Below are 323,680 nucleotides of genomic sequence, written 5' to 3'. Positions count from 1 at the left end.
GCCCGCGCTGACGCTGCCTGCCGACACAGTACCTGCGGTGAGAGAGGTCGTGCTGATGCTGGTGGAGGTCAGGCTGCCGGCCGTGGCCGACGTCGTACTGAGGCTGGTGGTGGTCACGCGCGTTGCGGTGATGCTGCCTGCCGAGACCGTGCCGGAGGTGATGCTGCTCGCGGTCAGGGTCGACGTGGATATACCGTCGGGTGCATCGAGCGGGCCGCCGATGTTGGGTGTGGTGTTGTTTCCAGGCCCATTCCCCACTCTGACTGCCACCCCGTTGATCGTCACCTGCGCCTGCGCAACAGGCAGAGTCATCACATATCCGGCACTGAGAAGCACCGAAGCGAGAAGTCGACCGACGCCCGGACGTTGAATGATGAAAGAGCGAACAGTGGAGCGCTTGGATGTAGTCATTTGGACCTTTTTCCTAGATGAATCAGTTGCCAGATCTGGTCTTCCAAGCGCCCTTGTCGCGTGGAAGCAGGGTTGGGTTTCATTGCGTTACCCAATGCAACTGATGCTAGGAATGGGGTGCCTTGCTGAACATCACCGGTATCCGTAGTTCTTGAGGTTCTCGATGCATTCGATGCGTCATCGAAAAAACGGTGAGAGGCTCGCGAAGCCAACGTACATGCGGCTTCGCGGGCATCGAACAAAACATCGAACGAGCGCGCGACATGCAATGCGGCGCGTGCTTCGCGTGGCGCGGTGCTACGTAACACGCGCGGTAACCCGCCCGTAACAACGACGTAAAAACGGCCCTCCGAAGGCCCGTTCAGGGCCGCGCGGCGAGGCCCTTTTTTCGCAATTTCTTCAACGAAATCAAAGTAGTACACGCAACTGCGTGGCTGTTTGGCCCGGCTCGTTTTCGTGTGGGCATCGTTCCTGCGACATCTGAAACGAAAGTCAACATTTCGAAGCTACCCATGGGTAGCCAAAGAGTCAGAGGGACGTCGCATGGTCAATTTGTTTTTGAGCATTGCCAATGCATCCGCGGGTACGGTCCGCCGGGCCATTGAGGGAGAGCGGTCATGGACATGAGCATCCATTGCGCCGCGCCGCAGCCGGCACTGTCGGCGTCGCAGTTGTATGGGGGTGTCTTCCATGCCGCGCTGATCGTTGCGGACGATCTCGCGGTGGCCGAACGGATGCGACGCATCCTTGCCGAGCTCGGGCCGCGTCGACGCATCGTGATCGCATCCAGCCGCGCCGAAGCCTGCAGCCTGCTGGCTTCGCTGCCTTACGACCTGGTGCTGGTCGACATGCGCCTGCCAAGCCGCGACGGTGTCTCGCTGCTGATGCACGTGCGCCAGACCTACCCGCGCATCGAAAGCATCGGGATGTCGGCCACGGACGACCACGAACTGGTGAGCGCCGCGATCTCCGCCGGCGCCATCGGCTACCTGCTGACCGAAGCGGACGAGATCGAACTTGCCTATCTGCTGCGCTCGATCGAGCGCGGCGGCGCGCCGATGGATTCGCGCATTGCTAGGCGCATCCTCTCTTCGATCGCCGCGTCGGCGAAGGCGCGGACCATCGAACCCATCCGCGTGCAGGCACCGGCTGCCAATGCGCAGGCGGATGCAAAGACGCCGCAGGGCCTACTGTCGCCACGCGAACTCAAGGTGCTGCGTTTGATCGCGCAAGGCTGGAGCAACAGGCAGATCGCCGAAGCGGTCTACCTGTCGGTCAACACCATCGAGTTTCACGCCAAGAGCATCTACCGCAAGCTGTCCGTGAAGTCGCGGACGCAGGCGGTGCATGAGGCGATGCAGCACGGTCTTCTGAACTGAAGACCAGGGCGGCGACGGCTCTCGTCGCCGGTGCGCGACCGCGTCCTGCCGCACGGCCGGACGCAGGTCTGGCACATTGCGCCCGTTGAATTCTCCCCCACCGCCCCGCTACAATCGCGGGTTGACCCTGTTCAAGCCTAGGGTTGACCCTGCTCCAGCGAAGAAGACAAAGAGGATCCCCATGAGTGACATGACCTCCGGCTCGCCCCGGATCGACACAGGCAAACGGACGTGGTTGATCGCATCCAGCTGTGCCGGCGTAGTGGGCGGCGTGGCCACCGCCATCCCTTTCGTGAGCACATTTCAGCCCTCGGAGAAGGCCAAGGCCGCCGGCGCAGCGGTTGAAGTCGACATCTCGGCCCTCAAGGTCGGCGAGAAAATGACCGTCGAGTGGCGCGGCAAGCCGGTCTGGATCCTCAAGCGCACCCCCGAACAGGTCGCCGAACTCCCCAAGCTGGACGGCCAACTGGCCGATCCGCTGTCCAAGCGTCACCCTGACGAATTCACCCCCAAGTACGCGCAGAACGAGCACCGCTCGATCAAGCCCGAAGTGCTGGTCGTGGTCGGCATCTGCACCCACCTGGGCTGCTCGCCGAGCGACCGCTTCCAGGCCGGCCCGCAGCCCTCGCTGCCCGCCGACTGGGAAGGCGGCTTCCTCTGCCCCTGCCACGGCTCCACCTTCGACCTGGCCGGCCGCGTCTTCAAGAACAAGCCCGCGCCCGACAACCTCCCGGTGCCTCCGCACATGTACCTGTCTGATACCCGCCTGCTCATCGGCGAAGACAGCAAGAAGGCCTGAGGGAGTCGAAGAACATGGCTGAATTCCACGAAGTTTCCCCCAACGCCCCCGCCAGCGAAAAGCTGCTGAATTGGGTCGACAACCGTTTCCCGCTGAGCAAGCTCTGGAACGACCAGTGGGGCAAGTACTACGCACCGAAGAATTTCAACTTCTGGTACATCTTCGGTTCACTGGCGATGCTGGTCCTGGTGATCCAGATCGTCACCGGCATCTTCCTGGTGATGCACTACAAGCCCGATGCGGCCCAGGCGTTCGCCTCGGTCGAGTACATCATGCGCGACGTGCCATGGGGCTGGCTGATCCGCTACATCCACTCGACGGGCGCCTCGGCGTTCTTCATCGTGGTGTACCTGCACATGTTCCGCGGCCTCATGTACGGCAGCTACCGCAAGCCGCGCGAGCTGATCTGGGTGTTCGGCTGCGCGATCTTCCTGTGCCTGATGGCCGAAGCCTTCATGGGCTACCTGCTGCCTTGGGGCCAGATGTCGTACTGGGGCGCGCAGGTGATCGTGAACCTGTTCGCCGCCATCCCGTTCATCGGTCCTGACCTGGCCCTGCTGATCCGCGGCGACTACGTGGTGAGCGACGCCACGCTGAACCGCTTCTTCAGCTTCCACGTGATCGCCGTGCCGCTGGTGCTGCTCGGCCTGGTGGTGGCCCACCTGATCGCGCTGCACGAAGTGGGTTCGAACAACCCCGACGGCATCGAGATCAAGGCCAAGCGCGGTCCCGACGGCCATCCGCTCGACGGCATTCCGTCGCATCCGTACTACACGGTGCACGACATCTTCGGCGTGGTGGTGTTCCTCACGATCTTCTCGGCGGTGATCTTCTTCGCGCCTGAAGCCGGTGGGTACTTCCTCGAGTACAACAACTTCATTCCGGCCGACTCGCTGAAGACGCCGAACCACATCGCCCCGGTCTGGTACTTCACGCCGTTCTATTCGATGCTGCGCGCAACCACCGACGACATGGTCAACGTGTTCTCGCTGATCATCGCGGCCGCCGCCATCTGGAACTTCGTCAAGGGCAAGTCGGGCACGGCGCTCAAGGTTGCGATCGTGGTCGTGGCCGCCGTCGCGATCTTCCTGCTCAAGTCCTTCGACGCCAAGTTCTGGGGCGTGGTCATCATGGGCGGCTCGGTCATCATCCTGTTCTTCCTGCCGTGGCTCGACCACAGCGAAGTCAAGTCGATCCGCTACCGTCCGAGCTGGCACAAGTATGTGTATGGCCTCTTCGTCTTCTTCTTCCTGATCCTGGGCTACCTGGGCATCCAGCCGCCGGGCGTCTGGGGCGAACTGGCCATCGGTTCGTTCAAGCTGGACATCGCGCAGACCATCTCGCAGATCGGCACGCTGGTGTATTTCGGCTTCTTCCTGCTGATGCCCTGGTGGAGCCGCAAGGGCGAGTTCAAGACCGTGCCCGAGCGCGTGGTCTTCGCCGCCCATTGAGTAGCGCCAAGAGCTGAGAGAAACACGATGAAGAAAAGAATTTCCGGCTGGCTCGCGGTCCTGGGTCTCGCGTTGGGCCTGACCTTCTCCGCAACGGCATCCGCCGAGTCCGAGGGCATTGCCTGGGACAAGGCGAATCCCAAGACCAACGACGTGGTCGCCCTGCAAAACGGCGCCAAGCTGTTCGTCAACTACTGCCTGAACTGCCACTCGGCAGCCTTCATGCGCTACAACCGCCTGCAGGACATCGGCATCACCGAGCAGCAGATCAAGGACAACCTTCTGTTCACGACCGACAAGGTCGGTGAGACCATGAAGGCCAACATCGACCCGCGCCAGGCCAAGGACTGGTTCGGCACGACGCCACCCGACCTGACGCTGGTCGCGCGTTCGCGCGCCGGCCACGGCGGCACCGGCGCAGACTATCTCTACACGTATCTCCGCACGTATTACCGCGACGACACCAAGGCCACCGGCTGGAACAACCTCGCGTTCCCGAGCGTCGCCATGCCGAACCCCCTGTGGGAATTGCAGGGCGAACGCCGGCCGGTCTACACCAAGGTCGAACAGCACGGTCACGAAACCGAAGTGTTCAAGGGCTGGGAGCAAGTCACTCCCGGCACCCTGACACCCGTGCAGTACGACAATGCGGTGGGCGACCTGGTGAGCTACCTGCAATGGATGGCCGAGCCCGCGCAGAACACCCGTATTCGCATCGGCGTCTGGGTGCTGCTGTTCCTGGCCATGTCCGTGGTTTTCGTGTGGCGACTGAACGCCTCGTACTGGAAAGACGTCAAGTAGTTCCGTCCACCCCGACCGGGCGCCTCGTGCATCCGGTCCCACAGAGTGGGTTGCCAACGCGACCCACTCTTTTTGATTTTTAGGAGTCTTTCGCCATGATGGTCTTGTATTCAGGAACGACCTGCCCGTTTTCCCACCGCTGCCGCTTCGTCTTGTTCGAAAAGGGCATGGACTTCGAGATCCGCGACGTCGATCTCTACAACAAGCCCGAAGACATCAGCGTGATGAACCCGTACGGCCAGGTGCCGATCCTGGTCGAGCGCGACCTGATCCTGTACGAGTCGAACATCATCAACGAGTACATCGACGAGCGCTTCCCGCATCCGCAGCTGATGCCCGGCGACCCGGTCGACCGCGCCCGCGTGCGCCTGTTCCTGCTCAACTTCGAGAAGGAACTCTTCGTGCACGTCTCGACGCTCGAGAACCGCACCGCCAAGGGCAACGACAAGGCGCTCGAAAAGGCCCGCTCGCACATCCGCGACCGCCTCACGCAGCTGGCCCCGGTGTTCCTCAAGAACAAGTACATGCTGGGTGACAACTTCTCGATGCTCGACGTGGCCATTGCGCCGCTGCTTTGGCGCCTCGACTACTACGGCATTGACCTCAGCAAGAACGCGGCGCCGCTTCTGAAGTACGCTGAGCGCATCTTCTCGCGTCCGGCCTACATCGAAGCGCTCACGCCCTCCGAAAAGGTCATGCGCAAGTAAATAGGCTCGCCCCCAGGCTTCGCGCACTTCGTGTCGCTTCGCCAACCCCCTTGCGGGGGCAGCACCTGCGGTCCGGCAGAGCCGGTTCCGCGGTGTTTCGCGAAAAGTCCGGGTTGGCGATTGATTGCACGGTAGAAAATTTTCATGATCAACGCGCTCGAGTCGTCTTCCACCCGCCCGTACCTCATTCGGGCGCTGTACGAATGGTGCACCGACAACGGGTTCACGCCCTATGTCGCGGTGCAGGTCGACGACACCGTCCAGGTGCCGCGCGAATACGTGAAGAACGGCGAGATCGTGCTCAACATCAGCTTCGACGCGACCAGTTCGCTCAAGCTCGGCAACGATTTCATCGAGTTCAAGGCCCGTTTCGCGGGCAGCGCGCGTGAAATCAGCGTGCCGGTGGGGCGCGTGATCGCGATCTATGCGCGCGAGAACGGTCAGGGCATGGCGTTTCCCGCGCCTGCGCCTGCCGCAGCGGACGCTGGCAACAACAACGGCGATGCGCAGCCCACCGTACCGGCACACACCGGACCGGCGCGCATGCCATTGCGCGATGCGTCGCGCGGCACCGAAGGCGATGCAGGCAAGATCGTCCACTTGGTGACGGGCGAGGACGCCGACGAGACGGTCGAGGCCAGCCCGGCCGACCCGGTCGACGAACCACCGCGCCCGCCGGTTGGCGGCGGTTCCAGGCCGTCGCTCAAGCGCGTCAAGTAGACGCCAGCACCGGTGCCCCGGGTGGGGCACCGTGGCGCGGCTAGAATCCCGCAGAGAAAAATACGCCGCTTTAGCTCAATTGGTAGAGCACCCGCCTTGTAAGCGGAAGGTCGTCAGTTCGATTCCGACAAGCGGCACCATCACACAGCCCTGGATCACTCAGGGCATCCAAATCCCCAGGATTTCCAGAAAATTCGGGGATTTTTCATTGAGCGCCACTTTTCAGTGAAGCCCGCCGAATGCGCGAACAAAAAGAAGTTCCGGACCACGATGTCTACCTGAAGACCAACTACTTTCCCGCCCTGGATGGGCTGCGGGCGATCTCGGTCTTTCTGGTTTTCGCGGTTCATTTCGGGGGGGAAATGTCGGGCACGCGGACCGGCTGGCTGGGTGTCTACGTGTTCTTCGTGCTCTCCGGCTTTCTCATCACCACGCTGCTGCTGCGCGAACGGGATGCCACCGGCTTCGTATCGCTGAAGGCGTTCTATATCCGGCGCAGCACGCGGCTGATGCCCGTCTATTTTCTTGTGTACCTGGCGGTCATGGTCCTGAGCTATTTCTCGGGAGGGCAGGCCTGGAGCGAAATGAAGGCAGCAACGCCTTACATGTTGACCTTCCTGAACGAGTTCGCCGGATCGTCGCCGTTGGCCATCACCTGGTCGCTGGGCGTGGAGTGGAAGTACTACCTGGTGTGGCCGCTGCTGTTCGCCCTGTTCGGACGCACGCCGGCCTCCAGCCTTGCCCTGGCGCTGCTCTGTCTCGCGATGACGAGCATTCTCCTGATCGGCAACCTCTATCCCGCCTGGTTCACCCCCTGGTTCTATTTCGGGTTGATCCTGGGGGCGCTCATTGCCGTTGCCATGCATTCGCGCACCTTGTTCAACAGGCTGCGCGGCCTCATGACCAACAAGGCCGCGTTCATCATCACCTTCGTGCTGTTCGTCTGGTACCGGCGAGGCGATCTCATCGAGGCACGCCTCGGTCATGCGACGTTGATCGTCGTGTTCAGCCTGCTGGTCGGGCTGCTGATGCCTTCGCTTATTGTCAACAGCACCTACGTGAGCCGTGCGCTGGCATGGCGGCCGTTCGTCTTTATCGGTCAGCGCTCGTATGCGATGTACCTGGTCCAGGTGATGGCGGTGCAGGCCGTGATCTTCGTGTTTCCTGGCACGCTCTTCGGGCCCTTCCTGCTGTTCAGCGGCCTTGCCGTCGCACTGCTGGTGGCTGATGTCCTCTATCGGTGGTTCGAGCGGCCGATTGCGCAGTGGGGTCACCGGTGGGCCAAGACGATCAAGATGAAGCAGGGTGCCGGCGGCATCCAACCTGCGCCGGACGCAAGGCTCAGCTAGCGCCGCGCGCTTTCCCCGCCCGACTGCGCAACACCCTGCATCAACAGCCCCAGCATCGCCAGTTGCGCCACCAGCGCCGGCCGCTGCGCGGACCGCATGTTCTCCAGCACGGCGCCCAGCAAGCTCGCGCCATGCCCCAGCCCTGACTGCTTCAAGCGCAGCACCTGCGCCTCGGCCCGCGACAACGCGCCGCCGCCCTGGTGCCGCAGCCCCTGGCGCAGCCACAGCGCGAGCAGCTCGAGCGTGTCGGCGGCCAGTGCATTCAACTCGGGCGTTTCCTCCGCATCGCTCTGCAGGGCCAGCGGCTGCGGTGCCACTGCTTCGGCCTGCAGCACCACGGCGCGCTGTGCCGTCAGCAGGCTCAATGGCTGCATGACGGCGCGGCCGCCCTGCAGGTGCACCGTGCCCGCCACCGCGCGCAGAGCGCCCCATTCGCCCGCGAGCGCGCGCGCCAGCGCATCGACGGCACCGGGCGACACGGCGCGATGCGGCAACGCCAGGTGCAGCAGTTCAGCGTCGCCGCGCTCATCCGCGTCTTGTGTCTCATCGGCCGCCGCCTGGCCCAGCCTCGCGTGCAGCACCTGCGCCGCCGCATCCCAGTGGCAGGACGCGACCTCCACGCGTTCGAAGCCGACCACGTGCAGTTGCCCCGACGCACCGGCCGATGCGCCGCTCGCGGCCTGTCGCGGCCGCAGGAAATCCGGTGGCGCGTCGCGCAGGTGCGCCACCAGCGCGGCGATGCTGTCTTGCCGCAGCGGCGCGACGAGGTCGTCCCACGACTTCGGCGACAGCGGCAGCACGCCGGTCTGGCGCGCGCCCGCCGTGATGTCGACCAACCCGTTGGCGCGCCGCGTCGCGGTCTTGGTGATGACCTGCCCGCTCGCCAGTTGTCGCAGTGGAAAGCCCGCGACGCGGCGGCCCAGCAGGTTGGGCGCGGTCCCGCCGGCGGCGATGTCCGCCGCCCGCGTCCACTGGCGCTCCAGCACCGTCACGTTCTGCGTGTCGGGGTCGGCAAAGAGAATGCTCGCGCCTTCGCCTGTTTCGTCGGACCAGAGTTCAGCACCGAGCGACACCAGCCGCAGGTGGTCGAGCGCGACTTCGCCCTTCACGCCGATGCCCAGTATCTGGCTGGCCAGCAGCGCGGGCCGCGTCTGCTGCGGGCGCTCGGCATGGGCGGCCGCCTGCAGCCGCGCCCACAGCTCGGCCAGCACGCGCACCAGCCGCAGGGGCTCGAAGCGGCTGCTGCGTGCCTGCTGCGCCTGCAGCAGTTGCCAGAGTTCGTCGAGCGCGTCGTCGATCCAGTTCCAGGCCAGCGCGCGTGCCTGGTCGCGCACGGCCTCGAAGCGCGCCGCCAGCGCCATCAGCGGCTGGCTCGATCCGTCGAGCCAGAGCGACAGCAGCAGGGCGTCGATCTGCGTGCGCAGCGTTTGGGCGGCCGCGCCTTGCATCGGCTGTGGTGCGCTGCTGCCGGTGTCCGCGCCGTTCGAGGCCGGCGACTGCACTTCGACCATGACTTCGGCCGAGCCCGGCTGCAGCGCTCCTGCCTGCCGGAAGGCCCAGAGCGCGATCACCACGTGCGCGCAGCCGCTGCCCTGCTTGCAGTCGCAGCGTGCGTGCACGAGCGAGCTGCGCGAGAAGAAGCGCACGCTGCACATCGGCAGCCGCGCCACCGGCGGCGCACTGGCGCTGCGCCACGCCTGCACGCCGACCACGGGCCGTGCCAGGGCGAGCTTGTGCGCCTGTTCGAGCACGGAAGGCGCGAGGCTGGCCGCCAGCGCGGCATCGTCGAATTCGGCGGGGCTCCATGCGCCGCCGGCTTCCGTGGGCGCTTCGGCGTTGTCGTGGGTCGGCGTGGCTTCGGCCTGCTGCGTGGCCGCAGCCGAAGCCGCCTGCGCCTGATAAGCCAGCACCAGCATCACCCGGTGCCTGCACATGCCGCTGGCGGGGCAGCTGCATTGCGCGTCGCGCAGCGTGCGCCCGGTCGGCAGGCTGGTGCGCACGCCATCGTCGAAGTGGGCCTGGACCACGCCGTCCGCGCCGATCTCCAGCCGTGGCAGCAGGCCGGCCGCCACGTCTTTCTGCGCCCGCTTGACGAAGCCGGCATTGGCCAGCGCCGTCAGCGCTTCGGGCGTGAGTTCGAGCAGGTCGGTGCGCAATCCGGGGGGAGTCATTGCGCTCATCCCTGCACCTTCTCGGCCAGCCAGCCCGCGAGCTGGCCCGGCGTCATCGCGCCGATCTGCGCGCCCTCGCGCACCAGCCGTGCGGCCATCTCGCGGTCGAAGGCCGGCTCGGCCTGCGCGTCGAGCGCGGCCAGCCCGAGCACCTTCGCACCCGACTCGACCAGCGCCTTCACGCGGCGCACCAGTTCGTGCTCGCTGCCGCCTTCATAAAAGTCGCTCACCAGCACCACGATGCTCTTGCGCGGATTGGCGATCAGCGACTGCGCATAGGCCACCGCCTTCGCGATGTCGGTGCCGCCGCCCAGCTGCACCTTCATCAGCAGCTCGACCGGGTCCGACACATCGGAGGTGAGGTCGACCACCGCCGTGTCGAAGGCCACCAGCCGCGTGCGCATGCCGGGCAGTTGCCACAGGCAGGCGGCCATCACCGCGCTGTGGATCACCGAATCGACCATCGAGCCGCTCTGGTCGATCAGCAGGATGATGTCCCACAGCTCCGTGTGCCGCTTGGTGCGGCTGATGAACACCGGCCGCTCCACATAGAGCTTGCGGCGTTCCGGGTCGTAGCGGTGCAGGTTGGCGGCCAGCGTCTGCTTGAAGTCGAAGTTGCGCGCGATCTTCATGCGCGAGCGGCGGCGCCGGTCGCGGCTGCCGCTGAAGGCCTGCCGCACTTCGGTGGCGAGCTTTTCCATGATGCGGCGAACCACCTCGGCCACGAGCTTGCGCGCGGCCGCGAGCACCTGCGGGTTCATCAGGTGCTTGGTGTGCAGCACCGCGCGCAGCAGCGATTCGGAAGGCTCGATGCGCTCCAGCACTTCAAGATTCGTGACCACCTCGTCGATGCCGTAGCGCTCGACCGCGTCCTGCTCCAGCCGCTCGATCACTTCCTTCGGAAAGAGCGTGTGAATGGTGTTGATCCAGTCGGGCGTGCTGAGCGCCGAGGGGCCGAGGCCCGCGCTGCGTTCGCCGCGGCTGGCGCGATCGCCGTCGCGGCCGTAGAGCCAGTCGAGTGCGGCGTCGGCGGCCTGCGCCTCGGCGCCAAGGCTGCCGCAGGACGCTTCGGCCGGGTCACCCAGCAGCAGGCGCCAGCGTTGCAGCGGATCGGGAATGTCCAGGCTCATGGGCGGGGGCTCCCGTCGAAATCCTTGTCGTCGTTGTCGAGCGTGACGCCCCAGGCCGCAAGGCGTGCGAGCACGGCGTCTTCGACCATGCGCGCCTGGGCCAGTGCTTCGGGCGCGACTTCGCCGGCGTGCGGTGCGGTGAGCGCGCGGCGCGACAGGTGCTTGGCGTCGTGCAACGTCAGCACTTGTTCGGCCAGCAGGCCGCGCTCTTGTGGCGGCAGCCAGGAGAAGGCGGCGCGCAGGCTGGGCATGGCGCGCACGAAGTCGGCGTTGTCCAGCGCCTGCACCGTGCGGTCCATGCCGCGGACGAAGGCCGGTTCGGACGACAGCGTTTCGCGCGCCAGCGCCAGCAGGCCGGTGAGCGCATCGCCGAGCACCGGTGCGGGCAGCGAATGCAGCAGCTGCATCGCCTCGTTCACGCCTGCGCCTGCATCGTCGTGCGGCGTCTGCGTGCCGGCCGTGCGGCCCGCCAGGCTCAGCGTGGCGCCCAGCGCGGCGCCGCGGCTCACCGGCGCGCCGCTGGCGTCGGCGGCCTTGCGTTGCCAGACCGCGAGAGCGCGCGCCGGCTCCACGTCGAGCAGGGCCGGTGCGTGTGCGTCGTGCGATGTGTCGGCCGCATGGGCCAGCACGTCGGCCACGATCTGGCGCAATGCCAGATGCGCCTGCAGATGCGCCTGCATGTCGGCCGGCATGACGGCGGCGGGCGGCTCCAGCAGCCACAGCGCGCGGTCGAAGCCCGACTCGATCACCACGCGCAGCACCGGCGCATCGGCCATGCCCAGCATCTGGCCGTGGCGCAGCAGCATGTGCAGCACCGACAGAGCCGGGCCCAGCGCCTCGAAGCGCGGCTCGTTGGCGATGGCGCCCTGCAGCTCGCGCAGCAGCGAATCGCTGAGTGCCGACAGCCCCGCCCACGCGGCCCGGTTGAGCCCATCGGCCAGCGGCCCGATGCGGCCTTGTGCCCGCCGCAGATCGTCTTCGAGCCGGGCGCGTGCCGCGTCATGCAGGCTCGCACCCCAGGCGCCGGCCTCGATCAGCGCGGCCTGCTGCTCCAGCGGCTCGGACAGCGCCCAGATTTCGGTGCGTTCGCCCGACATGGCCAGCGCCGGCCCCTGCGTACGGCGCACGCCGGGCAGCCGAAGGATCGACAGGCGATGCAGCACGCGGCTCTTCGCGCGGTCGGCGTCGGCCAGCAGGTCGATCTTGAGCTGGCCGCGCAGCACGATGTCGTGCGCCGCCAGCTCGGCCGCCACCGCTGCCACCAGCGGCGGCTGCGGCGTGCCGGGCGCGAGGCGGCCGACGGTGTCGCCGGCCAGCACGTCCATGGCCTGCACCAGCACCGGGTCGGTGCCGGGGCGGATCGCGCCGCGATAGGTCCAGGGCAAGGGCGCATCGAGCGCGTCTTTCACCAGCGCGCCGGCCAGCGCGTCGAGCCAATCGGAGCGCAACGGCTTCTCGTGGCCACGCAGCCGTGCAAGGCCCTGCGCGCGCAGGTGCACGGCCATCAGGTCGGCGGTGGAGGCGGGCAGCTTCTTGTCGCGCAGCCGCTGCATCACATGCTGCAGCGCGCGGTGCGCGGCACCCTCGGGGCCATGCTCCCAGACCCACTGGTAGTAGGCCGGGGAGGGCATGCCCGAGGCATAGCCGGCGAAGGCATCGAGGCGCTTGAAGGTATAGGGCACGAGGTAGGAGCCGAAGCGCAGCGGGGCATCGGCTCCGGCACTGCGGCCTGCTTCATCGGAGGCTTCGAGCGAGGGCGCCGGCGTTGCGGGCAGGTCGGCCGGCTCTTTTCGCCAGAGCCGTGCCAGCGCGGGCGCGTGGTAGCCGCCGCACACCACCAGCGCCTGCGTGCGGCCCGGCTCGGCCGGCTGCGCCATCGCCCAGGCGATCCAGCGCGCCATCATCTGTTCGCGCGCCTGGTTGCCCAGCGAGCCAGGGTCTTCGCCGCGCAGATGCTCGAAGTAGGTGGCCAGGCGCTGCGCCAGTTCGGCGGCGTCGCAGCCGTCTTCGAACAGGTGGTCCCACAGCGCGTCGCGCCCTTGCACCGAGAGCTTCTCGGTCAGCGCGCGTTCGTAGGCTTCGGCGCGCTCTTCATGCTGCGCATCGGCCACGTCGGCATAGCGGTTCTCCATGCGCGAGAAGGCGTCGTGCCACGCCGGCAGGTCGATGAAGCGCACCTGCGCGCCCGTTTCGCGCGCCACCTGCAGCGCCTGCCACTCGGGCGAGTGCTCGGCAAAGGGCGACCACGAGCCGCGATGCGTTTCGTCGCCCGAGAGGTAGCTGTAGATCGCCACCGGCAACCGGTGCGGCAGGTACAGCTCGTCGAGTCGTTCGTTGAAATCGGCCGGCCCTTCGATCAGCACGTACGACGGGCGCAAGGTGCGGATGCGCTCGGCCACCAGCCGCGCGCAAGCGGGGCTGTGGTGGCGCACACCGACGATGTGGGGCTGTGTCATGGCCGCACGCTCAGGGAAGACGATGCCGCGCCTCGTAGTACGCGCGCCAGTGCGCGCCGTTGCGCTTGGCGGCTTTCTGCTCGAAGTAGCGGCGCAGCTTCGCGCGGTCGTCCGCGCTGTCTTTCACCACCGTGCCCGCGATGCAGTCGACGAGGTCGGCCGGCGAGCCTTCGCGCTGTTCGAGGAACCACGCGCGAACACCCACCGCATGCGCCACGTTCACGGCCTCGGCGGTGGACATCACGGCCGTGAGGCGGTCCATCGCTGCGTCGCCGCCATTGCTGTTGTTGCCATTGCCGCCTTCCTTGGCCGGCGCGCCGCGCAGGTCGCGGAAGGTGGACACCAGCAGTTCCAGCACCGGCGCGGGAATGGTCTTGGGGATGCCGCTCTGTGCCAGCAGGCGCGTCGACGACTCCTGCACCAGCGCCAGTTCGCGGTCGAAGTCGAGGATGGGGAACACGGTTTCGAAGTCGAAGCGGCGCTTGAGCGCCGCGCTCATCTCGTTCACGCCGCGGTCGCGCGTGTTGGCGGTGGCGATGATGTTGAAGCCCTCGCGCGCGTAGAGCATGCCGTGCTCGCCCGACAGCTCGGGCACCGCCATCACGCGGTCCGACAGCATGCCGAGCAGGCAGTCCTGCACCTCGAGCGGTGCGCGCGTGATTTCCTCGAAGCGCACCACCTGGCCTTTCTGCATGCCCAGATACAGCGGTGCCGGCACCATCGCACGCGGGCTCGGCCCTTCGTTGATGAGCAGCGCGTAGTTCCAGCCGTACTTGATCTGGTCTTCGGTGATCGAGGCACCGCCCTGGATGGTGAGTGTCGAAATGCCCGAGATGGCCGTGGCCAGCAGCTCCGACAGCATCGACTTCGCCGTGCCCGGCTCGCCCACCAGCATCAACCCGCGGCCGGTGGCCAGCGTCACCAGCATGCGTTCGATGCTGGCCACGGGCGCGACGATCTTGGGCGCGATGTCGAGCGACGCATCGCCCAGGATGAAGGCGCGCGCGGCCTTCAGGCCCAGCGCCCAGCCGGGCGGACGCGGGTCTTTGTCCTGCGCCTGCAGCCGTGCGAGTTGCGCGGCGTACTGGATCTCGGCCGGCGGGCGCTGCAGTTGCGTTGGCGTTTGCGGTGCACCGGTGTCTTTGGAGCTTTTGCTGGATGTGGCCATGGTGGGTGCTGATGAAACTAGAGGAGCTTGTACTGGCCGGGCTTGCCGGTCTCGATGGTGATGTCCGAGCTTTCGTGCGAATAGGTGTGGGTGGCACGCAGCCGGATGCGCCCGTCCTGGAAGGTCTCGCGCCGGTTGCCGACGTCGATGACGTTCATGCCGTTCGACAGCTCCTTCACCAGCACGCGCGCCACCCGCCGTGGCGTGCCGCGTTCGCCGACCGCCAGCCATTCGATCCACAGCCGAGAGTGCACGTGTTCGAAGCCCTGGTGAACGATCACGATGCGCAGCACCCCGCTGTCGCGGGCCGAGCGCCATTCGCCGCCGGCGGCCACGGTGTCGACCTGCGGCGGCACCTCGGGTGCCGCCACACGGGCGGTCGCGGGAGCCATGGCCCCGAGCAACCCCGCGGCCAGCAGCCAGGGGCGCAGCCGCGTGATTGCGGCATTCATGCCCGCAGGCCTTCCATGTCGCGGATCAGTTCACTTGCAGAGATCGGATCGAGCAGGTTCAGCGTTTCGGCGTCGCGCATGTCGCCCCAGCCCGAGGGCTTGCCGACCTGCACCTGGCCCAGCGTCTGCTCGGGGTACTCGTCCACCATGCCGACGATGATGCCGGGGTCGAGGCTCAGCTCGATCACGCGGTTCGTGCCCAGCGGCTTGCTGAAGTACCAGATGCAGCCCGCGTCCTGCGCCTGGCCGCGGCGCCAGCCCTTGTTGACCAGGCCCAGCACGCGGCCGGTGGGCACCTTGACGTCTTTCCAGCGTTCGAGCTTCAGGCTCTTCTTTTCTTCGTCGGTCAGGGTGTAGACGTCGCGGCCGATCTGCGCGAAGGGCTGCAGCAGCTCGTAGTCGGCGAACACCTGGCCGAAGGCGCCGGCGTCGGCGGCCGACAGGTCCAGCGCATGCGGCACGCCGATGCGGATGTTCTCGCCTTCGGGAAGATCGAAGGCGTCGTCTTCGGCCGTGGTGTAGCTGCCGTCTTCCGCCACGCGGAAACACGCCTGCAGCGTGCCGCCGTAGTTGCCGCCGCCTTCCACCACATACACGCCCCAGATCAGCCGCTGCACGATGTGGCGCACCAGCGGATGCTCGACCAGGAAGGTGCGGAACACCTCGGGCGTCCAGCGCCGGCGCGCGCACATCGCCACTTCGAGGCGCAGCAGCTGCTGGCTCGCGATGGTGCGCACGTCTTTCTTGAGCAGCTTGAAGCGCTCGACGGCTTCCTTGCCCAGCTCGGCGTCGTCGGTCTTCTTGGGCTTGGGCAGGTCGGGCAGCCGTGCGCCGTCGACACTGCCATTCGCACCGCCGGTGCTTTCGCGCACATAGGGCTTGAGCGCTTCGTCGAAGCCGACCTTGAAGGCGCGCGGGCCGAAGTCGAGCAGCATCGTGCCCTGCTCGTCGAGGCCGAGGTCGGGCGCGAGCCGGTCTTCGAGTTCCTCGGTGCTCAGGCCGCGCGCCTCGGCGATGGTGTCGATCTTTTCGCGCGCCTTGTCCTGCAGGCCCTTGAACTTGACCTTCTGCGCGATGCCGTTGAGCAGCATCAGCGCGACGTCGCTGCCGATGGTGGCCAGCACGTCCAGGCCGGTCACGGCGCGGGCATGCGCCGCTTCGCCGGGCCACGCGCGAATGAAGGGCGTGAGCTTGCGTGCCGTCTCGTCGTTGCCGAACAGGCCCAGCGCGGTGAGCGCCCAGCCTTCCTTGCTCGGGCCGCTGGCGTCGAGCCAGGCGCTGAACGCGTCCCACGCGAACTCGGCCAGCGAGTCGGCGTCGCAGGCTTCCTTCACCATGGCGATGCCGCCGTAGATTTCCTCGTTGGTCGGAAAGGTCAGCATCTGGCCGAGATGGTCGAGCGCCTCGTCGGGCAGGGCCTTGCCATTCCTGAGCGTCGGCCGGCGCCAGCCGCGCGGCTGCCAGAACTCGGGCAGCTTGGCGCGCTTGGTGGGAAAGCGGTCGAGCGGGCTTTCGTCGAGCACGGCGCGCAGCGCCTGCACCACCTCGGGCTGGCCGTAGCGGCCGGCCACGTCGAGCAGCAGCGCCTCGTGGCCATTGGCTTGCAAGAGGCGCAGCGCCGAGCCCGCGCAGTCGCGTGCCTCGCCGGCCTTGCCCAGCGCCGGCGCGATCAGGCCGCAGGCCGCGTGCTCGGGAAACTTCAGCAGCCATTCGCGGCCGGTGGCACGCAGGGTCTTGAGCTTGGCGAAGGCGCGCGCGGCCGGCGCCGCCAGTCCGGGGGCGCCGTAGTTGAGCGCATACGACAGGTTTTCGGTCGGCTTCGAGCGCACCATCGAGGTCAGCCCCGGCAGCACCGCCAGGCCGTGGGTGGCCAGCATCATCCCGATGTCGTCGCTTTCCGTCTCACCGGCCACCGCGTTCCAGAAGGGCACGCCGATGGCGGCCGGCAGCAGCGCGGCATAGCTCGAGTTGAAGGTGAACCAGTAGTAGCGCTCCTTCTTGCGCTCGGCCACCATCGCGCGCCAGTTGTCGATCAGGGCGCCGGCATCGCCGGCCCGGATGGCGGCCGCGGCAGCTTCGCCGAGCGGGGCGATCGTCTTCTGCTTTTTCTTGTCGAAGCCCAGCTCGTCGAGCAGCACCTCCACGTTCTGCCGTGCCGATGCATGGCGGTTCACCTGCCATGAGTTCAGGCGCAGCGCGGACTCGCGTTCGCCTTCGTTCCATTGCTCCACCGCGGGCAGTGGCAGCGGCTCCAGCACCAGCGTGCCGGCGGCCTTCTTCTGCACCTTGGCAAGCCATGGCGGCGCGGCCAGCACGGGCGGCAATTCATCGGCACCAGCCACTTCGGCGGGACCGGACAGCAGCGCGAGCTGCTTGTCGATGACGGCCTGCGCGCCGGCGTCCAGCCAGGGCCGCAGCGCGGGCAGGGCGGCGCCATGGGCGCGCAGCAGGCGCGTGAGGCTGGGCGTGACGAGGTTGGCGTCCTTGCCACCAGTGGCCACCAGGCGCGACAGCGCAGCGATGGCGGCCATCGGCCAGCGGTCGACCGAGAGCGCAAGGCGCGCCAGCGCGCCCTTCGAATTGCTCGCCACGCGGGCCAGCGCCTGCACGGCCTCGGGCGTGCCGATGCAGGCGAGCGCATCGCCCGCGTCGTCGTTGGCGGCGCCGCGCTCGAGCACGGGCACGGCCTCGGTGCCGCGCTCTTGCACCAGCGTGCTGGTCATGTGGCTGTCGCCCCAGAAGCCGCTCGAATAGCTGAGGCGGACCTTGGCGGCCAGCGCGATGGCGGCCGGGTCGGTGGCCGTCAGCAGCAGCCAATGCATGGTTTCGGGCGTGTCCTTTTCGGCCGCGAGCGAATGCACAAGCGCATTCGAGATTTCGGGAGCGTCGGGCAGCATCAGGGCCAGCGTGGGCTGGCGGCTGGGGTGGATGCCGGGCAGCGCGGCTTCGATCCGGTCGCGGCAGTCTTGCCAGACATCAGGGGCAGCGCCGGCAAGGTGCGCGCGCAATGCCTGCTCGCCCTGTCCGAGCGGCCCGTGGTAGCTGTTGCCCATGGCGCGGCTCACCGCGCTGCCGAAGCTGCTGCGGCGGGCCTGGGCCTGCCGGTCGTAGTCGGTCTGCACCTGGATCTTCTGTGCAGCGAGCAGGAGGTCGATGGCACCGGGCAGGCCGTATTGCGCCACCAGGTAGTTCGCCACCACCTCGCCGGGCTCGTTTTCCCCGTAGTAGCCGCCGGTGCTCAGCGCCAGCGCCAGCAGCACGGTGTCGGATTCGGCATCGGCCGGCGGTTCGGGCAGCGCCACGCGATCGAGCATGCGTTGCACCGCGGGCTGCAGGGCCGCATCGCTGTTGCTCACATCGACCTTCGGGTCGAGCTTGCGGCGCACCAGCAGCCAGGTGGCGGCCACGCTCGTGGTGGCGGCCGGCTTGGATGGGAAGCGGCGCGAGGGGAAGGCCTGGCGCAGCATCTCGGGCGAGAGCCGCACGGGCGTGCCGCCGGCCAGCCAGGGCGGTGTGTCGGCATCGACGGGCAGCTCCGCGACCGATGGCGCGGCAGGTGCCTGCGCAGCGGCCTGCGATGCGGCCGCACCGAGTTGCCTGGCGATCGCCTGCGCGTCCTTGGCGGGCGTGCAACTGGTGCCCCAGCCATCCAGCAGGCCCTCGGCCTTGAGCCGCTTGAACGCCAGCGCCGCGCCTTGCTCGCTCACGCCATGCTGGCGCTTGAGCGTGCCGGGGGACAAGGTGTCCGTGCTCGTGAGTTCGCCCGCTTCCATCTTGGCGCGCACGGCTTCGAACACGCGGTCGGCCTGGCTGTCGATGCTTTCGCTGGCAGGGGCTGCGGCTTCTTCTTGCACAGGTGCGCTGGCGGTGTTGTCGCCGGCCGTTGCCGCAGGCTTCGCTGCTGCGGGTGCGCGTGCGGGCGCGGCTGCTTTTTCTTCGGAGGCGGTTTCGGGCTTCGGCCTGGCTTCGGTCTTGCCGATGGCCGCGTTCGCGGCCACGCCGACTTCGCTGTAGCCCTTGCCGGTTTTTTCGGCCACCAGCTTGGTCAGTTGTGCGGCTGCCTTGGTGGCGTCGGCGAAAGACTTGGTCTGGCTCTGGCCTGCGGTGCCGATGCGGCCCCATCGGATGTTGAGGTCGGTGTCGGCCTGCTCCACTTCCCAGAATTTGCTGGCGGTTCCTTCGATCAGTTCAAAACGGCGCATGGAAAAAACGTCCTCCTGTGAATCGACGATGCGCCCTGTCGGCGCTGCATGTGGCGAATGGATCGGCGCAACAACGGTGCCTGGGCATGGGGCGTGAGGGCCCGCGCGATGCGTCCCGCCCGCGTGCCCCAGCACGCTGTGTCACCTTGCGAGGATAAAGGCCCGATGTGAAAGCCCGACCTGTCAGAAACGTGACAGCCGGGCCTTCGGTGGTGCGCAAGAAACGGGCGATGGGAATGAAGGAAATCTCATGCCCGAATGATGCACGGCGCCCCGCGTGCCGAGGGGTACGAAAAATTCATTCATGAGGCCACCTCGTTCGCGAACGCATAGGCCGGGCCCATCCGTTGCTGCTCGCAATGGCGCAGCGCGCGTTCGGCCGCCTGCACGATGCTTTCGAGCGTGTCGCCATCGGCGGGGTGGCTGGCGATGCCGAAGTTCAGCTCGCCGCCCGCGAGCAGCCGGCCGTCGTGCTCGACCGGCCGCGCGCCGGCCGTCAGCATGCGGATGGCCATTTCCGCGAGCTTCTGCCGCGCCGGTGTGCCGACCAGCAGGATCGCGAACTCGTCGCCGCCGAGCCGGGCCACCATGTCGTCCGCACGCACCTGCTGGCGCAGGCGCCGGGCCATGGCGGCCAGCACGGCATCGCCGCCCGCGCGGCCGTGCCGTTCGTTCACGCGCCTGAAGCCGTTCAGGTCGGCCAGCATCAACGAGAAGGGGCGGCCCTCGCGCAGCCAGTCCTTGCCGCGGCTCTCGAAGCCGGCGCGGCTGGTGGCGCCGGTCAATGCGTCGGTGCCCAGGTCTTCGACCTTGCGCTGCACGCGCGTTTCGAGCGCCTGTTCGGTCCGCAGGCGCACGCCCATGGCGGCGGCGAACACCAGCAGTTCCGCGATCACGGCGGCCTGCGCGAAATTCATCCGGCGGGGCACCCAGGCCGGATCGAGCCAGATCGACATCGGCGTGGCCGAGATGCCGCCGAGCAGCAGCACCATGCCGGCCAGGAACAGCGCCGACGGCCAGGGCAGGCGGCGCAGCGCCATCACCGCGCCGACCGCAAGAAGCACCGTCGAGGCCACCACCAGTGCCTGCACCACGCGCAGCGTCCACACGAGCTGCGTTTCGACGGCCGCGTAAAGCGCGGCGACTGCGAAGATGGCCAGCGTGGCCTGCGCAACCCGGTCAAGGCGTGGCGCGAAGTCTTTGAGCCGCAGCAACTGCCGCCCGAACTGCAGGCGGCAGACCGTCCACAACACCAGCGCCACCGCCGGCCAATGGGCGGACGACGCGGGCGGCGTGCGCAACGCGAGGCCGTTCAGGCCGGCAAAGGCGACCAGCGCACAGGCGCAGGCCAGCGCGTAGTAGCTATGGACCGTCGCGCGAAACGCCAGCAGCAGGACGAGGCCGCACACCATGAGGCCTGCCAGCAGGCCGTAGCTCACGCCGTCGATCATGGCCGCGGGCCGGTGGAAGAGAGGGGGACATGGCAGGAAGGCATCCGGGCGTCTCGAAGTTCTTCTTGTGGAATACGAAAGTAACCGATCGTATCTCCGAAGCCCGGATGCGGGCGTCCCCTGTGACCCCTATGTCACCGGCCTGGGGCCCGGCTGAAAGGCTAGAACTCCGCGCCTTCGACCAGGAAGCGCAGGCGCCGCACGCCCTGCCACTCGTCCGCATCGAGCCGGAACGCCAGCTTGACCTTCGGCGGCAGCGGCTCGGTATGGCTGAACCAGATCGCATCGATCGGCTGGCCCTGGTGCTTGAGCTTGAGCGCCAGGTGCTTCTCGCCCACCAGCCGCTGCGACACCACTTCGACTTCTTCGCTGAAGGTCGGCGGCGCAAAGCCCTGGCCCCACACCTCCTTGTGCAGCGTGTCGACGAGGTCGATGCGCATGTACTCGCGTGCGATGGGCCCGTCGGTTTCGATCTGCCGCGTGAGCGCGGCGGCGGCCAGCCATTCGCCGGCCACCTGCGCGAGCCCTTGTTCGAAGGTCTTGAAGTGCTCGCGCGCCACGGTGCAGCCGGCCGCCATTGCATGCCCGCCGAAGCGCAGCAGCACGCCGGGGTGGCGCTTGGCGACGAGGTCGAGCGCGTCGCGCAGATGAAAGCCGGGGATCGAGCGGCCTGAGCCTTTCAGCTCCTGTTCCTTGCCCGGCGCGCCGCTGGCCGCGAAGACGAAGGTCGGCCGGTGAAAGCGGTCCTTGATGCGCGAGGCCACGATGCCGACCACGCCTTCGTGGAAGTTCGCGTCGAACACGCTGATGGCCGGCGGTGGGGCTTCGATGCCTTCACCGTCGGCGGCAAAGAGCGATTCGGCCAGCAGCAGCGCCTGGTCGCGCATGCCGCCTTCGATGTCGCGCCGCTCGCGGTTGATGCCGTCGAGCATGCGCGCGAGTTCTTCGGCGCGGCCCGCGTCGTCGGTCAGCAGGCATTCGATGCCCAGCGTCATGTCGGCCAGCCGGCCGGCCGCGTTGATGCGGGGGCCCAGGGCAAAGCCGAAATCGAAGGTGGTGGCGACCGAGGCGTTGCGGCCCGCGGCCTTGAAGAGCGCCGCCACGCCCGCAGGCATCGCGCCCGCGCGGATGCGGCGCAGGCCTTGCGCCACCAGCCGGCGGTTGTTGGCGTCGAGCTTCACCACGTCGGCCACGGTGCCGAGCGCGACCAGCGGCAGCAGTGCATCGAGCTTGGGCTGCGTTGCCACGTCGAACACGCCGCGCGCGCGCAACTCGGAGCGCAGCGCCAACAGCACATAGAACATGACGCCGACACCGGCGATGCTCTTGCTCTCGAATTCGCAGCCCGGTTGGTTCGGGTTGACCAGCACGTCGGCCACCGGCAGCTCGGGCCCGGGCAAGTGGTGGTCGGTCACCAGCACCTGCAGGCCGCGCGCCTTGGCGGCAAAAACGCCTTCGACGCTGGCGATGCCGTTGTCGACGGTGATCAGCATGTCGGCGCCGCTGTCGGCCACGCGCTCGGCAATCGGCGGCGTGAGGCCGTAGCCATCGACCACGCGGTCGGGCACGAGGTAGCTCACGTTCTTCGCGCCCAGCAGGCGCAGGCCGCGCACGCCGACCGCGCAGGCGGTGGCGCCGTCGCAGTCGTAGTCGGCCACGATGCACAGGCGTTTGTCTTGCGCCATCGCGTCGGCGAGCAGCACGGCGGCTTCGCGCGTGCCGCGCAGCGTGTCGGGCGGCAGCAGGCGGACCAGGCCGTCGTCGAGTTCTTCCTTGGCGCGCACGCCACGTGCCGCGAAAAGGCGCGCCAGCAGCGGATGCACACCGGCCTGTTCCAGCGCCCAGACGGTGCGCGGCGGGATCTCACGGGCGACGATCTTCATAGCGACTCCAGCACGCTCGATGCGCGCGTGCGATCGAACAGGCTCTTGGCCCAGCGGGCCAGTCCGCGCTGCTGCACGGTGTAGCGCTGCGCCGCGCGGTCGCCGCAGAGCGTGAGCGTCACGTCGGCGCCACGCGTGTAGTCGCTCAGCAGGTCGGCGATGGCACCGGCGTCCAGCGCCTGCCAGGCGGCGGCCCAGGCCGCGCCGTCGTCGCGCAGGGCGGCGATGCGCAGGGCATCGTCGACCTCGGGCGTTGCCGCGGGTCGCGCTGCCTCGTTCTTCAGCGCGCCGGTGCCGCTGAGCCAGAACGAGTTGATGGGCGGCACGCCGCGCGCGGCGCGGTCGTCGTTCACGCGTTGCGTGTAGAGCAGCATCTGCATTTCGTTCTGCAGGCGGCGCAAAGGGCGCGCTGAATCACCCAGCGGTGACCACTGCGAGATCGGGAAGCCCACTGCACGGTCGATGGAAGCGGTGGCCAGCCCGTCGAAGATGGGCGCGCATGCGAGCCAGCGGCCCGGCGTGTCGGAGGGGTAGAGCGCAATGCCGTCTTCTTCGAAGAACGGGCCCGCGACAGCCAGCAGGGCCATCGATTCGGCGGCGTCGATCTCGATGGCGGACGGATCGCCCAGCGCCACGTCGTCGATGCCGACCTGCCAGTTGCACAGCGTCACGAGGCCCCAGCCTTCGTGGTCGCCGGGCGCGGCCAGGCCGGTTTTTCGGGCTTCGAGCGCGGCCCAGGGAATGCAGCCATCGGCGGCGGAGATGCCCAGCGCCTGCGCGAGCGCGCGTTCATGCGGAGGCGAGCGCGTGCTTTCGTCCTGCGAGTCGGTGTCGGCCAGGGTCAGTCGCAGCAGCAGGGTTTCGAGGTTCGGCAGCCGCAGGGTGGGCAGGGCGGCGCGGCAAGCAGGGGAACCGCGGCCGGCAAAGGGGATCAACAGGTGACGTGGGGAGGTTTCGGCCATTCCCCTATTGTCCGGGAAGCCCCAAGGGAATCCGGGATGCCACAATTCCGACGTATGACCTACCCCCTCGCTCCTCACTTCGTGTGTTCGCTGCCCCCCGAGGGCGGGCAAATTTCCCTTGAGGCGGCTCGGCGGGAAATTTGATGCGACTCCCCTATGAACTGCAGCTCGGCTGGCGCTACACGCGCGCAGGCCGGGCGACGCGGCGCAACGGCTTCATCTCCTTCATCTCCGGTGTCTCGATGCTCGGCATCGCGCTGGGCGTGGCGGCGCTGATCATTGTGCTCAGTGTGATGAACGGCTTCCAGAAAGAGGTGCGCGACCGCATGCTCGGCGTGGTGTCGCACATCGAGATCCTTTCGCGCGACGGCCAGGCGCTGCAGGACATCGACCAGATCATGGCGGCGGCGCGCAAGAACCCCGAGGTGGTCGGCGCGGCGCCCTTCATCAACACGCAGGCGCTGATCGCGCGCGGTGAAGACATGAAGGGCGCGATCATTCGCGGCATCGACCCCAAGCTCGAGCCCGAAGTCACCGACACCAACGGCATTGCCGCGGGCGGCACCTTCGACAAGCTGGTGCCGGGCCAGTTCGGCATCGTGCTGGGCATCGAGCTGGCGCGCTCGATGTTCGTGCAGCCGGGCGACCAGGTCACGCTGGTGGCACCGGGCGGGCAGGTCACGCCGGCCGGCGTGGTGCCCAGGCTCAAGCAGTTCACCGTGGTCGGCACCTTCGATTCGGGCCACTACGAGTACGACTCGGCGCTGGCCATGATCCACGAGGAAGACGCGGCCAAGGTGTTCCGCCTCGAAGGCCCGACCGGCATCCGCCTCAAGCTGAAAGACCTGAACGAGGCCCGCGACATCGCCGACCAGCTGGCCGTGACCTTGCCGGGCCAGTTCCTGATCCGCGACTGGACGCGCCAGAACAAGACCTGGTTCGCGGCCGTGCAGGTCGAGAAACGCATGATGTTCATCATCCTCACGCTGATCGTGGCGGTGGCGGCCTTCAACCTCGTCTCGACGCTGGTGATGACCGTGACCGACAAGCGCGCCGACATCGCCATCCTGCGCACGCTGGGCAGCTCGCCGCGCAGCATCATGGGCATCTTCGTGGTGCAGGGCGCGATGGTGGGCGTGATCGGCACCGGCATCGGCCTGCTGCTGGGGCTGGGCATCGCCTACAACATCGACGTGATCGTGCCCTTCCTCGAGCGGCTCTTCCACGCCAGCTTCTTGCCGAAGGACATCTACCTGATCAGCAAGATGCCGAGCGATCCGCAGCGCAGCGACATCATGCCGATTGCCATCATTTCCCTTGTCCTGTCGTTCCTGGCCACGCTGTACCCGAGCTGGCGCGCCAGCCGCGTGAACCCCGCCGAGGCCCTGCGCTATGAGTGACGTTGTATTGAAGGCCCGCGGCCTGACCAAGCGCTTCCACGAAGGCCGGCTCGACCTGACGGTGCTGCACGGCGTCGACCTCGACGTGCATGCCGGCGAAACGCTGGCCATCGTCGGCGCCTCGGGCTCCGGCAAGAGCACGCTGCTGCACCTGATGGGCGGGCTCGATGCGCCCACGTCCGGCAAGGTCGAACTGCTGGGCAAGGACATCGCGCATGCCGATGCCGCCGAGCAAGGGCGCCTGCGCAACCAGCACCTGGGCTTCGTCTACCAGTTCCATCATTTGTTGCCCGAGTTCAGCGCGCTCGACAACGTGGCGATGCCGCTGAAGATCCGCCGCGTGGAGCCGGCGCAGGCTGTGCAGTCGGCTACGAAGATTCTGTCGAGCGTGGGCTTGGCCGAGCGCTTGCACCATCGGCCGGCAGAGTTGTCGGGCGGCGAGCGCCAGCGCGTGGCGATCGCGCGGGCGCTGGTCACGCAGCCTGCCTGCGTGCTGGCCGACGAGCCGACGGGCAACCTCGACCGCAGCACTGCCGATACGGTATTCGCGCTGATGCTTGATCTGGCGCATCGGCATGGCACGGCCTTTGTGATGGTCACGCATGACCAGGATCTGGCGAAGCGTTGCGATCGGGTGTTGCAACTCGTGGCTGGGCGGCTGGCGGGCTGATCCCGTCTTTCTCCCTCCCCTTCCGGGGGAGGGCAGGGGTGGGGGCATGCGGCCTTCGATGCCGCGCAGTCTTTGAGGCCGCGCGGCCCCCATCCCAACCTTCCCCCAGAGGGGGAAGGGGCTAATGCGAAGAGAGGGCCTCTTCTTCCATTGGCCGCGCATCCAGCGGCAGTACGCACAACACCTTTCCACCCAGCGTCAGCACAAGGCCGATCCGCCCACCGATCTGCATGACCTGGCAGACCGCGCGCGGCGCACCACTGGCAGTGGCGGCCATCGAGGCCGACGCCCCAAAGGCCCGCGTGGGCGGTTGCCGCAGCATCGCGAACAGCAGCTTCGCATCGCAGTCATGCAGCGCCTGCCGGTACACATGAAAGTGCGCGTCCGATCCGGTGTCGTTGTCGCGGCCTTCGTCCGCGCGACTGTCCTGCCGCAGCCGCAGCAGCGCACGATGCAGCTGCTGCCTGCAGGCCGACTCGGTCTTGCCACTGGCCTCCGCGATCTCCTTGAAGCTGGCCTCGAAGACCTCGCGCAGCAGCACAGCGGCTGCATCCGCCGGTGACAGCCGCGTGGCCAGCAGGCGCAGCGCCTGCGCCGTGGATTCGGCCAGCGCCGCGTCGTCCTGTGCCGAAGGCGCCTCGTGCGCGGTGCCTTGCGCCTCGGCGCCGGCATCCTGAAGCCACGCCTGCATCCAGTTGCGCCGCCGCAGCCGGTCGATGGCCAGGTGCTGCATCACCGTGGTCAGCCAGGCCTGCGCCGCGTCGAGTTCGCGGGCGTTGCCCTGGCCTGTTTCCAGTGCGCGCAGGTAGGTGTCCTGCACCACGTCCTCAGCCTCGGCCTTGCCGCCGAGCAGGCGCATGGCGGCACGAACCAGCCGGCCGCGATGCACCGGGAATTGCGACAGATAGCGTTCATCGAGCATCGGCGCAGCTTGCCACAGCAGCGGTAATGTCACGAAACTGTGGGCTTGTTCGTCAAGACAGTTCAACCACAGGAGCTTTCTTCATGCAGCCCATGTTCTCAATGGAAACCGACGACGACACCAAGCCCGCGGCCACCGCCGAGCCGCGCAACTCCTACCTGGAGGAGAAGGCATTCAAATCGCGCACGCTCCTGATCTTCGGCACCATCACCGACGCCGTGGCCGCCGACGTGACGCGCCGGCTCATCGCGCTCGACGCGGACAACCAGCAACCCATCGACATCCTCGTGAGTTCGCCGGGCGGCCACCTGGAGTCGGGCGATGCCATCCATGACATCGTGCGTTTCATCAGTGCACCGGTGAACATGATCGGCACCGGCTGGGTTGGCAGCGCGGCCACCCACCTGTTCCTGTCGGCACCGCGCGAGCGCCGCGTGTGCCTGCCCAACACCCGCTTCCTGATTCACCAGCCCAGCGGCGGCGCGGGCGGCCAGGCGACCGACATCGCCATCCAGGCGCAAGAGATCATCAAGGCCCGCCAGCGCATCGCGCACGAGATCGCGCGGGAAACCGGCAAGCCGATCGACGTGGTGCTGGCCGACATCGAGCGCGACCGCTGGCTGTCGGCCGACGAGGCGGTCGAATACGGGCTGGTCTCGCGCATCATCCAGCGCAAGACCGAGCTGCAGCAGGCCTGATCAGGCCTTGGGCTTGTAGGCCACCACGTCGATCTCGACCTTCGCATCGACCATCAGCCGAGCCTCGGTGGTCGAGCGGGCGGGCTTGTTCTCGCCGAAGTAGCTCATGTAGATGCGGTTGAAGGCACCAAAGTCGCGCGCGTCCTGCAGCCAGACGGTGCTCTTGCACACGTCGTCGAGCGTGGCGCCGGCCAGGGCGAGCACGGTCTTGAGGTTTTCCATCACCTGGCGCGTCTGCGCCTCGATGCCGCCCACCACGATCTCGCCGTCCTTGTTGGCGGGCACCTGGCCCGACACATAGACGAAGTCGCCGGCGCGCACGGCCGGGGAGAAGGGGCGGACCTGGCGGTCGGAAGCAAGGGGCGGGGCGCCGAGGTATTCGAGAGGCATGGGAGGGCTCCTGGGGTTGTGAAGTGAACGATGGAAGGGGATGTGCGAGTATCCATCCAATCTGAAAATCTATTTCAGAAAAACCCTCTATCGAGGGTTAACACGGATGATTTGGCGTGAATACTGCTTCAAAGTCCGGGCCGAAAAGAAAATTTCTTTCACAAACTTGCCCGCCCCCCATGAAGGAGTTCCCCATGCCCCACGTCGGTCTTGTCCAGCGCCTGCCCCTGCTGTCGAAGCGCAGCCTGTTGGGCGCCTCCCTGCTCGCGATGCTCTGCGCCGCGCTGCCCCATCAGCAAGCGCATGCACAAGGCCCGCGCAACTTCGCCACGCTGGCGATGGTGGCCGAGCCGCAGACGCTCGACCCGATGGCATCGACCGCCGACCTGGTCGGAACCATCATGCAGCACGTGTACGAAACGCTCTACACCTTCGACGCCAAGTGGAACGTGGTGCCGATGCTGGCCGAGGGCATGCCGAAGATCTCGGCCGACGGCAAGACCTACGCCATCACCCTGCGCAAGGGCGTGATGCTGCACAACGGCCGTGAACTCACGGCCGACGACGTGGTGGCCAGCCTGCAGCGCTGGATGGACCAGTCGCCGCGCGGCAAGGCCGTGGGCAAGGAAATCGACAGCCTCAAGGCCAAGGGCCCGCTGGCCGTCGACATCGTGCTGAAGGAGCCCTACGCGCCGCTGCTGTCGCAACTGGCGCTGCCCAGCGGCATGGCGGCCATCATGGCGAAGGACTCGATCGCTTCGCCGCTGAAGGAATTCATTGGCACCGGCCCCTACAAGTTCAAGGAGCGCCGCCCCGACCAGTTCGTGCTGCTCACGCGCTTCGACAAGTACTCGGCGCGCAAGGAGCCGGCCAGCGGCTACGGCGGCAAGCGCGAGGCGGCCATCGAAGAGCTGCGCTTCGTGCCCGTGCCCAACGCCAGCACGCGCGTCGAAGGCGCGCTGGCCGGCCAGTACGACTTTGCCGACCTGCTGCCGGTCGAGGCCCTGCCGCGCCTGGAGGCCGCGGGCGGCAAGACGCTGCCGATCATGACGCCGTCGTTCGGCTTCCCGTACCTCGTGCTCAACACCAAGGAAGGCGTGGCCGCCAACCCGGCCGTGCGCCAGGCGATCCAGACCGCATTGGGCGAAGGCGAGATGCTCGCGGCCGGCTTCGGCGACACGCGCTTCTTCGTGGCCGAGGGCAACCACTTCCCGAAGGGCTCGCCGTTCTATTCGGCCTCGGGCGTCAACCAGTACAACCAGCGCAACGCCCCCAAGGCCAAGGAACTCGCGGCCAAGGCCGGCTACAAGGGCGAGCCGATCCGCGTGCTCACCAGCCGCCAGTACGACTTCCACTACAACATGGCGCTGCTGATGGCCGAGCAGCTCAAGCGCGCCGGCTTCAAGGTCGACCTCAACGTGGTCGACTGGGCCACGCTGGTGCAGCGCCGCAACGACTCCAAGCTGTGGGACGTCTACGTCACCCACTCGGGCCAGTTCCCCGAGCCGATGCTCTCGCCGCCGCAGCTCGGCGACGGTGCGCCCGGCTGGTGGGACACGCCCGCCAAGAAGGCGGCGCTGAATGCCTTCAACACCGAAAGCGATCCGGCCAAGCGCGGCGCGCTGTGGGGCAAGGTGCAGCAGGTCGTCTATGACGAAGTGCCCTACATCAACGTCGGCAAGTTCAACGGCCTCTCGGCCAAGAGCCCGGCGCTGGACAACTACCAGCCCGCGACCTGGCCGTTCTTCTGGAACGCGAAGATCAAGTAAGGCACGGGGAACACAGCCATGCCATCGCGTCGCCAACTTCTGCAAGCCAGCGCACTGGCCTCCGGCCTCGGAGCCCTTGGCCTCACGGCCTCTACCGTCCAGGCCGCAACGTCCGGCCCGGTCTACGCCTACGTGGGCACCTACTCGGACGGCGGCAAGCCGTGGCGCGGCGGGCGTGGCCTGGGCGTGCACCAGTTCGTGCTCGACAGCGCCACCGGCGCGCTCAAGCCCATTCCCGGCGCGCCACCCGCTGTGGCCAGCACGGGCGAGGGCGCGAAGCTGCGCAACCCCGCATCGCTCGCGCGCCATCCGAAGCTGCCGATGCTCTATGCGGCGAACGAGTTCGAGGCCGGCTCGGTCTCGGCCTTTCGCATCGGCGCGAACGGCGCGCTGTCGTTCGTGTCGGAAACGCCCTGCGGCGGCAAGGACCCGGCCTACATCAGCGTGCACCCTGATGGGCGCTTTCTCTTTACCGCCAACTACGCGAGCGGCGACGTCAGCGTGATTGCCCTGCGCGCCGACGGCACGCCCGACGCCAGCGTTCCCGCCGTCGTCTACAAGGACGTCGAGGCCTGCGGCGCATCCACGCCGTGCAAGCCCGGCGCCGACGTGGTGCCTGAAGCCGCGCGCTCGCACGAAGGTTTCGCCACCAGCGACCACGACGGCCCGCACGCCCACATGGTGCATGCCGACCCGAAGGGCAACTTCGTTCTGGTAGCCGACCTGGGGCTCGACCGCGTCATCTCGTACCGCTTCGACCGCATCACCGGCGTGCTGAGTCAGCCGAGCACCGTGGCCGTGTCCGAGAGTTCGGGCGCGCGCCATTTCATCTTTCATCCGAACGGCAAGTGGTTCTACCTGGTGAATGAAGAGGCCTCGACCATCGCCTTCATGCGCTATGACAACGCCACCGGCGTGCTCACGCTCGTGAGCGAAACCTCGGCGCTGCCGAAGGGCTTCAAAGGCACCAGCTACGCATCGGGCATCCGCATGCTGCCCGACGGCCAGCACTTCGTGTCGCTCAACCGCCTGCACGATTCGATCTCGCTCTTCAGGATCAATGCGCGCACCGGCGCGCCCACGCTGGTGCGTGAGGAATGGACGCGCGGCAACTACCCGCGCAGCTGCACGCTCGACCCGAGCGGCCGCTTCCTCTACGTGTGCCACAACAAGCAGGGCGACAACGTGACGGTCTTCCGCGTGCAGGGCGGCGACGTGAAGTTCACCGGCCAGTACGTGGCGGTGGGCAGCGCGGCGGCCATCGAGTTTTCGGCGTGATGAAAAAGTCTTTGCTTCGCTACATCGCCTCGCGGGCCGGCGGCATGCTCGTCGTGCTCGCCATCGTGGCGGTGCTCGTCTTCGTGCTCACGCGCGCGGCCTCGGGCGATCCGGTCTCGGTGCTGCTGGGCGACCAGGCCACCGCCGCCGACATCGCCCGCGTGCAGAAGGAATACGGCCTCGACAAACCATTGCCCGTGCAGTTCGGCTACTGGCTGCGCGAAGTGCTGCAGGGCAACCTGGGCACCTCGATCTTTCTGCAGCGGCCTGTGACGCAGGCACTGTGGGAGCGCGCCGAGCCCACCACGCTGCTCGCGCTGATGGCCGTGGCCATCGCGGCGCTGATCGGCGTGCCTTGCGGCATCGTCTCGGCCGTGTTCCGCGGGCGCGTGGTCGACCAGCTCTTCACCGGCATCGCGATGCTGGGCGCCAGCATTCCGAGCTTCTGGCTCGGCATCGTGCTCATCCAGATCTTTGCCGTGTCCTTCGGCTGGTTCCCGGTCTCGGGCTACGGCGCGCCCGATGCGGCACTGGCCGAGCGGCTGCATTCGCTGGTGCTGCCGGCTGCGGTGCTGGGGCTCTTGAACTCGGCGCTCATCATCCGCTTCACGCGCGCCTCGATGCTCGACGTGCTGGGCGAAGACTACGTGCGCACCGCACGCTCCAAGGGCCTGAGCGAAAGCGTCGTCGTGCTGAAGCACGCGCTGCGCAATGCGCTGGTGCCCATCGTCACGGTGATCGGCCTCACGGTCGCGCTGATGATCGGCGGCGCCGTCATCACCGAGACCGTGTTCGGCCTGCCCGGCGTGGGCAACCTCGTGGTGAGCGCGGTGCTGCGCCGCGACTACCCCGTCATTCAGGGCGCGCTGCTGGTGATCGCGGCGATCTACGTGCTGATCAATTTCTCCATCGACCTGCTGTACGCGGTGGTCGACCCGCGCGTGAAGGTCTGAAGAGAAACACCATGCAAATGCCAAGAATGCTCCGCCAGCTGATGCACCGTCGCATCGTGATGGTCTCCGCGCTGGTGCTGCTGGTCATCGCCATCCTGGCGATCGGCGCGCCGCTGTTCGCTTCGGCCGACCCCAACGACACGGCCGTGCTGCAACGCCTGAAGGCGCCGAGCGCCGAGCACCTGCTGGGCACCGACGAACTCGGGCGCGACATGTACTCGCGCATCGTGCACGGCGCGCGCTACTCGCTGGCGATTGCCGCGCTCACCGCATTGGGCTCGGTCATCGCCGGCACCGTGCTGGGCCTGATGGCCGGCTTCTTCCGCCGGCTCGACACGCCGCTGATGCGCGTGGTCGACGCGATGATGTCCTTCCCCGACATCCTGCTGGCCATCGCGCTGGTGGCCATCCTCGGGCCCTCGCTGGTCAACACCGTGCTGGCGCTGGTGCTGGTCTACACGCCGCGCGTGGCGCGGGTGGTGCGGGCCTCGACGCTGGTGGTGCGCGAACTGCTGTTCGTGGAAGCGGTGCGCGCACTGGGCGTGCGCACCTCGCGCATCCTGTGGCGGCACATATTGCCGAACCTGATGTCGCCGATCCTCGTGCAGGTGTCGTTCATCTTCGCTTACGCCATCCTGGCCGAAGCGGGCCTGTCGTTCCTCGGCGTCGGCGTGCCGCCCGAGATCCCGACCTGGGGCACCATGGTCGCGGGCAGCCAGCAGTACGCGCACCAGGCTTTCTGGGTGGTGCTGTTCCCGGGGCTCGCGATCATCTTCACGGCACTGTCGCTGCAACTGCTGGGTGACGGCGTGCGCGACCTGTTGGACCCCAAGCTCAAGAAGACCTCGTGATGACGAACGCCTCCCACAACACACCGCGTCTCACGGTCAACAACCTGAGCACGAGCTTCCCCACCGAAGACGGCCTCGTGCGTTCGGTGGCCGACGTGAGCTTCTCGATCCAGCCCGGCAAGACCACCGCGCTGGTGGGCGAGTCGGGCTCGGGCAAGTCGGTCACCAGCCTCACGCTGATGCGCCTGTTGCCCAAGACCGCGAACGCGCAGGTCAGCGGCACCGCGTCGTTCGTGACGCGCGAAGGCAAGTCGCTCGACCTGCTGCAGATCGGCGAACGCGAGATGCGCTCGCTGCGCGGCAACCAGCTGTCGATGATCTTCCAGGAGCCGATGACCAGCCTGAACCCGGTCTTCACCATCGGCGAGCAGATCGCCGAGAGCGTGCGCCTGCACAAGGGGCTGGACCGCAAGTCGGCGCTGGCCCATGCGTTGCGCATGCTGGAGCTGGTCGAGATTCCGGCTGCCGCGCAACGCATCCACGAGTACCCGCACCAGCTTTCGGGCGGCATGCGCCAGCGCGTGATGATCGCGCTGGCCATGGCCTGCGACCCGACGCTGCTGATCGCCGACGAGCCCACGACCGCGCTCGACGTGACCATCCAGGCGCAGATCCTCGAACTCATGCGCCGGCTGCAGGCCGAGACGGGCATGAGCATCCTCTTCATCACCCACAACCTCGGCGTGGTCGCGCACCATGCGGACGACGTGGTGGTGCTGTATGCGGGCCGCGTGGTCGAGAGCGCGCCTGTGCGGCCGCTGTTCGCGCAGCCCGAGCATCCGTACACGCAGGGCCTGTTGGCCTGCCTGCCGGGCAAGGCGCGGTTGCCGGGGCAGCCCAAGCCCAAGCGGCTCTTTGCGATTCGCGGGCAGGTGTCGAGCCCGCTTGCGCCGCCGCCGGGCTGTGCCTTCGAGCCGCGTTGCGACCAGGCGTTGGCGGGTTGCAAGGATGCGATGCCGCCGCTGATCGACATCCGGCAAGACCGCCAGGCGCGCTGCATTCGCGTGCAGCCGCAAGCAGCGTTGGCGAGGGCTGCATGACCCGCGCATCGCTCCCGTCTTGCTCCTTCCCCTCCCGGGGGAAGGCCGGGATGGGGGCAGGCGGCGTTCGTTCGGCGCAGTGCTTCATCAAGTGCCGTCGTGCCCCCACCCCAACCCTCCCCCGGAAGGGGAGGGAGCCAAACCCCAAAAGCCCACGACCCAATAGCCCACGATGACCACCGCCGCTCCCCTCATCGAAGTCCGCGGACTCAAGAAATACTTCGGCAGCAGCGACCGCCCCGTGCGCGCGGTCGACGACGTGTCGTTCGCCATCCAGCCCGGCGAAACGCTGGGCCTCGTCGGCGAATCCGGCTCGGGCAAGAGCACCATCGGCCGCACCGTGCTGCGGCTGCTCGAGCGCACCGAAGGTCAGGTGCTCTACCGGGGCGACGACATCGGTGCGCTCTCGGGCGAGCGCATGCGCAAGCTGCGCAGCAAGCTGCAGATCATCTTTCAGGACCCGTACGCCAGCCTCAACCCGAAGATGCGCATCAGCGCCATCCTGGGCGAGGCGCTGTCCACGCACGGCCTGCACAAGGGCGCGGCGGCACGCGACAAGCGCATCGCCGAGCTGCTCGAAACCGTCGGCCTGCGCGCCGAGCATGCGAGCCGCTTTCCGCACGAGTTCTCGGGCGGCCAGCGCCAGCGCATCGGTGTGGCGCGCGCACTGGCGGTCGAGCCCGAGTTCATCGTGGCCGACGAGCCGCTGTCGGCGCTCGACGTGTCGATCCAGTCGCAGGTCATCAACTTGCTGGCCGACCTGCGCGAGCGCCTGGGCCTGACGATGCTCTTCATCTCGCACGACCTCGACGTGGTCGAGTACCTGTGCGACCGCGTGGTGGTGCTCTACCTGGGCAAGGTGATGGAAGTGGCCACCACCGACGAGCTGTTCGCGCGCCCCTCGCACCCCTACACCCAGGCGCTGCTGGCCGCGAGCCCGAAGCCCGATCCCGAGATGGCCACCGAGCGCATCGCGCTCAAGGGCGACATTCCCAGCCCCATTTCGCCACCCTCGGGCTGCGTGTTTCGCACCCGCTGCCCGCATGCCATCGACATCTGCGCGCAGACTGTGCCCGCGCTCGAAGAAATTTCGGCGGGACACTATCGCGCCTGCCTCCGCAAAGACCTGCTCTCCAACATTGCCGCATGACCATGACCACCACCGACGCCGCCGCCAAGGACTTCCAGGACCCGCTGCTGGGCAGCAACTTCAAGGGCTACCCGCGCACTCAGCCGCCACGCCGCCGCAGCGAGATCGGCCAGGCAGGCTGGAACGTGCTGGCCGGCGACCTGCCGCTGCCGCTGGCCATGCTCAAGCGCGAGGCGCTCGAACACAACCTGGCGTGGATGCAGGCACGTGTGCGCGAATGGGGCATCGACCTCGCACCGCACGGCAAGACGACGATGTCGCCGCAACTCTTCAAACGCCAACTCGACGCGGGCGCCTGGGGCCTGACCTTCGCCACCGTCACGCAACTGGCCGTGGGCGTGGCCGCCGGTGCGCGCCGCGCGCTCATCGCCAACCAGGTGGTGAGCGACGAAGACCTGGCCGGCATCCAGATGCTGCTGCGCGCGCATGCCGACCTGCGCATCGTGTTCCTGGTCGATTCGCTCGCGCAACTGGCGCTGATCGAAGACTGGACGAAGCGTGAGCCCGCCAGCGTGCCCTTCGACGTGATGATCGAGATCGGTGTCGATGGCGGCCGCACCGGCTGCCGCACGCATGAGGAAGCCATCGCGCTCGCGACCCGCCTGCGCGCCAGCGACGCGGTCAAGCTCGTGGGCATCGAGACCTACGAAGGGCAGGGCGCCACCGGTGCCAGCGAACCCGACACGGCCTACGCCAACACGCTGATGGACCGCGTGGAAGCCGTGGCGCGCCACTGCGACACGAACAAGCTGTTCGAGACCGACGAGGTGCTGGTCTCGGCCGGCGGCTCGGCCATCTTCGACCTCGTGGCCGGGCGCTTGAAGCCTGCATTGGGTGCGCCGGTGCGCGGCCTGCTGCGCTCGGGCTGCTACGTCACGCACGACCACGGCTTCTACAAGCGCATGGTGAACGCGGTGGACGAGCGCCTGGGCTGCGGCTGCGGCGAGGGCCTGACACCGGCCATGGAAGTCTGGGCCACCGTGCAATCGCGGCCCGAACCCGGCCTGGCGATTCTTGCCGTGGGCAAGCGCGACATCTCCTTCGACCTGTCGATGCCCGTGCCCATCGCACGCGCGGCACGCGGCGCGCTGCAAGCGCAGGCCGTGCCCGCCGGCTGGAAGATCACCGCGCTGAACGACCAGCACGCCTACCTGCGCTGGGATGCCGCCGAAGAGGCGCAGGCCCCGGCCGTGGGCGACCGCGTCGGCCTCGGCATTTCGCACCCCTGCACCACCTTCGACAAATGGCACTGGATGCCTGTGGTCGAACAGGATTACCGCGTGAGCGACGCCGTCGCCATGCACTTCTGAACCCGGACCCGATGACTCCTTCACTGCTTCAGAAAATCGCGGAAACCCGCAGCGGCGCCCCGGCGACGCGGCGCGCGATTCTCGACCTGATCCTCGAAGACCCGGACCGCGTGCTCGAAGAAAGCTTCGAGCAACTGGCCGAGCGTTCGCGCAGCTCGGTGCCGACCATCATGCGCACCTGCCGCGACCTCGGCTTTGCCGGGCTGCGCGAGTTCAAGCTCGCACTCGCGCAGGAACTGGCGCTGGGCGGTTCGCCCCTGCACCGCCGCGTCAACATCGAGGACGCGGCCGACGAAGTGGTCAGCAAGATCGCGCGTAGCGCGGCCGCCTCGGTCTCGGGCGTGCGCGGCCAGCTCGACATGCAGGTGCTCGACGGCGCCGTGGCGGCCATTGCCGCCGCGCCGCACGTGGACCTGTACGGCGCGGGCGCGACCTCGTGGTTCATGGCCAACGACCTGCAGGCGCGCCTGTTCCGCCTCGGCATCTCGGCCAACGCCTGGGCCGACTACCACCTGCAGCAGGTGGCCGGCGCAGCGCAGCGGCCCGGCGGCGTGGTGATCGCCATCTCGCACGTGGGCGGCATGCCCTCGCTGCTCGACGCGGTGGACATCGCGCGCGGGCAGGGCGCCAAGGTGGTCGCGCTCACGCGGCCCGGCACGGCGCTCGCGGCCAAGGCCGACTTTCTGTTGGGCCTCTCGGTGCCCGACGACGCGGTGATGCACGTGGGCATCGATGCCTATTTGACGCACCTCACCGCCATTGAAATCCTGACCGTGCTGGTGGCCCAGCGCCGCGGCGAGCCCGCGGTGCAGCGCCTGCAGCGCGCACGCGAAGCCTTCCAGCGCCACGGCATCGATGCCACCACGCATCCGCTGCAAAGCTGGGACGGCGGCGGCATCAACGAAGGAGGACGCGCATCGTGAGCGACCCCAACAAAGCCATCCTGCTCGAAGCCGGCCTCGTGGTCGACGGTTCGGGCGGACCCTCGTGGCCCGGCGACGTGCTGCTGCAGGGCGACCGCATCCTGGCGCTGGGCGAAGGCCTGCGCGCGCGATTGCCCGAAGGGCTCGCGCTGGCCGACGTCGAGGTTGTCGATTGCCGTGCCAAGGTGATCGCGCCCGGTTTCATCGACGCGCACACGCACGACGACGCGATCGTGCTGCGCGACCCGCTGTGCCTGCCCAAGGTGTCGCAGGGCATCACCACCGTGGTGACGGGCAACTGCGGCATCTCGCTGGCGCCGTACCGCACGCCGCAGTCGAAGCCGCCGCTCACGCTGTTGGGCGCGGAATCGTTCAAACACGCGACCATGGCCGAGTACCGCGCGGCCGTCGATGCGACGCAGCCGGCGTTGAATGTGGCTGCGCTGGTCGGCCACACCACGCTGCGCTTCGCGACCATGGAAGCGCTCGAACGGCCGGCGAGCGGCGATGAACTGGCGCGCATGGAAGCGCTGCTCGACAGCTGCATGGCCGATGGCGCGCATGGCATGTCCTCGGGCCTGTTCTATGAAGAAGCCTTTGCCGCACCGGCCGAAGAAGTGACGGCGCTCGCACGCGTCGTGGCGCGGCACGGCGGCGTGTACGCGACCCATCTGCGCAGCGAGATGCAACAGATCATCGAGGCGCTGCACGAAGCGGGCGACTCGGCCTTCAACGCCGGCGTGCCGCTCGTCATCTCGCACCACAAGTGCGCCGGCCCCGCCAACTGGGGCCGCACCAAGGAAACGCTGCCGCTCATCGAAGCCCTGGCCAGGCGCCAGAAGATCGCGATGGACGTGTACCCCTACGTGGCCGGCTCCACCGTGCTGCGCGAAGACCTGGTCGATGGCGTCATCGACGTGCTGCTGACCTGGTCCGACCCGCACCCCGAGATGACGGGCCGCCTGATCTCCGACATCGCGCGCGAGTGGGGCACCACCGAGCAAGAGGCCTGCCTGCGCCTGAAGCCCGGCGGCGCCTGCTACTTCCAGATGCAGGAAGAAGACGTGGAGCGCGTCATTGCGCACCCCTTCACCATGATCGGCAGCGACGGCCTGCCGCACGACCGCCATCCGCATCCGCGCCTGTGGGGCGCGTTCCCGCGCGTGTTTGCGCGCTACTGGCGCCAGCGCAAGCTGTTCACGCTGGAGCAGGCGGTGTACAAGATGACCGGCATGACCGCGCGCAACCTGCGCATCGCCGACCGTGGCCTGCTGCGCGCGGGCAGCATGGCCGACGTGGTGGTGTTCGACCCCGAGACCATCGCCGACACCGCCACCTACGACAAGCCGCACGGCGTGAGCCTGGGCGTGGAGCACGTGTTCGTGAACGGCGTGCTGGCCTATCGCGGCGGCGAGGGCGAAGCCCGCGTGCTTGCGCGCGCAGGGCGGATGCTCACGCGCGGGAGCTAGCTAAGCCCTGCTGCGCATCAGGCAAACACCAGGCACACCGGTGTCGGCACTTGCGCGACCTGCACCGGCTGGTCGAGCTTGCCGTTCGCGGGGTCGATGCGCAGGCGCAGGATGGTGTCGCCTTTCTGGCTGAGCGCGTAGAGGTGGCTGCCACCGGGCGCCATCGCCAGTGCGCGCGGAAAGCGCAGGCCCTCGTTCCAGTGCTGCAGCGGTGTCAGCGTGCCGCTGTTCGCATCGACGCGGAAGGCGGCAACGCTGTCGGCCATCGGGTGGTCCGATTTCAACCGGCGGTTGCTGGCGTAGAGGAATTGGCCCGAGGGGTGCATGACCAGCGCCGCCGCGTTCTTCTGGCCGCTGAAGCCATCGGGCACGGTCGCGATGCGCTGGCGTTGCTCTCCGACCTTGCCGCTTGCCGCGTCGTAGCCGAAGCAGGCGACCGTGGCGTCGAGTTCACTCACGAGGTACAGGAAGCGTTGCGAAGGGTGCAGCGCAAGGTGGCGCGGGCCGCCGCCGGGCTGCGTGGCCGTGCGGCCGAGCAAGGCGAGCTTGCCGTCGGCGAGCGTGAAGGCATTGATGCGGTCGCTGCCGAGATCGGTGCCAAGCACGCGCTGGCCCGAGGCATCGAACAGCACCATGTGCGGATGCGGCGACTCCTGGCGCTCGGCATCGGGGCCGGAGCCGGTTTCTTTCTCGATGCCAGAGACCTTGCCGACCTTGCCGTCCGCATCGATCGGCAGCACGTTGTAGGCACCGCCGCCATACAGGGCCACGGCCAGCGCGCGGCCATCAGGCGATACGGCCAGGTGCGCCGGGATCACGCCCGACAGCGACAGCGGCTGGCGGTTGAGCAAGGTCAGGCGGCCACTGCGCTCGTCGATGGCATAGGCCTCGGCCGTGCCGGTGGGCAGGCCCTGGTAGGTGTCGATCTCGTTGATCGCGTACAGGAAGCGCTGGCTGGGGTGCACGGCAAGAAACGAAGGGTTCGCGCTTGCGACCGTTTGCACTTGCGTCCAGCCGCCGTCGTTGACGGCGAGCACGTAGATGCCCTTCGATGCCGGTCCGCCGGCCGTGCCGCCCGGCGCATCGCTGGTGTAGGTGCCGACGTAGGCAAAGCGCGGGGGCAGCGCATGCGTTGCGGCCGGGCTGTTGCGGCTTGCGGCGTCGGGTGTCTGCGCACCGGCGGGAACCAACGGCGTCAATGCGCCAAGGGCGGATGCGCCGCCGATCCACTGCATGACGGTGCGGCGATTCTTGCCGGGGTTGCTGGCGTTGTGGGTCATGGGGTTCCTCTCGTCCTCTGGCTCAGGGCCGCACCGACATGGCGTGGTGAAAGATGTTGTTCGGGTCGTACCGGCGCTTCACTTTCTGCAGGAAGCCATAGAGCCCCCGGTCTCCGTAGTAGAGCTGCGACCAGAACGGGTAGGCCAGCATGTCGTTGTCGGGGTAGTTGATGTAGCAGCCTTCGTAGCGCTCGCCGGGGTAGGGCGTGCCGGCGTAGCGCTCGGGCACATCGGGCGTGCCGTACACGTCGCGGTAGAAGTCGCTGATCCAGCGCAGGTGGCCGGCATCGTCGGCGGCGCTGCGCCAGTAGGTCTGGTACTGCAGCTTCATGATCGACGCGCGCTGCGGCACCGCCGTGTCGTTGATGCGCTCGGGCTTGTTGATGGCGCCGCCATACGAGTCCACCTGCACCAGCGACTGGCTCAGATCGACACCGGGCATGACGCGCGTCAGGTGCGTGTAGATGCGCTGCGCCTCGCGGGCGCTGAAGTTCTGCTTCATGTAGGACGACTTGTACTTGCCGCGCTGGTTGTCGCCCGAGCCGTTCAGGTACTGCGTGGCCGTGAGCCAGTCGTAGCGCGTCACGGTGTGCGGCTTGGAGCACAGCAACTGCCCCGCATCGCGCTGCGGGGCCGGGCCCACGCCGGGCGCGCGGCCCTTGGCAGGCACCGGCGCGCAGGCCTTGAAGCGGTCGAGGAATTCGTTGAGCACCGTCAGGTCGTTGCAGGTGCCGTCGGGGTTGCAGAACTGCGTGAGCATCACGATCTGGCCCGACGAGCGGTGCGTGAGCTTGAGCAGCGAGAACATGCCCCAGGTGTCCGGTGACTTGCCGCGCGTTGCCCAGTACTCGCCATAGGTGGTGAGCAATGCGGTGAAGCGCTCGGGCGTCATGGTGGCCCAGTCGAATGCGACCACCGCAAGCGCCACTTCGCGTGGCGCCTGCGGCAAGGTGTCGAACACATAGCTGGTGATCGCGCCGAAGTTGCCGCCACCCGCGCCGCGGCAGGCGCGAAACAGCTCGGGCTCGTGGCTCGCGTCCACGGTGCGCGGCACGACCTTGCCGCGGCTGTCGACTGTCAGGATGTCCACCGCGGAGAGCCAGTCGACCGTCAGGCCCTGCAGGCGCGACAAGAGGCCGTAGCCGCCGCCGCAGATGTGTCCGCCCGCGCCCACCGAGTAGCAGGAGCCGCCGGGCAGCGTGACGTTGCTGCGCTTGTACAGCTCGAGGTATTCGTTCCAGTTCTGCATGCCGGGGCCGATGCGGAAGCGCCCGTCGGTCCTGGCGGTATCGGCGCTGGCCTGGGTGAGCAGGCTCAGGTCGAGGATCGCGCCGTCGGGGTTGTTCGAGACGAAGTCTTCATAGCAATGGCCGCCGCTGCGCAGCGTGGGCCGAAGGCCCGCATCGACGATGCGCTGCAACGCGGTGGCGGCATCGCCGGCGCTTTCGGCCAACTCGATGCGCGAAGCCGCATCCGATTCCGTCGCAGGCCATCGCAGGTTGAAGCCCTTTTTCAAGGTGTTGTAGCGGGCATCCTGGCGTGTCACGGTGATGGTCATGTGCACTTTCTGATGGACGTCTTGCGACGGTGGGAACCGGAGGAAGAGGGCGCCTGTGGCGCCTCTGGCGGTGGATTGGCGGCGCGGGGCAGGGCGCGTTTTTCGCGGGAAAGGAGCCACCCGCGCGGAAGACCTGAAATGAAATGTTTTTTCTTAATCTCCTTGGATTTGGTCTGAAATCACGGAATTTCGCCAATATTGACGCAAATTCGGCAATTGTTGAAATGTATTTTCACCAAGGTGGCGCGATGCCGATGACCCTCGATGCCGAGGTGCGCGGGCCCTTATCCATGGACGCGCGGCACCCGGCAAACCTAAAGTTCTCACGCTCGTGCGAAAAATCAGTCAAACTGCCGAACGCAGGGCGGAGGACACGGAGACAGGAGCGCAGATGGACAAGGACGCCGACGGTCTGGGCGCTGATTTCGAGCTGTGGCAACAGCTCACCGACGACTACGAAAAAGCGCTGGCCGCCCTGGCCCGCGGGGAGCCCGGTGCGCGCGACCTCGCCATGAAGCTCTCGCTGGCGCTGCGCCGGCTGCACCCCGAAACGCCCCGCCTCGGCAGCCCCGACTGAAGCCCCCTCCTTGCAGGAAGAACGACCGCAAGCCTTGGCACAGATAGTGCGACGGTGCTGCGTCGGTTGCGAGGGAGGAGTTCATCAGCAGACGGGCAGGCCATCGAGCCGCAGCCCGCGGTAACGCACAACTCCCGGACATCCAGACACTCGCAGGAGCGCGACGGTTGCTACGTGAACGGCGCGCTCTCGTTGTGCATCGAGAGAGTCAGGGAGAGAAAAATGAATGTCAGATGCGCGAAGCGCATGCCGAAGGCGTGCGCGTTCTTTCTGGTGTTGGCCTTGTTGGGCGGATGTGGTGGCGGCGGTGGCGGGGGCGGCGCCCTGCCCATTGCCGCGATGCCCCCGGCACCTTCGCCACCACCTGCCAGCGCGGCCGAAGCCGCAGCGCCACCCGCAGAGCCCGAACCGACGGCACCGGTCACGGTCATGCCGAACCCGACCGACCCTTCCGAGATCACCCGGTATTCGTCCACCGTGCCCTTCGGTGAAAAGGGCAGCTTCGTGGCTTCCGAGCAGGTGGTCTACCGGCTCGGCACCACCGCGGTGTCCGATGCGCTGAACAAGGACGTGATCTACACCGTGCCGCTGCGTGGCACGGTGAGATACCCGACAGGCGACGCCGCTGCGCCGGGCCTGTCGAAGGTGCGGGTCTCGCCATCGGGCGGCTTCCCGGTGATCGTGTTCCTGCATGGCATGCACGATGCGACGGAACTCAACAACGCCAAGGGCTACGACTACCTGCAGAAGAGCTTGGCCGAGCACGGCTACGTGGCGCTGTCCATCGATGCCGGAAAGATCAACGGGCTCAACAACGGCAACGCCTCCGACGCCGGTGCGTTGGCGCGCGGCCAGTTGCTGATGACCACGCTCGACCTGCTGCGCGCCGGCAATGCCACGGGCGTCTTCAATGGCATCGAACTGGCGGGGCTCAAGGGCAAGCTGGACCTCGATCGCGTGGGCATCCTCGGGCACTCGCGTGGTGCGGAAGCGGTGGCCTATGCGGTGGAGCTGAACAAGCAGCGCATCGGCATCAGCTACGAGAACGTCGAGACGGCGCGCGAGCTTCGCATGGCGGTCGCATTGGCCACGGCCGAGCAGGCGGCGGCCCAGAAGCGCGTGGATGCGGCCACGGCTGCCTTCAACGCGGCAGCCGCGGAACTGGCGAAGGCAAAGAGCGCACTGGCCGCGTTGCCGGCGGACTCGCCTTCCATCGCGGCCTTCACCCAGACCGTGGCGCAGCGCCAGGCTGAATCGCAGCAGGCAAAGGCAACGCTCGATGCCGAGAAGGCCGAACTGGACAAGGCCAGGATCAAGCTCAGGCAGGCTCAAGCGATCCCGCTGAAGAGCATCAACGCAGACAGCACGAAATGGCTGGAGCTGACGACCTCGCCGGATGCGCTTGCATCGTCCGGCATCGTGTTGCCGTCCAGCACCGAAGCGCCACACAAGCTCCGCGCGGTTTTCTCGTTGGCGCCGATCAATGCCAGGCAACTGTCGCGCGTGACCCATGTGCCGTTCGCGACCTTGTTGCCCACCTGCGATGGCGACGTCTACAACATGCCGGGCGCGCAGATCTTCGACGACAGCCGCTACACCGCGCAGGACGAGAGCGCACCGAAGTTCCAGGTGGTCGTGCGGGGCGCGAACCACAATTTCTACAACAGCTATTGGTCCGAGAGCGACGATTCGGCCGGGAGCGCGCCTCTCTATTGCCGCCAGCCCGGACGGATCGAAACGCTGCGCCTGACCGCAACCGACCAGCGGCGCAATGGCGCCTTCCTGATCGAATCGTTCATGCGCTACTTCGTCGGCGATGAAGTCCAGTTCGCGTCCTACTGGAAAGGGCAGGCGCCCACACCCGTCGCGGGATGCCCCGTGGGCGAGGCCACTTGCGACGAACGCGTGGTGTTGACCATTCATCAGCCGGCGGCGCAGCGCAAGCTGCTCCAGGGCTTTCGCACTGCCGACAGCATGGCGAAGAACCCCAGCGGGTTGCCGACCGTGCTCGAGAAATTCAACCGGATGGTGCAATGCCAGTTTCTGGGAATCCGGGGCTCGCAGATCACACCGACAAGGCCTGTGGCATGCACCGATCCCGTGACCAACATCTCCGTTGCGTCCCTGTTCGGGGAAGGTGAGAAGTACAACTGGCGCAGCTACGACCCGAAGACCTTGCTGATCTGGTCGGTGACGGACCAGGCGCAACTGCAGTGGGATGCGCCCGGCCCGACCATGGCCGTCAACACTGGCGACCTTTCGGCCAAGGGCTTCGACACCCTCAGCTTCCGCGTCGCCGTCGCGGCGCCGGTCGGGCAGGAGGTCGAGGTCTCCATCATCGACACGCAGGACCGCACGGTGGCATTGAAGGGCAGCGATTTCAGCGACGCGCTCTATGGCGTTGCACGCAAGCCCAACGGCTCGATCCCCTTGGTCGATGCGCCAGAAGACGCGATCTACGCAGACACCGGCACCACGCGCCCGCTGCTGAACATGGTGGCCGTGCCGCTCAAGGCCTTCGCGGTGCATGCGGTGGATCTCGAACACATCAAGCAGGTGAAGTTCCGGTTTCCGAAGGCCTCGGGCAGCGTGGCCGTCACCGACGTCCAGTTGCAGCGCATGGACTGACGAGCTGCGAATGAACTCGCTGCGTGCCCATCCTGGTTCCGCTCCTGCGAACCTCGATACAGTCTCTGGGCGCCCACTGCGATTTCATAACACTGCACAAGTCGTCACACGAATGTCACCTTAAGTTCACAGAATCGGGCCGCTTCCGGCGGTTGCGGGCCAAGCCTGCGCTGGCGTGTGTTCAGCCCCTTTCTGTGGACCTTCATGACGAACTCTCATTGGACCCGCGCGCGCATGGCGGGATTGGTCGGCCTCGCGGCCCTGTCGCTCGCAGCCTGTGGTGGCGGTGGTGGTGGCGGTGGTTTCTTTCCGATCGCCGGACCTGTCGCCGGTAACCCCGGAACCCCAGCCAACCCCGACACGCCGCCCGTGGCGCTCCAGCCGCTGGCGGGCGGTTCGCAGTACGCGGGCACGGCCAGCTTTGGCGACACCGTTTCCATCACCCTCGACCAGCCGGCCGCCGGCCAGCTCACGCTGCGCTTCGTGGACTCGCGCTTCGGCCTGGCCGGTGCATTGAGCGCCAGCTACGCCACGCAGCCCGATGGTTCGCTGCTCGCCACGAAGTTCGCGGCCGTCGCGGGCACGGGCGTGCCCGATGCGCTCACCGCCGCACTGCCCAAGCTCAGCCTGCGCTTCCATGTCGACGGCGCACTGCTCAGCGGTTCGCTGGCCCAGGTGCCCAACCTCAAGGCCGCCGACGGTTCGCTGCTGCAGGGCGAGGTGGCGGCGTCGAACCAGGGCGCGGCCGACGTGGCGCGGCTCGCCGGTGTCTACAGCTTCATCAAGCGCACGACGGCCTACAACGCCAAAGGCGTGGCGCAGGGGGCTGCTGCGGCGGAGTTCGGCCAGCTGAACATCAAGGCCGACGGCAGCGTGCGCGCCTGCGTGGGCCAGGCCTATGCCGACAACTGCAGCGCCGGCCAGCCTGGCAAGCTCGCCGCCGAAGCCGACCAGAAGACCTACCCCGGTGCCCTGGCCCTGACCATCGACGGCCAGCGCATCGGCCGCGTCATGGTCAACGCGCAATCGGGCGCGGCCATGCTGCTCGCCGACGAATTCACCAGTGCCGCCGACGGCAGCTTCCGCACCGGCACCTGGGTGCTGCAGAGCGCGGCGGTGGCACTGCCCGCCACGGCACTCGATGGCGAATGGCTGTGCAGCCAACCCGAACTCGACGCCAAGACTGGCGCCGCCACCGGCCGCACGCAGCGCAACTTCGTCTCGGTGGGCACCGGCCTGCTGCAGACCGACACCATCGACACCGACGTCAAGCTCAGCGCCAACGCCGGCATAGGCGGCGCGTCGACCTCCGCCGTCAGCGGCATGAATGGCCTCGTCGCCGGCCAGTGGAGCGACAGCCAGAAGGCCGGACGCGTGCTGCTGCCCGTGGGCAAGCAGACGGCGTACTACATCGGCACCGGCGCCAGCACGGGTGCTGCTGCGGGCAGCAACATCTCGGGCGTGTGCCGTGCGTTGCCGGTGCAGCCGGTAATCAACACCTATGCGGCGGCGGCTTTCAACGTTCCCATGGCCATTCGCATCGGCGACGCCCGCCCGACGCAGCCGGCCATCGGCTATGACCAGGTCTATTACAAGCAGGCGCGCTATCGCAACACCGCCGTAGCGAAGGAATGGATGAAGGAGTTCGCCGACTTTTGCGAGGCAGCGGGCCTGAGCGACGTCGACAACAACACGGTCAGCTCGAACAGCGTGTTGAACAACCCCGCCACCTTCACCTGCACCGGCAACGTCAACGCCCTCGACATCACTGCCATGAAGTCGGCGGTGGTCGGTCCGCGCGGCGTGCTGTACCTCACGGACGGTCACCATACCCTCACCAGCTTCTGGGAAGCGCCGAACGGTGGTGGTGCCGACGTCAAGGTGCCAGTGGTGATGAAGGGCAACTTCATGAGCCAGAACAACGCGACCTTCTGGCGCGGCATGCGCGCGAACAAGACGGTGTGGCTCAAGCAGCCCGACGGTCGTGCCATCACGCCGGCCGAGCTGCCGCAGCAATTGGGTCTGAGCAACGGTCTGCAGGACGATCCGTACCGCGCGCTGCTCTACTTCACGCGCGATGTCGGCTACAAGCAGCCCGCCGACAGCACCGAGTTCCTGGAGTTCTACTGGTCCGAATGGCTGCAGGCGGCGCCGCAGAACCTCAAGCTCTCGGCCTACACGTTGACCAATGCGAGCAGCTATCTGCAAGCTATCACGGACGCATCGAACCTGATGATCGCGACGCCCGGTGACACGATCATCGGATCGTCTGGGAAGACGGCGTTGCAGATGGGCAAGCTTGCAAGCTTCAGCACGAAGGACTTCAAGGCGCTCAGCGTGCCGGTGACGGATGCCAAGCCCGGCAAGCTGGCATACGCCCTGTACTACCGCGCCTTGCTGGCCGCAAAGTAAACGCCGCATTTCGCGCCACGCGACGCACAACGGCCGGGCTGATGCCCGGCCGTTTTCATTGGTGCACCGCAAGAACAGGCGTCAGTAGGATGTGGCACCGCCGATTGCTGTATTTCTTCTCGCCCCCCAAAAAAGGACAGACCATGCCTTCCCGAAGAAGCTTCGTTGTCGCAAGCACCGGTGCGCTGCTGGGCGCACCAGTGACCGGCTTTGCAACTTCAAGCGCCGACTGGCAGACCGCCAGCCCTGAGAGCCAGGGCATCGCGAGCGAAGGTCTTCAGAAGGCGCTGGACGCCGGTGGCAACGTGCCTGCACTGCGTAGCATCGTCGTCGTGCGCAACGGCCTGCTGGTGGGCGAGCGTTACTACGCGGGGGCATCGACCAACGATTTGCGCGCGATCAACTCGGCGACCAAGAGCGTCTGCTCGGTGCTGGTCGGCCAGGCACTGCAGCAGGGAAAGATCGGCAGCCTTTCGCAGACCGTGGGTGAGTTGCTGCCCGACCTGGTGTCCAAGGTACCGACCTCTCCAGCCTTGCGCGTCACGTTGCGCCAGATCCTTACGGGCACCACTGGACTCGCCTACGACTGGCGCACGCAGTTCACGCCTCTGTTCGCGGCGCCCGACCCGGTCGCTTATGCAATGGACCTGAAGACGGATGCCAAGGCGCCGGGCAGTTGGTCCTACAACGATGCCGCCGTGTTCCTCGTGACGCCGATCCTCGAGCGGGCGCACGGCATGCCGCTGGCCGACATCGCCAAGCGCGATCTGTGCGTGCCGCTGGGCATCGATCACGTTTCGTGGCAGCGTGACAAGGCCGGCAACTGGCCGGCCTATGCGGGCATCAGCCTGCGCACACGCGACCTTGCCAAGCTGGCCTGGCTCATGGTCGATGGTGGCCGATGGAACGGTGCGCAGTGTGTGCCGGCCGATTGGGTGGCGGACAGCATCCGGCGCCACGGGCCTGCGACATGGCGCAATCCGCCAGTCGCAGACATCGGCTACGGCTACCTGTGGTTCACCGGAACGCTCGCGGGCAGGCCGGCGACGTGGGCCTGGGGCTACGGTGGGCAGTTTTCCTTGCTGGTTCCGTCGCTTCGGCTCGCCGTGGCTACGGCGGCGACCAATCCACCACCCCAGGATGTGGGCGCGCAGACCGCCGCCGTGGCGCAGGTCGTTGCGCAGATCGTCGAACTGGCAGCGACATCGACTTAGCCTCGTTCTTCACCGCTCAGCCCTTCACCACCTCTTCCTCCCCCTGCGCCTGAAACATCCGCGTGAAGTCGCAGCACTCCTGCGCCAGCATCACGATGGAAGAGGTGAGGGCGCTGCGGTGCTCGCCCTTGTGCATCGCCACGTAGTTCACCACCGGCAGCGCGGGCGTCACGTCGATTACCGCGAGCATGCCCGCTGCGACCAGCGGCGACAGGCACTCGCGCGGCAGGTAGCTCACGCCCAGTCCCGACACAGTGAGGCCGGTCAGCGCCACGAGGTTGCTCACCACGATCACGTTGGCGGGCTGCACGCCTTGCTCTTTCATCCAGGCGTCGTAGGCGCGGCCGGTGCCCGAGTTGTTGCCCTGCACCAGCATGCGGTGCCGCGCCAGCTCGTGCAGCCGCACGGCGCCAGCACCGGCGGTGGCAGGCACCACGCCGGGCTTGCACATCCATGCGCTCTGCACCTGGCCGATGGCCTTGCTCGGCAGGCGCGAGTCGGCAAAGGTGTCGGGCACGATGACAAGGTCGAGTTCGTCGGCCAGCAGCTTGTCGCGCAGTTGCAGGCTGTCGTCCACGTCGGGTTCGAGGATCACCTTCGGGTAGTGCTGCTGGATCAGTCCGACCAGCCGGGGCAGCCATGTCATGGCCGTGAGCTCGGTCACGCCGATGCGGATGCGGCGTTCCACCACGCCGGGCTTGCCGAACTGCTCGACGGCTGCATCGCGCTGCTCCAGCAGCCGCTTGGCGAGCACGAACATCTCTTCGCCCTTCTCGGTCAGGCGCGCGGTGCGCTGGCTGCGGTCGAACAGCTCGGTGTCGAACAGCAGTTCCAGTTCATGCACGCGCTTGGACACGGCCGACTGCGAGGTGTGCAACTGGTTCGCTGCCTGTGCGAAGCCGCCGAGCCGGCCGATCCAGTACAGGGCTTCGAGCTGCTTGAAGGTCATCACGGTGGGCGGTCCTTGGTCGAAAGAATGCTTTTATTCATGTAATTCGATCACAAAAAATCGCTTTTAGAAATTCATCGAGGCGCTGAAGATCCGGGCCAGGCCACCGTCATTGCAAACCAAGGAATACACACACCATGGACTTCAAACTGCCTCTCGCATTCGGATTCGCCCTTGCCCTCACGTGCGCCGCCGCCAGCGCCCAGGACGGCGGCACCCTGCAGAAGATCAAGGAGAGCGGCACGGTCCAGATCGGCGCGCGCGACAGCCAGATCCCGTTCTCGTACAAACTCAGCGCCGACAGTGCGCCCATCGGCTTCACCAACGACATCTGCCTGAAGATCGTCGATGCCATCAAGGCCAAGCTGGGCCTGCCCAAGATCGAGGTGCGCTACACCATGCTCAACTCGACCAATCGCATTCCGCTGCTGCAGAACGGCACGGTCGACCTCGACTGCGCGACCACCACCAACACCACGCAGCGCCAGGCGCAGGTCGACTTCGCGCCCAGCCACTTCGTGACCAACATCACCGCCGCGGTGCGCAAGAACTCCGGCATCAACACCTTCGCCGACCTCAACGGCAAGAACGTGGCGACCGTCTCGGGCAGCACCTCGATCCAGCTGCTGCGCGGCGCGCGCAAGAACGGCACCATCGAAGTGAACGAGATCGCCGGCAAGGACACCTCCGACGGCTTCCTGCTGCTGTCCACCGGCCGTGCCGACGCCTACGTGCTCGATGACGTGCAGCTCGCCGGCATGATCGCCAGCGCGACCAACCCGGGCGACTACAAGATCCTGAAGGAGTCGCTGCGCCAGGAGCCCTACGGGATCATGCTGCGCAAGGACGACCCGCAGTTCAAGGCGCTGGTCGACCAGACCGTGGCCGGGCTCATGAAGTCGGGCGCCATCGAGCAGCTCTACACCAAGTGGTTCATGTCGCCGATTCCGCCGAAGAACGCGAACTTGAACTTCCCGATGTCGGACGCGGTGCGCGAGATCTACAAGAACCCCAACAACAAGGGCGTCTGAGCGATGGTTTCCAAGCTGATGAACCGTACCCGTGGCGAGGCCTTTTCGAGCGTGCTGATGCGCGAGGTCAAGCAGCGCTTTCTGCTGGTCGACCATGACCATCACGGCCGCGAGCGGCTGTACTTCGACAACGCCGGCGGCTCGTTCCGCCTGAAGGCGGCGGTCGAGCGCTTCGCGCAGGTCGATGCCATTCCCGACAACGCCGAGCGCATCCACGCCACCGCCGTCGAGCTGCAGGACATCCAGGCCAAGGGCTGCGCCGACCTGCGCACCATCCTCAATGCGCAGGGCGGCAGCGTGTACGCCTCGCTCACCGCATCGGGCGCCATGTTCGACATGGTGCGCGCCATCGCCGAGAACGTGCCGGGCACGAACATGGTCACGACCGTGCTGGAGCACCCGTCGGCCTTCGACGCGATGAGCCTCTATGCCGAACGGCTCGGCCGCGAGCTGCGCGTGGCGCCGAGCAACCCCGTGACCGGCGGCGTCGATGTCGATGCCATCGTTGCGCTGGTCGATCAGGGCACCTGCCTGCTCAACGTGATCTACGCCTCGAACATCTCCGGCGCCAAGCTCGACATCGAAGAGGTCGTGCGCCGCGCGCGCGCCGTCAAGCCCGACCTGTACATCGTGGTGGACGCGGTGCAGCACGCACCGCACGGCCTGATCGACCTGCAGAAGACGCCGGTGGACGGCATCAACATCGCACCCTACAAGTTCTTCGGCTGCCGGGGCTCGGGCCTGACGTGGGTGTCCGACCGCGCGGCCGTGCTGCCGCACCACAAGCTGGCGGGCAAGAAGCCCGACTACTGGGACCTGGGCAGCGCCGCGCCGTGGCAGTTCGCCGTGCTCACCGAGATCGTCGACTACGTGTGTTGGCTGGGTGGGCACTTCACTGACGCCACCGACCGCCGCGCATTGTTCGTGGCCGGCATCACGCACATCGAGCTGCACGAACGCGCGCTGCTCGCCACGCTGCTGGACGGCACCGCCAACGCCACCGGCCTGCGCGAGATGAAAGGCGTGAACGTCTTCCTCGACCATGAAGACCTGAGCAAGCGCGACCTGATCCTGGGCATCGGCTTCGACCGCATCGACTGCACGCAGGCGGTGGTCGAGTACGGCAAGCGCGGCGTGACGGTCTACGAGCGCGTGGCGACCAGCATCTACTCGAAGCGCATGCTCGAATCCTTCGGCCTGGCGGGCACCGTGCGCGTGTCGCCGCTGCACTGCAACTCGGTGGCCGACATGGAGAAATTCCTGCGCATCACCGCCGAGATCGCGGCTGACATCGGCGTGTCATAAACCGTCATATTCGGTCGGTAGGATGTTTCTCGCCTCCCGCTCACAGGGAGGTGAGGAGCATGAGATTTGGAAATTCGAAAGCTGATCGCGCCGGTGCTGGCCGTGGTGCTGCTGGCGGCGGTCGCGTCCGGTGTCTGGTATTCCAACACCCGCCTGCACGATGAATCGGCCACCGCTGCCGCCGCGCGGATCGAGCAGGACAAACAGGTCACGCTGCGTGGCCTGATCGGCTCCGAAAAAGAGACCTTCTTTGCCGACCCGCGCGTGCAGAAGGCGCTGGCCGCGCAGGGCATCACCGTCATCGTCGAGAAGGCCGGCTCGCGCGCCATTGCCAGCCGCTACGACGCCAGCAAGTTCGACTTCGTCTTTCCCTCGGGCGCGCCCGCCGCCGCGCAACTGAAGACGCTGGCCAAGGCGCCGAACGTCTTCAACCCGTTCTACACGCCGATCGTGCTGGCCAGCTGGCGGCCCATCGCCGAAATTCTCGTGGCCAACGGCATGGCGCAGAAGCAGGGCGACTTCTACTACGTGGTCGACCTGCCGGGCCTGATGGCCATGATCGAGAAGGGCACGCGCTGGAAGGAGCTGAAGGCCAGCAGCGCCTTTTCCACCAGCAAGTCGCTGCTCATCAACTCGACCGACGTGCGCACCTCCAACTCGGCCGCGATGTACCTCGCGCTCGCAAGCTACCTGGCCAACAGCCAGCAGATCGTGCAGAGCCAGGAAGACGTGGACCGCGTCATGCCGGTGGTCGCGCCGCTGTTCCTGCGGCAGGGCTTCCAGGAGCAGTCGTCGGCCGGCCCGTTCGAGGACTACCTGGCGCTCGGCATGGGCAAGGCGCCGCTGCTGGTGGCCTACGAATCGCAGATGGTCGAGTTCTGGCTGAAGAACCCCGACCGCCTCAAGAGCGACATGGTGCTGCTCTACCCCAAGCCCACCGTCTTCTCCAAGCACGTGCTGGTGCCCTACACGCCGGGCGGCGCGCGGCTCGGCGCGGCGCTCGAGAACGACCCGGCGCTGCGCGAGCTGGCGCACGAATACGGCTACCGCACCGGCGGCGACACCAAGGGCCCCGAGACCTGGGCCGCGCGCGGCGTGAAGGTGCCCGACGTGCTGGTCGACGTGATCGACCCGCCCAGCTTCGAGTGGCTGGAACGAATGACCACGGGCATCGAAGCCCGCTTCAAGTAATGAATCAAGGAACCCTCATGAACGCGCCCGTCACTGCAACGAACACCACCACCACGGCCCCCGCGCCGGTCGAACTCCAGCCGCCGCAGGCCTTCACGCTCGAGCCGCCGGCCGCCGTCGCGGTGGTGCCGGTGGAATCGGCCAGCGGCAAGGTGCGCCTGAAGCCCGAGGACGTGGCCGAGCTCGACGCGCAGGTGGCGCGCTTCATCGAAGACATCACGCAGCACGACAGCCAGCATCCGCAGTTCAAGGAAGCGGTGGAGCGCATCCATTCGATGGGCACCAAGGACATCGAGGCTTCGGCCTCGGTCTCCAACCGCATGCTCGACCGGCCCGTGGGCTCGCTGCGCAACGGCCTGTTCGACAAGGGCGCGCAGATCGGCCAGTCGCTCATCGACCTGCGCCACCAGGTCGAAGACCTCGACCCCTCGAAGCAGGGCGACCTGTTCTCGGCGCGCAAGCTGCTGGGCCTCATTCCGCTGGTCAACAAGCTTATCGCGTACTTCGAGCGCTACCAGTCGTCGCAGACGCACCTGAACGCGATCATCGAATCGCTCAAGCGCGGCAAGGACGAACTGCTGCGCGACAACACCGCCATCGAGCAGGAAAAGGTCAACCTCTGGACGCTGATGGAGCGGCTCGAAAAATACGTGCACATCGGCAAGGCGCTCGACAGCCAGCTCGATGCCAAGGCGCGCGAGCTGGAGGCGAGCGACCCCGAGAAGGCCCGCGTGGTGCGCGAAGAAATGCTGTTCTATTCGCGCCAGAAGGTCACCGACCTGCTGACCCAACTGGCGGTGAACATCCAGGGCTACCTGGCGCTGGACATGATCCGCAAGAACAACCTGGAGCTGATGAAGGGCGTGGACCGCGCCACCACCACCACCGTGGCCGCGCTGCGCACCGCCGTGATCGTGGCGCAGGCGCTGTCGAACCAGAAGCTGGTGCTCGACCAGATCAGCGCGCTCAACGCCACCACCGGCAACCTGATCGCCAGCACCAGCGAGATGCTGCGCGACCAGAGCAGCGCCATCCACCAGCAGGCGGCCTCCAGCACTATCGAGATCGCCAAGCTGCAGCAGGCCTTTGCCAACATCTACCAGACCATGGACACGATCGCCGACTTCAAGAGCCGCGCGCTCGATTCGATGCAGACCACGGTGGACACGCTGACCAACGAAGTTGCCAAGAGCCGCACCTACCTGGACCGCGTGCGCCGCCAGGAAGGCGCGCAGGCGCTGCAGCAGCCGCGCGGCGAGGTCGCGCTGTGAGCCTGGCGCGCATGCGCTGGCTGTTCGCGATCGCGCTGCTGGCGATGGGCCTCGCGGCCTGCGAGCCGCAGCAGGACGCGCAGGCCACCAACGGCGCACCGGTGGTGGCGTCGGGCGCCGCCTTCACCATCCTCGCGGGCTCGGAACTGAAGGATCTCGAAGGGCCCATCGTGGCAGCCGCGAAGGCGGCGGGCGTGGAGGTGAAGCTCTCGTATGCCGGCACGCTGGACATCGTCGAGCGCATCAACGCCGGCGAGCGCTTTGACGCGATCCTGCCGCCCAACGGCGCCTATCCCGCGCTCGCACTGCAGACCAAGCCGCTGGCGCGCGACAAGCTCTTCTATTCGCGCATTGCCCTCGGCGTGAAGAACGCCAAGGCCGCGCAGCTCGGATGGAACAAGCGCCCGCCCGGCTGGGCCGAGATCGCCAAGGCCGCGAGCAGCGGCCAGCTGCGCTACGGCATGACCAATGCCACCAGCTCCAACACCGGCATGAGTGCGCTGTTCGCGGTGGCGTCCGCGCTGGCGGGCAAGACCGAAGACCTGAGCGCGCAGGACGTGGACGGCAAGACGCTCAAGGCCTTTCTCTCGGGCCAGAAGCTCACCGCCGGCAGCTCCGGCTGGCTGGCCGAGGCCTACATCAAGGACCCCTCGGCCATCGACGCGATGGTGAACTACGAGGCCGTGATCCTGCGCGCCAACGAGAAGCTGCCCGCCGCCGACCAGCTCACGCTGATCTACCCGCGCGACGGCATGATCTCGGCCGACTACCCGCTGATGCTGCTCAACGCCGACAAGCGCGAGGCCTACACCCAACTGGTGGCCACGCTCAAGGCCGCGCCGTTCCAGCGCGATGCGCTCTCGGCCGCCTTCCTGCGCCCCGCCAACCCCGAAGTGGCCACCGCCAGTGCCTTGCCCACGGCGGCCGTGGCCGAGCTGAGCTTTCCCAACCGGCTGGAGGTGATCGACGCGGTGCTCGGCACCTACCAGTCGCAATGGCGCAAGCCCGCCACCTCGATCTTCGTGCTCGACCTCAGTGGCTCGATGGCGGGCCAGCGCCTGGCGTCGATGCGCGAGGCGCTCAAGCTGCTCTCGGGCGCCGATGCGGGCACCGCCAGCACGCGCTACAGCGCCTTCCAGAGCCGCGAGCGCGTGGTGCTGATTCCCTTCGCCACGCAGGTGTCGGAGCCCGTGTGGGTGCGCTTCGATGCCGACCAGATCGATGCCGCGCGCACCGAACTGCGCCGCCAGGCCGATGCGATGCGGGCCGATGGCGGCACCGCGATCTACTCCGCGCTCGCCGCCGCCGAAGACCTGGCGCGGCAGGAGCAGCAGCGCGAGCCCGACCGCTTCGTCAGCATCGTGCTGCTGACCGATGGCGAGAACAACTCGGGCCTGAAGCTGCACGAGTTCCGCGAGCGCTATGCGCGCGGCCTGCCAGCGCGCATCTTCCCGATCCTGTTCGGCGAGGGCAACGTGTCCGAGATGCAGCAGATCGCACAGCTCTCGGGCGGGCGCGAGTTCGACGGCCGCAAGCTGCAGCTGGGCCAGGTGTTCAAGGAAATCCGGGGCTACCAGTGATGCCGGAGCGTTCGCTGAAGCTGCGGGCGCTGCTGTTTTTGTACGGCAACGCCAATATCCTGGGCTGCGCGCTGGCGCTGCTCGGGCCGGCCCTGCTGTTCGCCGGCGTCATCGACCGCGGGTGGCTGCTGATCACGGCCGGCCTGTACGTGGCCGGCTGGCTGCTGGGCCGCAAGGCGCCCGAACTGGAGCGCCGCATCGAAGACAGCCTGAGCGTCGAGCAGACGCTGGAGCGCCTGGACCGCGTGGTGGCGCAGGCACAGCCGCACCTGACCGAAGACATGCGCAAGAGCCTGGACAGCGTGCGCGGCTCGGTGGGCGAGGTGCTGCCGCGCCTGGTGGGGGCCGGCTCGCACGGCGACGACCTGTTCACCGTGCGCGAGACCGTGCTGCGCTACCTGCCCGAGACGCTGGCCAACTACGTCGCGCTGCCGCCCGCCTTTCGCATCACCCATGCCGTGAAAGACGGTAAGACCGCGCGCCAGCTGCTCGGCGAACAGCTGGGCCTGCTCGACGGCAAGCTGCGCGAGATCGTGGCCAACGTGGCCTCCAGCGACGCGGCCGCGCTGGTGGCCAATGGGCAGTTCCTGGAGAAGAAATTCAACCAGCCGGACTTCCTGGCGGGTTGAGGCTTACGGGGCGAGCAATCAGAACGGATAGTGGCGCGGCGTCGTCTGCACCGTGATCCAGCGCAGCTCCGTGAAGGCTTCCACGCCGGCCCGTCCGCCGAAGCGCCCATAGCCCGAGGCCTTGACGCCGCCGAAGGGCATCTGCGCCTCGTCGTGCACCGTGGGGCCGTTCACATGGCAGATGCCGGCTTCGATGCGCTGCGCCACGTTCCATGCGCGTGCCACGTCGCGGCCGAACACGGCCGACGACAGGCCGAACTCGTTGTCGTTGGCAATGGCCACGGCTTCTTCCACGCCGCTGACGCGCACCACGGCCTTGACCGGGCCGAAGGATTCCTCGCGGTAGATCTCCATGGCCGGCGTCACGTGGTCGAGCACGGTGGCGGGCATCAGCGTGTGGGTCGCCTTGCCGCCGCACACCAGCCTGGCGCCCTTGGCCAGCGCGTCGTCGATGAGCGCGTTGCAGCGTTTCACCGTGCTCATGTCGACCACCGAGCCGAGCACCACCGGGCCTTCGCGCGGGTCGCCCAGCGGCAGGGCCTGCGCGCGGGCCGCGAACTTCGAAACGAATTCATCGGCGATGGCGTTGTCGACCACGATGCGTTCGGTCGACATGCAGATCTGGCCGGAGTTGGCGAAGGAACCGAAGATCGCCGCGTTCACCGCCGCGTCGATGTCGGCATCGTCCAGCACCACGAAGGGCGCCTTGCCGCCGAGTTCGAGCACGGCGGGCTTCAGGTACTTGGCGCAGGTCTGCGCGATCAGCTTGCCGACGCGCGTCGACCCGGTGAAGTTGACGCGGCGCACGGCCGGGTGCGCCACCATGGCCTCGACCACGGCACCGGCATCGGCGGGCGCGTTGGTGACGAAGTTCACCGTGCCCTTGGGCAAGCCGGCTTCGGCCAGTGCTTCGATGATGAGCGCATGCGTCTCGGGGCACAGCTCCGAGCCCTTGAGCACCACGGTGTTGCCGCAGGCCAGCGGCGTCGCGATGGCGCGCGTGGCCAGGATCACCGGTGCGTTCCACGGCGCGATGCCGATCACCACGCCGGCCGCCTGCCGCACGCCCATGGCCAGGCTGCCCGGCACGTCGGACGGGATCACCTCGCCGGCGATCTGCGTGGTGAGCGAGGCGGCCTCGGTGAGGATGCCGGCCGCCAGGTGCACGTTGAAACCGGCCCACAGCGCCGAGGCGCCGGTCTCGCGCGCCATCGCCTGGACAAAGGCATCGGCGCGCGATTCGAGCGCATGCGCGGCCTTGAGCAACAGCGCACGGCGCGCGCCGGGGCCGGTCTGCGACCAGCTGGCGAAGGCGCGGTGCGCGGCCTCGACAGCGGCGACCGCATCGGCCGGCGTGGCGGCGGGCGCGCGCGTGGCGATGCCGCCGTCCAGCGGGTTGCGGCGCTCGAAGCTGGTGCCGCCGGTGGCTGCGCGATGTTCGCCGTCGATGAACATGGAGATGTCGGTCATGGGTGTGTGTCCTTCAGGAAAAAGGGGAATGAATGGATCAGGCGACGCCCAGGTAGGCCTGGCGCACCACGTCGGAATGCAGCAGCGCCTGCGCCTCGCCCGAGGCGACGACGCGGCCGCGTTCGAGCACATAGCCACGGTCCGCGGCCTGCAGCGCCTTGCGCACGTTCTGCTCGACCATCAGCACGGTCACGCCCTGCGACGCGATGCGGCGCACGATGGCCAGCAGCTCGTCGACCATGCGCGGCGCAAGGCCGAGCGAAGGCTCGTCGAGCATCAGCAGGCGTGGCCCGCTCATCATGGCGCGCGCCACCGCCACCATCTGCTGCTCGCCGCCGCTCATGGTGCCGGCCAGTTGCGTGGCGCGTTCCTTCAAACGCGGAAAGTCGTCGAAGGCACGCGCGAGGCGCTCGGTGCGCAGCCGCGCGGGAATGAGCCAGCCGCCGAGTTCGAGGTTCTCGGTGACGGTCATCTGCGGAAAGAGCTGACGGCCTTCGGCCACCAGTGCAAGGCCGCGCCGCACGCAGGCCGTGGCCTCGCCGGAAGGCAGCGCGGCGCCGTCGAGCAATGCATCACCCGTGCGCGGCAGCAGCCCGGCCAGCGCCTTCAGCAGCGTGGTCTTGCCCGCGCCGTTGGGCCCGAGCACGACGGTGACGCCGGGCGACACATCGAGGTCCATGCCTTGAATCACTTGAAAGCCGTGGTAGCCGGCGGAGAGGCCGCGCACGGTGAGTTGTGCGGCGCTCATGCGGTGGCCTCCATCTCGTCGCCCAGATAGGCCTCGACCACCTCGGCATTGCGTACGACTTCTGCCGGCGTGCCGTCGGCGATCTTGCGGCCCTGGTGCAGCACCAGCACGCGCTCGACGTACTTCAGCAGCGTGGCGACCGCATGCTCGATCCACACGACCGTGAGGCCGTGCTCGTCGCGCAGCCGGCGGATGCGCCGCGCCATGGCATCGACCTCGGCTTCGGTGAGCCCCGCCGCCACTTCGTCGAGCAGCAGCACGCGCGGCCGGGTGCCCAGTGCCATGCCGATCTCCAGCAGGCGTTGCTGCGAAGGAGTCACGTCGGCAGCGATGTTCTTTGCGAGGCCGCCGAGGCCCAGCATGTCGAGAATCTCGCCCGTGCTGCCCAGCCCCGCGATGGGCGCGCGATGCCGCCCCGCGAACTGCATGCCGAAGCGCACGTTGTCTTCGAGCGTCATGTCGGCCATGACGCGCGGCGTCTGGAAGGTGCGCGCGATGCCGTGCGCCGCATAAAGATGCGGGCCGCGCCGCGTGAGGTCGACGTTGCCTTCCACCAGCAGTTGGCCCGAAGTGGGCATGACCACGCCAGAGATTGCGTTGAAGAAGGTCGTCTTGCCCGCGCCGTTGGGCCCGATGATGCCGACCAGCTCGCCCGCATGCAGCGTGGCGCTGACCGCGTCCACCGCCGTGAGTCCGCCGAAGCGCACGGTGAGTTCGCGGGCTTCGAGAAGAAGAGGGCGCTCATTCATGGCCATGCCTCCGCAGCGCCGCCACCTTGCGCTGCCACAGCGACGCGAGGCCGTTGGGCAGGTACATCACGCACAGGATCAGCAGCAGGCCCAGCACCATCATGTAGCCGTAGGGCAGTTGCAGCCGCAGCGTTTCCGACAGCAGGCTGAACACGATGGCCGCGGCCACCGGACCGCCGATGCTGGCCGCACCACCGATCATCGCGATCAACACCGTCTGGAAGCCGATGAAGGGGCTGAACACGGCCGGCGGATCGATGTACGTCCAGCGCACCGCCATCGCCGCGCCGACCGCACCGGCGAAGGCGGCGGTGAGCGCGAAGCCCATCACCTTCACGCGACGTGTGTCGACGCCGAGCGTCTGCGCACGCTGCTCGTCGGCGCCGATGCCGGCCAGCGCCAGGCCGAAGCGGCTGCGCTTGACCAGCAGCGCCGTCGCAATGGCCGCACCCGCGATCGCCAGCACCGTGAGGTACACCGTCTCGTTCGACGGCACCACGGTCAGCACGCGGCCGACAGTGCCCGACACCTGCTTCTCGACGAAGGTCACGGCGTGGCGGATCAGCTCCGTCATGCCGAAGGTCAGCACCGCGAAGTAGGTGCCGCGCAGGTGCAGCACCGCCGCGCCCATCAGCACCGCCACCGCGCTCGCGATGGCCGCGCCGCACAGGATGACCAGCGGCCACGGCAGCACGTCGAGCAGCGTGGCGCTGGCATAGGCGCCCAGCCCGAAGAAGGCCGAAGTGGCGAGCGACAGGTAGCGCGTGGCACCGCAGAACAGCGACCAGCTCGTGGCCAGCGCGATGTACATCAGGCAGCCGAGCGCCACCGAGGCCACGAACTCCGAGGCGATCCACGGCACGGCGGCCGCCAGCGCGAGGCCGATGGCCAGCACCCACCACGGCTTGTTTTGAAAGAGGGAAATCATCTGCGGGAGAACAGTCCGTTGGGCCGCCAGATCAGCACGCCGATGAACACGGCATACGACAGCAGCATCTTGAGCGAGGGGCTCGTGTAGTACATGCCCAGCGCTTCCACCACGCCCAGCAGCAGGCCGCCGACGAGGCTGCCCGCGATGCTGCCGAAGCCGCCGAGGGTGATGACGATCAGCGCCGTCACCGTGTAGGGCTCGCCCATCGACGGCGAGATTTCATAGGTCATCGACAGCAGCGCGCCGGCCACGCCCGACAGGCCCAGGCCGATGCCGAACATCAGCGGATGCAGCCGCTTCGTGTTGATGCCCACGAGCTGCGCGCCGGTGGGCGACTGCATCAGCGCGCGCACCGCCTTGCCCAGCAGCGTGAGCTTGAGCAGCGCGATGAGCCCGAGGCTCAGTGCCAGCGCCACGCCGAACAGCACCAGCTTGTTGGCGGTGAAGCGCATCTCGCCGAACTGCACCGGCTCGGCCAGGTAGTCGTAGCCGCGCAGGTCGCCGCCCCAGATCAGCAGCGCGGTGTTCTGCACCAGGAACATCAGGCCGAAGCCCACCATCAGGCTGCGCGCCTCGAACACATCGACGTTGGGCGCGCGCGCCGCCACCTGCCGGAAGCACAGCCAGTGCACCGCCATGCCCAGCGCCATCAGCACCGCGAAGGCCACCGGCATGAAGACCAGCGGCGAGACGCCGAAGGCCGTGTGCGCCCACCACGTGAGAAAGGCGCCCAGCATCAGGAACTCGCCGTGCGAGATGTTCATGATGCGCATCAGCCCGTACTGCAGGTTCAGCCCGATGGCGACCAGCGCATAGATGCCGCCCGTGATCAATCCGCCGGCCAGGAGCTCGGCCCATCCAGTGAATGACACGTCGTTATTTCCAGGCCGGCTTGGGGCTGAGTTGCGCGGTGGCGCGGTCCTTGGGCCAGACCACTTCGAAGTCGCTGCCCTGCCACTGCGCGACGGTGCCGGGAATGGACGCGTTCTCGCTGCCCTCGAAGCGGATCGGGCCGAGGATGGTCTTGAACTCGTTCTTCGCGATCTGGTCGCGCAACGCCTTGCGGTCCAGGCCCACCTTTTCCACCGCCTGCTGAAGAATCTGCAGGCCGGCCCATGCGTGGCCGCTGGCCCAGCGGTCGGGTTCCTTGCCGAACTTCTTCGTGTGTGCGTCGAAGTAAGCCTTGGCCTCGGGGCTGGTCTTGCCGTTCCACGAGCCCATGCCGATCACGCCTTCGGTGTTGGCCGCCATCACGTTCTTGTAGAGCTGGAAGGCGGTGCCGACCGAGGCGTAGAAGTACTTGGGGTTGAAGCCCACCTCGCGCGACTGCCGGCTCGCCAGGATGGTGTCCGGCGGGTAGGTGATGCCGATGAAGGCGTCGGGGTTCAGGTCCTTCATGGTGCGCAGCACCGGCGCGAGGTCTTTCACGCCCAGCGGGTAGCTCTTGCGGTCGAGCACCTGGATGCTGGTCTTCTTCAGCGCAGCGTTGAGTGCGGCGAAGTTCTCCAGCCCGAACAGGTCGTCCATGTAGACGATGGCGATGGTCTTCACGTTGTTCGCCACCAGCATGTCGACCAGCGCGCCCATCATCTTGTCGGGCTGCTGCAGCAGCGAGAAGAAGAAGGGCAGGTGCATGTCGATCAGCTTGCGCGACAGCGCCGTGGGCGCCAGCAGCGGATAGCCGAAGCGGTTGGCCAGCGGTGCCACCGCGAAGTTGGCGCCCGAACCCCAGGGCGGCAGCACCAGGTCGACCTTGTCGCTGCCCATGAGCTTTTCGAAGGTGCGCACGCAGGTCTCGGTCTCGCTGCGGTCGTCGTAGCCGATCAGCTCGATGGGGCGCTTGGTGCCCTTCACCGACAGGCCGCCCGCCGCGTTGACCTGCTCGGCCCACAGCAGGTAGTTGGGTTCCTGGCTCACTTGCGCGCCCGCGGCCCAGGGGCCGGTGCGCGCGATGGCGTAGCCGATGCGCACGGGGCCACTCTGAGCAAACAGTTGCGGCGCGACGGCGGCCGCGCCCAGCGCGGTGGCGGTGCCCTTGATCCAGTGGCGGCGGTTGGGGTGAAGCATGAAAGTCTCCTGTGGGCGTCGACATGCGCCCGCTGCCCGGAATCGTAGAAACGGGGGCTTTCGGGTGCTGTGCCCGCCGCGCACAAAGCACTTGACGCAGCGTGCATGCGCCTAGTGGTTAACCCGAAATCCCTTGGGGCTTGAAGGCGCTTCACAATGCGCGGCACCCCGGCTCCGTGTTGAAATCTTTCGTTCTCGCCGTCCCCGCCTGCATGACCGCTTCGCTGCTCCTGTCCACCGACCAGATCCCGCCGAAGGAGCGCGGGCCGCTGTGGTGCGAATGGGTGTGGCGCCACTTCGGCGGCCTGGGTTCCGACCTGTACGACGACAGCGAATTCGATGGCCACCTCGCGGCCTCGCATGCGGGCGACGTGATCCTCACGCGGCTCGAAGCCAACCGGCACCGCGTGCTGCGCACCACGCAGATGGCGCGCCTGAGCGAAACGCCTTATCTGAAGATCGTCGCGCCCTGGCAGGGCTCGGCCGAGGTCACGCAGCGTGGCCGCGCGGCGGCGGTGCGTTCAGGCGGATGGACGCTCTACGACACCACCGCCGACTACACCGTGGCCAACCCCGAGCGCAGCGACCACCTGATCGTGATGCTGCCGAAAGACCAGCTCGCCACGCCCGCATTGCCGCTCAACGACCTCGTGGCGCGCCGCATCGGCGGGGGCAGCGGCATCTCGCGCGTGGCGCTGGAGACCATGCGCAGCACCTATCTCGAACTGCCCTTCATGAGCGAGGCCGCCGCACGCGGCGCGGGCGAGCTGCTGATCCATCTGGTGCGGCTGTCGCTGATGGAACTCGCGGGGCAGGAAACACCGCAGACCCAGCGCGAGGCGCTGAAGGACCGCATCCGCCGCCACGTCGCGCAGAACCTGCGCGACCCGGCCCTGTCGATCGACAGCATGGCGCTGGCCCTGCGCTGCAGCAAGCGCCTGCTGCACAGCGCCTTCGCGGGCGACGACGAAACGCTGACCGGCTACATCCAGCACCAGCGGCTGGCGGCCAGCATCCGCGAGTTGCTCGACCCGGCGAACGCGGCGCGCTCGATCACCGACATCGCGCTGGCCGCCGGCTTCGGCAACCTGTCGCACTTCAGCCGCGTGTTCCGCGAGCACACGGGCGGCAGCCCGAGCGAGTTCAGGCGGCAGGCGGCGCAGCGCTGACGGCGGGTGCCGGCGTGCCGCCACCCGTGTTCTGCGATACCTCCACCGCGTCGTCCACGCTCCACGGTGCATAGACCTCGGCCTTGAGGTCGGGCGAATCGACCTTGGCGAGCAGGTCGCGCACGTTGTCCTTCACGCGCGCCAGCGACAGGCGCGCGCCGCGCACGCGCACGTAGGCTGCAAAGTCGCACATCGCCTCGATGCTGGTGGCGTCGAGGTCCGGCGATTCTTCCAGGCTCAGCACCATGCGCTGCAGCGCCGGCGTGGCGTCGATGCGGGCGCGGATCGACACGAACACCGCATCCGCATTGCCGAAGAACAGCGGCACCTCAGGCCGTGCGATCAGCACGCCCGGCGGCACCACGGCCTCGGGGTGGCGGGCGGTGTCGACGTAGTCATGGCTCTGGCCCAGCCGGCCGAGCCAGCTCACCGTGGTGCGCGAGAAGCCGCGCAGCAGCATCAGCAGGCTCACGCCGATGGCCGCCAGCAGGCCGTCGAGTACGCCCAGCAGCAGCACGGCGGCAACGGCCACCAATGCCACCAGCCGGTCGCGCCGCCAATGGAAATACGGCCGCAGCGACGAAGGGTTCAGCGAATGGCTCACCGCGTTGATCACGATGGCGGCCAGCAGCGGCTCGGGCGTGTGCGCGATCCACGGCAGCAGCGTGAGCACGGCCACCAGCACCACCAGCCCCGCCACGATGCCCGCCGCGCGGCTCTGCGCGCCCGCCGATTCGTTGGCCGAGGTGGCCGAGTAGCCCGCGCCCACCGGCATGCCCTGGAACAGCGCCGACAGCAGGTTCGCGCCGCCCAGCGCGAGCAGGTCGCGGTTGGCCGACACGTTGTCGCCGTGGCGCATCGCGAAGGTGCGGATCGAGCCATAGGACTCGGCATAGAGGATCAGCGCCATGGCAAAGGCCAGCTCGCCCAGCCCCAGCCATTGCGCGCGGTCGAGCGAAGGCACGCCGGGGTGCGAGAAGTCGAGCGAGATCGGCCCCACCGCCGCCACGCCCCAGGCATGGCACAGCCCGCTGATGTCGAGCGCGATGCCGCACACGATCACCAGCAGCGCCGCCGGCACGGCGCGCCATCGTGCGAGGCCACGCAGCAGCAGCAGCGCGGCCAGCGCCATTGCCGCACCGGCCAGGTTCCAGTGCCGCCATTCGGACACCAGGCCCGCGATGAGCCGGAAGAAATCGCTGTGCGCCGGCTGCACCGCCAGCACCTTCGGCAACTGCTTGATGACGATGGTCAGCGCCAGCCCGAGCGCGAAGCCGCGCAGCACCGGCTTGGCGATCAGGCTCGACACCGCGCCCAGCTTGGCGATGCCCGCAATGACGAAGAAGACCCCGGCCAGCAGCACGATGCCCGCGCCCAGCGCCAGCCGCGTGGCAGTGTCGACACCGGGAATCGAGGTGGTGGCCGCGAACAGCACCGCGGCCGACGACGAGGTGGCCGAGACGATCGCGAAGCGGCTGCTGCCGAAGATGCCGTAGACCAGCAGCCCCGCGAAGAGCGCGATCACGCCGGCTTGCGGCGGCAGCCCCGCGATGCCCGAATAGGCCACCGCCTCGGGCAGCAGCAGCCCCGCGATGGACACGCCCGCCACCAGGTCGGCGATGCCGGGCCGGCGCGACGTGGTGCTCACGGTGCGGGCTTGTGGTTGGCGTCGGCCGGTGCCATCACCGCAGCGGGCGTGGCGTTGGTCACGCCGGTCCAGCCCGGCAGGTAGCGTGCGGCGGCGGCGCGCGCGAGCGCCACGGCCTTGTCGATGGAGGCCTGCGGCATCGGCTCGGTGGCCGAAGGCTGGAGCTTCTTGGCGGGCAGCAGCGGCCGGAAATGATCGGCCCACAGAAACTCGGCATACGGCGCCGCATCCTTCGCGTAGCCGCCGGCCTTGCGCACGAAGCCGGCGAGGGCGCGGTACGGGTCGTCGCGCATCTTCGCCACGCTGGAGGGAATCGCGCCGTACTCGCGCCGCTTGCCCTTTTCGTCGAACGGGTGCGCCCAGCGGTGGAACTCCATGAGCCGCCAGAACTGCTCGCCCTTGACCTCGGAGAGATCGTCGAGCTGCATCACCCACACCTTGTCGACCGACTCCTGGTGCAGCGCGCACCCGAGGTGATGGTGATCGACGATGTAGTAGCGCCCGGCCGGCCCACGCACGGCCGGGAACCAGTGCGCAGCCAGTGTGCGCTCGCGGTCCTTGCGCTTGAGCTGGCTCCACTGCGCGCGCTTGGTCGCCACCTCGGCCCCGCCGACGGTGATCTGGGTCGGGTGGAGTTCGTCGAGGGCGACGGAGATCAGGTTGGGTTTTGCGGTCATGACAGGGCCTCTTGTTGTGGTTGTGGAAACCGGTGGCAGCGCGTCGGCGCCATCATCGCCATCGGCAAGCCGCGCCACAAGTGGCCCGCACGCTAGCAGTCTCAGACGGACGGGAACCTGACGGCGTGCGCGATGTGGGCGGCCCCCGCGGGCTTGAAGCCATTGGCGCCCGCGGCGTCATAGCGCGCCAGGGCCTGGTGGCCGTCCAGGTCTTCTTTCAGGGCAAAGCCGGTCTCCAGCAGCAGCGCCTTCAGCTCGGCCGGGGCAAAGCCGCAAAGGAAAGCCTCGCCCACCGCCGACACCTCGCTCTGCAGCTTGCGGAAGGCCTCTGCGTTCAGGTGGCCGGGGCGCAGGGCCGCCTCGTCGATGTAGGTGAAGACCAGTTCACTGCCGGCCGGCGCGCAGGCGGCGATGGCGTGCAGGGCTGCAAGGTTGGCCTGCCGCGTGAGGTAGACGGTGACGCCGAGCCACGAGAAGAAGCTCGGCTTCGCGGCCTGGAAGGGCGATCGCGCGAGTGCGCTGCCGAGGTCTTCGACCGACAGGTCGGCTTCGATGAAATGCACCGAGGGCGATTCGGCAACGCCGCAGTCGCGCAGGCGCTGGCGCTTCAATTGCTGCGTGGCCGGGTGATCGACTTCGTAGATGGTCAGGCCCTCGGCCCACGCGGGGCGGCGGCAGACGAAGCTGTCGAAGCCCGCGCCGACGATCACGTACTGCCCGACGCCGCGGGCCACGGCGTCTTTCAAAGCATCTTCCGTGTAGCGCGAGCGCAGGATCACTTCGGGGTACGCCGCGTTGGCGTGCAGCGCGGCATCGAGCACCTGCCCGGGCGTTGCAGCGGCGCCATGCGATGCATCGTGCTGCGCCAGTGCCCGCTCGCGAAAGACCGCGCGCACGGCCTCGGGAACGAGGCGGTCGCCCCACGGGTCGTCCAGCAGCGGAGCGGGGTCGCTGCGCGTGTGGAGGGCGCGCATGAGCGAAGTGGCAAGGGCGGTGCGGCTGGCGTGCGATGGATTCACTGAAGAAGCTCCGGCGTTGAGAGGGCGCGAAGTTTCGGCCCGCGCGACGAATCTGTACAGGGCCTTGTGCGGGGCGATGCGATGTTCGTTGTGCGCTGATGGTGTGCCTGTGGTGCGTCGGTGGCGGCCGCGCGCTTGTCGCCCACTTGTCCCGCACGCGTCATGAATGCTTAAGCAGCGGTTGTGTCGAAGTAAGCGCCAAACTTAAATCTTCCTAATTAGCAGCTTCTTCGGCGCACGTTTTTCATTCGCAAAATGAGTCACCGGACGACACGCCGGGCCTCATGCATGACGCATCGCGCTGGTATGGTCGTGCGCGCAGTTCTTTCCTTCTTCACGCCATCACGCCCGCTGTCGACGCATTGGGCCATTCACATGCCCATTCGTCACGCCCGAGTCTTTCCGCGCTACGCGTTCTACTGCGTGCTGGGCGGCCTTGCCGCGATCTATGTCTTCTGCGCCATGATGCTGGTGCCCGCGAAGATCTACATCCTTCCCTATCTCGTCACGGCGGACTTCGTTCGCTACAAGAGCGCCTTCTTCGTGCTGGTGCTCGCGATTCCGGCGGCGATCTACCTGATCTTCTGGAAGGGCAGCGACTTCCTTGCATGGTGGCGCACGCCGAAGGTGATGACGGTGGGCGCGCACGGCCTGCAGGTCGGCGGCACCATCGTGGCCTTCAAGGACGTGACGCGCCTGCGCCAGCGCCACAACCGCAACCACCTGCTGCTCACCACGCGCAACGGCAAGACGCTGCGGCTGCGCCTCGACCTGTGGGACGACGCGCCCGCGCTGCTCGCCGAAATCGAGGAAGCCGTCGGCGAAGTGCTGCGGCACGACGTCGAGCGGCGCCTGCATGCGGGCGACACCGTGCCCTTCGGCGCGCTCGGCCTGAATGCGGAAGGGCTGGTGCACAAGGGGCAGCTCATCGCGTGGTCGAGCATCGACACCATCCGTACGCAGTCCGATGAAGAGGGCATGGACGTGGACGAGCAGCTCGTGATCGTCGCCAATGGCAAGGCCCGCAAGATCGACCGCTCGAAGATCGACAACGAGCCCGTGCTGATGGCCTGCCTGATGCAGCGCCTTCCCGCTGCCTGAGCCCTTCCTTTCTTCTTTTCCTCTTCTTTTTTTCTCTTCTTTTCTCTCTCGCCCTTCCTTCCTTCAACCACTCCAACAAAGCAAAGCGAATCAGGAAAATGGAAATCTACAGCTCCACCAGCCAGCGCGAACAGACCCGCCAGGACCGCCCGGTCTTCTACTCCCGTCCGCGCCTGATCGCCGGTGCCGCCCTCTGGGTGGTGGTGGCGTGCGTGCTGGCCGTTGTCTGCATCCGCGCGCAGGACAAGAACATCGGCATCCTCATCGCCGCAGCGTTCGGCCTGCTGGCCGCATGGCTGGCGTTCAAGTGCATCCGGCAGCTGGGCAACATCGCGACGCCCGCGTTCGTCGTGGGCCACCAGGGCCTGACTTTCGAGAACGGCCTGCTGATTCCATGGCAGAACATCGTCGAGAACATCTGGGTCAACCAGAGCTACATGGGCATTCCCATCGGCCGGCAGATCCAGATCAAGACCGACCTGCCCAAGCCCAAGGCCCGCGTGCTTCGCCGCGCGACCGCGCTGCAGATTTCAGGCGACGAATACCTCGCGCTGTGCGACGCCTACCGCTGATCCACAGAGGCCTAAAACCCCTTGGCGGCGAACCGTCAAAAAAGGGTTCGATAAACTGCGGGGGTGAAATCTTCTTCAGAGCCTCCCAGTAGGTCGCTGGCCTGCGCCAGCTTCAGCCTGCATCGCTGCGTTGCGAACGACGCCTTCGCAGCGCGCATCCTCCCCGTCTTTTCCCTGTTGCCCGACATGGCCCGCGCCATGCCGGGCCGCACCCGCTTGCACGCACGCACCCCATGATTGAACTCCTCACCGACCCCGCCGCCTGGATCGGCCTCCTGACGCTGGTCGTCCTGGAGATCGTGCTGGGCATCGACAACCTGATCTTCATCGCGATCCTTGCGGAGAAGCTGCCACCGCACCAGCGCGACCGGGCGCGGCTCATCGGCCTGAGCCTGGCGCTCTTCATGCGGCTGGCGCTGCTGTCGATCGTCTCGTGGCTGGTCACGCTGACCACGCCGCTGTTCAGCGTGTTCGGCCAGGGTTTCTCGGGCCGCGACCTGATCCTGCTGCTGGGCGGCCTGTTCCTGCTGTTCAAGGCCACCTCCGAGTTGCACGAGCGACTGGAAGGCGTGACGCACACGGCCAGCGGCTCGACGGTCTATGCGGGCTTCGGGCTGGTGGTCACGCAGATCGTGGTGCTCGACGCCGTGTTCTCGCTCGATGCGGTGATCACCGCCGTGGGCATGGTGGAGCACCTGCCGGTGATGATGGCGGCCGTCGTCATTTCCATCGGCATCATGCTGTGGGCATCGAAGCCGCTCACGCGTTTCGTCAACGCGCACCCGACCGTGGTGGTGCTGTGCCTGAGCTTCCTGCTGATGATCGGCCTGAGCCTGGTGGCCGAGGGCCTGGGCTTCCACATTCCGAAGGGCTACCTGTACGGCGCGATCGGCTTCTCCGTGATGATCGAGACGCTGAACCAGTGGGCCAAGCGCAATGCGCTGCGGCACGAGGCACGCCGACCGCTGCGCGACCGCACGGCCGAATCCATCATCCGGCTGCTCGGCGGCCGCGGGCCCGGCGAGCCGGTGCCGGCGGGCGGCGTGCCCGGTGCGGCGCTCGCGGCGGAGCCCGCCTTCGCGGTGGAAGAGCGCAACATGGTCAGCGGCGTGCTGTCGCTGGCCGATCGCAACGTGCGCTCGGTGATGACGCCGCGCACCGACATCTCGTGGGTCGACCTGAACGACGACCCCGACGCGGTGCGCGAGCAACTGCTCGACACGCCGCACGGCATCTTCCCCGTGTGCCGGGGCTCGCTCGACGACGTGGTCGGCGTGGCGCGCGCGAAGGACCTGCTGGGCCACCTGCTGCGCGACGGAAAGATCGACGAGCGCGGCGGCCTGCGCACGCCGATCTACGTGCCCGAATCGACCACCGTGATCAAGCTCATCGACACGCTGCGCGGTGCGCGCGGGCAGCTCGCGCTGGTCAACGATGAGCACGGCACGCTGACCGGCGTGGTCACGCCCATCGACGTGCTGGAGGCGATTGCCGGCGAGTTCCCCGACGAGGACGAGACCCTGGAGATCCTGCAGACCGCATCCGATGCGTGGACCGTGTCGGGCAGTGCCGACCTGCACCTGCTCGAGCAGGCGCTGCAGACCCATGGCCTCGTGAGCGACGACGACAGCTACACCTCGGTCGCGGGCTTCCTGCTGGCCCGCTTCGGCGGGCTGCCACCCGCGAAGGCGACGTGGGTGCACGACGGGTACGAGTTCGTGGTGACTGATGTCGATGCACAGCGCATCCGGACCGTGGCCGTGCGCCGTCTGCCGCTGCCGGAAGCCGAGGCCTGAACACGACGACCGGGAGCGGCGACCGGGCGCGATGATCGAGTGCGACGTGGGGCCGGCCGATTTGTTAGGCTGGCACCCCGTCGTTGCAACCTTCATTCCACGCGCATGAACGCCTCTCACCGCCGGCCGGTTCCGTTGGCCAAGGCCTACCGTCTGCTGAACCACGGCCCCACTGTCCTCGTGAGCGCCGCGCACGGCGGCCAGCGCAACATCATGGCCGCGGCCTGGGCCATGCCGCTCGACTTCGATCCGCCCAAGGTGGCCGTGGTGCTCGACAAGAGCACCTGGACGCGCGTGCTGCTCGAAGGCGCGGGCAGCTTTGCGCTGCAGGTGCCGACGCGCGCGCAGCTCGATTTGACCGAGGCACTGGGCAACAGCTCGGGCCGCGAGATCGTCGAGCGCGCGGGGCACGACAAGTTCACGGCCTACGGGCTGCGGACCTTTGCGGGCGTCGCCACCGACGCGCCGCTGCTCGAAGACTGCGTGGCCTGGCTCGAATGCCGGCTGCTGCCGGAGCCGCCGATCCAGCAGCGCTACGACCTGTTCCTCGGCGAGGTGATCGCGGCGCAGGCCGACGCCCGCGTGTTCGCCGATGGGCGCTGGAACTTCTCCGGCCACGACGACCTGCGCACGCTGCACCATGTGGCGGGTGGGCACTTCATCGTCGATGGTGAGCAGGTGAATGCGCGGGCACTGCCGCCTGTGCTTCCCTCGTAGCGCTTCGGTTGACCTGGGCGCGAATCAACAAGCCTTGGCAAGCCTCAGGAAGTGGCCCGCGGCACCAGCACGGCCCGCAAGGCGAGCAAGCCGCACACGGCGGCAGCCGATGCGGCCACGATGGCCCACACCAGGCGCGACGGCGGGGCCACGCCGAGCCGGTCGCCCAGCAGCAGGGTCGTGCCGTTGTAGGTGGCGTGCAGGGCAATGCACGGAATGAGCGAGTGCGTGCGTTCGTACAGCCACGCCAGCACCATGCCCAGCACGAAGCCGACCACGAACTGGTAGATGTTCAGGTGCGCCGCGCCGAACAGCAGCGCCGACATGACCATGGCCTGCGAGCGCGAATAGCGCCGAAGGAACCCGCGCAGCACGATGCCGCGGAACAGCATCTCTTCGAGCACCGGTGCCACGACGCACACCGCCAGCATGGCGGCGATGCTGCCGTCGGCCAGACGGCTGAACAGCGACTCTTCCCAGGCCGATGGCGGAACGACCCGCACCATCAGGTTCACGACGGCCGTGATCGTCAGCAGCAGCGCCGGCACCAGCAGCAAGGTCGGCGGCACCACGAACATCAGCGTGGCCCTGGCGGAGTTCCGCGAGCGATGGAACAGCCTGCGGTAGGTGAGCTTCTGGAAGTTCATCACCACCACGAACACGAAGCCGTTGCCCATCACCGTGGAGAGCACGCCGATCTGCAGGTCGTCGAGGCCGAGCAGTCCGTTGGCATCGCGCAGCGCGGCGCCGGCGATGAATTCGCAAAGGAGCAGGGCGGCGAACAGCAGCACGGCCTGCATGGCCGACGGAAAGGCCGTGCGTTTCAGGAAAGGCATGGGTCTGGTGGGGTCGCGAAGGAGCGGCGCGCAAGTTGACCCGCCGGGGATTGCATCAACCTTGCGATGAGAGCCATGCGCGGAAGAAGTTGAACGGCGGGTCGGCCGGTGCCCGCGTCAGCGAAAGCAGAAGGACGGTTGCGCAGGCAAGGCCGCGACGAACGACGGCCTACTACGCATAGGCCAGTTCGCCGCGCTGCACGAGCTGGGACAAGGGCGCGAGCGCGACCTCGCCAAGACGTCCCTGCACCGGGAACGCCAGGCGCTGCAGCGCCGCGTATTCGCGCAGCCTGGCCGCGCCGTGCGGATCGCTCGGCAGGTTGGCGCCGGCGGAGGGGTGGCACATCAGCACGTCGCCGGTGCGGCATTCGGACAGCCACTCGGACAGCCGCGCCGCATAGCCCTGCGTGTCGCCCGAAAAATCGTAGACACCCAGCAAGCGGCGGCTCACGGGAATCCCGTGCTTGCGGGCGAGCGCGGCCAGCCGCGCGCCGCCCAGCGCGTGGATGACCTGGGCTTTCAGCCGCTCGGGGCCGCCACGCCAGACCGGCGCGGTGTAGCGCACCCAGGGCGGCGACGTGGGGTAGCGCCGCGTGATCTCGTCGACCAGCAGATCCCGCACGACCGGAAACTGATGCACGTGCCGGTGCCCGTCGATGAAGGCGGGCGCGCGGCCCATGGCGTCTTCGAAGCGGCTCAGCTGGTCGCGGATGTCGGCATGGAGCGCGGGCGAGAACACCGTGCGCGAGTAGGTCCGCGCAAGCAGGCCGAGCAGGCCAGGCTCGAAGCCGTCGGGCGTGTCGGGGCGCGTGAGGTCCAGGTGCAGGCCGACGTCGAGCCGCGCGGTATCGACCTGCCGGAGCGTCTTCGCGCCTTCGAGCCATGCACTGCGGCGCACCATGCCGCTGGTCGCCGAAATCTTTCCCTGCGCGGCAAGGTCGAGCACGGCCGCGTTGATGCCGGTGCTCATGCCGAAGTCGTCCGCGCAGATGCAGAGGTAGCGCGTGGTCGGCGCCGGGGCGCCGGAAGTCTCAGTCATCGCCATTCGTTGCGGTTCCATTGGCCGGCAGGGGCGCAGAAGAAGAGGAAGAAGGTGCGGGCGTGGAGGCCGCCGCGACATCCAGGCAGTGCGCGTCGCTCGTGGCGCTGCCCGCGAAGCGCCAGGCCGCGACGCTCTGGTGCGCCGAGACCAGCTGCGCGCGGGCCAGCCACGGGTGCGCGATCTGCGCGTTGCTCGGCCCCACCAGCCAGGTCGTGCGGGGCACGCAGAGCGTGGCCGCGAGCTGCGTGCGGTCGACCAGCGTGCGGGCGGCGCGCTCGGGCTCGAAGCGGGCGGCGTCCACGACTTCCTTGCGCCAGTTGTCGCGGGTGTCGGTGACGGCGGCCTTCCAGTCGTCCGAGATCAGCACCGTCTGGTGCAGGTTCCAGTAGAACGGGACTTCGTAGAAGTAGTTGTCGAGCATCAGCACCTGGTCGCCGGCGGCCACGGCCTGGCCTTCGGGCAGGCGCAGCCGGGTGCCGTGCGGCACGGCGTAGATCGCTATCGCGGCCACGCAGGCTACGCACAGGGTGGCGGCCGCCAGCGTCATCGCGCGCGCCTTGGGCCACAGCGCTTCCATCGACCGGCCGGCCAGCACGTGCTTTGCGATCAGGTAGGCCAACGGCGGCAGTGCCGGCAGCACATAGCCCACGAGCTTGGAGCGCGGCAGCGAGAAGAAGACCACGATCACCGCGAGCCAGATCCACATCAGCCAGTCGACGTCGGACAGCCGGGGCCGTGCGTCTTCGTCCTTGCGCCGCGGCACCAGCGCCCAGGCGAACCAGGCAAACCATGGCAGCGTGAAGGCTGCCAGCACCGGCAGGTAGAACCAGATGCCGTGCTCGTTGTTGAAGCCCGAGGACGCAAAACGCCGGAAGTGCTGCGTGATGACGAAGTAGTCGAAGAACTCCGGGTACTTCATCTGCATCGCCACGAACCACGGGCCGGCCACCGCCAGCAGGATGGCCCAGCCGGGCAGCCAGACCGACAACCGCAGCACCGCGGCCCTGCGTGTGACCACGCACCAGATCAGCAGCACCCCCACGGGCAGCACCACGCCGATCAGCCCCTTGGCCAGCAGCCCGGCCGCGGCGAACAGGTAGGCACCCGCCAGCAGCGCCCGCCAGGGCTCGGCGCGTTCGCGGGCCAGCGCGGCGGCGGCGGCCAGCAGCACGGTGGCCGAGATGCAGCCGGCCACCAGCATGTCGAGGTTCGCGAACTGCGCGCCCAAGAAGAAGAAGGGCGTGGTGACGAGCACCATGGTGGACAGCAGCGCCTGCCGCACCGTCGACCAGCGCCGCAGGAAGAGGAACAGCGCCGAAGCCGCCGCGCCCGCGCCCAGGATGGAGGGCAGGCGCGCCGCCCATTCCACCGGCCCGGTCACCGACATGGCAGCTGCGCCGATCCAGTAGAACAGCGGCGGTTTGTGGAAGAAGGGCAGGCCGTCCAGCCGTGGCACCAGCCAGTCGCCCGAATGCAGCATCGACAGCGCGACGCCGGCGTAGCGGCCTTCGTCGGGCGCCATCAAGGGGCGCACCCAGGCCGTTACCAGCAGCCAGGCGAAGATCGCGGCGATGAGCCACAGGGGCTGGGGCGAGGTCCACCAGGCATTGCCATTGCCGGGTCGCTTCATGTCTCTTCGGCCTCGCTCGCGATCCCGCTGCCGTGCTCGTCGCGCACCACGTACAGCGGCCGGCCCTTGACCTCTTCGTAGATGCGCGCGATGTACTCGCCGACGATGCCGGTGGAGATCATCTGGATGCCGATGAAGAACATCAGGCTCACGACGATGGTGGTCCAGCCCGAGACGGAGTTGCCGAACAGCAGGTGGTCCACCGCCACGTAGGCGCCATAGGCGAAGGCCGGCACGGCGAGCATCAGGCCCGCCACGCTGACCAGGCGCAGCGGCCAGGTGGTGAAGGCGGTGAGCCCGTCAATGGCCAGGTTCAGCAGTCGCCGTGCGTTGAACGTGGTGGTGCCTTCGGCGCGCGGCGCCGGCGTGTAGGGCAATGCCACGGCACGGAAGCCCACCCACGCGTACAGGCCCTTCATGAAGCGGCTGCGCTCGGGCAGGCTCATCAGCGCATCGACCACCTTGCGGTCCATCAGGCGGAAGTCGCCCGCGTCCTTCGGCACCTCGAAGCGGTCGGAGGAATTGACGAACTTGTAGAAGAGCTTGCTGCCGATCTGCTTGAAGCGGCTTTCGTCGCTGCGCTCCTGGCGCACCGCGTACACCACCTCGGCGCCGGCCATCCACTGCGCGATCATGGCGTGGATGAGTTCGGGCGAATGCTGCAGGTCGCCGTCGAGCAGCACCACGGCGTCGCCCTTGGCGGCGGCAAGGCCGGCGGTGAGCGCGGCTTCCTTGCCGAAGTTGCGCGACAGCGAGATGCAGCGAAAGCCCGACAGCTCGCACCACGCCTGCGCGACGGCGGCGGTGTCGTCGGTGCTGCCGTCGTCCACCACGATGATTTCCCAGCGCAGCCGCGTGGCCCAGAGGATGTCTTCGAGCAGCGGCAGCAGGTGGCGCAGGTTGGCCGCCTCGTTGTAGCAGGGGATCACGCAGGAGATGCTGCGCGTGTGCGTCTCCGCCGCCGTCGGCATGGCGGCCTGGGGCGCCGTGTCCTGGCCGGCTTGCGACGGGATGGCGCCGATGCCGGCGCGCGAATGCCTCGCGGTGGTCGAAGAGGTCATGAGGGTCTCCAGAGCGAGCGGTCGGCGGGGCCTTGGCCCGACGCGCGGCCGGCCCGCAGCGCGAAAAAATGAAAGATCCGGAAGGCGAGGGCGAGCGCGCAGGCCATCGCGCTGCCGAGCACGAAGCCCGCGGCGATGTCGATCGGAAAGTGCACGCCCACGTAGATGCGTGCCCAGCCGGTGGCGGCAGCCAGCGCCAGCAGCACCACGCCGAGGGCACGCAGGCCGGGGCGCAGCAGGAAGGCCAGCGCCACCATCGACATCACGGCCGCGTGCGTGCTGGGCAGCGAGCCGCTCGCGGCATGCGTGATGTAGGCCGGGGACAGCCCTTGCACGAAGGGGCGTGGCACGTTCAGCAGCATCGCGATGCCGTGCGACACAAGCGAGGTCACGCCGGCCGTTGCCGCCACGGCGAACAGGTAGGCGCGTTCACCACGGCGGCGCCACAGGGCGAGGGCGAGGATGCCGGCGGACAGCCAGGCGGCCCAGAGGGCAAAACCCCTTGCGACCACCAGCACCCCCTGGGTGGGTTGGTTGCCGGCATTGATCCAATGAAAGAGAGCGAGATTCAGCGCGTTCACGATGCGACCCTCGCGAGAGGGTTGAAGAAAGAAAAAGAGATGGGCGCACGGTGGCGCCAATTGCTGCGCACGCACCAGAAAAAAAGGGTCATGGGTCACGACCTTTCGGCGAGGAAGAGAGCCCGCACGCCACAGCGCAGCGGGAACATGCGGCGCGCGCGGCGTCGCTTCTCAGGTCCCGGAAGGCGGAGCAGCAGTGGGCGGCAGTCGCCGCCAGGGCCGTGGAAGAGGCGGCGCGCCACCATGCGGCGGCACGTGTTCCGGTGCTTCGCGTTCGACCGGCGTGACCAGCCGGGTCATCACCAGCGCCAGCGGCAGCATGGCCAGGACCATCGCCATGAAGCCGGCCAGCGCCGAGGCCAGCGCGTCGGGGTGGTCGATGCTCGCCGGCGTCTGGGCGAACACCGTGGTTTCGTGATCGCGCGGGTGGTCGGCGCGGTCGTCGGCCTCGAACTGCGTGGTGTCGCCGAGGCTGCGCACCCGCAGCATCGGTTCGTCTTCGAGCCCGTCGCAGCGGAAATGGACCGCGATGAAGGGCTGCAGAAGGATCAGGAAGACGCCCGCGACGCACCACATCCTGTGGTGCGCTTGCGCAAAATTGCGGACGCGTGCGAGCAACATGCGCGGATGCTAGACCGCTCTCGTGAATGGAACCTGATCGTCAGCGTCAGCTTCCCGCAAGGTAATGTCACGGGGTGCGTGTATAAGGCCCGCGCCCGCGCCGGGGCGTACTAAAGCACGAACGGAATGAAGCGCCGCGTGCCCCGCATGTACGCGCGGTAGGCATCGCCGAAATGCGCGATGCACTCCTTCTCGTCGCGCAGCGCCGTCAGCACCAGCAGCAGCGTGGCCGCGAGCACCAGCGCCAGCGTGAGCCAGGTGAACTGCTTGAGGAAGGCGCCCCATGCCAGCAGCATGAGCGCCGTGTACATCGGATGGCGGATGTAGCGGAAGGCGCCGCTGGTCACCAGCGACGAGGTTTTTTCGAAACCATAGAGGGCCGGGTCGTCATTGCGCGCATCGCTCGGCTTGCCCTGCGCCTTGAGCAGCCGCACCGCATGGATCGGCAGCCAGATCGACAGCGCCAGGAACACGCACGACAGCAACTGCGTCGCCGAGAGTGGGTCGACATGCCACACCGGCAGGTTCACGAGGATCAGCACCAGCATGCATTCCCACGCGAAGAAACGGTAGAAGCCGTGCGAGCCGGGCTGCCGCAGCGGCCCGCGCGAGACATACAGCAGCGCGGCCGTGCCGGCGATGAAAACGAGGATCTGGAACCAGAGGAGCATGGCGGCCGAATCTACACGCGCCGCGCGCCTCAGCCGGAGATCGAAAACCCGCCGTCGACCGGAATGGCGGTGCCCGTCACGTAGTCCGACGCGGGGCTCGCCAGAAACACGGCCGTGCCCGCGATGTCGGCCGGCTGGCCCCAGCGGCCGGCGGCGGCGCGTGCCACCACGCGGTCGTACAGGCCCGGGATCTGGCTGCGCGCGCCGTCGGTGAGTTCGGTCTCGAACCAGCCCGGCAGGATCGCGTTGACCTGGATGTTGTCTGCGGCCCACGACAGCGCCGTCGACTTGGTGAGCTGCACGATGCCCGCCTTGCTCGCGGCATAGGCCGGGGCGTAGGGCGCGCCGAAGATCGACATCATCGAGCCGATGTTGATGATCTTGCCGCCGCCCGCCGCCTTCAGGTGCGGATGCGCGGCGCGGCTGCACAAAAAGGCGCTGGTGAGGTTGGTGCCCAGCACCTTGTTCCACTCGTCCAGCGAGAGCTGGTCGGCCGGCTTGCGCACTGTGGTGCCCGCGTTGTTGATGAGGATGTCGAGCCGCCCGCAGCGCGCGGCGGCGTCGTCGAACAGCTTCTGCACCGAGGCCTCGTCGCTCACGTCGGCTTCGAGCGCGAAGCTGTCGCTGCCCAGCGCCTTCAGCGCCTCGACCGCGGCGGCCGACTTCTGCGCGTTGCGCGCGGCGACGATGACGCGGGCGCCGCCCCTGGCCAGCCCCTGCGCCATGCCCAGGCCGATGCCGCCATTGCCGCCGGTGACGAGCGCTGTTTTGCCGGTGAGATCGAACATCAGGAGGCCTCGGGCTTCTTGGAAACGAGGGTCAGGATGTCGTAGCTGGCGACCAGCTCGCCATCCTGGTTCGTCACTTCCACGTCCCATGCCACGACGCCCTGGCCCTGGCCGCTCGCGTCCTTCTTGTTGCGGTCGATCTTGCGCTTGCAGGTCAGGCGCGCGCGGATGGTGTCGCCGATGCCCACCGGCTTGACGAAGCGCAGCGTGTCCAGCCCGTAGTTGGCCAGCACCGGGCCGGGCGCGGGCGACACGAACAGCCCCGCCGCCGCCGACAGCACGAAGTAGCCGTGCGCGATGCGCTTGCCGAAGGGCGATTCCTTGGCCGCCACGTCGTCGAAGTGCATGTAGAAATAGTCGCCCGAGATGCCGCCGAAGGCCACGATGTCGGCTTCGCCGACGGTGCGGCGGTGCGTGAGCAGCGAGTCACCGATCTGCAGGTCTTCGAAGTAGCGGCGGAACGGATGGATGTCGCTCTCGCGCACGGCCGCGCCGCGCACATGCTCGCGCGTGATCGCGGCCAGCATGGTGGGCGAGCCCTGCACCGCGGCGCGTTGCAGGTAGTGCTTCACGGCGCGCAGGCCGCCAAGTTCTTCGCCGCCACCCGCGCGGCCGGGGCCGCCGTGCTTGAGCTGCGGCAGCGGCGAGCCGTGGCCGGTCGATTCGGCGGCGGCTTCGCGGTCGAGCACCAGCAGGCGGCCGTGCCATGCGGCGGCCACCGGAATCGCCTTGGCCGCGATGGCCGGGTCGCGCGTGACCAGCGTGCCGACCAGGCTGCCCCGGCCGCGCGCGGCCAGTGCCAGCGCTTCGTCGATGCCGTCGTAGGGCATGAGCGTGCTGACGGGGCCGAAGGCCTCGACGTCGTGCGCCGCATCGTGTTCGAGCGGCTTGCGGCTCAGCAGCAGCGTGGGCGCGAAGAAGGCGCCTTCGTTCACGCCGTCGCCCACGGGCGAGAAGCCGTCGCGCTCGCCGTACACCAGCTCGGCGCCCTGCAGCAGCGTGGCGACGCGCTCGGCCACGTCGGCCTGCTGCGCATGCGAGGCGAGGGCGCCCATGCGCACTTCTTCGCGCGACGGGTCACCGATGACGGTCTTGGCGAGCCGCGCGCGCAGGCGCTCGGCCACGGCATCGAGGTGCTGGCGCGGCACGATGGCGCGGCGGATCGCCGTGCACTTCTGGCCGGCCTTGATGGTCATCTCGCGCGCCACCTCTTTCACGAAGAGATCGAACTCCTCGTCGTCGGGCGTCACGTCGGGCGCGAGGATCGCGCAGTTCAGCGAATCGGCCTCGGCATTGAACGGGATCGACTGGCGCACCAGGTTCGCGTTCACGCGCAGCCGGGCTGCCGTGTCGGCCGAGCCGGTGAAGGTGACCACGTCGGCGCCTTCGAGCCGGTCGAGCAGGTCGCCCGTGCCGCCGATCACCAGTTGCAGGCTGCCTTCGGGCAGGATGCCCGACTGCACGATGAGCCGCACCAGCGCTTCGGTGAGGTAGCTGGTGGCCGTGGCCGGCTTTCCGATGCACGGCATGCCCGCCAGGAAGCTGGGCGCGAACTTCTCGAGCAGGCCCCACACCGGAAAGTTGAAGGCGTTGATGTGCACCGCCACGCCGCCGCGCGGCACCAGGATGTGCGTGCCCGCGAAGCCGCCCTTCTTGCCGAGCGGGAAGGCCGGGCCTTCGTGCACGAGGTTGCCCGAAGGCAGCTCGTTGGTGCCGATGCCGGCGTAGGCGCTGAGCGTGCCGGCGCCGCCTTCGATGTCGATCCAGCTGTCGGCGCGCGTGGCACCGGTGTGGGCCGAGATCGCGTAGAGCGTTTCCTTGTTCGCGGCCAGGAACTTGGCCAGCGCCTTCAGCCGCTCGGAGCGCTGCTGGAAGTCGAGCGCCATCAGCGTGGGCAGGCCGACGCGGCGCGCGTGGTTCAGCGCTTCGGCGAAGTCGATGGCTTCGGCGTGCGTGCTGGCCACGGCGGTGCCGTTGATGGCGCTGCGCAGTTGCTGCGAGGCTTCCTTGCCGATCCAGCGGCCGGCGATGTAGCTTTGGAGGGTGGTCATGAGGGTGTCCTTTCGTCAGTGACGGATGAGACCGTCCGGGTCTTGCTCCTTCCCCCCTCTGGGGGAAGGCTGGGGTGGGGGCATGGCTCGTTCGGCGCAGTGCTTCATCAAGTGCCGCCTGCCCCCACCCCGACCCTCCCCCGAAAGGGGAGGGAGAAAGACCGGGGGCGAGGCAGCGGGTCAGTGCTTGTTGCCGATGCCCAGGTACGTGTCGATGATTCTTTGGTCATGCAGCAGGTCGCGTGCGTTGCCTTCGAGCGCCACGTCGCCCATCTCCAACACATAGGCGCGGTCGGCCACCTGCAGCGCGGCGCGCGCGTTCTGTTCCACCAGCAGCACCGAGACGCCATGGCTGCGCAGTTGCGCGACCACGCGCAGCACTTCGCGCACCACCAGCGGCGCGAGGCCCAGCGAGGGTTCATCGAGCATCAGCAGCCGGGGCCGTGCCATCAGCGCACGGCCGATGGCCAGCATCTGGCGTTCGCCGCCCGACAGCGTCGAGGCCATCTGCGGCCGGCGTTCGCGCAGGCGCGGAAAGATCTCGAAGACTTCTTCCATGCGCGCGCGCTGGTCGCGCTTGCCCTTGCGCCACTGGTAGAAGCCGCCGAGCAGCAGGTTGTCTTCGACCGACATCTCGCCGAACAGCTCGCGCCGCTCGGGCACCAGGGCCACGCCGCGCGCCACCATGGTCTCGACGCCGGGGCGGGCGATGCGCTCGCCGTTCAGCAACAGGCTGCCGGTGGAGGGCAGCAGGCCCATCGCCGCGCACAGCAGCGTGGTCTTGCCGGCGCCGTTGGGGCCGATCACGGTGACGATCTCGCCTTCGTTCACATGCAGGTGCACGCTGTGCACCGCCTCGACGGTGCGGTAGGCGACGCAGAAGCCGTCGAGTTGAAGCAGGGGGTGGCTCATCGTGCGTCTTCCAGCAGTTCGTCGTCGGCGCCGCCCAGATAGGCTTCGAGCACGCGCGGGTTGGCCTGCACTTCGGCGGGCGTGCCGGTGGCAATGACGGTGCCGAACTCCAGCACCGTGATGCGGTCGGCGAGGTTCATCACGAACTCCATGTCGTGTTCCACCACGAGGATGCCCAGGCCCTCGGCGCGCAGCTGGCTCAGCAGCTCCGAGAGGGCGCGCTTTTCCAGGTGGCGCAGGCCGGCGGCGGGTTCGTCGAGCAGCAGCACCGACGGCTGGCCGGCCAGTGCGCGCGCGATTTCAACCACGCGTTGCTGGCCGAGCGAGAGCGACGCGGCCGGCGTGTCGGCATGCGCGCCGAGGCCGCAGCGTTCGATCTGGCGGCGCGCTTCGGCCATCAACGCGGCTTCTTCCGCGCGGTCGAGCCGCAGCATCGCCGAGAGCCAGCCGCGCCTGGCGCGCAGGTGGGCACCGAGCGCGACGTTCTCGACCACGCTGCGCTGGCCGAGCAGGCGCACGTGCTGGAAGGTGCGGCCCAGGCCGAGCGCGGCGAAGGCGCGCGACGGCTTGGTGGCCATCGACTGGCCCGCGAGCCGCACTTCGCCGGAGCTGGGGTCGTCCACGCCCGAGATCATGTTGAAGAAGGTGCTCTTGCCGGCGCCGTTCGGGCCGATCAGCGCATGGATCTCGCCGGCCTTCAGCGTCATCGAGATCTCGTTGTTGGCAACGAGGCCGCCGAAGCGCTTGCTGACGTTGTCGGCCTGCAGCAGCAGTTCGCCGCTGGCCGGCAGCGTGCGCTGCGCGAGTTGCGCGGGGACCACCTTCGATGCCGTTGCCGAAGAAGCTGCGGCGGGCTTCGCCTCGTTGCGCACCCAGCGGCTGGTGAGCCGCGACAGCGTGGGCCAGAGGCCGTCCGCGAAGCGCTGCAGCACGAACAGCATCAGCAAGCCGAACACGATCACCTCGAAGTTGCCGCTGGTGCCCAGCAGCGAGGGCAGCACGTCCTGCAGCTTTTCCTTCAGCAGCGTGATGAGCGCCGCGCCGAGCACGGCGCCCCACAGGTGGCCCGCGCCGCCGACCACCGCCATGAACAGCAGCTCGATGCCGATGTTCAGGTTGAAGGGCGTCGGGTTCACGAAGCGCTGCAGGTGTGCGTAGAGCCAGCCCGAGATCGCCGCGAGCAGCGCAGCCAGCACGAACAGCTTGATGCGGTGGCGTGCCGTGTCCACGCCCATCGACTCGGCCATCAGCCGTCCGCCCTTGAGCGCGCGGATCGCGCGGCCCTCGCGCGAGTCGAGCAGGTTGTGCAGTGCCCACAGCGCGAGCAGCAGCACGGCCCAGATCACGACGCCCAGCGCGCGCGGCGTGGCCAGCGAGACACCCGCGACCACCAGCGGCGGAACGCCCGTGATGCCGGTCTGCCCGCCCAGGAACTCCATGTTGCCGAACAGGTAGTACAGGCTCAGGCCCCAGGCGATGGTGCACAGCGGCAGGTAGTGGCCCTGCAGCTTGAGCGTGACCGCGCCCAGCGCCCATGCGAGCGCGAAGGTGAAGACCAGGCCCAGCAGCAGGCCGGCCCACGGCAGCAACGCGGGGCTGACCGCGCCGCCCATCCACGCGGCGGCGGTGGGCGAGGTGCAGATCCACGCGGTGGCATAGGCGCCCATGCCGACGAACGCGGCCTGGCCGAAGGAGGTCATGCCGCCCACGCCGGTCAGCATGACCAGCCCGGCCGCGACCAATGCATAGAGGCCGATGTTGCTGAGCACCGAGACGGTGAACTCGGGCAGGAAGCCCCAGGCCAGCGCCAGCAGGACCACGAGGACCAGCGTGAGCTGGCGCGGCGTGACCAGCGGCTTGCCCATGGGGCGCGCGTTGTCGACGGCAGCGATGTTGTTCGAAGACGGGTTCATTCCTCGTCCTCCACGTGATGGCTGCGCAGCGAACGCCACCACAGCACCGGAATGATCAAGGTGAAGACCAGCACTTCCTTGAAGGGGCTGGCCCAGAAAGAGGCGAAGGCTTCGAGCTGGCCGACCAGCAGCGCGCCGGCCAGCGCGAGCGGATAGCTGGCGAGCCCGCCGACGATGGCGGCCACGAAGCCCTTCAGGCCGATGAGGAAGCCGGTGTCGTAGTACACGGTGGTCAGCGGCGCGATCAGCAGGCCCGACACCGCGCCGATGAGCGCCGCGAGCGCGAAGCTCAGGTCACCCGACAGCTCGGTCGGAATGCCCGACAGCCGTGCGCCGACGCGGTTGATGGCGGTGGCGCGCAAGGCCTTGCCGACCATCGAGCGGCCGAAGAACAGGAACATGGCGATCACCAGCAGCAGCGTGACGCCGACCACCACCAGCGACTGCCCGCTGACCGGAATGCCGCCGATGTCGAAGCGCGCCTCGGAAAAAGCGGTGGTGCGCGAGCCTTCGGCACCGAAGAACAACAGGCCCAGCCCGACCAGCACGCCGTGCAGCGCGACCGAGACGATCAGCAGCATCAGCACGTTGGCATCCGCCAGCGGCCGGTAGGCCAGGCGATAGAGCAGCGGCCCAAGCGGCGTGATGAGAACCAGCGTGGTGAGCGTCTGCCCCGCCATCGAGGTGGGCTTGAGCAGCAGCACCAGTGCTGCGGCGGCCAGCGGCAGCACCACGCACCACACGAGCGCCGAGGCCCAGTCGACCACCGCGCCGCGCTTCCAGCGCCAGGCCTCGACCACCAGCACCATCACCGCCAGCGCCAGCAGCAGCCACAGCGTGGCAGGCACGCGGCCGGCCTGCAGCATCGCCATCGAGAGCGCCCCGAAGGCGACGAACTCGCCCTGGGGAATGAAGATGACGCGCGTGACTGAAAACACCAGCACCAGCGCGAGCGCCATCAAGCCGTAGACGGCACCGTTGACGATGCCGTCCTGCCCCAGGAGCAGGGCAATCTGCGAATCCATAAAAAAACCTTTGGGCTCGGCCCGTGTGTCGAATCAGTGTCTGCGGCAGCGCCTTCAGCCGCACTGCTCTGTGTTGCTCCTTCCCCCTCTGTGGGAAGGTTGGGATGGGGGCGTGGCGCGTTCGGCGCAGTGCTTCATCACGTGCCGCCTGCCCCCACCCCGGCCCTCCCCCAGTGGGGGAGGGAGCAAGGCAGACGCGATCAGGGCTGGTATTTCCAGGCGCCGTTTTCGATCTTCACCATCACGCGTGCGCGCTGGTCGAGGCCCAGGTGGTCTTTTTCGGTCATGTTGAACACGCCGTGCGCACCCGACACTTCCTTGGTCTGCTCCAGCGCATCGCGCAGCGCGGCGCGGAACTCCGGCGTGCCCGGCTGTGCCTTCTTCAGCGCGACCGGCACGGCCGAGCTCATCAGCAGGCCGGCGTCCCAGGCGTGCGCGCCGAAGGTCGACACCGAGCCCTTGCCGTAGGCCGCTTCATAGGCCGCGACGTAAGCCAGCGCGGACTTCTTCACGGGGTTGCTGGCCGGCAGCTGTTCGGCCACGAGCACCGGGCCCGCGGGCAGGAAGGTGCCTTCGACGTCCTTGCCGCCCACGCGCAGGAAGTCGGCATTGGCCACGCCGTGCGTCTGGTACATCTTGCCGGTGTAGCCGCGCTCCTTGAGCGTCTTCTGCGGCAGCGCGGCCGGGGTGCCCGAGCCCGCCACCAGCACGGCGTCGGCCTTGCTGGCCATGATCTTCAGCGCCTGGCCCGTCACCGAGGTGTCGGTGCGCGAGTAGCGCTCGTTGGCGACCACGGTGATCTTCTTCAGCGCGGCGGCTTTCGCGAATTCTTCCGACCAGCCTTCGCCGTACGCGTCCGAGAAGCCGATGAAGGCCACCGTCTTCACACCGTTGGCGGCCATGTGCTCGGCGATGGCGAGCGACATCATGATGTCGTTCTGCGGCGTCTTGAACACCCACTTCTTCTTGGCGTCCATCGGCTCGATGATGCGGGCCGAGGCGGCCACCGAGATCATCGGCGTCTTGGCTTCGCTGGCCACGTCGATCATGGCGAGCGAGTTGGGCGTGGTGGTCGAGCCCAGGATGATGTCGACCTTGTTCTCGGCGATGAGCTTGCGCGTGTTGGCCACGGCGGCCGTGGTGTCCGAGGCGTCGTCCAGCACGATGTAGTTGATCTTCTGGCCCGCGATGGTCTTGGGCATCAGCGAGATGGTGTTCTTCTCGGGAATGCCGAGCGAGGCGGCCGGGCCGGTGGCCGAGACCGTCACGCCGACATTGACGTCGGCCCAGGCCGCGGCGGCGGTGGCGCACAGCGCGGCGATCAGCAAGGGCTTGAAGAATTTCATTTGGACTTGTCTCCGGGTTGAAAAATGGTTGAGGCCTGAAGTATCTTCGATCACCGCTCGTCGAAAGAGAGCGTGACGCGTTCGGTGAGGGGGTGAGCCTGGCAGGTCAATATGAAACCCGCGGCGACCTCATTCTTGTCGAGCGCGAAGTTCCGTTCCATTCGGACTTCCCCGTCCACGCACTTGGCACGGCAGGTGCCGCACACGCCGGAAGTGCAGGAGAACGGCACTTCGAGGCCGGCCGCCGACGCCGCATCGAGAATGCTCGGCTGGCCTTCGGTGTAGGTGATCTCGCGCTGCAGGCCGTCGCGCACGATGGTGATGCGCGCCTGCTTGGCATCGCCCGGCAGCGCCTCGTGCACCACCGCGCCGACCTGGTTGGCCGAGGTGGCCGAGGGCAGCGCGACGCCGAAGCGCTCGATGTGGATGCGCTCTTCGGGCACGCCGGCCGCCAGCAGCGCGGCCTCGGCCTCGTCGTTCATCTGGAACGGGCCGCAGACGTACACGTGGTCGATGTTCTTCGCCGGCACCACCGACGCCAGGAACTCGCCGATCTTCTCGCGGTTCATCACGCCGAAGCCCAGTGGCGAATCGGTGTGCTCGTCGGAGAACACGTGCTGCAGAACCAGCCGCGTCATGTAGCGGTTCTTCAGGTCCTCGATCTCTTCCTTGAACATCGTGGACTGCAGCTGCCGGTTGCCGTAGATCAGCGTGAAGCGGCTGTGCGGCTCGCGCGCCAGCACGGTCTTCATGATCGACAGGATCGGCGTGATGCCGCTGCCACCCGCAATGCCCACGTGGTGCCGCGCCGAGGCCGGCTCGATCGGCACGAAGAAGCGGCCCTGCGGCGCCATCACCTGCAGGGTGTCGCCGGGCTGCAGGCTGGCGTTGATCCAGTTGGAGAACACGCCGCCGCGCACCTTGCGCACGCCGACGCGCAGCTCGCCGTCGTCCAGGCCGGCGCAGATCGAGTACGAGCGGCGCAGGTCCTGGCCGTCGACGGCGTGGCGCAGGGTGAGGTACTGGCCCTGCGTGAAGCCGAAGACTTCGCGCAGGTCGCCCGGCACTTCGAACGAGACGATGACGGCCTCGGCCGTGTCGGGCTCGATGGCCTTCACGCGCAAGGGATGGAAAAGGGTGCTCATCGTGGGGACCGTCTCAGATTGGCTTGAAGTGTTCGAAAGGCTCGCGGCAGGCCATGCAGCGGTACAGGGCCTTGCAGGCGGTGGAGCCGAAGGCCGACAGGCGCTCGGTGCGCTCGCTCGCGCAGCGCGGGCAGGCGATGCGTTCGCCGGCGATGCGGCCGAAGAGCTTGATCGGCATGGCGGTGTTGGCCGCGGCTTCGGGCGTGAGGTGGGCCGGCGGCGCGATGCCGTAGGCCTTGAGCTTGGCGCGGCCCTCGTCGCTGATCCAGTCACTGCTCCATGCGGGCGCGCGGCGCAGCGTGGCGCGGGCATGGCCCAGGCCGGCTTGTTCGATGGCGGCCAGCACGTCGTGCTCGATGGCTTCGGTCGCGGGGCAGCCGGAGTAGGTCGGCGTGAGCACGATCTCCAGCCCGTCGTCGTGTTCGATCACCTCGCGCACGATGCCCAGGTCGCAGACCGACACGGCCGGCACCTCGGGATCGAGCACGGTGTGCAGCACGGCCCACGCCGCATCGACGCGCGACGCAACCATGCTCGTCACCACACGCCTCCGGGAAAGCTGCGTTGCAGGTGCTGCATCTCGGTGAGGATGTAGCCCATGTGCTCGCTGTGCACGCCGTGCTTGCCGGTGCTGCGGAACGCGGCTTCGGCAGGCATCGCGAGGCCGGCCGCGTCGAGCACCTGCTGCATCTCGGCGAGCCAGGGTTCGCGCAGTTCGCTCCATGCGGGGCCGAGGCCGCTGGCGCTGGCTGCTTCGTCCACCGCGTCGCTCTCGAACAGCTCGGGCACGTAAAGCCAGAGCTGCTTCAGCGCTTTCTCGGTGCGGCGGCGCGATTCGTCGGTGCCGTCGCCCAGGCGCACGACCCAGTCGCCCGAGTGCTGCTGGTGGTAGCGCGCTTCCTTCACGGCCTTGCCGGCGATGGCGGCCACTTCGGCATCGCTCGATGCGGCCAGGCGTTGCCACAGCAGCTTGAGCAGCGTGGCGACCATGGTGTTGCGCAGCACGGCAAAGGCGAAGTCGCCGCGCGGCAGCTCGACCAGCGTGAGGTTGAAGTAGTCGCGCTCCTCGCGCAGGTAGGCGAGCTGGTCTTCGTCGTGCTCGCGGCCTTCGCCTTCGAGCTTGCCGGCATGCGTGAGCAGCCCGCGTGCCTGGCCGACGAGGTCGAGCGCGATGTTGGCCATCGCGATGTCTTCTTCGAGCACGGGCGCGTGGCCGCACCACTCGCCCAGGCGCTGCGCGAGCACGAGGCAGGTGTCGCCGATGCGCAGCAGGTATTGCACGGCCGGCGTGCGGTTCAGTTCGATCGATGCTTGCATGGCGTGCCGCTCGCTCACATGTGGTCCACGGACTTGGGCAGCGCGTAGAAGGTCGGGTGGCGATACACCTTGTCTTCCGCCGGATCGAAGTACATGTCCTTCTCGCCCGGGTCGCTCGCCACGATCTGCTCGGAGCGCACCACCCAGATGCTGCTGCCTTCCTGGCGGCGCGTGTACACGTCGCGCGCCATCTGGATCGCCATCTTCGAATCGGCCGCGTGCAGGCTGCCGCAGTGCTTGTGGTCCAGGCCCGCCTTGCTGCGCACGAACACTTCCCACAGGGGCCACTCTTGTTTGCTGGTATCGGCGCTCATGCGGCCTCCTTCATCGGTTGTTTGTTGGCGTGGGCCATCGCGGCTTCGCGCACCCATGCGCCGTCTTCCCAGGCGTCGACGCGGGCCTGCAGGCGCTCGCGGTTGCAGGGGCCGTCGCCGCCCACCACGCGCCAGAACTCGCTCCAGTCGATGGCGCCGAAGTCGTGTGCCTGGCGCTCTTCGTTCCACTTCAGGTCGGGGTCGGGCAGCGTCACGCCGAGGATGTGGGCCTGCTCGACGGCGGCGTCGATGAACTTCTGGCGCAGCTCGTCGTTGCTGAAGCGCTTGATGCCCCAGCGCATCGATTGCGCACTGTTGGGCGACTGGTCGTCGGGCGGGCCGAACATCATGATCGAGGGCCACCACCAGCGGTTGACCGCGTCCTGCACCATGGCCTTCTGCGCGTCGGTCCCGTGGGTCATCATCGTCAGCAGGGCCTCGTAGCCCTGGCGCTGGTGAAAGCTTTCCTCGCGGCAGATGCGGATCATGGCGCGCGCATACGGTGCGTACGAGCAGCGGCAGATCGGCACCTGGTTCATGATGGCCGCGCCATCGACCAGCCAGCCGATGGTGCCCATGTCGGCCCAGGTGAGCGTGGGGTAGTTGAAGATCGAGCTGTACTTGGCCTTGCCGCTGTGCAGCGCGTCGAACATCTGGTCGCGCGAGGTGCCCAGCGTTTCGGCGGCGGCGTACAGGTAAAGGCCGTGGCCGCCTTCGTCCTGCACCTTGGCCAGCAGGATGGCCTTGCGCTTGAGCGTGGGGGCGCGGCTGATCCAGTTGCCTTCGGGCAGCATGCCGACGATTTCGGAATGCGCGTGCTGACTGATCTGCCGCACCAGCGTCTTGCGGTAGTGCTCGGGCATCCAGTCCTTCGCCTCGATGAAGTCGCCGGCGTCGATGTGCGCGTCGAAGCGCTCCTCGAGCCGCATCTCCTCGGCGGAGCGAACGGCCTTCTGCTTGCCGTCGCCTGCGTCCTTGCCCATGGTGTCCATGGCCTGGGTGTACATGTGCGTGTCCTTTCGGTGGGGTGATGCGCGCGCTGTGCGTTCAGCGCGGGCGGGTGTCGATCACGCGGCGGGCCTTGCCGGTCTGGGTGCGTTCCATCTCGTTGGGCGAGTGGACGACCACGCGCGTGGAGATGCCGATGAGCGTCTTCACGCGGTGCTGCACCCATTCGCCGATGGCGGTGCGGTCCGCCGAGGCGGCCTCGGCGGGGTTGAGCTCGCAGTGCACCTCGACCTGGTCGAGCTTGTCGGCGCGGCTCACGTGCACCTGGTAGAGGCCCGAGAGCGACTTGTGCGCGAGCACGATCTCCTCGACCTGCGTGGGGAAGACATTGACGCCGCGGATGATCATCATGTCGTCGCTGCGCCCGACGATCTTGCCCATGCGGCGGAACGAACGCGAGGTGGGCGGCAGCAGGCGCGTGAGGTCGCGCGTGCGGTAGCGAACGATCGGCATGGCCTCTTTGCTGAGCGAGGTGAAGACCAGTTCGCCTTCTTCGCCGTCGGCCTTCAGCTCGCCGGTCTCGGGGTCGATGATCTCGGGATAGAAGTGGTCTTCCCAGATCACGGGGCCGTCCTTGCTTTCGACGCATTCGCTCGCGACGCCGGGGCCCATCACTTCGGAGAGGCCGTAGATGTCGACCGCATCGATGCCGGCCTTGGCCTCGATGTCGCGGCGCATCGCCTCGGTCCAGGGCTCGGCGCCGAAGATGCCGATCTTGAGCGAGCTGTCTTTCGCATCGAGGCCCTGGCGCTCGAACTGCTCGATGATCACCTGCATGTAGCTGGGCGTGACCATGATGATGTCGGGCTTGAAGTCCTGGATGATCTGCACCTGCTTCTCGGTCTGGCCGCCCGACATCGGGATGACGGTGCAGCCCGCGCGCTCGGCGCCGTAGTGCGCACCGAGGCCGCCGGTGAAGAGGCCGTAGCCGTACGACACGTGCACCATGTCGCCGGGCCGTCCGCCCGCCGCGCGGATGGAGCGGGCGACGAGGCTGGCCCAGGTGTCGATGTCCTTCAGCGTGTAGCCGACCACCGTCGGCTTGCCGGTGGTGCCCGACGACGCATGGATGCGCGCGACCTGTTCGCGCGGCACCGCGAACATGCCGAAGGGGTAGTTGTCGCGCAGGTCGCTCTTCACCGTGAACGGAAACTTCGACAGGTCGGCGAGCGACTTCAGGTCGTTCGGATGCACGCCCTTGGCATCGAAGGCCTTTCGGTAGTGCGGCACGTTGTCATACGCGCGCTGCAGCGTGGCGCGCAGGCGGGTGAGCTGCAGCGCGGCGATCTCGTCGCGGCTCGCGGTTTCGATGGGGTCGAGTTCGCCGGGGGCGGGGTGTCGGGCGGTCATGGTGGCTTGTCTCTTCTTCAGGCGGGGACGGCGGGGCGGCCTTTGGCGGTGTACGAGCGGCCGCGGAACATCGCGATGCGCTCGCCGCGCTGGTTGGTGATTTCGGTGTCGTACACGCCGGTGCGGCCGGCCTTCGACACTTCGTGGCAGCGCGCGGTGAGCAGGTCGCCTTCGCGCGCCGGTGCAATGAAGTCGATCGAGAAGCCCGAGGCCACGGTCAGCTCGTTGTACGAGTTGCAGGCGAAGGCGAAGGTGGAGTCGGCCAGCGTGGCCATGAAGCCGCCATGGCAGGTGGCGTGGCCGTTGAGCATGTCGGGGCGCACCCGCATTTCGAGGGTGGCCTGGCCGGGGCCGACCTCGACGATGCGCATGCCGAGGCCCTTGGTGGCGTTGTCGTTCGCGAACATGCCGTCGCGGACGTACTCGGCCGTTTGCTGGGGCGTGCGGTTGGTTTCGGTCATGGCTTGTCAGCGGTCCTTGAATTGCGGCGCGCGCTTGGCGCGGAAGGCTTCGACGCCTTCGCGGTAGTCGTTGGCATTGCCCATCTCGCGCTGGATGCGGGCTTCTTCGGCGAGTGCCGTGTCCAGGTCGGTGTTCTGCGCGGCGGCCATGGCGTGGCGGGTGGCGACGAGCGCGCGGGTCGGCATGGCGGCCAACCTCGAGGCGAGCGAGGCGACGGTGTCGGCCAGTGCCGCGTCGTCCACGCACTGCCAGATCAGGCCGATGCGCGCGGCTTCTTCGGCGGGCAGCTTGTCGCCGAGCATCGCGATGCCGAGCGCGCGCGCCGGGCCCACGAGGCGCGGCAGCAGCCAGGTGCCGCCGGTGTCGGGCACGAGGCCGATCTTGGTGAAGGCCTGGATGAAGCTGGCCGAGCGCCCCGCGACCACGAGGTCGCAGCACAGCGCGAGGTTGGCACCCGCTCCGGCCGCAACGCCGTTGACGGCGGCGATCACCGGCACCGGCATCGAGCGGAGCATGTCGACCAGCGGGGCGTAGTAGGTGGAGATGACGTGGCCCAGGTCCTTGGGGGCCGCGCCGGGCGTGGGGTCGGGCGCGACCGACGGATCGGCCAGGTCCTGCCCGGCGCAGAAGGCGCGCCCGGCGCCGGTGAGCACCACGCAGCGCACGGTGTCGTCCGTGGCGGCTTGCGACAACGCCGCCAGCAGCTCGGCGTGCAGTTCCGTCGTGAAGCTGTTCAGCGCCGCGGGGCGATTCAGGCTCAGCGTGCGCACCGCGCCGGCGTTGCTGGTGAGTACCAAAGATTCACTCATGGCTTGTGTCTCTCATCCTGTGTGGGGGACGTATCGGCGTGCAAACACTATTGACCGACCGTTCGGTTGATTTTAGGATCGACCATGATTCCAGCACAAGCGGGTTGATTTCAGGGCAAACCCTGAGCCCCGCAAAAAAGGAGACGGACCCAATGCCCAGCTATTCCATCGACGGCGTGATCCCGGTCGTCGACCCGAGCGCGTATGTGCACCCCACGGCCGTGCTGATCGGCGACGTGATCGTCGGCCCCCGTTGCTATGTGGGCCCCTGTGCCAGCCTGCGCGGCGACTTCGGCCGCATCGTGCTGCAGGAGGGCTCGAACGTGCAGGACCACTGCTGCGTGCACGGCTTTCCCGACAACGACACGGTGATCGAGGTCAACGGCCACATCGGGCACGGCGCCATCCTGCACAGCTGCATCGTGCGGCGCGATGCGCTGGTCGGCATGAACGCGGTGGTGATGGACGAGGCCGAGATCGGCGAGCAGGCCATCGTTGCGGCCTGTGCCTTCGTACCGGCCGGCATGAAGGTGCCGGCGCGCTCGCTGGTGGCCGGCATCCCGGCCAAGGTACGGCGCGAGCTGAGCGCGGAAGAAATCGCCTGGAAGCTCGAAGGCACGCACACCTACCAGGCGCTCACGGTGCGCAGCCTGGCCAGCCTGCGCGAGGTGGCGCCGCTCGCCGAGGTGGAACAGGACCGGCCGCGCCTGCCGGCCACCGACGTGCGCTCGCTCATTGCCACGAAGCGCAACTGACGGCAGCCGACGACGCCATTCGCGCTTCGTGCAAGATCGCGCGTTGCCCCCAACCGCTCACTCCAGGAACCAGACCCGATGCCGCGTGGAAGATCCGCCACCTACGACGACCAGCGTGAACTGATCCTTGCGCAGGCGGCCCAGCTGTTCGCGCGCCGGGGCTATCCCGCCACGTCCATGAACCAGGTGGCCGAGGCCTGCAATCTCTCGAAGGCCACGCTCTATCACTATTACAAGGACAAGAGCAGCCTCCTGATCAGCATCGCCGAGACGCACGTCTCGAAGCTGGCGGCGCTGGTGGCCGAGGAAGAGGCCTCGCCGCATACCGACGAGCAGCGGCTGCGCCGCTTCATCTACCGCATCGTCGAGGAATACGCCGGCGCGCAGGACGCGCACCGCGTGCTGACCGACGACGTGCGCTTTCTGGAAGAGGCCGACCGCGAGCGCGTGCTCGACAAGGAGCGCGAGGTGGTCGCGGGCTTTGCGCGCGCCGTCTCCGCGCTGCGGCCCGGCGCGCCGAGCGACGACCTGGCCAAGCCGCTGACCATGCTGCTGTTCGGCATGATCAACTGGATGTTCACCTGGATGAAGCCCGGTGGAAAACTCGACCACGCGGCGATCGCGCCGATCGTGGCCGACTTGTTCCTGGGCGGTGTCGGCGCGGTCCAGTCGCCGGACTACGCCGCGATCGCGGCCAAGATGGCCGAGGCTCAGGCGGCCGCCGCCGCCGCCAGGTAGCGCGCTGCCGGCTTGCCGGTCTGCGAGGCGGTGAACAGCCGTGCGCTTGCGTCGGTGAAGCTGGCCAGCAGCGCGGCTTCGTTCACCGAAGGCAGGGTGATCGGCTCGCCCAGGTCGAGCCCGGCCAGCGCGGCGTCCACGCAGTCTTCGGCGGCCATGAGCGTGCCCTCGGCCAGGGTCGACTTTGGCACGCCCGACAGCTCCCAGATGTCGGTGGCCGTGGCGGCGGGCAACACCAGCTGCACCTTCACGCCGGTGCCCGCGACTTCGGCCTGCAGGCCGCGCGTGAAGGCCACCACGAAGGCCTTGGTGCCGCTGTAGATGCTGCTGACCGGCAGCGTGTGGAAGCCCAGCACCGAGCCCACGTTGACCAGCGTGCCGCGGTTGCGCGCCTTGAAAGCCGGCAACACCGCATGGCTCAGGCGGGCGAGGGCGTGGATGTTCACGCCGAGCATCTGCTGCATCTGCGTGGTCGAGGTCTGCGCGACCGGTGCCAGCGTCGAGGTGCCGGCGTTGTTGACGAGCAGCGTGATGGCGGGGTCGGCGGCAACCACGGCCGCCACGCGTTCCAGGTCGTCGGCCGCGCCCAGGTCGGCCACCAGCGTCTGCACCTTCACGCCGTATGCGGCGCGCAGGGCCTGGGCCACTTCTTCGAGACGGTCGCCGCGCCGGGCCATCAGCAGCAGGTCGTGGCCGCGCCGGGCGAGGCGGTCCGCATAGATCTTGCCAAGGCCGGCCGAGGCGCCGGTGATGACGGCGGTGCCGGGGTTTGCGTGTTCGCTCATGTCGATTCCATTCAGGAAAGAGGGTGGGTCGGTTTCAAACATGATGGTCGTCATGTTTGAGGTGGCGAAGCATGATGGCTATCATGCTTAACGTCAAGCACGCGCTTGACGCAGCCCGGAACAGGAAGAGGTCGCATGCGATACCCCCCAGCAGAAACCGCCGAAAAGCACCAGAAGATCCTTGCCGAAGCCTCGCGCCTGTTCAAGGAACGCGGCTTCGGCGGCGTGAGCGTGGCCGAGATCATGAAGGCCACGGGCCTCACGCACGGGCCGTTCTACAACCACTTCGCCTCGAAGGAGGCATTGATGGCCGAGTGCATCGACCATGCCTCGGCCGCCGCGCTGGACCAGATCGACAGCGTGGCCGAAAAGCCGGAAGGCCTGCTGGCCTACATGCGCGCCTACCTGAGCGCGGACCACCGCGACGACCGCAGTCAGGGCTGCCTGATGGCGGCATTCGCGGAGCAGACGGGGCGCGAGCAGGGCCTGAGTGCGTCGCTGACGGCGCACTTCAAGGCCACCATCGAGCGCTTCACGAAACACTTTCCGTGGCGCACGAAGAAGGCCGCGCGCGCCGACGCGATCCTGATGCTGGCCGCCATGCTCGGCGGCGTGGTGATCGCCCGCGCGGTGAACGACGAAGCCCTGTCGAACGAGGTGCTGGACGAAGTGCGCACCGGCCTCGAACGACTGGCGTCGAAGTCGGCCACGGGCGCCTGAAAGCGGCCTAGAGAATCCGGTTGAACCAGAGCAGCGACAACCCCGCCGACAGCAGCGCAAGCAGCGCCGCGCCGAGCGCGAAGAGCCCCGAGATTTCGGTTTCTTTCTTCTCCACGGTGAGCCTGGAACTCAGCGTCTGGTAGACCTTCTTCAGGTCGTTCGCGGTGCCGGCGTAGAAGTAGTCGGCCTGCGTCTTCTGGGCGATGGCCTTGAGCGTGTCTTCGTCGAGCCGCACGCGCATCGACCAGCCCTCGAAGCCGATGGTTTCGCCATCGACCGTGCCCACGCCCACTGTGTAGATGCGCACGCCGCGGTCGGCCGCGGCCTTGGCCGCATCGAGCGGATCGACGCCGGTGGTGCGCTGGCCATCGGTCAGCATGATGATCGCGGCCGAGGTGTACGAGCCGGGCGCGACGGGCGTGAAGTCCTTGAGCTTTTTCTCCGTCTGGTCGAGCGGCATGCCGCGCTGGCGGCTCGGCGCGCTGAACTGCTCGACGTCGATGCCGGCGTCGGGGAACAGCGTGGCCAGCGACACCACGATGGCGTTGCCCGTGGCCGTGGCGCGCTGCAGCTGGAAGCTGTCGATGGCGGTGACCAGGTCGTCGTGGTTGGTGGTGGGCAACTGCGCCACCTGCGCGCTGCCCGCGAAGGCGACGATACCCACCTTCACGCTGCGCGGCAGGTCCTTGATGAAGCTCTTGGCCGCTTCCTGCGCCGCCACCAGCCGGTTGGGCAGCACGTCGGCCGCGCGCATGCTGCCCGACACGTCCATCGCGAGGATGATGGTCTGCTGGTTCGACGGCAGCACCACCACCGCCAGCGGCCGCGCGGCGGCCACCAGCATCGCGGCCATGGCCAGCAGAAAGAGCAGGGGCGGAATGTGGCGCCGCACGCTCTGGCCCGTGCCGATGGCCTCGCGCACGATCGACAGGCTGGCATAGCGCACTGCCAGCTTCTTCTTGCGGCGGATCAGCCAGAGGTAGAGCAACACCAGCAGCGGCAACGCCGCCAGCAGCCAGAGGAATTGAGGCCAGACAAAGTTCATGCTGCCACCGCCTTCAGGCCCGCCAGGCCGATGCGCGCGCGGCGCTTGCGCATGTCGGCAAAACGAACGATGGCTTCCACCAGGTCGTCGTTGGTCGAGAGTTCGAGCGCATCGACGCCCGCCTTGGCGAGCGCCGCGCGCAGCGTGGCTTCGCGCTCGGACGCCAGCCGCGCGAAGCGCTTGCGAAAGCCGGCGTCGTGGGTGTCGACCCAGAGCTGCTCGCCGGTTTCCGCATCGCGCAGCGGCACCAGGCCCAGGTCGGGCAGCTCCAGTTCGAGCGGATCGAACAGGCGCACGGCGATCACTTCATGGCGCTGCACCAGCTGGCCCAGCGGACGCTCCCAGCCGGGCTCGCTCAGGAAGTCGGACACCACGAACACGGTGGAGCGGCGCGGCATCAGCGCAGCGGCCGACTTCAGCAGTTCGTCGAGACGGGTCATGCCCTTCTGCGCGGGCGCCGCATCGGCCTTGTCGGCGCGGCGCTCCATCGCATGCAGCAGGTGCAGCACGTGGCGGCGGCCGGTGCGCGGGGGAATCACCGCTTCGAGGTCCTTGCCGTAGACCAGCGCGCCGACCCGGTTGCCGTGTCGCGTGAGCAGGCGTGCCAGCACGCCGACGAAGCCGGCGGAGATCTCGCGCTTGGCCTTCAGGCCCGAGCCGAAATCGACCGAGCGGCTCAGGTCGAGCACGAACCAGGCGGCCATCTCGCGGTCTTCGGTGAACACGCGCACATGCGGCACCTGCAGCCGCGCGGTGACGTTCCAGTCGATGTGGCGCACGTCGTCGTGGTGCTGGTATTCGCGCAGGTCGGCCAGGTCGAGGCCGACGCCGCGCATCAGCGTGCGGTAGTCGCCCTGCAGCAGGCCGTCGAGGCGGCGGATGACGGTCCATTCGAGCCGGCGCAACGCGCGCTCCGCCCCACCGGCCTGCGCGGCAAGCCGTTCGTCGTTCGCGGCCGCGGGGGCCTTACGCCACCAGCTTTTCATGTTCCAACGGTTTCGCGGGAGCGGGGACTGCACGCATGATCTTTTCCACCAGCCCGTCGGGCGTCAGGCCTTCGGACAGGCCCTCGTAGGACAGCGTCACGCGATGGCGCAGCACGTCGGGTACCAGCGCGGTCATGTCTTCGGGCAGCGCATAGCTGCGGCCGCGCAGCAGCGCCAATGCGCGCGCGCCTTCGGTCAGGCTGATGCTGGCGCGCGGGCTGGCGCCGAAGGTGATGAAGCGGCGCAGGTCTTTCAGGCCGTGCTTCTCGGGCGTGCGCGTGGCCGAGACCAGCTTGACGGCGTACTGGATCAGCGAAGGGTCGACATACACGCGCCGCGCCTCGGCCTGCAGCGCGGCGAGCTGGTCGGTGGTGGCGACCGCGTTGACCTGCACCTGCGGGCCGATCACGCGCTGCACGATCACGAACTCTTCTTCGTCGCTCGGGTAGTCGACCATCACCTTCATCATGAAGCGGTCGACCTGGGCCTCGGGCAGCGGGTAGGTGCCTTCGGTCTCGATGGGGTTCTGCGTGGCCATCACGAGGAAGGGGCGCGGCACCTTGTGCGTTTCACCGGCAATGGTGACCTGCCGCTCCTGCATCACTTCGAGCAGCGCGCTCTGCACCTTGGCCGGCGCGCGGTTGATTTCGTCGGCCAGCAGCAGGTTGGCGAACACCGGGCCGAGCGAGGTGCTGAACTCGCCCGTCTTCTGGTTGTAGATGCGCGTGCCCACCAGGTCGGCCGGCACCAGGTCGGGCGTGAACTGGATGCGCTTGAACTGGCCGCGCACGGTGTCGGCCAGCGTCTTCACGGTGAGCGTCTTCGCCAGGCCCGGCACGCCCTCGACCAGCAGGTGGCCGCCTGCGAGCATCGCGACCATCACGCGCTCGAGAAAGCGGTCCTGGCCCACGACCACGCGCTTGACCTCGTAAAGGATCTGCTCCATCAGCTCGGCGGTGGCGGGCGCGGTGGCGAAGGTGGAGGGGATCGGGTTCTCTGTGCTCATGCGAAGGGCTTTCTTTCGAAGAAATCAGAAAGGCGGCGAACCTGCCGCAGAGGCCGCGTTCTCGATGGGCACCGCGAAGCCGATGCCGATGAAGGTGCGCTGCTGCGTCGGGTTGAGGATGGCGGTGACGATGCCGAGCACCTCGCCGTCCATGTTGATCAGCGGGCCGCCCGAATTGCCGGGGTTGGCGGCGGCATCGAACTGGATCAGGTTGCCCAGCTCCTGCTTGCCCTCTGGCGAGCGGAAGGAGCGGTTGAGGCCCGACACCACGCCGGCCGACACCGACGGCCCGATGCCGAACGGAAAGCCCACCGCGGCCACCTGGTCGCCGGGGCGCAGGTCGGCGGTCGAGCGCATGGTGGCCGGGATCAGGTCGTCGGGCACCTTCTGCGCCTGCAGCACGGCAAGGTCGTTCTCGGGCTGCACGCCGGTGATGGTGGCCACGGCTTCGAGGCCGTCGAAGAAGGTGACCTTGATCTTGTCGGCGCCTGCGATCACGTGCAGGTTGGTAAGGATCACGCCCTTGTCGACGATCACCACGCCCGTGCCCACGCCGCGCTCGACTTCGCCGGGCGGCGAGGCGGCGTCCGGCGGCTTGCCTTTGGCGAGGTTGCGGCCGCGCTTCTGCAGCCGGGCCTCGGGGGTGTTCTTTTCTTCGCCGTAGCTCACGACCCGCACCACCGAGGGCCGGATGATGTCGGCCGCCTTGGCCGCGGGCGAGGGCAGGGTGTTGGTCTGCAGCGTGCGAAGCACGGCCGCGTCGATGTCCTTTTGCGTGAGGACCTTGCTTCCGGGGCGCGGCGCCCAGAGCGCGGCACCGGTGACCAGCGCGGCGCTCAGCACGATCAGCAGCGCGAAGCTGCGGCGGCCCGGTTGCCAGCCGGTGCGTGTCGAGGTATTGGGCGCGGCACTGGCTGCCGCATCAGGCGACGCCGGCGCATCTGCCTCGTCGGCCGCCTGTTCTGCGGCCGGCGGCAGCGTGCGGGGCGAACGGCTGTAGAAAGCGGGCCTGCGCATCGGAGAACCTCCGGCAAAAAAATCGCGTGAAGGAGTTCACAGTAGCACGCTTTCCGCGCCTGCGCATCCCTTCGGGCATCATCGCGCGATGGCTGCATTTGTCGATACCCACTGCCACCTGGATGCGCCCGAATTCGGTGCGGAGATGCCCGCGATCCGCGCCCGCGCCGCCAGGCTGGGGGTGGCGATGTGCGTGATTCCGGCGGTCGCCGTCTTCAACTTCGCCACGGTGCGCGAACTGGCCCACGCGCAGGGCGACGCCTACGCGCTGGGCATCCACCCGCTGTGCACCGGCGACGCGAAAGACGCCGACCTGGACGCGCTCGACGCCGAGCTGACCGCGCGCCGCGACGACCCCCGGCTGGTGGCGGTCGGCGAGATCGGGCTCGACTATTTCGTCGAGGGCCTGGACGGCGACAAACAGGAGCGCTTCTTTCACACTCAGTTGCAACTGGCACGCAAGCACGGGTTACCCATCCTCATCCACGTGCGGCGTTCGGTCGACAAGGTGCTCAAGCATCTGCGGCAAACGGCGGGCGGCCAACCGTGGCGCGGCATCGCGCATGCCTTCAACGGCAGCGAGCAGCAGGCCCAGGCCTGCATCGCGCTCGGGCTCCGGCTGGGCTTCGGCGGGGCCGTGACCTTCGAGCGCGCGCTGCAGTTGCGGCGGCTGGCCAGCACGCTGCCGCTCGAATCGATCGTGATGGAAACCGATGCGCCCGACATCCAGCCGCACTGGCTCTACCGCACGCAAGAACAACGCGCCGCCGGCGAGCCGCAGGGCCGCAACGAGCCCGGCGAGCTGCCGCGCATCGCTGAAGTGGTGGCCGGCCTGCGGGGCATCGGCATCGACGAGCTGGCCCGGGCCACCACGCGCAATGCGGTCGAAACGCTGCCGAAGCTCGAAAGTCTGATGGCCTTGTCGGAACGCCCGCCGCAGGCCGCGTAGGTCAATGCCCCGTTCTGCGCCCGTGTGTGCAGATGCTGCAGATTTGCTGTCATCCTTGGGGTTCGCAAGTTCGTTGCTAGTCCAGTGGCAAGCACGTCACTTCAAAAACTTCATCCAACATCCAGGAGCTTTTTCATGACCACGTCTTTCATTCGCACCGTGCCCGTTGTCCTCGCCCTGGCACTCGCCTCCATCGGCGTGTCGGCCGTGGCGCAGACCACCGCTCCCGCTGCGACGCCTGCTACGGCCGAACCCAGCACCACCGAAAAGGTGAAGGAAGCCGGCAAGGACGCAGTCGACGCGACCAAGCGCACCACCAAGAAGGCCGTTGCCGCCACCGAACGCGGCACCAAGAAGGCATGGGACGCCACCAAGCGCACCACCAAGAAGGCCACCAAGGCCACCAAGCACGCTGCCGCCAAGACCGGCGAAGCCGTTGAAAACGCCGGCCACAAGACGGCCGACGGCATGCGCAGCACCGGCAAGGCCATCGGCGAGAAGATTCCCGGCACCGCCGAGAACGAAGCCGCCAAGAAGTAAATTGGCAGCACAGGCTTCGGCCTGAACGAAAGAACCCGCTGCGGCGGGTTTTTTTGTGGGCGCTCGCTGGCGGTGCCAAGATACCGCCCATGAATCCATCCGCCGCACCCGCCGCCGTGAGCACCTTGCTCACGGGGCTCGCGCCCATCGTTTCGCCGTCCACGGTCGTGCTGATCCTCGGCAGTTTCCCCGGGGTCAAGTCGCTTGCGCAGCAGCAGTACTATGCACACCCCCAAAACCAGTTCTGGAAGATCTTGCAAGCCGTCTGGCCCGAAAAACCTCTCCCGTCGGGCGCAGACAGCTACGGCAAGCGCTGCGGCTGGCTGCTCGATCGCGGCCTGGGCGTGTGGGACGTGTACGGCGCCTGCGAGCGCGAGGGCAGCCTCGATTCGGCCATCCGCGCGCCGGTGGCGAACGACATCGCCGGCCTTCACCTGCCCCGGCTCGCGGCCATTGCGCACAACGGCGGCGAGAGCTTCAAGCACGCGCGCCACACGCGCACCCTGGGCGTACCGGTCTACCAGTTGCCTTCCACCAGTCCCGCCAACGCGTCGTGGAGCTTCGAGCGCAAGCTCGCGGCTTGGCGCGAGGTCTTCGTCGCCCACCACCTTCTCTGATGGCATCGAGCAAAACACCCGCCAAAGCCCTCGTTCTCCCCGAAGTCAATTTTTCCGACTGGGGCGACATCCGCTACCTGCACCTGGGCACCGAATGGGTCCAGGGCTCGATGAAGCTCGACGCGCCGTTCGAGATCGAACTCGAATACGTGCAACGCATGATGGCGTGGCTGCTGTTCGTCGACGGCAAGACCGTGGCCAGCCGCCACGCGATGCAGCTTGGCCTGGGCGCGGCCACGCTCACCAAGTTCAGCCGCAAGACGCTGCGCATGCGCACCACCGCCGTCGAGCTGAATCCGCAGGTGGTGTCGGCCTGCCGCGGCTGGTTCAAGCTGCCGGCCGACGACCCGAAGCTGCGCGTGGTGATCGCCGATGCGGCGGTCGAGATCCGCAAGCCCGAATGGCAGGGCACGGTCGATGCGCTGCAGGTCGACCTGTACGACCACGAGGCCGCCGCGCCGGTGCTCGACAGCGAAGACTTCTATGCCGACTGCCGCGCGCTGCTCACCGAAGATGGCTGCATGACGGTCAACCTCTTCGGCCGTTCGTCGAGCTATGAACGCAGCCTCGAAAAAATCGTGGCCGCCTTCGGTGCCGATGCCGTCTGGGCCTTCAAGCCGACGCGCGAAGGCAACACGGTGGTGCTGGCGCAGCGCACGCCCAGCCGACCGAAGCGCGAGGTGCTTGCCGAGCGCGCGCAAACGATCCAGACTCGCTGGGGTTTGCCCGCGCCGAAGTGGTTGCGGGTGTTCAAGCCCCTGAATATTTCAATCACCCGACCTTCCGGCTCATGAGCGCTGTTCCTGCTGCTTCCGCCCCTGTTCCCCTGGCTGGCCGCCACGAAGGCCCGCTCGACCTGCGCCGCCTGATCGAATGGCTGGCCACCGATGGCGTCATTTCTCCGGTCGAGGCCAAGCGCACCATCGCGCGCTGCGCGCAGGCCGAGAGCCGGCAGGCACCGCTGGTGCGCCTGGCCAACGTGGCGATGACCCGCGAGAGCGACAGCAAGCCGCTCGATCTCGAAATGCTCACGCAGTGGCTGGCGGGCCGCGCCGGCCTGACCTACCTGCGCATCGACCCGCTCAAGGTCGACGTGGGCAAGGTGGCCGACACCATGAGCGCGGCCTATGCCGAACGCCACAAGGTGCTGCCGGTGCAGGTGCTGCCGAACGAGGTGGTGGTGGCCACGGCCGAGCCCTTTCTTACCGACTGGATCGCCGAGGTCGAGCGCCAGTCCAAGCGCACGGTGCGGCGCGTGGTGGCCAACCCGGCCGACATCCAGCGCTACACGGCCGAGTTCTTCGCGCTTGCGAAGTCGGTGCGCGCCGCGCAGAAGGCCGGCGGCAACACCGGCGGCGCGAGCTTCGAGCAACTGGTGGAGCTGGGCAAGAGCAACAAGCAGCTCGACGCCAACGACCAGAGCGTGGTGCAGGTGGTCGACTGGCTCTGGCAATACGCCTTCGACCAGCGCGCCAGCGACATCCACCTGGAGCCGCGCCGCGAGCAGGGCGTGATCCGCTTTCGCATCGACGGCATCCTGCACCCGGCGTATCAAATGCCGATGGGCGTGATGAACGCGATGGTCGCGCGCATCAAGCTGCTGGGCCGCATGGACGTGGTCGAAAAACGCCGTCCGCTCGACGGCCGCATCAAGACCCGCAACATGCGCGGCGACGAAATCGAAATGCGCCTGTCGACCTTGCCGACCGCGTTCGGCGAGAAGATGGTGATGCGGATCTTCGACCCCGACACGGCAGTGAAAGACCTCGACGCGCTGGGCTTCGCGCAGCACGACGCGCACCGCTGGGAGCAGCTCGTGACGCGGCCCAACGGCATCATCCTGGTGACCGGGCCCACAGGTTCGGGCAAGACCACCACGCTGTACTCCACGCTCAAGCGCGTGGCGACCGAAGAGGTCAACGTGAGCACGGTCGAAGACCCGATCGAAATGATCGAGCCCTCGTTCAACCAGACGCAGGTGCAGCCGCAGCTCGACTTCGGCTTCATCGAAGGCCTGCGCGCGCTGATGCGCCAGGACCCGGACATCATCATGGTCGGCGAAATCCGCGACCTCGCCACCGCCGAGATGGCGGTGCAGGCGGCGCTCACCGGCCACCTCGTGTTCAGCACGCTGCACACCAACGACGCGCCGAGCGCCATCACACGGATGATGGAACTGGGCGTGCCCTCGTACCTCATCACGGCCGTGATGCTGGGCGTGCTCGCGCAGCGGCTGGTGCGCACGCTGTGCCCGCATTGCAAGCAGCCCGACGACACGGTCACGCGCGAAAGCCTCGAGACCATCGTCAAGCCGTGGCAGATCACCGGCTCGGTGCGGGCCTACAAGCCGGTAGGTTGCGTCGACTGCCGCATGACCGGCTACATGGGCCGCATGGGCCTGTACGAACTGCTGAGCGTGACCGAGCCCTTCAAGGACCAGGTCACCAAGGAGCCGAACCTGACGGGCCTGCGGCGCCAGGCGGTGATCGACGGCATGCGGCCGCTGCGCCTGGCCGGTGCGTTGCGCGTGGCCGAAGGCGTGACGACCATCGAAGAAGTGCTGAGCGCGACGCCTCCGCTCGAATAAGCTCTGGCCCTCCGCGAAAGAGGGCGTGTGGTCTTTCGGGTTATCCCTAGGTCTTTCGTTAGTGGAATCCACATCAACCTGACCAGTGCCTGACTGGACAATCCCGCATCGAAATTGTTCGAGGAGACTGTTCGTGAAGATCAAAAGTCAGAAAGACTTTTTCTCGGGTCTGATGTTCACCATCGTGGGCGTCGGATTCGCATGGGGTGCCACCACCTACAGCGTGGGCAGCGGTGCCCGCATGGGGCCCGGTTACTTTCCGTTGATGCTCGGCATCCTGATGGCCCTCATTGGCCTCGGGATCATGTTCAGCGGGCTCACCGTTGAAACCACCGACGGCGAAAAGATCGGCAAATGGGCCTGGAAGCAGGTGGTGTTCATCCTGGGCGCCAACCTCGCCTTCGGCGTGCTGCTCGGCGGCCTGCCGAGCGTGGGCGTGCCGGCCATGGGCATGATCATTGCCATCTACGCGCTGGTGATCATCTCCAGCCTCGCAGGCAGCGAGTTCGATCTGAAGAAAGTACTGGCCCTCGCGACCGTACTGGCCGTCGGCAGCTATGTCGCATTCATCTGGGCGCTGAAGCTCCAGATCCAGGTCTGGCCGACCTTCATCACCGGCTGAGAAGAAAGCTGCTCACATCATGGAATTGGTTGAACACCTCTCGATGGGTTTTGGCGTTGCCTTTACCTTCACCAACCTGCTGTACTGCCTGGTCGGCTGCATCCTGGGCACGCTGATCGGCGTGCTCCCCGGCATCGGCCCGGTCGCGACCATCGCGATGCTGCTGCCCGCCACGTACGCACTGCCGCCCGTGTCGGCGCTGATCATGCTGGCCGGTATTTACTACGGCGCGCAATACGGCGGCTCCACCACCGCGATTCTGGTCAACCTGCCGGGCGAATCGTCGTCGGTGGTGACCGTGATCGACGGCTACCAGATGGCGCGCAAGGGCCGTGCGGGTCCGGCACTCGCGGCAGCGGGCCTGGGCTCGTTCTTCGCGGGTTGCGTGGGCACGCTGATCCTGGCCGCGTTCGCGCCGCCGCTGACCGAGTTGGCCTTCAAGTTCGGCCCGGCCGAGTACTTCTCGCTGATGATCCTGGGCCTGATCGGCGCCGTGGTGCTGGCTTCGGGCTCGCTGCTCAAGGCCATCGCGATGATCGTGCTGGGCCTGCTGCTGGGTCTGGTCGGTACCGACGTGAACTCGGGCGTCGCACGCTACAGCTTCGACATTCCCGAACTCACCGACGGCATCGGCTTCGTGGCCATCGCCATGGGCGTGTTCGGCTACGGCGAAATCATTGCCAACCTCTCGCGCCCCGACGACGAGCGCGAAGTGTTCACCGCCAAGGTCTCGGGTCTGTTCCCGACCAAGGAAGACTTCAAGCGCATGACGCCCGCGGTTCTGCGCGGCACGGCGCTGGGTTCTGCACTGGGCATCCTGCCCGGCGGCGGTGCGCTGCTGGCGGCTTTCGCGGCCTACACCATCGAGAAGAAGACCAAGCTGAAGCCGGGCGAAGTGCCCTTCGGCAAGGGCAACATCCGCGGTGTGGCGGCGCCTGAATCGGCCAACAACGCCGGTGCGCAGACCTCCTTCATTCCGCTCTTGACGCTGGGCATTCCGCCCAACGCCGTGATGGCGCTGATGGTGGGCGCGATGACCATCCACAACATCCAGCCGGGCCCGCAGGTGATGACCAGCAACCCCGAGCTGTTCTGGGGCCTGATCGCCTCGATGTGGATCGGCAATGCGATGCTCATCATCCTGAACCTGCCGCTGATCGGCATGTGGATCAAGCTGCTGTCGGTGCCGTACAAGTACCTGTTCCCGGCGATCGTGCTGTTTTGCGCCATCGGCGTGTACTCGACCAACAACAACACCTTCGACGTGTGGATGGTCGGCATCTTCGGCCTGGTGGGCTACATGTTCTTCAAGCTGGGTTGCGAGCCTGCACCGCTGCTGCTGGGCTTCATCCTCGGGCCGATGATGGAAGAAAACCTGCGCCGCTCGCTGCTGCTGTCGCGTGGCGACTGGAGCGTGTTCGTCACGCGCCCGATCTCCGCCAGCCTGCTGGCCGCCGCCGCGCTGCTGCTGATCATCGTGCTGCTGCCGGCCGTGAAGTCGAAGCGCGAAGAGGCCTTCGTCGAAGACTGACCCCGGTCTTTGCTGCAAACAAGAATGGCGCCCTCGGGCGCCATTTTTCATGGAGAAGCAGCCGGTGCTACATCGGCGCCAGCTGCGCCTTCTTCATCATGGTTTCGGTCAACGCGATCTCTTGCGCGAAGCCCTTGGCGTAGTCCTGCGGACTCGACGGACTGACGACGCCACCCGAAGCCTCGATCACCGTGCGCACGGCCGGTTGCCGGATGGCCTGCTCGAACGCCGCGTGGATCTTCGAGACGATCGCATCGGGCGTGCGCGCCGGCACCGAGATGCCGCCCCACGAGGTGAGCGACACGCCCGGCACACCCGCTTCGGCCAGCGTCGGCACATCGGGCAGCGTGGCATTGCGCTGGTTGCCCGCAATCGCCAGCGCCTTGAGCCGACCCGCCTGCACATGCGGAAAGGCCACGCTGAAGATCGGCATCGCAAAGAAGACCTGCTTGCCGAGCACCGCATTGACCATTTCCGATGCGCCCTTGTAAGGCACGTGCGTGGCCTGCACGCCGGCGGCGCTCAGGAACAGCTCGACCCCCAGGTGCGAAGGCGTGCCCACGCCGCCGGAGGCGTAGTCCAGCTTGCCCGGATTGGCACGCGCACGCTCGACCAGTTCGCGCACGCTCTGGATGCCCGAGGACGGGTGGACGATCAGCAGGATGTCCGAGGTCGTCAGCCGCATGATGTGGCGGAAGTCTTTCACCGCGTCGTAGCCCGGGTTGGCGTACATGCGCATGTTGGCCGCCATCGGCGCGGCGGAATAGATCCACGTGTAGCCGTCGGCGGGCGCGTGCGCGACCATCCGGGCGCCGATGTTGCCGGCGGCGCCGGCGCGGTTCTCGATCACGACGGGCTGCCCGAGCAGCGGGCTCACGGCCTCTGCCAGCGTGCGTGCCGTGATGTCCGGGCCGGTGCCCGCAAGGTAGGGCAGTACCCACTTGATGGGCCGGCTCGGCCAGTCGCTGTCGGCCGCCAGCGCGGGCCATGCGGCGGGCAGCAGCGACACGGCCAGCGCCTGGCAAAGCAGGCGCCGCGAGGCGATGCAATCGGGGTTCATGGTGCTTGTCTCTCGGTCTGGTTGTTGTGGTGAAGGGCGGCGGTGCGGCGGTATCAGGGGGCCGGGTCGCCCAGCAGTTCGCGCGCGATGGTGTTGCGCTGGATCTCGCTGGTGCCGGTGAGCACGCGGTACATGCGCAGCATGCGGAACAGAAACTCCACGCGCCGGCCCTGCACGATGCCTTCGCCGCCATGGATCTGCACCGCCGAATCTGCGATGCGGAAGGCCGACTCGGAGCAGAACAGCTTGGCCATCGAGGCCTCGGCGCGCGCCTCGCCGCCGGCATCGATCTGCCGTGCGGTGGCGATCATCAGCCCGCGCGCGGCGGCGAGGTCTGTCGCCATGTTGGCCAGCATGTGCTGGATGGCCTGGAACTGCGCGATGGCGCGGCCGAACTGGCGGCGGCCCTTTGCGTAGGCGATGGCATCGTCGAGCGCCACGCGCGCCAGGCCCACCATCGCCGGGCAATGCAGCAGCCGGTTCACCGTGATGCGCCCGAGCGCCAGTGCCAGGCCCCGGCCCGGTTCGCCGATCATGTTGCGCGCGGGAACGCGGCAGCCTTCGAGCACGATGTCGCCCGTGTGCGACTGGCCGGCCATGGTCTTGTAGCCTGATTCCACGCGCGCACCCGGCAGGCCCAGGTCGACGAAGAAGGCCGAGACCTCGCGCTGGGCGGGGTCCTGGGCGGTCGAGGCCATCACCAGCGCGAAGTCGGCGAAGGGCGAGCCCGAGATAAAGCGCTTGCGGCCGGTGAGCACGTAGTCGTCGCCCTGCCGCTCGGCCCGTGTCTGGACCGCGCCGGCATCGGAGCCGGCCTCGGCCTCGGTCAGCGCGAAGCAGATGGCCTTGTTCGCATTCGCCACCGGCACGATGAACTGTTCGAGCTGCCAGGGCGTGGCCTGCCGCGCGAGCGCGCCCACCCGGGGCGGGCCGCTGAGTTCGCCGAACACGTGCGGCGCCAGCGGCGAACCGCTGGCGTAGATGGCCTCCTTGATCAGCACGTGGTCGAGCACCGACAGGCCCAGCCCGCCCATCGCCTTCGGCAGCGTGATGCCGTAGAAGCCGAGTTCGTTGGAGCGTCGCCAGATGCGCCGCAGCGTCTCGCGGTCGGGGCTGTGCTCATGGTCGATGCCGTGCTCGGCAACGATGGCGGCCAGCTCGCCGTGAATGAAATCGCGGATGCGCCCGATCAGTTCCGCGGCCTGCGCCGAGCCTTCGAAGTGCGTGCCTGCGGCAAGTGCGTCGTTCATGTGTGTTCCTTCCTGTCCGTTCAATTGACGCGCCGCGCGCGGTCGGCCCAGTAGGGCGCCTGGATGACCTTGCGTGCGACCTTGCCGTTCGGGTTCTTGGGCAGCGCGTTCACGAACTCGATGGTTCGCGGCCGCTTGTAGCCGCCAAGCCGGCTGGCGCAGAAGGCGTCGAGCGCGGCGCTGTCGGGCACCTCGCCGGGCTTGAGCACGATGTGCGCGGCCACGGCCTCGCCCCACTTGTCGTCGGGCACCGCGAACACGCAGGCATCGGCAACGGCCGCGTGCTGGTAGAGCACGGCCTCGACCTCCGACGGGTAGACGTTGAAGCCGCCGGTGATCACCATGTCTTTCTTGCGATCGACGATGTAGATGTAGCCGTCGTCGTCGGCACGCGCGAGGTCGCCTGTGTGATAGCTGCCGTTCTTCAGCACCTCGGCCGTGAGTTCGGGCGCACGCCAGTAGCCCGCGAAGACGTCGGGGCCGCTGACCACGATCTCGCCGATCTCGCCGACCGCCACGGGCCTCCCTTCGTCGTCGACGATTTCCACGCGCGATTCCAGGAAGGGTCGTCCGCAGGAGGCCAGGCGCTCGGGCATGGCGGCGCGTGCAAACAGGTGGTCTTCGACCGAGAGCCCGCACACGCCGGAAGTGGTTTCACCGGCGCCGTAGCCCTGCGAGAGGATCGGCCCGAACACATCCATCGCCTGCATGATGCGCGCGGGTGCCATCGGCGCCGCGCCGTAGCCGAGCCGCTTCAGGTCGGGCAGCGGCAGGTATTTGCCCTGCAGTTGCGCGAGCAGCATGTTGATCATGGTCGGCACCATGAAGGTGTGGGCCACGCGGTCGGCGCGCATCTCCGCCAGGAAGCGGTCGGGCTCGAAGCCGTCGAACAGCCGGATGGTCGCGCCGCTGCACAGCGCTGGCACGAGCTGCATGCCCGAGGCATGCGTGATCGGCCCGACCAGGCCCAGCAGTTCGCCGGGCCGCATGCCGTCGGGTCGCATGAGGAACTTGCGCAGCTGCGCCAGGCGGTTGCCGAAGGTCTGCATCGCCGCCTTCAGCACGCCGCTCGATCCCGAGGTGTAGTGCAGCACGGCCAGCTCGCCGGACTGCACGCGCGCGGCGTCGAAGGTGTCGCTGGCGGCGGCCAGCGCGGCTTCGTAGCTGTGCGCGCCGCCTTCGGGCGGGTCGATCAGCAGCAGTTGCGGCGGGGCGGTCTGCAAAAGGGGCAGGAAGGCCTCGGCACGTGCGGCCGTGGTCACGATCAGCTCGGCCTCGCTGTTGGCGATCATTCCGGCCACCTCGACCGGCGAGAGCCGCGCGTTGATCGGCGCCTTCACCAGCGCGGCCTTGTAGCAGGCCAGTTCGAGCTCGACCACTTCGATGCAGTTCGGCAGGCACACGCCGACCCGCGCGCCGCGCGCCAGGCCGTGCGCGAGCAGCGCGTTGGCCAGGCGGTTGGAACGCCTGTCGAGTTCTTCGTAGGTGATCGAGCGTGCCGGGCTCTTGATCGCGACCTGCCGGGCGAATGCGCGGGATGCGCGCGAGACGAGGGCGCCGACGTTGGCGACCTCGAAGGATGGGGAATTCAAAAGGCTATCTCCTGTGCGCCACTTCCATGTGCGAGTGGACTGGCGCGACTATCGCGGCGCAGGGCGCCAGGGAGGAAATACCGTTTGCTGATGCGCGGCCATCACTATTTCTGATGGCCGACCACGATCGCTGCGATGCCCGCGTTGGCGGGCCGGGGTCAGGGCAGGTCGGCGTCCCAGAGGCCCTGGCCGACCATGCGGGCGATTTCTTCGCGCAGCACGTCGATCACCGCCTGCACGACCGGGTCGGCCGGGCGGTTCGCGAGCGTGGCCAGCGTGTAGCTGCGCGGCAATTGCGGCTGCGTCACGCGCGCGCAGATCCAGCGTTCGTCCGCGAGGGCCGAGTCGTCGAGCGCGCAGGCCGGCGTGAAGGTGAAGCCGGCACCGGCCTGGTAGAGCGAGCGCAGCACGCGCGCCGAGTCATGTTCGTAGGCGACGTTCAGCTCGATGCCCAGTTCCGATGCCGCCTGCTCGACCGCCTGCCGGATGCTGAAGCGGCGCGACTGCAGCACGAGCGGCAATTGCGCCGCGCGCGCGAAGGTGATTTCGTCGCGGCCGCGGCGGGTCGCCGTCTTGCGGACGGCGCGCCGGCGCTTGAGCAAGGGCGCGGCGATGCCGTTCACGTCGAAGCCGCACAGGAAGATCGATTCGTTCGCCAGCGGTTCGCACACCAGGCCTTCGAGCGCCGGCGTGTCGACCATGATGCCGACGTCGGCCCGGCGGTCGAGCATGGTCTTCTTCACCATCAGGCTCAGGTCGTCCAGCACGAAGACGCGCACGAAGGGGTGGCGCAGCTTGAGCTGCTTGAGCACCGGGCCCATCAGCAGGGACGACAGCAGCGACGGGACCGCGAGGGTGACCGAGCCTTCCAGGCCCTGCGTGGGGCGCTGGAAGCGCTCCCGCAACGCGGCCGCGTCGGACAGCAGCCGCCGCGCATCGTGGTAGAGCTGCATGCCGGCGGGCGTCGGCGTGACGCCCGCGTGCGAGCGCTCGAAGAGCTGGGTGCCGAGTTCGCTTTCAAGCTTCTTGATCTGCGCCGTGAGCGCCGGCTGGGCCACGTACAACAGGGCGGCCGCCCGCGAGAGGCTGCCGGCCTCGAGCACGGTGATGAAGTAGCGGAGCGCGCGAAGGTCCACGGTGTTGTCGTTGCGGTTGGGAGGTGAGCGGCCGGATGCCGGGCAATGCGGAACGGGGCATTGTCGGCAGGAAAGCACCGGCGTGTCGCGGCCCCGGGTGGCCGTGGGCGCAATTAATGCATTCGACTCATATATCTATCCGATAAATCCATTTCCATTTTCAATGCCGCAGGCGTCCAATCCTTCGGCCACGCCGGGTCGCGGCGCACCGATACAAAGACAAAGACCTCGGAGAAAATCATCACCATGAAACGAACAGGCTTCGTGCTTGCTGCCGCAATGATGCTGGCCGCGACTTCCGCCCTGGCTCAGAACTACCCGAACAAACCGATCCGGCTGATCGTGCCGTTCCCCGCGGCGGGAGCCACCGACCTCTTTGCCCGCACGCTGGGCCAGAAGATGGGCGAGAAGCTCGGCACCACGCTCGTCATCGACAACAAGCCCGGTGCCGGCGGCGCCATCGGCTCCGACCAGGCCGCCAAGGCCGCGCCCGACGGCTACACGCTGCTGCTGGCGACCACCAGCACGCACGCCATCGGCCCGGCCATCAACAAGCTGCCCTACGACACGGTGCGCGACTTCACGCCCATCGCACATGTGGGCGACGCGGCCAGCATCATGCTGGTGCCCGTGAACTCGCCGGCCAAGACGGTGCGCGAGTGGATCGACTACGCCAAGAAGAACCCCGGCAAGCTCAACTACGCGTCGAGCGGCAACGGCACCATCGTGCAGCTCACGGCCGAGCTGTTCAAGTCGCAGGCCAACATCTTCGTCACGCACATTCCGTACAAGGGCACGGCGCTCGCCATTCCCGACCTGATCAGCGGCAAGGTCGACGTGCTGTTCGACTCGCTGCCCACCGGCATGCCGCACGTGCGCGACGGCCGCCTGCGCGCACTGGGCGTGACCTCGCTCAAGCGCAGCCCGCTCGCACCCGACCTGCCGCCCATCGCCGATACGCTGCCCGGCTACGAGTCGAATACGTGGTTCGGCTTCTATGGCCCGAAGAACCTGCCGGCCGACATCGTCGCGAAGGTCAACAAGGCCGCCAACGAGGCGCTGGCCGACCCCGATGTGAAAGAGAAGCTCGCACGCCTGGGCATCGAGCCCGCGACGCCGGGCACGCCCGACCAGTTCGCCAAGCTGGTGGCCACCGATGCCGCCAAGTGGAAAAAGATCGTGGTCGAACGCAAGATCACCAACGAATAAGGCAAGGCAGACCGACATGAACTTCGACTTCAACAACCCTTACCTCTCCACCCGCATCCCGATCTTTGCGCGCAACGTGGTGTCGACCTCGCACCCACTGGCCTCGCAGGCCGGGCTGCGCATCCTGCAGCAGGGCGGCAACGCGGTCGATGCGGCCATTGCCACCGCGGCGGTGATGACGCTGGTCGAGCCCGTGAGCAACGGCCTGGGCAGCGACGCCTTCTGCATCCTGTGGGACGGCAAGGAACTGCACGGCCTGAACGCCTCGGGCCCGGCGCCCAAGGCCTGGACGCCCGAGTACTTCAAGGCCAAGTACGGCGCCGATGCCGCCACGCCGCCGATGCGCGGCATCGATTCGGTCACGGTGCCGGGCGCGGTGCGCGGCTGGGTCGCGATGAGCGAGCGCTTCGGCAAGCTGCCCTTCGCCGACCTGCTGGCCCCGGCCATCGACATCGCCGAGCGCGGCTACCTCGTGCCGCCGGTGGTGCAGGGCAAGTGGGCCGCGGCCACGCCGGTGCTGCAGTCGCAGCCGGGCTTTGCGCAGACCTTCCTGCCCTGGGGCCGCGCGCCCGAGGTGGGCGACATGTTCCGCTTCACCGCCGCGGCACGCGCGCTCAAGGCCATCGCCCGGACCAAGGGCGAGGCCTACTACAACGGCGAGATCGCCGAGGCGCTCGCGAAGTTCTCGAAAGAGCAGGGCGGCGCGCTCACGGTGGCCGACCTCGCGGCCTACCAGCCCGAGTGGGTCCAACCGATCTCGCGCGATTACCGTGGCCACACGCTGCACGAAATTCCGCCGAACGGGCAGGGCATCGCGGCGCTGATCGCGCTGGGCATCCTGGAGAAGTTCGACATCGCCTCGCTGCCGGTCGATTCGGTCCAGTCGCAGCATCTGCAGATCGAAGCGATGAAGCTGGCCTTTGCCGACGTGTACCGCTACGTGTCGGAGCGCAAGACCATGGAAGTGACGACCGAGCAGATGCTCGACGACGCCTACCTCGCCTCGCGCGCCCGCCTCATCGACGTGAAGAAGGCGCAGGACTTCAAGGCCGGCAACCCGGTCAAGGGCGGCACCATCTACCTCACGGCCGCCGACGAGAGCGGCATGATGGTGAGCTTCATCCAGAGCAACTACATGGGCTTCGGCTCGGGTTGCGTGGAGCCCGAGTTCGGCATCAGCCTGCAGAACCGCGGCCATGGCTTCAGCCTGAAGGCCGAAAGCCCGAACGTGGTGGCACCGGGCAAGCGCCCGTTCCACACGATCATTCCGGCCTTTCTCACCAAGGACGGCCAGCCGGTCATGAGCTTCGGCGTGATGGGCGGCAACATGCAGCCGCAGGGCCACATGCAGACGCTGGTGCGCATGCTCGACTACAAGCAGAACCCGCAGGCTGCCTGCGATGCGCCGCGCTGGCGCTTCAACGCGGGGCTCGAGATCAACGTCGAGGCCGCGATGAACCCCAACACCCTGCAGGGCCTGCGCGATCTGGGCCATCACCTCGAAGTGATCAACGACTCGTACCAGGACTTCGGTGCCGGCCAGTTCATCTGGCGCGCGGGCGAGCCGTCGGTCGAAGGCTACGTGGCTGCCAGCGACCCGCGCCGCGACGGCGTGGCGGCAGGGTACTGAGCAAGGTCCCGGGGTTGCCGCGATGATCGGGGGATGAACAAGACAGCCGCATCGCTCGGCATTCCCCCTCACGACGGCGCAAAAAAAGGCTATGCGACCGGCCTGATCCTTGCCACGCTGGGCGCCATCGCGTTCAGCGGCAAGGCCATCATCGTCAAGCTGGCGTACCGCTACGGCGTGGACGCTATCACGCTCATCATGCTGCGCATGCTGTTCGCGCTGCCGCTCTTTGCCGTCATGGCGTGGTGGGCGGGGCGCGGCAAGCCGAAGCTCACCTCGCGCGACTGGTTCGGCGTGATCGGGCTGGGCTTCTCGGGCTATTACCTTGCGAGCTTTCTCGACTTTGCGGGGCTCGCCTACATCTCGGCCAGCTTCGAGCGGCTCATTCTTTATCTCAACCCCACGCTGGTGCTGCTGTTCGGCTGGCTCATGTACCGGCGGCGCGCCACGCGCCAGCAGGTGCTGGGCATGGTCGTGAGCTATGCCGGCGTGCTGCTGGTGTTCGGCCACGAACTGTGGACCGGCGGCAGCGGCAAGGGTGGCGGCGCGGCGGCCTGGGGCGCGTTCCTCGTGTTCCTGAGCGCGGTGAGCTATGCGGGCTATCTCGTGTACAGCGGCGAGTTCGTCAAGCGCCTGGGCTCGTTGCGGCTGGTGGGCCTGGCCACCACCGTCGCCTGCGTGCTGTGCATCCTGCAGTTCGTGCTGACGCGGCCGATGGGCGTGGCCTTCGGGCTCGCGCCCGAGGTCATCTGGCTGTCGGTGCTCAACGCCACGCTGTGCACGGCGGTGCCCGTCCTCATGGTGATGATGGCCATCGAGCGCATCGGCCCCGCGGTGGCTGCGCAAACCGGCATGATCGGGCCGCTGTCGACCATCCTCATGGGGGTGGTGATACTCGGCGAGCCGTTCACACCGTGGATCGCCGCCGGCACGGTGCTCGTCATCGCGGGCATCTTCGTTTTCACACGCAAGGGGCGGCAAGCCCCTGCACGATAGGAGCAAACAACATGGATCTGGGTATTGCAGGCAAGACCGCGCTGGTGTGCGGCGCGAGCAAAGGGCTGGGCTACGGCTGTGCCGAGGCACTGGTGCGCGAAGGCGTCAATGTGGTGATCGTGGCGCGCGGCGCCGAGGCGCTGGACGCCGCTGCGAAGAAGCTGGCCGAGGCCGCAGGTGCATCGGGTCCGTTCGTCAAGCACGTGGCGGCCGACATCACGACCGAAGCCGGCCGTGCGGCGGTGTTCGCGCTGGGCCATGACTTCGACATCGTCGTCACCAACGCCGGCGGCCCGCCGCCCGGCGACTTCCGCAACTGGGACCGTGAGGCGTGGATCAAGGCGGTCGATGCCAACATGCTCACGCCCATCGAGCTGATCAAGGCCACGGTCGACGGCATGGCCAAGCGCGGCTTCGGGCGCATCGTGAATATCACGTCGAGTTCGGTGAAGTCGCCCATCGACATCCTGGGCCTGTCGAACGGCGCGCGCAGTGGCCTGACCGGCTTCGTGGCCGGCGTGGCGCGCACGCCCATCGCGGCGCAGGGCGTGACCATCAACAACCTGCTGCCGGGCTCCTTCGACACCGACCGCCTCAAGGGCACGATGGCCGGCACGGCACAGAAGACCGGGCAGGACTTCGACACCGTGTGGGAAGCCCGCAAGAAGAACATCCCGGCCCGGCGCTTCGGCACGCCGGCCGAGTTCGGCGCCATCTGCGCCTTTCTCTGCAGCATGCAGGCCGGCTACATGACCGGCCAGAACGTGCTGGCCGACGGCGGCGCCTACCCCGGCACCTACTGACGCCACCGCGGAGCGCGTGCGCAAATGAGCGGGGAGGTTTTCGAGCAGATCACCCTGGTGTCGGTCACCGGCCTGCCCGATGCGCGCGGCGCGGCCATGGCCCTGCAACTGAGCCAGTCGCAGATGCCCGGTACGCGCGCCCTGCTGTGCAGCCCGCAGGCGCCCGACAACCTGGCGCCGGGCATCGGGCATGTGGCGATCGCGCCGATGAACTACCACGAGTACGGCTGGTTCATGATGTTCGCGCTCTGGCGTGTGGTGCAGACCGAGTGCGCGCTGGTGGTGCAGGACGACGGCTGGGTCGTCAATGCCGCCAACTGGAACGACGCGTTTTTGAACTGCGACTACATCGGTGCGCCGATCCATCTGGCGAAGATCGATTCGCCGCAGGGCACGTTCTGGCGCAACAGCTTCGACTGGGCGCAGGAGCTGCAGAAGCCCGACCACGTCGTCACGCCGATCCAGAACGGCGGCTTCAGCCTGCGCAGCCGGCGCTTCATGCGGGCGCTGATCGACCATCCGCACATCCGCGTCGAGATTCCGCCGCCCGACGTGGTGGCGGGCGATCCGCTCAGGATGCACTGGCAGCACAACGCGCTGCTCGAAGACGTGCAACTGAGCGGTGTGCTGCGTCCGGCGCTGGAGGCTGTCGGCATGCGCTTCGCACCCTTGGAGCTGGCGCGCAGCTTCGCCATCGAGCATGCGGGGCCGCAGCTGCACCACGGCTATGACGCGATGCAGCTGTTCGGCCACCATGCCAAGGTGCGGCAACTGGTGAGCCTGGCGCCGCTCACCTTGCGTTCGCTGATTCCGCTGTCGCAACTCGACGGCTGGTATGGCGAGCGCGAGATCCTGCAGATGTTCGAGCGCAGCGGCTACCGCATCGAGTTCGCGCCCGAACTGCCACAAAACCCGGCCTGAGGCCAGGCCGCGCCCGCATGGGCGCCGACGTGCCGGGGCAATGTCCCGCGGCGTCGCGCAAACGCCAAACGTGGCACGATGCGCCTCTTCTTTTTCCGCCTGTGGAGACTGCAACGATGTTGAGCAAAGCCGTCCGTATCGACCGCCATGGCGGTCCCGAAGAACTGAAGATCGTCGAGGTCGAAGTCGGTGAACCCGGCCCCGGCGAGATCCGCATCCGCCACAAGGCCGTGGGCCTGAACTTCATCGACACCTACCAGCGCAGCGGTCTCTATCCGTTCGCGATGCCGCTGCAGTTGGGCATGGAAGCTTCGGGCGTGGTCGAGGCGGTGGGCGAGGGCGTCACGCACCTGAAGGCCGGCGACCGCGCCGCCTACGCCAGCCCGCCGCCCGGCGCCTACTGCGAGCTGCGCGTGATGCCGGCCAAGAATGTCTGCAAGCTGCCCGACGACATCTCCTTCGAGACCGGCGCGGCCATGATGCTCAAGGGCCTCACCACCCAGTACCTGCTGAAGAAGACCTTGCCTGCGGAAGGCCTGCAGCCTGGCGACTTCATCCTGTTCCATGCGGCTGCCGGCGGCGTCGGCCTCATCGCCTGCCAGTGGGCCAAGGCGCTGGGCCTGCAGCTGATCGGCACGGCAGGCAGCGACGCCAAGTGCAAGCTCGCGCTCGAACATGGCGCGGCGCATGCCATCAACTACAGCACCGAGAACTTCGCGGCCCGCGTGAAAGAGATCACCGGCGGCAAGGGCGTGAAGGTGGTGTACGACTCGGTGGGCAAGGACACCTTCGAGGGTTCCATCGATTGCCTGCGCCCCTTCGGCCTGCTGGCGATCTTCGGCAACGGCTCGGGCCCGGTGCCGCCGATCAACCTCGGCACGCTCGCATCGAAGGGTTCGCTCTACGTCACGCGGCCCACGCTGTTCACGCACATGGCCACGCGCGAAAGCACGCAGGCCATGGCCGACGACCTGTTCGCGGTGGTGCGCAGCGGCGCGGTGAAGATCCCGATCGACCAGCGCTATGCACTGGCCGACGTGCAGCAGGCGCACCGCGACCTGGAAGCGCGCAAGACCACGGGCTGCACGATCCTGACGCTGTAAGCCTGCGCGAAAGGGAGGGATGGGCGTCGCCAGCCTTGTCCTACCCGCGTGGGGGTGTCATGCCTTCGACTTGTGCCGGGCGCACTTTGTAGCCTGTGGCAAAAGCTACGAGGCAAGCGTCATGAACACCGTCCGCACCTTCATCGTCGAAGACAACCCCACCATCCGCGAGAACCTCGTGGGCACCTTGCGGGAGGTGGCGCGCTGCGATCCTGTCGGCCAGGCCGAATCGGAAGCCGAGGGCTCGCGCTGGCTGACGGACAACCCCTCGCAGTGGGACCTGGCCATCGTCGATCTGTTTTTGAAAGACGGCACCGGCTTCAGCGTGCTGGAAGCCTGCCGCAACCGCGACCCGATGCAGAAGATGGTGGTGCTGAGCAACCACGCCACGCCGGCCATGCGCCGCAAATGCGCACTGCTCGGCGCCGACGCGGTGTTCGACAAGGCCACCGAGGTCGAAGACCTGATCGACTTCTGCCTGCGCCACCGGCAGGAGCGGCTCAGGCGGCCGTCTTCCTTGCCGGCGTCGTCGCGCCAGACTCCGTTGTCGCACTGAGCGCGGCGGTGTCGCGCACGATGCCCCACACCTGCTGCGCGAGCGGCGACAGCGCCCGGTTGCGCCGGCGGATCAGCATGATCGCGCGCTGCACGCGCGGCACCAGCGGGCGCACGACCAGCTGAGCCAGCCCTTCGGGCGGCAGCGACATCCCCGGCATCACGCTGATGCCGATGCCCGCCTCGACCATGCGAAAGACGGTGGTCGGATGGCCGAGCTGCTGCTTCACCTCGCACTGCGCGCCGTGGCGCTCCAGTGCCTGGTCGATCAGGCGGCGGCTGCCCGAGGCGTGGTCGAGCAGCACCAGCGGCTGTCCGTCGAGCGCCGTCCAGCGTACCGAGGCCTTCTGGGCCAGCCGGTGCGCGGGCGGCACGACCAGCACGAAGGGGTCGTTCAGGATCGGCTCGCAATGCAGGTCGTCGGCTTCCGACGGTTCGATCACCACGCCGAAATCGACCTCGCCGCTGCGCACGCTGTCCAGCACGTCCTGCTGGATGCGGTCGAGCAGCAGGAACTGGATGCCCGGCGCCTTGTCGGCGCAGACCGCGATGCAGCCAGGCATCAGGTTGGCCGACAGCGTGGGGCTGCTGGCCACCCGCACCTTGCCGCCGCGCGCGCTGGCCAAGCCGGCCACGTCCTGCAGCGTCTGGTCGAGGTCGTCGAGCACGCGGTCGAGCCGGGCCGCGAGCGATTGGCCGGCTTCGGTCAGCATCACCTCGCGCGTGGTGCGGTCGAGCAGCTTGAGGCCGAGCTGCGATTCAAGCTCCAGGATCGAGCGGCTGACGGCCGGCTGGCTCAGGCCCACCTGGTCGCCGGCGCGGCTGAAATTGCGCCCCTCGGCCACCGAGCGGAAGACGCGGAGCTGGCGAAGCGTGACGTTCATGCGTTGGAATCATATATCCATCCGATAAATCCATTTCTCTTTTGAATGCCAAAGCGCTCCAATGCATGCCATGGCCCGTTCACGCTTTCTCCCCGACAACTTCACGCTCGCGCTCGTCACGGTCGTGACCTTCGCCAGCCTGCTGCCCGCGAGCGGGCGCATCGCACATTTCTTCGAGGGTCTGACGACCGTTGCCATCGGCCTGCTGTTCTTCCTGCACGGCGCCAAGCTGTCGCGCGAGGCGATCATGGCGGGCATCACGCACTGGCGGCTGCACCTGCTGGTGTTCGCAAGCACCTTCGTGCTGTTCCCGTTGCTCGGGCTGGCGCTGCGGCCGGTGCTGTCGCCGCTGGTGACGCCCGAGCTCTACACCGGCGTGCTGTTCCTTTGCGTGCTGCCGGCCACCGTGCAGTCCGCGATCGCATTCACGGCCATGGCGCGCGGCAACATGCCCGCGGCCATCTGCAGTGCCTCGGCCTCGACCTTGCTGGGCGTGTTCATCACGCCGGTGCTGGTGAACCTGATCGTGCTGCCGAACGGCGGTGGCATCACCTCGTCGTCGTCGCTCGATTCGATCGGCCGCATCCTGCTGCAACTGATGGTGCCCTTCGTCGCGGGCCACCTGCTGCGCCCGGTGATCGGCAAGTGGATCCAGAAGCGCGCGGCCGTGCTGAAGTTCGTCGACCAGGGCTCGATCCTGCTGGTGGTCTACACCGCGTTCAGCGCGGCCGTGATCGAAGGGCTCTGGAAGCAGATTCCCGTGAGTGCGCTGCTGGGCCTGCTGCTGGTGTGCGCCGTGCTGCTGGCCCTGGCCCTGGGTCTCACCACGCTGATGGCGCGCAAGTTCGGCTTCGATATCGCCGACGAGATCACCATCGTCTTCTGCGGATCGAAGAAGAGCCTGGCCAGCGGGATTCCGATGGCGAAGGTCTTGTTCGCCTCGCATGCGGTGGGCGCGATTGTGTTGCCGCTGATGCTGTTCCATCAGATGCAGCTGATGGTCTGCGCTGTGCTGGCGCAGCGTTATGCGCGGCGGGAGATCGAGCCCACCGAGGCTGGCGGGCTCGCCAAGGCCAAGTAGCTTTCATGGGGCCCGGCGAATCTTCGCCGGGCCCCAGTTGCTTGGGCTTCAGCGGTTGCTGTTCAGCGGCCCCGGGTCGCTCATGCTGGCCTTGCCGGTTTCGACGTGTCCCGCAAAGCGGCGCAGGAACGGCGCGTTGGATGACGACCCGGCGTCCGAGGTGACCGACAGGTCGTACCAGCCCGAACTCGCACCCAGAACCCAGAGGTCTTGCAGCGTGGCTCCAGCGGCCAGGTTGTGGGTGCGTGCGGCTTCCTTGCTGTAGGCATTGCTCACCGTCACCGAGCACGCCACCGATCCGCTGTTGGTCAGCGTCAGGGCGACGTTGCCGTTGGTGACGTCGTAGCAGACCTTCGCTTCGGGGCTGGCCGTGCCTTGGGACACCGCGGAGGCATTGCCCTTGTACTGGCACAGGTAGCCGTTCGGCCCGTAGGCGGCGAAGTCGTAGGCGCCCTTGGTGTCCGACAGGAGCCAGTAGTCCGACAGCACATCGCCCGGCGAGACGGTGTAGCGGCGCGGGTTGTCGTTGGGCTTCAGGCGGTTGTACACACAGAATGCGGCGCCCACGCTGCCCGTGTTGGAAAAGTCGAGCCAGAGCTGCACGTTGCGCGTATCGACGCGGCTGTGAACGAAGTGCTCGTAGGGCAGGGGCCGTGCCTTGCGCGTGCCGGGCTCCTGGGAGGGCATCAGCTGCGGGTTCGGTACGTAGTCGGTCCGTGTGCCGACGGTGATCGATGCGACCGGCGCGATCTTCGGAACCGACGTGTCCTGGTTGCCCGAAAAGTCGAAGGCCGACGTCAGGTTTCCGCAAACGGCCCGGCGCCATTGCGAGATGTTGGTTTCGGCAACACCGAACCGCGCTTCCAGGAATTGCAGGACCGAGGTGTGGTCGAAGGTCTGCGAACAGACCCATCCTCCGGCGCTCCATGGCGACACGACCAGCATGGGCACGCGCGAACCCAGGCCGACGGGCTGCAGTCCACCGGGGTCGCCACTCGGCACCAGCGATCCCTTTTCGTAAGGGAAGCGGTCCAGGTCGAGAAACTCATCCTTGAGGCTGTCGATCAGGCCCTTGGAGACAAGGCCGCTGTCGTTGGCGTTGCCCGCCACGGCTTGCAGTGGCGGCATCGGCGGAACGACGTGGTCGAACAGGCCGTCGTTCTCGTCGTAGTTGATCAGAAAGACCGTCTTGCTCCAGACCTCGGGGTTCGACGTCAGCGCGCTCAGGATGGCCTCGATGTACAGCGCGCCATTGACGCTCGTGGCGCTCGAGTGTTCGCAGAATTTCTGCGGCGCGACGATCCAGCTGACCTGCGGCAGGTTGTTCTTGCTGACGTCGCTGGCGAATTCCACCAGGGTGTGTCTGGAGGCGCCCTTGTCCCGAAGGACGCCGCTCGTCTGGTAGGCCGCGAAGTGCTCCAGCGAGTTGTCGGTGAAGTTGTCGGCCTCCTTGGTCAGGTTGTTGTAGCCCTCCGAGCCGCCCTGGTAGAGCTTCCAGCGGATTCCCTTGGCCTCCAGCCGCTCCGGGTAGGTCGTCCATGTGTAGCCGTTCGATCCGTTGCGCTCCTGCAATCCGGGGCCGTTGGGCTGGGTGCCCATGACGTTGCGCGGATCGATGGTTCCCGTCCACAGGTGCACGCGGTTCGGCACCGTGTCGGCGGGGACGGAGGCATGGTACGCATCGCAGATGGTGAACGCGTCGGCCAGCGCGTAGTGGAATGCGAGGTCCCTGCGGCGCAGGTATCCCATCGTCATCACGTCCTGCTTCTGGTTCAGCCACTGGTTGTTCTTGCCGTTGTTCAAGGCGCCGTGGCCGTCGCTCCATCCGTGCTGCGTGCCCGCATGTCCCTTGGTCGTGCGTGGGTCGATGTAGAACGGCAGCACGTAGGTCGCGTCGCTGGCCAGGCCGCGCGCGTTGTAGACCCGCTTCGGGTCGACCGGGCTTTCGTTCGGCGTGGGTTGGTACCAGACCGGCCGGCCGTCCGGCAGGACGTGCGGGCGCGGGTCGTTGAATCCACGCACGCCCTGGAGGGTTCCGAAGTAGTGATCGAAGGAGCGGTTCTCCTGCGTGAGGATCACCACGTGCTCGACGTCCTCGATGGTGCCTTTCACGTTGTTCGGTGGAATGGCCAGCGCGCGCTGGATCGAGGGCGGCAGCATCGTGAGTGCGGCGGCTGCACCGGCGGTGGTGGCCGAGCTGCGCAGGAAGCGGCGGCGGCCGGGGTTGGAAGCGGTCATGGTGTGGGTGTCGGCAAAGAGGCGATGAAGGTGGGGCGTGCCCTCAGGGCGCGCAGTGGAAGACGGCCTTGGTGCCGGTGTCCGGCGCGGGCGGATCGGGCGTGACGGCGACGGGCGGCGGTGGCTGCGGCACGAACGACGTGCCCCCGCCGCTTCCGCCGCAGGCCGCGAGCGCGGCGATCAGGGCTGCGCCCGATACGGTGCGCACCATCCGTTGTTTCTGTCGATTGCTCATCATGTGGCTCTCCCCTTGGAAGTAAGAGTGATTGCCCTTGGGCAGGCGTTCGGAGCACGACGCCGTGCAGTCGAAGGGCAGCGTGAAACGGCTTGAAGCCGGGCGCGATAAATCTCGTTCGCGCAAATCTGTTAATTACACAAATTCACCCAAAAGCAATTTATGCCTCGAATGCTAGGCAGGCTTCATGACATCGGAACGACAGGTGTCCGCGCGTCTTTTTTCTCGAGACGTCGGGTCGTTCAATGCGATGGATGGCGCTTGCCGGCCGTCCTGCCAAGGACGCGGCAAAGCGCAGATGACGCGGCCGGCATGCGTGCCGGCCACGACGCAGCCGGCGCGTTTCAGCGCGGTGCGTCTCAGGCTTTTTGGGGGAGGCACGGGCAGCCGAATGCTGCCCGCGGGAACACTACCCTTCGATCTTGCCCAGGCGGGACTCTCTCAACCGGCTCGGCGCCAACGCCCCGGCCGATTCGAGGATCGGGTACGCAATCGAGCAGATGTGCGAGTTGATCCGCTTCAGGTCGCTGATCAGGTCGATGTGCAGCGAGCTGGTCTCGATGCTCAGCGTGGTCTGGTCCGACAGGCGGTCCAGATGGGTCGTCGCGTAGGCCCGCTCCAGATCCCGGAAGCGCGCCTTTTCTTCGAGCAGCTTCTGTGCGTCGCGCACATTGCCGTTCAGGAACACGCTCATGCTCAGGCGCAGGTTGGCAACGAGCCGCCCGTGCAGCTCGACGATCTCGGCCATGCCTGCTTCCGAGAAGTTGCGCTGCGGCTTGATCTTCTTGTCTTCGATGTCGATGATCACGCGCTCGATGATGTCGCCGATCTGCTCCATGTTGATGGTGAAGCTGATGATGTCGGTCCAGCGCCGGCTTTCTTCTTCGCCCAGCGCCTCGCGCGAGATGCGGGTCATGTAGTACTTGATGGCCGAGTACAGCTCGTCCACCGTGTCGTCGAGCTGCCTCAGTTCCTGGGCCAGCCGCAGGTCGTTGTGGCGGATCACGTCCAATGTGCCGATCAGCATGGTCTCGACGATGTCGGCCTGGTGCAGTGCTTCGCGCGCCGCGTTCGAGATGGCCAGCGAAGGCGTCGACAGCGCCGACGGATCGAGGTGATGCGGCCGGGTGGTGCCGGCCGGTTGTTGCGGCACCGGCAGCATTCGCGTGACCAGCTTGGCCACCCATTGCGTGAGGCCGATGAAGCCGACGCTGATGACGATGTTGAAGGCCAGGTGGAACAGCACCACGCCATGCGTCTGGTTCGGTAGCTCGGGCTGCACGTAGCGAATCCACAGCCCGATGAAGGGCGCGACGACGGCCACGCCCAGCGCCTTGAACAGCAGGTTGCCCACCGTCACCTGCCGCACTGCCACCGCTGACTTGGCTGTCGTCAACACCGCCAGCAGCCCGCTGCCGAGGTTGGCGCCGAGCACGAGGCCGAGCGCCACGTCCAGCGGCACCACGTTCGACGTAGCCATGGCCGCCACCAGCAGCACCACCGCCAGGCTCGAATAGGCCACGATGGCCAGCACCGAGCCGATGGTGATTTCAAGCAGCACGTCGCTGTTGAGTGAGGCGAGCAGGGCGCGCACGGCGGGTGAGGAGAAGAGCGGCTCGGTGGCCTCGACCACCAGCTGCAGCGCGAGCAGCATCAGCCCGAGGCCGATCAGCACGCGCCCCACGCGCCCCGCCACGCTGGCCGAGCGTGTGATGAACAGCACCACGCCCACGAAGATGAACATGGGCGAGAGCCACGACAGGTCGGCCGAGAACAGCACCGAGATCAGCGCCGTGCCCACGTCGGCGCCGCGCATCACCGCCAGCGCCGCAGGCAGCGTGACGAGGCCCTGTCCGACGAAGGACGAGGTCATGAGCGAAGTGGCGGTGCTCGACTGCACCAGCGCCGTGACGCCGATGCCCGAGAGGGCGGCCGTGAAACGGTTGCGCATGCTCTGCACAAGGATCTTGCGCAGGTTGGCGCCGAACACGCGCAGCACGCCGGTACGAACGAGGTGCGTACCCCACACCAGCAATGCGACTGCCGCCAGCAGATTCAGAAGGTGCTTCATGGAGGTCGGGTTCTGGCCTTTCTCTTGTTTTCGTTTTGCTTCGTTTTGACCCCATTTTCCACAAGTACGCGCTTCAGTCGATCAGGGCTCCGTTGTCGTGGAAGGGATAGGGGCCTTCGAAGCTGCCGGAGGCCGCCAGGTGGGTGACCAGCCGGCCGCCCCGCACCGACCACGCGTGCACCCGAAAAGCCGGCGGTTCGAGCGTCCAGGCCGAAGGGGCGTCGGGCGCAAGGTCGAGGCAGACCTGGTGGGCCTGCGCCGGCGAGGTCGAGGCGATGGTGCCACCGAAGCGCACGTCGATGGCGCGGTGCAGGTGGCCGCAGATCACGCGTTCGACGTTCGGATAACGGGCGATCAGCGCTTCGAGCGCATCTGCGCCTTGCAGCAGGCCGATCTCGTCCATGTGGCCGATCAGCGTTTCGAAGGGCGGGTGGTGCATGGCGACGACCACGGGCTCGTCGCGGCAGGCGTCGAGCCGGGCTTCGAGCCAGGCCAGGCGCTTCTCGCACAGCGAACCGTGGCTCGCGCCCGGCACGCAGGTGTCGAGCGTGAGCAGCCGCAGCGCGCCGACGCGCACCGAGTACTGGATGAAGCCGTCGGTGTCGTCACCGGTGCCGAGGTAGGTGTGGTCGGGAAAGCTGCGGCGCAGCTGGTCGCGGTCGTCGTGGTTGCCGGGCATGAGATAGACCGGCATGGTCAGCGGCGCCAACAGGCGGGCCAGGTGCTCGTACTCGGCGGCGCGGCCGAAGTCGGTCAGGTCGCCGGTGATCACGACCGCATCGGGCGGCTGCCGTAGGGCCAGCACCGACTGCACCGCGCGCTGCAGGTAGGGCGCGGTGTCGATGCGGCCATAGGCCAGCCGGCCAGGCTCGCGGATGTGCAGGTCGGTCAGCTGGACCAGGAAGGTGTTGTCGGAATGCGTGGTCGTCATGCGGTGGTTTCCTGCGACGTCATCAGGCGATCGGGGTGGATGCGAAGACCGACCGCGTCGCCCGGACCGAAGGGGTTGTCGCGTCCCACGTCGGCCACCAGCACGGGCTGGTCTTGCGTGCGCAGGTGCAGCTGCACGCGGTCGCCGAGGAAGGTGCGGCGCTCGACGGTGGCGTTGCCCCAGTCGGGCTGGGGCGCGCCGACCTCGATGTCTTCGGGCCGTGCCAGCAGCATCGCATGGCTCTGCCATGCGGTGGGGCAGGGCACGGTGCAACCCCCGAGTCGGACAACGCCTTGTGCGATGGCCTCGGCCGCGCGTTCCAGCCGGTTGACCCGGCCCAGGAACTCGGCCACGAAGGGATGCGAAGGCGCGCGGTACAGGTCTTCGCCGCGGCCCACCTGCACGATGCGACCGGCGCGCATCACCGCGAGCCGGTCGGCAATGGCGAGCGCCTCCTGCTGGTCGTGCGTCACGTGGATGGCCGTGATGTGCAGGCTGCGCAGCAGCTCGGCCAGCTCGTCGCGCAGCGATTCCTTGAGCTTGGCGTCAAGCGCGGCCAGCGGCTCGTCGAGCAGCAGCACGCGCGGGCGAACGGCCACGGCGCGCGCCAGGGCCACGCGCTGGCGTTGGCCGCCCGAGAGTTCGGCGGGGCGCTTGTTCTCGAGGCCACCGAGCCGCACGAGGTCGACCAGTTCGCCGACCCGGCGGTTTTCTTCATCGGGCGCAATGCCGCGGATGCGCAGGCCATAGCCGATGTTGGCCGCCACCGTCATTTGCGGAAAGAGCGCGTAGCTCTGGAACACCATGCCCACGCCGCGATGCTCGACCGGGCGCTGCGTCACGTCCTGGTCGCCGAACACGATGCGGCTGCCGGCGTCGGGCGCCTCCAGCCCCGCGATCAGCCGCAGCAGCGTGGTCTTGCCGCAGCCCGAGGGGCCGAGCAGTGCGAGCACCTCGCCGGCCTCGACCTTCAGGTCGGTGGGCTGCAGGCCGCGCGTGCCGTCGGCGTAGGTCTTCGCGCAGTTCGCGATGTCGACGGGGATGCGTTCAAGTTCCATGGCGTTTCTGCATCAGGTTGGCAAGGTACTGCAGGCCCCACAGCACCGGAAGAATGACGGCGAAAAAGATCAGCGTGTAGGCCGATCCGATCTCGATGCGCATCGAGGCATAGCTGTCGGCCAGGCCCACGGGCAGGGTGCGCGTGAGCGGCGTATGCAGCATCCAGGTGAGGTTGAACTCGCCCACCGAGAGCGTGAACACCATCAGGCTGCCGGCCACGATGGCCGGGAACACGGCGGGCACGAGAATGCCCAGGAAGCGCTGGCGGAAGTTCGCGCCCAGCGAGCGCGCGGCCTCTTCGAGCGCGAGCAGGTCGTCGCGCTCGAAGGCCGAGCCGACGGTGCGCACCATGAAGGGCAGCGTGAAGATCATGTGGCCCACGAGGATGAAGGCGAAGCTCTGGCGAAAGGCAGTGAGCTGGCCGTAGGCCAGGATCAGCGCCAGCGCCGTGGCCAGCCCCGGCACCGCGACGGGCAGCGTCAGCAGCTCTTCAAAAATGCGCGCGGCACGCGAGCGGCTGCGCGCCAGCGCATAGGCGCAGGGCACGCCGATCAGCACGGTGCCCACGACGCAGGCCGCGGCGAGTGCAAGCGACCAGCCGACGGTGCCGCCATAGTTCTCCCACACCTCGCCGAGCCAGCGCAGCGTGAGGCCGCTCTTCAGCCCTGCGCTGTAGTTGTTGACGAGGCCCGCCATGACCGACAGCAGCATCGGCGCGATCATGAAGAGGCTCACGATGACCGTGATGGCGAGCAGGAAGGGCGCCTTGGCCTGTGTGTTCTTTCGCATGGGTTGCATGCCTCAACGTGCGACGGGGTTCGCGCCGAAGCGCCGCGCCACGAACAGCACCAGCCAGGTCACGATGCCCAGCGAGATCGACAGCGACGCGGCGAGCGCGAAGTTGGCGTAGTTGGTGAACTCGTTGTAGATGGTGATGGGAATGACCTCGAACTTGCTGGCCAGCGTGAAGGCCGTGCCGAAGGCGCCCATCGAGGTCGCGAACAGGATGGCGCCGCAGGCCAGCGTGGTGGGCGCAAGCTCCGGCATCCACACGTCGCGCGCCACGCGCAGCCGCGAGGCACCGAGCGACCGGGCCGCTTCTTCGAGCTGCGTGTTCATCGACTCGGCGGCCGCCGCGTAAGTGGCAATGGCGCGCGGCAGCGAGAAATACAGGTACGCCAGGAACAGCCCGAGCAGGCCGTAGGCGAAAGTGATGCGTTCGCCGAACAGGCTGTCGCCGAGGTCGGCCACCACGCCCTGCCGCCCGCCCAGCAGGATCACGAAAAAGCCGATGATCACGCCCGGAAACGACAGCGGCAGCGTGAGCAGCGACAGCAGCACGCGCTTGCCCACGAAGGCGTGGCGCGCAAGGTAGATGCCCACCGCCGCGCCCAGCACCAGTGTGGCCAGCGTGACGGTGATCGAGAGCACGACTGTGTTGGCCATGCTCTGCAGGTAACGGGCGTCGGTCAGCACCGCGAAGTAGGTGGCCCAGCCCTTGTCGGCCGGCAGCGTGAGCAGGCGCACCACCGGCAGCAGCCAGAAGGCCGCGAAGAAGGCGGCCGCCGGTGCCGCGCAGGCGAGCAGCCGCCAGCGCGGGTTCCAGGCGTTGGAGGTGGTGGCTTGCGTCATCTCATGCCGTGCGGGTCAGCGCACTTCCTTCAGGTACTCATCGGAAAAGGCGCGCTGCGCGGCGGCCATGCGGCCGTAGTCCACGCTCTTGGCGCGGGCGTATTCGCTCGCGGGCAGGAACTGCGCCTCGATGTCCTTGGGCATCGCGCTGGCGCGCACCGGGCGCAGGTACGCCTTGGCCCAGATCGCCTGGCCCTCGTCGGACAGCGTGAAGTCGAGCACCTTCTTCGCGTCGGCCGCGTGCGGGGCCTTGGCGACCAGGCTCATCACGTAGGGCACGGCCAGCGTGCCTTCGCTCGGGATCACGAAGGCGACGTTGGCCTTGTCCTTGTACTTGGCGCGGTAGGCATTGAAGTCGTAGTCGAGCAGGATCGCGATTTCGCCCGAGAGCACGCGCGCATACGAGGTCTGCTTCGGCACGATAGGCTTGTTCTTCTGCAGGGCCTTGAAGTAGTCGATGGCGGGCTTGAAGTTGTCGAGCGTGCCGCCGCGCGCCTGGTTCACGGCCACGGCGCCGACATAGCCGACGAAGGCCGAGGCGGGGTCGAGGTAGCCGATCAGGCCTTTGTATTCGGGCTTGAGCAGGTCGGCCCACGACTTGGGCACCGGCTTGCCCTTGAGCGCATCGACGTTGACCATGAAGCCGAGCGTGCCCGAGTGGATGGTGAACCAGTTGCCGGCGGGGTCCTTCAGGCCATCGGGAATGTCTTTCCATGCGGCCGGCTTGTAGGGCTCGACCAGGCCGTCCTTGGCGGCTTGCACCGCGAAGGTCACGCCAAGGTAGGTGACGTCGGCCACGGGGCTGGCCTTCTCGGCCGCCATCTGCGCGAGCGACTGGCCTGAGTTTTTGTTGTCGGGCGGCACGGTGATGCCGGTCTTGGCCTTGATGGCCTTCAACTGGGTGCCCCAGTCGGCCCATTCGGTCGGGCAGTTGTAGCAAATGGCGGTCTGCGCCATGGCGCTGCCGGCTGCGGCAACGAGCGCGGCGGCCAGCACGCCGAGGCGGGCCATGCGATGGAAACGGAAAGACATGGAAGAGCTCCTTGGATGGATGGGGGCGGAGAACGGGGAGAGGGAAACGGGTCGGTCAGGAAGCAGCGGCGTGTGGTTCGTGCTCGCGCGCGGATGCGCACGACTCGCCGTCGCGGAAGGCATGGGGAAGCAGCAGGCTCGCGTCGGCTTGCAGCGTGGTGCCGCCGGCCATCGCCTGGATCAGCAGTTCGACGCTGTGGCGGCCGATGTCGCTGTTGGGTTGCGCGATGGTCGTCAGGGCCGGCGTGAGGTCTTCGCCGAGCGCGATGCCGTCGAAGCCGACCACGCTCAGGTCGTCGGGCACGTGCAGGCCGCTCAGGTGCGCGGCGCGGATGCTGCGGATGGCGAGCAGGTCGTTCGAGCAGATCAGCGCGGTGGGGCGGTTGCGGGTCGCCTGCAGCTGGTGCGAGAGCGCATCGACGGCGGTTTCGACGAAGGGCACTTCGATCAGCGGCGGGGCATCGAGCCCGGCGTCGGCCATGCCTTTCAGGTAGCCGCGATAGCGCTGTTGCGCGCGGTCCGATGCGGCGAGCGTGCCGCTGACCATGGCGATGCGGCGATGGCCCAGCAGCACGAGGCGCGTGACCGCATCGGCCACGGCGCCTTCGCTGTCGACGGAGACGCAGGGGTGGTCGGCGTGCCGGTTGTAGGCCAGTACGTAGGGCACGCCGGCCGTTCGCAGCCCGGGAAGGGCGGTCGAGGTCGAGGGGTTCGACACGACGAGGATGAGCCCATCGACGTTGCCGGCCAGCAGCAGGTGCACCGCGCGCTCTTCTTCGTCGAGCTGGTAGCCGGTGGTGACGGGAATGATCGCGTAGCCTCCCGCGACCGCCGCGCGCGCGATGCCCTGCAGGCATTCGGCGAAGGTCGGGTTCAGCAGCGTGGGCAGCACCACGCCGAGCACACGGCTGCGCTGGGTGCGCAAGGTGCGGGCGCTGGCATTCGGCAGGTAGTTGAGCTCGCGCGCCACCCGCTCGACCAGCTCCCGCGTGGCGGGGGTCACCTTGTCGGGAAAGTTGAAGGCCCGCGACACGGTGGCCACGGAGACTCCGGCTTTGGCTGCAACGGCTTGAATGCTCATCGTGCGGTGTTCATGTAATCGATTACATTGAACCGCCGCAGTATGACCCCGCTATGACAGGCCTTGGAAGCGGGGAGAAACCCTTTAGATTTTGTTTGTCAGGGGTGCCGTTGCCATGCCCCCGTCTTCGAGGGCGCGTCCCCGTATTACTCCCTCTCCCTGCGGGAGAGGGTTGGGGTGAGGGCAGACGGCATCAACGCCACGACAAGCGCCCGGTAGGCGGTGCGGCGTGGTCGGCCCCTCTGGGCCGCCGAGGAGCGCAGCGTTTCGCGGATCAGGGCTCGCAGCTGTTTGAGCGTAGCGAGTTCTGCGAGACCCCGCGAAACGCGAGCACCGCAGGGAAGCCGCGAAGCGGCCGGCACAGCGGGGCTGGCCGCGCCGTACCGCCTACCGGGCGCCGCCCAAAAAGAAGACTACTTGCCGCGCCGAACGCGACGAATCTCGTCAACGATCAAACAGATCGCGCCCAACGTGATCGCACTGTCCGCAGCATTGAACGCCGGGAAGTACCAGTTCCCCAGATGGAAGCTCAAAAAGTCCACCACGTACCCATGCATCATCCGGTCGACCACGTTGCCGATGGCCCCGCCCAGGATGCAAGCCATGGAGAAGGAGAACAGCTTCTGCCCCGCGTGCGACCTCAGCATCCAGACGATGAATATCGCAGCGCCCACGCCGATGGCCGTGAAGAACCAGCGCTGCCACCCCGAGTGATCCGCCAGGAATGAGAAGGCTGCCCCCGTGTTGTGCGCCCGCACGACATTGAAGAAGCTCGTGACGTAGGTCCAGTCACCGACCTTGTAGTAGCCCAGGATCAGCGTCTTGGTGAACTGGTCGATCATCACGATGATCAGCGCCAGCCCCAGCCAGGGCCAGATGCCCAGGCTGCCACCGCGCGAACGCGATGCCGATGCGGAGCGCGCGGCCGCCATCAGGCAAAGCTCCGTGATTCGCCCGCGCCGAACAGGTTGCTCGTGCAGCGCCCGCAAATCGTCGGATGGGCCGGATCGTGGCCCACGTCGTCGCGGTAGTGCCAGCAGCGGTCGCACTTCTGTGCGGTGCTCGGCATCACCACCGTCGACAGCGCTTCGCCAGCGGCCAGCTCGATCGCGGAGGTGATGAAGACGAACTTCAGGTCGTCGCCCAGCGAGCCCAGCAGCGCGAAGTCGTCGGCCGGTGCCGTCAGCTGCAGGTTGGCCTGCAGCGACGATCCGACCTTGCCTTCGGCGCGCACCGCTTCGATGTTCTTGTTCACCGCATCGCGGATCTCGCGGACGCGGCTCCACTTGGCGAGCAGGGCTTCGTCGGGTGCCGCGAACTGGCTGTACGTCTGCGCAAAGATCGATTCGCCCGGCTTGCCGGTGCCCACGAACTTCCACGCCTCTTCGGCCGTGAAGCTCAGGAACGGGGCCATCCAGCGCAGCATGGCTTGCGAGATGTGCCACAGCGCCGTCTGCGCACTGCGGCGCGCGAGCGAGCCCGGGGCCGTCGTGTAGAGACGGTCCTTCAGGATGTCGAGGTAGAAGCCGCCCAGGTCTTCCGAGCAGTAGATCTGCAGCTTGGCCACCACCGGATGGAACTCGTACACCTTGTAGTGCGCAAGGATCTCGGTCTGGAACTGCGCCGCGCGCGCCAGCGCGTAGCGGTCGATCTCGAACAGCTGGTCGAGCGGCACCGCGTCCTTCGTGATGTCGAAGTCGCTGGTGTTCGCCATCAGGAAGCGCAGCGTGTTGCGGATGCGGCGGTAGGCATCGACGACGCGCGCAAGGATCTTGTCGTCGCCCGCGATGTCGCCCGAGTAGTCGCTCGCAGCCACCCACAGGCGGATGATTTCCGCGCCCAGCTTGCTGCTGATCTCTTGCGGGTCGATGCCGTTCTTGAGCGACTTGCTCATCTTGATGCCCTTGGCATCCACCGTGAAGCCGTGCGTGAGCAGGCCCTTGTACGGCGCGCGGTCTTCCAGCGCGCAGGCGATCAGCAGCGACGAATGGAACCAGCCGCGATGCTGGTCGTGGCCTTCGAGGTACAGGTCGGCTTCGGGGCCGGTCTCGTGGTGCACCGTGGGGTGCGTGCCGCGCAGCACGTGATAGAAGGTCGAGCCCGAGTCGAACCACACCTCGAGGATGTCGGTGCTCTTGGTGTAGTGCGGTGCGTCTTCGGCGCCGAGGATCTCTTCGACGGTCACACGGCTCCAGGCCTCGATGCCGCCCTTCTCGACGATGTCGGCCGCCTGGTCGAGGATTTCCATCGTGCGCGGATGCAGCTCGCCCGAATCCTTGTGCAGGAAGAACGGGATCGGCACGCCCCAGCTGCGCTGGCGGCTGATGCACCAGTCGGGACGGCCGGCGATCATGTCGTGCAGGCGCGCCTTGCCGTTCTCGGGGTAGAAACTGGTCTGCTCGATGGCGTCGAGCGCGGTCTGGCGCAGCGTCTTGGGGGCCTTGTCCTTGGTGAACACGCCTTCGCCCTCGTCCATGCGCACGAACCACTGCGCGGCCGCGCGGTAGATCACCGGCGTCTTGTGGCGCCAGCAGTGCGGGTAGCTGTGGGTGATGGTCTCGGTGGTCATCAGCCGGTTGGCGTCGCGCAGCGCGGCGATGATGACCGGCACGGCCTTCCAGATGTTCTGGCCGCCGAACAGCGGGAAGTCGGGCGCGTAGCTGCCGTTGCCCTGCACCGGGTTCAGGATGTCGTCGTACGCCACGCCGTGCGCGATGCAGGAGTTGAAGTCGTCCACGCCGTAGGCAGGCGAGGAGTGGACCAGGCCGGTGCCGTCGGTGGCGGTGGCGTAGTCGGCCAGGTACACGGGCGACAGGCGTTTGTAGCCGGCGTCGACGTCGTACAGCGGGTGTTCGAACTCGAGGCCGCCGAGCTTCTCGCCCTTGACCGTGGCAACCACCTTGCCGTCGAGCGCATAGCGGTTCATGCACATCTCGACCAGCGAGTTGGCCAGGATCAGCAGGCCGCGCTCGGTGTCGACCAGCGAATATTCAAGCTCGGGGTTGAGGTTGATCGCCTGGTTGGCGGGGATGGTCCACGCGGTGGTGGTCCAGATCACGGCGAAGATGTCGCCCAGCAGCAGGTGGTCGGCCTCGAAGGCCTTGAGCACCTTTTCGCGGTCGTGCGCCTTGAAGGCCACGTCGATGGTCTGGCTCTTCTTGTCGGCGTATTCGATCTCGAATTCGGCCAGCGACGAGCCGCAGTCGAAGCACCAGTACACGGGCTTCAGACCGCGATACACAAAGCCGCGCTCGATCACGCGCTTGAACGCGCGCAATTCGCCGGCTTCATTGGCGAAGTCCATCGTCTTGTAGGGGTGATCCCACTCGCCCAGCACGCCCAGGCGCTGGAAGTCGGCCATCTGCTGGGCGATCTGCTCGGTGGCGTAGGCGCGGCTCTTGGCCTGCATCTCGTCGCGGCTCAGGTTGCGGCCGTACTGCTTTTCGATGGCGTTCTCGATCGGCAGGCCATGGCAGTCCCAGCCGGGCACGTACAGCGCGTCGTAGCCTTCGAGCTGGCGCGCCTTGGTGATCATGTCCTTGAGGATCTTGTTCACCGCGTGGCCCATGTGGATCTGGCCGTTGGCATACGGCGGGCCGTCGTGCAGGATGAACTTGGGCGCGCCGTGGCGGGCGTCGCGCAGGCGGTGGTAGCGGCCTTCGTCGTTCCATTCCTTCACCCAGCCCGGCTCGCGCTTGGGCAGGTCGCCGCGCATCGGGAAGGGGGTGTCGGGCAGGTTCAGCGTGGAACGGTAATCGGTGGGGGGAGCAGCGTCAGACATGTTGGGGTGCGAAACAGGGGGCTTCGACAGGCTCAGCCCGAACTGCATTGAGCGGTCGGTGCGGAAGAAAAGCCGTTCGCCCTGAGCTTGTCGAAGGGCGGCAGCACGGTGCGTGCAGGGCTAAATTCGGTCGCGCGTGGTCTGGCGGTGGGTTTCGGCGTGGGTCGATGCAAAGAACGCACGTGCGTCGCGGCCATCCTTCGCGATGCCCGCTGTGAGGGCTTCGAGGCTGGTGTAGCGCAATTCGTCGTGCAATTTGTGCAGGAGTTCCACGCGGACGATTTTACCGTAGGCCCCTTCGGACCCCAGATGCGAGGGCCACTCCAGGCAGTGCGTCTCCAGCAGAACCCGGCCGCCGTTGACGTCGTTGGCATCGAGCGAAGGGCGCACGCCGAGGTTCGCCACGCCGGGCAGCGGCTTGTCGGCCAGGCCATGCACCAGCACCGCGAAGATGCCGCTGGCGGCCGGTTTCCAGTGCTTGAAGCGCAGGTTGAGGGTGCGAAAGCCGTCGTCCTGGCCCGGTGCCGAGGCGCCCAGCGCGCGGCCGAGCTTGCGGCCGTGGACCACATGGCCCGAAATTGTGTAGGGCCGGCCGAGCAGCGTCTGGGCGTCGGCCATGCGGCCTTCGGCCAGCGCCTCGCGCACCGCCGAGCTGGAAACCCGCAGGCCATGCACCTCGTAGCTGTTCATGCGCGCCACGTCGAAGCCGCGGGCGTCGCCGGCCGCGTCGAGCATGGCGTAGTCGCCGGCCCGCTTGGCGCCGAAGCGGAAGTCGTCGCCCACCAGCACGTAGCGCGCGCCCAGGCCGTCGACCAGCACGTTCTGGATGAATTCTTCGGGTGACTGCGAGGCCAGCCGGGCATCGAAGGGCAGCACGATGGTCTGGGCCACGCCGCAGGCCGCGAGCTCGCTGAGCTTGTCGCGCAGCGTGCCGATGCGCGCGGGCGCCAGGTCGGGTTTTTTGGTGAGGGCCGCGAAATAGTCGCGCGGATGGGGCTCGAAGGTCATGACGCAGCTCGGCAGCCCGCGCTGGCGGGCCTCGGTCTGCAAAAGCGCGAGCATGGCCTGGTGGCCACGGTGCACGCCGTCGAAATTACCAATCGTGAGGGCGCAGGCCGGAGCTACGCCCGGGTGCCGGAAGCCGCGGAAAACCTGCATCGGTGAGTATCTTTTTGATAGCGCCTTTCGCCCGTCAAATGGGCGAGTCAGGCCGTTTTGTCACAAAGCCGGTATATTGTGACGCAGTGCGTTGATTGGCGTGGGTCTCCGATGCGCTCCGTGTCCCTGGTCTTTCCGTGTTCTCTCCCTTTCTTGAGGAGGCGTGTGTGAAGGTCTTGAAGCTGTCGGCCCAAGGGCTGCCCCAGTCATGGATTTCGCTGGAACAGGCGGTGATCCACTATGCGGCGGACGAAGTTCGCTGGGAAGTGGGCGCGCAGGTCGCGGTGTTTCGTGGCGGCCACAACGCGATCACGGGCGAGCAGTCGCAGATCGCGATCAACAGCATCATCGGCACCAAGGGCGTGCCGCGCATCAATCCCTTCACCCAGCGTCCAGGCCTGACCAACAGCAAGCTGTTCTCGCGCGACCGCAATGTCTGCGCCTATTGCGGCGGGCATTTCCATGAAGACGAGCTCACGCGCGAGCACATCATTCCGTTCGCCCAGAAGGGCATCGACACCTGGATGAACGTGGTCACGGCCTGCAAGCCGTGCAACCATCGCAAGAGCAGCCGCACGCCCGAGCAGGCGAACATGCCGCTGCTGTATGCGCCCTACGTGCCCAGCCTCTGGGAAGACTTCATCCTGCGCAACCGCCGCATCCTGGCGGACCAGATGGAGTTCTTGATGGCGCACCTGCCGCAAAGCTCGCGGCTGCACGACACCTAGCTTCTTCAGCGCTTCCAGTCCGGCGGGCGCTTTTCGATGAAGGCCTGAACGCCTTCGAGCGCACTCTCGTCCATCATGTTGCAGGCCATGGTCTGGCTGGCGTCGGCCAGTGCGGCTTCGATGCCGGTTTCGAGCTGGCGGTAGAACAAGGCCTTGCCGAGCGCGAGCGCCTGGCGCGGCTTGGCGACGATGCTGGCCACCAGCGATTCGACCGCGGCATCGAGCTCGGCAGGCGCTGCCACCCGGTTGACCAGGCCCTTTTCGCGGGCCTCCTGCGCGCTGATGAATTCGCCCGTCACCAGCATTTCGAAGGCTTCCTTGCGCCCCAGGTTGCGCGACAGCGTGACGCTCGGCGTGGCGCAGAACAGCCCCACGTTCACGCCGCTGACCGCAAAGCGCGCGTCACTCGACGCCACCGCCAGATCGCAGACCGCGACCAGTTGGCAGCCCGCCGCCGTCGCGATGCCATGCACGCGCGCGATCACCGGCACAGGCAGCCGCTGGATCGACAACATCATCGCGCCGCAGCGCTCGAAGAGCTGCTGGTAGTAGCCCAGCGAAGGCTCGGCGCGCATTTCCTTCAGGTCGTGGCCCGCGCAGAAGGCCTTGCCCGCCGCCGCGATGACGACGGCGCGCACGGTGTCGTCGGCCGCGATCTCGCCGATGGCCTGTTCGAGCGCGCCTAGCATGCCTTCGGAGAGCGCATTGAACGAAGCCGGGCGGTTCAGCGTCAACGTGACCACGCCGCGCGCATCGCGCGTGGCCAGCACGAAAGGGGCGGAGGCGTCGGACACGGTGGCGCGCCTCGCTCAGTAAGTCAGCTCGAGCACCGTGGTGTGCTCCTTGGCGGCGGGCCACGTCAGCCCGGTGATGCGCTCACCGTTGAACTCGCCCGTCACCGCGCGCTGTGGTCCGCTGGCGGCAATGCGCAGCCGCGAAGTCGCCACCCCCGCGCCCTTCGGTGGCACGCCCGCTGGCGGGCTCTGGCCGTCGAAGCGCATGGTGTCGCGCTGTGCGTCGAAGTAGCCGCGCGGCCGGGTGAAGACGACGACGGCATTGGCGCCGTCATCGGCCGGCACGATGCGCTCGGGGCGCAGATGCACGACGCTGCTGCTGCGCGGGAACGGGCTGCGGTAGATGTGCGTGGTGCCATAGCCCGGTGCACTGAGGACGAACTCGTAGGCCGTGTCGCCGCGCGCACTGAACGGGCCCCAGCGCCCATCCGCACCGATGTTCTTGGTATGCACCGCGTCGCCGCGCCGAACGCCCGTGGCCGGGTCGACGGCAAACACCGTCACCTGCCCGCCGTTCAACGAAAGGTTTTCGGCGCCGATCGCGCGGCCATCGAGCACGACATTCGCCTCGGCCACCACCGCCGTGGTGCGCGGCGCCTCGCCGGTCAGGAACTGCCACGTCGCTGCAAATGCGGCGGGCGAGAACGAGGTCTCGCGATGGTCGACGCGCGGCAGCACGATGTTGGTCGCGCCCTTGAGCGCCGGGCCGTCGAAGCCGATGTTGGTCGGCTTGCCGGGCGCGCCGATCCACACGCCGTCGGGTTGGGCGTATTTGTCGTTGTTGTCCGAGCGCAGCGTCAGCCATTTCACGCCGGGCGTGACTTCTTCGCCGTTCGGCCCCTTCGGTGCATTGAGCTGCTGCATGAAGCCCGACAACGCCGAGAACTCGTTGTTCTCGCGGAAGCCCTTCACCGCCCAGATGCCGTGCGCCGGATTGCCGCCCAGCACCACGTGGCTCACCACCGCCGCGCCGCCGCCGTTCTGTACGTAGTTGCGGATGGTGTTGCCGCCGCGTGAATTGCCGATCAGCACCACCTTGCTGGCGCCGGTGGCCTTCAGCACCTTGTCGACCTGGGCCTTGAGGAAGACGGCCGACTCGCCGGTCGAACTGCGGCCCGGCTGCGCCACGGCGTCGTCGTCGCGCGCGAGGGGATTGGGCTGGTCGACCGCAAACAGCCGGTCGCGCGGCCAGCCGTTCGACTCGAAGCGCCAGATCGTCGTTTGCCACAGCGCCGCCGAATCGCCGTTGCCGTGCATGAACACGATCGGCGGACGTTCGGTGAACGAAGGCGAGGGCGCGGTGGCGCAAGCGGTCAGCATGGCGGTGGTCGATGCGGTCCCGAGGAGGGCGAGGGCAAGGAGGGTGCGGCGTGATGGCATGTTTCGATCCTGGGCTGGGTTCCAAGTTAAAACGCCCACCGGCGCAAGGCGGGTGGGCGTTGGATGCTAGGGGAAAAAGGCCGTCAGGCGAAGACGCCGGCGGTGTCCTGCATGCGGGCCGACACTTCGCCCAGGTGGTGCAGGGTGTCGCCGAAGGTCAGTTCGAGCTGCGTGAGCTTGCGGAAGTAGTGGCTGCCGATGTATTCGTCGGTCACCCCGATGCCGCCGTGCAGCTGCACCGAGTTGGCCGCCACGAAGCGCATCGACACGCCGAGCTGGTACTTGGCGCGCGCCAGCGCCTGGCGGCGCTCTTCGGCCGGGGCGTTGAGCTTGAGCGTGGCGTAGTAGCTCATCGAGCGTGCCAGTTCGAGCTGCATCTTCATGTCGGCGACACGATGGCGCAGCGCCTGGAAGCTGGAGATGACCACGCCGAACTGCTTGCGCTGGTTCATGTACTCGATGGTCACGGCAACCGTCTTGTCCATCACGCCGACGGCTTCGGCGCAGGTGGCGGCAATGCCGACGTCGACCGCGTATTCAAGGGCGGCGAGGCCGTCGAGCGTGATCAGCGTCGCGTCGGCCTTGTCGAACACGACTTCGGCCGCGCGGCCGCCGTCTTGCGTGCCGTAGCCGCGCGCCTCGACACCGCTGGCGCTGCGCTCGACCAGGAAGAGGGCGATCTTGCCGTCGACCTTGGCGGGCACGAGGTAGGCGTCGGCTTCGTCGCCCACGGGCACCACGCTCTTGGCGCCGTTCAGCGACCAGCCGGTGCCGGTCTTGGCGGCGTGGGCGTCGCACACGTCGAGGCGGTAGCGTGCCTTGCGCTCCTGGTAGGCCAGCACCACGATGGCCTGGCCGCCGGCGATGCGCGGCAGCCAGCCTTCCTTGGTGCCTGCGTCGGCGTAGCCGCTGAGCACTGCGCCGGCGATCAGCGTCTGCGCGAAGGGCTCCAGCACGATGCCGCGGCCCAGTTCTTCCATGACGACCATGCCGGCCACCGGGCCCATGCCCAGGCCACCGTCGTCTTCGCTGATGTACAGGCCGCCCAGGCCGAGTTCGGCCAGTTCGTCCCAGGCCTCGCGCGAGAAGCCGCCCTTGGCTTCGATGCCGCGACGGCGTTCGAAGTCATAGCCTTTGTCGACCCACTTGCGAACGGCGTCGCGCAGTTGTTCCTGGTCGTCGGTGAAATTGAAATCCATGTGCGTGTCTCCTCAGCCCAGAACCGTCTGCGCGACGATGTTGCGTTGCACTTCGTTCGAACCGCCGTAGATGGTGGTCTTGCGCATGTTGAAGAAGGTCGACGTCAGCGGCGCGATGGCCGGATTGCCGCCCGGGAAGTTGCCTTGCCAGCCGGCTTCCATCGCTTCGCGGATCAGCGGCAGCGAATACGGGCCGCCGGCCAGCATCATCAGTTCGCTGTAGCGCTGCTGGATCTCGCTGCCGCGGATCTTGAGCAGGCCTGCCACGTCGAGCGAGTTCTTGCCCGAGGTCGCGGCCGAGAGCACGCGCAGCACCATCATTTCGAGGGCGACGATGTCGACTTCGAGCTTGGCGATCTCGTCGCGGAAGCGCTGGTCGTCGTAGACGCCTTCGCTCTTGGCGATGCGCTTGAGGCGTTCGAGTTCGCGCTTGGCGCGGTTCACGTCGGCGATGTTGGTGCGCTCGTGCGAGAGCAGGTGCTTGGCGTAGGTCCAGCCCTTGTTCTCTTCGCCGATCAGGTTCTCGGCGGGCACTTCGACGTTGTCGAAGAACACTTCGTTCACTTCATGGCCGCCATCGAGCAGCTTAATCGGGCGCACGGTGACGCCGGGCGACTTCATGTCGAGCAGCAGGAAGCTGATGCCGGTCTGCGGCTTGCCTTCGTTGCTGGTGCGCACGAGGTTGAACATCCAGTCGCCGTACTGGCCGAGCGTGGTCCAGGTCTTCTGGCCGTTGACGATGTACTTGTCGCCCTTGCGCTCGGCCTTGGTCTTGACCGAAGCCAGGTCGGAGCCCGAGCCGGGTTCGCTGTAGCCCTGGCTCCACCAGACTTCGCCGCTGGCGATGCCGGGGAGAAAGCGCTTTTGCTGCTCGGCGTTGCCGAAGGCCATGATCACCGGGGCCACCATGACGGGGCCGAACGGGATGATGCGCGGCGCGCCGGCCAGTGCGGTTTCCTCTTCGAACAGGTGGCGCTGGATGGCGGTCCAGCCGGGGCCGCCGAATTCCTTGGGCCAGCCGTAGCCGAGCCAGCCCTTCTTGCCAAGAATCTTGGCCCAGTTCTGCAGATCGTCGCGCGTCAGTTCGAGCGCGTTGTGCACCTTGTGCGAAATCTCTTTGGGAAGGTTTTCTTTGACCCAGGCGCGAACCTCTTCGCGGAACTTCTGTTCTTCGGGTGTGAAGCTCAAATCCATGCGTGCCTCGCTGTGTTGATCGGTTCACCGCAGACGCGGTGTGTCTCCGGAACCACGAGTTTTAGCACGGTCGTGCTGTGAAACGGTGTCCGCGCGGCGACAAGCCGTGACAACGATGCCTTGGCCGGGGCGGAATCGGGGGCACGGATAATCCCGCCTCCCATGAAGAACATCGTGATCCTGATTTCCGGCGGCGGCTCCAACATGGCGGCCATCGTGCGCGCCGCCGAGCGCGACCGCTGGGCCGACCGATTCGGCGCGCGCATCGCGGCGGTCGTGAGCAACAAGGCCGAGGCGGGCGGACTGGCACTGGCCAGGTCGCACGGCATCGACACCGCCGTCGTCCCCCACAAGGACTTCGCCACCCGCGAGGCCTTCGACGAGGCGCTGGCGAAGGTCGTCGACGGCTACACGCCGACGCTGGTGGTGCTCGCGGGGTTCATGCGCATCCTGACGCCGGGCTTCGTCGGGCGTTATGCCGGCCGGCTGGTGAACATTCATCCTTCGTTGCTCCCGGCATTTCCGGGGCTCCATACGCATCAGCGCGCCATCGAGGCCGGCTGCAAGGTGGCTGGCGTGACCGTCCACCAGGTGACCACCGAACTCGACCACGGGCCGATCCTGGCGCAGGCCGTGGTGCCCGTGCTGCCAAGCGACACGGCGGCCACGCTGGCGGGCCGGGTGCTGGCGCAGGAACACCTGTTGTATCCACGTGCCATCGCCGGATGGCTGGCAGATACATCGGGTCACATTCGCTAATTTTGTTTATATTCGCGGGTTTTCCGGGAGTTTGAAGTGAAAACCCAATCGCTGCTGCTGACCGTTGCCGGTGCCGCCCTGTTGGCGGCCTGTGCCGCTCCGGCGCCCGCACCCGCCCCGGCGCCCGCGCCGCCGCCAGAACCGGTCTACCAGTGCAACGCGGACGGCGCCCGGTTCGCCGTCGGCCAGCCATTGACACCTCAACTCGAAGCCGCCGCCCGTGTGCGTGCCGGTGCCGGCGTTGTGCGCGTGCTGAAGCCGGACGAAGCGGCCACGACGGAATTGAATGGCGGGCGACTCAATCTCGATGTCGACGCGCGCAACCGCGTCACCGACGTCCGCTGCGGTTGATGGAAACGGTTGCTATTGAAAATATAGCAACCAACAAAGGCAGGGCGCCCGCAACAGGCCTGCCGGACTAGATCGGGGTGAACCTTCGCCGCAGCGTGCCGTCGATCTCGACGGTTTCGCCAAACATCGCGGCAGGTCGGACCCAGAGTCCATGGGCACCATACAAGGCGCGGTACAGCGTCATCGGCTCCAGGGTTTCGCTGTGGCGCACGGTGCCGATCACCTCGTATTCGCCGCCTTTGTAGTGGCGATAGCGGCCGGGAGGTGTTTCGATCAGGGGTGGCAGGTCGTCGTCGTTCAACGGGGGCTTCTTTCTTCAAAAACTGTCGGGTCTTGATTTGACGGAGGCGGATGGATCGCGCTGATTTTGTTCACCTGGTTCGGCTGAGCGAGCATGCCAGTGCGGACGACAGCGCGCGCTATCGCCGTGGCGTCGCGGCCTTTGCCGCGCTCGGCTACCTGTGGGTGCTGGGTTGCCTCGGGCTCGCGGTGGGCATCATTGTCTGGGTGATTTCGTCGTTCGATCGCGAGCGCTTCGGTTTGATGCGGGGCTGGCTCCTGCTGTTTGCCGCTGGCCTGCTGTGGGCCACGGTGCGGGCGCTCTGGGTGCGCTTCGAGGAGCCCGAGGGGCAGGAGCTTTCCCGCGAAGACGCGCCAGCACTCTTCGAGGCACTGGACCGCATCCGCACCAGGATCAAGGGGCCGCCGGTTCACCATGTCTACCTGGACGACGAATTCAACGCCAGCATCCGGCAGGTGCCGCGTTTCGGGCTGTTCGGCGGCGCGGTCAATTCGCTGAGCATCGGCCTGCCGCTCTTGATGATGCTGGACCGACGGCGGCTGCTGTCGGTCCTGGCGCATGAATACGGCCACCTGCGCGGCAACCACGGCAAGCTGAGCGCCTGGATCTATCGCACGCGGCTGTCGTGGCTCAAGCTCGACGCCAACCTGCAACGCGACGAAGGCGTGATGGCGCTGTTCTCGCAGGCCTTCTTCCGCTGGTATTTCCCGCGCTTTGCCGCCAAGACCTTCGCGCTCGCGCGGCAGGACGAGTACGAGGCCGACCGCATTTCAGGCCGGCTGCTAGGCGCGCCGGTGGCCGCCGCCGCGCTGACCGAGATCGCGATCAAGGGCAACTGGTACGCCAACGAGTTCTGGCCCTGGCACTGGGCGCGCGCCGAGCACGAGCCGCAGCCGCCAGGGCCGTTCGCCGCCTTGCGCAAGCGCGTCCGCACGCCGCCGAGCGACGAATTCGCGCGCCAGGCACTGCGCGACGCAATGCGCCGCGTCAGCGACCTGGACGACACCCATCCGGTCTTGCGCGACCGGCTGGAGGCGCTGGACCAGAAAGCCGTCTTGCCCGAATGGTCGGTGCGGCCGGCGCTGGAACTGCTGGCCGATCGCAAGAAGTGGATCGAGTATTTCGACAACCAGTGGCGCCGCGCGCATGCCTCCGACTGGAAGCAGCACCACGCGCACAGGTCGCGCATACGCGAGCGCATCGCCGTGCTCGCGGCGCGCGGCGAGCACAACACGCCCGATGAAATGGTCGAGTGGGCCGATTCCGAGCGGCGCCTCGACCCGTCGGCGCCGGTGCGAACCCGCTATGAAAACGCCTTGAGGATCGCGCCGGAACACCCAGGCGCGCTGCGCGGGCTGGTTCAGATGCTGCCGGCCAGCGATCGCGCCACACGTCTTGCGGTGCTGGAGCGGCTGCACCAGTCCGGCGCCGCCAGTCGCTGGTGGGCGGCGAAGAGCGCCGTGGCCTCGCTCGAAGACCCTGATGCCGGCGTGCACGATGAAGAAGCGCTCAAGCTCTGGCGCGGCCGGCTGAAGGACGCCGAAGAGGCCGAGGCGCGTGCCTGGGAAGAAATTACCGGCACGCCCTTTTTCAGCCAGATTTCGCGGCACGACCTGAACGACTACGAGTTGGGGGAACTGCGGGCCGACCTCGTGCGCTGCCTGCCCGCGTCGCGGGCCTGGCTGGTGCGCAAGAACCTGCGCGAATTTCCGTGGCGGCGCGCCTACATCGTGTTCATCGAACTGCCGGGTCTGGACGACGACGACCGCTGGCAACTGTGCCGCCAGCTGGAGCACACCCTGACCTTGCCGGGTGCTGCGCTGGTGCTGTGGGTCGGCCATTCGCCCACCCTGGAAGACATCGAGCGGCAGGCTTTCGGAACGCTCTGGACACGCCAGGCGTAGCGCTTCGGGCCGTGGGGCCGGCTGGCTGAGACAATCGGGGGATGCACCCCAAAGCCCTGTTGGAGGCCACCGCCGATCTGGTGGGCCTTGTCCTGAAATTCGATCACCCCGCCGACCAGGTCGTTTCGCGCTTTTTCCGCGACCACCGCGAGTTCGGCCCACGCGAGCGCGCGACGCTCGCCGAGACTGTCTACACCGTGCTTCGCAAGAAGCTGCTGTTCGATCACCTCTCGCCTTCGGGCAGCGGCTCGAAGGAGCGCCGCATGGCGATCCTGGGCTTTTACGGCCCGCGCGATTTTCTGAAGAGCGCCCTCAACGACACCGAGAAGCGCTGGCTCGACAACTGCGACGCCGTCAAGCCGGAAGACCTTCTCGAACGCCATCGCCACAACCTGCCCGAGTGGCTGGTGGCACCGCTCAAGGCCCAACTGGGCGACGGTTTCTGGCCGCTGGTCGAAAGCCTGCAGCAGCCGGCGCCGCTCGATCTGCGCGTCAACGTGCTGACCGACAAACGGGCCGATGTGAAGGCGGAGCTTGCGAAGGCTGCTATCAAATCGGAAGCGACGCCGTTTTCGCCGTGGGGCTTGCGCATCGACGGCAAGCCGGCGCTGACCAAGCTGGATGCTTTTGCCCGCGGCGCTGTCGAGGTGCAGGACGAAGGCTCGCAACTGTTGGCGCTCGTGCTGGATGCCAAGCGCGGCGAAATGGTGGTCGACTTTTGCGCCGGAGCTGGCGGCAAGACGCTGGCCATCGGCGCGACGATGCGCAATACCGGCCGTCTCTATGCGTTCGACACGTCGGCGCATCGGCTCGATGCGCTCAAGCCGCGGCTGGCGCGCAGCAAGCTCTCGAACGTTCATCCGGCCGCGATCGCCCATGAGCGCGACGACCGCGTCAAGCGGCTGGCCGGCAAGATCGACCGTGTGCTGGTCGACGCGCCTTGCTCGGGGCTGGGTACGCTGCGGCGCAATCCGGACCTGAAATGGCGTCAGTCGCTCAAATCGGTCGAGGAATTGACGGTCAAGCAGACGGCGATTCTCCAAAGCGCGGCACGGCTCGTGAAATCGGGCGGCCGGCTGGTTTACGCCACCTGCAGCGTGCTGCCGGAGGAAAACGAGGCCATCGCCGAGGCCTTTGGTGCCGCCAACCCCGATTTCGAGCCCATAGACGCCGCGGAACTGCTTCAGGGGCTCAAAGTGGAGGGTTTCGAGGCGCTTTGCGCTGGCGGAGCGGATGGCCGGCGCTACCTGCGGCTGTGGCCGCATCGCCATGCCACCGACGGTTTCTTCGCCGCGGTGTGGAACCGCAAATAGGCAGGGGACTCCAATCTAGGGTTAATCAGTGCTTTTCTGGAAGGGTAAAAGGCCTCGTTTTGGCCCTCCCGTCTTAAAATCGCCGGTTATCTAAAGGCTGCACCTTCGTGTGGCCATGGAGTACCTGACTCAATGTTGCTTCCTGACTCTGCCGTTCTGAATGCGGCCATCGAATGGCTCGGACACGGCTTGTGGGATCTCACATGGTGGCAAATCGTGTTGTACACGCTCGTCACCACGCACATCACCATCGCGGCGGTCACGATTTTTCTGCACCGCACGCAGACGCACCGGGCCATGGATCTGGGCCCGATCCCCTCGCATTTCTTCCGCTTCTGGCTGTGGCTTGGCACCGGCATGGTGACCAAGGAATGGGTTGCCATTCATCGCAAGCACCACGCCAAGTGCGAAACCGTCGACGATCCGCACAGCCCGCAAGTCAAGGGCATCGACGAAGTGCTCTGGCGCGGCGCTGAACTGTATCGCGCCGAGTCGAAGAACAAGGAAACGATGGAGCGCTACGGTCACGGCACGCCCGATGACTGGATCGAGCGCAACCTCTACACGCGCTACAGCTGGCAAGGTGTCGGCCTCATGCTGGTCATCAACCTGGCGCTGTTCGGCACGCTCGGCATGGCCGTGTGGGCTGTGCAGATGCTCTGGATTCCGATCACTGCCGCCGGCATCATCAACGGCATTGGCCACTATTGGGGCTACCGCAACTTCGAGGCGCCCGATGCCAGCCGCAACATCATGCCCTGGGGCCTGATCATCGGTGGCGAAGAGCTGCACAACAACCACCACACCTACCCGACCTCGGCCAAGTTCTCGGTCAAGAAGTACGAGTTCGACATCGGCTGGATTTACATCCAGATGATGCAAAAGATCGGCTGGGCCAAGGTCAAGAAGGTGCCGCCGAAAATGCAGATGGGCGATATCCAGCCTGTTGCCAACGAAAAGACGCTCGAGGCCGTCATTGCCAACCGCTATGAAGTCATGGCTGGCTATGCCCGCGAGATGCGCCGTGCCACGAGCCAGGAGCTGGAGGCGCTGAAGACCAAGGGTGCCGACCTGTCGGTGCTCAAGGCGGCCAAGCGCTGGCTGCATCGGGATGACGACAAGGTGCCTGCATCGGCGCGCTCGCATGTCGTGCAAGCCCGCGCCGCTCACCCCGTGCTCGACAAGATGGTCACGATGCGCGAAGAGCTGCGCCAGCTCTGGCTGAACACCTCACAGTCGCGCGAGCAACTGGCGGCCGATCTGGCGGCCTGGTGCCATCGGGCGGAAGCCAGCGGTATTGCCGGGCTGCGCGACTTCTCGACCCGCCTGCGCGCTGCACGCGCTTGACACCGAGCGGGCTCACGCCCCCCTGCTCAATTGAAAGCCGACCTGGGGGTCGGTTTTTTCATGCCCGCCGTATTCGACTGTCTTGGAGGCGGGGTGGTGCAGGAAATGACGGGCAACAAAAAACCCGCTGGGTAAACAGCGGGTTTTTTTGTTTGGGAAAACCGAGGCTGAATTACTTCAGCTTGATTTCCTTGTATTCGACGTGCTTGCGCGCCTTGGGGTCGAACTTCATGATCGACATCTTTTCAGGCATCGTCTTCTTGTTCTTGCTGGTCGTGTAGAAGTGGCCGGTACCCGCGGTGGATTCCAGCTTGATCTTTTCGCGTCCGCCTTTGCTCGTTGCCATGATTCAGCTCCTTAAGCTTGGCCGCGTGCACGCAGGTCTGCGAGCACGGCGTCGATACCGTTCTTGTCGATCAGGCGCAGTGCAGCGCTCGAAACGCGCAGGCGAACCCAGCGGTTTTCAGTCTCGACCCAGAAACGGCGGTATTGCAGGTTCGGCAGGAACCGGCGCTTGGTTTTGTTGTTGGCGTGGGAAACGTTGTTTCCGACCATCGGGCCTTTGCCCGTTACGTCGCATACGCGTGCCATGTGGACACTCTTTCTTGAACAGCTGGCACCGGCGCAATCGTGGCGATTGCAGGGTGTTTTGCAGCTTGACCTCGCCAGAAACGGGTGGCGGTACCCCGGTTTTGCCGCAATCCGACCCCGGTAGGAGGTGGACCCTGTTTCGGCAAAGCCTCGGATTATAGCTCTTTTGCCGCTTGCGCGATCCTGGGGCTGGGGCACTGCGTTCCAGCTCCGCTGGAACGCAGGTTTCACAGAAAGGGAAAAGTGACGCCGGAGGCGGCGCGCAGCGTGGGCCGCGTTGACTTACTGCTCTTCGAGGAAGCGCTGTGCGTCGAGTGCCGCCATGCAACCCGTACCGGCGCTTGTAATGGCTTGGCGATAGATGTTGTCTTGCACATCGCCGGCCGCGAACACGCCGTGCACGCTGGTCATGGTCGCGAAGCCTTTCAGGCCCGAGCGCGTCACGATGTAGTTGTCCTTCATCTCCAGTTGGCCCTGGAAGATGTCGGTGTTCGGGTGATGCCCGATGGCGATGAAGCAACCCTTGAGATCGATCTGCTCGGTCGCGCCGGTTTGCGTGTTCTTGATACGGATGCCCGTCACGCCCGTACCGTCGCCCAGCACTTCGTCGAGTTGGTTGTGCAGCTTCAGCACGATCTTGCCTTCGGCCACTTTTTCCGTGACCTTGTCGATCAGGATCGGTTCGGCGCGGAACTTGTCGCGGCGATGAACCAGCGTGACCTTGTTGGCGATGTTGGAGAGGTAAAGCGCTTCTTCCACAGCCGTGTTGCCGCCGCCGATCACGCAGACTTCCTGCTCGCGATAGAAGAAGCCGTCGCAGGTCGCGCACGCGGAAACGCCGCGGCCCATGAACTTCTCTTCCGAATCGAGGCCCAGATATTTGGCGGAGGCACCGGTGGCGATGATCAACGAGTCGCAGGTGTAGGTGCCGCTGTCGCCGGTGAGGGTGAAGGGGCGCTTGCTCAGGTCGACCTTGTTGATGTGGTCGAACACGATCTGCGTCTTGAAGCGCTCCGCGTGCTCCAGGAAGCGTTGCATCAGCTCCGGGCCTTGCACGCCGTGCACGTCGGCCGGCCAGTTGTCGACTTCGGTGGTCGTCATCAGTTGACCGCCCTGTGCGATGCCGGTAATGAGCAAAGGCTGAAGATTTGCGCGGGCTGCGTAGACAGCGGCGGTATATCCGGCCGGGCCGGAGCCGAGAATTAAAACCTTGGCGTGTTGGGGAGCAGACATGAGTAGAAAACCTAGGATATACGCTGCTTCAGCGTGTACATTTTCAGGGTGGTAGCGATATATGTGGAGTATCACCGCTCGGTTCAACACCGGGTGCACGGTGTTTTCAATGCGCGCGATTGTAGTAATCCATTGGCTTGTCTTTTGGATCGCTCCGCGCGCTGTAGCAGGGATTGATAAATGTCGATGCTGTCCAACCTTGAATTGCTTCGGCGCGTTCCTTTGTTCGCGTCGCTGACTGCCACGCAGTCCGCAAGCATCGCGGACGCGATCATCAAGAAGCGTTTCAAGCGTGCTGAAGTTGTCGTGGAGCAGGGCAAGAAGTCCGATGCGCTCTACATCATCCTGACTGGTCGCGCTCGCGTCACCAGCGCCGACAGTCGCGGCCGGGAAGTGATCCTGGCCACGCTGCATCCCGGCGATTACCTGGGCGAAATGAGCCTGATCGACGACGAGCCGCATTCGGCCACCGTCCGCACCGAAATCCAGTGCGACGTGCTCATGCTGGGCCGCGACGCCTTTGCGCGCTGCCTGCCCGAGAACTCCTCGATGGCTTACAACATCATGCGCGGCCTGGTGCAGCGCCTGCGTCATGCCGACCGCAAGATCGAGTCGCTGGCGCTGATGGATGTCTACGGCCGTGTCGCGCGCTCGCTGCTCGAATTCGCTGTCGAGGACGGCGCGGGCAACCTCAAGGTCCGCGACAAGATCTCCCGCCAGGATCTGGCCAAGATGGTCGGCGCCTCACGCGAAATGGTGAGCCGTGTGATGAAAGACCTCGAAGAGCGTGGCTTCGTGCAGACCCAGGATGACGGCTCCATGATCGTCAAGGAACGGCTCCTGTCTCTCGCCTGAGCCTCCGGGGCCGGGCCGGCTTCGGGCGGCCGGGCCTTTTGTTGTAGTGTTCGTGCGTCCGGCTCCCGATTTTTGGGTCGGGCGCCGTGTTTTTCATGACCTATTCGCTCAATACGCTTCAATCTTCTTCTGCTGCCGAAGGGCAACCCGTGCGCGTGCGCGCCATGCGCTTCGCCCACGAAATCACGCTGATTGCAGGGTTTGCAGCGCTGTTGTTCTGGCTGCTCGCGATGCTGAGCTTCACGCCCTCCGATGCCGCGTGGTCAACCTCGGGCACGGGTGGCGACATCAAGAATTGGGGGGGGCGCATCGGCGCGTGGCTGGCTGATGGCAGCTATTTCCTGGCGGGCTATTCCGTCTGGTGGTGCCTTGCCGCGGGCTTGCGCGCGTGGCTCTCGTCACTGGCGAGCTGGCTGCGTGGCGGCGAAGCGGCCCCGGCCGAACAGCCTGTGAAGGGGCGCTTCAACCGCAGCCGCATCGCATTCTGGTTCGGCCTCATCCTGTTGCTGTGCGCGAGCACGATGCTCGAGTGGTCGCGCCTGTACCGCCTCGAATCCCATCTGCCCGGCTCTGGCGGCGGTGCTTTGGGCTACTTGGTGGGGCCGTCGAGTGTCCGCTGGATGGGCTTCACGGGCTCCGCGCTGGTGGCCATCGCCCTCGGCGTGGTCGGCTCTGCGCTGGTGTTCCGCTTCTCATGGAGCCTGATTGCCGAGCGCATCGGCGCGCGCGTCTATTCGCTGTTTGAGTCGCGTCGAGAAAAGCGCGAAATGGCGGCCGATATCGCCATGGGCAAACAGGCCGCTCGCGAGCGTGCCGAGGCCGACGAACCGGTCTTCACGCGCGGCGACTCGGGCAAGGGCAGCGAACCGTCATCCACGAATTTCGAGTCGCCTGTGTTCGGCGACGACGAGGACGACATCCACATCGAGCCGCGGCCCAAGCGCCGCGTCGCATCGCCGCCCGTACAGATCGAGCCCGCGATGACCGAAGTGCCCAAGAGCGATCGCGTCGTCAAGGAGCGCCAGAAGCCGCTCTTCAAGGAACTGCCCGACAGCAAGCTGCCGCAGGTCGATCTGCTCGATGCCGCGCTGGTGCGCCAGGAAACGGTGTCGCCCGACACGCTCGAGATGACCTCGCGCATGATCGAGAAAAAGCTGAAGGATTTCGGCGTCGAAGTGCGGGTGGTGCTGGCCTCGCCCGGCCCGGTCATCACGCGCTACGAAATCGAGCCCGCCACCGGCGTCAAGGGCTCGCAGATCGTCAACCTCGCGAAAGACCTCGCGCGTTCGCTCTCGCTGGTGTCGATCCGCGTGGTCGAAACCATTCCTGGCAAGAACTACATGGCGCTCGAACTCCCGAACGCCAAGCGCCAGTCGATCAAGCTCAGCGAAATCCTGGGCTCGCAGGTTTACAACGAAGGCAAGTCGATGCTCACGATGGGCCTCGGCAAGGACATCATCGGCAACCCCGTGGTGGCCGACCTCGCGAAGATGCCGCACGTGCTGGTGGCCGGTACCACCGGTTCGGGCAAGTCGGTGGGTATCAACGCCATGATCCTGTCGCTGCTCTACAAGGCCGAGGCACGCGATGTTCGCTTGCTGATGATCGACCCGAAGATGCTCGAAATGTCGGTCTACGAAGGCATCCCGCACCTGCTGGCGCCCGTGGTCACCGACATGCGACAGGCTGCGCACGGCCTGAACTGGTGCGTGGCCGAGATGGAGCGCCGCTACAAGCTCATGAGCAAGCTCGGCGTGCGCAACCTGGCCGGCTACAACACCAAGATCGACGAAGCCAAGGCGCGCGAGGAGTTCATCTACAACCCCTTCAGCCTCACGCCCGACGATCCGGAACCGTTGCGCCGCGAGCCGCACATCGTCGTCGTGATCGACGAGCTGGCCGACCTGATGATGGTCGTCGGCAAGAAGATCGAAGAACTCATTGCCCGCCTCGCGCAGAAGGCGCGCGCCGCCGGCATCCACCTGATCCTGGCCACGCAGCGCCCCAGCGTCGACGTGATCACCGGCCTGATCAAGGCCAACATCCCGACCCGCATCGCCTTCCAGGTGTCGAGCAAGATCGACAGCCGCACCATCCTCGACCAGATGGGCGCCGAAGCACTGCTCGGCATGGGCGACATGCTCTACATGCCCAGCGGCACCGGCTTGCCGGTGCGCGTGCACGGCGCCTTCGTGAGCGACGAAGAAGTGCACCGCGTGGTTGCCTACCTGAAGAGCCAGGGCGAGCCTGACTACATCGAAGGCGTGCTCGAAGGCGGCACGGTCGATGGCGACGGTGACGGTGACATGCTGGGTGGTGGCGGCGACGCCGAGAAAGACCCGATGTACGACCAGGCGGTCGAGGTCGTGCTCAAGAATCGCAAGGCCAGCATCTCGCTGGTGCAGCGCCATCTGAAGATCGGCTACAACCGCGCCGCGCGCCTTGTCGAAGACATGGAAAAGGCCGGCCTGGTCAGCGCCATGAGCGGCAGCGGCCAGCGCGAAATCCTGGTGCCCGCGCGCACGGAGTAATTCGCGAGGCGGGTTATCGGTATTCAGGTTACTTGCTGAAAAGCAATTTGCAAAAACACGCAAGAGGCGTCGCAAATCTTCATGAAGACCTGCACCGGCCTCAATTGGCTGCGTGTAGGGTCGATGCCAGGCATCACAGCTTTTCCGAGGAATTCAAATTGAAATTGCGTCATTGGCTATTGATCGGCCTTCTTTGTTCCGCCAACGCTTGGGCCGGCGGACTTGAAAGCCTCGAGACCTTCGTGAAGACGGTCAAATCGGGCCGCGCCGATTTCACCCAGACCGTGACGGCACCCGCGCGCGAAGGGCAACCGGGCCGCGTCAAGACATCGACCGGCACCTTCGAATTCCAGCGCCCCGGCAAATTCAAGTTCGACTACCAGAAGCCCTTTGCGCAAACCATCGTGGCCGACGGCAAGACGCTCTGGCTCTACGACGCCGACCTGAACCAGGTCACGCAGCGGGCCCAGGCCCAGGCGCTGGGCTCCACCCCCGCGGCATTGATTGCCGCCGCGCCCGATCTGCGTGCGCTGCAGGCCGATTTCGCGCTGGAAGCCGCGCCCGAGCGCGATGGCCTGCAGTGGATCAAGGCCACGCCGAAGAACAAGGATGGCCAGCTGCAAAGCGTGCAGGTCGGCTTTCAGGGCGATGCCCTGGCGGCGCTTGAAATTCTCGACAGCTTCGGCCAGCGCTCGGTGCTGAAGTTCAGCAAGGTCGAGGTGAATCCGTCGCTGCCCGCGAGTGTGTTCGACTTCAAGGCGCCTGCCGGCGCGGATGTCGTCAAGCAATAAGAAACCAGAAACAAGAGAAGTACAGCAGGCTTGGCCACCGCGCACCAACCCCTTGCCGAGCGCCTGCGTCCGAAGACGCTGGGCGAAGTGATTGGCCAGCAGCATCTGCTGGGGCCGGGCATGTCCCTGCGCATTGCCTTCGAGTCGGGCCAGCCGCACTCGTGCATCCTCTGGGGGCCGCCGGGCACCGGCAAGACCACGATCGCGCGGCTCATGGCCGATGCCTTCGATGCGCAGTTCCTGAGCATCAGTGCGGTGCTCGGCGGCGTGAAGGACATCCGCGAAGCGGTGGAGCGTGCAACGGCAGCGCGCGATGGTTTGGAGCAGCAGCGCACCATCGTCTTCGTCGATGAAGTGCATCGCTTCAACAAGAGCCAGCAGGATGCCTTCCTGCCGCATGTGGAGTCGGGCCTCTTCACCTTCATCGGCGCCACCACCGAGAACCCTTCGTTCGAGGTCAACTCGGCGCTGCTGTCGCGGGCGGCCGTCTACGTGCTGCAGTCGCTCAACGAAGACGACCTCAAGCAGATCGTCATGCGCGCCCAGGCGATACAGGCCGTGCCGGCCATCGACGATGCGGCGGTCGGCCGTTTGGTGGCTTATGCAGACGGCGATGCGCGCCGGCTGCTCAACACGCTGGAGACACTGGCCATTGCGGCCCGTGCCGAGAAGCTGGGCCACATCACCGACGAATGGCTCCTGCGTGTGCTCGGCGAGCGCATGCGCCGCTACGACAAGGGCGGCGAGCAGTTCTACGACACCATCAGCGCGTTGCACAAGTCGGTGCGTGGCAGCGACCCGGATGCCGCGCTCTACTGGTTCGTGCGCATGCTCGATGGCGGTGCCGATCCGCGCTACATGGCACGCCGGCTGGTGCGCATGGCGAGCGAAGACATCGGCCTGGCCGATCCGCGTGCGTTGCGGCTGGCGCTCGACGCGGCTGAGGTCTACGAACGCCTGGGCACGCCCGAAGGCGAACTGGCACTGGCCGAATGCGTGGTCTACCTTGCGATCGCGCCCAAGTCGAACGCGGTCTACAAGGCCTACAACGAAGTGCGCGCCCTTATCAAGAAAGACAGCACCCGCCCGGTGCCGATGCACCTGCGCAACGCGCCGACCAAGCTCATGAAGGAGCTCGACTACGGTAAGGGTTACCGCTATGCGCACGACGAAGAGGGCGGTTTCGCAGCCGGCGAGCGTTACCTTCCCGAGGGGTTGGAAGGTCAGGTTTTCTATGAACCGGTCGAGCGCGGACTCGAGATCCGCATCGGCGAAAAGCTGCGCGAACTGCGCCGCCTGAACGCCGAGCGAGACGACTGATACTGTCTTGCAACATGCGCTCAGGCGGCGCATGACCTCACGCGCATACAGCATGAGGTGAGCGGGTAAACCCCGGTCAACACGCACCAAATCAGCGCTGGTGCGTGACTACAATCCCGCCCACAAATCCGCCAGCGACACATGTTGGCTGGTTTTTTGCTTGTCAAGCCAAGGGCGCCAAACCGGTGCCTCGGTGGGTGAATGGCACCCCGCATCGGTGCAACACATAGGGAATCGCGTTATGGAAATATTGCTGCAGCAGATCATCAACGGTCTGGTCCTGGGCAGCATGTATGCCTTGATAGCCTTGGGCTACACCATGGTGTACGGCATCATCAATCTGATCAACTTTGCGCACGGGGAAGTGCTGATGGTGGGGGCACTCACCAGTTGGACCATCATCGGACTCATGCAGGACGCAATGCCCGGAACGCCCGGCTGGCTGATCCTCTTCATCGCGCTGATCATTGCCTGCATCGTCGCGGCAACCCTCAATTTCGTGATCGAGAAAGTGGCCTACAGGCCGCTGCGCAACAGCCCCAAGCTTGCTCCGCTCATCACCGCCATCGGCATGTCGATCCTGCTGCAGACGCTGGCAATGATCATCTGGAAGCCGACCAACAAGGCCTACCCCAACCTCTTGCCGACCGACCCGATCCACTTGGGCGGCGCAGTCATCTCTCCCACGCAGGTCATGATTCTCAGCGTCACGGCGTTCTCGCTCGTGGTGCTGATGTGGGTGGTCAACTACACCAAGCTCGGCCGCGCGATGCGCGCCACCGCCGAGAACCCGCGCGTTGCGGCGCTCATGGGCATTCGCCCCGACATGGTCATCTCGGCCACCTTCATCATCGGCGCCATCCTCGCGGCCATCGCCGGTGTGATGTATGCCTCCAACTACGGCATCGCACAGCACGCGATGGGCTTCCTGCCCGGCCTGAAGGCCTTCACCGCGGCGGTGTTCGGCGGCATCGGCAACCTCGCGGGCGCGGTGGTCGGCGGCATCCTGCTGGGCCTCATCGAAGCCATCGGCTCCGGCTACATCGGCACCCTCACGGGTGGTGTGCTGGGCAGCAACTACAGCGACATCTTCGCGTTCATCGTGCTGATCGTCATGCTCACGCTGCGGCCCTCGGGCCTGCTCGGCGAGCGCGTGGCGGACCGTGCCTGAGGAGCGACGCATCATGAAGAACAGCAAGAACCTCGCTCTCTACATCATCGGCGCCATCGCCGTGCTTGCCCTGCCGCTGCTGCTGCAGATGCAAGGCAACGCCTGGGTGCGCATCGCCGACATCGCATTGCTCTACGTGCTGCTCGCACTGGGCCTGAACATCGTGGTCGGCTACGCCGGCCTGCTCGACCTGGGCTACGTTGCCTTCTTCGCGGTGGGCGCTTATCTCTTCGCGCTGATGGGCTCGTCGCACCTGACCGAAACCTTCCCGTGGTTCGCGCAGATGTTCCCGAACGGCATGCACACCTCGCTGCTGATCGTGGTGCCGCTGGCGCTGGTGGTGGCCGGTTGTCTTGGCGTGCTGCTCGGCGCGCCCACGCTCAAGCTGCGCGGCGACTACCTGGCCATCGTCACGCTCGGCTTCGGTGAAATCATCCGCGTGTTCCTGAACAACCTCGACCAGCCGGTGAACATCACCAACGGTCCGAAGGGCATCACCGCCATCGACTCCATCAAGTTCTGGGGCCTCGACCTCGGCAAGGCCTGGAAGTTCGATGGCTTCTCGATCTCGTCGGTGTCGCTCTACTACTACCTGTTCCTTGCACTGGTGGTTGCCACGGTGATCATTTCGCATCGCCTGCAGATCTCGCGCATCGGCCGTGCCTGGATGGCGATCCGCGAAGACGAAATCGCCGCCAAGGCCATGGGTATCAACACCCGCAACATGAAGCTGCTGGCTTTCGGCATGGGCGCCAGCTTCGGTGGCGTGTCGGGCGCGATGTTCGCGGCCTTCCAGGGCTTCGTGTCGCCCGAGTCCTTCAGCCTGATGGAGTCGGTGATGATCGTCGCGATGGTCGTGCTCGGCGGCATCGGGCACTTGCCCGGCGTCATCCTCGGCGCCGTGCTGCTGGCTGCGTTGCCCGAAGTGCTGCGCTACGTGGCAGGCCCGTTGCAGTCGATGACCGACGGCCGCCTCGACGCATCGATCCTGCGCCAGCTCTTCATTGCGCTGGCCATGATCATCATCATGCTGCTGCGTCCGCGCGGCCTCTGGCCTTCGCCGGAGCATGGCAAGACGCTGACCAAGAAGGGTGGCGTGCCCGTCGATCCGGCCCATGCGGCCGTGGCACCGGGGTCGCTGCAAACCCACGCGCCGGGCATCGACACGCCGGCCGATGAATTACCGGGCCCGGCTTCACGTCCCATGTCCATCAATCCGTGAGCGCAGGAGACACAGACATGACGACAGACACCATCCTCGACGTTCGCGGCATCTCCAAACGCTTCGGCGGGCTGCAGGCCCTCTCGGACGTGGGCATCACCATCAAGCGCGGCCAGGTCTACGGACTCATTGGCCCCAATGGCGCGGGCAAGACGACCTTCTTCAACGTGATCACCGGGCTCTACACGCCCGACAGCGGTACCTTCGAGCTGGCCGGCAAGCCCTACCAGCCGACGGCCGTGCACGAAGTGGCCAAGGCCGGCATTGCACGCACCTTCCAGAACATCCGCCTCTTCGCCGAAATGACGGCGCTGGAGAACGTGATGGTCGGCCGCCACATCCGCACGAAATCGGGCGTGTTCGGCGCTATGCTGCGCACCGGCAGCTTCAAGGCCGAAGAGGCCGCCATCGCCAAGCGCGCGCAAGAGTTGCTCGACTACGTGGGCATCGGCAAGTTTGCCGACTACAAGGCCCGCACGCTGTCGTACGGCGACCAGCGCCGCCTGGAGATCGCCCGCGCGCTGGCCACCGACCCGCAGCTCATCGCTCTGGACGAACCCGCCGCCGGCATGAACTCGACCGAGAAGGTCCTGCTGCGCGAGCTGATCGACCGCATCCGCAAGGACGACCGCACGATCCTGATCATCGAACACGACGTCAAGCTCATCATGGGCCTGTGCGACCGCGTCACCGTGCTGGACTACGGCAAGCAGATTGCCGAAGGCACCCCGGTCGACGTGCAGAAGAACGAGAAGGTGATCGAGGCTTACCTCGGCACCGGAGGACATTGAGATGACGACGATGACGAGCGAAGCAGAAACCCTGGCCACGGCCGCGCAGGCCAAGGCCACCGGCAAGACGCTGCTGAAGGTCAACGGCCTGAAGGTGGGTTACGGCGGCATCCAGGCCGTCAAGGGCGTGGACTTCGAGGTTCGCGAAGGCGAGCTGGTGTCGCTGATCGGCTCCAACGGCGCCGGCAAGACGACCACCATGAAGGCCATCACCGGCACGCTGCCCGCGGGCGCGGGCCACATCGAATTTTTGGGCCGCAGCATCAAGGGGCGCGGCGCCTGGGACCTGGTGGAAGAAGGGCTCGTGATGGTGCCGGAAGGCCGTGGCGTGTTCACGCGCATGACCATCACCGAGAACCTGCAGATCGGTGCCTACATCCGCAAGGACAAGGCGGCCATTGCCAGCGACATGGAGCGCGTGTTCGTCACCTTCCCGCGCCTGCGCGAGCGCAAGGACCAACTGGCCGGCACCATGTCGGGCGGCGAACAACAGATGCTGGCCATGGGCCGTGCGCTGATGGCGCGCCCCAAGGTGCTGCTGCTCGACGAGCCCACGATGGGCTTGTCGCCCATCATGTGCGACAAGATCTTCGAGGTGGTGCAGACCGTGGCCTCGCAAGGCGTCACGATCCTGCTGGTGGAGCAGAACGCCAACCGCGCATTGCAACTGGCCGACCGTGGCTATGTGATGGAGTCGGGCCTCATCACAATGAATGGTGACGCCAAGGAACTGCTGCGCGACCCGCGCGTGCGTGCTGCGTACCTCGGGGAGTAAGCGAATGAAGGGCCGCGCGGCCCTTCACTGAGTGGCACGGCCATCGTTCGGCCCCCAAAAGTTGAGGGCCTTGAGGCCGCCGTGCAGCGGCTTCCTTGTCAATCGACCTTTGCGCCCGTGGCCTTCACGACCTTCTCGTACTTGGCCAGTTCGCTCTTCATGAAGGCGCCGAACTGCTCAGGAGAACTGCCCACGGGCTCGGCCAGCAGCGAGGCGAAGCGGGTCTTCGTTTCCGGCGCATTCAGCGCGGCGACAAAGGCCTGATTGAGCTTGACGATCACGTCGTGCGGCGTGCCCGCCGGCGCCACCAAGCCCCACCAGGTATCGATCGAGAAGCCCTTGAGCGTATCGGCCACAGGCGGCACCTCGGGCAGCGAACTGCTGCGCTGCAAGGTCGTCACCGCAATCGCTTTCAGCTTGCCCGAGCGGATGTTCGGCGCCGCGGTCGCCAGGTTGTCGAAGTTGAAATCGACCTGCCCGGAAATCAGTGCCAGCTGCGCCGGGCTGCCGCCGTTGTACGGAATGTGCACCGCGAAGATGCCGGCTTCCTTCTTGAACAACTCGCCCGCCAGATGGCCGGCGCTGCCGTTGCCGCCGCTGCCGTAGTTGAGCTTGGCGGGGTTGGCCTTGGCGTAGCGGATCAGGTCGGCCACGGTGTTGATGTTCAGGCGCCTGGCGGTGTCGGCGTTCATCACCAGCACGTTGGGCACGCGGACCATCTGCGTGATCGGCGCGAAGTCGGTCGCGGCGTTGAACGGGATCTTGTTGTACAGCCACGGGTTGACCGCATTGGTGGCGGTGGCCGCGATGCCGATCGTCAGGCCGTCGGCGGGCGCCTTCGCCACGGCGTCGGCGCCGATGTTGCCGCCCGCACCCGGCTTGTTGTCGATGATGACCGGGCCCAGCGTGTCCTTGACGCGTTCGGCCAGGATGCGCGCCGTGTTGTCGATCGGGCCGCCCGCGGCGTACGGAACCACAAGGCGGATCGGGCGTTGCTGCTGGGCGTTGGCGTGGCCGGCGCCCAGCAGGGCGGTGGCGCTGGCAAGCAGGGTCAGGAGGAAGTTTCGCGTTTTCATTTTTTCTCGGATCTCAACATCTCATGGGCGCAGGAACACTGCGGAGCGGGCCTCTGCGGGCCGTCGGTGTTGTCCCTTGTCAGGCGTTGCGGCGCGACCTGCGCGTCGCTGGTCAGGGGATGGCCTTGTCGGCCTCCGTGGTGAAGGCGTCGGCAAAGAACTCTTCTTCGGGCAGGCCCGCCAGCGCCACGTAGTCGCGCTTGGCCGAGTCGACCACGATGGGCGCGCCGCAGGCATAGACCTGATGGCCCGAGAGGTCCGCAAAGTCTTCCAGCACCGCCTGGTGAACGAAGCCGGTGCGGCCCGTCCAGTTGTCTTCGGGCGTGGCGTTCGAAATCACCGGCACGTAGCGCAGGTTCGGCATCTCGGTCAGCTGGTCGCGCACCCATGCGTCCATGTAGAGGTCTTCGGGCCGGCGGCCGCCCCAGTAGAGCGTGGCAGGCCGTTCGATGGCCTTGAATTTCATGTGCTCCAGCAGCGCCTTGATCGGCGCGAAGCCCGTGCCCGAAGCCAGCAGGATCAGCGGCTTGTCGGAGTCCTCGCGCAGGAAGAAGCTGCCGAAGGGGCCTTCGATGCGCAGGATTTCCTTTTCCTTCATGGCGCCGAACACATGGTCGGTGAACTTGCCACCGGGCAGATGCCGCAGGTGCAGCTCGATGCCCGTGCCCGGCTGGCTCAGCGTGTGTGGCGCATTGGCCATCGAGTAGCTGCGGCGCGCACCGTCGCGCAGGATGAACTCCACGTACTGGCCCGCATGGAACTGCAGCGGTTCGCCTGCCGGCAACTGCAGGCGCAGCATGATCACGTCGTGCGACTGGCGGGTGAGGGCCTGCACCCGCACCGGCATCTTGCGGATCGGGAGTGCCCCGACCTCGGTCACCTGGCGCGATTCGAGGACCACGTCGCTCTTGGCATGGGCGCAGCAGGTCAGCACGAAGCCCGCGAGCTGTTCCTCGGCGCTCAGGGCCTTGCTTTGATGCGGGCCGAGGACGACCTCGCCCGAGAGCTTCTTGCACTTGCAGGAGCCGCAGGCGCCGTCCTTGCAGCCATAGGGCAGGCCGATGCCTTGCCGGATGCCGGCCGCGAGGATGGTCTCGTCGCCCTGCACCACGAAATGGCGCCCGCTGGGCTCGACGGTGATGGAAAAGCCCGCTTCATGCGGTGCTGCAGCAGTCATCGGTATTCTTCGGCTTGTTTTCAGCCTGGGTCTGAAAGAGAAAGGAAACGGGATTTTGCCTTCAATCAATAGTCCCTCCGGCGCGCTGCCGGCGAGGTTCCGGCGCGAGCGCCTCCTGATCGTCGGTTGCGGCGACGTGGGCCAGCGCGTCGCGCGCGATCTGCGGGGGCGCATGCAACTGGTGGCGCTCACTTCGTCGACCGACCGGGTGACCGCCTTGCGCGCGGCAGGAGTCCGGCCGCTGGTGGGCAATCTGGATGACGCGAAGACGCTGCGCCGCCTGGCCGGCATCGCCACGCGCGTGCTGCACCTGGCGCCGCCCGCACGAGACGGCGGCACCGCCTGGTGGCGCGACCAGCGCACCACGGCACTGGCGCGTGCGTTACGGCTGCGTTCGGCACCGGCCGTTTTCGTGTACGGCTCGACCAGTGGCGTGTATGGCGACTGCGGCGGCGCGCGCGTGAGCGAAACGCGCGCCGTGCGGCCCGATACGCCGCGTTCCCACCGGCGCGTCGACGCCGAACGTGCCGTCCGCTGGCTCGGCCGCAGCGCTGGCGTGCGCGCGAGCATCCTGCGCATTCCTGGCATCTACGCGCCAGACCGCGAGAACGGCACGCCGCGCGGGCGCCTGCAGCGCGGCACACCCGTGCTGCGGCGCGAGGACGATGTCTACACCAGCCATATCCACGCCGACGACCTGGCGCATGCCTGCGAGGCCGCGTTGTTCCGAGGCCGGCCGCAGCGCATCGTGCATGCGTCGGACGACACCGAACTGCGCATGGGCGACTACATGGACCTGGCCGCCGATCTGTACGGCCTGCAGCGCCCGCCGCGCGTGGCCCGCGATGAGGCCGAGCGGCAGTTGCCGCTGCAGCTGCTGAGCTTCATGGGGGAATCGCGCCGGCTCGACAACGCACGGCTCAAGAAGGAGCTGCGCGTGCGGCTTGCGCACCCGACCGTGCACACCGGCCTGATTTGACGAAGAGAGACGAGGCAGCCAATGAGCGAGCGCATCACCCGTGTTCCTGACGGCCATCCCGAATTCGGGTCGACGGCCGTCTTCGACGCTTTCAAATACGCCGCAGGCGTCAAGGCCGGCGGCCTGCTGTTCGTTGCGGGCCAGATCGGCCTTCGGCCGGATGGCAGCGTGCCCGAGACGGCTGCAGAGCAGGCGGACTGGGCCTTCAGGCGGCTGGGTGTGGTGCTCGAGGCCGAAGGGCTGGGGTTTCGCGACCTCGTGGAGATCGTCACGTACCACGTGAACATCGACAGCCAACTGGCCGACTTTCGCGAAGTGAAAGACCGCTATATCCAGCAGGACTATCCGGCCTGGACGATCCTGGGTGTGGCCGCCTTGGCGCGGGCTTCGTTGCTGGTGGAGATACGGGCCGTGGCAGCCCTGAGGGCCTGATGCCGATGGATGCGAACCAGAGCGGTTGTCGCTTGGGTTGCAGAACAAGACGCGGTGCTGGGCCGGAATTGCAGATGGGGCTGCAGGCCGCACGAACACTGGAGCACGCGGTTCTGTAGGTGTCACCTGCGGACACCAGGTCGAATCCGGCAAGGCCTGAGCCATTGGCGTCGCAAGGCTGAGCTCCATTCAACGGCGAACCGAACAGTCAAGACAGCGCACAAGCCATCAGAAAAAGACGCGGATCACGCAGCATCAGAAGTGTGAACAAAACGTCACATGTCAGTCATCTGCGCCGACTAGTCTCGCCCGCACGCTCACCCGGGCCGCACAGCGGACGGCCGCTTTCCTGCCTTTTCGTTGCTGCTGCTGTTGATCTCCCGTCACATGATCCGTACTTCCGCATCGGGCGGTGCCCTGACACTGTCCTGGTGCCTGGTCATGGCGCTGGTAATGTGCGCCGCCCACGCTGCAGCAGCAGCCGACGACGTGGCGACCGACGCGGCATCTCTGCATTTCGACCTGTCGGCGCAGCCGCTGGCGCGCTCCCTTGCCGTCTTCGGCCAACTCACCGGTCACTCGGTGCTCGTCACCAGTCGCCTCACCGATGGCCGCGAGGCGTCGCCGGTGCAGGGCGACTTCACGCCGCGCGAGGCGCTGCAACGCATGCTTGTCGGCACCGGGCTGGTGGCCCGCTACACAGGCGCCAGCGCGTTCACGCTCGTGCCGGTACAGGCGGCGACCGGTGTTCAGGGCGAGCGCGCGCCGACGGGTGCTGCCACGGCCGGCAATGCGCATGCCTTGCAGGCCTATGCGGCCGTCCTGCAGGGGGCGGTCACGCGCGTGCTGTGCATCGCGCAGCCCGACGCCTTCGGCCGCTACCGGCTCGCGATCCAGTTGTGGATCGACCCGGCAGGCGCCGTCGCCGATGCCCGCCTGCTCGAGGGCAGCGGCGTGCAGGCGCGCGACGCCACGGTGCTCGCGAGCCTGCGCGCGCTCGGCCTGGATGCGCCGCCGCCGGCCGCGCTGCCGCAGCCCTTCACCCTCTTGCTGACCCCGCGTCCCGACCCGGCGCGCGACTGCCGGCCTTATCTGGATGCGCGCAGCGGGCGCGCCACGGGCTGAGGCGTCGGCGCGATGTCCGAGTCGATCAAGGCCTCGCTGCGCGCGCTGTTCCTGGCGCGCTATGCGCAGTTCCGCAAGCACCTGCACCATCGCCTCGGTTCGGAAGATCTCGCCAACGACGCGCTGCAGGAGGCCTACCTGCGCGTGGAGAACTCCACCGTGCGAAGCGCCGTGCGCTACCCCTCGGCCTATCTGTTCCGCATTGCGCTCAACGTCGCGGAAGACCAGCGCAAGAGCAACTCGCGGCTGCTGAGCGTGGGCGAGGTCGAGGCGCTGTACGACATGGCCGACGAGGCCGCCGATCCGGCGCGCGGCGCCGAGGCGCGCAACGAACTGGAGGCGCTCGAGCGCGCACTGGCCGAGTTGCCGCGCCGCCGCCGCGCCATCGTGCTGGCCGCGCGCGTCGACGAGATGCCGCACAAGGACATCGCGACGCGCTACGGCGTGTCGGCACGCACCGTCGAGAAGGAGTTGCGTGCCGGCCTGGAGCATTGCTGCGAGCGGCTCGGCAGAGATTTCATCCAACGCTTCGGTCCCGGCGCCGGAAAACAGTCTTCCCATGATGACAGCTGAAGAACCCGGAGCGACCGAGGCCATGAAGACCCTGCAACGCGAAGCGCAGGCCTGGGTGGTGCGGCTCGGCTCGCAGCAGGTAACCGAAGCCGACGGCCAGGCCTTCCGGCACTGGTGCGCGCGCAGCCGCGACCATGCGCAGGCCTTCGTGCAGGCGCGGCAGGTGTGGCAGGCCATGGCGCCGGCCGCGCAGCGCGTGCAGCAGCAAGAACAGCAAGCGCGCGAGGCGACCCGCCGCCTGCCCGTGCCCATGCCTGGGCGCCGCGCCTTCCTGGGTGGCGCGGTGGCGGCGTCGGCCGCCTACCTTGCGGTGTCGCCGCCGCTGGCGCTGTGGCCGTCGGTTGTCGAGTGGGGTGACGATTACCACACCGCCACCGGCGAACAGCGCGAGGTCGCCATGGGCGACGGCGTGGTGCTGCAGATGAACACGCAGACGCGCATCAACCTGCACCGCGGTGCGGCGCAGGAACGTGCAGGCGAGGCCATCGAACTGGTGTCCGGCGAGGCCGAGGTGCTGGCCGATGGTTTGGCATCGGCGCGCGTCACGGTGGCAGCGGGTGGCGGCGTGGTGTCGGCGACGCGCGCGCGCTTCAACATCCGCCACCTCGACGGCGAGGTCTGCGTGACCTGCCTTGCGGGACAGGTCGACGTGGCGCAAGGCACGCAGCATGCGCAGCTCGACGAGGGCCGGCAGCTGCGCTACGGCCCCGCCGGGCTCGGCGTCGTCACGGGTGTGGACACCGGTCCCGTCATCGCGTGGCGTCGCCGCCAGCTCGTGTTCGACCAGGTGCCGCTGTCGCAGGTGGTGGCCGAGGTCAATCGCTACCGCCGCGGCCGGCTCATCCTCACGAGCGAGGCGCTGGGCCGCAGCCGCGTGCAGGCCAGTTTCTCCATCGACCGGCTGGACGACGTGGCTTTTCTCGTGCGCGATGTCTACGGCGCCGAACTCACGCAGTTGCCCGGCGGCATCGTGCTGCTGGGCGCTGCGAACGCCTGAGACGTACTGGTGTGCGCCTTCGTGAAGATTTCGTGACATGGTGCAGTCGCGCCGGACCTTCGCTGTCATAGCTCGGTAGTCCACGGGCCCTTTCGCTTCGTGGCCTCGATCGACGAGCAACGAAACACGAACCCATGGAAGTCCGCATGCAACGCAGCAGCCGCCGCACGGTGTCCCGGCGCAATCCGCCGAACGCGTCCTCTTCTTCGTCCCCCGCATTCGCGCAGGTCCGGCTCACGCCGCTGGTGCGTGCCATCGCGCTGCTGCTGGCCGGGGGCGCTGTATTCGACGGCGCGCAGGCGCAGCAGGCGTTCAGCGGTGCCTGGATGGCGCAGAAGAACATGGCGCAGAACACCGCACTGGCCACGGGCCGCCTGCCCAACGGCATGCCCGCGGCGCTGCTCGCCGGACCGCAGGCGCAGCAGCAGCGCGCGAACGAGCAGCTGCAGCAATCCATCGGCAACCTGAACCTGGCGGCGCGCGCCATCGCGGCGCAGCAGTCGGCCCAGGCCGCGGCCCGCGCGGCTGCGCAGAACAATCCGTCGGTGCCCGACGGCCTGGCCGAAGGCGGCCTGAAGGTCGACACGAATTCGCTCACCGCCGGCTGGCACAACGCGCGCCCGCTGACGGGCGATTCGCAGAAGAACGTCGATGGCCGCACCGTGGTCACGGTCGCGCAGACGGCCGACAAGGCGATCCTCAACTGGGAGACCTTCAACGTCGGCCGTAATACCACCGTGAAGTTCGACCAGCAGGCCAGCTGGTCGGTGCTCAACCGCGTGAACGACCCGAAGGCGCGGCCCTCGCAGATCCAGGGCCAGATCCAGGCCGACGGCACGGTGATGGTCGTGAACCGCAACGGCATCGTGTTCAGCGGCAGCAGCCAGGTCGACACGCGCAACCTCGTGGCCGCGGCCGTGGGCATGAGCGACGCGCAGTTCAGGAAGGGCCTGTACAGCGAAACGCGCGGCAGCAGCCAGGTGCCGGTGCTGGCCAACGACCTCGTGCTCAACGCCACCGGCGCCACGCACGGCGCGGCCACCGCCGACGTGGTGGTGGAGCCCGGCGCGCGCATCGCCACGCGCCGGCCTACCAGCGTGACCGAGGGCGGCGGCTACGTGCTGCTGGCCGGCCGCGAGGCGCACAACCACGGCAGCATCACCACCCCCGGCGGCCAGGCCGTGCTGGCGGCGGGCGATGCCTTCGTGATCCGCAAGGGCATGAGCACCGACGGCAACAGCGATTCGAGCACCCGCGGCAACGAGGTCGATCCGCTGCGCCTGGCCGGCAGCGCCGCCGGCCGCGTGCGCAACACCGGCCTGATCGCCGCCTCGACGGGCGACGTGACCCTGGTCGGCAAGACGGTGGAGCAGCAGGGCGTGCTGCTGTCCAGCACCTCGGTCAACACGCGCGGCACCATCCACCTGAAGGCGCAGGGCGATGCCGCCGAGGCGCGCGTCACGCTGGCGCCGCAGAGCGTCAGCGCGATCGTGCTGGAGAACGACGGCGCGACCGCGCTCGACGTGCAACGCGACACCCTGCTGAAGGACTCGATGCGCCCGAGCGACGGCGGCTATAACCGCCGCGACCAGTCGCTGGTGAAGATCGACTCGGCCGGCGACATCGACTTCGAGGGCGATTCGCTCACCCTGGCCACCGGCGGCCAGGTGCAGGCGCGCGCCGAGCACCGCACCCGCCTGGCGCGCGGCGCCACCATCGACGTGGCCGGCGCGGTCGGCGTCAGCGTGGCGATGGCGTCCAACAACGTCAAGATCAAGGTGCAGGGCAACGAGCAGCGCGATGCGCCGCTCAACCGCGACGGCAAGCGCCTCAACAGCATCGACATGTGGATCGACCGGCGCGACCTGGTGCGCGTGGCCCCCGGCGTGAACGGCTACGCCGGCGAGCGCTGGTACACCGGCGGCGGGCTGCTGGAAGTCGGCGGCTACCTGAACACCGACGGCCACACCATCGGCGAATGGGCCTCGGTGGGCGGCACGGTGGGCTTCGCTGGCGGCGAACTGGTCACGCAGCGCGGCTCGGCCATCAACGTGGCTGGCGGCACGCTCAACGTGCAGACAGGCATGCTGCAGCAGAGCTGGCTCAAGGACGCCGACGGGCGCCTGTACAACCTCTCGAACGCGCCGGCCGACATCGCCTACGCCGGCCTGTACCGCGGCTTCGAGGACGAGCACGCGCGCTGGGGCAAGAACACCACCGCCTACTTCTACAACCCGCTGATCGGGCCGCGTCAGCGGCTGGAGAGCGGCTACACCGTCGGCCGCGATGCCGGCCAGGTGCTGGTCGGCACCCGCGCCGCGGTGCTCGACGGCGACATCGACGCCACCGTGTTCCAGGGCGAGCGCCAGCAGCGCAAGCGCGACGCGGGGCTCGACGGCTACCGCCAGCTGCAGACGGCCGCCCCGCTGGCCGGGCGCCTGCTCATCGGCGGCATCGCGCCGATCTACGACACCGCCACCGGTCTTCTGCGCGACAACCCCACGGCGCAGGTCGACCGCGTGACGATCGCCGACGCGCCCAGCACGCTGGCCGATGCGCTGGCCGCCGGCGACGCGCTGCCGAAGGACCTGCGGGGCCACCTGCGGATCGACAGCGGCTGGCTGCAGCGCCAGGGCCTGGGCGGCTTCACCGCCTACGCCAACGACACCGTGGCGGTGAAGTCCGCCATCACCGTCGCCCCGGGTGGCGTCATCGCCCTGCATGCGCCCACGGTGGCGGTGGATGCGGACCTGGTCGCGCGCGGCGGCAGCATCGTTCTGGGCGACCTGGTCAGCCGCTTCACCAGCGCCAGCGGCGGCAGCTGGGTCGAGCTCTCCATCGCCGACATGCTGCCGGCCGGCTACCGGCCGCGCGTGGCGGTGGCCGAGGGCGTGCGCCTGGATGCACGCGGGCTGTGGAGCAACATCGCGCAATCGCCCGAGCGCATCGAGGGCCTGCCCTACGTGGACGGCGGACAGGTGACGGTGCGCGGCACCGGTGACATCACGCTCGGCGCGCGCAGCCTGATCGACGTGTCGGGCGGTGCCGCCCTGATGGCCGGCAACGAACTGCGCGGCGGCCGCGGCGGCGACGTGACGCTGATGTCGGCCCAGCCCGGCAAGGACGGCGTGAGCGCGGGCGCGCTGCACATGGACGGCGAGCTGCGCGGCTACGGCGTGAAGGGCGGCGGCAAGCTGACGCTGGCCAACGGCACGGCGATCAGCATTGGCGAATTGCCCGCCGGCGGCAACGGCGTGCTGGCCGCCGGCCGCAGCAGCAGCGTGCTCCTGCGGCTGGCCGGCGACTACGTGATCGCGGCCGGCAGCATGATTCCGATGGATTTCTCCGTCACGGTGTCGCGCGCGCTCCCGGGCGTGGCGCTCAAGGAGACGGTGATGCCCGACGTCTCCAGCACGCGCACCGTCGTCACCGCCGCCGACTGGGTGTTGCCGGCCAACACCATGGTGCAACTGGCCAACGAGACCATCTACGAGCCGGGCGACAAGGTGCCGGCCGGCAGCGTGCTGGTGGCCATCACCGAACTGAGCAAGGGCTACGTGATTCCCAGGGATGTGTTCCCCGAGGGCGTGCCGGTCCCGGCCAAGACCACCTCGTACAAGGGCGGCACCGTGGCCGCGGCCGAGACGGTGATGCCGGCCGGCACGCCGATCGCCGCCGGCAAGTCGCTGCCGCGCGAGGTCGCGGTGCAGCCGATGCTGACCCTGGACCCTGGCCTGTTCCGCAGCGGCTTCGCGCAGTACACCGTGCGCGGCCAGGACGGCCTGACCGTGGCCGACGGCATGCAGGTGAACGTGCACATGCCGGTGCAGCGCTTCGATCCCACCGTCGGCAGGCTGTTGCCCACCGGGGCCGACCCGTCGGCCGCGCTGCAGCTGTGGACACCGCCGCTCTACCAGGACGACCCGGTCAAGCAGAAGCTCACGCAGCGTGCCGGCGCCGACCTGACGCTGGAAGGCGGCACGCTCTACCAGCGCGCGCCGCTGACGGTGGGCGAGGGCGCCCAGGTCGTGCTCGACCCGGGCCGCACGCTCACGCTGCGCGGCAACGACCAGATCACGCTCGAGGGCACGCTCTCGGCCTGGAGTGGGCGCGTCTCGCTGCTGCCGGGCGACTACCGCTCGGGCAGCGACACCAACCTGCCCGACGGCATGCCCAATGCGCGCTCGTTCTGGATCGGCGGGCAGGCGCTGATCGACGTCGCGGCTCGCCCGGTGGTCGCCACGGATGTGCTGGGTCGCCGCTACGGGCAACTGACCAACGGGGGCACCATCGAGATCGGCGGGCGCCATGTGCTCGATGCCACGCAGGTGGACGCGGCCGATGCCTTCGTGGTGCTGCGCCCGGGCGCGCGGCTGGATGCCTCGGGCACTTCGGCCACGCTGGACCTGCCGGGCCGCGGCGCGACCGAGGCCGCCAGCCACGGCGGCACCATCGCGCTCAGTTCCTACCGTGGCCTGTTCCTCGACGGCAGCATGCGCGCCGCCGCGGGCGGTGCCGGTGCGGCCGGCGGCACGCTGGCGGTGAACCTGGACACGCCCGCCTACGGCCCGGTGGAGCGCTACAGCCTGAAGGGCGCCAAGGTCGACGACGCTGTGCGCGTGCCGCGCGAGCTGCTGCTGGCGCAGGTGCAGGGCAGGAGCGGGGTGGGCGAGGCCGCCGACCTGCGCCCGGGCGAAGAACACCGCGCGCTGTCCTACGGCACGGCCCGCATCGGCGTCGACCGCATCCACGACGGCGGCTTCGACAACCTCTCGCTGCTGGCCCACGGCATGCTGTCCTTCGACGGCAACGTGGACCTGTCGCTGGGCCAGAGCCTGCGCCTGACCACCACCGCGCTGGCGCTGGCGGACAAGACCCCGCCCGACGTGCGCGTGGCCCTGGCCGCGCCCTACATCCGTGTGGCCGGCAGCACGCGCAAGCAGCCCGATGACTACATCGTGCCCAACCCGGTGCTGGGCTCGCGCAACAGCGGGGACGGCGCCGGCACGCTGGGCGTGCCGCTGGTGTCAGGCGGCAGTTCGCTGCGCATGGACGCGCAGCTGATCGACCTGTCGGGCATGGTGCAGATGGGCGTGCGCGGCACCATCGTGCGCAACGTGCCGAAAGACCTGGAGGTCGAGCGCTACGCCTTCGACCAGTCGGTGCTGCGCAGCAGCGGCGACCTGCGCTTTTCCGACAACGCCAAGTTCCATGTGCCCGGCGACCTCACGCTGGCGGCGGCGCAAATCTACCCGGCCACCGGCGACAGCGGACTGGTGCAGGTGGGCATGCACAACTACATCGACAAATGGGGCGCGCGCCAGTCCGAGATGGACATGACCCGGCGGCTGGTGATCGAGCGCGTGGGCGATACGCCGGCGATGCCGCAGTCGGTCTTCGGCACCATGACCTTCCGGGCCGCCAACATCGACCAGCGCGGCGTGCTGCGCGCGCCGCTGGGCAGCATCACGCTGGGCGACACCCGCGGTAATACCGCCGCCACCTCGGTGCAGCTGCATTCGGGCAGCCTGACCTCGGTCAGCGCCGACGGGCTGCGGATACCCTATGGCGGCACGCAGGACGGGCTGAGCTATCTGTTCAACGGCAAGGACGTGGTCTACGGTGGCGTCGGCGAGGGTCCCAGCATCAGGCTGGCTGCCCACTCGATGGACGTGCATGAGGGCGCGGTGCTCGACATGTCGGGCGGCGGCACGCTGACCGGGGCCGCCTTCCTGGCCGGCCGTGGCGGCTCCACCGATGCGCGCATGTTCCCGTTGATGCAGGTGGGCGCGCAGCGCAAGGGCTTCGCGCTGCCGGGCCTGGCGACCAACCCGGTCTATGCCATCGTGCCGGGCGTGCAGCCGCTGGCGGCACCGCTCAAGGGCGAGAAGGGCGCGAGCGATGCCGCGATCGGCCGCCAGATCACCATCGGCACCGGCGTGCCCGGCCTGCCGCCGGGCACCTACACGCTGATGCCCTCCACCTACGCGCTGATGCCCGGTGCCTTCCGCGTCGAGCTCAACGGGCTGGCCGCGCAGGTCGGCGCCCCTGGCAGCGCCACGGCCATGCGCAACGGCTCCTACACCGCGCCCGCGCAACTGGGCGTGGCCGGCACCGGCATCCGCGACGCGTTGCCGCTGCAGGCGGTGTTCACGCCGGGCGACGTGCTGCGCACCTACTCGCAGTACAACGAGACCAGCTACGCCGACTTCGCCGTGGCGCAGGCGATGCGCGACGGCCTGCCGCGCCCGGTGCTGGAGCGCGACGCCAAGGCGCTGCGCTTCGAGTTCGGCGAAAGGGGCACGCCGGGCTCGGTGCCCGGCGCGCGGGCGCTTCGCTTTGCCGGCACCACGCGCTACGGCACGCAAGGCGATGGCATGGGCGGCACGGCGGTGGTGCTCGGCGGCTGGCGACGCTCCGTCGAGGTGCTGCCCGAGGGCGCCGCGCCCACGCCGGGTTTCGAGGGCGCTTCGCTGTACGACCGCGACCTCAATGCCATCGGCGCCGCGCAGCTGGGCATCGGCGGCGTGCCGATGGGCAAGCTCACGCTCGGCTTCAGCGCCGCCGCCCCGGGCATCGTGCTGCGCAGCGGCGCGGTGCTGCGCGCGGGCGAGGTGTTCCTGGTCACCGACCGCCGCGACAACGGCATCACCATCGAAGCCGGCGCCGGCATCGACGCGCTGGGCCGCGGCCCGGCGGCCTGGGATTCGCGCCGCGGCTACATCTACGACCCGGGCACGCGCAGCGTGCTGGCGGTGTCCAACGGCTGGATCGAGATCCTGCCGCCGGGCGTCTCTGCTGGCGGCGAGAGCGGCCCCGGCCGCATCGACATCGGCGTGTGCCCCGGCACCGGCAGCTGCAGCGCCGGCGCGCGGCTGTATTCCGAGGGCACCATCACCGCCGCCACCGACCAGTCCTTCACGCTGGGCGAGAACTCGCGCTACGGCACCCGCAACCTGGTGCTGGCGCTGGGCGGCATCAACATCGGCAGCGAACGCACGCTGGCCGATGCCGCGGCGCGCGGCGCGCTGACGCCGGGCCTGACGTTGAACCAGCAGGTGCTCGATCGCCTGCTGCGCGGCGACACCAGCACCGGCGCGCCGGCGCTGGAGAACCTGATGTTCACCGTGCGCGACGCGGTCAACTTCCACGGCACGGCGCAGCTGTCGACCATCGACCCCGCGACCGGCAAGTCGCCGATCGAGCGCCTGGTGCTGACCACGCCCGCCATCTACGGCTGGGGCGGTGCCGATGACGTGGCGCGCATCCAGACCGACGTGCTGGTGTGGGGCGGCACCATCACGCCGCCCGGCGTGGTGGCTGCCAATGGCGCAGGCACCGGTAGCGGCCGGCTGCAGATCGACGCCCGGCGCATCGAGCTGGGCGAGGCCAACGGCAAGCGCGGCGACACCGTGCACGACATGGACCGGCTGGCACTGGGCTTCGGCGAAGTGCGGCTCAACGCCAGCGAGCAGGTCAGCGCGCGCAGCAAGGGATCGCTGTCGGTCTACCAGTCCCAGGGGGCCTGGGACGAGTCCGCCAAGGGCTACGTGCGCACCGGCGGCACGCTGCGCATCGACACGCCGCTGTTGACCGGCGAGGCCGGCTCGGTGATGCGCTACAAGGCCGGCGGCGACGTGCGGGTGACCGCGCCCGAGGGCACGAAGCCCGGCACCCTGGGCGATGCCGAGGCGAAACGCGCGCTCGGCGCCGAGATCGCCATCGACGGCCGCAGCGTGACGCTCGACACCGCCGTGGTGTTGCCCAGCGGCAAGCTGACGCTGCGCGCGGACGGCGACGTGCAGCTGCAGGACGGCGCGCGGCTGGACCTGGCCGGCCGGCGGCTGAACTTCTTCGACGTCGACAAGTACAGCTGGGGGGGCGACGTGGCGCTGGAAAGCCGCAAGGGCAACGTGCGCGTGGCGGAAGGCGCGCGGATCGACTTCTCGGCGCAGAACAACCGCGCCGGCCGGCTGGCCGTCACCGCGCTCGATGCCGGTGCCGGCGGCGTCGAGCTGCTGGGCCGCCTGCGTGGCGGCAGCAGCGGCGAGTACGACGCCGGCGGCACGCTGGTGCCCTACGCGGGCGGGCGCATCGATGTGCGCGCGCAGCGCATCGCCGACTTCACCGGCCTGAACCACCGCCTCACCGACGCCGGCGTGCTGGGCGAGCGCAGCTTCCAGATCAAGCAGGGCGATCTGGTGGTGGGCGACGAGCTGAAGGCGCGCGAGATCAACCTCTCGGTCGATGGTGGCCACCTCACCGTGGCAGGCAAGGTGGACGCCGGCGGCGTGCAGGTCGGCAGCATCCGGCTGGCGGCGCGCGACGGCGTGACCATCGCGGGCGGCGCGCTGCTCGACGCGCACGGCTCGCGCCTGCGGGTGGACAGCTACGGCCAGGCCATCGAGGCGCCCAACCGCGCCACCATCGAGATCGACAGCGGCACGGGTCGGCTGGTGCTGGAGGACGGCGCGCGCATGGACCTGCGCGCCGGCACCGACGGCACGCCGCGCGCCTTCGGCACGGTGGAGCTGAACGCGCCGCGACTGGGCGGCAGGCGCGGCGGCGACATCGACATCGACGCCAGCGGCACGCAGCGCATCGCGGGCGCGCGCACGATCAATGTCAACGGCTTCTTCCAGTACGACGACGCGCCCCAGGGCACCGACCTCGACGTCAGCGGCCGGCCCTACCAGCGCATCGACCAGGCCTACTTGAACGCCAAGCACGACGACAGCGTGGCCTTCATGCGCAACGTGCTGGCCAACGGCGACCTGGTCAACCGGCGCCTGGGCGGCCTGCGCGCCTACGCCGACGCCTTCCACCTGCGCCCCGGCGTGCAGATCATCAGCAGGACGCCCGACGGCGACCTGCAGATCGAGGGCGACCTCGACCTCTCGGGCTTCCGCTACGACAGCCTCAATGCGCGCACGCAGCGCACCGCCGTCTACGGCTCGGGCGAGGCCGGCGCGCTGGCGGTGCGCGCGGGCGGCAACCTGAAGATCTACGGCAGCGTCAACGACGGCTTCGACACCTCGGCGTTGCCGGCGACCCGCGACGACGATGGCTGGGTGCTGCTCAAGGGCCGCGTGCCCTTCGGCGGCGACGTGGTGGTGCCGCGCGGCGGTGCCGTCGCGCTGGCCGAGGACACCTTCCTGCAGCCCGGGCGCGCGCTCAACTTCGATGCGCCGCTCAAGCCCATGAGCCTGGCCGCCGGCACCGTGCTGGCGGTGCGCGCGGTACTGACCGGGGACTACACGCTGCCCGCGGGCACCGTGCTCGGCGGTGCGGTGCGCGACGCCGCCGGCAACGTGATCCAGCCGGCCGGCAGCGTGCTGGCCCAGCCGCTCAAGCTCAGCGCCAGGATGCAGCTCGATGCGGGCATGCGCCTGCCGGGCGCGGCCAAGGTCGGCCAGATGCTGTGGCCCGCCGGCGTGCCGCTGCCCTTCCCCGACGGCGCCGTGATGGACATCAACCAGCCGCCCTTCTACCGCTACAACGGCCCGGTGCTGGCGCGCGAGGTGCCGCTGCAGCGCGGCGCCATCATCCCGGCCGAGACCATCGTCAAGCTGCCCGGCGGCGTGGCGTCGGTCAAGCTGCGCCTGGCCGATGCCGACGGCAACCAGGGCCGCAACTTCGCCATCGCGCCGATGCTGGCCGAGGGCTCGCAGTCGTGGTCGATGCGCCTGGTGGCCGGCGCCGACACACAGGCCGCCGACAGCCGCGCGCTGCAGCCGCGCGGGCCGCAGCGCGATCTGCGGCTGGCCGACACGCACTACGGCAACGCCTTCACGAAGGAGCTGGTTTCCGGCGGCAAGGTCTGGGCCTGGAACCAGTTGGCCGAGGACGAAGGCTATGGCGGGAAGGGCGTGATCCTCACGCCGGGCGAAGTGTCCTGGGGCATGTGCGACTACGGCTACTGCGACCTGGTCTCCGAGACGCCCGAGGTCTGGAACTACAAGTCCTACCCGGTGCGCCAGCCGCTGTTCAGCGTGCTGCGCACCGGCACCGGCGACCTCGATCTGCTGGCCGGCAACGACTTCACGCAGAACTCGCCCTACGGCATCTACACCGCCGGCACGCGCGCCGCGGCACGCGCCGACGACGCCGACTTCAACCGCCCACGCGCCAAGGGGAGCGACGGGAACAACGTGCTCAACGGCGCCTACGAGGTCTTCGAGAAGTTCGTCGACAGCGACAGCCTGTACCGCGCCTGGTACCCCGACCACGGCGGCAACCTGCGAGTGCGCGTGCAGGGCGATGCGCGCGGCGACACCATCGGTGCTCGGGGCAGCCTGCGTCGCACCACCGACGAACTGGGTGTGTTCCGCGTGCAGTACCCCAGCGCGATGCTGGGCAACTGGGTCTGGCGCCAGGGCACCGGCAGCGTGGTGCCGGGCCCCGAGGGCGTGCCCACCGCCTGGTGGATCAATTTCGGCAGCTACGTCGCGGGCAGCGACACCTCGATGTACGACCTCGGCGGCCAATGGCCCTTCCTGGTCGGCTTCGTCGGCATCGGCACGCTGGGCGGCGGCAACCTGGTGTTCGAGACCGGCGGCAACGCCGGGATGATGGAGCAGATGGGCGACTTCAGCGGCACCTACGTGGCGCGCAGCCAGGGCCTGCACCTGGCGGTGGGCAGCACCGGCCGCGTGACGCGCTCGGGCGAGCTGCTGCTGACCGGCGGCGGCGACCTGGACGTGCGCATCGGCGGCACCCTGAACCCGTCGCCCGAGGTGCGCGGACTGCCTTCCAGCACCACGTGGCAGGCCAACAACCCGTTGAGCCATCACCGCACGATGATGGACCTCAACGGCGTCTTCGCCAACCTGCGCGGCGCGCTGCGGCTGGAAAGCGGCGCGGTGGGCGGCATCAAGCTGGGCTACGAGGTCGCCAACCTGAACAACGCGTGGGCGACCGACTCCTACATCGCCACCTCGGGCCTCGCCACTGGCGGGCCGGTGCTGATTCCCGGTGATGCGGGCGTGCGGCTCGACGCGCGCGGCGACCTGGTGCTCGGCGGCGTGGCCGATCCGGGGCGCGTGCCCACGCTCACCGGCGGCACGCCCTTCAGTGCCAACGGCAAGCAGTACCAGGGCGACGGCTGGACCTGGTTCTCGCTGTGGACGCCATCCACCGCGATCGACCTTGCCAGCGCCGGCGGCAACCTCACGCCCACGCTGGGCTGGGCCGACCCGAGCTACCGCACCAACCACCAGGCCACCGACGGCCGCTTCGTCTACCCGGCGGTGCTGCGCGCCCTGGCGGCCAGCGGCAGCCTGTACTACGGCGACGCGAGCCGGGGCTGGATGGACAGCAGCGGCGGCCCCTCGGGCTGGAGCCTGACGCTGGCGCCGTCGCCGACCGGACCGCAGTACGCGGTGCAGCGCACCGCGCAGCTCGAGCTGCTGGCGCGCGACTCGATCTACGGCGGGGGCTACACCATCACGCCCTCGGGCGCCGACCCGTCGCGGCTGGTGGATCCGTTCCAGCCCGGCTTCATCGCGCTGGGCAACCCGATCTGGTACGGCCGAGAGATCATCCACAACTCGGCCGCCGACGCGCTGCTGGCCTCCGTCACCGTGGGCGGACAGAACTCGTCGCTGCGTTTTCCGCTGTTCACGCTCACCTCGCCCAGCGCGGCCGACGTGGCGCCGATGGGTCAGCCGCCGTCGCGCTTCTACGCGGTGGACGGCGACATCGTGGGCCTGCGCACCGGCTCCATGATCTACCGCGGCGGCGGCACCGGCGCGCCGACCTCGTTCGGCATCTGGTACGAGGGCGGCGGCCCGGTGGCGATCCGCGCCGGGCGCGACATCGTCGATGCCGGCACCGCGCTGGGCCAGGTCGACAACGTGCCGGCCGAAGCCACGGGCTGGCATGGACGCACCGTCAACGGCAAGCCGGAGTGGGCACCTGAGCCGCAGCAGTTGCTCGGCGGCTCGGCGCGCGGCAACCTGATCGTGCACCGCCATGCCGACGATGTGTCGGTGGTGGAGGCCGGCCGCGACATCCGCACCAGCAGCTTCCACATCGCAGGCCCCGGCGAGTTGGCACTCAGCGCCGGGCGCGACCTGTACATGGCCGACAAGGGCGAGCTCAAGAGCCTGGGCGCCATCGTCAACGTGAAGCCGGGCGACCGCAGCAGCGGCGCTGGCATCTCGGTGGCGGTGGGCGTGGGCCGCGACGGGCCGGACTGGGACGGCTTCGCCGCGCGCTACCTCGATCCCAAGCGCCGCGCCGAAAGCGGCCGCCCCTTCGCGGACCAGCCCGGCACGGCGCTGTACAGCTACGGCGGCGAGCTGACGCTGGCAGGCTGGCTGTCGCAGCAGTTCGGCTACGGCGGCGAGGAGGCCGGCGCCGATGCCTACCTGAAGCGCAAGCAAGCCGAGATCGATGGCCAACGCAGCGAAGGCGGCGGCAACCAGCGCCGCGACCTGGCACGCGAGTTCGGCCTGGCCAAGGGCCTGCACCTGGTGAACTGGCTGCGCGAGCGCTTCAGCGGCAGCAACAGCCAGGGCCGGCATTTCGATGCCGCGACCATGGACGCGCGCACCTTCTTCGCTGGACTGCCGCCCGAGCAGCAGCAGGTCTACCTGCGCAACGTGTACTACGCCGAACTGCGGGCCGGTGGACGCGAGTACAACGACGAGGGCGGCCCGCGCCGGGGCAGCTACCTGCGCGGCCGCGAGGCCATCGCCACGCTGTTCCCCACGCACGGTGCCGACGGCAGCGCGCGCCACCATCAGGGCGACCTGACCATGTTCAGCAGCGCCAACTACTACCTGAGCAGTTCGGACTCGTTCACCAAGCGGCCGCAAGCCGGCAAGAGCTACCTGCGGCGCGACGCCTGGATCGCCGCCGGCCGGCCCAGCGACATCGGCGTGTACGACGCGCTCGATGCCGGTATCCACACCAACTTCGGCGGCGATGTGAACATCCTCGTGCCCGGCGGGCGCACGCTGGTCGGGGTGGACGGGGGCTTCGTGCCGGGCGAGGGCTCGGGCGTGCTCACGCAGGGCGCGGGCGAGGTGCAGATCTATTCGCTGGGCAGCATCCTGCTGGGCCAGAGCCGCATCTTCACCACCTTCGGCGGCGGCATCCTGGCCTGGTCGGCGCAGGGCGACATCAATGCCGGCCGCGGCGCGAGATCGACCGTGGTCTACACGCCGCAGCGGCGCGTGTATGACGACGCCGGCAACGTCAGCCTGTCGCCGACCACGCCCAACACCGGCGCGGGTATTGCCACGCTGAACCCGATTCCCGAAGTGCCGCCGGGCGACATCGACCTGATCGCGCCGCTGGGCACCATCGATGCGGGCGAAGCGGGCATCCGCGTGTCGGGCAACGTGAATCTGGCGGCGCTGCGCGTGCTCAACGCCGACAACATCCAGGTGCAGGGCAAGTCGACCGGCGTTCCGGTGGTGGCGGCGGTGAACGTGGGCGCGCTGACCAACGCCAGCGCGGCCGCATCGCAGGCCGCGACCGCCGCGCAGGACGCGGTGCAACGCGAGCGCGCGGCGCAGCGCCAGGCGCTGCCCTCGGTGTTCACCGTGCGCGTACTCGGCTTCGGCAATGAGCCTGCGGGCGGGGAGGGCGGCGCCGGTGCAGGCCGCGAGCGCAGCGGCGGCGCCTACGACCCCAAGGGCGTGGTGCAGGTGCTCGGCGCGGGCGCGCTCACCACCGCGCAGATGCAGTCGCTCACGCCGGGCGAGCAGCGGGGGCTGAAACAGTGAGCTGTTGAACTTTCGCGCGAATTTGCGTGCAGGCCCCGGTGCGAAGGCGCCGGGGCAGTTCCGCACGCGATTTCTCGCGCTGCTGGCGAGCCTGGGTCATGGGGCTTCCAGGGCAGACGCCGAGTGCCGGGTACGGAGGCACTGACAAAGTGCCGGCATGGGATGCCAGGGGCCGAGACGGCTTGAGGCAAAGAAAAACCCGCTGCGCCTGGGAGGCGAGCGGGTTTTTTTGATGTGGGGTGAGACGGTGTCTCGTGGTGCCCGGGGCCGGAATCGAACCGGCACACCTTTCGGTGGGGGATTTTGAGTCCCCTGCGTCTACCAATTTCACCACCCGGGCACATCCGGAAGGAAGCCCAAAATTATGGCACAGTGGCTGGCATGAATTATCCGACGATCGAAGATGCCATCGGCAAAACCCCCCTGGTGGCGCTGCAGCGCATCGATGCGGCAGAGAACGCCAAGCGTGGCAACGTGATTCTCGGCAAGCTCGAAGGCAACAATCCCGCGGGTTCGGTGAAAGACCGGCCCGCGCTTTCGATGATCAAACGGGCGGAAGAGCGGGGCGAGATCAAGCCCGGCGACACCCTGATCGAGGCCACGTCCGGCAACACCGGCATCGCGCTGGCGATGGCTGCGGCCGTCAAGGGCTACCGCATGGTGCTGATCATGCCGGAGGACCTTTCCGTCGAGCGCGCCCAGACCATGAAGGCCTTCGGCGCCGAACTCGTGCTCACGCCCAAGAGCGGCGGCATGGAATACGCCCGCGACCTGGCCGAGCAGATGGTGGCGCAGGGCAAGGGCCGGGTGCTCGACCAGTTCGCCAACCCCGACAACCCGCGCATCCACTACGAAACCACCGGCCCCGAGATCTGGGCCGATACCAAGGGCAAGATCACGCATTTCGTGAGCGCCATGGGCACCACGGGCACCATCACCGGCGTCTCGCGCTTCCTGAAGGAAAAGAACCCGGCGGTGCGCATCATCGGCGCGCAGCCGGCCGAAGGCTCGCGCATTCCCGGCATCCGCAAGTGGCCGGCCGAGTACCTGCCCAAGATCTACGACCCGAGCCGCGTCGACGAAGAAATCAGCGTGAGCCAGGACAACGCCGAAGAAATGTGCCGTCGCCTGGCGCGCGAAGAAGGCATCTTCGGTGGCATTTCGGCCGCCGGTGCGCTGTGGGCCGCGCTCGAAGTGGCGAAAAAGGTCGAGAACGCAACCATCGTCTTCGTGGTGTGCGACCGCGGCGACCGGTACTTGTCGACCGGCGTGTTCCCCGCGTGATCCGCTGACAACAAAACCCGCTGCGGCGCCCTCCCATGGGCGCTGCAAGCCCCCAGAAAAAGAACAGAGACCCCACATGCCCCATCCCAAGTTTTGCCAGGTCTGTGCCACGCCGCTGGAGTGGATCGCGTTGATGGAAGACGGCGGCCCCAAGGAGCGCCTGCGCTGCCCGAACTGTGGCCACACCCACTGGAACAACCCGACGCCGGTGCTGGCCGGCATCGTCGAGTACCGCGGCCAGGTGCTGCTGGCCCGCAATGCCGCCTGGCCCGGCAAGATGTACGCGCTGATCACCGGCTTCATGGAAGCCGGCGAGACGCCCGAAGAGGGCATTGCGCGCGAGGTGAAGGAAGAAACGAACCTCGAGGTCAGTGCCACGAAGCTCGTCGGTGCCTACGATTTCCAGCGCATGAACCAGATCATCATCGCCTACCACGTGGTGGCCGATGGCGATGTGAAGCTGTCACCCGAGCTGGTCGACTACCGCCTCTACGACCTGCCGGACCTGCGCTGCTGGCCTGCGGGCACCGGCTATGCGCTGGCCGACTGGCTGCGCACGCGCGGACACGAGCCCGTGTTCTTCACCGCCGCCGAGAACGAAGAGCGCCGCCGGGGCCTCAATCTGCCGCCCGAGGAGCCGAAGCGTGGAAGTTGATCGCGAAATCGACACGCGAGGGCTGAACTGCCCGCTGCCCATCCTCAAGGCGAAGAAGTCGCTCAACGACATGGCGAGCGGACAGCTGCTGAAGGTGGTGTCGACCGATCCGGGGTCGGTGCGCGACTTTCAGGCCTTTGCGCGCCAGACGGGCAATGAGCTGATGGCGCAGGAGACGGTGGGGAGCGACTTCGTTCATGTGCTGAAGAGGCGCTGAATTTCCGGGGTGGATGGTGAGGCCGCTGGCCCCCATCCCTGCCTTCCCCCAGAGGGGGAAGGAGAAAGACCAAGACCGAGGCCGTTACAGCTTCAGGCTCTTGAGATATTCGCGGAACTCGCTGCCCACTTCGGGGTGCGCCAGCGCCAGTTCCACGGTGGCCTGCAGAAAGCCTTCCTTGCTGCCGCAGTCGTAGCGGATGCCCTTGTAGGCATAGGCATAGACCGATTCCTTCTTCATCAGCGCCGCGATGCCGTCGGTCAGCTGGATCTCGCCGCCCGCGCCCTTGGGCTGGTTGCGGATCTCGTCGAACACGCCTGGCGTGAGGATGTAGCGGCCCGCCACGCCCAGGCGCGATGGCGCTTCTTCGGGCTTGGGCTTCTCGACCATGCGGTTGACCTTCACCAGGCCGTCTTCGACCGTCTCGCCGGCCACGATGCCGTAGCGCTTGACGTGCGCTTGCGGCACTTCCTGCACGGCCAGCAGCGATGCGCCAAGGCGCGCGAAAGCAGCCGTCATTTGCGCAAGCACCGGCTCGCCGCCATCGGGGCCGACCATCAGGTCGTCCGCCAGCAGCACGGCGAAGGGCTCGTTGCCCACCAGATGCTCGGCGCACAGCACCGCATGGCCCAGGCCCAGCATGCGCGGCTGGCGCACGTAAGAGCAGGTCATGTCGTCGGGCATCACCGAGCGTGCGATATTGAGCAATGCGCTCTTGCCGCTGGCTTCGAGCTGGCTTTCGAGCTCGTAGGCGGTGTCGTAGTGGTCTTCGATGGCGCGCTTGTTGCGGCCGGTCACGAAGATCATGTCGCGGATGCCGGCGGCGTACGCCTCTTCGACAGCGTACTGGATCAGCGGCTTGTCGACCACCGGCAGCATTTCCTTGGGCTGTGCCTTGGTGGCGGGCAAGAAGCGGGTGCCAAAGCCTGCAACCGGAAATACAGCCTTGCGGATACGTGTCGATGGTGTGGTGGACATGGGCAGTTCAGCGTCGGTTCGTTGAAAGTTGGGAGGTTGAATCAGAAAGCTGGAGCGGCAAGCAAGTGCCGAACCAGCATCCTAAACGCCCGATATTCGCCGCGTCTGTCAGCCGAGGCGCACAAGCTGGTCGCGCAGGCGCTCCAGCGTGGCGGTGAAGTCGGCCAGGCGCTTGCGCTCCTGCTCGATCACGGCCGGCGGTGCCTTGGCCACGAAGGCTTCGTTGCCGAGCTTGCCGTGCACCTTGGCGATCTCGCCCTCGATGCGCGCGATTTCCTTGCCGATGCGGGCACGCTCGGCCACCTTGTCGATTTCCATGTGCAGGCACAGGCGCGCCGCGCCCACCACCGCCACGGGCGCCGCTTCTGCAGCCGCTTGCCACGAGGCCTCGTCGTCGAAGACCTTCACTTCCTTCAGCTTGGCCAGTGCCTGCAGCACAGGCGCCGATTCGCGCAGGAAGGCCGCGCCTTCGGCATCGTCGGCCACCGCATAGAGCGGCAGGCGCACGGCGGGCGACACGTTCATCTCGCCGCGCAAGGTACGGCACGCATCGACCAGCGCCTTCAGCCGCGCCACATGCGCCTCGGCCGCTTCATCGATCTTCTCGGGCTGGCTCTTCGGATAGGCCGCGATCATGATCGACTCGCCTTCGCGGCCCGCGACCTTCGACACCTTCTGCCACAGCTCTTCCGTGATGAACGGGATCACCGGATGCGCCAGGCGCAGCAGCGTCTCGAGCACGCGGATCAGCGTGCGGCGCGTGGCGCGCTTTTGCGCATCGTCGCCGGTCTGGATCTGCACCTTGGCGATTTCCAGGTACCAGTCGCAGAACTCGTCCCAGGCGAACTGGTAGATCGCGTTGGCCACGTTGTCGAGGCGGTACTCCTCGAAGCCCTTGGCCACGTCGGCCTCGACGCGCTGCAGCTGCGACACGATCCAGTAGTCGGCACGGCTGAACTTCAGGTAGCCATGCGCCGGGCCGCCGACCTTGCATTCTTCCTTCGTGTGCTCCAGCAGGCCGCAGTCCTGCCCTTCGCAGTTCATCAGCACGAAGCGCGTGGCGTTCCACAGCTTGTTGCAGAAGTTGCGATAGCCCTCGCAGCGCTTCGAATCGAAGTTGATGCCGCGGCCCAGCGAGGCCAGCGACGCGAAGGTGAAACGCAGCGCGTCGGCGCCGAAGGCCGGAATGCCGTCCGGGAATTCCTTCTGCGTGTTCTTGCGCACCGTCGGCGCGGTCTCGGGCTTGCGCAGGCCCTGCACGCGCTTCTCGAGCAGTTCGGGCAGCTGGATGCCGTCGATCAGGTCGACCGGGTCCAGCACGTTGCCTTCGGACTTGCTCATCTTCTTGCCCTGCGCATCGCGCACCAGGCCGTGCATGTAGATGTCCTTGAACGGCACCTTGCCGGTGAAGTGCTTGGTCATCATGATCATCCGGGCGACCCAGAAGAAGATGATGTCGTAGCCCGTCACGAGCACTTGCGAGGGCAGGTACAGCTCGAGATCCTTCGTCTTTTCGGGCCAGCCCAGCGTGGAGAAGGGGAAGAGCGATGCCGAATACCAGGTGTCGAGCACGTCCTCGTCGCGCGTGAGCTTCTTGCCCGGTGCCTTGGCCTGCGCCGCGGCCTCGTCCTCGGCCACGTACACATTGCCTTCTTCGTCGTACCAGGCCGGGATCTGGTGGCCCCACCAGAGCTGGCGCGAGATGGTCCAGTCCTGGATGTTCTCCATCCAGTGGTTGTAGGTGTTGACCCAGTTCTCGGGCACGAAGCGCACCTCGCCCGACTTCACCACGTCGATGGCCTTCTGCGCGATCGACTGGCCGTCGGCACCGGGGCGCGTCATGGCCACGTACCACTGGTCGGTCAGCATCGGCTCGACGATGGCGCCCGAGCGCGCGCAGCGCGGCACCATCAGCCTGTGCTTCTTCACCTCGACCAGCAGGCCCAGCGCATCGAGGTCGGCCACGATGGCCTTGCGTGCCACGAAGCGGTCCATGCCGCGGTACTTCTCGGGCGCGTTGTCGTTGATGGTCGCGTCGAGCGTCAGGATGCCGATCACCTCGAGCTTGTGGCGCTGGCCGACCGCGTAGTCGTTGTAGTCGTGCGCGGGCGTGACCTTGACCACGCCGGTGCCGAAGGCCTTGTCGACGTACTCGTCCGCAATGATCGGGATCAGCCGGTCGACCAGCGGCAGCTTCACGCGCTGGCCGATCAGGTGCTTGTAGCGGTCGTCTTCGGGGTGGACCATCACGGCCGTGTCGCCGAGCATGGTCTCGGGCCGGGTGGTGGCCACGGTCAGCGTGCCGCTGCCGTCTTCCAGCGGGTAGGCGATGTGCCAGAGCGAGCCGTCTTCTTCCTCGCTCTCGACCTCGAGGTCGCTCACCGAGGTCTTGAGCACCGGGTCCCAGTTGCCCAGGCGCTTGCCGCGGTAGATCAGGCCTTCTTCATAGAGCTTCACGAAGGTGTGCATCACGACCTTGGAGAGGTCGTCGTCCATCGTGAAGTACTCGCGGCTCCAGTCCACCGTGTCGCCCATGCGGCGCATCTGGCGGGTGATGGTGTTGCCCGACTTCTCTTTCCACTCCCAGACGCGTTCCACGAAGTTCTTGCGGCCCAGGTCGTGGCGGCTGATCTTCTGCTCCTGCAGCTGGCGCTCCACCACGATCTGCGTCGCGATGCCCGCATGGTCGGTGCCCGGCAGCCACAGCGTGTTGTCGCCCTTCATGCGGTGGTAGCGCGTGAGGCTGTCCATGATCGTCTGGTTGAACGCATGGCCCATGTGCAGCGTGCCCGTCACGTTGGGGGGCGGCAGCTGGATCGCGAACGAATCGGCGCCTTCCTTGGGCTGCTGCGTGCCGCGGAAGCCCGCCTTGGCATAGCCGCGCTTCTCCCATTCCGGGCCCCAGTGCGCCTCGATGGCGGCGGGTTCGAACGATTTCGACAGGCTGTCGAGACCAGGTTGTGCGGGAGGGGTAGTGGGTTCGCTCATGGGGAATGCAAAACGGCACCCTCGGGTGCCGTTGGTGACAGAGGTGGGATTGCCGGGGATTTTACCGGCGCGGCTTTCGGGTACGGCTGCCACTGATAATTCTGGGATGCTCTTCCTGCTTTCCCCTGCAAAGTCACTCGACTACGACACCCCGGTTTCCTCCGAAATCCCCGCCACCCAACCCCACTTCGAAGCCCCGCGCGGCCCCTCGGCCGAACTGATCAAGCTGCTGCGCGAAAAGTCGCCCCAGCAGATCTCCGAACTGATGCACCTGTCGGACAAGCTTTCGGCGCTCAACGTGGCACGCTACGAAGCCTGGTCCAGCAAGAGCACCGAAAAGAACGCGCGCCAGGCGGCCTTCGCCTTCGACGGCGACGTTTACGGCGGCCTCGATGCCCGCACGCTCACCAAGGCGCAGCTCGACTGGGCGCAAGACCACGTCTGCATCCTCAGCGGCCTGTACGGCATCCTGCGTCCGCTCGACCGCCTGCAGCCCTACCGGCTCGAGATGGGCACCGCGCTGCCCAACCGCCACGGCAAGGACCTGTACGCCTTCTGGGGCTCGCGCATCGCCGAGCACCTCAACGAGCGCCTGGCGGCCGACCGCACGCCGGTCGTCATCAATGTCGCCTCGCAGGAATACTTCAAGTCGGTCGACCAGAAGGTGCTCAAGGCCCGCGTGGTCGAATGCGTGTTCCAGGAGTGGAAGGGCGACAAGTACAAGATCGTGAGCTTCTTCGCCAAGCGCGCCCGCGGCCTGCTGGCGCGCTGGGCCGTGCAGCACAAGGCGGCCACGCCCAAGGCACTGGAAAAATTCGACCTCGAAGGTTATGGTTTCGACGCTCAGGTGTCGACAGCCGAAAGGCTGGTGTTCAGGAGAAAAATCTGATGTCTCAACCGATCAGTCCGGAGTTGCGCGAATGGCTGGTTGCCCAGTTGGCGGCCGGTCATTCGGTGCCCGCACTGCGCGCGTCGATGCGCGCGGCCGGCTGGCACGATTCGGCCACTGACGTGGCGCTGGCCCAGCTCGAGGCCGGCTTTCCCGATGTCGAGGCGGCACTGGCCCCCGCGCGCACCGAGATGCCCGGCCCCGACCTCGACGGCGCGCCGCTCTACCTCGATGCCGGCGACCGCCGCGTGCAGGTGCTGCACACCCTGCGGCATCCGCGCGTGATCGTCTTCGGCAACCTGCTGTCGAGCGAGGAATGCGAAGGGCTGATCGCTGCCGCGCGCGTGCGCCTGGCGCGCTCGCTCACCGTCGAAACACGCACCGGCGGCGAGGTGCTCAACGTCGACCGCACCAGCGACGGCATGTTCTTCGAGCGCGGCGAAAACGAGATCGTCGCCCGCGTCGAGCAGCGCATCGCCATGCTGCTGCGCTGGCCGCTGGCCTACGGCGAGGGCCTGCAGATCCTGCGTTATGCGCCCGGTGCGCAGTACCGCCCGCACTACGACTACTTCGATCCCCACGAGCCCGGCACGCCCACCATCCTCAAGCGTGGCGGCCAGCGCGTGGCCACGCTCGTGATGTACCTGCAGGAGCCCGAGCAGGGCGGGGCCACCACCTTCCCCGACGTCGGCCTCGAAGTCGCGCCCGTGCGCGGCACCGGCGTGTTCTTCAGCTACGACCGCCCCGACCCCGTCACCCGCACCCTGCACGGCGGCGCGCCGGTGCTGGCGGGCGAGAAGTGGGTCGCCACCAAGTGGCTGCGCGAGCGCGAATTCAAGTAAGAAAAGAAGCCGCAGCACAACAACAAGGACCCGATGAAACTCACCGCCAACGGCCTGCAGATCGAAGTCGACGATACCGGTGGCGGCAGCGCAGACGGGCGCCCTGTCATCCTGCTCATCATGGGCCTGGGCATGCAGTTGATCGCCTGGCCCACCGCCTTCGTGCAGCAACTGGTCGACGCCGGCTTTCGCGTGGTGCGCCACGACAACCGCGACATCGGCCTGAGCCAGGGCTTCGACCATGCCGGCACCGGCAACTTCATCTGGGAAACCATCCGCCACCGGCTCGGCCTCAAGGTGCGCTCGGCCTACACCCTGCAGGACATGACGCGCGATTCGATCGGCGTGCTCGACGCGCTCGGCATCGCCAAGGCCCACATCGTCGGTGCCTCGATGGGCGGCATGATCGCGCAGCGCCTGGCCGCCACCGCGCCGCATCGCGCCGCGAGCCTCGTGAGCATCATGAGTTCGAGCGGCGCGCGCGGCCTGCCCGGCCCGCGCCGCGAAGTCGCGGCCATGCTCATGCGCCGGCCTCTTGGCAAGAGCGAAGCCGAGCTTGTGGCGCACAGCATCAGGCTGCTGCGGCTCATCCAGAGCCCGGCCTATCCGCAGACCGACGAAGAACTGGCCGAGCGCCTCACCTTCAGCATGCGCCGCGCCTATCACCCGGCCGGCATGCTGCGGCAGATGCTCGCCATCGGCGCCGACGACGAGCGCCCGAAGGTGCTGCCGCGCATCCAGAGCCCGACGCTGGTGCTGCACGGCGACGCCGATGCCCTCGTGCCCATCGCGTGCGGGGAAGACTCGGCCAGGCGCATTCCCGGCGCGCAGTTCGTCGCCGTTCCCGGCATGGGCCACGACCTGCCGCCCGAGGTCTGCACCATCCTCGCCAACCACATCGCCCCGTTCGCCCATGCAGCGGACGCCAAGGACAAGACATGAGCACCGACAACCAACCCCACGACCCGAACGTTCCGAACGTTCACGACACCCCCGAGCAATCGCAGCTGGGCCGCGCCTCGGCGTATGCCGACAGGTACGACCCCTCGCTGCTGTTCCCCATCGCCCGCGCCACCCAGCGCGAAGCCATGGGCATCCGGGCCGGCGCCTTGCCCTTCTTCGGCGCCGACCTCTGGACCGCCTTCGAAGTGAGCTGGCTCAACCCGCGCGGCAAGCCGCAGCTGGCCATCGCGCACTTCACCATCCCGTGCGAAACGCCGAACATCATCGAGAGCAAGTCGTTCAAGCTCTACCTGAACAGCTTCAACAACAGCACCTTCGCAAGCGTCGATGCCGTGCGCGAGCACCTGCGCACCGACCTCGCCGAAGCCGCTTGGCGCGGCAGCGACCAGACCGGTGGCATCGGCGTGAAGCTGCTCACGCCCGAGCTGTTCGACCGCGAGCCGGTGCATGAAATCGACGGCCTCGACCTCGACCGGCTCGACATCGAGTGCACCCGCTACCAGCCCGCGCCCGAGCTGCTGAGCAGCGACGCCACGCAGGTGCACGTGAACGAGACCCTGACCAGCCGCCTGCTCAAGAGCAACTGCCTCGTCACCGGCCAGCCCGACTGGGGCAGCGTGCAGATCCGCTACAGCGGCCCGCCCATCGACCAGGCCGGGCTGCTCGCGTACATCGTGAGCTTTCGCAACCACAACGAATTCCACGAGCCCTGCGCCGAGCGCATGTTCACCGACATCTGGCGCCAGTGCCAGCCCACCAAGCTCGCGGTGTATGCGCGCTACACGCGGCGCGGCGGGCTGGACATCAACCCGTTCCGCACGAGCTGGCCGCAGGCGCTGCCGGCGAACATTCGCACGGCGCGGCAGTAAACAGCCGGGGCGCCGCCGAAGACCCTCTTCGGAAACCCGAAAGCCGCTCCTGCCACTCCTGTGGCATTCTGGATTTGCCCGTCAATCGCGCGGGCAAACATCCGGAGCAGAGACAAAAATGGTTGAAGGAAAAGTGGTCGTCGTCACCGGCGCGGGCGGCGGCATCGGGCGCGACATCGCACTGGCCATGGCCCGCAACGGCGCCAAGGTGGTGGTCAACGACATCGGCGCCGCGCTCGACGGCGCCGGCGGCAGCACCGGCCCGGCGCAGCAGGTGGTCGATGAGATCCGCGCCGCCGGCGGCCAGGCCGTGCCCAACACCGACAGCGTGGCCGATGCCGCCAGCGCGGCGCGCATCGTCGAATGCGCCGTCGAAAGCTTCGGCCGCATCGATGCGGTGGTCAACAACGCCGGCATCCTGCGCGACCGCTTCTTCCACAAGATGTCGGTCGACGAATGGGACGCCGTGCTCAAGGTGCACCTGTACGGCGCCTACTACGTGAGCCGCGCGGCCGCCACGCACTTCAAGGAGCAGAACGCCGGCGCGATGGTGCACATGACCTCGACCTCGGGCCTCATCGGCAACTTCGGCCAGGCCAACTACGCGGCGGCCAAGCTCGGCATCGTGGCGCTGTCGAAGTCCATCGCGCTCGACATGCTCAAGTTCAACGTGCGCTCCAACTGCATCGCGCCCTTTGCCTGGAGCCGCATGATCGGCGCCATTCCCACCGACACCGACGAGCAGCGCGCCCGCGTCGACAAGATCAAGCAGATGACGCCGGCCAAGGTCGCACCGCTCGCCGTGTACCTGGCGAGCGATGCGGCGAGTGCGGTCAATGGGCAGATTTTTTCGGTGCGCAACAACGAAATTTCGCTCATCAGCCAGCCGCGCCCGGTGCGCTCCGTGCACCGCTCCGAAGGCTGGACGCCGCAGAGCATCGCCGAGCACGCCATGCCCGCGATGCGCGCCAGCTTCTATCCGCTGGACCGCTCGGCCGACGTGTTCAGCTGGGACCCGGTCTGAGGTCAAACCCGCACAAGGGCGCACACCGGGGCGCGCATCGCATCATTCGCCGGACAATGCGCGTTCCTTTTCTCCTTCGTGCGGCTGCCCGGTGAACCTGCATTTCGACCTGTTCGACCTGAAACTGTTCGTCTACGTGGCGGACGCGCGCAGCCTCACGCGCGGCGCCGAAAAAGCCTGCATCTCGCTGGCTGCCGCCTCCACCCGCATCAAGCAGATGGAAGAGGCCGTGGGCGGCAAGCTGCTGCATCGCAGCGCGCAGGGCGTGACGCTCACCGCCGCCGGGCAGGCCGTGCTGTACCACGCCAAGCGCGTGATGCAGCAGATGGAGCACCTGCGCTGCGACATGCAGGACTTCGGCAAGGGCATCAAGGGCCACGTGCGGGTGTTCGCCAACACCACCTCCATCACCGAATACCTGCCGCAAAAGCTCGCAGGCTTTCTCACGCAGCATCCGGCCGTACAGGTGGACCTGCGCGAATACCTGAGCGAAGAAATCGTGCGCGCGGTGGCCGATGGCGAGGCCGACATCGGCATCCTGGCCGGCGATGTGCACACCGGCGAATTCGACGCGCGCGCCTTCGGGCGCAACCACCTCGTGCTGGTCGTGCCGGCCACGCACCACCTTGCGGGCGCGCCCTCGGTGGCCTTTGCCGACACGCTCGACGAGCAGCACGTCGGCCTGCACCACGGCAGCGCCATCCATCGCTTTCTGCAGCGCCGCGCGGAGCTGGCGGGCCGGGGCTTCAACCCGCGCATCCAGGTCAGCAGCTTCGAAGCCATCTGCCTGATGATCGAAGCCGGCGTGGGCGTCGGCGTGCTGCCGGCGTCGTCGGCGCAGCGGCTGTCGATGGCGATGCGCATCGCCACGGTTCCATTGAGCGATGCGTGGGCCGAACGCGAACTCAAGCTCATCGCGCGCGACCGCGAGCAACTGCCGGCTTCGGCGCGCGAACTGTTCGACCACCTCGTTGCCCCCTGAAGGCGCGCGCCGCATGTCAGCCGACCTGAAATCGCTGCGTCTTTTCGTGACCGTGGCCGACCACGGCAGCATCAGCGAAGGTGCCAAGCGCTGCCACATCGCGCTGGCGGCCGCGAGCAAGCGCATCTCCGACCTCGAAGCCCGCGCGCGGCTGCCGCTGCTGGTGCGCCATGCGCGCGGCGTCACGCTCACGTCGGCGGGCCACGGCCTGCTGCTGCATGCGCGCGCCGTGCTGTCGGCCATGGACCGGCTGGGCGCCGAGCTCGACGACTTCCAGAACGGCGTGGCGGGCGTGGTCAGCATCACGGCCAATGCATCGACCATTGCGCAGTTCCTGCCGGCGCAGATCGGCTCCTTCCTGCGGCTGCATCCGGTGCTCAAGATCGACCTGCAGGAGCGCGCCAGCACCGAGGTAGTGAAGGCGGTGCAGGCCGGCCTGGCCGACATCGGCGTGATCGAGGGCAACACGCCCGCCGAGAACCTCGAATGCCTGCCGTACCGCACCGACGAGCTGGCCGTGATCGTCGCGCGCGAGCATCCGCTGGCCCGCCGCAAGCGCATCGACGTGGACGAGGTGCTGCGGCACGACCATATCGTGGTGCGCGAAGGCACGGCGCTGCACCGCGTGCTGCTGAGCGCGGCGCTGGAGGCGCAGGTGCCGCTCAAGGTGCGCATGCAGGTCGGCAGCTTCGACATGGTGTGCCGCATGGTGGAGCAGAACGTCGGCATCGGCGTGCTGCCCTATGCGGCCGTGCTGTCGCAGCTGCAGATATTGCGGTTGCGCTGCCTGAAGCTCGATGCGCCGTGGGCGGTGCGCCGGCACCTCTTGTGCGTGCGCCGGCAACAAGACCTGACCGTGGCCGCGCGCTCGGTGCTCGAGCACCTCGGCCGGCCCGACTGAGGCGAGCGGGCCCTGAGCCCGAGCCTTCGCGCGCCGCGAAGCCTCGCGCCCGCCAAAAACGAATTGTTCTCCGGCGTCCACCGCGCAAAGATCGCCCCTGCCAGATCGCAAGATCACCAGGCGGCCACCCAGCAAAGGAGACATTCTTGAAGATCATCCGCGTCAGCGCCACGCCGCTGAACATCCCGGTCACCATCGACGTGGTGGGCCTGAACAAGCAGACATCGCTGTCCCTGTGCCTGACCGAGATCGAGACCGACACCGGCCTCGTCGGCCACGGCATGACCGCCATCACCGAAGAAGAAATCATCGCCGCCGCCGTGCGCGAAGTGGCCGGCCCCGCGCTCATCGGCGAAGACCCGATGGCCACCGAGCGCCTGTGGGACAAGCTCTACTGGCTGCTGTCGCCACGCGGCCAGACCGGCTACGCCAGCCACACCATCGCCGCGCTCGACATCGCGCTGTGGGACATCAAGGCCAAGGCACTCGGCCAGCCGCTGTGGCGCCTGCTCGGCGGTGCACGCGCCAAGGTGCCGGTGTACGCCACCTTCGGCTTCGGGTTCTTCGAGCGCGACCAGCTCGCGGCCGCCGCCAAGCTGTGGGTGTCGCAGGGCTTCCAGCGCCTGAAGATGACCGTCGGCAACCACGCGCTGGCGCGCCGCGACGAACCGCGGCCGCTCGACGAAGTCATCGCCGAAGACGTGCGCCGCGTCGCCGCCGTGCGCGAAGCCGTCGGCCCCGACGTGAAGCTGTACGTCGACGCCAACTGCGGCCTCGACCTGTTTCATGCGACCGAACTGGCGCAGCGCATCGAGCCCTACGGCATCAGCTTCTTCGAGGAGCCGCTCACGCAGAACGACGTGCGCCAGATGGCCCAGCTGCGCGCGCGCACCCGCATCCCGCTGGCCTGCGGCCAGAACGAAGGCCTGGCCTTCCGTTTCCGCGACCTGCTGGTGAACCAGGCGGCCGACGTGCTGCAGCCCAACGTGACCATCTCGGGCGGCTATTCGCAGTGCCTGAAGATCGCCGGCATGGCGCAGGCCTTCAATGTGCCCATCGACAACGGCGGCGCCTGGCCCTTCCACAACATGCACCTGCATGCGGGCGTGTCGAACGGCGGTCTGGTCGAGTACCACTACGTCGCCGTGCAGATGCTCAAGCAGATCTTCGATGGCCTGCCAGTGCCCGACCAGGGCTGGCTCACGCTGCCCGAGACGCCGGGGCTCGGCTTTGCGCCCAATGCCGAGCGCGTGCGCGAGCTGGCGAAACTACCGACCTCGCACGGAAAGGGCAAGGCCTGAGCCGAGGCGCGAGCGACGCACGCACGCACGCAGCAAGACAATTTCCGAACATGACCAGGCCGCGCAGACGGCCGGCGATGACCCCAGAACAACGGAGACATGATGAAAGCCAGACAAGCGAATCGACCGCCGGCGCGCCGGCATGCATTGCGGGCCGTGGTGGCCCTGGGCCTGATGGGGGCGCTGGCCGCGCCCGCCGCATGGGCCCAGCAGAAGTACCCCGACAAGCCCATCCGCCTCGTGGTGGGCTACTCGGCCGGCGGCGGGGTCGACGCGGTGGCGCGCCTGCTCGGCGTGCGCCTGTCGGCCGTGCTGGGCCAGCAGGTGCTGGTCGAAAACCGCACCGGCGCCACCGGGCTCATCGCGGCCGACCTCGTGGCGAAGGCGCCGCCCGATGGCTACACGCTGATGATGGGCGACAGCGCTTTGCTCATTGCCAAGCTGCTGCAGCCGAAGATGGGCATCGACCCGCTGACCAGCTTCAAGCCGGTGGCGGGCGCCTTCATCTCGCCGCTGATGATCGTCACCGGCAACGACTTTCCGGCGAAGACGCCGGCCGAACTGGTGACGCTGCTCAAGGCGCATCCGGCCCGCTATTCGTTTGCCACCTCGGGTGTCGGCACCGTGCAGCACCTGGGCTTCGAGATGCTCAAGCAGTCCACCGGCACTTTCGTCGTGCATGTGCCATACCGTGGCGCTGCGCAGATCGTGCCCGACGTGATCGGCGGGCAGGTGCCGATCGGCGTGGTCAGCGCCACGGCCGCGATGGCGCAGGCCAAGGCGGGCAAGCTGCGGGCGCTGGCGTTGATGAACACCGCTAAGCTCGAAGGCGCGGAGGGCGTCGCGCCGCTGGCCGATGCATTGCCGGGCTTCGACGTGGCGCCGCGCATCTTCGTGCTGGCGCCGGCCGGTACGCCGAACGAGATCGTGCAGAAGCTCTCCACTGCGGTGAAGACGGTGCTCGATACGCCTGAAGCTGGGGCTGCTGCTGCCGCACAGGGCACATTGCGGGCCTATGCGACGCCGGCTCAATTGGGCAAGGACATGGCGGATGAGACCGCGCGGTGGAAACGCATCATTGCGGAGCAGCACATCGTGGCTGAAGGGAACTAGGTTTTTGTGTGGGGGGTGCGTCGTTCAGGGCGACGCTCACGCCGACGGGGTGCCTTGCTCCGCGAATGTCCCTCGCCCCTCCTCCTTTATTTCGCTGCGCAAGGCACCCCGCCAGCGTGAGCGTTGAGCAGTGCGGTTGTTGATCGGCGAGCACAACGACAGCGCCTCTTGTGCGCAGGGCATCGGGTGCTCCCCGCAGCGAAATAAAGGAGGAGGCCGCAGGCCGGGGGACATTCGCGAAGGGGAGTACCCGATGTCCTGTGCACGCGCCCCGAACAAACGACACAAGAACACAAGCAACAAGCAGAGGAACCACTGAATGCAACAACCCCATCTAGGCCTGATCGTCCCACCCGCCGCCGGCGCAGTCCCCGTAGACGGCCCGCTGCTCTACGGCGACCGAATCCGCTTCAGCGCCCGCGGGCTCGGCCTTGGCGAAATCTCCACGCGCGGCTACACGGAGGTGATCGACTCGGTCATCGACAAGGCCCTCGAACTCAAGGCCGATGGCGTGAGCGCCGTGTCGCTTATGGGCACTTCACTGAGCTTCTTTCGCGGCGCCGCATTCAACCGGCAGCTTGAAGTGGAAATGGCCAGTGCCACCGGCCTGCCGTGTTCCACCATGAGCAACGCCATCGTCAACGGGCTGCGCAGCCTGGGCATCCGGCGCGTGGCGGTGGCCACGGCCTACATCGACGAAGTGAACACGCAGCTGCGGCTCTATCTGGCGCAGAGCGACTTCGAGCCGCTGGCGCTCGAAGGGCTCTCGATCTCCGATGTGCAGAAGGTCGGCGAGGTGCCGACGCAGGTGCTGGTCGATCTTTGCGTGAAAGTCTTCGAGGCCCAACCGGGTGCCGATGGAATCCTCATCTCGTGCGGCGGGCTGGTCACGCTCGATGCGGTGCGCGAGGTCGAGGCGCGGCTTCAGGTGCCGGTGGTCTCCAGCTCGCCGGCGGGCTTCTGGGACCTGGTGCGCACGGCCGGACTCGATGCACGCTCGCCCGGCCAGGGACGCCTTTTCGCCTGAAGACGCCTAGGCGAGCAGACGCTCGACCTTTGGCGCGTCGGCCAACTGCCAGATGCGCTGGCACAAGGCCTTTGCTTCTTGCGCCGTCGCTCCTTCGCCGTAGTGCGTCAGGCGCTGCATCTTGTCTTCGATCTCTGCCCGGCTCAGGCTGTTGCCCGGATCGCCCTTGGGCTCGTCCACGCGGCCCTGCAGCGTGCGGCCATCGGCGGTGTGCACGCTGACCTTGCCGATCCAGCGCGCGGGGTAGGCCGTATCGACTTCGGTGTCGAGTTGCATCGTCACCTTGTCGCGAAAGGCCGCAACCTCTGGCGCAAGAAAGTCGCGGTCGAACTCGCCCAGGCCCGCGCGGCCGTGCACCGCGATCAGGCCCAGCACGGTGCCCATCGAGAACTTGCCCTGGTGCACGGTCGCCGGCACGGTCACGCGGCCCAGCACGTCGATGGCGCCCTGGTGCACGTGCGTGGTCACGTGCGAAACGTCTTTCGGCTTGAGCTTGTTCTGCGTCATCACCTGCAGCAGCGCATCGGCTGCCGTATGCGTGTGGCGGCAAGAAGCGTGGTACTTGAAGGAGGTTTCGGCCAGCGCCCAGCGCGTGCCGAGCCGGTCGGTGAGCTTCGCAGGATCGGCATCGCTCGACATGCCCACGCCAAGGCCCTGCGCGCCTTCGAGGATTCTTGCGGCACCCGTGAAGCCGTCTTGCGCAAGGTAAGCCGACATCAACCCGCTGGCTGCGGCATGCGCGCAATGCAGTTGCTTGGAATCGGCGGCATCGCGCAAGAACTCCCACACACCGGCAGATTGCGTGCCGGCCGAGCCGAAGGCATGCAGCATCTGTTGCGGCGTGAGGTCGAGCAGGCGGCCCACTGCGGCGGCGGCCGCGAGCGTGCCCGCCGTCGCAGTGGTGTGGAAGGTCTTGTAGTGCGAGCGGCCGAGGAACTCACCGACGCGGATGCCGACTTCATAACCCGCGACCACGGCCGTCAGTAACTGCGCGCCGCTGGCACCGATGCTTTGTGCCACCGCGAGTGCGGGCGCAATCACCACGGCAGCCGGGTGAAACACCGAGCCGTTGTGCACATCGTCCTGCTCCACGAAGTGCGAGGCGGCGGCATTGACCAGCGCCGCGAACACGGGCGAGCTGGTGCGGCGCGACGTCAGTATTTCACTCGGCCCGTCGGCGGGGCCCATCATCTGCGCGAAGCGCTCGATGCTGCGCACCGGGCGCGACGTGCGGGCCGCGAGCACCGAGCCGAGCCAGTCGAGCATCAGGTCTTCGGTGCGGCGCAAGACAGGGGCAGGGATGTCCGCGAACTTCAGTTCGGCGGCGAAGGTGGCGAGCACTTTGCTCGGATGATTCGAATCGGTCATGGGTGCGGTCCCTTCAGAACGAGCGGGGCAGGCCGAGCATGTGCTCCGCAACGTAGCTCAGGATGAGATTGGTCGAGATCGGCGCGACCTGGTACAGCCGCGTTTCCCTGAACTTGCGCTCGATGTCGTATTCGCAGGCAAAGCCGAAGCCGCCGTGGAACTGCAGGCAGGCATTGGCCGCTTCCCAGCTTGCCTTGGCCGCGAGGTACTTCGCCATGTTGGCCTGCGCGCCGCAGGGCTGGTGCGCGTCGAACAGGCGACAGGCCTCGTAGCGCATCAGGTTGGCGGCTTCGATCTCGATGAAGGCTTCGGCAATCGGAAACTGCACGCCCTGGTTCTGGCCGATGGGGCGGCCGAACACCACGCGCTCCTTGGTGTAGGCCGTCACCTTGTCGATGAACCAGTAGCCGTCGCCGATGCACTCGGCCGCGATCAGCGTGCGCTCGGCGTTCAGGCCGTCGAGGATGTACTTGAAGCCCTGGCCTTCCTCGCCGATCAGGTTCTCGGCCGGAATCTCCAGGTTCTCGAAGAACAGCTCGTTGGTCTCGTGGTTCACCATGTTCAGGATGGGCCGCACCGTCATGCCTTTGCCGATGGCTTCGCGCAGGTCGACGATGAAGATCGACATGCCTTCGGACTTCTTCTTCACGTCCGCCAGCGGCGTGGTGCGTGCCAGCAGGATCATCAGGTCTGAATGCTGGATGCGCGAGATCCACACCTTCTGCCCGTTGATGACGTAGCGGTCGCCCTTCTTCACGGCCGTGGTCTTGATCTTGGTGGTGTCGGTGCCGGTGCTGGGCTCGGTCACGCCCATCGACTGCAGGCGCAGCTCGCCGGTGGCGATGCGTGGGAGGTACTCGCGCTTTTGCGCTTCGCTGCCATGGCGCAGCAGCGTGCCCATGTTGTACATCTGGCCGTGGCAGGCGCCGGAGTTGCCGCCGCAGCGGTTGATCTCTTCCATGATGACCGAGGCTTCGGTCAGGCCCAGGCCCGAGCCACCGTATTCCTGCGGAATCAGCGCGGCCATCCAGCCGGCCTTGGTGAGCGCATCGACAAACTCGGCGGGGTAGCCACGGGCCTCGTCGATCTTGCGGAAATACTCGTTGGGAAACTGCGCGCACAGGTCGCGCACCGCATCGCGGATGTCGGGAAAGCTCTTGTCGTTGGCGTTGTTCATCGTCGTTTGCTGTTCGCTCGTTCGCTCGCTCAGTCCTGGCGCGGGCCGCCGGCTTCCTTTTCCACACGCTGCCAGATCTCGATGGCCATCGGGTCGTCGATCTCTTCGAGGATGTGGCCCACCAGGCCGATGGCGCGCGCCATCACGCCGAAGCCGCGAATGATCTTCCACGGAAAGCCGAACTCGGCGGCAATCGCGCCGATGGCGCCGGTGGCGTTGATCGGCAGCGACTTGCCCGACACGCGCTCGGCTTCTTCCTGCACCGCCTGCATCAGTGCGACGTAGTGGCTCGACAGGCCGTTCTCGGCCGCGATCTGAAAGAGGCGCGGCGTGCGCGGATCGATCGGCTTGTGCAGCGGATGGCCCAGGCCCGGCACGATCTGCTTGCGCGCACGGTAATCGGCCACGATGTCTTTCGCCATGTCGGCGAGCGGGCGCGTCGGCTTCTCGCCGAACGGAATCGCCTCGTACAGCATCTTGGCCGCGCCTTCGGTGCTGCCCACGAACACCGTGCCCAGGCCGCACAGGCCGGCGGCCACTGCGGCCTGCAGTGCCTCGGGGGCGCCTGCGTAAGTGAGGCGCGCAGCCAGCGCGCTGGGCGTGACGCCATGCTCGACCAACGTGACAACGATGGCGTTGAAGGTCACCGACTCCTGCGGCGTCGGGATGCGCCCGGTCAGCTCCAGGAAGGCCATGTCGCCCAGGTTCAGGTGGCCGAGGATCTCGGACGGCAGATCGCGCCCGCGAACGGTGATCTTGTCGGGCGTGCTGTGGCCGAGTTCGGTGTGCAGGGATTTCTTGATCTTGGTCATGGGGCGAATTTATGCCTCTGTACGCAAGGCTGCTCTTTGATTGCGAAACCCTCCCTTCGGCAAATGCAAATGCCCTGCGGCGGGGTCTTCAGGCACGCTGCGATCCGTCTTTGCAACGGAACGAGGCAGGCAAACTGGATGGACACCGAATCACTCGCGGCAGTGCGCGAAGCGGCGCTGGACTACTTCGTGCGAAGCCGCGCCATCGGCAGGCGGCGCACCCGCACCGAACAACCGGACGGCGACGAAGCACAAAGCTGGAAGGACATCGTGGCCCTCGGCTGGCCCGGCATGCTGGCACCTGAATCGGCGGGCGGCCTGGCGCTGGGGCTCGACGGTGCGGCAGAAATCCTGCGCGCCGCGGGCGAGCATGTTGCGCCCGAACCGCTGCTCGCAGTGGCCGGCCTCAGCGCATTGCTGCTGGCGCGGCTGGACACGCCGGGCGCACATGCCTTGCTGCGCGAACTGGTCGAAGGCCGCAGCCTGCCCGCACTGGCCTGGCAGGAAAGCGCGGGCGACCTGAGCGCGGTGCCGCTGGCCTGCGGCTGCGAGGTGCATGGCGCACAGGCGGGCGGCGTGCTGCTCCAAGGCGAAAAGCTCATGGTGCTGCCCGGCGCTGCCGCCAGCGGCTGGCTGGTGTCGGCGCGCGGTGACGACGATGCGGTGCTGCTGTGGGTGCCGCGCGGCACCGAAGGCGTGAGCGAAACGCTGGTGCCGCTGGTCGATGGCAGCCAGGCCGCCAACCTGCGTTTCGAGCAGGTCGTGTTGCCGCCCGGCGCCGTGCTGGCCGAAGGCGTCGCCGCGCAAGACGCGCTGCGCTACGCACTCGCGGCTGGCCAGATCCTGCAGGCGGCCGAGTTATTGGGCGCGGGGCAGGCGATGCTGGCGCAGACGCTGGTGTACCTGCGCACGCGTTCGCAGTTCGGCAAGCCCATCGGCAGCTTCCAGGCGCTGCAGCACCGCTGCGTCGATATGTTCATTCACCTCGAAGTGGCGCAGGCCACATTGAACGAAGTGCTCGCGCTGGCGGCGCAAGGCCTGTCGTGCAACCGGCTCGAAGCCGAGGCCAGCCGCGCGAATGCGCGCTGCACCGCCGCCGCGCTGCAGGCCTCGCGCGCGGCCGTGCAGCTGCATGGCGCCATCGGCTACACGCAGGAATGCGACCTGAGCCTGTTCTACAAGCGCGCGCTGTGCCTTTCGGCATGGCTGGGTAACGTCACGGCACATCAGCGCCGCCATGCCGCGCTGACGGAAGAGGCCGGCAGTACCTCGGGCACGACGGAAGCCTGGACCGGCGAGTTCCCGCGCCAGGCCGACTGGGCCGCGATGCCCGAGCCCGATTTCCGCCGCATGGTGCGCGGCTTTCTGCAGCAGCGCTATCCGCAAGAACTGCGCTACCTGTCGCACCGCGCACGCTGGAGCGAGATGCGCGAGTGGTACCTCACGCTGTCGGGGCAGGGCTGGATCGCACCGGCGTGGCCGCAGGCGCATGGCGGCATGGGCCTGCCGGCCGACAAGCTCATCGCCTGGATCGAGGAACTGGAGCAGTACGGCGTGGCACGCGCGCCCGACCAGGGCATCGTGATGATCGGGCCGCTGCTGATCCAGCACGGAACGCCCGAGCAGCAGCAGCGCTTTCTGCCGCGCATCCTGAGCGGCGAGCATGTGTGGTGCCAGGGCTATTCGGAGCCCAACGCCGGCTCCGACCTTGCGGGTCTGCGCACCGAGGCCTTGCCCGCGCGCGATGCGCAGGGCGATCACTTCGTCGTCAATGGCCAGAAGATCTGGACCACGCTCGCGCAGGACGCCAACCACATCTTCATGCTTGTGCGCACCGACAAGGATGCGCGCAAGCAGGAGGGCATCAGCTTCCTGCTGTGCGACCTGCGCACGCCGGGCATCACCGTGCGGCCGATCCACACGCTGGCGGGCGAGCCGGAGTTCTGCGAGGTGTTCTTCGACAACGTGCGCGTGCCGGCCGAGAACCTCGTGGGCAAGCTGCACGGCGGCTGGACGATCGCGAAGGCGTTGCTGGGTTTCGAGCGCATCTTTCTCGGCAGCCCCAAGCAGTCGCAGTACGCGCTGGGCCAGCTCGCGCGGCTGGCGCAGGCGCGGCGCCTGTTCGCCGACCCGGTGTTTGCGCAGCGCTTCGTCGCGTTGCGGCTCGACGTGGCCGACCTGACCGCCGCCTACACGAGCTTTGCCGACATCGTGCGGGCCGGCAAGCCGCTGCCCGCGTCGGTGTCGCTGCTGAAGATCTGGGCCAGCGAGACTTTCCACCGCATCGGCGCGCTGCTGGTCGAGGCCGGGGAAGAGCAGGGCGCTGTTGCCGGCGACCAGGTGCTCGATGGGCAGACCTTCAACGTGCTGTCGCCGCTTATCGGCTCCACCGCCGCAATGATCTACGGCGGCACCAACGAGATACAGCGCAACATCCTCGCGCGGCAAGTTTTGGACTTGCCGGCCTGAGCGATGTGAGCCGCCGAAGAAATACACAACAGGAGACAACGCCCATGACACCCATCGACTTCTCGCGCCGCCACCTCATGGCCGCGCTGGCGGGCAGCGCAGCGCTCGCCACGCTGCCCTTGCCTTCTCGCGTTCTTGCGCAGCAGCCCTTGCCATCGCTCATCAAGCTCGTGGTCGGCTATTCGGCCGGTGGCCCGGTCGATGGCGCGGCGCGGCTGCTCGCGCCCGCGCTGAGCCAGGAGCTGGGCACGCAGGTCATCGTCGACAACCGGCCCGGCGCCAGCGGTTCGCTCGGCGGCGACGCGGTCGCCAAGGCCGCGCCCGACGGCACCGTGCTGTTCTTCGGCGCGAGCCCGACCATCACCATCAACCCGAACGTGCAGCGCCACATGGCCTTCGATCCGATGAAGGACCTGACGCCCATCGCGCCGCTGGTGGACTACACCAACGTGCTGGTGGTCAACAACGAGCTGCCCGTGCGCAACGTGGGCGAGCTGCTGGCCTATGCGAAGGCGCGGCCCGGCAAGGTGTTCTACGGCTCGGCGGGCGTGGGCGCGTCCAACCACCTGAGCGGCGCATTGCTGGAGAAGATGACCGGCGTGCAGATGACGCATGTGCCCTACAAGGGCAGCGCGCCCGCATTGGCCGACGTGATGGGCGGCACCGTGACGATGATGTTCGACATCATCGCCACCTCGAAGCCCTTCATCCAGTCGGGCAAGGTGCGCGCGCTGGCCGTGACCTCGCGCCAGCGCAACCGCATGCTGCCCGAGGTGCCGACCATGATCGAGTCGGGCGTGCCCGGCTACGACGTGGGCGGCTGGTTCGGCCTCTACGGCCCGGCGCGCATGGACCCGGCGCTGGTTGCGCGCGTGAATGCCGCTGCGCAGAAGATGCTGGCGCGCGAAGACATTGCGCGCCGGTTGCGCGAACAGGGCTATGACGTGTGGTCGGGGGCGCCGGACCTGCTGGCGACCAAAGGCGTGTCCGACCGCAGGCTCTGGGCGAGCGCGTCCAAGGGCATCGAGGCGGAATAGACGATGCAGCGCATTCACGAATTGCTGGAGGCGCGTGCGGCCCGCACGCCCGATGCCGTCTTTCTGTTCGGGCCCACGGGCGCCACGACCTACGCGGCCTTGCAGGCGATGGTCGACGTGGCCGCGCAAGACCTGCAGGATGCCGGCGTGCGGCCGACCGACCGCGTGGTGCTGGTGGCCGAGAACTGCGCCGCGCACATCGCGCTGCTCATGGCCTGCAGCCGCATCGGTGCGTGGTCGTGCGGCGTCAATGCGCGCATGTCGCCGGGCGAGATCGCGGCCATCGCCGAGCGGGCCGATGCGCGGCTGTGCTGCTTCACGGCCGAGGCTTCCGAATCGGCGGATCGGCATGCGCAGCGCGCCGGTGCGGTGCCGATGGCATTGCCGGGCGTGATGCGCTCGGCGGTGCGCGCCGAGGCACGTGTGGAGCCCGATGCGGCATTGGCCGACACGGCCGCCATCATCTTCACGTCGGGCACCTCGGGCACCCCCAAGGGCGTGATGGTGTCGCATCGCGGCCTGCTGCACTTCGGGCGCGTGTCGGCCACCGTGCGCGCGCTGAACGAGCGCGACCGTGCCTACGCCTTCCTGCCCATGACGCACATCTTCGGCATCGGCACGGTGCTGATGGCGGCGCTGACGGGTGGTGCATCTCTGGTGCTGCGCAGTGCCTTCTCGCCGGTCGACGTGCTGCAGGCACTGGCCGGCGAGCAGGTGTCGAACCTGCTCGGCCCGCCGACCATGTACGCGCGCCTGCTGGCCCACATCGATGCGGAGCACGTGGTGCCGCGCTTTCCGCATCTGCGCTACGTGTACACCGGCTCGGCGCCGCTCGACCCGGCGCTCAAGCAGCGCGTGGAGCGGTTGTTCGGTCAGCCGCTGCACTATGGCTACGGCCTGTCGGAGTACGCGGGCTCGGTGTTTCTCACACGCACCGAATCGCCGCGCACCGACACGGCCGCTGGCCATGCGGTGGAAGGCGGCGAGGCGCGCATCGTCACCCTCGACGGGCAGGACGCGGCACAAGGCGACACCGGCGAAATCTGGCTGCGCGGCCCGGGCCTGATGCTGGGCTACTTCCGCGATGCGGCCGCCACCGCGCAGGTGATGCGCCCCGGCGGCTGGTATGCGTCGGGCGACCTCGGGCGCTTCGGCGAAGACGGCGCGCTGTTCGTGGTCGGTCGGCTGAAGGAAATGATCATCCGCTCAGGTTTCAACGTGTACCCGGCCGAGATCGAGGCGGTGATCGGCCGCTTCGACGGCGTGCACCTGTGCGCGGTCGTCGGCGTGCCGGAGGCCGATGGCAACGAGCAGATCGTCGCCTTCGTCGAGATGAAGCCGGGCGCCGTGCTCGATGAAGCGGCCTTGCGCGTGCAACTGGTGGAGCACCTGTCGCCGTACAAGCGGCCGGCCCGCATCGAGGTGATCGACGCGATGCCGACCACGGCCAACGGCAAGCTGCTCAAGCGGGAACTGCAGGCACGGGCCCGGCAGCCCTGAGGTCCGATGGCAGGTCGCCGATGACGCTGCCGCGGCCCTTCTGCGTGTCCATGTACTCGCGCACCCGGGCGATGCGGCCTTCGCGCAGTTCGAGGATGAGGCAGTAGTCGTTGTCGTAGTGCCGGCCGCTGGGGAGCGTGGCCTGCAGGCGCATCTCGAGCATCACCGTGTCGCCCTCGCAGAGCATGGGGTGGGTGAACTGCACCGACACATCGGCCACGAACAGTTTCGGAAATTCCTCGGCCAGGAAGCGCACGATCGTGTCGGGTCCGATCATGTGATCGGTGAAGCCGAGCGCCACGCCGGTGGCGTTGTCTTTCGGCGCGAGCCATTCGGCGTCGTCGGTGAAGGCGGCCCGGATGCGCTGCGGGTCGCGGCTGGCAAAGGCCTTCCATGCCTCGGAGACGGCGCGCTTGTTCTGTTCGGGTGTCATGCGGTGTGGTGCAAGGGGAGTGAAGGAGCGGCTGAAGATAGGCATGCGGCCCGGTGCCGGCGCGCTGCTTCCGGACATCTCCAACCGGCGATGGCGATGCGGCCGGCGCTGCGCGGGGCCGGCCGTCGTAGGCTCGTTCCTACGTCCGGCGCGGGGGACGGGCCCGATACTCGTGGCCTTGCTTTCCGTTTCAGGACGTATCCCGTGACCGTGTCTCCCGTCGCTCCTCACCCCGCAGGCCACGCCCGTGCACCGGCATCCTTCACGTCGGGCCCGATGACCCTGCCGACTGGAGGTGCCGCGCGATGAAGTCGTCTCCCGGAGCGCGCAGCTGGATCGCCGCCGGCGTGCGCCATGAACTGCTCACGCGCGCCCTGCCGGCATTGCGGCACGACATGGCCGCGCCGGTGTCGGTGATCCGCATGGCGCTGCTGATGCTCAAGCGGCAGGTGGGGGCCGCCACCATCGATGCAGCCGCCTGCGAAGAGCGCGTGGCGCTGATCGACAACCAGGTGTCGGAGCTGGTCCACGCCATCCGCTCGCTGCGCGACTGGGAACTGGCGACGACCGACGACGGCATCACCCGCAGCGCGCTGGTGGCGCAGTGCGTGAGCCTGATGCGTTCGGCCTTCGACCTGCACGGCGTGGCGCTCGATGCCACCGATTCCGTTGCCGCTCAGGAGGACGAGCCGCGCTGGCCCGCGGGCGCCGCGCTGCGCTATCTCTTCCTGGGTGCGCTCGGCTACCTGCATGACGGCGTGGTCGAGGCCGTCACGATCCGCATCGAGGCCGACGGCGCCGATGCTCTGCGCCTGAGCGCCTTGCCGCGCGAACCCGGCGCCACGCAGGCCGTGCTCGACGCGCACCGTGCGCCGCGCGCGCTGGCCATCGATGCGGTCGCGCTGCAGAACCTGGCCGAAGACCTCGGCTACGCCATCGCGCTGGAGCGCGACAGCGTGCGCTTCAGCCTCGCCGCCAGCGGCGGCTGAGCCGACAATCGCGGGTGGCGGGCAGGGCGCCGCGCACGTTGCCGGCGCGCCGGGCGCGTTTGTTGCTGCTGTCCGGCGTCCTTTTTCCTTTACCGAGTTCCAGAATGTTCCCTCGTTGGTCTTCCCTTGGCACGCGCCTCTTGGCGCTGTGCGGCGTTGCGCTGCTTGCCACCGCCTGTGCTTCCACCTCGAACCCGTCATCCGCAACGGGCGCGACCACGGCGGCCGCTGCGCCCATCAGGGTCAAGGTGTTCGTTGCCGCCATGTTCGAGATCGGCAAGAACACCGGCGACCGCGCCGGCGAGTTCCAGCACTGGTATGAGCGCTACTGGATGAACGCCAAGCCGATCACCGTGCCCGGCGCGTTGCAGCCCGTGTACTGCAACGCCGACGGCGTGTGCGGCGCGGTGCTCGGCATGGGCAAGGTCAACTCGTCGTCGTCGATGCAGGCCATCCTGCTGAACCCGCAGTTCGACTTCTCGCAGGCCTACTACGTGATCTCCGGCGTGGCCGGCACGCCGCCGTCGCGCGGCACCATCGGCGAAGTCAGCTGGGCCACCTGGCTCGTGGACTACGACCTGGGCCACCGCTGGGCGCCCGAAGAGAACAAGGCCGGCGAGCCGACCTTTATGCCGCGCAAGGGCTACGAGGAATACCGCCGCTTCAGGATCAACCCCGACCTCGTGAGCTGGGCCATGAAGCTCTCGGCCGACACGCCGCTGAAAGACTCGGAATCGGCGCGCAAGTACCGCCTGCGCTACCCCGACGCCGCAGCGCGTCGCGCGCCTTTCGTGGGCACCGGCACGCACATGACCGGCGACACCTTCTTCCACGGCCCCGGCATGTCGAAGCAGGCGCAGTACATCGCCAAGCTCTACGGCGCCGACGACTACGTCATCACCGAAATGGAAGCCGCCGCCATCACCCTCGTGATCAAGCGCACGCACGGCACCGATCGCGTGATGAGCCTGCGCGGCGCGGTCAACTTCGACCAGGGCAGCCCGAAGGAAACCACGCTGCAGCACCTGGACCCGGCACCGGGCGAAACGGCCGGCGGCTTTGCCGAGACGGTGGAAAACATCGAGCTGGTGGGCAGCCGCGTGGTCGATCACATCGTGGCGAACTGGCCGCAGTGGCAGGGCGGCGTGCCCAAGCCCTGAGGGCGTTGTGGCGGCTGGGCAGCCGCCTCATCTAAAAATATACGCAAGGCGTAAATTTTCACGAGAAATTCTTACGCATGGCGTATATTTGCGGCCCATGAGCCAGCAACAAGACATCCTGCGCGACGCCATGCGCCGCCTCAATCTCACCCGCGATGCGTTCTCCGAGCGCCTGGGTGTTCGCCGCCGGGCACTCGACACCTGGCTGCTGCCAGCCGACTCCGGCGAGTCGCGGGCCATGCCCGAGATGGTCGGCAAGTTCGTCGCCGAGATCCTGCAGCGCGAGGCGCAGGCCAGCGCCGGTGCCGACGATCGCCCGCTCGGCCAGCGCATCGCCGCCGAAGGCCGGCCGCACCTGCTGTCGGTGGCGCAGTTCGAGCGCGAGAGCCTCGAAGACCTGTTCCAGGTTGCCGATGTCATGCAGCCTATCGCGCGTCGCCAGAAGGTCACGCGCATCCTCGAAGGCGCGGTGCTCGGCAGCCTCTTCTTCGAGGCCAGCACCCGCACCCGCGTGAGCTTCGGCGCGGCGTTCTGCCGGCTGGGCGGCACGGTGTGCGACACCACCGGCTTCACCTTCTCGTCTATGGCCAAGGGCGAGTCGATCTACGACACCAGCCGCGTGATGAGCGGCTACGTCGATGCGCTGGTGGTGCGCCACCCCGAGCAGGGCTCGGTGGCCGAGTTCGCGCGCGCCACCAACATCCCGGTCATCAATGCGGGCGACGGTCCGGGCGAGCACCCGAGCCAGGCCATCCTCGACCTGTACACCATCCAGCGCGAGTTCTCGCGCATGGGCAAGCTGGTCGACGGCACGCATGTGGCGATCGTGGGCGACCTGAAGTACGGCCGCACGGTGCATTCGCTGATCCGGCTGCTGGCGCTGTACCGCGGGCTGAAGTTCACGCTGATCGCGCCGCCGTCGCTGGAAATGCCGGCCTACCTGCTCGACCTGGTGTCGCGCAACGGCCATGTGATCGAGCAGACGCAATCGCTCGAAGAAGGCCTGCGCGGTGCCGACGTGGTCTATGCCACCCGCATCCAGAAGGAGCGCTTCGCGGGTGAGGAAATCGAGGGCTACACGCCGGAGTTCCAGGTGCGCAAGGCGCTGGTCGATGCGGTCTGCAAGCCCGACACCATCCTCATGCACCCGCTGCCGCGCGACGGCCGCCCCGGTGCGAACGACCTGAGCATCGACCTCAACCACGACCCGCGGCTGGCGATCTTCCGCCAGACCGACAACGGCATTCCCGTGCGCATGGCGCTGTTCGCGGTGTTGATGGGCGTGGAGCACCAGGTGGCCCGCTCGATGCGCGATGCCGGCTGGCGCTCGCCCCCGCACATCGGGCCGGACGACGCGGACTTCGACGGGCTGGACTGATATGCAACGCGTAACCCGCAACGCTCAGTGCGTTGCGGGTTGCAGATGCCACGTCACCGTGAAGTCGAAGGGCGTCCAGCGGCTGACCGTGACGCCCGCCTGCCGCAACCCACGCCCGATCCAGGTGTTGCAGGTCTCGAAGAGGTTGTAGCCGCCTTCGGCTTCGTAGAAGGCATCCTGCCTGTCGTAGTGCGCGCCCGCGATGGGCGTCGCGCGGCCCGATGGCAAGGTGCGTTGCACGTACCCGACCAGTTGCGCGTACTGGGTCTGCGAGAGCGGCAGGTTGAACGCACCGCGCCCCAGTTGCCCGCGCTGCAGGTAGCTCACATGCATCAGTGAGCGGTTGCCGCCCGACAGCGCACCGAAGGCGCGCGAGGCCGTCAGATCGCCCCAGGTGGGCGTGTTCAGGTAGAACTCGCGGTCGCCCCAGCCGATGGCGATGAACTCGGCATCCGGCGGCACCGCACGGAAGTCCGCCAGTGGAAAGAGCTGTTGCCAGTCGATGGCGGCCGAGCGGATCGGGAACACGTAGTCGGTGTGCACGCCGTTGCTCAACACCCAGGCCTGCACCTCGGGCGCATTCGTGGCCGCCACGGCGTCCGGTGGCCTGGCGTTGGCGGGCCACAGCACCAGCGCGCAGGCCGTGGCCACATAGAGCCCGACCAGCGCCACCAATCCCAGCAGCGTGAATGCGATGCGCTTGAGCCAGCGTCTGATGAACATGGTGTCGACGCTCAGAAAAGCGATGCGGTGGTCGACACCGGCTCCGCCGCCGGGCGATGCCCGCCCGCACCGGCCGGTGCCAGCGCCTCGGGGCTGCCGGCCTTGGCGAGTGCTCCCACGCGCACGCCCAACAGGCGCAGGGGCCGCTCCAGCGGCACGCGCTTGAGGCATTGGCCGCCGATCTGGCGGATGGTCTTGCCGTCGTCGGTGAAGCGGTCGATGGTCTGGTCGCGCGTGGCGATCTTGAAGTCGTCGTAGCGCAGCTTGATGCCGATGGTCTTGCCCACGTAGCCCTTGCGCTGCAGGTCTCCGGCGAGCCGCTCGCACAGGTCGGTGAAGATCGCACCCAGCGCGGCGCGGTCGCGCACCGCATGCAGGTCGCGGTCGAAGGTGGTCTCGCGGCTCATCGAGACGGGTTCGCTTTCGGTCACGACCGTCCGGTTGTCGCGGCCCCATGACACCTCGTGCATCCACGCGCCGGTGGCCTTGCCGAAGGTGGCAACGAGCCAGTCGCGATCGCGCGCCGCCAGTTGGCCCACGGTCTCGATGCCGAAGCGCTTGAGCTTTTCGTCGGCCTTGGGGCCGATGCCGTTCACCTTGCGGCAGGGCAGCGGCCAGATGCGCGTTTCGAGGTCGTCCTCGTACACCACCGAGATGCCGTTGGGCTTGTTGAACTCGCTCGCCATCTTGGCGATGAGCTTGTTGGGCGCCACGCCGATGGAGCAGGTCAGGCCCGTGGCGTCGAAGATCGATTTCTGGATCAACCGCGCGAGCACGCGGCCGCCTTCGCGCTGGCCCCCGGGCACGTCGGTGAAGTCGATGTACACCTCGTCCACGCCACGGTCTTCCATCAGCGGCGCGATGTCGAGAATGACTTTCTTGAAGGCACGCGAGAAGCGGCGGTATTCGTCGAAATCGACCGGCAGGATCAACGCCTGCGGACAGAGCTTGGCGGCCTTCATGAGCCCCATGGCCGAGCCGATGCCGAACTGGCGCGCGGGGTAGGTCGCCGTGGTGATCACGCCGCGGCCGGTGTAGTCCTTCAGGCGCGGGAACGACTCGACCGGAATGTCGGCGAGCGTGCCGCCTTCGGGCAGGTTGCGGATGGCCTCGTCCACGCTGCGCCGCCCGCCGCCGATCACCACGGGCAGGCCCTTGAGTTGCGGATAGCGCAACAGCTCGACCGACGCGTAGAAGGCGTCCATGTCGAGGTGGGCGATGCGGCGGATCGGCGGGGCTGACGGGGGGTGGGGACTCACGGCAACAATTGTCTCGCGGGTGGGGCGGTTGTGCCTATCGAGGGGACAGGCTGATTGTCTGTTTGGTGCTGCTGTTCGGGGTGCGTGCACAGGACACCGGGTACTCCCCTCCGCGAATGTCCCCCGGGGCTTCGCCCCTCCTCCTTTATTTCGCTGCGGGGAGTACCCGGTGCCCTGCGCACAAGAGGCGCTGTCGTTGTGCTCGCTGATCAACCACCGCCCTGAACGAACACCAGCAGGCAGAAAACTCCTCAGCGAGTCTCGACAGTCATGAGCAATGGCGACTCGAACATCGCCACAGGCGAGATCACCGGTTCGTCCATCGGCACCTTGTCGCCATAGCGCTCGCGCATCTTGGCGCGCACCGCCGGGTCCGTCAGGTTGAATTCGCGGATCTTCTGCAGCTCGCCGATGCGGATGCCCAGTGCGCGTTGGTAGAGCTTCCACACGAGTTCCGAACAGTAGATGCGCTGGTCCGACCACTCGAAGGTCAGGTCGTACGGACGGCCCGCAAAGTCCGAGGTGCGCGCACGCAGGCGCGCCACGGCTGCGGGCGTCAGCAGCTTGTCGGCATCGCGCAGGCGCTTGACCACGTAGTGGCCGCCGTTGCCGCGCGCCGTCCATTGCGCGAGTGGCGTGTAGCGCACCGTCGACACCGCCTCGAACACATAGGGCTTGCCACCTTGAAACAGCACGATGCCCATGTGGCTGTAGCGCGAACCGGTGGCGCGCTGCACCGCCACGCTCTGCGCCGAGCGCGAGGTGTGGAAGATGATGTCGCCGTCTTTCAGCGTGGTTGCGGCGTGGCCGGCGCTGCAGAAAAGAACGGACAGGAGCAGCGCGAGCGCCGCGAAAAGCTGGGTCATGGTGCCGCGCATTGTCCGGCAGTCCGATGCGTGCGGGCCCTCAGTTTTCTTCGGGCGGCGTGCTGCTGTCGCTCGTGTCGGGCGGTGGCGCCATCTCGCGCATGAGCCGGTCGACCGCTTCCTCGTTCATCGGCTGGGCCGGTGCCAGCGCGGTCGGCGAGGTGCGCAGCCAGCGCGTGGTTTGCGGCAGGGCCATCACGCCGGCGGTCACCACGGCAAGCACGGCCAGGTAGGGAACGAGCGCGCGCGCGATGGCGGCCACCGGAGGGCGCGGCGCAACCTGGCCGCGCGCGAGCACCAATGCATAGCCGAAGGGCGGCAGCAGAAAGCCGGCCTGCAGCACCAGCAGCGTGAGCGTGGCGATCCATGCCGCGTCGTCGAGCTGCGCCAGCACCGGCGGCATCACGATGGGCACGATCAGGAAGATCAGCTCGAAGGCATCGAGCACGAAAGCGCAGGCCAGCAGCACGGCCAGCACCGCCATGAGCCCGAGCATCGGATGGCCCTGCAGCGACAGCATGAGCCGCGCGATCAGCCCGTCGGTGCCGAAGCCGCGCAGCAGCAGCGAGAAGGTGGTGGCCGCCGCGAGCAGTGCGTAGAGCGCGCCGGTGAGCGCCATCGCATCGTCGAGCACCTGCCCCAGCACCGGGCGCGTGAGCTGGCGCGACACGAGGCCCCAGCCCAGCAGCATCACGCAGGCGGCGGCCGCGCCTTCGACCGCGCGCACCTTGCCCATGGTCACCAGCACCAGCAGCGCGCCGATCAGCAAAGGCACGAGCAGCAGCGTCCAGCCTTCGCGGCGGTCGATCGGTTCGCGTGGCGCGCTCGGCACCGGCTTGCGTCGTGCGCCGAACCACGCGACGGCGAGCCAGCCGAGCAGCAGTGCCGCCGCGGGCACCAGCGCGGCCTGCAGGATGTCCTGCGTGTTGACGATGCGGTTGGCGGCTCCGGCGGCGGCCGTGGGCAGCGAGAGTTCGCGCGCCATGTTCATGCCCTCGGTGTGCGCGCGCAGCATCGCGTCGCCGAGCAACAGCAGCACCAGCGAGGGCGGCACGATCACGCCCAGCGTGCTGGTCACGGCAACGAGCGCGGTGCGCTGCTCGGCGGGCAAGCCTTCGCGCGCCCAGCCCTTGCCGGCGGTGCGCGCCAGCGTGAGCAGGCTGGCGCCGACCGAGCCGTTCATCGGCGCGAGCATCAGGCCCAGCACCATGCCGGCCAGCTCCGATGCGGCGCGCGGCACGACAAAAGCCAGCAGCTTGCGCAGGCCGTTGTACAGGTGCTCGGCCAATGCCAGCCGGTTGAGCAGCGCGCCGACCAGCGCGTAGAGCGCGAGGGCTTGCAGCAAGTCGTGCTCCAGCAGGCCGACGATGCGCCACGGCAGGTTCTGCAGCAGCGCGACGTCGAAGGCACCCAGCGCCAGCCCCGCCACCGCGCCCAGCGTGCACACGCCGAGCAGCACGGCGTAGGTCGGCCAGCCGGTGGTCATCATCAGCGCCAGGGCCAGCGCGAGAAGGGCGAGTCCGAACCAGGCCATCTGTGCTTACGCGGGCCTGCGTTCGTGCCAGAGGTTGAGCGCGCTCTGCACCGCCAGCAGCAAGGCGAGCAGCAGCAGCGCGACCTTGATCATGAAATAGCCGGGGTTGAAGGTGTCGGGGAACAGCTCCATCGCCATCACCGCGCGCACCACCGGCACGGTGGCCGTCACGATCAGGAACAGCGCCCACGGCAGCACGCACAGCGCCGCGCCGATGCGGCGCAGCCGCGCGAAGCGGCCGGTGGTGTCGGCGGCCAGGTCGGGCCGGGCCACGAGGTGCGCCCCGCGCCGTCCCGCATGCCGCAACGCCACCGCCACATAAAGCGCGAACAGCCACTGTGCAAGATCGTTCGCCTGCGTCGGGCCGTTGCCAGAGCCCGCGAGGTCGCGCAGCGGCCATTGCAGGAAGAGCAGCACCGCGATGGCAAGGGCGAGCGGCATCGCGGCGCGGTCGATCAGGTCGAGCACGCGGGGCGCGGGCGGCGCGGGCCGTGGGGGAGGCGCTTCGCGCGGATCGCTCGGCTCGGTGTGGGTGGGCGGCAACATGCGCCGCCGACGCTAGCGCCCGAACCTGACTGCCACCTGCGAAGACGAAGGGGCAAGGCTTGCGCACCGCAGCACGCCGGTCCATCATCCGCGCCATGCAAACCGTCGCCTCCATTCTCTGGCGCAGGCTCGATGCACCGGGCCACGACGCCTGCCGCCTCGAACGCAATGCCTCGGCCTGGCAACTCGATGGCGGTGCCGTGTTCCGAATGGAAGACGGCCGCATCGGCCAGCTGCACTACCGCGTGCGCTGCGACCTGCTCTGGCACACCCAATGGGGCACCGTGCGCGGCTGGCTCGGCGACTCGGCCATCGACCTGTCGATCACCCGCGATGCGCGCGGCCACTGGAAGCTCAATGACGAAGCGGTGTCCGACATGTCGCACTGCGTCGATCTCGACCTGGGCTTCACGCCCGCCACCAACCTGCTGCAGTTGCGCCGGCTCAATCTTGCGAAAGGCGAGAGCGCCGATGCGCCGGCGGCATGGGTCGACCTGGACGGCGGCGGCGTGCTGAGCGAACTCATGCAACGCTACGAGCGGCGCAGCGAGAGCGAGTACGCCTACGAGGCGAAGCGCTTCGACTACGCGGCGGTGCTGGGCGTCACGCCCGACGGCTTCGTGAAGGACTACCCGCGCCTCTGGACGGCAGGCAACTGACCGGCCAGGCAGGCCCTAGTCGAACTGCGAGCGGTCTCCCGACACCAGCTCGCGGTTGCGTCGCCGGTCGAGCGTGATCTCGTGCGCGAAGTCTTCGATGCCGCCGCCGGCCGGCAGGTTGTAGGCGCCGCGCAAACGCGCGAGCACGGCGTCGCCGCGCAGCACGCGGTTGATCTCGATGTTCAGGCGCTGCACCACCGATGTGGGCGTGTGGGCCGGCGCGAAGATGCCGAACAGCGAGTCGCGATTCGCTTTTTCAAAACCGAGTTCCGCCAGTGTCGGCACCGCGGGCAGCGCCTCGATGCGCGCGGGCGCGCCGACCGCCAGTGCCTGGAAGCGCCCGCCCTCGATGTACTGCAGCTGCTGCGCCGCGACGTTGGTCGACAGCACCTCGAACTGCCCGCCGAGCGCATCGTTGAGCTGCGGACCGCCGCCCTGGTAGGGGATGTGCGTGATGTCGGTGCGGCTTTGCCTGCGCACCTGCGCAAGCACCATGTGGCCGATGGTCGCCACGCCCGACGTGGCCCAGCGCACCGCGCCGGGCCGGCCGCGCGCCTGCGCGATCAGCTCGCCGAAGCCGCGACCGGTGAAGGCCTGCGTACCCACCACCAGCACCGGCGTGCGCATCACGCTGGCCACGGGTGCGAAGGCGCGCAGCGGGTCATACGGCACACGCGCGATCAGCGGGTGCAGCGTGAGCGGGCTGATGGCTGAAAAGGCCAGCGTGCAGCCATCGGGCGTGGCACGCGCGAGCGCATCCATGCCGAGGCTGCCGCCGGCGCCGGGGCGGTTCTCGATCAGCACCGGCACGCCGAGCGACTGCGAGAGCGGATCGGCCAGCACGCGCGCCATGCCGTCGCTCACGCCGCCGGGCGGGTAGACCACGATCAGCCGCACCGGGCGATGCGGCCACGGCGGCGACGCTGCGTACGACAGGCGCGTCAGCGCACACACGGCCGCGAGCCCGGTGCCCACGCGGCGCATGAAGTGGCGGCGTTGCAGCGGTGGCACGGTCATGACCCCGGATTCTTGGCCGCGAGCTTGCGCAGCAGCGCCGCGAAATGCTGCGCGGGCAGGTTGTCTTCTTCGGTGCGCGACACCAGCGTGAGCGGCGCGTCGAGCTGGCCGCCATCGGCCAGCCGCGTGTAGGCGATGGCGTGCGCGTGCACGCCGGTCATCGAGGCCGGCACCACCGACAGGCCGACGCCTGCCGCCACGAGGTTCAGGTTGGTCATCATGCGATCGACTTCGGCCACCACGCGCGGGCGCAGGCCCTTGGCATGGCACAGCGCGAGCAGCTCGGCATAGAGGCCGGGCGCGCCCGGACGGCGCACGAGGATGATGCCTTCCTCGCACAGCTTCGACAGCGGCAACGGCCGCGAAGACTTCTTGCCGGCCGCCACGGCGAAGCGATGGTCGCTCGGCATCGCGACCAGCACGGGCTCGCGCAGCAGCGTTTCGAACAGCAAGCCCTCGGGGCGCGCCACCGGCACGCGCAGCAGGCCGCAGTGCAGCCGGCCCGCGGCCAGTGCCTCGGTCACCTCGGCCGCGTTGTCTTCGCGCAGTTGCAGTTCCACGTCGGGGTGCGCGCGGCGAAAGGCGCGCAGTGCCTCGGGCATGAAGCGGTGCGCGGCCGCCGAACTGGTGAAGCCGACCGCGAGCGTGCCGGCCTGCCCGTTGGCCACGCGCGCCATGCGCTGCTTCATGGCGTCCATGTCCTGCAGCATGCGCAGCGCCTCGACCTGGAACAGCCGGCCCGCATCGGTGAGCGCCACGCCACGCGGATGGCGCTTGAACAGCAGCACGCCCAGCTCGCGTTCGAGTGCCTTGATCTGCTGGCTCAGCGGTGGCTGCTGAATGCCCAGTTGCTCGGCGGCGCGCGTCATGTGGCCGGTGCCCGCGACGGCCACGAAGTACCTCAGTGCCCGGATGTCCATATGTTTTTCATATCGAGAGTGCCTCTTTATTTTATTTGACCCGAAGTCACTCGTGAATCTATCGTCCGGCCGCCCATTCAAAAAGCAGCCCAGCGAGGCTGCATGCCGGAGACAAGACCATGCGCTCACCGCGCCCCGCATCGATGATTCATCGCGCCCTTCGTGCGTGCCGTTCGTTCGGCCCGGCGATCGGTATTTCGCTCGTGCTCGCCGCCTGCGGTGGTGGGGGAGGAGGGGGCTCGGGCTTCTTCCCGAGCCTGCCCGCGAACCCTCCCGCGAGCGGCAACAACCCACCCGCCGACCCGCCTGCCAACCCGCCGGGCAATCCGCCCGACAACCCACCCGGCAACCCGCCGCCGCCCGTGCAGCCGTTGCTGTCGTGCGCGGACCTGGCCGGCAAGAGCCTGCCCGCCGCGCTGATCAGCCTGCCCACGCAGGGTGCCACCGTCACCAGCGCCACGCCGGTGGCGGCGGGCGATGCCGGCAACGTGCTGGGCGACTACTGCCGCGTGCGCGGCACCATCCAGCCCGTCGATGCGAGCGCGGGCGCGATCAACTTCGCGGTCAACCTGCCCGAGAAGTGGAACCAGAAGACCATCCACTTCGGCGGTGGCGGCTTCGACGGCGTGCTCATCGACGGCACCGAGGTCATCCGCTTCGGCCCGGCGGGCAAGCCCGCGCCGCTGGCGCTCGGCTACGCCACCTATGGCGACGACTCGGGCCACCAGTCGAGCAGCATCACCGACGGGCGCTTCGCGGCCAACGACGAACAGCTCGCGAACTACGGCGGCCAGTCGCTCAAGAAGACGCGCGACGTGGCGCAGGCACTGGTGCTCGCGCGCTACGGCGTCGCGCCGAAGCACGCCTACTTCCTCGGCACCTCGACCGGTGGGCGCGATGCGCTCAGCTACATCCAGCGCTGGCCGCTGGACTACGACGGCGTGATCGCCAACGAGCCCGCGCTCAACTACACCGGCACGCGGCTGTCGAACGTGGCGGTGGGCCGCGCGCTGTACAACAACGGCGGTGCCGGCTGGATGAGCGTGGCCAAGACGCTGATGGTGCAGAAGGCCGCGATGCAGGCCTGCGACAAGCTCGACGGCGCGGTCGACAACATCGTGAGCAACGTCGAAAGCTGCAGGCAGCTGAACACGCAGATACTGGCTTCGCTGCGCTGCCCCGGCGGCGCGGACACGGGCAGCACCTGCCTGTCGGACGCGCAGATCGCCACCGTGCAGGCCATCGAGTCGCCGCTCGACTTCACGACCTATTCGCTGGCCAATGGCGTCAAGCGTGCGGGCGGCTACAACCTGCTCGAAGGTGCGCTGGTGGCGGGGCCCTTCACCACGCGCAACCTCGGCTCGTCGAAGGTGCCGAACAACCCGGCCACCTCGACCGACGCCAACATGTACGTCACCGGCGACCAGTGGGTGAAGTACTTCGTCACGCGCATCGCAACGTTCGACACGCTGACCTTCGATCCGCAGAACCCCGGCAGCTATGCCGCGCGGGTGACCGAGGTATCGAATCTCACCGACGCGACCAACCCGAACCTGGCGCCGTTCTTCGCGCACGGCGGCCGGCTCATCATGCTGCACGGCCTGGCCGACGAAGTGATCAGCCCGAACTCGACCATCGACTACTACAAGCAGCTCATTGCCACCGTGGGCCAGGCGGCCGTCGACCAGAGCGTGCGCTTCTACACCGTGCCCGGCATGGGCCACGGCACGGGCAGCTTCATTCCCAACTGGGATTCGCTCGCCGCGCTCGAAGGTTGGGTCGAGGCCGGGCTGGCGCCCGCCACCGGCGTGGCCGTGGATGCGGTGGCCGGCACCTACGGCCGCACGCGGCCGCTGTGCCTGTTTCCGTCGTGGCCCAAGTACCGCGGCAGCGGCAGCCTCGATGCGGCCGTCAACTACAGCTGCGTGACCGAGGTGGGCGACCCGCTGGCCTGCCCGAACCTGCCCGCGTCCGTCGCCACCTACAAGGGCGGCAACAGCTTCGGTGAAGAACTGCGCGTGCAGGTCAACCCGGCCACCATGGCCTACACCGTGACCATCGACGCGAGCGCGCAGGGCCGCACCGGCATCCAGCGCAACGGCACGCTGGTGTCGCAGGGCAGTTGCAGCTATTCGAGCGGTACCAACGGCCCGGTCTTCAGTTTCGGGGCTGGCGGTGTGCTGTCGGGCGGCGTGGATGCGCCAGCGGGCGGTGGCTTCGCGCCGCTGCTGGCCTTTCAGAACACCTACGACAGCACGGGCGCCAGCGACTTCAAGGCCATCGCCGCCACCTTCAACGCGGCGGGCGTGGTGCAGGACAAGGACGGTGTCTCTGCCTACGGCGCGGCGATGAAGCTGCGCGCCGAAGGCAGCTTCCAGTACTGCCGCGACACGACGTCGAAGAGCTTCATGCTCTACGTTGCCAACTGCGCCGGCACAGAGAAGGGCTACATCGCCTACAACGCGAGCCATGGCGCGTTCGACGTCTTCACCACACCGCCGGGCGACCCGGCCGCCACGAGCGGCGGCACGCTCAGCGGCTCGATGGTGGTCGGGCTGGTCAACGGTGCCACGGTGCCGCTGCACCTGGTGCGCGAATCGGCCACCAGCGTGGGCCTGCGTGTTCTTGCGCGGGCGCAGAGCCTTGCGTCTGGCGCGGCCGATGGGAGCTACGCGATGCTGAGCGTGAAGGGGGAGAACCATGATGCGACCGTGACGGGCAGCGGGTTCAATCTCGGTGGCGCGGCCGCGGCCCTGAGCTACGACGCGCCGGTGCCCGGCGTGGCGCAGGCCGATGCGGGCCGGCCCGGCAATTTCATCTTCAACAGCGGCGTCCTGGCATTCGTTTCCGCCCAGGGATCGAATGCGGCGCTGGAACTCGGAGTACGCCATTGAAAAAACAACTGTCCCGCCTGGCCGCATTCGCCTTGCTCGGCGCGGCACCGCTGCTGTCCGCGCAGGCCGTGAAAGCCGCGCCGATGGCACCCAGGGCGGCCGCCTGTCCGGCACCGGTGCCCGACACCGCGCGCTGCTACACGGGTGAAGACGGCACCGGTGCGCTTTACTGGATCGCGATTCCGGGCGGATGGGCGAAGAACGCGAACCGCGTGCTCGTCATGCACGCCCACGGCGGCCCCGAGACCGGCCCGCCCCAACTGGCGCGCAGCGAGGAAGACCTCAAGCGCTGGGCCGTCACCGTGAAGGCGGGCTACGCCTGGGCCGGTTCGACCTACCGGCGCGGCGGCTACGGCGTGACGATGGCGGCCGAAGACACCGAGCGCCTGCGCCAGATCTTCGTGCGCCACTTCGGCCAGCCGCATCGCACGCTGCTGCACGGACAAAGCTACGGCGGCGGCGTGGCCGCCAAGGCGGCCGAGCTGTACGCACCCGCGGGCGATGCAGCGATGCCGAAGAGCTCTTACGACGGCCTGCTGCTCACGAGCGGCGTGATCGGCGGGGGCAACAACAACTACGACTTCCGACTCGACTTGCGCGTGGTCTACCAGTACGTCTGCCGCAACCACCCCAGGCCCGATGAGCCGCAGTACCCGCTGTGGATGGGCCTGCCGATGGATTCGAAGCTCACGCGCGCCGACCTCGCCGCGCGCGTGAAGGCGTGCACCGGCGTCGGCCTGCCGGCGGCGCAGCGCACGCCTGAGCAGGTGGCGCGGCTCAAGACCATCCTCTCGGTCGTGAAGATTCCGGAGCGCTCGCTGGTCGGCCACCTGTCGTGGGCGACATGGTTGTTCCAGGACCTGGTGCAAAAGCGCCTGGGCGGCCGCAACCCCTTCGGCAACATCGGCGTGGTCTACCAGGGCTCGGCCGACGATGCGGCGCTGAATGCCGGCGTGCTGCGCTATGCGGCCGACCCGCAGGCCAAGGGCGCACTGGCGGCCGACAGCCAGCCCACCGGCCGCACCTCGCTGCCCACGGTCGGGCTGCATGCCATGGACGACCCGACCGCGTTCGTCGAACTCGAGAACGCGTACCGCCGCATCCGCGACGCGGCCGGCACCGGCGACCGTCTGGTGCAGAGCTTCAGCGACGAGCACGAGCACAGCTACCTGAGCGATTCGGAATATCCCGCGCTGTTCGGCGCGCTGCTCGACTGGATCGACAAGGGCGAGAAGCCCACGCCCGAAGGCCTCGTGCAGCGTTGCAAGGCATTGATGCCGCGCTACGACATCGACGGCAAGAACGGCTGCCGCATCCAGCCTGCGTGGCAAGCGCCCGCGCTCGAAAGCCGCGTGCCTTCGCGCGCGCCCTGATTTCCCTTTATCTATCCCAACCCGACGGAGACTCCATGAAGAAACTGTTCGCCCTCGCGGCGATCGCCCTTGCTGCCGGCGCCCACGCGCAAGACTTTCCGGCCGGCAAGTCCGTGACCATCGTCGTGCCCTTCGCGGCCGGCGGCCCCACCGACCGCGTGGCGCGCGACCTCGCCGAGGCACTGCGCAAGCCGCTGGGCGGCGGCACCGTCATCATCGACAACGTGCCCGGCGCGGGCAGCTCCATCGGCGCGGCCAAGGTGGCGCGCGCCACGCCCGACGGCTACACGCTGCTGCTCAACCACATCGCGATGGCGACCGTGCCGAGCCTGGTGCGCAACCTGCCGTTCAAGGTCGAGAGCGATTTCGAATACCTGGGCATCGTCAACGACGTGCCGATGACGCTGATCTCCAAGCCCAGCATTCCCGCGGCCAACTACAAGGAACTGACGAGCTGGATCGCGGCCAACAAGGGCAAGATCAACATCGGCAATGCCGGCGTGGGTTCGGCCTCGCACCTGTGCGGGCTGCTGTACCAGAGCGCGACCAAGACCGAGATGACGGCCGTTCCGTACAAGGGCACGGCGCCGGCCATCACTGACCTGATCGGCGGCCAGATCGACCTGCTGTGCGACCAGACCACCAACACCACGCCGCAGATCCAGGCCGGCAAGGTGAAGGCCTTCGCGGTGACCACGCCCAAGCGGCTCGCGCTGCCGATGCTGAAAGACCTGCCCACGCTCGACGAGGCGGGCCTGAAGAATTTCCAGGTCACGATCTGGCACGGCCTGTACGCGCCCAAGGGCACGCCCGCGCCGGTGTTGAAGAAGCTCAACGATGCGCTGAAGGTGGCGCTGAAAGACCCGGACTTCATTCACCGCGAAGAGCTGCTGGGTGCCGTGGTCGCGACCGATGGCCGCATCGAACCGGCAGGCCACAAGAAGTTCGTGATCGACGAAATCGCCAAGTGGACGCCCATCATCAAGGCGGCCGGCGTCTACGCGGACTAGCCGCGCTGCAATGACGCAAGGGCGCAATGATGGGGAACGGCGCCCCGTCAGGGGGACGGCGCGGGCGCTTCCCCCGTCCAGCGCGCATGCGATGCGCTCAGGTGATGCAGCATCGCCGCCACGGCGGCCTGCGGGTCGCGTGCCTCCAGCGCGCGATAGATCGCCTCGTGCTCGACGAACGCGGCCTTCCAGGCTTGCGAGTCTTCCGTGCGTGCACTCATGCGCGACGAGATCGGGCTGTGCCGCCCATCGAAGAGTTCGCCGACCAGCCTGACCAGCACGGAGTTGCCCGTCATCTCCGCGATGGTGAGGTGAAAGCGCCGGTCGTTCTCGATCTGCGTGCGGCCGTGCAGGCCATCCTGGCGCATGTCTTCCAGGCAACTCTTCACGCGGTCCAAGTGGTGTGAAGTGACGCGGGCCGAGGCCAGCGTGACCACCGCGCCTTCGAGCATCGCGCGGGCCTGCATCATTTCCGAAGGGCTCTCGCCGACCGCCGGCGTTGCGTGCTCGGACGCGTCCTGCGTTGCGCACACATAGACGCCCGAACCCATCCGTATCTCGATGCGCCCGTCGATCTCCAGGGCGATCAGCGCTTCGCGCAGTGAAGGGCGGGACACGCCCAGCTGCAAGGCCAGTTCGCGTTCCGGGGGCAGCCGCGCGCCCGAGGGCAGGTTGCCATTGCGGATGAAGGCCCGGATCTGGTCCGCGATCTGTTGGTAGAGCCTTCGGGTGTCGGCGGGTTTGGCGGGGGGATGCATGGGGGTCGGCTAAAGAGCGAAGCTGGCGATCTGGTCATGCCAGTTTGACACCACCGGCGCGGCGAACTTGCGCGCTATACGCCTTCTTTCTTGCGAGGAAACCCGGAGAGGGTTTGTTCTGGTAAGGCCAATTCTTCATCGTGGCAAAGTGGTCATACCAAAATTGGTAAGGCCAAAAGCTGTCACACACCAGGGCCCACCTCTGGTCGCCGATTCCTGTTTCAGGACCCATGAAGGAGACGAGAAGATGAATGTCCGATCCATCGCCATGGCTGCGGGTGTCGCGTGCACCTGCCTTGGCATCGGCGCGACGAGCGCCCAGGCCCAAAGCAGCGTGACGCTCTACGGTCGCGTGGTGGCAGGCCTCGATTACCAGAACAACATCGCCAACGACGCGGGCAAGGGCGGCGGCACCTTGTGGCGCCACGCCGGCAACCAGTGGGGCACCAGCATGCTGGGCATCAAGGGCACCGAAGACCTGGGCGGCGGCATGGCCGCGCTGTTCGTGCTCGAAGGCGGCTTCGACCTGCCCGCCGCCAAGCCCAACGGCGCCGACCTGCTGCTCAACCGGCGCGCGTACGTCGGCCTGCAGGACTACTGGGGCAAGCTGGTGCTGGGCAAGAACCTGGCGATCGCCAACGACGTCTGGTACATCGACCCCACGGGCCAGCAGTTCATCGGCACCGCCACGCTGGTGCGCGGGCGCAACTGGCAGGGCAACGACAACGGCATCGAATACACGACGCCGACCTGGGGCGGCTTCAGCGCCACCGTGCAGACGGGCCTTGGCGAGCAGACCGACGGCTTCACCAAGCTGCGCAAGGACGGCATCTCGCTGGTCTATGCCGCGTCTTCGTACGAGGTGCGCGCCATCTACGACGTGGCGCGCGACAAGAACGGCAAGTACTCCGACCTGTTCAACACGTCCAAGGAGTTCACGCTCGGCGGCACCGCCACCTTCGACGACCTGAAGATGTTCGCCGGCTACCAGCGCCTGTCGGCACCCGACGCGCCGCTCAACGCGCCGAGCAAGGCCACGCACTACTGGGTCGGTGCCAACTACAAGGTCACGCCCTGGCTGACCCTGATCGGCTCCATGTTCCGCGTCACGCAGAACCGCAATGCGGGCAGCGCCAACCTGTTCATGCTGGGGGCCAACTACGCACTGTCCAAGCGCACCTTGCTCTATGCGTCGGTGGGCAAGGTCTACAACAGCGCGACCGCCAATTTCTCGGTGGAAGCCACCAACAACAACCCGCCCGCAGGCGGCAGGCAAACGGGAACGTACTTCGGGATGAGCCACTCGTTCTGACGCCGGCCGGTAGGCGTCACCGCAATCACCAGGGGAGTCTAAAAAAATGATGACTGGATGTGCTGTGCTCGCGCCTGCAACGCGCAAGAAGGAATGGCGCTGGCCTTCCTTCATCGGCGCTGCAGTGGCTGCGATGGTTCTGATGTTCGGGCTGCAGGGGTGCGGCGGCGGAAGCGGCGGTGGCGGCTTCTTTCCGCCGCCTGTTGCTGGAGGAGGTGGCGGCAGTGGTGGCGATGGCAGTGGCGGCGGCGACCCCGCGGCCCCGGTCGATCCAGCCACGCCGGTGGACATGACGAACCTTTATGTCTCTCCCACCGGCAACGATCAAAACCCCGGCACGCAAGCCAAGCCCTTCGCCACGCTGAAGCAGGCGGTGTCGAAGGCCACCAGCGATGCACAGGCCGGTGCCGGCGGCCTGGCGCCCGCGGGGCGCACGATCTTCCTGGACGAAGGCACGCACCACCTGGCGTCGACCATCGTGCTGGGCCCCGAGCTTTCGGGGGCACCGGGCAAGCCCTTCACCATCACCGCGGTGCCCGGCAAGAAGGCGGTCGTCAGCGGGGCGAGAAATCTGGGCGTGCTGGCATGGACGGGGCCGGATGGCAGCGGCCGCTGGACCGCCACCACCGACGGCACCGATTTCGACGACCTCTATGTCAACGGCGAACGCCAGATTCGGGCGCGCTTTCCCAACTTCCAGCCGCGCGACCTGTCCAGCACGACAAAGCACTTCTTCAACGGCAGCGGCGCCGCGACGGCGCAGGCGCGGGTCGCGAAATGGCGCAACCCCAAGGGCGGGTATGCGCACGTCATGCTGAACGCCGAATGGGGCGACATTCACTACCGGATCAATGGCAAGAATGCCGACAACACGCTCAACCTGAGCGAGGGGACCGGCAACAACCGCATGGAGCAGGGTCCGAACTGGAGCGTCAGCTTCGTCGAGAACATCTTCGAGGAGCTCGATGCGCCGCAGGAGTGGTTCCATGACGTCGCGGCGAAAAAGCTCTACTTCATTCCCAAGGCAGGCTTCGATCCGACGGGCGCGAAGGTCGAGGTGAGCGGTGGCGCCGACCAGGGTCTGGTCGAGCAACTGATCGTGCTGAAAGGGTCCGAGGCGATGCCGATCCATGACGTGGCCATCAAGGGCCTGACGCTGACGCAGACCGGCAACACCTTCATGAAGACCACCGAGCCCTTGCTGCGCAGCGACTGGAAGGTCTTTCGCGGCGGTGCCATCTACATCGAAGGCGGCAAGGATCTGGAAATCGCAGGCAACGACATGTATTCCATGGGCGGCAACGCCGTGTTCGTCAGCGGCTACAACCGCGGCGTGGCGGTGCGCGGCAACGAGATCTCGGACATCGGCGCGAGCGCGATTCTCTTCGTCGGTTCGCCCGATGCGGTGCGCTCGCCCGGTTTTCAATATGCCGACAGGACGTCCTATGCGGACATGGACAAGACGCCCGGCCCGAAGACCAATGCGTATCCGGCCCAGTCCATTGCAGAAAACAACCTGATCCACGACATCGGCACCCGGGAGAAGCAGGCGACCGGCGTGGAGATCTCGATGTCTTCCCACATCACGGTGCGCAGCAACAGCATCTACGGCACGCCGCGCGCGGGCATCAACATCGGCGACGGCACCTGGGGCGGCCATGTGCTCGAGTTCAACGACGTGTTCGACACGGTGCTGGAGACCGGCGACCACGGCGCTTTCAACTCATGGGGCCGCGACCGGTACTGGGGCCAGCTGCCACCGGGCAATTCGGGCAACGCCAACGCCGACCTCACCGCGCACCCCGAGATGCCCTACCTGGACGCGATGGACCCCACCACGATCCGCAACAACCGCTTTCGCGGTTTCGCCGGAAGCTGGGACATCGACCTGGACGACGGCTCGAGCAACTACGTGATCGAAAACAACGTGCTGCTCCAGGGCGGGCTGAAGAACCGCGAAGGCTTCAAGCGCATCAACCGCAACAACATCCTGGTGAACAACACCTTCCATGCGCACGTGTGGTTTGCCAACAGCCTGGACCACTTCGAGAAGAACATCGTGATGGGAGCCTACCAGCCGATCGGCATCGGCACCGGCAACAACGGCGAGCGGGTCGACAACAACCTGCTGCCGACCACCGCCGCGCTGAAGGCCGCACAGGCATTGGGCTGGGACGCCAACTCCAAGGTCTCGGGCGATCCGATGTTTGCCGACGCCCAGAACGGCGACTTCACCGTCGCGGCCAGCTCGCCGGCCCTGGCGGTCGGCTTCCAGAACTTCGCGATGGACAAGTTCGGCGTGCAGGACCCACGGCTCAAGCCCAAGGCGCTGAAGCCGATCTTCGACCCGGCGAACATCCAGGTGGTGGTGCTGGAAACGCCGTCGGATTTCCTGGGCGCCAAGGTCAAGTCGGTGGAGACCGAGGGCGAGCGCTCCGCGGCCGGCCTGCCGAGCGTGGCGGGCGTGCTGGTGCAATCTGTGCTGGCAGGCTCGGACGCGGCGAACAGCGGCGTGCTCGCCAACGATGTCTTTCTGCAGGCCACGGTGGCCGGCCAGGTGAAGGACATCGTGGACAGCAACGACCTGAACGCCGCCCTTGGCGCAGAGGCCGCGAACGGCAAGTTGCATGTGAAGGTCCGGCGGAACAACGTGATGATCGAGTTCGACCTGCTCTTCCCGTCGCTGGCTGTGCACAACGACGATTGGACGGGCATCGTCTACACGAGCAGCTGGGGCCGCTCGACCGGGCGCAACCCCGCGTCGGGCGACTTCAACTTCGACGTTCACTACACCCAGGCAAACGGCGACGCGATGAGCGTCACCTTCAACGGGACCGGCATCCGCGTGCTCGCGCCCGTCGATACGGCGGCGGTGCAATTCTCGAGCGCGCTCGACGGCGCAGCGGCGCAGGCCATGACGATCCCCGCCGTTGCCGTCTACAAGGGCCAGAGAACGATCTACAGCGTGTCGGGCCTGCCGGCGGGTTCGCATACCTTGGTGCTCAAGAAGGTGTCGGGTGCGTACTTTCAGATTGATCGCGTCGACCTGACGCAATAGGCGGGCCCATGACATCTAGCTTCAACACGACCGCATCGCAACGCTGTTCGCATCGATTGACGACGCCCTCGCGATCTGAATGAATGCCTTGCCATGGACCCACGCTTCGCTGCCGATGACCTGAACCGCATGGCCACACGCATCGACTCGCACCAGCACTTCTGGCGGCCCGCGCGCGGCGACTACACGTGGCTGCGCGCCGACGTGCCGGCGCTGGCGCCGCTGGTGCGCGACTTCATGCCGCAAGACCTGATGCCGCTGCTGAAGGCGCACGACGTCGTGCAGACGGTGCTGGTGCAGGCGGCCGACTCGGAAGCAGAAACCGGCTTCATGCTCGAACTCGCGGCCACGCACGAAGCCATCGGCGGCGTGGTCGGCTGGGTCGACCTGGCCAAGCCCGACGCCGCCGCTTCGTTGGCGCGCATGGCACGGCACCCGAAGTTCAAGGGCGTGCGGCCGATGCTGCAAGACCTGCCCGACGACGACTGGATCGCACGCATGCCGCATCGCGATGCGGTGCAGGCACTCGTTCAGCTCGGCCTGCGCTTCGATGCACTCGTGAAGCCGAGGCACCTGGTGCCATTGCTGCGCTTCCTGAAAGACTGGCCGCAGTTGCCGGTGGTGATCGACCATGCCGCCAAGCCCCCCGTGGGTGCGCACGACAGCGAGGCCTTTGCGCAGTGGCGCAACGACATCGCCGCACTCGCCGCGCTGCCGCAGGTGTGTTGCAAGTTCTCGGGGCTCTGGGGCGAAGCGCCGCCATCCACGCACGGTCGTATCGATGCGGCCGTGAGCGCGGTGCGCCCGGTGTGGGAGCACCTCGTCGAATGCTTCGGCCCGGCCCGCCTCATGTGGGGCAGCGACTGGCCCGTGCTCACGCTGGCCGGCGACTACGCGGGCTGGATCGCCGTGAGCCAGGCCTTCATCACGCAGCTGTCGGCCGGCGAGCAGGCGCAAGTCTGGCGCGGCACCGCGCAGCGCTTCTACGACCTTCAGACCGCTTGAGCACCGCATGCAGCAACCCATCGTCACCATCCGCGACCTGTGCAAATCTTTTGCCGGTGTGCGCGCGCTCGACAAGGCGCAGTTCGATCTGCTGCCCGGCGAGGTGCACGCCCTCATGGGCGAGAACGGCGCCGGTAAGTCCACGCTGATGAAGGTGCTCGCGGGCGTCTACCGCAAGGACTCCGGCGAGGTGCTGTTTGGCGGCCAGCCCGTGGACATCGCGAGCCCACGCGCCGCGCAGGCGCTGGGCATCGGGATCATCCATCAGGAGCTGAACCTGATGAACCACCTGAGCGCGGCGCAGAACATCTTCATCGGCCGCGAGCCGCGCGGGCGCCTGGGCTTGTTCATCGACGAAGACGCCATGCGCGCCGAGACGCAGCGCATCTTTGCGCGCATGAACCTGCGGCTCGATCCGCAGACGCCCGTGGGCGAACTCACGGTGGCCAAGCAGCAGATGGTGGAGATCGCCAAGGCGCTCTCGTTCGATTCGCGCGTGCTCATCATGGACGAGCCTACCGCCGCGCTGAACAACGAAGAGGTGGCCGACCTGTTCCGCATCATCGGACAGCTCAAGTCGCAGGGCGTGGCCGTGGTCTACATCTCGCACAAGATGGATGAATTGAAGCGCATCGCCGACCGCGTGACCGTGATGCGCGACGGCCAGTACATCGCCACCGTGCCGATGGCCGACACGCCGATGGACTCGCTCATCGCCATGATGGTCGGGCGCCAGCTCACCGAGGTCGAGAACGATTTCCCCGACACCTCGGGCAACGAAATCGTGCTCGAGGCCCGCGGCATCACGCGCGGCGCGATGGTGCGCAACGCGAGCTTCGTGCTGCGCAAGGGCGAGATCCTGGGCTTTGCCGGGCTCATGGGCGCGGGCCGCACCGAGCTGGCGCGGGCCGTGTTCGGCGCCGATGCCATCGACGCGGGCGAAGTCCATGTGCGCGGCCAGAAGGTGTCGATCAAGTCGCCGCAAGACGCGGTGTCGCACGGCATCGGCTACCTCTCGGAAGACCGCAAGCATTTCGGCCTGGCCACCGGCATGGACGTCGAAACCAACATCGTGCTGCCGAGCATGAAGAAGTTCGTGTCGATGGGCGTCTTTCTCGATCAGGCCGCCATCGAGGCCGCCGGCCATCGCTACGTGAAGCAGCTCAGCATCAAGACGCCTTCGGTGCACCAGCAGGTGCGGCTGCTCTCGGGCGGCAACCAGCAGAAGATCGTGATTGCCAAGTGGCTGCTGCGCGACTGCAGCGTGCTCTTTTTCGATGAGCCCACGCGCGGCATCGACGTGGGCGCCAAGGCCGAGATCTACCGCCTGCTCAATGCGCTGGCCGAGCAGGGCAAGGCCATCGTGATCATCTCGTCGGAGTTGCCCGAGATCTTGCGCGTGAGCCACCGCGTGCTGGTGATGTGCGAAGGCCGCATCACCGGCGAGCTGTCGGGGCGCGAGGCCTCGCAAGAAAAGATCATGCAGCTCGCCACCCGCCGCGAAGCCGCTCCCGCCATCGCCCATTGATTGAATACGACAGGAGACACTTCTTGACGACCCCCACCGCCACCACCGCCGCCACGCCGGGCTTTTCGTTGAAGGCGCGGCTCTTTCGCCCGGCCACGCGGCAGAAGATGCTGGCCTTTGCCAGCCTGATCGTGCTGATGGTGTTCTTCAGCGTCGCGTCGCCGCAGTTCCTGCAGGCCGACAACCTCGTGAGCATTCTTCAGTCGACCGCGGTGAACGGTGTGCTCGCCATTGCCTGCACCTTCGTCATCATCACGGCGGGCATCGACCTGTCGGTGGGCACGCTGATGACCTTCTGCGCCGTCATGGCCGGCGTGGTGCTCACCTACATGGGCATGCCGCTGGCGCTCGGCATTGCGGCCGCCATCTTCTTCGGCGCGCTGGCCGGCTTCGTCTCGGGCGTGCTGATCGCCAAGCTGAAGATCCCGCCCTTCATTGCCACGCTCGGCATGATGATGCTGCTCAAGGGCCTGTCGCTGGTGATCTCGGGCACCAAGCCGATCTACTTCAACGACACGCCCAACTTCTCGGCCATCTCGCAAGACTCGCTGATCGGCTACTTCATCCCGTCGCTGCCGATTCCGAATGCGGTGCTCATCCTGTTTCTGGTGGCGATTGCAGCGAGCATCGTGCTCAACAAGACCATCCTCGGGCGCTACACCTTCGCGCTCGGCAGCAACGAAGAAGCGGTGCGCCTGTCGGGCGTCAACACCGACTTCTGGAAGGTGATTGTCTACACGGTGAGCGGTGGCATCTGCGGCATTGCGGGCCTGCTGATTGCCTCGCGCCTGAACTCGGCGCAGCCCGCGTTGGGGCAGGGCTACGAACTCGATGCGATCGCGGCGGTGGTCATCGGCGGTACCTCGCTCAGCGGCGGCACCGGCACCATCGTCGGCACGATCATCGGCGCCTTCATCATGAGCGTGCTGACCAACGGGCTGCGCATTCTTTCGGTCGCGCAGGAGTGGCAGACGGTGGTCACCGGCGTGATCATCATTCTGGCCGTGTACGCCGACATCTTGCGCCGCCGAAGCGGCAGCAAGCAGTGAGCTGATTTCTACAACCACAGGAGACTTTGCATGATCCAGAGAAGAGCAGTGGCGACCACGTTGGGTGCAGCCCTCATCGGCCTGTCGGGCTTCGCGGCGCACGCGCAGCAGGCGCAAGAGATCTACATACCGCTCGTGTCCAAGGGCTTCCAGCACCAGTTCTGGCAGGCCGTGAAGTCGGGTGCTGAGCAGGCCGCGAAAGACTTCAAGGTCAAGGTCACCTTCGAAGGCCCCGAGACAGAGGCGATGGTCGACAAGCAGATCGACATGCTCTCCGCCGCGTTGGCCAAGAAGCCGCAGGCCATCGGCTTTGCCGCGCTCGACAGCCAGGCCGCCATTCCGCTGCTGAAGAAGGCGCAGGCCGCGAAGATTCCCGTGGTGGCCTTCGACTCGGGCGTGGACAGCGACATTCCCGTCACCACCACGACGACCGACAACAAGGCAGCCGCCGCACTGGCCGCCGACAAGATGGCCGAGCTGATCGGCAAGAGCGGTGAAGTCGCACTGGTGGTGCACGACCAGACCAGCCGCACCGGCGTGGACCGGCGCGACGGCTTCGTGAACCGCATCAAGTCGACCTACCCGAACATCAAGATCGTGAGCGTGCAGTACGGCGGCGGCGACCAGCTCAAGTCGACCGAGATCACCAAGTCGATCCTGCAGGCCTCGCCCAACCTCAAGGGCATCTTCGGCGCCAACGAAGGCTCGGCCATCGGTGTGGTCAACGGCGTGCGTGAGATGAAGCGCAACGGCAAGGTCGTCATCATCGGCTACGACTCCGGCAAGCAGCAGAAGAACGCCATCATCGACGGCAGCATGGCCGGCGCCATCACGCAGAACCCCGTGGGCATGGGCTACAAGACCGTCGAGATGGCCGTGAAGGCGATCAAGGGCGAGAAGCTGCCCAAGGTCGTCGACACCGGGTTCTTCTGGTACGACAAGACCAACATCGCAGACCCGAAGATCGCCGCGGTGCTGTACGACTGATTCTTTCAGGAAGGCCGGAAGACCTCATGACCATCGTTCGATCGATGCGCGTCCTCGACGTGCGCTTTCCCACCTCGCAGCAGCTCGACGGCTCCGACGCGATGAACCCCGACCCGGATTACTCCGCGGCGTATGTCGTGCTCGAAACCGACCAGCCCGGCCTCGAAGGGCATGGCCTGACCTTCACCATCGGCCGTGGCAACGAGATCTGCTGCGCGGCCATCGAGGCCATGCGCCATCTGGTCGTGGGGCTCGATCTGCAGTGGGTGGCGCAGGACATGGGGCGCTTCTGGCGGCACATCACCTCCGACAGCCAGTTGCGATGGATCGGCCCCGACAAGGGCGCGATCCACCTGGCCACCGGTGCGGTCGTCAATGCGATGTGGGACCTGTGGGCCAAGTCCGAAGGCAAGCCCGTGTGGCAACTGGTGGCCGACATGAGCCCCGAGGAACTGGTGCGCTGCATCGACTTTCGCTACATCACCGACTGCATCACGCCCGAAGAAGCGCTTGCGTTGCTGCGCGATGCCGCTGTCGGCAAGGCCGAACGCGTTGCCACCCTGCAGGCCGAGGGCTACCCCTGCTACACCACCTCGGCCGGCTGGCTCGGCTACTCCGACGAGAAGCTGCGGCGGCTGGCGCAAGAGGCCGTCGACGCGGGCTTCAACCACATCAAGCTCAAGGTGGGGCGCGACCTGCAGGACGACATTCGCCGCCTGACCGTGGCGCGCAAAGTGCTCGGTCCCGACCGCCATTTGATGATCGACGCCAACCAGGTCTGGGAGGTCGACCAGGCCATCGACTGGGTGCGTCAACTGGCCTTTGCCAAGCCCTGGTTCATCGAAGAGCCGACCAGCCCCGACGACGTGGAAGGCCACCGCAAGATCCGCGAAGGCATTGCGCCCGTGGTGAAGGTGGCCACCGGCGAGATGTGCCAGAACCGCATCATGTTCAAGCAGTTCATCATGCGCGGCGCCATCGACGTGGTGCAGATCGACGCGTGCCGGCTCGGTGGCGTGAATGAGATCCTGGCGGTGATGCTCATGGCCGCCAAGTACAAGCTGCCCGTGTGCCCGCATGCCGGCGGCGTGGGCCTGTGCGAGTACGTGCAGCACCTGTCGATGATCGATTACCTCTGTATATCGGGCACGCGCGAGGGCCGGGTGATCGAGTACGTCGACCATCTGCACGAACACTTCGTCGAGCCCTGCGAGATTCGCGGCGCGGCGTACATGCCGCCGAAGGGCGCGGGCTTCTCCATCACCATGAAGCCCGAATCGCTCGAGCGCTACCGCTTTCGCGGATGAACGGAATATAGAAAAAGGCACCGCACAACCATGGACCTGCATCTGAAAGACAAGGTGGTGATCGTGACCGGCGGCGGCAGCGGCATCGGCGCGGCCATCTCGCTCACGCTGGCGCGCGAAGGGGCGATGCCGGTGATCTTCGGCAAGAACCCGCTCGATGCGCCTTTTGAAGAAGAGCTGCGCGCACTGCAGCCGCGCGCGCTGTTCATCCAGTTCGAGCTGATGGAAGAGGCCGCTTGCGCCAAGGCCATCGAAAGCACCGTCGCCGAGTTCGGCCGCATCGACGGGCTCGTCAACAACGCGGGCGTGAACGACAGCGTGGGCCTCGAAGCAGGGCGCGAGGCTTTCGTCGCGTCGCTCGAACGCAACCTCGTGCATTGCTATGTGATGGCGCATTTCTGCCTGCCGCACCTGAAGGCAAGCCGGGGTGCCATCGTCAACATCTCGTCGAAGACCGCGGTGACGGGGCAGGGCAATACCAGCGGCTACACGGCGGCCAAGGGGGCGCAACTGTCGCTGACGCGCGAGTGGGCTGCGTCGCTGCTGGAGGATGGCGTGCGCGTCAACGCGGTGATTCCGGCCGAGGTGATGACGCCGCTGTACCAGCGCTGGATCTCGGCTTTCGACGAACCCGACCGCAAGCTCGCCACCATCACCGACAAGATTCCGCTGGGGCGGCGGATGACCACGCCGCAGGAGATTGCGAACACGGTTGTGTTTCTGCTGTCGGAGCAGGCCTCGCATACGACGGGGCAGTGGGTGTTTGTCGATGGCGGGTATACGCATCTGGATCGGGCGTTGACCTGATCTTTTCTTTTCACTGGAACGAACGAGCTGCCCATGCGCCACTGCCTTGCCCTGGACCTGAAGGATGACCCGAAGCTGATTGCGGAATACGAGGCGTATCACCGCAGCATCTGGCCCGAAGTGCGCGCGCATCTGCATGCGCATGGGGTGACGGGTATGGAGATCTATCGGCTTGGTACGCGGATGGTGATGCTGATGGAGACGGATGACGCGCGGTATGACGCGGAGGCGATGGCGCTTGCGTCACAGAGCGATCCGAAGATCCGGGAGTGGGAAGAGTTGATGTGGAAATTTCAGGCGCCTACGCCTTGGACGCCTGAAGGGGGGAAGTGGGTGGGGATGGGGCGGATATTTGAGTTGTAGGCGTTGGTGGTTTTGATGGCCGGCTCACGGCTGGCTGTGCGCGCTGGTCTGCATGAAATGCGGAGCTTGGCTCGGTCGAGTCTCGTCTCGACAACGAACACGTGGATGGATCGCGTACTTCCCTACTCAACTGCTTGATGAAGTCTCTTTCGTCATCGATCTGGCGTTGTCTGCCTGCGGCCTTTCGGCTAACCTGAAACAACTTGTACGGAGTGCGCTGCGTGGCAGTGCGCGTCACCTGAGGGGGTGATGACCGTTCGAGAAATGATGATGGTCACGAGTTGGTCGCCTTGGCTGCTCAGACTCGTAAACAAGAAAGCATGAGGGAGCGCGCGATGAGAAGGTGGAAGGCGTTTTGGTGTATTCGACTTTCGTCGGGCGGTCGTGGACATCGGATGTCCGGGTGGCTGTATAGGGTAGTAGCGATCCTTCTCCTCCCTTTTTTTTGCGTGTGGTCGTCCGTTGCCTCGGCTTATGTGCCTTACGTGACTGGATACAAGCTCGATATCTGGGCGTGGCACCCGGTGTCGAAATCGCCAGAGCAGGCCTGCGAAGTTGGGTCGAAAGCTTGGGTAGGAGATCCTTCTCGCTATGTGTCATCGAGTATTGATCGCGATGGACGGTGTTCGATCCGCTACATCATGGCCAATGGCATTGAGAACACGGCGCTCTTTGTCATTTATGCGGTTTCCACTGGGCAGTGCCCTAACGACAGCCTAGAGGTACAGGCTACCAGCGGCGGGACAGCATGCCAATGTAGACCCGGATTTCTGGAAAACGCCACGCAAACGTCTTGCATAAGAGGAGCCCCCGAGCCCTCAAACCTGTTCTGCAAGAATCCTGCAGCGTCTATCGATGGCCTGCTGAAAGGCAGACCAATCATCCCCGCCACAGCCGAGAAATATCGATCTGAAACCGACTGGTCCGACTCCGGCGCCGGCCCTTTATCTTTCACCCGCACCTACCGCAGCAATTGGGCCGGTGATCCAACACGGGTCGAGAACCCACTCGGTCAAGTTTGGTCGCACAACTTCGCGACGAAGCTGGCCACCACGCCTTCCACGGCCCCTTTGGCCGTAGATATCATCACCGGCGAAGGGTACGTGCGCAGCTTTGGCAAGGCAGCAGGCGCTACCACCTGGATCGCCAACAACAGCGCCGACACTCTGACGCAACTCCCCTCTGGTGCCTGGATCTATCACCGCGCCGATGACGACACCACGCTCAACTTCAACGGCTCCGGGAAGCTACAGACCACCGTGGATCGCAACGGCTGGGCCACCGCCTATATCTACAACGGTGATGGCCAACTGGCCACCGTCACGAACGGCTTCGGCCGCACCCTCGTGTTTGCGTACAACAGCGCTGGTCAGTTGGCTTCTGTCACGACACCCGATGCGCGCGTCATCGCTTACGGCTACGACAGCACGGGCCGCCTGTCCTCTGTTCTGTACCCCGACGGAAAGTCCCGGAGTTTTGTCTACGAAAACACTTCGTTCCCCCAAGGGCTGACCGGCATCTTGGACGAAGCTGGTGTGCGCTGGGGCACGTTCGCCTATGACAGCACAGGCCGTGCAATCAGCACCCAGCTCGCGGGCTCCGTGGACAGCTATCAGGTCAGCTACCCGTCGGCGGGTGCTGCCACGGTAGTTGATCCGTTGGGCACGAGCCGCAACTACAGCTACGGCACCACGTTGGGCAAGCTCGCCGTCACTGGAGGCTCATTGCCTTCGGGCGAAGGCAAGAGCGATGCCGCCAGCCGTGTGCAGGATGCCAATGGCCTGATCACCAAGGAGACCGATTTCAAGGGGGCGGTCACCACAACGACATGGGATGTCGCTCGCCGCCTGCCCACGACTGTGGTCTACGCCTCGGGTACACCCGAGGCTCAGACGGTGACTACCCAATGGCATGCGACCTTTGCGTTGCCCGTGCTCGTAACGGAAGCCGGGCGAACCACCGCTTACACCTACGACACGCTGGGCAACACGCTGTCGAAGACCGTCACGGACACAGCCACCAACAAGGCCCAGCTCTGGCAGTGGACCTACACCCCCCAAGGCTTGGTGAGCACCCAGGCGGAGCCCAACGGTGCAGTCACCAGCTACACCTATGACCTCCTCGGCAACGTCCTGACGTCCACCAATGCTCTGGGCCACGTCACCAGCTACACCTACGACAGTGCCAACCGCGTCGTCAGCACCACTGCCCCCAATGGCCTCGTGACGGGCTACACCTACGATGCCCGTGATCGCCTGCTAACCCAGACCGTCGGCGGCCAGACCACCACGCTGACCTACAAGGCCTACGGCACGGTCGAGACGATCACGCTGCCCACCGGCCTCGTCCTGACCTACACCTACGACGCCGCCCATCGCCTGATCGGCTGGAGCAACAACCGGGGCGAGTCCGGCACCTATACCCTTGACGGTATGGGCAACCGCACCGCCGAGCAGATCAAGGACAGCGCAGGCACCGTGGCGTGGAACACCGCCCGCACCATCAACAACATCAACCGCCTGAGCGCCAAGACCGAAGGCCCGAACCAGACCAGTTCCTTCGGCTACGACGCCAACGGCGAGTTGACCCGCACCACCAACGGCCAGAACCAGAGCACCCAGTACGGCCTCGACAACCTGCGCCGCGTCAAGGCCGTGACCGATGCAGCCAACGCAACAGCCACGCTGAAATACAACGCCCTGGACGCCGTCACCGAAGCCAAGGACTTCAAGGGCGTAGCCACCGCCTACACCCGCGACGTCCAAGGCAACGCCACCACCGAAGCCAGCGCCGATGTGGGCAGCGCCAGCACCCAGTACGACAACCTGGGCTTGCCCAGCCAGATCACCGACGCCCTGGGCCAGGCCACGACCATCACTCGCGATGCACTGGGCCGCCCCACAAGCCTCGTCTTCGCCGACGGAAAGACCACCACCCTGCGCTACGACCTCACGGCCAACAGCAAGGGGTATCTGTCCGAGATCGTGGACCGCAGCGGCACCACCGAGTACACCCGCGATGCCTTCGGCCGCGTCACCCTCAAGAAGCAGACCCTGATCAACGGCAGCGTGCAGCAGGTCAGCTACGGCTACAACGCCAACGGCACGCTGGCGAGCATCGGCTACCCCAACGGCGCCACGCTCACTCACGTCTACGACGCCACCGGCCGCCTTGCGGGCCTGAACTGGAACGGCAACCCTCTCGTCACCGGCATCGCCTGGAACCCGCTGGGCCAGCCCACCGCCTGGACCTGGGCTTTTGCGAACCCCGCCGTGGCCGCCAGCCGGGTCTATGACACCGCAGGCCGCCTGACCACCACCGAATTCAGCAGCTACGTCTACGACGCCGCAGGCCGCATCACGAGCCTGACGCAGAACCTGTACCAGCCCGGCGACACCGATCCCACGCACAACACCATCTCGCTGGCGCCGCAGACGTGGACCGTGGGCTACAACAACGTCGGACGCATCACCAGCTTCAATGCCACGGGCAACACCGCAGGCTTCGGTTACGACGCCAACGGCAATCGCAGCAGCAGCACCCGGGCCGTCAACGGCGTGAGCACCAGCCGCACCTACACGGTCGGCGCATCGAGCAACCAGCTGACGGGCTTCACCCAGAGCATCAACGGCGCGAGCAACACCAGCGTCACCTACGGCTACAACGCCAACGGCGACCTCGTGAGCGATGGCCTGCGCAGCTACGTCTACGACGCCGAAGGGCGCCTCGGTGCATCGACCACTGGCGCCACCGATGCCAGCCCGACCACGCGCTACGCGCACAACGCGCTGGGGCAGCGGGTGTTCAAGACCGAGCCGCTGTATCCGCCGAGCCAGGGCAATGCGGCCGACCCGGGGTTCATGCAGAGCCTGATTGCGTTCTTCACGAAGCTGTGGAGCCCAGCCAACAACCAAGCCGAGCAGCTGGGCTATGCGTATGTCTACGACGAGCAGGGCACGCTGATCGCGGAGGTGGGCAGTGGGGGCACGAACAGTGCGGGGCAGAGCCAGTACATCTACCTGCCCACGGCCAATGGGCCGATGCCGATTGCGGCCATCGTCAATGGCAGCACGTTCGCAGTGCACAGCGATCACCTGAACACGCCGCGCAAGCTCACGAACGCGGACGGGCAAGCGGTCTGGCAGTGGGGCTACAGCGCGTTCGGGGAGGACAAGCCGACGCTGGCGAGGAACCGGTTCGCCAATCTGGAGACAACACCGAACCCGGGCAGCACGAACCTCTCCGAGGTGAAGTTCAACCTGAGGTATCCGGGGCAGTATGCGGATGAGGAGTCGGGGCTTTTCTACAACTACTTCCGCAGCTACGACAGTAGGACGGGGAGGTACAGCCAGCCGGATCCGATTGGGCTTGATGGAGGGTGGAATCGGCTCGGCTATGTGGATGGCGATCCACTCGGTTTCATTGATCCTGAGGGCCTGGCAGGCGGTCCTCCGCGTTCGACTCCGAGAGTTCCTGTTCCTGGGGGAGGAGTTGGGTCGGGCGGGATCGTATCCGCCATAGCTGAGGCAATGAAAGCCTCCCAAGCGAGTGCAGCAGGGGCGCAGGCGAGGGCACTGGCTGGTGCTGGGCGAGGGTTCATCAGCCCACCGTGCCCCCCCATGAGGACGATAGTTGAGGTTCCAGATGCGCTAAAAAAGGCGGACGCATTGACTGGACGAAAAGCACAGTCCTACGAGAGCATCAAGGACACGCTTGCGCGGGACTTACCCGGTGGAAATCAACATGAGCTACGAGGCGATTTGGCGGGAAAATCTGCAATTGACCTTGGTGGTAGCGGCAAAGGACGCGGTGCAGAACGCGTCATATTTAGCGTTAAAGACGGTGTGGTGACCATCCATGACATCGTCGATTACCACAAGTGAAGATATATGACTTGGGAATATCGAGTAATGAGCCGAGACGGCGAGGTCGCTATCTACGAGGTTTACTACTATGAAGACGGTAGGGTGCAGGGGCACAGCGCAGAACCAGCGGTTCCTGGGGGCGAAACCGTTGAAGAGCTACGAGTCAACTGCGACTTGTACCTTGCTGCACTCGGGAAGCCAGTTCTCGAATACAGCAGTTAGCGGGGGGCAAGGTCAGGTCTTGCTCGTTGCCCCTGATCTTCTTTCGTAGCTATGGCGCGAGGACGGGGCGATACAGCCAGCCTGATCCGATTGGGTTGCAGGGTGGGTGGAATCGGTTTGGGTATGTGGATGCCAACCCCCTCGGCTATGTTGATCCTCTAGGCTTAGATTTTATGGATCGCATGGCAGATCGTGCAGCAGGAATCCCAGAGGGACGGGCCGGAAATCAATACGACCTGGGAACCATCACAATCAATAGACGAGGTGTTTGCACCGGAAATCCAGATCCGATGTGCTCGGCGGGCATGCGGGCGGCGGGCCTACCTGGACCGTACACTGATCAAACCAAAACCTTCAGCGTATCCTGTCTCGCTACGATGGGCATCGTAGTAAAAGGCGGTGGAGCTGTCGGTGGAAATGCCATCGTTAATCAGGCCCCAAGAGCTGCTAGGTACGTAGGTGTTGGGGCAAAAGCCACAACGATTGTCGAGCAAGGCGTAGCACTTTTTACCAGCCCCTACCTAACCATCTTGTCTCTCGTAGGCGGTGGGGTTGCCGTGCTGGAACACTGCGAGGTCAAGCGACCTCCAATCTGTCGAGCCGACGAAAGATAAATGGACATGAAACTACTCAAGACAGTGCTTCTCGCCCTGTTGTGCACACTACTGATTGGGTACAAAGTGGCGATGCCTTTTACCCCTGCTTGGGTGGACATAGCACTGCTCTGTTTATCCATTTTGGTCCTGCTTCTGATTTACGCGCTCCCCAACTCCGCAAAGAATTCGATGCCGCCATCCGAAAGCGATGGAAGCGGTCCATAGAGGCACGGAAATGCACTTGGCCTCTGGCCTCCACCGTCCCCGCAGCCTCCGAACAATCGACGGCTCGAGTAGCTCAGTCAGGAACGGATGGCGCTCGACCGGTTTCTTGCTCTGTGCAAACGCGCTGGAATCCTCGACGGTCTGCGCAGCGTTGTCGATGCTGTCGATCAACGGCCGGTGACAGTTATCCTCGCGCTCCATCTGTAGCGTCTGAAGCTTCGTGGTCGCCTCGATGCTCTGCCTAATCGACCACTCGGTCTCCATCTCGATCTTGGCCTGCGTCTCGACCATGTCTGCGAATTCGGGGGACCTCACCCTTTGCCCAAACCAACGCGCAACGCTTGAATCGTGGCGTCGGCTATTTCGATGCGACGCTGCAGTTCCTCATTGACCAGCCGTACCAGTGCGCCGAGTTCGGTGCGGGTCGGGAAGACCTCTTCGGTGTCGTTCACGTGTTGCGGAGCGATGAGCTTTTCGAGGCACGCGTATGCACGCCGCACAACGTGAAGGCCGTCGATGTCATCGCATGCCTGCAGCGCGAGCGATTCAGCGCTGGTGGCTTCAGAAGATTCGGGGAGCGAGGGGACGTGCGCGGGCGCGCGAGCGGCTTTGGTCATGAATGACCTCCAAGGGTTTCGGTTTGCTGAAACCGCCGCACCCAACGCCAATTGAGGGCGGCAGCTCGACGGGTTGGCGTACCGGGAAACCACTTGCGTGAAACCGGCCGGGCTCGCGCCCGCCCATCGAGCCGCCAAAAAATGGTGGCACGAACGACAAAGCCGCAGACCCTGCGGGGTGGCTGCGGCTTGCGTCGCAGTGATTTCAACGGGACGCCAATCCCGATCACGCTTTGGCGTGACCGGCGCAGTATAGCCACGCGGATACCTGCGGTTCAAGCAGGCACGAGCACCATCGCCCCCAATGATCGTGATGCAAGCAACTCGCCTGCTGCGGCAGCCGCAAGCTCACCAGGAACGCATCGCGATCATTTTTGATGCGCTGCAAATGCCGAGCATCTTCGCGTTGTGAGTCAGATCCCGTAGATCAAAACCGTGACCCAGAAGGCACTCCAGAGCGCGGCAATTCCAAGCAGGAGCGCCACCGTCAGATAGATGGCGAGATACGCAAGGCGCACCGCGATGCTGGAGGTGCTCGGCACACAACGCCAATAGATCACCCCCAACCAAAGAACGAGCGCGCCGGCAACGATCGAAACAGAAAGGCCGGAGGTCGTCAGCATCTGGTGTCGCTCCAGACCGGTGAAGAGCAGATTGAGAACCGGAATGAAGACCGCCCACGCCAGCAGGTTCAGCACCAGACGCAAGCGAATGCTCATCGAATGGCCTCGCCCTTGAAGAAGTGGCTGGGCATCGGGCTCTCCCATCCCGGCGCCTGGAATCCGGGCGCGGAGATCGTCGGAACATGGCCCATCACACTCTGCAGCAATCCGGCAACGTACGAGCCGCTGTTGTATTCGCCAGCACGCATTCGTGATCCACGAATGTTCTGGGGCAGGGCGTACGGTGCGACGTAGCTCACGAACTTCTGCGAGTTGATGACGAGTCGGTGCGCAAACTCTTGCCGACTCATGCCTTGCGGTGGTTGCAGGGCAATCTTGACCACCGCGCCCCCAGGGAGCGCGTTGTCGTACCTGTTGGTCTTGATCAGAGCCATGTTGCGAATGCCCGCTTCCATGCCCGTTGGTTGACCATCGAGAACGATGATGCCGCTGTAGGCGTCGTCGATGACGATCGAGAAGTGCAAGCTTGGCGGGTCGGGCCAACTGATATAGCCGAGCAGATCGGCAGCAATCCGTCCGTACAGCGTGACGGTGGGCTCCGAGTGCTGCGCTTGTGATGCCGAAGGCGGGGCCGAACTTGCCGGACCGGCGCGCATTCCTCTTGCAGCGCCCGGCTCGGTGGCGAGGTTTTGAACTGTCATGTGGACTCTCCCTGTTGGGCCGTTGTGGCCTCGTTGAAATCATAGGAAGAGCCGCCCCGTTTCTCTGGCCGGGCCGTGCCAGAAATCTTCAATGATCGTGATGCAAGTAACTCGCCTGCCTCGGCAGCCGCAAGCTCACCAGGAACGCAATCACCATCATCCCGCTCACGTACCAGAAGAACACCGACTCGTGCCCCAGTGACTTGAGCCCCAGCGCCACGTATTCCGCCGAGCCCCCGAAGATTGCGTTGGCGACGGCGTACGCAAGGCCCACGCCCAGCGCGCGCACTTCGGGCGGGAACATCTCGGCCTTCACGATGCCGCTGATCGATGTGTAGAAGCTCACGATGGCCAGCGCGACGATGATGAGAACGAAGGCCATCACCGGGCTGGTCGTGTACTGCAGCGCCGTCAAGATCGGCACGGTGGTGAGGGCGCCGAGCCCACCGAACAGCAGCATGTTGTTGCGCCGCCCGATGCGGTCCGACAGCGCACCGAAGACCGGCTGCATGCACATGTAGACGAACAGCGCGCCGGTCATCACGTAGCTCGCGGTCTTGATCGGCAGGTGCACCGTGTTCACCAGGTACTTCTGCATGTAGGTGGTGAAGGTGTAGAAGATGAGCGAGCCGCCGGCGGTGTAGCCGAGCACCGTCAGAAAGGCGGGCGTGTGGTGCTTGAAGAGGCCGGCCATGCTGCCAGCTTCCTTGTTGGCCTTGGCTTCGGCGCTTTGGGTTTCATGCAGCGTGCGGCGCAGCAGCAGTGCGACCACGGCGGCGATGGCGCCGATCACGAAGGGAATGCGCCAGCCCCAGGCCTTGAGTTCGGCCTCGGTGAGCAGCTGTTCGAGCGCCACGATGACGAGCACCGCGAGCAGTTGTCCGCCGATGAGCGTGACGTACTGGAACGACGAGAAGAAGCCGCGTTGCCCCCTCAGTGCCACCTCGCTCATGTAGGTGGCGGTGGTGCCGTATTCGCCACCGACCGACAGCCCCTGGAAGAGCCGGGACACGAGCAGCAGGAAGGGCGCCCACGCACCGATCTGCGCGTAGGTCGGCAGGCAGGCGATGACGAGGGAGCCGCCGCACATCATGGTGACGGAGATCAGCATCGAGGTCTTGCGCCCGAGCCGGTCGGCCACGCGGCCGAAGAGCCAGCCGCCGATGGGCCGCATGAGAAAGCCGGCCGCAAACACGCCGGCGGTGTTGAGCAGCTGCGCGGTGGGGTCCGACTTGGGGAAGAACGCCGGGGCGAAGTACAGCGCCGAGAAGGCATACACGTAGAAGTCGAACCACTCGACCAGGTTGCCTGAAGAGGCCGCCATGATCGCGAAGACACGGTGGCGCTTTTCTTCGGCCGTGTAGTGCGGTGGGGACGAAGAAGAGGAAGCCGTCTGGCCTCCATGGGTAGGCGTGACTGCGCTCATGGTGCCTTTGCCGCCGTGCAGGCGATGTTGTTGTTGCCAAAACATTCTGCGCCTGCACGTGGCCGCGCCGTGTCAGCCGGCGCCGCATCAGCCTACCCCCGAAGGGGCCTTGTCCGCCTGTGCCCGTTGGCTTAGAAGGTGCCCGGCAGCAGGATGCTCGAATCGACGTTGTCGATGTTCGTGTGGCCGCAAAAGGCCATCGTGATATCGAGCTCTTTGTGGATGAGCTGCAGCGCGCGCGTCACGCCTTCTTGGCCGTAGGCGCCCAGGCCGTAGAGAAAGCTGCGGCCGATCAGGGTGCCGCGGGCGCCCAGCGCGCGGGCCTTGAGCACGTCTTGTCCGCTGCGGATGCCGCCGTCCATCCACACTTCGATCTCGCTGCCGACGGCTTCTGCGATGGCGGGCAGCGCGGCGATGGAAGAGGGCGCGCCGTCGAGCTGACGGCCGCCATGGTTCGACACGATGAGCGCGTCGGCGCCGCTGGACGCGGCCAGGCGCGCGTCTTCCACGTCCATGATGCCCTTGAGGATGAGCTTGCCGCCCCAGAGCTTCTTGATCCACTCCACGTCGGCCCAGCTCAGGGCCGGGTCGAACTGCTCGGCCGTCCACGACGACAGCGACGACAGGTCTTTCACGCCCTTGGCATGGCCCGCGATGTTGCCGAAGGTGCGACGCTTGGTGCCCAGCATGCCCATGCACCAGCGCGGCTTGGTCGCCAGGTTGATGAGGTTCTTGAGGGTGGGCTTGGGCGGCGCGGTCAGGCCGTTCTTGATGTCCTTGTGGCGCTGGCCGAGGATCTGCAGGTCGAGCGTGAGCTGCAGCGCCGTCACGTTGGCGGCCTTGGCGCGTTCGATCAGGCGCTCGATGAAGTCGCGGTCCTTCATCACGTAGAGCTGGAACCAGAAGGGGTGCCGATCGGTGTTCTCGGCGATGTCTTCGAGCGAGCAGATGCTCATGGTCGAGAGCGTGAACGGAATGCCGAAGGCCTTGGCTGCGCGGGCGCCGAGGATCTCGCCGTCGGCGTGCTGCATGCCGGTCAGGCCCGTGGGCGCGATGGCCACGGGCATGGCGGTCTGCTGGCCGACCATGGTGGTGCGGGTGGTGCGGCCTTCCATGTTCACGGCCACGCGCTGGCGCAGCTTGATCTTCTGGAAGTCGCTCTCGTTGGCGCGGTAGGTGCCCTCGGTCCAGGCGCCGGAGTCGGCGTAGTCGTAGAACATCTTCGGCACACGCCGCTTGGCGATCACCCGCAGGTCTTCGATGCTGGTGATCTTGGAAAGGTCGGACACGGGGAGTCTCCTTGGTTGTCTTTGTGGGCCGGCAGGGGGCAACCGGCCATTATCCGCAGGCACTTCGGGGTGGCATCTGAAAAGACCTGCGCCCGCATCTGAAAAAAATTCAGCCCGGGCGCGTGTGCGACGCCCGGCTCAGTCGCGCAGGGCCTGCCGCAGCCACTCGACAAAAGTGGCGCACTCCCAGCGCTCCATCGCGCCCGGTCGCCAGCACAGGAAGTAGGCGTTGGGCGACGGCACGCTGCGCGACGACAGCCGCACCAGCCGGCCGTTGTCCAGCCACGCGCTGCCCAGCCGCAGGTGCATCAGCACGACGCCGAAGTCTTCGGCGGCTGCGTCGAGCGCCAGCCCCAGGTCGTTGAACTGGTGGCCGGTGGCCGGCTCGGGCAGGCCGAGCCCGCAGGCCTTGAACCAGGTGCGCCAGGCTTCGAGCGGCGTGCGCAGCAGCTGCGCGCGTGCCACTTCGGCGTCGGTGGCAAAGCCGTCGAAGGGGCCGTGCCGGTCGCGGTAGGCGGGGCTGCAGACCGGGGACACATCGTCGGCCAGCAACTGCACGAATTCGCGGTCGTGAAAGGGGCCGGTGCCAAAGCGCAGTTCGAGGTCGGCTTCTTCCACGGTCATGTTGCGCACGGGCGTGGTCACCTGCAGCATCAGCTCGATGTTCGGGTAGGCATCGCGAAAGCGGGCCAGCCGGGGCAGCAGCATCTGGCGCGAAAAGGTGGGCGTGACGGCCACGCGCAGCCGCCGCACCTGCGATTCGGGCTCGCGGCCGGGCACTTGCTGCAATGCCGCAATGGCCTCGCGCACGCGGGCCAGGTAGGCCATGCCGTCGGTGCTCAGGCTGAAATCGCTGCCCGTGAAGAACTTCAGCGCCAGCTGCGATTCGAGCTGGCGGATGCGGTGGCTGACCGCGCTGGGCGTCACGTTCAGCTCTTCGGCCGCCAGGTTCACGCTGCGCAGCCGAGCGACCGCCTCGAAGGCCTGCAGGCCCTGTGTCGAGGGGAGACGCGGAGAAACCATCTTCTGTTGGTGAAAGTAGCGGGTTAGGATGGTATCGAACGCTCTCGGTCGCTCGTGGCGGAATCCGGATTGCCTCGCGCTGCCGACTCAAAAAAAGATTCCAACGACGAGGAGACAGCGCATGGTCTGGCAACAGGTTTACAACCCGTTCGGCAACATGGTGGTATCGACGGCGCTGGCCGCGATACCGGTGGTGGTGATGCTGACGTGTCTGGGGCTCTTTCACGTCAAGGCCCATTACGCGGCAGGGCTGGGCCTTCTGAGCGCCATCGTCATCGCCGTGTTCGCCTTCGGCATGCCGGCCGACATGGCGGGCAAGGCGGCCTTTCTCGGGGGCATCACGGGGCTGCTGCCGATCGGCTGGATCGTGCTGAACATCATCTTCCTGCAGCAACTCACGCAGCAGAACGGCAGCTTCCAGATATTGCAGGACTCCATTGCCGGCATCACCGAAGACCGGCGCCTGCAGCTGCTGTTGATCGCCTTTGCCTTCGGCGCCTTCTTCGAGGGCGCGGCGGGCTTCGGTACACCGGTGGCGGTGACGGCCACGATCCTGATCGGGCTGGGCTTTTCGCCGCTGGCGGCTTCGGGGCTCTCGCTCATCGCCAACACCGCGCCGGTGGCCTTCGGCGCGCTGGGCACGCCGGTGATCACGCTGGCGAAGGTGCATGGCTACGACCTGATGGCGGTCACCGCGATGATCGGGCGGCAGTTGCCGTTCTTCTCGCTGCTGGTGCCGTTCTGGCTCATCTGGGCCTTTGCCGGGCGCAAGGGAATGATGGAGGTGTGGCCGGCCATCCTGGTGACGGGCGTGTCTTTCGCGATTCCGCAGTTCCTGGTGTCGAACTACATCGGGCCCGAACTGGTGGACATCATCGCGGCCATCGTCTCGATGGTGTGCCTGGTGCTGTTCATGCGCGTTTGGCGGCCGAAGAACATCTGGACCTCGGTCTCGCTCAAGGGCCACGAGACGGATGGCGGCAATGCCGGCCCGGCCACCGCGCCCACGAAGCACCCGACCGCCGCCGTCATCCGCGCCTGGACGCCGTGGCTCATCCTCACGGTGTTCGTGTTCATCTGGGGCCTGCCGCAGTTCAAGACCTGGCTGAACGGCATCTTTGCGCCCAACTTCCCGATCGACGGGCTGCACAACATGATCGAGAAGGTGGCGCCGGTGGTGCCCAAGCCGACGAAGGAGGGCGCGGTGTACCAGTTGCTGCTGCTCTCGGCCACGGGCACCGGCATTCTGGTGTCGGCCATCGTCGGCGGGCTGGTGATGAAGTACAACCCGATCCAGCTCGTGGCAGCCTATGGTCGCACGCTGTGGCTGGTCAAGTTCTCGCTGCTCACGATCATGCTGATGCTCGCGCTCGGCACGCTCACGCGCTACTCGGGCCTGGACACCACGCTGGGCCTGGCCTTTGCCAACACCGGCATGTTCTACCCCTTCTTCGGCACGCTGATGGGCTGGCTGGGCGTGGCGCTCACGGGGTCGGACACCGCATCGAACGTGCTGTTCGGCGGCATGCAGAAGGTGGCGGCCGACCAGCTCGGCCTGAGCCCGAACCTGATGGGCGCGGCCAACAGCTCGGGCGGCGTGATGGGAAAGATGATCGATGCGCAGTCGATCGTGGTGGCTTCCACGGCCACGCGCTGGTTCAACCACGAGGGCGAGATCCTGCGCTACGTGTTCTTCCACTCGATCGCGCTGGCCTGCCTCGTGGGCCTGTATGTGACGCTGCAGGCCTATGTGTGGCCGTTCACGCTGATGGTCGTGAAGTGACGATGCTGGTGCCGAGTGCCTGAAGCAGCCGGCGCAGGTCGTCGACGGCTTCGCGTGCCAGCGCGGCATCACCTTCATCACCTGCATCACCTGCATTGCCCGCGCCCGTCTGCGCCTTGACGATGGCGCCATCGACGCCGAGTGCTGCGGCCTGTGCCAGCGCCATGCGTGCGGGTGCGTCGGCTGGCAGCAGGCCTGCGATGACCTCCACCATTTCGCGCTTGTGCGCGCGTGCACGCTGTGCCGCACCTTCGACGCTGGCGCCGATTTCGGCCGTCGAGTTGATGAACGCGCAGCCGCGGAATGCCGGGTCGGCGAACCACTCGGCCATCACGTCGGCCAGCAGCAGCAGGGCGCTTGCATCGCCCGCGCGCTCGTGTGCGCCGCGACGGCCCAGTGCATCGACGAACCATGCCATCCACACACCGTGCCGGTGGTCGAGGAACGCACGTACGAGGTCGTCCTTCGAGGGGAAATGCCGGTAGAAGGTGACCTTGGTGACGCCCGATGCGGCGATCACGCGGTCGATGCCGGTGGCGCGGATGCCGTCGGCATAGAAGAGGTCGTGCGCGGTGAGCAGGATGCGCTCGCGCGCGGGCAGGGCGGAGATGTCCATGCGGCGATTGTAGGCATGTAGACAGGTCTGTCTACTCGTGGCACATTGCGGGCCTTCATCGCTTCGCTACTTCATCTCTTGCAGAAAGACCGCCATGGAATCCCGCCCGCCGCTGCCGCCCTTTACCCTTGAATCCGCCACGAAGAAAGTCCAGGCTGCCGAAGACGCCTGGAACACGCGCGACCCGGTGCGCGTGAGCATGGCCTACACGCCCGATACTGAATGGCGCAACCGCGCGGACTTCGTCAACGGCCGCGAGCAGGTGGTGGCGTTTCTTGCGCGCAAGTGGGAGCGCGAGCACGACTACCGCTTGAAGAAGCAGCTGTGGGCCTTCATGGGCAACCGCATCGCGGTGCGCTTCGAGTACGAGTGGCACGACGCGACAGGGCAGTGGTTTCGCAGCCATGGCAACGAGAACTGGGAGTTTGCGGAGAACGGGCTGATGCAGAAGCGTTTTGCGAGCATCAATGACCAGCCGATTGAAGAGGCGGATCGCAAGTTTCGTTGGGAGCGCTGACCCGGTCTTGCTCCTTCCCCCTCTGGGGGAAGGCAGGGATGGGGGCACGCGGCCTTTGCAACGCCGCTGCGGTTGATGCGCCGTCGGCCCCCACCCCAGCCCTCCCCCAGAGGGGGAGGGAGCAAGACAACGGGCATGCCTGTTGCTTGCCCGTCTGCGTCCATTCATCTCAAGGAATCCGCCGCATGAACCGCAACGACATCACCGAAAAGATCATCACCGCGAAGGTGTCCAAGGGCATCCAGTGGGCCGACGTGGCCAAGAAAGTCGGCCTCTCGAAAGAGTGGACCACCGCTGCCTGCCTCGGCCAGATGACGCTCGACGCGAAGCAGGCCAAAGTCATCGGCAAGATCTTCGGCCTCACGCCGGAAGAGCAGAAGTGGCTGCAGGTCGTGCCCTACAAGGGATCGCTGCCCACGCCGGTGCCGACCGATCCGCTCATCTACCGCTGGTACGAGGTGGTGAGCGTGTACGGCACCACCATCAAGGAACTGATCCACGAAGAGTTCGGCGACGGCATCATGAGCGCCATCGACTTCAGCATGGACATCCAGCGCCAGCCCGACCCGAAGGGCGACCGCGTCAACGTGGTGCTGTCGGGCAAGTTCCTGCCCTACAAGAGCTACTGACGCGGCCGGCCGATTCAGGTGAGCTAGGCTCGGGCCAAGCGACCCATCACCACGCGTGCGCAGCCGGCCTCGGCCTTGCGGAAGGGCGCCGCGTCATCCCCGCGATGCCGTAGCCCTCAATGGCTCCAGCGATCGAACGTGCGACAGCCTCGGCAGGCTCCACGAGGCGCCGCCGCGTGCGCATGCGTTCCATGGTGTAGCTGGCCGCGATGCGCTCGGCCAGTGGGTCGCCGGCACCGGCCACGTCGGGGTTCACCAGCGTGACGTGCAGGCGCCCTTCGTGCTCTTGCCGCAGCCCTTCCGAGATCGCGTTCACCGCGTACTGCGTGCCGTGGTACACGGCCGAGTCCGCCGACAGGCCTTGCGCAGCCACCGGCGCCACATTGACGATGTGGCCCCAGCCCTGTTCCTGCATCGTCGGCAGCACAGCCGCAATGCCGAGCAGCACGCCGCGCAGGTTCACGTCGATCATGAGTTCCCACTCTTCGATCTTGCGGTTCCACAGCGGCGACAGCGGCATCACGCCCGCGGCGTTGACCAGCACGTCGATGTGCTCGTGCGTCTCGAGGGCGAACTCGGCGAAGGCTTCCATGTCGGGCCGGTGCGTGACGTCGAGCCGCTGAAAGCTCGCCGTGCCACCCGTGGCATTGATTTCGGCTGCGAGTGCTTCGAGCCGGTCGGTGCGTCGCGCACCGAGCACCACGCTGGCGCCGCGCCGCGCCAGCAGCCGCGCGGTGGCCTCGCCGATGCCGCTGCTCGCGCCGGTGATGAGGACGACTTTTTCCTGGATTGCGCTCATACAAAACTCCTCGTGCAGGTCGGTGAACCATGGCGCAATGGACGCGCCGGGCATGGAGAGAAGTCTCGGGCCGAAGGGGCCTGGGGCGGTATCCGGATCGCACACGGTTCTTGCCTGATCCTGCGAAAAAGATCTTTCCTAACCTTTTGCGGCGACAGCTGTCCGGGCGCAATCAGAAAGACCGTAGCGGGGTTCGTTGTGGGAGTTCATCGCTCCAGGAGGGCGGCATAAACTGCCGCGATGGCCCAACCCGACATCGATCCGAACGCCCATTTCAACGACCCTCTGTCGGTGTCCGCGTACGCCGACAAGACACGCAGGCTGGTCCCGGGCTGGTCCGACTTGCAGAAGATGGTGGCCTTGCTGGTCGCCGAGCGGGCACCGGCGAACGCGAATGTGCTGGTCGTCGGCGCAGGCGGCGGTGTCGAGCTGAAGGTCTTTGCGCAGATGCACGCGCAATGGCGCTTCGTCGGTGTCGATCCGGCGAAGTCGATGCTCGAGCTGGCAGAAGCAGAACTCGGCCCGCTGATTGCGCGCGCCGAACTTCACCACGGTTATGTCGACACCGCGCCGGAGGGGCCTTTCGATGCCGCGACCTGCCTGCTGACGATGCACTTCATTGCCATCGACGAACGCGGGCGCACGTTGAAGGAAATCCGGCGCCGCCTGAAGCCTGGCGCGCCGTTCGTCATGGCTCACATGAGTTTTCCGCAAGCGCCGGCGGAGCGGGCGTTGTGGCTCTCGCGTTACGTTGCGTTCGCTGTCGCCTCGGGCGTCGATCCTGAAAGTGCGCGCAACGCGGCATCGGCGATCGGCTCGAAGCTGCCGCTGTTGGGCCCCGACGAAGAAGAGGCCATGCTCGCCGAGGCCGGCTTCACGGGCGCACAGCTGTTCTACGCGGGACTGGCATTCCGCGGTTGGGTGGCGTACGCCTGAACAGGGGGAGAGAGAGGGGCGAGAGGGCATGCGGTGCCGCCACCTCGCTCGCTATTTCTTGCAGTCGCCGCCGACGGACACCGTACCGTCCCGGCACTCGGTAAGGATCGGCTCGCCCGCCGGTTGCGGTGCGGCAGACGGCGCCGCGGTCGCCGGGCCTTGCCCGGCATCGCGCTCGTACATCACCTTCCTGGTACCGAGTTCGCAACTGCCCACCATCTGCCCGTTCGCCGACGCGTTGGCATCGACGACGGTCACGGTGAAGCGCGCCACGCCTGCCGCGGCGATCTTCGCTTCGATCCGGGTGCGCAGGTCTTCGCAGTTCTCGGCACTGTGAGCGGCCGCGCCGGCGAGAGCCAGCGCGACAGCGATCAGCCAGGGTTTCATGAGGACCTGCCTTTCCCTTTCATGAGACGGCGGGGCTGCCTGCGCAGCCCCTTTTTGCATCAACCCTGCGCCGAAGCCAGCGCGGCGTTCAGCGTCGCGCTCGGGCGCATCACCGCCTCGAATTTCTTCGGATCAGCCAGGTAGTAGCCACCGATGTCCACCGGCTTGCCCTGCACGGCCGCGAGTTCGTCGACGATCTTCTGCTCGTTGCTGGCAAGCGTCTCGGCCAGCTTCTTGAACTTGGCTTGCAGTTCCTTGTCGTCGGTCTGCGCGGCCAGTTCCTGGGCCCAGTACATGGCCAGGTAGAACTGGCTGCCGCGGTTGTCGAGCTGGCCGGTCTTGGGCGACGGGTTCTTGTTGTTGTCGAGCAGCTTGCCGGTGGCGGTGTCCAGCGTCTTCGCCAGGATGGTCGCCTGCTTGTTGTTCGTCTTCAGGCCCAGGTCTTCCAGGCTCACGGCCAGCGCGAGGAATTCGCCCAGCGAATCCCAGCGCAGGTGGTTTTCTTCCACCAGTTGCTGCACGTGCTTGGGGGCCGAGCCGCCCGCGCCGGTTTCATAGAGGCCGCCGCCGGCCATCAGCGGCACGATCGACAGCATCTTGGCCGAGGTGCCCAGTTCCATGATGGGGAACAGGTCGGTCAGGTAGTCGCGCAGGATGTTGCCGGTGGCGCTGATGGTGTCCAGGCCGCGCACGACGCGCTCCAGCGTGTAACGCATGGCGCGCACCTGGCTCATGATCTGGATGTCCAGGCCCGAGGTGTCGTGCTCGTGCAGGTACATCTTGACCTTGGTGATCAGCTGCGCTTCGTGCGGGCGGTAGGCGTCGAGCCAGAACACCACCGGCATGCCGGAGTTGCGCGCGCGCGTGACGGCCAGCTTGACCCAGTCGCGGATCGCGGCGTCCTTGACCTGGCACATGCGCCAGATGTCGCCTTGCTCCACGTCTTCGCTCATCAGCACTTCGCCGGTGTCCAGGTCGGTGATGTTGGCGACGCCGTCTTCGGGGATCTCGAAGGTCTTGTCGTGCGAGCCGTACTCTTCGGCCTTCTGGGCCATCAGGCCGACGTTGGGCACGGTGCCCATGGTCTTGGGGTCGAAGGCGCCGTGCCACTTGCAGAAGTTGATGATCTCCTGGTAGATGCGGGCGAAGGTCGATTCGGGCATCACGGCCTTCACGTCCTTCAGGCGGCCGTCGGCGCCCCACATCTTGCCGCCGTTACGGATCATCGCGGGCATCGATGCGTCCACGATCACGTCATTGGGCGAATGGAAGTTGGTGATGCCCTTGGCCGAGTCGACCATGGCCAGCTCGGGGCGGTGCTCGTGGCAGGCGTGCAGGTCGCGCTTGATCTCGTCCTGCGTACTTTGCGGCAGCGTGGCGATCTTGTTGTACAGGTCGACCATGCCGTTGTTGACGTTGATGCCCAGTTCGTCGAACAGCTTGCCGTGTTTCTCGAAGGCTTCCTTGTAGAAGATCTTCACGCAGTGGCCGAACACGATGGGGTGCGAGACCTTCATCATCGTGGCCTTCACGTGCAGCGAGAACATCACGCCGGTCTTGTGCGCGTCTTCGATCTCTTTTTCATAAAAGGCCAGCAGGGCCTTCTTGCTCATGAACATCGAGTCGATGACTTCGCGGTCCAGCAGCGCGACCTTGGGCTTGAGCACGATGGTCTTGCCGCTCTTGGTCAGCAGTTCCATCTTGACGTTGCGCGCGCGGTCCAGGGTCATGGACTTTTCGCCGTGATAGAAGTCGCCGCCATGCATGTGCGAGACGTGCGAGCGCGAGGCCTGGCTCCAGTCGGCCATGCTGTGCGGGTTCTTGCGGGCGTATTCCTTGACGGCCTTGGGCGCGCGGCGGTCGGAGTTGCCTTCGCGCAGCACGGGGTTCACGGCGCTGCCGGTGCACTTGTTGTAGCGCGCGCGGATGTCCTTGTCTTCGTCCGAGGTCGGGTTCTCGGGGTAGTCGGGAATCTTGTAGCCCTTGCCTTGCAGTTCCTTGATGGCCGACTTGAGCTGGGCCACCGAGGCGCTGATGTTGGGCAGCTTGATGATGTTGGCTTCAGGCTTGAGCGTCAGCTTGCCCAGTTCGGCCAGGTTGTCGGGCACCTTCTGGCCGTCGCCCAGGAATTCAGGGAACTCGCCCAGGATGCGGGCCGCCACCGAGATGTCGCTGGTGGTCACGTCGATGCCGGCCGGGCTGGTGAACGCGCGGATGATGGGCAAAAACGCGTAGGTCGCCAGCAGGGGCGCCTCGTCGGTCAGGGTGTAGACGATGGTGGGTTGCTTCGTGCTCATGCGCTTGCTTCCGTAATGCAGTGTTGTCGGGTGGCAGGGAGTTCAGGCGGGATCTGGCCGCCGGAACCGCCGATTGTCGCCGGGCGCGCGGGCGGGGCGGCATTTCGCGGCCGGATCACCCCGCGGCGGCCTGTGTCAATGCAGCGGCAGGTCGATGGTGGCCGCGAGCGGGACGGTGTCGATCCGCGCGGCACTGGCGACGATGACGGCCTGCGCCGACTGCCCGGCAAAGCCGGCGAGCGCGCCCCACAGGCAGCGGATCGAGGCGGCATCGAGCCCGGCCGTGGGCTCGTCCAGCAGGAGCAGCGGGCGCCCCGAGGCCAGCCCGGCCGCCATCCAGACCTTGCGCTTCGAACCCGTCGAAAGCATGAACATCTTCTTGTCCAGATGCGGGCCCAGGGCGAAGCCTTCGACCAGCGCCTGCCACTTTTCTTCGCTGAAATGCGGGTTTCCCTTGTTCAGGGTGGCCGTGCATTCGCGGGGCGTGACGTCGTTGAAGCGCTCCGTCGCCGGGTCGACGAAAAACACGTTCTGGCGATAGGCCTCGGGTGCGCTGTCCAGGCGCGCGCCGGCTGCCGTCAGACGGCCGGTGGCGGGCAGTGCCCCCGCGATCACCTGGAGCAGCGCCGACTTGCCGGTGCCGGTGTCGCCATACAGCAGGGTGACGCCCGGGCCGATGGCGGCGTTCCAGCCGGCGGCGAGTACGGGTTGACCCGGATATGCGAAGCCAAGGTCCTGGATCTGTAGAAGGGGGCGGGGAAGGGGAGGGGCGGTCGTGTTCACGCGCCGGTTTTACCCCATCGGGCGGCAGCGGCTGGCTACCATTCGCGCATGAAAAAACTCCTCATCCTCGGTGCCGGCGCATGGCTCGCCGCCATGGGGCTCGCGGGCGCCGCCGTGGCCGCGCCCTCGGCGCAGATCTTCCTCGCGGTCAAGGCGCCGGAATCCGTCGATGTCGACTGGCGCACCCACCTGTGCGCCTTGCTGCCCCAGCCTTGCGATGCCCAGGCCCTGAAGCTGCACCAGCCGCGCGACGGCAAGGCCGATGACTACCTGGTCATTTCCGAGAAGCCACTCGCGATGGCGCTCCTGAAGCGCAACGCCGCCGCCAACGCCTGGCAACTCGAACGCCTGCACGACTTCTCGGCATATGCCCGCTCGCTGCAGCAAGACCGCCAGAGCGGCGACCCCAAGGTGTCTCTCGCGCTTGCACCGGCGCTTTATCCGCTGGCTGAAGGCCGCTGGGCCGTGGCCGTGACGCAGAGCGAATCCGAGAGTTATTCGGGCGGTGGCGCGTCGTCCGTCACGGCCGATTTCGTGCCGCTCGACACGCCGGCCGGGCAGCCGGCCAAGGCCGTGCGCGAAGGCATTCCGTTCTGGTGCTCGCGGATGATCCGCGCCTGCTTCACCGAGAAGGAATACAAGACCTCGAAGCACTGCCACGACGAAAGCCGGGGCAACCTGCGCATTGCCTACGGCGAGCCCGCCAAGGCCGGCGACCCCTACGTGTGGCGCTATACGTGGCTGCAAAGCGACTGGCCCGCGCACACCGGCCCCAGTGCCGACAAGCGCACGAGCGTCAACTTCACCGACAAGACGATCGAAAAGGCCGACTTCTGCGGCGGCGGGCTGAACTAGTTTTTTCCGGCGTGCCATCCGGCCCGGGTGGTCCGAGTGGCACGCAAACTGCTTGGAGAGATTGATCCAGGAGAAATGCCGGCTCGATGCTTCGAGTTAGTGCATTACCGAAGGCGATAGCCCAGAACGCTCAGGTCCCAAGACTGGATTTTTTCTAACGCTGGAGAGCGTTGCCCGGCACCGTCAAGGTGCCGAGGGCAGCCGCCGAAGGGGCAAGCCATGCGCGATGCGCGCGCATGGTGAATCTCTCAGGCCAAAGGACAGCAGGGGCACGCCGCGCCAACGCGCGGCGTGTCCTTGTTCGCTTCCGGAGCCTGTGTCCATGACTTCCATCCGAGCGCCTCGCGCGTCCGCGCCAACGGCTTTGCCGTGGCGACAGCCTGCGCGTGGCCGAAGCCTTTTCACGGCCACACCTTCCTCTTTCTTTCAACCGGAGAACTGAACCATGCTGTCGAAGAAATCCCTGATGAAAACCATCCTTGCAGGCGCGATGTTCGCGGCCGCCGCCGCGAGCAGCTTCGCGCAGGACGCGGGCAAGGTGCTGCGCCTGGTGCCGCAGTCCGACCTGAAGATCCTCGATCCGATCTGGACCACCGCCTTCGTCACGCGCAACCACGGCTACATGGTCTACGACACGCTCTTCGGCGTGGACGAACGGGGCAAGGTGCTGCCGCAGATGGTCGACAAGTACACGACCAGCGCCGACGGCAAGACCTGGAACTTCACGCTGCGCAAGGGCCTGGCCTTCCATGACGGCAAGCCGGTCACCTCCGACGACGTGCTCGCCTCGCTCAAGCGATGGGGCCAGCGCGACGGCCTGGGCCAGAAGATGTTCGTCGCCATGGACAAGACCGAGGCGGTCGATGCCAACAGCTTCAGGTTCGTCTTCAAGGAGCCGTTCGGCATGGTGCTCGACGCGCTGAGCAAGCCGTCGTCGAACCCGCCCTTCATCATGCCCGCGCGCGTGGCCGCCACGCCGGCCGACAAGCAGATCGACGACGCCACCGGCTCCGGCCCCTACATCTTCAAGAAGGACGAATACCGCCCCGGCGAAAAGATCGTCTACCTGAAGAACACCAAATACGTGCCACGTGCCGAAGCGCCTTCCGGCACGGCCGGCGGCAAGAACGTGTACGTCGACCGCATGGAGTGGATCGTGCTGAAGGACGCGCAGACCCAGGCCAATGCGCTGGCCAACGGCGAGGTCGACATGATCGAGTGGGTGCCGTCCGAGCAGTACACCGCGCTCAAGAACAACCCCGCCATCACGCTGGACAGCCCCGTGTCGAAGGGCTCGTTCGCGCTGCACCTGAACCACCTGATCCCGCCTTTCGACAACCCGAAGATCGCGCAGGCCGCCTTCATGGCCATCAACCAGGAGGCGCTGATGCGCGCCCAGCTGGTGCACAAGGAGCTGTACAACAGCTGCGCTTCCATCTACCCCTGCGGCTCGGCCTTCGCGTCCGACAAGACCGGCTACTTCACCGGCAAGCCGCAGTTCGAAAAAGCCAAGGCGCTGCTCAAGGAGGCAGGCTATGACGGCAAGCCCGTGGTGCTGATGTACCCGGCCGATTTCGCGGTGCTCAACAAGTTTCCGCCGGTGATGGCGCAACTGCTCAAGCAGGCCGGCTTCAACGTCGACATGCAGTCGATGGACTGGCCCACGCTGGTCACGCGCCGCGCCAAGAAAGACCCGGTGGCCAATGGCGGCTGGAACCTCTTCATCACCGGCTGGGGCATTGCCGACAACATGAACCCGATGTTCTTCGCGCCGCTCACGGGCAATGGCGAGAAGGGCTGGTTCGGCTGGGCCACCGACGACAAGCTGGAGCAGCTCAAGTCCGACTTCCTCGCCAGCAGCGAGGAACCCAAGCGCAAGGAACTGGCCACCGCCATCCAGCAGCGCGTGTACGACACCGGCATCTACGCGCCCATCGGCGAATACAAGCCGCTCACGGCCTACCGCAAGGGCGTGGTGAGCGGCGTGGTGCGCTCGCCGGTGGCCGTGTTCTGGAACCTGAAGAAGAACTGAGACAGCTGGAATCAGGGAGTCACCCATGCTGCTCTTTCTTGCACGCCGCATTCTCTCGACCGTGCCGGTGCTCGTCATCGTCGCGCTCATCGTGTTCCTGATGCTGCGGCTCGCGCCCGGCGACCCGGCCGCCGCCATCGTGGGCGACAGCGGCACCAGCGAAAACATCGCCCGCGTGCGCGAGCAGCTGGGGCTCAACCAGTCGCTGCCGGTGCAGTTCTTTCACTGGAGTGCACAACTGCTGCAGGGCAACCTGGGCGAGTCGTACTTCATGAAGAAGACGGTGGTGGAACTGATCGGCCAGCGCATCGAGGCCACGGTGTCGCTCGCGGCCGTGACGCTGGTGGCGACCATCCTCATCGCGGTGCCGCTCGGCGTGATCGCCGCATGGCGCCACGGCGGCTGGCTCGACCGCATGCTCATGGGCTTCTCGGTCATGGGGTTTTCGATACCGGCCTTCGTGATCGGCTACGTGCTCATCTGGATCTTCGCGCTGCACCTGCAGTGGCTGCCGGTGCAGGGCTACCAGCGACTGAGCCAGGGGCCCTGGCTGTGGATCAAGCACCTGATCCTGCCGTCGGTCACGCTGTCGATCATCTACGTGGCGCTGATCGCGCGCGTCACGCGCGCGGCCGTGGCCGAGGCGATGACCGAGGACTACATCCGCACCGCGCGCGCCAAGGGCATCTCCGAGACGCGGCTGCTGATGCGCCACGCGCTCGCCAACGCGGCGATTCCCATCGTCACGGTCATCGGCATCGGCATCGCGCTCCTGATCGGCGGCGTGGTGGTCACCGAAACGGTGTTCGCCATTCCGGGGCTCGGGCAGCTCACGGTCGACGCGGTGCTGTCGCGCGACTTTCCGCTGATCCAGGGCATCACGCTGTTCTTTTCCGTCATCTATGTGCTCATCAATCTGCTGATCGATCTGAGCTACCTGGTGTTCGACCCCCGCATCCGCTACTGAACGAAGTGAACGGAAACACCATGACCGATTCGACCCTTCCCCTGGCCGCAGCGCCAGACATCGCCATCGAAGCGCTGGCACCGCCGAAGCGGCGCTCGCTGCTCAAACGCATCCTGGCCGACTGGTCGGTGCGCGCGGGCGGCGGCGTGTTGCTGCTGCTCGTGCTGATGTCGCTGGCCGCGCCATGGCTCGGCACCATCGACCCGACCGCCATCGACCCCGGCAGCGGCAACCTCATGCCCGGCACGCGCGGCGAGTTCAACAGCCTGGCCGGCGACACCTTCGAGCACCTGTTCGTGATGGGCACCGACAGCCTCGGGCGCGACATCTGGAGCCGCACGCTGTACGGCGCGCGCGTGTCGCTCACGGTGGGCATCGCGGTGGCCGCGCTCGCCGTGGTGTTCGGCATGCTCGTGGGCCTGCTGGGTGGCTACTTCCGGCGCATCGACGGCGCGATCATGCGGCTGATGGACGGCGTCATGGCCATCCCCGGCATCCTGTTCGCGATCAGCCTCGTGGCGCTGTTCGGCGGCACGCTGCTCACCGTGGTGGTGGCCATCGCGGTGCCCGAGATCCCGCGCGTGGCGCGGCTGGTGCGCTCGGTGGTGCTCACCGTGCGCGAAGAGCCGTATGTGGAGGCGGCGATTGCGCTCGACACGCCGACCTGGAAGATCCTTGCGAGGCACATCCTGCCGAATGCGATTGCGCCGCTGATCATCCAGGCGACTTACGTGTGCGCCTCGGCGATCCTGGTGGAGGCCATCCTGTCCTTCCTCGGCGTGGGCCTGCCGGCGGACATGGCGACCTGGGGGAACATCATGGCGGAGGGCCGCGCGCAGTTCAACCAGTACCCGCACAACGTGCTGTTCCCGGGCATCTTCCTGGCGCTCACGGTGCTGGCCGTGAACATCCTGGGCGACGGGCTGCGCGACACGCTCGACCCGAAGTTCAACAAGCGCGGAGGCTGAGCCATGACGCAACAAGCCCCCGTGCTTTCCGTGCGCGACCTCGCCATCGCATTGCCGCGCGGCGGCGACCGGCCGCATGCGGTCGACAAGGTTTCCTTCGACGTGCCACCCGGCAAGATCGTCTGCCTGCTCGGCGAATCGGGCTCGGGCAAGTCGGTCATTGCCAATGCGGTGATGGGCCTGCTGCCTTCGGGCCTTGTGCCGGTGCGAGGTGCCATCGAATTGCAGGGCGAGAACCTGCTCGCCGCGCCGGCCTCGCGCCTGCGCCAGTTGCGCGGCCCGTCGATGGCGATGGTGTTCCAGGAGCCGATGACCGCGCTCAACCCCGTCATGACCTGCGGCGCGCAGATCGACGAAATGCTGGCGCAGCACGTGCGCATGGGCGCGGCCGAACGGCGGCAGAAGATCCTGGCGATCATGGCGCGCGTGCGGTTGCCGGAGCCCGAGCGCATCTTTGCCTCGTACCCGCACCAGCTCTCGGGCGGGCAGCGCCAGCGCATCGTGATCGCGATGGCGTTGATCCTCAAGCCCGCGCTGCTGATCTGCGACGAGCCGACCACTGCGCTCGACGTGACGACGCAGGCCGAGATCCTCAAGCTCATCCTCGAGCTGCAGACCGAGAACGGCACGGCCGTGCTCTTCATCACGCACGACTTCGGCGTGGTGGCCGAGATTGCCGACGAGGTGGTGGTGCTGCAACTGGGCGCCATGATCGAGAAGGGCGACAAGATGGCGGTGCTCACGGCGCCGCGCGAGCCCTACACGCGGATGCTGCTCGACGCGGTGCCCGAGCTTTCCGCGCACAAGCGCCCGCCGGTCGCGGACGCCTACCCGTTGCTCAATGCCGTGAACATCTGCAAGACCTACGTCACGGGCGCATGGCCCGGCAAGCGCCGCACGGTGAAGGCGGCACGCGACGTGTCGCTGGCGGTGCGGCCCGGCGAAACCGTGGGCATCGTGGGCGAATCGGGCTCGGGCAAGTCGACGGTGGCGCGCTGCATCGCGCGGCTGATCGACCCGACCTCGGGCGACATCTTTGCCGATGGCCGTTCGGTGGCGCATGCCAGGGGGCGCGCACTGTCGCCGTTTCGCCGCACGGTGCAGGTGATCTTCCAGGACCCGTACCGCTCGCTCAATCCACGCCAGACCGTGGGCGCATCGATCGTCGAAGGGCCGGTCAACTTCGGCATGCCGCACGACAAGGCCTGGGCGCGCGCCGAAGAACTGATGCGTCTGGTGCGGCTGTCGCCCGACGCGCTGCGCCGCTACCCGAGCGAGTTCTCGGGCGGGCAGCGCCAGCGCATCTCGATTGCGCGCGCACTGGCCTGCGACCCGCAGGTGCTGATCGCCGACGAGGCGGTGTCGGCACTCGACGTGTCGGTGCAGGCGCAGATCCTGCGGCTGCTCGACGAGATCCAGCAGCGGCTGAAGATCGGCATTCTCTTCATCACCCACGACCTGCGCGTGGCCAGTCAGATCTGCGACAGCGTGATCGTGATGAGCCAGGGTGAAATCGTGGAGCGCGGCGAAGTGAAGGACGTGTTCTTCGCACCGCAACACGAATACACGCGCAAACTGCTGGCTGCCGCGCCCGGCCGCGACTTCGCCTTTGCGCGCAGCTGAAATTCCTTCGTTCCCACGCCAATGAAAAAAAGGATGCCATGAAAGTCTTCATCGCCGGTTTCCAGCACGAGACCAACACCTTCGCGCCCAGCAAGGCCGACTGGGCCGCGTTCAACGCGGGCTCGAGCTTTCCGCCGTACCGGCGCGGCGCCGCCATCGTCGAAGCCTACGCGGGCAGGAACATTCCCGTTGGCGGCTTCATCGACGCGGCGCGCGAGAAGGGCTGGTCGCTGGTGCCCTCGGCCTGGGCCGGTGCCACGCCCTCGGCGCACGTGACCGAAGACGCTTTCGAGCGCATCTCCGCCGCCATCGCCGAGGACCTGAGTGCCGCGCTGGCCGACGGCGGCATCGACGCGGTCTACCTCGACCTGCACGGCGCGGCCGTGACCGAGCACCTGGAAGACCCCGAGGGCGAGCTGATCTCACGCATTCGCATGCTTGTCGGGCCCGACGTGCCCATCGTCGCGAGCCTGGACCTGCACGGCAACATCACCGCGCAGATGCTGGCCGAGGCCGACGCGCTGGCCACCTACCGCACCTACCCGCACGTCGACATGGCCGACACCGGCCGGCTGGCCGCGACGCTGCTGGAGCGCCGCGTGGCGCGCGGTTCACGCGAGCCGCTGCATGCGCGGCGGCTCAGCTTTTTGCTGCCGCTGAACGTGCAGTCGACCATGATCGAGCCGGCCGCGTCGGTGTACCAACTGCTCAAGGAACTCGACGTGCAGCACGGCGCGGTGCTGAGTTTTGCCACCGGCTTTCCGGCGGCCGACATCGCCGAGTGCGGCCCGGTGGTGTGGGGCTATGGCGATGACGCCGGCGCGGCGGTGGCCACGCTGTACGAACGCATCGACCAGCCGCGCTCGCAATGGCGGCTCGACGTGCTCGCGCCGCGCGTGGCCGTGGCACGGGCGTTGGAACTGGCGGAAGGCGCGAGCCGCCCGGTCGTCATCGCCGACACGCAGGACAACCCCGGCGCGGGCGCCGACAGCAACACCACCGGCATGCTGCATGCGCTGCTGGCCGAAGGCGCGGGCAAGCGCTTTCCGGGGAAGGTGGCGCTGGGGCTGATGTTCGACCCGGCCGCTGCAGCCGCCGCGCATGAAGCCGGCGTGGGCGCGCAGATCCGCGTCGCGCTCGGCACCTCGGTGCCCACGTGGGGCGGCCAGTTCAGCGATGCGCTGGTCGAAGGCCTGTTCACCGTGACCGCGCTCAGCGACGGGCAGGTGCAGGGCAAGGGGCCGATGTCGCGCGGCGGCGTGGTGTCGCTTGGCCCGAGCGCCTGCCTGGAGATCGACGGTGTGCGGATCGCCGTGGCCAGCGGCAAGAGCCAGATGCTCGACCGCGAGTACTTCCGGTACCTGGGCATCGAGCCCGAGGCGATGAAGCTGCTGGTCAACAAAAGCTCGGTGCACTTTCGCGCCGACTTCGCGCCCATTGCCAGCACCATCCTCGTGGCCAAGGCGCCGGGCCCGATGGCTGCCGACCCGGCCGATCTGCCGTGGACGCGGCTGCCGTCCACGATGGCGTTGCAACCCTGAGCCGCCGACGAATTCTTTCCTTCCAACCTTTGAGAAGACGATGCCGCAGAACGCACAGCACTACCTTGAGTACATGAGAAAGAACGCCGCCGAGTTCGTCACGGTGCGCCAGCAGATCCACCAGAACCCCGAACTCGGTTTTGAAGAGTTCGGCACCAGCGACCTGGTGGCCGAGCGCCTTGCGGCCTGGGGCTACGAAGTCGAGCGCGGGCTCGGCGTGACGGGGCTCGTCGGTCGCCTGAAGCGCGGCAGTGGAACGCGCGCCATCGGCATCCGTGCCGACATGGACGCGCTGCCCATCGAGGAGAAAACCGGCCTGGCCTACCGCAGCGGAAGGCCCGGCATCATGCACGCCTGCGGCCACGACGGCCACACGGCGATGCTGCTCGGCGCTGCCAAGTACCTTGCGCAGCACGGCGAGTTTTCGGGCACGCTCAACCTGATCTTCCAGCCGGCCGAGGAAGGCATGGGCGGCGCCGTGAAGATGATGGAAGACGGCCTGTTCGAGAAGTACCCCTGCGACGCGGTCTACGCCATGCACAACTCGCCGGGCCGGCGGCAGGGCGACCTTATGTTCCGCGAGGGCGCGGCCATGGCCTCGTCGGACTACGCCACCGTCACGCTCACCGGCGTGGGCGGGCACGGCGCCATGCCGCACCGCTCGGCCGACCCGATCGTGGCCGCATCGAGCATCGTGATGGCGCTGCAGACCATCGTCTCGCGCAACGCAGATCCGCAGGAGATGGCCATCGTCACCGTCGGCGCGATCCACGCCGGCAAGGCGAACAACGTGATTCCCGAGACCTGCGTGCTGGAGATCAGCGTGCGTTCGCTCAATCGCGAGATGCGCGAGCTGCTCGAAAAACGCCTGAAGGCCATCGTGAACGCGCAGGCCGAGAGCTTCGGCGTGAAGGCGCACATCGATTACCGCAAGGGCTATGCAGTGCTGGTGAACACGCCCGAGGAAACCGAGTTCGCGCGGCGCGTCGGCCGCGAGCTGGTGGGCGCCGAGCATGTGGAGCCGCAGGGGCCCGCCGTGACGGGCAGCGAAGACTTCGCGTTCATGCTGGAAAAAAGGCCCGGCTGTTATCTCTTCATCGGCAACGGCGCACCGGGCCAGCACGGCGGTTGCATGGTGCACAACCCCGGCTACGACTTCAACGACAGCAACCTGCCGATCGGCGCGGCCTACTGGGCGTTGCTCGCGGAAAGCTACCTGCAGTAAGCGAGCTGCGGTGGCGCGCTCAGTGCCTGGGCACCGTCACCGCGCCCACATGCCGCGTGCGCCCCGCGCCGAGGCCCGCGATCACCAGCGCGATGCCCAGCCCGACGAAGAGCCAGGCCGATGCGCGGAAGCTGCCCGTCCATCCGTGCAGCAGCCCGGCCACCAGCGGGCCGAAGGCCGCCACCATGTAGCCCACGCCCTGCGCCATACCCGACAGGTGCGCGGCCACATGCGAATCGGGTGAGCGCAGCACGATCATCGTGAGCGCCAGCGCGAAGGTGCCGCCCTGCGCAATGCCGAGCATCACGGCCCAGAACCACACGCCGCCCAGCGGCGCGAACAGCATCGCCAGCATGGCCGTGACGGTGAGCAGGGCCAGCGCCACGCCCAGGCCGCGCTGGTTGCGCAGCTTCACGGCAAGCGCCGGCACCACGAGGCAGGTCACCACCTGCGTCATGACCGACAGCGACACCACGTAGCCGGCCGTCTCGCTGCCGAGCCCGCGCTCGCGCAGGATCGGCGCGAGCCAGCCCATCACGATGTAGGCCAGAGCCGATTGCAGTCCCATGAACAGCGTGACCTGCCACGCCAGCTTGTCGCGCCAGAGCCCGCGCACGGTAAAGCCCGACTCGCTCGCCACCGGCTTGAGCGGCAGTGCCTGCGGCGCCCAGATCAGTGTGACCAGCGCGGCCGGCAACGCCCACATCGCAAGCGCCATCGTCCAGCCGCCGCCCAATGCATGTTCGATCGGCACCGTCAGGCCCGCGGCGCTGGCGGCACCGCCGCACACGGCCATGGTGTACAGGCCCATCATCAGCGCCGCCTGCTTGGCGAAGTCGCGCTTGACCAGCCCTGACAACAGCACGTTCGACACCGCGATGCCGCTGCCCGCGATGGCCGAAGCCAGGAACAGCAGAGGGATGTTGCCGGTGCCGCGCAGCACCGTGCCCAGAAGAATCAGCACCATGCAGCCGAGCAGCGTGCGCTCGGTGCCGAAGCGGCGGCCCAGCCACGGCGCGAGCGGCGCGAACACGCCCAGGCAGACGATTGGCAACGTGGTCAGCAGGCTCGCGGCCGTGGCCGAGAGGCCCGTGGCCTTGATGATTTCGGGCAGCACCACCGACAGGCTGGCGAACACCGGCCGCAGGTTGAACGCGATCAGCACCACGCTCGCGCCGAGCAGGATGCGGCGGCCGGTGCTGGGTGCAGGCGTGGGGCGCGGCGCGGGCTGGCTGTCGACCTCGGCGTCGATCAGCAGTTCCTCGGTGGTTCCGGGTGACGTGGGGGACGCAGGCTGGGTGCGCCGCATCGGGGTGGCGCCGGGCGTGAAGGCGGCCGAGCTCATGCCGTGCCCAGCGACAACGCGTTGATCATCGGCGCCATGAAGGCGCGCACCGCGGCGGCGGCGATGTCGGGGTCGCGGCTGGCGATGCCTTCGACGATGGACCGGTGCGCTTCCTCGTCAGGCTCGGGCAGGCTGCTGCCCATCGTGCTGGCGATGGTTTCCTTGATGTAGCCGGTGATGAAGCGGCAGGTTTCGGCCAGCGCCAGGTTGCCCGAGACATCGACGATGGCCAGGTGAAAGGCCAGGTCGCGTTCGATGAAGCCCGCGCCGTTGTCGCTTGCATCGGGCACGCCGCGCTTGTCGAGCAGGGTGTTCAGGCGGCGCAGGTCTTTGGCGGTATGGCGCACGGCGGCCAGCCGGGCGGCCTCGACTTCGAGTGCGCGGCGCACCTCGAACTGGTCGCGCAGGCTCGCGCGCCGCATCTTCTGAAGGCTGGACGAAGGATCGAAACCCGAGCGCACATAGGTGCCCGAACCTTGGCGCACTTCGAGCAGGCCGCGCGACACCAGCGTCTTGACGGCTTCGCGCACCGTGCCGCGGCTCACGCCGAGCAACTGCGCGAGCTGCGGCTCGATCGGAATGCGGCTGCCGACGGCCCAGCGGCCCGTGGAGATTTCGGTGCGAATGCTGTTGGCGGCGGTGTCCGCCAGAGAGGTGCGAGGCGCTTGGGCAAGCATCGGTTGAGCCTATTCATTCAATGATTGGACGAATTTTGACGCCAAAGCAAAGGCCGCGATGCGCGCGCGGTGGTTGTCCGTCTCTTGCTTTTCGATGATTTCAGCTTCTGGTTTGCGGGATTCCGCAAGCACGCTCTGCAAATTTATCGAGAAATAGTGAACTTTTCCCGCCATTTAGGAAACGTTCCATCAAATGTTACCAATCATCAACTTGATGGCTGAAAATGAAACTAAAGGTCACTTGTGGATCAGCAAGTGACCTCGATTCTGCATCGTGGCCCCCGTGTCGCAGCCTGCAGGAGCGTTCAGGGAGAAAACAAAAACGGATCTCGCCGGGCTGAAATGAAGGACTTTTCTTTGTCGGACGTGCGGCTCTTCACGAAAGCCGCACAGCTTGGAGGACTGACTCCAGCCGCCGACGTACTCAACGTACCCAAGGCCTCCGCGTCGCGACAGCTCCAGAGGCTGGAAGCCACGGTGGGGCACCTGCTGTTGCATCGCGGTTCCACCCGCTTCGCGCTGACGGAGGAGGGCCGCGAGTTTCTGGTGGCGGCGCAGCACGTGCTGACCATCCTCGACGACGTCATGCTGAACCTGTCGTCCGGCGGCGGTGCCGTGAACGGCCGGCTGCGCATCGCCGTGCCGCATTACTACGGCCGGGAATTGTTGACGAACCATCTGCCGGCCTTCATGACCGCCTATCCGCAACTGGAAGTGGTGGTCGAGACCGGCAAGGACCGCGCGGACCTGTTCCGCGACGAGGCCGACCTTGCCATCCGGCGCGGCCGCGAGGGCTGCGACGAACTGGTCGCTCGCCACCTGAAGCACGAGCCGCTGATGCTGTGCGCCGCGCCGGCCTACCTGTCGCCGTTTCCGCGCATCGAGAGCCTGTCGGACCTGGCGTCGCACTTCTTCCTGACCACCGATGCCGAGGGGCGCAAGCGCGAGATCAACCTCGCGACCGCTGAAAAGACCCATCGGGTGCGGGTGGAAAGCGTATTCCAGTCGGACGACCTGGAATTGATCCTGCAATTGGCCCTTTCGGCCCGGGGTATTGCATTGCTTCCAGTATCGCTGGCCAGTCCGCAGATAGGCCAGGGGCTTTTAGTGCCGGTGTTGCCGTCGCTGAACCTGAAGCCCCAGGAAATCAATCTGGTCTATTTGCCGTCGCGCCGGAATTCTCCAAAGATAAAGACCTTTGTCGATTACGTACTGAGTATTTTCAGATCGTCCTGATTGCGCCAATGGCCGCCAGCCGATGGCGGCCGGGCAGCGCGGTCTTTTCACTTTCTTCCTGATTTCGCTGCGGTATTGCAGCGGGATTGCCCCTGCGCGGCTCGCTTTCAACGTGGTGCGACAGAGGGGAAAAGTGTTCTCGAAGGCCTCCGGTTGTCGAAACTGGAACCTTAATTCCGAATTGTGGGTTGTCGGAGTTGAGGGGTGCAAAACAGCGCCTTCGAATATACAGTCCGTCACTCAAAAAATAAAAGTTAACAAATGTTGACGGAAGCTGACTGCGGCAGAGAAATCGCAGCGGACCGGCAACCGGCGCCTGCGTCGATTCAATTCGAGCGCGGGCGACTGTAGTTCTCCCCAATGCCAGCCCATGCAAGGCCGGCATTCCCCAATTGCGGCCCGAGCCGCTTATTTCACGCCCGGTATTCATCGGGGGTGGACTCCTGTGTGTCTTGAATCCGGAGCAACCATGTCCATTAAAAAATCGACTCAATTCGCCCGCCGTCGCGGCATCTCCCATTTCGCTGCCCGCGTGAGTGCCGGCGCGCTCGTCGCCGCCTGCCTGTGCGGCCTGGCCGGCACTGCCATGGCGCAGTCCACCGCCGCCGAGGCCGCGCAGAAGGCGCAGGCCAAGGCCGTGGCCGTCGTCCTCACCCAGCACAAGGTGGTGAAGGACGCGCAGGGCAAGGAGCAACTGCTCGATGCCGCATCGGTGAAGCCCGGCGACGTCGTCGAGTACCAGGCCACCTACACCAACCACACCGGCAAGCCGGTCACTGGGCTGGTGGCCGACCTGCCCATTCCCGAAGGCCTGGCCTACCTGCCGCGCAGCGCCAAGCCGGGCGCCACGCTCGTGCAGGCCGCAACGAAGGACGCCGTGTTCGGCCCCGAGCCGCTGATGCGCAAGGCCGCCGGCAACAAGAGCGAGCCCGTGCCCTATGCCGACTACCGCGCGCTGCGCTGGAGCCTGGGCCAGCTGCCGGCCAACGGCAGCACCGCCGTGAGCGCACGCGCCCGGGTCGAGACCGTCGTGCAGCCCGCGCCTCCGGCCGCGGTGCAGGCTGCGGCCGGCGCATCGCGCTGAGCCCTCCGATTTTTCATGTTCCCGTTCTTTGACAACCGAGGAGAAATCACGTGATTCCCACCCTGCCAACCCGGCGCAGCAGCGGCTTCAGGCCGGTTGCGTCGTGGGCCGGCGCCGCCGCATTGACGCTGGGCTTCCTGTTCGGAAGCCCGGCCTCTCTTGCTGCCGCACCGCCCGCCAACACCGTCATCGGCAACCAGGCCTCCGCCACGTATTCGGATGCGGCGGGCACCACGCAACTGGCCACGTCCAACCTGGTCCAGACCACGGTGCAGCAGGTGGGTTCGTTCACGCTCGACTCGGTCAGCAGCGTCACCACCACCGTCATCAACACCAAGATCGGCGCCGTCGGCTCCACGGTCTATGCACCGCACACGCTGACCAACACCGGCAACGGCAACGACACCTTCACGATCAAGGTGGACGCCGACAACGACAGGTTCTCCAAGGTCGAGGTCTACGTGGACGCCAACGGTGACGGCGTGCCCGACAACACCACCAGCCTGTGCAGCGCCACGGGCGCGGGAACCTGCGACGTGCCGGCGCAATCGGTGGCCGGCAACAACGGCGTGTTCCGCTTCGTCGTGGCCTACACGATTCCCGGAACCGCCAGCGGCGCGGGCTCTGCCCCCGCCACCTTCGACACGGCGACCCTCACCGCCATTCCGGGCACGCCGGCGCTGTACACCGCGCCGAACACCGCCGCGGCCGTCAAGGACGACATCCAGCTGACAACGGCTGCAGCCTTCAACGTCACCAAGACGATCGGCGCACCCTCCGTGTCGGCGCCTGGTGGCGGCGCGTGGCCCACGGCCGCCAACGGCGGCCAGCGCTCGTCTTCGGCGAGCTGCGCGACCACGTGGTCGGCCGGCCTGGCTTCCAGCGCGAGCTGCCAGTACACCGTCTACACGCTCACCTTCAACAACACGGGCGGCTCGCCCGGCAGGTTCGCGATGTCCGACACGCTGCCCAGCGGCATGACCTATGTGGCGGGTTCCGCGGTGTGGAGCAGCGCGCCCGGTACCGCGCTGGGCGACGGCCCCGCAGGCGATCCGAGCGGCATCGACTTCCAGGTCAGCGGCAACACGCTGAACACCGTGGTCGCCTTGCTCGGCCAGAACGTCACGCAGACCGTGAGCTTCGTGGTGCTGGTGAACACCAGCGCCGCCATCGGCACCTCGACCACCACCAACGTGGCGAAGTTCGAGCCGGCCACGGTTCCGCTGACGACCACCGCGGCGTCCATCGGCACGCCGGGCTCCAGCACCAATCCGTCGGCGTACACGGTCCTTGCCAACTACGGCATCGTCGTCGGTGCCAACGGCTCGACCGCTGCCAACGCCGTCGACACCACGCCCGGCACGCCCAACGGCACCGCGAACGACCTGACCACGCGTGCGTCGGTCGTGGCCGGTGGCAGCGTGAAGTTCGGCCAGACCGTGTTCAACGCCGGCACCGGCACCGACACCGTGAACCTCACGGTGTCGTCGAACACCTTCCCGGCCGGCACGACCTTCCTGTTCTTCGCGGCCGACGGCTTCACGCCGCTGCTGGACACCTCCGGCGACGGCGTGCCGGACACCGGTCCGATCGCGGCCGGCGGCAGCGTCAACATCGTGCTGCAGGCCAACGTGCCTTCCGCCACCGCTGTTGGCGCGGGCCCGTTCTCGGCCACGGTCACGGGCCGTTCCGCGGGCGACGCCACGAAGATCGACGCCACGCTCGACACCGTCACCATCGTGGTGGGTTCGCTGGTCGACCTGACCAACACCGCGGCCGGCACCGGCACGGGCACGGTCGGCAGCGGCGACCTGGGCCCAGGCCCGAGTCCCAACCCGACCACCACCAACTCGACCGCGGCCGGCACCGGCACGGTGTTCGCGCTGTTCGTCAAGAACAACGACACCAAGAACAACACCTACACGCTGGCAGCCAGCCAGTCGACCAGCTTCCCCGGCTCTCTGCCGGCTGGCTGGACGGTGAAGTTCGTGGCCTCGGGCGGCACCTGCGCATCCGCGGCAATCACCACCGTGGCCGCCAATGCCGGCGCCCAGGCGCAGGTTGCTGCCTGCGTGACGCCGCCCGCGACGCAGGCACCGGTGACCGCGCAGAAGATCTACTTCCAGGTGCAGTCCACCGCCACCGCATCGACCGGCGTGATCGTTTCCGACACCAAGACCGACGCCGTGACCGTCACCGTTCCGGTGACCTACAGCGCCACGCTCTCGCCGAACAACAGCGGCCAGGTCGCACCGGGCGGCACCGTGGTGTACCCGCACACGCTGAGCAGCACCGGCAGCCAGAGCTGCGGCGCGTACACGCTGACGGCGACCGTGCCGTCGGCCGACGCATCGCTGGGCTGGACCACCGCGATCTACCTCGACGTGAACGGTGACGGCCAGATCGACGCCAACGACACGCTGGTGACCCCCTCGACCCCGCTGACGCTGGCCGCGAACGGTTCGCAGAAGCTGCTGGTGCGCGTGTTCGCACCGGGCGGCGCAACCGCCGGCGCCACCGACACGGTGAGCGTGACCGCGACCTTCACGGCCAACTGCGGCACGCCGACGGCCACCGACATCAGCACGGTGATCACCGGCCAGATCCGCGTCCTCAAGACGCAGGCCCCCAGTGCTGCGTGCAACGGCGTGGCCGACACCGCGTTCGCTGCAACGCCGCTGACGCTGAAGCCCGGCCAGTGCATCGTCTACAAGGTGGTCGCCACCAACGAAGGCACGGCACCGGTCACCAACATCGCCATCAACGATGCGGTGCCCGCGTACACCTCGCTGAGCGCGACGCAGCCTGCCACGGCAACGCAATGCACCTCGACCGGCGTGAGCGGCACGGCACTGGCCTATGCGCAGACCGCCACCGCCGTGAGCTGCGGCAGCGCAGCCAACACCGTGGCCCCGAGCGGCATGGCCACGCTGCTCTTCTCCGTGAAGATCAATCAGTGACGACAAGGGTTTGAGTCGCCGGCGGGCCTCGGGGTCCGCTGGCTTTAGCGGGGCGTTGCCATGGCTGCGCCTCGCCTTTTTCCCTTGCCGCTTCCGCGCGGCAGCAGCCCACGTTGTTGCTGCAGCAGCTGCACGCGAGCGCGCCTGTTCCGCAGGCGGCAGAGGAAAGAGTTCTTTCTTTCATTCATTCAAGTTGTGATGACGGTCCAGCCGCTGCGCGCGCGTGGACCGGCGGAAGGTGTGTCGCTTGCAATTTCCAGTTGAGTCCCCGAGCACGCGCTCGCACCGGTGGCGAGGCGGCATGGCCGTCGCCACCGTGGCGGCGCTGCTCCTGGGCTTCGTCTGGAGCGGCACCCGCGCGCATGCCGCGCCGGCCCCCGGCGGCACCGTCATCCGCAACGTGGCCACCGCCACCTACGTGCCGGCCGGCCTGCTGCAGACCGAGACGTCGAGCTCCAACGGCGTCAGCGCCAACGTGCTGGCGGTCGAGTCGCTGCTGCTCACGCAGGACCAGACGGTCAGCCGGCCGCCGGCCAGCATCGTCGCGCTGAGCCACGTGCTCACCAACACCGGCAACGTGCCGTCGAGCTACACGCTCGGCCTGGCGAACAACGGCGCGGGCTGCCCGGCCGATACGCTCGACCTGTCGTCGCTGCGCGTGGTGCGCGACGGCAACAACAACGGCGTGGTCGATGCCGCCGACGCGGAGGTGCAACTCGGCGTGGGCGGTGCGGTGGTGCTGCAGCCGGGGCAGAGCGTGGCGCTGCTGGTGCAAGGCACCATTCCGGCCGTTGCAACCGGCAGTGCCTGCGTGGCGCTGACCGCCACCACCGCGCTGCAAAACCTCAGCGCGGTCAACCGCGACATCGTCAACGTCGGCGACCTCGCGGTGCTGGCGCTGACCAAGTCGGCGAGCTATCCGGGCGTCGTCGAGCCAGGCAGCACGCGCATCGACTTCAGCGTGTCGGGCACCAACATCGGCGCCCGCGACGCACGGCCCGGCAACACCGCCGCACCGGCCGGCACGCCGCTGCTGGTGAACGGCACACCCACCGCCTTGCTGCTGCTGCGCGACGCGGTGCCCACCGGCACGCGCTACATCGCGGGCACGCTGCAAAGCGCGGCGGCCGGCGCGGTGCGGCTCTTTCGCCTGCCGGGCGATGCCGACTTCAGCTACCGCACGGCGGAAGACGCCTCGGCCATTGAAGTGGCGGTCGGCGTACCGGCACCGCTCGCGCGCAATGCATCGATCGCCATGCAGTTCGGCGTGCAGGTCAGGGCCGACCAGAGCGGCGAGATCCGCAACACCGCACAGGGCCTCTACAACGATGGCGCGGCGCCGGCGGTGGCACCGTCGAACACCGTGCTCATCACCACGAGCCTGAGCCGCATCGGCGTGGCCAAGGCCGCGTCCGCACCGCTGGTGAACCGCGGCAGCGACGGCCAGCCCGACGGCACGGCCACCGTGCGCTTCGAGGTCAACGTGCGCAACTACGGCAGCGCGTGGCTCTACGGCGTGCAAGTGCCCGACGTGATGGAAGGCAGCGGAGCCACCCAGTTCGGCAGCTACACCACGGCGCTGGTGCCGGGCGCGAACCAGTACGCCGTCGTGCCCGGCTCGCTGGCCATTGCCGGCAGCCAGGGCAACGGCACCGCGGCGGCCGTCAACAACGGCTTCAACGGCACGGCCGCCGTGCCGAACCTGCTGGCGCCGGGAGCCGTGCTGCCGGCGGGCGGGCAGTTCACCGTGCAATTCGACGTGCGCTTCAACGTGTCCGGGCGTGCCGCCACGCTCTACAACAGCGTGCGCGCGCAGGCCGCGCTCGCGGTGGGCGCGCCGCCGACGGTGTTCGATGATTCGGTCAACGGCAACAACCCCGATGCCGACGGCGACGGCAACCCGAACAACGATGCCTCGCCCACGCCGGTGTCCACGCAACTGCCCACGCTCTTGCTGGTCAAGACGGTGTCGCCGCCGCGCCGCATCGCGCAGGGCGTGTTCGAGCTCGACTACGTGCTCAAGGTCAGCAACACCGGCGTGGCCCCGGCACCGAACGTGCGGTTGATCGACAACCTCAACTGCACCTTCGACATGGACAAGCCCGACACCCATGTCGCCGTCTGGGAGCTCACCGGGCCGCCCAAGGCGCGCAACGGCCTGCTCGACGTGGCGGGCGGCTTCACCGGCCGCGCCGCCTGCAACCGCGAGACGCTGACGAGCAGCGACCCCTTCAAGCTGCCGACCGAAGCCGCGCTCAGCCTCACCGACGGCGCGCGCGCGCTCGCGCCGGGGCAGAACGAAGAGCTGTCGTTCACCGTGCGCATCACGCAGAAGGCCGACGCCATCGGCAGCCGCCTTGCGCTCACCAACAAGGCGTGGGCGGCCGCCTTCGACCAGAACACCGTGAACGTCACGCCGGCGATGCTGGTGGTGGCGAGCGCCAGCACGGCGCAGTCGCTCGTGGCCGACCCGGAAGGCACGGTCTACAACTCGGTCACGCGCGAGCCCGTGGCCGGCGCGGTCGTCACCTTCGCGCGGCAGTCGTGCCGCAGCGGGCCCGTCACGCCGGTCACGCCGGACGACCTCTTCGGCGGCGCCTCGGGTGTCTACACCTTCCATGCCGACGGCAGCGTGTCGATGACCACCGGCGCCGATGGCGGCTACCAGTTCTTCCTGCAGTCGCCGCCCGTCACCGGCTCGTGCACCTACACGCTGGACGTGACGCCGCCGGCCGCCAGCGGCTATTCGTTTCCCTCGCAGCTCATCACGGCGACGCCCGGAACCTTCGACCGCTGCGGCGCCATCGTGCCGAGCGGAAGCCCGCCGCGCGGCTCCGACCCGACCACCCATTACTTCTCGCTGAACGCCGGCTTCGATGCCTCGGGCGCAGCCTGCGACGTGGTGCACAACCACATTCCGCTCGACCGGGGCAACGTGCTCGGGCTGGTTCTGCGCAAGGAAGGCAGCAAGCGCGAGGTCGAGCTGGGCGACTTCATGGACTACGCGCTGGTCGTCACCAACAAGACCGGCTTTCCGTTCACTGGCGTGAACCTGGCCGACAACCTGCCGCCGGGCTTTGCCTATGTGGCCAACAGCGCGCGGCTGAACGGCGCGGTCACGGCCAACCCGGTCGGCGGCGCGGGGCCTCAGCTGCTGTTCAGCTTTCCGTCGCTGACGCTGGGCGCCGACCAGTCGATGGTGCTGCGCTACCGCGTGCGCATCGGCGTGGGCGCGCCCACCAACGGCGACGCCATCAACCGCGCCCGCGCCACCTCGGGCCGGCTGCAGTCGAACCTGGCGAGCTGGACCACGCGCGTGACCGGCGGCGTGTTCTCCGACGACGCCTTCCTGTTCGGCAAGGTCTACATGGACTGCAAACGCGACGGCCGGCAAGAGGGCTCCGACGAGATCGGCGTGCCCGGCGTGCGCCTGTACATGGAAGACGGCACGCACGTCATCACCGACGTCGAAGGCAAGTGGAGCCTGTATGGCCTGAAACCCGTCACGCACGTGCTGCGCGTGGACCAGACGACCTTGCCCGTGGGGGCGCGGCTCGAGTTGCTCGACAACCGCAATGCCGGCCGCCCTGAGAGCCGCTTCGTCGATTTGAAGAAGGGCGAGTTCCACAAGGCCAACTTCATCGTCGGCAACTGCGATGCACCCGAGGTGATGAACGACGTGATCGCGCGGCGCGCGGCCATCGCCGCCATTCCCGACACCGAAGCCGAGGCGCAGGTGCGCATGCGCCTGGACCCCGAAGGCCGCATCGTGCCGGTGGGCGATGCGCGCTCGCTGCCCGCCAGCGGCCAGGCCCTGGCCACGGGCAGCACCGGCGGCAACACGCTCGCCAGTTCGGCCCCGCTGATCGCGCTGCCTTCGGCGCCCGCCAATGCGAGCGGCTTCGTCAACGGCGCGTCGGGCACCATGGGCGGCACGCTCGGCGCCAGCGCCGCGCCGCCCGCACCCACGCCCGCCGGCAGCCTGTTCGCCGCACTGAACGGCCTGCCCACCAGCGCGCAGAGCGCATCGGCCACCGGCGGCGGCGCGACCGGCGTGGGCGCCTTCGCGAGCCGCCCCGTCAACACCAGCACCCAGATGCTGGAGCCGCGCGCCAACCCGCTGCTGCCGCAGGCCGTGCCCAGCCCCATCGAGCTCGAAGCGCTGCTGCCGCGGATCGAGAACAACGCCCTCGGCTTCGTCGACCTGAAGAACGGCGACACGCTGCCCGGCGTGCTGGTCAACGTGCGCGTCAAGGGCGAGGACGGCCTGGCACTGCGCCTGACCGTCAACGGCAAGGCCATCGAGGAGCGCCGCGTCGGCAAGAAGACGCAGCTGCCCGCCAAGAAGCTCGGCGCCTGGGAATACATCGGCGTGGTGCTGCAGCCCGGCAGCAACCAATTGCGGCTCGAAGGCGTGGACCCGTTCGGCAACGTGCGCGGTACCGCGCAGCAGATCGAGCTGATCGCGCCCGACAAGCTCGGCGCCATCCAGGTCGAGCTGCCCGCATCGGCGCAGGCCGATTTGCGCACGCCCGTCATCGTGAAGGTGCGCCTGACCGACGCGGCCGGCGTGCCCGTGACCGCGCGCACCCAGCTCACGCTGGAAACCGACCGCGGCCGCTGGCTCGACGAAGACCTGAACCCCGCCGAGCCCGGCACGCAGGTCTTCATGGACGGCGGCGTGGCCGAGTTCCGCCTGCTGCCGCCCGGAGAGCCGGGCGACGCGCGCATCCGCGTGAGCGCCGGCAGCTTCGTGAAGGAAGCACGGCTGGCCTTCCTGCCCGAGATGCGCCCGATGATCGGCGTGGGCATCGTCGAAGGCGTGCTCGACTTCACCAAGCGCGGCGGCGTGCCGCTGGGTGCCATGCCCGCCGGCGCGGCCTTCGAGGCCGAGCTCACCGGGCTGGCTGACGAGAGCGACAAGAACCGCCGTGCCTCGGCCCGCGCCGCCTTCTTCCTGAAGGGCACCGTCAAGGGCGAGTACCTGCTGACGGCCGCCTACGACTCGAACAAGACGCGCAACGACCGCCTGTTCCGCGACATCCGTCCCGACGAGTTCTACCCCGTGTACGGCGACTCGTCGGTCAAGGGCTTCGACGCACAGAGCACGCAGAAGCTCTACGTGCGCATCGACAAGAACCGCTCCTACCTGCTGTACGGCGACTTCACCACCGCCAGCAGCACCGAGGTGCGCAACCTGAGCCAGAGCAACCGTTCGCTCACGGGCCTCAAGCACGTCTACGACGACGGCAACGTGCGCGCCACCAGCTTCTTCTCGCGCACCGCGCAGACGCAGCAGGTCGAAGAGTTCCGCGCTGTCGGCACTTCGGGTCCGTACTACCTGAGCGCCAAGGGCGGGGAGTTCGTCGACAACAGCGAGCAGGTCGAGATCGTGGTGCGCGACCGCAACCAGCCGAACCTTGTGCTGCAGCGCACGACGGTGGCGCGCTTCATCGACTACACCATCGAGCCGCTCACACGCCGCCTGCTGTTCACGCACGCCATCGCTTCGGCCGATGCGAACCTCAATCCGCAATCGATCCGCGTGACCTACGAGGTGGACGCGGGCGGCCCCAAGTTCAACGTGGCCGGCACCGACGTGCAGGTGAAGGTCACCGACAACCTGCAGCTCGGCGTGGTGGCCAGCACCGACGAGAACCCCGAGAATCGCCGCAAGCTCGGCGCCGTCACCGCCGTGGCGCGCGTGGGCGACAACACCACCATGGCCGGCGAGTGGGTGCGCACCGAGTCCGACAAGAACGGCAAGGGCAGCGGCGGGCGCATCGAGCTGCGCCACCAGACCGCCGACCTCGCCGTGGTCGCGCTCGCGAGCAAGACCAGCACCGGCTTCGACAACCCCGGCGCAAGCTTCTCGGCCGGCCGCACCGAGGCCTCGGCGCGCGCCGAATACCGGCTCGACCCCACCACCGCGCTGCGCGGCGAAGCCATCTACAGCCAGGACGCGCTGCTCGCAGGCAGCCGCCGTGGCTTTACCGCCAGCGTGCAGAAGAAGTTCGGCGAACAACTGGTGGGCGAGCTGGGCCTGCGCCACGGCCAGAGCGGCGCGGGGTTGGGCAGCAGCTCGGGTTTCGACTACGGCCAGATCTCGACCTACAGCGGCAACCTGGGCAGCGGTGTCGGCGCGGGCAACGTCACCGCGCTGGGCGCGGCCGCCAATGCCAACGCGCATGCCGAGGACCTGACCACCATCCGCGCGCGCCTCTCGGCCCAGGTGCCGGGGCTGCCGCAGGCCAACGTGTTCGTCGAAGGCGAGCAGGACATCCACAAGTCCGACCGCCACGTGCTGGCCGTGGGCGGCAACTACGCGGTGACCGACAAGACTCGCATCTACGGCCGCTACGAGCTGGTGTCCAGCCTCTACGGCAAGGACGAACTGACGTCGAGCACGTCGAACAACGTCGGCATCCTCGGCGTGGAGAGCAGCTACATGGAGGGCGGCCGCGTGTACAGCGAATACCGCCTGGCCGACAGCCTCGACGGCCGCACGGCGCAGGCGGCCACCGGCGTTCGCAACACCTTCAAGCTGGGCGAAGGCCTGAGCGTGACTGGCGGCATCGAGCACACGCGGCAGCTCGGCGGCTACCGCAACAGCGGCAACAACGGCACCGGCTACTCGGGCGGGTTGGGCCAGTCGACGGCCATCACCGGCGGACTGGAATACATCACCGAGCGCATGAAGACCAGCGGCGTGCTCGAGGCACGGCGCGGCGACGACGCCCACACGCGCCTGTTCAGCGCCGGCTTCGGCTACAAGCTCGACCGGTCATGGAGCCTGCTCGCGCGCAGCGTGATGAGCGACAGCGAAGGGCAGGGCAGCAACGCCGGCAACGAGCGCCACCTGTCGCGCCACCAGATCGGCCTGGCCTACCGCCCGGTGGACACCGACAGCTGGAACGCGCTGATGCGCTACGAGCGCCGCAGCGAGCGCGTGGTGGGCGCGGGCAGCTCGACCGGTGCGCTCGACGGCTCCAGCGTGTTCGGCTCGGGCTACGGTAACGCCAGCCTGCCGGGCACCACCAGCGCCGACATCGTGTCGGCGCACTTCAACTACAACCCGCGCCCCGGCACCGTCATCAACGGACGCTATGCGGCCAAGTGGTCGCGCGCCGACGACGGTCTGCTCAAGAGCACCTACTGGGCGCACCTGCTGCAGGCGCGCTACACGCAGGACATCGACAAGGACTGGGACTTCGGCGTGCAGGCCGGCCTGCTCTACGGCAAGGATGGCGCGCTGCAGAAGACGCTGGGCGTGGAGGTGGGCTACCAGGTCATGAAGGACCTGTGGGTGTCCGCCGGCTACAACTTCGTGGGCCTGAAGGACCGCGAGCTCACGGCCAACGAATACACCAGCAAGGGCGCCTACATCCGCCTGCGCTTCAAGTTCGACGAGACGGGGCTCGGCTTTCCCTCGGCCGGCGCATCGCGCACGGCGAAGGACCGGGCCGCCGAAGCGGCGCCGGTGACTGCAGATGACAAGAAATGATTCGGCCTTCAAGGCGGAACAGATGACTCAAATTTCAACTTCGGTCCGGGGCTTGCGGGGGCGTCGCCTTCGCTGGCTGTGGGCCGGTGCGCTGGCATTGCCGGCGTTGCTCCTGTCGGCTCCCGCGACGGCCGCCCTGGTGGCCTGTACGCCGGAGCCGGGCTACAACACCTGCACGCAGGTCACCTATTCCGGCGGCAACCAGACCTTCACCGTGCCCACCGGCGTGAGCGCCGTGTTCATCAAGGCCTGGGGCGCGGGCGGCGGCGGGCCGAACACCAGCTACTACACGGCGCAGCGGGGCGGTGGCGGTGGCGGCTTTGCCTCCGGCACGCTGACGGTGACGGCGGGTTCGTCGCTGGGCATCCGCGTCGGGCAGGGCGGGAGGGTCAACGACACCGGCAATCCCTACGGCGGCGGCGGTGCGGGCGGCAATGGCGCAAGCATCAGCCGCGGCGCGAGCGGCGGCGGCCTGTCGGGGGTGTTCACCAGCACGACGAGCTTCACGCAGGGCACGGCCCGACTCATCGCCGGTGCCGGTGGCGGTTCGTCCCCGGGGGCGGACGTGGGCACGCCGAGCGGTGCCGGTGGCGGCGGCCTTGTCGGCGGCAGCGACGGCACCACCGCCAGCGGCAAGGGCGGTACGCAGTCCGCCGGCGGCGCGGCGGGCAGCGGCGGCTCCTGCAATGTGGCCAGCGCGACGGCGGGCAGCGCACTGCAGGGCGGCCGGGGCGCCTCGACCAACCAGAACCAGAACGAAGGCGGCGGCGGTGGCGGCGCGGGCTACTACGGCGGCGGTGGCGGCATCTGCCAGGGCACCGACCCCAACGGCATGGGTGGCGGCGGCTCCAGCTACCTGGCGTCGGCGCTGTCCGGCGCGGGCACCGAGAGCGGGTCGAACTCGCCGGCCGACAACACCGGTGGCGCGGCGGCCAACACCGACGACCCGCAATACGTTGCCGGCATCGCCGTCGGCGGCGGTGGCGATGCCAGCGGCGGCAACGGGCTCGTGGTGCTGCAGTACAACGTGCCCGCGCCGGTGCTCGCGCTGAGCAAGACGGCGCAGGCGACGGTGACGCCGGGAGGCGCCATCACCTATACCCTGAGCCTGACCAACAACGGCACGGCCGCCACCGGCACCACGGTGATCGTTCGCGACCAGTTGCCGCCCGGCGTGATCGCCACGGCGGCCACGCGCGGCACGAACGTCTCGGCCGTGTCCTGCGGCACGCTGCCCAGCGCGGCCGGCGCCTTGCTCACCTGCACGATGACGCTGCCCGCTGGTGGCATTCCCGTCGGCGCGACGCGCACCTTCACGCTCACGGCTACCGCGCCCACGCTTGCCGGCACCCTGGTCACCAACTACGCGAGCAGCAACACGAACGGCAGTGGAACGCCCGCCACCAACCCCGGCACGGGCTGCACGTCGAATGCCACAGTCAGTTGCGACAGCGCCGACACCACCGTGGTGGCCGGCCCCGCCACCGCCGCGCAGTCGGGCCTGCGCGTGGTCACCGACAACCAGCCGGCCAACGGCACCGCGCAGGACGTGCTCGAAGTCTTCGTGCGCGACGCCAGCGGCAACCCCGTGGGCGCCGGTGCGGTCGTGAACTTCGGTGCCACGCCCAACGTGGCCTTCAACGGTGGCGCGGTGGGCGCCGCGGGCAGTTGCACCACCACCGCCGCGAGCCTGTGCCAGACCACGGCCACCAGCACCGTGGCCACCACCTACGCAACCACCGCGGTCACGCTGGGCGGCACGGCGCTGGGCGGCAACTTCACGGCCGGCGGCAATGCCTACCTGCCCAGCCCGCGGCCCTACAAGTTCGCGCCCCTGCCGACGACGCTGACGATCAGCAAGGTCTCGCTCAACAACACGGGCGCCTTCGGCTTCACGGGCAGCAATGGCGTCGCGACGCAGACGCTGACCACGGTCACCGCCGGCACTGCCGTCACGGGCACCACCCAGACGCTCACCGCGTCGGGCGTGGCCACCACCATCACCGAATCCGTGCCACCGGCCAACTACGCGCTCACCGGCGTGAGCTGCACGGGCCTGGGCGCGGGCGGCACCGCCACGCCCGACCTGCCCAACCGCAAGGTCACGCTCGATGCGGCGGCCACTGCAGCGGGCAGCAACATCGCCTGCACCTTCACCAACACCTACACGCCGCCGTACCCCAAGGTGCGGATCGTGAAGACCACGACCAGCGGCAGCGGCACCAACGTGTTCGCCTTTGCGCTCAGCGGGCTCTCGGCGTCGACCGACAGCATCACCGTCACCGGCGTGGGCAGCGCCAACGGTGCCGCCAACCTCACGGGCACCGCCGGCCTGGAAGCATCGATCAGTGAAAGCGCGCCGGCCGGCTGGCCCGCCAACCCGATCAGCGCCAGCTGCGTCGATGCGGCCAGTGCCAACCCCAACGCGCCCTTCGGCACGTTGGTGGGCAACCGGCTCACGCTGCCCGCGGCCAACATGGTGGCCGGTGCCGACATCCGCTGCACCTTCGTGAACGGCTTCGGCTACAGCGTGTCGGGGCGCGTGTTCCTGGACAACGGCGCCGGTGCGGGCACGGCGAACGACGGGCTCGTCAACGGCGGCGAGGCCGGCATTGCAGGCGCGCCCGTGCGGTTGACCAATTGCGGCGCCACGGTGATCTCGACCGCCACCACCGATGGCAGCGGCAGCTACGCGCTCGACGTGCCTTTCGGCACCGCCACCAACGCGCCGCTGTGCGTGGAGCAGACCAACGCCGCATCGCGCGTGTCGACCGGCGCCTCGTTCGGCAGCGTCAGGCTGCCTTCGGGCTCGGCCGTGACCAACGGCGGTACCACCTACACCTACACGCGCGCCGGCACGCCCGACCGCATCGCCTTCACCTGGAACGGCAGCGGCCACTCGGGCCTGAACTTCGGCGACGTGGAGCGCAACACGCTGGCCGCCGATGGCGCAAAGAGCGGCCCGCCGGGCAGCACCGTCAGCTACGCACACACCTTCGTCGCGCGCACCGGCGGCAGCGTGAGCTTCAGCATTTCGGATTCGGTGGACACGCCGGCCATCGGTGGCTGGAGCGGCAAGATCTTTGCCGACACCGGCTGCACCGGCGCGTTGCAACCGGGGGCCGCGCTGCTCTATCCGCCCTCGGCGCCGGTCACCGTGGTGGCGGGGCAGAGCGTGTGCCTGGTGATGCAGGAGTTCATTCCGACCACTGCGGGCAACGGCAACAACAACCGCAGCACCGTGCAGGCCAGCTTCAACTTCACCAACGCCGGCCCCGCGCTGAGCGCGAGCTACACCGTGCTCGACATCACGACGGTGTCGAACAGCGCGCTGGAGCTGAAGAAGGAAGTGCGCAACGTCACGCAGGGCGGTAGCTTCGGCGTCAACAACCAGGCCAAGTCGGGCGAGACGCTGGAGTACCGGGTGACCTACACCAACAACGGCATGACGCCGATCAGCGGCATGACGGTGAACGACACGACGCCGCAATACACCAGCTTCGTTGCCGCGCAGGCCGGCACCACGCCGGCGTCGCTGACAGGCTGCAGCAAGAACACGCCGGCCAATGCGGTGCCCGCGCCGGCGGTGGCCTGTGCCACCGCGCAGACGGCGGGCGGTACGGGCGGGTTGCGCTGGGCATTCGGCGGCTCACTGTCACCTGGTGGCACGGGCGAAGTGCTGTTCAGCGTGAAGGTCGACTGACGGTGTGAAGCGCGGCAAAGGCGCTGCTACCAACTGCCCGACGCACCCCCGCCACTGCTGGAACCCCCACCACCCGACGACGATGACGAGCTGTCCGACGAGCTGCTGCTACTGCTGCTCGACGAACTGCTGCTGCTCCACCCGCTGTCGCGGTCGTCATCGTCGTGGCCACGGCCCCGGCGCCCGCGCCGGCCATCGGTGGGGAAGAAGCCGAACACCAGCGCGATGAAAGTCACCAGCGCCATGCCGATCCAGGTTTCGTCGGGCTCCGGGCCCGGTGCCAGCTTGACGAGCGCGAAGCCGATGACGCCGGTCACGAGCGCGAGCCGCACCATGAACCCAAGCACGCTGCGCTGCCAGTGGCGGCGCACGCCGACCACGACCACCGCGACGCCGATGCCGACGAAGCAGGCGACGAACAGGCCCGCGATCACCCACGGCAGCTTGTCGGCGCCCAGGTAGAACCCGAGGCCGATGAGCGCCGCGATCGCCAGCGCGATGCAGGCGAACACGTAGCGAGCCGTCCTGGAGCGGCCCGCCAGGTAGCCCACGCCGTACATGAAGGTGACCGGCATGAAGAGGACGAGCACCATCGCGAAGTCCATCAGCGCCAGCGCCGCGGCGGCCGGGCCGGCGGCGAGCAGGCCCAGCACCAGCGGCCAGCGTCGCGGCTTGCGCGGCGGCGGTTCGGTCTTCAGGTCGGCCCACAGCGCGCCATCGCGCTGCGCTGCGTGTTCGGCCAGGCGCCGCCCCTTGCGGCCCCGCTTGCCCGTGCCGTACGACACCACGCGCGGCTCCGGAGGCGGGCGCGGCCGGGTTCCGTGCCAGGCACCCACGCCGAGGGTCCAGAGCACCACGGCGAGCGAGGCCAGATTCATCTGCGACTGGCTGGTGTCCGTCGAGAACATGTCGATCAGATGGCGCAGCAGCGACGGCTTGCGTTCTTCCGGCGCGGGCGTTTCTTCGTCCACGGCACCCGCCTCCGGCTGCGGCGATACCAGCCTGAACAGCGACTGCACCGCGACCCGCACGCCGCCGGCGATGTCGCCGTCGCGAAAGCGCGGCTTCATCTCGTTGTCGATGATGCGCGCGGCCTGGATGTCGGTGATCTTGCCTTCCAGCCCCGTGCCCACCTCGATGCGCATGCGGCGGTCTTTCAGCGCGACCAGCAGCAGCACGCCGTCGTCTTCGCCCTTGCGGCCGAGCTTCCATTGCGCAAAGACGCGCGTGGCGAACTGCTCGATGGATTCTTCGCCCGTGGTCGGCACGATCAGCACCGCGAACTGCGCCTGCGTGGTCTGCTCGACCTCGGCGATGTCGTGGCGCAGCGCGCTGGCATCGTCCGCGTTCAGCGTCTTCGCAAGATCGACCACGCGCGAGCTCATCGCGGGCACGGCAACGGGCTTGGCCTGCGCGGGTGCGCAGAGCACGCCCATCGCCATGGCCAACGCGACGAGCCAAAGCCAGGCCCCGGCCCGGATAGCCATCGGTCTTGCGCGAGATTCCATCGGGTTCGTTCCTCCTGTGACGGGGCGGGGTGCGAAGCCCTTCGCCCTCATTTGCGTGCGCTCTTGGTCACCACGCCAGCGCCGCGCACTTCGAGTCTGCGCTGGTCGACCACCTTGCCGCTGGCGTCCACCAGCTCGATCACGTGGCGTCCGGGCCAGGGCAGCCATTGCGCGCTGTTGCCGCGCGCGAAATGCTTGCCGTCGATGCGCCACTGCACGCCACGGCCTTCGGACTCGAAGCGCACGCGCTGGCGCAGCGGCGGGATGTCAGGGTCGAGCGCGATGATGGTGCCGTCGGCCGGCGCGGTGATGCGCGCCGAAGGGCCGTCCGTCGATGTGCCCACGCCGGTGTCGAGCGCGAACAGCGGCTGCTCGGTGCCCTGCAGGAACCATTCGCTGCGTGCCGCTTCGAGCGGGTTGCCATCGGCGCCGGGGCCGAACTCCACGCGTGCCTCGACCAGTCCGGCGGGCGGCACGGGGGCGCGGCTGGGCTCGCGCGTGTGCAGGAAGCGCATCACCTCGGCCCACACCGGCGCGGCGCCGCTGGTGCCGCTCACGTCCCACATCGACGCGCCGCTGGCGTTGCCGACCCACACGCCGACCGTGTAGCGCTGCGACCAGCCCACCGCCCAGTTGTCGCGCATGTCCTTGCTGGTGCCGGTCTTCACGCCCGTCCAGAAACGGGTCGAAAGGATGCTGTCCAGGCCGAAGGTGCGCGTGCGCGCGTTCGGGTCGGAGAGGATGTCGCCGACGATGAAGGCCGCGCGCGGGTCCAGCAGCGGCGGCGTGGCCGCTGCCTTGGTCTTGTCGGCGGCCGGAACGGGTGGCCGCGCGGTGAGCGTGGTGGTGCCGTAGCGACCGCCGTTGGCCAGCATGCGGTAGGCATTGGTGAGCGACAGCAGCGACACCTCGGCGCTGCCCAGTGCCAGGCTGTAGCCGTAGTAGTCGCCGCTCTCGCGCAAGGGCAGGCCGGCGGCGCGCAGCTCGCGTGCGAAGGATTCGGGCGACACCATCACCAGCGTGCGCACGGCCGGCACGTTGAGCGAGGCAGCCAGCGCGGTGCGCGCCGACACCGGGCCCTTGAACTGGCGGTCGTAGTTCTGCGGAATGTAGAGGCCGTTCGCGGTGTTGATCTGCGCCGACGAGTCGTCGATGAGCGATGCGGCGGTGAGCCGCTTCTCGGCAATCGCCTGGCCATAGAGCAGCGGCTTGAGCGTGGAGCCTGGCTGGCGCAGCGCGGTCACGCCGTCGACTTCGGCCGCCTGGCTCAGCGGGCCGGAAGAACCGACCCAGGCCAGCACTTCGCCGGTCGCGTTGTCGAGCACCACGAGCGCGCCGTCTTCGACATGGCGGCCACGCAGCTCGCGCAGGTGGCGCTGCAGCGTGTCGAGCGCAAAGCGTTGCAGCGGTGCGCGCAAGGTGGTGCGCACGCTCGCCTCCTTGTCTTTCCCTTTCTGGGGAAGAGCCGGGGTGGGGGCTGTCCCCGCATTCGCATCCCGAATCTCGCGCAGCACGCGACGCGCCGCATGCGGCGCAATGCCTTCATTGGCGTCGAAGGCACGCCGCTGCACCGCCGCGCTGGTGAACATGTCGAGCGCTTCGCAATCGACCTTCTGGCCGGCGTCCATCACGCGCAGCACTTCGCAGGCGCGCTGCGCGACCACGGCCGGCCTGGCGTTGGGCGCGCGCACCAGCGCGGCGGCCACGGCGGCCTCGCGCGCATCGAGTCCGCTCGGTGCCTTGCTGAAGAGCGTGCGCGAGAGCGCGTCGATGCCCACGATCTCGCCGCGAAACGGCACGGTGTTCAGGTAGGCCTCGAGGATCTGGTCCTTGCGCCAGCTGCGCTCCAGCTGCGCGGCGGCCACCGTCTGGCCGATCTTCTGCGTGAAGCTGCGCCCGCCCGCGGCGCGGCGCAGGTCGTCGTCGAGCAGGCCCGACAGCTGCATCGTGATGGTCGATGCGCCGCGCGTGCGCGTGTTCCAGAGATTGCCCCAGGCGGCGGCCGATACGGCGCGCCAGTCGATGCCGCTGTGTTCGTAGAAGCGCTTGTCCTCGCTCAGCACCATGGCCGTGCGCAAGGCGGGCGACACGTCGGCCAGCGCGGTCCACTGGCCACGCCGCACGGTGGGGTCGGTGCGCACGCGCTGCAGCAGCTCGCCGTTGCGATCGAGCACGGCGGTGTCGGACGAGCGGAAGTCGCGCTTGACCTCCTCGAAGCTGACCAGGGCCCAGGCCGGGTGCGCGCAGGCCACCAGCAAGGCTGCGGTGGCAAGGGCCTTGCGGCGGAAGCGAAAAGACGTGGGCTGCTGCTGCATGAAGGACACGGAAGATCTCGAGAGGCGACCTTCGGCATTCTCTGCGATGCGAAGCGCGCCCCGGCCCGCCTTGAGGAGGACGGGAAATGCACCTACTCCAGCACGCGGTCGCGGCCTCCGTGGCGCCGCAAGAAAGAAGAACGGCCGCGAAGCATTGCGCTTGGCGGCCGTTTGTTCGTGGGCGTTTCAGATGCCCGGGTGGCTTACCCCGGCCGGCGCGCCATCAGCGCCCAGATGCCCGCCGCGCTCAGCAGCGAGCCGCCTGCGAGGTTGAAGCGCCGCTGCGCGCGCGGCGAAGCAAGCAGCTTGCGCGCCGAGCCCGCGAACACCGCATAGAGCGTGGCATTGGTCGCGGCCAGCGCCACGAAGGTGACGGCGAGCACCCAGAGCTGGTGCGTCACGTTGGCCGCGGGGCTGATGAACTGCGGCAGGAAAGCCACGAAGAACACGATGCCCTTGGGGTTCAGCGCCGTCACGAGGTAGGTGTTGGCGAACAGGCGCCAGCGCGAGGCGGGCGCGGCCGGCGCGGCGATCTCGGTGGACGTGATGCCGGCGCGCAGCAGCTTGATACCCAGGTACAGCAGGTACAGCCCGCCCACCCACTTGACCACCGTGAACCAGAAGGCCGAGGTGGCAAGCAGCGCGCCCAGCCCCAGCAGCGAGACCATCAGCGCGGTCGAGTCGCCGAGCGCCACCGCTGCCACCAGCGGCACGTTCGCGCGGCGGCCGTGCGACATGGAGTAGCTGATCACCGTGAGGATGGTCGGCCCCGGAATGACCAGCATGAGGGCCGAAGCGGCAACGAAGGCGAGCCAGAGTTCGATGGGCATGGCGAGTTTGTCTCCAGGGGATGTTGTTGTGTCGATGGAAAGCGCTGCCTCTTCGTCAGCTGCCGATGGCCGTGCGCGCGACGTGCCAGGTGCCGCGGTGCCCGTCCACGTAGCGGATCGGCGAGTTGGCGAGGTCGTCCAGTTCCACGTCGTCCAGGCAGGTCACATTCACGCCGTAGGCGCTGGCGCCGGTCTCGGGCGAATGGCCCACGCCGAAGGAGCGCACGCGGCAGTGCCTGCAGACGATGTAGTGGCTGTTGCGGGTGTCGAGCATCTGCTCGCTGAGTTCGGATTCGCCTTCGAGCAGGCGGAAGGCATCGGTTGCGACGATGGCCGGCCAGAAGCGCGTCTGCGTGCAGATGGCGCAGTTGCACCGCAGCGTGCCCAGGCTCAGGTCGATGTCGGCTTCGAATCGCACGGCGCCGCAATGGCAGCCGCCGGTGTAAGTCTTTTTCATGTGCTTGTTGGCTGCTCCCGAGTCGATTGGGCAGCTGGCAAACACCATATCAAATGCCGTGCCGGCGGGCACCGGCGGGGTTTTTCATCCGTGGGGCACGGTGCCGAAGCGGGCGGCCGACCGGGCCCTGGCGCGCTCGGCCTCGATCGCGCGGTCTTTGGGCTCGGCCGTCGTGACCATCGATTCGATCAGCCGCGCAGCGGTTGCGGCCACCTCGTCGACCGCGCGCCCGAAGGCCTCTTCGTTCGCTTTCGACGGCACGCTGAAGCCGCTGAGCTTGCGCACGAACTGCAGCGCGGCGGCGCGAATCTCCTGCTCGGTGGCGGGGGGCTCGAAGTTGTAGAGGGTCTTGATGCTGCGGCACATGGGCGCTCTCCAGTCAGCGGATGGGGTGGGCGATCGCGCTGGGTCGAACAAACGAAGATCAGGATTTTTGCATCTGCTGCTGGAAACTGAGCTCGATGAACTCGGCCGGGCGGCTGAGCGCGACCAGCACAGTCACCCGCATGACGCCTTCGAGGATGTCGTCGGCCGTCATGGTTTCGCCCAGGCCGACGAAGACGTTGAACGCATCGGCGGGCGTGGCGCCGGCCAGGCCGCCGCGCTTCCAGATGCCGGTCAGGAAGTTGCTCGCCATGCTCTTGATGGTGATCCAGGTCGTGGCGACGTTGGGCTCGAACACATACGCCTTGGTCGCCAGGCTCAGCGATTCTTCGATCATGAGGACGGTGCGGCGCACGTTGATGTAGCGCCAGTCCAGGCTGTTGCCATCCAGCGTGCGCGCGCCCCACACCAGCACGCCTTCGCCGAGGAAGCTGCGGATCGCGTTGACCGACTTGCCGGTCGAAGGGGTGTTCAGGTCTTCCTGCACATCCTGCGTGATGGCGACCGCTGGCGACACCACCGAGTTGAGGCTGATGTTCGCCGGCGCTTTCCACACGCCGCGCGTGTTGTCGACCATGGTGTAGAGCCCGGCCATTGCAGCCGCCGGTGGCAACAGGTTCAGCTTGCGCTGGATGGCCTGCAGGATGCTGGCGTAGGTCGGGCTGACCGAAAGCAAAGCCTTGTGCAGTTCGGCGTCCGACGGGCCGGTCTTTCCCTTCGGATCGCGCGCGGCATTGCCGATCTGCGCCAGGATGTCCTGCAGTGCCTTGGGTGCAGCGCTGCCACCGGCTTCAGCCAGCAGCAACGCCTTGAGCTCGGCCACGTCGACGAAGCTGGCAAGGCCGAGGTCGGTGTCTTGCACGATCGAGGTGTTCAGCCACGGATAGTAGGCAGCCGAATAGTCGAGAAAGTCGGTGCCCAGGCCGTCGCGGAAGGCGGCAACGCAATCGCCCTGCGGATCGGTGCGCTCGCGGTAGCCGTCGCTGACGTCGAGGATCGCGAGGCGGTTCTTCATCTGCGAGCCGCAATGCCGAAGGGCGTGCTGCTGCAGCGGGATGCAGTCCGCTTGCGGCAGTGCCATGGCATCCGGAATCACCACCAGGGTCGGCTCGCGCTCGGTGAGCAGCAGGTCGATGCCGTCTTGCAGCGGCTTCACCTGCGCGCCCGCGTCGGTGTAGTTGCCGACCGAGACGACGTAGCACACGCCGCCGCCGTTCTGGAAGAACAGCAGCATGCAGTGATGGAGGTAGTAGCGGAAGGTGTCGGGCTGGCCGTTCTTGCGCCGGAGCACATAGCCACTGCCGGCACTTTTGAAGTCGCTCGGTGTGGTGGCATCGGCGTTCTTGACGAACTCGAACCTGTCTTCCGGCGGCCCGCCGTAGCAGCTGACGAACTCCTGCATCGACGTGATGCGCCAGGGCTTGCCGGCCAGCGAGCTGCCCTTGTTGTCGGCGGCCTCGGTGTAGCCGATGAACGCCGGAACCGCGGTCGCGACTTCGACCACCGAGTTCGGAAACGCATTCTTCTCGTCGATATAGACACCGGGGGTTTTGTAGGCGCCAGCCATGCGTTTTCTTTCTTTGAAAGTTACCGAAGCAAGGCCATCGCGTGGGCATCGTGGTAGACGCCGTCGATCAGGCTGGCGCGGCGCACCATGCCTTCGTGTTCGAAGCCGAGCCGCTCGTACAGCGCCTTGGCGTTCAGGTTGTCCGTGCGCACGGACAGTTCGATGCGCGTCAGCCCGCGCGACCACGCCTTGTCGATGGCCGCCTGCAGGAGCCGGCCCCCGAGCCCCTGGCCGCGTGCTTCGGGCAGGAGGGCGATGCCCAGCACGCCGATGTGCACGCGCGAATGTCCGAAGACCGGCGACATGTCGCACCAGCCGATCACCTTGTCGCCGTCCACCGCCACGAAATGCGGAAAGCCGCTGGCGATCACGCTGCGGTAGAAGGCGATCGATTGCGCCAGCGGCGGGGCTTCGGTCAGGGCCGGGTACTTCTGCTCGCGCGCGACGATGTCGAGCGCACGGTGCAGGCTTTCGAAATGCGATTCGGCCGTGGGCACGACGACGATGGCATTCATGACCCGGGCTCCTGCGATGCACGAAGCCGCTCCTCCAGCCGCGCCTTCACTTCCGGCCACTCGTCGTCGATGATGCTGAAGCGCACCGAGTTGCGCTTGCGGCCGTCCGGCATGATCCGCTCGTTCCGCACGATGCCTTCCTGCTTCGCGCCCAGCCGCAGGATGGCCGCGCGCGATTTCGCATTGATCTCGTCGGTGGTGAGCTGCACGCGCACGCAGGCCATGTCTTCGAAGGCGTGCCGCAACATCAGGTACTTGGCCTCGGTGTTGACGAAGGTCTTCTGCCACGAGGCCGCAATCCACGTGCTGCCGATTTCGAGCTTGCGGTTGTTGCGGTCGATCTTCCAGAAGCGCGTGGAGCCGATCACGCGGCCCGTGTCGCGGATCACGGTCGCGAAGGGCATCACGGTGCCCACGGCGCGGCCGTCGAGGGCGGTGCGCAGGTAGGCATCGACCGTGGCGGCGGAAGGCACGACGGTGAAGGGCAGGTTCCAGAGTTCGCCGTCGGCGGCGGCATCGACAAGGGCGGGTGCGTCGGATGCGAGCAGCGGGCGAAGAAGAATCCGGGGGCCGGCAAGGGTGGGCTGTTGGCGCGACATGCGCCAGACGATAGCCGAATGCGAGGCCGCACCACCAGCGCGGTGGTGCGCATGGTGATGCGGTGCGGTCTCGTTTGATCCGGGCGCGCTCAGTCGAAGCGCAATGCCGATTCCACAGCCAGTGCCACGGCCGCCAGCCGCGCATCGTCACCGCGCACCGACGACAGCATCAGCCCCACCGGCAGTTCGCCCGGCGCATGGCACGGCAGGCTGAAGGCGCAGCCGTCGAGCAGGTTGATGGCGAAGGTGTTGCGCAGCAGCAGGCCGTTGGCCTTGAAGAAGGTCGCGTCTTCGGCGAGTGCCTCGATAGGCGGCGCGACGATGGGCACGGTCGGGCAGAGCAGCGCGTCGAAGCCTTCGAGCGCGTGTTCGACGCGGCCGATCCAGTCACGCCGGCGGTCCTGCATGGCGATGTAGTCGGCGGCGCGCACTTCGGTTCCGAGCGCGATGCGTGCGGCCACGCGGGTGTCGAAGCCGTCGCGGCGCGCGGCGAAGCGTTCGCGGTGCACGGCCGCCGCCTCGATGGGCGAGAAGCCGCCGGGTGCGTTGACGGTCGCGATCTCGCCGAGTTCGGCGAGCGGAATGTCGACGATCTGCGCGCCCGCCTTCGACAGCGCATGCAAGGCACGCTCGAAGGCCCGTGCCACCGCGGGCTCGATGGCGTCGAACATCAGCGTGGCCGGCACCGCCAGGCGCAGGCCTTGCAGCGGGCGCCTGCGCACGGCCAGCGGTGCGTCGGCAATGGCTGCGTCCACGGTCAGGCAGTCTTCCACCGAGCGCGCCATCGCGCAGACGGTGTCGAGCGAGCGTGCCAGCTCGAAGGCACCGGTGCGCGGCACGCGCGACTGCGTGCTCTTGAAACCCACGAGCCCGCACAGCGCGGCCGGAATGCGGATCGAACCACCCGTGTCCGACCCGAGGCCGGCCACCGCCAGACCGAGCGCCACCGACACCGCTGCGCCCGACGAAGAGCCGCCCGGAATGCGCGGCGTGGCCGCATCGGCCGGGTTGCGCGGCGTGCCGTGGTGCGGGTTGATGCCCACGCCGGAGAACGCGAACTCGGTCATGTTGGTCTTGCCGACGATGGCCGCGCCCTGCGTGCGCAGCCGCGACACGGCCACCGCATCGCACTCCGCCGGCGGCTCGCCTTCGCAGACGGCGGAACCGGCCATGGTGGTTTCGCCGGCGACGTCGTAGAGGTCCTTGATCGACATGGGCAGGCCGGCGAGCGGGCCGAGCTGCACGCCGGCCTTGTGCGCTGCATCGGCATGCCGGGCCGCGGCACGCGCGGCGTCGCCGTACAGGCGCGTGAACACGTGTTGCGCGGCGGGCAGCGTCGCTGCCTCGAGCACCTGCTCGATCAGCGCTTCATGGGACAGCGAGCCTTGCGCGATGCGCTCGCGCGCGGCGGCGATAGTGAGGTGGTCGTTCGCCATCACGCCACCACCGGCAGTGCATTGACCGCATAGCGATGCACGATGCGCCGCTGCAGGCGCGCATCGTGCAGTTCGATTTCCATTTGCGCGGCGGGGCGGATGCCTTCGCCTTTCGCGTTGGGCAGCGCGCCCAGCGTGCCGCAGGTCATGAACAGGCCTTCGGGCGCCGCAGCGGCGCCGGGCATGCCGTCGCGCAATGCGGCCAGCGGTCGGATCGATGCGAGCGTGCCGCGCTGGTAGTCGACCCAGCGGCCGTCCTCGAAGATGCGCGAGTGCAGTTCGATCTCGTCCTGATGGGCCTGCAGGTCGCGCCAGCGCCATGCGACCTCGGCCACGGGCTTGGCGCACATCTGCTTGGAGACGGCGACCGAGTAGCTCTCTACATGGCGGTCGGTGTGGTCCGAGGCCACGCTCAGCCACCACTCGCCCTGCGAGAAGAAGAACACGGGCTCGGCCTCGCCGGAGCTCTGGTCGCCCAGCGCCTCGATGGCCGGCGACTGGGTCAGCAACTGGGCTGCGACGCGGTAGTACAGCGGCACGCTCGACGGGCGCGGCACGCCGAGCGCGGCCAGTTCCTCGATGTGGTGCTCGATGGCCGCGGTGTCGCGGCCGGTCCATCCCGCCACCACCAGCGCGGTGGGTTCGATGGAACGCAGTTCGATGGACCGTGCGCCGTCGGCGCTCACGGTTTCGCAGGCAAAACGCAATGGCATGGCGGTCTCAGGCTTCCAGCGGTTTCTTGGCGGTTTCGCGCGCCACGAAGAGCGCGACCAGCGTGACGCACAGGGCGGCCGCCACATACAGCGACACGGCCACCGTGCTGCCCCACGACTTGAACAGGCTGGCGATGATGAGCGGCGCGAAGCCGCCGCCCAGGATGCCCGCCAGCGTGTAGGCCAGCGACGAGCCGGCATAGCGCACGCGGCCCGGGAACTGCTCGGTCACGAAGGCGGCCTGCGGGCCGTACATCATCGCGTGGATGATCAGGCCGACCACCACCGCCGCGCAGATGGCCACGGGGTGCGCGCTGTTCATCAGCACGAAGAACACGAAGGCCCAGACGATGCCCAGCAGGGCGCCCGCGATGTACACCGGCCGGCGGCCGATGCGGTCCGAGAGGCTGCCGAACCACGGCACCGCGATCGCGTTGCAGGCTGCGCCGATCATCGTGGCGGTGAGCGCCAGCGGCCGCGACAGGTGCAGCACCGTCGTCACGTAGGTCAGCGTGAACACCACGACCAGCGCGTACAGCACGTCGGAGCCGATGCGCGAGCCGCCGGCCACCAGCAGGCGGCGCCAGTGCTGCGTGACGACTTCCTTGATGGGCGTCTTGGCGGTGGTCTTCTTTTCTTCCATCTCGCGGAAGACCGGCGTTTCGTCGACGCCGCGGCGCAGCCACAGGCCGAAGATCACCAACGCCACGCTGGAGACGAACGGAATGCGCCAGCCCCAGCTCTGGAAGTCTTCCGGGCTCAGCCAGGCCGACACGATGGCGATGAAGCCGGTGCCGATCAGCGTGCCGCACGACGGGCCGACCTGCGTGAACGAGGCGTTGCGGCCGCGTTCGTCGGGCTTGCCGTGTTCCATCGACAGCAGCACCGCGCCGGCCCATTCGCCGCCGAGCGCCACGCCCTGCACGAAACGCAGCGCGACCAGCGCCACCGGCGCCCAGATGCCCCAGGTGGCATAGGTCGGCAGCAGGCCCATGAGGCCGGTCGACACACCCATGATGACCAGCGTGGCCACCAGCACGAAGCGCCGGCCGAGCCGGTCGCCCAGGTGGCCGAACACCACGCCGCCCAGCGGGCGCGAGATGTAGCCGACCGCGTAGGTCGAGAAGGCGAGGATGGTGCCCGTCAGCGGATCGAACGACGGGAAGAACACCGCGTTGAAGACCAGCGCGGCCATGATGTTGTAGACGGTGAAGTCGTACCACTCCAGCGTGGTGCCGATGGAGCTGGCCATGGCCAGCCGGCCCATTCTGGGCGGGGCGCTGGCGGGGACGGCCCCCGCGGCGGAAAGCACGTGTTCGGTCATGGAAGTACCTTGTTCGGAGAAGACATCGGGATCGATCGGGTCAGGTCAGCGCAGCTCGGCCGCCGTCAGCTTCCAGCCGAGGGCGAGCAGCCAGCCGGTGGCGGGGTCGGCATCGAAGGCCGTGGCGGCGAAGGTGCGTGCGCTGCGCGCGGCATCGGCGCTGCTGGTTTCCACCACAAGCATCGGCTGCAGCACGCGGCCTTCGGTGGCCTCGCGCGGCAGCGGCGTGCTCAGGGCGGTGTCGGGCATCAGCAGGTACGACTGCACGAAGCCTGCCTGCTCCGACAGTTGCTGCCCGACGCTGGCGGCCTGCGCCACCAGCGCCTGCGCATCGGCGGCCACGGGCAGCGGCAACACGACCACGTGGCTGCCACTGCCAAAGCCGGTGACCGCGCGCACGGCGCACACGCGGCGGATCGGCTGGCGCATGCGGTCGAGGTTGGCGATGGACCACGGCGTCTGCTTCTCGAACGCAGCGCGGTAGCCGGGCGAGCCGAACACGGCCAGCGATTCGGTGCGGTAAAGGCCGAGGTACTTGCGGCCGCCTTCGAGCGAGAAGTAGCGCGCGCCCGACAGGAATCCGGGGATGCGCGCGCGCTCTTCGACGTGCTCCTTGTCGTACCAGCGGTTGAAGTCGGCGTCGTCGGCGGCATCGACGTCGGAGGCGACGAACAGCAGTCCGTTCGCGTTCGCCACGGCGGTGTCAGGGAAAGATGAAGAAGCGGAAGTGGTCATGGCGGCGGAAGAGCGGGCGGGCCTTCGAAAAATGAAGGCGCGATCTTCCGTCGCAGGGTCGTGCTGTCACAAACGAGTTTTTTTGGGCGACAGCCACAAGAATTACTGGCCCCTTTGTGGGGCCCGAATGCGCCATTTCGAGGGTTATCCCTCTGCTGCGCCGCTCCAGGTTGGTGCCATGGCAGAGGCCGTGAACTGGTCGGACGCGCGGCAGGCCAGCTCGGCCACGAGGCGGATCGCGTCGGAGTCGGCCGCCTCCAGGTGGCTCACCACGATGCGCTGCGGCGAGATGAGCGCGTCGCACTCGATGATCCGCACGTCGCCGCTGGCCACGTATTCATAGCAGGGCGGCAGCGGCACCAGCGCGTTGCCGAAGCCCGCCTTCACCAGCCGCGCCAGCGCCGAGATCGAGCTGACGCAGTGCACCTTGCCCAATGGAATGCCAGCCGCGCGGTACAGGTTCTTGAGCGCCTCGTGCGGCTGCGAGCTGGGGCTCATGGTCAGCACGGGCTGGCGCAGCAACTGTTCGACGGTCTGCGTGCCCTCGGCGCCGACCGGGCCGACCCAGCCCATCGGCATCGGAAGGCAGGGCGTGCTGACGATGCCCGCGCCGGCGATGTGGTCGGTCTGCAGGGCGATGTCGAGCGCGCCTTCGCGCAGGCCGCGATGCAATGCGCGCGTGGTCTCGGACGTGAGCTGTACCTCGATGCCGGGGTAGGTGGAGCGCAGGTTGGTGAGAAAGCCCAGCAGCCAGGTGTGGACCACCGTCTCGATGGCGCCGATGCGCACCAGGCCCAGGATGTCGCCGCGCGGGCGGCCCAGCGAGACGATCTCGCGGCGCAGCTCCAGCAGGCGCTCGCCGTAGTCCATCAGCCGCACGCCCACCGGCGTGAGCCGCAGCTCGCGCGCATCGCGCTCGAAGAGGCGCGCGCCGATGTCTTCTTCGAGCGAGGCGACGCGGTTGGACACGGCCGCCTGCGTGATGTGGAGCCGGTCGCTCGCCGCGCGGAAGCTGCCGAGCCGCGCGGCCCACAGGAAGGCTTCGACAAATCTTGTATTCATGAGGGCACCTGCGCGGCATTTTGCCGGTATTCGCCGGCGCAGGGCCCGCGCGGTTACTTGCGCTTGCGCACGGCGGCGGGCGCCACGGTGATGTCGTCCACCATCCGCGCGGCAGCGGCCGATGCATTGCTGGCCACCATCACCGCAGCATCTTGCGTGGCCGGATCGAACACCAGCAGCGCGCGGTAGCCGCCGGTCTGGCCGGTGTGGAAGTAGGTGCGGTGATCCGCCGGCCCGCGCATGCGCACGGCATAGCCCAGTTCGTAGGTGCCGTCATGGCCCAGCGGCGTGAGTGCGCGTTCGGCCGCCGCGCCCAGCGGGCCCTTGCGCCCCGCCATGAGTGCGCGCGCGAACACCAGCAGGTCGGCCGCCGTCGAGCGCAACGCACCGGCGCCTGCGAGCGCGCCGAAGTCCCAGGGCGTGCGTGGCGACTTGTCTTCGTAGCCGGGGGCGAGCCGCTGGGCATCGGGGCCCAGGTACTGCACCGTGTCCCTCATGCCCAGCGGCGCGGCGATGTTCTCGTGCACCAGCATGTCCCAGGGCTTGCCGTAGCGGTCGGCGAGCAGCTGGCCGAGCAGGCCCAGCCCGAGGCTGCTGTAGGGCCCGTTGCAGGGCGGCTTGCGGTCGAGCTTCAGCGTCGACAGGCCGGTGAGCAATTGCGCGCGGTCGGGGTGCACGAACGGATTGCCATCGGCCATCGGCGACGCGCCCGGCAGCATGCCGGGCAGGCAGGCGCCGTGCGTGACCAGCTGGCGCAACGTGATGGCCGCGATGTCCGGCGGCAGCGTGACCTGGCCGGCCAGCAGCTGGCCCACCGTGTCGTCGAGCGACAGGTCGCCGCGCTCCACGGCCTGTGCGAGCAGCACGCCGGTGAAGAGCTTGCTGATGGAGCCCACCTCGAAGATGGGCTGCCCGTCGGTTGCGATCTCCTGCACCGGCCCGGGCTGCGCCACGCCGTTGCGTTGCATCGCGAACTGCGTATGGCCCTGGCGCGAGACGCCGACCACGATGCTGCCCGGTGCGTTGTTCATCACGCGCGCCGCGATCTCGGCTGGCGGCGTGGCAAAGCCCAGCGGGCCGGCGTGCGCCATGGGCGCCGCGAGCAGGAGCGCCGCCAGCATCCATGCCGCCGCGCGCGGCGATGCATTCGCGCGGTGCTGCTTCACGAACCCGCCTTGGCTGCTTCGGCCGGAAGAATGTTCATCTGCGCGAGCAGCGCACGGCCCAGCGGAATGCGCTTGGCGACATCGGCCTCGCCGTGCATGTCGATGTTCAGCGCAAAGCTCTTCACGCTGCCGTCCGCCAGCGCCACCCAGCCCACCCACCAGCCGATCGACAGGCTCGGCGTTTCGTACCAGCCGGTCTTTGCATGCAGGTCGTAGGCGGGCGTCTGCTCGATCCGCGTGATCTCTTGCACCATGTCCTGGCTGCGCGCGGACATCGGCAGCGTGCGCTGCGCGAGCCGCATCAGAAAGCGCACCTGCTCCACGGCCGAGATCTGCAGCGAGTTGTTGACCCAGAAGCGGTCGACCTGCGTGCCCAGCGTCTCGTTGCCGTAGTGCAGCTTCGTGATCCATTCGTTCATGCGCGCGAGGCCGATGCGGCGCGCCACCTGGCGGTAGAGCGGAAAGTTGGAGACGCGGATCGCTTCGCGCAGGTTCATGTCCCGCTCCCACTCCTTGCGGGGCAGCGGCTTGCCGTCGTAGGGAAAGATCTCGTCGATGTCTTTCACCGCGCCGGTTTCCAGCCCGATCAGGCTGTTGGGAATCTTGTAGGTCGATGCCGGGCTGTAGCGGCGCTCGGCGCGCTGGCGGTCGACCACCGTGAGCTTCGAGGTGGCACTGTCGAGCACCGCCCATGTGCCCAGGACGCCGGCTTGCTTGAAGTATCTGGCGAGGTCCGCGCGTTCTTCGACATGGGCGAGGGGCGCGGCGGGCGTGGCTGCATCGGCGAAGCGGGTGCCGAGCAGCGCGGCCAGCAGGCCGCTGCTGCCTTGTGCGAGAAAACTGCGGCGGCGTTGGGGGTGAATCATTCGATCTCCTGGGTTGTTGCGGGGCCCGATGCAGGCATGGGCATGAGCGTGGACATGCAAGGGCGACGGCCGGAATCATCCGAGGCACGCGGCGTGGCAACAAGCAAGGCGGCCGATGGCTTCGTCACCGCCGTAACCGCCGTAACGTGACGCTCGTTACGCAAGAGACGCATGCGGGGCGTGCGTTGCGTCTCTACGATGCGCGCCGTCGTCTTGTCTTGCTCGATCGAGCGTTCATTCACCGGTTCATTTCCATGTCCCTGATTTCATTCACTCGCCGCGCGGGCATCGCGTCTTGCTGCGTGGCCGCGATCACCTTCTTCATCGGCACCGCCGCGCAGGCGGACACACGGCCCGCAGGCATGCAGACCTTGCAGGTGGGCGTCGCGTCGCGCAGCTACCTGCTGTCCGACGACGGCAGGCCGCGCCAGCCGCGCCCGCTGATCGTCGCCCTGCACGGTGGCGGCTCGAACGCGGACCTGCTCATCGCGGCCACGGGCCTGTCGGAGGCCGCGCGCAAGGCCGGCTTTCTCGTGGCCTACCCGAACGGCAGCGGGGCCAATGCGGATGCCTACACATGGAACTCCGGCGCCTGCTGCGGCTACGCGAAGGCGAACAACGTGGACGACGTGGCCTGGCTGCAGGCACTGGTCGCGCGCCTGGTCAAGGAGGGGCGGGCCGATCCGAAGCGCGTGTTTGCGGTCGGCTTTTCCAACGGCGGGATGATGGCCTACCGGTGGGCGGTGGAGGCCCCCGGCAGCCTGCGCGCGGTGGCGGCCGTATCGGCCACGCTCGACATCGCTCCGACGCTGGTGCGCCAAGGGCTGCCCGTGCTGCACATCCATGGCACGGACGACCCCTACGTGCCCTATGCCGGCGGCATCGGCCGCAAGGCGACGACCGGCGCGCCGCGCCTGCCGGTCGAGAAGACCATCGAGCGCTGGGCCATTGCGATGAATGCCCGTGCGCAGCCTGCGGAACAGCTTCGTCCGTCAGCCGGCGACGACGGAACCTCGGTCACGCGCGTGCGCCATGCCACGGCAGCCGATCCGCAAGCCGTGGTGCTGTACCGCATCGAGGGTGGCGGCCACACATGGCCCGGCAGTGCGCTGGCGTCGATGCCGGACAACCGCGTGTCGCGTCAGCTCGATGCGAGCGAGACCATCGTGGCCTTCTTCAAGGCGCACGCGAAGCCTTGACGGCCGGTGTGAGGGTGAGGGTGAGGTGCCGGACTACTGCCGCAAGAAATTCCCGGCAGGCCGCTTCGGGGCTCCTGTTGCCAAGGATGTCCCTGACCTGCTGCGTCGGATGCGCAAGTTCCAGTTCGATCTCTTCGATGAACAGGGCCAGCGCTTCAGGCGTGCGGCCTTGGCGCAGCGCGTCGGCGATGCGTTGCGCCTCGGTGAGCGGCTCCGTCGTGAACAGCACGCCGTAGAGCGCCAGGCTGATCGGGTGGCCCCATCGGTACGTCAGCGGGCCACCGGCCTTTTGCGCGTAGTGGCGCAGGCAGGCCGGGCATTGCAGGAACGCGATGGTCTGCGTGGGTTCGCCGGGAAGGAGGCGCAGCGCCGTCGAGGGGCAGCGCAGGCAGTTGGTCTGTTCGCTGCTGCCGCTGCACTGCGGCGATCCTTGCTTGCGAGGCTCAGGCGCCACCGGAATAGAAGAACTCTTCGCGCACGATCTTGCCGTCCTTGACCGTGTAGAGGCCCATCTCTTCCATGGTGAAGCGCTGCCCGGTGAGCTTCATCGTCACGTCGACGCGGAAGCCGACGATGAAGCGGTCGTCATGCGGCCACGGGCCGGCGACCTGCATCGAGTGGACTTCATGGTTGGCGCTCCACCATTCGCCCTTGGCCTGGATGGCGGCCAGGCCCACCGCTTCGCGCTGCCCGCCGGGCGGGGCGCTGGCTTCGACGCTCACTGCCTCGGGCGCATAGAGCACCTGGGCATCCTGAAACTTCCCTTGCTTGCACAACGCCACAAGTTTGCTGGCGATTTCCGTCGTGTTCATGCGTTTTCTCCTGAAGAAGAAAGTGGGGGATGGGCCGGAGGGCGAGTGTAGGCCGGGCGCGGCTCCCGGCGTGCGTCAGTGTGTGTCTGGTGCGCCCTGCGGGGCGTTGAGCGTTCGCATGCCGTCGACGGCTTCGCGCGAGACCCACAGCAGCGTGTTCAGGTAAGTCTCGATGCGATCGACCAGCGCGCTGCGCGGGCCCTCGCGCCATTCGGCCGAACCGTAGAAGGCGCCTTGCTCGGCCTCCAGCGCCTCGCGGCTCTCGTAGGCGCGCACGAGGTGGTAGGTTTCTTCCTCGTGATCGCAGCGGCCGTAGGTGACGACGTCCATGCCCTTGCTGCGCAGCATCGGCACGGCGCGCGTGTGCATGGCTTCATGAAAGGCGGGCAGGGTGCCGGGCTTGAGCCTGTAGGTTCGGACTTCGATGAGACGCTTCATGAATGGATCTCCCGATGAAAGAGAAGGGCCTGCGGTGCTGCAGCCGAGGTTGCGAGCTTACGAATAGAACGCGCCGGCCACCATGAAATAGATCATCAGCAGGATCGCCATGATGCCCTTGGCGTTCTTCATGGCGAAGCTGACATAGCCCGCGATGGCCTCGTCGCTCAGCCGCGATTGCAGTGCGTGCTCTCGCAGCAGGATGGTGCGCAACAGGCAGCTGCCGAAGAAGACGGCGCCCACAAGGACGACCATGAACAGCACGGGAAGCAGGATCTGCATGCGGGGCGAAGCGATGGGTGTTGCCGGGCGCCGCGTGGCTCTGGCAGGCCGTGAAAAGACTTACGCGGGAATTCGCGGCGCTTGCACGTCGTGCAGGTGCGCCGCGAAGTCGTACTTGTATTCATAGTCGCCGGTGTAGGCAAGCGCGATCTTGCCGGTCCATGCAATGCTGAACCGGTCGGTGCCCGCGATGCGGTCGAAGCGGATGCGGTGGTGAGCTGCCGCGTCGTGGCCCAGCAGGTAGATGTGGAAGGCGTTGTCTTCCGTGTCTTCGGGCGGCGGTTCGTCCACGCGGACTTCGAGGCCGTCGATCCGCGCCGGGCTGAAGTCGGACACCGGGCACACCGCGAAGCCGTTGCCGTCGCCCCAGTTCGTCGATGACAGCGTGCAGCGGTGGTAGTTGTTCCAGACGTTGGGCGCTTCCCAGTCCGAGGGGTAGTCGATCTCTTCGTCTTCGGGCTCGTCGATCTCCCGCTCGGCGTCGTAGTCCGCGCTGCGCAGGTGGAGGTCGAACCACACCATGCCGTCCCTGACGGAGGCCGTCCAGCGGAACTCCGCAATGGGGTGGCCTTCGGGCCAGGGGTTGCCGGTGAAATGAATGCGGTCTTGAAGCGTCATGGTGTGGCTCCTGGCAGCGGCTGACGTTTCACCGCGCGCGTCGCGAGAAAGGTCGGCATGAACCGGTCGACCACGAAGCGTGGATGGGGCTGCGTGTTTTCGAGGAAGCCGTCGATGGAAAAGCCGGCCGCGATCTGCCCGCCGATCAGGTCGGCCAGCGAATGGCCGAACACCATGGCTTCGCCGTTCTGCCGTTTCTTTTCCAGCGCTTCGGGCGGCATGTCGTTCAGGTCGGAGTACGGCAGCTTGTACAGCGGGCGCACCAACCCTTGCGCCAGCAGCGCCGGATCGCGGTCGCCGATGAAGACCACGGGGTTGTAGAAGCTCGCGAGCAGGGCGCCGCCGGCCTTCAACACGCGATGGCATTCGCGCCACACAGGGCGCACGTCCGGCACGTAGAGGTTGGAGATCGGGTGAAAGACCATGTCGAACTGCGCGTCGGCGAACACGCCCAGGTCGCGCATGTCGCCTTGCACCGTCGCGAGGTCGAGGCCGTCGCGTTCAGCGACCCGGCGGTCCTGCATGAGTTGCTCGTCGGACAGGTCGAACACCGTGACCTGCGCACCGGCGGCCGCGAGCACGGGCGCCTGCTGGCCGCCGGCCGAAGCGAGGCAAAGAATGCGCTGGCCCCGCACGTCGCCCAGCCAGTCGGCCGGCAGCGGCTGCGGCGTGAGGTGCACGCGCCAGTCGCCATGGCGGGCCGCGGCAATCAGCTCGCTGCTGACGGGACGCGACCACTCGCGTTCTTCGGTGGCCTGGCGGTCCCAGGCGGCGCGGTTGTGGGAGAGAAAGTCGATGCTGTCGTTGCTGCTCATGCGTCGCTCGGTTGCAGAAGGTCCCACCGGTTGCCGCAAAGGTCGAGAAAGACGGCGACCGTGCCATGCGGCTCGTGGCGAGGTGCTTCGAGAAAGCGCACGCCGTGGGATGCCATGTGTTGGTAGTCGGACTGGAAGTCCGCGGTGTGGAGGAACAGGAACACGCGACCGCCGGCCTGCTTGCCGATGCTGGCCGCCTGTTCGTCGGTCACGGCCTTGGCCAACAACAGCGTGGCGCCGGCGTTCCGACCGGGCGACACCACCACCCAGCGCTTGCCCGGCCCGCGCGGCGTGTCTTCGACCAGCTCGAAGCGAAGCGCCTCGGTGAAGAAGCGGATGGCTTCGTCGTAGTCGTGGACGAGAAGGGTGACGGTGGCGAGGTGGCGGGGCATGGGTGCAGAGTTTGCCGTGATCTTGTGTTCGCCGGACCTGGAATGCGCGCTGTCATCCGCGATGGCGACGCAGCGGTCCAGCAGGGCAGCGGCGCGCACCTGCTCCGAGGTGTCCACCCAGAACACGTTCTTTCGGCAATCGCTGCAGTACCGGACGCCGGGTGTCGCCGTTTCTTCGAGCGTGTCCCACGGCTTGGTGCACGACAGGGCCTCTTCGCAGGGCGTCTTCGGCGTGGTGTCCGGATGAAGGGGAGCGCGGCCAATGCGGATGGATTTCTTCATCGTCATGGCCTGCGTATCCGGCAGTCGAAAAGGCGGACCGCTCTCAGTTGAAAACGATGGCCATCTTGTGCGCGATGCTCAGCCGGGCCGCTTCGTAGAGCAGCAGCCACGAGGCGTATTCGCGATGAAGGCCTTCGTCGACGTCGACCAGGCCGTTGATTCGTTTGGCTTCCTCGTCCGACAGCTGGCCGTCGACAAGGGTGATGCCCAGCGCGGGCGCCACCAGCACCAGCTCGTCGCGCAGGCGGTAGGACGAGCCGAGCATGCCGCCGACCACTTCCTTTTCGTCGTCGGGGTCGGAATACAGGACCTCTTCGAAATCGACAGGCACGTAGAACCCGTCTGCATCCGAGTGGCGGATCAGGTGGCTTTCCGAGTCGAAGAGGGCGTCTTCGACCACCGGATCGTCCGTGGGATCGACACCGTCCGGCAATGGCGTCGCCATCCAGTCGGGTGACTGTGCGCGGTACGCGTAGGCCAGGCGCAGGTAGTGGATGTACGAGTACGGGAAGCTGCGCAGCGACGCACGCGAGTGCAGCGGCGGCAGCTCCCGGGGCTCGGCATGCGGCGGAAGGTCCGCCGATGCCAGCAGCTTGTTGGCCACCGCCAGTTCTTCCTGGCGCCACTCGGCGCCTTCGGTGTCGTTCTCCAGCAAGTAAGCCAGCGTACCGACGCTGATGGCGAGGCCCATGGTGTTTCTCCCTTTTTTTCGTCAATCAGTCAGTCGGCCAGTCGATCGATCGATCGCTGGCCCGTCGCGCCGCGATGCGGCCTGGCTTACTTCGCTGCCTCCACCTTCACCCGCGCATTCGGCGACTCGCCGAACATCTCGGGCGCGTACATCGCCTCGACGCGGCTCGGCGGCAGCGCGAAGTCGCCGACGTTGTTCAGGCGCACGGTGTATTCCATCTTCACCACGCCCTTGGGCAGGTACTCGTAGTAACTGCGGAAGGCCTCGAAGCTGCGTTCTTCGAAAGCCGCCCAGCCGGAGCCGGACTTCTTCTCGCCCTGCGTGGCGATCTGCGAGTCACGGCCCAGGCCGCCGCCCAGGATGGTGGCGCCACCCGGGATCGGGTCGCTGATGACGACCCAGGTCATGTCGGCACTGGCGTTCACTTCGAGGGTGACGCGCAGCACGTCGCCGCGGGTGTACTTGCCCGCGGTGGCCTGCTCGACCGGGGTGATGGTCTTCTTGATCGCGTAGCCGGCGGCGAACGGTGCCTTCAACTGCACGGCGGCAATCGACTGCAGCGTGAGCCACGGCTTGCCGGTGCCTTGCTGGGTGACCAGCAGCGTGTCGCGCACCGGTGCACCGGAAGGCGATGCGGCCCAGGGCAGGAACATCGTGTTGTTCTTCAGGTTGCCCGGCGAGGCGGGTGCGCCGAAGAAGGTGGTCTGGTTCGGTGCGCCGGCGGCGTCGGTGGTCTTGACGCGATCGACCTTGCTCCAGTCGACCTGCGCCTTGACGGCACCCAGCGTGGCGGCGGTCACGCCCGACACCGGGGTGCTCTCGAACACCTTGCTGAACTTCTCCAGCGCCAGTCCGCCCCACAGGTTGGCGGTGGTGGTGTGCCATGCGCCGTTCTGCTGGCGGCCGATGAAGCCGTTGGCGAGCTTGCCGATGTCGTCCTTCCAGGCCGGGTCGTCCATCACGCTGAGCAGCAGGCGGGCGGTGTTGACGTCGCCGTTGGTCATCAGCCACCACCAGTAGTCGTCCTGCTCGGTGCTGAAGATGAGCTTGGTGCCCTGGTAAGACAAACGAGCCTTGAGCACGTTGTTGGCTTCGTCCAGGCGCTGCTGGCGCTGCGGCACGTCGTTCACGCGCTTCAGGATGTTGAGCCAGTCGATCACCGCGCTGGTGGGCCACTGGTTCGGCGCGATGGTGATGCTGCCGAGCATGCTGCCCTTGGCCTTGCCGTAGCGCGAGAGCGCTTCGAGCGCGGCGAGCTTGCGCACGTCGAGGTCCTTGCGCGGGCTCCAGAACTCGCGCGTGATGCGGCCCTCGACAAAGGCGATCAGGCCCGATTCCATCGGCGCGCGCACGTCATCGGCCAGTGCGAAGGCCGGGTTGAGCTGCGCGGCCTCGTTCGTCGCTGCGAGCAGGTACGAGGTGAGGATGTCGCTGCCGCGGTTGGCTTCGCCGTCGCGCGGCGGGAAGTAGTTGGCCAGGCCGTCGCTGTCGAGGTAGGTCGGCAGCGTGGCCAGCACGCCCTGCCACATCTTCGCGTCGCGCAGGCCGACCGATTTGCTGGTCTTCTGTTCGAGGCAGATGAAGGGGTAGTTGGCGAACCAGTCGCGCACGCCCGGCAGGCCTTCGGCGAGCTTGGGTTGCAAGGCCAGCTTGAGGCCGCCACGGCCGGGGAGGGCGTCGGCGGGTGGGGCCACGTCGAGCGTGAACGGCCCGTCGAGCTGCACCAGCGTCGCCTGCTGCACCGTGAGCGGCACCGAAGGCACGATGCGCTGGCGCACCTTGAGCGCGTCGCGCGCGCCGCCGATGGTGTCCTTGGCTTCGATCTCCCACAGGATGGCTTCGGCGCGCGTCTGCGCGAGCTGCGCGGGCGCGGTCACGGTCCATGCGACCTCGCGCGCTTCGCCGGCCGGAATGTCCACGGTCTGCGGCTCCAGCGTGAGCAGGGTGGCGCGCGGCGTGGCCTCGACCTTCATCGGCTTTTGCGTGGTGTTGCGCAGCGTGATCTGGGCGCGGAACTGGTCGTCCTCGCGCACCAGCGGCGGCAGGCCGCTGATGATCTGCAGGTCTTGCGTGGCCTGGATGCTCATCTGGCCGGTGCCGAACAGGCTGGTGCCCGCATCGGCCACGGCCACGATCTTGAAGGTGGTGAGCGCATCGTTGAGCGGCACCGTCACCACGGCCTGGCCGTTGGCGTCGAGCACGACCTTCGGGTTCCACACCAGCAGGGTGTCGAGCAGTTCGCGCGTCTGGCCCTTGCCGCCGCCGCCGCCCGCGGGCACGGCCTTGCGCCCGTAGTGGCGCCGGCCGACGATTTCCATTTGCGCGGTGGAGGTGCTCACGCCCCAGCTGCGTCGCTGCAGCATCGCGTTGAGCAGGTTCCAGCTGTCGTTGGGCATCAGCTCCAGCAGGGCCTGGTCGACCGCGGCCAGTGCCACTTCGGCGCCGGCGGCCGGCTTGCCATCGGGCAGCTTGGCGGAGATGGTGATCTGCGCCTTGCTGCGGATCGGGTAGCTGGGCTTGTCGCTGGTGACGGTCACGTCGAGCTGGTGGGCACGCGTGCCGACGCGGATCTCGGCCATGCCCAGGCGATAGGCGGGCTTGCTCAGGTCGACCATCGCGGTGGGCGCGACGTATTCCTTGCCTTCGTACCAGAAGGCGGTCCACCACTCACGTGGTGCCTTGAAGCCCCAGGTGAAGAAGCTGTACCACGGCACTTCGCGCAGGCGCCCGCGCAATGCGAGCACGCTGATGTAGGCGTTCGGGCCCCATTCGGGCTTGACCTCCAGGGTGACCGTCGGGTCCTTGCCGTCGAGCTGCACCACGTGCGTCTCGATGATGCCTTCGCGTTCCACGGCGACCAGCGCGGTGGCAAAGCGGAACGGGCTGCGCACCTGGAACTTGGCGATCTCGCCGGGCTGGTAGCTCTTCTTCTCGGGCAGCACGTCGATGCGGTCGTTGTCTTCGCCGCCGAACCAGAGCTCGCCCTGCTTGGTGACGTAGACCGAGCTCACGGCCTTGGCGTCGCGGCCGTCGCTGTCGGTGGCGCTGGCCACGAGTTCGACTTCGCCGGCTTCCTTCAGCTCCGACTCGCACAGCAGCAGGCCGCGCGCGTCGCTCTTGCCGCTGCAGACGGTGCCGATGTCCTTGGTCTCGGTCTTGTTGTCGTAGGTGTAGAAGCCGCCCACCATGCGCTTGCGGCTGGTGGTGGTGATGCGGGCCACGGCGCGCACGTTGAGCGTCACGCCGGCCTGGGGCTTGCCCGTGAGGTCGAGCGCGAGCGCCTGGAACTTCAGCTTCTGGGCGGTGGAAACCCAGCCTTCGGTCTTGATGCCGGCGATGACGGCGGCCGGCCACAGCGTCTGCGTGCTGCGGATGGTCTGCACTTCGCCGTTCGGGTCGGCGTAGGTGGCTTCGAGCAGCAGCTCGCGCGGCGACTTGACCTTGGGCACCTTGTCGATGGTGACCTTGCCCGCGCCGTCCTTGTTGAGCGTGACGGGCAGTTTGTCGGCGATCACGCGGGTGTCGCTGCTGCTGTTGCTGTCTTCTTCGCCCGAATCGGTGTCGGCGCTGCTGGTGGACTGCGTGCCGGCGGCCTGTTCGGTGCGCGGCGGGTTGAAGCTGAAGGCGTCGTAGTCGGGGAAGCTCAGGCTCTTGCCGCGCACCATGGCCGACACGCGCACCGGCAGGTTGGCGGCGCCGCCGCCGGCCACGTAGTTGATCTGCACGTCGGTCGGCACGCTCGTCGCGGCTACCAGCGGCTTCTTGTCGGTGGGCGCGATGCGGCCCTCGAGCACGGGCAGGCGGAACTCTTCGACGCGGAACATGCCGGTGCTGAAGCTGCGGCTGCCGCCGCCGCCGCCTTCGTCGTCGTCGCTCTCACCGTCGCCGTTGGCGTCCTTGCCGCCGCCGCTGCGCAGCACGACCTCGTACACGCCGAGCTTGGCTGCGGGTGGAATGGGGAAGGTGTTTTCGGCGCTCAGGCCGCCGGTGGCGGTCTTGCGCCAGTTCAGCGGCTGCGTGAAGCGCTGGCCGCTGCCCACGTGGGTGATGACCAGCGTGTCGGGCCGGCTTTCGGGCAGGCCGAAACCCTTGCTGGTCTGGGTGCGGATCAGGCTCTTCATCGACACCGTTTCGCCGGCGCGCAGCAGCGTGCGGTCGAAGATGGTGTGGGCCACGCGGTCGGCCTCGGGCTGCAGGCTGGTGGGCACGTTGAAGCGCCAGGGCTCGATGCCGCGCTGCCAGTCGCTCCAGGTGAAGGCGAGGTCTTCGACGCCCTTGTCGTCCTTGGCGCGGGCGCTCACGAACCACGCGCTGCTGTCGTATTCGTTGGCACCGTTGCAGCTCGGCGCCTGCGGCGAGATGCCGCTGAGCATGACCACGCCGTTCGCGTCGGTGGTGCCGGTGGCCACGGCCTTGCCGTCGCAACTGGACACGCGCACTTCGGCGCCTGCCACGACCTTGCCCTTGTCGAGCGTGGTGACCCAGGCCATCGAGTTTTCGCGGCCCAGCTTGAAGTGCACGGCCAGGTTGGTGGCCAGCGCGGTGGTGCGCACGTACATCGTGCGGCCGGCGTTGTAGCGTTCGTCGAGCAGCGCTTCACCGAGCTTCTGCGAAGCGATCTCGAGCACGTGGAAGCCCGGCGTGAGCGGGATGCCGATGACTTCGAAAGGACGCGGATCGCCCGCATCCGACTTGGGCATGTCGAGCGCCTTCACGCCCGGCTGGCCCGCCAGCAGCGACAGCATGCGGGTCTGCAGGGAGGTGCGGTCGTCCTTGTCGATGACGGGGGGCAGCGGGCCCTTGACGTCCTTGCGCGCCTGTTCGCGCGTGACGCTGTAGCTGTCGTAGCGGCGCACCTTGCGGAACCACGCGATGATTTCCGCGTCGGTCTTCGGGTTCATGTCGCTCACCTTGCCGGGCGTGAGGGCGTTCACCATCAGCTGCGGCTCCACGCGGCGCACGGTGACCGGCATCATGGCCGGGGTGTCGGGCTCGGCCAGGCGCTCGACCACGCCGAAGGGCGAGGCGGCGAACTTGGCCAGCGGCGGCATGGCACCCGTGGCGACCTTCATCGGGAAGTTGCCGGGCGTGGCCAGCGGGCGCCCCGAGGCGTCCTCGAACTTGGAGGGCAGCTCGATGCTGTATTGGGCGCTCTCGGTCAGCGGCGGCTCGAAGCTCACGCCGTTGACCACATCGTCGTCGCTCTGCGTGCCGCCGTCGTTGTCGAGCTTGGCCTTGACGGTCTTGTCGCCCTTGAGCTGGATCTGCGAGGCCAGCTTGCGCGTGACCGGCGCGTTGAACTGCAGCTGCATCGGGCGCAGCGGCAGGCAGGCGGCCTGTGCGTTCTCGCGCTCGCAGGTGAAGGACACGGCGAAGGGCTCGCGGACCTGGTAGTCGAAGCGGCGCTCGACGTTGTTGGCAATGCCCGAGGGCGTGGCCACGCCCTTGCCGTAGACGATCTGTACCTTGCTGCCGGGCGTCAGCGTGCGGTTGCACTGCATCGTGATGAAGCGCAGCGGGTCTTTGGCGGCTTCTTTCTCGCGGCCGAAGGCCTTGAGCAGGCCGGTGCGCTGGTCGCCGTCGAGCAGCTTGGCAGGAATGCGCTCGCCCACGCCGTCGGCCGAGCACCAGACGTTCTGCCGAACGCTCTCGAGCGTGGCCGCGCCGTTCAGCTCGAGCATGAACATCTGCTGTTCGTCGATGCGCGAGTAGGTGCCGGGCATGTAGTTGCGCACGAACGGGCCGCCGGTGTTGAACTGGTAGCGCTCGGGGCCCGTCAGCTCGCCGCTGGCGGGCTTGAAGGTGGGGATGCGGGTGACCGTGCAGCGCACGCCGGGCGGCAGGTCGTTCTCGAAGTCGTAGACCCAGGCCTTGGCGTCGGTCCAGCGGCCGGTGCCCTTGCCGGCCTGCGCGTCGGTGCAGCTCACCGAGAGCGGCGCGGGGGCCTTGGGGTCGCCGAAGTTGACGGCCGCCTGGTCGAACTTGGCGACGATCTGGCGCACGCGCGCGACCTCGCCTTGCGGCGACAGACTGGTGATCTGGAGGGCAAAGCCCGGGCCGGCCATGAGGGCGCCGCCGGCCAGGAGCAATGTTGGAAAGAAACGGTTCACTTATATCTCCACCTAGAGGCAGCGCGCAGCGTAGCCGATTTGCGAGGCAGTTCGGCAGTGCCAACGGTCATATGTCTTTCGTGTCGCCGGTGCGCGTACGCCGCTCTTCTTACAATCCGTACCGTCTTGCGTGCGCCGCGCAGGCCGCCACCAAGACCTCGCCGCCGACCGATGAAACGCTACTGGGAAATAGACGCCTTGCGCGGGCTGATGCTCGTGCTGATGACCGTCACCCACCTTCCCACGCGCCTGACCGATCCGCTGGGTCAGCCTTTTGGTTTCGTTTCGGCCGCCGAAGGCTTCGTGCTGCTGTCGGCCTTCGTGGCCGGGCTGGTCTACAGCCGCATCGGCTACGCGCGCGGGGTGGACTCGATGCGCCAGGCGTTCTGGCGGCGCGTGGTCAAGGTCTACCTGTGCCAGGCGGCGATTCTTCTGTTCTTGTTCACGGTGATCGCCGCGCTGGGGCTGCACATCGACCAGCCGGCGGTGAAGAACCTGGTGTCTTACTACCTGGCCGAGCCGCGCGATGGTTTCCTGTACGGGCTGCTGCTGATCTACGAGCCCGCGCTGCTCGACATCCTGCCCATGTACATCTTCTTCATGCTGATGAGCCCGTGGGTGCTGGCCTTTGCGATGCGCCACGGCTGGACGCTGGTGATGGTGGTGAGCGTCAGCGTGTGGGTGGCGGCGCAGTTCGGCCTGAGCGAGTGGGTCTACGGGCTGGCCGTGCGCTACCTGGGCGTGCCGGTGCCGTTCCACGAGATGGGCGCCTTCAACACCTATGCCTGGCAGTTCCTGTGGTTCGCGGGGCTGTGCATCGGTGCCACCCGCAGCGGCCCCGCCGCGCGGCCGCTGCGCTTTCCGGCATGGCTGCTGGTGCTGGCGGCGGGCATCGCGCTGTACGGCCTTTATTGGCGCCACACCGGCATCAACGGCCAGGCGCCATTCGGCGGCGATGTGGAGCTGAACCTGCTGTTCGACAAATGGCAGCTCGGGCCGCTGCGGCTGGTCAACCTCGTGGCGCTGGGCATCCTGGCGGTGCGCTTCGGGCCCTGGCTGATGCGCCGGATTCCGCGGATGCGCTGGCTGGAGGCGATGGGTTCGGCCTCGCTGCCGGTGTTCTGCGCGCACCTCGTGGCGGTGCTGCTGGTGCTGGCCTTCTATGGCGACAGCCAGACTGCGCGGCCGTGGTGGGGCGACGGGTTGCTGCTGTTGGCGGTGTTCGCGGGGATGTACTTCGTGGCGCGCTTCACGCGCGGCGCGGACGTTCCACCGCCGGCGGATGACGTGCCGTCGGGCCCCGCGCCGGCCTGAGCCGCGCGGCCCGATTCACGGGTCGGGGGTCAGGGCCGCGAGGTCGCGACCGGCGCCGGCGGAACGCTCGGCAGGTGCGGCGCGATCACCGAGTGCCACAGCCGGTAGCCTTCGTCCGTCATGTGCAGCTTGTCGCCGCGGAACAGCTCGGGGCGCGGCCGGCCATCGACACCGATCATCGGCGTGTAGATGTCGATGTATTCGCTGTTGGGCAGCAGGTTGAGGTAGGCCGAGATCACGTGGTTGGTCTCGCGGATCTGCGGCATGAGCTGCTCGCGCGAGGGGCTGGGCTTGACCGAGATGAAGCTGATGCGGGTGTTGGGCAGCTCGGCGCGCACCGCGTTGGCAAAGCGCGCGAAGCTGTCGAGCACCTGCAGCGGCGTGCGGCCTTCGGCCAGGTCGTTGTCGCCGGCATAGACCATCACCTGCCGGGGCTTGTAGCGCACCACGAGGTCGCGCGCGAACAGGCTGCAGTCGAACAGCGTTGAGCCGCCGAAGCCGCGGTTGACGATGCCGCCGGGCACCTGGGCAAAGTCCTGCTGCATGCGGGTCCACATGCGCACCGTGGAGCTGCCGACGAACACCACCCCGCCGGGCGCGGGAAAGTGCTCCTGGTCGGCGCGGGCGAAGGCGGCCAGCTCGTTGTGCCAGCGTTCCTTGGCGGCCAGGTAGTCGCGGGCGGACGCGGCCTCGGCGGCGGCCGTCTCGGATTCCTGGGGGAAGAAGGCAGGCTGGGCCTGCGCGGCGAGCGCAGCCGTCAGCAGCGCGGCCGCGGCCAGCGCGGTTTTCATCGAAGACATTGGAAAGGCAGGCAGGAAGCAGGTCAGATGGTTTTTTCGATGAGCGCGCCCTTGAAGACCACGGGCCCCTTGGGTCCGCTGCCTGGCGGGACGCCGCCCTTGGCTTCCAAGGTAACGGCCAAGGTCGGCACGGCGTGGACATCGGATTCCGATGCCGCCAGCCGCAAACCCGGTGCATTGTCGAGCACGCCGAGCGAGCGCGGCGCGCCGCCGGGCGGCAAAGCCCACAGTTGCAGCGACTTGTCGCCAGCTTCGGTGTAGTTGCCTACGCGTTGCAGCACCAGCTGCTTTTTCTTCGGATCGAAGGTCACCAGCATCGAGGCGGTGGACTGGTCGTCGGACAGCACGGCCACGTACTGCACAGCCGGGGCGTTGTTCAACTGGTCGCGCAGGTTGAGCCCGACCACCACGGCCAGCACGGTGGCCAGCGCGCCGGCCGCCGTGGCGCCGCGCCAGAGCGCGAGGCTGCGCAGCCAGCCACCGGGCTGCGGCCTGGCGCTCGCGGCGGCGTTGGCCGCGTCGCGCTGTTGCGCCATGGCCTGCTGGGCCTTCTCGGCGTCGATCATGTTGCGGATGCGGGTCCACACGGCCGCATCGGGAACGATCGGGCTTTGCAGCTCGGTCATGCTCGCGAGCCGGCCTTGCCAGACCAGCGCGGCGGCGCGCACTGGCGCCTGCTCGCGGGCCATGGCCTCGAAGCGGCGGCGGGCGCCGCCGCGCAGGGTGCCCAGGGCGTGGCTCGCGGCCAGCAATTCGAGCAGTTCGGGGTGTGCGATGAGATTCATGGGGTCACCTTCTTCGTCATCGCCTTCATGCAAAACGCCCCATGCAGACGCGCAGCTTTTCGAGCCCGCGCCGGATCCATGTCTTGACCGTGCCGAGCGGCAGCTTGAGTTGCTCGGCCAGCTCGCCGTGGCTCATCTCCCGCAGGTAGGCCAGGCTGACCACCTCGCGCTGGCGGCCTTCCAGCTGGTCCAGGCACTGGTGCAGCGCCCAGGCCTGTTCGCTCGCGTCGGCGGTGTCCGCCGGGTTCGGCGCGTCCGATTCGAGGGTGTCGGCCATCAGCTCGTCGAATTCCTGGGTGAGCTGGGCGCGGTCGGCGGTGCGGCGCCGCAGCAGGTCGAGCGCCCGGCTGCGAACGATCAGCCCCAGCCACGCCAGCGGAGGACTGAGCGACGAGCGGTAGTCGCCGGCGACCCGCCAGACGGTCAGGAAGGCCTCTTGCAGGACGTCTTCCGCCCACTCGCGCTGTCGCACGACGCGCATCGCCAAGCCCATCAGCTTGGGCGAGGTGCGGTCGTAGAGCTGCCGCAGGGCGGCTTCGTCGCGATGGCCGATGCGATCGATCAAGGCCATCAATTCGGCGTCCGGGCTGGGTGCTGTCATTCGCGGATTGTCGGACATCGGTGCGCATGCCTGATATACGCCCTGCGAGGCCGCCCGGATTCAGCCCGGGAAACCCTCCCGCGAGATGGGTTCGGCGGCCATCGGCGACGACCCCGGACACCCGCGATTCGGCCGCCAAATGGAAACATTTGTTAACGTATACTGCCCCGAAAAATCGAATGAGGCCGTGTGAATGAGGCCGATCGGAGCGCCAAGGCCGCGTGCATGCGGGCGGGGGGAAGAATGAAGCAAATAGCGATCGTGATCGCGCTCTGCATCGGGGCGTGGTACTTCTTTATCGGCGGCCGCAAGCTCGACGAGAACATGGTGCGCGACTACTACCACCAGGAAGCGCGCGCCATCTCCGCCAACGATGCCGACAAGCTGTGCAAGCAGCTCAGCCGCAAGGCCGTGATCGAAAGCAAGACCACGATGATGGGCAAGACGGTCGAGACCACCCACGACCGCGACGAGGCCTGCGAGGCCACCCGCAAGACCTTCGAGAAGATCCGCGCCATCAGCGACCAGGTCGGCAGCATCCTCGCCATCGAGTACGACTACCACATCGACACCATCGAGGTAGCCACCGACCGCCGCAGCGCGACCGTTCAAGGCACCAGCGTGCTCAAGATGGGCGAGTCGATCCTGCAGTTCAAGACCAGCTTCACGCAGCGCCTGGAGCGCGAACTGGGCCAGATGCGCCTCGTGCATGCCGACGAGGCCACGGTGGTGCGCGTCGGCGGCCGGGGCGCCATGAGCCAGAGCGAGTTCTTCCGCAAGTAAGCAAGCCGCAAAAAGCAGCAAGACCCGAACAGAAAGCAGGCCCTCGTCATGATCGTCGTCAAGGATTCGTTGCCGCCTCCGCCGCCGTTCTGGCACCGGCTCAACAGCTTCTTCGCCTTTCCGTTCCAGATGCGGCCGCTGGCCTATGGCCTGCTGCTGTCGTTCTGCAGCCTTTTCTTCGAGGCGATCTTCTTCCTGCCCGATGTGCTGGCCTTCGTGCTCATCGAGATCGGCATCATGCTGGCGGCCAGCCGCTACGGCTTCAAGATCATCGCGCTCGGTGCGCGCGGCATCCGCGATTCGGCCGACTTCGGCCGCGAGTCCAGCGACGATTGGACCTACCTGCCGTGGAAGCTGTTCGCCATTTCGGTGGTGCAGGCCTTCCTGATTGGCTGGCTGGCCTGGTATGCGCCAGTGCTGGGCACGGTCGCGCTGTTCGTCATGTCCTTCACCTTTCCGGCGGCGGTGATCGTGCTGGTGCAGTCCGGCAGCTTCTTCCAGGCAATGAACCCGGGCCATGTCATGGACGCGATGCGCACCATCGGTTGGCCTTACGCGCTGCTGTGCTTCTTCCTGTTCCTCTTGAGTTCGGGCGCGCAGGTGGCCATTTCGATGGTGGTGCCGATGTTCGACGGCCGCATCATCCTGCCGATCGTCAACTTCGCCTTCATCTACTTCGGCTGGGTCATGGCGAGCCTGCTGGGCTACGTGATGTTCCAGCACCACGATGCGTTCGGCATCGACGCCGTGCCCGGGAGCGAACTCGGCGATGGCGCACCGGTGGACCGCCGCACGCCCGAGCAGATCGCCGCGCAGCGCACCGATGCCGAAGTGGCGCAACTCATCACCGACGGCGACCTCGCCGCCGCGCTCGGCACGGCCTACGAAGCGCAGCGCACGGCCGCGTCGGACGACCTCGCGGCGCAGCGCCGCTACCACCGCGTGCTGGCGATGCTGCCCGACAAGCAGGCCACGATGCTCGATCAGGCGCGGCGCTTCATCCCGCTGCTGATGCGTCGCGACATGGCGTCCGAAGCGCTGAAGGTCTTCAAGCTTTGCCGCGAGCGCGACAAGACCTTTGCGCTCGACGACCCGTCGATGGTGATCGCGATGGCGCGCGCCGAATGGCGCAACGGCGACGCGCACGCCACGCTGGCGTTGCTGTCGGGCTTCGATCGCCGCTTTCGCGGCAATGAGGCGATCCCGCAGGCCTATGAATTGGCAGCCCGCGCGTTGGTGCAGGGGCTGGGGCGCACGGACATGGCACAGCCGATTCTGACGACGCTGGAGTCGCGTTATCCGGACAGCGAGCAGACGCAGGAAGTGCGTTGGTTGCTGCGGCCGGCGCCGGCTGTCTAGAACCTCCTAGAGCCCTTTAGAGGCGCTCTTCGCAGGCTTGCGGCCTGCCTGATCGTTGGCCGGTCAAGCATGCCGGCGATCTGGGGCGCGCTTTTTCGCCGCCTTGCTATTGCGCAAATACCACGGATCACGGATGGATGTAGTTCATATGAATTACATGCAACGAAGTCTTTTGCGTGCAGTTTGGTTTTGTGAATAAGTGCCTCGTATGCAAAGGTTTCAGCTCTGCATAATCGCCTCCCGTTTGGAGCGTCTCGTCACAGATGCGTAGCAGACGAACAACTATCAGGGAGCGCCAAGAACATGAATCGCCATCTGCACCGCATCGTCTTCAACGCCGCGCGGGGCATGCGCATGGTGGTTCAGGAAACGGCCACGAGCACAGGCAAGGGCGCGTCCAAAGCAACGGGTGGAGGCAAGACGGCGTCGTCGGTGTCGGCAGCGGTCCTTTCGCCGGTGGCTGCGGCCGTGCTCTTCGGGCTCTTGGCGGTGATGCCCAGCCAGGCCCAGATCGTCGGAGCCCCCAACGTCCCCGGCAACCTTCGTCCGACTGTGCTGGTCGCACCCAACGGTGTGCCGTTGATCAACGTGCAGACACCGTCCGCTGCGGGCGTTTCGCGCAACGTCTACAACCAGTTCAGTGTCGGCCCCAACGGGGCAATCCTCAACAACAGCAGAACGAATGTTCAGACCCAGTTGGGTGGCTGGACGCAAGGCAATCCCAATCTGGCTGGCGGTTCGGCACGCATCATCCTCAACGAAGTCAACGGCGGCATTCCAAGCCAGCTGCGCGGCTACATCGAGGTCGGTGGGCAACGCGCGGAAGTGATCATCGCGAATCCGGCAGGCATCAGTGTCGATGGCGGGGGCTTCATCAACGCGAGCCGAGCCACGCTGACCACCGGCACGCCGCAGTTCAGCCCAGCAGGCAGCCTCGACAGTTTTCTGGTGCGCGGCGGCACGATCAGCATCGATGGCGCAGGCCTCGATGTCAGCAAGACCGACTACGCGGCGATTCTTGCCCGTGCCGTGCAGGCCAATGCGGGCATCTGGGCAAGTGAACTGAAGGTTGTGACCGGGGCCAACCAGGTGTCGGCGGATCACAGCCAAGTGACACCTGTTGCGGGGACTGGGCAAGCACCCACCTTCGCACTCGACGTGGCTGCGCTGGGTGGCATGTATGCCGGCAAGATCACGCTCATTGGGACGGAAGCCGGCTTGGGCGTGCGCAACGCCGGGAGCATCGGAGCAAGCAACGGCAATCTCATCGTGACATCAGCCGGCAGGCTGGAGAACACAGGCACGCTGGAAGGCCAAAGCGTGCAGCTTACGAGCACCGGCAGCGACATCATCAACCGGGGGACGATCCGCCAGACCAGCATGGCGCCGCTGGCGTTTACGGCTCCCACGATCAGCAACACCAACGGCGGATGGATCGGCAGCGAACCTGTATCTGCTTCGACAGCCGGTACTGGCAGCAGCACTGGCACAGGTACTGCGCCGAGCTCAGGCTCAAGCGGCTCGACGAGCAGTCCCGCATCGACCGGTGGAGTGACAACCGGTGGCACTGCCGCATCTGCCGCGGCACCGATTGAGGCGGGCGCCATCGTCGCCGCAGGCACGATACAGAACGACGGCGGGAAGGTCTACGCTGGCGGCCCGATCACCGTGCAGACGGCGAACCTCGTGAACAATGGGGGAACCCTTTCTGTCGCGAGCATGTCGCTGAACCAGCCGAGCTTCCAGAATGCGGGGGGCACGCTGAACATCTCTGGCGCTTTCACTGCGAACCTCGGCACTTTCAGCAATGCGACGGGGACTCTTCATGCCGGCAGCCTGGACATCACGGCGACGGGCGACCTGAACAACCAGGACGGCGTGCTGACCAGCGACAGCAATGCAAACCTCACGGTCGGTGGTAACGCCAACAACACACGAGGCACGATCTCGGCCACTGGCGCACTGACAGCCAACGTCGCTGGCGCGATCCAGAACACCTCGGGTAGGTTGACCTCGAATCAGAGTCTCAGTGTCTCGGCCCAATCCCTGAACAACAGCCAAGGGACCATGTCTTCGGCTGGCGGCAATGTCCAGCTTACCGTCGGGCAGCAACTCCTGAACACCGACGGCCATATCGCCAGCGGCGGGACTCTTGCGATCCAGGCCGGCAGCCTTGACGGCAGCAAGGGCAGCCTTCAAAGCACCGGCGACATGAACGTCACGGCCGCGCAGGCCCTGACTTCGACCGGCACCAACGTCGCAGGCGGCAATGCCACGCTCAAGGGCGCTTCCATCGATGTCTCCGGCAGCCAGACCGGCGCTGCGAACATTGCACTCACGGCCACACAGGGGAATGCGACCACCAGCGGCGCCACAGTCGCCACCCCTGGCACGCTCGCCATCACGGCCAACGCACAGCCCGCCCAAACGCTGGTGAACAACGCCGGCCAGCTCAACGCCGGCCAGTTGCAGATCAACGCGTCGAACATCGCTAACACCAGCGGTGGCAAGATCATCCAGACCGGCACCGGCGCAACCGTGCTTGCCGTCAGCGGCAGCATCGACAACTCGAACAGCCAGATCGCGACCAACGGTCAGGACCTGACACTCCAGGCCGCGTCCATCACGAACACGAACGGCAAGATCGACCATGCCGGCACCGGCACCCTGAGCATTGCGGGCGGTAGCTATAGCGGTGCGAATGGCGAGATCACCGGCAACGGCGCGCTGGCCGTCAATGTGACGGGTGCGTTCAATCAGGACGGTGGCAGCACCTCCGCCCAGCAGATCGACCTGTCGGCCGGTTCCCTGAGCAACCAGAACGGCGGCAGCATCGTGCAGGCCGGCACCGGCACTACGATGCTCAATGTCGGTGGAGCTCTCTTGAATAGCGGGGGCACCATTGCGAGCAACGGCGCCATCACCGCCAGCGCAGGCTCCATGGCCAACCAGGGCGGCAAGCTGCAAGCCGCAGGCACGTCCGATCTGAACCTCACCGTTGCCAGCCAACTCGACAACTCTGCGGACGGCAAGATCCTTGCTGGCGGCAACGTTACTGCCCAAGCGGGCAGCCTCAAGAACGACGCGGGCACCCTGACGGCCGTCGGCAACCTCAATGCAACCGTCTCGGGTGCAGCTACGAACGTGGGCGGGATGCTCGCGGCCAACGGCAACACCACGATCACCGCCGCCAGCCTGAACAACAGCGCCGGGACCACGGCGGCTGTCACCGGCAATCTGGCGGTCGCAACCAGCGGCACGACTACCAACAACGCTGGCACCTTGCAAGCCGGTGGCACTACCACCTTGAGTAATGGTGGCCTGGTCAATCAAGGTGGCAAGGTCTTTGGCAACAGCCTCTCGGTCGACACGCACGGCAATACCCTGGACAACAGCGCCAAAGGGACCATCGCGGCCACAACCACCGTAGATATCAAATCCGGTGCTCTGCAGAACGACAGCGGCCTCGTGCAAAGCGGTGGCGCGATGACCATCGACACACATGGCCAGGCACTCACGAATACCAACGCGGCCGGCTACGCGAACGGCCAAGGCGGCATCACGAGCGCCGACACCCTCACGCTCAACGCAGGCGCTGTGAACAGCAGCGCGGGATTCGTGGGCGCCAAAGGAGCTCTCACGGCCAACACGCAGAGCTTCTCGAACACCGCGGGCGGACAGGTCATCGGGCAGGCTGCGGTCGCGGTCAATACGAACGGCACGACCTACGACAACAGCGGCGGCCAAACTCAGGCGGTCGGTGCGCTGACGGTCACTTCCGGCAATCTCCAGAACGTAGGCGGCCTGCTGAGGTCCAGCGACACCACCACGCTGAACGCGGCCGGCGTCAACAACGCCAACACCAGTGGTACGAATCAAGGCATCGAAGGCACGAACGTTGCGATCAATGCCGCCAACCTCGGAAACCAGACCGGCGCCGTTCGCGCCTCGCAGAACCTCACGGTCACCAGTGGGGGCACGGTTGACAATTCCGCAGGTGGCCTGCTTTCGGCGGGGGACACACTCAAGCTCGTCGATCCAAACGCCGCCAACCCAAGCGCCAAGACCCTCAACGTCGTGAACACTGGCGGATCGATGGTGGCCAGCAACAGCCTCCAGATCGACGCGGCCAGCTTCAGCAACGATGGAAGCTTCACCAGCGGACGCGACATGTCCGTGGCGCTGACGCAGGACATCGTCAACAACCATGACGTCAGCGTGAGCGGAAATCTGACCTATGGCACCACCGGCCATCTGACCAACAACGCCAAGCTGCTTGCGGGCAATACCTTGACGGTCAATGGCAACGTGGTCGACAACACCGTCACGGGCGAAATGTCAGGGATGGACACCATCATCAATGCCGGCACGTTGAATAACCGCGGCCTGGTCGACAGCCAAGGCAGCACCCAGGTCAATACGAGTGCGCTGAACAACATCGGCACGGGCCGCATCTATGGCGATGCCATCTCGATCAGCACTGGGACCCTGCTCAACGACACTGAGACCGTTGGCGGCACGACGACCGCCGCGACCATTGCTTCTCGCGGAGACCTGGACATCGGCGCGACCAACATCACGAACCGGGAGCACGCGCTGGTCTTCAGCAGCGGCAACATGGCCATCGGTGGCGCGCTCGATGCGAGCCGCAAGGCCATCGGCCAAGGTAGCACGCTCGACAACCTGAGCGCGGACATCCAGTCGCTGGGCAACATGTCCCTCTCGATGGCCAACGTCAACAACCGCGACGTGCACATTCAGCTCGGGACACCCACATCAACGCAGAGCGTCATGGTCGGCGTGGCCCCCGTTACGCCGGTGGGCAGCGGCGTTGGCCGGACAACCCAGTACACACTTGCCGAAGTCAATCTCGATCCGATCAACGGCCTGATCTATCGCAAGGACACCGGCGAGCTCGTAGGCATCGGCGGCTACGGCCTTTGGACCAACAGCATCACAACAGTCACGGACACCGCCGTCAACGCCGATCCGGCGCACCTGATCGCAGGCGGCAACATGACAGTCAATGGTCACCTGTACAACCAGGACAGCCAAGTGCTCGCGGGAGGAACGATCACTGCCAACGACTACCAGTCCAGCCAGTTGACTGGCTTGGTCAAAGTGTCGGGACTGGCGAGCGTGATCAACAACCAGGGCCAGGTGGAGGCTACCAACATTCCCATCGTGCTCGCGCCGCTGAGCATCCCTTTGGGCGCCTACAAGTACCAGGAGAACATCAACGCCACAGCAGGCTATAGCGCCGGCAGCGCGACTACAGGGTCCGGTAGTGCGGGTGGCGGCGGAGCCAGCAGTGCCAACGGTAGCTCGCGCGCTGGAACCATCGTAGAAGTGGCTGCCAATGTCGGGACAGTTATCGGTACAGCTGGCACTGGCGCCGGAACCTCCGGCGGTAGCAGTGCAGGCGGTGGCCAGACCATCCCGGTGGTGGTGCGCACCAGCACGCCGAACTTGAGCCTGCCCCAGGCGAGCCTGTTTCGCACGCAGGCGAGTGGCAATTTTCTGATCGAGACGGACCCGAGGTTTGCGAACTACCGCAATTGGCTCAGCAGCGACTACCTGCTCAGCAACCTCGGACTTGATCCGAACAACATGCTCAAGCGCCTGGGCGATGGCTTCTATGAGCAGCAGCTTATCCGTGAGCAGGTCGCTCAACTGACGGGCTATCGATACCTGGGCGGATTCAATAACGACGACGACCAGTACGCCGCGCTGATGAATGCGGGCGCGACCTTCGCGAAGCAGTACGGGCTTCGCCCAGGCGTAGCACTGACCGCTGCGCAGATGGCGCAGTTGACAAGCGACATCGTGTGGCTCGTTCAGCAGACCGTCACACTCCCGGATGGCTCGACCCAACAAGTGCTTGTGCCGCAGGTGTATGTACGGGTGCGGCCGGGTGACATCGACGGCTCGGGAGCGCTTCTTAGCGCGGACGCGACGATCATCAAGAGCACGGGCGATGTGACGAACAAGGGCACCATCGCTGGCCGGTCCCTGGTGTCGATTACTGCCGACAACGTCAACAATCTCGATGGCGGTCGGATTGCCGGCGGAGTCGTTGGCGTGACCGCTCGCACCGATCTCAACAACATCGGCGGAAGTATCACGGCACAGGACGCTGCAGTCCTTGCTGCCGGACGCGATATCAACATAAGAACCACGACCTCGAACGCGGGGACCACGACCGGTATCGACCGTGTAGCAGGTGTCTATGTGACCAACCCCGGAGGAGTATTGGTCGCCTCGGCTGGTCGAGACGCCAATATCGTTGGTGCAGCCTTGATGAGTGTTGGCTCAGCGACCGTGGGCGCGAATCGCAACATCAACCTTGGCACCGTCTCCGAGGGATACACCATCTCGTTCGCCAATAAGAACATTGCAGGTATCTCGTCGCAGAGCCGGGAAGTGGGTTCGATCATCCAGGCGCAGGATGGCGTGGGCCTCGTTGCAGGCAATGACGTGAATATCCGCGCCGGTGCTGTAGGCAGTACAGAAGGCGCGCTGATTGTCACGGCGAAAAACAATATCAATCTGACGGCCGGCCAGGAAGTGACAAGTGTTGCCTCAGCTACGCAGAGGTCGTCCAAATCCCTGTTCCGGAGCAACAGCTCCAGCACCTTGGACAGCACTAGCACCGTGGATGTGCTGTCCAGCAGCCTGAGTGGGAAGACTGTAACCCTGGTCGCCGGCAACGACATCAATGCCCAGGCGGCACAACTCAGCTCGCAAGAGGCGATGAGCCTGTCGGCCAAACGCGACATCAACCTCACAACTGCCAATCGGACGACTCAGGATCTGCACGCGAGCCAGCAGCGCAGCAGCAGCACAGGATTGTCCAAGGCATGGGCTGTTGCCTCCGATGCTGGAGGTCCGGTCGGCGGCTATGGCAATCGCCAGTTCTCGGGTAACAGCACCAGCGCCGATATCAAGACCCAGGCGGTCGGCACCACCATCTCTGCCGGCAGCCTGCAGACCATCAGTGGGCGTGACACCACCTTGCAAGCGGCCACCGTCGTGACCGACGGGAACATCACGATGCTGGCTGGGCGCAACCTCACCATCGAGAGTGCCCAGAACACTGAACTCAGCAGCAGTTCTTCGGCCAACGGCAAGAGCGGGTTCATTGGTTCCTGGTCGTCACCGGGATTGGGCAACATCAAGGATTTCGGAGCCAAGGCAACCGTCAGCACCACCCAGCAATCCAGCCAGGTGGCCAGTCTCTCGGGCAACGTGACATTGGTGGCAGGCAACGAATACCGCCAGACCGCCAGCAGTGTTCTGGCTGCGGGGCAAGCAGGCCCACAGGTGGGCGGGGACATCAACATCCTCGCGAAAAACGTCACTATCAACGAGGCGTACAACACCGAGCAGAGCGTGAGTATGCAGCGCAGTTCCAGCAGCAAGCTTGGCGGTAGCGCCAGCTTCATGGGGGTGAGCACTGATAGCTTGCGCAATGCCAGAAGCACCGTGCGAGCGATGGGAGATACCAGCGGCAATGGCCGGATGCAGGTCTTGGGCGCGCTGAATCTGGCAATGGCGGGCCAGCAAGCCTACGGCGCGGGCAGCACGCTCGCCGGCGCCTTGAGCGGCAGCGGCCCTAGCCTGACTGACCTGAGCAACATAGGGCAACTGAGTTACGGCGTCAGCGTGAGCGCGAGCCGCAACACCAGCCAGGGCACCAGCGTCACGGCCAGCACTACCGCCGTGGGCTCCAGCGTCACGGGGGCGAACAACGTGAACATCGTGGCAACGGGCGCAGGCGCTGACTCCAACATCCACGCCGTGGGCTCCACCATCGCAGCGGGCAACACCGTCAACATGGCGGCAGACAACGACATCCTCCTGGAGGCCAGCAAGAACACAAGCGTGACTGTGGGCCAAAACTCCAGCCGTGGCGCCAGCGTAGGGGTCACGCTTGGGGCGGGCGCGCAGAACGGCGTGAGCATCCAGTTGGGTGTGCAAAACGGTAAGGGCAGCGATAACCAGAACGAGACAACCTACAACGCTACCCAGGTCTCTGGCGGCAACGCAGTAAATGCCTCCAGTGGTCGCAACCTCACGCTCAATGGGGCGACCATCGAAGGCAATCGCGTAAAGGCAGATGTGGGGGGCGACCTGAAAATCACCACCTTGCAAGATGTGAGCGTGGGACAGAGTCGGCAGTCCAGCGGCGGCTTCGGGGTGAGCGTGTGCGTCCCACCGATCTGCTACGGGGTGGTGGCCACTGTCAGCGGCAATGCGGCGAGTGCCAAGGCCAATGGGGTTTTCATCAGTCCGAATACCCAGGCGGGCATCAAGGCTGGGGACAGCGGCTTCGATGTGAAGGTCAAAGGCAACACGAACCTGACGGGTGCTGTGATCGAAAGCACCCAAGCGGCCATCGACAACAGCAAGAACAGTTTCTCCACGGGCGGCGCGCTCACGACGAGCGATCTTCAGAACTTGAGCCGGTCAAGTGGCAGCAGCTATTCGGTTGGTGCCAACGTGAGTCTGGGCTACACAACACCCAACGACCCGAATCCGACGTGGGATCCCAAGAAGGGACAAGCGCCTGTACCGCCAAGTCGCGGTGCAGGCATCGGCGGCTATTCCGGGAACAGTCAAGACAGCACCACCAAATCAGGCATCAGTGGCATCGCAGGCGATCAGAGTGTGAGGACCGGCGACGCGAGCAGCGCCGGCACTCTGATCAAGGACTGGAATACCCAGGACATCATCAAGAATGTGCAGGCTCAAGCCGCGATAACTCAGGAGTTCAATGCTTCTGCCGCCAAGGCGGTAGGGGCATATGCCGACCAGCAAACGCGCAGGTACGAATTTGCCAGCGATCAGGCCGGGATAGCTCAACAAGTCCTGAACGACCCAAATGCAACGCCGGAGCAACGGCAACAGGCGCAGCAGGTTCTGGATGGTGCCAACAGCATCATGAGTACCGAGCAAGGAAACTATGACACCTGGAAGGAAGGTGGTGTAGGTCGCATGGTCGCGCACACCATCGTTGGCGCATTGGGGGGCGGCGTTGATGGCGCGTTGGGCGCCGCTACAACGGCGCTGGCGGCGCCAATGATCGATGCGTATACAGGGAATCTGCCGCCAGGTGTCAAGAACGCCGTAGGTGCCGCAGTCGCAGCAGGAATTGGAGCAGCCGCGGGAGGTGCCGCAGGTGCAGCAAGTGGGTATTCGCAGGACGTGAACAACAGGCAAGCAAATGCTGCTCAGAGAGCAGCGTTAGCCGGGCTGCAGGAAGGCGCAACAGCGGATAAACAAAGGAGACTCGCGGATGCGCAATGTGCAATCCTTAAATGTGCGGCGGGGGTAAATCCGACCACTCCCGGATATGACGACTTAATTTCTTCGCAAAACCGAGGGACTCAGAATGCCGAGGAAATTGCCGCACTCATGAAGACCGGCGCATATCACGTTTATGGTGCAGCAGACGTCGCTATTGATTTGGGGAACTGGGCAAAGGAAAGCGTTGCAAATGGTGCCAAGAACCTCGGGATTGCAGTAGTCGACGAGTTTCGTGCCGCGGTATCGGCGGCTAATCCACCGCAGGTGCCGCCAGACATAGACGGCGGGAGTGGCCCCAGCACTGGAGGCAGTACCGTTGCAGCGGGGGTGGTTGTCTTGCCTTGCATCACACCTCCAGTTTGTGTCCCATACGCGGCACCGATTCCACTCACAGGCCTTGGCTATTCGCCCGGTAATGTGACCTTGTCTTCTTCAAATGAGGGAAGTGACTCCTCAAATCAAAGTAACGGCGCTTCGGCAAATCAAGTTGGGCAAGCGCGCGAAAATCGGGTTGCGGGAATTTCTGGAGGGCAGGTCTCCAACGAAAAGATAATTACAAGCCGTGGTAATACGGACATCGATGTTGTTGGTCCAAATGGACAATTGATTGGAGTGGGCGGACCTGCCAAGGCAAATAATCTGGGAAATTTGGGAAATGAAATCGCAAAACTACAAGAGGTTGCTGCTCAGCGTGGCGTCATCGTTCAATACTACATCACAGATTCCACACCACCTTCAGTCTATAATTTTCTGACGAAAAGACTGGGAGTGGAAAACGTTTTTATTTTTAAGGAGCCGTGATGACAATTGGCACGCTTCGGGTTGCTATGCCGCAGCCTTTTGATAACGTGGTAAATTCTCTTAAAGAGATTTCATCTCTATTTGAAATGAATCCAGTCAATCCTTCTTTCGGAAAGATTCTTGCCTGGTCGTATGAAGGGGATGAAATTGAATTGAGTGATTGGTCGGCCGGCGAGTTGATGAAAAAGAAAATTCAATCAATGACTTTTTGGGATGTCAATGGATTGGATTTATTGATTTCCTGGCAAGTGGTGGATGGCGGATGGAGTGTCGGATTTGCGGAGGCGAGAGGTGCATACTCCATTTTGGAGAAAATATTTGGATATTTTGCGCGAAAAATGGCGATCCAAGATTTGGGCCGAGTGAGTGACGTGCCTGTTATTGTTTTTGGTTTCGAGTAAATATTGGGTGTACCTGCTTTGGGTTACTTCAGCATTGATGTTGAAAGCCGATGTGATTTTTGGGAATAAAAATGAAACTTATCAAGTTATCGAAGGCTGACTTTCATCGCATATTCTTGAGCTTGGTGACGGTGCTATCGCTGAATTCGTTGCTCGCTGGCTGCGCCGCCAAACTCGCCCAGCCCATCACCGGCTATACCTGCTGCAATCTGCGCCCCGACTACGGCTGGGTTTCCAGCACGAATATGCTGGGCGGCGCCATCGTGCCCGCCGGCGAGCCCGTCGTGATCGATACCCTGAAGCGCGATCGCTATGCCTATGGGACCATCGGAGGCGACTACATCTCGCTGCGCGACGACACAGCCCACAGCAGAGAAGACATGCTGCGCTGGACGAATCAGATCGTTGTTCCCACAGACCCCAAGCTGACGCTCGCCACTTGGAGTCCCGAGGTGCAGAAGGCTGCCTACTCGGCCAAGGTCGTGATCGGCATGACGCGACCTCAAGTGCTGATGTCGCTCAGCTATCCGTCGCGCAACGACACCAAGGACTTGAACGGCAATACTTGGCGGTACTGGACGACCCAGGAAGATGAGCCGGTGGATATCCTCTTTGGCGCTGATGGTGCTGTGAGCGGCTTTTCCGGTAAGCCGTCCGCTGTCCGCATAGTCGAGTTCAGGCGCTGATCATGATCTGCCCCGTTGGCGTGCATCGACGCACGCGCATGGCCGTGGCCGCAGCCCTTGTCGCATCACCGCTGGTGGCACTGGCCCAGCAATCCCCAACAACCCCGCAGCCCTTCGTCGAGCAGCAACGCCAGCAAGAGCGTGAGCGAGCACTGCGCGAGCAGAACGAGCGCACCGTCGACCAGCGCCCACAAGCGGCGCCCCCAGCGCCAAACCAGCGCATCCCCGAGTCCGAGTCCCCGTGCTTTCGCATCGACCGCGTACTCCTAGTTGGTGAGCAGTCCGAATCCTTCCAATGGGCCGTCGCCGATCTGTCCGGCCCCGATGGCAACGATTCCCCCATCGGCCGCTGCCTCGGCACCGCCGGCGTCAACGTAGTCCTCGCACGCGCCCAGCAAGCCGCCATCGCTCGCGGCTACGTCACGACCCGCGTTCTTGCCGCGCCGCAGGATCTGTCGTCCGGCACCTTGACGCTGTCCCTCGTCCCAGGCCGCATCGCCGCCATCCGCACGACCGCAGACTCCTCATCGACCTTGCTCGGCAGCTCAGCCTTGCTTGCCACCGCCATCCCCGCACGCCCCGGTGACCTGCTGAACCTGCGCGACATCGAGCAAGGCCTGGAAAACCTCAAGCGTTCCCCCACCGCCGAAGCCGACATCCAGATCGAGCCCTCGACAGCCGCAGACGCCAAGCCCGGCGACAGCGACCTTGTCGTCAAGTACGTCCAATCCAAGAAGTGGCGCGTCAACCTGAGCCTGGACGACAGCGGCACCAAAGCCACGGGCCGCTACCAATCCGGCGCCACCGTCTCGCTGGACAACCCCTTCGGCCTGAACGACCTGCTCTACGTCAGCGCCAACCACAGCATCAACG

The 323,680-nt window shown here is 67.2% G+C and carries 263 protein-coding genes, 2 tRNA genes, 1 pseudogene and 1 riboswitch; of the genes and pseudogenes, 131 read left to right on the top strand and 135 right to left on the bottom strand.

Features of this window, described 5'->3' with window-relative positions; genetic code table 11:
* Positions 1-411: pseudogene (locus BLQ28_RS33085) on the bottom strand (hypothetical protein); the annotation flags it as partial.
* Positions 412-1,028: 617 nt separating this feature from the next.
* On the opposite strand from BLQ28_RS33085, the gene BLQ28_RS25445 reads away from it, so the two are divergent.
* From BLQ28_RS25445 to BLQ28_RS25410, 8 genes are all read left to right on the top strand, one after another.
* A complete protein-coding gene (locus tag BLQ28_RS25445; RefSeq protein WP_093246040.1) occupies positions 1,029-1,790 on the top strand; it encodes a response regulator transcription factor in 762 nt (253 codons plus the stop codon).
* Positions 1,791-1,971: 181 nt separating this feature from the next.
* Entirely contained in the window at positions 1,972-2,589 is a 618-nt protein-coding gene (gene petA, locus BLQ28_RS25440) for a ubiquinol-cytochrome c reductase iron-sulfur subunit (protein WP_093246038.1), read from the top strand.
* Positions 2,590-2,603: 14 nt separating this feature from the next.
* On the top strand, positions 2,604-4,040 hold the full coding sequence (locus BLQ28_RS25435; RefSeq protein WP_093246037.1) for a cytochrome b: 1,437 nt from the start codon (positions 2,604-2,606) through the stop codon (positions 4,038-4,040).
* Between the two features lie 27 nt (positions 4,041-4,067).
* The gene (locus BLQ28_RS25430; RefSeq protein WP_093246036.1) at positions 4,068-4,841 is read left to right on the top strand and encodes a cytochrome c1; all 774 of its coding nucleotides are present in this window, start codon (positions 4,068-4,070) and stop codon (positions 4,839-4,841) included.
* A 95-nt stretch (positions 4,842-4,936) separates the two neighbouring features.
* A complete protein-coding gene (locus BLQ28_RS25425; protein ID WP_081266420.1) occupies positions 4,937-5,548 on the top strand; it encodes a glutathione S-transferase N-terminal domain-containing protein in 612 nt (203 codons plus the stop codon).
* Positions 5,549-5,692: 144 nt separating this feature from the next.
* Complete coding sequence (locus BLQ28_RS25420) at positions 5,693-6,268, top strand: ClpXP protease specificity-enhancing factor (RefSeq protein WP_093246034.1); 576 nt, start codon at positions 5,693-5,695, stop codon at positions 6,266-6,268.
* A gap of 64 nt (positions 6,269-6,332) precedes the next feature.
* Positions 6,333-6,408, top strand: a tRNA-Thr gene (locus tag BLQ28_RS25415).
* A gap of 99 nt (positions 6,409-6,507) precedes the next feature.
* Complete coding sequence (locus tag BLQ28_RS25410) at positions 6,508-7,617, top strand: acyltransferase family protein (RefSeq protein WP_093246033.1); 1,110 nt, start codon at positions 6,508-6,510, stop codon at positions 7,615-7,617.
* On the opposite strand, the gene BLQ28_RS25405 is transcribed toward BLQ28_RS25410, so the two are convergent.
* The 9 genes from BLQ28_RS25405 to BLQ28_RS25365 all read right to left on the bottom strand — a co-directional run bounded on the left by BLQ28_RS25405 (position 7,614) and on the right by BLQ28_RS25365 (position 23,492).
* Entirely contained in the window at positions 7,614-9,788 is a 2,175-nt protein-coding gene (locus tag BLQ28_RS25405) for an SWIM zinc finger family protein (protein WP_093246031.1), read from the bottom strand. The genes BLQ28_RS25410 and BLQ28_RS25405 overlap by 4 nt on opposite strands.
* 5 nt (positions 9,789-9,793) lie before the next feature.
* On the bottom strand, positions 9,794-10,918 hold the full coding sequence (locus tag BLQ28_RS25400; protein WP_093246029.1) for a VWA domain-containing protein: 1,125 nt from the start codon (positions 10,916-10,918) through the stop codon (positions 9,794-9,796).
* A complete protein-coding gene (locus BLQ28_RS25395) occupies positions 10,915-13,374 on the bottom strand; it encodes a DUF5682 family protein (RefSeq protein WP_093246028.1) in 2,460 nt (819 codons plus the stop codon). Before BLQ28_RS25395 ends, BLQ28_RS25400 begins: the two co-directional genes overlap by 4 nt.
* Before the next feature lie 10 nt (positions 13,375-13,384).
* Positions 13,385-14,542 (bottom strand): ATP-binding protein, encoded by a 1,158-nt coding sequence (locus tag BLQ28_RS25390; protein WP_093246027.1) that lies wholly within the window; start codon positions 14,540-14,542, stop codon positions 13,385-13,387.
* A 17-nt stretch (positions 14,543-14,559) separates the two neighbouring features.
* Positions 14,560-14,994: a hypothetical protein gene (locus tag BLQ28_RS25385; protein ID WP_093246025.1), complete on the bottom strand. Its 435-nt coding sequence runs from the start codon at positions 14,992-14,994 to the stop codon at positions 14,560-14,562.
* Positions 14,991-19,196 carry a DUF4132 domain-containing protein gene (locus tag BLQ28_RS25380; RefSeq protein ID WP_093246024.1) on the bottom strand — a complete coding sequence of 1,402 codons (4,206 nt, stop codon included), beginning with the start codon at positions 19,194-19,196 and terminating at the stop codon, positions 14,991-14,993. The genes BLQ28_RS25385 and BLQ28_RS25380 overlap by 4 nt, the downstream gene beginning before the upstream one ends.
* Positions 19,197-19,498: 302 nt before the next feature.
* Positions 19,499-20,647: a GGDEF domain-containing protein gene (locus BLQ28_RS25375; protein ID WP_093246022.1), complete on the bottom strand. Its 1,149-nt coding sequence runs from the start codon at positions 20,645-20,647 to the stop codon at positions 19,499-19,501.
* 161 nt (positions 20,648-20,808) lie between these two features.
* On the bottom strand, positions 20,809-22,530 hold the full coding sequence (gene recJ / locus BLQ28_RS25370; RefSeq protein ID WP_093246021.1) for a single-stranded-DNA-specific exonuclease RecJ: 1,722 nt from the start codon (positions 22,528-22,530) through the stop codon (positions 20,809-20,811).
* On the bottom strand, positions 22,527-23,492 hold the full coding sequence (locus BLQ28_RS25365) for a hypothetical protein (protein WP_093246019.1): 966 nt from the start codon (positions 23,490-23,492) through the stop codon (positions 22,527-22,529). The genes recJ and BLQ28_RS25365 overlap by 4 nt, the downstream gene beginning before the upstream one ends.
* Before the next feature lie 143 nt (positions 23,493-23,635).
* On the opposite strand from BLQ28_RS25365, the gene BLQ28_RS25360 reads away from it, so the two are divergent.
* A complete protein-coding gene (locus BLQ28_RS25360; protein ID WP_093246018.1) occupies positions 23,636-24,892 on the top strand; it encodes a lipoprotein-releasing ABC transporter permease subunit in 1,257 nt (418 codons plus the stop codon).
* Positions 24,885-25,562 carry a lipoprotein-releasing ABC transporter ATP-binding protein LolD gene (gene lolD / locus BLQ28_RS25355; protein WP_093246016.1) on the top strand — a complete coding sequence of 226 codons (678 nt, stop codon included), beginning with the start codon at positions 24,885-24,887 and terminating at the stop codon, positions 25,560-25,562. Before BLQ28_RS25360 ends, lolD begins: the two co-directional genes overlap by 8 nt.
* A gap of 121 nt (positions 25,563-25,683) precedes the next feature.
* On the opposite strand, the gene BLQ28_RS25350 is transcribed toward lolD, so the two are convergent.
* Positions 25,684-26,517: a sigma-70 family RNA polymerase sigma factor gene (locus BLQ28_RS25350; RefSeq protein ID WP_256327453.1), complete on the bottom strand. Its 834-nt coding sequence runs from the start codon at positions 26,515-26,517 to the stop codon at positions 25,684-25,686.
* Positions 26,518-26,585: 68 nt separating this feature from the next.
* Between BLQ28_RS25350 and BLQ28_RS25345 the strand changes: the two genes are divergently transcribed.
* Positions 26,586-27,182 carry an ATP-dependent Clp protease proteolytic subunit gene (locus tag BLQ28_RS25345; protein WP_093246013.1) on the top strand — a complete coding sequence of 199 codons (597 nt, stop codon included), beginning with the start codon at positions 26,586-26,588 and terminating at the stop codon, positions 27,180-27,182.
* Here BLQ28_RS25345 and BLQ28_RS25340 read toward each other — a convergent pair whose 3' ends face one another.
* The gene (locus tag BLQ28_RS25340; protein ID WP_093048728.1) at positions 27,183-27,572 is read right to left on the bottom strand and encodes a RidA family protein; all 390 of its coding nucleotides are present in this window, start codon (positions 27,570-27,572) and stop codon (positions 27,183-27,185) included.
* 194 nt (positions 27,573-27,766) lie between these two features.
* Here BLQ28_RS25340 and BLQ28_RS25335 point away from each other — a divergent pair, with 194 nt between their 5' ends.
* The 9 genes from BLQ28_RS25335 (at position 27,767) to BLQ28_RS25295 (ending at position 38,315) form a co-directional block, all read left to right on the top strand.
* The gene (locus BLQ28_RS25335) at positions 27,767-29,341 is read left to right on the top strand and encodes an ABC transporter substrate-binding protein (RefSeq protein WP_093246183.1); all 1,575 of its coding nucleotides are present in this window, start codon (positions 27,767-27,769) and stop codon (positions 29,339-29,341) included.
* Positions 29,342-29,359: 18 nt separating this feature from the next.
* The gene (locus BLQ28_RS25330; protein ID WP_093246012.1) at positions 29,360-30,619 is read left to right on the top strand and encodes a lactonase family protein; all 1,260 of its coding nucleotides are present in this window, start codon (positions 29,360-29,362) and stop codon (positions 30,617-30,619) included.
* An 11-nt stretch (positions 30,620-30,630) separates the two neighbouring features.
* Entirely contained in the window at positions 30,631-31,572 is a 942-nt protein-coding gene (locus BLQ28_RS25325; protein WP_093246181.1) for an ABC transporter permease, read from the top strand.
* 11 nt (positions 31,573-31,583) lie between these two features.
* Positions 31,584-32,423: an ABC transporter permease gene (locus BLQ28_RS25320; RefSeq protein WP_093246010.1), complete on the top strand. Its 840-nt coding sequence runs from the start codon at positions 31,584-31,586 to the stop codon at positions 32,421-32,423.
* Positions 32,423-33,463, top strand: a complete 1,041-nt coding sequence (locus BLQ28_RS25315) for an ABC transporter ATP-binding protein (RefSeq protein ID WP_093246009.1) — start codon at positions 32,423-32,425, stop codon at positions 33,461-33,463. Before BLQ28_RS25320 ends, BLQ28_RS25315 begins: the two co-directional genes overlap by 1 nt.
* Before the next feature lie 172 nt (positions 33,464-33,635).
* Positions 33,636-34,613: an ABC transporter ATP-binding protein gene (locus BLQ28_RS25310; protein ID WP_093246007.1), complete on the top strand. Its 978-nt coding sequence runs from the start codon at positions 33,636-33,638 to the stop codon at positions 34,611-34,613.
* On the top strand, positions 34,610-35,923 hold the full coding sequence (locus tag BLQ28_RS25305; protein WP_371126708.1) for an amino acid deaminase: 1,314 nt from the start codon (positions 34,610-34,612) through the stop codon (positions 35,921-35,923). Before BLQ28_RS25310 ends, BLQ28_RS25305 begins: the two co-directional genes overlap by 4 nt.
* Positions 35,924-35,934: 11 nt before the next feature.
* Positions 35,935-36,846 carry a MurR/RpiR family transcriptional regulator gene (locus tag BLQ28_RS25300; protein ID WP_093246006.1) on the top strand — a complete coding sequence of 304 codons (912 nt, stop codon included), beginning with the start codon at positions 35,935-35,937 and terminating at the stop codon, positions 36,844-36,846.
* Positions 36,843-38,315 carry an N-acyl-D-amino-acid deacylase family protein gene (locus BLQ28_RS25295; RefSeq protein WP_093246004.1) on the top strand — a complete coding sequence of 491 codons (1,473 nt, stop codon included), beginning with the start codon at positions 36,843-36,845 and terminating at the stop codon, positions 38,313-38,315. The genes BLQ28_RS25300 and BLQ28_RS25295 overlap by 4 nt, the downstream gene beginning before the upstream one ends.
* 17 nt (positions 38,316-38,332) lie before the next feature.
* On the opposite strand, the gene BLQ28_RS25290 is transcribed toward BLQ28_RS25295, so the two are convergent.
* Both BLQ28_RS25290 and BLQ28_RS25285 read right to left on the bottom strand, forming a co-directional pair.
* Entirely contained in the window at positions 38,333-39,595 is a 1,263-nt protein-coding gene (locus tag BLQ28_RS25290) for a lactonase family protein (RefSeq protein ID WP_093246003.1), read from the bottom strand.
* Between the two features lie 22 nt (positions 39,596-39,617).
* A complete protein-coding gene (locus tag BLQ28_RS25285; RefSeq protein ID WP_093246001.1) occupies positions 39,618-41,153 on the bottom strand; it encodes an FAD-binding oxidoreductase in 1,536 nt (511 codons plus the stop codon).
* A gap of 391 nt (positions 41,154-41,544) precedes the next feature.
* On the opposite strand from BLQ28_RS25285, the gene BLQ28_RS25280 reads away from it, so the two are divergent.
* The 4 genes from BLQ28_RS25280 to BLQ28_RS25260 all read left to right on the top strand — a co-directional run bounded on the left by BLQ28_RS25280 (position 41,545) and on the right by BLQ28_RS25260 (position 47,984).
* Entirely contained in the window at positions 41,545-41,730 is a 186-nt protein-coding gene (locus BLQ28_RS25280) for a hypothetical protein (RefSeq protein ID WP_093245999.1), read from the top strand.
* A gap of 222 nt (positions 41,731-41,952) precedes the next feature.
* Positions 41,953-44,358, top strand: coding sequence for an alpha/beta hydrolase (locus tag BLQ28_RS25270; RefSeq protein ID WP_143012573.1), 2,406 nt, complete (start codon positions 41,953-41,955; stop codon positions 44,356-44,358).
* A gap of 204 nt (positions 44,359-44,562) precedes the next feature.
* On the top strand, positions 44,563-46,770 hold the full coding sequence (locus tag BLQ28_RS25265; RefSeq protein ID WP_143012572.1) for a ParB/Srx family N-terminal domain-containing protein: 2,208 nt from the start codon (positions 44,563-44,565) through the stop codon (positions 46,768-46,770).
* Between the two features lie 143 nt (positions 46,771-46,913).
* On the top strand, positions 46,914-47,984 hold the full coding sequence (locus BLQ28_RS25260) for a serine hydrolase domain-containing protein (RefSeq protein ID WP_176801221.1): 1,071 nt from the start codon (positions 46,914-46,916) through the stop codon (positions 47,982-47,984).
* A 16-nt stretch (positions 47,985-48,000) separates the two neighbouring features.
* Here BLQ28_RS25260 and BLQ28_RS25255 read toward each other — a convergent pair whose 3' ends face one another.
* Positions 48,001-48,933 carry a LysR family transcriptional regulator gene (locus BLQ28_RS25255; RefSeq protein ID WP_093245991.1) on the bottom strand — a complete coding sequence of 311 codons (933 nt, stop codon included), beginning with the start codon at positions 48,931-48,933 and terminating at the stop codon, positions 48,001-48,003.
* A 137-nt stretch (positions 48,934-49,070) separates the two neighbouring features.
* On the opposite strand from BLQ28_RS25255, the gene BLQ28_RS25250 reads away from it, so the two are divergent.
* From BLQ28_RS25250 to BLQ28_RS25225, 6 genes are all read left to right on the top strand, one after another.
* On the top strand, positions 49,071-49,964 hold the full coding sequence (locus BLQ28_RS25250; RefSeq protein ID WP_093245990.1) for an amino acid ABC transporter substrate-binding protein: 894 nt from the start codon (positions 49,071-49,073) through the stop codon (positions 49,962-49,964).
* An 18-nt stretch (positions 49,965-49,982) separates the two neighbouring features.
* Positions 49,983-51,269 carry an aminotransferase class V-fold PLP-dependent enzyme gene (locus BLQ28_RS25245; RefSeq protein WP_093246178.1) on the top strand — a complete coding sequence of 429 codons (1,287 nt, stop codon included), beginning with the start codon at positions 49,983-49,985 and terminating at the stop codon, positions 51,267-51,269.
* A gap of 66 nt (positions 51,270-51,335) precedes the next feature.
* Positions 51,336-52,460: a hypothetical protein gene (locus BLQ28_RS25240; protein ID WP_093245988.1), complete on the top strand. Its 1,125-nt coding sequence runs from the start codon at positions 51,336-51,338 to the stop codon at positions 52,458-52,460.
* Between the two features lie 17 nt (positions 52,461-52,477).
* Positions 52,478-53,731, top strand: coding sequence for a toxic anion resistance protein (locus BLQ28_RS25235; protein WP_093245987.1), 1,254 nt, complete (start codon positions 52,478-52,480; stop codon positions 53,729-53,731).
* Positions 53,728-55,311: a substrate-binding domain-containing protein gene (locus BLQ28_RS25230; protein WP_256327449.1), complete on the top strand. Its 1,584-nt coding sequence runs from the start codon at positions 53,728-53,730 to the stop codon at positions 55,309-55,311. The genes BLQ28_RS25235 and BLQ28_RS25230 overlap by 4 nt, the downstream gene beginning before the upstream one ends.
* Positions 55,311-55,940 (top strand): hypothetical protein, encoded by a 630-nt coding sequence (locus BLQ28_RS25225; RefSeq protein WP_093245985.1) that lies wholly within the window; start codon positions 55,311-55,313, stop codon positions 55,938-55,940. Before BLQ28_RS25230 ends, BLQ28_RS25225 begins: the two co-directional genes overlap by 1 nt.
* Positions 55,941-55,958: 18 nt before the next feature.
* On the opposite strand, the gene BLQ28_RS25220 is transcribed toward BLQ28_RS25225, so the two are convergent.
* Genes BLQ28_RS25220 through BLQ28_RS25195 form a run of 6 tightly spaced genes read right to left on the bottom strand, consistent with a single transcriptional unit; the run spans position 55,959 to position 61,905 of the window.
* Positions 55,959-57,410, bottom strand: a complete 1,452-nt coding sequence (locus BLQ28_RS25220; RefSeq protein ID WP_093245984.1) for an aldehyde dehydrogenase — start codon at positions 57,408-57,410, stop codon at positions 55,959-55,961.
* Between the two features lie 37 nt (positions 57,411-57,447).
* On the bottom strand, positions 57,448-58,158 hold the full coding sequence (locus BLQ28_RS25215) for an ABC transporter ATP-binding protein (RefSeq protein WP_093245982.1): 711 nt from the start codon (positions 58,156-58,158) through the stop codon (positions 57,448-57,450).
* Positions 58,155-58,907 carry an ABC transporter ATP-binding protein gene (locus BLQ28_RS25210; protein WP_093245981.1) on the bottom strand — a complete coding sequence of 251 codons (753 nt, stop codon included), beginning with the start codon at positions 58,905-58,907 and terminating at the stop codon, positions 58,155-58,157. The genes BLQ28_RS25215 and BLQ28_RS25210 overlap by 4 nt, the downstream gene beginning before the upstream one ends.
* On the bottom strand, positions 58,900-59,835 hold the full coding sequence (locus BLQ28_RS25205) for a branched-chain amino acid ABC transporter permease (protein ID WP_093245979.1): 936 nt from the start codon (positions 59,833-59,835) through the stop codon (positions 58,900-58,902). The genes BLQ28_RS25210 and BLQ28_RS25205 overlap by 8 nt, the downstream gene beginning before the upstream one ends.
* Positions 59,832-60,710 (bottom strand): branched-chain amino acid ABC transporter permease, encoded by an 879-nt coding sequence (locus BLQ28_RS25200; protein WP_093245978.1) that lies wholly within the window; start codon positions 60,708-60,710, stop codon positions 59,832-59,834. The genes BLQ28_RS25205 and BLQ28_RS25200 overlap by 4 nt, the downstream gene beginning before the upstream one ends.
* 4 nt (positions 60,711-60,714) lie before the next feature.
* Positions 60,715-61,905: an amino acid ABC transporter substrate-binding protein gene (locus tag BLQ28_RS25195; protein WP_093245976.1), complete on the bottom strand. Its 1,191-nt coding sequence runs from the start codon at positions 61,903-61,905 to the stop codon at positions 60,715-60,717.
* 212 nt (positions 61,906-62,117) lie between these two features.
* On the opposite strand from BLQ28_RS25195, the gene BLQ28_RS25190 reads away from it, so the two are divergent.
* A complete protein-coding gene (locus BLQ28_RS25190) occupies positions 62,118-63,074 on the top strand; it encodes an AraC-like ligand-binding domain-containing protein (protein WP_093245975.1) in 957 nt (318 codons plus the stop codon).
* On the opposite strand, the gene BLQ28_RS25185 is transcribed toward BLQ28_RS25190, so the two are convergent.
* The 3 genes from BLQ28_RS25185 to BLQ28_RS25175 form a co-directional block, all read right to left on the bottom strand.
* Complete coding sequence (locus tag BLQ28_RS25185; protein WP_256327447.1) at positions 63,049-64,722, bottom strand: SulP family inorganic anion transporter; 1,674 nt, start codon at positions 64,720-64,722, stop codon at positions 63,049-63,051. The genes BLQ28_RS25190 and BLQ28_RS25185 overlap by 26 nt on opposite strands.
* Positions 64,719-65,399 carry a ParB-like protein gene (locus BLQ28_RS25180; RefSeq protein ID WP_093245973.1) on the bottom strand — a complete coding sequence of 227 codons (681 nt, stop codon included), beginning with the start codon at positions 65,397-65,399 and terminating at the stop codon, positions 64,719-64,721. The genes BLQ28_RS25185 and BLQ28_RS25180 overlap by 4 nt, the downstream gene beginning before the upstream one ends.
* Positions 65,400-65,500: 101 nt before the next feature.
* Positions 65,501-66,418 (bottom strand): class I SAM-dependent methyltransferase, encoded by a 918-nt coding sequence (locus tag BLQ28_RS25175; protein WP_093245971.1) that lies wholly within the window; start codon positions 66,416-66,418, stop codon positions 65,501-65,503.
* A 375-nt stretch (positions 66,419-66,793) separates the two neighbouring features.
* On the opposite strand from BLQ28_RS25175, the gene BLQ28_RS25170 reads away from it, so the two are divergent.
* The 4 genes from BLQ28_RS25170 (at position 66,794) to BLQ28_RS25155 (ending at position 70,604) form a co-directional block, all read left to right on the top strand.
* A complete protein-coding gene (locus tag BLQ28_RS25170; RefSeq protein WP_256327446.1) occupies positions 66,794-67,519 on the top strand; it encodes a hypothetical protein in 726 nt (241 codons plus the stop codon).
* A gap of 98 nt (positions 67,520-67,617) precedes the next feature.
* Positions 67,618-68,091: a hypothetical protein gene (locus tag BLQ28_RS25165; protein WP_093245970.1), complete on the top strand. Its 474-nt coding sequence runs from the start codon at positions 67,618-67,620 to the stop codon at positions 68,089-68,091.
* Positions 68,092-68,327: 236 nt separating this feature from the next.
* A complete protein-coding gene (locus BLQ28_RS25160; protein WP_093246174.1) occupies positions 68,328-69,887 on the top strand; it encodes a TerC family protein in 1,560 nt (519 codons plus the stop codon).
* A gap of 105 nt (positions 69,888-69,992) precedes the next feature.
* Positions 69,993-70,604 carry a flavin reductase family protein gene (locus BLQ28_RS25155; protein WP_093245969.1) on the top strand — a complete coding sequence of 204 codons (612 nt, stop codon included), beginning with the start codon at positions 69,993-69,995 and terminating at the stop codon, positions 70,602-70,604.
* A 44-nt stretch (positions 70,605-70,648) separates the two neighbouring features.
* Here BLQ28_RS25155 and BLQ28_RS25150 read toward each other — a convergent pair whose 3' ends face one another.
* The 21 genes from BLQ28_RS25150 to BLQ28_RS25050 form a co-directional block, all read right to left on the bottom strand.
* A complete protein-coding gene (locus BLQ28_RS25150; RefSeq protein ID WP_093245968.1) occupies positions 70,649-71,440 on the bottom strand; it encodes a CPBP family intramembrane glutamic endopeptidase in 792 nt (263 codons plus the stop codon).
* Positions 71,441-71,612: 172 nt separating this feature from the next.
* Positions 71,613-72,479, bottom strand: coding sequence for a ChbG/HpnK family deacetylase (locus BLQ28_RS25145; protein WP_093245967.1), 867 nt, complete (start codon positions 72,477-72,479; stop codon positions 71,613-71,615).
* Entirely contained in the window at positions 72,472-74,112 is a 1,641-nt protein-coding gene (locus BLQ28_RS25140) for an ArnT family glycosyltransferase (protein WP_093245965.1), read from the bottom strand. The genes BLQ28_RS25145 and BLQ28_RS25140 overlap by 8 nt, the downstream gene beginning before the upstream one ends.
* Positions 74,109-75,173, bottom strand: a complete 1,065-nt coding sequence (locus BLQ28_RS25135; protein ID WP_093245964.1) for a glycosyltransferase family 2 protein — start codon at positions 75,171-75,173, stop codon at positions 74,109-74,111. Before BLQ28_RS25135 ends, BLQ28_RS25140 begins: the two co-directional genes overlap by 4 nt.
* Complete coding sequence (locus BLQ28_RS25130) at positions 75,170-75,754, bottom strand: phosphatase PAP2 family protein (protein ID WP_093245963.1); 585 nt, start codon at positions 75,752-75,754, stop codon at positions 75,170-75,172. Before BLQ28_RS25130 ends, BLQ28_RS25135 begins: the two co-directional genes overlap by 4 nt.
* Before the next feature lie 171 nt (positions 75,755-75,925).
* Positions 75,926-76,375 (bottom strand): hypothetical protein, encoded by a 450-nt coding sequence (locus BLQ28_RS25125; protein ID WP_093245961.1) that lies wholly within the window; start codon positions 76,373-76,375, stop codon positions 75,926-75,928.
* Positions 76,376-76,485: 110 nt separating this feature from the next.
* Entirely contained in the window at positions 76,486-77,046 is a 561-nt protein-coding gene (locus tag BLQ28_RS25120; RefSeq protein WP_093245960.1) for a methyltransferase family protein, read from the bottom strand.
* A 29-nt stretch (positions 77,047-77,075) separates the two neighbouring features.
* Complete coding sequence (locus tag BLQ28_RS25115) at positions 77,076-77,834, bottom strand: SDR family NAD(P)-dependent oxidoreductase (protein WP_093245958.1); 759 nt, start codon at positions 77,832-77,834, stop codon at positions 77,076-77,078.
* Complete coding sequence (gene paaZ / locus BLQ28_RS25110) at positions 77,834-79,885, bottom strand: phenylacetic acid degradation bifunctional protein PaaZ (RefSeq protein ID WP_093245957.1); 2,052 nt, start codon at positions 79,883-79,885, stop codon at positions 77,834-77,836. Before paaZ ends, BLQ28_RS25115 begins: the two co-directional genes overlap by 1 nt.
* A 180-nt stretch (positions 79,886-80,065) precedes the next feature.
* On the bottom strand, positions 80,066-80,797 hold the full coding sequence (locus tag BLQ28_RS25105; RefSeq protein WP_093245956.1) for an ABC transporter ATP-binding protein: 732 nt from the start codon (positions 80,795-80,797) through the stop codon (positions 80,066-80,068).
* The gene (locus BLQ28_RS25100; protein ID WP_093245955.1) at positions 80,794-82,710 is read right to left on the bottom strand and encodes a branched-chain amino acid ABC transporter ATP-binding protein/permease; all 1,917 of its coding nucleotides are present in this window, start codon (positions 82,708-82,710) and stop codon (positions 80,794-80,796) included. The genes BLQ28_RS25105 and BLQ28_RS25100 overlap by 4 nt, the downstream gene beginning before the upstream one ends.
* Complete coding sequence (locus tag BLQ28_RS25095; protein WP_093245953.1) at positions 82,707-83,735, bottom strand: branched-chain amino acid ABC transporter permease; 1,029 nt, start codon at positions 83,733-83,735, stop codon at positions 82,707-82,709. The genes BLQ28_RS25100 and BLQ28_RS25095 overlap by 4 nt, the downstream gene beginning before the upstream one ends.
* A gap of 200 nt (positions 83,736-83,935) precedes the next feature.
* Complete coding sequence (locus BLQ28_RS25090) at positions 83,936-85,081, bottom strand: ABC transporter substrate-binding protein (protein ID WP_093245952.1); 1,146 nt, start codon at positions 85,079-85,081, stop codon at positions 83,936-83,938.
* A 50-nt stretch (positions 85,082-85,131) separates the two neighbouring features.
* A complete protein-coding gene (gene paaE / locus BLQ28_RS25085) occupies positions 85,132-86,226 on the bottom strand; it encodes a 1,2-phenylacetyl-CoA epoxidase subunit PaaE (RefSeq protein ID WP_093245950.1) in 1,095 nt (364 codons plus the stop codon).
* Positions 86,227-86,239: 13 nt separating this feature from the next.
* Positions 86,240-86,758, bottom strand: a complete 519-nt coding sequence (paaD, locus tag BLQ28_RS25080; protein WP_093246172.1) for a 1,2-phenylacetyl-CoA epoxidase subunit PaaD — start codon at positions 86,756-86,758, stop codon at positions 86,240-86,242.
* Between the two features lie 5 nt (positions 86,759-86,763).
* On the bottom strand, positions 86,764-87,543 hold the full coding sequence (gene paaC, locus BLQ28_RS25075; RefSeq protein WP_093245948.1) for a 1,2-phenylacetyl-CoA epoxidase subunit PaaC: 780 nt from the start codon (positions 87,541-87,543) through the stop codon (positions 86,764-86,766).
* Positions 87,544-87,557: 14 nt separating this feature from the next.
* A complete protein-coding gene (gene paaB / locus BLQ28_RS25070) occupies positions 87,558-87,857 on the bottom strand; it encodes a 1,2-phenylacetyl-CoA epoxidase subunit PaaB (protein ID WP_093245947.1) in 300 nt (99 codons plus the stop codon).
* Entirely contained in the window at positions 87,854-88,864 is a 1,011-nt protein-coding gene (gene paaA, locus BLQ28_RS25065) for a 1,2-phenylacetyl-CoA epoxidase subunit PaaA (RefSeq protein ID WP_093245945.1), read from the bottom strand. Before paaA ends, paaB begins: the two co-directional genes overlap by 4 nt.
* Positions 88,865-88,904: 40 nt before the next feature.
* A complete protein-coding gene (gene paaK, locus BLQ28_RS25060; protein WP_093245944.1) occupies positions 88,905-90,215 on the bottom strand; it encodes a phenylacetate--CoA ligase PaaK in 1,311 nt (436 codons plus the stop codon).
* 17 nt (positions 90,216-90,232) lie between these two features.
* A complete protein-coding gene (gene paaI, locus BLQ28_RS25055) occupies positions 90,233-90,676 on the bottom strand; it encodes a hydroxyphenylacetyl-CoA thioesterase PaaI (protein WP_093245942.1) in 444 nt (147 codons plus the stop codon).
* Positions 90,677-90,682: 6 nt separating this feature from the next.
* A complete protein-coding gene (locus BLQ28_RS25050) occupies positions 90,683-91,486 on the bottom strand; it encodes an enoyl-CoA hydratase-related protein (protein ID WP_093245941.1) in 804 nt (267 codons plus the stop codon).
* 152 nt (positions 91,487-91,638) lie between these two features.
* Here BLQ28_RS25050 and BLQ28_RS25045 point away from each other — a divergent pair, with 152 nt between their 5' ends.
* Entirely contained in the window at positions 91,639-92,241 is a 603-nt protein-coding gene (locus tag BLQ28_RS25045; RefSeq protein WP_093245939.1) for a phenylacetic acid degradation protein PaaY, read from the top strand.
* A gap of 78 nt (positions 92,242-92,319) precedes the next feature.
* On the top strand, positions 92,320-92,979 hold the full coding sequence (locus tag BLQ28_RS25040) for a TetR/AcrR family transcriptional regulator (RefSeq protein WP_093245938.1): 660 nt from the start codon (positions 92,320-92,322) through the stop codon (positions 92,977-92,979).
* Here BLQ28_RS25040 and BLQ28_RS25035 read toward each other — a convergent pair.
* Positions 92,952-93,764: an SDR family NAD(P)-dependent oxidoreductase gene (locus BLQ28_RS25035; RefSeq protein ID WP_093246171.1), complete on the bottom strand. Its 813-nt coding sequence runs from the start codon at positions 93,762-93,764 to the stop codon at positions 92,952-92,954. The genes BLQ28_RS25040 and BLQ28_RS25035 overlap by 28 nt on opposite strands.
* A 135-nt stretch (positions 93,765-93,899) precedes the next feature.
* Here BLQ28_RS25035 and BLQ28_RS25030 point away from each other — a divergent pair, with 135 nt between their 5' ends.
* On the top strand, positions 93,900-94,484 hold the full coding sequence (locus BLQ28_RS25030; RefSeq protein WP_093245936.1) for a TetR/AcrR family transcriptional regulator: 585 nt from the start codon (positions 93,900-93,902) through the stop codon (positions 94,482-94,484).
* A 7-nt stretch (positions 94,485-94,491) separates the two neighbouring features.
* Here BLQ28_RS25030 and BLQ28_RS25025 read toward each other — a convergent pair whose 3' ends face one another.
* Genes BLQ28_RS25025 through BLQ28_RS25010 form a run of 4 tightly spaced genes read right to left on the bottom strand, consistent with a single transcriptional unit; the run spans position 94,492 to position 98,538 of the window.
* The gene (locus BLQ28_RS25025) at positions 94,492-95,529 is read right to left on the bottom strand and encodes a VWA domain-containing protein (RefSeq protein ID WP_093245934.1); all 1,038 of its coding nucleotides are present in this window, start codon (positions 95,527-95,529) and stop codon (positions 94,492-94,494) included.
* Positions 95,526-96,515: a DUF58 domain-containing protein gene (locus BLQ28_RS25020; RefSeq protein ID WP_093245933.1), complete on the bottom strand. Its 990-nt coding sequence runs from the start codon at positions 96,513-96,515 to the stop codon at positions 95,526-95,528. The genes BLQ28_RS25025 and BLQ28_RS25020 overlap by 4 nt, the downstream gene beginning before the upstream one ends.
* The gene (locus BLQ28_RS25015; protein ID WP_093245932.1) at positions 96,496-97,521 is read right to left on the bottom strand and encodes an AAA family ATPase; all 1,026 of its coding nucleotides are present in this window, start codon (positions 97,519-97,521) and stop codon (positions 96,496-96,498) included. The genes BLQ28_RS25020 and BLQ28_RS25015 overlap by 20 nt, the downstream gene beginning before the upstream one ends.
* A gap of 24 nt (positions 97,522-97,545) precedes the next feature.
* A complete protein-coding gene (locus BLQ28_RS25010; RefSeq protein ID WP_093245930.1) occupies positions 97,546-98,538 on the bottom strand; it encodes a S1C family serine protease in 993 nt (330 codons plus the stop codon).
* Between the two features lie 88 nt (positions 98,539-98,626).
* On the opposite strand from BLQ28_RS25010, the gene BLQ28_RS25005 reads away from it, so the two are divergent.
* The 7 genes from BLQ28_RS25005 (at position 98,627) to BLQ28_RS24975 (ending at position 105,384) form a co-directional block, all read left to right on the top strand.
* A complete protein-coding gene (locus BLQ28_RS25005) occupies positions 98,627-99,487 on the top strand; it encodes a TatD family hydrolase (RefSeq protein ID WP_093245929.1) in 861 nt (286 codons plus the stop codon).
* Between the two features lie 135 nt (positions 99,488-99,622).
* Entirely contained in the window at positions 99,623-100,027 is a 405-nt protein-coding gene (locus BLQ28_RS25000) for a hypothetical protein (RefSeq protein WP_093245927.1), read from the top strand.
* An 89-nt stretch (positions 100,028-100,116) separates the two neighbouring features.
* A complete protein-coding gene (locus BLQ28_RS24995) occupies positions 100,117-100,644 on the top strand; it encodes a DNA-deoxyinosine glycosylase (RefSeq protein ID WP_093246169.1) in 528 nt (175 codons plus the stop codon).
* Complete coding sequence (locus BLQ28_RS24990; protein WP_093245926.1) at positions 100,644-101,438, top strand: class I SAM-dependent methyltransferase; 795 nt, start codon at positions 100,644-100,646, stop codon at positions 101,436-101,438. Before BLQ28_RS24995 ends, BLQ28_RS24990 begins: the two co-directional genes overlap by 1 nt.
* On the top strand, positions 101,435-103,231 hold the full coding sequence (locus BLQ28_RS24985; RefSeq protein ID WP_093245924.1) for a type IV pilus assembly ATPase TfpB: 1,797 nt from the start codon (positions 101,435-101,437) through the stop codon (positions 103,229-103,231). The genes BLQ28_RS24990 and BLQ28_RS24985 overlap by 4 nt, the downstream gene beginning before the upstream one ends.
* Positions 103,232-103,364: 133 nt before the next feature.
* Positions 103,365-103,853, top strand: a complete 489-nt coding sequence (locus BLQ28_RS24980; RefSeq protein ID WP_093245923.1) for a tripartite tricarboxylate transporter TctB family protein — start codon at positions 103,365-103,367, stop codon at positions 103,851-103,853.
* 19 nt (positions 103,854-103,872) lie between these two features.
* Positions 103,873-105,384: a tripartite tricarboxylate transporter permease gene (locus BLQ28_RS24975; RefSeq protein WP_093245921.1), complete on the top strand. Its 1,512-nt coding sequence runs from the start codon at positions 103,873-103,875 to the stop codon at positions 105,382-105,384.
* A gap of 67 nt (positions 105,385-105,451) precedes the next feature.
* Here the strand turns inward: BLQ28_RS24975 and BLQ28_RS24970 are convergent, their stop codons facing one another.
* From BLQ28_RS24970 to BLQ28_RS24955, 4 genes are all read right to left on the bottom strand, one after another.
* A complete protein-coding gene (locus BLQ28_RS24970) occupies positions 105,452-106,444 on the bottom strand; it encodes a tripartite tricarboxylate transporter substrate binding protein (protein ID WP_093245920.1) in 993 nt (330 codons plus the stop codon).
* A 53-nt stretch (positions 106,445-106,497) separates the two neighbouring features.
* Positions 106,498-107,694 (bottom strand): acyl-CoA dehydrogenase family protein, encoded by a 1,197-nt coding sequence (locus BLQ28_RS24965; RefSeq protein WP_093245918.1) that lies wholly within the window; start codon positions 107,692-107,694, stop codon positions 106,498-106,500.
* A gap of 20 nt (positions 107,695-107,714) precedes the next feature.
* Positions 107,715-109,286 (bottom strand): AMP-binding protein, encoded by a 1,572-nt coding sequence (locus tag BLQ28_RS24960; protein WP_093245917.1) that lies wholly within the window; start codon positions 109,284-109,286, stop codon positions 107,715-107,717.
* A gap of 158 nt (positions 109,287-109,444) precedes the next feature.
* Entirely contained in the window at positions 109,445-110,422 is a 978-nt protein-coding gene (locus BLQ28_RS24955) for a LysR family transcriptional regulator (RefSeq protein WP_093245915.1), read from the bottom strand.
* Between the two features lie 246 nt (positions 110,423-110,668).
* Here BLQ28_RS24955 and BLQ28_RS24950 point away from each other — a divergent pair, with 246 nt between their 5' ends.
* The 7 genes from BLQ28_RS24950 to BLQ28_RS24920 all read left to right on the top strand — a co-directional run bounded on the left by BLQ28_RS24950 (position 110,669) and on the right by BLQ28_RS24920 (position 117,640).
* Positions 110,669-111,631, top strand: coding sequence for a Bug family tripartite tricarboxylate transporter substrate binding protein (locus tag BLQ28_RS24950; protein WP_093245914.1), 963 nt, complete (start codon positions 110,669-110,671; stop codon positions 111,629-111,631).
* 16 nt (positions 111,632-111,647) lie between these two features.
* Positions 111,648-113,261, top strand: a complete 1,614-nt coding sequence (locus tag BLQ28_RS24945) for a gamma-glutamyltransferase family protein (RefSeq protein WP_093245912.1) — start codon at positions 111,648-111,650, stop codon at positions 113,259-113,261.
* Between the two features lie 33 nt (positions 113,262-113,294).
* Entirely contained in the window at positions 113,295-114,257 is a 963-nt protein-coding gene (locus BLQ28_RS24940) for a DMT family transporter (RefSeq protein ID WP_093245911.1), read from the top strand.
* 11 nt (positions 114,258-114,268) lie between these two features.
* Complete coding sequence (locus BLQ28_RS24935) at positions 114,269-115,060, top strand: SDR family oxidoreductase (RefSeq protein ID WP_093245910.1); 792 nt, start codon at positions 114,269-114,271, stop codon at positions 115,058-115,060.
* Positions 115,061-115,084: 24 nt separating this feature from the next.
* On the top strand, positions 115,085-115,981 hold the full coding sequence (locus BLQ28_RS24930; protein WP_093245908.1) for a DUF5672 family protein: 897 nt from the start codon (positions 115,085-115,087) through the stop codon (positions 115,979-115,981).
* Between the two features lie 116 nt (positions 115,982-116,097).
* On the top strand, positions 116,098-117,084 hold the full coding sequence (locus BLQ28_RS24925) for a quinone oxidoreductase family protein (RefSeq protein WP_093245907.1): 987 nt from the start codon (positions 116,098-116,100) through the stop codon (positions 117,082-117,084).
* Positions 117,085-117,205: 121 nt separating this feature from the next.
* Positions 117,206-117,640: a response regulator gene (locus BLQ28_RS24920; protein ID WP_093245905.1), complete on the top strand. Its 435-nt coding sequence runs from the start codon at positions 117,206-117,208 to the stop codon at positions 117,638-117,640.
* Here the strand turns inward: BLQ28_RS24920 and BLQ28_RS24915 are convergent.
* A complete protein-coding gene (locus BLQ28_RS24915) occupies positions 117,585-118,523 on the bottom strand; it encodes a LysR family transcriptional regulator (protein ID WP_093245904.1) in 939 nt (312 codons plus the stop codon). The genes BLQ28_RS24920 and BLQ28_RS24915 overlap by 56 nt on opposite strands.
* A 70-nt stretch (positions 118,524-118,593) precedes the next feature.
* On the opposite strand from BLQ28_RS24915, the gene BLQ28_RS24910 reads away from it, so the two are divergent.
* Positions 118,594-119,604, top strand: a complete 1,011-nt coding sequence (locus BLQ28_RS24910; RefSeq protein WP_093246168.1) for a bile acid:sodium symporter family protein — start codon at positions 118,594-118,596, stop codon at positions 119,602-119,604.
* A 48-nt stretch (positions 119,605-119,652) separates the two neighbouring features.
* Here BLQ28_RS24910 and BLQ28_RS24905 read toward each other — a convergent pair whose 3' ends face one another.
* The 12 genes from BLQ28_RS24905 to BLQ28_RS24855 form a co-directional block, all read right to left on the bottom strand.
* Positions 119,653-121,842 (bottom strand): phosphocholine-specific phospholipase C, encoded by a 2,190-nt coding sequence (locus BLQ28_RS24905; protein WP_093245902.1) that lies wholly within the window; start codon positions 121,840-121,842, stop codon positions 119,653-119,655.
* A gap of 43 nt (positions 121,843-121,885) precedes the next feature.
* The gene (locus tag BLQ28_RS32800; protein WP_143012571.1) at positions 121,886-122,077 is read right to left on the bottom strand and encodes a hypothetical protein; all 192 of its coding nucleotides are present in this window, start codon (positions 122,075-122,077) and stop codon (positions 121,886-121,888) included.
* Positions 122,078-122,486: 409 nt separating this feature from the next.
* Positions 122,487-124,148, bottom strand: coding sequence for a Na/Pi cotransporter family protein (locus tag BLQ28_RS24900; RefSeq protein WP_093245900.1), 1,662 nt, complete (start codon positions 124,146-124,148; stop codon positions 122,487-122,489).
* Positions 124,149-124,221: 73 nt separating this feature from the next.
* Entirely contained in the window at positions 124,222-125,079 is an 858-nt protein-coding gene (locus BLQ28_RS24895; protein ID WP_093245898.1) for a phosphodiesterase, read from the bottom strand.
* A complete protein-coding gene (locus tag BLQ28_RS24890) occupies positions 125,076-126,137 on the bottom strand; it encodes an ABC transporter ATP-binding protein (RefSeq protein ID WP_093245896.1) in 1,062 nt (353 codons plus the stop codon). Before BLQ28_RS24890 ends, BLQ28_RS24895 begins: the two co-directional genes overlap by 4 nt.
* A complete protein-coding gene (locus BLQ28_RS24885) occupies positions 126,127-126,927 on the bottom strand; it encodes an ABC transporter permease (RefSeq protein ID WP_093245894.1) in 801 nt (266 codons plus the stop codon). The genes BLQ28_RS24890 and BLQ28_RS24885 overlap by 11 nt, the downstream gene beginning before the upstream one ends.
* Before the next feature lie 12 nt (positions 126,928-126,939).
* Positions 126,940-127,770: an ABC transporter permease gene (locus BLQ28_RS24880; protein ID WP_093245892.1), complete on the bottom strand. Its 831-nt coding sequence runs from the start codon at positions 127,768-127,770 to the stop codon at positions 126,940-126,942.
* Between the two features lie 15 nt (positions 127,771-127,785).
* A complete protein-coding gene (locus BLQ28_RS24875; RefSeq protein ID WP_093245890.1) occupies positions 127,786-128,802 on the bottom strand; it encodes an ABC transporter substrate-binding protein in 1,017 nt (338 codons plus the stop codon).
* A 55-nt stretch (positions 128,803-128,857) separates the two neighbouring features.
* Complete coding sequence (locus BLQ28_RS24870; RefSeq protein WP_093245888.1) at positions 128,858-129,883, bottom strand: LacI family DNA-binding transcriptional regulator; 1,026 nt, start codon at positions 129,881-129,883, stop codon at positions 128,858-128,860.
* 413 nt (positions 129,884-130,296) lie between these two features.
* Positions 130,297-130,815: a signal peptidase II gene (lspA, locus tag BLQ28_RS24865; RefSeq protein WP_093245886.1), complete on the bottom strand. Its 519-nt coding sequence runs from the start codon at positions 130,813-130,815 to the stop codon at positions 130,297-130,299.
* A complete protein-coding gene (ileS, locus tag BLQ28_RS24860; protein ID WP_093246166.1) occupies positions 130,815-133,664 on the bottom strand; it encodes an isoleucine--tRNA ligase in 2,850 nt (949 codons plus the stop codon). Before ileS ends, lspA begins: the two co-directional genes overlap by 1 nt.
* Before the next feature lie 120 nt (positions 133,665-133,784).
* Positions 133,785-134,822: a bifunctional riboflavin kinase/FAD synthetase gene (locus BLQ28_RS24855; RefSeq protein WP_093245884.1), complete on the bottom strand. Its 1,038-nt coding sequence runs from the start codon at positions 134,820-134,822 to the stop codon at positions 133,785-133,787.
* Between the two features lie 167 nt (positions 134,823-134,989).
* Between BLQ28_RS24855 and BLQ28_RS24850 the strand changes: the two genes are divergently transcribed.
* A complete protein-coding gene (locus BLQ28_RS24850; RefSeq protein ID WP_093245882.1) occupies positions 134,990-135,550 on the top strand; it encodes an HNH endonuclease in 561 nt (186 codons plus the stop codon).
* Between the two features lie 5 nt (positions 135,551-135,555).
* Here BLQ28_RS24850 and BLQ28_RS24845 read toward each other — a convergent pair whose 3' ends face one another.
* From BLQ28_RS24845 to BLQ28_RS24830, 4 genes are all read right to left on the bottom strand, one after another.
* Positions 135,556-136,344 (bottom strand): enoyl-CoA hydratase, encoded by a 789-nt coding sequence (locus tag BLQ28_RS24845; RefSeq protein WP_093245881.1) that lies wholly within the window; start codon positions 136,342-136,344, stop codon positions 135,556-135,558.
* A gap of 15 nt (positions 136,345-136,359) precedes the next feature.
* Positions 136,360-137,724, bottom strand: coding sequence for an alpha/beta fold hydrolase (locus tag BLQ28_RS24840; protein WP_093245879.1), 1,365 nt, complete (start codon positions 137,722-137,724; stop codon positions 136,360-136,362).
* Positions 137,725-137,807: 83 nt separating this feature from the next.
* On the bottom strand, positions 137,808-138,923 hold the full coding sequence (locus BLQ28_RS24835) for an acyl-CoA dehydrogenase family protein (protein ID WP_093245877.1): 1,116 nt from the start codon (positions 138,921-138,923) through the stop codon (positions 137,808-137,810).
* 12 nt (positions 138,924-138,935) lie between these two features.
* Positions 138,936-140,117 carry an acyl-CoA dehydrogenase family protein gene (locus BLQ28_RS24830; RefSeq protein ID WP_093245875.1) on the bottom strand — a complete coding sequence of 394 codons (1,182 nt, stop codon included), beginning with the start codon at positions 140,115-140,117 and terminating at the stop codon, positions 138,936-138,938.
* Between the two features lie 162 nt (positions 140,118-140,279).
* On the opposite strand from BLQ28_RS24830, the gene purN reads away from it, so the two are divergent.
* Positions 140,280-140,876: a phosphoribosylglycinamide formyltransferase gene (purN, locus tag BLQ28_RS24825; RefSeq protein WP_093245873.1), complete on the top strand. Its 597-nt coding sequence runs from the start codon at positions 140,280-140,282 to the stop codon at positions 140,874-140,876.
* A gap of 36 nt (positions 140,877-140,912) precedes the next feature.
* Positions 140,913-141,227, top strand: a complete 315-nt coding sequence (locus BLQ28_RS24820) for an I78 family peptidase inhibitor (RefSeq protein ID WP_093245871.1) — start codon at positions 140,913-140,915, stop codon at positions 141,225-141,227.
* 67 nt (positions 141,228-141,294) lie between these two features.
* Here the strand turns inward: BLQ28_RS24820 and BLQ28_RS24815 are convergent, their stop codons facing one another.
* Positions 141,295-141,528 carry a DUF1653 domain-containing protein gene (locus tag BLQ28_RS24815; RefSeq protein WP_093245869.1) on the bottom strand — a complete coding sequence of 78 codons (234 nt, stop codon included), beginning with the start codon at positions 141,526-141,528 and terminating at the stop codon, positions 141,295-141,297.
* Between the two features lie 50 nt (positions 141,529-141,578).
* On the opposite strand from BLQ28_RS24815, the gene BLQ28_RS24810 reads away from it, so the two are divergent.
* From BLQ28_RS24810 to BLQ28_RS24800, 3 genes are all read left to right on the top strand, one after another.
* Positions 141,579-143,432: a M48 family metalloprotease gene (locus BLQ28_RS24810; RefSeq protein WP_093245867.1), complete on the top strand. Its 1,854-nt coding sequence runs from the start codon at positions 141,579-141,581 to the stop codon at positions 143,430-143,432.
* Positions 143,433-143,473: 41 nt separating this feature from the next.
* Positions 143,474-144,745 (top strand): RsmB/NOP family class I SAM-dependent RNA methyltransferase, encoded by a 1,272-nt coding sequence (locus tag BLQ28_RS24805; RefSeq protein ID WP_093245865.1) that lies wholly within the window; start codon positions 143,474-143,476, stop codon positions 144,743-144,745.
* Positions 144,746-144,877: 132 nt separating this feature from the next.
* Entirely contained in the window at positions 144,878-146,092 is a 1,215-nt protein-coding gene (locus tag BLQ28_RS24800; RefSeq protein ID WP_093245863.1) for a DesA family fatty acid desaturase, read from the top strand.
* Positions 146,093-146,264: 172 nt separating this feature from the next.
* Here BLQ28_RS24800 and rpmG read toward each other — a convergent pair whose 3' ends face one another.
* The 3 genes from rpmG to trxB form a co-directional block, all read right to left on the bottom strand.
* Positions 146,265-146,438, bottom strand: a complete 174-nt coding sequence (rpmG, locus tag BLQ28_RS24795; RefSeq protein WP_007830291.1) for a 50S ribosomal protein L33 — start codon at positions 146,436-146,438, stop codon at positions 146,265-146,267.
* Positions 146,439-146,449: 11 nt separating this feature from the next.
* A complete protein-coding gene (gene rpmB, locus BLQ28_RS24790; protein WP_007830293.1) occupies positions 146,450-146,683 on the bottom strand; it encodes a 50S ribosomal protein L28 in 234 nt (77 codons plus the stop codon).
* A 282-nt stretch (positions 146,684-146,965) separates the two neighbouring features.
* The gene (gene trxB, locus BLQ28_RS24785) at positions 146,966-147,916 is read right to left on the bottom strand and encodes a thioredoxin-disulfide reductase (RefSeq protein ID WP_093245861.1); all 951 of its coding nucleotides are present in this window, start codon (positions 147,914-147,916) and stop codon (positions 146,966-146,968) included.
* Between the two features lie 180 nt (positions 147,917-148,096).
* On the opposite strand from trxB, the gene BLQ28_RS24780 reads away from it, so the two are divergent.
* The 8 genes from BLQ28_RS24780 to BLQ28_RS24745 all read left to right on the top strand — a co-directional run bounded on the left by BLQ28_RS24780 (position 148,097) and on the right by BLQ28_RS24745 (position 157,372).
* Positions 148,097-148,771, top strand: coding sequence for a Crp/Fnr family transcriptional regulator (locus tag BLQ28_RS24780; protein WP_093245859.1), 675 nt, complete (start codon positions 148,097-148,099; stop codon positions 148,769-148,771).
* A 95-nt stretch (positions 148,772-148,866) separates the two neighbouring features.
* Positions 148,867-151,302 (top strand): DNA translocase FtsK, encoded by a 2,436-nt coding sequence (locus BLQ28_RS24775; RefSeq protein ID WP_093245857.1) that lies wholly within the window; start codon positions 148,867-148,869, stop codon positions 151,300-151,302.
* 158 nt (positions 151,303-151,460) lie between these two features.
* Positions 151,461-152,093 (top strand): outer membrane lipoprotein periplasmic chaperone LolA, encoded by a 633-nt coding sequence (lolA, locus tag BLQ28_RS24770; RefSeq protein ID WP_093245855.1) that lies wholly within the window; start codon positions 151,461-151,463, stop codon positions 152,091-152,093.
* Positions 152,094-152,123: 30 nt separating this feature from the next.
* On the top strand, positions 152,124-153,413 hold the full coding sequence (locus BLQ28_RS24765; RefSeq protein WP_093245853.1) for a replication-associated recombination protein A: 1,290 nt from the start codon (positions 152,124-152,126) through the stop codon (positions 153,411-153,413).
* A gap of 241 nt (positions 153,414-153,654) precedes the next feature.
* On the top strand, positions 153,655-154,584 hold the full coding sequence (locus tag BLQ28_RS24760; RefSeq protein ID WP_093245852.1) for a branched-chain amino acid ABC transporter permease: 930 nt from the start codon (positions 153,655-153,657) through the stop codon (positions 154,582-154,584).
* 13 nt (positions 154,585-154,597) lie between these two features.
* Positions 154,598-155,806, top strand: coding sequence for a branched-chain amino acid ABC transporter permease (locus BLQ28_RS24755; RefSeq protein ID WP_093245850.1), 1,209 nt, complete (start codon positions 154,598-154,600; stop codon positions 155,804-155,806).
* A gap of 17 nt (positions 155,807-155,823) precedes the next feature.
* The gene (locus BLQ28_RS24750) at positions 155,824-156,597 is read left to right on the top strand and encodes an ABC transporter ATP-binding protein (protein ID WP_093245848.1); all 774 of its coding nucleotides are present in this window, start codon (positions 155,824-155,826) and stop codon (positions 156,595-156,597) included.
* A 10-nt stretch (positions 156,598-156,607) separates the two neighbouring features.
* Entirely contained in the window at positions 156,608-157,372 is a 765-nt protein-coding gene (locus tag BLQ28_RS24745; RefSeq protein WP_093246165.1) for an ABC transporter ATP-binding protein, read from the top strand.
* A 98-nt stretch (positions 157,373-157,470) separates the two neighbouring features.
* On the opposite strand, the gene BLQ28_RS24740 is transcribed toward BLQ28_RS24745, so the two are convergent.
* Both BLQ28_RS24740 and BLQ28_RS24735 read right to left on the bottom strand, forming a co-directional pair.
* Positions 157,471-158,448: a Bug family tripartite tricarboxylate transporter substrate binding protein gene (locus tag BLQ28_RS24740; RefSeq protein WP_093245846.1), complete on the bottom strand. Its 978-nt coding sequence runs from the start codon at positions 158,446-158,448 to the stop codon at positions 157,471-157,473.
* Between the two features lie 112 nt (positions 158,449-158,560).
* Positions 158,561-159,625, bottom strand: a complete 1,065-nt coding sequence (locus BLQ28_RS24735) for a CDP-6-deoxy-delta-3,4-glucoseen reductase (protein ID WP_093245844.1) — start codon at positions 159,623-159,625, stop codon at positions 158,561-158,563.
* Positions 159,626-159,680: 55 nt separating this feature from the next.
* On the opposite strand from BLQ28_RS24735, the gene BLQ28_RS24730 reads away from it, so the two are divergent.
* The 6 genes from BLQ28_RS24730 (at position 159,681) to BLQ28_RS24705 (ending at position 177,467) form a co-directional block, all read left to right on the top strand.
* Positions 159,681-160,604, top strand: coding sequence for an SDR family oxidoreductase (locus BLQ28_RS24730; protein WP_093245842.1), 924 nt, complete (start codon positions 159,681-159,683; stop codon positions 160,602-160,604).
* 21 nt (positions 160,605-160,625) lie between these two features.
* On the top strand, positions 160,626-161,036 hold the full coding sequence (locus BLQ28_RS24725; RefSeq protein ID WP_093245840.1) for a RidA family protein: 411 nt from the start codon (positions 160,626-160,628) through the stop codon (positions 161,034-161,036).
* Between the two features lie 387 nt (positions 161,037-161,423).
* Positions 161,424-162,161, top strand: coding sequence for an STN domain-containing protein (locus BLQ28_RS24720; RefSeq protein ID WP_143012570.1), 738 nt, complete (start codon positions 161,424-161,426; stop codon positions 162,159-162,161).
* Between the two features lie 12 nt (positions 162,162-162,173).
* The gene (locus BLQ28_RS24715) at positions 162,174-162,734 is read left to right on the top strand and encodes an RNA polymerase sigma factor (RefSeq protein ID WP_093245836.1); all 561 of its coding nucleotides are present in this window, start codon (positions 162,174-162,176) and stop codon (positions 162,732-162,734) included.
* A 22-nt stretch (positions 162,735-162,756) separates the two neighbouring features.
* Positions 162,757-163,731 carry a FecR family protein gene (locus tag BLQ28_RS24710; RefSeq protein WP_256327445.1) on the top strand — a complete coding sequence of 325 codons (975 nt, stop codon included), beginning with the start codon at positions 162,757-162,759 and terminating at the stop codon, positions 163,729-163,731.
* A 146-nt stretch (positions 163,732-163,877) separates the two neighbouring features.
* Entirely contained in the window at positions 163,878-177,467 is a 13,590-nt protein-coding gene (locus BLQ28_RS24705) for a filamentous haemagglutinin family protein (protein WP_176801220.1), read from the top strand.
* A gap of 255 nt (positions 177,468-177,722) precedes the next feature.
* Here the strand turns inward: BLQ28_RS24705 and BLQ28_RS24700 are convergent.
* Positions 177,723-177,807: transfer RNA gene (locus BLQ28_RS24700), tRNA-Leu, on the bottom strand.
* Positions 177,808-177,848: 41 nt separating this feature from the next.
* On the opposite strand from BLQ28_RS24700, the gene cysM reads away from it, so the two are divergent.
* The 3 genes from cysM (at position 177,849) to BLQ28_RS24685 (ending at position 179,623) form a co-directional block, all read left to right on the top strand.
* Complete coding sequence (gene cysM, locus BLQ28_RS24695) at positions 177,849-178,751, top strand: cysteine synthase CysM (protein ID WP_093245830.1); 903 nt, start codon at positions 177,849-177,851, stop codon at positions 178,749-178,751.
* A gap of 76 nt (positions 178,752-178,827) precedes the next feature.
* Positions 178,828-179,406, top strand: coding sequence for an NUDIX domain-containing protein (locus BLQ28_RS24690; protein ID WP_093245827.1), 579 nt, complete (start codon positions 178,828-178,830; stop codon positions 179,404-179,406).
* Complete coding sequence (locus BLQ28_RS24685; protein WP_093245824.1) at positions 179,396-179,623, top strand: sulfurtransferase TusA family protein; 228 nt, start codon at positions 179,396-179,398, stop codon at positions 179,621-179,623. The genes BLQ28_RS24690 and BLQ28_RS24685 overlap by 11 nt, the downstream gene beginning before the upstream one ends.
* Before the next feature lie 84 nt (positions 179,624-179,707).
* On the opposite strand, the gene galU is transcribed toward BLQ28_RS24685, so the two are convergent.
* Positions 179,708-180,601 (bottom strand): UTP--glucose-1-phosphate uridylyltransferase GalU, encoded by an 894-nt coding sequence (gene galU / locus BLQ28_RS24680; RefSeq protein ID WP_093245822.1) that lies wholly within the window; start codon positions 180,599-180,601, stop codon positions 179,708-179,710.
* A gap of 108 nt (positions 180,602-180,709) precedes the next feature.
* Positions 180,710-183,589, bottom strand: coding sequence for a valine--tRNA ligase (locus BLQ28_RS24675; protein ID WP_093245820.1), 2,880 nt, complete (start codon positions 183,587-183,589; stop codon positions 180,710-180,712).
* A 106-nt stretch (positions 183,590-183,695) separates the two neighbouring features.
* On the opposite strand from BLQ28_RS24675, the gene yaaA reads away from it, so the two are divergent.
* From yaaA to BLQ28_RS24625, 10 genes are all read left to right on the top strand, one after another.
* A complete protein-coding gene (yaaA, locus tag BLQ28_RS24670; RefSeq protein WP_093245818.1) occupies positions 183,696-184,478 on the top strand; it encodes a peroxide stress protein YaaA in 783 nt (260 codons plus the stop codon).
* Positions 184,478-185,320 carry a 2OG-Fe(II) oxygenase gene (locus BLQ28_RS24665; protein ID WP_093245816.1) on the top strand — a complete coding sequence of 281 codons (843 nt, stop codon included), beginning with the start codon at positions 184,478-184,480 and terminating at the stop codon, positions 185,318-185,320. The genes yaaA and BLQ28_RS24665 overlap by 1 nt, the downstream gene beginning before the upstream one ends.
* Before the next feature lie 33 nt (positions 185,321-185,353).
* Positions 185,354-186,262, top strand: a complete 909-nt coding sequence (locus tag BLQ28_RS24660) for an alpha/beta fold hydrolase (RefSeq protein WP_093245813.1) — start codon at positions 185,354-185,356, stop codon at positions 186,260-186,262.
* Positions 186,259-187,152 (top strand): NADPH-dependent 7-cyano-7-deazaguanine reductase QueF, encoded by an 894-nt coding sequence (queF, locus tag BLQ28_RS24655; RefSeq protein WP_093245810.1) that lies wholly within the window; start codon positions 186,259-186,261, stop codon positions 187,150-187,152. The genes BLQ28_RS24660 and queF overlap by 4 nt, the downstream gene beginning before the upstream one ends.
* A gap of 118 nt (positions 187,153-187,270) precedes the next feature.
* Entirely contained in the window at positions 187,271-188,176 is a 906-nt protein-coding gene (locus tag BLQ28_RS24650) for an SDR family NAD(P)-dependent oxidoreductase (protein WP_093245807.1), read from the top strand.
* A 91-nt stretch (positions 188,177-188,267) separates the two neighbouring features.
* On the top strand, positions 188,268-189,158 hold the full coding sequence (locus BLQ28_RS24645; RefSeq protein WP_093245804.1) for a LysR family transcriptional regulator: 891 nt from the start codon (positions 188,268-188,270) through the stop codon (positions 189,156-189,158).
* A 13-nt stretch (positions 189,159-189,171) separates the two neighbouring features.
* Entirely contained in the window at positions 189,172-190,059 is an 888-nt protein-coding gene (locus tag BLQ28_RS24640) for a LysR family transcriptional regulator (RefSeq protein WP_093245802.1), read from the top strand.
* Positions 190,060-190,205: 146 nt separating this feature from the next.
* Positions 190,206-191,360 (top strand): mandelate racemase/muconate lactonizing enzyme family protein, encoded by a 1,155-nt coding sequence (locus tag BLQ28_RS24635; protein ID WP_093245799.1) that lies wholly within the window; start codon positions 190,206-190,208, stop codon positions 191,358-191,360.
* A gap of 102 nt (positions 191,361-191,462) precedes the next feature.
* Positions 191,463-192,473: a Bug family tripartite tricarboxylate transporter substrate binding protein gene (locus BLQ28_RS24630; RefSeq protein WP_093246163.1), complete on the top strand. Its 1,011-nt coding sequence runs from the start codon at positions 191,463-191,465 to the stop codon at positions 192,471-192,473.
* Positions 192,474-192,792: 319 nt separating this feature from the next.
* Positions 192,793-193,500, top strand: a complete 708-nt coding sequence (locus tag BLQ28_RS24625) for an arylmalonate decarboxylase (RefSeq protein ID WP_093245797.1) — start codon at positions 192,793-192,795, stop codon at positions 193,498-193,500.
* A gap of 6 nt (positions 193,501-193,506) precedes the next feature.
* On the opposite strand, the gene BLQ28_RS24620 is transcribed toward BLQ28_RS24625, so the two are convergent.
* From BLQ28_RS24620 to BLQ28_RS24610, 3 genes are read right to left on the bottom strand one after another with little or no spacing between them, the layout of a single operon-like run.
* Positions 193,507-194,868, bottom strand: a complete 1,362-nt coding sequence (locus BLQ28_RS24620; protein WP_093245794.1) for an MmgE/PrpD family protein — start codon at positions 194,866-194,868, stop codon at positions 193,507-193,509.
* 13 nt (positions 194,869-194,881) lie between these two features.
* Positions 194,882-196,045, bottom strand: a complete 1,164-nt coding sequence (locus BLQ28_RS24615; protein WP_093245791.1) for an acyl-CoA dehydrogenase family protein — start codon at positions 196,043-196,045, stop codon at positions 194,882-194,884.
* A 29-nt stretch (positions 196,046-196,074) separates the two neighbouring features.
* Positions 196,075-196,857, bottom strand: coding sequence for a citryl-CoA lyase (locus BLQ28_RS24610; protein ID WP_093245789.1), 783 nt, complete (start codon positions 196,855-196,857; stop codon positions 196,075-196,077).
* Between the two features lie 138 nt (positions 196,858-196,995).
* On the opposite strand from BLQ28_RS24610, the gene BLQ28_RS24605 reads away from it, so the two are divergent.
* From BLQ28_RS24605 to BLQ28_RS24595, 3 genes are read left to right on the top strand one after another with little or no spacing between them, the layout of a single operon-like run.
* Complete coding sequence (locus BLQ28_RS24605) at positions 196,996-199,326, top strand: acyl-CoA dehydrogenase family protein (RefSeq protein WP_093245787.1); 2,331 nt, start codon at positions 196,996-196,998, stop codon at positions 199,324-199,326.
* A gap of 44 nt (positions 199,327-199,370) precedes the next feature.
* Positions 199,371-200,363 (top strand): Bug family tripartite tricarboxylate transporter substrate binding protein, encoded by a 993-nt coding sequence (locus BLQ28_RS24600; RefSeq protein WP_093245784.1) that lies wholly within the window; start codon positions 199,371-199,373, stop codon positions 200,361-200,363.
* Between the two features lie 3 nt (positions 200,364-200,366).
* Positions 200,367-201,863, top strand: a complete 1,497-nt coding sequence (locus BLQ28_RS24595; protein ID WP_093245782.1) for a class I adenylate-forming enzyme family protein — start codon at positions 200,367-200,369, stop codon at positions 201,861-201,863.
* Here BLQ28_RS24595 and BLQ28_RS24590 read toward each other — a convergent pair.
* Positions 201,826-202,296: a nuclear transport factor 2 family protein gene (locus tag BLQ28_RS24590; protein WP_093245779.1), complete on the bottom strand. Its 471-nt coding sequence runs from the start codon at positions 202,294-202,296 to the stop codon at positions 201,826-201,828. The genes BLQ28_RS24595 and BLQ28_RS24590 overlap by 38 nt on opposite strands.
* Positions 202,297-202,601: 305 nt before the next feature.
* On the opposite strand from BLQ28_RS24590, the gene BLQ28_RS24585 reads away from it, so the two are divergent.
* From BLQ28_RS24585 to BLQ28_RS24575, 3 genes are all read left to right on the top strand, one after another.
* Entirely contained in the window at positions 202,602-203,285 is a 684-nt protein-coding gene (locus BLQ28_RS24585; RefSeq protein ID WP_093245777.1) for a hypothetical protein, read from the top strand.
* A gap of 104 nt (positions 203,286-203,389) precedes the next feature.
* Complete coding sequence (locus tag BLQ28_RS24580) at positions 203,390-204,445, top strand: purine-nucleoside phosphorylase (protein WP_093245774.1); 1,056 nt, start codon at positions 203,390-203,392, stop codon at positions 204,443-204,445.
* A gap of 97 nt (positions 204,446-204,542) precedes the next feature.
* Positions 204,543-205,823, top strand: a complete 1,281-nt coding sequence (locus tag BLQ28_RS24575) for an aspartate carbamoyltransferase (protein ID WP_093245772.1) — start codon at positions 204,543-204,545, stop codon at positions 205,821-205,823.
* A gap of 24 nt (positions 205,824-205,847) precedes the next feature.
* Here the strand turns inward: BLQ28_RS24575 and BLQ28_RS24570 are convergent, their stop codons facing one another.
* The 5 genes from BLQ28_RS24570 to BLQ28_RS24550 form a co-directional block, all read right to left on the bottom strand.
* Positions 205,848-206,546 (bottom strand): TIGR02117 family protein, encoded by a 699-nt coding sequence (locus tag BLQ28_RS24570; RefSeq protein ID WP_093245769.1) that lies wholly within the window; start codon positions 206,544-206,546, stop codon positions 205,848-205,850.
* Positions 206,547-206,557: 11 nt separating this feature from the next.
* Complete coding sequence (locus BLQ28_RS24565; protein WP_093245767.1) at positions 206,558-207,751, bottom strand: Y-family DNA polymerase; 1,194 nt, start codon at positions 207,749-207,751, stop codon at positions 206,558-206,560.
* A gap of 305 nt (positions 207,752-208,056) precedes the next feature.
* Positions 208,057-208,671: a YiiX family permuted papain-like enzyme gene (locus tag BLQ28_RS24560; protein WP_093246162.1), complete on the bottom strand. Its 615-nt coding sequence runs from the start codon at positions 208,669-208,671 to the stop codon at positions 208,057-208,059.
* Positions 208,672-208,711: 40 nt separating this feature from the next.
* Complete coding sequence (locus BLQ28_RS24555) at positions 208,712-210,205, bottom strand: TRAP transporter large permease subunit (protein WP_093245764.1); 1,494 nt, start codon at positions 210,203-210,205, stop codon at positions 208,712-208,714.
* Positions 210,206-210,211: 6 nt separating this feature from the next.
* Positions 210,212-210,751 (bottom strand): C4-dicarboxylate ABC transporter substrate-binding protein, encoded by a 540-nt coding sequence (locus tag BLQ28_RS24550; RefSeq protein ID WP_093245762.1) that lies wholly within the window; start codon positions 210,749-210,751, stop codon positions 210,212-210,214.
* Positions 210,752-210,846: 95 nt separating this feature from the next.
* Between BLQ28_RS24550 and BLQ28_RS24545 the strand changes: the two genes are divergently transcribed.
* The gene (locus BLQ28_RS24545; RefSeq protein WP_093246160.1) at positions 210,847-211,410 is read left to right on the top strand and encodes a putative glycolipid-binding domain-containing protein; all 564 of its coding nucleotides are present in this window, start codon (positions 210,847-210,849) and stop codon (positions 211,408-211,410) included.
* 15 nt (positions 211,411-211,425) lie between these two features.
* On the opposite strand, the gene BLQ28_RS24540 is transcribed toward BLQ28_RS24545, so the two are convergent.
* On the bottom strand, positions 211,426-212,427 hold the full coding sequence (locus BLQ28_RS24540; RefSeq protein WP_093245759.1) for a Bug family tripartite tricarboxylate transporter substrate binding protein: 1,002 nt from the start codon (positions 212,425-212,427) through the stop codon (positions 211,426-211,428).
* Entirely contained in the window at positions 212,424-213,347 is a 924-nt protein-coding gene (locus tag BLQ28_RS24535) for a LysR substrate-binding domain-containing protein (protein WP_093245756.1), read from the bottom strand. The genes BLQ28_RS24540 and BLQ28_RS24535 overlap by 4 nt, the downstream gene beginning before the upstream one ends.
* A gap of 119 nt (positions 213,348-213,466) precedes the next feature.
* On the opposite strand from BLQ28_RS24535, the gene BLQ28_RS24530 reads away from it, so the two are divergent.
* The 3 genes from BLQ28_RS24530 to BLQ28_RS24520 are packed head-to-tail and all read left to right on the top strand — an operon-like array spanning position 213,467 to position 218,624.
* Complete coding sequence (locus BLQ28_RS24530; RefSeq protein WP_093245754.1) at positions 213,467-216,241, top strand: tannase/feruloyl esterase family alpha/beta hydrolase; 2,775 nt, start codon at positions 213,467-213,469, stop codon at positions 216,239-216,241.
* On the top strand, positions 216,238-217,614 hold the full coding sequence (locus BLQ28_RS24525; protein ID WP_093245751.1) for an alpha/beta hydrolase: 1,377 nt from the start codon (positions 216,238-216,240) through the stop codon (positions 217,612-217,614). Before BLQ28_RS24530 ends, BLQ28_RS24525 begins: the two co-directional genes overlap by 4 nt.
* Before the next feature lie 35 nt (positions 217,615-217,649).
* The gene (locus BLQ28_RS24520; protein WP_093245749.1) at positions 217,650-218,624 is read left to right on the top strand and encodes a tripartite tricarboxylate transporter substrate-binding protein; all 975 of its coding nucleotides are present in this window, start codon (positions 217,650-217,652) and stop codon (positions 218,622-218,624) included.
* A gap of 47 nt (positions 218,625-218,671) precedes the next feature.
* Here the strand turns inward: BLQ28_RS24520 and BLQ28_RS24515 are convergent, their stop codons facing one another.
* Positions 218,672-219,382, bottom strand: a complete 711-nt coding sequence (locus tag BLQ28_RS24515) for a FadR/GntR family transcriptional regulator (RefSeq protein ID WP_093245746.1) — start codon at positions 219,380-219,382, stop codon at positions 218,672-218,674.
* A 247-nt stretch (positions 219,383-219,629) separates the two neighbouring features.
* On the opposite strand from BLQ28_RS24515, the gene BLQ28_RS24510 reads away from it, so the two are divergent.
* From BLQ28_RS24510 to BLQ28_RS33540, 11 genes are all read left to right on the top strand, one after another.
* Positions 219,630-220,694: a porin gene (locus BLQ28_RS24510; protein ID WP_093245744.1), complete on the top strand. Its 1,065-nt coding sequence runs from the start codon at positions 219,630-219,632 to the stop codon at positions 220,692-220,694.
* 46 nt (positions 220,695-220,740) lie between these two features.
* Positions 220,741-223,752 carry a right-handed parallel beta-helix repeat-containing protein gene (locus BLQ28_RS24505; protein WP_143012569.1) on the top strand — a complete coding sequence of 1,004 codons (3,012 nt, stop codon included), beginning with the start codon at positions 220,741-220,743 and terminating at the stop codon, positions 223,750-223,752.
* A 129-nt stretch (positions 223,753-223,881) separates the two neighbouring features.
* Positions 223,882-224,757 (top strand): amidohydrolase family protein, encoded by an 876-nt coding sequence (locus BLQ28_RS24500; protein ID WP_093246159.1) that lies wholly within the window; start codon positions 223,882-223,884, stop codon positions 224,755-224,757.
* Between the two features lie 7 nt (positions 224,758-224,764).
* Complete coding sequence (locus BLQ28_RS24495; protein WP_093245739.1) at positions 224,765-226,285, top strand: sugar ABC transporter ATP-binding protein; 1,521 nt, start codon at positions 224,765-224,767, stop codon at positions 226,283-226,285.
* A 23-nt stretch (positions 226,286-226,308) separates the two neighbouring features.
* The gene (locus BLQ28_RS24490; RefSeq protein ID WP_093245736.1) at positions 226,309-227,334 is read left to right on the top strand and encodes an ABC transporter permease; all 1,026 of its coding nucleotides are present in this window, start codon (positions 226,309-226,311) and stop codon (positions 227,332-227,334) included.
* Between the two features lie 30 nt (positions 227,335-227,364).
* The gene (locus BLQ28_RS24485; RefSeq protein WP_093245734.1) at positions 227,365-228,321 is read left to right on the top strand and encodes an ABC transporter substrate-binding protein; all 957 of its coding nucleotides are present in this window, start codon (positions 227,365-227,367) and stop codon (positions 228,319-228,321) included.
* Positions 228,322-228,347: 26 nt separating this feature from the next.
* The gene (locus BLQ28_RS24480) at positions 228,348-229,628 is read left to right on the top strand and encodes an L-fuconate dehydratase (RefSeq protein ID WP_093245731.1); all 1,281 of its coding nucleotides are present in this window, start codon (positions 228,348-228,350) and stop codon (positions 229,626-229,628) included.
* 30 nt (positions 229,629-229,658) lie between these two features.
* The gene (locus BLQ28_RS24475; protein ID WP_093245729.1) at positions 229,659-230,435 is read left to right on the top strand and encodes an SDR family oxidoreductase; all 777 of its coding nucleotides are present in this window, start codon (positions 229,659-229,661) and stop codon (positions 230,433-230,435) included.
* 33 nt (positions 230,436-230,468) lie between these two features.
* Complete coding sequence (locus tag BLQ28_RS24470; protein ID WP_093245726.1) at positions 230,469-230,798, top strand: L-rhamnose mutarotase; 330 nt, start codon at positions 230,469-230,471, stop codon at positions 230,796-230,798.
* A gap of 641 nt (positions 230,799-231,439) precedes the next feature.
* Positions 231,440-235,681 carry an RHS repeat-associated core domain-containing protein gene (locus BLQ28_RS24465; RefSeq protein WP_176801219.1) on the top strand — a complete coding sequence of 1,414 codons (4,242 nt, stop codon included), beginning with the start codon at positions 231,440-231,442 and terminating at the stop codon, positions 235,679-235,681.
* A gap of 230 nt (positions 235,682-235,911) precedes the next feature.
* Positions 235,912-236,499 carry an RHS repeat-associated core domain-containing protein gene (locus BLQ28_RS33540; protein WP_218121961.1) on the top strand — a complete coding sequence of 196 codons (588 nt, stop codon included), beginning with the start codon at positions 235,912-235,914 and terminating at the stop codon, positions 236,497-236,499.
* A 114-nt stretch (positions 236,500-236,613) separates the two neighbouring features.
* Here BLQ28_RS33540 and BLQ28_RS24450 read toward each other — a convergent pair whose 3' ends face one another.
* From BLQ28_RS24450 to BLQ28_RS24420, 7 genes are all read right to left on the bottom strand, one after another.
* Entirely contained in the window at positions 236,614-236,997 is a 384-nt protein-coding gene (locus BLQ28_RS24450) for a hypothetical protein (protein WP_093245716.1), read from the bottom strand.
* Positions 236,998-237,017: 20 nt separating this feature from the next.
* Positions 237,018-237,323 carry a hypothetical protein gene (locus BLQ28_RS24445; protein WP_093245713.1) on the bottom strand — a complete coding sequence of 102 codons (306 nt, stop codon included), beginning with the start codon at positions 237,321-237,323 and terminating at the stop codon, positions 237,018-237,020.
* A 413-nt stretch (positions 237,324-237,736) separates the two neighbouring features.
* Complete coding sequence (locus BLQ28_RS24440) at positions 237,737-238,042, bottom strand: hypothetical protein (RefSeq protein ID WP_093245711.1); 306 nt, start codon at positions 238,040-238,042, stop codon at positions 237,737-237,739.
* Positions 238,039-238,647, bottom strand: a complete 609-nt coding sequence (locus BLQ28_RS24435) for a hypothetical protein (protein ID WP_143012567.1) — start codon at positions 238,645-238,647, stop codon at positions 238,039-238,041. The genes BLQ28_RS24440 and BLQ28_RS24435 overlap by 4 nt, the downstream gene beginning before the upstream one ends.
* Positions 238,648-238,735: 88 nt before the next feature.
* A complete protein-coding gene (locus BLQ28_RS24430; protein WP_093246157.1) occupies positions 238,736-240,073 on the bottom strand; it encodes an MFS family transporter in 1,338 nt (445 codons plus the stop codon).
* Positions 240,074-240,204: 131 nt separating this feature from the next.
* Positions 240,205-241,362 carry an alpha-hydroxy acid oxidase gene (locus tag BLQ28_RS24425; protein WP_093245706.1) on the bottom strand — a complete coding sequence of 386 codons (1,158 nt, stop codon included), beginning with the start codon at positions 241,360-241,362 and terminating at the stop codon, positions 240,205-240,207.
* 138 nt (positions 241,363-241,500) lie between these two features.
* Positions 241,501-242,385, bottom strand: coding sequence for a LysR substrate-binding domain-containing protein (locus BLQ28_RS24420; RefSeq protein WP_093245704.1), 885 nt, complete (start codon positions 242,383-242,385; stop codon positions 241,501-241,503).
* 121 nt (positions 242,386-242,506) lie between these two features.
* On the opposite strand from BLQ28_RS24420, the gene BLQ28_RS24415 reads away from it, so the two are divergent.
* On the top strand, positions 242,507-244,168 hold the full coding sequence (locus tag BLQ28_RS24415; protein ID WP_093245702.1) for an L-lactate permease: 1,662 nt from the start codon (positions 242,507-242,509) through the stop codon (positions 244,166-244,168).
* Here the strand turns inward: BLQ28_RS24415 and BLQ28_RS24410 are convergent.
* Positions 244,146-244,784 carry a TetR/AcrR family transcriptional regulator gene (locus tag BLQ28_RS24410; RefSeq protein WP_093245699.1) on the bottom strand — a complete coding sequence of 213 codons (639 nt, stop codon included), beginning with the start codon at positions 244,782-244,784 and terminating at the stop codon, positions 244,146-244,148. The two genes, BLQ28_RS24415 and BLQ28_RS24410, sit on opposite strands and share 23 nt — an antisense overlap.
* A gap of 94 nt (positions 244,785-244,878) precedes the next feature.
* Here BLQ28_RS24410 and BLQ28_RS24405 point away from each other — a divergent pair, with 94 nt between their 5' ends.
* The gene (locus BLQ28_RS24405; protein ID WP_093245697.1) at positions 244,879-245,301 is read left to right on the top strand and encodes a nuclear transport factor 2 family protein; all 423 of its coding nucleotides are present in this window, start codon (positions 244,879-244,881) and stop codon (positions 245,299-245,301) included.
* 185 nt (positions 245,302-245,486) lie between these two features.
* Positions 245,487-245,930: a cyanase gene (cynS, locus tag BLQ28_RS24395; protein WP_093245693.1), complete on the top strand. Its 444-nt coding sequence runs from the start codon at positions 245,487-245,489 to the stop codon at positions 245,928-245,930.
* A gap of 46 nt (positions 245,931-245,976) precedes the next feature.
* Here cynS and BLQ28_RS24390 read toward each other — a convergent pair whose 3' ends face one another.
* A complete protein-coding gene (locus BLQ28_RS24390; protein ID WP_093245690.1) occupies positions 245,977-246,729 on the bottom strand; it encodes an SDR family oxidoreductase in 753 nt (250 codons plus the stop codon).
* A 240-nt stretch (positions 246,730-246,969) separates the two neighbouring features.
* On the opposite strand from BLQ28_RS24390, the gene BLQ28_RS24385 reads away from it, so the two are divergent.
* The gene (locus BLQ28_RS24385) at positions 246,970-247,665 is read left to right on the top strand and encodes a class I SAM-dependent methyltransferase (protein ID WP_093245688.1); all 696 of its coding nucleotides are present in this window, start codon (positions 246,970-246,972) and stop codon (positions 247,663-247,665) included.
* 51 nt (positions 247,666-247,716) lie between these two features.
* Here the strand turns inward: BLQ28_RS24385 and BLQ28_RS24380 are convergent, their stop codons facing one another.
* The 3 genes from BLQ28_RS24380 to BLQ28_RS24370 all read right to left on the bottom strand — a co-directional run bounded on the left by BLQ28_RS24380 (position 247,717) and on the right by BLQ28_RS24370 (position 251,132).
* A complete protein-coding gene (locus BLQ28_RS24380) occupies positions 247,717-248,052 on the bottom strand; it encodes a DUF1161 domain-containing protein (RefSeq protein ID WP_093245685.1) in 336 nt (111 codons plus the stop codon).
* 59 nt (positions 248,053-248,111) lie between these two features.
* Positions 248,112-250,349: an NADP-dependent isocitrate dehydrogenase gene (locus tag BLQ28_RS24375; protein WP_093245684.1), complete on the bottom strand. Its 2,238-nt coding sequence runs from the start codon at positions 250,347-250,349 to the stop codon at positions 248,112-248,114.
* Positions 250,350-250,484: 135 nt separating this feature from the next.
* A complete protein-coding gene (locus BLQ28_RS24370) occupies positions 250,485-251,132 on the bottom strand; it encodes an ABC transporter ATP-binding protein (protein ID WP_093245682.1) in 648 nt (215 codons plus the stop codon).
* Positions 251,133-251,180: 48 nt separating this feature from the next.
* Between BLQ28_RS24370 and BLQ28_RS24365 the strand changes: the two genes are divergently transcribed.
* From BLQ28_RS24365 to BLQ28_RS24335, 7 genes are all read left to right on the top strand, one after another.
* Positions 251,181-251,987: a hypothetical protein gene (locus BLQ28_RS24365; RefSeq protein ID WP_093245680.1), complete on the top strand. Its 807-nt coding sequence runs from the start codon at positions 251,181-251,183 to the stop codon at positions 251,985-251,987.
* Between the two features lie 150 nt (positions 251,988-252,137).
* Positions 252,138-252,261: riboswitch (glycine riboswitch) on the top strand.
* Positions 252,262-252,453: 192 nt separating this feature from the next.
* The gene (locus tag BLQ28_RS24360) at positions 252,454-254,019 is read left to right on the top strand and encodes an ABC transporter substrate-binding protein (RefSeq protein WP_256327444.1); all 1,566 of its coding nucleotides are present in this window, start codon (positions 252,454-252,456) and stop codon (positions 254,017-254,019) included.
* Positions 254,020-254,044: 25 nt separating this feature from the next.
* Positions 254,045-254,986 carry an ABC transporter permease gene (locus BLQ28_RS24355; protein WP_093245675.1) on the top strand — a complete coding sequence of 314 codons (942 nt, stop codon included), beginning with the start codon at positions 254,045-254,047 and terminating at the stop codon, positions 254,984-254,986.
* A 20-nt stretch (positions 254,987-255,006) separates the two neighbouring features.
* Positions 255,007-255,954: an ABC transporter permease gene (locus tag BLQ28_RS24350; RefSeq protein ID WP_093245672.1), complete on the top strand. Its 948-nt coding sequence runs from the start codon at positions 255,007-255,009 to the stop codon at positions 255,952-255,954.
* A 3-nt stretch (positions 255,955-255,957) separates the two neighbouring features.
* A complete protein-coding gene (locus tag BLQ28_RS24345) occupies positions 255,958-257,577 on the top strand; it encodes a dipeptide ABC transporter ATP-binding protein (RefSeq protein ID WP_093245669.1) in 1,620 nt (539 codons plus the stop codon).
* Between the two features lie 38 nt (positions 257,578-257,615).
* Positions 257,616-259,118, top strand: coding sequence for a M81 family metallopeptidase (locus tag BLQ28_RS24340; RefSeq protein WP_093245667.1), 1,503 nt, complete (start codon positions 257,616-257,618; stop codon positions 259,116-259,118).
* Positions 259,119-259,158: 40 nt separating this feature from the next.
* Entirely contained in the window at positions 259,159-260,343 is a 1,185-nt protein-coding gene (locus BLQ28_RS24335) for a M20 aminoacylase family protein (RefSeq protein WP_093245664.1), read from the top strand.
* 19 nt (positions 260,344-260,362) lie between these two features.
* Here the strand turns inward: BLQ28_RS24335 and BLQ28_RS24330 are convergent, their stop codons facing one another.
* Genes BLQ28_RS24330 through BLQ28_RS33080 form a run of 3 tightly spaced genes read right to left on the bottom strand, consistent with a single transcriptional unit; the run spans position 260,363 to position 262,539 of the window.
* Positions 260,363-261,652: a CynX/NimT family MFS transporter gene (locus BLQ28_RS24330; protein ID WP_093246156.1), complete on the bottom strand. Its 1,290-nt coding sequence runs from the start codon at positions 261,650-261,652 to the stop codon at positions 260,363-260,365.
* Between the two features lie 32 nt (positions 261,653-261,684).
* Positions 261,685-262,365: a FadR/GntR family transcriptional regulator gene (locus BLQ28_RS24325; RefSeq protein ID WP_093245661.1), complete on the bottom strand. Its 681-nt coding sequence runs from the start codon at positions 262,363-262,365 to the stop codon at positions 261,685-261,687.
* Positions 262,366-262,374: 9 nt separating this feature from the next.
* A complete protein-coding gene (locus BLQ28_RS33080) occupies positions 262,375-262,539 on the bottom strand; it encodes a hypothetical protein (protein WP_176801218.1) in 165 nt (54 codons plus the stop codon).
* Between the two features lie 168 nt (positions 262,540-262,707).
* Here BLQ28_RS33080 and BLQ28_RS24320 point away from each other — a divergent pair, with 168 nt between their 5' ends.
* Entirely contained in the window at positions 262,708-263,601 is an 894-nt protein-coding gene (locus BLQ28_RS24320; RefSeq protein WP_093245659.1) for a LysR family transcriptional regulator, read from the top strand.
* On the opposite strand, the gene BLQ28_RS32795 is transcribed toward BLQ28_RS24320, so the two are convergent.
* Positions 263,588-264,031: a hypothetical protein gene (locus BLQ28_RS32795; RefSeq protein WP_143012566.1), complete on the bottom strand. Its 444-nt coding sequence runs from the start codon at positions 264,029-264,031 to the stop codon at positions 263,588-263,590. The genes BLQ28_RS24320 and BLQ28_RS32795 overlap by 14 nt on opposite strands.
* A 39-nt stretch (positions 264,032-264,070) precedes the next feature.
* Here BLQ28_RS32795 and BLQ28_RS24315 point away from each other — a divergent pair, with 39 nt between their 5' ends.
* The 4 genes from BLQ28_RS24315 to BLQ28_RS33465 all read left to right on the top strand — a co-directional run bounded on the left by BLQ28_RS24315 (position 264,071) and on the right by BLQ28_RS33465 (position 278,852).
* Positions 264,071-264,685, top strand: coding sequence for a DUF11 domain-containing protein (locus BLQ28_RS24315; RefSeq protein ID WP_093245656.1), 615 nt, complete (start codon positions 264,071-264,073; stop codon positions 264,683-264,685).
* Positions 264,686-264,735: 50 nt separating this feature from the next.
* Entirely contained in the window at positions 264,736-267,645 is a 2,910-nt protein-coding gene (locus tag BLQ28_RS24310) for a beta strand repeat-containing protein (protein ID WP_093245654.1), read from the top strand.
* A gap of 301 nt (positions 267,646-267,946) precedes the next feature.
* Positions 267,947-275,149, top strand: coding sequence for a DUF11 domain-containing protein (locus tag BLQ28_RS24305; protein ID WP_093245651.1), 7,203 nt, complete (start codon positions 267,947-267,949; stop codon positions 275,147-275,149).
* A 22-nt stretch (positions 275,150-275,171) separates the two neighbouring features.
* Positions 275,172-278,852 carry a beta strand repeat-containing protein gene (locus tag BLQ28_RS33465; protein ID WP_305367555.1) on the top strand — a complete coding sequence of 1,227 codons (3,681 nt, stop codon included), beginning with the start codon at positions 275,172-275,174 and terminating at the stop codon, positions 278,850-278,852.
* Positions 278,853-278,878: 26 nt separating this feature from the next.
* Here the strand turns inward: BLQ28_RS33465 and BLQ28_RS24295 are convergent, their stop codons facing one another.
* The 15 genes from BLQ28_RS24295 to blaOXA all read right to left on the bottom strand — a co-directional run bounded on the left by BLQ28_RS24295 (position 278,879) and on the right by blaOXA (position 294,329).
* Entirely contained in the window at positions 278,879-280,360 is a 1,482-nt protein-coding gene (locus BLQ28_RS24295) for a TPM domain-containing protein (protein WP_218121960.1), read from the bottom strand.
* A 47-nt stretch (positions 280,361-280,407) separates the two neighbouring features.
* The gene (pbpC, locus tag BLQ28_RS24290) at positions 280,408-282,675 is read right to left on the bottom strand and encodes a penicillin-binding protein 1C (protein WP_093246154.1); all 2,268 of its coding nucleotides are present in this window, start codon (positions 282,673-282,675) and stop codon (positions 280,408-280,410) included.
* Positions 282,676-282,878: 203 nt separating this feature from the next.
* Entirely contained in the window at positions 282,879-283,505 is a 627-nt protein-coding gene (locus BLQ28_RS24285) for a LysE family translocator (RefSeq protein ID WP_093245643.1), read from the bottom strand.
* A gap of 55 nt (positions 283,506-283,560) precedes the next feature.
* Positions 283,561-283,962 carry a GFA family protein gene (locus tag BLQ28_RS24280; protein WP_093246152.1) on the bottom strand — a complete coding sequence of 134 codons (402 nt, stop codon included), beginning with the start codon at positions 283,960-283,962 and terminating at the stop codon, positions 283,561-283,563.
* 84 nt (positions 283,963-284,046) lie between these two features.
* Entirely contained in the window at positions 284,047-284,328 is a 282-nt protein-coding gene (locus BLQ28_RS24275) for a DUF2277 domain-containing protein (RefSeq protein WP_093245641.1), read from the bottom strand.
* A 58-nt stretch (positions 284,329-284,386) separates the two neighbouring features.
* Positions 284,387-285,913, bottom strand: a complete 1,527-nt coding sequence (locus BLQ28_RS24270) for a phage tail sheath family protein (protein WP_093245638.1) — start codon at positions 285,911-285,913, stop codon at positions 284,387-284,389.
* Positions 285,914-285,933: 20 nt separating this feature from the next.
* Positions 285,934-286,428 carry a GNAT family N-acetyltransferase gene (locus tag BLQ28_RS24265; RefSeq protein WP_093245636.1) on the bottom strand — a complete coding sequence of 165 codons (495 nt, stop codon included), beginning with the start codon at positions 286,426-286,428 and terminating at the stop codon, positions 285,934-285,936.
* Positions 286,425-287,027, bottom strand: a complete 603-nt coding sequence (locus BLQ28_RS24260; protein ID WP_093245633.1) for a GNAT family N-acetyltransferase — start codon at positions 287,025-287,027, stop codon at positions 286,425-286,427. The genes BLQ28_RS24265 and BLQ28_RS24260 overlap by 4 nt, the downstream gene beginning before the upstream one ends.
* An 89-nt stretch (positions 287,028-287,116) precedes the next feature.
* On the bottom strand, positions 287,117-288,463 hold the full coding sequence (locus BLQ28_RS24255) for an amidase (RefSeq protein WP_093245630.1): 1,347 nt from the start codon (positions 288,461-288,463) through the stop codon (positions 287,117-287,119).
* Positions 288,463-289,176 (bottom strand): DUF2848 domain-containing protein, encoded by a 714-nt coding sequence (locus BLQ28_RS24250; RefSeq protein ID WP_093245628.1) that lies wholly within the window; start codon positions 289,174-289,176, stop codon positions 288,463-288,465. The genes BLQ28_RS24255 and BLQ28_RS24250 overlap by 1 nt, the downstream gene beginning before the upstream one ends.
* 7 nt (positions 289,177-289,183) lie before the next feature.
* A complete protein-coding gene (locus BLQ28_RS24245; RefSeq protein ID WP_093245625.1) occupies positions 289,184-290,500 on the bottom strand; it encodes an MFS transporter in 1,317 nt (438 codons plus the stop codon).
* A 45-nt stretch (positions 290,501-290,545) separates the two neighbouring features.
* Positions 290,546-291,235, bottom strand: a complete 690-nt coding sequence (locus tag BLQ28_RS24240) for a DUF4286 family protein (RefSeq protein ID WP_093245622.1) — start codon at positions 291,233-291,235, stop codon at positions 290,546-290,548.
* A gap of 144 nt (positions 291,236-291,379) precedes the next feature.
* Entirely contained in the window at positions 291,380-292,297 is a 918-nt protein-coding gene (locus tag BLQ28_RS24235) for a LysR family transcriptional regulator (protein ID WP_093245619.1), read from the bottom strand.
* Positions 292,298-292,350: 53 nt separating this feature from the next.
* Positions 292,351-293,463, bottom strand: a complete 1,113-nt coding sequence (locus BLQ28_RS24230) for a serine hydrolase domain-containing protein (protein WP_093245617.1) — start codon at positions 293,461-293,463, stop codon at positions 292,351-292,353.
* On the bottom strand, positions 293,460-294,329 hold the full coding sequence (gene blaOXA, locus BLQ28_RS24225) for a class D beta-lactamase (protein WP_093245614.1): 870 nt from the start codon (positions 294,327-294,329) through the stop codon (positions 293,460-293,462). The genes BLQ28_RS24230 and blaOXA overlap by 4 nt, the downstream gene beginning before the upstream one ends.
* Before the next feature lie 254 nt (positions 294,330-294,583).
* On the opposite strand from blaOXA, the gene BLQ28_RS24220 reads away from it, so the two are divergent.
* The gene (locus BLQ28_RS24220) at positions 294,584-295,528 is read left to right on the top strand and encodes a CE1 family esterase (protein ID WP_093245612.1); all 945 of its coding nucleotides are present in this window, start codon (positions 294,584-294,586) and stop codon (positions 295,526-295,528) included.
* Here the strand turns inward: BLQ28_RS24220 and BLQ28_RS24215 are convergent.
* The 9 genes from BLQ28_RS24215 to BLQ28_RS24175 form a co-directional block, all read right to left on the bottom strand.
* The gene (locus tag BLQ28_RS24215) at positions 295,506-295,982 is read right to left on the bottom strand and encodes a hypothetical protein (RefSeq protein ID WP_093245609.1); all 477 of its coding nucleotides are present in this window, start codon (positions 295,980-295,982) and stop codon (positions 295,506-295,508) included. The two genes, BLQ28_RS24220 and BLQ28_RS24215, sit on opposite strands and share 23 nt — an antisense overlap.
* Positions 295,972-296,340, bottom strand: a complete 369-nt coding sequence (locus BLQ28_RS24210; protein ID WP_093245607.1) for a nuclear transport factor 2 family protein — start codon at positions 296,338-296,340, stop codon at positions 295,972-295,974. The genes BLQ28_RS24215 and BLQ28_RS24210 overlap by 11 nt, the downstream gene beginning before the upstream one ends.
* 75 nt (positions 296,341-296,415) lie before the next feature.
* The gene (locus BLQ28_RS24205) at positions 296,416-296,778 is read right to left on the bottom strand and encodes an NIPSNAP family protein (protein WP_093245605.1); all 363 of its coding nucleotides are present in this window, start codon (positions 296,776-296,778) and stop codon (positions 296,416-296,418) included.
* Between the two features lie 57 nt (positions 296,779-296,835).
* Complete coding sequence (locus BLQ28_RS24200; RefSeq protein WP_093245602.1) at positions 296,836-297,060, bottom strand: hypothetical protein; 225 nt, start codon at positions 297,058-297,060, stop codon at positions 296,836-296,838.
* Positions 297,061-297,120: 60 nt separating this feature from the next.
* Positions 297,121-297,678 (bottom strand): hypothetical protein, encoded by a 558-nt coding sequence (locus BLQ28_RS24195; protein ID WP_093245600.1) that lies wholly within the window; start codon positions 297,676-297,678, stop codon positions 297,121-297,123.
* Positions 297,675-298,493 carry a class I SAM-dependent methyltransferase gene (locus tag BLQ28_RS24190; RefSeq protein ID WP_093245597.1) on the bottom strand — a complete coding sequence of 273 codons (819 nt, stop codon included), beginning with the start codon at positions 298,491-298,493 and terminating at the stop codon, positions 297,675-297,677. Before BLQ28_RS24190 ends, BLQ28_RS24195 begins: the two co-directional genes overlap by 4 nt.
* Positions 298,490-299,167 (bottom strand): VOC family protein, encoded by a 678-nt coding sequence (locus tag BLQ28_RS33370; RefSeq protein WP_256327442.1) that lies wholly within the window; start codon positions 299,165-299,167, stop codon positions 298,490-298,492. The genes BLQ28_RS24190 and BLQ28_RS33370 overlap by 4 nt, the downstream gene beginning before the upstream one ends.
* 43 nt (positions 299,168-299,210) lie before the next feature.
* Positions 299,211-299,858 (bottom strand): hypothetical protein, encoded by a 648-nt coding sequence (locus BLQ28_RS24180; protein WP_093245595.1) that lies wholly within the window; start codon positions 299,856-299,858, stop codon positions 299,211-299,213.
* An 86-nt stretch (positions 299,859-299,944) separates the two neighbouring features.
* On the bottom strand, positions 299,945-305,923 hold the full coding sequence (locus BLQ28_RS24175; protein WP_093246148.1) for an alpha-2-macroglobulin family protein: 5,979 nt from the start codon (positions 305,921-305,923) through the stop codon (positions 299,945-299,947).
* 216 nt (positions 305,924-306,139) lie between these two features.
* Here BLQ28_RS24175 and opgC point away from each other — a divergent pair, with 216 nt between their 5' ends.
* Positions 306,140-307,282, top strand: coding sequence for an OpgC domain-containing protein (opgC, locus tag BLQ28_RS24170; protein ID WP_093245591.1), 1,143 nt, complete (start codon positions 306,140-306,142; stop codon positions 307,280-307,282).
* Between the two features lie 29 nt (positions 307,283-307,311).
* On the opposite strand, the gene BLQ28_RS24165 is transcribed toward opgC, so the two are convergent.
* From BLQ28_RS24165 to BLQ28_RS24155, 3 genes are read right to left on the bottom strand one after another with little or no spacing between them, the layout of a single operon-like run.
* Positions 307,312-308,073 (bottom strand): SGNH/GDSL hydrolase family protein, encoded by a 762-nt coding sequence (locus tag BLQ28_RS24165; RefSeq protein WP_093246147.1) that lies wholly within the window; start codon positions 308,071-308,073, stop codon positions 307,312-307,314.
* A gap of 32 nt (positions 308,074-308,105) precedes the next feature.
* A complete protein-coding gene (locus BLQ28_RS24160; RefSeq protein ID WP_093245588.1) occupies positions 308,106-308,867 on the bottom strand; it encodes an anti-sigma factor in 762 nt (253 codons plus the stop codon).
* A 25-nt stretch (positions 308,868-308,892) separates the two neighbouring features.
* Entirely contained in the window at positions 308,893-309,468 is a 576-nt protein-coding gene (locus BLQ28_RS24155; protein WP_256327439.1) for an RNA polymerase sigma factor, read from the bottom strand.
* A gap of 243 nt (positions 309,469-309,711) precedes the next feature.
* Here BLQ28_RS24155 and BLQ28_RS24150 point away from each other — a divergent pair, with 243 nt between their 5' ends.
* From BLQ28_RS24150 to BLQ28_RS24130, 6 genes are all read left to right on the top strand, one after another.
* On the top strand, positions 309,712-310,251 hold the full coding sequence (locus BLQ28_RS24150; RefSeq protein ID WP_093245583.1) for a hypothetical protein: 540 nt from the start codon (positions 309,712-309,714) through the stop codon (positions 310,249-310,251).
* Positions 310,252-310,299: 48 nt separating this feature from the next.
* On the top strand, positions 310,300-311,610 hold the full coding sequence (locus BLQ28_RS24145; RefSeq protein WP_093245581.1) for a tetratricopeptide repeat protein: 1,311 nt from the start codon (positions 310,300-310,302) through the stop codon (positions 311,608-311,610).
* Between the two features lie 303 nt (positions 311,611-311,913).
* On the top strand, positions 311,914-321,720 hold the full coding sequence (locus tag BLQ28_RS24140; protein ID WP_093245579.1) for a two-partner secretion domain-containing protein: 9,807 nt from the start codon (positions 311,914-311,916) through the stop codon (positions 321,718-321,720).
* Complete coding sequence (locus tag BLQ28_RS32790) at positions 321,720-322,121, top strand: hypothetical protein (protein WP_143012564.1); 402 nt, start codon at positions 321,720-321,722, stop codon at positions 322,119-322,121. Before BLQ28_RS24140 ends, BLQ28_RS32790 begins: the two co-directional genes overlap by 1 nt.
* 71 nt (positions 322,122-322,192) lie before the next feature.
* Positions 322,193-322,807, top strand: a complete 615-nt coding sequence (locus tag BLQ28_RS24135) for a hypothetical protein (protein ID WP_093245577.1) — start codon at positions 322,193-322,195, stop codon at positions 322,805-322,807.
* A 38-nt stretch (positions 322,808-322,845) separates the two neighbouring features.
* On the top strand, positions 322,846-323,680 hold an 835-nt coding region (locus BLQ28_RS24130), incomplete at its 3' end, for a ShlB/FhaC/HecB family hemolysin secretion/activation protein (RefSeq protein WP_143012576.1).

The organism is Variovorax sp. EL159 (assembly GCF_900100965.1).
Lineage (GTDB): Bacteria > Pseudomonadota > Gammaproteobacteria > Burkholderiales > Burkholderiaceae_C > Variovorax.
Note: the sequence above shows the minus strand (reverse complement) of the source record. Positions and strands in the feature narration are given on the sequence as shown.

Coding starts and splice junctions, on each gene's coding strand:
- BLQ28_RS24545 (WP_093246160.1), top strand. CDS start 210,847: ATGCAAACCGTCGCCTCCATTCTCTGGCGCAGGCTCGATGCACCGGGC.
- BLQ28_RS25095 (WP_093245953.1), bottom strand. CDS start 83,735: ATGGATTCGCAGATTGCCCTGCTCCTGGGGCAGGACGGCATCGTCAAC.
- BLQ28_RS24335 (WP_093245664.1), top strand. CDS start 259,159: ATGCCGCAGAACGCACAGCACTACCTTGAGTACATGAGAAAGAACGCC.
- BLQ28_RS25340 (WP_093048728.1), bottom strand. CDS start 27,572: ATGCCTCTCGAATACCTCGGCGCCCCGCCCCTTGCTTCCGACCGCCAG.
- BLQ28_RS33370 (WP_256327442.1), bottom strand. CDS start 299,167: ATGAAGAAATCCATCCGCATTGGCCGCGCTCCCCTTCATCCGGACACC.
- BLQ28_RS25015 (WP_093245932.1), bottom strand. CDS start 97,521: ATGAGCACAGAGAACCCGATCCCCTCCACCTTCGCCACCGCGCCCGCC.
- BLQ28_RS32800 (WP_143012571.1), bottom strand. CDS start 122,077: ATGAGCAATCGACAGAAACAACGGATGGTGCGCACCGTATCGGGCGCA.
- BLQ28_RS24935 (WP_093245910.1), top strand. CDS start 114,269: ATGGATCTGGGTATTGCAGGCAAGACCGCGCTGGTGTGCGGCGCGAGC.
- BLQ28_RS24565 (WP_093245767.1), bottom strand. CDS start 207,751: ATGGACGCCTTCTACGCGTCGGTCGAGCTGTTGCGCTATCCGCAACTC.
- BLQ28_RS24750 (WP_093245848.1), top strand. CDS start 155,824: ATGACGACAGACACCATCCTCGACGTTCGCGGCATCTCCAAACGCTTC.
- paaC (WP_093245948.1), bottom strand. CDS start 87,543: ATGCAAGCATCGATCGAACTGAACCGCACGCCGGCCGTGCAATACCTG.
- BLQ28_RS25420 (WP_093246034.1), top strand. CDS start 5,693: ATGATCAACGCGCTCGAGTCGTCTTCCACCCGCCCGTACCTCATTCGG.
- BLQ28_RS24280 (WP_093246152.1), bottom strand. CDS start 283,962: ATGAAAAAGACTTACACCGGCGGCTGCCATTGCGGCGCCGTGCGATTC.
- BLQ28_RS25245 (WP_093246178.1), top strand. CDS start 49,983: ATGAACCGTACCCGTGGCGAGGCCTTTTCGAGCGTGCTGATGCGCGAG.
- BLQ28_RS25280 (WP_093245999.1), top strand. CDS start 41,545: ATGGACAAGGACGCCGACGGTCTGGGCGCTGATTTCGAGCTGTGGCAA.
- BLQ28_RS24725 (WP_093245840.1), top strand. CDS start 160,626: ATGAGCGAGCGCATCACCCGTGTTCCTGACGGCCATCCCGAATTCGGG.
- BLQ28_RS25035 (WP_093246171.1), bottom strand. CDS start 93,764: ATGAGCGAACACGCAAACCCCGGCACCGCCGTCATCACCGGCGCCTCG.
- BLQ28_RS24965 (WP_093245918.1), bottom strand. CDS start 107,694: ATGAACGACGCACTTGCCGCAGGCACGCACTTCGAAGGCTCGGCGCAG.
- BLQ28_RS24575 (WP_093245772.1), top strand. CDS start 204,543: ATGAGCCAGCAACAAGACATCCTGCGCGACGCCATGCGCCGCCTCAAT.
- BLQ28_RS24720 (WP_143012570.1), top strand. CDS start 161,424: ATGATCCGTACTTCCGCATCGGGCGGTGCCCTGACACTGTCCTGGTGC.
- BLQ28_RS24855 (WP_093245884.1), bottom strand. CDS start 134,822: ATGCAGGTTTTCCGCGGCTTCCGGCACCCGGGCGTAGCTCCGGCCTGC.
- BLQ28_RS25365 (WP_093246019.1), bottom strand. CDS start 23,492: ATGGCCGAAACCTCCCCACGTCACCTGTTGATCCCCTTTGCCGGCCGC.
- BLQ28_RS24410 (WP_093245699.1), bottom strand. CDS start 244,784: ATGGACATCTCCGCCCTGCCCGCGCGCGAGCGCATCCTGCTCACCGCG.
- BLQ28_RS25215 (WP_093245982.1), bottom strand. CDS start 58,158: ATGAGCGCCGCACAACTCACCGTGCGCGGCCTCTCCGCCGGCTACCAC.
- BLQ28_RS25195 (WP_093245976.1), bottom strand. CDS start 61,905: ATGCTTCACCCCAACCGCCGCCACTGGATCAAGGGCACCGCCACCGCG.
- BLQ28_RS25400 (WP_093246029.1), bottom strand. CDS start 10,918: ATGAGCCTGGACATTCCCGATCCGCTGCAACGCTGGCGCCTGCTGCTG.
- BLQ28_RS24235 (WP_093245619.1), bottom strand. CDS start 292,297: ATGAATACAAGATTTGTCGAAGCCTTCCTGTGGGCCGCGCGGCTCGGC.
- BLQ28_RS24995 (WP_093246169.1), top strand. CDS start 100,117: ATGAATCCATCCGCCGCACCCGCCGCCGTGAGCACCTTGCTCACGGGG.
- BLQ28_RS24240 (WP_093245622.1), bottom strand. CDS start 291,235: ATGACCACTTCCGCTTCTTCATCTTTCCCTGACACCGCCGTGGCGAAC.
- BLQ28_RS25155 (WP_093245969.1), top strand. CDS start 69,993: ATGAACGCCTCTCACCGCCGGCCGGTTCCGTTGGCCAAGGCCTACCGT.
- BLQ28_RS25030 (WP_093245936.1), top strand. CDS start 93,900: ATGCGATACCCCCCAGCAGAAACCGCCGAAAAGCACCAGAAGATCCTT.
- BLQ28_RS24905 (WP_093245902.1), bottom strand. CDS start 121,842: ATGACCGCTTCCAACCCCGGCCGCCGCCGCTTCCTGCGCAGCTCGGCC.
- BLQ28_RS25385 (WP_093246025.1), bottom strand. CDS start 14,994: ATGAATGCCGCAATCACGCGGCTGCGCCCCTGGCTGCTGGCCGCGGGG.
- paaI (WP_093245942.1), bottom strand. CDS start 90,676: ATGACCGAAACCAACCGCACGCCCCAGCAAACGGCCGAGTACGTCCGC.
- BLQ28_RS25430 (WP_093246036.1), top strand. CDS start 4,068: ATGAAGAAAAGAATTTCCGGCTGGCTCGCGGTCCTGGGTCTCGCGTTG.
- BLQ28_RS24245 (WP_093245625.1), bottom strand. CDS start 290,500: ATGACCGAACACGTGCTTTCCGCCGCGGGGGCCGTCCCCGCCAGCGCC.
- cynS (WP_093245693.1), top strand. CDS start 245,487: ATGAACCGCAACGACATCACCGAAAAGATCATCACCGCGAAGGTGTCC.
- BLQ28_RS24810 (WP_093245867.1), top strand. CDS start 141,579: ATGGATCGCGCTGATTTTGTTCACCTGGTTCGGCTGAGCGAGCATGCC.
- BLQ28_RS25005 (WP_093245929.1), top strand. CDS start 98,627: ATGGCTGCATTTGTCGATACCCACTGCCACCTGGATGCGCCCGAATTC.
- BLQ28_RS25140 (WP_093245965.1), bottom strand. CDS start 74,112: ATGAAGCGACCCGGCAATGGCAATGCCTGGTGGACCTCGCCCCAGCCC.
- BLQ28_RS24780 (WP_093245859.1), top strand. CDS start 148,097: ATGTCGATGCTGTCCAACCTTGAATTGCTTCGGCGCGTTCCTTTGTTC.
- BLQ28_RS25300 (WP_093246006.1), top strand. CDS start 35,935: ATGACTCCTTCACTGCTTCAGAAAATCGCGGAAACCCGCAGCGGCGCC.
- BLQ28_RS24800 (WP_093245863.1), top strand. CDS start 144,878: ATGTTGCTTCCTGACTCTGCCGTTCTGAATGCGGCCATCGAATGGCTC.
- BLQ28_RS24445 (WP_093245713.1), bottom strand. CDS start 237,323: ATGACCAAAGCCGCTCGCGCGCCCGCGCACGTCCCCTCGCTCCCCGAA.
- paaA (WP_093245945.1), bottom strand. CDS start 88,864: ATGTACACCCAGGCCATGGACACCATGGGCAAGGACGCAGGCGACGGC.
- BLQ28_RS25260 (WP_176801221.1), top strand. CDS start 46,914: ATGCCTTCCCGAAGAAGCTTCGTTGTCGCAAGCACCGGTGCGCTGCTG.
- BLQ28_RS25410 (WP_093246033.1), top strand. CDS start 6,508: ATGCGCGAACAAAAAGAAGTTCCGGACCACGATGTCTACCTGAAGACC.
- BLQ28_RS24600 (WP_093245784.1), top strand. CDS start 199,371: ATGACACCCATCGACTTCTCGCGCCGCCACCTCATGGCCGCGCTGGCG.
- BLQ28_RS24180 (WP_093245595.1), bottom strand. CDS start 299,858: ATGGGCCTCGCCATCAGCGTCGGTACGCTGGCTTACTTGCTGGAGAAC.
- BLQ28_RS25250 (WP_093245990.1), top strand. CDS start 49,071: ATGGACTTCAAACTGCCTCTCGCATTCGGATTCGCCCTTGCCCTCACG.
- BLQ28_RS25180 (WP_093245973.1), bottom strand. CDS start 65,399: ATGACCGCAAAACCCAACCTGATCTCCGTCGCCCTCGACGAACTCCAC.
- BLQ28_RS25145 (WP_093245967.1), bottom strand. CDS start 72,479: ATGACTGAGACTTCCGGCGCCCCGGCGCCGACCACGCGCTACCTCTGC.
- BLQ28_RS25395 (WP_093246028.1), bottom strand. CDS start 13,374: ATGACACAGCCCCACATCGTCGGTGTGCGCCACCACAGCCCCGCTTGC.
- BLQ28_RS24385 (WP_093245688.1), top strand. CDS start 246,970: ATGGCCCAACCCGACATCGATCCGAACGCCCATTTCAACGACCCTCTG.
- BLQ28_RS24625 (WP_093245797.1), top strand. CDS start 192,793: ATGCAACAACCCCATCTAGGCCTGATCGTCCCACCCGCCGCCGGCGCA.
- BLQ28_RS24895 (WP_093245898.1), bottom strand. CDS start 125,079: ATGACGACCACGCATTCCGACAACACCTTCCTGGTCCAGCTGACCGAC.
- BLQ28_RS24200 (WP_093245602.1), bottom strand. CDS start 297,060: ATGCAGATCCTGCTTCCCGTGCTGTTCATGGTCGTCCTTGTGGGCGCC.
- BLQ28_RS25320 (WP_093246010.1), top strand. CDS start 31,584: ATGCAAATGCCAAGAATGCTCCGCCAGCTGATGCACCGTCGCATCGTG.
- lolD (WP_093246016.1), top strand. CDS start 24,885: ATGAGTGACGTTGTATTGAAGGCCCGCGGCCTGACCAAGCGCTTCCAC.
- BLQ28_RS24205 (WP_093245605.1), bottom strand. CDS start 296,778: ATGAAGCGTCTCATCGAAGTCCGAACCTACAGGCTCAAGCCCGGCACC.
- BLQ28_RS24350 (WP_093245672.1), top strand. CDS start 255,007: ATGACCGATTCGACCCTTCCCCTGGCCGCAGCGCCAGACATCGCCATC.
- BLQ28_RS24760 (WP_093245852.1), top strand. CDS start 153,655: ATGGAAATATTGCTGCAGCAGATCATCAACGGTCTGGTCCTGGGCAGC.
- rpmG (WP_007830291.1), bottom strand. CDS start 146,438: ATGGCAACGAGCAAAGGCGGACGCGAAAAGATCAAGCTGGAATCCACC.
- BLQ28_RS25405 (WP_093246031.1), bottom strand. CDS start 9,788: ATGACTCCCCCCGGATTGCGCACCGACCTGCTCGAACTCACGCCCGAA.
- BLQ28_RS24945 (WP_093245912.1), top strand. CDS start 111,648: ATGAACTTCGACTTCAACAACCCTTACCTCTCCACCCGCATCCCGATC.
- BLQ28_RS24555 (WP_093245764.1), bottom strand. CDS start 210,205: ATGGCCTGGTTCGGACTCGCCCTTCTCGCGCTGGCCCTGGCGCTGATG.
- BLQ28_RS24875 (WP_093245890.1), bottom strand. CDS start 128,802: ATGTCTTTCCGTTTCCATCGCATGGCCCGCCTCGGCGTGCTGGCCGCC.
- BLQ28_RS24405 (WP_093245697.1), top strand. CDS start 244,879: ATGGAATCCCGCCCGCCGCTGCCGCCCTTTACCCTTGAATCCGCCACG.
- BLQ28_RS24380 (WP_093245685.1), bottom strand. CDS start 248,052: ATGAAACCCTGGCTGATCGCTGTCGCGCTGGCTCTCGCCGGCGCGGCC.
- BLQ28_RS24885 (WP_093245894.1), bottom strand. CDS start 126,927: ATGCGAAAGAACACACAGGCCAAGGCGCCCTTCCTGCTCGCCATCACG.
- BLQ28_RS24530 (WP_093245754.1), top strand. CDS start 213,467: ATGCGCTCACCGCGCCCCGCATCGATGATTCATCGCGCCCTTCGTGCG.
- lspA (WP_093245886.1), bottom strand. CDS start 130,815: ATGGCGGCCGCGCGCTCCGCATCGGCATCGCGTTCGCGCGGTGGCAGC.
- BLQ28_RS24520 (WP_093245749.1), top strand. CDS start 217,650: ATGAAGAAACTGTTCGCCCTCGCGGCGATCGCCCTTGCTGCCGGCGCC.
- BLQ28_RS24285 (WP_093245643.1), bottom strand. CDS start 283,505: ATGCCCATCGAACTCTGGCTCGCCTTCGTTGCCGCTTCGGCCCTCATG.
- BLQ28_RS24440 (WP_093245711.1), bottom strand. CDS start 238,042: ATGAGCATTCGCTTGCGTCTGGTGCTGAACCTGCTGGCGTGGGCGGTC.
- BLQ28_RS25445 (WP_093246040.1), top strand. CDS start 1,029: ATGGACATGAGCATCCATTGCGCCGCGCCGCAGCCGGCACTGTCGGCG.
- yaaA (WP_093245818.1), top strand. CDS start 183,696: ATGCTCTTCCTGCTTTCCCCTGCAAAGTCACTCGACTACGACACCCCG.
- petA (WP_093246038.1), top strand. CDS start 1,972: ATGAGTGACATGACCTCCGGCTCGCCCCGGATCGACACAGGCAAACGG.
- BLQ28_RS24155 (WP_256327439.1), bottom strand. CDS start 309,468: ATGACAGCACCCAGCCCGGACGCCGAATTGATGGCCTTGATCGATCGC.
- BLQ28_RS24715 (WP_093245836.1), top strand. CDS start 162,174: ATGTCCGAGTCGATCAAGGCCTCGCTGCGCGCGCTGTTCCTGGCGCGC.
- BLQ28_RS24475 (WP_093245729.1), top strand. CDS start 229,659: ATGGACCTGCATCTGAAAGACAAGGTGGTGATCGTGACCGGCGGCGGC.
- BLQ28_RS24740 (WP_093245846.1), bottom strand. CDS start 158,448: ATGAAAACGCGAAACTTCCTCCTGACCCTGCTTGCCAGCGCCACCGCC.
- BLQ28_RS24560 (WP_093246162.1), bottom strand. CDS start 208,671: ATGACCCAGCTTTTCGCGGCGCTCGCGCTGCTCCTGTCCGTTCTTTTC.
- BLQ28_RS25020 (WP_093245933.1), bottom strand. CDS start 96,515: ATGAAAAGCTGGTGGCGTAAGGCCCCCGCGGCCGCGAACGACGAACGG.
- paaZ (WP_093245957.1), bottom strand. CDS start 79,885: ATGACCACCCTCCAAAGCTACATCGCCGGCCGCTGGATCGGCAAGGAA.
- galU (WP_093245822.1), bottom strand. CDS start 180,601: ATGTCCACCACACCATCGACACGTATCCGCAAGGCTGTATTTCCGGTT.
- BLQ28_RS24320 (WP_093245659.1), top strand. CDS start 262,708: ATGAAGGACTTTTCTTTGTCGGACGTGCGGCTCTTCACGAAAGCCGCA.
- BLQ28_RS25050 (WP_093245941.1), bottom strand. CDS start 91,486: ATGAGTGAATCTTTGGTACTCACCAGCAACGCCGGCGCGGTGCGCACG.
- BLQ28_RS25335 (WP_093246183.1), top strand. CDS start 27,767: ATGCCCCACGTCGGTCTTGTCCAGCGCCTGCCCCTGCTGTCGAAGCGC.
- BLQ28_RS24165 (WP_093246147.1), bottom strand. CDS start 308,073: ATGAAAACCGCGCTGGCCGCGGCCGCGCTGCTGACGGCTGCGCTCGCC.
- BLQ28_RS24675 (WP_093245820.1), bottom strand. CDS start 183,589: ATGAGCGAACCCACTACCCCTCCCGCACAACCTGGTCTCGACAGCCTG.
- BLQ28_RS24605 (WP_093245787.1), top strand. CDS start 196,996: ATGGACACCGAATCACTCGCGGCAGTGCGCGAAGCGGCGCTGGACTAC.
- BLQ28_RS25100 (WP_093245955.1), bottom strand. CDS start 82,710: ATGAACCCGTCTTCGAACAACATCGCTGCCGTCGACAACGCGCGCCCC.
- BLQ28_RS24135 (WP_093245577.1), top strand. CDS start 322,193: ATGAAACTTATCAAGTTATCGAAGGCTGACTTTCATCGCATATTCTTG.
- BLQ28_RS24630 (WP_093246163.1), top strand. CDS start 191,463: ATGAAAGCCAGACAAGCGAATCGACCGCCGGCGCGCCGGCATGCATTG.
- BLQ28_RS24590 (WP_093245779.1), bottom strand. CDS start 202,296: ATGACACCCGAACAGAACAAGCGCGCCGTCTCCGAGGCATGGAAGGCC.
- BLQ28_RS24375 (WP_093245684.1), bottom strand. CDS start 250,349: ATGAGCACGAAGCAACCCACCATCGTCTACACCCTGACCGACGAGGCG.
- BLQ28_RS24920 (WP_093245905.1), top strand. CDS start 117,206: ATGAACACCGTCCGCACCTTCATCGTCGAAGACAACCCCACCATCCGC.
- BLQ28_RS25315 (WP_093246009.1), top strand. CDS start 32,423: ATGACGAACGCCTCCCACAACACACCGCGTCTCACGGTCAACAACCTG.
- BLQ28_RS25210 (WP_093245981.1), bottom strand. CDS start 58,907: ATGAATGAGCGCCCTCTTCTTCTCGAAGCCCGCGAACTCACCGTGCGC.
- BLQ28_RS24835 (WP_093245877.1), bottom strand. CDS start 138,923: ATGGATTTCAATTTCACCGACGACCAGGAACAACTGCGCGACGCCGTT.
- BLQ28_RS24890 (WP_093245896.1), bottom strand. CDS start 126,137: ATGGAACTTGAACGCATCCCCGTCGACATCGCGAACTGCGCGAAGACC.
- pbpC (WP_093246154.1), bottom strand. CDS start 282,675: ATGCAGCAGCAGCCCACGTCTTTTCGCTTCCGCCGCAAGGCCCTTGCC.
- BLQ28_RS24745 (WP_093246165.1), top strand. CDS start 156,608: ATGACGAGCGAAGCAGAAACCCTGGCCACGGCCGCGCAGGCCAAGGCC.
- BLQ28_RS25375 (WP_093246022.1), bottom strand. CDS start 20,647: ATGATCGACGGCGTGAGCTACGGCCTGCTGGCAGGCCTCATGGTGTGC.
- BLQ28_RS24365 (WP_093245680.1), top strand. CDS start 251,181: ATGAAAAAACTCCTCATCCTCGGTGCCGGCGCATGGCTCGCCGCCATG.
- BLQ28_RS24950 (WP_093245914.1), top strand. CDS start 110,669: ATGAAACGAACAGGCTTCGTGCTTGCTGCCGCAATGATGCTGGCCGCG.
- cysM (WP_093245830.1), top strand. CDS start 177,849: ATGAATTATCCGACGATCGAAGATGCCATCGGCAAAACCCCCCTGGTG.
- BLQ28_RS24595 (WP_093245782.1), top strand. CDS start 200,367: ATGCAGCGCATTCACGAATTGCTGGAGGCGCGTGCGGCCCGCACGCCC.
- BLQ28_RS24735 (WP_093245844.1), bottom strand. CDS start 159,625: ATGACTGCTGCAGCACCGCATGAAGCGGGCTTTTCCATCACCGTCGAG.
- BLQ28_RS24195 (WP_093245600.1), bottom strand. CDS start 297,678: ATGACGCTTCAAGACCGCATTCATTTCACCGGCAACCCCTGGCCCGAA.
- BLQ28_RS25285 (WP_093246001.1), bottom strand. CDS start 41,153: ATGACCATCACCGTGACACGCCAGGATGCCCGCTACAACACCTTGAAA.
- BLQ28_RS24435 (WP_143012567.1), bottom strand. CDS start 238,647: ATGACAGTTCAAAACCTCGCCACCGAGCCGGGCGCTGCAAGAGGAATG.
- BLQ28_RS24140 (WP_093245579.1), top strand. CDS start 311,914: ATGAATCGCCATCTGCACCGCATCGTCTTCAACGCCGCGCGGGGCATG.
- BLQ28_RS24485 (WP_093245734.1), top strand. CDS start 227,365: ATGATCCAGAGAAGAGCAGTGGCGACCACGTTGGGTGCAGCCCTCATC.
- BLQ28_RS24775 (WP_093245857.1), top strand. CDS start 148,867: ATGACCTATTCGCTCAATACGCTTCAATCTTCTTCTGCTGCCGAAGGG.
- BLQ28_RS32790 (WP_143012564.1), top strand. CDS start 321,720: ATGACAATTGGCACGCTTCGGGTTGCTATGCCGCAGCCTTTTGATAAC.
- BLQ28_RS24640 (WP_093245802.1), top strand. CDS start 189,172: ATGTCAGCCGACCTGAAATCGCTGCGTCTTTTCGTGACCGTGGCCGAC.
- BLQ28_RS24190 (WP_093245597.1), bottom strand. CDS start 298,493: ATGAGCAGCAACGACAGCATCGACTTTCTCTCCCACAACCGCGCCGCC.
- BLQ28_RS25220 (WP_093245984.1), bottom strand. CDS start 57,410: ATGACCGACATCTCCATGTTCATCGACGGCGAACATCGCGCAGCCACC.
- BLQ28_RS24880 (WP_093245892.1), bottom strand. CDS start 127,770: ATGACGCAAGCCACCACCTCCAACGCCTGGAACCCGCGCTGGCGGCTG.
- BLQ28_RS24160 (WP_093245588.1), bottom strand. CDS start 308,867: ATGAATCTCATCGCACACCCCGAACTGCTCGAATTGCTGGCCGCGAGC.
- BLQ28_RS24495 (WP_093245739.1), top strand. CDS start 224,765: ATGCAGCAACCCATCGTCACCATCCGCGACCTGTGCAAATCTTTTGCC.
- BLQ28_RS24910 (WP_093246168.1), top strand. CDS start 118,594: ATGGCCCGTTCACGCTTTCTCCCCGACAACTTCACGCTCGCGCTCGTC.
- BLQ28_RS25310 (WP_093246007.1), top strand. CDS start 33,636: ATGACCACCGCCGCTCCCCTCATCGAAGTCCGCGGACTCAAGAAATAC.
- BLQ28_RS25305 (WP_371126708.1), top strand. CDS start 34,610: ATGACCATGACCACCACCGACGCCGCCGCCAAGGACTTCCAGGACCCG.
- BLQ28_RS25270 (WP_143012573.1), top strand. CDS start 41,953: ATGAATGTCAGATGCGCGAAGCGCATGCCGAAGGCGTGCGCGTTCTTT.
- BLQ28_RS24430 (WP_093246157.1), bottom strand. CDS start 240,073: ATGAGCGCAGTCACGCCTACCCATGGAGGCCAGACGGCTTCCTCTTCT.
- BLQ28_RS24465 (WP_176801219.1), top strand. CDS start 231,440: ATGGCCAATGGCATTGAGAACACGGCGCTCTTTGTCATTTATGCGGTT.
- BLQ28_RS24660 (WP_093245813.1), top strand. CDS start 185,354: ATGAAACTCACCGCCAACGGCCTGCAGATCGAAGTCGACGATACCGGT.
- BLQ28_RS24580 (WP_093245774.1), top strand. CDS start 203,390: ATGTTCCCTCGTTGGTCTTCCCTTGGCACGCGCCTCTTGGCGCTGTGC.
- BLQ28_RS25045 (WP_093245939.1), top strand. CDS start 91,639: ATGCCCAGCTATTCCATCGACGGCGTGATCCCGGTCGTCGACCCGAGC.
- BLQ28_RS25360 (WP_093246018.1), top strand. CDS start 23,636: ATGCGACTCCCCTATGAACTGCAGCTCGGCTGGCGCTACACGCGCGCA.
- BLQ28_RS24220 (WP_093245612.1), top strand. CDS start 294,584: ATGTCCCTGATTTCATTCACTCGCCGCGCGGGCATCGCGTCTTGCTGC.
- BLQ28_RS25190 (WP_093245975.1), top strand. CDS start 62,118: ATGACCGCTTCGCTGCTCCTGTCCACCGACCAGATCCCGCCGAAGGAG.
- BLQ28_RS24415 (WP_093245702.1), top strand. CDS start 242,507: ATGGTCTGGCAACAGGTTTACAACCCGTTCGGCAACATGGTGGTATCG.
- BLQ28_RS24990 (WP_093245926.1), top strand. CDS start 100,644: ATGGCATCGAGCAAAACACCCGCCAAAGCCCTCGTTCTCCCCGAAGTC.
- BLQ28_RS24970 (WP_093245920.1), bottom strand. CDS start 106,444: ATGAACCCCGATTGCATCGCCTCGCGGCGCCTGCTTTGCCAGGCGCTG.
- BLQ28_RS24510 (WP_093245744.1), top strand. CDS start 219,630: ATGAATGTCCGATCCATCGCCATGGCTGCGGGTGTCGCGTGCACCTGC.
- BLQ28_RS25235 (WP_093245987.1), top strand. CDS start 52,478: ATGAACGCGCCCGTCACTGCAACGAACACCACCACCACGGCCCCCGCG.
- BLQ28_RS33080 (WP_176801218.1), bottom strand. CDS start 262,539: ATGGCGGGAAAAGTTCACTATTTCTCGATAAATTTGCAGAGCGTGCTT.
- BLQ28_RS24650 (WP_093245807.1), top strand. CDS start 187,271: ATGGTTGAAGGAAAAGTGGTCGTCGTCACCGGCGCGGGCGGCGGCATC.
- BLQ28_RS25150 (WP_093245968.1), bottom strand. CDS start 71,440: ATGCCTTTCCTGAAACGCACGGCCTTTCCGTCGGCCATGCAGGCCGTG.
- opgC (WP_093245591.1), top strand. CDS start 306,140: ATGAAACGCTACTGGGAAATAGACGCCTTGCGCGGGCTGATGCTCGTG.
- BLQ28_RS25010 (WP_093245930.1), bottom strand. CDS start 98,538: ATGCGCAGGCCCGCTTTCTACAGCCGTTCGCCCCGCACGCTGCCGCCG.
- trxB (WP_093245861.1), bottom strand. CDS start 147,916: ATGTCTGCTCCCCAACACGCCAAGGTTTTAATTCTCGGCTCCGGCCCG.
- BLQ28_RS24260 (WP_093245633.1), bottom strand. CDS start 287,027: ATGTCGCGCCAACAGCCCACCCTTGCCGGCCCCCGGATTCTTCTTCGC.
- BLQ28_RS25345 (WP_093246013.1), top strand. CDS start 26,586: ATGGAAACCGACGACGACACCAAGCCCGCGGCCACCGCCGAGCCGCGC.
- BLQ28_RS24550 (WP_093245762.1), bottom strand. CDS start 210,751: ATGTTGCCGCCCACCCACACCGAGCCGAGCGATCCGCGCGAAGCGCCT.
- BLQ28_RS24305 (WP_093245651.1), top strand. CDS start 267,947: ATGGCCGTCGCCACCGTGGCGGCGCTGCTCCTGGGCTTCGTCTGGAGC.
- BLQ28_RS25205 (WP_093245979.1), bottom strand. CDS start 59,835: ATGATTTCCCTCTTTCAAAACAAGCCGTGGTGGGTGCTGGCCATCGGC.
- BLQ28_RS24515 (WP_093245746.1), bottom strand. CDS start 219,382: ATGCATCCCCCCGCCAAACCCGCCGACACCCGAAGGCTCTACCAACAG.
- BLQ28_RS25255 (WP_093245991.1), bottom strand. CDS start 48,933: ATGACCTTCAAGCAGCTCGAAGCCCTGTACTGGATCGGCCGGCTCGGC.
- BLQ28_RS24610 (WP_093245789.1), bottom strand. CDS start 196,857: ATGACCAAGATCAAGAAATCCCTGCACACCGAACTCGGCCACAGCACG.
- BLQ28_RS24620 (WP_093245794.1), bottom strand. CDS start 194,868: ATGACCGATTCGAATCATCCGAGCAAAGTGCTCGCCACCTTCGCCGCC.
- BLQ28_RS24500 (WP_093246159.1), top strand. CDS start 223,882: ATGGCCACACGCATCGACTCGCACCAGCACTTCTGGCGGCCCGCGCGC.
- BLQ28_RS24360 (WP_256327444.1), top strand. CDS start 252,454: ATGAAAACCATCCTTGCAGGCGCGATGTTCGCGGCCGCCGCCGCGAGC.
- BLQ28_RS25115 (WP_093245958.1), bottom strand. CDS start 77,834: ATGTTCGATCTCACCGGCAAAACAGCGCTCGTCACCGGCGGCAATGGC.
- BLQ28_RS24900 (WP_093245900.1), bottom strand. CDS start 124,148: ATGAAGCACCTTCTGAATCTGCTGGCGGCAGTCGCATTGCTGGTGTGG.
- BLQ28_RS24315 (WP_093245656.1), top strand. CDS start 264,071: ATGTCCATTAAAAAATCGACTCAATTCGCCCGCCGTCGCGGCATCTCC.
- BLQ28_RS25120 (WP_093245960.1), bottom strand. CDS start 77,046: ATGCTCCTCTGGTTCCAGATCCTCGTTTTCATCGCCGGCACGGCCGCG.
- BLQ28_RS24930 (WP_093245908.1), top strand. CDS start 115,085: ATGAGCGGGGAGGTTTTCGAGCAGATCACCCTGGTGTCGGTCACCGGC.
- BLQ28_RS24805 (WP_093245865.1), top strand. CDS start 143,474: ATGCACCCCAAAGCCCTGTTGGAGGCCACCGCCGATCTGGTGGGCCTT.
- BLQ28_RS25290 (WP_093246003.1), bottom strand. CDS start 39,595: ATGACCCACAACGCCAGCAACCCCGGCAAGAATCGCCGCACCGTCATG.
- paaD (WP_093246172.1), bottom strand. CDS start 86,758: ATGGTTGCGTCGCGCGTCGATGCGGCGTGGGCCGTGCTGCACACCGTG.
- BLQ28_RS24925 (WP_093245907.1), top strand. CDS start 116,098: ATGTTGAGCAAAGCCGTCCGTATCGACCGCCATGGCGGTCCCGAAGAA.
- BLQ28_RS25435 (WP_093246037.1), top strand. CDS start 2,604: ATGGCTGAATTCCACGAAGTTTCCCCCAACGCCCCCGCCAGCGAAAAG.
- rpmB (WP_007830293.1), bottom strand. CDS start 146,683: ATGGCACGCGTATGCGACGTAACGGGCAAAGGCCCGATGGTCGGAAAC.
- BLQ28_RS24540 (WP_093245759.1), bottom strand. CDS start 212,427: ATGACCGTGCCACCGCTGCAACGCCGCCACTTCATGCGCCGCGTGGGC.
- BLQ28_RS25125 (WP_093245961.1), bottom strand. CDS start 76,375: ATGTTGCTCGCACGCGTCCGCAATTTTGCGCAAGCGCACCACAGGATG.
- BLQ28_RS24265 (WP_093245636.1), bottom strand. CDS start 286,428: ATGAATGCCATCGTCGTCGTGCCCACGGCCGAATCGCATTTCGAAAGC.
- BLQ28_RS25225 (WP_093245985.1), top strand. CDS start 55,311: ATGCCGGAGCGTTCGCTGAAGCTGCGGGCGCTGCTGTTTTTGTACGGC.
- BLQ28_RS24275 (WP_093245641.1), bottom strand. CDS start 284,328: ATGTGCCGCAGCATCAAGACCCTCTACAACTTCGAGCCCCCCGCCACC.
- BLQ28_RS25425 (WP_081266420.1), top strand. CDS start 4,937: ATGATGGTCTTGTATTCAGGAACGACCTGCCCGTTTTCCCACCGCTGC.
- BLQ28_RS24295 (WP_218121960.1), bottom strand. CDS start 280,360: ATGGAATCTCGCGCAAGACCGATGGCTATCCGGGCCGGGGCCTGGCTT.
- BLQ28_RS25170 (WP_256327446.1), top strand. CDS start 66,794: ATGCCCATTCGTCACGCCCGAGTCTTTCCGCGCTACGCGTTCTACTGC.
- BLQ28_RS24340 (WP_093245667.1), top strand. CDS start 257,616: ATGAAAGTCTTCATCGCCGGTTTCCAGCACGAGACCAACACCTTCGCG.
- paaE (WP_093245950.1), bottom strand. CDS start 86,226: ATGAGCACCCTTTTCCATCCCTTGCGCGTGAAGGCCATCGAGCCCGAC.
- BLQ28_RS24255 (WP_093245630.1), bottom strand. CDS start 288,463: ATGGCGAACGACCACCTCACTATCGCCGCCGCGCGCGAGCGCATCGCG.
- BLQ28_RS24535 (WP_093245756.1), bottom strand. CDS start 213,347: ATGGACATCCGGGCACTGAGGTACTTCGTGGCCGTCGCGGGCACCGGC.
- purN (WP_093245873.1), top strand. CDS start 140,280: ATGAAGAACATCGTGATCCTGATTTCCGGCGGCGGCTCCAACATGGCG.
- paaK (WP_093245944.1), bottom strand. CDS start 90,215: ATGACCGCCCGACACCCCGCCCCCGGCGAACTCGACCCCATCGAAACC.
- BLQ28_RS24975 (WP_093245921.1), top strand. CDS start 103,873: ATGGAATTGGTTGAACACCTCTCGATGGGTTTTGGCGTTGCCTTTACC.
- BLQ28_RS24210 (WP_093245607.1), bottom strand. CDS start 296,340: ATGAACACGACGGAAATCGCCAGCAAACTTGTGGCGTTGTGCAAGCAA.
- BLQ28_RS24755 (WP_093245850.1), top strand. CDS start 154,598: ATGAAGAACAGCAAGAACCTCGCTCTCTACATCATCGGCGCCATCGCC.
- BLQ28_RS24355 (WP_093245675.1), top strand. CDS start 254,045: ATGCTGCTCTTTCTTGCACGCCGCATTCTCTCGACCGTGCCGGTGCTC.
- BLQ28_RS25090 (WP_093245952.1), bottom strand. CDS start 85,081: ATGAAATTCTTCAAGCCCTTGCTGATCGCCGCGCTGTGCGCCACCGCC.
- BLQ28_RS24325 (WP_093245661.1), bottom strand. CDS start 262,365: ATGCTTGCCCAAGCGCCTCGCACCTCTCTGGCGGACACCGCCGCCAAC.
- BLQ28_RS33465 (WP_305367555.1), top strand. CDS start 275,172: ATGACTCAAATTTCAACTTCGGTCCGGGGCTTGCGGGGGCGTCGCCTT.
- BLQ28_RS24710 (WP_256327445.1), top strand. CDS start 162,757: ATGAAGACCCTGCAACGCGAAGCGCAGGCCTGGGTGGTGCGGCTCGGC.
- BLQ28_RS24870 (WP_093245888.1), bottom strand. CDS start 129,883: ATGAGCATTCAAGCCGTTGCAGCCAAAGCCGGAGTCTCCGTGGCCACC.
- BLQ28_RS25135 (WP_093245964.1), bottom strand. CDS start 75,173: ATGACCTCTTCGACCACCGCGAGGCATTCGCGCGCCGGCATCGGCGCC.
- BLQ28_RS24345 (WP_093245669.1), top strand. CDS start 255,958: ATGACGCAACAAGCCCCCGTGCTTTCCGTGCGCGACCTCGCCATCGCA.
- BLQ28_RS24480 (WP_093245731.1), top strand. CDS start 228,348: ATGACCATCGTTCGATCGATGCGCGTCCTCGACGTGCGCTTTCCCACC.
- BLQ28_RS25380 (WP_093246024.1), bottom strand. CDS start 19,196: ATGCGCCGTTTTGAACTGATCGAAGGAACCGCCAGCAAATTCTGGGAA.
- BLQ28_RS24690 (WP_093245827.1), top strand. CDS start 178,828: ATGCCCCATCCCAAGTTTTGCCAGGTCTGTGCCACGCCGCTGGAGTGG.
- BLQ28_RS25000 (WP_093245927.1), top strand. CDS start 99,623: ATGACCACGTCTTTCATTCGCACCGTGCCCGTTGTCCTCGCCCTGGCA.
- BLQ28_RS24705 (WP_176801220.1), top strand. CDS start 163,878: ATGCAACGCAGCAGCCGCCGCACGGTGTCCCGGCGCAATCCGCCGAAC.
- blaOXA (WP_093245614.1), bottom strand. CDS start 294,329: ATGATTCACCCCCAACGCCGCCGCAGTTTTCTCGCACAAGGCAGCAGC.
- BLQ28_RS24175 (WP_093246148.1), bottom strand. CDS start 305,923: ATGGCCGGCCCGGGCTTTGCCCTCCAGATCACCAGTCTGTCGCCGCAA.
- BLQ28_RS24665 (WP_093245816.1), top strand. CDS start 184,478: ATGTCTCAACCGATCAGTCCGGAGTTGCGCGAATGGCTGGTTGCCCAG.
- BLQ28_RS24270 (WP_093245638.1), bottom strand. CDS start 285,913: ATGGCTGGCGCCTACAAAACCCCCGGTGTCTATATCGACGAGAAGAAT.
- BLQ28_RS24830 (WP_093245875.1), bottom strand. CDS start 140,117: ATGGATTTGAGCTTCACACCCGAAGAACAGAAGTTCCGCGAAGAGGTT.
- BLQ28_RS24145 (WP_093245581.1), top strand. CDS start 310,300: ATGATCGTCGTCAAGGATTCGTTGCCGCCTCCGCCGCCGTTCTGGCAC.
- BLQ28_RS24420 (WP_093245704.1), bottom strand. CDS start 242,385: ATGGTTTCTCCGCGTCTCCCCTCGACACAGGGCCTGCAGGCCTTCGAG.
- BLQ28_RS24505 (WP_143012569.1), top strand. CDS start 220,741: ATGATGACTGGATGTGCTGTGCTCGCGCCTGCAACGCGCAAGAAGGAA.
- BLQ28_RS24390 (WP_093245690.1), bottom strand. CDS start 246,729: ATGAGCGCAATCCAGGAAAAAGTCGTCCTCATCACCGGCGCGAGCAGC.
- BLQ28_RS25265 (WP_143012572.1), top strand. CDS start 44,563: ATGACGAACTCTCATTGGACCCGCGCGCGCATGGCGGGATTGGTCGGC.
- BLQ28_RS24450 (WP_093245716.1), bottom strand. CDS start 236,997: ATGGTCGAGACGCAGGCCAAGATCGAGATGGAGACCGAGTGGTCGATT.
- paaB (WP_093245947.1), bottom strand. CDS start 87,857: ATGAGCGCCGATACCAGCAAACAAGAGTGGCCCCTGTGGGAAGTGTTC.
- BLQ28_RS24250 (WP_093245628.1), bottom strand. CDS start 289,176: ATGCCATTGCGTTTTGCCTGCGAAACCGTGAGCGCCGACGGCGCACGG.
- BLQ28_RS25165 (WP_093245970.1), top strand. CDS start 67,618: ATGGAAATCTACAGCTCCACCAGCCAGCGCGAACAGACCCGCCAGGAC.
- BLQ28_RS25025 (WP_093245934.1), bottom strand. CDS start 95,529: ATGAACTTTGTCTGGCCTCAATTCCTCTGGCTGCTGGCGGCGTTGCCG.
- BLQ28_RS24570 (WP_093245769.1), bottom strand. CDS start 206,546: ATGTTCATCAGACGCTGGCTCAAGCGCATCGCATTCACGCTGCTGGGA.
- BLQ28_RS25105 (WP_093245956.1), bottom strand. CDS start 80,797: ATGAGCCACCCCCTGCTTCAACTCGACGGCTTCTGCGTCGCCTACCGC.
- BLQ28_RS24615 (WP_093245791.1), bottom strand. CDS start 196,045: ATGAACAACGCCAACGACAAGAGCTTTCCCGACATCCGCGATGCGGTG.
- BLQ28_RS24985 (WP_093245924.1), top strand. CDS start 101,435: ATGAGCGCTGTTCCTGCTGCTTCCGCCCCTGTTCCCCTGGCTGGCCGC.
- BLQ28_RS25390 (WP_093246027.1), bottom strand. CDS start 14,542: ATGGCCACATCCAGCAAAAGCTCCAAAGACACCGGTGCACCGCAAACG.
- BLQ28_RS24915 (WP_093245904.1), bottom strand. CDS start 118,523: ATGAACGTCACGCTTCGCCAGCTCCGCGTCTTCCGCTCGGTGGCCGAG.
- recJ (WP_093246021.1), bottom strand. CDS start 22,530: ATGAAGATCGTCGCCCGTGAGATCCCGCCGCGCACCGTCTGGGCGCTG.
- BLQ28_RS24840 (WP_093245879.1), bottom strand. CDS start 137,724: ATGCCATCACGCCGCACCCTCCTTGCCCTCGCCCTCCTCGGGACCGCA.
- BLQ28_RS24470 (WP_093245726.1), top strand. CDS start 230,469: ATGCGCCACTGCCTTGCCCTGGACCTGAAGGATGACCCGAAGCTGATT.
- BLQ28_RS24940 (WP_093245911.1), top strand. CDS start 113,295: ATGAACAAGACAGCCGCATCGCTCGGCATTCCCCCTCACGACGGCGCA.
- BLQ28_RS24330 (WP_093246156.1), bottom strand. CDS start 261,652: ATGCGGCGCACCCAGCCTGCGTCCCCCACGTCACCCGGAACCACCGAG.
- BLQ28_RS32795 (WP_143012566.1), bottom strand. CDS start 264,031: ATGAATACCGGGCGTGAAATAAGCGGCTCGGGCCGCAATTGGGGAATG.
- queF (WP_093245810.1), top strand. CDS start 186,259: ATGAGCACCGACAACCAACCCCACGACCCGAACGTTCCGAACGTTCAC.
- BLQ28_RS24150 (WP_093245583.1), top strand. CDS start 309,712: ATGAAGCAAATAGCGATCGTGATCGCGCTCTGCATCGGGGCGTGGTAC.
- BLQ28_RS25040 (WP_093245938.1), top strand. CDS start 92,320: ATGCCGCGTGGAAGATCCGCCACCTACGACGACCAGCGTGAACTGATC.
- BLQ28_RS24585 (WP_093245777.1), top strand. CDS start 202,602: ATGAAGTCGTCTCCCGGAGCGCGCAGCTGGATCGCCGCCGGCGTGCGC.
- ileS (WP_093246166.1), bottom strand. CDS start 133,664: ATGTCTGACGCTGCTCCCCCCACCGATTACCGTTCCACGCTGAACCTG.
- BLQ28_RS25330 (WP_093246012.1), top strand. CDS start 29,360: ATGCCATCGCGTCGCCAACTTCTGCAAGCCAGCGCACTGGCCTCCGGC.